Raw genomic sequence first — 461,373 nt, forward strand, 5'->3', positions numbered from 1 at the left:
AGCTGATGCCGTAATTATGGCAACAGGGGGCCCTGGTATCATCTTCGGAAAATCAACAAACTCTATTATTAATACAGGTACAGCAGCATCTGCTGTATATCAACAAGGTGCATATTATGCGAATGGTGAGTTCATTCAAATTCACCCAACAGCAATTCCTGGGGACGATAAGTTACGTCTAATGAGTGAATCTGCACGTGGTGAAGGTGGACGCGTATGGACGTATAAAGACGGTAAGCCATGGTACTTCTTAGAAGAGAAATATCCTGCATATGGAAACCTTGTGCCTCGTGATATCGCAACGCGTGAAATTTTTGACGTGTGTGTCGAGCAAAAACTAGGTATTAACGGTGAAAACATGGTATATCTAGATCTTTCTCATAAAGATCCGAAAGAACTAGATATTAAACTTGGTGGAATTATTGAAATCTATGAAAAGTTCACAGGTGATGATCCTCGTAAACTACCGATGAAAATCTTCCCTGCTGTTCATTATTCAATGGGCGGACTATGGGTTGATTATAAGCAAATGACAAGTATTCCAGGGTTATTTGCAGCAGGTGAGTGTGATTACTCTATGCACGGTGGTAACCGATTAGGTGCTAACTCGTTACTTTCAGCGATTTATGGCGGTATGGTAGCGGGACCAAATGCGATTGAATATATGAAAGGTCTTTCAAAATCATCTGATGCTGTTTCATCTACTTTATACGAGCAAAATGAATTAATCGAAACAGAGAAATTTAACAATATTTTAACGTTAGATGGTAATGAAAATGCATATGTTCTTCATAAAGAGCTTGGAGAATGGATGACGGATAACGTTACAGTAGTTCGTGAAAATAAAAAGTTATTAGAAACAGATGCGAAAATTCAAGAGTTAATGGAACGTTATAAACGCATTAACATTAACGATACAGCAAAATGGAGTAACCAAGGTGCTTCGTTTACACGCCAACTGGCAAATATGTTTGAATTAGCTCGTGTTATTACAATTGGTGCGTATAACCGTAATGAAAGCCGCGGTGCGCATTATAAACCAGAATTCCCAAATCGTGATGATGCGAACTTCTTAAAAACTACAATGGCGAAGTTTGAAGGAGAAGGAAATGCACCGGCATTCCATTACGAAGACGTTGATGTTTCATTAATCAAACCACGTAAACGTGATTATTCTTCAAAACATGATGTAGCTGCTAAGGGTGAAGAGAAGGGGGATAAACAACATGTCTGAGAAAACAATCCGCCTCATCATTACGAGACAAGATGGACCAGATGCACAATCGTTTGATCAGGAATTTGAAATTCCATATCGCCCAAATATGAATATTATTTCGGCTCTTATGGAAATTCGTCGTAATCCTGTTGATGCAAAAGGAAATCATACGACTCCGGTTGCATGGGATATGAACTGTTTAGAAGAAGTATGTGGTGCTTGTTCTATGGTAATTAACGGTAAACCACGTCAATCATGTACAGCTCTTATCGATAAATTAGAACAACCAGTTCGTATAAAACCGATGAAGACATTCCCAGTAGTACGTGATTTACAAGTTGATCGTAGTCGTATGTTTGATGCTTTGAAACGTGTTAAGGCTTGGGTTCCAATCGATGGTACGTATGATTTAGGACCAGGACCAAGAATGCCAGAGAAAAAGCGTCAATGGGCATATGAACTTTCAAAATGTATGACATGTGGTGTTTGCTTAGAATCATGTCCGAACGTAAACAGTAAATCTGACTTTATCGGACCAGCGCCGCTTTCACAAGCACGTTTATTTAACTCACATCCAACTGGTGAAATGCATAAAGCAGAGCGCTTACGTGCAATTATGGGTGATGGTGGCCTTGCGAACTGTGGTAACTCGCAAAACTGCGTACAATCATGTCCAAAAGGTATCCCGTTAACAACTTCAATTGCAGCATTAAACCGTGATACAACAATTCAGTCGTTTAAAGATTTCTTTGGTAGCGACAATAACTATTAATTTATATTGCCTCTTCGAATCGAAGAGGCAATATTTATATAAATACAAATGGAAAAACCGAGATGAAATTCTTCTTTTTGGGAGAGAGGATCCGATCATGCATAGAAACGGTAGCCCTATTCTGAGTGAAAACAAAGGGAGAAAATGAGTGTAGGTCACCTGTTGTTTTCCATAGCCGCGACTGATAGGTTGGAAAATCAAAATGGATATATGGTTTTTTATCGTTTTAATTTTTTGTTTATTCCGAAAGTTGTTGTGTGACTTATGAGAATGAGAGAAAAAGGAGAGAAAAACATGAAGAAGATTTCCTATATTGAAAACCTTGCTAGCTGGGAAAAAGATTTTTCATTTTACATTCCTGTGAAAGTTCGTTTTTGTGAAACAGATATGTTTGGACACATGAATAATGGTGTTGCTTTTACATATTTTGAAGAAGCACGTATTGAATTTTTTAAAGAGCTTGGTTTTATGCAAGAATGGACACATGAAGCGTCAGAAACAATGATTGTTGTTGCTGACTTACAATGTGATTTTTTAAAACAAATTTTCTTCGATGAACATTTAAAGGTATATGTAAAAGCTGAAACAATTGGGAATTCTTCTTTGGATTTACACTATATGGTGAAAAATGAAGCGGGAGAAGTTTGTTTAGTAGGGCGCGGGGCAATGGTGCAAGCCTCAAAGAAAACGGGAAAAGGGGCACCTTGGCCCCAAGAATGGAAGCAAAAGCTACTGCAATAATGAATGCAAAAAAATAAGAGAGCGCTATGCTCTCTTATTTTTTTGCATCCATTGCTTCTTCTAATGTTAAGTGATGTTTATGTAAGTATGTAGCATATGGATTACCAACATAGCGAATATGCCATGGTTCGTATGCGTATTCCGTCGTATCTGTTTTATCCTCTAAATAACGAATAATGAATCCAAATTCATGGGCATGTGCTGCAACCCATTTACCTTCCTCTGTTTCACCGAAAATAGGCTCTAATTGATAATTTGCTGATTTAGAACTAATATCCATTGTAAGGCCTGTTTGATGTTCACTTGTTCCAGGGATTGCGCTTACCGAATCTGCTTCAGCTTGTCCTTGTCGTTTTATGTACATATTATGTAATGATTGTTGTCGTTTATAAGAACGGTATCCTGATACAGCAGTAAGCTCTAGTCCTTGTTCTTTTGCTGCATGGAACATTTTTTCGAGAGCTGCACCAGCATCTTTACGAAGTAATGTTTTCTCTTTATCTTTTGGATATGCAAATGGAACGTCTGGTCTTATAAGATCGTCTGGTGTATAGCCATCTGGTAATTTACGATGTTTATTTACTAATACAAGAGGTGAATCTGGATTTGTAACAAGAGAGAAATTCTCATCTATTTTTTTAGCAGTATGAGTTGCTTTTGGGAATGTTGGAATCTCTTCTTTTGGATGTTCAATATGTTTTTGTGTTTCGACAGCTTTCGCTTCATTTTGTAATGGTGATTTTGAGCTGAAATAAGCGAAGGATGTAATACCGATTACAATCGTAGTGGCAGAAATAACAATTACCTTTTTCATAACGCTGTGTAATCTCAGTCCTTTCTTATAATTTTTCTAGTATGTTAATTATAAGTCTAGTTTCTATAAAAAGAAATATAAGAGTCGTAACGTAATAGAATTGCAAAGAAAATGTCAAAAAATGTTTGATTTTGTTGATTTATATATGTAACATTCAGATATGTGTATGATTAGATTAGGATAAAATAGTAAAAGGATGGCCTATGCCATCCTTTTACTATTTTACTTCGAATGATTTTAAGTTATCACGACGAATTTTATCTTTTTCTGCATCAGATTTTTTGAAATTGTAATCATATAGAGCGCCTTCCCAATCACCATACATTGGGTTAGGGAAAATGATGAATTTCTCGCCAAATTGTGCTTTTGTTTCTTCAACTGTTTGATTGCGATCTTTTACAGATTTCCCATCAAATCCAGTGAAGTCAGATAAGTTATCACCGAAGAATAGGACGATATCGTGTGATTGTGAAACAAGTTCACGACGTTTTTCTTTCCCTTTTTCTTTCGGGTCTTGTAGTAAAATATGTTCTTTCGTTGCTTGTGGAGCGCCAACGCGTTCAAGGTTTTTAATCGTTGCATCTAATTGATTTGTTTTACGGTTTGAAATGTAGTAGATATCGACACCTTTAGATTCAGTATATTTTAAGAAGTCAATTGCACCAGGAAGAGCTGCCGCTTCTGCTTTATTAATCCACTCATCCCATTTATAAGGATAGCCCTTTCCTTCTTTCACAGTCATCGCTTGGTGGGGGCTGTTATCTAAAACGGTTTCATCTAAATCTAGTACAATTGCTGGTTTTTTACTTGTCCCTTTTGCAAGAGCAGCATCGAGTTTTAATTGTCCGATGTTATAGCCTTGATAATACAAAGCTTTTGTTTCACCAGCTGTTTGATACCATAGATCAGCCATTAGCTGTTGATCTGTTAATTTTACTTTTTCTTCTTTTGCTACAGTTTTTTCAGCTGTTCCTGAACATGCTACAAGTGATGTAGAAAGAACTGCTACAGATAATAATGTGGTAATGCCTCTTTTCATTTTCATATGTATCCTCCTTGATGTAACTAAATTCTTTAATATTATATATTAAAATATAATATTTTTTATACCTTTTTTATGAACTTTTGTATATTGTCTTTTGTATATATAGTAGTGTGCCCTATATTAGAAAGATGAACAAAATGATAATGAGTTATTTGACTTACTTTATTGTCAAAATGACAATTATAATTGACAAACTCCGTTCTGTTATTTACAATTTTAACTAAATGAAACAAATGATGGATTAGAGATGATGGTACATATAAGAGAATGAAATATAATACTATATTTTATTTCAAACAATCATAGTCTTTAAGAGAGTACGAATGATATTAAAGGGGAGGCTTTATACTTTGAGTTTACAAATTCAAAACTTAACAAAAACATTTGGAGAATCAAAGGCAGTTAACGGTTTGCAAATCTCGTTACCAAAAGGTGAAGTGTTAGGTTTACTTGGCCGAAATGGTGCAGGGAAAACAACGACAATTAAAATGCTTCTTGGGTTATTAACGCCTAATGAAGGTTCTATTACGTGGGATGGAAAAACATTTGGTAATAGTGGGGTAACAATTGGATATTTGCCAGAGGAAAGAGGATTATATACAAAAAGTAAGGTAATAGATCAACTGCGATATTTTGGTAGATTAGAAGGAATGACGAAGAAAGAAGTCGATCTTGCAATCGATCACTGGTTAGAACGATTAGCAATCCCAGAATATAAATTTAAAACGGCAGGAGAGCTTTCAAAAGGGAATCAACAAAAAATCCAATTAATTGCGGCCCTTCTTCATAATCCAGAACTACTTATTTTAGATGAACCATTTAGCGGACTTGATCCAGTTAATGCTGGAATGCTAGCTAGTATTATTGAAGAACAAGTACAGAGCGGAAAGACGATTATTTTATCAAGTCATCGTATGGAACAAGTAGAGGCTTTTTGCCAACATGTATGTATTTTGAAAAAAGGTGAAGCAGTCGTAGAAGGACAGCTAAGTGATATTAAGAAAGAATACGGTTTTCGTAATTTAACTATTGAAGATACAGCAGAGAATGAAAAGGGATTAGAAGCTATACATGTTCCGTATGAAAAACAACAAGGCCTTCTTTATGTAAAAGTACAAGACGATGCAGAAGCTCTAAAGATTTTGCAACAATTGCAAGAGCAAGGTGTAAGCTTAAGGCAATTTAAAATGCTAGAGCCGACGCTAAACGAAATATTTGTAGAAAGGGCGAAATAACAATGCGTAAATTTTCTCATGTATTTTCATTTTATTTCAGGGAAGCATTTTTTTCTAAAAAATCATTGATTACGAGTGCGATTTTATTTTTAGTTGTGTTTGGAATCTTTGCATTTAACCATTTCACTTCTGATGGAGATAAAAGTAAGGAGAAAGATAAGATTGCAGTTGTAGTAGAAAGTTCTACATATAAAATACAAAAAGAAGAGTTAAATAAGTTATTGCCATCAGCAAAAATAACGGTTGGTTCAAAGGGTGATTTTGATAAATTCCATAAACAAGTAGAAGAAGGAGATTTAGATGGTTTATTCCATGTGAAAGAAAAGAATGGAGTTCCAGAGGTTACGTATATGTTTAATGGGTTCCCTAGTGAAACAACTTCTACAATTATGGCTAGTTATTTAAAGGAGCAATATACGGCAGTAACGGTTGCTAAACATAATGTTTCACCGGAAATTGCACAACAATTGCAAACAGAAATTTCCGTGAAACAAGAAGCGATAAAAGATCGTTCTGCCTCTTTCGGAATTGCATATTTCTTTACATTCGCTTTGTATATGTTCATTGTTGCGTTCGGAAGCACAATTGCGATGAATATTGCTTCTGAAAAAGCTTCTCGCGTTATGGAAGTCATGATTCCGAAAGTAAAACCTCTTACTATGATGTATGCAAAAATTTTGGCAGTTGTTTCAACGGCGTTATTACAACTTGTTATATTGGCATGTGGTTACCTTGTTCCTTGTGTACTAGGCTGGGTAGATTTAGAAAGTGGTTCATTATTTGGATTGCCAATTGATTTTACAAAGCTAGATGCACAAGTTATCAGTATGTTCCTAATTTATTTTGTTACAGGATATTTCCTTTATGCGATGATGTATGCAGCTGCTGGTGCGGTTGTTTCTAAGACTGAGGATTTACAAGGTGTAATGTTCCCGGTGTCGATTTTAATAATGGCAGCATTATTCATTAGTATGAAATCATTAAGTGATCCGAATAGTACTATTGTTGTTGTAAGTTCGTATGTTCCGTTCTTTACACCGATGGTCACATTCTCGCGCATTGTAGCTGGTGAGGCGGGGATGTTAGAAATTACGATAACACTTGCGATTCTTTTGGCGACGATTGGTATATTAAGTGCTGTTACGAGTCGTATTTATGTAAATGGTGTAATGAATTACTCAGACAAAGTGAAATTTAAAGATTTAGCGAAATTTATTAAACGTCAATAATAGGAAAAAGCATGATTTTCTTGTGAAATCATGCTTTTTCTTTATGTATAAATTAAAAATAGTATATAATAATAAGAGTTGTCTTTTAATAGAATGAATAAAAAGGAGGGTGTGCAGATGGGAATTAGTAGCCGTTTTACAGTAGGTGTTCATATGTTAACGTTACTTGCGATAGATCGAAACTCTCGCTGTACCTCTGAATGGATTGCTGGCAGTGTGAATACAAACCCAGTTGTGATTCGCCGCATTACAGGAATGTTAAAAAGAGCAGGTCTAGTGGATGTACAAGCAGGGAAAGGTGGTACATCACTTGCTCGTGATTTAGATGAGATTACATTACTTGATGTATATAAAGCAGTGGAAGTAGTAGAAGAAGGACATCTATTTTCTTTCCATGAGAATCCAAATATTGAATGTCCAGTAGGTGCGAATATTCAATCGGTATTAGAAATTATATTAATGCAAGCGCAAGAAGCGATGGAAAGCGTACTTGCGAATGTAACAGTTCAGCAACTTGTTACAAATTTACAATCAAAAATTAAAAAGTAAAAAAAGCGAGCCTCGTATAAGTGGGCTCGCTTCTTTTACTTTCAGAAAGATCGAAGATTCTATTTTTCAGTATTTAATACAAATTTCCCTACAATGGCAGCAACGATACCACCAAGAATTGGTGCAACAATAAATACCCACAATTGAGATACAGCTTCTCCGCCAGCAAATAAAGCTGGTGCTAGGCTACGTGCAGGGTTAACAGAAGTGCCTGTTAATGGAATACCTAATAAGTGAACTAATACCAGTGTAAAGCCAATTACTAATCCAGCTAATTGTGCGTTTCCCTTTTTACCTGTTACTACAATAATTACTAAAATAAAGACGAATGTTAAAACAAATTCAACTAAGAAAGATCCTGACAAACCAAGATTTCCAAAAGCATTTTGTCCTAAGTTATCTAAAGACATATTAGAAGATTTTAAAATTGTCACTAATGTTGCAGTTCCTAATAAACCACCTAAAACTTGAGCTAATAAATAGTAGCTAAGTTCCATAGCATTCATTCGTTTGTTTACAAACATGGCAATTGATACTGCCGGGTTTACATGACATCCAGAAATTGTTCCAATGCTATATGCCATAGCAACAATTGATAATCCGAAAGCCATTGCAATTCCTAAAGTTCCAATTCCTTCAATTCCGCCGCCTAAAACAGCTGTTCCAGTTCCAAATAATACAAGTACAAAAGTACCAATAAATTCAGCGATTCCTTTTTTTAACATAATTTTCCTCCTCATGTACACATGAATCGTAGTATAGCATAAAATTAGGTGCTTTTAAGTATAAATGGAAAATGAAATATTATTCTGATAAAAAAATAGGGAAGGATTATACAATTTTGATCAAATAAAAAACATGATTCTCAAAGAATAATCATGTTTTTATTTATGCAGTGTTTTCATTTGTTATGCTGTTTTCTTTCGTTTAGTAACTGGAATAGATCGATTCAAAATGCTATTTGTGATCATTCCAGCTATAATGACAATCATCCCAATAAGTGAGAGTCCGATAGGGAATGAACCATTTAAGAAAAGCATTTCACCAAGAACAGTAAATACCATAGTTCCGGCTTGCGTTGCTTCTACAGCACCTAATAAGGAAAGGTTATCTTTCGCTAAATCTGTTGCAAAGAAAAATGTCATTGTGGCGATAACACCAGAACATAATGCTAATAAAAATCCTTGAAGCATTTGACCGGATGTTGGAATACCTGTTGCCCCAAAACCATATATTGCAAGAATAATTGCTATAGGCAGGCTGCCGATTGCCATTCCTAATACACGCTGGAAAGTATCAAGGCGTCCTCCTACAACTTCCATCATTTTTCGATTGCCGAATGGATATAAGAAAGCTGCAAGAACAACAGGAAGAAAACCAGATATAAATTGAGTGGCTGTAATATGCCCAGCTTCTGTTGCTTGCATACAAATGACACCAATTAAAATGAAAAGTGATACGTATAAACTGCGAAGTGGGATTTTTCCGCGTACGCGTTTTGTACCTGTTTTTGTTTCAATCGTAATAAAAAATAATGGCGATAGTAGCAAGCCAGCGAGTATTGTAACTTGCCAAGTTCCTGCAACAAGCCAAGCGGGAGAAAAGACAGCAGCAAAGCTTAATAAAGAATAAAAGCCGATCCCTGCTAAAGATCCCCATCCTAGCCATGCAAAGGGATGTTTTCGCATTTCTGACCATAAGGGCCAAAGGTTTTTGCGAAATAAAACGATAAGGAATAAAATAGGGAGAGCGAATAAAAAGCGAAAAGAAGCAGTCCAAGCCCAGCTTGTTCCAGATACATTCATTGCTCTGTTAATAATGAATGTTGCAGAGAAAAAGGCGGATGATAAAATACCTAATAATATTGCGCGCATGATACGTAAGCACTCCTTTCGAGATTCGAAACATTTATGTATAGTATAATATACTTAAAGTTGATTAAAGTAAACTATTTTATACTTAGAGGTGATTTTGTTACTATGAAAGAAAAAGAGGATATGCAAACAAAAGAAGTCATTCAGCAAGTTGGTCAGTTATTAAGACAAATTCGTAATGAACAAAAACTGAGTTTAGAAGAATTGGCGCAAAAAACAGGGGTTAGTAAATTAACATTAGGAAAAATCGAAAGAGGTGAAACGAATCCAACATTAGCCGTCATTTGGAAAATTACGAAGGGGCTGTCAATTCCATTGTCGAGGTTAATGGTAGTTGGAGAACCAGTAGCGATTGCTCGCTGTGGAGAAGGATTTTCGGTAGACGTAGGACAGGCATGGCGGTTAGAGACAATGTTCCGGTATACGAAAGAAACGGGCATGGAGATGCATCGTGCTTGTTTAAGACCGCAAAGTATGTATGAGCCAGAGTCTCACCATGAAGGGGCGATTGAACTTGTTACAGTTATGAAAGGACAAGTTGCTATTCAAGTTGAAAATGATGTATATGAATTAAATGAATTTGATTCGATTCAGTTTGAAGCGAATAAGAAGCATAGTTATAAAAATGCTGGAGATGAAATAGCTGTTTTGCATTTAACGATGAAGTATTCTTCTTAGCTATAAAAAGGAGCGCTTGCAATAAAGCGCTCTTTTTTTATAGCTTTTAACTGTATTTTTGATAAAATACAGTTAAGTTGGAATATTCTGAAAAATAAACTGAGTAGGATAAGGGATGAGGCGAATGACGAAATTTAGATTATGGAGATTGGTGCAACAAATTCGAACAAGCCTTCGTTTAAAGTTATTAACATGTTTTTTAGTGGTCGCACTTATTCCGCTCATGTTGTTTAGTTGGATGTCATATGAAAAGTCATCCAATCTTGTAAATGAACAGTTTGGGGATTATGGAAAGTTTGCTATATCGCAGCTTCAAACTCAAATTGAATTAACATTAAGCCATATGCATTTAATTGCTAGTGATATTCAAGAATATTTATCAGACCCGACATTAATTGTTTTAAAAAAAGAAGCACCGAAATCGTATTCGGAATTTATTATTGAGAAAAATTTTGAAAGGTTTTTAGAAGCGCATAAAACAGCACAAACGAAGGGGATCTTTTTAATTACACCTAGCGGTTATTATTATGGAGATCGGTATTTAGATGTGCAGAAACTAAAACAAGAAAAATTTTGGGAAGAACAAGGGAATTTATCACAGGGGTATTGGAATGGGATCTATGTTCCGAACCATTACTCTGCACTTGATAAAAGCAAAGTAATTGGATTACTTGTTCCAGTTAAAACATCATTCGGTAGCTTGAAAGATAGCCGAATATTAGTGGAAACAGATGCGACGGATTTATTTAAGTTTATTGATTCATTAGAAACAGATTTGCATGCATTGATTACCATTCGTGATGAAAAAAAACAGGTGATTTATACGACGGATGAAAATTATAAAAAAAACAAGGATGATATCATTTGGGAAAAGCCAATTGCATCAAATAAATGGAATCTAGAAATTATTATTCCAGAAAAAGAATTTTATCAATCTTCTACAATTATTTTGTTTGTTACATTAATTGGAATTGTTGTATCACTGTGCTTAGCTTTTATGCTGGCATTTTTAATCTCGGCTAAGTTAACGGAAAATATCACGAATTTGGATCATGCAATATCTCAAGTAAGTAAAGGAGATTTTTATACAAATATACCAGTAAATTCACAAGATGAAGTAGGGAGTTTAACTGTGAATTTCAATAAAATGGTTGTTAAAATTAAATCATTAGTAGAAGAAATATATCAGAAAGAAAAGTTGAAAAAAGAAGCTGAGCTCAAGGCAATTCATTATCAAATTAATCCGCACTTGCTATTTAATACATTAAATTCTATTCAATGGAAAGCAAAGCTTCAGGGGGCAAGTGATGTAAGTGAAATGATTTATCATCTTGTTGCTGTGTTAGAAGGGAATTTAAATTTTGCGAATGATCTTGTCACACTCCAAAGTGAACTAACCATTATTGAGCACTATTTAAAGGTACAGGAGATTCGATTTGGAAATCATTTTTCTTATACGCAAAATGTCTCGTCTTCTATGAAAGGGGAACATATTCCAAGAATGTCGCTTCAGCCTATATTTGAAAACATATTTTTTCATGCTTTCGACGATGGACATGGAGCTATTACATTATCGGCATTTGAAAAGGATAATGGTGACTTATGTATACATATTACCGATGATGGTCGTGGTATTTCTGATAGGCGGAAACGGGATTTATTACAAGAGCCGTCTGCAGAACAAAGAGGGGGGCTTGGATTATATAATATCGATCAAAAATTCAAATTACACTTTGGGCTAGAGTACGGATTAACGATTCAATCAGAAGAAAAGAAAGGAACTATAGTTCAGATTCTTTGGCCAAAGGGAGGGATACAGAAGTGAAACGTATTAAAGTGCTCATTGCGGATGACGAGACGATTGTTCGAAGGGGATTGAAGATGGCGGTAGATTGGTCGGCATATAATATGGAAGTAGTAGCGGATGTGCCAAATGGTGAGAGAGGATGGGAGGAGTTTGTACAGCATGAGCCAGAAGTGGTTATTACAGATATTGTTATGCCTGTTGTAAATGGAATTGAGTTTGTGAAAAAGATTAAACAACATGCGCCGAAAACAAAGGTATTATTATTAAGTTGTCATCGTGATTTTGAATATGCGCAAGAAGGAATTAAACTGGGGGTTTCAGGTTATTTATTGAAAACATCGTTTCATGATGAGGAGCTGGATCAATATTTACGAGCATTTCAAAAAGAGGTAATGATTCATAGGGAAGCGGAAGGGATTGAACAGCAAAAATTCCTCTTTTACGAAGATTTTTTTCAATGGTTATGTGGTTTTCAAAATCAGTTTCAAGAAGTACTTGTGGATTTATTTCGTAATGAATGGAAATGGATGAACGATGGGTATTATGCTTGTTTTATAAGATCGGAATCGAGATTACATCTCATATTACAAGATATTGATCAAAAGATACCAAATCCACATGTGAAGATCTTATGTGGAAAGGAGCAATGTTTCTTATTTCTTAATGAAAACTATAAGGAAATGATGGAGCAAATGTTTATGGATGTAAAGAGTACATACGAAGAGCTATATTGGATTACATCAGGGGAGCTGTTCAGTATAGAGCAATGGATCGATTCGGTTAAATCGATGAAGCAATTTGCAGAACTTGAGATTAAGTATAAAGTAACGATTAACAATTGGCCAAAAACAATTAAAGAGGCTATTTTGTATACAATGAATCATTTATCAGAGCCAATTGTTGTTTCAGAAGTGGCAGAGATGGTGGGGCTAAGCAGGAGCCATTTTAGTATGCTTTTTAAAAAGATAATAGGTGAAAGTTTTCATTCTTTTACAGAACGAAGAAAACTTGAACTTGCCATGCAAATGCTTCAAACAACCTCACTTACGATTCAAGAGGTAGCGGAACATATTGGTATTTCAAATAGTAAATATTTTAGTAAATGGTTTAAAAAGTGTACAGGAACAACGCCATCCGAATATCGAGAAAAACAATGTGGAACTTTATATAAAACAAATTGACACCCTGATTTCGTCGAACGAACAATTTGATAACAAAAATCGAACAAATCGATGTTTTTAACCGCTTTCATAAAAGGTAAAATGAAAGCGGTTAAATTATTTGTTCTGAAAAATCAGAAATAAAAAGCTTTTTGGAGAAGGGGAGTGTGTGCAGTGAGAAAAATGGTACATGTATGTCTTAGTTTTATGCTCGTACTTATTGTTTTTTTAGCTGGTTGTAGCTCAAATGAGACTACAAGCAAAAAATCATCAAAGGATGATGAAAAGAAACAAACATCAAATGATGGAACAGTTTTGCGATTTGCAACTTGGGATGCTGGAAAGAATTTAAAGATTCAGCAGCAAATTGCAAAGAAATTTGAAGAGAAGAATCCGGGAGTAAAAGTACAGGTGGAGGCTTATGGTGATGGTTTTGATCAAAAGCTCGCAGCATCTTTCGGGGCGAAAAACCCACCGGATGTTATGTATATGTGGAATTTCCCAGCTTACTATAAATCTCTTGAGCCTTTAGATGAACTGGCAAAGAAAGATTCAGATATGAAATTAGATGACTTTTATCAAGGGCTATTTAACTACTCTAGTATTGACGGGAAATTATATGGTATGCCAGCAGGGTTTACAACGCGGGTTATATATTACAATAAAAAGTTATTTGATAAAGCGAATATTCCATACCCGAAAGATGGATGGACCTGGGATGAGTTTGTAGACACTGCGAAAAAGTTAACAGATGCAAGCAATAAACAATATGGCTTTGCTTTACGACCTGAGCCAGATACGTATGATTTACAAGGGTTTATTTGGAGTAACGGTAGTAGTTTTGTAAGTGAAGATGGAAAACAAATAAAAGGACATATGAACAGTCCAGAAACAATTGAAGTTATGAAATCTTTTCAAAGTATGCTAAAGGATAAAACGGCTGTATTAGTAGGGGGAAAAAATCAACAGAGCGGTGATGATATTTTTAAAGCTGGGAAGTTAGCGATGTGGGAGAGTGGAATTTGGCCATTAGAAGGATTTAAAGATGCAAAAATTGATTTTGGTACAGTAGAACCTCCTGCATTTAAAGGGAAACCAGTGAAGGGACTTGTTGGTACATCAGCTGTTTCAATTGCAAAAGATGCAAAGCATAAAGAGTTAGCTTGGGAGTTTGTTAAGTTTTATTCTTCACCAGAAGCAATTAAAATGCGAACTTCTGATTTGCCAGTTCGAATTAGTGTTGTAAAAGAATTGAAGAAAGAGGAAGATGCGAATGTTAAACCGTTCTACACAATGCTAGAACGTTCAACAAATACACCAGCATTTTTACTTAACCCAAAATGGGATGAAGTAAACCGGAATTTATCAGCGGCAATAAATGCAATTATGCTTGGACAAGATCCAGAGCAATTATTAAATAAAGCTGTTCAAGATTCAGAGAAATATATGGATAAATAATTGTAAAAGCAAAGAGGTGTGGATGTTGAAATATGGAGTATCTATAGAAAGTGAAACGAATATAGCCATTAGGAAAAAGAAAATGAAATGGGAGAAGCTCGTTCCTTATGCATTTATATTTCCATGGGTATTTGGCTTTGTAACCTTTACCCTTGGTCCTCTTTTATTTTCATTATTTATTAGTTTTTTTGACTGGCCGCTTATTGGAGAAGTTCAATTTGTTGGACTAAAAAACTATCAAGATATGTTTCTAAATGACCCGATGTTTTGGGACTCGTTATGGGTTACGGTGAAATTTGCAGCATTATTTGTTCCATTTAATTTAATTATTGCTCTATTTTTAGCGGTTTTGCTAAATCAAAAGGTAAAAGGATATGCGTTTTTTCGAACATTTTTCTATTTGCCAAGCGTTATTTCTGGTGTGGCTTTAGCGATGATTTGGGCATGGGTGTATAACGGAGAGTATGGTATTTTGAATTATTTTCTATCGCTTGTTGGTATAAAAGGACCAAATTGGTTAAGTGATCCGAACTGGTCGCTAATTGCGATGGTAATTGCTAGTTTATGGGGACAAGGTACGCTTATGCTCATTTTTTTAGCAGGATTAAAAAATATCCCGCAAAACTTGTATGAGGCTGCTTCCATTGATGGAGCTGGAAAAGTGCAACAATTTTTCAAAATTACATTGCCGATGTTAACGCCGACGATTTTATTTAATTTAATTACAACAATTATCGGTGCGTTTCAACAATTAACATTAGCGCTTGTATTAACCGGCGGAGGTCCATTGAAGTCCACCTATTTTTACGCAATGTATGTATATGAAAATGCATTTAAGTATTTTAAAATGGGCTATTCATCAGCGAATGCTTGGTTTATGTTTTTAATCATTTTAGGGTTAACACTACTTGTTTTTAAATCATCAGCAGCTTGGGTTTATTATGAAAATGAGATGAAGTCAAAGTAGAAGATGAATAAGGAGGATGCAGTGTGAGAACGAAGAAGCGCATACATCGAATTGTAGTGTACGCACTATTAATAGGTTTTTCCATTTTATTTTTATTGCCCTTCTTTTGGATGATTACAACATCTGTGAAATCACCAGAAGAATTATATTTATATCCGCCAAAGTGGATTCCATCTGAGTTTAAATTTAGTAATTTTGCAAAGGCGTGGACGAGTCAACCATTTAATACTTTTTTATGGAATTCAATTGTTGTAACAGTATTTTCAACAATCGGACAGTTAATATCATCTTCTTTAGTAGCATACGGTTTTGCACGTTTTAAATTTAAAGGACGGGATATTTTGTTCATGATTGTGCTAGCGACGATGATGATTCCGTGGGAAGTAACGATGATTCCGCTTTATATGGAATTTAATGCTCTCGGCTGGATTAATACGTTAAAATCTTTAATTATTCCATCTTGGTTTGGCGGTGCGTTTTTTATCTTTTTAATGAGACAATTTATTATGTCTGTTCCAAAGGAGCTAGATGAGGCTGCAAGGATGGATGGTGCGAACGCTTTTCAAGTTTACTACCGTATTTATTTACCGATTATGAAACCGATTTTAATTCTTGTTGCTGTTTTTAATATTTTAGGATGTTGGAACGATTATCTAGGACCGCTTATTTTCTTAAATGACCAAAGCAAATATACATTAACGCTAGGTTTAGCACAGTTTAAAGGTATGTTTGGCGTTGATATGGAAGGGATTATGGCGGTGACATTGTTAATTAGTATTGTACCTCTTGCACTCTTCTTTTTCGCACAACGCTATATTGTGGAAGAGTCGGGGCATACGGGCCTTAAATAATAGAGCGTAGAAATGATGTGGCAAAGTGAATGCAAAAAGGAGGATCGATATGGGACATAACATGTTAGAGGACTTAGAAAATGTTCAAGTAACAGGGCGGAATCGCATGGAGGGAAGAGCACATTTTATTCCATTTCAAACTGAACAAGCGGCTCTATCTTTTACGCGTGAAAGCTCTTCTTATTACAAATTGCTGAATGGAATGTGGAAGTTTTTGTACTTAGAATCCCCAAAGCAACTTCCAAAGAATTTTTTCATAAGTGAATTTGATTGTAGTGAATGGGATACGATTCATGTACCTGGGCATTGGCAATTGCAAGGATACGGAAAGCCGCATTATACCGATTTATATTATCCGTTTCCGGTTCAGCCACCCCATGTTCCATTTGAAAATCAAGTGGGTTGTTATAAAAATGAATTTTATATACCAGAAAGTTGGAACGGAGGATGTATTCGTATTCGATTTGAAGGTGTGGATAGTGCCTTTCGTTTATGGATAAATGGAGAAGAAGTGGGATATAGCCAAGGAAGTCGTTTGACGGCAGAGTTTGATATTACATCGTTTGTTCATACCGGAAAGAATACGATGACAGTATGTGTGTATAGATGGTGTGATGGATCTTATATAGAAGATCAAGATATGTGGTGGTTAAGTGGTATTTTTCGTGATGTGTACATTGTGCATGAACCTGCTGTACATATTTATGATATGACGTTATGTACAACGCTTGATGAAAATTATGAAAATGGTGTATTACAACTAAGTACAAAGATTTGCAACGAACAATTACTGAATAAAAATTATGTACTAGAGTATAAGTTTTGTAATAAGAATGGGGAAGTATTAGATCAACATACATCGTATTTGGACTTACAGGGGAAAAGGGTTATAGATGATACACATTCGTTTTCTGTCAAAAAGCCGCAGAAATGGTCCGCAGAAGACCCGTATTTGTATATTGTATTGTTCACGATTCGAAACGAAAATAGTGAAGTTGTAGAAGTGATTTCACAGAAGATCGGTTTCCGGATGATTGAGATGAAGGATAGAAATCTTCTTGTCAATGGTATTCCCATTATATTTAAAGGGGTGAATCGTCACGATCACGACCCGGATACAGGAAGATATGTCACATATGAAACAATGAAACAAGATGTAATGCTTATGAAACAGCATAATATTAATGCGGTGCGAACGGCACATTATCCGAATGATCCACGTTTTTATGATCTATGCGATGAATATGGTTTATATGTAATTGATGAGGCTGATTTGGAATGCCATGGATTTGAGTTAATTGGTAATGCAAACGTATTAAGTGACGATCCTGAATGGGAAAATGCTTATGTAGATCGTGTGGAACGTATGGTGCGTCGAGATCGCAATCATTCTTCAATTATTATGTGGTCACTCGGAAATGAATCTGGGTTCGGTTGTAATTTTATTGCAATGGCGAATAAGTGTAGGGAATTGGACCAATCAAGAATCATTCATTACGAAGGGGATCGAGAAACGAAAGTCGCTGATATTTTTAGTACAATGTATTCTTCAGTCGAAAAGATTATTGGTTATGCAGAAGAAGAAAAGTGGGAAAAACCTCATATTTTATGTGAGTATGCTCATGCGATGGGAAATGGACCAGGCGGATTAAAAGAATATTGGGAAGCGATTTATAGTTATAAAAGATTACAAGGTGGCTTTGTTTGGGAATGGATTGATCACGGATTACGTCAAGTGAATGAAAATGGAGAAGAGTACTTTGCATATGGAGGTAACTTTGGAGATACTCCTCATAATAGTAATTTCTGCATTGATGGACTACTCTTGCCAGATCGAACGCCATCGCCAGCTTTGTTGCAATATAAGAAAATAATTGAACCTATTAAAGTAGGAGAGATAGACATACGAAGTGGTAGGATTTCGATACAAAATATATATGATTTTCGCTCATTGAAAGGCTATCGTGTGCAGTGGGCTGTCAAAAAAGAAGGAAAAGTAATTGCGAGTGATTCTATAGATGCCCCGCCTTTGTTACCGAAAGAGAGTTGTGAGATTCAGTTGCTCTTTAAAGATGAAATAGCCCTTCATACAGAGGCGGATTGCTATGTAACAGTATCGATTGTATTAGGAGCAGATACAGATTGGGGAGTAGCAGGACATGAAATAGCTTGGGAACAATTTTGTATTCCAGCTCTGAAAAAGATAAGAAGAAAAAGAGATTCGAAGTTATATGAGCCAGTAACTTTACATGAAACAAAGGAGGAAATTCGTGTTGCTGGTGAAAGTTTTGCTATTTCTTTTCACCCTGTAACAGGGCGTATAAAAGACTGGACCTTTAAAGGGCAATCACTTATGGAAGAAGGGCCTGAATTAAATATTTGGCGGGCAACAATTGATAATGATATGTATGTAGTTGAAAAATGGAAAGAACAATATGTACACCTTGTGAAACATGACGTAGCGAGTATAGAAGCTGTACAACTTGAAAATGGAAATGTTGAAGTTGTTGTGAAAGGATGTATTTCCCCGCTTGTCGTGAATTGGAAAATTGCTTTTACTTATACGTATGAAATTGAAAGAAGCGGAGCTATGAAAATAGAGACAAAGTTGAATCCAAGCGGTACTTTACCAGAGATGCTTCCGCGAATTGGGCTCGAAATGCGTCTGCCAAAACAATATCAAAATGTAAGTTGGTTTGGACGTGGACCAGGAGAATCATATGTGGATAGTAAAGAAGCGAACAAAATAGATTTGTATGAAATGACTGTAAAGGATTTATTTTTCCCGTATGTTTTTCCGCAAGAGACGGGGAATCGAACAGATGTAAAGTGGGTTTCGTTATATGATCAATATCATGTTGGATTTGTTGCGCATAGTACGCAAGATTTTAATTTTAGCGCCTTGCCTTACACGACAGAAGATTTAGAGAAAGCAGAGCATTTATATGAATTACAAGAAAGGGAGTTTGTTACGTTCCATCTAGATTATAAGCAAAATGGTTTAGGAAGCGCGAGTTGTGGGCCGGCTCAGCTTCCGGAGTATCAGTTGAAGCCGGAGCCATGCCAGTTTGAAGTGTACATTGTTCCTTTTAATGGGGATCATAAACGAGCTTTTGAAATCGTAAAAGAATCTTAAATTACAAGAGAGCCCTTCTATTGTTAGGGCTCTTTCCTAGGGGGATATAAATGTTTGATTTACAACAAGTTCCATTTAGTCGTTACGGTTCTTTTTTAGTTATTTCTTTAAACTATGATAACGGATTACTGATTCGAAACATTCGCGGTGGTGACGACGATTTTGGTGAAGTGTTTAAAATAGAGGTATTAAATCGGAAAGGAGAGGTTTTACCATGTGAAACAAAGATGTCGCCATCTTTACTAACGCTCCAAACTGTAGAAGGTGATGTGAAGATTTGTTTCTCTCATTCTGATACAATTCGTTTTTATTCGGATCGATTGCAGCTACGTTTTATTGGGATTACAAGTTCGTATGATTACTGTATTCCAAGTGCACAAGGTGGGTGGGAAATTAATAGCTTTTCAAAAGAAATAAGATTTCATTTATCTGCTATAGAAGGGGTTATGCATATGGATGCCCCGTTTGAAGAACTTCGTTGTAAACATATTATTGTTGATATTTATGCACAAGATGAAGGATCAGGGATTGATGTGGAACTAACGGAATACAAAACAGTATTGCAGAAGCCGAAGGAGACGAAGACATTCGCGGAGGCGGTGGATGCTGCTGAAGCGGATTTTGTAAATTGGTTACGTCATACATTGGCTGTCCCGAAAGACTTATTGAAAGGAAGAGAGTTAGCGGCTTATATTACATGGTCTTGTATGGTAGAAGCGGAAGGGTATTTACCGAGAAAAGCGATGTATATGTCAAAAAACTGGATGACAAATATATGGAGTTGGGATCATTGTTTTAATGCGATGGCATTAGCGATACATCAGCCGACAGTGGCGTGGGATCAATTTATGATTTTCTTTGATAAGCAAGATGAGTGCGGTGTATTACCGGATTATATTAACGATAAAAGTGGGCTATGGAATTGCTGTAAACCACCTATTCATGGGTGGACGCTGAAATGGATGATGGAACATACAGATTTTATAACAGAAGGGCATTTACAAGAAGTGTATGAACCGTTATGCAAATGGACGGATTGGTGGTTTACATATCGAGATGATGATGGGGATGGGGTTCCTCAATATAATCATGGGAATGATAGCGGTTGGGATAATAGTACGATTTTTCACCGTGGTGCCCCTATTGAGAGTCCGGACTTAAGCTCATTTCTTATTTTACAAATGGAGGTATTATCGGAGGTCGCAGAGAAGCTTGGATTTGAAGAAGAAGCAAAGCGATGGGAAGCGCGAGCAAATACAACGCTCAATCGTATGATTCAACATTGTTGGAGAGAAAAGCGTTTTATTGCCCCGCAATCTGGGAATCATTCATATGAAGTATCAGATAGTCTTGTGTTATATATTCCTCTCATTTTAGGAAAAAGGTTACCTGAAGAAATCATTGAAAGCTTACTTGTAGAATTGAAAAAAGAAAATCACTTTTTGACAAAGTATGGTTTTGCAACAGAGAGTATAAGGAGTCCATATTATCGTGATGATGGATATTGGCGCGGACCAATTTGGGCACCGACAACATTTATTATGACTGAGGCTTTACAAGCAGTTGGCAAAAATGAATTTGCAAAGGATATTGCTGTTCGTTTTTGTAGGATGGCAAATAAAAGTGGGATGGCTGAAAATTTTCATGCACAAACCGGGCAAGGATTGCGTGATTTAGCGTTTACATGGACTTCTAGTGTGTTTCTTATTTTAGCAAATAAGTATTTGTTAACACAAAAAGAAAGTATGCTCTATCAAAAAGTGACAAGATGAAAGAAAGGCACCGATTGGGCACCGGTGCCTTTTTAGTAAGAACGTGGCATAAGCAACAAACAAACAAGATAGACTAAAAAACCTGTTCCGAAGCATAGAATCGCAATAACCCAAAGTATGCGAATCATACTAACGCTTATATCAAAATATTCTCCTAAACCACCGCATACACCAAATAAAACTTTATCAGTTTCAGATCTACGTAACTTTTTTTCCATTATAAACCCCTCTCTTTTTTAATCACCATTTTGTTTCTTTTATGTATTGGTGATTCTTTATACTTTTATCTTACATGGAAAAGAATATGTAAACTATCGAATTATATTACATTTTTCTGAAAGAAGATTACAGTTTTGTAAGGCAGTTGTACACATAAAAGAAAGGAGAGGATAGCCTCCTTTCTTTTATGTGTATATTGCTTTTATTTTCGGAAACGGTAAGGAACTGTTGTGACTATAACATTTTTCTTATATAGAAGATAGACACGTAGTAATACACTCGATTGGTTGTGTAAAAAGTTATGCCAGTTCTTTTTTGTAATAAATTGCGGAATTAAAACGGTAACGAAACGATTCTTTTCTTGCGCCTTATGCTGAATAATTGTAATTAATTTTGCGATAGGACGCATTAAGCTTCGGTAAGATGAGATAAAGGTAACGAGACGAATATTCGGTTGCCATTCTTTCCATTTTTCCTGCATACGTAGTTCGCTTTCTTTATCAAAAGCTACATACACAGCGATAACTTGATCGCTAATTGTTTCTGCGTAATTGATGGATTGTTCGACTACTTTTGTAATACCAGCGACGGGAACAATTACGACGTTACCAGTTACTTTTTCAGGAATTTCATTAAAATTGATGCGCAACTGTTCTCCTACTGCAACATAGTGATTGTGGATGCGATGAAAGATGAAAACAATGATAGGTAAAAAGATAAGAATGGACCATACTTGCGCAAATTTTGTAATGAAAAAAATGAGAAGCACAGTTAATGAAATAAGAGCGCCTAATAAGTTTGTTAGTAACTTAGGCATCCATCCTTTTGGCTTTTCTCGTAACCATTTTATAATCATACCTGTTTGTGACAATGTAAAAGGAATGAATACCCCGACAGCATACAACGGGATTAATTGTTCGGTTTTACCTTGGAATGCAACGATTAAAAGCATAGAACTAATACCTAACGTAATGATTCCATTTGAATACCCTAAGCGATCTCCACGCATTAAATACATACGCGGCATATATTTATCTGATGCTAAATTAAATGCTAAAAGTGGAAATGCTGAAAAACCTGTGTTTGCAGCTAGTACTAAAATAAGCGCAGTTGTTCCTTGAATAAAGTAGTATACAAAATTCCTTCCAAATATATTTGAAGCAATTTGGGACACGACAGTGTCATTATGTTTCGGAGCAATTCCATACCAATAGGCTAAAAATGTAATACCCGTAAATAAAATAGCAAGAATCGTCCCCATGATAACTAATGTTTTTGCTGCATTTTTTGCAGCCGGTTCTTTAAAATTTGGAATTGCATTGGAAATTGCTTCTACCCCTGTTAAAGCGGAACAACCAGATGAAAAAGCCTTCAACAAGAAGAAGAGTGTAATGCCAGGCACGACTGTTCCAATCGGTGTATGTAAATGAGCGGGAGCTTGCCCAGAAAAAATTTTAAAAACACCAGCAATAATTAAAATAACAAGTGCAAAGGCAAAGAGATAGACAGGATAAGCTAGAATCGATGCTGACTCCGTTACGCCTCTTAGATTCAAAATTGTAATAAATAAAACAAGTATGACCGCGATTGGAACGGTGTATGTGTGCAAAGCCGGAAAAGCAGATGTAATAGCATCGGTTCCAGCTGAAACACTTACAGCTACAGTAAGAATATAATCAACAAGTAATGATCCTCCTGCAATAAGCCCAGCATTTGTGCCTAAGTTTGTTTTGGAAACAACATAAGCACCTCCGCCATGCGGATAAGAAAAAATAATTTGTCGGTATGATAAAATGAGCGCTGTCAATAAGATTAAAACGCCAATTGCGATCGGGATGGAATACCAGAAAGCAATCGCTCCAAATGCAGCTAATACAATTAAAATTTGTTCTGTTCCGTAAGCGACAGAAGAAAGGGCGTCAGAAGAAAGGATCGCGAGTGCCTTTAGTTTATTTAATTTTTGTTCCCCGAGTGCTGTTGACTTAAGTGGTCTACCGATTAAAAATCGTTTGAAGGCCGAAAACATAATGACACCACCAATACATAAAATTTTGCGTGCAAAGCGGATTGGTATGAACACATACATCCCTGTTTGGTAGTATTGGCTGTTTATTGATGAATCTTTCTGAAAAGAAAGAGGTAATAAATGGAGTTTGGGGATTTTCGCGCTTATTATTTGAAAAAGATTTTTTGGAAGTTCTTACATATATATAAATCATAAATAACGTGCCGAAATTAGCCCATTTTCATTCACCACCTGCACATTTTGTTCATACAATATCTTGACTAAATAAACACCCAACTTACACATATACAGCTCTGGCTTAAGCAAGGAGGGTTATACCAGTTGAAGGAAAAAGCATATCAATCTAAACCGTTACTCACAAAGAGAGAGAGAGAAGTCTTTGAATTATTGGTTCAAGATAAAACGACGAAAGAAATTGCAAGTGAACTATTTATTAGTGAAAAAACTGTACGCAACCACATATCAAATGCAATGCAAAAGCTAGGGGTTAAAGGACGTTCGCAAGCGGTTGTTGAGCTTCTTCGTATGGGGGAACTCGAATTATAATAGGTGAAGCCGACTTTTTATAAAAGGTCGGCTATTTTTCTGTCTTGCAAATTGCGAAGAAAAGGAGCAAAATAAAAAAGTCCTGGTCTATACAGGTACATATTTGGAAATCTATTAACAGGTATATTTTGGATCTGTAAAGATCTAAAGTATGTAAGATATAATGATATGCAAAAAAATAAGATGATGAATGAGAAAACGGGTGATTATGTTGAATAGAGCAATTGGTGTCATTGATTCGGGAGTAGGGGGATTAACGGTAGCGAAAGAGTTAATTCGTCAGCTGCCAAAAGAGCGTATTATATATTTAGGAGATACAGCACGTTGTCCTTATGGCCCGCGTTCTCGCGAGGAAGTGCGTCAATTCACATGGGAAATGACAGAGTATTTATTAGCACTTGATATTAAAATGCTAGTTATTGCTTGTAATACTGCAACTGCGGTCGTACTTGAAGAGATGCAAAAACAATTAAAAATTCCAGTAGTGGGTGTGATTCATCCTGGTTCGCGTACAGCTTTAAAAGTGACGAATACGTACCATGTTGGTATTATTGGAACAATTGGAACGGTGAAAAGTGGTGCGTATGAAGATGCGTTAAAGTCCATTAATAACCGCGTTATGGTAGAAAGCTTAGCGTGTCCGCCATTTGTTGAACTTGTTGAAAGTGGAAACTTTGAGAGTGAGATGGCGTATGAGGTTGTTAGAGAAACGTTGCAACCACTGAAAAATACTGAAATTGATACGCTGATTTTAGGATGTACACATTATCCGATTCTAGGCCCAGTTATTAAGCGGGTAATGGGAGATAAGGTGCAGTTAATTAGTTCTGGAGATGAAACAGCTCGTGAAGTAAGTACGATACTATATCATAGTAAAATGTTAAATGAAGGGGAAGAACAAAGCGACCATCTTTTCTTAACCACAGGAAAAATAGATTTATTCAAAGAAATTGCTTCTAAATGGTTTGGACAGCCGATTGAAAATGTAAAACATATTAATTTGTAAACAAGTTAATAATAGATTTGTATAAAAAACTTCTGAGAAATCAGGAGTTTTTTTGTTTAGTAAATTGTAAGATAAGTTGTTATTGCTTGTTCTAAAATGATAAAGAGCTCGTATACATATAGTACAAACTTAGATTTTAGGGGGAAATGGTATGCCTAAATCCACTTTTAAATGGCTTGTTTGTGTTACAGTAAGCGCAGCTTTATTATCAGGATGCGGTTTGTTAAATCAGGAGAAAGAAACAGAACAAATTGATCCACCGAAAAAAGTTGCGTATACAGATGGTGAGAAGAAAGAGACTGCTACAAAAGAAAAACAAGGGCAAACGAAGAAATATGATTTATACCTCGTTGATAAAAATGGTTATGTTGTACCGCAAACATTTGATTTACCTGCGCCCAAAGGGAATGCAGTTGTGAAGCAAACATTGGAATATCTTGTGAAGGATGGTCCTGTAACAAATATGTTGCCAAATGGATTTCAAGCGGTTCTTCCAGCGAATACAACGCTGTCAGTTGATGTGAAAAAAGATGGGACAGCAGTTGTTGATTTCTCAAAGGAAATAAAAAATTATAAAAAAGAAGAAGAGCGTCAAATCGTGGAATCTGTAGCATGGACATTGACGCAATTTAAAGAAATTAAGCAAGTCAAATTTCAGATGAACGGTAAAAATTTAGAAACGATGCCGGTTGCTGGTACACCGATTGGTGAAGGGGTTAGCCGTGCGGATGGAATTAACTTTGATGATGAGCAAGTGGCGGATGTAACGAATACGAAGCCGGTTACACTTTATTTCCTAGCGCGAAATAATAAAAAACAGTACTATGTGCCAGTAACACGCCGCGTGGCAGAAGGAAAGGAACATGAAGTAGCAACGGTTGTGAATGAGCTTGTTAAAGGACCGTCGGGTTCAGCTTTACTTAATGATTTTAATCCAGATGTAAAGCTCGTTAGTGAACCGAAAGTGCAAGATGGAAAGGTTACATTGAATTTCAATGAAAATATATATGTGAACAAAGGAAAAAGTATGATTTCAAATTATGTACTGCAATCACTCGTTCTATCTTTAACGGAAAAACAAGGTGTGAAAAATGTTTCTGTTGAAGTAAATGGAAAAGCAAATCTTGTTAACGAGAAGGGTGAGAAATTAACAAAACCTGTTGATCGTCCGCAAAACGTGAATACAGGTAGTTTTTAATCGTAAATAATTTGATATACTTATGTAGGAAAGGGGAATTTCTTTTTGAGTTCCCCTTCTTCTGTTGATATACATAATCATAAATTTAAAACGGGCTATACTAACAAGTAGCAGTTACTAGGTAGGGGGTTATTTTATGCGAGTAGATGGTAGACAAGCGGCAGAACTGCGCAATATACATCTTCATACAAATTATTTAAAACATCCAGAAGGGTCTGTACTAATTGAAGTTGGAGATACAAAGGTTATTTGTTCGGCAACGATTGAAGAACGTGTGCCACCATTTATGAGAGGCGAAGGAAAAGGGTGGGTAACAGCTGAATACGCCATGATTCCACGCGCAACAGAACAACGTACAATTCGTGAGTCCAGTAAAGGGAAAGTAACTGGTCGCACAATGGAAATTCAACGTTTAATTGGACGAGCATTACGTGCGGTTGTTGATTTGGAAGCACTTGGGGAAAGAACGGTTTGGATTGATTGTGATGTAATCCAGGCAGATGGAGGAACACGAACAGCGTCTATTACGGGTGCTTATGTCGCGATGGTGTTAGCATTTGAAAAGTTATTACAAGCAGAAAAAGTATCTAAAATTCCAGTAAAAGATTATTTAGCTGCAACATCCGTTGGAATTGTTGAAGACCAAGGTGTAGTTTTAGATCTAAACTATGCAGAAGATTCTCAAGCTGATGTTGATATGAACGTTATTATGACGGGGAAAGGCCATTTTGTTGAAGTGCAAGGAACTGGAGAAGAAGCAACATTTAGCCGTGCGGAGTTAAATGAATTACTTGATGCAGCTGAAAATGGGATTTTACAACTCATTGAAAAACAAAAAGAAGCATTAGGTGACATCGTATCTCATATAGAGTAGAGGTGGGAAATATGAAACATGTTGTTGTAGCAACGAAAAATATAGGGAAAGTACGTGAATTTGCCGAGCTATTTGAGAGATTTGACTTAGAAGTAAAATCTCTTCATGACTTCCCTAATATTGAAGAAGTCGAGGAAACTGGTGAAACATTTGAAGAAAATGCACTTTTGAAAGCGGACAGTTTATGTAAACAGTTAAATTCAATTGTTATTGCGGATGATTCAGGGCTAATTGTTGATGCGTTGAATGGAAATCCTGGTGTGCGCTCTGCTCGCTATGCTGGTGAGCAAAAAGATGATCAGGCAAATATCGATAAAGTTTTAACAGGATTAGATGGCGTTTCGATGGAAAAGCGTACAGCGCGTTTTTATTGTGCGTTAGCGGTTGCTTTTCCAGAAGAAAATAAAGAGTCGGTTATTGTAAATGGAACATGCGAAGGGAAAATTCTAGAGCAACGTCGTGGTGAAAATGGTTTCGGATATGATCCAATCTTTTATGTAGAAGAATACAAACGAGCAATGGCAGAGTTAACTTCAGATGAGAAAAATGAAATCAGTCACCGCGGGCGTGCTCTTCGAAAGTTGGAAGAAAAAATTTCAGCGTGGTTTTTAGAAGAAGAATAAGGGAGAGAGACCGATGAGAGCTTTAATTGTAAGCGATAGTCACGGTTCTACGAAAGAATTACAGCAATTAAAAGATACATATGAGGGAAATGTAGATGTTATGATTCATTGCGGTGATTCAGAACTAACGCCAGATCATCCAGATTTACGAGGGTTCCAAGTAGTAAAAGGGAATTGCGATCTATATAATGGTTTTGAAGAAGAAATCATTACTGATGTAGATGAAATGCGCTTTTTTGCTACACACGGTCATCGATACAATATTAAAATGACTTTGCAAACACTTTTATATCGTGCAAAAGAAGTGGGAGCGAATATTGTATGTTTTGGACATTCTCATATGTTGGGAGCGGAATTTATTGATGGTATTTTATTCATCAATCCAGGAAGCATTTTACTGCCACGTTCCCGTAAAGAAAAAACATTTACTTTGTTAGAAGTAAATGAAAAGGACATTGAAATTCGATTTGAAACATTAGCTGGAAAAGTTGTCGCACATAAAACTTTTCAAAGAGGATAAGAAAAATTATCCTCTTTGAAAAAAGGTGTTGACTTTATCTGCGTGTGCAAATATAATAAACCTTGTCGATAAGATATCAGACGGAAATGAAAACAAAATATGCGGGTGTAGTTTAGTGGTAAAACAAGAGCCTTCCAAGCTCTGGTCGAGAGTTCGATTCTCTTCACCCGCTCCATGTCCCAGTAGCTCAGCAGGATAGAGCAACGGCCTTCTAAGCCGTCGGTCGGGAGTTCGAATCTCTCCTGGGACGCTAAAAAAACCTTGTTATCTTTTGATGACAAGGTTTTTTGTTTATTCAAAAATTAATCGTTAATAAATTTTTCAAAAACAAACCCATAATCTTTCACGTTATATTGCTTCTTCGTATCCACAAGCCAATTAAACGCAATTTGATTCATTTCTTTAAATTGCTCTGCTAAATTAACTTGTGCATTCGTAATACGACTAAATGTGTTAGAAGCCATATCTAAACTTTTATGAGCATATTGTAATGTAATATCATTTTCGTATGAAATTTCCTCAATTTTGAGAAGAGCTTTATATAAGTCTTTTAATTCCTCGATATGTTTTTTATGAACGTCAATTGAGTAATATTCATCTCCCATATGGAATTTAATTTCTACATCTAAATCGATTGTACCAGCAGTTTCTAACGCTACATTTTTAATTTGATGTTTGCTGTAGCTGAAGCGGCGTAATGTACGTTTTTTACTTGCTGCACTCGTACCATCTAAGTGAATTAACCCTTTGTTTGTAAAACAATATTCATCTGATTTTGATTTAATTAGAAAATAAATTTTTTCTCCATCTTCATGCATCACATAATCATCAGCATCCACTTTATCATAATCTTTCGGTGTGATTACAGAACCTACATCGCTTAGCCCGAGAACATCAGCAGCTACTTTTTTGAACATATGGATCATCCCCTTTAATTTCTGGATTTTGAATTACATAAAAATATTTTAACATTTTTCAACAAGGGAATTAGGCTGTATTTAAAAATTTATAAGAAGGTGAAGGAGAGAAATATCTCGAATGTGATGTAATAAATAATTACAAAAGTGTTTCGTAAATCAATTAGTTTAAGAATAAATTCACCAAATAAGTACTAAGAAAAGAATGTTAATTTTGCAGACGATTATAGAGAACTCCCGTAAAACCACTTTCAATTATGTTAGGTGGTTTTTTTCTTTTGAAATCTTACAATTCTGTAAGGTAAGTGTAAGAAAGTTCGATGGTAACAAAATGCCAGTTCTTTATAATTAAGGTAACGAAGATGACACGAGGAGGAAGAAAAACATGAAAGGATTAGTCGTAACGGCTTTAACAGTAGCTTTCGGGTTTGTTGCATATGAGAAATTAACAGATGTAATTGAGGTTGTAAAACATTTAGTAGCATAGAGAGAATTGTTATGAGAGGGAAAGGGTAAATGAATGGAATGGTTACTCGGAATTATAGGTGTTTGTAGTGTTATATTATTGTCATTTGTCCCTAGCGGAATACTAAGTCCTACTACAAGTTTATTTTTTATGTGTTTACTTGCCTGCATTATGCTTATTATTATGTTTTTGATGAAACGAAGTAAGCCAATCTTCTTTTTTAGCATGGTTGTTGTTACAATTATTGTTCTCCAAATGATTACTCTTTTCGTATATCCTACAATTATAAAAGCTGCCCATTAATGAGGAAATCCTCTGCGTTATTTGCTGAGGGTTTTTTATATGTATAAAGAGGATTTTCTGATATGATTTTTTCGTTTTAATTATAAAAGTCGAATATTTTCATATTTCAAATAAATGTATTTGGAATGTTGTTTTCTTAACAGCCATTTGTTATATTTACTTTGAAGATATTTAAAATCTAAAAAAAGAGGCGGACGTATGGATAAAAAAGAAAATACGGTCGTATTGTTTCCGCAGTTGTCAGAGCGTTATATTGATCAAGGGTTTATGGCGCTGCGGGAGCGGAAGTTCGAAGATGCATTGCGCTGTTTTGAAATATTACGCCAGTATAATGGAGAAACAGAGCAAACAGAATTAGCTTCAGTTATTTGTTTATTAGAATTAAAGCGAATGGAAGAATCAAAAGACCGATGTGAGAAGTTGCTTGAAACAGGAACAGTCTTGTTTGGGGATATTCTTGAAACATACGTGACTATTTTAGTTCAAACAAATGATTATGTAGGTGTAATTGAGACTGTTGAAGAGGTTTTGCAGAAGAAAGAATTGACTGTAGAGCAAAGAGAAAAGTTAGCGCAGCTTGCCCAATTTGCGGAGAATATGCTAAATGGTGAGGGAACGACGCTAGTAGAATCAGATTTTGATCTGGAAGAATTTTCGAAAAAACTATTTGTAGAAAATTTTGGGCAGCAGCTACAGGTAATTCATGCTCTTTTAATTAAAAACCTCGAAAAAGCTTTGCCAGCTTTACGGAAATTTCTCGTTGATAGCACGCGACATCCATATTTAAAAACTTCTATTATATACAAAATGGTAGAGAAGCGTATGAAAGAAGAAATAGAAGTAGAGAAATTTGGCGAAAGAATAATGATTATTCCAGCTCATTTGGATCATAATGATGAGTACTCGAAGAAAGTTATACATATATTATCTAATCGTTTAGAAAGTGATAATCCAAATATGTTTGAGGCGATTATTACATATTGGAGAGAAATGCAAGCAAGTATTTTCCCGTTCCCATTACTAATAGATAAAGTAGAAGTATGGGCAGCGGTTTTAGAGCGAATCGGGAGAAAGCGTTTCGGATTGATCATCGATGAAGAGGAACTTATGGAGGCGTATAATATTACCGTTGAAGAGTTTCATATTGCCTATCAATGGTTTTTACGCGTGGAGAGAGAAGGGCATTTACCTGTATAATTATGAAAAAGAATCGTTCAGTTATTGAAACGAGAATATTCTATGTTATAATGTAAGGGTTGCAAAAGGCTGAATTATGCCTGCTTGTAAGAGGAGAGAAGTATAATTCTCTTACTTAATATGTTTCATATTATTCTCGAACAAAATATACCGTGTTTGTCTTATAGACAAATAATAGATTGAGAATCGCGTGTCTTAAGGCTTATTGCTAGAAGATTAGAAAGCTTAAATAAATTGGCTTTCATGCTTTTGTTGTTTCTAAAAAAGAAATAATGAAAATCTCAATCTGTAGAGGTATGTGCATACATTATTATAGTTGGAGGGAAAGAATAAATGGCTGCAAAATGGGAAAAATTAGAAGGTAACGTTGGCGTTTTAACAATCGAAGTTGATGCTAAAGAAGTAAACAACTCTATCGACGCTGCGTTCAAAAAAGTAGTAAAAACAATTAACGTACCTGGTTTCCGTAAAGGAAAAATGCCTCGTCCGTTATTCGAACAACGCTTTGGTATTGAATCTTTATACCAAGATGCTTTAGATATTATCTTACCAAAAGCATACGGTGAAGCAATCGATGAAACTGGTATCTTCCCAGTTGCTCATCCTGAAATCGACATCGAGAAGTTCGAGAAAAATGAAAACTTAATCTTCACTGCAAAAGTTACTGTAAAACCTGAAGTTAAATTAGGTGAATACAAAGGACTAGCAGTAGAAAAAGTTGAAACAACTGTAACTGACGAAGATGTAGAGAACGAATTACAATCTTTACAAGAGCGTCAAGCTGAACTAGTTGTTAAAGAAGAAGGTACTGCTGAAAACGGCGATACAGCTGTAATCGACTTTGAAGGTTTCGTTGATGGCGAAGCATTCGAAGGCGGAAAAGGCGAGAACTACTCTCTAGCAATCGGTTCTGGTACATTCATCCCAGGTTTTGAAGAGCAATTAATTGGTCTAAAAGCTGGCGAGTCAAAAGACGTTGAAGTATCATTCCCAGAAGAGTACCATGCAGAAGAACTTGCTGGTAAACCAGCAACATTTAAAGTGACAGTTCATGAAATTAAAGCAAAAGAACTTCCAGCTTTAGATGACGAGTTCGCTAAAGATGCAGACGAAGAAGTTGCAACTCTTGAAGAGTTAAAAGCAAAACTTCGTACAAACTTAGAAGAAGGCAAAAAGCACGAAGCTGAGCACAAAGTTCGTGACGAAGTAGTAGAAAAAGCTGCTGATAACGCTGAAATCGAAATTCCAGAAGCTATGATCGAAACTGAGTTAGATCGTATGATTCGTGAATTCGAACAACGCTTAAGCCAACAAGGTATGAACCTTGAGCTTTACTACCAATTCACAGGTACTGACGCTGACAAGTTAAAAGAACAAATGAAAGAAGATGCACAAAAACGTGTAAGAATCAACCTTGTTCTTGAAGCGATCATTGAAGCTGAAAACATCGAAGTTACTGAAGAAGAAGTAACTGCAGAAGTTGAAAAAATGGCTGCAATGTACAATATGCCAGTTGACGCTATCACACAAGCTCTTGGAAGCTTAGATGCTTTATCTGAAGACATTAAAGTTCGTAAAGCTGTAGACTTCTTAGTAGACAACAGCAAAGCTGCATAATAAAATAACAAGGCGCGATTTTGGATCGTGCCTTGTTTTATAAATATAGATATAAATATATTTATAAAACTTTTCGATGAAGAAGGAAATGATCCTTCTAAAGTCGAATATACATATTTCAAAAGTTTTAAAAATTTTTTATTTGTACATAACTAGTCATATTATTTGTATTTCTCGCCACGTAGTGACATAATATGTATTTACATACGATACATTTATCGTGTACATACGAAGGCAAGATATTAGCACTTTGTAAGGGGTGTGAAAATATGTTTAAATTTAATGATGAAAAAGGGCAATTAAAATGTTCTTTCTGTGGTAAAACACAAACGCAAGTCCGAAAGCTTGTTGCTGGTCCTGGTGTTTACATTTGTGATGAGTGCATTGAGCTTTGTACAGAGATTGTGCAAGAGGAGCTTGCGAAGGACGAAGAAGTAGAATTCAAAGATGTACCGAAACCGGTAGAAATTCGTGAAATCTTAGATGAGTATGTAATCGGACAAGATAATGCGAAGAAAGCATTAGCGGTAGCGGTATATAATCATTACAAACGCATCAATTCTAACAGCAAAATTGATGATGTAGAATTGGCGAAAAGTAATATCGCACTTATCGGGCCAACAGGTAGTGGTAAAACATTATTGGCACAAACATTAGCGCGTATTTTAAATGTTCCATTTGCAATCGCGGACGCAACATCTTTAACAGAAGCTGGATATGTAGGGGAAGATGTAGAAAACATCTTACTAAAACTTATTCAAGCAGCTGATTATGATGTAGAGAAAGCTGAAAAAGGAATCATTTATATTGATGAGATTGATAAAGTGGCGCGTAAGTCAGAAAATCCATCAATTACACGTGATGTATCTGGTGAGGGTGTACAGCAGGCCCTTCTGAAAATTTTAGAGGGTACTGTAGCAAGCGTTCCGCCTCAAGGTGGTCGTAAACATCCGCATCAAGAGTTTATTCAAATTGATACAACGAACATCTTATTCATTTGTGGTGGTGCGTTTGATGGTATTGAGCCAATTATTAAACGTCGCCTTGGTGAAAAAGTAATTGGATTTGGTTCAGAGAAGAAAAATGCTGATGTAAATGAAAAGCATGTTTTATCTCACGTATTACCAGAAGACCTTTTACGATTTGGTTTAATTCCAGAGTTTATTGGTCGTCTTCCGGTTATTGCGAACCTAGAACCACTTGATGAAGGTGCTCTTGTTGATATTTTAACAAAACCGAAAAATGCGCTTGTAAAACAGTTCCAAAAATTATTGGAGCTTGACGATGTTGAGTTGGAATTTGAAGAAGGAGCACTGATTGAAATTGCGAAAAAAGCAATTGAACGTAAAACAGGTGCTCGTGGACTTCGCTCTATTATTGAAGGCTTAATGCTAGATGTAATGTTCGAGCTTCCATCTCGTAAAGATATCGAGAAGTGTATTCTTTCAAAAGAAACAGTAGCAGACAATGCACCGCCAAAATTGGTGTTACAAGACGGTACTGTACTCGATACAAAAACATCTGCATAGTGTAAAAATGAAACAGCAATTTTTATAATTGCTGTTTCTTATTATGTTTAGCACTATTCCTCCCAGGAAATACTAAATGGTAAAACATAGCGGGAGGAAATGAATTATGAGCTGGACAAACATATTCTTACTTGTTCAACTTGTTTTTGGTGTAATTGTCGGATTGTATTTTTGGCATTTGCTCCGAAACCAGCGAACACAAAAAGTTTCAATTGATCGAGAATCGAAAAAAGAATTAGAACAACTTCGCAAAATGCGCGAGATTTCTTTGACAGAACCACTTGCCGAGAAGGTACGTCCTACATCTTTTTTAGATATTGTTGGCCAAGAGGACGGAATTAGATCATTAAAGGCAGCACTGTGTGGACCGAACCCGCAGCATGTCATTATATATGGACCTCCTGGGGTAGGGAAAACAGCGGCAGCACGTCTTGTGTTAGAAGAAGCGAAGAAAAATCAAAAATCACCATTTCGTATGAATGCAACATTTATTGAACTAGATGCAACAACTGCCCGCTTTGATGAGCGTGGCATTGCTGATCCTTTAATTGGCTCGGTACATGATCCGATTTATCAAGGTGCAGGTGCAATGGGGCAAGCAGGAATTCCACAACCGAAAAAAGGTGCCGTAACGGATGCACATGGTGGCATTTTATTTATTGATGAAATTGGTGAATTGCATCCAATCCAGATGAATAAAATGTTAAAAGTATTAGAAGATCGCAAAGTATTTTTGGAAAGTGCATACTACAGTGAAGAAAATTCAATGATTCCAACATACATACATGATATTTTTCAAAAAGGCTTACCAGCAGATTTCCGCTTAGTCGGAGCGACAACTCGTTCTCCAGATGAAATTCCTCCTGCTATTCGTTCTCGTTGTTTAGAAGTTTTCTTCCGTGAACTTGATACAGAAGAAATTCAAAAAGTAGCGAAGAATGCAGCTGAAAAAGTGAAAATGGAAATTGGAAAACAAGGTGTTGAAATGATCGGCATGTATGCAAGAAATGGAAGAGAAGCCATTAATCTTGTGCAAATTTCTGCAGGAATGGCGATTAATGAGGGACGTTCTTTTATTAAAGATGAGGATATTGAATGGGTTGTACATTCTAGTCAGCTTACTCCAAAATATGAAAAGCGTATTTATCCAATTCCGAAGATCGGTCTTGTAAACGGTCTTGCAGTATATGGACCGAATACAGGGGCGCTATTAGAAATTGAAGTAATGGCAATCCCAGCTGCGGAAAAAGGTACGATAAATGTTACAGGAATTGTGGAAGAAGAGAGTATTGGTAGTCAAACAAAATCGATTCGCCGTAAAAGTATGGCAAAAGGATCCGTTGATAATGTATTAACCGTGCTCCGCTCCCTAGACTTGTTACCAGAAGGATATGATATACATATTAATTTCCCAGGTGGTATTCCAATTGATGGTCCTTCAGCAGGCATTGCAATGGCAACAGGTGTATATTCAGCGCTTCACCAAGTGTATGTGAATAACGAAATAGCGATGACCGGAGAAATAAGTATTCATGGAGAAGTAAAACCAGTAGGCGGCGTATATGCAAAAGTAAAAGCAGCAAAAAAGGCAGGAGCGAAAAAGGTTATTATTCCTGCTGAAAACATGCAGCCATTTTTATATACGATAAAGGGTATCGAGATTATTCCCGTTCGAAAATTAAAAGAAGTTTTTGCGTTAACATTCGTCCAGGAAAAATTGCATCGTGAAATTGATGTGCATCGCGAGCTAGATGAAGGCGATGTACAATCGATGTAAATTAAATCGGGTTCTAAGAAGTGATTTCCTTTTAGGTAAATGGGAAATAGAACATGTAATATTTGCCAGACTTCGTTTAAGTTTGTATGCTTAAGCGAGGTCCCTTTTTCTTTTATCCCGCTATTCGTGGGCAATAAGCCCCTACTTCAAAGCCCAGAGAGAAGAGGAGGAAATAGGTAGGGCAACTTACCTGTAAAAGCCCGATTGGTGATGGTTAACTAAGGCCCCTACGGCTGGAAGTTTCACTTTATAGAGAAAGAAAAAGTAGGAGATTTGCAATTGCAAGGAATCTCTGCAATTGCATCCAAGTGTATTGTAATATAAAATAGTTGAACAGGAGTTTAATTTATTATGGAGGTGCTATGTCTAGTATGAATACGAACGAAAGAATTGTGCCCCTCCTACCATTAAGAGGCGTTCTCGTATATCCAACGATGGTTCTGCATCTTGATGTAGGACGTGATAAATCAATACAAGCACTAGAGCAGGCAGCAATGGATGAAAATATCATCTTTTTAGCGATGCAAAAAGAAATGAATATCGATGATCCAAAAGAAGATGACATATATAGTGTGGGTACAGTAGCGAAAGTAAAGCAGATGTTAAAACTGCCGAACGGTACGCTTCGTGTCCTTGTAGAAGGTTTACATAGAGCAGAAATTGTAGAATTTATTGAAGAAGAAAATGTAATACAGGTTTCTATTCAAACAGTAACAGAGGAAGAAGAAGGCGATCTAGAAGAAAAGGCTCTAATGCGCACGTTACTTGAACATTTCGAGCAATATATTAAAGTTTCGAAAAAAATATCGAATGAAACGTTTGCGACAGTAGTAGATGTTGAAGAACCTGGCCGCCTAGCTGATTTAATTTCTTCTCATCTACCAATTAAAACAAAACAAAAGCAAGAAATTTTGGAGATTAGATCAGCGAAAGAAAGATTACATACGCTCATTTCCATTATTCAAGATGAACAGGAACTACTTAGTTTAGAAAAGAAAATTGGACAAAAGGTGAAACGTTCGATGGAACGTACGCAAAAAGAATATTTCTTGCGTGAACAAATGAAGGCGATTCAAACAGAACTTGGTGATAAAGAAGGTAAAGGCGGCGAAGTAGAGGAACTTCGCGAAAAAATCGAAGAGGCTGGAATGCCAGAAGAAACGAAGAAAGCTGCCCTAAAAGAATTAGATCGTTATGAAAAGTTGCCAGTAAGTTCTGCAGAGAGTGGTGTCATTCGCAATTATCTGGATTGGTTATTAGCACTTCCGTGGACAGAAGCGACAGAGGATATGATCGATTTAGCACATTCTGAAACGATTTTAAATAGAGATCATTATGGTCTTGAGAAAGTGAAAGAACGTGTACTGGAATATTTAGCTGTACAAAAGCTAACAAATTCTTTAAAAGGACCAATTCTTTGTCTAGTAGGCCCTCCGGGTGTTGGGAAAACATCTTTAGCTCGTTCGATTGCCACATCGTTAAATCGTAATTTTGTCCGTGTTTCCCTTGGTGGTGTTCGTGATGAATCTGAAATTCGTGGTCACCGTCGTACATATGTGGGAGCAATGCCAGGGCGTATTATTCAAGGGATGAAGAAGGCAAAAACAATCAACCCAGTCTTTTTATTAGATGAGATTGATAAGATGTCCAATGATTTCCGCGGCGATCCGTCTGCTGCATTATTAGAAGTATTAGACCCGGAGCAAAACCATAATTTTAGCGATCATTATATTGAAGAGCCGTACGACCTATCAAAAGTAATGTTTGTTGCAACTGCAAATACGCTTGCGAGCATTCCAGGTCCGCTCCTTGATCGTATGGAAATTATTTCGATTGCTGGTTATACAGAGATTGAAAAGGTACATATTGCTCGTGAACATTTATTGCCGAAGCAATTAAAAGAACATGGCTTGCGAAAAGGGAATTTACAAATTCGTGATGAAGCCCTGCTTGAAATTATTCGCTACTATACGCGCGAGGCTGGTGTTCGAACGTTAGAACGTCAAATTGCAAAGATTTGTCGTAAAGCAGCAAAGATTATTGTAACAGAAGAGCGTAAACGTATTATTGTAACGGAAAAAAATATTACAGACCTACTTGGTAAACATATATTCCGTTATGGGCAAGCTGAAACGAAAGATCAAGTTGGAATGGCAACTGGTTTAGCGTATACAGCTGCTGGCGGTGATACACTCGCAATTGAAGTATCTGTATCACCAGGAAAAGGAAAATTAATTTTAACAGGGAAACTTGGGGATGTTATGAAAGAATCCGCACAAGCTGCATTTAGTTATATTCGCTCTCGTGCAGAAGAACTTCATATCGATTCAAATTTCCATGAAAAGAATGACATCCATATTCATGTTCCAGAAGGAGCAGTGCCAAAGGATGGTCCATCAGCTGGTATTACGATGGCAACGGCGCTTATTTCCGCATTGACAGGTGTACCTGTCAGTAAAGAAGTAGGGATGACAGGTGAAATTACCCTTCGTGGTCGTGTATTACCAATCGGTGGTTTAAAAGAAAAAACATTAAGTGCTCATCGCGCAGGCTTAACAAAAATTATTTTGCCAGCCGAAAATGAAAAGGATTTAGATGATATTCCAGAAAGCGTAAAAGAAAACCTTACGTTTGTGCTTGTGTCTCATTTAGACGAAGTATTGGAGCACGCATTAGTAGGAGTGAAACAATGAAAGTAACAAAAGCAGATATTGTCATTAGTGCTGTTAAACCAGAACAATATCCAGATGGTGACTTACCAGAAATTGCATTAGCAGGTCGTTCTAATGTTGGGAAGTCTTCCTTTATTAATAAAATTTTAAATCGTAAAAAGTTAGTGCGTATTTCTTCTAAACCAGGAAAAACGCAGACACTCAACTTTTTCTTAATTAATGAAATGATGCATTTTGTCGATGTTCCAGGTTATGGATATGCGAAAGTATCGAAAACAGAGCGAGCGGCATGGGGCAGAATGATTGAAACCTATTTTACAACGCGTGAGCAATTAGATGCGGCTGTATTAGTAGTTGATCTACGTCACCCGCCGACAAACGATGATGTTATGATGTATGATTTCTTAAAGCATTATGAAATTCCAACAATCATCATTGCAACAAAAGCCGATAAAATTCCGAAAGGGAAATGGCAAAAGCATTTGAAGGTTGTGAAAGAAACGCTTGATATTGAACAAGGTGATGAAGTTGTTCTATTTTCATCGGAAACAGGGCTTGGAAAAGAAGAAGCGTGGAAAGCCATTCATAAGTTTACAAAAACAAAAAACGTGTGACGATTCGTCGCACGTTTTTTTGTTTACTTATAGTACGTTTAATGTAACTTCAATATTTCCTCTAGTCGCTTTTGAATATGGACATACGCCATGTGCAGCTTCTACAAGCTCTCGTGCTTCAGCATGAGAAACGCCAGCTACACGTACATCAAGTACAGCAGATAATCCAAAACCACCGTCCGTATCTTTCCCAATTGAAATATGAGCTGTCACTTCTGTACTTTCTACTTTTACACGTTTTGTACGAATAACAAGTTGTAATGCACTATCAAAGCATGCTGCATAACCAGCTGCAAATAATTGTTCTGGGTTCGTTGCTTCGCCGCCCATACCGCCTAATGCTTTTGGCATCTTCACATCAAGGTTTAGAATGCCGTCTTCAGAAACAACTTTCCCGTTTCTTCCACCTGTTGCAGTTACAGTTGCTGTGTATAATTTTTCCATCCTTATTCCCCTTTTCTATCATTTATTGGTTTCATGGTTTCAATTAATTTATTTAATTGAACTAATAATGATCGGTATTCTTGCTCTGTAATTCCTAAATTGATAGCAATGGTTTTTGGCAATGAACATGCTTTTTCTTTTAAAGCGTGTCCTTGTTCTGTTAGTTCAATGCACACCTTGCGTTCATCTTCCTTAGAACGAACACGTTTAACTAATCCTAATGTTTCCATGCGTTTTAACATAGGGGTTAAAGTGCCGGAATCTAAAAATAGACGTTCACCAATTTCTTTTACAGTTAATCCATCTTGCTCCCAAAGTACTAATAATGTAATGTACTGTGGATACGTAATACCCATTTCTTCTAAATAAGGTCGATAAAAGCGTGTTACTTCCCTAGAGCAAGCATAAATAGAAAAGCAAAGCTGATTATCGAGATGCAAAGGATTATCTTTCATGAGCATCCCTCCTTTTTAATTGTGCACAATTAAATTTTGTAAAATAAATATAACGAAAAAGAAATGAGATGTCAAATACATTGCAACGAAAAAATTTTGAGTAATGTGTCACATGAAAGAAGTTGTTACATTTTGGAACAATCATACATATTTTTCTGTATGATGAAAGAAGATAGAGAAAGAGAGTATTTCAATTCGTATGGAATAGTTTCCATCACTTGATTCTGATAGATTTTTTTGGTAACGTACAAATAGAGTTATTATTTTATAATGATTATAAAGTAAGGTATATATACATTTTGATTTTCTAACATATAAGTCGCTGTTATGAAGAACAAAAGGTGACATGTACTCGTTTTCTCTCTTTGTTTTAACTTGGCATGGGGCAGGGAGAGGATCTGACCGCTTCTATGCGTGGCTGGATGCTCTCTCCCACCTAAAGATTAGGTTTTATGTCGTTTTTTCAATTTGCATTTATATAGTCAGATGAGTAATGTATTTCCTGCTAGGTGTGAAAAGCAGAAAAAATAATTTGTTGATGTTCACACGATTGTCAGATTCATAACAGGAAAGTTGTATTATGATAGTAGATAAGGTGATAAAACGGTTGAAGGGGGACATGCTGCGTGCATATTCTTGTTGTTGGTGTAAATTATCGAACAGCCCCTGTAGAATTTCGTGAGAAACTAACATTTCAGGCAGCGGAGTTAGAGCAGGCAATGACAACGTTACAAAATCAAAAGAGCGTGTTAGAAAATGTCATTGTATCAACGTGTAACCGCACAGAAATCTATGCTGTCGTCGATCAATTACACACGGGACGATATTACATTAAGAAATTTTTAGCTGATTGGTTTCAGCTTGGTATAGAAGAGGTTTCACCATATTTGTCTATTTTTGAACAAGATGGTGCCGTGGAACATTTATTCCGTGTAACGTGCGGATTAGATTCTATGGTAGTGGGTGAAACACAAATCTTAGGACAAATTCGAAATAGCTTCTTAGAGGCGCAAAAAGTGAAAGCAACAGGGACAATTTTTAATGAATTGTTCAAACAAGTCATTACGTTAGCAAAGCGTGCGCATTCAGAAACAGCAATTGGTGAAAGTGCCATGTCTGTTAGCTATGCTGCTGTTGAACTTGGAAAGAAAATTTTCGGCGATTTAACAGACTGTCATGTTTTGATTCTTGGCGCTGGAAAGATGGGTGAACTTGCCCTGCAAAACTTATATGGAAGCGGAGCTCGTAAAGTGACCGTTATGAACCGTACGTTTACGAAAGCGGAAACAATGGCCGAGAAATATATGGGGCATGCAAAACCGTTAAGTGAATTGCAGTGTGCGCTTTTAGAAGCGGATATTTTAATTAGTTCAACTGGTGCTTCAGATTACGTGATTACGAAAGAAATGATGACAAGAGTGGAGCGTATACGCTGTGGTCGTCCATTATTTATGGTAGATATTGCAGTGCCGCGTGATATTGATCCGACAATCGATGAGCTAGAAGGTTCTTTCTTGTACGATATTGATGATTTACAAGGTGTAGTAGAAGCCAATCGTTCTGAACGTTTGAAAGAGGCGGAAAAAATTCAGCTTATGATCGAAGAGGAAATCGTTATATTTAAAGCTTGGTTAAATACGCTTGGCGTTGTTCCTTTAATATCAGCTTTACGTGATAAAGCATTAGCGATTCAAAGTGATACGATGCAAAGTCTTGAACGAAAAATTCCAACGCTTAGTGATCGTGAAAGAAAAGTGATTAGTAAGCATACGAAAAGTATTATCAATCAACTGCTAAAGGATCCAATTTTAGTAGCGAAAGAGTTAGCGGCCGAAGAGGGAGCTACGGAAAAGCTCGCTTTATTTGCGAAAATTTTTGATTTAGAAGTGCAAGAAGCGGCCATGGAACATATTGAAGAACCAGAGCATAAACGAGTGTGGACAGCATCCGTTCCATCTTTATAACTGGAAGGATGATCGGATGGGTTTTTTAAATAATAGTATTATTTATCATATCGCAATTATTTTATATGCTTGTAGCATTAGTTTATATTTTATAGATTATTTCCAAAGTAACCGAAAGGCGAATCGAATTGCTTTTTGGTTACTTGCGATTGTATGGGTATTACAGTCTATTTTTATGTTACTTCGAGCTATGGAATCAGAGACGAATCCGATTTTGACATTATTGTCAGGGATTTATTTTTATGTGTGGCTATTAATTACAATGTCACTCGTAATCAATCGATTTATGCGCATTGACTTTTTAGTCTTTTTTACAAATGTCATTGCTTTTGGCGTAAGCGCTTTTTCTATTTTCACTCCGCTCGGAAAAATGTCGCCTGTACTCGCACATCAATTAGTTTCAGAGCTTGTATACGTGCATGTAGGAATGGCGATTATTTCCTATGCGGCGTTTACAGTATCGTTTATTTTTTCCATTATGTACTTGTTGCAATATCGATTATTAAAACAAAAAAAATGGAATGCAAGATTAAGAAGGTTAGGAAACTTACCGAAGCTTGAGTCGATGTCATATGGATTAAATTTATTTTCTGTTCCGTTTTTCCTATTAGCTATTTTGCTTGGATGTATATGGGGATATACAAAACTAGATAATTTCCATTGGTATGACACGAAAGTAATCGGGTCTTTTGTTGTTTTGTTTGTCTATTGCATGGGTCTATATTTACGAGGGTCAGATATATTGCAAGGTAAGAAAATTATAAACTGGAACATTGGAGCCTTTCTCGTTATGTTAATCAATATTTTTCTATTAAGCAGTTTATCCAACTTCCACTTTTGGTATTTATAATGAGGAGAGAACATTATGCGCAAAATTATTGTAGGTTCAAGAAAGAGTAAGCTAGCATTAACACAAACAAATTGGTTTATTGATCAATTAAAAGCGCTTGGTTTACCATATGAATTTGAAGTGAAAGAAATTGTTACAAAAGGTGATGTTATTTTAGATGTGACGCTTTCTAAAGTAGGTGGGAAAGGCTTGTTTGTAAAAGAAATTGAACACGCACTACTTATGAAAGAAATCGATATGGCTGTACATAGTATGAAGGATATGCCAGCTGTACTTCCAGATGGATTAACAATTGGGTGTATACCAAAGCGTGTCGATCCGCGTGATGCGTTCATCTCAAAAAACGGGGAATCATTTGAGGACTTAGCAGAAGGTGCAATTCTTGGTACGAGTAGTTTACGACGTAGTGCGCAGTTACTCGCTGCTAGACCAGATTTACAAGTGAAGTGGATTCGTGGAAATATTGATACGAGATTACGTAAATTAAAAGAAGAAGATTATGATGCAATCATTTTAGCAACGGCTGGATTGCAGAGAATGGGCTGGGATGATGATGTAATTACAGAACACTTAGATGAAACATTATGTGTACCAGCTGTAGGACAAGGTGCCTTAGCGATTGAATGTCGTGAGGATGATGCAGATCTATTGCAATTATTATCACATATGAATGATGCTGTAACAGAACGAACAGTAGCGGCTGAACGAGTATTCCTTCATAAACTTGAAGGTGGTTGCCAAGTACCGATCGCTGGTTATGCAACGCTTCAGAAGAATGATGAAATTGAATTAACAGCTCTTGTCGGTTCTATGGATGGTTCAGTCTTGTTAAAAGAAATTGTCACAGGTGTGAATCCAGAGCAAGTTGGCTTAGAGGCAGCGGATCGTTTAATTAAGCAAGGAGCAAAAGAGCTCATTCTTGCTGCGAATAAGGAGCAACATTAATCATGGATGCTCTTGCTGGCAAAACAGTACTGATTACGCGTGCCCAGCATCAAGCAAAACAAATGAGTGTAGCGGTGAAAAAACAGGGCGGAATTCCATTGGAAATTCCGCTTTTGCATATAGAAGGTGTATCTCAGCAGGAATTTCAAGGTATATCTCAGCAGCTTCATACATATGACTGGGTTATTTTTACGAGTAAAAATGGTGTGAGTTTTTTTTTAGATGGTTTGTGTCAGGAAATACCCCCTACTGTTCGCATTGCTGCAGTAGGGGTGAAAACAGGACAAGAATTAGAAAAGCGGGGTTATGAGGTTCATTTTGTCCCAAAGACTTTTGTCGCGGAAGCTTTCGTTTTAGAATTTGTAAGAGAGTTAAACGGGACAGAACGCATTTTATTTCCAAAAGGGAATTTAGCTAGAGATATTATTCCAAATAAACTCCGCGATCTTGATGTGTTTTTAGAAGAATTTGTCGTGTATGAAACGAAAACAAATCATGAGAAGCAGCTAGACCTTATCGCAGCTCTAGAGTTAGGTAAGGTAGATGTTGTTACATTTACGAGTCCCTCTACTGTTACAAGCTTTGTGAAATTACTTGAGGGCACAAACTGGAGAGAATGGACAAAAAAATGTACAATTGCTTGTATAGGACCGATAACAGAGCAAGAGGCAAGGCGTTATTTTGCTGGTGTAATCGTTCCAAAAGAATATACAGTAGAAGCATTAATACAGTGCATTTCAAAATATAATCAAAATGCATAGTCTAAATAAAAAGAATGGGAGATAGAAATCTATGAATTCTTTACAATTTAATCGTCATCGTCGTTTAAGACAAAGCAAAAATATGCGTGCGCTTGTACGTGAAACATTTTTACATACAGAAGATTTTATTTATCCTATTTTTGTATTAGAAGGAGAGAATGTTCGTAACGAAGTTCCTTCTATGCCGGATGTATATCAAATTTCTTTAGATCTTCTGCAAGCTGAAATGCAAGAAGTGGTAGATTTAGGTATTCGTTCTGTTATCGTATTTGGTTTGCCTGCTGAAAAAGATGAAGTTGGATCTTCTGCATTTTGTGAACACGGCATTGTACAACGTGCGATCAAACAAATTAAAGAGCAGTTTCCAGAGTTAGTAGTAGTGGCGGATACATGTTTATGCCAATATACAAGCCATGGGCATTGCGGGGTTATTGAGGATGGAATCATTTTAAATGATGAATCACTTGAAGTTCTTGCAAAAACAGCAGTGAGCCAAGCAAAAGCAGGAGCAGATATTATCGCACCATCTAACATGATGGATGGATTTGTAACGGCGATTCGCCATGCGTTAGATGAGAACGGTTTTGCACACGTACCGGTTATGTCATACGCTGTGAAATACTCGTCTGCATTTTACGGTCCATTCCGCGATGCTGCGCACGGTGCACCGCAATTTGGTGATCGTAAAACGTATCAAATGGATCCAGCAAACCGTATGGAAGCATTCCGTGAGGCTGAATCAGATGTAATGGAAGGAGCGGATTTCTTAATTGTAAAACCGGCCCTTTCTTACTTAGATATCATTCGCGATGTGAAAAACAATTTCAATTTACCAATCGTGGCTTATAATGTGAGCGGAGAATACTCAATGATTAAAGCGGCAGCGCAAAATGGTTGGATTAATGAAAAAGAGATTGTACTTGAGAAACTATTGAGCATGAAACGTGCAGGAGCAGATTTAATTATTACGTATCATGCGAAAGACGCAGCACGATGGTTACAAGAAGGAGGAATACAATAATGAAAAAGTTTGATAAATCGATTGAAGCGTTTGAAACAGCGCAAGATTTAATGCCTGGCGGCGTAAATAGCCCAGTTCGTGCATTTAAGTCCGTTGGTATGAATCCGCTTTTTATGGAGCGCGGAAAAGGCTCTAAAGTGTATGATATTGACGGGAACGAATATATCGACTACGTATTATCATGGGGACCGCTTATTCACGGACATGCAAATGAACGTGTTGTGGAATCATTAAAAGCTGTTGCTGAAAAAGGAACGAGCTTTGGTGCGCCAACAGAGATTGAAAATAAATTAGCGCAGCTTGTAATTGAGCGTGTGCCATCGATTGAAATTGTACGTATGGTAAATTCAGGAACAGAAGCGACGATGAGTGCCCTTCGTCTAGCACGTGGTTATACAGGTCGTAATAAAATTTTGAAATTTATTGGTTGTTACCATGGTCATGGTGATTCGCTATTAATTAAAGCAGGTTCAGGTGTTGCGACGCTTGGTTTACCAGATAGCCCAGGTGTACCTGAAGGTGTAGCGAAAAATACGATTACAGTAGCGTATAACGATTTGGAGAGTGTAAAATATGCGTTCGAGCAATTCGGTGACGATATTGCTTGTGTTATCGTAGAGCCAGTGGCAGGGAATATGGGAGTAGTTCCACCACAACAAGGATTTTTAGAAGGACTTCGTGAAGTGACAAAGCAAAATGGTGCATTGCTTATTTTTGATGAAGTGATGACAGGATTCCGCGTTGCTTACAACTGTGGACAAGGTTATTACGGTGTAACACCTGATTTAACTTGTTTAGGAAAAGTAATCGGTGGCGGCCTACCAGTAGGAGCATACGGTGGTAAAGCGGAAATTATGCGCCAAGTTGCACCGAGCGGACCGATTTACCAAGCAGGTACATTATCTGGTAATCCTTTAGCAATGACTGCAGGTTATGAAACATTAGTACAATTAACGCCAGAGTGTTATCAAGAGTTTGAGCGTAAAGCTGAAATGTTAGAAAATGGCCTGCGTAAAGCGGCTGAAAAACACGGTATTCCGCATCATATAAACCGCGCAGGTTCAATGATAGGTATATTCTTCACGAATGAACCAGTTATTAACTACGATGCAGCAAAAACGTCTAACTTAGAGTTCTTCGCAGCTTACTATCGTGAAATGGTAGAGCAAGGTGTATTCTTACCACCTTCTCAATTTGAAGGATTATTCTTATCAACAGCACATAGTGATGCAGATATTGAAGCGACAATTGCAGCGGCAGAAATTGCGATGTCGAAATTAAAAGCGTAAATAAAAAGGTTGCCGGGATCGTCCTGGCAACCTTTTTATTAATGACTAGAGATCATGTCGCATATTGTCGGAATGCCGATATATTTTAAAAAGCGTCGATATATGAAAAATGAATAGGAAGATCACATGTGCAGTTCGATTTTTTACTCATAAAATGATTCCGAGACACATAAACCTGTAATGACATACAGTTTGGGAGGGGGAAAAGAAGTGGCAACAGATCATTCATTACGTTTTTCATTAAAAGAATCGGTTTGGTTCCAAAAAGGACAGGAAGTCGAAGAACTTTTGTCAATTTCGTTAGATCCAGACGTTGAGATAGAAGAGCTTGAATACGAAGTAATTGTGAGAGGTCAATTGGATTTAACGGGAGAATATGTTGCAAGGCAAGATGATTCTGCGTTTTCATTACGAGATTTATCTCCAGCGAAATCCATTGATTATGTAGAAACGCGAGAAGATGGTGTAAACGAACTTGTGCACTCTTTTCCGTTAGAAATTTCGATTCCACGAAACCGAGTGAAACAAGTTGAAGAATTGTATGTTTCCATTGAGGAATTCGATTATGAATTAAAGGAAAATGGTTGTTTACAGCTATTAGCGGACATATCGATATCTGGATTATGTGAGGATGAGAGAATACAGAATGAAGTGCAAGAGGAAGAGATAGAGAATGTGGAAGTTGATAGAACCGAGGAAATAAAACTGGTGGATGAGGATACATTGCCGGTAGAAGTGGAAGAAGTAACAGTTCATACAGAATCAAACGGATGGGAAGATTATGCATTTGAGCCTTTCCAATTAGAGGAGCGCAAAGAACAAGAATTAGAAGAAGAGGTAGAAGATCTAGAAGAACATGAAGAGGAAGAACGAGAAGAGGAAGCAAAAGAAACTACACCACAGTTTGAATTCTTTGGCCGGAAGGATTTTCAGAAAAAGAAGGAAAAGGAATTACAGGAAGAAGCAGAAACGGCATACTCACAACGGGATGAAAATGCATTATATTTAACAAAATTGTTTACGAAAGAGCCGGAAGAAGAATTTACGAAATTACGTATGTATTTTGTGCAAGAAGGGGATACAATTGAATCGGTTGCGGATCGATATGAAACGTCGGTCCAGCATTTACATCGTGTGAATCAAACAGATGATGTATATTTAACTGCAGGGCAAATTATATATATACCTGTGTCAAAAGCAAAGACAAAGTGAGTGGAGAATTTTCTCCACTCATCTCTTTTCTTTTACCATAGTTCATCTTACGTTTTTGAATGAGAAAGGATCATTCGTATGGATATAGAATTGCGAGATCGTTATGCGCCGATCGTACAGCGGTATCAATTGGATGCCCACCATATGGAAGAGCATGGGAGTGTAATAAAAATTTATACGAATCAAGGTCCATATGCATTGAAAAAATTACCATCTCATCGATTGAAGCGAAATAATTTAATGTATCATGTTCAATTTTTACGTGAAAAGGGATTTACACATTATGTACCGATTTACCATGCGACAGATGGAAATCATATTTTGAGTGACGAAACATATAGTTATTATTTAATGCCTTGGCTTGAGCGAGCAGAAGGGAACGGAGAGGACAATGATCAATATCATAAAATGTTTCAGACGCTAGCGCTGCTTCATCAAAGGACGGTAAAAGAAGAAACGTATACTGAAGAAGCGTTAGAGGAGCATTATACAAATGTCTCTGATCGTTGGGAGAAAGATGGAGAATTCTTAGAGCAATTCCTCGTAGAGTCTGAGGCGAAATGGTATATGTCGCCGTTTGAATTGCAGTATTGTACGTATTTTCATCATGTGATGAGGGCGCGTGAATTTGCAACGAAACAGCTTTCGGAGTGGAATGAAGCGATGAAAGAAAAAGAAAAAACACGAGTTTCTTTTATTCATGGCAATGTATCGATGAATCATTTTTTATTCGATTATGAACGAAATGGTTATTTTATTAGTTTAGAAAGGTCTCAATTTGCAACACCAGTTCAAGATCTTGTTCGCTTTTATTCCCGCTCATTGAACACATATCCAATTACGAGAAGCGATCGCTTTGAATGGTATCAGGTGTATCAAAAGAATTTTCCGTTTACGAAAGAAGAACAACTCCTTATGTTTGCGTATCTAACATATCCGTCCCCATTTATTCGACAAATCCAATCTTATACAAGCAAACAGCAGAGCCGTAGTGAAAAGCAAGAACTTCAAGGTGTGAAAATGTTACAACAAGCGCATTGGCTTGTAAGTAATATAGAGTATTTTATTTCACAATTTCAAGCAGCGCAGCAAGGGAATGAGTAACAGCCGTAGTCTCAAGTGTCCTTGAGGCTACGGCTGAAAATGCAAGCGAATCGTTGCTACAACAAAGATGATAAGGATGATGAAATCTAAGAAAGTTGGAAGTAGTAATGTACGAATCCCTTGGAAAATCGTAAGGGGAATTGCAAAATCAGCAAACATCGTTTGTAAATTTCTAACCCATGAAGGGGCCGAAAAATTGTAGGTGCGTCGGTATCGTCGCATAATCATTCCTCCGTATAGAAAGGCTATTGCTGCACATGAACCTTAAAAGATGAAAGGGTAATATTACAGTATGCGGGGTAAGTACCTAAGGTGCTTGTGCTGCATACCTTCATTTTCCGTGTATATATTACAGGGAATTTAGTTAAGCTGATTGGTAATTGTATGTTGTTTTTATCAAAATAGAATTTATTAATTGTAGAAACTTGCTGAAAAATATTTTTATCTTGACGAATATGGTTTCGTTTTTTACACTATTGTATATAATAAATAACAATTATATAAATGCGTTGAAGGGGAAGAGTATAACATTAAACGTCTGCAGAGAGGAGAATTATTAGCTGTGAGATTCTCTAGATAGTCATGTTAGAAGGTAGCTCTGGAGCATCTTTTCTGAACGGAGTCATTCTCATTAGGAAAAGACGGATCTGTCCGTTATCAAATTAAGAGTATAAGCAAATTTTGAATTTGTTTGTAAATAAAGGTGGTACCACGATGTCCCTCGTCCTTTTTGGATGAGGGGCATTTTTTATTTTAAGGAGGGAAAATAATGTCAAATACGGAAAAGAATTTACCGACTAAATATGATCATATGTCCGTTGAAGAAGGCCTTTATAAATGGTGGCTAGACGGCAAATATTTCGAAGCAAAAGGAGATGCGGAAAAACAGCCGTATACAATTGTAATCCCGCCTCCAAACGTAACAGGTAAACTGCACTTAGGGCACGCTTGGGATACGACGCTTCAAGATATTTTGACGCGTACAAAGCGTATGCAAGGTTACGATGTATTATGGCTTCCAGGAATGGACCATGCTGGTATCGCAACACAGGCAAAAGTAGAAGGAAAACTTCGTGAAGAAGGTATTTCACGTTACGATCTTGGCCGTGAGAAATTCCTTGAGAAAGCATGGGAATGGAAAGAAGAATATGCTTCTCACATTCGTCAGCAATGGGGAAAAGTTGGTTTAGGATTAGATTACTCTCGTGAGCGCTTTACATTAGACGAAGGTTTATCTGATGCGGTTAATAAAGTATTCGTTCAATTATACGAAAAAGGTTTAATTTACCGCGGTGAATATATTATTAACTGGGATCCAGCAACACGCACAGCTCTTTCTGATATTGAAGTAATTCATAAAGAGATTCAAGGTGCATTCTACCATATGAACTACCCATTGACAGATGGATCTGGTCACATTCGACTTGCGACAACTCGTCCAGAAACAATGCTTGGCGATACAGCAGTAGCAGTTCATCCAGAAGATGATCGTTACAAGCATTTAATCGGAAAAACAGTTACACTTCCAATCGTAGGCCGTGAAATTCCGATTATTGCTGATGAGTACGTAGAAAAAGATTTCGGAACAGGCGTTGTGAAAATTACACCAGCTCATGATCCGAATGACTTTGAAGTAGGTAACCGACATGACTTACCTCGTATTTTAGTAATGAACGAAGATGGAACGATGAACGAAAAAGCTGGTAAGTATAACGGTATGGATCGTTTCGAATGCCGTAAAGAGTTAGTAAAAGACTTACAAGATGCTGGCGTATTAGTAGAAATCGAGCCTCATATGCATTCAGTAGGACATAGTGAGCGTAGCGGTGCAGTTGTTGAGCCTTACTTATCAACACAATGGTTCGTAAAAATGGGACCACTTGCAGAAAAGGCAGTAGAACTTCAACAAAAAGAAGAAGAAAAAGTAACGTTCGTACCAGAGCGTTTCGAGAACACATACTTACGCTGGATGGAAAACATTCACGACTGGTGTATTTCTCGTCAATTATGGTGGGGACACCGCATTCCAGCTTGGTATCATAAAGAAACTGGTGAAGTATACGTAGGTACGGAAGCACCAGCAGATATTGAAAACTGGAATCAAGATAACGACGTACTTGATACATGGTTTAGCTCAGCGTTATGGCCATTCTCAACACTTGGTTGGCCGAATGAAGATGCAGAAGACTTCAAACGTTACTATTCAACAGATGCTCTAGTAACTGGTTATGATATCATCTTCTTCTGGGTATCTCGTATGATTTTCCAAGGTTTAGAGTTTACAGGAGAGCGCCCATTTAAAGACGTATTAATTCACGGTTTAGTTCGTGATGAGCAAGGACGTAAAATGAGTAAATCTCTTGGTAACGGTATTGATCCAATGGATGTTATTGATAAGTACGGTGCAGATGCAATGCGCTTCTTCTTATCAACAGGAAGTGCACCAGGACAAGATTTACGCTTCAGCATGGAGAAAGTAGAATCTACTTGGAACTTCATTAATAAAATTTGGAATGCATCCCGTTTCGTATTAATGAACATGGATGACATGAAATATGAAGATATCGATTTAACTGGTGAAAAATCAGTTGCAGATAAGTGGATTTTAACCCGCTTAAATGAAACGATTGAAAGTGTAACACGTAACATGGATAAATATGAGTTCGGTGAAGCTGGCCGTTCATTATACAACTTCATTTGGGATGATTTCTGTGATTGGTATATTGAAATGGCGAAACTTCCATTATATGGTGAAGATGAAGTGGCTAAGAAAACAACTCGTTCAATTCTAGCATACGTACTAGACCAAACGATGCGTCTACTACACCCATTCATGCCATTCGTAACAGAGAAGATTTGGCAACACTTACCGCATGAAGGTGAATCTATTACAGTAGCAGCATGGCCGACAGTTCGCGAAGATTTACAAGATAAAGAAGCGGCAGCAGAAATGCACCTTCTAGTTGATATCATTCGCTCTGTTCGAAACATTCGTGCTGAAGTAAATACGCCAATGAGCAAAAAAGTTCAAATGCAAATTAAAGCAAAAGACGAAGCAGTACTAGCACAGCTTATGAAAAATAGCTCTTACATTGAGCGTTTCTGTAATCCAAGTGAATTAACAATTAAGACTGATTTACAAGCGCCAGAAAAAGCGATGACTGCAATCGTATCAGGTGCAGAGTTATTCTTACCGTTAGCTGATCTTATCAATCTTGATGAAGAGAAAGCGCGTCTTGAAAAAGAACTTGAGAAGTTCGATAAAGAAGTAGAACGTGTACAGAAGAAACTTGCAAACCAAGGTTTCGTAGCAAAAGCACCAGCGGCAGTTATTGAAGGAGAGCGTGCAAAAGAGCAAGATTATCTAGAAAAACGCGAAGCAGTTCGTCAACGTCTAGCTGATCTTCAAAAATAAAGTCATTCGAAAGAGACTCGCCATATTGGTGAGTCTCTTTTATTTGCGTATAATAGAGCTAGAATAATTCTTTGTTTTAGTTCTTTTTTATTGATTTGAAAGGGGAATGGCAAGCGTGGTACATACATACGAAGAAGCGATAGATTGGATTCATAGCCGATTAAAGTTTGGAATTAAACCAGGATTAGAGAGAATGCAGTGGATGCTAGGGGAGCTTGGAAATCCTGAACGTCACATAAAATGCGTTCATCTTGCAGGAACAAATGGAAAAGGTTCAACTTTAACATATATGCGTTATATGCTAGAGGCGGGAAAATATAAAGTTGGTACATTTACGTCTCCATACATTGAAACATTTAATGAGCGAATTAGTGTTAACGGTACACCGATTGCAGATAAAGAAATTACTGAGCTTGTAAATATGGTAAAACCGGTTGTTGAAAAATTAGATGAAACAGATTTAGGAGAAGCAACGGAGTTTGAAATTATTACAGTAATGGCAATCTGCTATTTTGGTAAAATAAACTTCTGTGACATCGTCTTGTTTGAAACAGGGCTTGGTGGTCGTTTTGATTCTACAAATGTAGTTCATCCAGTTCTTACAATGATTACAAATATCGGCCATGATCATATGCATATTTTAGGGAATACATTAGCTGAAATTGCGTACGAAAAAGCAGGAATTATTAAATCAGGAGTTCCCGTTATTACTGGTGTGCAGGATGAAGAAGCACTTGAGGTTATCCAAAAGATTGCTCAGGAAAAGAATGCAAATCTATATGAGTTTGGAAAGCAATTTACAGCTGTTCATCGGCGTTCCGATGAAGATGGAGAGCATTTTGATTTTTCTTGCCCGTTTGCTTCATTTGAGGAAGTTCAGATTTCGATGAAAGGAAGTCATCAAGTCGGAAATGCAGCATTGGCGTTGATGGGGATTATGTATCTTAAAACATACCTATCATTCTTAATGGAGGAAGAGCATATTGGCGTAGGATTAAGTGAAGCATATTGGATTGGCCGATTTGAACGACTGCAAAGCAATCCGGACGTAATTATAGATGGAGCTCATAATCCAGAAGGAATTGCAAGCCTTGTGAAAACAGTAAAGGCTCATTATAACGATAAAAACATCCTTGTTTTATTTACCGCTTTAGGTGATAAACAGCTAGACAATATGGTAGGGCAATTAGAAACAATTGCAGATGAAATGACTTTTACAACATTCACATTTGATCGTGCGATTTCTGCTGAGGAGCTTGCAGCTTACTCACGTAAGGAAACAAAACAAGTTTTTGAGAATTGGAAAGAAGCTATTGATGCGAAAATGAACAACCTCCAAGAAAATGATGTTTTCATCATAACAGGCTCTCTTTACTTTATTTCAGAAGTTAGAAAATACATTCGTGAAAAAAACTAGGACAGCAACTTGCTGCCCTAGTTTTTTGTTCTACAAATGCAGTCAAATACATACATATAAAGTGAAACTTCCATCAGTGGAGGTTTTTTTATTTCCCACTGATGGTTAGCCTTCACCAATCGGGCTTTTAGGGGCAGTTTATCCCCTAGCAACCTTCATAATTTTTATCCGCAATTTTGAGGTGGGGGATATTACTGCCTATTAATGCGGGATAAGATAACTATATGGGAAAATTTGACGAATCCCTCCGACAGATATCTCGTTTTTTTGTGAAGTGAATATGATATGATGCGGACAATGATAAGAGGTGAGGTGTGAGGGTATGGACAAGCAATCACGAACAATCTCGGTTAAAGTAAACGGAACGGAAGCAAAGTATGAAGAAAAGCAGAAAGAAAAGGAAGAATTTGATTGGATGGTAGTTGATAGTGAAACGTCGCAAAATGTAGTGCCCTTTCAAAAAAACAAGTTACCATCTATCCGGCAGCACCGAAAGAAATGGAATAATGTGCTTATTTTTACAGTTGCTACTGCGGTTATCATTGGCACAGTATTAGGGATGGGAATGCTTCACTTGTTAACGGGACAAGGTACAGTTCGGGAAGCTACGATAACAAGTGGAGAAAAGAATAATGGAGCAGAGCAAAAAGAAGTAACAGCTGGGGAGAAAAAAGAAGAAAAACAAAAGGTGGGGAATGCAGCTGCTTTAGAACCAATCACTTTATATTTCGTTCAGGGAGGTCTCTATTCTTCTGAAGAAAAAGGACAGGCAGCTACTCAGGAATGGAAAGACAATGGGGGCATAGCAGCGATTAAACCGACTGATGATAAGTATTCACTTGTAGTTGGAATTGCTAGTGATGAGCAATCGTTAGATAAATTAATCGGACAATATAAGAAAGATGGCGTATCAGTTTTGAAAAAGAAATGGGAAATTACAGATCGGGCATTGCTGAAAAGCGATAAAGAATCTGGTCCATTGTTAAGTAAGTTACAACTCTTATACGTCCATTTTGTAAAATACGCGACTAGTATACAACCTGGAAGTAAAAGTAATTCAAAAGAAATAGAAGCGATTGAAAAGGAATGGAAGGCAATTGAAAAAGAGGGGAAATCAATTAAGCGTGAGGATGTAAAAAAAATATATACGTATGCATCAGTAGCTGTGCAAACAATAAAAGAAGGAAAGACTGATAAAGAAGCAGTAGCTAAATTGAATCAAGTTATCATTGATGGTTTGCTTTCTTATGAAAAAGTGGTTTCGCAAAAAGCCAAAGAGTAGGATAATGGAATAAGAGGAAAGAAGTATGCATACTTCTTTCTTTTCTTTTGAATTATATAGCTATAGAAATGTTTTCACCTTATAGTGATAAAACATCATTTCTTAAAAAGAAAATGATGTTTTTGCAATTTGTAGGAAAGGTATTTGTTTGATACGATCAAGCTATATTTTTCTGCTTTATGTAAGAAAGGAGCATATATGAAAAAACTTATTTTAGCATCTGGGTCACCGCGCCGGAAGGAATTACTTGAACTAGCGGGTGTACCATTTGAAATTGTTGTGAGTGAAATAGAAGAAACAATCGGTGCGTATTCATCGCCCGCTGATATTGTGATGTCACTTGCTTTGCAAAAAGCGTCTGCTGTAGTAGAAAATCAAGAAGATAGTGTGGTATTAGGTGCAGATACAATTGTTACATATGAATCGCGTATTCTTGGAAAGCCTAAAGATGAAGCGGAAGCGAAAGAAATACTGCAACTATTATCAGGAAAAACACATGAAGTATATACAGGCGTTGCGCTCATTTCAAAAGAAAAAACAGTAACTTTCTACGAACGTACAGAAGTTACGTTTTGGGAGTTAACAGAAGAAGAGGTTGATGCGTATATTGCGACGAAAGAACCACTTGATAAGGCTGGAAGTTACGGTATTCAAGGAAAAGGTTCTATCTTTGTTCAACATATTCAGGGAGATTACTACAGTGTAGTGGGATTACCAATTGCACGACTTGTTCGTGAATTAAAACAGTTCGATAATGATGCATCCCATGCGTAAAATTGCATGGGGTTTTCTTTGCGAAAAATTGAAAAAGGAGTGAAAATATGAACGGTATTCGTGATGTTTTGAAAGAAGAACAACCACGGGAGCGTTTATTAGTAGAAGGAGCAAGCAGTTTATCGAATCGGGAACTTCTCGCAGTGCTACTTAGAACTGGTTCTAAAGAAGAATCAGTTCTAACATTAGCGGATCAAATTTTATATCATTTTGACGGATTACGAATGTTAAAAGATGCTACAATAGAAGAGATGACGAGTATTCATGGTGTAGGAATAGCAAAGGCCTCTCAGTTAATCGCTGCTTTTGAACTAGGGAGAAGGATGGTGCGTTTAGAGTACCAAAATCGATATAGTATTCGGAGTCCAGAAGATTGTGCTAGTTATATGATGGAAGAGATGCGTTTTTTACAACAAGAGCACTTTGTCTGTTTATACTTGAATACGAAAAATCAAGTTATGCATCGGCAGACTGTGTTTATTGGGAGTTTAAATGCCTCAATTGTGCATCCTCGCGAGGTTTTCAAAGAAGCTTTTCGTCGCGCAGCAGCCTCTATTATATGTCTGCATAACCACCCTTCAGGAGATCCTACGCCGAGTCGGGAAGATATTGAAGTGACAAAACGATTGGTAGAATGTGGAAGGATCATTGGAATTGAAGTCCTTGATCACATTATTATAGGCGACCATAAATTCGTGAGTTTAAAAGAAAAAGGTCATATTTAAGACTATTCTTTTTACCTATTTTGTTTTATAATGTGATTTATGAGTTTTTTGTAGGCATTCGCTTACAATAAAGGATAGAAAATATAAAAACGTACTGTTTTATTATAAATATAAAGTAAGAAAATGAGTCCGTGAAAATGAGAAAGGAAGATAGATGATATGTTTGGATTTGGTGGTTTTACTCGTGATCTTGGAATTGATTTAGGAACAGCAAACACGCTTGTATACGTGAAAGGAAAAGGTGTAGTTTTACGTGAACCTTCAGTTGTAGCATTGCAAACTGATTCGAAACAAATCGTTGCAGTTGGTAGCGATGCAAAACAAATGATTGGTCGTACACCAGGAAACGTAGTGGCTCTTCGCCCTATGAAAGATGGTGTAATCGCTGATTATGAAACAACAGCGACAATGATGAAATACTATATTCAACAAGCGCAAAAATCAAATGGATTTTTCTCTCGTAAGCCATATGTAATGGTATGTGTGCCATCTGGTATTACTGCTGTAGAAAGACGTGCAGTAATCGATGCAACTCGTCAAGCAGGTGCGCGTGATGCATATCCAATTGAAGAACCGTTTGCAGCAGCAATCGGTGCAAACTTACCTGTTTGGGAACCAACTGGTAGTATGGTTGTTGATATTGGCGGCGGAACAACAGAAGTTGCGATCATTTCTTTAGGCGGGATTGTAACAAGTCAATCTGTTCGTGTTGCTGGTGATGATATGGACGATTCAATCATTCAATACATTAAGAAAAGCTACAACTTAATGATCGGTGAAAGAACAGCAGAAGCATTAAAATTAGAAATCGGTTCTGCAGGCGAGCCAGAAGGTATTGAGCCAATGGAAATTCGTGGCCGTGATTTAGTAAGTGGTTTACCAAAAACAGTATTAATCAAGCCAGAAGAGATTGCAGATGCGTTAAAAGATACAGTAGATGCAATTGTAGAATCAGTGAAAAACACATTAGAAAAAACGCCACCTGAATTAGCAGCGGATATTATGGACCGTGGAATTGTATTAACAGGAGGCGGTGCATTACTTCGCAACTTGGACAAAGTAATTAGTGAAGAAACGAAAATGCCAGTTCTTGTTGCAGAAAATCCACTTGACTGTGTAGCAATTGGAACAGGTAAAGCTTTAGATAATATCGACCTTTTCAAAACTGCTCGATAATATTCCAAAATAAAAATCAATGAAATTAAGAGGGTGTGAACGTGCCACAGTTTTTCTTAAACAAAAGATTAATTGTTTTGCTAGTTAGTATTATTCTTCTCGTGGCATTGATTGGAATCTCACTGAAAGAACGGAAAAATCTAACATGGCCAGAGCAGTTTGTAAAAGATACTGTCGGTGTTGTAGAACGTGTATTCCAAAAGCCAGCGAATTATGTTGCCGGGTTCTTTGAGAACGTAGAAGATGTAAAGCGCACGTATGAAGAAAATAAAACATTAAAAGAAAAATTAGATAAGTATGCGGAATTATCCGTGAAAGTAAAAGATTTGGAAAAAGATAATGCGAAGCTTCGTGAAACGATTGATAAAAAAGATTCTCTTCGTGACTATAAGCCAATCCAAGCTACAGTGATTGCACGCAATCCGGACAAGTGGTATGACTTAATCGGAATTGATAGAGGTGCACAGCAAGGAATCCAGAAGGATATGGCTGTTATGACTTCAAAAGGGTTAGTCGGACGAGTGAAAAGTGTGTCTCAATTTACATCAACTGTAGAATTATTGAGTTCACTGAATCGAACAAATCGTATTTCTGCTGTAGTAGAAGGGCAAGAGCGTATTTTTGGATTGATTGAAGGATACGACAAGGAAAAACAATCTCTTGTTTTCACAAAGATTCCATCTGATGTAAAAGTAGAAAAAGATCAAACGGTTGTAACATCAGGATTAAGTGATATTTTCCCGAAAGGGTTAGTAATTGGGAAAATTGTAGATGTTGCACCAGATGAATATGGATTAACACAAACAGCTTACGTAAAACCTGCTGCGGATTTAAATGATGTAGACCATATTATGGTTACAAAAAGAGTTATGCCCTCAGCAGCGTTAGAACAGTAAGGGGGAGAAGATATGGCTATTTTGAAAAGAGCAATTCTTCCTCTGCTGCTTCTTTTTGTGTTTTTATTCGAAAATATGTTTTCTACTGTAGTTCCAACAGCATTGTTTTGGAAAGACAGTATTGCAGCTCCGCATTTCTTTATGATTGTGCTATGTTTTATTACCGTTTATTTTAGTCCTTTACAAGGTATTTACTATGGGCTATTATTTGGTTTTTTATTTGATACTGTATATACAGAACTTGTTGGTGTATATATATTTGCTTATCCAATTTTGGCGTATCTTGTGTATAGTACGATGAGAGTATTGCAATTGAATTTATTTATTGTTTCTTTTATCGTATTAACGGGAATTGCAGCATTAGAGTATTATGTATATGGATTTTTAACGCTACTAGGACGTATTCATGTACCGGCGCATATCTTTTTCTCAGATCGTCTCCTTGCTACTTTATTGTTAAATGGAATTTTCTTATTACTAGTTTGTTTCCCACTGAGACGATATCTTGTGCGTCTTTCAAAAGCGATGGAAGAAAAAGAAAAAAGGATTTTCTAATTTTATGTCGAATTGAATCGTTGGGGTGAACTTTAGTGGAAGAAAAAAAGCAACAAAATATAACGATAAAAGGGACAAAAGATGGACTGACATTACATTTAGATGATTGCTGTTCATTCTCTGAATTACTGCAAGAACTGGACGAAAAGCTTTCCACTCACTATTACGATGGTGATGGACGTTCATTAATCGAAGTACATGTTAAAGTTGGTAATCGCTATTTGACAGATGTACAGCAAGAAGAAATTCGCACTTTGATTCGTAATAAAAAAAATCTTGTTGTGGATTCCATTGAGAGTGATGTCATAACAAAAGCTGAAGCAATAGCGTGGAAAGAAGAAACAGAAATTGTCCCTGTTTCCAAAATTGTTCGCTCAGGTCAAGTATTGCATGTAAAAGGAAATCTATTGTTAATTGGAGATGTCAATCCAGGCGGAACGGTTATCGCTGGGGGAAATATTTTTGTCGTTGGATCATTACGAGGAATTGCGCATGCTGGATATTATGGGGATACAGATGCTGTCATTGCAGCATCTGTTATGAATCCAATGCAACTTCGAATTAGTGATGTGACAATGCGGGCTCCGGAAGAGAAAGAAGACGGAGCAGAGGCGGCGGAATGTGCGTATATTGATGAGAACAATCACATTGTTGTCGATCGCCTGCAACTTCTCACTCATCTTAGACCTAATTTAACAAAGTTAGAAAGGGGAATTGTATAGCTGTGGGAGAGGCAATAGTAATTACATCTGGAAAAGGCGGGGTAGGAAAGACTACAACGTCTGCAAACATTGGTACAGCCTTAGCATTATCCGGGAAAAAAGTATGTTTAATTGATACGGATATTGGTCTAAGAAACTTAGACGTAGTAATGGGGCTAGAAAATCGTATTGTATTTGATCTTGTTGATGTCGTCGAAGGTCGTTGTCGTTTACCTCAGGCTCTTATAAAAGATAAGCGCTTTGATGAACTTTATTTATTACCTGCAGCACAAACGAGCGATAAGTCAGCGGTAACACCTGAACAAATGGATGAGTTAATACAACTATTACGTCAAGATTATGATTATGATTACATATTAATTGATTGTCCTGCTGGTATTGAGCAGGGATTCAAAAACGCGGTGGCAGGTGCGGACAAAGCGATTGTTGTAACGACGCCTGAAGTATCTTCTATGCGTGATGCAGACCGTATTATTGGGCTTTTAGAAAAAGAAGATATCGAACCACCAAAACTTGTTATTAACCGTGTGCGTAGCCATATGCTACATGAGCAAGATATGCTAGATGTAGATGAAATTGTACGTACACTTTCGATTGAGTTGCTCGGAGTTGTCGAGGATGATGATGAAGTTATTCGTGCTACAAATACAGGTGAACCTGTAGCATTGCAGCCGAATGGAAAAGCATCATTAGCTTATCGGAATATTGCAAGACGTTTGCTAGGTGAATCTGTCCCTTTACAAGCGTTTGGGCAAGAAAAAGTATCTGTTTTTACAAAGATGAAAAATTTCTTTGGAATTCGTTAAAAGCACTTCGCATGTATGCGAGGTGCTTTCTTTTTTATTCTCATGAATATCTTCCTCTTAGGGTTCATACATATGTACAAACTGTATAAAGTTTGGAAAATAGAGAACTTTTATTTTCCCTGCTATTTGCGGGGGAAATAATCAGTAGGGAAGATAGTTTCACTTTACTTGCCTCTTGCAAGAAGAGGTGGCAAAAGGAAGGGGACAGGATGAAGAATAGACGTGTAGAAGAGATTAAAAAACGGATTGCAAAGAGAAAAGAAGAACAAGAGAGACTCGAGGAAGAACAGTATTTTTCTGAAGGAAACTTTGATGGAGAAACGATGTTCATTGAAGAAGGTGAAAAAGAGGTGCATCCTCTTTTTCGAAAGGAAGTATTTTTATTTAAATTTTTATTAGCGGCGATTCTCGTTCTCTCGGTAGCCATTTTATTTAAAAATGCACCAGCTTCTTTTGATGGAGCAAGAACGGTTGTAAAACAAGTTATGCAAGAGGAATTTCAGTTTGCTACTGTATCCAAGTGGTACGAAAATCAATTTGGAAAACCGCTCGCTTTTCTACCTGCAAATGAAAAGAAACAAGGCATACAGCAAAAAGATTATGCAGTTCCGGCTTCAGGGAAAGTTATGCAAAGTTTTCAAAAAGATGGCCAAGGTGTATTTGTACAAACAGCCGCGAATACAACTGTTGAATCGGTAAATGAAGGGGTTGTTATTTTCGCTGGTAAGAAAGAGGGGTTTGGGAATATAGTTGAGATCCAGCATGCAGATGGTACGGAATCATGGTATGGAAATTTAGGTGAGGCATCTGTAAAATTATATGATTATGTTGAAAAGAAACAAAAGGTTGGAACAGTTGGGACCAATGCGGATAACAAGAATGGCAAGTTCTATTTTGCAATTAAAAAGAATGAAAAATTTATCGATCCGATTCAGGTGATTTCATTTGAATAAATATAGTGAAGTATTGTCAAAAATTACAGTGCATCCACTGTTTTGGGGAATTATAGCTATTGGGATTTTTACGGCGCGTTTTAAAGAATTACTACTTTTATTTTGTATCGTTTTGATTCATGAGCTTGGGCACGCCTTCGCAGCTGCTCATTATAAATGGAGAATCAAGCAAATACAACTTTTGCCGTTTGGCGGGGTGGCAGAGCTTGAGGAACATGGGAATAAGCCGTTAAAGGAAGAATTAATCGTTGTAATAGCAGGACCTATTCAACATGTATGGATGATTGGGCTAGCTTATGCTTTGGCTAGGGCAGGATGGTTTAGTGAGGAACTTTATCATTTCTTTGTATGGAACAATTTAATGATTCTAGGGTTTAATTTACTACCAATTTGGCCACTAGATGGTGGAAAAGTATTGTTTAATGTTTTATCACATCAATTTCCTTATTTACAAGCGCATGAGAAAATGATGAAAATATCATGTGTTTTTTTTAGTGTAATATTAGGTTGGCAACTGTTTTGGAATAGTAATAGTATTATGATGTGGGTGCTGCTTCTGTTTTTAGCTATTTCTTTATATCAAGAATGGAAGCAACGGCGCTATGCGTTTATGCGTTTTTTACTAGAACGTTATTATGGAAACAAGCGAGATATTGAAAAGATTGCTCCAATTGAAGTGCGAACTGAGGATCGATTATACACGATTTTCACAAAGTTTCGGAGAGGGTATAAGCACTCGATTATCGTTCATGGTAAATATAAAGAGCATTATACATTAGACGAAAACGAATTGCTTTATGCTTATTTTACCGAAAAACGAACTACTTCATCTGTGGAAGAGTTAATCGGTTAGTGTTGACGAGGACACTAACCTTTTATATTGTAAGAGGAAAAGAAAATGAAAAAGTGAGGAAAGTATTTTGAAGACGTTATACATCAACTATACTGGTTCGGAAAAACGGGTTGCTGTAGAAGAAAAACAAAAGATTGTTGAGCTTTTATGGCAACGAAATCAAGAGCAAGAGATTGTTGGGCATATTTATGTGGGACGTGTCGTACGAACGATTGCTGGGATGAATGCAGCGTTTGTAAATATCGGTTTAGAAAAACATGCCTATCTTTCATATGACGATGTTCCATCATCATATCGAGTGCACGAAGGACAAGCATTGCTCGTGCAAGTGGTAAAAGAAGCGATTGATACAAAAGGGCCAAAATTAACAGCGAATGTAGAATTTACCGGGAAATATGTCGTTTATATGCCTTATGATGAAATGCGCGCTGTTTCCCGGAAAATAAAAAATAATAAAAAACGGCAACAATTGCTTGAAATTCAAGTAGAGGGAACCGGAGGCTATATTTTCCGTTCAGCTTGTGACAAAGGTGCAATTGATGAAGTGCAGATTGAAATGCAACATTTTCAAGATCTGTATAAAGAATTAAAAAGAAAAGAAGAGCATGGAAAGGCACCGTTATTACTCCATCGTCCAGCAACCTTTTTAGATCGTGTATTTAAAGAAAATCCGATTGAAACAATTGAAAAAGTAATTGTAGATACACGCAGTATAGTACCGGAATTGCAAGATAAAGTAGGAAAAGAAAAGGTTTCGTTTTACAATGAAACAACTTCTATGTTCATTCACTATGGTGTGGAGCGTGAGATTGAAAAAGCACTGCAAAAAATAGTGTGGTTATCAAACGGTTCTTATTTAATTATTGAGCAAATGGAGACAATGACGGTAATTGATGTGAACACCGGTAAATTTACTGGAAAGCAGAACTTGCAAGATACGGTATTACGGACGAATGAAATAGCTGCGGAAGAAATTGCTCGTCAATTAAGACTGCGTGATATTGGTGGTATGATTTTAATTGACTTCATTAATATGAAAAAAGAAGAAAATAAAGAAAAAGTAAGAGAGAGGCTCATTTCCTCATTACAAAGGGATCGTACATATACACGTGTTCTTAGATTTACAGAGCTCGGTATTTTAGAAATGACACGTAAGCGAAAAAAACACTCGCTCCGTGATGTATTATTAGACGATTGCTCAGCGTGCCAGGCGACAGGATATGTAATGTCTCATGAATCAATTGCATACGAGCTAGAAAGAGAACTTGTTACATATAGTAGTTCGGAGGACGAGGCGGTATTAATTGCAGCTTCAAAAGAAGTACAAAAAATATTTTTACAAAAAGAATTGCAAAAAAATATACCGTTCCAAGTTTATTTCACAGATGAAGAAGCTGAGAAATATGCAATTATTCGATTTGGAACGAGGCAAGAAATGATGCTGCGTAAAAATAGTTAGCAGAACATTTATTGACAATAGTCAACGTTTCGTGATAACATCTTTATGTTATAGTTTATAGCACCTAAACTGCTATATGCTACAACCGCACAAGACAGGTTCCAAAAAGGCATTTTATGTCTACCTCGTTTTGGCGAGTCTTAGTAATTATGAGGAGGTGCAAGTATGTACGCAATTATCGAAACAGGTGGAAAACAAATTAAAGTTGAAGCTGGTCAAGAAATCTACATTGAAAAATTAGATGCTGAAGCTGGTGAAACTGTTACTTTTGACAAAGTTCTTTTCGTTGGTGGCGAAAACGTGAAAGTTGGTAGCCCAGTTGTAGAAGGTGCAACAGTTACTGCGAAAGTTGAAAAACAAGGTCGCGCTAAGAAAATCATCGTTTTCAAATACAAAGCGAAAAAGAACAATCGTAAGAAACAAGGTCATCGTCAACCTTACACTAAGCTAGTGATTGAAGCAATCAACGCTTAATTCTGGTTAAGATGATTAAAATTACGATAAGTCGCACGAAATTAGGAAGTATCCAATCATTTAAAATGACTGGGCATGCCGATTATGCACCACATGGACAAGACCTTGTCTGTGCTGGAACAACTGCGGTCGTGTTTGGATCTATAAATGCAGTGGAAGTACTTTGTAATGTGCAAGCAACTATTGAGCTCGGAAGTGATGGTGGATTCTTAACGTATGAGTTGCCTAATGATTTAGATGCTCATACAGCAGAGAAAGCTCAAACGCTTTTAGAAGGATTGGTTGTTTCGCTTAAGACGATTGAACTTGATTACGGAAAGTATATCCGTTTAATAGAAAAAATGCAGGAGGTGTAACGTATGTTAAGATTAGATCTTCAGTTTTTCGCATCTAAGAAAGGTGTAGGTAGTACAAAGAACGGTCGTGACTCTCAGTCAAAACGTCTTGGTGCTAAACGCGCAGATGGTCAAACGGTTTCAGGTGGTTCAATTCTTTACCGTCAACGCGGTACAAAAATTTATCCAGGTGTTAACGTTGGTCGTGGTGGCGATGACACTTTATACGCGAAAGTTGACGGCGTAGTACGCTTCGAGCGTCTTGGCCGTGACCGCAAACAAGTGAGCGTATATCCTGTTGCTCAAGAAGCATAAGAAACTCACGGAAAACTCTAACCTGAGTGCAGGTTAGAGTTTTTCTATATTAAGGGGTATCTGGATGAATAAAAAATGGACAATTATAGATGCGTTGAGCCATTCTAGGCATGATTGGCTCAATCGTATGCAGATGATTAAAGGAAACCTCTCCCTTGGAAGAGTGGAAGAGATTCATGGGCTCATCGATCGTTTTGTCCAAGAAGCGAGACAAGAATCCAATCTGATGGGGCTATCGATGCCTTTATTTTCAGAATGGATTTTAACATATAATTGGAAACAGCAGCCGTGCTTATTGGAGTACGAAGTATTAGGGAAATTACATAACTTATCTCATTACGATGAAGAAGTGTGTACGTGGACGAATGAATTTTTCTCAATGCTTCAGCATAGTTTAGACGTTTATGTTGAAAATTATGTTTGTATCACAATTGAATGTGACGCGGAGAATGCTCGTTTCTTTTTTGATTTTCGTGGCAAGCTAACGAATGTAGAAGAACTACAAACGTGGCTTACAAACCAAAACAATGAATCGTATTTCATTTCTTATACAGTGCGAGATGATGAAATCTCGGTTATATTACAACCAATCGAAAAAAGTGTGGTGAAATAATGTTTGTAGATCAGGTCAAGATATATGTAAAAGGCGGCGACGGTGGAAACGGAATGGTTGCGTATCGTCGTGAGAAGTATGTTCCAAAGGGTGGCCCAGCAGGTGGCGATGGCGGTAAAGGTGCAGATGTTGTTTTCGTTGTTGACGAAGGCTTACGTACATTAATGGACTTCCGCTACCAACGTCATTTCAAAGCTGATCGCGGTCAACACGGGATGAGCAAAGGGCAACATGGCCGTAAAGCTGACGATTTAATCGTAAAGGTTCCACCAGGAACAGTTGTAAAAGATGAGGAAACTGGTCAAATTCTTGCGGATTTAGTAACGCATGAGCAATCAGCTGTTATTGCAAGAGGTGGTCGTGGTGGCCGTGGTAACTCACGTTTTGCAACACCGACGAACCCAGCACCAGAAATCGCTGAGAACGGGGAACCAGGTCAAGAACGTGATGTAATCTTAGAATTAAAAGTATTAGCGGATGTTGGACTTGTTGGATTCCCAAGCGTAGGTAAATCAACATTATTATCCGTTGTATCATCAGCACGTCCGAAAATTGCAGAATATCACTTTACAACAATTGTTCCAAACCTTGGTGTTGTTGAAACTGGTGATAACCGCAGCTTCGTTATGGCTGACCTTCCTGGATTAATCGAAGGAGCACATGCGGGCGTTGGACTTGGACACCAATTCTTACGTCATATCGAACGTACACGTGTTATCGTGCATGTTATTGATATGTCTGGTTTAGAAGGCCGTGATCCATATGAGGATTATGTTACAATCAATGCTGAATTAAAAGAGTACAATCTGCGTTTAACAGAGCGTCCACAAGTTGTTGTTGCAAACAAAATGGATATGCCAGATGCAGAGGAAAACTTACAAGCATTTAAAGAGAAAGTAGGAGACGAAGTTCAAATCTTCCCAATCTCTGCCGTAACAAAACAAGGTGTTCGTGATCTATTATTTGAAGTAGCAAACTTAGTGGAAACAACACCAGAATTCCCAGTACATGATGTTGTAGACGAATCTGAAGCAAGTGTAATGTACAAATTTGAATCTGAAGGATCTAAGTTTGAAATTACACGCGAAAGTGACGGTACATTTGTCATTTCTGGTTATGATATTGAGAAAACATTCAAGATGACAGACTTCTCACGTGATGAATCTGTACGTCGTTTCGCTCGTCAAATGCGCGGAATGGGTATTGATGAAGCTCTTCGTGCACGCGGTGCAAAAGATGGTGACATTGTAAAAATTCTTGAATATCAATTCGAATTTATCGATTAAGACTGCCAAAATACGGCAGTCTTTTTTATAATCGAGAAAGGAGTGTAAATAAAGCGATAGAAATACAGATTGGAAAACCGATAGAAAGCTTAATTTTTAGGTGGGAGAGAGGATCTGGTCGAGCGTAGAAGCGGTCAGTGCCTTTTTGAGCCCCATGCCATGTGAGAACAGAGGGAGAAAAAGAGTGGGGATTTCCTCTTGTTTTCAAGGCCGCAATTTGTATGTTAGAAGTCAAAGCGATAGAAATACAGATTGAAAAACCGTTAGAAAGCCTAATCTTTAGGTGGGAGAGAGGATCTGGTCGAGCGTAGAAACGGTCAGATCCTTTTTCTGCCCCATGCCAAGTTAAAACAAAAGGAGAAAGCAAGTAGAGGTCATCTTTTGTTTTTCATAGCCATGACTTATACGTTGGAAAATCAAAATAGATATTCATTTTTAAATTCAGAAGAATGAAAGAAATAGTCACTCCGTAGTAAGAAACAAGGGAGAGGGAGTATATGTATAAAATATTAATTGTAGAAGATGACGAAAAGATTGCTGGGATATTAGAAGAACATTTAGAGAAGTATGGCTATCAATCATTTCGAGTGGCAGATTTACGCCATATAAAAGATGAATTTGTGAAAGTGAATCCACATTTAGTTTTACTCGATATTAATCTCCCGTACTTTGATGGTTTTTACTGGTGTCGTCAAATTCGAACTGTATCTAATGCACCAATCATTTTTGTCTCTGCACGAACCGGAGAAATGGATCAGGTCATGGCAATTGAAAACGGTGGTGACGATTATATTGCAAAGCCATTCCATTTAGATATTGTTATGGCGAAAGTAAAAAGCGCCTTGCGTCGTGGATACGGTGAGTATGCTTCATCGGCAGAAAGCGATTGCTTTGGTGTGAGGGGATTGCTGCTATTTCCATCACAACATACAGTTGAGTGGCAAGGGAAACAAATAGAGCTCACAAAAAATGAATTTTATTTATTAGAGTGTTTAATGAAGCAGGCAAATCAATATGTAACGCGTGAGGAGCTCTTAGAGGCATTATGGGATGAACTAGCATTCGTTGATGATAATACATTAACAGTGAACGTAAAGCGTGTCCGAAAGAAGCTAGAGGAGCTTGGGATTGTAAATGCAATCGTAACAAAGCGGGGATACGGTTACGCACTTCTTACAGAGTGGGGAGATGGGCATGAAGCTTAAGGGTTACCTCATTGATCGTTTTCCTTTAATTGTTTCATATATTGTGAGCCTTTGCTTATTTGGACTTGTATTACAACTACAAGGACTTTTAGAGAAACGATCGATACAGTGGAGTACATGGTTGTATGGCCTTTTACTAGCGACTATCGTATTTATTATATACCTGATTTATGATTATCGAAAACGCAGCGTGTTTTTAAACAGAATCGAACAATACATTGCTGGAGGACATACGTTACATGACTCTTTATTAATTGATGCTTCCTATACGGCTGAACAAGAAATGATTGTAGAAGCATTCATTTTGCTTAGACAGCAATATATGAATGAGGTTCACCAGAAGCATGCGAAAGATCAACAGCAAATGATCTTTATGAACCAATGGATTCACCAAATGAAAACACCAGTTTCAGTGATTGAATTACTGTTGCAGAAATTTGGTAAAGCGCATCGCGAAGCAAGAGAAACGGTTGAAAGTATTCGTGAAGAAAATAATCGTATTTTACATGGTTTAGATTTAGCGTTACATATGGCAAGGTTAGAACAGTTTGCAAAAGATTACAAAGTGGAGGTAGTAAATGTACTAGAGGTTGTTCGAGAGGTTATTAACCAAAATCGAAAATCTTTCATTCAATCTTCTGTATATCCGAAAGTAATGTTTGAAGAAGAAACGTGTACGATCGCTTCCGATCGAAAATGGATTAGTATTGCAATCAATCAAATTGTTATGAATGCAATTAAATACACAAAAATCTCGCAAGTGGATAAGAAAGAAATTCAGTTTCAAATAGAGGAGAAGGAACAGACAGTTTTATTACATATTTGTGATACTGGAATTGGTATTCCAAAGCAAGACATCAAACGAGTTTTTGAACCATTCTTTACAGGAACAAATGGAAGAAAAACAAGAGAAGCAACAGGAATGGGATTATATATTACAAAGGAAATTTGTGATAATCTTCATCACGGAATTTACGTGCAATCAACCGAAGGAGAAAGTACAACATTTACATTCCAATTTGCAAAAGATGAAGAATATCATGCATTGATGAGAAAAATGACAAAATTGTAAGATAACAAACGGTTTTGTAAGGAAAATCACTCGTTTCTTTTTCTTATTTTTCTTATAGTAAATGTAAGAAGAAAGCACATAGGGGGATTTAGAAATGAGTGTTCTTGAAGTAAAAGGTTTAACGAAGGTGTATCAATCAAAAGGATCAGTGGCAACGACTGCTTTACACGATATAAATTTTAAAATTGAAGAAGGCGAATTTGTAGGTATTATGGGTCCTTCAGGAAGTGGGAAAACAACACTTCTAAATTTATTAGCAACAATTGATAAGCAAACTTCAGGCCATGTTTATGTGAATGGTGAAGAGATTAGTCAAATGCGTGCTACAAAACTAGCGGAATTTCGCCGTACACATTTAGGGTTCATCTTCCAAGACTTTAACTTACTTGATACGTTATCGATTAAAGAAAATATTATTTTGCCATTAGTTATGGCGAAGCGCCCTGTAAAAGAAATTGATACGAAAGTACTTGAAATTGCGAAGTTTTTAAATATCGAAGGAATTTTAAATAAAAAAGTATATGAAGTATCGGGTGGACAACAACAACGTGCGGCAGCTGCACGAGCAATTATTCATGAACCGACATTAATTTTAGCAGATGAGCCAACTGGGAATTTAGATTCTAAGTCTGCGAAATCTTTAATGGGCGCACTGCAAGATTTACATGAACAGAAAAAAGTAACAATTGCCATGGTAACACATGATCCAGTAGCAGCTAGTTATTGCGAACGTATTCTCTTTATACGCGATGGAGAAATTTTCTCAGAAATTCATAAAGGAAAAACAAAGCAAGCCTTTTTCCAAGAAATTTTAGATGTACTTGCGATGCTAGGGGGGGAATATCATGAACTTTCGCCAGCTCGCGCTTAATAATGTAAAAGGAAATTGGCGTAATTATAAAGCTTTTCTTATTAGTAGTTGTTTATCAATCTTAGTATTTTTCATGTACGCTTCCTTCATTTATCATCCAGATGTAGTGAGCGGAAACATTAGCATGAAGACGATGGTTACAAAAGGGCTAGAATCAATGAACTATATCATTGTCATCTTTTCAGCACTATTTATTTTATATGCTAACTCAACGTTTTTACGAGCGAGAAAAAAGGAGTTTGGTTTATTAACATTAATAGGTGGAACAAAAGCGCAGCTTGGTCGTATGATTATACTAGAGCAAATGATTTTAGGTGTAATCGCAATTGTAGTAGGGATCGCTCTTGGTATGCTTTGTTCAAAGCTCTTCTTTCAAGCTTTAAGTGTATTACTTGGTGTAGATAAAACACTTCCACTTGTATGGAATGGAAAAGCAGTTCTGATTACAGCTAGTGTATACTTCGTTCTCTTTTTCATCCTATCATTATTCGGTCTTTGGACGGTCGGTCGTTTGCAAATTATTGATTTATTAAGAGAAGCAAGAAAACAAAAAGTAGAGCCTTTCGCATTTACATGGCTATGTGTAGTCGGGATATTATGTATTATTGTCGCGTATGTACTTTGTTTCCAAGTTACGCTTATGAATTTCGTTATGCTATTTTTACCGATTGTAGGACTGACAATTGGAGGAACGTACTTACTATTTACGCAAGGTAGCACTGTTGTATTAAAGGTGTTACAAAAACGAAAAAAATCTTTTTATACATATCCCAATATGTTTGTACTTAGTAATCTTATTTATAAAATGAAAGATAATGCTCGTTTTCTCTTTGTTATATCCATTATTACAGCTGTTGTTTCTTCCGCGGTTGGTACACTGTATGTATTCTTTGAAGATATGAGTTATAAAACAGTAGCTAGTACGCCGCATGCTATTTCATATGAGGAAAAGGGAGTAAATACACATAACATCATTAGTGAAGAGAAAATGCAAGAGTTATTGAAAAATCATGGGTTTGAAGATGCACGAAAAGTAACATATGTAAAACTTCCAGCAACACAGAAAATAGAGGGGTTGAATGGCAATCATGAGATGCCGTTAGGTATTATCTCAGAAAAAGAATATAATGCAGAAGCACGTAAGCAAAAGAAAGAGGAAGTTCATAATGAACCAGGAAGCGCAACGATGGTTTTAATTGATATGATGAATGACTTTGTGAAGTTAGATCGTACAAAACCATTTGAGTTCACGCTGAACGGACAAAAACAGTCTATTAAGCTAAATGATCCAATTGCACAATCTGTTTTTAACGATGAAGGGTACCTTATTGTTAATGATCAAGACTTTGTGAAATATGCAAAGGTTGTATCAGATGAAGAAAAGACAAAATATTACGGATATTATATTGGAGACTGGAAAGGAACAGAGAATCTTGTAGTAGACCTGAAAAAAGAAATTGCACAAGAACAACAACAGAATTTCCATAATTCAGTTCTTACTTATAAAGCAATAAAGGAACAAGGGGCAATTACAATGTTCATCGGTTTCTTTGTAGCAGTACTATTTTTCTTCTTTGCTTGCAGCATGACATACTTTAAATGGTTTAATGATAAAGAACAAGATCGTGTTCAATTTAAGTCATTAAAGAGAATCGGTATGACAGATAAAGAAATTCATAAAATTGCTATTCGCCAAATGGGAGTCATTTTCTTTATTCCAATTCTCATTGGTACATTGCATAGCGGATTTGCTCTTCATACATTAGGGAAAATGCTTTATTTAGATTTATGGAAATCAGGTGCGATTGTTATTGGAGCATATATTGTAGCTTCGGCAATTTACTTTATGATTGCACAAAGAGGATATTTAAAACACGTAAAAAGCTAGGGAAACCTCTAGCTTTTTACGTGTGTAACAGGTTACAGGGGGAATGCAGATGAATGTCAGGCAGCTAGCGATACAAAATATAAGGGGGAATTGGCGGAGTTATAAAGCATTTGTATTAAGTAGCTCTTTTTCTGTAGCAGTTTTTTATATGTATACATCTTTTGTTCATCATCCGGAAGTTGTACACAGTAATGTCCACATTGGAATTCGATCAGGTTTACAAGGGTGTAGTTATCTTATTCTTATGTTCTCGGCACTGTTTATGTTAGGTTCTAATGCTACTTTTCTTGATGCGAGAAAGAAAGAATTAGGATTGCTTAAATTAATGGGATCTACAAATGCTAGAATCTCAATTCTACTATTCTTAGAACAGGCTGTAGTGGGCTTGGTATCAACTTGTATTGGGATTGGGGTTGGGATGTTATTTTCAAATTTATTTTTAATGACATTAAGTGTACTCTTAGATTTAGAGAATAGGATTTATTTCATCTTTCAAATAAAACCATTCTTGATTACCGTTGTTGTATATGCAATTCTGTTTTTTTCTTTAGCACTATTTGGTTTGTGGAATGTGCGGAGGTTAGAAATTGTTGATTTATTATTGGATAAGAGGAAAGGACGTAGAGTTTTTAAAGTAGGGAAATGGCGATTTGGTTTAGGGATTATTTTACTTTTATGTGGATATACCTTTGCGGTAAAAGTAACGCTAGGAGAGTTATTTCTCTACTTTTATCCAATCCTTAGTACTGTAATTATAGGAACTTATTTTTTATTTACTCAAGGCAGTTTATTTGTTTTGAAAGGACTTCAAAAACAGAAGAATATCTATTATACATATCCAAATCTATTTGTGCTTCGCAGCCTTGAGCATAAATTGAAAGATCATGCGAAGTTTTTATTTTCCATTTCTATTTTGACAGCAACAGTTATTACAGCAACAGGAACTGCATATGCATATTTTTCTGACCTTCCCAAAAGCGCTATGTTTTCATTTCCTCATGAAATTTCCTATACAGAAAAAGGAATAGAATCTCATGAAGTGATTTCTCCCGATGAGCTCTTAGTACTATTTGAAAAATATGGTTATGAAAATGTAGAGAAAGTACAGTTTATCGGATTACCAGGAAAGTTTATTACAACACATGACGGACGTCTGTTTCCGATTACAGTTATTTCACAAACGGATTATAACAAAGAAGCAAAGAAGCAAGGAAAAAGCATGGTAAACAATAAAAAAGGTTATGGCACATTTATAAACCCAATGGCTTTTGATGGTCAGGATGTGTATAACAAGGAAATATTCTATTTTCAAATGTTAGGAGTACCATATCAAATTAAATTGCATGAATCTAAATCAGATATGGTTTTTAATGGAGATGGCGCTGGGCACCATAATCAATTATTAGTTGTACGGGATGAACAGTTTAAACAATGGGAAAGTGTCATTCCTAATCATGAAAAATATGTATATTATGGTTATAATATTCCAAATTGGCAGGAGCAAAAAAAATTCGCGTTAGAAGTGAGGGGAAAAGTGTCTCCAGATTATTCTTCTTCGATGAGAAATAAGATCAGTATATATATCCAATTTAAGGAAGGGGGAGCAGTGTTATTATTTATCGGATCATTTATTAGTATTCTCTTTTTCTTAGCAACTTGCAGTATGACATATTTTAAATGGTTTTCAGATATTGAGCAGGATCGTAAAGAGTATCAGTCTTTAATGAAAATAGGGATGGAGAAAGGAGAAATAAAACGGATTGTTAGACGGCAAATGGGGAGTTTATTTTTTATTCCTATTGTGGTCGGTATAGTGCATAGTATATTTGCTTTCTATGCATTGAGTAATTTAATGGAAATGAATGTGTTATTTACAAGTATAAAGATCATCGGTATATATTGTGCAGCAACAGCTATCTATTTCTTCTTCGCTCAAAAAGAATATATGAAACATATAGACTAGCAAACGCTAGTCTTTTTAAAATATTCAAAATTCACATAGAAAAATAAAAATATTCATGGTATAACAGTAAGAAAACGAAAAAGAGGGGAAAAGACGATGATTCGAGTTGGCTATTTAGGACCAGAAGCAACATTTACAAATATGGCGGTGAGTCGTTTTTTTCCGGAGGCAGAGCATGTGCCATATCGCACGATTCCTGATTGTATGGATGCTGCAGCAAATGGAAATGTAGACTTTGCAGTTGTACCGTTAGAGAATGCGATTGAAGGTTCTGTTAATATTACTGTTGATTATCTTGTGCATGAGCAGCCGCTCTTCATTGTAGGAGAAATTACAGTGCCTATTCAGCAACATTTACTTGTGCATCCAGATTATGAAGAGGTGTGGAAAGAAGTATATGCAGTTCATTCTCATCCGCATGCGATTGCGCAATGTCATAGGTTTTTAAATGAAGAATTAAAAGGTGTAACGGTTCGGGATATGACTTCCACAAGTGCAGCGGCGCAATATGTGAAAGAACATCCGGAAGAACGGATCGCTGCAATTGCAAATGAAGCGGCAGCAGAGAAGTATGATTTAGCAATTGTGCAGCGTAATATTCATACGCATAAAAATAACCATACACGTTTCCTCGTGTTACATAAAAAACAGCGGGCACTACTACCGAAAAACGGTGAGAACCGCGGGGAGAAAACGACACTTATGATAACGTTACCTGCTGATTATGCAGGAGCACTTTATCAAGTATTATCAGCTTTCGCATGGAGAAAATTAAATTTATCGAAAATCGAATCTCGTCCAATGAAAACGGGACTTGGTAATTACTTTTTCTTAATTGATGTGGATAAGGCATATGATGATGTGTTGTTGCCAGGAGTAACCATGGAGCTTGAGGCACTTGGTTTTTCTGTGACGGTGCTGGGGAGTTATTCGTCTTATTGGTTGTAAACAAAAATAAACCTCATTGCATATGCAGTGAGGTTTATTTCAATTTTGCTAAGCGATCTACTAATTGCTCGCGCCAAGCTTCTGCTAGTTCTGGAACAGCAATAATTTTCTCCATTGCCTCTGTATCTTTCCGTCTATGAAAATATACTTCGTTAGAAAACAGAATAGAAACTTGATTTGGATGGCGCTCTAGTAGTTTCATTTGTGAGTCTTTGCGAACAACGCCTTCTTGAAGAACACGGCATAAATAGCCGGTATAACCGGTTTCTACAATGCGCGGTAAAATACCGGGGATGCCAACTCTTTTTGAGATGGTACTACACGGTATCCGGCCTTGTGTAATTTGAATGACAGCCTCACCTAATTGATATGTATCGCCGATGAAAATATCATGTTCTAACATATTTGTTACGGTAATATTTTCGCCAAATGCAGAGGGTGGGAGTGTTGTTTGAAATTCTTGTTCCCATAGCGCGTAATGTTCATACGGATAGATACAAACAGCGCGATCAGGTCCGCCGTGAAACCTTAGGTCAGCTACACCATCTCCAAGAAATCCGTCTTTTGATAGAAAGGCTTCTTCTGTAAGCTCTTTACAGATGCCTGTTGTCATTTCTTTATTTTCTCCATATTGCATTTGTTTTGGTTTGCCAATGCTAAAGTGAACGAGTTTGATTCCCATATCATCTCTCCTTTACCAATTGATTTCAATATTATATCATTTCATAAATAAAAGCACAGAGAAGAATGAAACTCTCTGTGCTTTTATTTTAATAAACAAGAAATCCAGCGCGATCTAGCGCATCACAAGCAGCGTTTAATTTTTCTGTGGAATCTGCTTCAATTGTATGTAAGTGGATGCCATCTGTTAATTGAGATAGATAGGAAGCATTTGTATCTTCAATTTTTTGCAAATATTGTTCAACATCAAAACGATTGCTCACCATAATAGAAGCTGTTATGTCGCCGTATACAGGATGTTCTACTTTTACATCTTTAATTGTAACACCGTGGTCGACTAGCAATGTTAATTCTTGGCGTACTTCATCTGGTTTATGCTGGCAGACGATAACACGTTCAAATGTATTTTTCTTTGCTTGTGGTTTTAAATATAAATATCCTTGTGCAGTTGCGATAATTGGTTCGTTTCGCGCTTTTAGTAAGGAAATATCTTGTACGATGACTTGCCTGCTGACATTTGTTTTCTTAGATAATTCACTCCCGGATAACGGTTCGTTAGCAGCAAGGAGCCATTGTAAGATGAACTGTCTTCTTTCTTCTCCTAAAATCTTTTTCTGGTCATTTTGTTTCATTATAATTTAACACCTCTATAAAATTGATTTCCAATTGTGCATAGTGCATGAATGGTTGTATCAATATGTTCTTCCGTTGTATGACGTCCAAATGAAAAGCGGACATACTGTTTTGCCTCTTCATACGTTTTTCCAATTGCAAGCATTGTTTTTGAAGGTTCTTGTTTGCCGACTTGACATGCGCTTCCTGTTGAAATGGCAATGCCATGGCGATTGCATTCTAACATCGTGTACTGACCTTCTATTCCCTTTATTGTAACCCCAATAATATGAGGTAAACAAGAAGTAGAATGTCCTTCTACTTGAATTTCAAGGGGAATTGCTTGTAATTGTTCTGTAAAATAGGATCGTAATTGCTCAAAACGAGCGCGTTCTTCTTCACGATCGTCCAATATATGCTCTGCTGCTGTCAGAAACGAAGCGATACCGGGAGCGTTAACTGTACCAGGGCGAAATCCTTTTTCGTGAGATGTCCCTGGGAAGACTGGTTCCCAGCGAACTTTTGGGTTTATATAGCAAGCTCCGACACCCTTTGGTCCGTAAATTTTATGTGCGGAAACAGAAAGGCTATCAATTTGCATCGTTGTGACATCAATTGGGAGTTTACCAAATGTTTGTACACAATCTGTATGAAATAAAATATGGTGTTTTTTTAGTAGTGCTCCAATTTCTGAGATAGGTTGAACGGTTCCAATTTCAGAATTACCGTGCTGAATACTTGCTAAAACTGTATCGTCTGTAATTGCTGCTTCTAAAGCCTTAAGGTTAATAAGCCCGCATGAATCCACAGGAATTTCCGTGATTGTATATCCTTGCTTTGTTAATGACTGAAAGTAGCTGCGAATCGATGCGTGCTCCATCGGTGTTGTAAGTATGTGCTTGCCGCTTTTTGCATTTAAGAGCGACTGGATTGCAAGATAATTAGATTCAGAACCACCGCTTGTGAAAAATACGCCTTGTTCTTTTCCTCTAATCATTTGTGCAAATGCTCCCCTGCAAACTTGTAGTAAAGAAGAAGCTGTCCCTCCGATATCGTGTAAACTTTGTTCATTACCGAAGTATTGCTGTGCTGCTTTCGTATATGTGTCAATCGCTTCTTTGCTCATTGGTGTTGTAGCTGCATAGTCAAGATATATCATAATGTATAGTCCTCTCTATAGTAGAGTTACATTCGTTTTTTTATTTTAAAGTATATAAATTCAAATTAAAAAACCGACATAAACCCTTTCTTTTTAGGTGGGAGAGAGCATCCGGCCATGCGTAGAAGCGGTCAGATCCTCTTCCTGCCCCAAGTAAAAACAGAGAGAGAAAATGAGTGTAAGTCCCCTTTTCTCCTTCATAGCAGCGATTTATATGTCGAAAAAATAAAATGGATTTATATAGTATGAGAATTTCGTTAAACTCCTTGGTGAAAATATTACTTTCTAAAAAACTCTTGTCATTATTTTAAAACTATGTAAATATAGGTGTCAAGACAGTTGAAAAGTGTAAACTAGGAGGCAATGATCATGCCAAGTGCAGATGTCTTAATTATCGGAAGTGGTGTTGCAGCACTTAGTGTTGCGAAAGAGATTTGTCACGAAAAGAATGTGATGATTATCACAAAGAAAACAGGCCGCAATAACAATACGCATTTAGCGCAGGGCGGAATTGCAGCAGCTGTAGCTACATATGACAATGCGAATGATCATTACGAAGATACAATAGCGGCCGGCTGTGGCTATAACAATGAAGAAGCAGTTCGATATTTAGTGGAAGAAGGGCCGAAAGAGATTCGTAAGCTCATTGCAAATGGGATGGAATTTGATGGAGATGAAAACAGACCCCATCTTGGAAAAGAAGGTGCGCATCGAAAACGACGTATTTTACATGCTGGTGGAGATGCAACAGGACGAATTTTATTAGAGCATTTGGTTCAGGAAGTCGCTCCGTACGTTACAGTAGTGGAGCGAGAAATGGTGCTCGATTTAATTATAGAAAATGATACATGTAAGGGCGTTTTGACCCGTGATAGTGAAGGAAATATACATCGTTACTATGCTGAACATATTGTATTAGCTACAGGCGGTGTTGGAGGGGTGTATGCATTTACGTCTAACGACGAGACGATTACAGGTGACGGACTCGCGATGGTATACAGAGCTGGTGGCGAACTTGTTGATTTAGAATTTGTGCAATTTCATCCAACGATGCTATATGTAGGCGGACGTTGCTGTGGACTTGTTTCAGAAGCGGTACGGGGTGAAGGAGCTGTTCTGTTAAATGAAAAAGGACAGCGTTTTATGCTGGATGTACATCCGCAACATGATCTTGCACCGCGTGACGTAGTGGCACGTGCGATTCATGAACAGCTTCTTGCAGGTGAAAGTGTATACTTGGATATTTCTTCTATTCAAAACTTTGAAGAACGTTTTCCTACTGTATCGGCATTATGCAAAAAGAATGGTATAGATGTAAAAAAAAATAGAATTCCAGTTGTTCCTGGTGCTCATTTTCATATGGGTGGCATTAAAACGAATTGTGATGGAGAAACATCTATTCCGCATTTATATGCTATAGGTGAAGTAGCTTGTAACGGTGTGCATGGTGCAAACCGATTAGCGAGCAACTCATTGTTAGAAGGGCTTGTGTTTGGAAAACGAATGGGAACACATATTTTAGCTCATCCGGTACAAGAAAAGATAAATAATAGCGAAGAAATACATGGAATATCAAAAGTTCCTCAGTTACCTACGAAAAAAGAAATACAAAAACATATGATGACGTACGTAGGAATTGTACGAACAGAAAAGAGTTTATTATATGCGAAGCAATGGTTTGAACATTATCGTATACAAAGTGTTCGAATGCAATATGAAGCTTTTACAAATGAAGATATAACAATTATAAATATGCTAACAGTTTGTCAGCTCATTACAGAAGCGGCACTGCAAAGAAAAGAGAGCATAGGTGGTCATTATCGTGGTGATTATCCAAGACGAAATCAAGTAACGAAAAAAATTATTCTTGCTAATAGAAATTTACAACTTGTGTAATGAGGGGAAGAGGGATTGTATGAACGCGTTAAAGGTAAGAAAAGCATTAGAAAGATTTATTCTGGAAGATATTGGAGAAAAAGATGTAACATCTCAGCTTATTTTTCCTGATAATTTAAGGGCAAAGGGAACGTTCCTTGCGAAAGAAACGGGGGTATTCGTAGGGACAGCAGTAATTGAACAAGGATTTCGATTATTAGATGACGGCATTCAAATTACACTTTATAAAAAAGACGGAGATTTCGTAGAAAAAGGTGAGATTTTAGCAAGTGTCGAAGGACCAATTGCATCTTTATTAACAGCGGAGCGTGTAATTTTAAATATTATTCAACGCATGAGTGGTATAGCAACGATGACGCGCAAAGCTGTTCTGGCGCTAGAAAGTGATCATACACGTATTTGTGATACGAGAAAAACGATGCCAGGGCTTCGCATGTTTGATAAATATGCGGTTGTTTGCGGAGGCGGATATAACCATCGCTTCGGATTATACGATGGTGTCATGATTAAAGATAACCATATTGCTTTTGTAGGGTCTATTACAAAAGCTGTTACATCTGTGAAAGAAAAGCTTGGGCATATGGTGAAAGTTGAAGTGGAAACGGAGACAGAAGAACAAGTGCGCGAAGCGATTGCCGCAGGAGCGGATATTATTATGTTTGATAACCGTACACCAGAAGAAGTTCGTGAGTTTTCTAAAATTGTTCCAAGTACAATTGTGACAGAAGCATCCGGCGGCATTACAATTGAAAATTTATCGAACTATGGTGGAACAGGGGTAGATTACATTTCACTTGGATTATTAACACATTCTGTAAAGGCGTTAGATATTAGCTTTAATATTGAAGTTTAAGGTGAGAGGGTTAGAGGGGGAGATTACAAATGAGTATTTTAGAGAAAGTTCAGCTAATTGAAACGATGTTACCAGAGCGTTATCAAACGATGTCAGTACAAGAAATGGAAGAGCGCGTTCGTGAAATTAAAGAAAAATTAGGGGAAGCATTATTTATTCCAGGGCATCATTATCAAAAGGATGAAGTTGTTCAATTTTCAGATGCTGCGGGAGATTCATTGCAACTTGCGCAAGTAGCGGCTAGCAATAAAGCAGCGAAATATATTGTCTTTTGCGGTGTGCATTTTATGGCTGAAACAGCAGATATGTTAACGGCCGATGAACAGGTCGTTATTTTACCAGATATGCGTGCTGGCTGTTCCATGGCGGATATGGCAGATATCGAACAAACAGAACGAGCTTGGAACGAACTTACGCAGTTATTTGGGGATACGATGATTCCATTAACATATGTCAATTCTACGGCAGCTATTAAGGCATTTTGTGGACGAAATGGCGGGGCGACAGTAACATCTTCAAATGCAAAAAAAATGGTATCTTGGGCATTTACGCAAAAAGAGCGTCTTGTTTTTTTACCAGATCAACATTTAGGAAGAAATACAGCGTATGACCTAGGTATTTCATTAGATAAAATGGCGGTTTGGGATCCGCATACAGATTCATTAGAATATGATGGGAATATAGAAGATGTGAAGGTGATTTTATGGAAAGGTCATTGTTCGGTTCATCAAAATTTTACTGTGAAAAATATTGAAAGCGTACGAAAAAATCATCCTGATATGAATATTATTGTTCATCCAGAATGCTGTTATGAAGTGGTAACAGCTTCTGACTATGCAGGGTCAACAAAGTATATTATTGATATGATCGAACAAGCACCATCTGGAAGCAAATGGGCAATTGGTACAGAGATGAACTTAGTAAACCGGATTATTCATCAACACCCGGATAAAGAAATTATTTCATTAAACCCTTTTATGTGTCCTTGTTTAACGATGAATCGTATTGATTTACCACATTTATTGTGGGTGTTAGAAACGATAGAGCGTGGAGAAGAAGTCAATGTTATTCAAGTAGATAAGCAGGTGACAAAAGAAGCAGTTCTTGCCTTAAATCGTATGTTAGAGCGTGTGTAAAAGCGACGGATTTCCGTCGCTTTTTTATTAAACATAATTAGCTAATTGCAGTCATACATTGTGTTGAGGGAATCATTGTATTTTTTCATATTCGTGCAATATTGTGTATGACTAAATGGTAAGAGCAAGAGTGTTAAATTATAGAGGACAGTTTCACTTTACATTATTTTGGCTTATAGATAAGTAATACAGGAGGGGGAAAATTTGAAAATTCATATCGTGCAAAAAGGGGATACCCTTTGGAAAATTGCGAAAAAGTACGGAGTAGATTTTGAAACGTTAAAAAAGGCGAATACGCAGCTTACTAATCCCGATCTGATTATGCCAGGTATGAAAATAAAAGTGCCATCTAGCAGTGTGCATGTGAAAAAAAATATGGGTGCTGGTTCAGCTCCTCCAAAAGAATATGTAAAAGAGGTACAACAAAAAGAATTTGCAGCGACACCTACGCCGCTTGGAATAGAAGATGAAGAAGAAGCACCATATCAATCTGCGCCGATTACGCAGCAACCGGCTATGCAGCAAACGCAAAAAGAAATGCAAATGAAGCCGCAAAAAGAAATGCCCATTCAAAAAGAAAAGCCGATTCAGAAAGAAGTACCAATCCAAAAAGAAAAACCGATTCAGAAAGAAATACCTATTCAAAAAGAAGTACCTATTCAAAAGCCGCCTGTCGTTGAAAAACCAGCTGTAATTGAAAAGCCACCAGTTGTAGAAAAGGTAGAGAAACCTGTGGGAAAAGAAAGCACAAAGTTTTCAGTGAATATATTACCACAGCCACCACAACCACCGATTAAGCCTGCAAAAGACTATAAAATTTCAGATGTAATAAAAAAAGGAAGCGAGTTAATTGCCCCGCAAATTATTAATAAGATGAAACCGAACAATATAGTGTCACCACAAACGAAAAAAGAAAATGTAAGTAATATAGTTGCGCCGCAAATAAAAAAAGAAAATGTAAGTAATATAGTTGCGCCGCAAACGAAAAAAGAAAACGTCAGTAATGTTGTTTGGCCACAAGTGCAAAAAGAAAATGTGGGCAATATAGTGTCACCACAGACGAAGAAGGAAAATGTGGGTAATATAGTTGCACCGGATGTGACAAAAGAAAGTCTTATTATTCCACAAGTAACACCACCGAATATCATGCCAATGATGGATAATAACCAAATGCCGAATATCATGCCAATGATGGATAGTAACCAAATGCCGAATATCATGCCGATGATGGATAATAATCAAATGCCGAATATCATGCCAATGATGGATAGTAACCAAATGCCGAATATCATGCCGATGATGGATAATAACCAAATGCCGAATATCATGCCAATGATGGATAATAACCAAATGCCGAATATCATGCCGATGATGGATAATAATCAAATGCCGAATATCATGCCGATGATGGATAATAATCAAATGCCGAATATCATGCCAATGATGGATAGTAACCAAATGCCGAATATCATGCCGATGATGGATAATAATCAAATGCCGAATATCATGCCGATGATGGATAATAATCAAATGCCGAATATCATGCCAATGATGGATAGTAACCAAATGCCGAATATCATGCCAATGATGGATAGTAACCAAATGCCGAATATCATGCCAATGATGGATAATAATCAAATGCCGAATATCATGCCAATGATGGATAGTAACCAAATGCCGAATATCATGCCGATGATGGATAGTAACCAAATGCCGAATATCATGCCAATGATGGATAGTAACCAAATGCCGAATATCATGCCAATGATGGATAGTAACCAAATGCCGAATATCATGCCAATGATGGATAATAATCAACCACCGCCAATGATGCCGCAGCAAATACCGATGCCATATCAATCGCAAATGATGCCACAACAGTATCCATATTATCAAATGCCATATCAACAACAGCAAAATCCGTATTATCAAATGCCACATACACAAGGTATGCCAATAATGCCGCACCAAATGCCAGTGCAACATACTTCAATGCCATACCAACCGCAAGCTGGTAATAATGTTCCACAAATGATGCCAGCAGAAGAAGATTGTGGATGTGGTGAGGAAAGAAATTTATATAGTCCACAGCCAGGTGGGCCATATTATCCTAATTCTCCATATTATCCAACAGCTCAAGTCGCATATGCACCGCAGCCAGGTGCGATGAATTATCAGCAAGATCCACCAGAGATTTTTGGAGAACCACTTGCAGAAGATGAGGAGTAGAGAGAGTTGCGTTAACAATAAAGAGGTCGTGTTAGAAAATTCCTAGTGAAATATTAACAAGTGTAAAAATCTCCTTTGTTACTCACTATAAGAAGGAGCTTTTCGAGAGAGAAGTTCAACCTAACAAGGGGGGTTTTTATATTGAGTAAAAAAATTAAAATTATTGCCGCTTCTTTGTTAGTTACCAGTGCATTAGCTGCATGTGGTACACCTAAGAATAAAAGTGCGATGGATGGGCGCAATGCGAACTACAATTATGAACGTACATCTTATTATGATACACAACCATACAGAAATAATGTAGCACGTACAGATCGATATACAGATTATGTAACATATCGAAATGGAAATAGAGTTACAGATAATGTATATGATCGTCGTAATGATGTTGGATATAACTACTACCGTGATGTAAATTACCACGGTCAAATGGCAAATCCATATCCAACTCGTAACGTTACAATGAATAATTCATACATTAATAATGATGGTAAAACTGCAGAAAGAATTACAAATCGTGTTAAGGGTATGAATAATGTGGATCGTGTTTCTACAGTTGTGCGTGGAAATGATGTAGTTATTGCAGTGAAACCACGCAATCCAGTGACAGATGAAAAGGCAATGGCAAATGAAATCCGTCAAGCAGTTGCGAATGAAGTGAAAAACCGAAATGTATATGTAACAGTAAAAAATGATATGTTTGAACGTGTAGATGCGATGAATACGCGTCTGCGCAGCGGAACAGTTACAAACAATTTAAATCGTGACATATCAGATTTATTCCGAGACGTTCGTGCTGGTCTTACTGGTACAGTGCGATAACAAAAAAAGGGAAAGGTTTACGGCCTTTCCCTTTTCACTTTCATAAATATTAAAATAGCGATGCAGAAAGTCATTCATCAATATCCTGCATACGTTTTTTTTTAATAAAGTAACCAACAGAATAAGAAGCTAAAAAGCATAAGAAGAGAATACTTCCCATAAGAATGCCTTCCCATAGCGGTCTTTCAGGGCTGAAAATAACATAAATAATAGCAAAAATGATTCCTACGATAGCAGAGCGTAAAACAAGTTTGTAATAAAGCGTTAGTTTCATTTCTTTTTCATTTTCTTCTGCATCAATAGAGATTCCCATTTGTAAATAGGCTAGAAGTATACTTGTTAGTATGAATAATAACCATAGTGGAGATTTTGTAATTTGATCTATACCTTCATTGAAGCCAATATACCCTAAGATGCCCATTATACCAATTGATTGAAAGAGAAAGGCAATTCGAACGTTCTTTAAATTTTGAAGGATTAAACGTTCATCTTTTATTCTTTTCAATATACTCACTCCTGTTTACCAGATTTTTCATTGTATCTACATTTATTGTAACATATATGTTGCAATAATCAATTTATATTTTACTTTAATGGTTATAGGAATAAATACTGTTATAAAAAGTTAATAAAATTTTTCTATGTTTAGCTTGCGTTCTTTTTACATTAATGTTATATTAGCAAAGCGATGAGCTAATTTACGTAAGACGAGAGATATGCTTAAGTGCTAAACACGCGGATGTGGCCGCCTGGTCTCTCGCCGTAAACGCATCAAGACGCCTGCTATGTGCAGGCGTCTTTCTTATTATATAAAAGTAAATGACTCATGTAGGTAGGGATTACACCTTACCTGCATTTTTTATTTTCATTAAAAATAACCACCGCTGTTACTATGGATAAAACTTCTATTTCCGGAAAAACTACAAACGGAAGTTTTATTTTGCTTAGAAGAGGTGAGCGGAAATGAAATTCATGATGGTTGCAGTTCAAGTTGTAATCGCTATGTTTTGTTTATATCATGAATCAAGTGTGATAGCTGCGGCTTCTGCATTAGAGGTTACGCAAAAAGAACCTCAAGTTACGATTCTATTAGAGCGTATGTATGTAGATGGAGAGGTAAGTGAGGAAATTTTCACTGAAAAAGTAGCAAATTTAGAACATTTTCTTCAGCAGTATAAAGAATGGCAGCTTGTCGATCGTGATGATACGCAAATTGTACTGCAAAAAAAGGTGGATGATATTTCACCACTACTTAAAACGAGTGGGTATTTTGGTGTTTCCAATGAGGGGATACTGCAAATTTTTAACGGTGTACCAAAAAGTGATAATGCGATTCACTCATTCTTCCAAATTGATATGAAAAAGCTAGAAAGTTATGATCGTGCAAAGCTAAAACGTGGTATTCGTATCAAGTCAAAAGAGCGTTTTGTGAAGACGATTGAGAAAATGAAGCAGTATGCAGTGCAAAATAAGAAAACCAGCAGCTGATGTGAGCTGCTGGTTTTCTTATTTGTTTTTATCTAAAATTTGTTTTGCAATTTCATCAATTAGCATATCTTTGCCGATAGGGTTGAATGCTTTTGTGTTAAAGACTTCATTGCTTACTTCGTAAACATGATTATTTTTTACAGCTTTGTTATCTTTCCAAACAGCACTATTTTTGTAGTCATCGAACACTTTATCTGCTTCGCCACCAAAGTTTACGATAAACATTTGATCAGGCTGGAATGCAACAAGGCCTTCTAATGATACTTGTGCCATCGTCTGTTTTAAATCTGTTCCTTTCGTTGCAGGTAGTTTTAAGTCATTAAAGAGAATATCACCATATCCGAAGCTACCATATACACGGAAGTTTTGCGGTGTTACAGCAAGGAACATAAAGTTTTCATCTTTTGTTTTCTCTTTAATTTTTTTAGATAAGGAATCTGCTTTTTTATCGTAGTCTGCAATCCATTTATCTGCTTTTTTCTCTTCGTCAAATAGCTTGCCTACTTCCTTAAATTTGTCGCGCCAGTTTTCTAAGTTTGTTTCTAGAACAACTGTTGGAGCAACTTTTGCTAATTGATCATAAATTTTCAATTGACGGTTGTTTAAAATAATTAAGTCTGGTTTTAAAGCAGTAACCGCTTCTAAATCAACTTTAGGTGCCCAGTACCAACCAACTGCTTTTACATCTTTCAGCTTTTCTTGCAAATGATCTTGGATTTTATCTTTATACGTGTTAGCTGTACCAACAGGTTTATGACCAAGAAGTAATAGTTCTTCAGATGATCCAGATAAGTCGACAATTCTTTTTGGGTTTGTCGGAATTTTAGCTTCACCTTTTGCATGTTTTACAACTTTTGTTTTCGGTTGTTCTTTTGGCTGTGCTTCTTCTTGTTTAGAAGAGCAACCAACAATGGTAAAAATAACAAGAATGAGAGTAAATAGAATAGATAGATTGCGTTTCACCTTTATGTAACCCCTTTAATTAATATTGATAATCATTATCGTCTTTGTAATATTAATTTGCTTTATGTTGTTCTGTCAATATGAAAAAAATGAAAAAGCTAAATAGAGAACATTTGTTGGGGTAGTCTCGCTTTTCTATCATTAAATATGTTAAAATGGAATACATGATTTGAGAGGGAGAGATCGTATTTTGTTTGAATATGTTACAGGCTATGTGGAATATGTAGGGCCAGAATATGTCGTTCTTGATCATAATGGAATCGGCTATCAAATTTTCACGCCAAATCCATATGTATTTCAAAGAAGTAAGCAAGAAATTCGTGTATATACATATCATTATGTGAGAGAAGATATTATGGCGCTCTATGGATTTAAGACACGTGAAGAGCGTTTGTTATTTACAAAACTTTTAGGTGTATCAGGAATCGGACCAAAAGGTGCACTTGCTATTTTAGCTTCTGGTCAAACGGGGCAGGTCGTGCAAGCAATTGAACATGAGGATGAAAAATTCTTAGTGAAATTCCCGGGAGTCGGAAAGAAAACTGCACGTCAAATGATTTTAGACTTAAAAGGAAAATTAGCTGATGTTGTACCAGATGCGTTTGTTGATTTATTCTCAGATGTAGAACGTTTCGACGAGAAGAAGGGTTCATCAGCTGAGCTTGATGAAGCGCTTGAGGCACTTCGTGCACTTGGCTATGCAGAACGAGAAGTTTCTCGTGTTGTACCGGAGTTATTAAAAGAATCACTTACGACGGATCAGTATATTAAAAAGGCACTTAGTCTTTTACTAAATGGTAAGAGGTGAGTAGAATGGACGAACGTCTTCTCTCAGGAGAATCGGCATATGAAGATGCGGACTTAGAATATTCGTTACGGCCACAGACGCTCCGTCAATATATTGGCCAAGATAAGGCGAAACATAATTTAGAAGTGTTTATTGAAGCAGCGAAAATGCGTGAGGAAACATTGGATCACGTACTATTATACGGGCCACCAGGACTTGGGAAAACGACGCTTGCGAATATTATTGCCAATGAAATGGGCGTTAATATTCGAACGACGTCAGGTCCAGCAATTGAACGCCCAGGAGATTTAGCGGCAGTATTAACGGCGCTTCAACCTGGTGATGTATTATTTATTGATGAAATTCATCGTTTGCATAGGTCAATTGAAGAGGTACTATACCCAGCAATGGAGGACTTTTGTCTTGATATTGTGATTGGGAAAGGCCCATCAGCACGTTCAGTAAGGCTTGATTTACCGCCGTTTACGCTGGTTGGCGCAACAACGCGCGCTGGTGCATTATCAGCACCGCTTCGTGACCGCTTTGGTGTGTTATCACGGTTAGAGTATTATACAGTAGATCAACTATCAGCGATTGTAGAGCGTACAGCAGAAGTGTTTGAAGTTGAAATTGACTCATTAGCTGCTTTAGAAATTGCAAGGCGTGCACGAGGTACGCCGCGTATCGCAAACCGATTACTAAGACGTGTTCGTGACTTTGCACAAGTTCGAAGCGATGGAACGATTGCGATGGAAATTACACAAATGGCATTAGAACTATTGCAAGTCGATAAACTAGGGCTTGATCATATCGATCATAAATTATTGCTTGGTATTATTGAAAAGTTCCGTGGTGGTCCAGTGGGATTAGAAACGGTCTCAGCGACAATTGGGGAAGAGTCTACGACGATTGAAGATGTGTATGAACCATATTTACTACAAATTGGGTTTTTACAACGAACGCCAAGAGGACGAATTGTAACGCCACTCGCTTATGAACATTTCGGAATGGATATGCCAGGGGTATGACGGATATGCCAAAGCTGCTTATTACAGCTGGTATTCTTCTCATTGTCGTTGGAGTAGCTTGGAAGTTCATCGGAAGGCTTCCAGGCGATATTTTTGTGAAAAAAGGAAACGTTACCTTTTATTTTCCGATCATTACATGTATTGTGTTAAGTATTGTATTATCTTTTGTTATGTATATCATAAATCGATTTAAATAGAAATAGGTGGATATAGTTATGGATATTAATCTGTTTGATTTTCATTTACCAGAAGAACTCATTGCCCAAACGCCGCTTGAACAGCGCGAAACATCAAGATTAATGGTGTTAGACCGTGAAACAGGTGATATAGAGCATAAGCATTTTACTGACATTCTTTCTTATTTACATGAGGGTGATTGTTTAGTTTTAAATGAAACGAAAGTTATGCCTGCTCGTTTGCATGGTGTGAAAGAAGATACAGGTGCACATATTGAAGTGCTTCTTTTAAAGCAAGAAGATGGAGATAAGTGGGAAACGCTTGTAAAGCCAGCTAAACGTGTAAAAGAAGGAACTATCATTTCTTTTGGTGAAGGAAAGTTAAAAGCAACTTGCATTGGAACAGCTGATCAAGGTGGCCGCCAGCTTGAGTTTTCATATGACGGTATCTTTTATGAAATTTTAGATGAACTTGGAGAAATGCCGCTTCCTCCATACATTAAAGAAACACTGGAAGACCGTGATCGTTATCAAACGGTATATGCGAAGGAAATTGGTTCTGCAGCAGCGCCGACAGCTGGGCTTCATTTTACAGAAGAATTATTAGAGAAATTGAAGAAAAAAGGCGTTCATTTAGCATTCATTACGCTTCATGTTGGCCTTGGTACATTTAGACCAGTGTCTGCGGATACAATTGAAGAACACCATATGCATGCTGAGTATTATCATATGTCAGAAGAAACAGCAGATTTGTTAAATCGTGTGAAAGAGAACGGCGGTCGTATTATTACTGTTGGTACAACGTCAACACGTACACTAGAAACAATTGCTACAGATCACGATGGTAAGCTTTGTGCGACATCGGGATGGACGGATATTTTTATGTATCCAGGATATGAATTTAAAGCAATTGACGGTTTAATTACAAACTTCCATTTGCCAAAATCAACATTAATTATGCTTGTAAGTGCATTTGCAAGTAGAGAAAATGTCCTTCATGCTTATAATGAAGCAGTAAAAGAAAAATACCGTTTCTTTAGCTTCGGTGATGCGATGTTCGTTGCATCTCATGCTAAAGAAAGAAGTAAATAAAAAGGAGTAAATCTATGACAGCAATTCGTTATGAATTTATTAAAACATGTAAACAAACGGGTGCCCGTTTAGGTCGCGTTCATACACCGCACGGCTCATTTGATACACCAACATTTATGCCAGTTGGTACACTTGCGACAGTTAAAACAATGTCACCAGAAGAGTTAAAGGCGATGGATTCTGGCATTATTTTAAGTAATACGTATCATTTATGGCTTCGTCCAGGTCATGAAATTGTACGTGAGGCAGGTGGATTACATAAATTTATGAACTGGGACCGTGCAATCTTAACGGATTCTGGTGGTTTCCAAGTGTTTAGTTTAAGTGATTTCCGTCGTATTGAAGAAGAGGGGGTTCACTTCCGTAATCACTTAAATGGAGACAAGTTATTCTTATCACCAGAAAAAGCGATGGAGATTCAGAATGCATTAGGTTCAGATATTATGATGGCATTTGATGAATGCCCACCGTTTCCTGCTACTTTTGAATATATGAAAAAATCTGTAGAACGTACGAGCCGCTGGGCAGAGCGTTGTTTAAAAGCTCACGAACGTCCACAAGATCAAGGGTTATTTGGGATTGTACAGGGCGGAGAGTTTGAAGAACTTCGTCGCCAAAGTGCGAAAGATCTTGTTTCAATGGACTTCCCTGGTTATGCAGTAGGTGGATTATCAGTTGGGGAACCAAAGGATATTATGAACCGCGTACTGGAATTTACAACACCGCTTCTTCCAGACAATAAACCACGTTATTTAATGGGGGTAGGTTCTCCTGACTCATTAATTGATGGTGCAATTCGTGGTATTGATATGTTTGACTGCGTACTTCCAACTCGTATTGCTCGAAACGGTACATGTATGACAAGTCAAGGACGTCTTGTTGTGAAAAATGCGAAGTTTGCAAGAGACTTTGGCCCACTTGATCCAAATTGTGATTGCTACACATGTAAAAATTATTCTCGTGCGTACATTCGTCACTTAATGAAGTGTGATGAAACATTCGGAATTCGGTTAACGTCTTATCACAACCTTCATTTTCTGTTAAACTTAATGGAGCAGGTGAGACAAGCCATTCGTGAAGACCGTCTTGGCGATTTTCGTGAAGAGTTCTTTGAACAATATGGCTTTAATAAACCGAATGCTAAAAACTTCTAATACATAATTTAAAAGGAGGAACAAAAGATGAATCCAGGTATGATGAATATTGTCATGATTGTTGCGATGTTTGCGATTTTCTATTTCTTATTAATTCGCCCGCAGCAAAAGCGTCAAAAGGCAGTAGCACAAATGCAAAGTGAAATCCAAAAAGGTGATGCTATCGTAACAATCGGTGGCTTACACGGCACAATTGAATCGGTAGATGACACTACGATTGTTATTAAATCTGGTGGTTCACACTTAACATTCGATCGCAATGCGATTCGTGAAGTTGTGAAGAAGTAATAGTAAAAAGCCCTGCGAATGCAGGGCTTTTTCAATCTGTACGCTTTGACATATTAACGCCGAATATGCCTCCGAGTGTACTTACCCCCATTAACCCAAGTTGATAAAGAAGCTGTGAATTAGATAATGCGTGAGAGAAACCTAAGTAATTAACGAGAAAAACAAGAATGGCAAAGATAAGTCCGGTTGTGAATCCGACGAACCATCCTTTTCCTTGCGCTTTTTTGCCAGCGATAAACCCGGATATGAGCATGGAAAGAAGAGCGAGTATAAAAATGGTTATAGCCAATGTTCCTTCACTTATATCTGTAAACTTTAATAAAAGAGCAATCAACATACTTGTAATAGAAGCCAATATTAATAAAGTGATAATCCCAAATCCGATTGCTGTAGATAATTTTTTCGTTCCATCCATTATGATTCCCCCTTTTTAATACAAGCATATTTTCATTTTTGATAAGTTAGACTAGTTTCTTTTTTATAGGGAAACCTATGAGTAGAAAATGTTTAAAAAAGGAGAAAAAAGTAATGGAATGGCTATCGATAATTGGACGGACGATGCTTTTATATGTTGTGATTTTAATTATCTTTCGCCTTATGGGAAAACGCGAAATTGGAGAACTTAGTGTATTAGATTTAGTGGTTTTTATTATGCTTGGTGAGATGGCTGTGGTCGCAATTGAAAATACAGATAAGTCTCTTTGGCATCAACTTGTTCCTATGGTATTGCTCATGGCTGTACAAATAACTTTATCGATGGTTTCTTTAAAAAATCAGCGTATTCGTCATTTAATAGAAGGTGAGCCAGCTATTATTGTGAATGCAGGAAAAATTGATGAGAAACAGATGCGGAAGCAACGCTATAATATAGACGACTTAATGATGCAATTACGTGAGCAGGGAGTTGGAGATATAAGAGATGTAGAGTATGCTATTTTAGAGCCATCTGGAAAATTATCTGTCTTTCAAAAACAAAAAAGTAAGAAGAGTAAAAATGATACACCGCTGTTTTCGCTTCCTTTAATTATTGATGGGGAAATTCAATATAAACATTTACAGATGATTGAGCATTCGGATGGCTGGCTAGTAGAGAAATTAAAAAACTTAGGGCATAACGATGTGAAAAAAATTTTGTATTGTAGTTTTCAAAATGGACAGTTTTTTGTCGATGTGAAAGAGAAGTAAAGGCTTGCCAGACTAGAGGCAAGCCTATTTACCCAGCTATTTGCGGATAGTGGGGATGGAGAATCCTCTACTGAGTAAAGTTTCACTTTATTTTGAAATCAAAAGTTTACGAACAATAGGAATACGTCGTAATTCTTCTTTACGAATCAGTTTAAAAATAAGAAGAAGCAGAATATAAAGGATAGTGGTTAGTGTAATTTCCCATAATGTTTGTATGCCAAGTGAATGTGAAAAAACAATATATTTATGAAGATAGAATCCGAAAGCTCCTGCAATGGCAATCGTAATTCCCCCGAAAATATAATCTCTCATGTAAATTGTAAATGTAATTTTTTTTAAGACGGTAGCGTAGTGAAGGAATGTTACCGTCACAATGTTAGCGGCAATTGCAAGTGCGACCCCCATCATTTGAAATTCTGGACGTGAAGCGAGTAAGAAAATAACGAGCAGTTTTACAATGGCTCCGATAAACGTGTTCATCATCGCGGCGCGTGCTAAGTTTAAAGCTTGCAAAACAGATGTAAGGGGGCTTTGAAAATAGTGAAATAAAAAGCATGGTGCAAGTAATTGAATGAATGCAGTTGCGCTGTCTGAACCGTACATGAGAGTTAAAACAGGTGAAGCAAATACATAAAGAATAACGACTGACCACCCTCCAGTAATTAAAGAAATGCGGAGCGCTTGTTGCAGACGGTGTTCTACTAATCGATGTTGTTTTTTTGCCATTGCTTCACTAATGGATGGTACGAGTGCTGTAGAAAGCGCATATGTAATAAAGGCTGGCAATGATAAGAGAGGAAATGCATAGCCGTTTAATATGCCGTATTGCTGTGTAGCAACTGAAGCCGCAACACCAGCTAGCGCTAAGCTTTGCATAACGATAATTGGTTCGAAAAAATAAGAGACTGATCCAATTAAGCGACTTCCTGTAGTTGGAAGTGCAATTTCCATAAGTGAATGAAAAGTATGTTTACTTTCTTTGACAGTGTTTAGAAAACCAGTTCGTATAGAAAGATGTTTTTCACGCTGAAATAAAGTAAGTAAGAATAATAAAGAAGCAACTTCCCCAAGAACAGCTGATAACATTGCACCTGCAGCGGCGTATTCAACACCGTAAGGTAAAAATAACCGAATACATACGGCAATAATGGTAATACGGACAACTTGTTCTAACACTTGTGCATATGCGCTTGGTTTCATATTTTGTTTTCCTTGGAAATAGCCGCGCAAAACAGAGGAAACCGCAATAACAGGAACGACAGGTAAAATTGCCATTAGTGGATAGTACGTTCTTTTATCCGTTAATAAAGTTTCAGCTAAGATGGGCGTTAGAAGCATGATGCCGATTGTTAAGATAATACTAATAACGGATGTAACAGCTAATGATACTGTTAATATTCTCTTTACTTTTTGTTTGTCATTTACTGCTTCCGCCTCTGCAACGAATTTTGCAATGGCAACAGGAAGTCCGATTTGTGTTAATGTAATTGCTAAAATAAAGGTGGGGACAGCCATCATGTAAAGACCGACGCCTTCTTCTCCTAAAATACGCGCCATTACAATTCGGTTTATGAACCCGAGAATTTTTGTAATAAAACCAGCTAGCATTAAAATAAATGCACCTCGTAAAAAGCTTTGTCTCGTCATGATCTTCTCCTACCTTCTCAAAATCAATGGAATGATTTACAATAATTTATATGCACGTATGAGACAAGAATGACAAGCATTTAAGAGGATGCGCTTATAAAGTAAGACTTTCATGGGAAAGAGCAGAGCGATAAAACCCTTAAAGACAGTTATTGCTGTCCATTAGAGCGGGATGAAAAGCGACTTTTCGTGCTGAAATCAGAAGGAGATGTGATGGAATGATTGAAAAAGAAGATTTGGTAGAAGCTTACCGCGGACAGTTACAAGTCGTTTTAGAGAGCAAATTAGAAGAATTCCAAATGTTTGGCTATGATCGAGTGACTGTTAATGATATTTGGAAATGTTTAAAAAGTAAAAAGTGGAAAAAAGTAAAAAGTGAAGTTAGATTGTATGAGCTTGTGAATGATGTGCTAACATTAACAGCAAATGAGTACATGACATATTTAACAGTAGAAGCGTATCAAGCGCCACTTTGGTCATTTGAAGAATATGAAAATAAATAACCGACTGTAATTGGTTTGTTCTTCCTTTTGCAGTATAATGATAGGTATTGATAAAGAGGAATGTATATGTCAGAGATTTTAAGTAAAGGAGGTAGGAAGCAGAAGTCATAAAAATTTGTAGTAAGATATAGGTTGCAGCCCAGCGTCTAAAATGTAGAACTGAGGTTTTGCCTATATGGCTAGTATGAAAGTTGAAAATTCACAGAAAGGAAGCCTACTAACTAGACAAGTGCAGAAGTGTAAAGGAATGCCTGTGAATAAACAGAAATAGTTGTTACAGGAAATTGTCTAGCGTAAATGAATGATATGATTTGTTTATGGTTTTAGTAGCAGAAAGAAGGTACATATGGCAAAGCGTGGTACTAGAATCGTCGCCTTTTTTCTCATCGTTTTATTAATCGGTGGAATTATTGGCGCGACAGGAAAAAACATAACAAAAGGAATTAGTCTTGGACTAGACCTTCGCGGTGGCTTTGAGATTTTATATGAAGTAAAGCCAGCGAAAAAAGGTGATAAAATTGATCGAGACGTACTTGTAAGTACAGTAGGTGCTCTTGAAAACCGTGTCAATGTTCTCGGTGTTAGTGAGCCGAACATTCAAATTGAAGGGGAAGATCGAATTCGTGTACAGCTTGCTGGCGTACAAGATCAGCAAAAAGCACGTGAAATTTTATCTACGCAAGCGAAATTAACATTTCGTGATGTGAATGATAACCTTCTCATGGATGGAGCAGATTTAAAAGGCGGAGGAGCGAAGCAAACGTTTGATGAACAAGGGCGACCAAGCGTTGGGCTTACACTGAAAAGTGCTGATAAATTCCGCGAAGTAACTGAAAAAATATCTAAAATGCCTCCACCAACAAACTTAATGGTGATTTGGCTTGATTTTGAAGAAGGTAAAGATTCGTATAAAGCAGAAGCTGCAAAACCAAATCCGAAATTCTTATCAGCAGCAACAGTAAACCAAGTGTTTAATCAAGCTGAAGTTTCAATCGTAGGTGGAAACTTTACGGTTGAAAGTGCGAAACAACTTTCATCTTTATTAAATGCAGGTGCACTTCCTGTTGATTTAAAAGAAATGTATTCAACATCTGTTGGAGCGAAATTTGGTGAACAAGCATTGCAGGAAACAATTTTTGCTAGTGCAATCGGGATTGCTCTTATCTTCCTATTTATGCTTGTATTCTACCGCTTACCAGGTTTAGTAGCGGTCATTATGTTAGGTTTATATATTTTCGTAACATTGCTTGTCTTTAATTGGATGCATGCAGTCCTTACACTGCCAGGTATTGCAGCACTGGTGCTCGGGGTTGGTATTGCGGTTGACGCGAATATCATTACGTACGAGCGGCTGAAGGAAGAGTTACGAATTGGTAAATCGATGATGTCTGCATATCGCGCGGGTAACCACCGTTCGTTAGCAACGATTTTAGATGCGAACATTACAACAATTGCAGCAGCTGGGGTGTTATTCGTTTATGGTAATAGCTCTGTAAAAGGGTTCGCAACGAGTTTAATTGTAAGTATTTTAGTTGGTTTCATTACGAACGTATTCGGTACTCGTTTCTTACTTGGATTACTTGTGAAAAGCCGTTACTTCGATAAGAAAATGTCTTATTTCGGTGTGAAACAGAGGGAAATTATTCCATTGTCAAAAGGTGTAGAACATGCGCCAACAAGATTTGACCGTATTAACTTTGTAAATATCGGTCACAAGTTCTTCTTATTCTCAGTTGTAGTTGTTATTGCTGGAGCAATTATACTACCAATTTTCAAAATGAACCTTGGAATTGACTTTGCAAGTGGTACACGTATGGACTTGCAGTCAAAACAAGCGATTAGTGTAGATCAAGTTCAAAAAGATTTACATGAGTTAAAAATTGATGTAAAAAAAGAGGATATTGTACCAACAGGTGATGACAATAAAGGATTTGCGGTTCGTACAATTGGTGTTTTATCGAAAGATGAAATTGCAAAAGCAAAAACATTCTTCCATGATAAATATGGGACAGATCCGAATGTAAGTACAGTTTCGCCGACAATCGGGAAAGAGATTGCACGAAATGCATTTATCGCGGTTCTGATTGCTTCAGCGGTTATCATTTTATATGTGAGTATTCGTTTCCGTTTCACATATGCGTTATCTGCCGTATTAGCATTGTTACATGATGCGTTCGTTATGATTGTTGTGTTTAGCGTATTCCGATTGGAAGTAGATTTAACGTTTATCGCTGCGGTATTAACAATTATTGGTTATTCTATCAATGACTCGATTGTTACCTTTGACCGAAACCGTGAGTTATACAAACAGAAAAAACGAATTCGTGATTTGAAAGATTTAGAAGAAATCGTAAACTCAAGTATTCGTCAAACAATTGGTCGTTCCATTAATACAGTTTTAACTGTATTGTTCCCAGTTATTGCACTGCTGATCTTCGGTAGTGAATCACTGCGAAACTTCTCACTTGCATTAATGGTTGGATTAGTTGTAGGTACGTATTCTTCTGTTTTCGTTGCTTCTCAAATCTGGCTAATGCTTGAAAATCGCCGATTGAAAAAAGGAAAAGGCAAGAAAAAAGTAGAAACTGAAGTATCTGAACCACAAGTATAAAGGTTAGAACAGAACATATAAAAAGATGATGCCTCTTTACATTAGAGGCATCTCTTTTTTCGTTTGTGGATACAATAAAGCGATACTTCCTTTAGCGTTTTTTGCTAAAGGTTAGTGGAACTAATCGGGGTGTTAGGGACAGTGAAACTTCCTTTAGCGGTTTTGTTAAAGGTTAGTAGAGCCAGTTACGGAGACTAGTGGGAAGTGATGCTTCTTTCATTATTTTTTGTAATAATAAAAAAGGTAGTTTGAGAAAAGAAGGGATTTCAGTTATGGAAAAAGATGAACGTTTTAAACAGGCCGAGTTTGGTGCCATTGTTGGAATCGTTGGAAATATTGTCTTAGCGATTGTAAAAGCGGTAATCGGCTATATTGGGAATAGTAAGGCGCTTTTAGCGGACGCAGTTCATTCAGCGTCAGATGTAGTTGGTTCGTTAGCTGTGTTTTTTGGATTGCGTGCAGCGAAGCAACCCCCCGATGAAGATCATCCGTATGGGCACGGAAAAGCGGAATCGATTTCAGCGATTATTGTTGCAGTGTTATTATTTATTGTTGGGATTGAAATTGCGATTTCTTCTATAAAGGCTTTTACGCAGTACCTTGAACCACCGAAGGGAATTACAATTTTTGCGGTTATTCTTTCTATCGTGGTAAAAGAAGGGATGTTTCAGTATAAGTATCGATTAGGGAAACGGATAAATAGTGATGCAATTATTGCAAATGCATATGAGCACCGTTCAGATGTGTTTTCTTCAATTGCAGCTTTAATCGGGATTTGTGCAGCTATTATCGGCAATAAACTAGGTTTAGATTGGCTTGTGTATGCCGATCCTGTTGCGGGATTATTTGTTTCTCTACTTGTTGTAAAGATGGCATGGAGTATTGGAAGAGAAGCGATTCATACAACGCTTGATCATGTACTTCATGAAGAAGATGTTATTCCGCTAAGAGAATCAGTTCTTCAAGTGGAAGGTGTGAAAAAAATTGGTTCTTTGTATGCAAGAGAGCATGGACATTATGTCATTGTTGATATTAAAGTGTCTGTTGATCCATATATCACAGTGGAAGAGGGACATCGCATCGGGAAACATGTAAAAGAGGTATTGATGAAACAAGATAATGTACAAAATGTTTTTGTACATATTAATCCGTATTCTCCTGATTGATACGAAATAAGTAAATATTCATCTGTTTATGGAGATATTCAATCATAACTAATAGAGTTTGTATCATATTGTCACCCCTTAATCTGTCTTGTATAATGGACAGGTTAAGGGGTGATTTCGTGTTACAACCGAAGACGCGTTGGAAAGAAAAGTCATTTAATGAGGAACTGGTGAGTGAATTAGCAAGTAAATTGCAATTATCACCGCTTGTTACTTCGTTATTCCTCAGTAGAGGTTTAGATACAGAAGATAAGATTGTGGATTTTTTAAATACAGGACAGCAAGAATTTCACGATCCATTTTTGCTTGAAGGAATGGACCTTACGGTAGAACGTATAGGGCAAGCCATTCAAAATGGAGAACAAATTTTAATATTCGGAGACTATGATGCGGACGGTGTAAGTAGTACAACCGTTTTATTTCTTGCTCTTCAAGAATTAGGTGCGGATGTTGAGTTCTATATTCCAAACCGATTTACTGAAGGGTATGGACCGAATGAAGAGGCGTTCCGCTGGGCACACCGTGCGGGATTTTCTCTTATCATTACTGTTGATACAGGTATCGCAGCAGTCCATGAGGCGCAAGTAGCAAAAGAGCTTGGTATAGATCTTATTATTACAGATCATCATGAGCCGCCGCCAGAACTGCCAGAAGCACTTGCGATTATTCACCCGAAGCTAAAGGGTGGTGTTTACCCGTTTCATTATTTAGCGGGCGTTGGTGTTGCGTTTAAAGTAGCGCATGCACTACTTGGGCGTGTACCGGAGCATTTATTAGAAATTGCAGTGATTGGTACGGTAGCCGATTTAGTATCACTTCATGGTGAAAATAGATTGCTTGTGCAGCGTGGATTGAAACAAATGCGAATGACAAAAAATATTGGTTTAAAAGCATTATTTAAAGTAGCAAATGTTTCACAAAGTGAGATTACGGAAGAGAGCATTGGTTTCTCAATCGCACCGCGTATTAATGCAATTGGTCGTTTAGAAGATGCGGCTCCGGCAGTTCACCTCCTTTTATCAGAAGATCCAGAAGAAGCGAAAGAGCTTGCTGAAGAAATTGATGAACTGAACAAGCTTCGAAAAGATATTGTAAAGCAAATTACAGAAGAGGCGATTGCAGAGGTAGAAAACAATTATCTGCCAGAGGACAATAAAGTGTTAGTGCTCGCGAAAGAAGGATGGAATCCAGGAGTAATAGGGATTGTTGCTTCTAAATTAGTAGAACGCTTTTATCGTCCAACAATTGTATTGTGTATTGATCCCGAGAAGCAAACAGCAAAAGGGTCTGCTCGTAGTATTGCAGGATTTGACTTATTTGCAAACTTATCAGATTGTAGGGAATTGTTACCGCACTTTGGGGGACATCCGATGGCGGCGGGAATGACGCTTCATATGAATGATGTGGATGAATTGCGCCGCCGCTTAAATGAACAAGCAGATGCGATTTTAACGTCTGAAGATTTTACTCCGATTACAACAGTTGATGCGATTTGCAAAGTGGAGGATGTGACGCTCTCAGCGATTGAGGAAATGCAGAAGCTCGCACCGTTTGGTGTTGGAAATCCGAAGCCGCGAATCGCAATTAGAGATGCGGAGTTAGAAAGTATTCGTGCCATTGGATCTGATGGTTCTCATTTGAAAATGGCACTTCGTGACGGACAGGCGACGTTAGATACGATTGGATTTGGTTTTGGAGCCTATGCGAAAGAAATTTCTCCAGTTGCTCACGTTTCTGTCGTTGGTGAGGCATCAATTAATGAATGGAATAATTTCAAAAAACCGCAACTTATGATTCAAGATATTGCGGTAGATGCATGGCAATTATTTGATTGGCGTAGTATGCGTAATGTGGAATCGAACTTAGCAGAACTTTCACGAGAAAAAATAACAATGGTGTATTTTTCTGAAGAGGTATTAAATAAATTTTCTTTAGAAGAATATAAAGAACAACTTATACATGCTTCAGAAGTGACTGACCTAGATGGTCGTTATATTGTGTTGCTAGATTTACCAAAGTCAACGGATGAATTACGAGGTTTATTTGAGGCAGGATTCCCAGCGCGAATTTATACGCTGTTTTACCAAGAGAATAATCATTTATTTAGTACAGTTCCAACAAGGGAACACTTTAAATGGTACTATTCCTTTTTACACCAAAAAGCACCATTTTCTTTAAGACAACATGGAGAACAGCTATGTCGTCATAAAGGTTGGTCAAAAGATACAGTAAATTTCATGACACAGGTGTTTTTTGAGTTAGAATTTGTTACAATAAAAGACGGTGTCATTTTTATGGCAGAAGAAATGAAAAAGCGTGATTTAATTGAATCGAACACATATCGTGAGAAAATGAACCATTTACAACTAGAAAAAGAGTTGATTTATAGCACATATCAACAATTATATACATGGTTTGAAACGATTCGTAATCATAAAGAAGTAGAACAGTTAGGGTAAAGGCCTTGTATTTACAGACCTTTTATATCTGAGGAGGATTCAGAAATATGGACTTCAAGCAACATATCGCAATTGTACCGGATTATCCGAAAGAAGGTATCGTTTTTAAAGACATCACACCTTTAATGAACGATGGGCAAGCATACAAAGCAGCAACAGATGAAATCGTTGCTTACGCAAAACAAAGAGACATCGACCTTGTAGTAGGACCAGAAGCGCGTGGTTTTATTATCGGTTGCCCAGTTTCTTACGCATTAGAAGTAGGATTTGCACCAGTTCGTAAATTAGGGAAATTACCTCGTGAAGTAATTACAGTTGACTACGGTAAAGAGTATGGAAAAGATGTTTTAACAATCCATAAAGATGCAATTAAACCAGGTCAACGCGTATTAATTACAGATGACCTATTAGCTACAGGTGGAACAATCGAAGCGACAATTAAGCTAGTTGAAGAGCTTGGTGGAATTGTAGCAGGGATTGCATTCTTAGTAGAACTTACTTACTTAGATGGCCGCAAAATGTTAGACGGTTATGATGTATTAGTGTTAGAAAAATACTAATTATTATATAGATAAAACTACGGCGATAGAAAAAAAGTACCCGTGAATCTCTTGGAGAGGAGCGGGTACTTTTGTATAATTGTACAAAAAAGTATGATGAAATATCAGTAAAATCTTTTCCTTTTCACAATTCACAATCATTAGGTTATAATGATAGAATAAAATTTATTCTAATGAGTAAGGGAAAAGTCAATTTTCAATAAAAGGTGATTCGATGGCAAATGAGCAAGTACTAACAGCTGAACAGGTACTCGAGAAGGCAAGTCAATATTTAGCGGACGATGATATTGAGCTGGTGGCACGTGCCTATGAATATGCACGTGACGCACATAGCGAACAGTATAGAAAATCGGGCGAACCATATATTATTCACCCGATTCAAGTAGCAGGTATTTTAGTCGATTTACACATGGATCCATCTACAGTGTCGGCAGGTTTTTTGCATGATGTAGTAGAAGATACCGAGGTTACACTAGAAGATATTGAACGGGAATTTAATAAAGAAATTGCCATGCTTGTTGATGGTGTTACAAAGCTTGGGAAAATTAAATACAAATCTCATGAACAACAGCAAGCAGAGAACCATCGCAAAATGTTTATTGCAATGGCCCAAGATATTCGTGTTATTTTAATCAAATTAGCTGACCGTCTTCATAACATGCGTACACTTAAGCATTTGCCTCAAGAAAAGCAGCGTCGTATCGCAAATGAAACGTTAGAAATTTTTGCACCTTTAGCTCATAGACTCGGAATTAATACTATTAAATGGGAGCTAGAGGATACATCGCTTCGCTATTTGAATCCGCAGCAATACTATCGCATTGTAAACTTAATGAAGCGGAAACGTGCAGAACGTGAAGAATATTTAGATGAAGTCATGACGGGTATTCGTGACAAGCTGAAAGAAGTAGCGATTCAACCTGATATTTCAGGTCGCCCAAAGCATATTTATAGTATTTATCGTAAAATGGCACTTCAAAATAAACAATTTAATGAAATTTATGATTTGCTAGCTGTGCGCGTTGTTGTAAATAGTATTAAAGACTGCTATGCAGTGTTAGGAATTATTCATACGTGCTGGAAACCAATGCCAGGTCGTTTTAAAGATTATATTGCAATGCCGAAAGCGAACCTATATCAATCCCTCCATACAACTGTGATTGGTCCAAAAGGTGACCCGCTTGAAGTGCAAATTCGTACGAAAGAAATGCATGAAATTGCAGAATACGGAATTGCGGCACACTGGGCATATAAAGAAGGAAAAGCGGCAGAAGCAACAGGTACACTTGAGAAAAAATTAACGTGGTTCCGTCAAATATTAGAATGGCAAAATGAAGCTTCTAATGCGGAAGAATTTATGGAGTCATTAAAAATTGATTTATTTTCTGATATGGTATTCGTCTTTACACCAAAAGGAGACGTCATGGAATTACCACTAGGTTCTGTTCCAATTGATTTTGCTTACCGTGTCCATTCAGAAATAGGGAATAAAACAATTGGTGCAAAAGTAAACGGGAAAATGGTAACACTTGATTATAAATTAAAAACAGGTGATATCATTGAAATTTTAACATCTAAACATTCATATGGACCAAGTCAGGACTGGGTAAAACTTGCGCAAACATCTCATGCGAAAAATAAAATCCGCCAATTCTTCAAAAAGCAGCGCCGAGATGAGAATATCGAAAAAGGTCGCGAGCTTGTTGAAAAAGAAGTGCGTAGCTTAGAGTATGAAATGAAAGAAATATTAGCACCTGACAATTTAAAGCGAGTGGCTGAGAAATACAACTTTGCAAATGAAGAGGATATGTTTGCGGCAGTTGGGTATAACGGCATTACGGCTGCACAAATTGCAACGCGTCTAACGGACAAGTTCCGCAAACAACGTGACGAAGAACAAGATATTGTGGAAGTAAAAGAAGTTCGTAAACCGATGAAAATCAGAAAATGGGATTCAGGTGTAAAAGTAAGTGGAGCTGACAATTTATTAATTCGCTTATCGAAATGCTGTAACCCAGTTCCAGGTGACGATATTGTCGGATACATTACGAAAGGACGCGGTGTCTCTATTCACCGTCGTGATTGCGTCAATGTGCATACAGAAGAAGCTAAGGAGCGTTTACTAGAAGTAGAGTGGGAAGGTAGTCCAGAAAAAGAGATTGAGTATAACGTTGATATTGAAATTTCTGGTTATGATCGCCGCGGCTTACTAAATGAAGTTCTGCAAGCTGTAACAGAGACGAAAACATATATTTCAGCTGTTTCAGGTAGAAGCGACCGCAATAAAATGGCAACGATCAATATGTCCATTTCTATTCGTAATTTACATCATTTGAAAAAGGTAGTAGAGCGTATTAAAAGAGTTCCAGAAATTTATGCAGTACGCCGCATGATGCATTAATAGGGAGTGTATAAAATATGAGAGTTGTCTTGCAACGATCAAAAGAAGCGTCTGTTACAGTAGATGGTGAGATTGTAGGGCAAATTCCGTTCGGTTTAACATTGCTAGTTGGCATTACACATGAAGATACAGAAAAAGATGCAACATATATTGCCGAGAAGGTTGCGAATTTACGTATTTTTGAGGATGGGAACGGGAAGATGAACCATTCTGTCCTTGATATGGAGGGACAAGTGCTATCCATTTCACAATTTACATTGTACGGAGATTGCCGTAAAGGAAGACGCCCAAACTTTATGGATGCTGCGAAACCAGACTACGCAGAGAACTTGTATGATTTCTTCAATGAAGAACTGCGCAAACAAGGACTGCGCGTAGAAACGGGCAGGTTCGGAGCAATGATGGATGTTTCTTTAATTAATGATGGTCCGGTGACCTTAATTTTAGAAAGTAAATAATGATGCTGGAAGAGAGGATGCATGTCATCCTCTCTTTTTTTATCCCGCTATTCACGGGCGATAATACCTACACTGTTTAAAGTTTCATCTTATAAGTCTTACGAAAGGAATATTTTGTTAATTTGTAATATGATTATTTGGAAAATAACAAAAATAGTAACAAGGGAAATTACAGGGAGGTACATGTTATGGCAACGTTTGTATTTGTTCATGGAGCATGGGATGGAGGATATGTTTGGAAAGAAGTCGCTACATGTTTAAGAAAAGAGGGGCATGAGGTATATACACCTACATTAACAGGACTTGGGGAGAGAACGCATCTCGCACAACCAAGTGTAGGATTGAAAACATATATTCAAGATATTGCTAATGTTATTCAATATGAACAGTTACACGATGTAATTTTAGTGGGACATAGTTATTCAGGTATGGTGATAACGGGGGTAGCTGAAGTTATTCCTGAATCTATTAAAAACCTTGTGTATATAGATGCTATGCTTCCAAATGATGACGATTCTGTTATGGATATTTCTGGACCTAAAATGGCTACTCATTTTATAGAAGAAGTAAAATTATCTGGGGAGGGATGGCGTATTCTCCCTAGAAATGCATCAGATAAAAGAAAATCGGCTATGCCTTTATTAGCTTTTACACAAGCGATTGAAATGAAAAATCCGAAAGTTGACGAGATACCACATACATATGTAGAAATATTAGATCATCCAGAACATTGGCCAATGACGCCTATTTTCCAAAAATCTGCTGAAATAGCGAGAGAAAGAGATTGGGATGTTTTTTCAGTACAAACAGGTGGGCACTGGGTGATGCAAACAAATCCAGAAGTGTTAGTTCGTATATTAAGTCAATATACGAACTAATTTTGAAACGATGAGATATAAGGTGCTCAACTCACCGCGGAAGAAGGGGAATCTGAAGTGGGGAGCTGGTATACGATGCTTCAAGAAATGAATATAGCTTTACGTTTTGTATTAGAGTTATGTACCCTTGGAGTTATAGGGTATTGGGGGTTTCAGGTGGGGAAAGGACCTGTTATAAAAGGAACATTTGCCGTTGTACTTCCTCTTATCATAGCTGTTATATGGGGATTATTTGGAGCACCAGAAGCAACATGGAAATTACAGGGCGCGTTACATCTGATGTTAGAAATAATAATTTTAGGGTTAGGTATTGTAGCACTCTATCATTTAAGATATGTTGCGTTAGCGACTATATTTATGATTGTCATTTTTACCAATAGCGTCCTTATGTACATATGGAAGCAGTAGTAGATTCCCTTTCTTATTCGTGTATAACTAACTCATTGATATGGAACAATAAAAGTAAAAACATCCATATTGATTGTGAGGGATACGCGTATGCGCATGAATGAAAAAGGACACTCTGTTACAAACGGTGCAAACCAATTATTTAACGTGAATTTTCATGAGTTTATTGCAAGAGAACAAAATAATACCTCTATGGAGCTTGCATCTGAATTTGGTATTTCATTGCAGGATGTAAAACGGTTAAAGAAGCAGATTGAACGCTCCTAGTGCACTTGACAATCGCCCTGAACAAACGTATAGTAATTTTATATTTACATATGAAGAGAACCGATGATAGAGAAGAGTAGATGAGATACACATGAAAAGAGAGGAAATGTCCTAGGCTGAAAACATTTCTACATGATGACTAATCGAATGACACTCTGTAGGTTTCAACTTGAACGGCACAAATGCTTAGTAGGGGTTGAACGCAAGTTTAAGCGTTATTAAAAAAGTGGAAGCATACGTGCTTCAATTAGGGTGGCACCACGGGTAATAATACTCTCGTCCCTACTGGATAATCAGTAGAGGCGGGAGTTTTTTTATTTTTAATAAGATTAAAACAATTTGAGGAGGAACTGAATATGTCTATTCAAATCCCACGCGGAACGCAAGATATTCTTCCAGGAACCGTTGAGTTATGGCAGTATATCGAAGGGCAAGCACGCGAAATTTGCCGTCGTTACAACTATAAAGAGATTCGTACACCAATTTTTGAGCACACAGAATTATTTTTACGCGGTGTTGGTGATACAACAGATATCGTACAAAAAGAAATGTACTCATTCCAAGATCGTGGCGAACGTAGCTTAACATTACGTCCAGAAGGAACTGCACCTGTTGTACGTTCTTATGTTGAAAATAAAATGTATGGTGATGCAACACAGCCAACGAAATTATATTACATCGGTCAAATGTTCCGTTATGAAAGACCACAAGCGGGTCGCTATCGTCAATTCGTACAATTTGGTATCGAGGCAATCGGTAGTAATGATCCAGCAATTGATGCGGAAGTGATTGCACTTGCTGTAGAATTCTACCGCGGCATGGGATTAAAAAACATTAAAGTTGTCCTAAATAGCTTAGGTGATGCAGCGAGCCGTCAAGCGCACCGTGAGGCGTTAATCGCTCACTTTGAGCCTCGCATCGGCGAATTCTGTTCAGATTGCCAATCTCGTTTAGAGAAAAATCCACTTCGTATTTTAGACTGTAAAAAGGACCGTGATCATGAATTAATGAGCACAGCACCGTCTATTACAGAATACTTAAACGAAGAATCAACAACGTACTATGAAAAAGTACAAGAGTTATTAACAATGATGGGTGTCCCATTTGAAAAAGATCCAAACCTAGTGCGCGGTTTAGATTACTATCAGCACACTGTATTTGAGATTATGAGTGAAGCAGACGGTTTCGGTGCAATCACGACATTAAGTGGCGGTGGTCGCTATAACGGTCTTGTACAAGAAATCGGTGGTCCAGAAATGCCTGGTATTGGTTTTGCGATGAGTATTGAACGTTTAATTATGGCGCTGAAAGCTGAAAATATTGAATTACCAATTGAACATAACATTGATTGCTACGTTGTAGCACTTGGAGATAAAGCGAAAGATCACGCAGCAAAAATTGCATTTGATCTTCGTAAAGCTGGATTATCAGTTGAAAAAGATTATTTAGATCGCAAAATGAAAGCACAATTTAAATCAGCAGATCGTCTAAATGCGAAATATGTAGCTGTATTAGGAGAAGATGAGCTAGATAAAGGCATCATCAACTTAAAAGATATGGCAACAGGTGGACAAGAAGAAGTGGCTTTAGATGTATTTGCTTCATATGTAGCAGAGAAATTAATATAGGGGGAACGAACAATGGCTGAAAGAACACATGCATGTGGAAAAGTAACAGTAGAAGCAGTTGGACAAACCGTTCAATTAAAAGGTTGGGTACAAAAACGCCGTGACTTAGGCGGACTCATTTTCATCGACTTACGTGACCGTACAGGTATCGTGCAAGTTGTATTTAACCCAGAAACATCAAAAGAAGCACTAGAAGTAGCAGAAACAATTCGTAGCGAATACGTATTACACGTAGAAGGAACAGTTGTTGAACGTGGTCAAGGTGCAATTAATGAAAATATGGCAACAGGGCGCATTGAAGTACAAGCAACGAAAGTAAATGTATTAAATGCAGCAAAAACAACGCCGATTATTATTGCAGACGATACAGATGCATCAGAAGATGTTCGTTTAAAATATCGTTATTTAGATTTACGTCGCCCTGTTATGTATAACACATTCAAAATGCGTCACGACGTGACAAAAACAATTCGTAACTTCTTAGATTCAGAAGAGTTTTTAGAAGTTGAAACACCAATTTTAACAAAGAGTACACCAGAAGGAGCACGTGACTATTTAGTACCAAGCCGTGTGCATGAAGGTGAATTTTACGCGTTACCTCAATCTCCACAGCTATTTAAACAGCTTCTAATGGTCGGCGGATTTGAGCGTTATTATCAAGTAGCACGTTGTTTCCGCGATGAAGATTTACGTGCCGATCGTCAACCAGAATTCACACAAATTGACATCGAGGCATCATTCTTAACACAAGATGAAATTCTAGAAATGATGGAACGTATGATGACAAAAGTGATGAAAGATGCAAAAGGCGTAGAGGTTCGTGCACCATTCCCTCGTATGAAGTATGCTGATGCAATGGCTCGCTACGGTTCTGATAAACCAGATACACGCTTTGCAATGGAGCTTACTGACTTATCTGAGTTTGCAGCAGATTGCGGCTTCAAAGTGTTCACAAGTGCTGTAGAAAGCGGCGGGCAAGTAAAAGCAATTAATGCAAAAGGTGCAGCAGGTAAATATTCTCGTAAAGACATTGATGCATTAACTGAATTCGTAAAAGTATACGGAGCAAAAGGTTTAGCTTGGTTAAAAGTTGAAGAAGATGGCTTAAAAGGACCAATTGCGAAATTCTTCGGTGAAGAAGATGCAAACGTACTAATGAGCACATTAGATGGGGCTGCGGGTGACTTATTATTATTCGTTGCTGATAAAAAGAGCGTTGTTGCAGATAGCTTAGGTGCACTTCGTTTACGCTTAGGTAAAGAACTTGAGTTAATTGACGAAAGCAAATTTAACTTCCTATGGGTAACAGATTGGCCGCTTCTTGAGTATGATGAAGATGCTGATCGCTACTTCGCAGCGCATCATCCATTCACAATGCCATTCCGTGAAGATGTTGAGTTATTAGAAACAGCACCAGAAAAAGCGCGTGCACAAGCATATGACCTTGTATTAAACGGTTATGAGCTTGGTGGTGGTTCACTTCGTATTTATGAGCGTGATGTACAAGAAAAAATGTTCAAAGCTCTTGGATTCTCTCAAGAAGAAGCACAAGAACAATTCGGATTCTTATTAGAAGCGTTCGAATATGGTACACCACCACATGGCGGAATCGCATTAGGTTTAGACCGTCTCGTAATGTTACTTGCAGGCCGTACAAACCTTCGTGATACAATTGCATTCCCGAAAACAGCAAGCGCAAGCTGCTTATTAACAGATGCTCCAAGTCCTGTTGCAGAAGCGCAGCTTGAAGAGCTATACTTACAATTAAACGTAAAAGAAGAGAAGTAAGAAGGAGTCCTAGATGGTTATACTAAACCCATCTAGGATTTTTTTTAGTGGAAGTTTAAAAAATCTGGTTCAGATAGCAGTCGCATTTCTTCGTTGCTTCGCCAGTCCGGTGCTCGAGTAAGTAATCCTACACTCCGCATCTCCTGGCGTCAGCGCCTCGAACAGCTCGGCTCTCTGAATCCTCCTTTTTAAACGTGGATTGGAAGAGGAAGTTTAAAAAATCTGGTTCAGATAGCAGTCGCATTTCTTCGTTGCTTCGCCAGTCCGGTGCTCGAGTAAGTAATCCTACACTCCGCACCTCCTGGCGTCAGCGCCTCGAACAGCTCGGCTCTCTGGATCCTCCTTTTTAAACGTGGATTGGAAGAGGAAGTTTAAAAAATCTGGTTCAGATAGCAGTCACATTTCTTCGTTGCTTCGCCAGTCCGGTGCTCGAGTAAGTAATCCTACACTCCGCACCTCCTGGCGTCAGCGCCTCGAACAGCTCGGCTCTCTGAATCCTCCTTTTTAAACATAGATTGGAAGGGAAATTTAAAAAGTCCGGTTTAGCTAGTAATCCTTTTTTTGAATATGTATTTTTAGGAATTCTATAACTTTTTCTATACAAATAGTCGGAAAAACGCTAGAATACATGGTAGACCATTTTTGTAATAGGAGTGTAGAGCTGAATGTTACATCAATTTTCACGTAATGAATTAGCCTTCGGAAAAGAAGGTCTTGAAATATTAAAAAATAGTACAGTTGGTATTCTAGGAATTGGCGGTGTAGGTTCATTCGCAGCAGAAGCGTTAGCGCGTTCTGGCGTAGGACGTCTTGTATTAGTTGATAAAGACGTTGTAGATATTACAAATGTAAACCGTCAAATTCATGCTTTAGTATCTACTGTAGGACGTTCAAAAGTAGAATTAATGAAAGAGCGCATTGCAGACATTAATCCGGAATGTGAAGTAATTGGACTAGAAATGTTTTATACAGATGAAACATATGAAGAGTTCTTTAAACACGGCTTAGATTTCGTAGTGGATGCATCTGATACAATTACGTTCAAAATTCATTTAATTAAACAATGTTTACGTCGTAAAATTAAAATTATCTCAAGTATGGGCGCAGCAAATAAAATGGACCCAACTCGTTTCCGTATTGCGGACATTTCTAAAACACATACAGATCCAATTGCGAAAGTAATTCGTACGAAGCTTCGTAAAGAGGGTATTAAAAAAGGTGTAAAAGTTGTCTTCTCTGACGAAAACCCAATCGTAATTCGTGAAGAAGTACGTAAAGAAATCGTACCAGACGAAAATGCGAAAATTCGTAAAGCGAAATTACCACCTTCCTCAAATGCCTTCGTACCATCTGTGGCTGGTTTAATTATGGCGAGTCACGTTGTACGTGAACGTATTAAAAACGTAGAAGTGAAGCGTGTAGGGCAAGAATAAAAAATAAAAAAGCGTATATTCCATGAGGAGTATACGCTTTTTTATTTGTATGAAAAGATGTTAAAGAAATATCCATATCGGTAAAACGATAGATTCAAAAGCGATTAAAAATAATAAATAATTCTCGTATTTGTCCGATTTGTATGCAGAAGTCTTTTTTAAACCTCTAATTGTGAAGAATCCTAAAAGTAACACAAGAATCCCAAGTGTAATTTTGAAAATTGTTAATGAAATAGATAACCTCTCCTTTCAGTAACAAGTCTTGTTATGTTTATAATAGCATAAAAGTAATATATTTCCTGTTGCTTTAGAGTATTTTAATTTTCTGCCGAATATATAATATCTAAATTCCCGTTTTGATCCGTTTTAAAAATAGGTGCAATTTGATCTTGCTGTTCATCTACTAACACAAGCTTCCGGGCACGGTCCATAATTCTAACAAGCATCGCATAATCTTCTTCGATTGCTTGTTGTTTTTTCGTTAAAGATGCTAGTTTGACTTCTAGTTCATCGTTTGTTTTTTGTAAGGAGGCAAGCTTTGTATGCAAGTCTTCATTTTCAATTTGTATCTTTTCTAAGTGAGGATTATTATGCCCTAGGTTTTGCAAGAATGAGATTACATCTTGCATTGTAAGAGAATGTTTATTAGAAACGATTGCTTCGGAAAAATCAGCATCAATTACGACTTTTTGTTTTGGTTTTAGCTTTAATAGTTGCTCTTTTTCTACATTTGCTTCCGAACGCTTTAACTCTTTTCTTTGCTTCTTAGCGAGCTGTGCAGCATCCTCATAATTTTGTCTGACTTCAGCATTCCAGCGAAAACCACAAGCAGCTGAAGTCCGGTTTAATTTGTCTCCAACTTCATCGAACGCTTTCAGCTGAGTACTTCCACTGCGAATATGTCGTAAAACGGTTTCTGCTAAAAGGAGATCGTCTTCTCTTGTCCATGCATCTTGGCGCGTTTTCATAAGCGAAACCTCCATTATCATGTCGTTTTCGCTTAGATTACCCTTTTGGTTTGCTTTTATGCGAACTTTGCAATCTTTCATATACGCCTAAAAGTGCTTGTTCGAATTTCCCCGTTGTTTTCGGCTTATAATATTGCTTGTTTTTTATTTTATCTGGTAAGTATTGCTGCTGTACCCATCCATTTGGATAATCATGTGGATATAAGTATCCAATACCTCTACCTAATGATTCAGCACCTCTATAGTGACTATCTTTTAAATGACTTGGGATATCGCCAGTTTGTCCGTTTCGCAAGTCGTGAAGTGCTGCATCAAGTGCCTTGTATGCTGAATTTGATTTTGGAGAAAGACAAAGTTCGATAACTGCATTGGCAAGCGGAATGCGAGCTTCTGGAAAACCAACACGTTCTGCCGACTCAATCGCAGCAAGTGTACGGGGACCTGCTTGCGGGCTAGCCAGTCCAATGTCTTCATATGCCATAATAAGAAGACGTCTCCCGATACTTTGTAAGTCACCAGCTTCAATAAGGCGCGCTAAATAATGAAGTGCAGCGTTCACATCGCTTCCGCGAACTGATTTTTGAAAGGCAGATAGGACATCATAATGAGCATCTCCGCCTTTGTCGTGAACAAAACTCTTTTTCTGTAAACATTCTTCAGCAATTTCTAATGTGATTTCGGTTGATTGATCGTCTGTTGTAAAGCTAGATAAAACAGCAAGTTCAAGTGCGTTATAAGCCGATCGCATATCTCCGCCAGAGGCATTTGCAAAGTGACACATTGCTTCATCTGTAACTGTTACATGATATTCACCTAAACCTTTTTCTTTATCTTCAAGCGCTCGTTTTAAGCCGATTAAAATATCATTTTCTGTTAGTGCGTGTAGTTCAAAGATTTGACATCGGCTACGAATGGCAGAGTTAATCGCATGGAATGGATTACTTGTTGTTGCGCCAATTAAGGTCAGAAGCCCGCTTTCTAAGTGAGGTAATAAGAAGTCTTGTTTTGCTTTATCTAAGCGGTGAACTTCATCTAAAATTAAAACAAGGTGGCGGTGCATCTTTGCTTCTTGCACGACAACTTCCATGTCTTTTTTATTATGAGTAACAGCATTTAATAGGCGAAAGGGCGTCCCTGTACTGCCGGCAATTGCACTAGCAATCGATGTTTTTCCAGTTCCAGGTGGACCGTATAAAATCATCGATTGGAAATGGTTTGCCTGAACCATTCGCCATAAAATTTTCCCTTCACCAACTAAATGCTCTTGACCAATTATTTCTTTAATATTTGTCGGACGCATTCGGTGTGCGAGTGGTTGTTTCATTATGACCGTCTCCCTTAATATGTAATCATATTCTATGGTATCATCTTTTTTATGGAAAATTGAAATATACTACTGTATTTATAAGTAATTCTGCTTAATTTTTTCATTCTTCTCTTTATTGTAATAATTACCGAGTTTTTCAATGTGATTTTATGTTATCATTTTGATACATAAGTTGAAATTTCTTATAATACTATATTATGCTATAATTTCATAGGATTTTGATTTTAAAATTGTGTTCTTCTTACGAATAAAGATTTAACTAATAGAAGTGAAATTTTGAAAAGAGGTGCGAAATAGATGAAAATTTCAACGAAAGGCCGTTACGGCTTAACAATTATGATTGATCTTGCGAAGAAGTTTGGTGAGGGTCCAATTTCTTTAAAATCAATTGCGCAAGCGCATGACCTATCTGAACATTACTTAGAGCAATTAATCTCTCCACTTCGTAACGCTCGTCTTGTAAAAAGTACGCGTGGTGCATATGGTGGTTATGTATTATCTGACCAACCAGCTAATATTACGGCTGGCGATGTAATTCGTGTTTTAGAAGGCCCAATTAGCGTTGTTGAAATGATAGAAGAGGAAGAACCAGCACAGCGCCAGTTGTGGATGCGTGTTCGTGATGCAGTACAAGAAGTATTAGATAGTACAACTCTAGAAGATTTAGTACGTTATGAGGAAGAGAATCATGGGGGTTATATGTTTTACATTTAATTCCTTGTGAAACGATTTGGAAAGAAGGAGATCTGATGGAACGCATTTACTTAGATCATGCTGCGACATCTCCGGCTCACCCAGAAGTAGTCGAAAAGATGATTCCATATATGACAGAAATATTTGGTAATCCGTCTAGTATTCATTTTTATGGACGCCAAACGCGCCATGCTGTAGATGAAGCAAGACGTGTTTGTGCACGTAGCATTCATGCAAATCCAAATGAAATTATTTTTACAAGCGGTGGTACGGAGGCTGATAATTTAGCACTTTTAGGTGTGGCACGTGCAAACCGCAATAAAGGAAATCATATTATTACGACGCAGATTGAACATCACGCTATTTTGCATACATGTGAAGCATTAGAGCGAGAAGGCTTTGAGGTGACGTATTTACCGGTTGATGAAACGGGTCGTGTTCAAGTTTCTGATGTAAAAGAGGCGTTAACAGATGAAACGATTCTCGTATCTGTTATGTTTGGAAATAATGAAGTTGGAACGGTTCAACCGATTGCAGAAATTGGAGAACTGTTAAAAGAACATCACGCTTATTTTCACACGGATGCTGTACAAGCCTACGGTTTAACAGCAATTGATGTGAAAGAGTTAGGCATTGATTTATTATCAATCTCAGCTCATAAAATTAATGGTCCAAAAGGTGTAGGTTATTTATATGCTAGCGCGCAAGTGAAGTTTGAACCGTTATTAACGGGCGGGGAGCAAGAGCGAAAACGTCGTGCAGGTACTGAGAATGTACCTAGCATCGTTGGGCTAGAGCAAGCTGTTAAGTTGGCAGAATCAACGCGTGAGCAAAAAATTGCCCAATATGAAGGATTTAAAGATATAATGGTATCTGTCTTTCAAAAAGAAGACATTACTTTCGAGGTAAACGGAAACTTAGAATATCGCTTACCACATGTGTTTAATGTAAGTTTCACAGGAATGGATATTGAGCCGTTTCTTGTAAACTTAGACTTAGCAGGTATTGCAGTATCAAGTGGTTCTGCATGTACAGCTGGTTCTATTGACCCATCGCATGTGTTAGTGGCGATGTTTGGAAAAGATTCCGATCAAATACGTTCATCTGTACGTTTTAGCTTTGGTCTTGGTAATACGAAAGAACAAGTGGAAAAAGCAGCGTACGAAACAGTGAAAATCGTGAAGCGATTAACACAAAAATAGCATGGGAGGTGACATGATGAACAAACTACCTCACGAAACGCGCGTTGTCATTGGGATGTCCGGTGGCGTCGATTCATCTGTAGCAGCTCTTTTATTAAAAGAGCAAGGTTATGATGTAATCGGGATTTTTATGAAAAACTGGGATGATACAGACGAGAATGGTTTCTGTACAGCAACGGAAGATTACAATGATGTAATCGAAGTGTGCAATCAAATCGGTATCCCCTATTATGCAGTAAACTTTGAAAAACAATATTGGGATAAAGTATTTACGTACTTTTTAGATGAGTACCGAGCTGGTCGTACGCCAAACCCAGATGTAATGTGTAACAAAGAAATTAAATTTAAAGCCTTTTTAGAACATGCGATTGCGCTTGGTGCCGATTATGTAGCGACAGGTCATTATGCACGTGTTGCTTATATCGATGGCGAATATAAAATGCTACGCGGTGTTGATGATAATAAGGATCAAACATATTTCTTGAATCAATTAAGCCAAGAGCAACTATCAAAAACAATGTTCCCGTTAGGCGAATTAAAGAAACCACAAATTCGTGAAATGGCAAAAGAAGCTGGTTTAGCAACAGCGACGAAAAAAGATAGTACAGGTATCTGCTTTATTGGTGAGCGTAACTTTAAAGATTTCTTAAGTAACTACTTACCAGCTCAGCCAGGTGTGATGCAAACACTATCTGGCGAAGTGAAAGGGAAACATGACGGTTTAATGTACTATACAATTGGACAACGTCATGGTCTTGGTATTGGTGGTAATGGTGATCCTTGGTTCGCTGTTGGGAAAAACTTGAAAGAAAATATTTTATATGTTGATCAAGGATTCCACAATGAGCTTTTATATGGTGATGAAGTCATTGCTACGAATATAGGTTGGGTAAGTAACAGAGCGAAAGAAAAGGAATTTAAGTGCACAGCGAAATTCCGTTATCGTCAAGAGGATAACAAGGTAACGGTTCAAATCGTTGATGATAATACAGTTCGTATTCTTTGCGATGAACCAATTCGTGCGATTACGCCAGGACAAGCAGTTGTTTTCTATGATGGAGATGAATGCTTAGGCGGTGCTACAATTGATGAAGTATACCGTAGTGGTAAGAAACTAGACTATTTAGGATGAAAAACGAGAAGCCTCTGCCGATTAGCGGTTAGAGGTTTCTTTTTCATAACAGCGAATTTTTGTTCGCTTGGAAAATAGATTATTTGTTATAATTTGTTGTAGAGGTGAAGAACATGTCAAATAAGCTTGAAGCAGGCATTCAATATATGCAAGAAGGAAACTGGGAAGAAGCAGCTAAAAATTTTACAGAGGCAATTGAAGAAAATCCGAAAGATGCACTTGGATACATTAACTTTGCGAATTTATTAGATGTGTTAGGAGATAGCGAACGTGCGATTTTATTTTATAAACGCGCATTAGAACTAGATGGGAAATTAGCTACTGCCTATTATGGACTTGGAAGCATATATTATGGACAAGAGCAATTTACAGAAGCAAAAGCTGCATTTGAGCAAGCAATGCAAGCTGGATTACAATCAGCTGATGTGACATTTATGCTAGGGATTACGTATGTACAGCTTGGAAATGATCGTCTTGCACTGCCATTTTTACAAAGAGCAACTGAATTAGATAGGGCAGATGTAGAAGCGGTATTCCAATGCGGATTATGCTTTGCGCGACTAGAACATATTCAGGAAGCGAAACCTTATTTTGAAAAGGTTTTACAAATGGATGAAGAACATGCAGATGCGTACTATAATTTAGGTGTTGCGTACGTGTTTGAGGAAAATAATGAGAAAGCACTTGCTTTATTTAAGAAGGCGACTGAAATTCAACCAGATCACTTTTTAGCAGGGAATGGCATTCGTTTATTAGAGCAAGAAGCCGAATAGAAATCGTACCTTAACGCGCAGTTACCCCTCATCTAATGATAAGTAGAGAGGTGGGGGCTTTACTGCTCGTTAGAGTGAGAGAAATCGGAAAGGAGAGGAAACATGGGAAATCAACATGCAATGGATTTGTTTGAGGAAGAGCAAAAATTTATAAAAGCACAAGTTCTTCATACCATTTTCCACAACGAAGAAAACCTCTATTCCGTTGTCAGTATGAAAATCATTGAAACAAATGAAACATACGACGAAAAAAAAGTGATGATCAACGGTCACTTTCCCCGTATGCATGAAGATGAAGTATTTACATTGACAGGTCACTTTAAAGACCACCCAAAGTACGGAAAGCAATACTTAGTTGAAACATTTAAAAAAGAATTACCTCAAACAAAAACAGGTATGGTGCAATATTTAGCGAGTGATTTATTTAAAGGAATTGGGAAGCGAACAGCAGAAAAGATTGTTGATCATCTCGGAGAACATGCGATTTCTAAAATTATGGACGACCCTGCTGCATTAGAAGGTGTTGTAAACAAGCAGAAAGCGCAAGAAATTTATGACACAATTATTGAACACCAAGGGCTTGAAAAGGTCATGAGCTTTTTAAATGGTTATGGTTTTGGAACGAAGCTCTCGATTAAGATTTATCAGCAGTATAAAGAAATGACGCTTGAAGTGATTCGAAATAATCCATATCAGTTGATTGAAGAAGTCGATGGCATCGGTTTTGGAAGAGCTGACGATATAGGACGAGCGCTAGGGATATCTGGTAACCATAATGATCGTGTGAGAGCAGGATGTTTCTATACGTTAGAAAATGTTTCGCTCCAAGAAGGTCATGTGTTTATGGAAAAGGGTCAACTAGTTCGAGAAACCGTATCGCTTTTAAATAATCAAGAGGGTAATGTGACGGAAGAAGATATTTTGCAATGCGTTGAAATGATGCAAGGTGAAGGGAAAATCATTATAGAAGAAGACCGCATTTATTTAGCTTCGTTATTCTATTCCGAAAAGGGCGTTGTCAAATCAATCCGCCGTCTCATGAACCAAGAAGAGACGCCTTCGTTTCCTGAAGCGGAAGTATTATTAACGTTAGGGAAAATTGAAGAGCAGCTAAAAGTACAGTATGCGCCGCTTCAACAAGAGGCAATTCAAACTGCGCTTCATAAGCCGATGATGTTATTAACCGGCGGACCTGGTACAGGGAAGACGACCGTTATTAAAGGAATTGTCGAAATGTATGCTTCCTTGCATGGTTTATCATTAAGCCCGCAAGATTACAGTGATGATAATCCGTTTCCGATTCTGTTAACAGCTCCGACAGGCCGCGCTGCGAAGCGGATGAGTGAGTCAACAGGGCTTCCTGCTTGTACGATTCACCGCTTACTTGGTTGGACGCCAGAAGGATCTTTCCAGCGTAATGAAACGGACCCTGTACAAGGAAAGTTACTTATCATTGATGAGTTTTCAATGGTTGATATTTGGCTCGCGAATCAATTGTTTAAATCATTACCAACAAACATTCAAGTAATTGTTGTAGGTGATGAAGATCAATTACCTTCTGTAGGGCCTGGACAAGTGTTGAAAGATTTATTAGATGCTGGTGCAATTCCGACAGTGAAGTTAACAGAGATTTACCGTCAAGCAGAAGGGTCATCCGTTATTCAGCTTGCCCATGCGATAAAAAATGGTACGCTGCCACCAGACTTAGCACAAAATAAAAAAGATCGTTCGTTTATTGGTTGCTCAGGTGCTCAAATTGTTGAGGTTGTAAAACAAGTATGTGAAAACGCGAAGACGAAAGGGTTTAATGCAAGAGATGTCCAAGTGTTAGCGCCTATGTATCGCGGTCCGGCAGGTATTAATGTGCTAAATGAGGCACTCCAAGAAGTATTTAATCCGAAGAAAGAAAAGAGTAGAGAAATTGCCTACGGTGATGTTGTGTATCGAACGGGTGATAAAGTATTGCAGCTCGTAAATCAACCAGAAAGCCAAGTGTTTAATGGTGACATTGGAGAAATTGTTTCTGTATTTTATGCAAAGGAAAATGTGGAGAAACAAGATATGGTTGTTGTTTCGTTCGATGGGATTGAAGTAACGTATATAAAGCCAGATTTAAATCAAATTACACATGCGTATTGTTGTTCAATTCATAAGTCACAAGGAAGTGAATTTCCAATTGTAATTATGCCGATTGTAAAGAGTTATTACCGCATGTTACGCCGTAATTTAATTTATACAGGTATTACGAGAAGTAAAAAGTTTCTAATTATTTGCGGAGAAGAATCAGCCTTTCAATCTGGTGTGAATCGTCTTGATGATTCCATGCGGCAAACAACGTTAGCTGGTCGCTTGCAGGAATCAAAAGGGGAAGTGCAAATGGTTACGATTGATGGCCAGGAGATGGATGTGGAAAACATTTCACCGTATGATTTTATGTAGCAAGGTGAAATTATATAGTGAAACTTTCAATATAGAGAGCGTTATTTTGAAAGTGTAAGGCAGTTCTAGTATGTATAAATGAGTGCAGTTTGGACATAATGGCGAATAGAATCTGGGAGACTGTAAGGAGATGAAAGCCATATGTTCAGTTGTCCAAATTGCAAAGGGAAAGACATTGGAAAAATAGGTGTCAACCAATTTTATTGCTGGAATTGTTATATTGAATTATCGGTTTCAAAGGGGAAAATCCATACGCATCAAGTAGAAGAAGATGGATCGCTTAGTTCTCTTGATGATTTATTTGATGAGAATGAACGAACCATCGGATAGTCAAAAAGGGGGATTTACTTTGAACGTACGCAATTCATTAATCGCATTAGGTATTGGAGCTGCGGCATATCAATATGCACGTAAACAAGATGTGTTTTCCAAACGTAATATGAAAAGAGCACGCAAAATGATTAAGTCTTATTTATAATCATTTCTATAAAGTGAAAAACTCCCTTCATTCTCAGGGAGTTTTTTCATGTGCTCGTATATAAATAAAAAAGTCCAATTTTAGAAAAAAGATAAGAAAGTCCGTAACATCCAATACCAAGAACTCCGTAATACCACAGCTGTTTCGCACGTTCTTTTCGTGTTGAACGCGTGAAGAGTCCCTTCCAAATACCAAAGCCAATGCAGATCCATTCTAGTATCATGAAAAGTGTTGAAAGAATTAACATAAGCCAAACCATTTTATTCCTCCTCACATATTTGCGAGCTGACCTAAGTGCTTGTCCGTATGATGTTAAATATATGTAAGTTTTTTTAAAAACAGTATGGTCTGTATGGAAATATTTTAGTCCAGTAATTTTTTAAAAGTTTTACACATAACCTTCTCTATTTCTTTTCAAAATAAGGATGGAGGAGGTTTTTCGCTTGAAGAATCTTAAAATTATTTGGATCTATCGATTAGGGTTATTGTTATTAGTGTTTTTATGTTTGCTCGTCTTTTTAAAAATTAAACCACTATGGGCGCCAATCATATTCGTGTTTAAAGTAGCAATTACACCATTTTTAATTGCTTGTTTCATCGCGTATTTACTGCATCCTTTAATTGAAAAATTATATAAAGAGGGAATGCCACGTACACTTGCGATTTTGCTTATTTATATTCTCTTTTTTGGTGGTCTCGGTTATGGAATTTATAAAGGGACACCGGTTGTGATTGCGCAGCTACAAGAAATCAATAAGCAATTCCCGCAGTTTATGAAAATGTATGATTCTTGGATGGACGGTGTGACAGAACAGACAGACAATTTCCCATCGTTTATTCATGAGAAAGTAAAGCAAATATTTGTCGGCATTGAGATGAAGATACAAGCACTTTTAAATAAGGTGATGAGTACAGCACGTGGTGTACTGGATTCATTACTCATCATTTTCTTGATTCCTTTCATTGTATTTTACATATTAAAAGACTATGGAGAGTTTTATCACGTTTTTTGGAAGCTTGTTCCGAGTAAATGGCGTAGTACAGGACAAGTATTGGCGAAGGAGATCGATAAGTCACTTGGAAGTTATATTCGAGGGCAATTATTTGTTTGTTTAGTTTTAGGAGGAGTGTCCGCTCTTTCATTTTGGTTTATTGCGATGAAGTACCCACTGTTATTAGGCATTATTGTTGGAGTTACCGATATTATTCCTTACTTTGGACCAATTTTAGGAGCGATTCCGACGTTGATGATTGCGGCAACCGTATCCACGAACCTTTTTATTAAAGCGGGCATTGCACTTGCCATTTTACAATTTGTTGAAAGTAACATTCTCTCCCCATATATTGTTGGGAAGTCGTTACGTATGCATCCTGTTATTATTATGCTTGCTCTTCTGATTGGGGGAGAAATAGGTGGAATCGTCGGTCTTTTAATAGCAGTTCCTATTTTGGCGGTGATTCGAACCGTCATTGTTCATATAAAGCCACTCTGGAAACATTGACAAATGGAAACGGATTCGCTACAATTTTGGCATATAGCATATGATTTTAAATTGATGACGGAACGAGTATGTCACAGTCCATTTTTAGAGAGAAACTTCCATCGGCTGAAAGAAGTTTTAAATGAAGGGTGACAGAACGCTAATCCTGAGAGCAGCTAATCCCTGCCGTCTTGCCACGTTACGGCACCATGAGGTGATGAATCGAGAATGTATAAATCGGTTCATAATTAGGGTGGTATCGCGAGTTAACTCTCGTCCCTTTTATAGGGACGGGAGTTTTTTGTTTTTATGAAATTTCTTAAAGGAGGAAATATAGATGAAACAGTTAACAGGAGCACAAATTCGTCAAATGTTTTTAGACTTTTTCGAGGAAAAAGGGCATGCAATTGAACCAAGTGCATCATTAGTTCCGCATGAGGATCCATCTCTTTTATGGATCAACAGTGGTGTAGCGACATTAAAGAAATACTTTGATGGTCGTGTAATCCCGCAAAACCCACGTATTACAAATGCGCAAAAATCAATTCGTACAAACGATATTGAAAACGTTGGGAAAACAGCTCGTCACCATACATTCTTTGAAATGTTAGGAAACTTCTCAATTGGTGACTACTTTAAAGAAGAAGCAATTACATGGGCTTGGGAATTTTTAACGAGCGACAAATGGATTGGATTCGATAAAGAGTTACTATCTGTAACAATCCATCCAGAAGATGAAGAAGCATTTACAATTTGGAATGAGAAAATGGGTGTTCCGAAAGAGCGCATCATTCGTTTAGAAGAAAACTTCTGGGATATTGGTGAAGGACCAAGTGGACCGAACACAGAAATTTTCTATGACCGCGGTGAAGCTTACGGTAACGATTTTAGCGATCCTGAGTTGTATCCGGGTGGAGAAAACGAACGTTACTTAGAAGTATGGAACCTTGTATTCTCTCAATTTAACCATAATCCGGATGGCTCATATACGCCACTTCCAAAGAAAAACATCGATACAGGGATGGGTCTAGAGCGTATGACATCTATCGTTCAAGATGTACCTACAAACTTTGATACAGACCTATTTATGCCAATGATTGGTGCAACAGAATCAATTTCTGGTGAGAAATATCGCGGTGGCGATGTAGAAAAAGATATGGCGTTTAAAGTAATTGCAGACCATATCCGTACAGTAACATTTGCTGTTGGTGATGGAGCTCTTCCTTCTAACGAAGGCCGTGGCTATGTATTACGTCGTTTATTACGCCGTGCTGTACGTTATGCGAAGAAATTAAACATTAACCGTCCATTCATGTTTGAATTAGTACCGGTTGTTGGCGAAGTAATGAAAGACTTCTATCCAGAAGTTCTTGAAAAGAAAGACTTTATTGCAAAAGTTGTGAAAAATGAAGAAGAGCGTTTCCATGAAACACTTCATGATGGAGAAGCAATTTTAGCAGAGGTTATTGCAAAAGCAAAAGAAGAAAAAACGACTGCTATTTCTGGAGTAGATGCGTTCCGTCTATATGACACATATGGTTTCCCAATTGAATTAACAGAAGAATATGCAGAAGAAGCTGGTATGACGGTTGATCATACAGGTTTTGAAGCAGAGATGGAAAAACAACGTGAACGTGCACGTGCAGCTCGTCAAGACGTTGATTCTATGCAAGTTCAAGGCGGCGTACTTGGAGAAATTAAAGTAGCGAGTGAATTCGTTGGTTATGGTACAGTTGCGACAGAAAGTAATGTTGTTGCACTTGTGAAAAATGGCGAGTACACAGATAGCTTACAAGCAGGCGAAGAAGGACAATTAATGCTTGATGTAACACCATTCTATGCTGAGAGTGGCGGACAAATCGCAGACCGCGGTTACCTTCTTGCTGACGGTGTGAAAGTTCTTGTAAAAGACGTACAAAAAGCACCAAATGGTCAAAGCTTACACAAAATAGTTGTGGAAGAAGGAACGTTAACAAAAGAATCAGCTGTAAAAGCTATTATTGATACGAAGAACCGTAGCAGTGTTGTGAAAAACCATACAGCAACGCATATTTTACACCAAGCATTAAAAGATGTACTTGGAACACATGTTAACCAAGCTGGTTCTCTTGTAACATCAGAACGTCTACGCTTTGACTTCTCTCACTTCGGTCAAGTACAAGCTGACGAATTAGAAAAAATTGAGCGTATTGTAAACGAAAAAATTTGGGAAAGTATTGATGTTGAGATTTCTCAAAAAGCAATTGAAGAAGCAAAAGAAATGGGTGCAATGGCATTATTCGGTGAAAAATACGGAGATGTTGTACGCGTTGTCCAAGTAGGCGATTATAGCTTAGAACTTTGCGGTGGTTGTCACGTTGATAACACAGCATCTATCGGTATTTTCAAAATTGTTGCTGAGTCTGGTATCGGTGCTGGAACTCGTCGTATTGAGGCAGTGACTGGTAAATCTGCATACGAATTAATGAACGATCAAGTAAGTTTATTAAAAGAAGCTGCAGGCAAAATGAAAACAAATCCGAAAGATATTTTAACAAGAGTAGACGGTCTATTTACTGAAGTGAAACAACTTCAAAAAGAGAATGAATCTCTTGCTGCAAAATTAAGTAACATTGAAGCTGGAAACTTAACAGATTCAGTTGTTACAGTGGATGGAGTAAATGTATTAGCAACAAAAGTAAATGTTGCAGATATGAATAACTTACGTACAATGATGGATGACCTGAAAAATAAATTAGAGTCTGCAGTCGTTGTATTAGCAGCTGTAAATGAGGATAAAGTAAATATTCTAGCAGGTGTAACGAAAGATTTAATCAATCAAGGTTACCATGCAGGTAAACTTGTGAAAGAAGTTGCTTCTCGCTGCGGCGGTGGCGGTGGCGGCCGTCCTGACATGGCTCAAGCAGGTGGTAAAAACCCAGCGCAAGTGGATGATGCACTTGCATTTGTAGAAGAGTACGTTAAATCTGTTTCAAAATAAAGAGATAGTAGTGTACAATAGTAGGGAGAGGAGAGATTCTTCTCCCTATACTTACTACTTATAAGTGAGGTGCTTAAAATGGACGGTTTTGATAAAACAATGAAGTTTAACTTTCAAGATGAAAAACAGAGTGTCCATGTAAACGATGTACTTTTAACTGTGTATGATGCACTTCAAGAAAAAGGCTATAATCCGATTAACCAAATCGTCGGTTATTTATTAAGTGGAGACCCAGCATACATACCTCGTCATAAAGATGCACGAAGCATTATTCGCAAGTTAGAACGTGATGAATTGATTGAAGAGCTTGTGAAGTCTTATTTGAAACAACATCGTGAGGAGTAGTTTATGCGGATATTAGGTTTAGATGTTGGTACAAAAACAGTCGGCGTTGCGATTAGTGACGAAATGGGCTGGACAGCACAAGGTTTAGAAACGATTAAAATTAACGAAGAACGAGGTCAATTTGGTTTTGATCGTATTTCTGAGTTAGTAAAACAGTACAATGTGGACAAGATAATAGTAGGATTGCCAAAGAACATGAATGGTACAATCGGACCACGTGGTGAGGCTTGCCAGCAATTTGCACAATCCTTACGTGAACTGTTACAATTAGACGTCATGATGTGGGACGAGCGTCTGTCAACGATGGCAGCGGAACGTCTTCTTATTTCGGCTGATGTAAGTCGAAAGAAGCGAAAGCAAGTGATCGATAAGATGGCTGCAGTCGTGATTTTGCAAGGATATTTAGATAGTAAATAAGAGGTGACCAGAATGGAAGAAAATCAAATTACAATTGTAGACGAAAAAGGTAACGAGCATTTATGTGAAATTATTTTCACTTTCGATGCTGAAAAATTTGGGAAAAAATCTTATGTAGTCTTTTCTCCGATTGGTGAAGTTGACGAAGATGGCGAACAAATTTATGATGCAATGGCTTTCGAACAAAACGAAGAAGAGTCAGGTGGAACATTACTTCCAATCGAATCTGAAGAAGAGTGGGAAATGGTACAAGAAATGTTTAACACACTTGCTGAAGAAGAAGAGGGCGAAGCGTAATTCAGGTGAAGAAGATGGGCTGTACATGCAGTCCATCTTTTTTTGTATTCTCGTGCAAAATGACAGATTTTTTGTCGAAACTACATAATTGTTTGTAGTATAATGAGACGGATTGTATAAAATAAAAAACTATCTGCAAATGAATGAGCTTTGCTTTGGGTTTGTAGGGCATTGTATAGAGGATGTACATATGGTCTACAATGGAATAAGGAGGAAGAACTTTGATAGAGAATCAAGTGAAGAAGAAGCGTAGACACACACTTTTAATAGTGGTTATTGCACTACTTGTGGTCTGCGTGTCAGTCTATGCGTATATTTCATCTGCGTTAAAACCAGTTGATAGCGGGAATAAAAAAGAAATTGAAGTAGAGATTCCAAAAGGTTCATCTACAAGTAAAATCGGAGAGATTTTAGAAGAAAAAGGCGCTATTAAAAACGGTACAGTATTTAGCTTCTATGCAAAAGCTAAATCTAAAAATTTGCAGGCAGGTACATATTTGTTAAATTCGTCAATGAATGTAGATGATGTAATGGAACAAATGTCATCGGGTAATGTCCATCGTCCAGTTGCTTATAAATTGACGATTAAAGAAGGTGCACAAGTTGTTGAAATCGCAGATATAATTGCAAAGGAACTGAAATGGAATAAAGATGATGTTGTGCGCCAATTAAACGATAAGGCTTTTATTCAAAAAATGCAGCAAAAATATCCGATATTATTAACAAATAAAATTTTTGATGCCAATATTAAATATCCGTTAGAAGGCTACTTATACCCAGCGACATATTCTTTCTATAAAAAAGATACAACATTGGAAGAAATTGTGACGTCAATGCTTGAAAAAACGAATGCATTAATTGTTCAAAATGAGGCGAAAATGAAAGAAAAGCAGCTGGACGTTCACCAGCTTTTAACATTATCTTCTTTAATTGAGGAAGAGGCGACAGGGTTTACAGATCGTCAAAAGATCTCTAGCGTCTTTTATAATCGTTTAGCAAAAGGGATGCCGTTACAAACAGATCCGACAGTATTATATGCGCTTGGAAAGCATAAAGAACGTGTATTATATGAGGATTTAAAAGTAAATTCACCGTATAATACGTATGTTATAAAAGGATTACCTGTTGGACCAATTGCGAATTCTGGCAAGCATTCAGTACAAGCAGCGTTAGAACCTGCACAAACAGATTATTACTATTTCTTAGCAGCACCAAGTGGTGAAGTGTATTATGCAAAAACGTTAGAAGAACATAATGCATTAAAACAAAAATATATTACACAAAAGAAATGAAAATAGGAGGGAGAGCGAAAAGGGTCGCATATCCCTCTTTTTTATGATAAAATATATCGGGTTAAAAACTGGCAGAAGAATCGTTTTTAATATCAAAACGGGACGTACAAGCTAAGGGTGAAGCTGGCTTGTATTTTTATTGCATTCTATGTGTGAAAAGATAGAAACTGACACGTCATAGAGGCACTTCTCCATGTAAATAAGGAGGACCATTTATGGAGGATGCAGTTAACGAGTACCTATTATCATTTATTGATCCAAAAGATAAACTTATTCTTGAAATGGAACAGTACGCAGGTGAACATCATGTGCCAATTATGGATCGTCTTGGAATGGAGTTTATGTTGCAATTTTTACGTTTAATTGGGCCAAAAAGCATCTTAGAGCTCGGAACAGCAATTGGTTACTCCAGTATTCGTATGATGCAAGCTATCCCTAATTCTCGCATTGTGACAGTAGAACGAAATAGCGATCGATATGAAAAAGCACTTGAATATATAGAGCGTTCTTCTGTAAAAGAGCGTATTTCCGTTATTTATGGTGATGCATTAGAAACAGGTGAACAAGTGAATGAACATGGAACATTTGATGTTATTTTTATTGATGCCGCAAAAGGACAATATCGTCGCTTTTTTGACTTATATGAACCGTTATTAAATCCGGGGGGTGTCATTATTTCAGATAATGTTATGTACCATGGACTTGTAACGACAAAAGAAAAAATTGAAAATAGACGTACGCGTGGTTTGATTCGTCGTATTAAGACGTACAATGAATGGCTAATGAACCATGAAGGATATGATACAACTATTTTTCCGATTGGTGATGGAGTAGCCGTGAGTAAAAAGAGAGGGTGACAACAGTATGAAAAAACCTGAATTGTTAGTAACGCCAAGAGCGGTGGCGGACATTGAACCTCTTGCAAAAGCAGGGGCAAGTGCAGTAATGATCGGTGAGCAAAAGTTTGGCTTACGTTTAGCAGGGGAGTTCGCGCGTGATGATGTGAAACAAGCTGTAAACATTGCACATGAAAATGGTATGAAAGTATACGTAGCGATGAACGCTATGTTCCATAACGACAAAGTAGAAGAATTAAAAGGCTACGTTGCATTCCTGCAAGAAGTACAGGTAGATGCAATCGTCTTTGGAGATCCTGCAGTATTAATGACTGTGCGTGAAGTAGCACCAAACATGCAAATGCATTGGAATACAGAAACGACAGCAACGAACTGGTTCACATGTAACTATTGGGGCCGTAAAGGTGCAAAACGTGCTGTGCTTGCACGTGAATTGAGCTTAGATGAAATTGTTGAATTAAAAGAAAACGCTGAAGTTGAAGTAGAAGTACAAATTCACGGTATGACATGCATGTTCCAATCAAAGCGTTCATTAGTTGGAAACTATTTTGAATATCAAGATCGTAATCTGGAGATTGAAAAGAAAAAGTATGAAGAAAATATGTTTTTACATGATCCAGAGCGTAATAACAAGTATCCGATTTATGAGGACGAAAATGGTACTCATATTATGAGTCCGAATGATATTTGTTTCATTGATGAGTTAGATGAACTTATCGATGCTGAAATCGATAGCTTGAAAATTGATGGTGTGTTAAAAAGCTCTGAATACATTATCCAAGTGACAAAGAAATATCGTAAAGCTATTGATTTATGTGTAGAAGATCGCGATGCGTATTATGACATGAAAGACGATTTATATAAAGAGATAGAAGAAATTCAACCAGTAAATCGTCCGTTAGATACAGGATTCTTCTTTAAAGAAACGGTTTACTAAACGAGGAGGGTGTAGGATATGACTGTACAAGAAATTTCACGAGTAATCGATGGAAAACGCGTTATTGTGAAAAAACCTGAATTGTTAATCCCTGCAGGTAATTTAGAGAAATTAAAAGTAGCTATTCATTACGGTGCAGATGCTGTATATTTAGGTGGACAGGAATTTGGTCTGCGTTCAAATGCAGGGAACTTTACGCTAGAAGAAATGGCAGAAGGCGTAGAATTTGCAAAGAAATATGGCGCAAAAATATATGTAACAACAAATATCTTTGCACATAATGAAAATATGGATGGATTAGAAGATTATTTAAGAGGGATTGAAAAAGCTGGTGTAACAGGTATTATTGTTGCAGACCCGCTTATTATCGAGACGTGTAAACGTGTAGCTCCTTCTGTTGAAGTACATTTAAGTACACAACAGTCTCTATCCAACTGGAAAGCAGCGCAGTATTGGAAAGAAGAAGGCTTGCATCGTCTTGTATTAGCTCGTGAAGTCGGCTATGAAGAAATGAAGGAAATTAAAGAAAACGTTGATATTGAAATTGAAGCGTTCGTCCATGGGGCAATGTGCATTGCATACTCTGGAAGATGTACATTAAGTAACCATATGACAGCACGTGACTCAAACCGTGGCGGTTGTTGTCAATCATGTCGTTGGGATTATGACCTAGTTCAAGCAGTATCACAACATAAAGAAGCAGAAGAGCTTCCTTTATTCCAAGAAGGCGATGCACACTTTGCAATGAGTCCAAAAGACTTAAACTTGATCCTTTCAATTCCGAAAATGATTGAAATTGGAATTGACAGCTTGAAGATTGAAGGACGCATGAAATCTATTCACTACGTAGCAACAGTAGCAACTGTGTATCGCAAAGTAATTGATGCATATTGCGCGGATCCTGATAACTTTGAGTTTAAACAAGAATGGTTAGATGAGCTCGATAAATGTGCAAATCGTGATACAGCGCCTGCATTCTTTGAAGGAGTTCCAGGATACCAAGAACAAATGTATGGAAATCATAGTAAGAAAACAACGTATGATTTTGCTGGTTTAGTGTTAGATTATAATGAAGAAACAGGCATTGTCACAATCGAACAACGTAACTACTTCAAACCAGGGCATGAGGTTGAGTTCTTTGGGCCAGAAATAGAAAACTTTACACAAACGGTGGAGAAAATTTGGGATGAGGATGGAAACGAATTAGATGCAGCGAGACATCCGTTGCAAATCGTGAAATTCAAAGTGGATCAACCAGTGTATGTGAATAATATGATGCGAAAAAGCATACATCAATAAGAAAGAGTGGTAGTTGAATGGGGACGAATAAGCCGGTTGTAATTGGAATCGCTGGTGGTTCAGGATCAGGTAAAACAAGTGTAACAAAAGCAATTTTTGATCAATTTCAAGGTCATTCCATTTTAATTTTGGAGCAAGATTATTATTACAAAGACCAAAGTCATCTGCCAATGGAAGAGCGTTTAAAAACAAATTACGATCATCCATTAGCGTTTGATAATGACTTATTAATTGAGCACTTACATCAGTTGCTTGCATATAAGCCGGTTGAGAAACCCGTATATGATTATACATTGCATACACGCTCAGAAGAAATTATTCCAGTAGAACCGAAAGATGTAATTATTTTAGAAGGGATTCTTATCTTAGAAGACCCGCGTCTTTGTGATTTAATGGATATTAAGGTGTTTGTTGATACGGATGCTGACCTTCGTATTTTACGTCGCATGCAACGTGATATTAAAGAGCGTGGCCGTACAATGGACTCTGTTGTTGAGCAGTATGTAAATGTTGTACGTCCAATGCACAACCAATTTATTGAGCCTTCTAAGAAATTTGCGGATATAATTATTCCAGAAGGTGGACAAAATCATGTTGCAATCGATATTATGGTCACAAAAATTGCAACAATTCTTGAACAAAAAGTGAATTTGTAATAGCATAGTAAAAGATATACGATAGGAAGGGATTTTTTCCCTTCCTATCGAATACAATGAAACATGCCAACCTCATCTATCTATAGGTGAGGGCATATTTATATGAACTTTCCATACATATCTTCTTTATATGAGGAAGAATTGGAAAATACGGGGTTGTATGTGACAACTCCGCTAGTACATGTGTACTAGAAACCTCCGCTATAGGATAAAGCGGAGGAGTTTTCATATTGAACTCCTCTTTTTTTCGGGGGATTGGTATATAAAAGGAGTGGAAAACATGGCAACAGAAAAAACATACCCTATGACGCAAGAGGGTAAACAAAAATTAGAAAACGAAATTGAGCAATTAAAAACAGTAAGACGTAAAGAAGTTGTAGAGCGTATTAAAATCGCACGTAGCTTCGGTGATCTTTCTGAGAACTCGGAGTACGATGCAGCGAAAGATGAGCAAGCATTCGTAGAAGGACGTATTACACAACTAGAAAATATGATTCGTAACGCAGTTATCATTGAAGATAATGGCGAAGAGTCTACAGTTGTAACATTAGGTAAAACTGTAGTATTCAAAGAATTACCAGATGGAGATGAAGAAGCTTACACAATCGTTGGTAGCGCAGAAGCTGATCCATTTGAAGGAAGAATTTCTAACGATTCTCCAATCGCAAAAAGCTTATTAGGTAAGCAAATTGGTGAAAAGGTAGCAATCCAAACGCCAGGCGGAGAAATGCAAGTAGAGATTATCTCTGTAAAATAATAAAAAAGGTTCACTCATATGGGTGAACCTTTTTTATTTTTTCTCTTTTATTATCCCATTGCTCTCAAGATTCTGAGTGAAAAGTGCTATATAATCGTCCATGATAGTTTGGTTTGAGCGATAAAAGAGAAAGGATCCTTAAGGGAGTTTTCACTTTATTCGACATAATATGACGATGTAAGAGCTTTAATTCTGATATTATAAGTGAGGAATTTTATACTTTTATGTTTTGAAGTGTGAAGAGAGTTTAAAAGGGATAAGGAAGAGGGACAGTTCATGAAAAAGAAATTATTTGCAGCACTCACTTGTGGCGTTATGATGACAGGATTAGCGGCATGTGGATCTAGTGAGAAAACAAGTGCATCAAACGAATCGAAACCGAAACAAGAAGAAAAAAAGGATGATGCAGCAACTTCGTCTTCAAACAGCACACCGAATACAAAGGGGAACACGGAATTAGATAAGGATAAAAAGGAACAGAAATTCGAAGACTTTGCTCTAGAGTATCAGTTAGCTATTGTAATGAGAATGTTTCAGGATGTGACGATTAAGTATGATTATGCGATTGGTAATCCAGAATATTTGTTACAGGATACAATGGATCAGAAGACAATAGATGATATGAAGAATATGTTACAAGAACAGGCAAAGAATAATGATAAACTTTTTAAAGATGAAGTGAATCAAGCGTATACTTACTTAAATCAATCTAAAGTAAGTAATAAAGATGAAATTCAAAAGTTAATTAACGCAGAAAATGAATATTTAAAGATCGTAGACAAGATGATCGCATGTATTGATTCTGTAACGGTTGAGAATGCAAAAGAAAAAAGAAGTGAAATGCAAGCTTTACAACCGGATTATTTAAAAGCAGCAGCTCAAGTAACAACTACTACAATTGAGGTTGCAAAAAATTCAGGAATAGATGAAGAGAGTTTTAGGTCAATTCTTATGAAATTTCTAAAGCAGCCAAAAGATTTATAAAAATCATTCAATCATACAAGAAAAATACAAACTCTAATAATATTTCGTTCTGTATAAAAGGAATGACACCTCGTCTAAACTGAAAAGACGAGGTGTTTTTTATGAAAATCAAACGGAGAATTATCATCACCTTATTATGCTTTACATGCATCATGTTGCTATTGCTTGGAAGATTGGTACAAATACAGCTTATATCTACTGAATCATTTACAGATAAACATATAAATTTAATTGAAAAGAGTGTTACCCAGCGTACACAAGCAGTTACAGTGGATGATGGTAGGGGACGTTTTATTGATCGAAATGGAGTAGAACTTGGTGAAGAAAAGTATTCAGTGTTAATTATTTTTCCATTTCTACAAATAAAAAATGACATGTTAGAGAAAATTGCGCATATCATTAGTGTGCCGGGACAAGACATAAATCTGCAAATGAAAGACAAACGAAAACCATTTATATTTCAAAGAGGTGATAAACCGTTTCAATTAACGAAAGAACAGGTGGAAAAGATTAATCGTGCGGATATGTTAGGCATGGTTGCAACTGAAGTAAGGGTGAAACAAATACCAGAAGCAGAACATTTAATTGGTGCAGTAGGAGAAAACGAGAATGAATTTCAAAAGCGATACGGGGAAATGAAGAGGTTCCCTATTCAAACACCGATTGGTATTTCAGGACTTCAACAATCATTTGATGAATTTTTAATGACTGATGGTGAAACGAAAGTGTTGTATCAAGTAGACAGACAGGGCGAACCGATTTTTGGGAAACGTGCAAAATATACATCTCCTGGAAATCCTTTTTATCCAGTTACGATTCAAACAACGATAGAAAAGTCTTTGCAACAAAAAGCAGAAGAGCTTGTGCAAATGCATGGAATAAAAAACGGTGGATTAGTACTACTTGATGTGAAGAAGAGTGAAATTTTAGCAATGGTGAGTAAACTATCTTTACAGACGAATGATAAGCGTACGTATCAAAAAACGATGGAAAACCAAATGCTAACGCCTCATTTTCCTGGTTCTATTTTTAAAACAGTTGTAGCGGCCGCGGCAATTGATAATGATATAATTCAATCTCATCGTATGTTTAACTGTGATACAGATCCGTATGGCGAAAATACTCCGCAGGTTATGATGGGGAAATTAAGCTTCACAGAGAGCTTTGCTAGGAGTTGTAACAGGACATTTGCTGTGCTTGGTGATGAATTGATGCAAAAGGATAAACATGTAATGGAAACGTATTTAGAAGCGCTAGGAGCGAGTGAGAAGGTAGGATGGAAAGGGCAAGTGTTTCATACGTCTGGGTTTAAACAGTTGATAGAAGAGAAAAAAGCAATTGTTTGGAATGAAGAAGAAACTAAGATGAGTCACAAAGCAATCGCCCAAACGGCGATTGGGCAAAAGGATGTAAGAATATCCCCTTTAGCTGTTGCAAATATGATGGCGACGATTGCAAGAAATGGAGAGAAGAAAGAAGTAAAAGCTGTAAAAGAAATACGGTACAAAAATGGCACAAGATTTTTTCATTTTGAAGATCATAAATTGGAGGGGCGACAACTCTCTTATCATACAGTGAAACAAGTGCAATCACTATTAAGAAAAGTAGTAACGATGGAGAAAGGAACAGGTACTACTTTTCAGTCATTACCGCTATCTGTTGCCGGAAAATCTGGGACGGCACAAACAGGAAAAGGAAATAGTGTAAATCGTTGGTTTGCGGGTTACTTCCCGTATGAAAACCCAAGATATGCGTTAGTAGTTGTTGACTTAGAAACGAATAATGAACAAAATACTGTAACACCGATTTTTAAAGAATTTGTAGAAGAGATTGCTCACTTGGAAAGTAGAAGGTAATCTTGCAATTTATTATCAAATGTTTTCATTTCGTGAAAAAATTACTGTAGTTATTCAACCTTTTAAGATTTAGTGTTACAATAGCAAGTAGGAAAAACTGCATGGAGGTTTGAAGAATGGCAGGAGGATCTAGATTCCAACAGAAACAACAAAAACGTCGTCAAAACGGTGTTTTAAATATTGCAATTGCTATTGTGTTATTAGCAGTACTTGTTGTAGCGTATCAAGTATTCTTTACTTCTGATACAACAGAGCAAGCATCTTCTCCAGACAAGAAAGTATCTCAGCAAACAACGAAAGATAATAAAGCTGAGAAAACGAAAGAGAAAGAAGAAGCTAAGAAACAAGAGCAAGCAGCAGCGAAGAAAAAAGAGGACGAAGAGAAACAAAAAGCTGAGGAAGAAGCAAAAGCAAATGAAAAGACCCCAGCTGAAAAAACACAGCCTAAAGCAACAGATGCTTATACGAAACCTTCTTGGAAGCCAGTTGGTACAACGCAAGGTGCAACACCGGCAATGACATTTCAACAAGGATCAGCAGATTGGAATGAGATGAAACAAGCAATTTCCGCTGCAATCGAAGTTCCAGTGGAACAATTGGTTATTCACCGCATTGGGAATAACGGTAAGCAAAAAGCGTACGGTAATGTTCAAGATAAACAAACTGGTAAAAGATATTATGTAAATATTGATTGGGTAGAAAATGAGGGTTGGAAACCAGCACTTGTTCAAACTCTAAACTAAAAAAGAGAGAGGTTCTTAGAACCGCTCTCTTTTTTAGTTAGCGTAATTTTTTTAATTTAAAATGAACAACTGCGCTGTAATAAGGTCTTTTGCTCTCGGGATCCATAACCATTTGATGAGAAATATGATGAACTTCCAGCATAAGTGCTTTGTTATTGTCAATTTGTTCGTTAATTTTCTTTTCTAAGGAAACTAAGTTTGGTGCTTCAAAAAATTCTACTTTATCTTCCAGCATTTCAAACGTAAATGACACAAAAAACGCTCCTCTCCATATAATCAAGTTAAGTGTAACAAAGAAAAGAAGGAAATACCATTTCCGTTTCAATTGACATTTTCGTAAAGAAAGCATATCATACTGATAAAACCGATAAGAAAAAGGGGAATTTTATATGGGTACAGAATTTAACGGTTTATTTGATGAGTGGGCTCATACGTACGATTCATTCGTACAAGGCGAAGATATACAATATAAAGAAGTTTTCGCTCGTTATGAGGAGATTTTAGAGGATGTAGTAAATAAATCATTTGGAAATGTATTAGAATTTGGTGTTGGCACTGGTAATTTAACAAATAAATTATTACTTGTTGGCCATACTGTTTACGGGATAGAGCCGTCACGTGAAATGCGTACAATCGCAAAGAAAAAGCTACCAGAAGGATTTTCAATTACAGAGGGAGATTTTCTTTCTTTTGATGTTCCCGATTCTATTGATACAATTGTAAGCACTTATGCGTTTCATCATCTAACAGATGAAGAAAAAGATGTAGCAATTGCGAAGTATAGTCAATTGCTTCATAAAGGTGGTAAAATAGTGTTTGCTGATACGATATTTGCAGATCAAGAAGCGTATGATAAAACTGTTGAAACTGCAAAACAAAGAGGTTTTCATCAGTTAGCAAACGATTTGCAAACAGAATACTATACACGTATTCCGATCATGCAATCTATTTTTGAAAACAATGGCTTCCATGTAACATTTACGAGATTAAATCATTTCGTTTGGGTAATGGAGGCAACTAAGCAATAGAAAGAGGGATTAGATTGAGAATTGCTGTAATTGGAGCAATGGAAGAAGAAGTACGTATTTTACGTGACAAATTAGAACAAGCAGAAACAGAAACCGTTGCAGGTTGTGAATTTACGAAAGGAACATTAGCAGGACATGAAGTAATCTTGTTAAAGTCTGGTATTGGTAAAGTAAATGCGGCTATGTCGACGACAATTTTATTAGAGAGATACCAACCTGAAAAAGTAATTAATACAGGCTCAGCTGGTGGATTCCATCAATCTTTAAATGTTGGGGATGTTGTCATCTCAACAGAAGTTCGCCATCATGACGTGGATGTAACTGCATTTGATTACGAATATGGTCAAGTGCCAGGGATGCCACCAGGATTTAAAGCGGATGAAGCACTAATAGCATTAGCTGAGAAATGTATGAAATCCGAAGAGAACATTCAAGTTGTGAAAGGAATGATTGCAACAGGGGATTCATTTATGAGTGATCCAAACCGAGTTGCAGCAATCCGTGATAAATTTGAAAATCTTTACGCAGTAGAAATGGAAGCAGCAGCGGTTGCGCAAGTATGTCATCAATACAAAGTACCATTTGTAATTATTCGTGCACTTTCTGATATTGCTGGTAAAGAATCAAACGTTTCATTTGATCAATTTTTAGATCAAGCAGCTCTCCATTCTACAAACTTTATTGTAAAAGTGTTAGAAGAGTTAAAGTAATGTAACAAAAAGGCAACTGTCTCATATAAAGAAGATACATACAGTTGCCTTTTCTTTATTGGCAAATAAGGAGGAGAACACGATGAAGGTGTATCGTGGAGTTCATGAATTAATCGGTCATACACCGATTGTAGAAATTACTCGTTTTTCACTTCCAGAGGGCGTTCGTTTATTTGCAAAGCTTGAATTTTATAATCCAGGTGGAAGCGTGAAAGATCGCTTAGGAAGAGAATTGATTGAAGATGCACTAGCAAAAGGACTTGTAAAGCCAGGGGGAACAATTATTGAACCGACGGCAGGGAATACTGGCATTGGACTGGCACTCGCAGCACTAGAGCATGATTTACATGTAATTGTTTGTGTTCCAGAAAAATTCAGTATTGAAAAGCAAGAGCTGATGAAAGCACTTGGTGCAACAGTTGTGCATACGCCAACTGAACAAGGAATGACAGGCGCAATTGCGAAGGCGAAAGAATTAGTAAAAGAAATTCCAAATTCATACTCTCCAAGTCAATTTGCAAATGATGCAAATCCACGTGCCTATTTCAAAACATTAGGCCCAGAGCTGTGGGAAGCGTTGGATGGAGAGATTAACATATTCGTAGCAGGTGCAGGTACTGGCGGTACATTTATGGGAACTGCCTCCTATTTAAAAGAACAAAATTGTGAAATTAAAACGGTGATTGTAGAACCAGAAGGATCTATTTTAAATGGTGGTGAAGCAGGTTCACATGAAACAGAAGGAATCGGTCTTGAATTTATTCCGCCATTTTTAAAATTATCATATTTCGATAAAATTCATACCATTTCTGATCGAAATGCATTCAGACGTGTGAAAGAATTAGCGCAGAAAGAAGGTCTTCTTGTTGGTAGTTCTTCAGGAGCAGCATTTCATGCGAGCCTATTAGAGGCTGAAAAGGCAAAACCAGGTACAAATATTATAACGATTTTTCCAGATAGCAGTGAGCGTTATTTAAGTAAAGATATATACAAAGGGTGGGAATAAAAAATGAGAGCAAAAACAAAGTTAATTCATGGTATTCGCATAGGAGAACCTTCAACTGGATCTGTAAACGTACCGATTTATCAAACAAGTACGTACAAACAAGAAGCAGTTGGTAAACATCAAGGATACGAATATTCACGTACAGGTAATCCAACGCGTTCAGCATTAGAAGAAATGATTGCCGTATTAGAAAACGGTCATGCAGGATTTGCATTTGGTTCAGGAATGGCTGCTATTACAGCAACTATTATGTTATTCTCAAAAGGAGATCATGTCATTTTAACAGATGACGTATATGGCGGAACATATCGTGTGATTACAAAAGTATTGAATCGTTTCGGTATTGAACATACATTTGTAGATACAACAAATTTAGATGAAGTAGCAGAAGCAGTACGTCCAAATACAAAGGCAATTTATGTAGAAACACCAACAAATCCATTATTAAAAATTACAGATATTAAGCAAATTTCTACATTTGCAAAGGAAAAAGGTCTATTAACAATTATTGATAATACATTCATGACGCCATACTGGCAGTCACCAATTTCTTTAGGAGCAGATATTGTACTTCACAGTGCAACGAAATATTTAGGTGGACATAGCGATGTTGTTGCCGGATTAGTTGTTGTTAATAGCGCGCAATTAGCAGAAGACCTTCATTTCGTTCAAAACTCAACAGGTGGTATTCTTGGACCACAAGATAGCTTCTTGTTACTTCGTGGTTTAAAAACATTAGGAATTCGTATGGAAGAACATGAAATAAATTCACGCGCGATTGCTGAGTTTTTAAATAATCATCCAAAAGTTAATAAAGTATACTATCCAGGCCTTGAATCACATCCGAATCATGCATTAGCAACTGAACAAGCGAATGGATACGGTGCAATTATTTCATTCGATGTAGATAGTGCAAAAACGCTAAATAAAGTACTTGAGAAACTGCAGTATTTTACGCTTGCTGAAAGTTTAGGAGCAGTAGAAAGCTTAATTTCTATTCCAGCTCAAATGACACATGCATCTATTCCAGCAGATCGTCGTAAAGAGCTAGGAATTACAGATACATTAATTCGTATTTCTGTCGGTATTGAAGATGGCGAAGATTTAATTGAAGATTTAGCCCAAGCATTAGCATAATAAAAAAGCACTGCTAAAAAGGCAGTGTTTTTTTTAAATACAATTTGTGAAACTTTTCACAAATTAGACACACACAATTAAAAATATTTCGTGTATAGTAAAATCATGAAATAATACTTCACACATAAATATGTGAAACATTTCACAAATAATAGGATTCATGTAGGAAAAGTAACTCTATTTTTTTACGCTAATAGGGACGCATTAAGACCCTTAGGGTCTATTTAAGTCCATATAGCAGAATAGGAGGAAATTACATGGTAGTCAAAGAGAAAGTTGTAAATGAAACGCAAGAAGTGGTAGAAATGATTGAGGCGTTAGTAAAGAATGGTAAAAAAGCTTTACAAGCATTAGAAGGTTTTACACAGGAACAAATTGATAAAATTGTACATGAAATGGCACTTGCGGGCGTGGATCAACATATGCCGCTTGCAAAAATGGCTGTTGAAGAAACGGGACGCGGTGTGTATGAGGATAAATGCATTAAAAATATTTTTGCAACTGAATATATTTGGAATAGCATAAAAAATGACAAAACAGTGGGGATTATTCGTGAGGATCCACATGAGGAAGTAATAGAAATTGCAGAGCCGGTCGGTGTGGTTGCTGGGGTAACGCCAGTAACAAATCCAACGTCAACAACGATGTTTAAAGCGATCATTGCGATAAAAACGAGAAACCCAATTATTTTTGCATTCCACCCTTCAGCGCAGCAATGTTCTATCGCAGCTGCAAAAACAGTGCGCGATGCTGCAGTGAAAGCTGGTGCACCAGAGAACTGTATTCAATGGATTGAAAAGCCTTCTGTTGAGGCAACAAAACAATTAATGAATCATGAAGGTGTAGCGCTTGTTCTGGCAACAGGAGGAGCAGGAATGGTAAAATCAGCATATTCAACTGGTAAACCAGCTTTAGGAGTAGGACCAGGTAACGTTCCATGTTATATGGAAAAATCAGCGAATGTGAAACGTGCTGTGAATGATGTAATCTTATCAAAAACATTTGATAACGGTATGATTTGTGCTTCTGAACAAGCAATTATTGTAGACAAAGAGATCTATAATGATGTGAAACAAGAAATGATAGCAAACAATTGTTATTTTGTAACAGAAGATGAACGGAAGAAATTAGAGAAACTTGTCATTAATGAAAATACATGTGCAGTAAATAGCGATATTGTTGGGAAATCTGCTCACTACATTGCATCACTAGTAGGAATTGCAGTACCAGAAGATACAAAAATGCTGGTTGCAGAAATTAAAGGAGTCGGCGCAAATTATCCGCTATCCCGCGAAAAATTAAGCCCAGTATTAGCTTGTATAAAAGCAAATTCATTAGAAGAAGGATTGCAGCATTGTGAAAACATGTTAGAGCTTGGCGGTTTAGGACATTCTGCAGTTATTCATTCTACAAATACAGAAGTACAAAAACAGTTTGGTTTACGTATGAAAGCATGTCGTCTTATTGTGAATGCTCCGTCAGCACAAGGCGGAATTGGTGATATATATAATGCTTTCATTCCATCGCTTACACTTGGATGCGGATCATACGGAAAGAACTCTGTATCTCAAAACGTAACGGCAACTCATTTAATGAACGTAAAGAGACTTGCAAATAGAAAAAAGAATATGCAGTGGTTCAAGCTGCCACCAAAAATTTATTTTGAAAAACACGCTACGCAATATTTAGCAAGTATGCCAAACATTTCACGAGCATTCATTGTAACAGATCCTGGAATGGTTCAACATGGATATATTGATGTAGTAACGCATTATTTAGGTCAACATAGAAATGATGTAAAAGTAGAAATATTCTCTGAAGTAGAACCAGATCCATCAGATGAAACTGTATTTAAAGGTGCAGAAATGATGAGAAGCTTCAAGCCAGACGTGATTATTGCTCTTGGCGGCGGATCAGCGATGGATGCAGCAAAAGGAATGTGGCTATTTTATGAGCATCCAGAAACAGAATTCTTTGGTATCAAACAAAAGTTTTTAGATATTAGAAAACGTACATGCAAATATCCAAAACTAGGAACTAAAGCGCAGTTTGTTGCGATTCCTACAACATCTGGAACAGGATCAGAAGTGACACCATTTGCGGTTATTACAGATAAAAAGAATAATATCAAATACCCGCTTGCTGATTATGAATTAACACCAGACGTTGCAATCGTTGACCCGCAGTTCGTTAAGACAGTACCACCACATGTAACTGCTGATACAGGAATGGATGTATTAACACATGCGATTGAAGCGTACGTATCTATTATGGCAAACGATTATACAGATGGATTAGCTTTAAAAGCAATTGATCTTGTCTTTAAATATTTACCACGTGCATATAAAGATGGAAATGACGAAGAAGCTCGTGAAAAAATGCATAATGCTTCAGCAATTGCTGGGATGGCATTTGCCAATGCGTTTCTTGGTATTAACCATAGCTTAGCGCATAAAATTGGACCGGAGTTTCATATTCCGCATGGACGTGCTAATGCAATCTTAATGCCGCATGTTATTCGCTATAATGCAATTAAACCAAGAAAACATGCACTATTCCCTAAATATGAGCACTTTGTTGCGGATGAGCGTTATGCACATATCGCAAGAATGCTTGGTCTTAAAGCACGTACAGTAGAAGAAGGCGTGGAATCATTAGTACAAGCTATTATCGCCCTTGGAAAAGAATTAAATATTAATATGAGTGTTGCTGGCCAAGGTATTGAAAAAGAAGCATTTGAAGCGGTTGTTGATATACTTTCTGAACGAGCATTTGAAGATCAATGTACAACGGCAAATCCGAAATTACCGCTTATTTCAGAGTTGAAAGAAGTGTATATGCAAGCTTATAAAGGTGTATAGAAAATTTGAAAGAGCCGTTTAGCAGCGGCTCTTTTTACTTTGGAAAACATCTCCCTCATTGGCTGTATTTACTTGCCTCAGAAACGATTAGAATATGATAGAGTGAGAGGGAGGAGTGGTAGAAGTATGAAAGAATTACAACAGAAAATAGCAGATTATATTCGCTTCGGTCAAGTTCTTCTTGCGCTAGCCACATTTTTAATGATTGGTTTATTAATCCCAAATGGAGGGAGAGAAACTGTACAATCCTTTGCGATGATGGGTGTTATTGTTTTATTTTTAGGGATGTCATTTTTCTTTTTCAAGCGTGTTAAAGTATTGCGTGACAGGTTAGAGGAGAACGAGTATGAATAAGATTGATAGATGAAACGCTACGAAAAGAGTGTATCTTTTTGTAGCGTTTTTTCGTATAAGTAAAATTTGTAGAAAATGTATGTGTTTTATATTGACAATGATAATCTTTATCAATTAAAATATAATAGAACTAAGTTCTAATTCAAGGTCATTTGTGAACGGAAGTTCTTGTCCGTTGTTAGAACAAGATAAATATCTAGTATATAACTGAAAATCCTACCCCCCCTCAACTGTAGTTTTCTTTATACTAGTTATGATATGGATGCAGTAGACAAGCTTTGTCTACTGTCTTTTTTTTGTTAAAACTTGTATATCATTGTAATCGGTAATAATAAAATCTGCATAAGGTGTTAGTTCTTTTATAGCATGTTCATGATTAGCAATGCCTACAGCAATACTTCCGGCCTCTTTAGCCATTTTTACATCTACAACAGTATCTCCAATCATTACTAGCTCATTTGGTCTAATATCAAGCTGTTCACATGCTTTTGTAATCATTTCTGGATGAGGCTTTCCGTTTTCTACATCTTCTGGCGTAAAGAGAAATTGAAGAGATGGTATGTTAAGTAAATCAATACATTTTTTTGTTCTCACCTTATTGTCCGAGGTAAGAATACCTGTGTATATTTCTTCTTTTTGCAAAGAAATAATGCATTCAGTTATCCCTTGAATAGGATGAAAAGCTTGTTCAATGGATAATTGCTCATTACTTTCTTCAAATATGGTAGTAGCGAGCTCTTTGCAACGGTGCCATGGATATTTTTTGATTTGATATAAAAGGCTGGCGACAACAATAATTTCTTCTTCTTCAGATGCGACCGCTAACAGGCCTTTAAAATCAACTTTGTTTGGAGGTACAAATCCAACTGCTTTTTCCCACAGAGGTTCATACTTTTTACCAACAATTTGTGAAAATTTGTATTTTCGCATTCTATCAATTTCCTGCCAAAATGGAATCGCGTGAAATAATGTACCATCTTTATCAAAGGCAATTGCTTTCGTTTCAATAACCTCTCCAGAAATTTGAATTTTTCCCATATTTCATGTCACCTCGTTTATAATAGTTACCATATACTGTACATTCTGAAATGCATTACAGGTCAAGGGGGGAGTTAAGATTTCTACAATTGAAGATATCGCTAAATTAGCCGGAGTGTCTAAAGCAACCGTTTCCCGTGTGATCAATCATCATCCGTATGTACGTCCAGAATTAAGGGCGAGAGTGCAAGCGATTATTGATGAAAAAAATTATGTACCTGTGGCGACAGCGAAAGATCTACGTCGTCTACAAACAAAATTAATCGGTGTAGTCGTACCAAATTTACATCATCCCTTTTTTAGTCAGTTAATTCAAGAGTTAAGTGGTATTTTAAAAATAGATCGTTATGATGTCGTGATATTACAATCAAATTATGAAATTGAGAGAGAAAGAGAATTTTTACAATATATTAGGACGAAAAAGTTAGATGGGCTTATTTTTACTACACTTTCTTTGCCAATAGAGGAAATAGAGCGTGCGATAACTTCAGGAGCTATTGTTATTTGTAATGAACATGTAGAAACAGAACTCGTATCTACAGTTCAATTTGATGAAGAGCTAGCTGGTTACATTGGAACGAGGCATCTTTTGGAAAATGGATATACACGTATAGGATTTTGTTACGATACATTAAAAAGTAAAGCGCAGAGAAAAAGATATCAAGGGTATAAAAGAGCTTTAAAGGAGTATGGTCTACAGTTACAGCAAGAATGGGTATTTCCAAATTGCTATGGGCTGAAGGATGGGAAGAGGGTAATAGATAGCATTCACTCCATGCAAAATGCCCCAGATTCCATCTTTACAGGCAGTGATGAAATAGCTGCTGGAATTATTATGGAGGCTCAAAAGTTGAAAATTGCGATCCCACAAGATTTTGGTGTTATAGGATTTGATAATCAAGAACTTTCGATGATAATGCATCCTAATATAACAACGATTAATACCTCCATTACAAGTATGGCAAAGAATTCTATCGTATTATTACATAAACAATTGCGAGGAGAGCCTGTACAACGTATACAATTACCTATTTCAATTATAGAAAGAGAATCTACAAGAAGGGAGTAGGATATGTTCCATACAGATCGTTTACAATTTCGAAAATATACAATGGATGACTTAGATTTCTATGCTTCCTTATGGGGAAATGTGAAAGTAATGCGCTACATTGGGAACGGAACGCCAAAAACATATGTGCAGTGTAAGAAAAGTCTGGAAAGCTGGGTTCTTCCTAGTTATAAAAACGGTTTAGGATTATTTCTAATGATTGAAAAGGAAACAGATACTCCAATTGGTCACGCAGGACTCGTTAGGCAACAAGTAGATGGAAGAGAAGAAATTGAAATTGGGTACTGGTTACTTCCAGAGTATTGGGGAAAGGGATATGCAAAGGAAGCAGCAACAGCTTTTCGAGATTATGGTTTTCAAGTGTTAAGTTTGAATAAGCTCATTTCTCTTATTAATCCAGATCATCCTGCTTCTATCTTTGTTGCCCGAAAAACAGGAATGAGTTATGAGAAGACAGCATCATTTCATGGAATAGATGTTCTTGTATATGCAATTAAAAGAACAGGATAAATCCTGCTCTTTTAAAGAATGAGACTACTAAATACCATTAATATGTTTAAAATTACATGCCATATAATAGCTGGAATGATACGATTTGATTTCACAACTATTCCTCCATAAAATATACCAGCTATAATAAAAGCGGTGGAAACACTCCAAGAAAAACCTAAGGAGTAATGCTGTAAACCAAAACCAATGCTTGTAAGCAAAATAGCCTATTTTTCATCAAACTGATTTGTAAACTGATGTAGTAGGATTCCCTGCCAAATACATTCTTCTAATACGCCATTGATAATAGAAAACAATACAGCAAATAGCATGATATGTTGTATATAAGATATTTCTTTTTGTAGTAGAAAAGGTGTAAAGGTGACGATGTTAATAGAAATCGCGATGATAAGAAATATATAAATTTTAACTTGATGAGGACCACTCCAAATAAAAGGCACGTGCAAAGTATTGTTCCATTTTGGTTGATTCTAATTTAGAGATATTCGCTGTTTGCGTATAAGAGCATCTATGAGAAATGGCACAAAAACAAGAAGTAGGCAAAGACGTTTCACAATAATTGTTAGTTCTCTTGAAGAAAAGGAAATTTGATCCATAGTAAATAAATAGAGAAAGAATCCACTCCCAAATAATAGAGTAATCCATATGAAATGATGATAGTTTTTCTTTTTTAGTAGTAGAAGTAGTAATGTAAGGATCCATAAACAAAAGAATGCTATATTAGTAGTTTGTATAGTAATCATAAGAAGTGTAAAAGAATAATAAAAATCCCTTCATCTTTTTCTCCTTTTAAAAAGGTAATATTCAACTTTTAAAGAATAGTATATAACAATAAAAGGGGGAATGGGATTGTATATTTATCATAATGGACTCATTATTCGAGAAGGAACGACAGGTGTGCCAGCTTATGCAATTAAAAGTTTATTTGAAGATGCGGGCTGGAGTAACAATAGCATTCCATCATGGCAAATTGAAAAATTTACGATAGCATTTGAAAATTCTACGTGGGCTTTTACGATTTGGGATGAGGAAGAAATGATTGCGATGGTTCGTGTTATTTCTGATCAGATAATGGCTGCAAATATTATGGATTTAGTTGTGAAGTATGAATATAGAGGAAAAGGATTAGGAAAGAAGCTCGTTTCCCTTTGTATGCAGAAACTCCCTCATGGAGATTGGTTTGCTCATACTTCTGCGAATAATTTTGATTTTTATCGTAGTTGTGGTTTTGAGGTGCGGGATTTATCTCAAAATGGGACGTGTGCTTATTATGGTTATAATGAAGCGAAAAAAGCAGGACATCGATAATCCCATTAGATAATAGAAAGCGTGTAAAAAGGATTGCTAGACGATAGCGATCCTTTTGTATTTACACAGATAAACTATTTTATTGTACAAAAAAGAAGTAGTGAATTGCGAATGAGAGAGTAAACAAGGGGAGTAGGAATATCATTTTCTTTTTGAAACCTTTAAAGAAGGAGTTATTATTGGGAGCAAGCCAAACTTCTAATGTGGAATAGAAGAGTAATGAAACTGCCAATAATATGCCACTAACTAATTCAAATGTCATTGTTAAGACCTCCAATTTCACCAAAGATACTTAAATAATAACATGAAAATGTTAATTATTTACAGTTTGTAACGATACTTTTAGTGATTAAAATGAAGGTCTATTCATTTTGTGGTAAAATAATAAAGAAAATTCAGAAATTTAAAAAGGAGGATAAAATGAATATTAAAGTAGGAGATACGTTTCGGTACGAAAGAACATTTACAGAAGAAGAGGTTTTGGAATTTGCTCATCTTACAGGTGATAAAGGGAGACATCATATGGAACATGATGAGCAGGGACGTTTAATGGTGCATGGGTTATTAACTGCAAGTATTGGAACGAAAATTGGTGGAGAGGTACATTACATAGCACGGGAATTAGTAAGTGAATTCATCAGGCCTGTTTTTACTGGAGATACAATTACTTGTGATGTAACTCTTACAAGTGTGGAACAATTGGAAGGGTACAAAAAGGTATCGATAGAGTCGATTTATCGTAATCAAAAAGGGAAAGAAGTATTAGTAGGATCAAGCTATGGAATTATACGAGAATAATGCAAAAAGCCTGTTTTTCATTTTTGAAAACAGGCTTTTTGCATTGCATTTTAATATACACGTTTTCGATTTTCAGCATGGCTCGAGATGAGTAATAATGCGGAGTCTTCGCCAATATTACGCACAATATGTGGCACACATGCACTCCAGGAGAAAGAATCTCCTTCTTCCACAATCGCGATATCTTCTCCGTGCTGTACTTCTAATTTACCGCGCAAAACAAGATGGCATTCTTCACCTTCATGAGCATTTGGTATATTTTCTTTTGGGAATCCAGCTGGGATTTCTACTAAAGATAAACGAAGGCCTCCTTGCTCAGCGACATGTTCAATCCTTTGTTCATCTTTTCCATACACACTGTATTTTCGTTCTTCCTTTTTTACAATTTTCATGTGATCTTTTTGCTCAAGTAATAAATAAGGGAGAGGAACGTTTAAAAATTTGGAAATTGTTTCTAAAGTTGAGATAGATGGAGAAGTTTTATTATTCTCGACCTGGCTCATAAAACCTTTAGAAAGTCCTGTTCCTTCACAAATTTGGGCGATAGTGACGCCTCTGCGCTGACGAATTTCACGTATTGCAGAACCGATATTCATAATAATCAAGCTCCTTTTTGTAGACAACTATTTGTATCATAGCAAAAAAAAACATTTTTTTCTCAAGAAAAATAAATTGACGGATAAAAAAAATTATTGTATGTTTTGTAATGTGAACAAAAGTTTTATATTATAAAACTCAAAAGGAGAGAACAAAATGAATCAACATATTGGTAATTTAATTATTCGTATCGTATTAGGAGTAACGTTTTTTATGCATGGTTTGGCAAAGTTCCAATCAGGCATTGATAATATTGCAGGATGGTTTACAAGCATTGGTTTACCAGGTGCTCTTGCATACGGCGTAGCGACAGTAGAATTAGTTGGTGGTCTGTTATTGATTATCGGTTTAGGTGTACGGTATATTGGATTATTATTCGCACTTATTTTAGTTGGAGCAATTGTAAAAGTAAAATGGTCTGCTGGTTTATTAGGAGATGGAAAGAATCCAGGATACGAATTAGACCTTGCATTGTTGGCAATGGGTCTTTACTTATTCGTTGTTAAAGCTGAAGGTTTTGTAGATAACTTCTTAAAAGCAACTGTATTCAAAAAACATTAATCGAAATGGGGGCATAACAATATGGACTTTCGACTTCATCCCAGTACAACACTCGGTGCAGTTCATTTATATGTATCGAACTTACAACAGTCTCTAGCATTCTATACAGATGTGTTACGATTGAAAGTGGTAAGAGAAGAGGAGCATATCGCTACACTTGGTAATGAAAGTAATGAACCACTTCTTATAATAGAAGAGAAAGAAAATGCTCTTCCAAAACAAAGAAGTCGCACTGGTTTATATCACTTTGCAATCTTACTACCAAGTAGACAAGATTTAGCAAATATTCTTCTTCATCTTGTGCAGAAAGTGTATCCGTTACATGGCGGGGCAGATCATTACTTTAGCGAAGCAATTTATTTAGCTGACCCAGATGGAAATGGAATCGAAATTTATCATGATCGTCAAAGAGAAGTATGGCGTGATGAAAAGGGAGAGCTTCCGTTTGTTAGCAACCCATTAGATGGAGACGGATTATTACAACAAGGAAATGAGTGGAATGGATTTCCAAGCGGAACTGTAATGGGACATATCCATTTACATGTTGCTGATTTAGAAGAAGCAAAACGTTTTTATGTAGATGGGCTTGGATTTGAAGTGACGATTCCAGTCCGAAATGGTGCATTATTTGTTTCAGCAGGTGGCTATCATCACCATGTTGGTTTAAATACATGGCAAGGTGAAGGTGTGCCGCCGCAAATGCCAAATTCCGTTGGCTTGAAATATTTCACAATTGTACTAGTAGATGAAAAAGAAAAAGAGCAAGTGTGTGAAAGCTTAAAATATATTGGCGCGATTGCTATGTATAAAGATGGAATAATGCAAGTAGAAGATCCGTTTGGTCACTGTATTCAATTGATTGTAAAAGGAGAAGCCTAAATAAAGGCTTCTCCTTTTTTTACTTTCTTATAATTGCTTTTTCATTTTGTAAAAAGAGTTCATTAAACTGTCTTGCTAGCTCGAAATCAAGTTTTGTTAAACCTTTTGCATTCCAGGATGACAAAGTAATAATGACTGCTTTATACTGGATAAGGATAAATGGATGGTGATTGTGTTCTTCTGATAGTTTGGCGGCTTCAGAGACAAATTCGACACCTTTTAAGTAGTCGGAAAACATATATTTTCTTTCAATCCATTTTTCATCTTTCACTGTCCATTTATCTAGCTTTGCTAATTCCTCTTGCACTTCTTCATCTGTTAGTCGTTGCATTATTGTTCACATCCTTTATTGAGAGTAGGGCAAGACCATTGCTAATCAAACGTTTTACAGATTCATTTTCTGTAAAAGTAGAGAGTTGTTGTAATAGAGCAGTAGATGCGTCGTGCCCTTTGTTATGCTCTAAAAGTAATTCTAAAATTTCAAGACGAAGTAACCATTCTTTCGTATAGAACTTATTTAGTACCTCTTGAATTGCTACTAATTGTTCCACATGTGAATCTTGTAACACACCTTCATTTCGAATATCACGAACGGTTTGATACATACGATCAAGCTCAGTTAATGTAAGTGGTTCTGGTGTTTCTTCTACTTCTTCAGTCACTTCGAAGAATGCGGCTGCATCGGCTGCGCCTGGGAATACAGAAGTGATTTTTGAACCAACTGCCATGTCAAAAGCTCCCCATGAAGCATCAAATAATAGACGATCTTTGTAAACCACTGTGCAATCTGTAAATGAAATAAGAGCGATTTTTTCATCGTTTTTCATAATATCGGTTACTGTTCCTTTTACATGAACACCGCTTGCAAAGTATAGTTCCGTACGATTACCAATGATAATGCCTAATGCTTGTAACTCCTCATCTGTGCAATCTTCGAGTGAAACATTGCCTTCTAATAAACCAACTGGTGTACCAAATCCCTCTTGATGTACAGCTGTAGAATGATTCGGTAGTTGTTTATTGTTTAGTGCTAATGCAGTCGGTGTATTTGTTTTCATGTAAATCACTCTACCTGCATCATTTTGAATCTTTTCTGCAAATGTACCTGTAATTTGTAACCCACTACTTAATTGAGCAGTTGCATTGTTTTCAGAACGAATTGCTTTTTCTAATCCTTCTGCGTCACCTGTTTTAAAAGCCATTGTTTCAGAGAAGTTCTCAAGTGCCTCTGTTAATTCTTCAAATGACTTGCATACAAATAGCTGTGGTTGCATTTTTGTAACATCATAGGTCGTTTTTGTACAAGCTTCAATTGAGAATGGGACTTTTTCTACAGCATCTGTTAAACAATGTTTGCTCTCACCGACAGAGGAGAGAAGACCGGCACCGTAAATTTTCGGGTTATTTATATCTCCAATTAAGCCGTACTCGACTGTCCACCAGAAAAGGCGAGAAATTTGTTCCGCTTCTGATAAGCCAGAAACAAGCTTTTGCTTTTCGACAACTTCTTTTTCAGCTGCTGCAACTTCTTCTGGTGTAGAAGTTGGACTTTCTTTCACAATTGTCAAAGTACGCACAGCTTCAAAAGCATCGTGTTCTTCTTTAGTTGAAAATGCTTTTGCTCCAATTTGGCCAAATCGTTTTACATATTTTGCATATGTAGGATCAAGTAAAATCGGTGCATGTCCAGCTGCTTCGTGAACGATATCAGGAGCTGGAGTATATTCAATGTTTTCCACTTTACGAATATCTGTTGCGATTGGTAATAAACCATGTCCTTGGAAATCAAAGAACGCTACACCGGGAATAAGGCCGTCAATCGTTACTGCACCCCAACCACTTGGTGCTAAGCATTCATTCATTTCTTCAACCTTTGGAATTGCATCTATATTAATACCAGATGATTGTAGTCCGTTAACATAGGCTGGATGAGCAACATCTTTTAAAAAGTTATGGTTTTGTCTCATAATGTAACGCCACACAGCGTGATTAACCGGTGTGTACTGATCGTAATGCTGCGTGGATACAAATGGTTTTAAATGTGATGGAATTTCTGTTTTCTTTGTCATTAATACATCCTCCTTTTTTATCTGTAAAAACTGCTGTGATTACTTTTGGGTATATCACCCCCTTTCAATTATTGTAAGCGCTTATAAAATTTTATCATAAGATTCGGAATTATTTAACATTTGTTTTTGTGAGAAATAGAAAAAGCCCCTATCGGAAAATCCGATAGGGGCGAAGAAATCGCGGTACCACCCTATTTGTAAGTGAAAATCCACCTACTTCTCAGTTACTGATAACGGAAAAATCCGTCTTTTCCTTCATGCAAAAATAGCACTACGAAAAAGAAACTCCAGAATTGTAATTCGCACTTGTATATGTACTGATTCGCACCAAACATCAGCTCTCTGAAACAGGGATATAAGTTACTACTGCGATTCTTTCAACGCGTAATATATGAAATTGTTTAAAAGGGGAAGACGCAAAAAAGCCCCTATCGGAAAATCCGATAGGGACGATAGAAATCGCGGTACCACCCTACTTGTAAACAAAAAATTGTTTACCACTTACTTTAAGATAACGGAAAGATCCGTCTTTCTCTTCATGCATAATCGCACTACGGGAAAGAAGCTCCAGAATTGTAATTCACGCTTGTATATGTACTGATTTGCACCAACCATCAGTTCTCTGAGTCAGGGATATAAGTCGCTACTAGGTTTCCTTCAAAGCCGATATATAATTCGTTCAACTAAACTATGTTTTGTATTATAAAACTACATTTGAATAGTTGTCAACAATAATTTTATTTAAATATAGTAGATAAGGGGAACGATAAGTGGGAATTATCTATAGGAGGATAGGAAAAGATGTGGAGAAAAATAATTGTTTTGATTGTCTGTGTTTGCTGCTTATGTGAAGCTGTGCCTACTGTTCAAGCTGAAACAAAAAATATACAAGTAGCTTTTATTCGTAACCATAATCTCTGGATAAAAATCGATGGGAACGAAAAACAAATAACAAAAGGAGAGTACATAACAAAGCCAAAATGGTCACATGATGGAAAATGGATCGCATACGCAAAGGGAGAGGAACAAAATCAGCTTGAATTGTACCGTGTTGCGGATGGGAAAAAAGTTGTTCCGTCTCAGACAGAAGCAACGAATTATCAATGGTCACCGGCAGAGAATATAATTGCATTTGAATTTACAAGCACGTTAAATACATTTGATGCAGAGAAGAAGAATGCAACGTTTGAAAATGTATCATCGGGTGTAGGAGACTATGCATGGTATCCAGACGGAAAGAAATTTCTTGTTTCGTCTGAGGCTCAGTTGCTTCCAACAGGTTGGACAGGAGCGCAGTTATATGAAGTACAAAAGGATGCAGGAATGAATCCGAATAAAATGAAACACCTGTATACATTACCGAGTATGCAGGAAGATTTCTTAGCCTATATTGCAAGTGATTTCAAATGGTCTCCAAATCAAAAGTGGATTGCTTTTTTAGCTGTACCAACTGCTTCGTGGTCAGCTGATAGTAATACACTTTGTCTTTTGAAAGCGGACGGAAGTTATTTTGAAAAAGTAGATCAAATGTTATTAAACAGCCAATGGATACAATGGTCTCCATCGAAAAATATATTAGCTTATATTGAAGGAAGTGGAAGATTTGCGTTAGAGAATAAACATTTAAAAATAAAGGAATTACCCGCTCTCCAGCAAGAAAAATTCACTCCAAAAGGATATGTTGATTGGGATTTTACATGGCAGGATAATGAACTTATTACTCTTTCAAGAGCGAAGGAAATGGAATGGTCGAACGAAGAAGAAAAAAGATCATTGCCTTCTTTATACCAAGTAAATATTCAATCAAATCGACAGCGTCAAATTACAACTCCTTCAAAAAAATATGGAGATTACAATCCACTTTATATAAAAAGTGAAAATCAGCTGACATGGATGCGCTCTGACCGTAAAAAGGCAGATATGTGGTTGGCGAATGGAGAGGGATCGAAAGCGAAGAAATGGATTGAAAATATTGATGTCCCCCAGTGGTATTATGAAAAATGGAATTGGGAGGAAGTTATTTCTGTAAAAGAAGGTTAAAAAAGGCTGCCTAGAATATTTTTTAGGCAGCTTTTTTATAGTTATTTGTGCGTTTTATTCGGCTTCTTTTTCCCAGGATTTCCATTCCCTTGGCGTTTTCTATTTTGCTCGTCTTTCGCTTGTTTTTCGTGTATTGTGTCTAAAAAATCATTTGAGTTACTCATTGATATATCCTCCTCAGAATTTCGTTTTATCTCTGTTACTATAACCATTTGAGAGGAGAATCATGAATTGGTATTCGGATTAAAAAATGTATAACTCTGTATAGATTTTTCAGCTTTCAAACATTTGTGAATTCCTCCCTAAATATATAAGAATTATAAAGTGAAACTTTAATCAGTGGGGGTTTTCTTCATCCCCCACTGATGATTATTAGCCCTCACCAATCGGGCTTTTACGGGCAGTTGATCCCCACCTAACTTATTTGCTTTCACTGAATTTTGAGGTGGAGGTCTTACTGCCCGTTAATGCGGGATAAAAATGGTTTACATATTTTATTGTAATAATTGCTAATATGGGTGTCGGATATTTTTACAGCATCATTTATAATTGTGATTAAAAATAATGCAAAAGGAATATAGAAGAGAAAGGAGAAAAGATAGAAAGATATATTTATTTTCATAGAAAGGACTAAAACTATGAAACTTATTTTCATAAGGCATGGCGAGGGAACACATACAAAAGATTTACCTATGAGCTTGCAATTAGAGAATTCAGCTTTGACAAAAGAAGGCGAAAAACAAGCATTGTTACTTCAAAGTAGTTTACCACTACAAGAAATCGATGTATTAATAGCGAGTCCTACGCTTCGAACATTACAAACTGCTGCGATATGGAGCTCACAAGTAGTTTGCCGCAAAATAACACATCCTTATATTTCTCCACGTATTTTCTCTTATCGTGAAGGAGCGAGAACATTACCGTGTGACAGGTTGTTAGATACAAAGGTAATTCAAGAGTTATTTCCTAGTTTTTCTTTAAGAGAAAATACAAACGATATGTTATGGAATCAGGGGATAAATACGATTTCAGAGAAGGAATTTCAGAATATAGCAGATGAATTCATCGATTGGTGTTATACATTACATACAGAAAGAATTTGTATCGTTTCACACGATGGAACGATTACAGCATATAGGCAGTATTTACAAAATTTAGTTCTAACCAGAGAGGATTTTTTAGAAGAAACAGGTGTGTATGAAATAAACTTATGAATGGAGGTTTTTTATTTGAATATTGCGTTAGTAGTTGGCGATAATTCAGATTTAGAAGCACAATCGCTTCGAGCGACGCTTGAGTATTTTGGAGCAAGAGTTATTACATATTGGATTGGTCGACCGCGGGATTTGATGGATGTTCTTTCAGGGAAAAGTTTGTATGAAGATATAGATTATATTATCTTTTGCTTTCATGGTGAAGAAGGGGAATTTGTAATGGAAGAATTAGGGGAAGATGTGTATGAGAAAGATGAGCTGAGAGGAAACTTTGGTGTAACTGAAATTAAACAATATGCAAAATTGCATAACAAGTATATTATCAATAGCGGGTGTACTTTAGGAGATCCAAAACTTGCGACAGCATTTTTAAATAGTGGTGTAAAAGCTTATATAGGCTCAACAGATTATGTGGATGGAAATGCAGCACTTATGTTTACAATGCGTTTATTTTACGGGCTTATTAATCATCAAAAAACAATAGATGATGCATTTCAGGATGCAAAATCATTAGATAACGGGACTCTTACATTTGAATTATATAGAGAATGAAACGTGCTTATCCGAATATAGGATAAGCACGTTTCACATTTACCGCATAATTTTTTTGCGAAAAATAATGAAAATCATTATCAATTATGGTATGATATTTTCAAGTTTTTTGCAAGGAAATAAAAGCAACTATATAAATGTTAGTTTTTAACATTCTATATAATTGTCACAATTTATTCATAATTAACATTTAAAAAATAAGTAACTAATGTTAAGATATTACCTGCAACTAACTTAATTACATCTTTAGGAGGAAGATATGGTTATTCAATTTTTAAGAGAAAACAAAGCAGTTTCTTTTGTGTTAGCGATTATCCGTGTTTATCTGGGATACACATGGTTGATGGCTGGAATCGGAAAGTTACAAGGAAAGGGATTTGATGCGACAGGTTATTTGCAGGGGGCTATTGAAAAGTCAAAAGGAGCACAACCAGCCGTTCAATCTTGGTGGGCAGCATTCTTACAAGACTTTGCAATTCCGAATGTTGATCTATTTAACACGCTTGTAACATGGGGAGAAATTCTAGTTGGAATAGGTTTAATTGTAGGTTGTTTAACGAAAACAGCTGTCTTTTTTGGTCTTGTAATGAACTTTTCCTATATGTTTAGTGGGTCTCTAGGTGTGAATCCACAAATGGTTATTTTATCTATGTTTGTTTTAGTTGCTGGCATGAATGCTGGAAAACTTGGAATTGATGGTTGGATTGGACCTAAATTACTAGGTTCAAAAACGCAAAAAAGACAGAGGCAAGCTGCTTAATATATGAAACGGGTATCTCAAAGGTGAGATACCCGTTTTTATTACTTTGTCGTTTCGGTTGGATTCTTTTCAAAGAATTCTTTTACATAGCCCATAAATTCTTTCGGTTCTTGGCGGAATGGGGCATGATAACCTTTTTCAATAATATGAAAGGCGCTGTTTTTTAAAAACTGATGATAAGATTCGCCTTCTTTCCATGATACACTACTATCATTTCTGCCCCAAATAATTAAAGTCGGAAGCTTGATTTCACTAGCATTAATCTTAAGGCGTCTAGGCCACATTTTCATTTGGTTATAATGTTCTGTATCATCACGTTTAAATTTCACTTTACTTTCATCATAATTTGTAATTGAAGAAACAGTATTTAAATCAGTTGATAACTGTGGCTTAGGTGAAGCATTTCTGTTCGTTAATGATACAGCTCCTGTAGCGTCCGTTAAAATGAGATGGGTAACTGCATTTGGATATAAGTATGTTAAATTAAGAGAAATTTCTCCACCCATAGAATGACCAAGCACTGCAAATGTATCATATCCTAATTTTTTCATTAACTTATAATAAAGATTGGCATGGTTAGGGAAAGAATATGGAAAATCCATCGGCTTGGAAGAATGGCCAAATCCTAAAACATCAACGGAGATAATCGTATGATCTTTTGCTAAGTCTGCATAAATATCGCTAAATCCGTTGGATGATCCACCAAATCCATGAAGCATAAGTAATGGTGGTTTCTTTTTCCCAATTTGTTTAAAGTAAATAGTTTGTCCATCTATGTCGACCATTTTTTCATCTGTTGTTAACTTTGTTTCAATTGTATTTTTTACCTGTTTTACTGTTTCTACGGGTTTTTCTGCCGCATTACAACCCACTAGCAATGTAAGAGTAAGACAGCTTACTATATAAGATTTCATTCGTTTCAAGCATTTGACCCCTTTCTAACATAACGCTGCATCCATCATAGCAAATAAATGGTCACGATTTCCAGACAGGTGACTTCCATTTTTTATCATAAGGGGTGAAAGCAGTGTTTCTTGAAATCCTTTCGATTCCAAGTGTGCTCGAAATGTACATTGTGAGTGTGGAACATCTATACGTACAGTTCCATTCCAACCTTTGCAAATGGATTGTAATAATTGGATTGCATCTCCCTCATTTTTTGCGATAAGAGGGGTAATGCACAGTACATCCCCTTTTTGGATACATAATGAAAAAGACTCTATCCTGTGGTTTCTTTCAATTTTAAATGTGAGTGCTGCTCTAGCTAGTAATATTGAATAATGGTTTGGACGATGCGTACCTGTTGCGGTTTTATCAAGCTTACTGAGAGAACTAAGATCATCTTGTATAATTTGCTTTAAATGAGAGAGATTCGTAGATGTATTTGTAACAAATTTTTCAAAGCGATGGATTGTTGTAATTGTCGTAAAGCCGTATTTTTGGTACAAGGGCACACCAGCATCTGTTGCGATGAGTATAACTGGGAGAGAAGTAGGCGCTTGTTGCACACAAAAATCGAGTAAAGAATGGCCAAGTCCTTGTTTTTGAAAGTTGGGGTGAACCATTAACATACCGATAGAAGAAAATCCAGATTTGGAAGGGAATACCCCACCAGTAGCAATCAGTTTTTCGTTCTGTGTATAGCCAAATAGACTTCCGATTGACAGGTACATTTCAAATTGATTTCGCATAAATAATTGAGGCTGTAACCATCCAACAGCCTCGCAAAGAGAAATGAGCTGTGAAATACTAGAATTATTTAGTTTTTGTATTTGCATATTGAATCACCACATTTCTAATCTAGTAGAAATATTTTACCATGAAAAAAATGAATACATAGTCATAAACAGAGAGAATGTAAAGCAGTAATTTTTAATTTTGAAAAATCTATACTAGTTTCTTTTCATTTTGTAAAGGTGATAAAGCTTAATGATATAAGACAAAGATATACAAATTATAACTAAAATTTACATTACTTAACAAAATATTTACATATAACTAACTTTTCCTTAATAGTCTTCCTTTAAATTGGGTATAGGGAACTTAATAACGTATTAGGGGGACAAAAAAAGTGAAAAAGTTTATGAAGAAAGCATGGCCATTTGCAGTTGTCACATCGTTAGCACTTACTTCCGTAGTAACGTGGGGCGTAACACGTTCAGATGTAATTAAAGCGGATGGAAAAGCAAGTGATCCAAAAATTAAGAATGTAATTGTTTTAATTGGGGATGGCATGGGACCTTCGTATATGACTGCTCATCGTTATATGAAAGACAATCCAAAGACGTTTGAAATGGAATCGACAGAATTTGATAATCATCTTGTAGGAACACAAAAGACATATCCAGAAGATGAGCATCAAAATATTACAGATTCTGCATCAGCGGCAACAGCGATGTCAGCAGGTGTGAAAACATACAATGCAGCAATCGCGGTTGATAATGATCAAGCAGAAGTGAAAACAGTACTTGAACAAGCAAAAGAGCAAGGGAAATCAACAGGTTTAGTTGCAACTTCTGAAATTACACATGCAACGCCAGCTGCTTTTGGAGCGCATGATATAAGCCGTAAAAATATGGATGCAATTGCAAATGATTACTTTGATGAGAAAATTAATGGGAAACATAAAGTAGATGTTCTTCTTGGTGGTGGCGTGAATAACTTTGTAAGAAAAGATCGGAATCTTACAGAAGAATTTAAGAAGTCTGGTTATAGCTATGTAACAGATCGTGAGCAATTATTAAATGATAAAAGTGATCAAATTCTTGGTTTATTTGCACCAGGTGGCTTAGATAAAATGATCGATCGTAATGAAAAAACACCTTCGTTAGAAGAAATGACAAATGCAGCAATCAATCGTTTAAATAAAAACGATAAAGGTTTCTTCTTAATGGTAGAAGGTAGTCAAATTGACTGGGCTGGCCATGATAATGATGTAGTTGGTGCGATGAGTGAAATGGAAGACTTTGAGAAAGCATTTAAAGCAGCAATTGAATTTGCGAAAAAAGATAAACATACATTAGTGATTGCAACAGCTGACCATTCTACTGGTGGATTCTCTCTTGGTGTAAACGGTGAATATAACTTTAATGCAAATGCAATTAAAGCTGCGAAACGTACACCAGACTTTATGGCAAATGAAATTGCAAAAGGTGCAAATGTAGAAGAAACGTTGAAAAAATACATTGATTTACAATTAACAACAGAAGAAATTAAATCCGTGAATGACATTGCTCCATCAAAAGATGTAACGAAAATTGATAATGCGATTGAAGAAATCTTCAATAAACGTTCATTTACAGGCTGGACAACAGGTGGACATACGGGTGAAGATGTGAACGTATATGCATTTGGACCAGGTAAATATCTATTCTCTGGCGTTCAAGAAAATACAAATTTAGCAAAACGTGTCTTCGATATTGTTGGTGGCGGTGACCCTAATAAAGGCAGACGCTAATTGTGAAGGAAAGCGAGGTATTTCGCCTCGTTTTTTCTTTTTTGGAGGAATAAAGGATGCAAAACTTTGTTAAGAAAATAGGGGCTTCTGCTCTAGCTGGGTTATTATTAATGGGTTGTCAATTTCAGCAAGAAACGAAGCAAAAAGATATAGAAAAAAAAGAGGTAACGGTAAAACAAGAAACGAAGGTACATGTAACACCAGAAGAAGAGAAAGAAATTCGGAATGTAATAGAGACGTTTGTGCAGACGACAAACGAAAAAAATTTCGATCAACATATGGCTTTGTTTTCGGGAAAAATTGTTGGCGCCGAAGACTTACGAACACAAAAAGAAGCGGCGTTTCAACGAGAAAATAAGAGAATTGAGTTGAATCGTGTTCAAGTGAAAAGTTCAAAAGGCAATTTTGTCATTGTTGAAACAGAAGAAAAAGAAATAGATGGTGGAAGCTCTCTTCAGAAAAAGATCCGGTATGCGCTAGGAAAAGAAGATGAGCATTGGAAAATTGAAGAAGTCCGGACGGTAGAAAAGAAATAAAAAGGTTCTCTTATTAGGAGAACCTTTTTATAATGGTAGTAAAATTTGATTTGAACATGCTTCAATCTCATCAATATCTTGGCGGATGGTTGCCATTTTATTATCAAGCTCTTCAGCTTTCATGGCAGCATCGTGGAGTTCATCTTTTAAATAATCGGGGATATTCCCCTCATATTTATAGTAGAGTTTATGCTCTAAACTTGCCCAGAAGTCCATAGCGAGTGTACGTAATTGAATTTCTGCAAAAACTTCTTTTGTACCAGAATTTAGCGCTAGTGGATACTTAATAATCATATGCAAACTTTTATAGCCGTTTTGCTTTGGATTAGCAATGTAATCTTTTACTTCTACAATTTCCATGTCTTCACGATTTTCAATGACTTGTTTTAAGTGATAAATATCTTCCACAAAGCAACATGTAATCCGGATGCCGATAATATCTTGCAAATGTGTTTGCGCATTTGCAATCGTTGGTGCTAAATTTTTGCGTTCGAGTTTTTTTACGATGCTTTCAGGCTGTTTCAATCTTGTTTTTATATGTTCAAACGGGTTGTAGTCCTCTAAGAATTGAGCTTCCCGGTTCATAATTTCGAATTTTGTTTTTAACTCTTCTAAAGCGAATGTATAAGGTAATACAAATGCTTTCCAATAGTTAACAGTTGATTGATTATATTTCATTTATATACACACCTTTTCATATTTGCAAATAAGGTTGCTTATTATACTAAATACCAAATCATATAAGCGCATGCTGCAAATGATGAGATCATAAAACGGTATTTTGCTTTCATTTGTTTTTAACTCCTTTCTAATTAGCTTTCATATATCAATAAATTGGATTGTTAATAAATTGATTATGTACAATTCTAATAGTAATGGATTGATGTGAATTTCGTATGAACTAATTGTTTCAGTTTTTTGTCTTTTTAGAATGATTGTTAAAAGGGTGAATTGACAAAAAGAATAATAGCATTTATTTTATAAATCATAATCATTACGTTTTAGTTGCGATCTTTGGAGAAAAGGAGGTCTACATATGCGTGTAAACATTACATTAGCTTGTACAGAATGCGGTGATCGTAATTATATTACGAAGAAGAATAAGCGAAATAATCCGGAGCGTATTGAACTGAAAAAATATTGTCCACGATTAAAGCGAGTAACATTGCATCGTGAAACGAAGTAAAACAGCTAGAGAAATCTTGCTGTTTTTTTATGCATTTCTATTCTTAAGTAGGTACAGACACAAACAATCCCCCGCCCACATACATATAGTAAAGACCACTATTTTGGCGGAGGTGAAGGGTTTGAGTCTATTCGCCGCAATTGGATACATGATTCGCGAAGTGTTTGTATTTGTTTCTTATGTTAAAAACAATGCGTTCCCACAGCCATTGTCATCAGACGATGAAAAGAAGTACTTAGAGCTGATGGAGCAAGGTGATGCTCATGCGAGAAATCTTTTAATTGAACATAATTTACGGCTTGTGGCTCATATTGTTAAGAAATTTGAAAACACAGGTGAGGATTCGGAAGATTTAATTTCTATCGGAACGATTGGGCTCATTAAGGCAATTGAGAGTTATTCAGCGGGGAAAGGAACGAAGCTGGCGACATATGCAGCTCGTTGTATTGAAAATGAAATTTTAATGCATTTGCGTGTACTGAAGAAAACAAAGAAAGATGTTTCACTTCATGACCCGATTGGACAGGACAAGGAAGGAAATGAAATATCACTTATCGATATTTTAAAATCCGAATCCGAAGATGTAATTGATATGATCCAGCTTAGCATGGAATTAGAAAAAATTAAGGAATATATCGATATTTTAGATGAACGAGAGAAAGAAGTGATTGTAAAAAGGTTTGGACTTGGTCTTGATAAAGAAAAAACGCAGCGGGAAATTGCGAAAGCGCTAGGCATTTCAAGAAGTTACGTGTCCCGGATTGAGAAGCGAGCGCTGATGAAAATGTTTCATGAATTTGTTCGTGCGGAGAAGGAAAAGAAGGGAAAAGCGTAAAGGTGTGTGGTACGGTTGCAGCTCGAGTGCAGCCGTTTTTTCTTTTGATGAAAAGGGAATAAAACAAGAAACTCTAAGAAGAAATATACGTTCACTGTTGAAAATGACGGGTTCTATCTGTAATATTAGAAGGTGCTAACGAATTTAAGAATGAAATAGTATTTGTTTTTTCTTTTTATATGACTGGCTCGATGTATGATAAGTGAATATAAAAACCACTTTCTGATATAGAAAGAAAAGAAGGGAAAGCTAAACTTAATTGTTACATTAAGACTTATTAGGAGGTTTCGCGGTTTGCGACGTACATTATATCGACTCATGATCGAACTTACAAACGGGCGTTTTACTTCTTATATATTACGTAAATTTGCACAGTCTCGCTTAAGTTCCATTATTATTTCATCTTATGCAAAAGCATTTCAATTGAATCAGGATGAGATGGAGAAGGACTTAAAGGAATACCAGACGCTGCATGAATTATTTACACGTAAGTTGAAAGAAGGAAAACGAGAAATAGATGCAGCGGCATCAAGTATTGTTAGTCCTGTTGATGGGGTATCTGCTGATCATGGCCCTATTGAAGAAACGAAAACATTTGATATTAAAGGCAAGCGGTATTCGCTTGTGGATATGCTAGGTAATGAAGAGCGAGCAAGACGCTATGCCGGCGGTACATATATGGTTATTTATTTAAGTCCAAGTCATTATCATCGCATTCATAGCCCGCTCTCAGGTGCTGTGACAGAGAGAGTTGTACTTGGAAGAAAATCATATCCAGTAAACGCAGCAGGAATGAAATATGGAAAAGAACCATTGTCAAAGAACTATCGTTCTGTCACAGAGGTCGATAGTGAAGGACAACATATGGCGCTTGTAAAAGTAGGAGCTATGTTTGTAAATAGTATTGAGCTTCTTCATGAAAGAAATACTGTTCAAAAAGGTGAAGAGATGGCATACTTTACATTTGGTTCAACAGTCGTGTTACTGTTTGAAAAAGGAATGGTTGAAGTTGTTTCAACATTAACGAGTGGCCAAGAACTTCACGTTGGTGAAAAAATCGCAACGCGCTTATCTAATGGTAACGGGCAGTAAAAGTTTTATCACAAACTTGTGAGGACACCAAGAAGTTAGATGGACTTATGTGATGAGTGAAAAGTTCCCACGGATGGAAGTTTCATTTTATAAAAGAGCCATCTTGAGGATGGCTCTTTTTACAGGCGAAGCAGTAATCTATATGTACTCAAGACGATTTGACAAGCTTGTCCTCTAATGATCGCCGGATGATTTCTTGTTTTATAAGTAAAATGAAGTCAGGATTTAATTTTAGTTCTTTTGCTTTATAATAAGACTCAGTGAGTAACTCAGTAGATAACTGTTCCATATGTTTCGTTTTCAAGGTGAGTCACCTCCGATAATAAGGATAGGTTCTTTGTTGCATCTACTGTATCAAAAAAATATGATAGTCACAAACAACTGGTTATCCACATATCACCGTGGATAAGGTGTGTATGAGTTGTTGATAAATTTTGAATTAACTGAAATATCGATGTGGAAAATGTGTACAATGTTATCCACAAGCTCGCTATCGAAAAATGTTGTCGAAAAATTTTAAGAAAACTCCTCAAAGAGGTGAAAGAAATTGAAATTATTTTTACCTAATGAATACGTAAAAAACGTATATCATGTTCAACCGGAAGATTTAAAAAAACGCGGGATCAAAGGTATTATTACTGATTTAGATAATACTTTAATTGAATGGGATCGCCCGAATGCAACGCCTAAGCTTGAGCAATGGTTTTTAAAAATGAAAGAGCAAGGCATTCAAGTAACGGTCGTTTCAAATAATAATGAGCAACGTGTAAAGGATTTTGCAGATCCACTTGGCATTCCTTTTATCCATAGCGCACGTAAACCATTTGTTCGTGCTTTTAAACGTGCGATACAAGAAATGAATTTAAAAGCGGATGAAGTAGTTGTTATTGGGGACCAATTGTTAACGGATGTATTAGGCGGGAATCGCGTTGGTTTATATACAATTTTAGTCGTGCCAGTGGCACAAACAGATGGACTAGTAACGCGCTTTAATCGAAAAATTGAACGAAGAATTATGAGCAATATGAAGAAAAAAGGTTTAATTAACTGGGAGGAATAAAGTTTGACTGAAACAATTAAATGTATTGGTTGCGGTGTAGAAATTCAAACAGAAAATAAAAATGGGGTTGGATATGCACCAACTTCATCTTTAGAAAAAGAACAGGTGATTTGTCAACGTTGTTTCCGTTTAAAGAACTATAATGAAATTCAAGATGTGTCTTTAACAGATGATGATTTCTTGCGCATTTTAAATGGAATTGGACAATCAGACGCGCTTGTTGTCAAAATTGTAGATATTTTTGACTTCAATGGTAGTTGGTTACCAGGCTTACATCGTTTTGTAGGGAACAACAAAGTATTGCTTGTTGGAAACAAATCGGATTTAATTCCAAAGTCAGTAAAGCATGATAAAGTAAAACATTGGATGCGTTATAGTGCAAAGCAACTGGGCTTAAAACCAGAAGATGTCTTTTTAATTAGTGCAGCAAAAGGACAAGGTATTCGCGAGCTTGCTGAGGCGATTGAACAGTACCGCGGTGGTAAGGATGTATACGTTGTAGGGTGTACAAATGTTGGGAAATCTACATTTATTAATCGCATGATTAAAGAATTTAGTGAAGAAACTGAGAATGTGATTACAACGTCTCATTTTCCAGGAACAACACTTGATTTAATTGACATTCCATTAGATGAAACATCTTCTTTATATGATACACCAGGTATTATTAATCACCACCAAATGGCACATTACGTTGGAAAGCAAAGCTTAAAGCTTATTACACCAACGAAGGAAATTAAGCCAATGGTATTCCAATTAAACGAAGAACAAACATTATTCTTCGGGGGATTAGCACGTTTTGATTATATTAGTGGTGGTCGTCGTGCGTTCACTTGTCATTTATCAAATCGTCTACCAATTCATCGTACAAAACTTGAAAAAGCAGATGAATTGTATGAAAAACATGCTGGGGAGTTATTAAATCCACCAACTCCAGAAGAACTAGAAAATATGCCTGGGCTTGTGAAATATGAATTTAATATTCGTGAGCCCAAAACAGATGTTGTATTCTCTGGATTAGGATGGGTGACTGTAAATGAGCCAGGTGCAAAAATCGTTGCTCATGTACCAAAAGGAGTTAGTGTTTCATTACGTAAATCTTTAATTTAATATGGAGAGGGATTTATGAAACAATTATATGGTGTAATCGGGAATCCAATTGGACATTCATTGTCACCGCTCATGCATAACGATGCATTTGAACACTTGAATATAGATGCTCATTATCATGCGTTTCTTGTAGAAGAAGAAACATTAGGGGAAGCAGTGAAAGGGTTAAAGGCGTTAGGAGTTTCAGGATTTAATGTCACGACTCCACATAAAGTTTCAATTATGAAATACTTGGATGAAATTGATCCGTTAGCAAAGCAAATTGGTGCTGTGAATACGGTAGTTCATAGAGATGGAAAACTAATTGGTTATAATACAGATGGAATTGGTTATGTTCGTTCATTACAATCGATTAGTAAAGAGCCGCTTTATCAAAAGCGTATTTTATTACTCGGTGCAGGTGGAGCGTGCCGTGCTATCTATTTTTCGCTTGCAGACGCAGGTGTAAAGGAAATTGATATTGCCAATCGAACAGTGGAAAAGGCAAATCATCTTCTCTCTGGATGCCAAGCAAAGATTACATCGCAAGCTCTTTCATTAGAGCAAGCAACTGAAGAACAAGGGAATTATGATATTATCATTCATACAACAACGATAGGAATGCATCCGCATATCCAAAATACACCGTTGCAAATTCGATCTTTGAAACAAGGGACGATTGTCTCGGATATTATTTATAATCCATTTGAGACAAAGCTTCTGCAAGATGCGAAAGCTAAAGGAGCGATCGTACAGAATGGAATAGATATGTTTGTTTATCAAGGAGCACTTGCATTTGAATTGTGGACAGGACGTATGCCGAATATCGAAAAAATGAAACAATTAGTAATGAGAAAGCTTGGAGGCTAACTATATGTTAACAGGAAAACAAAAAAGATTTTTACGTGCAAAAGCACATCACTTAACACCGATTTTTCAAGTTGGAAAAGGTGGCGTAAATGAAAATATGGTAAAACAAATTGCAGAGGCGTTAGAAGCTCGTGAGTTATTCAAAGTGAGCGTACTACAAAACTGTGAATTTGATCGTCGTGAAGTTGCAGAAGAATTGGCTAAAGGTGCGAGAGCTGAAATTGTCCAAGTAATTGGAAGCACAATTGTTTTATATAAAGAATCAAGAGAAAATAAACAAATCAAACTTCCATAATAGCAAGTTTACTGTGCTCAGGATGTGTATATGTCGTTTCCATAGCATATGCTTGCTATGTTCGGGATAATAGGGTTTAGACCAATTGAGCTTTTACAAGCAGTAATCTCTCCGCATGCTGTTTCGGAAAGATTACTGCTTGTGAATTAAAGGGGGCGTTTCATTTGAAAAAAATCGGAATCATTGGCGGCACGTTTGATCCGCCTCATTATGGACATTTGCTGATTGCAAATGAGGTATATGATGCACTCGCGCTTGATGAAATATGGTTTTTGCCGAATCAAATTCCACCTCATAAACAAGATCGTAGTATTACAAGTGTAGAAAATCGATTGAACATGCTAGAGTTAGCAATTGAGCAAGAGGAGTATTTCTCGGTTTGTTTAGAAGAGTTAAGAAGAGAAGGTCCATCCTATACATATGACACTATGTTACAATTAACTAAGAAGCATCCGGATGCGCAGTTTCATTTTATTATTGGCGGAGATATGGTGGAGTATTTACCAAAATGGTATAACATCGAGAAATTACTTCAACTTGTAACTTTTGTTGGGGTTGCAAGACCGGGGTATACATTAAATACACCTTATGAAATCGTCACAGTAGAAATTCCGGAATTTGCTGTTTCGTCTTCCTTGTTACGTGAGAGATATAAAGAGAAGAAAACGTGCAAATATTTGCTTCCAGAACAAGTACAGGTATATATCGAGAGGAATGGGTTGTATGAATCGTGAGAAAGCACTTGAGATTGTAAAACAACAAATGCATGAAAAACGTTATATACATACAATTGGTGTAATGGAAACGGCAATTGAACTTGCTAAGCTATATGGCGTGGATGAGAAGAAAGCAGAAATGGCTGCTATATTTCATGATTATGCAAAATGTAGACCGATTCAAGAGATGGAAGACATTATTAAGCAGGAAGAGTTGCCAAAAGATTTACTTCACTACAACAAAGAGTTATGGCATGCACCAGTTGGGGCATACTTAGTAGAAAAAGAAGTCGGCATTACGGACTCTGAAATTCTGCAAGCTATTACATATCATACAAGCGGTCATGAAGAGATGACAATGCTTGATAAAGTTATTTATGTGGCAGATTATATTGAACCTGGACGCAAATTTCCAGGTGTGGAAGAAGCACGGAAATTAGCACAGGAAGATATAAATAAAGCTTTATTATTTGCATTAAAACGTACGATTCAATTTTTAATGGAAAAGGATCAAACGATCTATCCGTTAACATTTCAAACATACAATGCGGTACTGAAGGAGGAAATTACTGAATGAAAGATAAAGAGTTATTAGTAATAGCAGCAAAAGCAGCTGATGATAAAAGAGCAGAAGATATGGTTGTACTAAACATGCAAGGAATTTCACCAATTGCAGATTATTTTATTATTTGTCACGGGAATTCTGATAAGCAAGTACAAGCAATTGCACGTGAAATTAAAGCGAAGGCACATGAATTCCAAATCGACGTACAACGTATGGAAGGCTTCGATGAAGCGCGTTGGGTTCTAGTGGACCTTGGTGATGTAGTTGCGCATGTATTCCATAAAGATGAGCGTGATCATTATAATTTAGAGCGTCTATGGGGCGATGTGCCACGTGAAGATATTACAGAAGAGTTAAGCTAATGAGATATGAGCAATTTGCATTGTTGTATGATGAACTCATGAATGATGTCCCATATGATAAATGGGTAGAATTCACAGAGGAAAGCTTACAGCAGGCAGGCATGAAAGAGGCGAAGATTCTTGATGTAGCGTGCGGGACTGGGAATGTAACACTTCCGCTTGTGCGAAAAGGTTATGACATGATTGGTGTCGATCTTTCAGAAGAAATGCTAACAGTTGCCCAGCAAAAGCTAGGGGGAGAAGGGTATTTTATTCCTTTTTATCAACAGGATATGAGAGAACTGGATGTTCCTGGTGAATTTGATTGTGTGACAATCTTTTGTGATTCATTAAATTATGTATTGCAAGAAGAGGGGATACAAGAAACATTCAGACGAGTATTTCACCATTTGTGTCAAGATGGTCTGTTCTTATTTGATGTACACTCTTTATATAAAATTTATCATGTCTTTCAAAATGAAACGTACACAGTCAATGGGGAAGAGATAGCTCTCATTTGGAACTGCTTCCCTGGCGAAGAATCAGATAGTGTAGAACATGACTTGTCATTCTTTGTACAGGATCCAGAGGAAGGTGTATATCATCGCTTTGATGAAAGTCATATGCAACGTGCCTATTCAGTTGAATTGTTAACAAAATGGCTTGAAGAAGCTGGATTTACAGTACTTCGTGTAACGGGTGATTTTGAACGAATGGAAGTAACTGAACAAACGGAACGTATCTTTTTTATGGCGAAAAAGAATGGATAAAAAAAGCAACCGATTAGGTTGCTTTTTTTTGTTTAGAATACAGTATTTTATTTATAGAAAAGTAGAAAAGTAATACCTATAAAATCTAAAAATAAGGGTTTGATAAAAAATAGGATGAGAAAAAGAGAAGGGTTTTTAAGAGGATTCTGTATCATTGTGGCGTATTATTTACGTGTGCTTATTAAATTGTTGTTCAACGCCTTCTAAATCTTCATCGTATTTTTCATGTGTCCGCTCGAATAATTTATGGAACATATCTCCGACGTGATCCTCTAAAATACGAATACCCTCTCCTGTAACACCGCCTTTTACACATACTTTCTCTTGTAGAGTTGGTAATGTGAAAATTTCTTTTTCTAGTAATTTCCCCATCCCAATAATCATTTCACTTGCTAAAGTAGTTGCTTCTTCATGAGTAATATTTGTTTTATCCACAGCAGCATCAATGAAACATTGTAGTAAGTAGCTGAAGAATGCGGGTCCGCAGCTTGCAATGTCAGATGAAACTCGTGTAATATCTTCTCCGATCACAATAGGTGTAGAAATATTTTTAAACAAACGAAGTAACTTTTGTTCCCATTCTTTCGAACAGTTTTTCCCGAATGTGAATAGTGAGGCGCCAGAGAATGCGCGGTTTGTAATGCTCGGAATAATACGTGCGACGTGACAAGATACAACCTGTTCTAATTGAGCTGCTGATATGGGGCTTGTAATAGAAATTAAACATTTTTCATCAGTAAAGTGGGCAGTGTGTTTTTTTAAAATTGGATAGATGTCTAAAGGTTTAACGCAAATAAAAATAAGCTCTGAACGTTCAATTACCTCTTGCACTGTCTTTGCTATATGAACAGAAGGATACTTCTCTTTTATATGATATGCTTTGGCAGGCGTACGATTAATAATAGTAAGGCACGAAGGTTTGACAGCACGGGTTTCTAAAAATGCATCGATTAGTATATTCCCCATGTTTCCTGTCCCTATAATTCCTATGTTCAATGTTTCATCCCTCCTTCGTAACATCTTTCTCCTAAACAATATGAACCATGTTGTGAATTTATGAATTGGAGGTATTAAAATTATGCGGAATTTTCAAAAGAAGTGGCTTGCTTTATTAGGGGCTATTGGCGTCGTATTTATACTGTTTATGTGGCAGACGAAGCAACAAGCTGTGCAACCGACCGTGAAACTTGATACAAATGTGAAGAGCGAAGAGAGAAAAGGTAAATTGAAAGTAGCAGAATCAAATGGACAGAAAAAAACAATTATGATTGATATAAAAGGTGCTGTGTATCGCGAAGGTGTATATGAGGTAGGAGCGGGTGCACGCGTGAAAGACGGGATTGAAAAAGCGGGTGGTTTTTTACCTGAAGCGGATATGGGAAAAGTGAACTTAGCGCAGCTTATGCAAGATCAAATGTTACTCTATGTCCCGAGAAAAGGAGAGCAAGTTCAAGGAGCCAATCTACCTTCAGGGCGGCAGGAGGAGAAAATTCAAATTAATGTTGCTTCAAAAGAGCAGCTCGAAAAAATAACGGGAATTGGGCCTCGGAAAGCAGAAAATATTTTGAAATATCGAGAAGGACATGGGCCGTTTCAAAAAATGGAAGATTTATTGGAGGTAGATGGCATTGGAGAGAAATCGCTTGAAAAAATAAAAGATAAAATAATTATTCCATAAAGGATTGACGAACTTTTTCTTCTTTCGCTACACTACAAGTAGATGAAAAAGTAGGTGAAAAGATATGGAACGAATTTCTTGGGATCAATATTTTATGACGCAAAGTCACTTATTATCGCTACGTAGTACGTGTACAAGGCTTGCAGTAGGAGCGACAATTGTCCGCGATAAGCGAATTATTGCGGGTGGATATAACGGTTCAATCACAGGTGGTGTGCATTGTATAGATGATGGGTGTTATATCATTGATAATCATTGTGTTCGTACAATTCATGCTGAAATGAATGCACTGTTGCAATGTGCAAAATTTGGTGCGAAAACAGAAGGTGCGGAAATTTATGTTACACACTTTCCTTGTTTACAATGTTGTAAAGCCATTATTCAAAGTGGTATTACAGCTGTTTATTACGCACAAGACTATAAAAATCACCCGTATGCTGTGGAACTATTCGAACAAGCAAATGTCACTGTGAAACATGTTCCGTTAGAATATGATATTACAACGTTAGAGCAACAAGAACGTCATTTGCAATTAAAAGAACTGTTTTCATCTTTAGAAAAAGATGAGTTAACAATGAATGAATTACAACAAGTATTCGCTAGAGCAAAAGAGATACTATAAGTGCGTGTTCAAAAGGAGGATAAAGAGAGTCTGGCAGTTCGAGACGCGGAAGTCAGGAGAGTGCGGAGTGTAGATGGAACTACATGAGTGCCGGATTGGCGAAGTAGACGAAGAAATGTGAAAGATATCTTTCCTGGATTTTTTGAACATCCGCTATAAGGGGTGAGTATAAGTTGCGTGGACAATGGGGCTATATTGCAATCTCGTTTGTTATTGGGATTGCGATTGCCTGTTCCTCCTTTAAATTGTTGTATATTGGTTTATTTTGTTGTTATATTCTATTTTGTATATATCGTACTTCACGTCGAATCCTCTTTTTTTGCATACTGGCATGTTCCGGTAGCTTCCTTTATACCTCATATGTTGAATGGAAAAATCAGCATTCAAAAGGGTTAGACTTTGAAATAACAGAAGGTGTGATTCAAACTACACCCCTTATAAATGGTGATCGACTCTCTTTTCAAATGGAGGTCAATGATAGAGATACGTTGCAATTGATGTACAAAATTCAATCAGTTGAACAAAAAGAACAGTTGCAGAAATTACATGCTGGTATGAGTTGTACATTTCAAGGAGAAATGAAAGTGCCGTCAGAAGCACGGAATTTCCACGGGTTCGACTATCGTGACTACTTACATAAGCAAAAGATTCACTTTTTATTCGAAGCAAAAGAGATTTCAAATTGTATCCAAAAATCTTTGACGTTTACACAGTGGGTCTTTTTATTACGCCAAAATGCGATGTCGATAGTCGCAGAAATGTTTCCTGGGCAATCCGGAGCGTTTATGAATGCGTTGTTGTTTGGAGATCGGCAACTGATGACATTTGAAGTAGAAGAACAATACCAACAGTTTGGTCTTATCCACTTATTAGCCATTTCAGGATCACATATTGTATTATTAATGGCGATTGGCTACTTTGTTCTACTACGGATTGGTGTAACGAGGGAAATGGCGACAATCTGCCTCATTATTTGCATTCCGCTGTATATGTTTTTAGCAGGGGCGTCTCCATCTGTCATGAGGGCTTCTGTAACGGGTGTTATGTTGTTGCTAGCACTAATGCATTCTATCCGTGTTTCGAGTTTAGATGCGCTTAGTATGACGGCTGTATTAATGCTTTTATATAACCCTTATATGGCTTTTGATATTGGATTTCAATTTTCGTTTGTTGGTAGTTTTGCGTTATTGCTGTCAGCAAGTAGGCTATTACGGCATGATAATGGTCTGATTCAAAATACAATCTATCTTTCTGTTATTTCACAACTTGCTAGTACTCCTATTTTGTTATATCATTTTGGTTATTTTTCTCCATATAGTATTTTCCTCAACCTTCTATATGTCCCGCTTCTATCTTGTGTTGTGTTACCGTGTAGTATTGTAATTTTTGCGTGTATACTATTTGTACCTTTCGTAGCGAAATGGCTCGCACAAATGTTATCAGTATGTTTAACAATTTCTAATGATATTCTTCAGTACTGTGAAAATCTCCCGTTTCTTCGCTTTACCTTTGGCCAAACGCCTTTATTTCTTATAGTTTTATATTGTTTTAGTATCGTTAGTATATTTATTGTGTGGGAAAGAGTGGTTAGAAAAAAGTTTTTATTCCTGACTGTTGGGTTTTTCCTCTTTATATGTATTTTTCATTATATTTCGCCTTATTTCCGTACTAGCGGAAGTGTGACTTTTATTGATGTTGGACAAGGGGATGCGATCTTGATTCGTCTTCCGTATGAAAAGGGGGTCTATCTCATTGATACAGGAGGAACGATTCCTGTAAAAAAAGAAGCATGGCAGAAGAAAAAACATGAATTTTCTGTTGGACACGATATTCTCCTTCCATTTTTGCAAAAAGAGGGTATTCGGAAAATTGATAAGTTGATTGTAACGCATGGAGATACAGATCATATGGGAGCGGCTAAAGAATTGTTATCCGCTATTACTGTAGGGGAAATCGTATTTGGGAAGAAGCGAGAAGATGCTGTGGTCGAAAAAGAATTGAAAAAAATTGCAAAGGAAAAAAATATAAGGATAAACATTGTAGGAGAAGGGGATGGATGGCAAGTAGACGAAGCGATATTTACTGTACTATCACCAGAGGGAGGAGAGAAAGAGGATAACGATTCGTCTATTGTGTTATGGGTAAAGCTAGGTGGATTTATATGGCTGTTTACTGGAGATCTAGAAGAGAAAGGCGAGCGACGAATTGTAGAGCAGTATCCAGAGTTGCGAGCGGATATTTTAAAGGTTGGGCATCATGGTAGTAAGACGTCGTCCTCATCTTCTTTTTTACACCTGATTCAGCCTAAAAAGGCAATTATTTCAGCTGGAGAGCATAATCGATATGGTCATCCGCATCGGCAAGTGCTAGAGCGTTTGTTAGAACTTGATATTGAAATATGGCGAACAGACAAGCAAGGAGCTATTTCCTATGTTTTTGAAGGCGAAAGAGGAACGTTTCAAAGTAAACTAACATATGATGAAGCACAGAAAAGGTGAAGTGAAAAAAAGAAGGCCGCAAGCAGCAGCCTTTAAGAACCAATAAATTTAATAATTGTTGCAATAATGAAAAGTGTTGCGAAAAAACCAAATGAGACGATAAAACCTACCCCTGAATCAATAGCGTCATTGCGTTTACTTTGAACGTTTTGCTCAAATTCATTCATTTAGAATCCCTCCCCAACATTCCATTTTAGTATAAGATATTGTCAGAAAAAAATCTACAATTTCCATATGAAGATAAAGGGAGACTTTAATCAGTGGGTTTGCTCTTCCGCTGATGATTACCCCCCACCAATCGGGTTTTTACGGGCAATTGATCCCATATCTGACTTTTTTGCTTTCGCTGAATTTTGAGATGAGAGTCTTACTGCACGTGAGTAGCGGGGGAGATAGAGAATATGTGTGTAGAAGTAGGCGGTAAATCTTATGTGAAAAGAAGATGGAAATTTGATTTCCATGCATGTTAACAGTTAACAATTATACTTATCCGGCAGTTGCGAATAATAACAGTAAAGTGGTTACCGCACACCAATAAGAATCCCGGGACTTATTGCGTGGCGTTTTATATAGATAAAGGGACGGGTTAGTTTAAACCTGTTCCTTTGTACTTGTAAAACAAAAGATACCACATTAGTATAGAGATATATTGCCAAATTAGGGAGTAGGAAAAAGCATGAGTGATATACATAAGAAGATTAAAAAGAAACAGTTTGCACCACTTTATTTAATATATGGAACGGAAGTTTATTTTATAAATGAAACAATAAAGCTTATAACAACGGAAGCGCTAGCTGAAGAAGATCGTGAGTTTAATGTTGTAACATATGACTTAGAAGAAGCGTATTTGGAAGATGTAATAGAAGATGCACGGACGCTTCCTTTTTTTGGAGAACGTAAAATACTACTAGTTAAATCCCCATTGTTTTTAACATCACAAAAAGAAAAACTAGAACAAAATCTAAAGATTTTGGAGGAGTATGTTGCAGAACCATCTCCATTTTCGATTGTTGTATTTGTAGCTCCTTATGAAAAATTAGATGAGCGGAAAAAAATCACAAAATTATTAAAGAAAACGGCAGATGTAGTAGAAGCAAGTACGATGCAAGTACAGGACGTTCGTAAATGGATTGTGGCCCGTGTAGATGAAGTGCATGTACATATTGAGGAAGCAGCTGTTAGTTTACTATTGGAGCTTGTAGGAAGCAATGTAACGATGCTAGCAAAGGAAATGGACAAGTTGACCCTTTATGTTGGTATAGGTGGAGAAATTACAACAGGGCTTGTAGCGGAACTGGTACCAAAATCGGTTGAACAAAATGTGTTTGCGTTAACAGAAAAGGTAGTAAAAAAAGATATTGCTGGGGCTATGCTAATTCTAGATGGACTATTTACGCAGCAAGAGGAACCAATTAAATTATTGGCGTTATTAGTGAGTCAATTTCGTTTACTGTACCAAGTGAAGGAATTACAGCAACGTGGATATGGACAAAATCAAATTGCTTCGCATATTGGTGTTCACCCGTACCGAGTAAAGTTGGCGATGAATCAAACGAAATTTTTCTCGTTTGAAGAATTGAAAAAAGTTATTTTAGAGCTAGCTGAAGCTGATTATAGTATGAAAACAGGGAAAATGGATAAAAAGCTTGTCTTGGAGTTTTTCTTAATGCGTTTAAATCATATTGGGTAAAATAAAAGCGGAGGCAGTTCGCTCAGAATCACAGGTCATTGGAGCCCCCCACCGAGAAGTGTTTTTGGCTTCAATCGAGAGGGTGAAATGGCCGGAGATTCTAGTTGCTATAGCTGGATAAAATAAAAAAGTTCATGTCATCTGCTGCATGGACTTTTTTGTATATAAAAAAACGATCCAAATGGATCGTTTTTTAAACGCCTTACGCGTTTACTTGTTTCGCTAAGCGAGATTTTTGACGAGCTGCAGCGTTTTGGTGGATAAGACCTTTACGAGCTGCTTTGTCAAGTTTTTTAGAAGCAGTTTTGAAAGCTTCTTTAGCATTTTCAAGATCGTTATTAGTAACTAAAGCTTCTACAGTTTTAACAGCTGAACGCATGTCAGACTTGATAGAAGCGTTATGTGCACGACGCTCTTCGCTAAGTTTAGCGCGTTTGATAGCAGATTTAATGTTTGCCATACTTTTCACCTCCCTGGTGCGATCGAGTGACTCGATACTTACATAGAACAAGTGATATTCTATCAAACGGAGAAGAGAATTGCAATAGCGAGATCAATGAAATTTCATGTAAGGGAAAGAATGGCCTTATATAATTTTGGGAAATCTAACGATATTTACTATTAAAAGCGGAGGAGATACGATGAAAGAACCATTAGATTTAAGTAAATATAGCGTTAGGACAGACCTTGCAGTAGAAGCGCATCAAATGTTACAAGAACGTCAACAAAAACAAACGGGAATCGAAGGTGTTGTTGTAAAAGAGCGTGAAGAAGAAGGGATTACGATTACGAAAGTGATAATCGATGAAAGTGCTTCTGAATCGATGGGTAAAAAAGCCGGGAATTATTTAACGCTTGAAGTGCAAGGGATCCGCCAGCAAGATACGGAACTTCAGCAAAAAGTGGAACGTATTTTTGCAAAAGAATTCTCTTACTTATTAGGAGAAATTGGAATAACCAAAGAAGCAAGCTGCTTAATTGTAGGGCTAGGGAATTGGAATGTCACACCAGATGCACTTGGTCCGATTGTTGTAGAGAATGTGCTTGTGACACGCCATCTTTTTAAATTACAACCTGAAAGTGTAGAGGAAGGGTATCGCCCAGTTAGTGCAATTCGTCCAGGTGTAATGGGGATTACAGGGATTGAAACAAGTGACGTCATTTACGGTATCATTGAAAAAACAAAGCCGGATTTTGTTATCGCTATCGATGCGCTTGCTGCAAGGTCTATTGAACGAGTAAACAGTACGATACAGATTTCAGATACGGGAATTCATCCTGGATCTGGTGTAGGAAATAAACGAAAAGAACTAAGTAAAGAAACGCTAGGAATTCCTGTGATTGCTATCGGCGTTCCGACGGTTGTAGATGCTGTTTCCATTACGAGCGATACAATTGATTTTATCCTAAAACATTTTGGACGTGAAATGAGAGAAGGAGATAAGCCGTCTCGATCTTTATTGCCAGCAGGTTTTACATTTGGAGAAAAGAAGAAACTAACAGAGGAAGATATGCCGGATGAAAAAAGCCGTAATATGTTTTTAGGGGCAGTGGGCACATTGGAAGATGAAGAAAAACGAAAATTAATTTACGAAGTATTAGCTCCTCTTGGTCATAATTTAATGGTGACGCCGAAAGAAGTAGATGCATTTATTGAAGATATGGCAAATGTAATAGCGAGTGGTTTAAATGCTGCACTTCATCATCAAATTGACCAAGATAATACAGGTGCATATACGCATTGATGAGAAGAGGCGAAAGTAGTTGAGTAGATTTACGCTTCAATGTGTGTGCTGCGTTATTCTGTTTTTGTTTGTGATGCTAATCGGAATTGGAATCGTTAATCATGGCTTAAAAAGCATGAAAGGCTATCGGCAGCCAACATATGAACAAGTTGCACGAATGACGGGAACTGGAAGTGAAAATGTTGATTTAGAAATTTTAGGAGGTACATTTTCAGCAAGTGAAAAACAAAAACAGTTAGAAAGTCTCAGAAGTTTTAATGTTGTAGAAGGACTGGGAATGGGAATCGCAGAATTTGTTCGAAGTATCGCTAAGTTTAGTACAGATATAGTAATTGGGAAAATAAAAGATATTTTTAGCCAATTGGGAGAATAAACAGAGGTTGTCTTATCATTTTGTAAGACAACCATTTTTTTGTTATAAAAAGGTTTGTCTCGTTTGATCTGCTCGCATAAGATAAAGAGAGGAAGATTTGTCTTATAAGCAGCACGAGTTTTCATTGAATCTTTGCTGCTCTATTGATATAATCAGTGCTAGTGTATATTGGCGAGACTATTAGGAGTTGAGAACATAGATGAATAAAGAAGAAAGAGCAAAAAGACAGTCCAACATTCGTAACTTCTCCATCATTGCTCATATTGACCACGGAAAGTCAACGTTGGCAGATCGTATTTTGGAGAAAACAAATGCGTTAACACAGCGCGAAATGAAAGCTCAATTACTTGACTCTATGGATTTAGAGCGTGAGCGTGGTATTACAATTAAATTAAATGCAGTTCAATTAACGTATACGGCAAAAAACGGTGAAGAATATACTCTTCACTTAATCGATACACCAGGGCACGTCGACTTTACGTACGAAGTATCTCGTAGTTTAGCGGCTTGTGAAGGTGCTATCCTTGTTGTCGATGCAGCGCAAGGTATTGAAGCGCAAACGTTAGCGAACGTGTATTTAGCGCTTGATAATAATTTAGAAATTTTACCGGTTATTAATAAAATCGATTTGCCAAGTGCTGACCCAGAGCGTGTTCGTCAAGAAGTAGAAGATGTAATTGGTTTAGATGCATCAGAAGCTGTACTTGCTTCCGCAAAGGCTGGAATTGGGATTGAAGATATTTTAGAACAAATCGTTGAAAAAGTACCAGCTCCAGAAGGTGACCCGGAAGAGCCACTTCAATGTATGATTTTTGACTCTTTATATGACCCATATCGCGGTGTAATTGCGTATATCCGTGTTGTGAACGGTACAGTAAAAGTTGGCGATAAAGTACGTATGATGGCAACTGGTAAAGAATTTGAGGTAACAGAAGTAGGTGTATTTACACCGAAAACAACGCAGCGTGAAGAGTTAACAGTAGGTGATGTAGGATTCCTAGCAGCATCTATTAAAAATGTAGGAGACACACGCGTTGGTGATACAATCACACATGCGAAACGTCCAGCAGCAGAACCATTACCAGGTTATCGTAAATTAAACCCAATGGTATTCTGTGGTTTATATCCAATCGATTCGGCGCGTTATAACGATTTACGTGATGCATTAGAAAAACTTGAATTGAATGATTCTGCTCTTGAATTTGAGCCAGAAACATCTCAAGCATTAGGATTCGGTTTCCGTTGTGGCTTCTTAGGGTTACTTCACATGGAAATCATTCAAGAACGTATTGAACGTGAATTTAAGATTGATTTAATTACAACGGCGCCAAGTGTTATTTATAAAGTATATTTAACGAGCGGTGAAGATCTTATTGTTGATAACCCATCTAACATGCCAGATCCGCAATCTATTGACCGTGTGGAAGAACCGTTTGTAAAAGCGACGATTATGGTTCCAAATGATTACGTTGGTGCTGTAATGGAAATTTGCCAAGGGAAACGTGGTACATTCCTTGATATGCAATATTTAGATGAAACACGTGTTACGTTAACATATGAGATCCCACTTTCTGAAATCGTATACGACTTCTTTGATCAATTGAAGTCTAATACGAAAGGGTATGCATCATTTGATTACGAGTTAATCGGTTACAAACCGTCTAGACTTGTGAAGATGGATATTTTATTAAATAATGAACAAGTCGATGCTTTATCATTCATTGTACATCGCGATTCAGCCTATGATCGTGGTAAAGTAATTGTAGAAAAATTAAAAGAATTAATTCCAAGACAACAGTTTGAAGTACCAATTCAAGCGACAATTGGGAACAAAGTTGTAGCGCGTTCTACAATTAAAGCGATGCGTAAAAACGTACTTGCAAAATGTTATGGTGGTGACATTTCTCGTAAACGTAAACTTCTTGATAAACAAAAAGAAGGTAAAAAACGTATGAAGTCTGTTGGTTCTGTAGAAGTGCCACAAGAAGCATTCATGGCTGTATTAAAAATGGACGATAACTAATAAAAAAGAAGCCGTTTGTGCGGCTTCTTTTTGTACGTAGGATTACTTTTTTAGACATCTTTTCATCTCTCCTTTACAATGGTGAGGATGCTTTTTATTGTAAGAAACAACAGTGATATAGAGTTAGGAGACTATTGATGTCTGAAAATATTCGAAAAGATATTCAAGAAAAAATACAAAACGGTGATTTTAATTGTGAAAAAGAATTGACGCTTTCTATTATTAGCGGAAAGTGGAAAGTTGTAATCTTGTGGCATCTAGGTGTAGAAGGGTCGCATCGCTTTAGTGAGTTACAACGACTATTCCCAAACATTTCTCATAAGGTTTTATCTAATCAATTAAAAGAATTAATGGAAGATGGAATCATTGATCGGACAGTATATCCAGAAGTACCTCCGCGGGTAGAGTACTTTATGACTGATTTAGGTATGACGCTTTTACCAATCGTCGAAATGATGTATGATTGGGGAAAAATGCGAATGGAACAAATTCGTAACACGTTACAGAAGTAAAGGAGCCTCCGAAGTGCGGAGGTTTTCTTTTTAGAAAGGTAGGAGTCTAGTTTAATGCAAGCTGCATATATTCATATTCCGTTTTGTCAGCATATTTGTCACTATTGTGATTTTAATAAAGTATTTATTGAACGTCAGCCTGTTGATCAATATTTAGAGTATTTAGAGAAAGAAATTATAAATACGGTTCAAAAGGTGCCGTTTGAAAATATGAAAACGATTTTTGTTGGGGGCGGGACACCAACGGCATTAAATGTGGAGCAGACAAAAAAGCTGTTAGATATTATTAATCGCCGTTTACGTCCGTTCGCTCCAAACTGTGAATTGACGTTTGAAGCAAATCCTGGAGATTTGCCAAAAGAAAAGTTGAACCTGCTATTAGATGGTGGTGTCAATCGAATTAGCTTTGGTGTGCAAACATTTCGAGATGAATTACTTCAGAAAATTGGACGTAAGCATACGAGGGAAGATGCATTTGTAGCGATTCGTGAAGCGCAGGAAGTAGGCTTTACGAATATTAATGTGGATTTAATTTATGCATTACCAGGGCAAACGATAGAAGATGTGAAAGAAACGTTGGACATTGCTTTTACGTTAGGAGTTCAGCATTTTTCTGCATATTCCTTAATTGTTGAACCGAAAACGATTTTTTATAATTTAATGAACAAAGGAAAATTAAGACTTCCAGGGGAAGAGCATGAAGCAAGAATGTATGAAATAGTAATGGATGAAATGGAAAATCATGGCTATAAACAGTATGAAATCAGTAATTTTTCAAAAGAAGGCTATGAAAGTAGACATAATCTCACATACTGGAATAATGAACAGTATTATGGTTTTGGAGCTGGTGCTCACAGTTATGTAAACGGAGAACGAATTCAAAATGTTGGCCCGTTAAAGCAATATTTCTCTAAAATTGATGAGACAGGCTTCCCTTATTTAGACGTCCACGAAGTAACAAGAAAAGAAAGAATGGAAGAAGAACTATTTTTAGGGCTTCGGAAAACAAAGGGCGTTTCTAAGCTTACATTCCAAAAGAAATTTGGTGTCGAAATGGATGAGATTTTTGCAAAGCAGTTATTATCCAACAAGGAATATGGATTGCTTCAGGATAAAGGTAACCATGTTTGTTTGACGAGACAAGGTAAGTTATTAGGGAATGAAGTATTTCAGTCGTTTTTAATTGATTAATTAAATGTTCAGTAGGTATGAAAAAGTTTCTCTATTTTGTGACGTTTCCGTTGACAATTGAATGTCAATTTTGGTAAGTTATTAATAGATTTAGCACTCGAAGACAAAGAGTGCTAACAGAGGTGATGATGAGATGCTTACGGAACGTCAGCTCTTGATTTTACAAACAATTATTGATGACTTTATTGGATCAGCGCAACCTGTTGGGTCAAGAACGTTGGCTAAAAAAGATGAAATTACATTTAGTTCAGCTACGATTCGAAATGAAATGGCTGATTTAGAGGAACTGGGATTTATCGAAAAGACACACAGTTCTTCTGGACGTGTTCCTTCAGAAAAAGGATATCGATTTTATGTAGACCATCTTTTAGCACCACAACATTTATCGAATGAGGATGTTGTACAGATTAAGGATTTATTTGCTGAAAGAATTTTTGAAGCGGAAAAAATTGCACAGCAATCCGCTCAAATTTTATCAGAGCTCACAAATTATACGGCAATTGTTCTTGGACCGAAAGTGAGTGCAAATAAATTAAAGAATGTACAAATTGTTCCGCTGGATCATCAAACAGCAGTCGCCATTATTGTAACAGATACAGGTCATGTACAAAGCAAAACGATTACCGTTCCGGAATCTGTTGATTTATCAGATTTAGAAAAAATGGTTAATATTTTAAACGAAAAGCTATCTGGTGTGCCGATGGCGGAGTTGCATAATAAAATTTTAAAAGAGATTGTGACGGTTCTACGTGGGTATGTCCACAACTATGATAGTGCAATAAAAATGTTAGATGGTACATTTCAAGTTCCCTTGTCGGAAAAGATATACTTTGGGGGGAAAGCGAATATGCTTTCGCAGCCGGAGTTTCACGACATTCAAAAGGTACGCTCCTTGCTGACTATGATTGATAATGAAGCTGAATTTTACGATATTTTGCGTAATAAACAAGTCGGGATTCAAGTGAAAATCGGTCGAGAAAATTCTTCGACGGCTATGGAAGATTGTAGTTTAATTTCTGCAACCTATTCCATTGGCGAAGAACAGATTGGAACAATCGCGATCCTAGGTCCAACGAGAATGCAGTATTCTCGCGTAATTAGTCTGTTACAATTGTTTTCAAGACAATTTACAGATGGGCTAAATGGATTGTATAAATCAAAATAATAAATTCACTCGAGCGATGAACATTGTCATTGCTGGTGTGTAACATAAAAACTATGCTTGGACGCTCATGTTAAGCATGAGCTCTGGTGCCTTTTAAGGAGGTGAAAGTTGTGGAAGAGCGTAACGAACAAGTAGTTGAAGAAGCGAAAGAAACGCAAACTGAGGAATCTATTACAGCAGAAAACAGTGAAGAAACTGTAGTAGAAGAAAAAAGTGAAGCGGCTCTTTTACAAGAAAAAGTAGATGGATTGCAAGCGAAATTGACGGAAACGGAAGGTCGCACACTACGTCTACAAGCTGATTTTGAAAACTATAAGCGCCGTGTTCAACTGGATAAGCAAGCGGCTGAAAAATATAGATCGCAAAGCCTTGTGTCAGATATTTTGCCAGCTCTTGATAACTTTGAAAGAGCGATGCAAGTGGAAGCGAGCGACGAGCAGATGAAGTCCTTATTACAAGGGATGGAAATGGTATATCGTCAATTGCTAGAAGCGCTGACTAAAGAAGGTGTTGAAGCGATTGAAGCTGTTGGTAAACAGTTTGATCCGCATGAACATCAAGCTGTTATGCAAGTAGAAGACAGCGAGTTTGAATCAAACGCGGTTGTGGAAGAATTCCAAAAAGGTTATAAACTGAAAGACCGTGTGATTCGCCCATCAATGGTAAAAGTAAATCAATAATTTACATAAATGTAGGAGGTTTCGCCATGAGTAAAATTATCGGTATTGACTTAGGTACAACAAACTCTTGTGTAGCTGTTATGGAAGGTGGAGAACCAAAGGTTATTCCAAATCCAGAAGGGAACCGTACAACACCTTCTGTTGTGGCTTTCAAAAATGAAGAGCGTCAAGTTGGGGAAGTAGCGAAGCGTCAAGCGATTACAAACCCAAATACAATCATGTCTGTTAAACGTCATATGGGTACAGACTACAAAGTAGAAGTTGAAGGTAAAAACTACACACCTCAAGAAATTTCTGCAATCATTTTACAAAACTTAAAAGCTTCTGCTGAAGCGTACTTAGGTGAAACAGTAACGAAAGCTGTTATCACAGTGCCAGCATACTTCAACGATGCAGAACGCCAAGCAACAAAAGACGCTGGCCGTATTGCTGGTTTAGAAGTAGAACGTATTATTAATGAACCAACAGCAGCTGCGCTTGCTTACGGTTTAGAAAAACAAGACGAAGAACAAAAAGTTCTAGTATATGACTTAGGTGGCGGTACATTCGACGTATCTATTCTTGAGTTAGCAGATGGAACATTTGAAGTTATTTCAACTGCGGGTGACAACCGTCTTGGTGGTGACGACTTTGACCAAGTTATCATCGATCATTTAGTAGCTGAATTCAAAAAAGAAAATAACATTGATTTAAGTCAAGATAAAATGGCACTTCAACGTTTGAAAGATGCAGCTGAAAAAGCGAAAAAAGATCTTTCAGGTGTAACACAAACACAAATTTCATTACCATTCATTAGTGCTGGGGCTGCTGGTCCATTACACTTAGAATTAAACTTAACAAGAGCGAAATTCGAAGAACTTTCAGCTAACCTTGTTGAAAGAACATTAGAGCCAACTCGTCGTGCATTAAAAGATGCTGGTCTTTCTCCAAGTGAATTAGATAAAGTTATTCTTGTTGGTGGTTCTACTCGTATCCCAGCTGTACAAGAAGCAATTAAACGTGAAACTGGTAAAGAACCATATAAAGGCGTTAACCCTGATGAAGTTGTAGCGTTAGGTGCTGCAGTTCAGGGCGGTGTACTTACTGGTGATGTAAAAGGCGTTCTATTATTAGACGTAACTCCACTTTCTTTAGGTATCGAAACTATGGGTGGCGTATTCACGAAGTTAATCGAGCGTAACACAACAATTCCAACAAGTAAGTCACAAGTGTTCTCAACTGCTGCTGATAACCAGCCTGCAGTAGACATTCACGTATTGCAAGGTGAGCGTCCAATGTCAGCTGACAACAAAACACTAGGTCGCTTCCAATTAACAGATATCCCACCAGCACCACGTGGTATTCCGCAAATCGAAGTAACATTCGATATTGATGCGAACGGTATCGTAAATGTACGTGCAAAAGACTTAGGAACAAGTAAAGAACAAACAATTACAATCCAATCTTCTTCAGGTCTTTCTGATGAAGAAGTAGATCGTATGGTAAAAGAAGCTGAAGCAAATGCTGATGCTGACCAAAAGCGTAAGGAAGAAGTTGAACTTCGTAATGAAGCTGACCAACTTGTATTCCAAACAGATAAAGTTGTAAAAGATTTAGAAGGTAAAGTAGATGCAGCTGAGGTAGCGAAAGCAACAGAAGCAAAAGAAGCATTACAAGCGGCAATCGAGAAAAATGATCTTGATGAAATTCGTGCGAAAAAAGATGCACTTCAAGAAATCGTACAACAACTTACTGTAAAATTATATGAACAAGCTCAAGCAGCTGCTGGTGCTCAGCAAGCAGAAGGTACACAAGGTAACGCTAGTGCAAAAAATGACAACGTAGTTGACGCTGAGTTTGAAGAAGTAAAAGAAGATAAGTAATAAAGTAAAAAAACATAAGTAAGATGACAAAAAGTCAAAGTCAAGCGTGCCTTGGCTTTGGCTTTTTTCATGAATGAAGAAAGTGCTTCGGGCAGGTTAGCTCTTTCATATGAGAGTCTTAAGTTTTTCTTTTTGCATACTGTAAGTGAGGAAACTTTGTTGCAAAGCACTTTCTTTCGGTGTTAAAATTACGTTTATGTGAAAGATTCGGGGGTTACAAATTTATGAATAAAAGAGATTATTATGAGGTGCTCGGCCTTAGCAAGGGCGCTTCAAAAGATGAAATCAAAAAAGCATACCGTCGTTTGGCTAAAAAATACCATCCAGACGTAAGCAAAGAAGAAAATGCAATTGAAAAGTTTAAAGAAGTACAAGAAGCGTATGAAGTTTTAAGTGACGATCAGAAACGTGCGCAGTACGATCAATTTGGTCATGCTGATCCAAATCAGGGCTTCGGCGGTGGAGACTTTGGTGGTGGATTCGGATTTGAAGACATTTTCAGCTCATTCTTTGGCGGAGGTGGCGGCAGACGCCGTGATCCAAATGCACCGCGTCAAGGTGCTGACTTGCAATATCAAGTTACTTTAAACTTTGAAGAAGCGATTTTTGGTAAGGAATTAAATGTTGAAATTCCAGTTGAAGACCCATGTGACACATGTCAAGGCGCTGGGGCGAAACCAGGAACTTCAAAAGAAACATGTAAACATTGTTCAGGAACAGGTCAAGTGAGCGTAGAACAAAATACACCATTTGGTCGTATTGTAAATCGTCAAGCGTGTAAACATTGTTCAGGAACAGGCCAAATGATTAAAGAGAAATGTACAACATGTCATGGCTCTGGAAAAGTACGTAAACGTAAAAAAATTAACGTTAAAATTCCAGCGGGTATTGATAATGGTCAACAAATCCGTGTGTCTGGTAAAGGTGAAGCAGGTGTAAACGGTGGGCCGGCTGGTGATTTATATGTTGTTGTTCATGTAAGAGACCATGAGTTCTTCGAGCGTGATGGCGATCATATTATTTGTGAAATGCCATTAACATTCACGCAAGTAGCGCTTGGTGCTGAAGTGGAAGTTCCAACTGTTCATGGAAAAGTGAAATTGAAAATACCAGCAGGAACGCAAACAGGAACGGAATTCCGCCTAAAAGGAAAAGGCGCTCCAAATGTACGTGGATATGGCCAAGGTGATCAATATGTAGTTGTTCGTGTTGTTGTACCAACGAAATTAACATCACATCAAAAAGAATTATTACGTGAATTTGCAGGACAAGAAGATCAAGATGATAGCCTATTTGGAAAGCTTAAACGAGCTTTTAAAGGGGAATAATGGAAATAAAAAATGGAGTTGGTAAATTGTGAAATGGTCAGAAATTAGTATTCATACAACAGAGGAAGCAGTAGAAGCTGTTTCTCATATTTTACACGAAGCAGGTGCTAGCGGTGTAGCGATTGAAGACCCGGCAGAGTTAACAAAAGAGCGTGAGCAACAGTATGGTGAAATTTATGCGCTCAATCCATCTGAATATCCAGAAGATGGTGTGTTAATAAAAGCATATTTTCCACAAACGGATTCTTTACATGAAACAGTTGCGAGTGTAAAATCATCTATTGATGTACTTCCATCTTTCGACATCGAAATTGGTACAGGAAATATTACGATTAATGAAGTCGATGAGGAAGACTGGGCTACTGCTTGGAAAAAATATTATCATCCAGTTCAAATTTCTGATACATTCACAATTGTGCCAACTTGGGAAGAATATATACCTTCTTCTCCAGATGAAAAAATTATTGAATTAGATCCAGGGATGGCATTTGGTACAGGGACACATCCAACAACAACGATGTGTATTCGTGCGTTAGAGAAAACAGTGCAGCCAGGTAATACCGTAATTGATGTTGGAACAGGTTCTGGTGTATTAAGTATTGCTGCAGCAAAATTAGGTGCAGCATCTGTTCAAGCGTATGATTTAGATCCAGTTGCAGTTGAAAGTGCGGAGATGAATGTTCGTTTAAATAAAACGGACGGTATCGTATCTGTCGGACAAAATAGTTTATTAGAAGGTATTGAAGGACCAGTAGATTTGATTGTAGCAAATTTACTTGCAGAAATTATTCTTCTATTCCCTGAAGACGCAGCGAGAGTTGTAAAACAGGGTGGACTATTTATTACATCTGGTATTATTGGAGCAAAAGAAAAAGTAATCTCTGAGGCGTTAGAAAAAGCTGGATTTACAATTGAAGAAGTGTTAAGAATGGAAGATTGGGTAGCAATCATTGCACGAAATGCGTAATATATAATTTATGTTAATAATGAACGAAAGAGTCTCTCGCTATATGAAGTGAGAGACTTGCCGTTTGTTATATTAAAATGATAACGTTTCGTTCTTTTCGTAAGGGAGGACTTACGAAAGGAACGAAACTTTACTAAGGTGATGAGATGCAACGTTATTTTGTAGAAGAGAAGTATGTAAATGATGCAAGTATTCGTATTGTAGGTGATGATGTACATCATATCGTAAGAGTGATGCGCATGTCAGTTGGTGATCACATTTATTGCTGTGTAAACGGTAAAACAGCAATGTGTACAATTGCTGAAATTACCAGTGAATTTGTGGATAGTGCTATTGTAGAATGGGGAGAGGCGTCAAGTGAACTGCCAGTGTTCGTGACGATTGCAAGTGGACTGCCAAAAGGAGACAAGCTAGAGTTAATTTTTCAAAAAGGAACTGAGCTTGGGGCGGCCGCATTTTTACCATTTCAAGCATCCCGTTCTATTGTAAAATGGGATGCAAAAAAAGCAGATAAAAAAGTTGAGCGCTTGAAAAAAATTGTGAAAGAAGCTGCAGAGCAATCGCATAGAAGTGAAATTCCAGCTGTACATGCTCCGGCATCATTTAAACAATTGCTTGCGATGAGCAGTGATTATGATGTTTGTCTGGTTGCGTATGAAGAGGAAGCAAAGCAAGGCGAAAAAGCTAATTTTGCGAAGGCTTTAACGGCACTTGAACGTGGTCAAAAACTGTTGGTTGTATTTGGCCCAGAAGGTGGTTTATCTGAGGAAGAAATTTCTGCGCTTCGTGAACATAAATTTATACCATGTAGTTTAGGGCCGAGGATTTTACGAACAGAAACGGCGCCGCTTTATGCGTTAAGTGCCGCTTCTTATCATTTTGAATTGATGGGGTGATGATCAATGGCAACTGTTGCGTTTCACACGTTAGGTTGTAAAGTAAACCACTATGAAACAGAAGCAATTTGGCAATTGTTTAAACAAGGTGGTTATGAAAGAACTGAATATGAAAAGAAAGCTGATGTGTATGTAATCAATACATGTACAGTAACAAATACTGGAGACAAAAAAAGCCGTCAAGTTATTCGACGTGCTGTACGTCAAAATCCAGACGCTGTTATTTGTGTAACAGGATGTTACGCACAAACATCTCCAGCGGAAATTATGGCGATTCCAGGCGTAGATATCGTTGTTGGTACGCAAGATCGTGAGAAAATGCTAGGGTATATTGAAGAGTTCCGTAAAGAACGTCAACCAATCAATGCTGTCCGTAACATTATGAAAACACGTGTATATGAAGAGCTTGATGTACCGTATTTCACTGACCGTACACGTGCATCTTTAAAAATACAAGAAGGTTGTAATAATTTCTGTACGTTCTGTATTATTCCTTGGGCACGTGGTTTAATGCGTTCTCGTGATGGAAAAGAAGTTATTCACCAAGCGCAGCAATTAGTGGATGCAGGTTATAAAGAAATCGTCTTAACTGGTATTCACACAGGTGGATATGGGGAAGACATGAAAAACTACAATTTAGCTGGATTGCTTCGCGATATGGAAGCAGAGGTAAATGGCTTGAAACGTCTTCGTATTTCTTCAATTGAAGCGAGTCAAATTTCAGATGAAGTAATTGAAGTATTAGATAAATCTGAAGTAGTTGTCCGTCATTTGCACATTCCACTACAATCAGGTTCTAACACTGTACTAAAACGTATGCGCCGTAAGTATACGATGGAATTTTTCCAAGAGCGTTTAGATCGCTTGAAAGAAGCGTTACCAGGCCTTGCAATTACATCCGATGTAATTGTTGGCTTCCCTGGTGAAACGGAAGAAGAATTTATGGAAACATACAATTTCATTAAAGAAAACCGTTTCTCTGAATTGCACGTGTTCCCTTATTCAAAACGTACAGGAACACCTGCGGCTCGTATGGATGACCAAATTCCTGAAGAAGTAAAAAATGATCGTGTTCATCGTTTAATTGAATTATCGAATCAGTTAGCGAAAGAATACGCATCTCAATTTGAAGGGGAAGTTCTTGAGATTATTCCAGAAGAGCCTTTCAAAGACGGCGATCGTGAAGGATTATATGTAGGTTATACAGATAACTATTTAAAAGTTGTGTTTGAAGGATCTGAAGAATTAATCGGCAAACTAGTAAAAGTGAAAATTACAAAAGCTGGTTACCCATATAACGAAGCGCAATTTGTTCGTGTTCTTGAAGATGATGTAAAAAAAGAATCAGCAAGTGCGTAAGAGAAAAGCATGCAAACGAAAAGGGTTTGCATGCTTTTTTCTTTGCTGGAGAAGTTAAGATATGAAGTTGTAATATTCCATGCTATAATGCTAACCGTTATGGTTGTCAGACAACCGTGTAGTGAAGAAAGGGGCATATGAAAAATGAACTATGCAAAGTTAATTGACCACACATTATTAAAACCGGATACAAAAAAAGAAGCGATTGTTACATTATGTGAGGAAGCAAAAAAACATGACTTCGCGTCTGTATGTGTAAACCCTACTTGGGTTGAAACTGCAGCAGAATTATTAAAAGATACAGATGTAAAAGTTTGTACAGTAATCGGTTTCCCTCTTGGAGTAAATACACCAGAAACAAAAGCGTTTGAAACGCAAGATGCAATTGCAAAAGGTGCAACAGAAGTTGATATGGTAATTAATATTGGTGCATTAAAAGATAAAAATGATGAATTAGTAGAGCGCGACGTTCGTGCGGTTGTAGAAGCTGCAAAAGGAAAAGCGCTTGTAAAAATTATTATTGAAACATGCTTATTAACAGAAGAAGAAAAAGTTCGTGCTTGTGAATTATCTGTAAAAGCAGGTGTAGATTTTGTAAAAACATCGACTGGCTTCTCAACGGGCGGGGCAACAGTAGAAGATGTAGCACTAATGAGAAAAACAGTTGGGCCAGAAATCGGTGTGAAAGCTTCTGGTGGTGTTCGTAACGGAGAAGATATGGACGCGATGGTAGAAGCGGGAGCAACACGTATTGGTACAAGTGCTGGTGTTGCACTAGTAAGTGGGAAAACAGCAACAACGGATTATTAATTTAAAAGCGGAGCCGACTGTTTAGTCCTATCTGATAAGCTTGTTATCTTCTTGTATGGAAGGTAAAAGAAACGAATCCATCTAGCTATTATAGCTAGATGGATTGAATTGTTCAAAAAATAAAATATACATTAGCTGTAATGTATGATTTGAACAAATTTAGATAGAAGAAGGGCATCTACTCTTCTTTTATTCTGTCAAATAGTTGACCTGAAGTAACAAAATGTATTATAATCGTAAAAGACATGCTGAAGAAGTGTTTCTTTTTGCATGCTGAAGTTAGTATGTAAGTGTGATGTTTCGGAGGGAGGGAAAGAGAATGTCAAAAACAGTCGTTCGTAAAAACGAGTCTTTGGAGGATGCACTTCGCCGTTTTAAAAGATCGGTTTCTAAAACTGGTACACTTGCTGAAGCAAGAAAGCGCGAGTTTTATGAAAAACCAAGTGTAAAACGTAAGAAGAAGTCTGAAGCGGCAAGAAAGCGTAAATTCTAAGAGAGGGTGTAAGTTATGAGTCTTCTCGGTCGTTTAAACGATGATATGAAACAAGCGATGAAGAATAAACAAAAAGAAAAATTAACCGTTATTCGTATGGTTAAGGCTGCTTTGCAAAATGAAGGAATTAAACTGCAACATACTCTTACTGAAGAAGAGGAATTAACAGTTTTAACTCGTGAAGTAAAACAGCATAAGGACTCCCTCCTTGAATTTAAAAAAGCGGGTCGTGATGACCTTGTTGATAAACTGCAAAATGAAATTCAGATTTTAAATACGTATTTACCTGAACAACTAACAGAAGAAGAGCTAGTGAATGTAGTTAAGCAAGTTATTTCTGAAGTTGGTGCTGCTTCTAAGGCAGATATGGGTAAAGTGATGAGTGCTGTTATGCCGAAAGTAAAAGGTAAAGCAGACGGATCACAAGTGAATAAGCTGGTTGCACAGCTATTAGCATAAAAAAGCGTCTCATGAGAAATGAGACGTTTTTTTATGCTTTTTTCTTTTTGGACGTGATATTACAAGCTCTTTTTTCATACATATGGGATGAGAGGGGGGTCTTGGAGATGAAGAAATTAGTGCAAATGAAAAATTGGCTAACAAAGCAAATAGACCTACCAGTGGATGTACTAATGGATCTACCTCGTATTACCCTTGTCGGGCAAGTACATATTTATATAGAAAATCATCGAGGGTTATTAGTATTTACAGATAAAGAAGTGCGGTTGTTATTAAAACATGGTCAACTATTAATAAAAGGGCAATCGTTTGTTATTAAAACAATTCTTCCAGAAGAGCTTTTGCTTGAAGGGATTATTGAACAAGTAACGTTTTTAGAAAATGAGAAGAAAGATAAATTATAATGAAACTTCCATTAGTGAAGTTTTTCTTCTTATTTCGTTTCGTACGAGCTATTTGAATGTTAAAAGCTGAAGAAAGCACTACGAAAATAGTGGCGTAACATTTGTGCTTTTGAGAAAGGTAGTGGAACGGACGATGAAAAATCAATGGTTCACACGATGGCTTGGGTATGTGAAGGTTCGAATTGAAGGTAGAGGAGCGGAGCGTTTTATTAATGAATGTGTGCGCAGAAATTTAGTCGTATGGGATGTAAAGAAGATTGCAGAAGATACATTAGTATTTTGTATGTTGCTTCGTGATGTGAAGCGACTGAGACCGATCTATCGAAAAAATGAATGTAAGCTATACTTTATTGGACGTTTCGGTTTTCCGTTTTGGAATAAGCGTTTGCTTAAGAATAGTGGTTTTTTAATCGGTTTTCTTATCTTTTTTTTCGGTATGATTGCTTTATCAAATATGGTCTGGAAAATCGAGATTACAGGGGCAAAACCGGAAACGGAATATATTCTTATAAAAGAATTGGATAAAATGGGCATTAAAAAAGGAAGACTGCAATTTCAAATGCCGAATGTAGAAGATGTTCAGCGTCATTTGACAGATAATATTAATGCGATTACATGGGCTGGCCTAGAGATAAAGGGGACAACATATCATTTTAAAATTGTTGAAAAAAATGAGCCGGAGAAGGAGAAAGAGCAAAAACCACAAAATTTAGTTGCCAAAAAAGAGGCAATCATTACAAAAACATTTGTGGAAACTGGAAAACCAGTTGTAATGAAAAATGATTATGTGCAAAAGGGACAACTTCTTGTGTCAGGGATGTTTGGAAAAGAGGATAATCCAACGATTGTTTCTGCTAAAGGAATTGTATATGGAGAAACGTGGTATGAATCTGAAGTGACAGTTCCTTTAAAAACAACATTTCAAGTGTATACAGGAAATTCATATAATGAGCATTATCTTCGTCTTGGAAGTGTTAAAATAAAAATATGGGGATTTCAGCATGATAAGTATAAGCGGTCTCGTACTGAAAATGTCAAACATGATGTGAAACTGTTTGGTTTTATATTGCCTATTTCCTATGAAAGGGAAATTGTGCGTGAAGAGGAAGAAGCGAATCGTGAATATACAGAAAAACAAGCACTGCGAGTAGCGAAAGAAATGGCTGAAAAAGAACTAAAGAAAAAATTGGATGAACATGCTATGATTGTAAGTGATAAGATTTTGCACAACGAGGTTGAGGCGAATCATCTAAGAGTAACATTACATTATACAGTGATTGAAAATATTGCAGAGCCACAACCGATATCTGAATCCGATATTCAAGGAGACTGAGTAATGGCAGAACAATTAATAGAAATGAATCAACAAGTGGAAAATCCTAATGAAGCAATTGCTCTATTTGGAGTGAATGATGCACATTTAAAAGTAATTGAACGAGAACTTGCCGTATCTATCGTAACGCGAGGTGAATCTGTTCGTGTATCTGGAACAGATGAAACCGTGGCGCTTGTTGAAAAAATTTTACAGCAATTACTTGCTGTTATTCGTAAAGGTGTATCAATCTCGGAACGAGATGTTGCATATGCAATTCAGCTTGGCCGTCAAGGGAAAATAACTCATTTTGAAGAGCTATATGAAGAGGAGATCTTTAAAACAGCAAAAGGTAAATCCATCCGTGTGAAAACAATGGGTCAAAGACAGTACATTCATGCGATGAAGAAGAATGATATTGTATTTGGAATAGGGCCTGCTGGTACAGGGAAGACATATTTAGCTGTGGTAATGGCTGTACGAGCATTAAAGCAAGGGTATGTAAAAAAGATTATTTTAACAAGACCAGCTGTAGAAGCAGGGGAAAGCTTAGGTTTTTTACCAGGTGATTTAAAAGAAAAGGTAGACCCTTATTTACGTCCTTTATACGATGCGCTTCATGATATTCTTGGGCAAGAATATACACAGCGTATGCTAGAGAGAGGAACGATTGAAATTGCACCTCTTGCATATATGAGGGGACGTACGCTGGATGATTCTTTCGTTATTTTAGATGAAGCTCAAAATACAACTGGTGCTCAAATTAAAATGTTTTTAACTCGCCTAGGTTTTAGTTCGAAAATGGTTGTTACTGGCGATCCGTCGCAGGTTGATTTACCGAAGGGGGTAAAGTCGGGGCTTTCAATTGCTGCGAATGTTCTATCAGGTGTATCAGGGATTTCATTTGTTAAATTAGAGCAATCGGACGTTGTAAGACATCCCCTTGTGCAGCGGATTATCGAGGCATATGATAAAATGGAATGATCCTATTTGTAAGGATCATTTCTTTTTGTATGGTAGAGATAGATGAAAGGGTTGGCGAATAGCCTATTTTTTACTATCATTAAAGGGTGGACAAGTAGATTCATTTACTTGTGAATGTGCAGTGCAATGTAGAAGCCTGCTTATAAAAAGCCCGATTGGTGGGGGTTAATCATTGGTGGGGATAAAAAACTCCCGTTGATTAAAGATTCACTTTATGTCTGGAGAGGAGAAGGTATTGAAATCATGTCAAGATCTCAAGAAATTTCTAGGTGGTTTCGTAACATACAACATTCGAAAAAATTAAGTTGGATTTCTTATATTTTATTAGGAGCGGTACTGTTTTTTGCACTCATGAACAATGTGAAACCAGAGCAACTAGATGTTAAAATGCTATCTATTTCGAAACAAACAATCCACTCTCCTATCAAAATCGAAGATAAAGTAACGACGGATAGAAAGAAGAGAGAAGCTGCTCAAAAGGTAGAGGACCAATATACATATCGAAGTGAATACAAGCAAAATAAAGTAGATATTGTAAACTCTGTCTTTTTAGCGATAGAAGAAGTGGAAGCTGACACGAAGGCTGCTGGTCCTGATGAACAGAAAAGGATTTCTGCTGCAGAACGATTGGAGAAATTAAAGAAGAAATTGCCTACAGATTTAACAAAAAGTTTATCTGATTCTGTGTTGTTACAGTTTGTAAATGCTGAACCAGGTCAATTGTCATTAGCAAGAGATGCTATGGTAACAGCGATTAATAATATTATGAGTACTCACATTAAAATGAATGAAGAAAATGATGCGAGAGAACGATTTGTCAATGAAATACGCAATGTTAATGTGAATAGCGATTTAAAAGACGCACTTAACGTACTTGGAAAATATGCAATTGAAGCAAATTATTTCTATGATTCAACTGCTACAAAAGACCGGAAAAAAGTAGCGGAAGATGCAGTTGCGCCAGTTTATATTCTTCAAGGGCAAATTCTTGTGAAGGAAGGCGACACGATTACAAGAGAAGTATATGATCAATTGAAATTAGTTGGGCTTCTTGAACAAGGAAATACATTTCAGCCATTTGTAGGATTAGCAATCATTATTGGTGTACTCCTATTCTTTATGCATAAGCAATTTGAATCGTTTTTAAAATTGAAAAGAGAAGAAAAACCATATATTTTAGCTTATACAACAATTGTAGCGATTACAGTCGTTTTGATGAAAATCATTAGTTTGTTTCAAAAGTTGGAATATGCCGGTATCGCATATGTTGTTCCGGTCGCGATGGGAACAATACTAGTAAAATTAATGATTGGTGATCGTTTTGTTTTTATAACAAGTATGATCTTCTCTGTATGTGGGAGTATTATGTTTAATGAAGGTGTAACGAGTACACTGAATTATAGTGTAGGTATTTATGTTTTATTAAGCTCGTTATCGGTTAGTATCTTTTTGAGAGAGAAAAATCGCCGTTCGATGATCTTACAAGCGGGCATCCTTGTTTCTGTTCTAAATGTAGTTGTATTAGCTGCGCTATTACTTTTGCGTAATGGAAACTTCTCGCCGCTTGAAATTGGTTCACAATTATTAATGGCTGCTGCTTCTGGTATCATCTCATCCATTTTAGCTATGGGGATTTTACCGTATTTAGAAAGTGGTCTTGGAATTGTATCAAGTATGAAGCTTATGGAGCTTTCAAGCCCGAATCATCCGCTCCTTCGTAAAATTTTACTAGAAGCACCGGGAACATATCATCATAGCGTTATGGTTGCTAACCTTTCTGAGGCAGCTTGTGAGGCTGTTGGAGCAAATGGAGTTTTAGCACGTGTTGGTGCGTATTATCACGATATTGGGAAAACAGTGCAGCCTCATTTCTTTATAGAAAACCAAATGGGGATTGAAAACCCGCATGATAAATTAGATCCTGAAATGAGCAGAGATATTATTATTGCTCATGTGACAAATGGAGTAAAAATGTTAGAAGAACACCATATTCCGCAAGAAATTATTGATATTGCAGGACAGCATCATGGAACGACATTACTTAAATATTTTTACTATAAAGCGATTAAAGAAGATAAAGAGAGATATACAGAAAAAATGTTCCGTTATCCAGGATCAAAAGCGACGTCAAAAGAGTCTGCAATTGTTGGGATTGCGGATAGCGTCGAAGCAGCAGTGCGTTCTATGAACCATCCGACACCAGAACAAATTAATAATTTAGTACAAAGTATTATAAAAGATCGTTTGCAGGATGGACAATTTAGTGAATGTAATTTGACATTTAAAGAATTACAAATTGTTGGGAAAACTTTATGTGAAACGTTAAATGGTATTTTTCATTCTCGTATTAAATATCCGGAACCGCCGGAAGAAAAGGGGACAGAATGAGTTTATTAATAGATTTTTTTGATGAAACAGAAGAAGTGAAAGAAGAATATGTGAATATGATTTGCGATTTGCTAGAGCAAGCTGCACGAATGGAGAACGTAGAAGATGGAACAGAGCTTTCTGTTACATTTGTTGATAATGAACGTATTCAAGAAATTAATCGTGATTATCGCGACAAAGATCAACCGACAGACGTTATTTCTTTTGCAATGGAGGATATGGGAGAAGGAGAGATGGAGATCGTTGGCGCGGAAATGCCGCGTATGCTAGGAGATCTTATTATTTCTATTCCAAGAGCGAAAGAACAGGCTGAAGAATATGGGCATTCCTTTGATCGTGAATTAGGATTTTTAGCGTTGCATGGATTCTTGCATTTACTTGGTTATGATCATATGACAGATGAAGACGAACAAGAAATGTTTGGAAAGCAAAAAGAAATTTTAGAGGCGTTCGGATTAGGTAGATGAAAAAGGGAAAACTTATAAATAGTTTTGGATATGCTATAGCTGGTATATACTTTTGTCTTCGTCACGAACGAAATATGAAAATTCATTTTTTGGCCGCAGTTATTGTTATATGCTGCGGCTTTTATTTCCGTGTAACGAGAACGGAATGGCTCATATTACTCATTACAATTGGAATTGTCATGGGTTTGGAAATGGTCAATACGGCAATTGAAAAAACAGTTGATTTAGTCACAGCGGATTTTAAACCATTTGCGAAAATTGCAAAGGATGTTGCTGCTGGTGCAGTGCTATTATTTACTGTTATAGCTGTTATAATTGGTGCTATTATCTTTTTACCTTATATGGTATAGTTGCATTCCAAAGCTTTTGTTATGCTTTGGTAGCGTTAAGAACGCCGTTAATGAAAGTTTCATTTTATCTTTTCACAATTGTGAATGGAAAGGATGCGAGAGCATGAACAGCAAAGAATTAATTCAAGAAGCAATCGAAGCGCGTAAACAAGCGTATGTACCATATTCTAAGTTTCAAGTAGGTGCAGCATTATTAACGGAAGATGGAAAAGTATACCGAGGATGTAATGTTGAAAATGCATCATATGGATTATGTAATTGTGCAGAAAGAACAGCTTTATTCAAAGCAGTTTCTGAAGGAGATAAAGAATTTGTAGCCATTGCGGTAGTAGCGGATACGAAGCGTCCAGTACCTCCTTGTGGAGCGTGCCGTCAAGTTATGATAGAATTATGTAAACAGGATACGAAAGTATACTTATCAAATTTACATGGTGACGTTCAGGAGACAACAGTTGGAGAATTGTTACCAGGAGCATTTTTAGCGGAGGATTTACATGAATAGAAAAGGTTATAAATCAGGTTTTGTCTCTATAATTGGAAGACCGAATGTTGGAAAGTCTACATTTTTAAATCGAATTATCGGTCAAAAAATTGCAATTATGAGCGATAAACCACAAACAACTCGTAATAAAATTCAAGGTGTATACACAGAAAATGACTCACAAGTTATCTTTATTGATACGCCAGGAATACATAAGCCGAAGCATAAATTAGGCGATTTTATGGTGAAGATGGCACAAACGACATTAAAAGAAGTTGACATTGTATTATTTATGGTCAATGCTGCTGAAGGTTTTGGTCGTGGTGAAGAGTTTATTATCGAAAAATTACAAGAAACAAAGCAACCGGTATTTCTAGTAATCAATAAAATTGACCAAGTTCATCCGGAACAATTGCTGGAATTAATTGATCAATATCGTAAGTTACATGAATTTGCAGAAATTGTTCCGATTTCTGCATTGGATGGTAATAATGTTGAGGCGTTAATCGGTGCGATTAAAAAATATTTACCTGAAGGACCACAATACTATCCAGACAACCAAGTAACGGATCATCCAGAGCGATTTATTATTGCTGAGCTTATTCGTGAAAAGGTACTTCATTTAACACGTGAGGAAGTACCACATTCGGTAGCGGTTGTGATTGATGCGATTCAAAAGCGTGAAGGTGGAGCGGTCTATGTGAATGCGACAATTATTGTAGAGCGTCCATCGCAAAAAGGAATTATTATCGGAAAACAAGGGAAGATGCTGAAAGAAGTTGGAAAACGAGCTCGCTTTGATATTGAAGCACTTCTTGGTTCAAAAGTATTCTTAGAAGTGTGGGTAAAAGTACAAAAAGATTGGCGTAATAAAATGTCACAACTTCGCGATCTTGGCTTCCGTGAAGATGAGTATTAATAGAAATTAGGAAAATTTTTCTCACATGAAAATGGACAAAATGGGTCATTTTAATAACAACAAAAGAAATTGGTTTATATGCTACGCTTACTGAGAAAGGTGGATTCTTATGCTAGATTTTACCTGGAAGTTTTTCTCCAAAACAGGAAGCATTGAAACGTATTTGCTTTTGAAGGAAATGGAAAAAGACGTAAACGATGAGATGGATCAACATGAAGAGGAGCTAGCGCATCTAGATTCTCCAATTTCTTGACCCGTTTTGTTCAAACCTTGGATGGTGACAAACATGTTTCAAAAAGTTGAGGGAATTGTCATCCGGACAACAGATTACGGAGAAACGAATAAAATTGTTACGATATTTTCCCGTGAGCTTGGAAAGGTAAGTGCAATGGCAAGAGGGGCGAAAAAACCGAAAAGTAGGTTAGCATCTATTTCGCAACTTATGATGCACGGTCACTTTCTGATTCAAATGGGGTCTGGACTTGGGACTTTGCAGCAAGGTGAAATAATTTCATCTATGAAAGAAATTCGTGAAGATATATTTTTAACTGCTTATGCATCATTTATCGTGGAATTGACCGATAAAGCAACTGAAGATAAGAAACATAATCCGTATTTATTTGAAATGTTACATCAAACGTTGCACTATATGTGTGAGGGTGTTGATGCTGAAGTATTGTCTTTAATTTATCAAACGAAAATGCTCCCAGTACTAGGGATGCATCCATACTTTGATACATGTGCAATTTGTCACCAAGAAGCAGATTTTGTCGCCTTCTCTGTCCGAGAAGGCGGTTTTCTGTGCTCGCGTCATGCGCAGCAAGATCCATACCGTATTCCGGTGGGAGAGGCTGTTCATAAATTGCTACGTCTCTTTTATCATTTTGATTTAGCTCGCCTTGGTAATGTATCTGTTAAGGATGGAACGAAGCGGCAAATACGTACAGTATTAAATACATATTATGATGAATATTGCGGAATCTATTTGAAATCAAGGCGTTTTCTTGAACAACTTGATAAATTTCAAATATAATGAGGACCATATATAGGTCCTTTTTACATACTTTCTTTTTCAAAAAGCATATTTAGTATATAATATTTAAGAGATAGTATAACTTTTTTCGTTTTGCATTGAAGGTGGTGATTATCATAGAACTGAATAAACGGCAAGAACATATCATTCAGATTGTAAAAGATCACGGTCCTATTACAGGGGAATCAATTGCGGCACAATTAAATTTAACACGTGCAACATTAAGACCTGACTTAGCGATTTTAACGATGGCAGGTTATTTAGAAGCACGTCCACGTGTCGGTTATTTTTATACAGGGAAAACTGGGGGACAGTTATTATCAGAAGCTGTTAAGAAAGTTAAGGTACAAGATTATCAATCTAGACCGGTTGTAATTGATAAAAATATTTCCGTATACGATGCGATTTGTACCATGTTTTTAGAAGATGTTGGTACTTTATTTGTTGTAGATCAAGCGACGCTTCTAGTTGGGGTAGTTTCTCGTAAAGATTTATTACGTGCAAGCTTAGGAAAGCAGGATTTAACATCGCTTCCGGTTAATATTATCATGACAAGGATGCCAAACATCGCAATGTGCCGTAGAGAGGATTCTCTATATGATGTTGCGATGGAATTAATAGAAAGACAGATTGATGCTGTACCAGTGGTAAAAGACACGAAACAAGGGTTAGAAGTTGTTGGTCGAATTACAAAAACAAATATTACGCGTGCGTTTGTAAATTTAGTAAACAATGAATAAGTGTAATTTGTTTAAAGTGAGGTAATGTAATGGATAATAAAATCGTATATGTCGTATCTGACTCTGTTGGAGAGACGGCTGATTTAGTTGTTCGAGCTGCAATGGGACAGTTTCCATTTGCTCCTGATATTAGACGTGTACCGTATGTGGAAGATACAGGGACATTAAAAGAGGTAATTTCAATTGCGAAAAGTAATCGAGCGCTTATTTGCTTTACGTTAGTAAAACCAGAAATGCGTCAGTATTTGTTAGCAGAAGCGGCAAAAGAGGGTGTAGAGGCATATGACATTATCGGGCCTCTTATCGATCAAATCGAAGAGATTACAGGACAAGTTCCAAGGTATGAACCTGGTGTTGTTCGTAGATTAGATGAAGAATATTTTAAAAAGATTGAAGCAATTGAGTTTGCTGTTAAATATGATGATGGTAGAGATGCACGTGGGATTTTAAAAGCTGATATCGTTTTAATTGGGATATCACGTACATCAAAGACGCCACTTTCACAATATTTAGCTCATAATAAACGATTGAAGGTTGCGAACGTACCACTTGTACCAGAAGTGGATCCGCCTGAAGAATTATATCAAGTTGCAAAAGAGAAATGTTTCGGTTTGAAAATTACACCGGATAAGTTAAATCACATTCGAAAAGAACGATTAAAATCACTTGGGTTAAGTGATGGAGCAACATATGCGAACATCAATCGTATTAAAGAAGAAATTGATCATTTTGAGAAGGTAGTAAGTAAAATAAACTGTCAAGTTATTGATGTGTCAAATAAGGCAATTGAGGAAACAGCGAATATTATTGTGAATGCAGTGCAAAACCAAAAAATGTTTTAGCACATTTACCAAGGGTGAATGTGCTTTTTTCGCTCAAGATAAAGAAAAACTTTAATCAGTGGAGTTCTTCATCTTTTACTATTTGGGCTTTTACGGGTAGGTTGTCCCCCGCTTAACCTTTTACTTTAATCGGGAGTATTACTGCCCGTGAATAGCCGGATAAAATTTTAAAGGATATGTAGCGAAGTTAGAGAAAATATATTATAATAAAAAATTGTGATAAAAAGGTACATTTTACGTTTAGACTTTAATTTTTCAGAATAAACTAGGGATAGGATTTACGGAAAAGGTATGCATTTACGTAAAATCGACAAAAATCTGGACAAGAAAACGCACATTATGGAAGGATTCACAGAAGGGATGTAGAATACAGAAATATGCAAAACATCAGTAAGATTCTAGTTGATGCAGATGCATGTCCTGTGAAGGATGAAATTGTGCAAGCTGGAACAAAATTCCATGTCGAAATTTTGTTTGTCGCATCCTACGCCCATCGTTCGAAAAAACAGCAAGGGAATTGGATATATGTGGATTCTGAGCAAGATGAGGTGGATTTTTATATCTATAAACACGCCAAAGCTTCAGATCACGTAATCACACAGGATATGGGACTTGCTGGTCTTCTTGTAAAAAAGGGAGTATATGTATTATCTCCACGAGGTACATTTGTGACTGATGAGCAAATGGATACAATTTTATATAGTAGGTATGTATCTGCGAAGTTACGCAGACAAGGGACCTACACAAAAGGTCCAAAAGCATTTTCAACCCATGATCGACAATGCTTTTTAATAAATTTAGAAAAAATATTGTCGAATTATAAAGGAATCCTTTAATTTGTATCGAATACAAAATACGACACGGAGATGGAGTTATGGGGAACAGAATTCCCGAAGAAGTTGTTGAACAGATTCGGACATCATCTGATATTGTAGAAGTGATTGGTGAGTATGTTCAGCTCAGAAAGCAAGGGCGCAATTATTTTGGGCTTTGTCCATTCCACGGTGAGAATTCACCTTCATTTTCTGTTTCATTAGACAAGCAAATTTTTCATTGCTTCGGATGTGGAGAGGGAGGAAATGTTTTTTCATTTCTCATGAAGATGGAAGGGCTCTCTTTCATAGAAGCTGTGCAAAAGCTAGGAGAAAGAAATAATATTTCGGTTGTAGATTATACATCAGGACAAGATCAACAAGAGGACATATCTGATGACAGTGTCATTATGTTACAGGCTCACGAACTTTTGAAAAAATACTATCACCATCTTTTAGTAAATACTGAAGAGGGAAATGTAGCTCTTTCTTATTTACTAAATCGAGGTATTACAAAAGAGATGATTGCAAAGTTTGAAATTGGTTATGCATCTCCAGGTTGGGATGCAGCAGCAAAAATATTACAAAAAAGAGGTTTTTCGTTATCGACCATGGAGCAAGCTGGCTTGCTTGTGCGGAGTGAAAGGGATGGCAGTCACCATGACCGTTTTCGCGGAAGGGTTATGTTTCCCATTCACACACTACAAGGAAAAGTCGCAGCGTTTAGTGGAAGGGCGTTGGGGGATGATACTCCGAAATACTTAAACAGCCCAGAAACACCTATTTTTTACAAAAGCAAATTGCTGTATAACTTCCATCAAGCAAGACCGTTTATCAGAAAACGAGGGCAAGTTGTTCTATTTGAAGGATATGCTGATGTATTAGCTGCTGTAAAAAGCGGGATTGAAGAATCAGTTGCGACGATGGGAACAGCTTTAACAGAAGAACAGGCAAAACTTCTGCGGCGTAATGTTGAAACTGTTGTTCTTTGCTATGATGGTGATAAAGCAGGACGAGAAGCGACGATGAAAGCAGGACAATTGTTATCGCAAGTTGGTTGTCATGTGAAGGTTACTTCATTGCCAGATAAGCTTGATCCTGATGAATATGTGCAACAATATGGAACAGCGGCGTTTGAAAATCTTGTAAAGGCTAGTATAAGTTTTGTTGGATTCAAAATAAATTACTTGCGTTTAGGGAAAAATTTGCAAGATGAGTCTGGTAAAGAAGAATATGTGAAAAGTGTTTTAAAAGAGCTAGCATTATTGCAAGATGCAATGCAAGCGGAGTCGTATTTAAAATCATTATCGCAAGAATTTTCTTACTCAATGGAAACACTTTTAGGTCAATTGCACCAATATCGCAAAGAACAAAAGATACAGCAAAAACAAACGAAACAAATTTCTAAGCCGCCTCAAATTGTTCAGGCAAAACCGAAATTTTCAGGTTTTGAAAGGGCAGAAAGAGAGCTCATTTACCATATGTTACAAAGTGCCGAAGTTGCTTTCCGTATTGAACCTCATATAGAAGATTTTCATACGGAAGAACATAAAGGGATTTTATATGAACTATATGCATATTATGAAAAGGGAAATGAACCTTCAGTCGGGAATTTCTTGAGCTGGCTCTCTGATGAGAAATTGAAAAATATTATCACCAATATTTCAACGGATGAATTCATTAATCCAGAATACAGTGATGAAATATTGCAAGGTCACTTAGAGGCGCTAAGCCGCCACAAGCAAAAGCTTAAAAAGATGGAAACCATTTTTGCATTAAAGCAAATGGAAAAAACAGATCCAGTAGAAGCTGCAAAATTTTATGTAGCATATTTACAAAATCAGAAAGCAAGAAGATAGCTTTTTGTATAAAATTTTATTATAATGAATGTTTGTATCTCGCGTAAGGAGGGGAACAGATGGCTGATAAACCAGCTCGTTCTAAACAAATTGAAACTGATATGACTCTTGAGCAAGTGAAAGAACAACTCACTGAGCTTGGAAAAAAACGTGGCGTTCTTACATATGAAGAGATTGCAGAACGCATGAATGGATTTGAAATTGAATCTGATCAAATGGATGAATATTATGAATATTTAGGTGAACAAGGAATTGATTTAGTTGGCGACAACGATGAAGGTCCGAATAATCACCAAATCACAAAGACAGAAGAAGAATTCGATTTAAATGATTTAAGTGTGCCACCAGGTGTGAAAATCAATGACCCTGTTCGCATGTATTTAAAAGAAATCGGCCGTGTGGATCTACTATCTGCTGAAGAAGAAATTCGACTTGCAACCCGCATTGAAGAAGGTGATGAAGAAGCGAAGCGCCGTCTTGCGGAAGCGAATTTACGTCTTGTTGTAAGTATTGCAAAACGATATGTAGGCCGTGGTATGCTCTTCTTAGACTTAATCCAAGAAGGAAACATGGGTTTAATTAAAGCTGTTGAAAAGTTCGATTATCGTAAAGGTTTTAAATTCAGTACGTATGCAACTTGGTGGATTCGTCAAGCGATTACACGTGCCATTGCAGACCAAGCGAGAACAATTCGTATTCCCGTTCATATGGTTGAAACAATTAATAAATTAATCCGTGTACAGCGTCAATTATTACAAGATTTAGGACGTGAACCATCTCCAGAAGAAATTGGAGAAGAAATGGATCTTGCTCCAGAAAAAGTACGCGAAATCTTAAAGATTGCACAGGAGCCAGTTTCTCTTGAAACACCAATTGGTGAAGAGGATGACTCACATTTAGGCGATTTTATTGAAGACCAAGAAGCAACATCACCTGCGGACCATGCAGCGTATGAATTGCTAAAAGAACAATTAGAAGATGTGTTAGATACACTAACAGATCGTGAAGAAAATGTTCTACGTCTTCGTTTCGGTTTAGATGATGGACGAACTCGTACGCTTGAAGAAGTTGGGAAAGTATTCGGCGTAACGAGAGAGCGTATTCGTCAAATTGAAGCAAAAGCGCTTCGTAAATTAAGACATCCAAGCCGTAGCAAACGTTTAAAAGATTTCTTAGAATAGGGTTCTTTTTAAGTTTACTTCACATTTGTGAAGTAAACTTTTTTATTTTGTTAATTTTTGTTAAAATTTAGCTGCCAGTAACGATTACAATTCTTGTAATTTATTTTACAGAATTGTCTTTTGATTTGCAAATGCTCATTTTTCGATTTTTCGATTAATTTCGTTTATTCTATACAAAAATATATGTAGAAAAACAAAAAATATGATGAGAAGCGTTGATATTTATCAAAATAATATGGGATAAAAGGAAGAGAATCAATAAACTGAATTTATGGAATATTTTTAACAACTGATAGTTTTGTCTTTTCTGATAGAACGTTTTCAAGTACAATAGAAGTGACTGAATCATCTAACTATTCGGGGGTGTAGAGGGGGGAGAAGAGATATGAAACGTAATCCGTTGATTCCATTCGCTCTTATTGCAGCACTGGGCATTATCATTATGTTTGTATTTTCGTTTCAGGGGTTACATAAATCTAAAGAGCTTGCTGATGCAAAAAATGGTGGGAAACCTGCACAAACGGCATCGAAACCAGAAGATATTGTGAAACAAAGTTGTACGAGCTGTCATGGTGATCAGTTGCAAGGTGCAGTAGGTCCTAACTTACAAAAAGTTGGTGGGAAACTTTCCAAAGATGAAATTAAGGAAGTGCTTACAAAAGGGAAAGGAAATATGCCAGCGAATATAATCCCAGCAGATCAGGCTTCTAAAGTAGCTGATTGGTTATCAAAGAAAAAATAAAGTGAACCTTTAATCCGTGAGAATTGTATGATTCGCATGTAGTGGAATACGACCGATAAAACAAGTTCTTTGCTTATAGCAGGGAGCTTGTTTTTTCTTTCAATCTAAAATACGATGAAATAAATGAATTGTTTTGTTTCTTTACTTGCAACAACTACTGTAAATTCATTATCATGGAGACAGACTGACAAGAGAAGGAGTAATGGAAATAAATGAATGAAGTGAAGCTTTCAAAAAGATTAGAAGAAGTAGTGCGGGAGATTCCAGTAGGATCTACAGTTGCAGATATTGGTTCCGACCATGCGTATTTACCGTGCTATACAATCATAAATAATATTGCTACAAAGGCAGTAGCGGGAGAAGTGGTAGATGGGCCATTCCGTTCTGCACAGGCTACAGTAGCTGAGAGTGGCCTACAAGAAAAGGTAGATGTTCGTAAAGGAAATGGCTTAGCTGTTATTACACCAGGAGAAGTCGATGTTATTACAATTGCTGGTATGGGTGGAGCGCTAATTCGTGATATTTTAGAGAATGGAAAAGAAAAGCTAAATGGTGTAATACGTTTAATTTTACAGCCTAATATTGCTGCACATCATATTCGTGAATGGTTTATTGAAAATGGTTGGGAGCTTATTCATGAAAAAATTATAAAAGAAGACGGAAAGATTTATGAGATTTTAGTTGGGGAAAAAGGAGAACCGCTAACTCCTTATCATGAAAACAAACAAGCAGAGTTATTTATTGGACCATTTTTGATGAAGGAAAAAAGTGATGCGTTTGTAGAGAAATGGGAAAATGAACTGAAAAACTTTCAAAATATCCTGAAGCAAATAGAGCGTGCGACAGAATCAGAAGATACAAAGGCAAAACGAATTGAAGTAGTCGAGAAAATGAAAATGATAGAGGAGGTTTTATCATGAGTAAAATTCCAAATGGGCATGAAGTGATTTCTTTATTTGAAAGTATGTATCCGAAGCATTTAGCGATGGAAGGCGATAAAATTGGTTTGCAGATTGGTGCACTCAATAAGCCAGTCCAGCATGTATTGATTGCACTAGATGTTACAGAAGCGGTTGTAGAAGAAGCGATTCAAATAGGTGCGAATGTAATTATTGCCCATCACCCGCTTATTTTTAATCCGCTAAAAGCAATCCATACAGATAAGGCGTATGGTCGAATTATTGAAACGTGTATCAAAAACGATATCGCTGTTTATGCAGCGCATACAAATGTCGATGTAGCAAAAGGCGGAGTGAACGACTTGCTTGCTGAGGCGCTGGGATTACAAAATACAGAAGTGCTTGTTCCGACATACTCGGAAGAAATGAAAAAGATTGTTGTATGTGTGCCTGCAACGCATGCTGAAGAAGTTCGTAAAGCTCTTGGGGATGCTGGCGCTGGTTATATCGGCAACTATAGCCATTGTACGTTTAATAGTGAAGGAATAGGTACATTTATGCCTGGGGAGGGGACAAACCCTTATATAGGCGAAACTGGGCAGTTAGAGCGTGTAGAAGAGGTAAAGATTGAAACGATTATCCCAGCCCCACTAGAGCGAAAAGTAGTAAAAGCAATGTTAACAGCACATCCATATGAAGAAGTTGCCTACGATGTATACCCCCTTGATAATAAGGGAGAAACGTTAGGACTTGGTAAAATTGGATATTTGCAAGAAGAAATGACATTAGGCCAGTTTGCTGAACATGTGAAATCGGCATTAGATGTAAAAGGTGCGCGAGTTGTTGGGAATTTAGACGATAAAGTGCGGAAAGTAGCAGTGCTTGGCGGTGATGGGAATAAATATATTACGCAAGCGAAATTTAAAGGGGCAGATGTGTATGTGACGGGCGATATGTATTATCATGTTGCACATGATGCGATGATGCTCGGATTAAATATTGTGGATCCAGGACATAATGTTGAAAAAGTGATGAAACAAGGTGTGCAAAAGCAATTACAGCAAAAAGTAGATGAGAAAAAATTTGCTGTGCAAATTCATGCTTCTCAGTTACATACAGATCCGTTTACTTTTGTATAAGATCTAAAAAGAAAAATTATAAAATCTTTCTTTTTAGATGGAAGAGAGCATCCGGCTATGCATAGAAGTGGTCAGAGCCTTTTTTTGCCCCATGCCAAGTGAAAACAAAGAGAAAAAAGAATATAGGTAATTTTTTTGTTCTTCGTAGCAGCGACTTATATGTGAAAAAAATCAAAATAGATTTATATTGAATAAAAAAATCCGCTGCTAGTGAGTTAGCAACGGATTTTTTTTATTGTTGTTTTTTTACTTTTACACGTGGCAAGATTTTTTGAAGTGGTACGTTTCGTTTACGTTCCCAAGTTGCTGGGTTCATTGGGTCGTACTGTTCTAAAAAGGCGATTACTTCTTTTGTAATTGGCGTTGGTGTAGAGGCCCCTGCGGTAACAGCGACATTTTCGATCCCTTGCAGCCACTCTAATTGAATTTCGCTTACATCTGCAACGCGGTATGCTTTTGTACCAGCAATCTCTTGTGATACTTGGGCTAAACGGTTTGAGTTATTACTTTTTGGATCACCGACAACAATCGTTAAATCAGCCACATCTGCTTGCTTAGCAACTGCTTCTTGACGTACTTGTGTTGCTAAACAAATTTCTTTGTGAAATTCAGCTGTTGGGAATTTTTTCTGAATGTCTTCCATCAGGTGCTGAACGTCCCATTGACTCATTGTTGTTTGATTTGTTACTAAAATTTTCTCTGTTGGGATTTCTAGTGTCTCCAAATCATTTGCCTTTTCAATAAGATGAACGATGTCAGGTGCAATACCAACGGCACCTTCTGGTTCTGGATGTCCCTTTTTACCAATGTAAATCACATGGTATCCTTCCGATTTTTTTGTTTCGATAAGGTCGTGTGTTTTCGTAACATCTGGACATGTTGCATCGATTGTCGTTAACCCTTTTTCTTTTGCACGTTGTTTAACTTCTGGAGAAACACCGTGTGCTGTGAAAATAACAGTACCAGAATCAATTTTGTCTAAAATCTCTAATCGACTTGGACCATCTAATGTAATAATGCCATCTTCTTCGAAAGCGTCGGTTACATGTTTATTGTGAACAATCATACCTAAAATATAAATCGGTCTCGGTAATGTTTTATCTAGTGCAGCATTGCGTGCAATGACCATTGCATCAACAACACCGTAGCAATAACCACGAGGGGAAATTTTAACAATTTTCATGTGAGTAATCCTCTCCTTCTAAACAAGGAATCCTTTTTGTACATAGTCTTTTCCATTATAAAGGAGGAGCGGACAGAAAACAAAGGATTGTTAGACATATAGTTTCGGTTTTGGTGCCATACGCGGGATATTCTCCTCTTTCGGTAAGGCTCTTTCAATAACTGGTTCTAAAATTATTTTCTTCTTTTTTTTCTTTTTTGAAGGTGGTGGAGGTGTAGTAATTACTTCCACCTCTTCTGCGGATTCTTCAGCAGCACCTTTTCCAGAAGTGAGAATTTTTACGATGCTTGGTATGCTACGCACAATGGGTCCATACTGCTCGACGACAGGTCCAACAGATTGAGCGACTTGAGCAACTTTTTCAATGTTATTTAACATACCTGTTGGATTGGAGATTAAGTTGGAAAAAAAGCTGCCAATGCCACCGCCACCGCTAGCGCTAGGTATAATCGGTGCTGAGCTACGGATTTCATTCGGATTGTTCATTTGAGGTGGCATCATTTGTTGTGACTGCTGCATATAGGGCTGCTGATGTTGATGCATCATCGGTTGCCCCTCCATTTGTCGATAGGGAGGAACCATTTGCATAAAGGGCTGAGTCGGATCGTGTTTTTTGAATAGCTTCGAGAGAAATCCTTTCTTTTTTTGCATCATAGGAGGTAAATTAGGTATAGGATACGGGGTGTACGGTTGCTGTCCTGTATACATTTGTCCCATAGGAGAGTTCGGATACATAAGAGAACTCCTCCTTTCTTCAGTTAGGTATATACACATACAATATGCAATGAAAAGAAAGAAGGTTAGTTTTTGGAGTGAAAACCTAAACTAAAGATGGATTTTACTATTAGAGTTCGATATAATGTAGACTTGACTGATTTGTGCGCGCAGTAGAAATTTTAGAAAGAAGGTGTAACTTATGACACTACAAACATTTACACAATATAATTTTCAACCGTTTTTAATAGATGCAGTTCGTGAACTACGCTTTTCAGAGCCGACAGAAATTCAAAAGAAAATTTTTCCTGTTGTGAAAAAAGGTGTGAGTGTAATTGGACAGTCCCAAACGGGTTCTGGTAAAACACACGCATATTTACTTCCAACATTAAACCGAATTGATGCGAAACGAGAAGAGGTCCAACTTGTCATTACAGCGCCTACTCGTGAGTTAGCACAACAAATTTATCAAGAGATTGTAAAGTTAACAAAGTTTTGTGAAGAAGATCAAATGATTACAGCACGCTGCTTAATCGGAGGAACAGATAAGCAAAGATCCATTGAAAAATTGAAAAAACAACCTCATGTTGTTATTGGGACACCCGGGCGTATTAAAGATCTAGTAGAAGAAAAAGCGCTATTCGTTCATAAAGCTACTACGATTATTGTTGATGAAGCAGACTTGATGCTTGATATGGGATTCATTCAAGATGTAGATAAAATTGCAGCGCGTATGCCTAAAAACTTGCAAATGCTTGTTTTCTCTGCAACGATTCCTCAAAAATTAAAACCGTTTATGAAGAAGTATATGGAGAATCCAGAGCATATTCATATTAATCCAAAACAAGTTGCAGCAGGGAATATTGAGCATTATTTAGTTCCTTCTAGGCATCGTAATAAAATTGAATTAGTGAAAAATATGTTACTTCAATTTAAGCCGTATTTAGCAATCGTTTTTACAAATACAAAGAAAAAAGCGGATGAAGTTGCGGACGGATTAGCAGAGCGTGGATTAAAAGTAGGAAGAATTCATGGTGATTTATCACCACGTGATCGTAAAAAAATGATGAAACAAGTTCGTGACTTAGAGTTTCAATACATTGTCGCTACAGATTTAGCCGCACGTGGTATTGATATTGAAGGGATTAGCCATGTTATTAACTATGAACTTCCATCTGATTTAGATTTTTTTGTTCACCGCGTAGGAAGAACAGCTCGTGCTGGATATTCAGGAATTGCAGTGACGATTTATGATCCAGCAAATGAAGAAGCGTTAGATAGCTTAGAAAAACAACGTAATATCATATTTAACCATGTAGACTTACGTGGAGATGAATGGGCTGATTTAGGTGACCGCCGTCGTCGTAAAAGTCGTAAAAAGCCAAATGATGAACTTGATATTATGGCAACGAAAGTTGTTAAGAAGCCGAAAAAAGTAAAACCTAATTATAAGAGAAAACTGGCAACAGAACGTGCAAAAGTGAAGAATAAATACAGTAATAAAAAAAGATAAGGGGCGATCCCTTATCTTTTTTTATCCTTTTATTTGCGAATGTGAATCTTTCCTGTAGCAAAAATAAAGGCGTTAGGTGAGGACTAATAACCAGCAGGAATTAAGAAAAACGCTACTAATCTTGATATGCTAAGAAGAGTTCCATGTTTTAGAAGCAGGGGGCGTAACTTGTGAATCTGTTTTAGCAGTATGTTTATTGTTTTGTGAACAAACAATTCACTACATATTTCTACAAATTATGCTATCATTATAGCTATTGTATATTGAAGAGGTGATTATATGTTAAAGATTGGATCTCATGTTTCTATGAGTGGTAAGAAAATGTTATTAGCAGCAAGTGAAGAGGCTGCTTCATACGGTGCGACAACCTTTATGATCTATACAGGTGCACCGCAAAATACGAGAAGAAAACCAATTGAAGAGTTAAATATAGAAGCAGGGCGTAAACATATGGAGCTCAATGGTATTGAAGAAATTATTGTCCATGCACCTTATATTATTAATGTTGGTAATACGACAAAACCGGAAACGTTTCAATTAGGTGTTGATTTCCTGCGCATGGAAATTGAAAGAACGTCAGCGTTAGGTGTAGCGAAGCAAATTGTACTTCATCCAGGAGCTCATGTTGGCGCGGGAGCTGAAGCTGGTATTCAGCAAATCATTAAAGGCCTAAATGAGGTATTGACGCCAGAACAGACAGTGAATATTGCACTAGAGACGATGGCTGGAAAAGGAACAGAGTGCGGACGCAGCTTTGACGAAATTGCAAAAATTATTGATGGTGTAAAATATAACGAAAAGTTATTTGTATGTTTCGATACGTGCCACACGCATGATGCAGGTTATGACATTGTGAATGACTTTGACGGTGTATTAAATGAATTTGATAAAATTGTTGGGATTGATCGTTTGCAAGTATTGCATATTAACGATAGTAAAAATATACGCGGAGCTGGAAAAGACCGTCATGAAAATATTGGTTTCGGTCATATTGGTTATAAAGCGTTACACCACATCGTACACCATCCGCAATTACAGCATGTACCAAAAATTCTTGAAACACCGTATGTAGGTGAGGATAAGAAAGATAAAAAACCACCATATAAGTTTGAAATTGAAATGTTGAAGAGTGGCTCATTTGATGAAGGTCTTCTTGAGAAGATTAAAGAACAATAAGGAGGGGGATTTCCACCTCCTTATTTTAATAGTTTCTGAAATAGCGTATTTATTTGTTGAGCGGTAGATGGGGAAGTGACTTTTGCAATCTTTTTTAAAAGTTCTAGTCTTTCTCCTGTATCATAAATGTTGATGTTTTTCCCTTTTATTAAAGGGACAATTTGCTCAGCCTGTTCAGTTGTGATGGGAACTTCATATTCTTTACTATATTTCAATAATTCTTTTGTTGTCATATGATTTAATTTTTTGTTTACAATGTGCTTGATGAGGTTCATGATGTAGTCCTCCTTCAGTTGTTCTTATATCGAAATATATGTGCGGGATGCTTGTATATATTCGCATAGTAGATGCTTTTTTCTATAAGTAAAAGAAGACTATGTTATAATAAAAGAACAAAACTATATAAAAAGTATATAAGGAGGGTTTATGGAAAAAAAGCAACATAGAAAAGAAAGTATTATTCACCTATTGTATCGTTTAGTTATGATTGTCTTTGGTGCAACGTGTGCGGCAGTAGCTATTGAACTGTTTTTAATGCCAAATAAAATTATTGACGGTGGTATTATCGGTATTTCCCTCATACTAGATTATCTTACTCCAAACATTTGGTGGTTAAGTTTCTCTACTTTAGTTGTCATCCTCAATTTACCGTTTATGTATTCTGGGTATAAACAAATCGGGAAAACTTTTATGTTATCTTCTGCTTTTGCAATCGTCGCTTTAGCATTTATTGAGTCAACATTACATTCTTTCAAGCCTTTTACGACGGAACCGATTTTGGCAACCGTTTTTGGTGGTCTTATTTTAGGGATTGGTGTAGGGATTGTTATTAGGCATGGTGGTTCATTAGATGGAACGGAAATTATGGGAATTTTATTAACGAAAAAATTACCGTTTTCTGTTGGTGAATTTGTTATGTTTGTGAACTTATTTGTTTTTGCTTGGGCAGCATTTGTGTTTGGTGTCGAACAGGCGATGTATTCTGTTATGACATACTATATCGCATTTAAAACAATTGATACGGTTATTCAAGGATTGGATGAGACAAAAGCAGTACTGATTGTATCAGATCAGTATGAAGAAGTATCAAATGCCATCTTACACCGCCTTGGTCGTGGAACAACGAAACTCGTTGCTAAAGGTGGTTATACAGATAAAGAGAAAGAAGTAATTTATGCAGTTGTTACACGTCTTGAGGTAACAAAATTAAAATCAATTGTTCATGAAATTGATGAAAATGCCTTTATTACAATTATGAGTACGCAAGAGACAAATGGTGGTAAATTTAAATCCGCTATTCATTAAAAGTACATGTTCAAAAAAAGAAGATAAAGAAGGCCAATCAGTTCCAAAGTATGAGGAAATGTAAAAGCAATCTTTGCCGTAATTTTTGAATATCCTTAAAAAGCAGAGAGATTTTCTCTGCTTTTTTGTTATAATAATAAGGTTGTCCGAAATAAAGAATATATTTTTGGGCAGATTGGTTTACAACTATAATAAGTTATACTATAATTCAAATAGAGGTAAATCGGAATCATTCTGAATTAAAATAGGTGAGATGCTATGAAGAATATGTTGGAAATAGAAGGACTGGCATTTCGGTATGAAGATCGAAATGTGTTAGAAGATATTAATTTGCAAGTTCCTAAGGGAGCTTTTTTAGGTTTGGTTGGACCGAATGGATCTGGTAAATCGACCCTATTAAAGTGTATATTAGGTGTTTTGAAGCCGAAGAAAGGGAGTATTCGGTTATTTGGTATTGATAGCAAGAAGTTTAAAGAGTGGAATAAAATTGGCTATGTTTCACAAAAGGCTAACAGCTTTAACTCTGGTTTTCCAGCAACTGTCTTTGAAGTTGTTTCAATGGGGCTTGTTTCAAAAAAAGGCCTATTTCGTTTCTTGAAGAAAGAAGATAAAGAAAAGGTTACAAAGGCAATCGCAGATGTAGGAATGAGTGAATTTCAAAATCGTAACATCGGAGAGCTTTCCGGTGGACAACAGCAACGTGTGTTTATTGCACGCGCGCTTGTAAGTAATCCAGAATTACTAATTTTGGACGAGCCTACAGTGGGGATTGATGTAAAGAGTGTAGAGAGCTTTTATGAGATACTAGAAGATTTAAATAAAAAACTAGGTATCACATTGATTCTGGTTACACACGATATGGGAGCTGTAACAGAGAAGGTGACACATGTTGCATGTTTAAATCAGCATTTGCATTTCCATGGAAATGTTGAGAAATTCCGAGAGTTAGAAGATGCAGAAATGTCGATTTTATATGGACATCATGTTCATCGTTTAGAACATGATCATGAGCATCACGGGAGGATATAATGATACAGGATTTTTTACAATATGATTTTTTACGCAATTCTTTATACGCTGGTATTTTAATAGGGCTTGTTGCCCCGTTAATCGGTGTATTTGTTGTCATTCGTCGCATGTCACTGATTGCAGATGCTTTAAGTCATGTGACATTATCAGGGATTGCCGCAAGTTTGTTACTAGAAAAAACGATTTTTACAGGTGGTTTTTTAAATCCGTTATATATGGGAATGATTTTTTCGATAGGCGGAGCACTATTAATTGAAAAATTACGTACTGTATATAAACATTACCAAGAATTAGCGATTCCAATTATTCTTTCAGCAGGGATGGGACTCGGAGTTGTTTTTATTTCACTTGCGAATGGATTTAATACGGATTTATTTAGTTACTTATTTGGTAGCGTGAGTGCTGTAACAAGCACGGATTTAATTCTTATTGGTATTGTAGCAATCGTAGTTATTGCAACAATTATTTTATTATATAAAGAGTTATTTTTATTATCATTTGACGAGGAATATGCTGTATCAACAGGTCTTCGTGCTAAATGGATTCATTTTATTTTTATTATTTTAGTTGCGCTTGTCATTGCAGTATCAATGCGTGTTGTTGGGGTTCTTCTCGTATCATCCCTAATGACGTTACCAGTTGCCGCAAGTATCCGCATCGCAAAAGGATTTAAACAAACAATTTTCTTTTCCATTTTATTTGGTGAAATTTCCGTGATAGGTGGGCTGTTTGCTTCTTATCAGCTTGATTTAGCTCCAGGTGGTACAATTGTTATGCTAGCGGTTCTTATTTTAATCGGTGCAATCTTATGGAAGAAGAAAAAAACTGCATAAAGTAGGGATAGTTATGAATCTGACTGAAGCTTTACGTCTTATGAAAGAAAAAGGCTATAAACACACTGGAAAAAGGGAAGAAATGTTACGTTTATTTGCGGTTCATAATCGTTATTTAACCGCAAAAGACGTTTTAGAGCATATGAAGAATGATTACCCAGGACTAAGTTTTGATACAATCTATCGTAATTTAACGGTATTTGCTGAAATTGGTGTTTTAGAGCAAACAGAATTAAATGGAGAAAAGCATTTTCGTTTTACATGTTCAATTATGGAACATCATCATCACTTCATTTGCTTGGATTGTGGTGGTACGAAAGAAATTACTTCCTGTCCAATGGATTTTATGAATAAAGATTTTAAAGGATACGAAGTAACAGGGCATAAGTTTGAAATATACGGGCGTTGCCCGAAGTGTGCAAAGTAAAAGCTTGTCAGCGTAAAGACTGACAAGCTTTTATTTGTAGTTATAAAACGGCTGCTGGTGACATCCAGGCAGCCGTTTTTATTATTGCTCTTGTTTTTCTTTTTCTTGATTTGCAGCCATTTCAGCAGCAATTACATCAATTTCTTTTTTGAGTTCTTCTACCATTGTTTCTTCCGGTACTTTGCGAACGACTTTTCCTTTACGGAATAATAAGCCTTCTCCACGTGCACCGGCAATACCGATATCAGCTTCACGAGCTTCACCAGGTCCGTTTACAGCACATCCAAGTACAGCAACTTTGATTGGTACTTTCAGCGTAGAGATATATTCTTCTACTTCATTTGCAATACTGATAAGGTCAATTTCAATACGACCGCAAGTTGGACAAGAAATAAGTGTTGCAGCATTCGATGCAAGACCGAATGATTTTAAAAGTTCACGAGCAACTTTTACTTCTTCAACAGGATCAGCACTTAATGAAATACGAAGTGTATTTCCGAGACCTTTACTTAAGATTGCTCCAAGACCAGCAGCACTTTTTACCGTTCCAGCAAATAGTGTTCCAGATTCTGTAATGCCTAAATGTAATGGATAATCAAAGGCACGAGCTGCTTTCTCATAAGCTTCGATTGCTAAGTTAACATCAGAGGCTTTCATGGATACGATGATATCGTGGAAATCTAAGTCCTCTAAAATTTTAATATGATGCAGTGCGCTTTCAACCATACCATCTGCAGTAGGATAGCCGTACTTTTCTAAAATATGGCGCTCTAATGAACCAGCATTTACACCAATACGAATTGGAATACCGCGTTCTTTTGCAGCATTTACAACAGCTTCTACTTTATGGCGACGCCCAATGTTTCCTGGATTGATACGTACTTTATCAATGCCGCCTTCAATTGCTTTTAAAGCAAGACGATAATCAAAGTGAATATCAGCAACAAGTGGGATGTTAATTTGTTTTTTAATATCAGCAATAGCATTTGCTGCGCGTTCGTCTGGAACAGCAACGCGGACAATTTGACAACCCGCTTCTTCTAAACGTTTAATTTCAGCAACTGTAGCTTCTACATCATGCGTTTTTGTTGTTGTCATACTTTGTATAATTAATTCATTATTACCGCCAATTGTTAAATTACCGACTTTAACAGGACGTGTTTTTGTACGATGAGTCATTTCATTCACGAATAGATCGCTCTCCTTATAAAAGAAGTTTCTTATTTTGTTGCCTCATATCAAATATAGTATATGTGATATGGAGCGATAGAAACCTATATGCTCGGTTTCACTTTTACTATTGTATCAGCGCCTTTATGTAATTGACAAGGATTAAGTGATGGTTCATTGATATAATGGAAATTTGTAAGATTTTCCAATTTGAATTTTTGTAGAAGATGTATTTTTATTTAATTGTTTAAAATCATCGATTACTTTTTCAATAGAAGGAACTTTTTTCTTGTTAATCGCTTCTGTAATGGATAAAACAGTATCTCCTGTTTTTACTTCAATCGCTTTATATTGTGCATCCGTTTCTTTTTTGGATTTTGTATCAACATTTTCTTTTTTTACAGTTTGGGCAGCTGTTGGTTTTTTGTATGAACTTAACATTGGTAAAGTACCAATTTTTATATCGTAATAAAACACGTAACCGAGAACAAGCACAAGTAAGAGTGTACCAAGTCTTTTCATATTCCTCACTCCTTTGTTAGGAAATATATGCTTGTCCAAAAAAAAAATGCCAAAATGGCATTTTTTATAGTTCGTGTTTTTCTTTAGGTTTTGGTATTTCTTTAATGGTTAAGTACAGAACAATTAAAATGATTGCAGTGTACAGAAGGAATGACCAGGGTACATTTATTTTTAATAAATCCATAATCATAAAGAAAATTGTTGGAATTGTATAGCTGTAGGCCGTTAATGTCCAAACTTGTTTGTAAGATAACTTCCGCTGACCGCCCATTGCAGAACCAATAAAGGCTAAAATTGTTACCCCTAGGAATGAAATGAATAATTGGAACAAATAAATGACTATTCCTACAACAAGCATGAGAATAGGATAAATGCTATCAATGGCTGATATGATATCTTTAATATCTTTTTTCTCAAATGTACCATTCCCAAAATCGCTATAAGACTGACTTTGTGTTTGATTGTTATTAATAGATACAACTTTATCCTTTAAAACGAATACACCTTGTTTATTTGCATATGCAGTCGTATCCGTTGCATTAGGGTCAAATACGAAAACAAAGTTCCCATCTTCTTTTATAATGGGTTCTTTAACGTCGGCATGAAGTTCGCCGTTCTCAATTTTAAAATCTGGGAGATCTTTTTCAATTGATTGATGTACAGTAGAAACGATATCTTGGGTGAAATTCCCAAATGTGAAGGTTTTTGGGATTGTTGCAATTAAACACAATAACATGATATACAGAATCGTTTTCCCGATTTTTTGAAAACGAAAAAGTGCCATGTCTTTTGGCGAATATAAACTTTTTACTAGCTGCGTAAATACGGACATATATTCACTTCCTTTGCTATATGTATGATAGATTGATGCATAAAATCATTGTAACGTACGAATCTAGAGAACTACAAGTTATATCGTGTGAAGTAAGATTGATACCCCAGTAAGTGATAGCTATAAAGGACTTTTTGCTATATCAATATAAATTGAAACCCTGACATAAAACCTTTCTTTTAGGTAGGAGAGGGCAACTGGCTATGCATAGAAGCAGTCAGATCCTTTTTCCTGCCCCGTCCGATGGTAAAACAAAGAGAGAAAACAAGTGCAGGTCACTTTTTGTTTTGCGTAGTGGGGGATTATTATATATCGAAAAAACAAAATGGATTTATATAATTATTCGCTTGCAGTAAGGTGTTTTTTTAAGATTTGAAAATAAAAAAGATAGACTTCAGTAAATGTAAAATAGACGAGAGCTCACCATCATTGAGAAATGAGGAAAGGTTTACTGATGGAAGTTTGACTTTAAGAAAAGTAAAAATACAATTGACACTTTTCTTTTTTATATGGTAAATTTATCTTACATTTCTTAACCGATATATCTCGCAGTGACTCAACCATGCAATCATACAGTTTTTATCTTGTATGAAAGTTCTGTGGAGACTTGGTGGTGTGATTTAAATTTCAGCCACCGATATATACATAATTCTGGACCCTTAGCTCAGCTGGTTAGAGCAGACGGCTCATAACCGTCCGGTCGTAGGTTCGAGTCCTACAGGGTCCATATCCATTTCAAATGTTCATCATGTAGACGAGAAGCTTCCTTGTAGAAGGAAGCTTTTTTTACGAAATATATGAGCATTTTATTTGAAAAGAAATGGGAATTTTGCTACGTTAATGATAGCAAGACAATGTGATTTAATTTGTTTTCACCCTATGGCAATTAGGGTAAAATGAAGTTGTATGCCAAGTCATTTTGGCAATACATAAACTGGGAGGAATGTAACAATGGCAAAACATGAATTACCAAATTTACCTTATGCGTATGATGCTTTAGAACCTCACTTTGATAAAGAAACAATGAACATCCATCATACAAAACACCACAACACTTACGTAACAAATTTAAACGCTGCGCTAGAAGGTCATGCAGAACTAGCTGACAAAAGTGTTGAAGAATTAGTTGCAAACTTAAATGAAGTACCAGAAGCAATTCGTACTGCAGTACGCAATAACGGTGGCGGACATGCGAATCATACTTTCTTCTGGACAATTCTATCTTCAAATGGTGGTGGACAACCAGTAGGTGAACTTGCAGCTGCAATTGAAGCGAAATTCGGTAGCTTTGATGCATTCAAAACAGAATTCGCAAAAGCTGGTGCAACTCGCTTCGGTTCTGGTTGGGCTTGGTTAGTAGTAAACAATGGTGAGCTAGAAGTAACAAGCACTCCAAACCAAGATTCACCTTTAACAGAAGGTAAAACTCCAGTTATCGGTTTAGATGTTTGGGAGCATGCTTACTACTTACATTACCAAAACCGTCGTCCTGACTACATCGGTGCATTCTGGAACGTTGTAGACTGGAACGCAGCTGAAAAACGTTACCAAGAAGCTAAATAATATCGCTTGTTCCGTTTTAGGTAAGGCGATATTGAAGAAGCTAGGGGAATATTCTCCTAGCTTTTTTGTATGCTTTCTTTTACATAATTGTGCTCGTCTTTGGAAGACTAGAACATGAAGTAAAGGAGAGTTATGTATGAAGTGGAAACATGTAATTGGCGATGTCGAGGTGAATCGTGATTTAATATTGTTACTTGTTATGGGGGGATTATACACGCTCGCAATTTCTTTATCCAACACGTTTGTTAACATTTATTTATGGAAACAAACACAAAACTATGTGAACCTTGGTTTGTATAATTTAGCAAGCGTTGTATTGCAGCCACTAACATTTCTTTTTGCAGGAAAATTGGCAAAACGGATAGATCGTGCTATTTTACTGCGAATCGGTGTGGGAACATTAGCTGCTTTTTTTATTGTTGTTTTACTCGCAGGAACGCATGCTTCACATTACATTTTATTACTTGGCGGTCTTCTTGGAATTGGATACGGTTTTTATTGGCTTGCATTTAATCTGTTGACATTTGAGATTACGGAACCGGAAACACGTGATTTTTTTAACGGTTTTCTTGGTCTTTTAACATCCTTTTCTGGAATGATTGGGCCAATAACAGCAGGATATACGATTTCACGTATGGAGAAATGGAGCGGTTATACAGTTATCTTTTTTCTTTCATTAACTTTATTTGCAATTGCTGTTGTCATAAGCTTCTTTTTATCGAAAAGAGAATGTGAGGGGCGCTATGAAATTGTTCAAGTTTTGAAAGAACGTAAGGTTGATAAAAACTGGGGAAGGATTACACGCGCACACTTTTTTCAAGGATTAAGGGAAGGGACGTTTATTTTTGTTATTTCTGTATATGTCTATTTGGCATCAGGGAGCGAATTTGCATTAGGAAAGTATAGTTTAGTCAATTCCGCTGTTTCATTTGTATGCTATTACTTGGTTGCGCGTATGTTAAAAAAGGAGTGGAGAAAAAAGGCGATTTTACTTGGTGGAATTATTTTGTATGTCGTTGTATTTTTAGTTATTTTTCATGTTACATATGTAAAATTACTCATTTATGCAGCATGTATTGCAATAGCTTATCCGATTTTACTTGTTCCGTACGGATCGATGACATACGATGTAATCGGAAGAGCAAAGCAGGCGAAAGAATGGCGGGTCGAGTATATTGTTGTTCGAGAATTATGGTTAAACAGCGGAAGAATCTGTTCGATTTTAAGTTTTTTATGTGCAGTATCATTTTTCCAGCCAGAAAAAAGCTTACCTGTTCTATTATGTATTCTTGGAGCTGGACATTTACTTATTTATTTTGCTGTTAGAAATGTCAAATACGGGGAAGGGAATCCAAATAAACCAAGGATTCCAGCACCTGAAACAACACAAAATCATACTGAACGAGAAGGTTAACTTCTTCTGGATTTTATGCTAGAATAAAAAGACATGTAAAACAGCAGTGAGGACACCTATAATAAGGTGTCCCTTTCCTATTACATAGCTGTTGGTAGAGGGGGTTCGTATGAGTAAAAAGAAGAAAAAAAAGAAAACCCACGTTCCGTTTCGGCTTAACGTGTTGTTTTTTTGTGTGTTTTTAATGTTTTCAGCGATCATTGTAAAGCTTGGAATGGTACAAATTGTACATGGTGAGGACTATAAAAATGAAGTTGAAAAAAAGGAAAACTCAACAGTAAGTAATCCAGTTCCACGCGGAAAGATCTTTGATAGATATGGTCGTGCGGTTGTGGATAATAACCCAGTTCGTACCATTACGTTTACAAGACTGAAGGGTTCAACTTCGGAAGAACGTTTAGAAACAGCGAAAAAACTGGCGAAGCTAATTGAAGTATCACCAGATAAATTAACAGAACGTGATAAAAAAGATTATTGGCTTTCTTTACATGAAAAAGAGGCAAAGGAAAAGATTACAAAGAAAGACCAAGCTGAATTTAAAGCAAAGAAAATTGATGATAAAGAAATGGCAGAGCGTCAGCGTAATCGCGTGACAGAGGCAGAAATAAATCAATTAACACCCGAAGATTTAGAAATACTTGCAATTAAGAGTAAAATGGATGGCGGATATGCAATGACACCGCAAATCATAAAAAAAGATGTAACAACAGAAGAATATGCAATCATTAGTGAAAATTTAGCATTGTTGCCAGGTGTAGATACGACAGTTGATTGGGATCGTAAATACACTTATGATGATATGTTCCGTAGTGTACTTGGTGGTGTAACAAGCTCAGATGAAGGGTTGCCAAGAGAACGACTAGATTATTTTCTTGTTCGAGATTATAACCGTAACGACCGCGTTGGTAAAAGTTATATTGAACAGCAATATGAGGATACGCTTCATGGTACAAAAGCAGAAGTGAGAAATGTTACAGACAAAGACGGAAATATTTTAGAAACAATAAACGTTTCTAAAGGTCAACGAGGCAATGATCTGAATTTAACAATTGATATGGAACTGCAAAAGCGTGTAGAAGAAATCCTTACGAAGTATTTAAAGCAATATGCAGGTGCAGAACCACTTTTAGACCGTGCATTTGTTGTGATGATGAATCCGAAAAATGGTGAAGTTTTATCTATGGCTGGGAAACAAATCGTAGACGAAAATGGAACGAAAGAGATAAAAGATTACGCATTAGGAACAATGACAAGTGCGTATCCGATGGGCTCAACTGTGAAAGGTGCTACGGTGCTAACGGGATATCAAACAGGAGCAATTACGCCTGGAACAGTACTAGTGGATGAACCAATTCAGCTAAAAGGTACACCAGTAAAAGCTTCTTGGAAAACGATGGGCAGCATTAACGACCTTACCGCTTTGAAAATGTCTTCTAACGTATATATGTTTAAAACAGCTATGAATATTGCTGGAGTGCCATATGTTAGAGGTGGTACATTAGATATTAAGAAAAAGGCATTCGATGATATGCGTTATTATTTTGGACAGTTTGGGCTTGGCGTGAAAACAGGAATTGACTTACCAAACGAAATAGCTGGTCAGAGAGGTTCTGGATTCCAACCAGGTTTCTTATTAGACTTAGCAATCGGGCAGTATGATACGTATACACCGCTTCAACTTGTACAATATGTTTCTACAATTGCCAATGGTGGCTATCGTATGCAACCGCAAGTCGTAAAAGAAATTCGTCAACCATCATCTAAACCAGATGAAGTCGGAAAAGTGATTCAATCAATGGAACCAAAAGTATTAAATCGTATTGATATGCCTGAAGATCAAATCCAGCGTGTGCAAGAAGGATTTAGACAAGTATTTAATGATTCAGGTGGTACAGGTGCAAAATACTTTACAGGTGCAAAATATACAGCTGCTGGAAAAACAGGAACAGCACAAACGTTTTATGGTGGTAACAAAGATATCGGAAGAAATGCAAAAGGCGAGCCTGTATCAACTTATAACTTAACATTAGTAGGTTATGCGCCGCTTGATAATCCTGAAGTTGCATTCTCCGTTGTTGTTCCATGGGTACACGATGATAAGTCTGGAATTAACGGAAATATCGGTCGTGAAATTATGGATGCTTACTTTGACTTGAAAAAACAAGAAGTAACAGGTGAAGCACCAAAAGATGAAAAAGGTAAAAAAGAATAAAAATATGTGAATTTGGCACACTATCTTAAAAGATAGTGTGCTTTTTTTTGTATTTTATGCATAGGTTTTAGTAATTGTGGACGAGCATATCCTATACGCGAAATAGGGGGTTGAAAAAAATGAACTCTCTCATAGTATGACCGGTCATATATTTACTTTTGAGAAAAGAAGTGAAAATGAGAAAGAAGTATCGTATTCCTCCACATTATGTTGAACTTTACAAAACTTTTACAAATTATTAAAACCGAATTAATAGTTGGGCATTATTCTTATATCTGTAATCCTGTTACTCCAGGATACTTCTAGGAGGAGCTACACGTGAAATGGACAAAAAAATCTATCAAGATTTTAGCAATATCGACATGTTTCATTTTTTTATATGTGTCTACTCCATCCGCTGCTAATGATGTGAGGGAAGTGAGAGTTGATGGATCCTCAACCGTTTTTCCAATTATGGAAGCTATAGCGGAAGAGTACACAAAAAAAGAACCACGTGTGAAAATTTCTATTAGTATATCTGGGACAGGAGGAGGGTTTCATCGTTTTGGCAAAGGCGAAGTAGATATAAATAATGCATCGCGCCAGGTAAAACAAGTAGAAGAAAATTTTATGAAGGAAAATTCCATCCAGTTTACACCATTTGAAATTGCTTATGATGGCCTCACAATCATTGTGAATCGTCAAAATACATGGGCTGATAATATGACAATAGAAGAATTACGTCTATTATGGAGCGAAGATGGTAGAACGAAACGATGGTCACATATTCATCCGAAATGGCCGCACGAAAAGGTGCAATTTTATGCGCCAGGTGTTGATTCCGGTACGTATGATTATTTTCAAAGTGTTGTCCTGCGAAACAATCGTCTTGCAAAAACAGTTGCTTTATCTGAAGATGATCAAGTCATTATGCAAGGGGTAATGAATGATAAAAATGCAATTGCATTTGTGGGATATGCGTACTATATGGCGAATCGAGATAAGGTAAAAGCCGTAAAAGTAAATGGTGTACCACCAACGAAAGCAAACATTCAATCTGGTGTTTATAAGCCATTGTCTAGGCCGCTATTTGCTTATGTAAACCATGCTTCGATTCGAAATAAAAGCAGTGTGGCAGAGTATGTGGTGTTTATGATGCAACATGCGGGCGGACTTGCTGAAGAAGTCGGATATGTTAAATTACCACAAAAGAAATATAGTGAACAGCTGCGAATGTTAACAGAAATAAAAAGATAATGTCAGGATGGAAAGGGGTTTTCATCTTTGGCTCGAAATGACAAAAGTCAATTTGCATTTTCTGTGCAACATTTGATTGAAAGAAATACAATCAAAAGAAAAAAAACGCAGCGAATCAATCGAATGGTTCCGTTACTATTAAAGGCAATTGCTAGCGTATCTATTATAACAACAATCGGTATTGTTATTACGCTAGCGAATGAAACAATTATGTTTTTTCGTGAAATATCAATGTATTCTTTTTTTACTGAGAAAGAATGGTTACCATTTTTTGAAGAGCCTAAGTTTGGGATACTTCCTCTTATATGTGGGACCTTACTTGTAACAACAATCGCTATGATAGTAGCTATTCCAATTGGACTAGGATGTGCCGTGTTTTTAAATGAATATGCTTCACACTTTGTTAGAAAAGTGTTAAAGCCCATTTTAGAACTACTAGCAGGTATTCCTACAATTGTATATGGATTTTTTGCTTTAACGATTGTCACACCGGCCTTGCAGCGTGTCATTCCGGATTTACAGTTCTTTAATGCAATTAGTCCAGGCATTGTTATAGGAATTATGATGGTTCCAACAATCGCTTCTCTTTCTGAAGATGCAATGGGAGCTGTATCTAAAGGAATAAAAGAGGCTTCACTTGGGCTAGGTGCAACGCGTTTTGAAACTGTACGAAAGGTTGTGTTTCCAGCTGCATTTACCGGTATTATGGCTGCAATCCTATTAGCGGCTTCACGTGCGATTGGTGAAACGATGATTGTTGTCATTGCTGGAGGTTCAACGCCCAATGTATCTATAGATCCGACGCACTCCATTCAAACGTTAACGGCTTATATTGTGCAAGTAAGCTTAGGTGATGCCCCCCATGGAACGATCGCATACTATAGTATGTACGCTGTAGGCGCGACGTTACTTATGTTTACATTCATGATGAATATGATTTCGCAGCAGATTATGCACCGTTTTAGAAAGGCGATATAAGATGCGAATGCTGAACCATAAGAGAATAAAAGAAAATATGGCAACGCGTTTTTGGAAGGATCAAATATATAAGTCAATTTCTTATATGACAATGCTATTTTCTATTTGCATACTAATTTTATTACTTTATCAAATCTTTGAAAAAGGTATAAGTTATCTTTCGATAGATTTTTTTATGAACTTTGCTTCGCGTAATCCAAAGCAAGCTGGTATTGCAGCTGCATTGTCAGGAACAATTGTATTTATGAGTATAGTAGTACCAGTTTCCTTTATATTTGGAGTAGGTACAGCTCTTTATTTAGAGCATTATGCAAGACAATCTGTATTCACAAGAATCGTAGAATTAAATATTCAAACATTAGCGGGGGTGCCATCTGTTGTGTTTGGATTGCTTGGTTTAACAATTTTTGTATATGGTCTTCAGTTAGGTGAGAGTATAGTAACAGCAGCGTTTACGATGAGTCTTCTTGTGTTACCAACTGTTGTTGTGTCGAGTCAAGAAGCAATTCGTATGGTGCCAAGCTCTTTGTTAGAAGCCTCATATGGTGTCGGTGCTACAAAATGGCAAACAATGTATCAAATTGTAGTGCCAACTGCCTTGCCAGGAATTTTAACGGGATGTGTTTTGGCTTTATCGAGGGCAATCGGAGAAGCGGCACCATTATTAGTCATTGGGGCGCTTGCTTTTGCTAATTATATTCCGCTTAACATGTTTGATAGATTTACAGTTTTACCGATTCAAATTTTTAATTGGATGAGTAGACCGCAAGAGGAGTTTCAGCATGTAGCAGCAGCCGGTATGATCGTTTTATTAGGATTGTTGCTCATTATAAATGTGGTTGTCTTATGGTTGAGAAATCGTAAGTAGTGGATGAAAGGGGAATTCAAAATGGTAGCAACAGTAGTAAATGTACAGGTGAAAAATGAAGAGAAAATTGAGTCAGCAACGAAGAAGGTTGTATTCGATACAAAAAATTTAAATTTATGGTATGGAGAAGATCATGCATTAAAAGATGTTAATTTAAGTATTCATGAGAATGAAGTAACAGCAATTATTGGACCGAGTGGTTGCGGAAAATCAACATATTTAAAAACGTTAAACCGTATGGTAGAGCTAGTACCTATCGTTCGCACAACGGGAGTAATTGAATATCGAGATCGAAATATTTTTGATAAGTCATATCCTGTTGAAGAATTACGTACGCATGTTGGAATGGTGTTCCAAAAGCCAAATCCATTTCCGAAATCTATTTATGAGAATGTTGCCTATGGTCCAAAGATTCATGGTATTCGTGATAAGAAGACACTTGATGCAATTGTTGAAAAAAGTTTACGTGGTGCAGCGATTTGGGATGAATTAAAAGATCGATTACACGATAATGCATATGGTTTATCTGGTGGACAACAACAGCGTTTATGTATCGCGCGTTGTTTAGCGATTGAACCGGATGTAATCTTAATGGATGAACCGACATCAGCATTGGATCCGATTTCTACATTGAAAGTTGAAGAATTGATTCAAGAGCTAAAGAAAGATTTTAGTATTGTAATTGTGACGCATAATATGCAACAAGCGGCACGTATCTCTGATAAAACAGCGTTCTTCCTAAGCGGTGAAGTTGTTGAATATACAGATACAAACAAATTATTCACTACTCCTACAGATAAACGAACAGAAGATTATATCACGGGACGATTTGGTTAATGTTTTTGGGAGTAAAAGCCCCTTTATAAGGGGCTTTTATCATTTTATCAAAAATCAAGTAAGAAAACTCCCCGCTCAAGGACTATGCTCAGCACAGTCCTTGAGCGGGGAGCTGAATTGCTAGTAACCGCATTCTTGTACGCTTTGTACAATATATTAAAAAAGTGGTTCCAAAGGCGTTTGCCAATGAAATAGAGGGGTTGTGCTATCAGGTAACTGTGTCAGCTCCACTCGTGTTACGCATCTGTTAGAGGAGACACACGAGAAACTCCCACTTCAAGATCCAAAGGAGCTAAGTGGCGGGAGTTTTCATATATGTAACAGCTAAAGGGGGAAACAACATGGTAAGGGAGCAATTTCATTATGATTTACACACATTGCAGCAAAAGGTAATTGAACTTGGAGAATTGGCAAGAGAAGCCCTTTCTTGTTCTATGGAAGGGCTTCAGAAGAAAGATGTAGAAAAAGCGCTAGAAGTCATTGATGGTGATTACCGTATGGATAATTTAGAAGAAGAAATTAATGACCTTGCACTTATGCTAATTACAAAACAGCAACCTGTTGCAAGCGATCTGCGAAGAATTTTTGTTTCGATTAAGACAGCAACAGATTTAGAACGTATTGCAGATCATGCCGTAAATATTGCTAAATCAACAATTCGGCTCGGAGAAAAAGATGTATCTGTTAGCTTGCATAGTCTAGAACAAATGTTTACGATTGCCATGGATATGTTAAATTTATCGTTAGAAGCATATCAAGAAGAAAATTTAACTTCTGCAAAACAAATTGCGGAAATGGATGATTCTGTTGACGAAATATACGGGAGAGCGATTCGTGAATTTATTTCCTCTATCCCTGAACATCCTGAAGCGATTACGCAAATTACACAATTATCTTTTATTGCACGTTACATTGAGCGTGTAGCAGATCACATTACGAATATTGCCGAGAATGTTTTTTACTTGGTGAAAGGAAAACATTATTTATTAAATGAATAGGAAAAAATGTTAGCAAGTGATGGAATATCACTTGCTTTTTTAGTCAAAACATGACAAAAAAAGCTCGTTGTCTTGTCCTCTCTATGATGATAAGATGTATCATAATATGATATGGAATAATATAGGAAGCGATTGTTTATCCTGTAAAAAACTCGATTGGTGAAGGTAGACACTCAGTGAAAGACAAGGAAAAACGCCACTGATTAAAATTTCACAGTATTAAGCTATAAAGTAAGCGCTTACCAATGTGGTTCAGTGAAGTGAAAAGGTTAATTTCTACATAAGTGACATACATATGATATACAAGGTCGTTCAACATTATAAACGTGGAGGATGAATGTATATGAAGGGGGTTATTTTAGCTGGAGGAAAAGGAAGGCGTCTTAGACCGTTAACATGTAATCTTCCAAAGCCAATGTTACCATTACTTGAAAAACCAGTGATAGAATACAATATTGAGTTACTAAGGCAGCATGGTATTCATGAGATTGCAATTACAGTTCAATATATGAGTACGGCAATTAGGCGGTATTTTGGTGATGGAAGTAAATGGGGAGTGAAGTTGCAATATTTCGAAGATTCGCCGCCGCTTGGTACGGCAGGAAGCATTAAACAAGCAGAAGCGTTTTTAGATGAGCCATTTGTTGTAATTAGTGGAGATGCATTGACGGATTTTAATTTATCGAAAGGAATTGAATTCCATCAATGCAGGAATAGACTGGTCACAATGTTTGTAAAGGAAGTGGAAAACCCACTATCATTTGGTTCAGTCGTTATGAATAGAGAGCATGAAATTATACGTTACATGGAAAAACCGAGTTGGAACGAAGTGATTTCAAATATTGTAAATACAGGCATTTATATTATGGACCCCGAAATTTTTTCTTATATTTCATCAGCGCAGTTTTTTGATTTTAGTCACCATGTCTTTCCTTTGCTGGAAAATAAAAAAGCACTCTTTGGATATGTAGCGCAAGGCTACTGGTTAGATATTGGTACATTAGATCAATATCGGCAGGCTCATTTTGACTTACTTACAAAGAAAGTACAGGTACCCATTTCTTATACGGAAGTACTACCGATGGTTTGGATGGGAGAAGGGGTAACTATTGAAAAGGGAACAAAAATTCACGGTCCATCTTTTATCGGAGAAGGAGTGTCCATCGGAGCGGGGGTAATAATTGAGCCATATTCAATTATCGGTAAGTGCAGCACAATATTAGATCATACGCATGTCCAAAAAAGTATTGTTCTTGCCCATACGTATGTAGGAAAACGCTGTGAGCTATTAGAAGCGACCGTTGGAGAAAATGCGATGATTAAAGATGATGTAACTTTATTTGAGAAAAGTGTGGTAGCAGACCGTTGCCAGATTGGAAAAAATACAGTGATACAACACAATGGGAAAATATGGCCTAATAAAGTTGTTGATAGTCATTCTATTATTGCCTCGTCAGGAATTACTGAAAATGAAAAAAACTCAGGTTGGCTGCAAAAAAGCCGGGTAGTAGGTAGGGGTAATATAGAAATGACACCTCAAGTTGTTGTAAAAATAGCAATGGCATATGGCTCTCTTTTTTCAAAAGGGGAGCGTATATTGATAGGGGGATATGATGATGTAAAAGTTGATATTTTTAAAAAGTTATTTCTACATGCAATTCATAGTGTTGGCTTGTATACGATGGAATGTCAAGAAATGAACGATTCGGCCTTTCGGTATGCGATCAATGAACTCGAATGTGCAGGGGGCATTTTTATTCGCTTTGAACAAGAAGAAGGAATTGTCATTCAACTGTATGGTAAGGAAGGCATAAGGTTATCGTATAAACAGCAAAAAGAAATGGAACACTTGTATATGTCAGAAGCATTTCATTATGTATATGATAAAGACATAGGACGAAATGAAACGGTACATGTTTGTTTAGAGAAATATGTTGAATCTGTATTAGTGTATTTGGATATCGAAACGATACAAAAGCAAACATTTCACCTTCTTATTAATAAAAGAGATGAAATGTTTCAGTCCCTACTCATATCCTTCTTGCGAAAACTAGGTTGCACAATTACATGGGTTTATGCTAGTGAGCAAAAAGAACATGTTAAATTGTTAATGAAATCCAGTAGAGCTCATATGGCTCTTATGTTGTATGAACAAGGAAATAAATTTGAATTATATGATAATCATGGTGGGATTTACCAAAGTGCAAATTGTGAAGAAATCGATGTGCCTGATTTATTACTTGAGACGACAGAAAGTGTTTATCCATTATCGTTAAAATTAGGAGAGTGCTATCTTCTTTTTTATATGTATGGTGAACAAAGTAAGTTTCAGATGAGATGGCAGCAAGATATTTTATATCGGATTGGAAAATTATTCGAACTAATTGCTCGGCAAGGAAATACTTTGTCGACGATGTTAGAGCAATCACCACCCCTTTACTTATTATGTGATGAAGTTGTTTGCTCGTGGAAAGAGAAAGGGAAAGTAATGGGAATGTTATTGCAAGATATGGAAAAAAGAGAAGTCGAAGTATTAGAGGGAATCCAATTTAAATATACAGAAAAAGAGTGGTCATATATTGTTTCTGATGCAAAACATCCTAAATTTCTTGTATATTCACACGCGAGAAACCCAGTAATAGCAAAGGAAAATATGAAAACTCTTATAGAAAAAATTAGACAATATCAAAAGGTGTAGAATTTTTATTTTAAAAGTGGTATTATAGTATAGTCTGATTTAAGTTATTAGTGACTGGAGGGAAATAAGAATGCGTGTGAATATTACTCTAGCATGTACAGAATGCGGAGATCGTAACTATATCTCAAAGAAAAATAAACGTAACAACACGGAGCGCCTTGAGCTTAAAAAGTATTGCAAGCGTGACAAGAAGTCTACGTTACACCGTGAAACAAAGTAAGCAGTAGGAAATTTCCTACTGTTTCTTTTTTTTTTACTATGGTTATAACCCTTATTGAAAAGTGATGATACATGAAAAAAATGATAGACTGTTTACAAGAACATAATTCATTTTTGCGATTAATAATTATAAAGTAAGTAAAGGATCACTTTATAGGGGGAAAAGCGTGTGAAAGAGGAGAAGGTACGTTTACGTAAGAAAATAGTAGAGCAAATGAATTTTTTATCGAAAGAACAGCACAAAACTTTATCAGAACAAATTGTATTTTCTTTATATGAACAAAAAGAGTGGAGAGAAGCGGAAACAATCGGAATTACTCTTTCGATGGAACATGAAGTGAATACATATGTAATTATTGAACAAGCATGGCGAGAAGGAAAAAAAGTTGTTGTACCAAAGTGTAATAGAGAGACAAGAACAATGATCTTTCGTCAAATTACAAATTTTGATCAATTAGAAACAGTATATATGAGCTTGCGTGAACCAATTCCTGCGCTAACAGTAGAAACAGAAGCAAATGAAATTGATCTTCTGTTTGTACCTGGAGTTGCGTATACAAGACGAGGGGAACGTATTGGGTACGGCGGTGGTTATTATGATCGTTATCTGCTGCAGTATGAAGGGAAAACGTTATCATTAGCTTTTGATTTTCAAATTGTAAGTTATATTCCAACAGAGTCGTTTGATCAAAATGTACAAAAAATTATTACAGAAAAAGAAACAATTCTTCAAAATGGACTTGTATAGACAAATAAAAATTGACGAGACTTTTTCTTGTTGATTATAATAAAATATGTGAACGTTTTCTTATTATATTTCCATAATAAGTGGACATAGAGGGTGATGAAATGATATCAATTTATGATATTCAGCAATTGCTAAAAAAATTTGGAACAATCATTTATACAGGTGATCGAATCGCTGATTTACAATTAATGCAAGATGAATTGCGTGAATTAAATCAATCACAGTTGATTGAGCCAAAAGACTATCAAACAGCTTTATTTTTATTGAAACAAGAGATTCAAAAAGAGATGAGCAAGAATTAGATAAAGGTAGGTTAGCAAAAATGGAAGAAAAGTGGTTAGTTGGTGTTGACCTTGGCGGGACAACGATTAAATTAGCATTTATCAATGTTTATGGTGAAATTTTACATAAGTGGGAAATCCCAACGAATACAAGTGAGCAAGGCAAACATATTACATTAGATGTAGCGAAAGCAATTGATAAAAAGTTAGAAGAACTAGGAGAATTAAAGAGCAAGCTAATTGGTATTGGTATGGGCGCTCCTGGACCTGTGCATGTCGCTTCTGGTCTGATTTATGAAGCTGTTAATTTAGGGTGGAAAAACTATCCATTAAAAGATTTATTAGAAGTAGAAACAGGCTTACCTGTTGTGGTTGATAATGATGCAAACTTAGCAGCGCTTGGTGAAATGTGGAAAGGTGCTGGTGAAGGAGCAAAAGATCTAGTTTGTATGACGCTTGGAACTGGTGTTGGCGGCGGTGTAATTGCAAATGGTGAGATCGTGCACGGTGTAAGTGGTGCTGCTGGTGAAATCGGACATATTACAGTCGTAACAAAAAATGGATTTCCTTGTAACTGCGGGAAATCTGGCTGTCTAGAAACAGTAGCTTCAGCAACAGGTATTGTACGTGTTGCTATGCAAAAATTACAAGGTACAGATGAACCAAGCATACTTCACTCTATGTTAGAAGAAGAGGGACGTATTACATCTAAAGATGTATTTGAAGCGCTTGAACAAGGTGACGCTTTAGCGGAACAAGTTGTAGAAAAAGTAGCTTCTTATTTAGGGTTAGCTGTAGCAAATCTTTCTAGTACGTTAAATCCAGAAAAGATTGTAATTGGCGGTGGTGTATCTAAAGCTGGTGATGCATTGTTACAACCAATTCAGCGCTATTTTGCACAATATGCATTTTCTCGTGCTGTTAAGAGCACGAAGTTAGCAATTGCAACGCTTGGGAATGATGCTGGTGTAATTGGTGGAGCTTGGCTTGTGAAGAAGCATAAATATGAAGTTATGAAGTAAAAAGAATAGAATCAGTCAGGGCGAATCGGAATTAAGATGAGACTACTGGTATTTGCAAAATAATGAGAAGAGGAAGGGAGATCCCTTCCTCTTTTTTTATGCAAAATCTTGATGGGAAATAGAACTGTAAGTGAATTAATGAGCTGGTGGGTACCCGCTATAAAGGACAGTCATGACTGTAAACCAACCAAAAACAAGTACAGTTGCAACAGCAAAACCGCCTGCTAGTAAATTTTTTTCACGTAACGTTCTAAGGGTTGCGAATACAGCTAACAGAGTGACTAGCGCAAAAATGATAACAAGACCCATATATGATCCCCCTCTGCTCTCTCATTCTTTCGTTTGAGTTTTTGCAATATTTCTTCTTTTTTATTGTACATGTTTTAGAAATGATTGTCGAGATACCATCGTTTCTTTTCCTAAGGGGAAGAAATGTTGTATCATAAAAGTAAGTTCAATAACTGGAGGAGATTTAAAAATGAAATGGATACAAATGCCATTAGGGCCATTACAAACAAATGCATATATTTTAAGTAATGATCAAAAAGAATGTATTATTTTTGATCCAGGTAGTGAAGGAGAGAAGCTTGTAACGTATTTACAAGAAGAACAATTAAAGCCGCTGGCTGTTTTATTAACACATGCTCATTTCGATCATATTGGTGCAGTTGATGCTGTGAGAGATGCTTTTCATATCCCAGTATATGTACATAAAGAAGAAGTGGATTGGTTAGGAGATGCGACTGTAAATGGTTCGCAAATTTTTATGATGAATCGAAGTATTACAGCGAAACCAGCTGATCAAATTATTGAAGGCGAAGGAATGTTAACGATTGGATCTTTTACATTTGAAATGTTTGAGACGCCAGGGCATTCTCCAGGCAGTATTTCATATTATTGCAAAGAGGCAAATGCTGTATTTTCAGGAGATGTATTATTCCAAATGAGTATTGGTCGAACAGATTTACCGGGTGGAAGTTTTGCAGAATTAATTGGAAGCATTGAAGAAAAATTATTTGTACTGCCAGATGACACAGCAGTATTATGTGGACATGGTCCAGAAACAAATATTGGTTTCGAAAAAGAAAATAATCCGTTTTTACAATAAGGAGCTATATGGGGATGGAGCTCGTTTTAAGAAAATGGATGGAAAAAGAAAAGGATTATTCGATTTCATATAGTACATATATGAACCTTGCACTGTATGATGAGGAGTACGGATATTATATGAAAGAACGTGAGAAAATCGGAAGAAATGGTGACTTTTTTACGAGTAGTAATATTTCTTCGGTATTTGCAAGGACGTTCGCTCGTTTTTTTATTCGACTTGTCCAAAATGGAGAGATCCCCCCGAATGTTTGTGAAATTGGAGGGGGAACAGGGAGATTTGCTTATGATGTTTTACAGGAATGGAAACAGTTATCTCCAGTAACCTATGCAGAGTTACGATATTCTATTATTGAAGTGAGTCCTTTTCATAGAAGGTTGCAAAAACGTCAACTTGGTTCATTTCAAAATATTTCGCAGTACAAGTCCTATAAGGAATTAGGGGAGTCTTTTACAGGAATCGTTTTTTCAAACGAATTGTTTGATGCGTTTCCTGTTGAAGTGATAGAGAAGCGAGCTGGTATTTTGTATGAAGTTCGTATTACGTATACGGAGCAGCGGGAACTTACAGAAGTATTGCGGCCGTTAGAACAAGAAGTAATACGATGCTATTTACGAAGACATAAGATTGAGCTTTATGAAGGACAGCGCTTTGAAGTACCAATAGCAATGGAAACCTATTTACAAGAGATTATAGGATGGCTCAAGGAAGGCTTATTCATCACGGTTGATTATGGATATACAAAGGCGGAGTGGATGCATCCTGCGCATCATGAAGGGAGTCTAAGGGGATATTATGACCATAGACTCATTCAGAACCCTCTGCATTATCCAGGTGAAATGGATATTACAGCGCATATTCATTGGGATGAATTGAAGAAAATAGGAGAAGAAAGCAGTCTTCATACAGTGTGGCATACAAAACAAAGGGGGTTTTTACTTGCGGCAGGTATATTAGAACAACTTGTTAGTCATCAAGATTCCGATCCTTTTTCTGAGAAACAGAAACAAAATCGAGCGGTTCGTTCTATGATTTTACATGGGGGAATAAGCGATGCTTTTGATGTTGTTATGCAAAAAAAAGGAATGCCACATTTTGATTTAAAGCATTATTTACATATATAGAAAAAAACAAGACACAGAATGATTCTGCGTCTTGTTTTTTGATACGACTTTAGGATATGTAGTATTGTATATTTTCTCTCATGATATATATTTATATTAAAGATATGAGATGGAAAATATAGAATACGTCCTTTTTGTTTGGTTACCCCTAACCTAGTAATACACGAACAAGTTGGATAATTGTTTCATTTTCTACTTTGTAGTAAATTTCCAATCCTTTTCTTTCACTAGAAACGATTTTAGCGCTTTTTAATTTCGCTAAATGTTGTGAAATTGTGGATTGTGGCATATTTAATCCTGTGTACATTGTCGAAACATTGCTTGGACCGCGTTCGATCAATCCTTTTACAATACATAAACGAACAGGGTGAGCAAGAACTTTCAGTAATTCTGCATTATTTTCGTATAGTTCTAATTCCTTTTGAAAGGTTTCTAACATGTTTTTTCCACCTCCATGCGAGCTGTTATACCCATACTATACATACCAAAAATCTAAAGAAAAGAAAATAGTTGTTGCAGAAAAAATGTTCTAAAGTAAAGAAATTGTAAGAAAAGAGAACATGATGTAAATAACTTTGCAAAATTTGTACGTTTTGTAACACAGTATTTTTTGTTAAAAATCGTGAATATACAGATACATTTGTAACACAATTTTATCACGATTTTGTTATTCTTTCAATTAATATACAAAATTTTTAAAATAATAAGAAAAAGAGATTTTATATGTTTCTATAGAATATAATTTTGGATGAAAAGAAGGCATATCATAACATACATTTCCTAAAACACTTTCACTTTCCTGAAGGTTTACTGAAAAAAGATAAGTGGTGATGATGTGATACGATTAGCAAAAGAATCTGATGCTGAATCATTTATTGCTATTAGAAAGGAAATCATTTTATCAGCAGCTACGACAAAGTTTTTTATATCTTCTCCAAATAAAATACCTGATAATGTGAATAAAGAAAGAGAAAAAATATTGAAAAGTGTTGAGGATGGAAATCTTTATATAGTAAGTGAGATGGAAGGTGCAGTAGTCGGCTTTTTGATTTTCAATCGTTACAAACAAGAACACTTAAAACATGTAGGAACAATGGGAATGGGTATCAGAGAGGAATGTTGCAATCAAGGTATCGGTACCAAATTAATAAAATTTCTTGTTAATTGGGCTAAAAAGCAGAAAGGTTTAGAAAAAATTTGCTTAGGGATCGTTTCTGTTAATGATAGGGCTATTAAAGTATACAAACGTACTGGTTTTATAGAAGAAGGTAGACAACGGGAGCAAATTAAATATGAAGATGGTTCTTATGGAGAGGATACATTAATGGCTTATTATCTTCAATAGAGGGACTTTACCTAAGTGCATATGATGAGTTTATGGTGGTAAATCCTGAGTACCGTAATAAAAAAGGATAGACCAAGCGAATGTAATTTGCTTGGTCTATCCTTTTTTATAATGTGAAACATTTTATTTCTATATCAGATGGGAATTTTCTCATGCATTCACAGGTTCCTCTACAAAAGAAAGTGCATTTTCAAAATCGGTAATTAAATCATCTACATTTTCAAGGCCAACTGATAAACGGAGCAATGAATTAGAAATACCTCTTTCATCGCGTGCTTTTTGTGATAATGCTGCATGTGACATTTTTGCAGGATAGGAGAGGATGGATTCCACAGCTCCTAAACTTACTGCAAATACAGGAAGCTTGACTTGTGATAAAAATTTTCGCAAAGCATCTTCAGATTGTAACGTGAAAGATAAAACAGCACCGGCAGATTGTGCTTGTGAGTGCTGTATGTCATAGCCAAGGTGTGATTCTAATCCAGGGTAATACACATTCTGAATTTTCGAGTGTTTTTGTAAATAAAGAGCAATTTTATTCGCGTTTGTTGCTGAGTGTTCGAGACGTACGTGTAATGTTTTCAGACCGCGAAGAACGAGAGAGCAATCTTGTGGGCCTAATATAGCGCCAAATGCATTTTGCAGGAAGCCGAGTTTTTTAGCGAGTTCATCATCTTTTACAACTGCTAATCCAGCTGTAACATCACTATGACCGGCAATAAACTTTGTCGCACTATGGAGAACCACATCTGCTCCAAGTTCGAGTGGTTTTTGGAATAGTGGTGTTAAAAATGTGTTATCAACAAAAGTAAGAGCTCCGGTAGATTTCGCTAATTCGCAAACAGTACGAATGTCGGTTACTTTTAATAATGGATTGGATGGTGTTTCAATGTAAAAGACTTTTGTATTTGGTCTAATGTTTTGTTTTACTGCCTCTACATTTGTCATATCAACAAATGTATGTGAAACACCGTAACGAGACAGAACCTCTGTTACAATGCGATATGTTCCCCCGTATACATCTTCTGAAATGAGAACATGATCGCCTTGCGAGAGAAGGAGGAAGGCAGTAGAAATCGCTGCAATTCCAGATGCGAAGGCAAATCCTTTTGTTCCCCCTTCTAATAAAGCGATTATGTCTTCAAGTGCTTCACGTGTTGGATTCCCAGAGCGACTGTAGTCGTATTTTCCAAAGGTATCTACATCAAATTGATGAAATGTCGATGTATTATAAATGGGAACGTTAACAGCTCCTGTTTGTGAATCATGTTTATATTGGTTATGAAGTAAGAGTGTATCTAACGAATAACTCATATTCTTACACCTTCTTTTACATGTTTAATAGCTTGCTTTAAGTCTTGAATTAAATCATCCCCGTTTTCAATGCCAACGGAAAAACGGAGAAGACGATTACATACCCCGCGTGCTATACGCACTGCTTCTGGGATATCTGCATGTGTTTGTGTTGCTGGATATGTCATTAAACTTTCAACCCCGCCAAGACTTTCTGCAAATGTAATTAACGATAAAGATTGTAAGAAAGGATTTATCCATTTTTCATCGCGAAGACGAAATGAAATCATACCGCCCCTTCCTGGATAAAAAACATCGGTTACACCATTCTCCCCATTTAAATAAGAAACGATTTTTTTTGCGTTTTCTTCATGTTGTTTCATACGAAGAGCCAATGTTTTCATACCACGAATTAATAACCACGAATCAAATGGACTTAATACAGCACCAGAAGCGTTATGATAGTGGGCAAGTGCTTCGCAAAGTGTCTGACCTTTTGCAACGACAAGGCCGCTTAGTACATCGTTATGTCCACCTAAATACTTTGTTGCGCTGTGAAGGACAATATCTGCGCCTTCTGTTAATGGTTGTTGTATATAAGGAGTGTAGAAAGTATTATCGACAATTAGAAGTAGGCCGTGCCGTTTTGCGACAGTTGCGACAGCTGCAATATCAGTGACTTGCATTAATGGATTGGTCGGTGTTTCGATAAAAATAGCCTTTGTTTGAGAAGTGACAGCTTGTTCTATTTGTTTAATAGATTGTGTATCTACGTATCTACATCGAATATTCCACTTTTCCTCATGTTCCGAAAATAAGCGGTAGGTCCCTCCGTATAAATCTTCTGATACGATAAGTTCATCTCCAGAACGGAATAAGGAAAGAATAAGAAGAACAGCTGCCATTCCAGAACTACAGGCATAGCCTTGTTCACCTTCTTCTAAATCAGCAATTGCGCGTTCTAAAAGACCACGTGTTGGATTTCCTGTTCGTGAATAATCAAAGCCTGTTGACTTTCCAATTCCTTCATGACGATAAGCTGTTGAAAAGTAAACAGGGGGATTAACTGTTCCTGTTGTAGTTTCGCTTCGATTTCCGATTTGTGCTAGTTTTGTTTCGATTGTTGACATGTGAAATTCCTCCTTTATAAAAATAAAAAAAGCCTTCTAAGAAGAAGGCTTTCATGCGAATATAGTCTTCTTCTTATCTGTCAAATCTTTTCACAATTTGCTGGAATTAGCACCTTATTAACGAACGTGTTAATGGTTGCTGAGGTGTCATAGGGCCAGTCCCTCTACCTCTCTAGATAAGAATATTTTGTATGAAATTTTATTATGGTTTTAACTTTACAACAAAAGATAATTGAATTGCAACTTTATTTTAAACAATTTTCATTTTTCTGCTAATTCAATTGACTTTTAGTCTATCCCATGCTAAATTTATGAGAAAATTAACAAAGATTGTTAAAAGGTACACGTATTTCCTTTTAAAACATAGATGAATAATAAAGACAAACTCTTATTGAGAGCGGTGGAGGGAAAGGCCCTGTGAAACCCGGCAACCTTCAAACGAAATGTTTGAAACGGTGCTAATACCTGCAAAACAATTTGTTTTGCATGATAAGAGGAGGATTGATGATGTCCCCCTCTTCAAGATGAAGAGGGGGTTTTTATATTGATAGAAAAGAGGGAGACAAGTGAAAATTCTAGATTTAGTATCAAAAGGAATTGTTATCGGTGATGGCGCAATTGGTACGTTATTACATTCTCATGGTTTGCAAAGTAGTTTTGAAGAATTAAACTTATCTGATCCAGATCTTATTATATCTATTCATAAACAATATGTAGCTGCTGGGGCAGATATTATTCAAACAAATACATATGGTGCAAATGAAGCAAAATTACGCATGTATGGTTTGGAAAATCAGGTCACCCAAATTAATAAAGCAGCGGTTAAACTTGCAAAAGCAGCCGTAACAGATAAGAACGCCATTTTAGGGACCATCGGTGGGATGAAGCATATCGGGGCCGTTACAACGACTGATATGGAACGAGAGTTTATGCTACTTGAGCAAGCGGGAGCATTATTAGAAGAAAAGGTTGACGGATTATTATTAGAAACATTTTATGATGAGTTCGAATTGTTACATGCAGTGAAAGTATTGCGAAAACAAACAGATATTCCAATTATTGCACAGCTAGCGCTTCATGAAGCGGGCGCAACGCAAAATGGAAATGATGTAAATGGAATATTAACGCAGCTTTTAGATTACGGTGCAAATGTAGTCGGTTTAAACTGTCAGTTAGGACCGCTTCATATGACGGAAGCTTTTAAAATGATATCGATTCCTAAAAATGGTTATTTGTCGGCTTATCCAAATGCAGGCCTTCCAAACTATGTAGAAGGACGTTACGTATATGAAGGAAGCCCTGCTTATTTTGAAGAGATGACACCGAAATTTATTGAACAAGGTATTCGTTTGTTAGGGGGCTGTTGTGGTACAACGCCAGCACATATTGAAGGGATGAAGCGTGTAATTGCGAATGTAACGCCTGTTACAGAAAAACAAATTGTTCAAAGACAACAAGTAGTTCATATCCAAACAAAACGTGCTAGCACTCATGTTACCCTTGCAGAAAAAGCGAAGAAGCAAACAACGGTGGTTGTTGAACTAGATCCCCCAAAAACATTAGATACGCAGCGTTTTTTTGAAGGGGCAAGGGCATTGAAAAGAGCGGGAGCAGATGCCATTACGTTAGCAGATAATTCGTTAGCATCCCCGCGCATTTCAAACATGGCAATGGGGGCATTATTAACGAAGCATGATATTCCAGTACTGACGCATTTAACGTGCCGTGATCATAATGTCATTGGTTTGCAATCTCATTTACTAGGTTTATCGGCTTTAGGAATGGAAGAAGTGTTAGCTTTAACAGGTGATCCAGCGCGAGTGGGGGATTTTCCTGGAGCGACTTCTGTATATGATTTGTCTTCTATTGAATTAATTAAAATGATTAAAGAAATGAATGATGGTCGATCTATTTTAGGAAAATCCATTGGTCCAGCGACAAGGTTTTCTGTTGGAGGAGCTTTTAATCCGCACGTGAGACATTTAAAAGCAGCGGTGAAGCGAATGGAGAGGAAAATTGCAGCTGGTGCAGAGTATTTCTTAACACAGCCAATTTACGATGTAGCCTTAATTGAAGAAATATACGAGGCGACAAAACATTTAGAAAAACCAATTTTTATTGGAATTATGCCTTTAGTAAGTAAACGTAATGCTGATTTTCTTCATTTTGAGGTGCCAGGCATTACATTGCCTGAGGAAGTAAGACAGAGAATGGATGGGCATGAAACGCAGGAGTCTGCAATTGAAGAAGGAATTCGTATTTCTCAGGAATTAATTAATGCCGCAATGAAATACTTTAACGGTATTTATCTCATTACGCCGTTTTTGAAATATGAAATTACAGAAAATCTCGTTAAGTATGTGAAAGAAAAGCAAGACGTGAAAGAGGGAATCAACTGATGAGACCGATAGAAGAGAGATTACAACATGATATTTTAATATTAGATGGCGCGATGGGAACGATGATTCAGCAGGCAGATTTAACTGCAGAAGATTTTGGAGGTGAAGAATACGAAGGTTGTAATGAATACTTAGTAAAAACAAGGCCAGATGTTATTTTAGGTATCCATAAAGCTTACATTGAAGCGGGTGCGGATATTATCGAAACAAATACGTTTGGTGCTACGAATATCGTATTGCATGATTATGAGCTATCTCATTTAGATGAAGAGTTAAATGAAAGAGCGGCGTTTTTAGCAAAGCAAGCGGTAAAGGAGAGTGATAAAGAAGTATATGTAGCAGGTGCGATGGGGCCAACAACAAAAGCAATTAGTGTAACAGGCGGTGTAACGTTTGAAGAACTAATTGAAGCTTATACGAGACAAGCTCGGGGCTTATTACGAGGTGGCGTTGACGTATTGCTTGTAGAGACAAGCCAAGATATGCGTAACGTGAAAGCGGCGTATTTAGGGATTCAGGAAGCGTTTACGGAAGCAAATCATACGGTTCCGCTTATGATTTCAGGAACCATTGAACCGATGGGAACAACGTTAGCGGGGCAAACAATCGAGGCATTTTATTTATCAATTGAGCATATGAAACCATTATCTGTCGGATTAAACTGTGCTACAGGACCAGAATTTATGCGCGAACACATTCGTTCTCTTTCTGACTTATCAGAGTGTTATATTTCTTGTTATCCAAATGCTGGTCTTCCAGACGAGGATGGACATTATCATGAGTCACCGACTTCACTTGCAGAAAAGGTGAAACAATTTGCTAAAGAAGGGTGGATCAATATTATCGGTGGTTGTTGCGGTACAACGCCTGATCATATACGAGCGATAAAAGTTTCGCTTGAGTCCCTTGAACCACGTGAGAATCATGAACGAGAAGGTCACGGTATTAGTGGTTTAGAAGCGTTGCAATATGATGATTCTATGAGGCCATTATTTGTGGGAGAGAGAACAAATGTTATTGGATCAAGAAAATTTAAGCGATTAGTAGCTGAAGGGAATTTTGCAGAAGCTGCTGAAATTGCGAGGGCGCAAGTGAAGGAAAATGCCCATATTATTGATATTTGTATGGCGGATCCAGATCGTGATGAAGTAGAAGATATGGAGAACTTTTTGGCAGAAGTAACGAAAGTATTAAAAGTTCCGATTATGATAGATTCAACGGATGATAATGTTATGGCAAAAGCTCTCACGTATATACAAGGAAAAGGGGTTATTAACTCTATTAATTTAGAAAATGGAGAAGAGCGTTTTGAGAAAGTAACACCTCTTCTTCATAAATATGGTGCGGCAATTGTAGTAGGAACGATTGATGAAGAGGGCATGGCAGTTAGTGCAGAAAGAAAGTTAGAAATTGCAAAGAGAAGTTACGAGTTATTAACGAAGAAATATGGTATACGTCCATCCGATATTATTTTTGATGCACTCGTTTTCCCGGTAGGAACTGGTGATGAAGAATATATTGGTTCGGCAGCAGCGACGATAGAAGGGATTCGTCTTATTAAAGAATCACTGCCAGAATGTTTAACAATTTTAGGAGTAAGTAATATATCGTTTGGTTTACCGCCAGCTGGTCGCGAAGTGCTAAACTCGGTCTTTTTATATCATGCAACAAAGGCTGGGCTTGACTACGCAATTGTGAATACTGAAAAGCTAGAGCGCTATGCATCCATTCCAGAAGAGGAAAAGGAACTCGCAGATGCACTATTATTCGAAACAACGAAAGAAACACTAGAAGAATTTACGAACTTTTACCGGGTTGCTAAGAAAAAAGAAGCGGTCATACAAGAAACATTAACACTTGATGAAAGGTTAGCAAATTATATTGTAGAAGGAACGAAGCAGGGTTTACATGAAGATTTAAGTTTCGCACTAACAGAAGGAAGAAAGCCCCTTGATATTATTAACGGTCCGCTTATGATGGGGATGGACGAAGTAGGTCGTTTGTTTAATAACAATGAGCTTATCGTTGCTGAAGTATTGCAAAGTGCAGAAAGTATGAAAGCTGCTGTTGCGTATTTGGAGCCTTATATGGAATCTAGCGATAGTGCGAAAAAAGGAAAGGTATTATTAGCAACTGTAAAAGGTGATGTACATGATATTGGCAAAAACCTTGTAGAGATTATTTTATCAAATAACGGCTATGATATTCTTAATTTAGGAATTAATGTGCGCTCTGATCGCATTGTGCAAGAGGTAAAAGAAAAGAAACCAGACATTATCGGACTTTCTGGATTATTAGTAAAATCGGCGCAGCAAATGGTAGCAACTGCCGAAGATTTACAAGCGGCAAATATTGATATTCCCATTGTTGTAGGTGGTGCGGCATTGACAAGAAAGTTTACAGATAACCGTATTTCACCTTCCTATAATGGACTCGTATTATATGCAAGTGATGCGATGACAGGACTCGATCTTATCAATCAATTGCAAAAAGAAGAAGAACGAGAAAAAATGAAGCAGGATAAAAAAAATCGCCACATTCATGTCGTGAAACAAGAGGAGAAAAAAGTGGAGAAACCAGCCGTCATTGAACCGTTGCCGAAAGCAAAAGTTATGGTGCCGGACTCAACAAAAAGGGTTGTACTTCGTGATATTCCAGTTTCACATCTTGCACCATTTTTAAACAGGCAAATGCTAATTAGTCATCACCTTGGTTTAAAAGGAAATGTGAAAAAATTATTAAAAGAAGGTGATAAGAGAGCGCATGAGTTAAACAATTTAATTGATGAATTATTACAAGGAGGACAATCTTGGCTATGTCCAAAAGCTGTTTATCAATTTTTCCCTGCCCAAAGTGATGGACAAACTATTATTATTTATGATCCAGAAGATCGTACACGTGTGCTAGAGCGTTTTTCATTCCCAAGACAAGGGAAAGCTCCGTACCGTACATTAGGGGATTACTTACGTCCTGTCGGTGATGAAATGGATTATGTCGCCTTTTTATCTGTTACAGTGGGGCAAGGTGTGCGTGATATTGCGGAAGAATGGAAAGAGAAAGGGGATTATTTACGTAGCCATGCGATTCAATCGTTAGCGCTAGAGCTAGCAGAGGGACTCGCTGAAAAAACACATATGTTGATTCGTGATCGTTTTGGAATTCCGGATTCACCGGAGATGACGATGGAAGAGCGATTCCGTACAAAATATCAGGGAATTCGTGTTTCTTTTGGTTATCCAGCTTGCCCAGAACTTGCTGATCAAGAAAAACTATTTCGCTTAATTCAGCCAGAGGAGATTGGAATCTCACTAACAGAAGGATTTATGATGGAGCCGGAAGCATCTGTAACGGCAATGGTATTTGCTCACCCCGAAGCACGATATTTTAGTGTACTATAGTGTAGAAGGGGGAGAGGTATGAAAAGAATAGTCTTTACAGGCGGTGGTTCGGCTGGACATGTGACACCTAATTTAGCAATTATTCCACATTTGCAAAAAAAGGGCTGGGATATTTCTTATATAGGTTCTCATCAAGGGATTGAAAAAACGATTATAGAGAACGAAGGAATTCCATACTATGGTATAGCGAGCGGAAAGTTACGCCGTTATTTTGATTTGAAAAATATAAAAGATCCTTTTCTCGTTATGAAGGGTGTTATGGATGCTTATGTACGAATAAGAAAATTAAAACCTGATGTTATTTTTTCAAAGGGCGGTTTTGTATCTGTACCAGTAGTAATTGGCGGATGGTTAAATCGTGTTCCAGTCTTGTTACATGAATCGGATATGACACCAGGACTAGCGAATAAAATTGCACTCCGTTTTGCTTCAAAAATATTTGTTACGTTTGAAGAAGCAGCACAACATTTGCCAACAGAAAAGGTGGTTTATACAGGTTCGCCTGTGAGGGAAGAAGTGCTACGTGGAAATCGTGAAAAAGGATTACACTTTCTTCGGTTCCATACTAGAAAACCAGTTATCACGGTTATGGGAGGAAGTCTAGGGGCAAAGAAAATCAATGAAACAGTACGAGAAGCATTGCCACAGCTCCTTAAAAATTATCAAGTTGTTCACCTATGCGGAAAAGGAAATCTAGACGAGACGTTACAAGGTATAGAAGGGTATAGGCAATTTGAATATGTGCACGGAGAATTGCCAGATGTGTTAGGGGCAACTGATTTTGTCATCTCACGAGCTGGATCGAATGCGATTTTTGAATTTTTAACATTGCAAAAACCGATGCTTTTAATTCCATTACCGAAAGCTTCAAGCCGCGGAGATCAAATTTTAAATGCACAATCGTTTGAAAGACAAGGGTATGCAGCGGTTTTATATGAAGAAACTGTAACAGTGACATCCCTTATGAAGCATATAGAAGAGTTAAATCATAATTGTGAGAAGTATAAAAAAGAATTAAAAAAGTATAGTGGAAAAGAAGCAGTACAGACCATTATGAAATATATTACGGAGGCGTGATTTCTAAAAAATCATGTCTTTTTTAGTAGAATGAAAGGTTCGAAGAATTACTTTATTTATGTTACAATAACAGAGATTTAATAGGGGAATTCCAGTTCTTTGAGCGTGAAAATACGAATGGATTAGGAGTGACTGTGTTGGAGCTGAGTCTCTATGAAAATACTGCTCTGATTATATGTTTTGTGCTATACGTTGGTAGTGTTATTATTTACATTTCAAGAAAATTTTCACAAGAACGAAACTTAGAAAAATCGGAAATAACAGCTGAGTTAGAGATGTTAGCCGATGAAAGTGATAAAAAGCAAAAAATAAGAGAAAAGCATGAGGCGCCCCACCATTTAAACGCAAAATAAGTTTTGAAGGTGGGGATTTCTTTTGGCGAAATCCTTCGCTATTATTATCATTAACGCTAAAAAAAGGAGTTTCCCTTTGGTTTTATAAATAAGGAGCTAATTCATATGAATTTCTATATTGCATCAAGTTTTCAAAACAAACATCTTGTTCAATTTGTAGCGAGTCAATTGAAAGAAGCGGGATGGCATCATACATATAATTGGACTCAAAATGAAAGAGCGACAAATAGAGAACAATTACAGAAGATTGGTCAAGCAGAAAAGCAGGCGATACAAAACGCTGATGTTTTTCTACTTTTATTAGATGGCGGAAATGGGAGTCACACGGAGCTTGGTATGGCTATTGCGCTAGAGAAGAAAATCTATATGTATCATAAAAACAATCCGCTTCAAACAACGTTTTACCATTTACCAGAAGTGGATATTTTTCAAGGGGAAGTGGAGGAGTTTGTTTCATACGTCATGAATAAAGGAGACGCATAGATCATGCAGGTTTATGATACGATATACGGTAATTTTGAAATAGACGGTGTATTAGAAGAACTATTACAAACAGAAGCTATGCAAAGGCTGAAGAAAATTCATCAAGTTGGAGCGAGCTTTCTTGTAAAACCAGAGTGGAATATAACTCGTTATGAGCATTCAATTGGAGTTATGCTTCTTGTGAAAATGCTGGGCGGGGGTGAAGCGGAACAAATTGCAGCATTGCTTCACGATGTATCACATACTGCTTTTTCACACGTTGTAGATCGTGTATTACATAAAAAAGATGAAGACTATCATGAACATATTTTTGATACAGTCATTGAAAACTCGGATATCCCGCTCATTTTGAAAAAGTATGGATATGATTCTAAAATGCTTCAAAACTGGGAACAATGGATGCTGTTGGAACAACCACTACCAGCTCTATGCGCAGATCGTATAGATTATACACTTCGCGATTTATATACATATGGAATGATTTCAAAACAAGAAGTTCTTACATTTTTAAATCAATTAATTGTCCATGAAAAACAAATCTGTCTTAGTACGCTAGAGGCGGCAGAGTGGTTTACAACAGTCTATTACAAAGAAACAATTGATTTCTTTCTACATCCATTAGGCTCATATAGTTATCATGTATTAACAAAAGTTTTGCAACTAGCGTTAGAAAAGCATCTGATACATACTGAAGATTTCTTGTGCGATGATGAGGTAGTGCTTCAAAAATTGAAATGTTGTCGTGATGAAGAGATAACGAGTGTATTGGCTACTTTACATCCAAATGTAATAGTAGAAGAGAATAATCAAGAGTATGATATTTGTTACTCGGGTGGGAAGGAACGCTTAATTGATCCACATGTCTATATGAATGGTAAAATATATAAAGCGTCTCGTTTATCTGAACATGTAAGGTTATGCAATCAAAATGCGAAAGAGAACTTCAATCAAAATATATATTTAAAAATAAAGAAAGCATAAAGGAGTTATAAATATGAAATTAGAACAAGGATGGGAAACAAGCTTTTTAGAAGTTATACAAAAAAGTGAATTCAAAAAAGGTGCACTGCGTAGTCAGCTACTTTGTGCAGACGGAGAAGAAGTAGAAGAACTTGCAGACGATTATGGATATGATGAAATTGTAAATCGTGAACATGATGAAGAACTCGCAGAAATTTTAGGTGAAGAACTCTTTAGTGAAATGGAACGTTATGTATTTCTATCTTCACAACCTGAAGAAAAACTTATTTCATTTGTAAATGGGTTAGGATTTCATATTTTAGATTGGATTGTTCTACTTGAAACAGAATTCGGTATAGATAGTGCAGTATTTTCATCGGATGCAGTAAAAATGTTAGAAAAACGTTTTAGACAGTTTCCGTATATAGAAGATAAGACAATTTTTGATATGACAATTGGAGAAGCGATGAATGTATTAGAGTCTGTTACAGGGTTACAATTGAAAGAGAAGATGAGTATATAATAGTGAAAATGAAAAAGAACGTGATAATCTCACGTTCTTTTTTTACATAATAATAATTTTGTCAGTTAATTTTTTTTGTCCTGTAAGAAGTGCATTTAAATACTCGACTTTTCGTATACAAGATTGAATGTGTTTTTCAACTTCTTGTAACTCTGCCTGATGATGGGTTTCAATCGGATGAATTTGCACGTTAAACTTTTCAAATTGGCTGCTGTATGTTATTTCTGCATAGCCACTCATAATATCGGTTTGGTTATGAAATAAGAATTGTTTTGTTTCCTCACAGTATGTTACATCTTGAAATCCATATGATTTTAATGCTTCGATTACTTTTGTAATAATTGTTATATCCATTTTTCTCCCTCTTTACGAAGTTCTGCTTTTCCATTATAACATGAAATAAATTTAAGAAAGCGTTTCCAAGTGCGGTTTTTCCTAATTTTCACGTATAATTTATAAAAATGACACAAAGAAAAAATAATTGTAATAAAGGAAGGACTCTTTTGCTGTTTCATCATATATATACAGAAATAGTGTGATGAAAGGAAACTTTCCGAGGAGAAGGTAGTATGCCAAAGTTGAGCGCAGTAAAAGGGGTGAGAATTTTGAATTTTGATATTACAGGACAAAAAGCGTATGTAAAAGATGGACCGTATCGGAATCGCATTGGAATTGTAAAGCAAAAAGAAAAGCAGGAAGGATCAAGTTTTTTCCTTGTTATTGACGATCAAGTCGTTGATGTGGAACTAAAAGATATCGTTTTAGTAGGGGTAGATGTGCGGCAGTTTCATGAATGGTGCGAACACAATGGCTATTTGTAAAAGGGACGGGCTGTGAAGAGGAACTTTTATTTTTATTATGTGCTTGAAAAGGTTATATCAATAGATAATGATGATGGGGATATTATGCTCAATATAGGAGCATATATCCTTTTTCTGTTTATACACTTGGTAACGAAGAAAATTTTTATATGTAATATTCAGAAATAAAAGAAAATCATTTGATATAGTAATAAATTTCCATTAAGCTATAAATAGAAACAGTGTAATAACGCTGCAATAAAATGTTCAAATGGATAATCAAACATGGGGGAAATCAAATGAACTTAATGCAAAAAGCAATAGATATGGCAAAAATATATAAACAAAACCAAAAAGTAGAAGCGATTCTTTTAGCAGGATCCGTATCAAGAAACTGGCAAGATGAAAATTCAGATATAGAGTTACATATTTTATGGTCAGCACCGCCAGAAGATGAAGATCGTGAAGGGCCTATTAAACGTATTGATGGGACAGTTTTATCGTATCATCCGTATGAAGAGGAAGAGTGGTCTGAATCTTATGTAACGAAAGATGGGATTAAATTAGAAATAAGTAACTTTTTATCCGTAACGGTTGAACGTTTTATTTCTGATGTGGTGGAAAAGTATGAAACTGATTATGAGAAACAATGTATTGTAGCCTCAATTCATGATGGTGTGAGTTTGTATGGTGAAGACAAAATTAGGGGGCTAAAAGATAGAGTCGCAGATTATCCATTGGAACTTTCTAGACAAATGATTGCAGAGAATCTTTTGCTAAGTAATCGCTGGCATAACCGTGAAGCACTTTTAAAACGAAAAGATTGGCTTATGCTATACGATGTAATTTGTGATGTACAGAAGAATGTATTTGGTGTTTTGTTCGGCCTTAATAAAATGTATGTGCATCACCCTGCATTTAAATGGATGCCTTTTAATATCAAACGAATGACAATAAAACCGGAAAACCTTTATGAGCGAATGACGAATATCTTGATGGGAAATCCGGAAAACAGTGTGAAGGATTTGGAATTATTAATCGAAGAAGTATTGATTTCGGCGGAGAAACAAATTCCAGAATTGGATCTTTGGGAGCAAAAGAAACAGATTTGTTATGTGAAGTAATGATGATAGAGTGGTGGTGTTATGGAGTATACCATGGATAGAGCATATGCACGTGAGTTACTTGAACGTGCATATAAACAAAATCCTGGACCTTGGTATAAACATTCGATAAATGTTGCCCAAGCTACTGAAAACATAATCTTGGAATTTATGAAACAAGGATATGATGTGAATGATAATTTGGCTTATAATGCAGGGTTGCTTCATGACATTGGTAGGTATAAAGGTTTTACAAAATCTGTTATACATTCTTATGATGGATACATGTACTTAGAACAATTAGGATTTAGAGGGAATGCGATTAAATGTGTAACACATTCAGTTCCTTGTAGGAATAAAGACATAGAAATCGCGGCTGATTGGAGTCTTGTTCCTCCAGATATGAAAATGAAGCTTGTAGTGATATTAAATGAAAACAGCAACTATGATTTATACGATAAAGTTATTACTCTTTGTGATGCTTTAGCCGATGATAAAGGATTTACTACACTTGAAAAAAGATTGATCTCAGTTGGATTGAGACACGGCACCAATGCTCACACTTCTTCTCATTGGAAAGGATTTTATAAAATAAAAAAAGAAATAGAATCTTTGATTGGAATGAGTGTATACAGACTTCTTCCGGGAGTTGAGGAATCGATTTATACTGATATTCAGTATTAAAAATTGTATTGTATGAAGGGGTGAGTGAAATGAGAAAAAATATGTGCTTGTTTATGATAATTCTAGTGTTTTTGAACTTAATTGGATGTTCCAATATTACAAGTTCTTCAAAAACTTCTTCATCAACTAAACAAAAAGAGGAAAAAGAAACATCAATAGTATTTGAGAAAAAACAAATAAAAGAAATGAATTTAGTGAGGATAGATCAAGATAATATTTCTAAAGCAGGAACGGATAATGAAGATCTAGTAAATCAGATTGTTACAGCAATCAAAGCTGGTACATCTAAAAAAATATCTTTAGATAAAAAAGCAAGGGATGCGGTACATGCTAATATGGAAGTTATTTTTAAGGATGATTCTAAGGAAAGTTTGTTAGTCTGGGTAGATGATAAAAATAACATTATAATCGCAAAAGATGTAGATAAAGGTTCTGTTCAAGGAATTCAAATAAATGAGGATGTTCCTAAAATAGTATTAAATTTTTTAAAACAGGTATAAGGAATAAAAAAAGGAATGCTATATCAATTAGCATTCCTTTTTATGAAAGTTTCTCTTTCTTATGAAGCAACTTCTTCGCTTTTCACATCATCTTGATTATACGTATCGTGATCTAATTCACCAAGCCATTTGCTAGAAATAAGACCTGCTGTCATTGATCCGCTTACGTTAAGAGCTGTACGACCCATATCGATTAATGGCTCAACAGAGATAAGAAGAGCAACAATCCCGATTGGTAAGTTCATTGTTGAAAGGACGATTAATGCTGCGAATGTTGCTCCGCCGCCTACACCAGCAACACCGAATGAGCTAATAGCGACAACTGCGATTAAAGTTAAAATAAATTGTGGTTGTAATGGATCAATTCCTACAGTTGGAGCGACCATCATCGCCAGCATAGCTGGATAAATACCTGCGCAACCATTTTGACCGATAGATACCCCGAAGGAAGCAGCAAAGTTTGCAATTCCTTCTGAAACACCAAGTTTTTCTTTTTGTGCTTCAATATTTAGTGGCATTGTACCTGCACTAGAACGAGAAGTGAAGGCGAATGTTAATACTGGGAATACCTTTTTCAAATATTGAATTGGATTTAAACCAGAAAGAGCAATTAATAATAAGTGAATAACAAACATAACGATAAGTGCTACGTAAGATGCTAAAACAAAGTTACCGAGTTTTAAAATGGCACTTACATCACTACCAGCGACTGTTTTTGTCATAAGAGCTAATACGCCATATGGAGTAAGGCGTAAAATTAATGTTACCATACGCATTACAATTGCATAGACAGCATCAAGCATTTTCTTAAATAACTCTGCTTGTTCTGGATATTTTCTTTTCACACCGATAAAGGCGATTCCAATGAACGCTGCAAAGATTACAACAGAAATTGTCGAAGTTGGACGTGCACCAGTTAAATCAAGAAATGGATTTGTAGGTAATAACTCCAATAATTTTTGTGGAATTGGTGTTTGTTCAATTGAACTGAATTTTTCTTCCACTAATTTTAAGCGAGCCGTTTCTGCATCACCTTGTTGTAAGCCAGTTGCTTGAACGTCAAACCCTGCGCTTGCTGCGATACCAACAGCTGCAGCGATTCCAGTTGTAAGAATTAAAATTCCAATAATAAGTCCGCTAATTTTACCAAGGTTACTTGTTAATTTTAATTTTGTAAATGCCGAGATAATAGAAACTAGAATAAGTGGCATAACGATCATTTGTAGTAATTTCACATACCCACTACCAATTAAGCTAAACCAGTTATTCGAATCCACGATAATTTTAGAAGTAGGTTCATAGATAAATTGTAAGATAAGGCCAAATACAATTCCGACCCCTAAAGCAGTAAATACGCGTTTATTAAATGATACATGCTTGCGCTGCATATAATACAATATGCCAACTAATACGAGCATGACCGCTATGTTAATACCGACTAGCAGTGTATTCATGATGATTCCCCCTAATTCCAATCTGTTATATAGAATATATTTCAATAAAACCTATAAGTCAACTAGGTAATTAGAGAAAATAAAAAAAGATGGCAATTTGCCATCTTTTTAATGCCCAGCGCCAGGGACAAGTAGAAATGTTGTATAGTATGTAAACCCAATGAAGAAAACAGTTAAATATGCCCCGAATACGTATATATACATACGCTCTGTTAATTTTAAATAGCTTAAAAGTACGAAGAATCCTGTTTGTCCTAAAAATAATAGTGCAGTTGCGTGCATATCCCCTAAGTAAAACATAACCGAGAAAATTCCAGTCCAAAAGCCGAGAACGCGAAACATGCGCTCCATGCAATCTCCCTCCTTTTCTAAAAAAGTAAACCTCTCTTCATTATAGTTTATTTTTCTTACTATTGTAAATATTTGCGAAAAAAGAAAAGAAGCCAAATCAAATTGACTTCTTTTTGACACAATTTCATATGAAAACAAGTTATAGCTGAACTTTGTAGTTACAAGATTTACATCCGTCTAATAAATTATCATGTCGTGTTAATTCCATGCCCGGAAATAGGATTTCAAAAATTCCCTTCATCATATCGCTATGCATATGGCAAACTTCTTCAGGATGATGGACAGCAACTTCTTTGAATGGGCAATTGTACACGTCATAGAAAATTTGTGTACCATCTGTGCTTAATTCAAATGAAGGGGATAGGCCAGCAGTTGATAATGCTTCTTTTGCAATTTGAACTTTGTGTTCTAATGTTAATGAATCTTCATTAATGTTTAAATGCTGCATATGTTGTTCCATTAATTCTTTACCAAATTGTTTGCCTGTTTCATATAGTGCTTTTTCACCGGCTGCACCGAGGCTAAGCAATGAATTAAAAGCGATTTTTGCTAATAATTGATAATCGCGAAATGGGAATTGTAGCTGAATTAAGTCTTCAGACAATACATATAATCTGCTTGGTCTGCCGCCTTTTCCCGTTTTCTTTGTTTCAGATCGCAACATATTGACATCTTCTAATTTTGATAAATGTAGACGTGCTACGTTTGGATGGATATTAAATTCATCTGCGATTTCTTGTACAGTTACGTAACTATGTTTTTGAGAAATATATTTATAAATATAATAACGAGTTGGATCAGATAGTACACCTGTAATTTTTAAAGCTTGTTCCATGAGGATCTCCACCTTTATCACTTTATCCAAGATAATAACATTATAATACAGATAAAGTTGCTTATAGGTAATTTTAGTCAATAATTCAGAAATTGTTCATAATTTCACAAACATATTTTCCCTCTTTTCTCTGTTGAAAATACGAAAGTCGCTATTTTTCTTTTATATTTCCGCATGATATATACATAGTGAGGAGGAGATCATTATGAATGGTGTTGAACATTTTGCCAATACAATTATGAAGGAAGCATGTGCATTACAGGCATCCGATTTACATATCGTGCCGCGACAAGCAGATGCAGTCATACAATTGCGCATTGGAAAAGATTTAGTAACGAAGCATTGTATTGGAAAGGAATTTGGAGAAAGACTTGTTTCGCATTTTAAATTTTTAGCATCTATGGATATAGGGGAGAGACGTAAGCCACAAAATGGATCATTGTATTTACAAATTGAGGGGCAAGAAGTGCACTTACGTCTTTCTACACTACCAACTGTGTATTTAGAAAGCCTCGTCATTCGTTTACACTTGCAAGCGTCGGTTCAACCACTTTCCCATCTTTCTTTATTTCCAAGCTCGGCAAAAACACTTCTCTCTTTTGTACATCATTCTCATGGATTACTCGTGTTTACTGGGCCGACAGGATCTGGGAAAACAACGACAATGTATGCTTTGCTAGAGGTAGCCAAAAAGGGACAAACACGTCGTATTGTTACACTTGAGGATCCGATCGAAAAGAGAAAGGATGGCTTGTTACAAATTCAGATTAATGAAAAAGCAGGTATCACGTACACAACTGGTTTAAAAGCGATTTTGCGCCATGATCCTGATATTATTTTAGTTGGTGAAATTCGTGATGAAGAAACAGCAAAAGTAGCTGTGCGTGCGAGTTTAACAGGCCATTTAGTAATGACAACATTGCATACAAACGATGCAAAAGGAGCTGTGCTACGTTTGATGGACTATGGGATTACGCGGCAAGAAATTGAGCAATCATTGCTTGCTGTGGCAGCACAGCGTCTTGTTGAATTGAAGTGTCCATTTTGCAAAGGGAAATGTTCGCCGTTATGTAAAGCAATGAGGCAAGTGCGGCAAGCAAGCGTTTATGAGTTGTTATATGGCCATGAATTGAAAAAAGCTATTTGTGAAGCGAATGGAGAGCGTGTAACCTATCATTATGAAACGTTGCAATCATGTATAAGAAAAGGATATGCCTTAGGCTTTTTAGAAGAGGATGTTTATGTTTGAACGAAAAGGGTGGCGATTACATGAGCAAGTCTTGTTATTAAGAAGACTTGGGGAATTGTTAGAAAAGGGCTATTCACTTTTGCAAGCATTAGAGTTTCTGCAGTTTCAGTTATCTTCTCAAAAACAAATTCAATTGCAACATATTGCAGAAGAATTAAAAAATGGTCGAAGCATTCATGATGCTTTTCACCAACTTATGTTTCATCCAGACATATTAAGTTATTTATTCTATGCACAGCGGCATGGGGATATTTCTTTTGCGTTGCAACAAGGAAGTGTACTACTGCATAGAAAAGATAAACATCAAAAAGATATGATGAAAGTGCTTCGTTACCCGATATTTTTATCTTTTTTTCTATTAGGGATACTTGCTGTATTCAATTTCGTTTTGCTTCCACAATTTGAAACATTATATAGTTCCTTGCGCGCTTCTTCTGTTTCATTTACCGATCATATTATGCTCCTTATTCGAATGCTTCCGTACATGATTGGAGGATTTTTTCTCTGCCTCGTTTTAGGAACATGTATATATGTATTTTATATACAAAAACTTCCCCCAGTTCAAAGAATGAATATTATGATTTGTATTCCTCTTATAAAAACATTTCTTATTTTAACAAATTCTCATTATTTCTCTGTTCAATTAAGCGGCTTATTACAAGGAGGACTATCGGTACTAGAAGCCTTAACGTTAATGGTTGAACAAAAACATCACCCGTTTTTTCAATGTGAAGCCACTCGAATTGAAGAATTATTAATCGCGGGAGAACAGTTGGATTCTATTATTATGAAGAGTGGTTATTACGAGAGGGAACTGTCTTACGTGATTGCGCATGGACAAGCAAACGGAAACTTAGCGACAGAATTAGGAGACTATAGTGAATTAACGATTGAAAAAATGGAAGGAAAGATTCAACGTATTTTAGTCATTATTCAACCACTTTTGTTTACATGTATTGGCATAATTGTTGTTCTTATGTATTTAGCGATGATTATGCCGATGTTTCAAATGATGAATTCTATTTAGGAGGTAGTTTAAATGAAAAATGAAAAAGGATTTACTCTTTTAGAAATGTTATTAGTGATGGTCGTTATTTCAGTATTACTTTTATTAATTATTCCAAATGTAATTAAACAGCGCTCTTCCGTACAAGGAAAAGGTTGCGATGCATACGTGAAGTCTGTCGAAGCGCAAGTGCAAGCTTATCAATTAGAAAAGAATAAGATACCAACAGTAGATGAATTAGTGAAAGAAAAGTATATTACTTCTACAACGTGTCCAAAAGGGGAACCGATTAGTATTTCAAGTGAGGACGGCACAGTATCTGTTGGTAAATCGTGAAACAAAAAGGATTTACATTTTTAGAGATGCTTCTTGTCTTATTCATCATTTCTATATTAAGCGTCGTCACTTACTTTAATGTTGCTCCGTTATATGAAAAGCAAAAGGTAGAGCAGTTTTTGAAGCAATTTTCACAAGATATTTTGTATATGCAGCAGTTAGCTATAAACCGCCGGAATCTTCATATGCTGCGATGGAGTCCTGAGAAACATATGTACAGTATTTGGGAATCTGGGGATGAGCGTTCCCTTTTTATCCGGGAATATGAACGAGATATAAAAATTGATTTGAATACTTTTCCAAATCCAATGACCTATAATGCAAATGGAAATATAAACAAAGCTGGTACAATTCTACTTTCTTATCGCTCACGCACCTATGAAATTGTATTTCAACTTGGGAGAGGAAGATTTACGTATCGTGAAGTGTCAAAAAGGGTCGGTTATGCTGGAAATGCTTGTATCGTTAAGTTTATTAATGATGGCTGTGTCGCTATTACTTCCGCAAACACTCCTCATCATGCAAGAAAGAAAAAATATTCAATTTCGGTATAAAGCACATTCATTGTTGAAGAGGGAAGCAGCACTATATATGTATCAAAATCAGCTAAAGCAGCAAAAAGAGGAGGCGATAGATGGCGTTGTGTACTGGATACATTGGCGGGAAGAAGAAGTTTGTACAATTTGGAAAGATACCAAACAAAGAAGGATGGAACAATGTCGTCATGTCAAAAAGTAAAGAGGTAGAAGCAGGATTTACGTTATTAGAAATGATGTTATGTTTATTGTTTTTATCTATTTTCTTTCTTCTTGTGCCGCGCCTCCATAGTTTATTTATCGAGAAACCATATTCAAAGCAAATAAACAGTTGGGAATGGAATGTGTTCCTGGAACAAGTACAATTAGAGTTTCGAGAGAGTGAAACCGGGAAAGGTGTCGAGTTAGAGAATAAAGAAGCTCTAATACTTTTTCAAATGAGTAACGGTGCGAATGTAACATATGAAATGTTAGGAAATAATATCGTGAGAAAAGTAAATACGTTAGGAATGGAAATTCTATTACAAAAGGTAAATTCGGTTTCTTATGACTTAACACCTTATATGTTAATTATACATGTGCAAGATATAAGCGGCAAAATGTATCACGGTGTAGCAACGCGCTACACACCCATTGAGTTGAAGACATGAGAAAACAAGATGGTTTTGCGATGCCGGGAACGTTAATTCTTCTCTTCTTACTATTTTCATTCTTTATATATGAAATAAATATGTTGAAATCTGATCAAAGATTTTATAAGGAGGCGCAGCAAAAATTTTTGTTAGAAGAGATTGCTGATCAAGCAGTCTCCTCTATAAAGGATGATTTGCAGGAAAAAGAACAAAATGCTGTATTTTCGTTTCGATACGAAAATGGTGAAGCGAGCGGGAATTATGTATTTGAAAATGAAATTATATTTGTCGCATTGCAGTGTATGACGAAACAAAATCGCTCTTATAAAGTGAACTTTCAGTACGATAAAATAAATAAAAGAGTTATGAATTGGGTGGAAGAGAGATGAGGAAGAAGTTACATGACCATTACGTTTTGTTCTTGATAACAAATTAAGGACAAAACATTTTTTATTAATTTGTGCAAGTAGTATATAAAATAAACCACGTTAGCTTATCTTTCGTTATAATACAAATAATTAAACAGACAGAAAAGAGGTAACAAAATGAAATCCATTTACATAACAGGCTTTATGGGAGCCGGAAAAACAACAATTGGGAGGATGCTAAGTGAGCAACTCCATATTCCAGTTGTAGATACAGATCAAAAAATTGAAGAGAAGCAAAGGAAGGAAATTCGTGCTATTTTTGCAGAAGAAGGGGAAAATGCATTTCGTCAATATGAAAGTGAAATGCTGCGTTCGTTATTAACGAGTAATGTAATTATTACAACGGGTGGTGGCATCGTGGAACGCGCAGAGAATCGTCAGTGGATGAAAGAGAATGGAACCGTCGTGTATTTATATTGTGATCCATATGTTATTGCAGAGCGCCTTCGTGAAGATACGACACGTCCATTATTTCAAAAAGAAAATATTGAGGCGTTTGTGGAGAAGTTTGAGAACCGCCGGGCATATTATGAAGAAGCGGATATATATATTGATACGACAAATAAAAGTGTGGAAGAGATTATGGGGGAGCTACTGCGTAAGATTAATGCGTAAAAAAGTGGACATACTAATCAAGTAGAGGTGATGATATGTCTACTAATGATTATGTGCGTTTTATGACGCAACAATTTGTATCGTATATGGATGCTCCAAAAGAGGATCGAAAGCAAAAGAAAGAGCAGCGCCGTGCTGAAAAAGCGCCGTTTTTAAATAGATGGTTCGGTATGATGCCGCTTAGCGCTGCTTTGTTTTATCAAAACGTTAAGAAGAAACGAAAAAAATCAAGTTAATAAAAATTGGAATGATTTACCGCTAGTAATGATGCTGGGCGGTATAGTACAATTTTTGCGATGAGTGTATACTTGTCATCGATTCGACAGATAAACCTATAAAAATCCCCCTGTACATATATTGTACAGGGGGATTTTTATTATGATAGTTTTTAACTTATTGTGTAGATTCTTTCTGTTCAGTTACTGAGTGTATTTTATTATTAACCCATACAAATCCTATCCCAATACATATGGAAATTCCCCAGCCAACAGCGGTCATGATTGCTCTCATTTCACCATATCCTTCTACACCAAAAACAGAAATGAAATAGATTTTTAAAAAGCTTTTTAAAATGAATTGGAGACCAAAAAATAGTGTTAAATATTGCAAGGCTGGATATATGCGTTTGTCACGGTAAAGAGTGCGGCTCTTATCTCGGTCATGTCCTTGCAAGGCTGCGATATCAGCTGCGAAATATAACATGAGTGGTTTTTTAATAAAGATTGTACAGATGACAATGCATCCGAGTACGATATGATAATATGCATCATTCCATAGCATTCTCTCAGCAGAACCAGATAGTAAGTCTACTGTCGTGTTAGCAATAAGGGTAATAAGAATAAAGAACCCTGTAACGTTGAACTGCTTTTCTTTCTTAAAGCAGTACAGTGTATAAAGAATTCCCGGTACTGAGGAAATAAGCATTGCATAATAAGGATCAATATGCGTTTTTGCAAATTTCCAAATGAGAAAAGGGAAGACGAGATAAAATACAATATCGAATATAGCTTTCTTATTTTGATTCATTTTGTGCCTCCTTAGTTATAGATATATTTTACAATACAATTTCTGAATATTGTACAAGATTAATTGATAATTGTAATCAAATTAAAATTATTTTAATTTAGTGTTGACTTTAATTTGATAACTTGTATATAATACAAATTGTAATCATTACAAATTAGAAATTAATCTCAATTAGCTTCAGGAGGATGAATATAGATATGACAAAACGTTTAGTAGGGAAACAAGCACCACGTTTCGAAATGAGTGCAGTAATGCCAAATAAAGAATTTAAAAATGTTAGTTTAGAAGAAAACATGAAAAATGATAAATGGACAGTATTATATTTCTATCCAATGGACTTCACCTTCGTTTGTCCAACAGAAATCATTGCACTATCTGATCGCTACGATGAGTTCGAAGATTTAGATGCGGAAGTAATCGGTGTTTCTACAGATACAGTACACACACATTTAGCATGGATTAACACAGATCGTACAAAGAATGGTTTAGGCGACTTACGTTACCCATTAGCAGCTGATACAAACCATGTTGTATCAAGCGAATACGGCGTGTTATTAGAAGATGAAGGAATCGCACTACGTGGATTATTCATCATTAGTCCAGAAGGCGAATTAATGTACCAAGTTGTACACCATAACAATATTGGACGTGAAGTAGACGAAGTATTACGTGTATTACAAGCATTGCAAACAGGCGGCCTTTGCCCAGCAAATTGGAAACCAGGACAAGAAACTCTATAATTTATAAGTCGTAGGAGGAATAGATAGAATGAAATTACGTGAACAAATGCCATCATTAGAAGGTGCAACAGAAATTTTAAACGACGCAGTAACGCGTGAAGATTTAATTGGAGATAAGCCAACATTAATTCACTTTTGGTCTGTAAGCTGTTACTTATGTAAAGAAGCAATGCCAGAAGTAAATGAATTACGTGATGAGTATGATGATCGCTTAAACGTTGTAGCAGTTCATATGCCTCGCTCAGAAGAAGATTTAGACTTAGCAGTAATTGAAAAAATGGCAGAAAGCCACGATATCATTCAACCAATTTTAGTTGATAGTAAACATGCGATCACAGATACATTTGAAAATAAATATGTTCCTGCTTACTACGTATTTGATAAAGAAGGAAAACTTCGTCATTTCCAAGCAGGCGGCAGCGGTATGCCAATGCTTCGCAAACGTCTTGAGCGTGTACTAAACGAAGCAAACGAAGCGTAAGTTATAGTTTAGTAGAAATAAAAAAGATTGCCCCTAGCGTGGTAATCTTTTTTATTATATAATAATTAAAACGCTTTCATTTTTTAAAAATTTGTTCACAAAATTGACGAAAAAATACATTATTCCTATCGTCATGTTGTTTTATAATGAAACTAATCATCTATACATGCATACAATATTGTGAAATAAATAACATAAATAATCTATATAAATGTAAACGTTATCAAAAAAGAGAGGTGGAGACAATGAGTAAATTTTTCTTCAATCATAATCCAGCAACATTAGAGGACGGAAGGCTTGTAGAATATGCTGAAATTATTTATGGAGCAGGTGGCCGTTCTGTATTAGAAAATTTAATGGTGAAAGCATCTATCAGGTTGCGTGATCGTTATCCACATAAATCTGACGAACAGATCTCTCATCTTGTAAATCAAGGCTTACACGATATGTTTCAGAAATATGTGAAGGAATAAGAGGAGCGAAAAGCTTCTCTTATTTTAATGAATAAGGAATGCTTCTATAGCTGAAAATAAGGAGGAATTTAAAAGAGCAAGGAGTGAAAAAGATGAGTAATGGTGTAGGGCGTTCGAAGAAAAATCTTCCAACAGATGCAAACCATGTGAGTGCAAAAGATAGAGAATATCAAAAGCGAATGACAGAAAAGAAACAACAAGAACATAACGATGGTCGAAAGTATAATGGAAAAATATAAGAAAAGCTCCTTCTCATATGAAGGGGCTTTTCTTATGAAAAAAAATGGTTAGCGGTTACATAAAAGAGCCCACCATTTATAATTTGCATTGTAATACGCGGTTCATATTGCTCTTGTAATGCTTGTTTTTCTATGTCGTAGCTTTCGGGAAGTTCCTCGCTTTCTTCGTAAAATCGATTTAGAAGCGCTAAATCATGATTCCAGCGTACACGTGCTTCTTCAGCCCATGTATGATCATCTGCTGCAATGAGATTTTTTAATGCATCTTCTATCCGCTGTAATCCACTTTGCGGCTTAATAATGGGAGTAAGTGTAAAACTGAAATCTGGTATTTTTGGCGTGAGCCGAATTTTCGCTAGTGTTTCATGAAAATTTGTAATCATTGTTCCAGAAATAAGATGAATCCCGATGGAATGAAGCATATCTTTCTTTCGATCACATTGATAACATACTTTTACATTGACGCCAAGCCATGGATGAAGTGGTATATGAGTTGTACCACTTGAATTTACTTCTTCGAATAAACGTATGTAGGATCCCAGTTCTTTTGTTGTTTGGAAGATTTGATGCAGACGAGGAGAGCCATAGTGAATAAGCTCACCTTCTTCTTCATCATTCTCTGGATCCGTAATGAGAGTAAGTTGCATCGGATTTGGGATGCCACCCGTTTTCTCAAGGTAGTGCCAATAAAAAGGGCGATTCATCAATAGTTTATCCATTTCAATTGTTAATTGTACATCTAGTAGATGCGGGGAACGCCCCAAAATTTCACAGTCATTTGCTTGGAAAAAATTCCATAAGTAATTATGAATTTCATGTTGCTGCATAGCCTTGCACCTCAGCTTCGTTTCTCTTCGCAAAGTCGATGATAGATGTTAAATTTTCCATCTTAATTCGAATCTCTCCTTCGCTCTTTGATCCTGCGAAAATCTCTTGAATATGTGCATCGATATTTTTCATATTAATTCTTGTTAAAATCTCATCAAGTTCACCGATGACTCGCTCAAATAAATTGATTTTTTCATATAGAAGTTTCAAAATATGTTCTTCAACTGTATGTTTCGTTGCTAAGTTATAAATATGAACATCATTTTTTTGGCCAAGCCTATGGATACGTCCAATTCGCTGTTCAAGCCGCATTGGATTCCATGGTAAATCATAGTTAATCATATGGCTACAAAATTGTAAGTTAATCCCTTCACCGCCAGCTTCGGTTGCAATTAACACTTGCGCATGATTTTGGAAGAGCTCTTTCATCCAATCTTTTTTCCCTCGTTTAAACCCACCACGAAAAGGGACTGATGAAATACCGTGCTGTTTTAAAAACCATTGTAAATACATTTGCGTGGCTCTATATTCTGTAAAAATGACGACTTTATCATCAATTTCTTTTATAAGCTCCAGTGCTTGGTTTGCTTTTGTATTAAAAGGAATATGATTGATTTTATCCATTAAAACATCGATATATGGGTCTGGTATATAATTCTCATTTTCTTTTTGTCTTTTTTCTACATGCTTTTTGAGTGAATAATAAACTGCTTCACGGCTGCTACATACTTCTCGTTTCAAAGTTAATGATGAAAAGGCAGAGGTAAAAGCGTCTTGTCCTTTCCAATTTTCAATCGCATTGTATAGAGCCTGCTCTTCCTCATTAAAATCAACAAATATTGTCCGAACGTGCCTTTTCGGCCATTCGATACCTGTACCATTTCGCCGATTTCTTACCATCACTTTATTAATGAGTGCTTTTAAATCTTCATCTGACTCTGCTGAGCGATTTTTCGATGCATAATATTCTTCGAAGTTAGACTGATTGCCTAAATGTCCTGGTTTTAATAAGGAAACGAGATTAAAGATTTCATCAATTTTGTTTTGGACAGGTGTTGCAGTTAGTAATAAACAAAACTTCTTTTTAAGACGTTGTGCAAATTCATAGTTTTTTGTTTTATTATTTTTAAGTTTGTGTGCCTCATCAATAATGATGAGATCGTATTCCAAGTTTAAAACGATGTCACGATGCGGTGAACGCTTCGCTGTATCAATGGATGAAACGATAACGTCAGCTTGTTCCCACGAATAGCTTTTTCTCTGGGCAACAGCAGGAATAAAAAACTTTGTGTTCAGTTCATATGCCCACTGTGAAACGAGGGAGGCTGGAACGAGTATAAGTACTTTTTTTACAAGACCGCGCACCATGTACTCTTTTAAAATAAGACCTGCTTCAATGGTTTTTCCAAGTCCAACTTCATCTGCCAGTATCGCTTTTCCATTCATTTGTTCAATAACAGTTTGTGCTACTTCTAATTGATGAGGAAGCGGTGTGAAATGGGATAAATGTTTAGGGGCTTGCAAACCATCAAATGTAGGGACAAGCAATGATTCTTCTGTTTTATAGGCTAAATCATATAGTTCCCAATTTGTCCAAGGGCCATCTTCATCAATTCGTTTTAAGAAATTATTTTGCCATGTCCGATCTACGGAAATATCGACATTCATTGAAACTCTCCCACCTTCTGTAAACTAAAACGCTTATTGTTACATCCCTCACCAAAAATCCTAATTTCTAACATTTTAAGGTGAAGTTGTTTTTGTAAGTATAAGAATAAAAAATTCTAAATTATTTTTTATGCTAGAATATTGATGAAATAGATCGAAAAATGTTAGGATAATGGTGTGAAATGTGTGGAATCTTTCGTATTTTATCCAAGAAAGTACTTTTTTATTTACGCTTTCATAAAAAAATACATTGAGATTCCGTATATCCCATCTTTTCTGAATGAAAAATGTTTAGATACGGGAAGCCAACTTTTATTGATTTGTCATAGACAGCATAAGGGGGAAAGAACATGATTACATTACAACGTACACCGCTATTTGATGTATACGCGAAGTATGGTGGAAAAACAATCGACTTTGGTGGTTGGGAATTACCAGTTCAATTTTCAAGCATTAAAGAAGAACATGAAGCTGTTCGTACAGCTGCAGGCCTGTTTGATGTGTCTCACATGGGGGAAGTAGAAGTAACAGGTACAGATAGTTTGGCATTTTTACAACGTGTTGTTACAAATGACGTTTCTACCTTAAAGGTAGGAGGCGCACAATATACAGCAATGTGTTACGAAAATGGTGGTACAGTAGATGATTTATTAATCTACAAACGTGGTGAAGAAGACTACTTATTAGTAATCAACGCATCGAATATCGAAAAAGATTACGAGTGGTTAGCAAGTCATGTCATTGGCAATACGAAAGTAGTCAATGTTTCTAGTGAAATTGCACAACTTGCAATTCAAGGTCCAAAAGCAGAAGGCATTTTACAAAAAGTTGTGTCAGAAGATTTAAAAGAAATTAAGTTCTTTAAATTTAAAAATGATGTTCTTGTAGATGGAACTCCTGCACTTGTATCTCGTACAGGTTACACAGGTGAAGACGGATTTGAAATTTACTGCAAGAGTGAAGATGCTCCAAAACTTTGGGAGAAACTTCTTGAAGCTGGAGCAGAAGACGGCTTAAAACCATGTGGTTTGGGAGCACGTGACACACTTCGTTTTGAAGCGACACTTCCACTTTATGGTCAAGAACTATCAAAAGATATTACACCAATTGAAGCTGGAATTGGTTTTGCAGTAAAAACAAATAAAGAGGCAGATTTCTTTGGAAAAGAAACATTAAAAGAATACAAAGAAAACGGTGCACCTCGTAAATTAGTCGGCATCGAAGTAATTGAACGCGGTATTCCTCGTACGCATTATCCTGTATATGTAGGCGAAGAAAAAATCGGGGAAGTTACAAGTGGTACACAATCTCCAACGTTAAAGAAAAGCATTGGTTTAGCATTAGTTGATGTAAAATACGCAGCAGTTGATACAGAAGTAGAAATTGAGATTCGTAATAAACGCGTTAAAGCAGTAGTCGTTCCAACACCATTTTACAAACGTTCAAAGTAACGGGGAGAGGGGTAGATTTCATGTTGCATCGTTATCTTCCAATGACAGAAGAAGACAAAAAAGAAATGTTACAAACGATCGGCGTTCAAACGATCGATGAATTATTTTCTGATATTCCAGAAAGTGTTCGTTTCAAAGGGGATTTAAAGATTAAACAAGCAAAGTCAGAACCAGAGCTTTTAAAAGAACTGTCTGATATGGCTCGTAAAAATGCTAACTTAAAAGAATACGCTTCTTTCTTAGGAGCAGGTGTATACGATCATCACGCTCCAGTAATTGTTGATCATGTTATTTCTCGTTCAGAATTTTATACAGCTTATACGCCATACCAACCAGAAATTTCACAAGGGGAATTACAAGCGATTTTTGAATTCCAAACAATGATTTGTGAATTAACTGGAATGGATGTAGCAAACTCCTCTATGTATGACGGAGGTACAGCGTTAGCAGAAGCGGCAATGTTAGCAGCTGGTCATACGCGCAAAAAGAAAATTCTTGTTTCTAAAGCAGTTCATCCAGAATCAAGAGCAGTACTTGAAACATATGCAAAAGGTCAACATCTTGAAGTTGTTGAAATTGATCATAAAGATGGTGTAACAGATTTAGATGTATTACAAAGTGAAGTAGATGATACAGTCGCTTGCGTAATCGTTCAATATCCAAACTTCTTTGGACAGGTGGAAAGATTAGCTGATATTGAGAAAATTGTTCATCAGCAAAAGTCATTATTTATCGTTTCTTCAAACCCATTATCATTAGGCGCTTTAACACCACCAGGTAAATTTGGTGCTGATATTGTAATTGGTGATGCACAACCATTTGGTATCCCAACACAGTTTGGTGGACCACACTGCGGTTATTTTGCAACAACGAAAGCATTTATGCGTAAAATCCCAGGACGTCTTGTCGGACAAACTGTGGATTCAGACGGCAAACGTGGCTTCGTATTAACATTGCAAGCTCGTGAACAACATATTCGTCGTGACAAAGCGACATCTAACATTTGTTCAAACCAAGCGTTAAATGCATTAGCAGCGTCTGTTGCAATGACAGCACTTGGAAGACAAGGTGTGAAAGAAATGGCACGTCAAAACATTTCTAAAGCGCAATATGCAAAACGCCAATTTGAGGAAAAAGGATTTACAGTAACATTTGCTGGACCATTCTTCAATGAATTTGTTGTAGATTGCAAACGTCCAGTACAAGAAGTAAATGATGCATTAGTACAAAAGAATATTATCGGTGGTTACGACTTAGGCCGTGATTATAAAGAATTAACAAATCATATGCTTCTAGCGGTAACAGAACTTCGTACAAAAGAAGAAATTGACACACTTGTAAAAGAAATGGGGGCTATCCAATGAAGAACCAAGATCAAGCACTTATTTTTGAAATGAGTAGAGAAGGACGCGTAGGATATAGCTTACCCCAATTAGATGTAGAAGAAGTGAAATTAGAAGATGTGTTTGAGAGCGATTATATCCGTACTGAAGATGCAGAGCTTCCAGAAGTATCTGAACTTGATATTATGCGCCATTACACAGCACTTTCAAACCGTAACCACGGCGTTGATTCTGGATTTTATCCATTAGGATCTTGTACGATGAAGTACAATCCAAAAATCAACGAAAACGTGGCTCGTTTCCCAGGCTTTGCACACATTCATCCGCTTCAAGATGAAAAAACAGTGCAAGGTGCAATGGAATTAATGTACGACTTACAAGAACATTTAATCGAAATTACAGGTATGGATACTGTAACACTTCAACCAGCAGCTGGTGCACATGGGGAATGGACAGGATTAATGTTAATCCGTGCATATCATGAAGCAAACGGTGATTATAACCGTACAAAAGTTATCGTTCCTGACTCTGCGCACGGAACAAACCCAGCATCTGCAACAGTAGCAGGTTTTGAAACAATTACAGTAAAATCAAATGAACACGGTCTTGTTGACTTAGAAGATTTAAAACGTGTTGTGAACGAAGAAACAGCAGCACTTATGTTAACAAATCCAAATACACTTGGTTTATTTGAAGAGAATATTTTAGAGATGGCAGAAATCGTTCATAATGCAGGCGGTAAATTGTATTATGATGGTGCAAACTTAAATGCGGTATTAAGTCAAGCACGTCCTGGAGATATGGGATTTGATGTTGTGCATTTAAATCTTCATAAAACATTTACAGGTCCGCATGGCGGCGGTGGCCCAGGTTCTGGTCCAGTAGGTGTAAAAGCTGATTTAATTCCATTTTTACCAAAACCAATTTTAGAGAAAACAGAAAATGGTTATCACTTTAACTACGATCGTCCACAAGCAATTGGACGCGTGAAACCATTCTATGGAAACTTTGGTATCAACGTTCGTGCTTATACGTATATTCGTTCTATGGGGCCAGATGGACTACGTGCAGTAACAGAATATGCTGTATTAAATGCAAACTATATGATGAGAAGATTAGCGCCGTTCTATGATCTTCCATTTGATAGACATTGTAAGCATGAATTTGTATTATCAGGTCGCCGTCAAAAGAAACTTGGTGTACGTACACTAGACATCGCAAAACGTCTGCTTGATTTTGGTTACCATCCACCAACAATTTACTTCCCATTAAATGTGGAAGAATGTATTATGATTGAACCAACAGAAACAGAGTCAAAAGAAACATTAGACGGTTTCATCGATAAGATGATTCAAATCGCAAAAGAAGCAGAAGAAAATCCAGAAGTTGTACAAGAAGCACCACATACGACGGTAATTAAACGTCTAGACGAAACAATGGCTGCACGTAAACCGATTTTACGTTATCAAAAGCCAGCTCCTGTACAAGTTTGAGTAAATGTAAAATGAAAAGAACTCGCTATATGCGGGTTCTTTTTTTGTGGAGAAATTGTGCAGAAATTATGAAAATAATGTAAAGAATTTTTGTATTTTATGTAACAGTGTGGAAGAAAGTTGTTTTTTAAGCTTTTTTGTTGAAAAAGTCGGTTTGATAAAATTGTGTATTTTTGTTAGAATTTTATTGAAATTAAGAAGGTGTAATGAGGAGAATAACTCATTTTTACGTATATGTGAAAAAACGAACAATTTGGGGTGAAGGAATGGGCTATAAGTGTTATAGGATGGTGTATCATTTAGAAAACGGTAAAAAAATTAAAGATATAAAGGAATTTTGTTATCGAGATTATGGAAAAATGTTAGAGCGTGTAGCACATCGTGTAATGGATAACGCAGAAGTGACAGCGATTGATAAACAAGGAACAATTATTTCAATAGCTTGTGATGACATTGTAAAGGTAGAACTTGATTACATAAAAGAAAGTTAGCCTTGAGTCATATCGAATTATTCGATAAAATATACTGTTGAATGGTGAAGTGAGAAGAGAGGAGTTTATCATGGGTAGTACAAGACACTTTTATATGTTTATTTTGGCATTTGTACTTGTTGTAGCATTAACGGTATATTTAATTGTTGATAGCAGCTGGTACAACGCAGTGCATCCAGCATTTCTTATTTTTATGTATGTAGGAATTGCGGTTGTTAGTTTTGGGATGAGAGATGAAATGTTAGATCGCTTTGAGAAGTGATACATATATGGGAGACCAACAGGAAAATGTTGGTCTTTTTTTCTTGCTAAAAATAGGGAACTGTGTATATACACAGTGGAGGAAAACATGAATATTATTATTTCAAATTCTTCCCCAGACCCTATTTATGAGCAGATTAGTAAGAAATTGAGGCAGCTTATTTTAAATGGAGGTCTTAAGGGGGGAGATCAATTGCCGTCTATCCGTAGTTTAGCGAAAGAACTGCAGATTAGTGCGATTACGACGAAACGTGCGTACGAGGAGCTTGAAAAGGAAAGGTACATTGAAACGGTTGCAGGGAAAGTAACATATGTCTCCGTACAAAATAATGAGCTTATAAAGGAACAACGATTGCGTTTACTAGAAAGTAAAGCAGAAGAGATTGTCCAGGAAAGTAAATTTTTGCAGCTTTCACTGGAAGAGTTGCAACAGATGATTACGTTTCTATATAAGGGGGAATAAGTGACATGTTAGAGTTAAAAAACGTTTGTAAAAATTATAAAGATTTTTCAGTGAAAAATATAAGTTTTACATTGCAGCGTGGATATATTATGGGATTTGTTGGGCCAAATGGTGCAGGAAAAAGTACGACCATTAAAATGATTATGAATTTAGTAAAGAAAAATAGTGGGGATATTACGATCTTCAGTAAGGATAATGCAAAAGCAGAAAAAGGCATTAAGCAATATATTGGATTTGTGTATGATGAAAATCATTACTACGAAGAGTTAACATGTGAACAAATGAAGAAGATTATTGCACCTTTATATATAAACTGGGATGAAGCGCAATATCAATCGTATATGGAGAGATTACAAGTTCCGAAAAACAAAAAGATTAAGCAGTTATCAAAAGGGATGAAAATGAAATTTGCGATTGCGATGGCGTTATCGCATCATGCAGAACGCATCATTATGGATGAACCAACATCAGGTTTAGATCCGGTTGTCCGTAGTGAACTACTTGATATATTGCAAGAAATTGTGATGGAAGAAGAAGTATCGGTATTATTCTCGACACATATTACAACAGACTTAGAGCGCATTGCTGATTATTTTAATGACCAGTGTTATCATTGCTTACTTTACAGTAGGTATTCAGTTAAGAAATGAGACAGTGGATTTTGTAGAAACAACGGTTGTAACTAGTATGAGCCTCGGTTTTATTGTTTTTAGTTTAATTTTATCAATTTACTTTCTGCTAGGTTATCAGAAAACGTTTATGATAGCTTGTTTTCTATTAATCGCACCTATATTTATTTTAGAAGTTTTCTTTAAAGTAAATATAGAGCAATTGAATTTACATAGTGGGTTCTTATGCATGGGGGCAACTTGCATGTTGGTTTTCTCAATGTTGGCTTGTGTGAAATTATATGAGCGAATGGACATATAACAGGGAAAAAGGTGCCTCATCACAAGACACCTTTTTCAATAGGGAAAATAACACAGGAGTAACTTATAAACAGAAACGGTGCTCGGCATCTCTTTTGGTGCATGTAATATAAGGCTGAAACATATAACAAAGAAAAGAAATAAGAAAAATAACAATAGGATATGTTTATGTATGGAATTTTGCATATAATCAGCTCCTTGTTGATATTATGTCCGGTTGGATTGGAAATATTATTAGATTTTAAAGAAATTAGGGGGAGATGTAATGATGAGAAAACGGACGCCAATAGGAAGAATATTAATTGGAATTGGATTGATTTTGTTCTCTTTAGGTCTTATGATGCTTAATTTTTACTCGGATATTAACTTATTTAAAAACTCGAATAAGGGTATTGGGACTGGCGTTTTTATTCTTGGAATACTATGTCTTATTGCATCCAATTTCTTTAGGTTGCCAAGCAACGCGAATCATTAAGTATAAAAAAGACAGTTACTTCTTTTCAGAAGAACTGTCTTTTTTGGTTATTTTATTCCAAAGTTTAGCGATACTCCAAATGATAATAATCATGATGGAAGCGATAATTGACCAAACAATGGATACAACTTCAAGTGCCATGTTGGGAAGGAATGTAAGAATAGAAATTCCTTTATGGAATAACCATTCGATAAAATGAAAGCTCATTTGTAGTAGGAGCACAATTCCAATTATAATTCCAGTTACAATTTGTTTCCCTTTTTCTTTCCACATGACATTCACCTCATGTTAACTCATTAATTTTAAGCCAACTGCACCGCATAAAATGCAGCTTAAAAAGGCAAGGCGACGCCAATCAGCTGATTCACGGAAGATAAGAATACCTAGAAGCGCACTTCCAGCAGTTCCAATTCCAGTCCAAATTGCATAAGCTGTTCCCATTGGTAATGAGTTCATTGCAAGTGATAAGAAGAAGAAGCTTACGGCAAAGTTAGCGATTAAAATAAGCTTAGGTGCCCAGCCTTTCTTTTCAGTGGCTACTTTCATAAACAGTACACCAACAATTTCACAAATACCAGCAATAATTAAAAATACCCATGCCATTTTATGCAGCCTCCTTCTCTTCTTGTTTACCTGTTACTCGTTTTAATCCAATAACGCCAAAGAAGATTAAACCAATAAATAAGATTTTTACAATTGAAAATGGTTCTCCGAAAATAAAGATTTCTGTAAGAACGATTCCACCGGCTCCGATTCCTGTAAAGACTGCATATACAGTTCCAACAGGTAGATCCTTATAAGCTTTAAATAATAGGACGAAACTAATTGCGATTATAAGAGCAACACCAACCCATTCAAGTGGAGTAGTTGCGTGCTTTAGTCCAATCACCCAAAAAATTTCAATGATGCCAGCTAAAATTACATAAATCCATGCCATATATTATTTCTCCTTCCTACCAGTCGTTAGGTGAAGGGCTGAAAAACGACGCATTGCTATTTGCAATCCGTCATTGTGAAAGCCCTCGCCAAAACACTTTCCAAGAAGCACTTAAACGGGTCTCAAAGCGATTTAAGCCTGCGTACAATAGTTCAACCATTAGACCGTCAAGTAAGCATAAATAAGCCTCTAAAGCGTCTTGTATTTCAAGGTTATGCAGTTCACCTTGTTCATTTGCTCGTTTGAATACAGGAAATAAAAGTTCTCTGATGTTTTCAATGTGAGCATTTGATTTTTCAATAATTTGTTCGCGAAATGCATCAGGCGGAAAATAGGAAGTGCGTAACCAAAACATCGATTCTTCACTTTCACCAAATCGCTTTGCGTAACCTTTTAACAAGTTTACAAGTAATGCTTCAGTAGATGACTTTGAAAATTTTTTTATATCGTCTGTAAAGCATTGTAAATCTTTTTGAAGTGCAGCTTCTAAGCAGATGAAGTATAATTCTTCTTTTCCCTTAAAGTGTGCGTAAATCGATGGTTTTTTAATCCCGACTTCCTGTGCAATATTTGCTAACGAAGTCCCTTCGTAGCCATAGCGTGCGAAATGAGAAAGTGCTACAGCTTTAATGCGGTTTGCTGTCATTTTCATCCCCTACCTACCGTTCGTTAGGTTCATTATAAAAGAGAATAAACATAAAGTCAATGAGTCAAATGATTTAAAAAGAGTACCTGAATTGGCACTCTTTACACAGTTTTTCGTTCAATTAAATGGAAAGGGAGTTCCTCTGAGCTACCTATAATTTGTTCGGCCTGTATTTGCTTATGAAATAAAGAAAAGGCTCGAGTACCCATTGTTAAACCAGGATGTTCAATTGTTGTAATCTCTAATGCTGTTGAAATTTCATGGTTATCAAAGCCAAGAATGGCGAGATCTTCTGGTACACGTAGGCCGTGTTTTCTTGCTTCAGTTGTTAAACCAGCGGCCACTTGATCATTAGCAGCAAAAATAGCAGTTGGGCGCTCTTTCATGTTTAAAATACTGTGCAGAACTTTTGCACCATCTTGCATATTGTAACATTGGTAAAACATCCAATCTGGTTGTACTCTTTTTTGGGCAGTATGAAGAGCATCGGAAAAGGCTTTTTCACGCTGCTTTGTATTTATGCTATTTTGCCTTGCTAAACAAAAACCAATCTTCTCATGACCTTTACGCAATAAATATTCTGTACCAATGCGAAACCCTTCATAATGATTAACATAAACAGATGAAACGAGGGGATGCTCCATCTTTTCACATGAGATGATAGGAGCGAATTTTGCAAATGGTTCAATTTGTTCCCACGAGCTTGCACGTGAGCAAATAATCATGCCATCAAATTGTTTCATTTTCATCATCTCTAGAACACGAATTTCTTCTTTACTATCATAGTTCGTTTGGCATAGGTTAATCTGATAGCCAGCAGCTAATGCTTCATTTCCAATCCCTTCAATAATTGTACTAAAGTAGGGTAAATTAATAAAAGGAAGCATAACACCGACCGTCAATGTTTTTCCTGTTATTAAATGAATTGCATTTATATTTTTTGCATAATTTAGTTCTTCAACCGCATCTAAAACGCGTTTTCGTTTTTCATCGCTGACGTAGGGATGGTCATTTAGCACGCGTGAAACCGTCGTTATAGATACCCCAGCGGTTTTCGCAATTTGTTTTATATTCGCCATATGTATCACCTCTTCGTTCATTATATAGGCAAATAGATAAGAATGGAAAAAATACTGAAAAATGCTTGACCTGAAAAGCTTTTCACAATCTATGTTATAAAAGGACCTTCTGTTATTCGCGTAACCTTTTTATTTTGGGCGTAAGAGTAGCAGAAAGTCTTTTTTTGTCTAAATAGAAATGCTGTGTCAAAATGTGTGAGATAAACGAGGAAAGTTTCCAAAGGGAGAATGAACAAGCGAAGCGAATATGAACAACATACTAACGCTTTGTTCGTAAAGGGAGCGGTATGAAAGGGCGGAAACAAATTGAAAAAAGGGCTCATTTGTTTCGTGTTTTCTAGTGTGTTACTTAGCTCATGTTCGTTTCAACAAACGATAAATGAAGAGAAAAATTTTGTGGAAAGCACAGGAGGGGCTACAGATCGCGTATCTGGTCCTATCTTATTAAAAGATGTTTCTAATTATTTTCCAAAATCAGTTAAAGTTCCAACGTTTTTACCGTATGACATTACGAATGATATAAAAGGGGAAGTAAGAGCAATTGGGAAGAAGAACGCTGTCTTAACGATTAAATATAAGCAAAAGGAAACAGAAAAAAAAGATTATGTAGAATTAACAGTTGCTAATTTTTCTTACAGTTTTCCTTATATTGTAGAACAAAATCGATTTCATGAAAAAATGAGATTGGATAATGGTTCAGCTGCCTATTTTAAAAATAGGGATGAGGGCGAGCATGGGGAAGAATTTGCAACGCTTATATGGAAAGAGAAAGGGCTGGAATATCAGTTGTTGTATCGAAATACAGAAGTACAAGATGGAGAAGTAGTAAAAAAGAACTTACTATATATTGCGAACAACATGGAAGAAAAGAACTAGCGGATGAATCATGCTAGTTCTTTAAAATATTATTTCTTTTTAATTTTGCCTGTCCAAGATTTAAATCCACCTTGTAGTTGGTAGAAATCTTTGTAACCTTGTTTTTTTAGATATTGAGCTGCACGTCCTGTACGGAATCCGCTTTGGCAGTATAAATAGACAGGTTGGTCTTTACGTAGCTCTTTGTAACGCATACGGATTTGTGATAATGGAATGTTACGAGCACCTAAAATATGCCCCGCGTTAAATTCATCTGCTTCACGAATATCGATAAGCTGTGCCTTACGGTAGCCAGCGCGAAATTCTTCTTCTGAAAGTGTTTTAATTAATTTTTTCTGATAGAAAAACATCCATACAGAGTAGCCGATGATTCCTACGATTACGGCTAGTATAATAATCAAGTTTGTTGACACGATTCTATCGCTCCCTTTTTTCTTATCCTACTTTCAATATTATAATGCCCATATGTATTTATGCAACAGGTTCGTTCGGTGAGGAGGAGAAATTTCGTATTCTTTCACAAATTTTGTCGAATTTGTTAGACTAGAGATTGTGAAAAATAATTGGTTATATGAGGTGCAGGATGGGAAAAGAAAAATGGTGTTATATTAACTCTGGTCAATGTTCACCAGCATTTAATATGGCGTTAGATGAATGTTTATTAAATTGGCAAAGTGAAAAGAAAATGCCGCCGACGATTCGTTTTTATGAATGGGAAGTGCCAACATTAACAGTAGGGTATTTTCAACGTGTAGAAAAAGATATCAATATGGATGTAGTAAATGAAAAGAAATATGGTTTTGTTCGCCGTCAAACAGGTGGTAGGGGTGTATTGCATGATAAGGAATTAACGTACAGTGTTATCGTTTCTGAGGATCATCCGAATATGCCGAAAACAGTTACGGAAGCATACCGAGTAATTTCGCAAGGGTTATTAGACGGGTTTAAGGCGTTAGGATTAGAAGCTTACTATGCGGTTCCAAAAACGGAAGCAGACCGTGAGAATTTAAAAAATCCACGCTCAGGCGTATGTTTCGATGCTCCATCTTGGTATGAAATTGTTGTAGAAGGCCGAAAGATTGCTGGAAGTGCACAGACACGACAAAAAGGTGTTATCCTGCAGCATGGATCTATTCCGCTAGAAATCGATTTAGATGAGCTGTATGATTTATTCTTATTCCCAAATGAGCGAGTGAAAGAGCGTATGAAGAGCATGTTTTCTTCTAAGGCCGTTGCAATCAATGAATTAACAGATCGAACGTTTACAATCGAACAGTTGATTGAAGCCTTCCAAGTTGGATTTGAAAAAGGCTTAGATGTGGAGCTAGTTCCGTATGAACTAACGGAAGAACAGCTTAAGGAAGTGCAAACATTGGCAAAAGAAAAGTACGAAAGTGATGAGTGGAATTATAAAAAATAAGGAGAGGGCATTTGCCCTCTCCTTATTTTTATAGTAAATTCAGTACTTTTTCTACTTTGATTCCTTTGTCTTGTAAAGAACGAAGACGATTTACAACATCCATAATCTCTTTATCAAAAGTAACGCTAATTCCTTGGCTTTGTAATTCTTCTTTTAAGTTTTCAATGGAATCATCTATATCGATGCCAAGCTCATAATCTTGACATACTTCAATTGTTTTCTTCACAAGCTTCACATAATTTTCTTGTAGTTTTGAATTCGCTTCGGCTGGAGCCGCTTGTTTTGGTTTTGTAGGCATAGCCGAAACCGTTTCTTGCTTTGCAACCGGAGTGGGTACTTCTTTCTTTACAGGTGCTGAAGTAGGTGCCGCTACAACTGTCTCTGAACGTATTGGCTTTGGCGCTGGTGCTGGAGTAGGTTTAGGGATTACAACGGGTTCTTCAGCACGTGTAACAGGCTTTGGAGCAGCTGTGACTACTTTAGGTACTTTTTCTACCACTACTTCTTTTTTGGGAGCAGTTTCTACAGGTGCCACTTCCTGTTCAGCTGCTTCTTTATTCTCTTTGCTCCACATAACGCGTTCGATTTCTAGGGAAACATTGTTTTTGTTCATTGCGGTTAATGTAACTTTACCAACTTCAGCGTTTCCAGTGAAATCGACAATTTTATAAATCACACTTTTGTTCCAATCTACGTTCCCGCTCAAAAATAATTCTTCGTTACATTTTGGCGTTAAGCCCTCGATTTTAATTTCTGCATTTACACCGTTTTCACTATATACCATAATTAGCGAAGCATTTACATCTTCGTCTGCTAACATTAGTTCACGTACCATTTTGCCGGTGCGTACTTGCGTTTTTTTCTTAAGTGACATCAAATTTCCCCTCTCAAAAATTCATTAATAATAAAAAAATCGTATAACGAAAAATAATTGCTCACGAAGAAATATGATACCGATAATAAAAGCATCACGTCAACAATTAACTTTAATTATTTTGCATTTTTCTTTTTTTCTTTATGAAATTTTTCAATTTGTAAAATTAGACAGAAGAAAAACAGCCTTTTTGAAGGCTGTTAAAATCTAGAGGTTTTATATAAAATTTTGTATAAAATGTAAAAGGAAATTGTAATAAGAGCACCTTGCCAAACTGTTAAGTTATAGGATAAATAAGGTTTTGTTTTAAAATAAATATCTGAAAACACTGATAATCCAAATGGTATGCAAGCTGATAATATGAGCATAATTTTTTGCTTCCAAGACGCTAACATTGTGAAAGAATATCGTCTTAATACGGAAAAAGTTAAAAAAGTACCAGTGGTTAAAATAATAGCTGACAATATTGTTCCTAGGATACTAAATGGAATCCCTGGTTTATTTGCATGATTAAAAAATACATGCGTAAATGTATCATATCCAAATTGGATAGCTAACAATAAACTAACTGCAAAGCCAATAACTGCACCTTTTTCGAAAGTAGTTTGGTGCTCAGAGGAATTAATTAATTCATCGCAATATGCTTTTAAATCCTCTCCAAAAATATCATAGGCATTTTTACTATTTTTTTGAGCTTCTAAAAGGTGATCTAGTATTTCTAATAATAGCTCCTCCATTTGCTCCTGTGGAATACTAGTAAACCGCAAATATATGAGCATATCTCCATAGATAGCTTCATTTTCGGGGGTTAGAAGTTTGCGTTTTTTATTATTCAGCTCAATTAAATCTTTCGCTTTCATCAATCTCACTCTCCCTGCAATAAATTATTTACCGTTGTCGAAACCATCCCCCAGCTCTTCTTAAACTCTTCTAGCTGTTCGAACCCTTTATCGGTTACATGATAATATTTTCGCTTTGGCCCAAGGCTAGAAGCTTTTAATGTACCAGCAATGAGTTTTTCTTTTTGCATTCGTAGCAAAAGAGGATAGATACTACCTTCACTTACGAATGTAAAGCCATGTTGGTTTAATTTCGTACTCAGTTCATATCCATACACTTCTTCTTGCGAAATGATATATAAAATACATCCTTCGAGCACACCTTTTAACATTTGACTATGCAATTGCGTCACCGCCTTCAAGTAACTTGTTGTGCAAGGTAGTTGTTATCTGAATTATAACATTCGGTAACTTGCAACACAAGTTACTAAAGTGGAAAGTTTTAAACAGCGCTGTCAGCGTGCGTTTGCTCATACTAAAATGAGGGAGGGGATCATATGAAGCCATTTATGCCAAAGCTTGTTTATTTTGAACCGGGTACCACACCATTTGAGGATCGAATTGAAGCAGCCCGTAAAGTAGCGGGAGCAAATTTCCCACTTGGTTTTATTGTTGCTCCAATTTATATGCATGAAGGTTGGGAAGACGGGTATCGTGAATTATTTGGACGACTTTTTGATGCGTTAAAAGATTTAACCCTACTAAATTTATCATTCGAATTGATTCAACATCGCTTTACTAAGCCAGCGAAAAAGGTAATACAACAACGTTATCCCAATACGAAACTCGAAATGGATGAGGAGAAACGAAAATATAAATGGGGACGATATGGCATCGGAAAATATGTATATCAGAAAGATGATGCAGTGAGGTTAGAGGAAACGATAAGAAGATATAGTTACGAATATTTTCCGAATGCTGAAATTCAATATTTCACATAAAAGAATCTGTATATACATGCAGATTCTTTTTATGTTTCATAGCTTTTGGTCTGTTTCCACCCTTGTCATGATAACCTTTCTGGTGTATCATTTTATTGATTGCTTAGTGCGGAAAACACAAAATAAAATTGGATGGAGGAAGCCGATGCCTACCCCTAGTATGGAAGATTATATTGAACAAATTTATTTGTTAATTGATGAAAAGGGATATGCCCGCGTATCTGATATTGCTGAAGCGCTTAGTGTACATCCATCCTCTGTAACGAAAATGGTACAAAAGTTAGATAAAGATGAGTATCTAATTTATGAAAAATATAGAGGGCTTGTATTAACATCAAAAGGGAAAAAAATCGGGGAGCGTCTTGTATATCGTCATGAGTTACTAGAACAATTTATGCGTATCATCGGTGTGGATGAAAGTAAGATTTATAATGATGTAGAAGGAATTGAGCATCATTTAAGTTGGGAAGCTATTGACCGCATTGGTGATTTAGTACAATATTTTGAGCAAGATGAACTTCGAATTGAAACACTTCGCGGTGTTCAAAAAGCAAATGAAGAGCAGGGGAAGTAAAGGGAACGAGAGGCGTTTCCTTTTTTGTTTAGAAGAGGAATTTACTTTATTTAAGTTGAATGTATAGAGATGTGAAAAATTGTTTTGTAAAAGGCGGGATCGGAATGAAAGCAATTATTTTTGACTTTGATGGATTAATTGTAGATACAGAAACAATTTGGTTCCAAGCTTTTCAGGAAGTAATTCGCGAATATGGTGGAGATTTATCTCTAGAAGAGTTTGCAAAATGTATTGGAACAACAGATGAAGTGCTTTATACATATATTGAACAACAATTGAAAGAGCAATTTAATAAGAACTTGCTAAAAGAAAAAGTTTCGGCTTTACATCAAGAGAAAATGAAAATACCAGTAGCTCGTGATGGTGTGAAAGAATACTTAGAAGAAGCAAAAGGTCTTGGAGTAAAAATTGGTTTAGCTTCTAGTTCTTCAAGAGAATGGGTTATTGGGTTTTTAGAAGATTTAGGGATTCGGGAGTATTTTGAAGTAATTAAAACGAAAGAAGATGTGGAGAAAGTAAAACCAGATCCAGCACTGTATAAAGCGGCTATTGAAGAACTGAAAATTGATTCTTCAGAAGCTGTTGTGTTTGAGGATTCAGTAAATGGATTGAAAGCAGCGATTGCGGCAGGATTAAAATGTGTCGTTGTTCCAAATGAAGTTACAAAGGCTTTGCAGTTTGAAAATCACCATCTTCGCTTAGGAAGTATGAAAGAAAAAAGCTTAACAGAAGTACTTCAATATGTGAGGGAGCATAAATAAAAGAAAGACCGCATTTCCTAAAAGGAAGCGCGGTCTTTCTTTTTATTTTTTTTACCTTCAATCACGGTTAAATGAGATTGTTTTCGTTTCCTTTTTAACAATGATGAATTGCCTTTCTTAACTTTGTCATCAGAAGCATTTCGTTTTAATAAAGAATTGCTTAGGGGTGCTACGTTTTGTTTTCCGTATTTTCGGTTCGATTGTTTCGCAGCACGCTTATAAGAGTTTTGCGAATTGGCGGAACCGCTGGAACTTGTAAACATTTTATATAATAAATAAAAGACACCAACAACAAGTAACATGATGACAATGTTTTTAACCATTCCGTATGGATCTGTAATTGCAGATGATACGAGACCGAATATTGCTAACCCAATAATAAGCACGAATAAAGCGAACGTAAACGAACGACCGTTCATAGGGAACACCTCCTAAATAACATATATTAAAATTAGTATATTAGCGACAAGGAAAGGAGTTGAGTACCATTTTTAAAAAATTATTAGTGTTTTTCTTCTAAACGTAATAATTCTTCAAAGGATGCAATTGCAACTTCAACTTGATCATCTTCTGGTTCTTTTGTTGTTAATAGTTGAAGCCATAACCCTGGGTATCCTAATGCGCGCAAGACCGGAATATCTCGTAATCGATTCGTAAATTGCAAGACTTCAAAAGAAATCCCTAGAACAACTGGAATTAATAAAATTCGATTTACCACTCTGACCCAAAGGGGATCAGTTGGAACAAGAAAGTAGACAAACATTCCGATAATGACTGTAAATATAATAAAACTACTACCGCAACGATAATGGAGACGAGTTTGTTTTTGTACATTTGCTACTGTCAGCGGAAGATTGTTTTCGTAAGCATTAATGACCTTATGTTCCGCACCGTGATATTGAAACACACGCTTAATGAGCGGAGTTAGTGACACAATATATATATAGCTCAGTAAAAGGATGAGCTTAATGATGCTTTCGACAATAATTTGCCCAGTGTGAGATGGGAAAATCGGTCGTGTCAATTCCGCTAAAAGTGCGGGGACTGCTGTGAAAATGACTTTGCCGAATATGAACGATAAGACTCCGACTGCGGCTACTCCTAATACCATCGTTAATTTTGACTGCTCTTCTTTCTTGTGTGTAAGTTGTTCATCGTCTTCAGGATGAACGTCAAATCGTTCCGAAGCAAAGTTTAAATGTTTTGCTCCATTGGCACTTGCGTCAACGATAGCGGCGATACCACGTAGAAATGGAACTTTCTTTAGCATAGATAATACTTTATTCCGCACGCGTGGTAATCGATAAAATTCGATTGATTTATCTTTGCGACGAACCGCTGTAACAGTATATTCTCTACCACCAAACATAACTCCTTCTATGACCGCTTGCCCACCGTATATTTGTTTTGTCTCCTCTGCCATGTTAACACCAACCTGTATTTGTTTCTCTCTTATGTAGAAAAGAGGCAATTGTCACACTTGGTTCTGTCATTGTGAGATTTGACAATCACCGAGTTTCCTTTATTTTATCGACAAACACAAGCTGCTGACAAGGAAAATTGTTACGGAAGCCAGACATTTCTTATTCTTTTTATAGACAAATTTCGCATGATTTAAACATGCTTCAAAATAGTTTCGGACATACTAGTAAGCGGAGGTGTCGATGTGAAGCAAGAACAATCAATAACAAAAAACATTGTACAGATTGGTTTATTTGGTGGTGTTTTTTGGGGATGTATATGGTATTTTCTTCATATTTTTTCATTTACAGAAGCCGGACCAAACTATTTGCTTTTACCATTTGCGTTTGGATCGTGGAAAGAAGGAGTTTGGGGAAATGTATTGGGTATTATTTGTATAGGGCTTCTTTCTATTTTAGTGGCATTTCTCTATAGGGCTCTTTTCAAAAGATTTGAAGGGATACTACCGGGAATACTCTATGGACTGTTTTGGTGGGGCATTTTATTTTTCGGACTGGGTTCTATTGCACCTGTTATAAAAAATGCACTTCATTTACCGAAAGAAACAATTGTCACAACAATATGTATTTTTATTTTATACGGTGTGTTTATCACATATTCTGTTTCATTTGAAGCGAACAATGCGAATCAAGGGGAAGGGTTGGAGTAGACAAACTATTCAAATAAGTGGCTCCTGTGTTAGAATGTTGTATAGACATTTTTTATATTAAGGAGTTTAAAGTATATGAAAAAAGTACTCCTCGTTAACGGTCCTAACTTAAATCGTCTCGGTGTTCGAGAAGTGAATGTATACGGGAAAGGAACGTTGGCATCATTAGAAGAAGAGATGAAGCAAGAAGCAGAGAAATTGGGAGTGGAGTTAGAATGTTTTCAATCGAATCATGAAGGTGCTCTTATTGACATCATTCATGAGGCTGATGACATATATGAAGGAATCATTCTAAATCCAGGAGCATTTACGCATTATAGCTATGCGATTCGAGATGCGATAGCGAGCATTTCGATTCCAGTTATTGAGGTACATATTTCTAACATCCACCAGCGGGAATCGTTTCGTCATGAATCTGTGACAGCAACAGTCGCGGCGGGCCAAATTGTTGGGTTTGGTTTTTATGGCTATAAGTTAGCGTTATTTGCATTATTGGAGAAACTTAGGGAGGCATAAATTGATGGAAAAGATCACGAAGTTAAGAAATGCATTTGGTGAAGCTGGTATTGATGGTATTTTATTAACGAATGAATATAGCCGTAGATATATGACGAACTTTACAGGGACAGCTGGTGTTGTACTTATTTCTAATGATCGTGCTCTGTTTATTACAGATTTCCGCTATGTAGAGCAAGCTGGTAAACAAGCTGTTGGTTATGAAATTGTGCAACATACAGGACCAATTCTGGATGAAGTTGCGAAACAAGTGAAAGAATTAGGAATTCAAAAGCTTGGCTTTGAGCAAGATACTCTTACATATAGCTCTTATACAGCACATAAAGAAGCGGTAGAAGCGGAATTTGTTCCAACTTCTGGGCTTGTAGAAAAGTTACGCTTGATTAAGACGGATTCAGAGATTAAGATATTAAAGGAAGCTGCACAGATTGCAGATGCTGCCTTTGAACATATTCTATCATTCATTCGCCCAGGCGTATCTGAAATTGAAGTGTCAAATGAACTTGAATTTTTCATGAGAAAACAAGGAGCAACATCTTCTTCGTTTGATATTATCGTTGCTTCAGGACTTCGTTCAGCATTGCCGCATGGTGTGGCATCTGAAAAAGTGATAGAAAAAGGAGATTTCGTAACATTAGACTTCGGTGCTTATTATAAAGGATATTGCTCTGATATTACGCGTACGATTGCAGTCGGCGAACCATCTGATAAATTAAAAGAAATTTATAATGTCGTTTTAGAAGCACAGCTTCGTGGTGTGAACGGCATTAAAGCTGGTTTAACTGGTCGTGAAGCTGATGCATTAACACGTGACTACATAACGGAAAAAGGATACGGTGAATATTTCGGACATTCTACTGGTCATGGAGTGGGCCTTGAAATCCATGAAGCACCAGGCTTAGCATTCCGTTCTGAAACGGTACTTGAGCCAGGAATGGCTGTGACAGTAGAACCGGGCATTTATATTCCTGGTGTTGGCGGTGTGCGTATCGAGGACGATATTATTGTAACAAGTGAAGGTAATGAAGTAATCACGAAATCTCCAAAAGAACTTATTATTTTGTAATACACAGGAGGATTTTTTGCATGATTTCAGTAAATGATTTTCGTACAGGTTTAACAATTTCAGTGGACAATGCCCTTTGGCAAGTGCTTGATTTCCAACATGTAAAGCCAGGTAAAGGTGCTGCGTTCGTTCGCTCTAAATTACGTAACCTTCGCACAGGTTCTGTTCAAGAAAAAACATTCCGTGCTGGTGAAAAAGTAGAAAAAGCACACATCGAAAACCGTCGTATGCAATACTTATACGCGAGCGGTGAGTCTCACGTATTTATGGATAACGGAACTTATGAGCAAATCGAACTTGGCGAAAACCAAATCGAGCGCGAACTTAAATTCCTAAAAGAAAACATGGAAGTAGCAATTATGACATACCAAGGCGAAGTACTTGGTGTTGAACTTCCAAACACAGTTGAGTTAAAAGTTGTAGAAACAGAGCCTGGTATTAAAGGTGACACAGCTTCTAACGTAACAAAACCAGCTACATTAGAAACTGGCCTTGTTGTACAAGTACCAATCTTCATTAACGAAGACGAAATGCTTATCATCAACACAGGTGAAGGTAAATACGTTTCTCGTGCATAGTTAGAAAAAGCACTCGTGATGATCACGAGTGCTTTTTTTATGTGAAATAAGGTATATAATAAATGATGCTTGTAATAAGACTGATAGCTATAAGACTGATTGTTCCCATTATGTAAGGACTCCAAATGAATTGGAATGGTTTTACTATCCCTGTTTTGTATATAGTGTGATCCATATTGGCATTAAGATTGATATTTAACGCAAGCAACCAAATAACACCGAATATCGCTAAACTCCCTAGAAAGAAGGCCTCCATAAATGACCAACCAACCATTTTTGAAAAAAGGTAGATACCAACAAATTCTAATGTGATTGTGACAAAAAATTTAATTGCTTTCAATTTGATGCCTCCTTGTTTTTTAATTCCATCCAATTTAAAAAATTCTCACGAGATATAACATGTAGCACACAAGGGGATTTTGTCTCTTTTTCTAGTGCTATATGTTCATCTGGAAACTGTTTTTCTACATGTAGAGAAATATAAGGTAATTTCTCCTGCGCTTTTTGCGAACGGATATTAGTTGTTTTTGCGCCCGCGAATACATATGTAAGATCTAATTCTTCAAATGCCATTTTAAAAATTTCCTTTTTAGCAGCTTCATTGTATCCTTGGCCCCAATATGGATAGCCGAGCCAACTACCGATATGAGATTTCTTTTTTTTGTGATCGATATGTTTGAGAGAGGTGATACCAATTATCTCCTTGTTTTCATTTACAATCACTCTTGATAGAGATTGTTTTATTCGTTCTTCTTCCATTGCAAAACGAATAAATGCTTTTGTATCTTCGATAGTTTCTACTTTTAGCCCTAGGGCGTCTTTCACATGTGGATCGCTAGATAATGTGAAAATGATGTCTGCATATTGTAAATCGAGTGGTAATAATGTTACGTGATTCATAGAAAATCCCCTTTCGTACACTAAATATAACATAAACTAATGGGAATATTCAGATTTTTACGGTAATTGATGTGAAAAATTATGTTTTTACTTCTGAAATAGACAACCTCTGCATATGGTTGTACAAATATATTCTTTTTGGAATAAGAGTTTTGTTAGTGAACTGAAAAGTAATTAGTAGGAGAGAAGGTGGGAGAATGAAACAATGGCTGGCGGCAATGGAAACATCCGTGCTTGTCATGGGATTGCTTCGGTTGTTTTCAGGTAGTGCGGAGATATTCGCCGCTTTGCTTATGCTTTATGTGAATGATGCAAAAAAAGCATTGTTTATAAATGGTATGTTGGCATTTGTTGGACCGACTGTATTAATTTTAACGATGTCGATCGGCATTGCGAGCGTTGCAAATGAAATTTCTTTTTTGAAGCTCTTTTTTCTAACTCTCGGAATTGGCTGTATTTTTATTGCAGTGCTGAAATAGTAAGTCAAGTATGGTGGGGAGAAGCAGATGAAAGAAGTATTAGAGGTTTTACCAAAAGCGATGAAACAGTTTATTGAAGGCTGTGAACAATATAGCGCGTTAGAAGAAATTAGGGTTCGGATAGGAAGGCAACTTGAATGTATTGCTCGTGGAGAAGTGTTCTTTTATGACTATGTCGTTACAGCAGAGGATGCAATCTACTTATTAAATAAGCTTAGTCAATATTCTATTTATACGATGGAAGAAGAGTTAAAGCGTGGGTATGTTACTTTGCGCGGTGGTCACAGGATTGGCTTAGCTGGAAAAGTAATTACAGAGAAAAGTGCAGTGAAGATGATTCGAGATGTGTCATCATTTAATATTCGAATTGCCCGTCAAAAAATCGGGATAGCTGAGCCACTCTTATCTTATTTGTATGACTCACGTTGGTTAAACACAATGGTAATTGGCCCTCCGCAAACAGGGAAAACAACACTTCTCAGGGATGTGGCACGTTGTATGAGTCAAGGGGTTCGTTCTCATGAAATTCCTTCTTGTAAAGTGGGGATTGTTGATGAACGTTCAGAAATCGCTGGATGTGTAAAAGGGATTCCGCAATATGAATTTGGCCAGCGTGTTGATGTGTTGGATGCATGTCCAAAAGCAGAAGGAATGATGATGATGATTCGTTCCATGAGTCCGGACGTATTAATTGTTGATGAAATTGGGCGTGTGGAAGATAGTGAAGCGATTATGGAGGCGGTACATGCGGGGGTTCAGCTTTTTATAAGTGCTCACGGATTTTCTTTTGATGATGTAATGAAACGACCATCTTTAAAGGCTGTGATGGAGCTTGGTGTGTTTGATCGCTTTATTGAACTATCAAAAGCAAAGGGACCTGGAACCGTTGTTCAAGTCAAGGATGGAGATGGAAAGCCTGTTCAAAGGCGAGGGAAGGTTCAAAGCGTATGGTGAAAATATTTGGTGCGGTGTTAATTGTAGCGGTGAGCACTCTCTTTGGTTTTTCGTATGCCAAAAGATATAGTGAACGCCCGCGTCAACTTAGGCTTTTAAAAGCAGCGCTGCAATCGTTAGAAGCTGAAATCATGTATGGGCATACGCCTTTATCAGAAGCAGCAGAGCGCTTAGTAAAACAAATGCCAAAGCCTTTAAACTGGATATTTCAAAGTTTTTCAAAGCGACTAGAAAGCGGCGAACAAACAGTTAGAGAGGCTTGGCTTGAAAGTTTACAAGAAAATTGGAAACTCACTGCATTTAAACAAACTGAATATGAGATTTTGCAGCAATTTGGTGAAACGTTAGGGCAGCATGACCGTGAATCGCAGCAAAAGCATATTCGCTTATGTATTACGCACCTAGAAAGAGAAGAGGGTGAAGCGAAAGCACTTCAACTTCAATATGAAAAGATGATAAAGAGTTTGGGTGTACTAGCAGGACTACTTATCGTAATTTTACTGCTATAGGGGGGGAGAAAGGCGATGTCCATCGATGTTGGATTAATATTTCAAATCGCCGGAATCGGCATTGTTTTAGCTTTCATTCATACAGTACTAAAAGAGTTAAAGCGGGAGGATATTGCAAACTGGGTTATTCTTGTCGGTTTTGTTGTTATTTTATTTCATGTTGCATTTTTGATTAATACTTTGTTTGACAAGATTAAAAGTGTCTTTCTCTTCCAGTAAAGGAGGCGGTTCGAATCGAGATTTTACAAATTGTCGGATTGGGCCTCGTCGCGACATTTTTAGCAGCTGTGCTAAATCAACATAAATCTAGTATCACTTCTTTGTTTATTGTGTTCATCGCGAGTGTCATGTTTCTGCTGCTAATCGATCAAATTCATTCTATTTTAAGAATGATTGAGCGAGTTGCCAGTGAGGCGAAAGTAAGCAATGTCTATGTAGAGACACTGCTGAAAATTATTGGAATTGCTTACATTGCTGAGTTTGGGGCACAAATTACAAAAGATGCTGGTCAAGGTGCAATTGCTTCAAAAATTGAATTAGCAGGGAAAATTTTAATTCTTGTTATGGCTATTCCTATTTTAACGGTTGTAATTGAAACAATTCTTGGTTTTTTACCTACGGGATAAGGGGGAGTGAATGTTGCAAAGGTTTGGAGCTAAGCTGCTGTTTGCTTGCTTCCTTTTCTTTTCTTTACCAATTGTCGTACAAGCTTCTCCTGTAGAAAAAAACGTCGTAGATCAACAATTGGATAAACTCGGAATCGAAGATGTGAAGCAGTTTTGGGACGGGCTTGTCACAAAATACGGAGGTTATTTACCAGAGAGTCAAAAGGGAAGTTTTATGGAATTTGTAAAGGGCGAAAAGGAATTTTCTATAAAAGAATGGATGATAGGGCTATTAAAATATTTATTTCATGAGCTTGTTGCAAATGGAAAGCTACTTGGAACGCTCATTATGCTCACAATTTTCAGTGCATTATTACAATCACTACAATCTGCCTTTTCGAAGAGTAGCATAAGTAAAATTGCAGATGCCGTTGTATATATGGTGTTAATTATTTTTGCTTTAAATAGTTTTTATGTGGTCATGACGTATGCACGAGAAACGATTCAAACGATGGTAGATTTTATATTAGCTTTGCTTCCTATTCTCCTAGCACTCATAGCGACCGGAGGCGGGGTTGTATCAGTATCCTTCTTCCATCCGATTATCATTTTTTTAATGAATACAAGTGGGCTGCTTATGAACTATATTGTTCTTCCGCTCTTATTACTTGCGACCATCTTAAGCATTGTAAGTACAATGAGTGATCAATATAAAGTTACGAAATTGTCCAAGCTCCTGCAAAATGTAAGTGTTGGGATTATTGGTATCTTTCTAACAGTTTTTCTAGGCGTATTATCTGTGCAAGGGACAGCAACAGCAGTTGCTGATGGTATAGCTGTTAAAACAGCGAAGTTTGTAACGGGAAATTTTATTCCTGTGGTAGGGCGGATGTTTACAGAAGCGGCGGATACTGTTATTAGCGCCTCTGGGTTATTAAAGAATACGGTCGGGATTATCGGGCTTGTTATCTTATGTTTAATCGTTGCTTTTCCAGCGATTCAAATCTTTTGTATCGCGTTTATTTATAAATTCGCAGCGGCAGTACTACAGCCAGTTGGCGGAGGAGCTATTATTAAATGTTTAGATATTATAGGAAGAAGTATCATTTATGTATTTGCCTGCTTAGCTATCGTATCCTTTATGTTTTTTTTAAGCATTACCATTATTATTGCCGCGGGGAACATTACCCTCATGATGCGATAGGAGGTGACGAGTATGCAATTTGTTACAGAGTGGATTAGAAATATTATCGTCTTTTTGCTCTTAGCGACGATGCTGCATCTTATCCTTCCTAATTCAAATTTACAAAAGTATGTCAAATTTGTTGTGAGCTTATTGTTAGTCGTTTTAATCTTAACGCCGCTATTTAAGTTATTACAAATGGATGTAAATGAAGTGATTGCGAATTTTAATCAAGAAAAATACGTAGCGGACGGATCGATAAAAAATTCAATTGATACAAAGAAAAAAGAAATACAAGCCCTAACACGTGCATATAGTTTAGAAGAGATGGCTGTCAAAATGAAAAAAGAAGTTGGAAAAGAATTTGAGAAAAAGTATGGCGTGACAGTGTCTGAAATAAAAATAATTGCAGCAGAAACTAAGGAAGAAGTAAAAGCGGCAAAAGATATTCAATCTGTTATTGTGACGCTAAAAGAAGCTGAAGTGAAGAAAAACGATGCAATTGAAACAGTAAAGCCAGTTGAAATTAATACGAGAGCGCCTCGGAAAACTTCGGAAGAAACAAATGTAGAAATGAAACAGTTCTTTTCAAGCAGGTGGCAGCTAGAGGATAAACAAATCCAAGTTCAAATGGAAGGGGGGACAGGTAGAGTAAATGGACAATAAAGATAAAAACTCGAAATTCTCATTTTTTCGCAACTTATTGAAAGGGGACGAAAAAGATGATAGGGAGAAAGGAAAAAAAGTAACACCTAAGTTTTTGCTTGTCCTACTCATACTTGGAATGTTGCTTATGTTTTTTAGTAATTTCTTTCAACCGAAAAAAGAAGAAGTGCCTGTGTTTAAAGAAAAGACAAGTCAAGATTCAGAAAAAGATGTGCCGACTTTTGGACAAAAAAAGAGCGAGAACATGTCAGCTATAGAAAAATACGAAAAAGCATATGAACAAGAATTGAAAGCAGCATTAGAAGATATAACAGGGGTTAAAGATGTGTCTATTGAAGTGAATTTGGACTCATCAGAAGAAAAAATACTTGAAAAAAATATTGTGAAACGATCGCAAACAACAGGTGAAACAGATAAAACTGGAGGAAAAAGACAAGTTGAAGATGAATCAACTGATGAAAAAACGGTGATTATACGCGAAGGTGATAAAGAAACTCCGATTGTATTGCGAACAGAGAAACCAAAAGTGAGAGGTGTCCTTGTCGTAGCAAAAGGGGTGGATAATATACAAATAAAAGCAATGGTAAAGGAAGCGGTGACACGTATGCTTGATGTACCATCACACCGCGTAGCAGTACTACCAAAAAAGGGTTAGGGAGGAAATAAAGTGTTGAAAAAACAAACAGTTTGGTTACTAACAATGCTAAGTTTAGTTGTTGTGTTATCTGTCTATTATGTAACAACGCCTGACAAAATGAATACTGCAACACCAACAGCGAGTGAAAAGGTTGGACAAGAAAAGCAAGGTGTTGAAAAAGAAGTGACAAAAGAAACGACAAAAGAAACATCTAATAAAGAAGCTACTCCAAAAGAAACAACGAAAGAAACATCGGGCAAAGAAACAGAGAAAAAAGATGATAGTAAAAAAGAGACAAGCAAAAAAGAAGGCAATGTAACAGTTCAATCAAGTGATGAAAACTTTACAGCACTTCGTTTGAAAATGGAAGATCAACGCAGTGCAGAGAAAGAAAAATTACAAGATGTTATGAAATCAACGAAATCTTCCGCTGAAGAAATAAGTAAAGCGAAAGATGAATTAAATGCAATCGATCAGATGGAAACAAAGGAAGGGTTGCTTGAAACAGTTATTAAATCACAAGGTGGCTATAAAGATGCGCTTGTAAGAGCTGATGGAACTGATATTAAAGTAACAGTAAAAGCTACGAAGCATTCTCAAAAAGAAGCAAATAAAATTATCCAACTTGTTCGTGCTGAGGCAGGATCCAAGGATGTAGGCGTCAAGTTTGATCCAGTAAAATAAATTTTAAATATGTATTACGAGCTATGATAAGCTGGAGGATTACTACTCGCGAACAGCCGGATAGAAAAAAGCTATCGTTTTCGATAGCTTTTTTCTATTTCATCTTTTTGTGCTATTTCAATGTTTTCTCCTCGGAAAGGAGAAATGCGCTGAGAGTAAAAAATTAAAGGTTCGTGGTAATGGTGGTTGCTTTTTCCGTATTTTATATGAGTGAAGACAACGATGAGCCAGATTAATACAGCTGGTAAGAACAAGATGAGCCATATCATGTTTCTGCACCTCACTATTAAGATATTTTACTTTACTTTGAACATACTATTCGTATGTGAAGGAAGGATGAACGGCTTGTAAATAAAAAAATAATATTTTGTAAAATATGTTGTTGTACATAGTTAAAATAAGATGAGAATAATAAATCAAGAGCTCTAAATTTTAAATGAAAAAAGAGAAAAAACATGTTTTTTATGAAGTGGTCTTGCCAATTTTGAGTGAAACTTGGTATTATTACTAGGTAATAAATTATTTAGTGAAATAATATTTTTTACAGGAGTTTCGATTTATCGTAAAGAAATATAAATTGGAATGTTGAAAATATTTATCGTAAGATGAGAGTAGCAAAAGTTTCTATTAGTAAATGTTATAGGAATGATTTCTCTAGGAGAATGAATCGTATCTTTACAGACAACATAGTTTGCTTTTATATGTTCAGTATCTGTAAGAACGGGACAAACAAGTGTATGGGAGTGGATTTTATATGTTTAAAATTCAAGAAGTTCGTGAATTAATTAAGTTAATTGATAGCTCTAACATTGATGAATTTGAATACAAAAAAGATGGCACGACAATTAAAATGAAAAAGCGTGGGAATGAAGTTGTGTCTGTACAGACAACGCCAGTAGTGAAACAAGCATTACAAACGCAAGCGGTAGAAATGGAAACAGCCGTAGCAGCGGCGCAGGTAGAAGTACCGAAGCAGGAAGAGAAGAAAGCTGTTCAAGATGAGAATTTACATACAATCACATCACCGATGGTTGGAACATTCTATGCATCTTCTTCACCAGATACGCCTGCATATGTAAGTGTCGGGGATCGCGTTTCAGAAGGTACAGTCGTTTGCATCGTTGAAGCGATGAAGCTCTTTAATGAAATTGAAGCAGAAGTAAATGGAGAGATTGTTGAAATTCTTGTGAACAACGGACAACTTGTTGAGTATGGACAACCGCTATTTCTTGTAAAAGCGTAATAAGGGAGTCTTTGTGATGATAAAAAAAGTATTGATAGCCAATCGTGGGGAAATTGCTGTGCGAATTATTCGTGCTTGCAAAGAGATGAATATTGAAACAGTAGCTATTTATTCAGAAGCGGATAAAGAATCACTTCATGTGCAAATCGCAGATGAAGCGTATTGCGTTGGGCCAACAATGTCGAAAGAAAGCTATTTAAATTTGACGAATATTATAAGCGTTGCAAAATTAACAGGTTGTGATGCAATTCACCCTGGTTATGGATTTTTAGCCGAAAATGCTGATTTTGCAGAACTATGTCGTGAATGTAACTTGATTTTTATCGGACCTAGCCCAGAAGCAATTTCAAAAATGGGTACAAAAGACGTTGCGCGTGATACAATGAAAGAAGCAGGGGTTCCGATTGTACCAGGTTCACAAGGGATTATAAAAAACACAGAAGAAGCAATGGAACTTGCAAATCAAATTGGATATCCCGTTATTATTAAAGCAACTGCAGGTGGCGGCGGAAAAGGTATTCGTGTTGCACGTCATGAAGAGGAGCTTATAAAGGGAATTCAAATTACACAGCAAGAAGCTAGTACCGCTTTTGGAAACCCTGGTGTATACTTAGAAAAGTACGTTGAAGATTTCCGCCATGTTGAGATTCAGATAATGGCAGATGCACATGGCAATGCGATTCATTTAGGAGAGCGTGATTGTACAATTCAGCGCCGTTTGCAAAAACTATTAGAAGAAAGTCCTTCTCCTGCTCTTGATGCAAATATTCGTGAGAAAATGGGTGAAGCGGCAGTAAAAGCAGCGGTAGCGGTTGATTATACAGGTGCTGGTACGGTTGAGTTTATTTATGAATATAAAACGAAAAGCTTTTACTTTATGGAAATGAACACGCGAATTCAAGTAGAACACCCGGTTACAGAGATGGTAACAGGGATGGACTTAATTAAAGAGCAAATTCGTGTTGCTTCAGGAGAAAAGCTATCGCTACAGCAAGAAGAAGTACAATTTAAAGGTTGGGCAATCGAATGTCGAATTAATGCGGAAAACCCTGCCAAAAACTTTATGCCATCTCCAGGGAAAGTGGAAATGTACTTACCACCAGGAGGATTTGGTATTCGCGTCGATTCAGCTGTTTATCCTGGTTATTCAATTCCACCTTTTTATGATTCGATGATTGCGAAATTAATTGTTCACGGAAAAACACGTGAAGAAGCAATTGCAAAAATGAAGCGAGCACTTAGTGAATTTGTCATTGAAGGCGTACATACGACAATCCCGTTCCATTTACAATTGCTAGATCATCCTGATTTTATAAAAGGGGAATTTAATACTAAATTTTTGGAAGAGCATGAACTTGTGACGCAGTGATACATTTAAAGGAGGTTTTTTTCATGGCTGAACATATGTTAGATATGGGTCAAGATACAACCCTTGGAAAAGTAGAAATTGCACCAGAAGTAATTGAGGTAATTGCAGGTATCGCAACTGCTGAAGTAGATGGCGTAGCGGCAATGCGCGGCAACTTTGCTACAGATGTTGTTGAGAAGTTAGGAAAGAAAAATCACGGTAAAGGCGTGAAGGTTGAATTAGTAAACGACGATATTATCGTTGACGTTTATGTTGTCATGTATTTTGGTGTAGCAATACCAGTTGTTGCACAAAAAATTCAAGATAATATTCGCCAAGCACTCTTTACAATGACGGGTCTTGAGCCGAAAGAAGTAAATATTCACATCGTTGGCGTAACATTCGAAACGCAAAAAACAGAAATCGAGCCAGTATAAGAATGAGAAGGTGCCTTGTCAAATAGGCACCTTTTTTCTCGTTTCATCTCTTCATGCACGAAACCTTTAAATTATTATACTATTTTAAAAAATACAAAATATAAAAAGGGAATGATACGTTTTTTCAAAAAACGTACATTGTGATAAGGTATGGAACTTGAAGTTAATCTTTTTATTATTTTTCAGCCTTGTAACTCGTGTATGAAACGATAAATTGTGTTATTATCATTGTATTATAAGGTTGAAAAATCAATGAAAACTGTAAGAGTAAGTAAATTGACGGCTTATAAATTATAATAATATAACAAAACATAAGGAAAGACTTGAAGTATAAAGGAGAGTTACAATGAAACGTAGGACGGCTAGAGAAAGAGCCATGCAAGCATTATACCAAATGGATATTACTGGAGAATTAGAGCCGAAAGTAGCGGTGGAAAATACGCTAGAAGAAGGCGAAGAAACAAATGAGTTTTTAGAATCACTTGTTGTTGGTTGTGTAGAACATAAAGAAGCAATTGATGAAGCAATTCGTCAAAATTTAAAGAAGTGGAAATTAGAACGTATTAGTATTGTAGATCGCAGTATTTTACGTCTAGCTGTGTATGAAATGAAGTACATGGAAGAAATTCCACACAATGTAACAATTAACGAAGCAATTGAAATTGCAAAAACATTTGGGGATGAGGAATCTCGTCGTTTTATAAACGGCGTTTTATCTAATATAAAAGACACACTGTAATTTCTTTAAGGGGGAATCTTAAATGGTAGCAGTAATCATCAAAGGAAATGAAGTTGCGGAGAAAAAACGAGCACAATTGAAAGAAGAAGTTGTGAAGTTGAAAGAGCAAGGGATTGTACCAGGATTAGCCGTTATTTTAGTTGGAGAAGACCCAGCATCTCGTTCTTATGTAAAAGGAAAAGAAAAGGGCTGTGAACAAGTTGGAATTTATTCAGAGTTAATTGAGTTTCCAGATACAATTACAGAAGAACGTTTGTTAGCTGAAATTGATCGCTTAAATGAAGATGACCGTATTAATGGTATATTAGTACAATTGCCTTTACCGAAACATATTGAAGAGAAAGCTATCATTGAAAGAATTTCACCTGAAAAGGATGTAGATGGGTTCCATCCAATCAGCGTTGGCCGTATGATGACAGGTCAAGATACATTTCTTCCATGTACACCACATGGCATTGTAGAATTAGTAAAAGAAACAAATCTTGATATTTCAGGAAAACACGTTGTTGTAATCGGAAGAAGTAATATCGTTGGAAAACCAGTGGGACAGCTGTTTTTAAATGAAAATGCGACTGTAACATATTGCCATTCCAAAACGAAAAATATAAAAGAATTATCAAAGTTAGCTGATATTTTAATTGTAGCTGTTGGAAGACCAAAAATGGTAACAGCTGACTATATAAAAGAAGGTGCAGTTGTAATTGATGTTGGTGTCAACCGTTTAGAGACAGGTAAGCTGTGCGGTGATGTTGACTTTGAAAATGTACTTGATATTGCGGGTTACATTACACCAGTACCAAAAGGTGTCGGCCCAATGACAATTACAATGCTCCTTCATAATACAGTAGAATCTGCAAAACGCGCAGGAGTTGTTTGTAAATAATTTGAATCGGCTATGAGGAGAGAAAGATGGAAAAGCAATATTTAACCGTTACAGCATTAACACGCTATATAAAAACAAAAATAGAGTATGACCCGCATTTGCAGTCTGTTTGGTTAAAAGGAGAAATTTCAAACTTTAAATGTCATAGCCGTGGCCATATGTATTTTACATTAAAGGATGAAAATGCAAGAATAGCAGCGGTTATGTTTGCGGGTCATAATCGCAATATAAAATTCAGACCAGAAGATGGAATGAAAGTACTTGTAAAAGGAAAAATCTCTGTCTATGAAGCAAGTGGTTCATACCAAATTTATGTTCATGATATGCAGCCTGATGGAATTGGTAATCTTCATTTAGCTTATGAGCAATTAAAGGTTCGATTAGAGGAAGAAGGGCTGTTTTCTCAAGTTTATAAACAGCCAATCCCTGCCTATGCGAAAACAATTGGTGTCATTACATCTCCAACAGGAGCTGCGATTCGGGATATTATAACGACGATTAAACGTCGTTATCCAATTGGGAATGTGATTGTATTTCCGGTACTTGTACAAGGGGAGTCTGCGGCTCCCTCAATTGTACAAGCGATTCAAACAGCGAATGAGATGAAGGATATAGATGCTTTAATTGTCGGTCGTGGGGGCGGTTCCATTGAAGAACTATGGGCCTTTAATGAAGAAATGGTTGCACGTGCGATTTTTGCAAGTGAAATTCCAATCATCTCGGCAGTTGGACATGAAACAGACTTTACAATTGCTGATTTTGTAGCAGATTTACGTGCACCAACTCCAACGGCAGCAGCAGAACTTGCAGCACCAAATATAATTGAATTACAAGAGAAAGTGTTACAACGAACCCTTCGCCTGCAAAGGGCAATGCGAGAGATGTTACATAAAAAGCAAGAACAACTGCAAACACTTCAAAAATCGTATGCGTTTCGTTATCCAAAGCAAGTGTATGAGCAAAAAGAAGAACAGTTAGATCGTACTCTTGAACAGCTTATTTTGGTGAAAGAACGCTATGTAGAGAAAAAGGTAAATCAGTTAAAACAGCTCTCATTTTATTTGGAGAAGCATCATCCCTCTCAAAAGATTGTACAAACAAAAACAAGGGTAGAAACGTTGCAAAAGCAATTGCAACGTGAAATGCAAACATTACTGCAAACGAAAGAGTTTGCGTTTATGAGGGCGGCTCAAAAATTAGAGGCACTAAGTCCACTTAAAGTAATGATGAGAGGATATGGGCTCGTATATAGTGAAAAAAAGCAAGTGTTAAAAAGTGTGAAAGATGTCGGCCTTGGTGATGTTGTTTCAGTACAATTACAAGATGGAGTGTTAGATTGTAGCGTATCGGGCATAGAGGAGCGTGAATTGAACAATGGAAAATAAATTAAGCTTTGAAGAAGCAATTTCTCAGCTTGAACATCTTGTTTCTAAGCTCGAACAAGGCGATGTTCCTTTAGAAGAGGCGATTTCATATTTTAAAGAAGGTATGGAGTTGTCTAAGCTATGTGATGAGAAATTGAAAGATGTACAAGAACAAATGGCAGTTATCCTTGGAGAAGATGGAGAACTTAAACCATTTACTGCTGTAGGAGATGAAGCATAGTGGCATATGTAGCTTTTGATGCTTTTGTGAAAGAGAGTAAAACTTTCGTCGAGGAGCAGCTTGTACGCTATGCAAATCAATTACAATGTCCAAATGTACTTCGCGAAGCGATGACATACTCATTGGAAGCAGGCGGAAAGCGTCTCCGTCCGTTACTTTTATTTGCAACGTTGCAAGCGTTTGAAAAGGAAAGAGAACTGGGTATAGGAGCAGCTTGTGCTCTTGAAATGATTCATACCTATTCGTTAATTCATGATGATTTACCATGTATGGATGACGATGATTTAAGACGGGGAAAACCAACAAACCATAAAGTGTTTGGTGAAGCGATGGCCGTTTTAGCGGGAGATGGCTTGTTAACACATGCTTTCCAAGTAGTGACAGCGTATCATCATCAAGACATTTCTACAGAAACAAAGCTAAGACTTGCGCTTGAACTTGCAAAAGCAGCTGGACCAGAAGGAATGGTTGCTGGACAGGTAGCGGATATGGAAGCGGAAGGAAAGCGGCTTGAGCTTAGTGAATTAGAATATATTCATAAGCATAAAACAGGGCGGTTATTAGAATATGCCGTGCTTGCAGGAGCGGTACTTGCAGGAGCAACACCAGAACAAGAGAAGAAACTACTTGCATTTGCAAAATATATTGGTCTGGCTTTCCAGATTCGAGATGATATTTTAGATGTAGAAGGTACGGAAGAAGAAATTGGAAAACCGATTGGTAGTGATGCTTCCAATGAAAAAAGTACATATACGACGTTATTTACTATAGATGAGGCAAAATGTATCTTAGAAGAAACAATTGTTAAAGCGAAAGATGCGATAGCATCTTTACAATTACAAGATGAGTATTTATTATCTATTTGTGATTTGATCGCAAAGCGTAATAACTAATGTAAGAACGTTTTCATTTGTTGAGTCATTTATTATTTTGTGGTATAAATGTAGAAAAAGGTTTTTCTTTTCTTGTTATTGGCAAAAATATATCTAGATTACGTTGCCGTTATCACTTTGTGTTAGCGGCTCTTTTTTCATCGGATAGAGGAGCTATGATTCATGTAGGCTTCTTACTTGAAAGGGATACTTCGTTTTCTAAGAATGTAGAGAAAGATGACGAATTGTCTGTTCAAGCAGGATAGAAAATAGGAATGATATTGAAGAATTTCTTGTGTTGTGCAAATATTTTTTTGTAATATTTGCCATATTGACAGATTATGAAACGAAAGTGAGTGATCCATGTGGATCTAACGCAAATTCAAAACCCTAGTTTTTTGAAAGATATGTCTATCAGCGAACTAGAGGCATTGAGTGAGGATATTCGGAAGTTTTTAATTGAAGAGCTCTCTCAAACAGGTGGACATATTGCTCCTAACTTAGGTGTAGTAGAACTCACAATTGCTCTGCATAAATTATTTGACAGTCCAAAAGATAAATTTTTATGGGATGTAGGACATCAATCCTATGTGCATAAGATTTTAACAGGGCGTGCAAAAGAGTTTGGCACATTAAGACAATATAAAGGTCTATGTGGTTTCCCAAAACGTTGCGAGAGTGAGCATGATGTATGGGAAACAGGTCATAGTTCGACTTCATTATCTGCTGCAATGGGAATGGCTTTAGCACGTGATTTAAAGAAAACGAAAGAGTGTATTATACCAATTATTGGGGATGGTGCTTTGACTGGTGGAATGGCTTTAGAAGCATTAAACCATATCGGGCATGAAAAAACAGATATGATTGTTATCTTAAATGATAATGAAATGTCAATTGCTCCGAATGTTGGAGCTCTTCATAACGTTCTTGGTCGCCTGCGTACGGCTGGAAAATATCAATGGGTGAAGGATGAACTAGAGTATTTACTCAAGAAAATTCCAGCAGTTGGTGGGAAAGTTGCAGCAACCGCAGAAAAAGTAAAAGATAGTTTAAAATATTTACTTGTATCAGGTGTCTTCTTTGAAGAGTTAGGGTTTACATATTTAGGTCCTGTTGATGGGCATAGTTATGAAAACTTATTTGAAACGCTTCAATATGCAAAGAAAACAAAAGGCCCGGTACTTGTTCATGTGATTACGAAAAAAGGAAAAGGCTATAAACCAGCAGAGAGCGATGTGATTGGAACTTGGCATGGAACAGGACCATATAAAATCGAATCTGGTGATTTTGTAAAGCCAAAAGAAGTTGCACCGGCGTGGAGTGCGGTTGTAAGTGAGACAGTTCGTAAGCTTGCAAGAACTGATGAGCGTATCGTTGCGATTACACCAGCAATGCCAGTTGGTTCTAAGCTTGAAAAGTTTCATCAAGAATTTCCAGATCGTATGATTGATGTGGGAATTGCTGAGCAACATGCCACAACGATGGCAGCTGGGATGGCAACGCAGGGAATGAAGCCGTTCTTAGCGATTTATTCAACATTCTTACAACGTGCATATGACCAAGTTGTTCATGATATATGCCGTCAAAATTTAAATGTCTTCATTGGAATTGACCGTGCTGGATTGGTTGGAGCAGATGGTGAAACGCATCAAGGTGTATTTGATATCGCGTTTTTACGCCACTTGCCAAATATGGTGCTCATGATGCCGAAAGATGAAAATGAAGGGCAGCATTTAGTATATACGGCAATGCAATATGAAGATGGTCCAATTGCTCTGCGTTATGCGCGCGGAAATGGACTTGGAGTTAAAATGGATGAAGAACTCAAAGCTATTCCAATTGGTACATGGGAAACCTTAAAAGAAGGTACGCAAGCAGCAATCTTGACATTTGGTACAACGATTCCGATGGCGCTGGAAGCGGCGGAGCGTCTCGAAAAAGCTGGAGTTTCAGTGAAAGTCGTGAATGCTCGTTTTATTAAGCCGATGGATGAATCATATTTACATGAACTCCTAGGTAAGAATATGCCGATTTTAACAATTGAAGAAGCTTGTTTAATCGGTGGATTTGGTACAGGTGTAGTAGAATTTGCTACTGAGCATGGGTATCATAGTGCTTTAATCGAACGAATGGGAATTCCAGATCATTTCATTGAACACGGTAGTGTTACAAAGTTGTTAGAAGAAATTGGTTTAACGACAGATGCTGTTGTGGACCGCATTCATACAATGATTCCATCAAAACAAAAAAGGGCGTAACAAATGAGTGTAAAAAAAGAAAGAGTAGATGTACTATTAGTAGAACGAGGACTTATAGAAACGCGTGAAAAGGCAAAACGCGCTGTTATGGCGGGTCTTGTATATGCAAATGAAATGAGACTCGATAAACCAGGGGAAAAAATTCCACAAGATACACCGATTACGGTAAAAGGACAAGTTATGCCATATGTGAGCCGTGGCGGTTATAAGTTAGAGAAGGCATTAGAGACTTTTCATCTTGATTTACAAGATAAAATTATGTTAGATATTGGTTCATCAACTGGTGGCTTTACAGATTGTGCGCTGCAAAATGGTGCGAAGTTATCTTACGCTTTAGATGTAGGGTACAATCAACTTGCTTGGAAGCTTCGTCAAGATGAGCGCGTTGTTGTTATGGAACGGACGAATTTTCGTTATGTAACACCGACTGATTTAGAGCGTGGCTTGCCGCAGTTTGCTAGCATTGATGTTTCGTTTATATCGTTAAAATTAATTCTTCCAGTCTTAAAAACGATATTGACTCCAAATGGTGATGTTGCGGCTTTAATTAAACCACAATTTGAAGCTGGAAGAGAGCAGGTCGGGAAGAAGGGCATCGTTCGTGATCGTAAAGTTCATGAAGCTGTCGTAGAAATGATTGTTGATTTCGCAATAAAAGAAGGGTATGATGTTGAAAACTTAACATTTTCTCCAATTACAGGTGGGGACGGAAATATTGAGTTTTTAGTTCATTTAAAGTGGCATGGTGAACGTGAGATTGGCGAAAAGCATTCTCTGGTTTCTGTAGAGCAAGTTGTAACAGAAGCTCATGAGGTCTTAAAACAAAAAGGGAAAGAGGAATAACGGTTGTTGTTCCTCTTTTTGTTGGAATTGTATAATGATTGTAAAAACAATTATGTACAAGTAAACGATTATAAGTTAACATAAATAAGTGAAGTATACCAATGTTTAAACTATGGTAAGAGATAGTGTGAGGTGCAAATGTATGAATAAGGGTCAGCGCCATATTAAAATCAGAGAAATTATCGCGAATAAAGAAATTGAAACGCAAGATGAACTAGTTGATATTTTACGTAATGAAGGCTTTAATGTAACGCAAGCAACTGTATCGCGTGACATTAAAGAGTTGCACTTAGTAAAAGTGCCATTGCATGATGGTCGCTATAAATATAGCTTACCAGCAGATCAACGATTTAACCCGTTGCAAAAATTAAAACGTAATCTAGTCGATTCGTTTGTAAAGTTAGACACAGCAGGACATATGCTTGTGTTAAAAACATTACCTGGTAACGCGCACGCGCTTGGAGCACTTATTGATCATTTAGAATGGGATGAGATTATTGGAACCATTTGTGGTGATGATACTTGCTTAATTATTTGCCGTACGCCTGAGGATACAGGTGTTGTATCAGATCGTTTCTTAAATATGTTGTAACAAAAGAATCTTGTTTACTCTTTTGCTAAAAGCAGAAAGTAAACAAGATATTTTTTATTCTAGGAAAAATAGATGAATGTGAAGTGAAATATGGTGTTTTTCTAGAATGAAGTTAGGAAATCGATGGATTGACCCGTAAAACGAATGTTTGGTACAATGGAGCGGGCTAGAAGAGTAATTTATACATACAATATATATGATAAACGCAGAGTGAAAAGCGCTTAGCGAAAGCCCTTTTTAGGGGATTAGTTTATAACGAGGTGAATGGGGCATTGTTATCGGAATTATCGATTAGAAACTTTGCTATTATTGAGTCATTAAATATTTCTTTTCAAAAAGGTTTAACAGTTTTAAGTGGTGAAACAGGTGCCGGAAAATCAATTATTATTGATGCAATCAGCTTACTTGTTGGTGGCCGCGGTTCAGCAGAATTTGTTAGATATGGAACAGAAAAAGCTGAAATTGAAGGTTTATTTTATATAGAGGATGATAAACATCCATGTATTACGAAAGCTGAAGAGCTGGACATTGAAATTGAAGATGGGATGATCATTTTAAAACGTGACATCGCTGCGAATGGAAAAAGTGTATGTCGTGTAAATGGTAAACTTGTTACATTGAGTATATTAAAAGAAATTGGGAAAACACTTGTTGATATTCATGGACAACATGAAACGCAAGATTTGATGAATGAGGAACGCCATTTGTTTATGCTCGATCATTTTGATGGGGATCGTATCGTGAACCAATTAGAAATATATCAGGGCGTATACGGTGAGTATGAGCAGTTAAAAAAACAACTGAAATCCTTAACAGAGAATGAACAGCAGATGGCACATCGCTTAGATTTAATTCAATTCCAGCACGAAGAAATTCGTAAAGCGGATTTGAAAGTCGATGAAGAAAATGAATTGACGGAAGAGAGATTAAAAATCTCTAATTTCGAAAAGATTTATAAAGCGCTTGGTGATGCATACCGTTCGTTAAGCGAAGATGGTAGTGGACTTGATCATGTGCGAAATGCGATGGGACAAATGGAGAGTATTACACACCTAGATGAGGCGTATCAAGAGAACCATGATTCGATTGCAAATAGCTACTACTTATTAGAAGAGGTTGCCTATCAGCTCCGTGAAAGATTAGATATAATGGAATATGACCCGAATCGTTTAGATGAAATTGAAACGCGTTTAAATGAAATTCGTATGCTAAAGAGAAAGTATGGAAATACTGTAGAAGAGATTTTAGCGTATGCTGATAAAATAGAGCAAGAAATTTTTACAATCGAAAATAAAGATGTACATATTGAAACGACGAAAAAGAAATTAAAAGAATTAGAAAGTGTAATTTTGAAGGAAGCAACAATATTGAGCAATATGCGTCATCAACTTGCAGATCGTCTTACGAACGCAATCCACCAAGAATTAAAAGAATTGTATATGGAAAAAACGAAATTTGAAGTGAGGATTAAGAAAAGAGAAGGAAGCCATGATGATCCATTTCTAGAAGGGACACCAGTGAAACTTACGGCAGATGGATACGATCATGTGGAATTTTATATTTCAACAAATCCAGGTGAACCATTAAAACAACTTTCAAAAGTAGCTTCTGGTGGAGAGTTATCTCGTATTATTTTAGCTCTGAAAAGTATCTTTTCTAAGCATCAAGGTGTTGCATCGGTCATTTTTGATGAAGTAGATACGGGAGTGAGTGGCCGAGTGGCACAAGCGATTGCGGAAAAAATTTATCGTGTATCTGTAAACTCACAAGTACTTTGTATTACGCACTTACCTCAAGTAGCATCAATGGCGGATTCACATTTATTTATCCGTAAACAAGTTGCGAATGATCGGACGATTACATCAGTTACTGTATTAAGTACAGAGGATAAGGTAACGGAGATTGCTCGAATGATTTCTGGCGTGGAAATTACCGATTTAACGACGGAACATGCGAAAGAGTTACTTACGCAAGCACATCGTTTTAAACAGACAGCAGAGGCTATCCAATAATGGATAGCTTTTTTGCTCAAATGACGATTTCTTGATTCTTCCGGTTATAAACAAAGCGTTGCAAGGAGAAATTAAAAGATGAAGTCGTTAGGCTGAATGTGGGGTAGGAGCGAGGAGAGTGAATGAATTGAAATTAGAGCAATTCCGAAAAATAATAGGTCTTTGCCTCCTTGTTTCATTAATTTTTATTGGATGTTTTAAACCGCTTCGTACGTTTATTTCATCCCCGAAGCAACTCGTTATTTTTGAGGGTCAACAATCCGAAATAGCATCATTTCCAGTTTTCCAGGCTTCATCGACAAATCATCATGTTTTTACAGTGAGTTCAAATAAAGAACAGAAATCTGGACTTGTAGTAAATTCGCATCAAAATGGTGAAGCGGATATGGTTTTTCAACTTGCTGGATTTCCAGTAAAAAAGGTAAATGTGAAAGTATTAAAAGATTTTAAAGTGATTCCAGGCGGGCAATCAATTGGAGTGAAATTGAATACAAAAGGTGTACTTGTTGTTGGACATCATTTAATTCAAACAGAGAGAGGGAAAGTATCGCCTGGAGAAGTGGCTGGTGTACAAGTTGGGGATATGATTACCGAAATTAATGGAAAAATAATTGAAAGAATGAGCGATGTGGCACCTTTTATTCATGATAGCGGAAAAACAGGTGAACCGCTTAACCTCGTCTTATTACGAGATGGTAAGTATATTCATACGAAACTAACACCAGAAAAAGATAATGGTGAATCGTCTTATCGGATTGGCTTATATATTCGTGATTCAGCTGCTGGTATTGGAACGATGACTTTTGTTCATCCGGATTCGATGAAATATGGAGCGCTTGGTCATGTTATTTCTGATAATGATACGAAAAAACCAATTCAAGTAGAAGATGGACAGATTGTTCGTTCGACAGTTACTTCTATCGAACGCGGTAGTCATGGAAATCCAGGAGAAAAATTAGCAAGATTTTCACCGGATCGTGAAGTGATTGGTAATATTACAACAAATAGTCCTTTTGGTATTTTTGGTAAATTAAATACAGGTATAAAAAATGGCATAATGGATGAAGCAATGCCGATTGCATTATCTCATCAAGTGAAAGAAGGGCCAGCGAAAATATTAACAGTTATCGATCAAGATAAAGTAGAGGCATTTGATATTGAAATCGTAAGCACGGTACCACAAAAGTTCCCAGCTACAAAAGGAATGGTTGTAAAAGTTACAGACAAACGTTTGTTGGCTAAAACAGGTGGTATTGTTCAGGGGATGAGTGGTAGTCCGATTGTTCAAAATGGAAAAATGATTGGTGCTGTTACACATGTATTTGTGAATGACCCAACTTCAGGGTATGGTGTCCATATTGAATGGATGTTACATGAAGCTGGAATTAATATTTATGAGCAAGAGAAAAAAGCAAGCTGATTAACATCAGCTTGCTTTTTTCTTGAGAAATTCGTTGAAATTTTGTAAAAGTTCCGCAAGAGCTGTTTTTTGTTGTAAAATAAAAGAAAAGAGTGAACGTTTCGTTGTAAACCTATGATGGAATGTGTAAAGAAAGAAAATAAATGAACGATAAACATATTTTTTTGTGATTTTATCGGAAATTAAGAAACTTTAAAAGGGAAATTTCACACAATTGTCGAACAATTCATGTAGCCTAGAAGCTTACACATGTCGGGAGAATCGATTCGGTAAGGGAGGAAAAGCTGTGGAGAAAATTAAAGTGTGTCTTGTGGATGATAATAAGGAACTAGTATCAATGCTAGAAAGTTATGTTGCTGCTCAAGATGATATGGAAGTAATCGGAATTGCTTATAATGGTCAAGAGTGTTTGAATTTACTGAAGGAGAAACAACCTGATGTACTTGTTTTAGATATTATTATGCCACATTTAGATGGTTTAGCGGTGCTGGAAAAAATGCGTCATATTGAACGACTAAGACAGCCGAATGTGATTATGTTAACGGCATTTGGACAAGAAGATGTGACGAAAAAAGCAGTTGATTTAGGTGCTTCTTATTTCATTTTAAAGCCATTTGATATGGAAAATTTAACGGGTCATATTCGTCAAGTAAGCGGTAAAACGAATACTACAATTAAACGTCCACTACCATCTTTCCGATCTGCAACAACAGTAGATGGAAAACCGAAGAATCTAGATGCGAGTATTACAAGCATTATTCACGAAATTGGTGTACCAGCTCATATTAAAGGATATATGTATTTGCGAGAGGCAATTTCTATGGTATATAACGATATCGAGCTTCTTGGTTCTATTACGAAAGTCTTATACCCGGATATTGCGAAAAAATATAATACGACAGCAAGCCGTGTGGAACGCGCAATCCGTCATGCGATTGAAGTAGCGTGGAGTCGTGGGAATATTGATTCAATCTCGTCCTTATTTGGCTATACTGTATCGATGTCAAAAGCAAAACCTACGAATTCCGAATTCATCGCAATGGTTGCAGATAAGTTGAGGCTTGAACATAAGGCTTCGTAAGTGTTGTTGTATCAAGATGTTAAGTGTATTTCATAACAAAATTTAATAGCCGATGAATTACGTATGTAAGCAATAAAGTACGTAGATAATTGGCGGTTAATTTAAAAACCTTCTATTTATTGGATTGAAATTTTTATTCTAATAGCTAGGAGGTTTTTTGTTGTATGAACAACTTTCAGATGAATGTTGAAAACTTTTTACTTCATTGTAATGCAAAGTATCTAAGTAGGAAAATAATTCGGTCATATGACCAAACGTTGAAGTTATTTGCTTCATATTTAGAAAGAGAATTAAAGATTATGGATGTTGATAAGGTAAAACCTCTTCATATTCGGACGTATATTAAATATTTAAAATAATTATTTCTGCAATGGTAGGGATGTGCGAGAGTAGAGGCGTTAATGTTTCCGATATTATGATAGATGTCCAAGAAGTATTTCAAGAAGCCGCGATTTAATTCGTGGTTTTTATTTTTACAATAAAAAAGAACGCCTAGTGTGAGGGTTTTGGCGTTCCTTTTCTTTATTTGATAATTTGATTACAAATCCGCGTGAGTATCTTGTGCTACAATACCACCGTGGTCTCCAATACTTGCACCAGTGTTTCCATCAGCTAAGCCCCAAGGTTGTCCATGGTCATAAGCAGGTGCGGGTGTATCGCCTCCATTATCGGCAGGTGCAGGTGTATCACCTATATTTAATGCTAAATCAGGTCTTTGAGGTGCAGGTGTGTCACCTTTGTTCAATGACGAAAATCCTGGGTTGTTGCTAACACCAAAAGTCATAATTCCAGCTAATGCTAATCCTGTTATTGTTAATCCAATCTTTTTCATTACTTTAACGCCCCTTTAGCTAATAATTTTTTTCTCGCTTCATTACTCATGTAGAAATATTTGCTTGATTTTAAATGGTTTTCCTCAGCATAAAATTTATTTGCTAGTCGTTCGGTGTATTCCTCAATACAATCCCATAGTTCTTCTTTCCTAAAGTATGAAAATCTTGCCAATATAGCAGTTTCTAATTCTAGAGTATCGGATGAATTGTTTGATTTTTCTGAAATCTTAAAGCGATATTGATACTCTTTGTTTTCTAACTCGTTACAGATATTTAAGCCTTTTTCGATTAATTGAGATGCGATTTCCGTTTCACCTAATTTTATATTTTCATCAGCTTGTAAATATAAAGCTTTAAAATGGTTTGGCATATTTTCCGTAACTTCTGATAAGTGACGAATTGCTAAAGATGAAAGATTTTGATTCGCATACATTAATCCGATGTTATTTCTAACACGTAGTAGTAATGTTTTTTCATTTTTCTTGTTTAGGCTATCTATAGCAGTGTTAAATCTTTCTTCGGCTTGTTCAAATTGTCTTAAATCTATACAAGATAGCCCGAAAATGTTATCACATAAAGCTACATTGATTTCGTAGCCCACATGTTTAGAAAATATATCTTTTGCCATTCGTATGTGGTCAATTACTAAAAGTGGTTTGTAAACTTGATAATAGAACGAAGCCAAACGATAATTAAACTCCGCTTCCTCTAATTCGTTGGATACAACATACATTAATAGCTTTTCTGCTTTTTCAAAATGTTCTCTCGCTTCATTGTAGTCTGCAAGAATTGTGCTGTGAACTGCTTTGAAGAAGTGGTAATAATAAGAAAGAAAGCTGTTATTAGGTATTTTGAAGGAATTAATTTTATCGAAGCTATCTTTTGTGATGTTAAGTCCATCTGTTAATACTTTATATCTAAAATCTAGTAACGAATAATATAATGATAAATGTTCATCTTCCTTGATATTGGAAAGTCTATCTTCTATTTCTTGTTTTAACTTTGTTGCCTGTATATTTTGTTGTGACAACATAGATTGATACCAGTCATTTAGCAACTTTGTAACCTGTTCATTCCCCTTCATTTGAACGTTCATGAAATCCCCTCTACTTTTTGAATATTCTTATAAATAATAATAGCAAGAATAAGATGTAAAGAAATTAAGTTTACATATTTCTCGATATTTGTGTAACAATTTTATGTTCAATTAGATAACTGACCATATTCATTCCACCTGTTTAGTAAATTCAAATATTTGGCACAGTAAAATAACTCAACACAGTATAATTTTCTTATAAAATACTGTATAAAGAAGGAAGGTCAATAAATTTTGAGGTGGGGGTCTTACTGCCCGTGAATAGCGGGATAAATATGTTCCTGAAGTTTATGTAAGAATCTGCTTATGATATTATGATATATATGGGTGGAAATATGGTGAATAGAGAAAATAAACAGTCCTGCAAAACAGGACTGGATTATTCTTCATCTTTATTTTGTTTTTCTAGCTCAACTAACTTTTGAACTAAAATGTGCTGCGGCATATGCATAATTTGCTCAAGTGGAACACCTAGAGCTTTTGATAAACGAATTGCAGTATCCGGAGAAATTTGTAATGGTTTCATAGAAGTACCTCCTTTTTCGTATAGTATAGCATAAGATTGGGGGAGTGAGGATGACTCTTATATTCGCGCACCGCGGTGCGGCGGGGGCGTATCCAGAAAATACAATGATTTCATTTAAAGCTGCGGAATCGTTTCAGGCAGACGGGATAGAATTAGATGTTCAATTTACGAAGGATAAAAAAGTTGTTGTGATTCATGATGAAACTGTCAATCGTACAACGAATGGAAAAGGTGCCGTTCGTAATTACTTATATGAAGATTTGCGAAAATTGGATGCGAGTCACCAGTTTTCGGAAAAGGTAGGTTTTTGCAAAATTCCTTTATTAGAAGAAGTGCTAGAATGGCTAAAATCGAATTGTTTGTTGCTCAATATTGAATTTAAAAATAATAAAATTCCATATTGTGGTTTAGAAGAAGAAGTTATAACACTTATACGAAAGTTTGGTCTAGAAGATCGTGTTATTTTTTCTTCTTTTAATCATTACAGTATGAAAAGATGTCATATGATGGCTCCGGATATTCAAACGGCCATTTTGTATCGAGAAGGTTTACATAGCCCGTGGGCGTATGCGCGAAAAATGGGGGCTACTGCGATTCATCCGAACTATCGTTATCTTCAGGATGCAATAGCTGAATTAACAATGGAGAGCGGAGTTGAAGTGCGGCCTTATACAATTAATGATGAAACTGTTATGCGTAAGTATTTTGATATGAACATATCGGCGATTATTACTGATTATCCAGAAGCAGCGAGAGTGTTATTACAAGCGAAAAAATGAGACCTTTCATTAGAAGGGTCTCATTTTTATGTTCTTTTATCTTCTGAAACGAGCTTGTACTTTGTTTCGTTTACGATCACGATGTACAACAAAGCCTCCAAAGATATAAAAACCGATTGCAAAGCAGAATACACCTATTAAAAATTGTAACCATAATACAGGGATTGGAGATAAAAGAATACCAAATACAGTATCTCTCATCAATTTTATACCTAGCACTGCTAATGAGATGGGGATGAGTGCTAATAGAAGAGCAAGGTAACGCTGCATAGATAATGCTCCTTTTCAGATAATTTTGTATATATCAAATGATGTTATATAGAAAGGGGATTTGTCAAGTGATTGCTGAACGAGTAAGATAAAGGTGTGAAAAATCTTGCAGAGATACTTCGAGAGGAAGTGGGATGTGTGAAACAAAAAGTATTAATTATTGGAGCGGGCGAAGGTGGAAGTACGATTCTTGGTTTGCTGCAAAATTCGAATATATTTAAAGTCGTTGGGGTTATCGATATAAATCCGAATGCAAAAGGATTACAGATTGCGCAAGAACAAGGTATTGCGGTTGGAGAAGATTTAGATTCTTTTCTTACAGTGGATGTGGATGTAATTTTTGATATGAGTGGTGATTACCATTTACATAAGGTTTTATTCGCAAAAAAGCAAGAAAATACACTCCTTATACCAGGGGATGTTGCGAAGATTGTTACGAAGTTGGCACATGAGAAAGAGAATTTAATTGAAAAACTGAAAGGCCAAACGCAGCAAGGAAATTTGATTTTAAATTCTACTCATGATGGAATGATTGTCATTGATTCAGAAGGTTATGTGAAATTATTTAACAAAAGTGCAGAACGTATAACGGGTTATAAAGCGAAAGAAGCGACTGGGAAATATATTTTAGAAGTAATTCCGACTAGTAAGTTACTTCGTATTATACGAACGAAACAAATAGAAGTAAATCATGAATTGACGTTAGGAAATGAAAAGAAGATTATTACAACGCGTATTCCTATTTTAAAAGAAGATGGAGAGGTGCAAGGGGCATTTGCAATTTTTAAAGATATTACGGAAGTTGTAGATTTAGCGGAAGAAGTTACAGATTTAAAAGAAATTCAAACCTTATTGGAAGCGATTATTTATTCATCTGAGGAAGCGATTTCTGTTGTAGATGAGAAAGGAAGAGGTCTTGTCATCAACCCTGCTTATACAAAGTTAACAGGCCTTACAGAGGATGACATAATTGGAAAACCTGCAACGACTGATATTGTAGAGGGGGAAAGTATGCATATGAAAGTACTTCGGACGCGTAGGGCGGTACGAGGGATTCATATGAAAATTGGTCAGAAAAAACGAGATGTCATTGTAAATGTCGCACCGGTTATTGTTGATGGTATATTGAAAGGTAGCGTTGGTGTTATTCGTGACGTATCCGAAATTCAAAAATTAACGCATGAATTAAACCGGGCAAGACAAATTATTCGGACGCTAGAAGCGAAATATTCTTTTGAGGATATTGTAGGAACGTCTGATGAAACGATGGCTGCAATAGAGCAAGCAAAGCTGGGAGCAAACACACCAGCAACCGTATTACTTCGCGGGGAGTCAGGGACTGGTAAAGAGTTATTTGCGCACGCTATTCATAACGGGAGTAATCGGAAATACAATAAGTTTGTTCGTGTAAACTGTGCTGCTATCTCGGAAACTTTATTGGAAAGTGAATTGTTTGGTTACGAAGAAGGAGCTTTTTCTGGTGCGAAAAGAGGTGGTAAAAGAGGTTTCTTTGAAGAAGCAAATAATGGGAGTGTTTTTTTAGATGAGATTGGGGAACTGTCTGCGAATACGCAAGCGAAATTATTGCGCGTTTTGCAGGAAAAAGAAATTGTAAAAGTTGGAGGAACAAAACCAATTCCTATTAATGTTCGGGTGATTGCAGCGACGCATGTAAATTTAGAAAAAGCAATTTTGGAAGGTGAATTCAGAGAAGATTTATATTATCGCCTAAATAAAATTCCAATTCAAATTCCGTCTCTTCGTCAGCGAAAGGCAGATATTCCAGCTATATCAGAACGATTGATTCAAAAAATTAATCAAGATTATGGCCGGAATGTAGAAGGGTTAACAGAATCGGCTATTGAATATTTGCGATCGTATGATTGGCCGGGGAATGTCAGGGAGCTTGAGAATATTTTGGGACGGGCGATTATTTTTATGAACTATAATGAGATGTATATTGATGTACATCATTTGCCTTCTTTGCATAAGGAAGACCAAGTGGAATTAAAAGGAAATAATTTATTGCCGGAATTAGAAGAAAAGCCCCTTGAACATTTGGTTACGGAGTTTGAAGGGAACATCATACATGAATATTTAGAGAAGTTTGGTGGGAATAAAACAAAGACAGCGAAAGTGTTAGGAATCTCAGTTCGAAATTTATATTACAAGTTAGAAAAGTATGACCATGCAAAAAATAGCATGCAATAAATTGCGTACCATGCAATTTATTGCATGGTACGCAAAAAACAACGATTTAAGACAGAATATTATGTAATTTTCCAAAGTACTGATTTCACTGTATTTTGTATGCGTTTTCATAATTGGTATGACCAATTTGAAAAGTTGGCACGATATTTGCTTATTAAATAGACGAGGGACGACGGAAAGGGTTGATTACAAGATATGAAGTTAAAACACTTAATTGATCAAGCAGCAGGGCAGCCTAAAAAAACTGTGGCTGTAGCAGTGGCTGAAGATCATGAAGTAATTGAAGCAGTAGCTAAGGCAATTCAATTACAGTTAGCTCAATTTCGTCTATATGGAAATCAAGAAAAAATTATGGGTATGCTACAAGAGCATGACTTACAAGTTTCAGAACACGTTCAAGTGATTGCGACATCATCAAGTGCTGAGGCCTCGGAACTTTCTGTTAAAGCTGTAAGAAATGGTGAAGCAGACGTACTTATGAAGGGGAACATCCCAACAGCAAGTATTTTAAAAGCAGTATTAAATAAAGAGTGGGGACTTCGCAAGGGTAGTGTGTTATCACATGTTGCAGCGTTTGAAGTTCCAAATTACGATCGCTTTATCTTTGTTACAGATGCAGCGATGAACATTGCACCTGATGTAGGGCAAAAAGCTGCTATTATACAAAATACTGTTGAAGTTGCCCGGGCAATAGGAATCGAATTGCCAAAAGTGGCTCCGATTGCAGCGGTGGAAGTTATTAATCCAGCGATGCAGGCGACAATCGATGCAGCGATGTTAACCCAAATGAATCGTCGTGGACAAATTAAAGATTGTATCGTTGATGGACCGCTTGCTTTAGATAATGCTGTATCACAAATTGCAGCAGAGCACAAAGGCATAGTAAGTGATGTAGCAGGTAAGGCAGACATTTTACTCGTCCCAACGATTGAAGCTGGAAACGTGCTATATAAATCGCTTGTCTATTTTGCAAATGCAAATGTAGGAGCGATGATTGCTGGCGCAAAAGCACCGATTGTTTTAACATCTCGTGCAGATTCAGCAGAAACAAAAGTATATTCATTAGCTTTAGCAGTTGCGACTGCTTCTAAATAAACCAAAAGGGTAAAACAATTAGGGGGAAATGACAATGACATTAGAAATCTTCGAATACTTAGAAAAATATGATTATGAGCAAGTAGTATTTTGTCAAGATAAAGAATCTGGATTAAAAGCAATCATTGCAATTCATGATACAACACTTGGACCGGCCCTTGGTGGAACAAGAATGTGGACATATGATTCTGAAGAAGCGGCGATTGAAGATGCATTGCGTCTTGCAAAAGGGATGACATATAAAAACGCAGCAGCTGGTTTAAACCTAGGTGGTGCAAAAACAGTTATCATCGGCGATCCACGTAAAGATAAAAGTGAAGCAATGTTCCGTGCATTAGGACGTTACATCCAAGGTTTAAACGGGCGTTATATTACTGCAGAAGATGTTGGTACAACTGTTGATGATATGGATATTATCCACGAAGAAACTGATTTTGTGACAGGTATTTCACCTTCATTCGGTTCTTCTGGTAACCCATCTCCAGTAACTGCTTATGGTGTTTACCGCGGTATGAAAGCAGCAGCGAAAGAGGCGTTTGGTACAGACAGCCTAGAAGGTAAAGTAATTGCTGTTCAAGGTGTTGGTAACGTAGCATATCACCTATGCAAACATTTACACGCTGAAGGTGCACAACTAATCGTTACAGATATTAATAAAGAAGCGGTACAACGTGCAGTAGAAGAATTTGGTGCAACAGCAGTTGAACCAAATGAAATTTACGGTGTAGAATGTGACATTTATGCACCATGCGCATTAGGTGCAACAGTAAATGACGAAACAATTCCACAACTTAAAGCAAAAGTAATTGCAGGTTCTGCAAATAACCAATTAAAAGAAGATCGTCACGGTGACGCAATCCATGAAATGGGAATTGTATACGCACCAGACTATGTAATTAATGCAGGCGGTGTAATTAACGTAGCAGATGAATTATATGGATACAATAGAGAACGTGCATTAAAACGTGTAGAGTCTATTTATGACACAATTGCAAAAGTAATTGAGATTTCAAAACGTGATGGTGTACCAACTTATGTTGCAGCAGATCGTCTAGCTGAAGAGCGTATTGCAAGCTTGAAAAATACTCGTAGCACGTTCTTACGCAACGGCCATGACATTATTAGCCGTCGCTAATCTATCATATACAACTTCTACAAAAGCTGTGGTTACCTCTTACGAGGTTTCCACTTCCTTTTGAATTTATAGGTGGAGGTAGCAACATTGTCCTTAAATCGAATCCTTGTTATTAATCCGGGTAGTACATCCACAAAAATAGGTGTTTTTGATAATGAAAGACCCGTTTTAGAAGAAACCATTCGTCATGATGTGGATAAAATCGGTAAATATAAACGAATTATTGATCAATATGAATTTCGAAAAGAAACAATTTTAGAGGTTTTACATTCTCACGGTATTAATATTTCGAAATTAAACGCTGTTTGCGGCCGCGGGGGATTACTTCGTCCCATTGAAGGTGGTACGTATACAGTGAACGAAGCAATGTTAGAAGATTTGAAAAATGGATATAGCGGTCATCACGCTTCAAATCTTGGAGGTATTTTGGCGTATGAAATCGCTTCAGGATTAAATATTCCAGCATTTATTGTCGATCCAGTTGTTGTTGATGAAATGGATCCAATTGCTCGTATTAGTGGTATTTCTGGCATGGAGCGAAAAAGTATTTTTCATGCGTTAAACCAAAAAGCTGTGGCGCGTAAAGTTGCAGAGGAACTTGGTCGTAAATATGAAGATTTAAACCTATTAATTGCGCACATGGGTGGCGGGATAACGGTTGGTGCTCATAAGCAAGGAAAAGTTATTGATGTAAATAATGGTTTGAATGGTGAAGGTCCATTTAGTCCAGAACGTGCTGGAACAGTGCCGGTTGGACAGTTAATAGAAATGTGTTTCTCAGGTGAGTATTACCGCGATGAAATGATGAAAAAGATTGTTGGACAAGGCGGATTAGTAAGCCTTATTGGTACAAACGATGCAATTAAAGTTGAGAACATGGTTGAGAAAGGTGATCCTGAGGCAACACTTATTTATAAAGCGATGGCATATCAAGTTGCAAAAGAAATCGGCGGAGCTAGCGCGGTTCTTCATGGGAAAATAGATGCAATCGTTTTAACAGGAGGACTCGCATATAGCAAAATTCTTGTTGATGAGATCAAGGAGCGCGTTCATTGGATTGCTGATGTGATTGTGCATCCAGGTGAAGATGAATTACAAGCATTAGCAGAAGGGGCACTTCGTGTATTACGTGAGGAAGAAGCTTCAAAAGAGTATGTTGTACGAGAAAAAGAAACGGTAGCTAGGGGTTGAGATAATGGCAAAAGAATATGATTTAGTCATCGTTGGCGGCGGTACTGGCGGATATGTTGCTGCTATTCGTGCATCACAATTAGGGCTAAAAACAGCGCTTGTTGAAAAAGATAATCTTGGTGGCACTTGTTTACACAAAGGTTGTATTCCTAGTAAAGCATTGCTGCGCAGTGCTGAAGTATATGCAACGGCGAAAAAGAGTGAAGAGTTTGGCGTTGTAACGAGCAATGTAGAGTTGAACTTTGCTAAAGTGCAAGAGCGTAAAGAAAAGATTGTAACGCAGCTTCATAAAGGCGTTCAGCATTTAATGAAGCAAGGTAAAATTGATGTGTTTGAAGGTATCGGCCGCATTCTTGGACCTTCTATCTTCTCTCCAATGCCGGGAACAATTTCGGTTGAATTTGCAAGTGGAGAAGAGAATGAAATGTTGATTCCTAAAAATGTGCTTATTGCAACAGGTTCTCGTCCAAACTCTTTACCAGGGTTAGAACTAGATGGAGAATACGTAATGTCATCGGATCATGCCCTAAAAATGGAAACGCTTCCGGAATCAATTATCATTGTTGGTGGTGGCGTAATTGGAATTGAGTGGGCATCTATGCTTGCTGATTTCGGTGTTGAAGTTACCGTATTAGAATATGCAAAACATGTCTTACCGCTTGAAGATCAAGATGTTTCGAAAGAAATGCAACGTCTCTTGAAGAAAAAGGGAATTAAAGTGGTAACAGGTGCAAAAGTATTACCAGAAACATTGGTAAAAGATAATGGAGTAGCAATTCAAGCCGAACACAATGGTGAAAATAAAGAATTCAAGGCAGAAAAAATGCTTGTATCTGTAGGAAGACAAGCCAATACGCAAAATATCGGCTTAGAGAATACAGATATCATTGTGGAAAAAGGATACATTCAAACAAATGAGTTTTATCAAACGAAAGAATCACATATTTATGCAATTGGTGATGTAATTGGCGGTTTACAACTTGCACACGTTGCTTCTCATGAAGGTATTGTTGCTGTAGAACATATTGCTGATAAAGAAGTTATGCCAATCGATTACTCTATGGTATCGAAATGTGTATACAGTAGTCCAGAAGTAGCTTCTGTTGGTTTAACAGAACAGGAAGCAAAAGAAAAAGGCTATAAGTTAAAAGTAGGTAAGTTCTCATTCCGTGCAATCGGAAAAGCACTTGTATATGGAGAATCAGATGGTTTTGTGAAACTTGTAGTTGATGAAGAAACAAATGATATTCTCGGTGTTCATATGATTGGCCCACATGTAACGGATATGATTTCTGAAGCGGGTCTTGCAAGAGTACTTGATGCAACACCTTGGGAAGTTGCACATACAATTCATCCGCATCCATCATTATCAGAAGCAATTGGTGAAGCTGCATTAGCAGTAGATGGAAAAGCGTTACACGCATAAAAATGTGGATTTAGGAGGTTATGAAAATGGCAGAAGTAAAAGAAAAGCGCCATGAAGAGCTTGGCTTAAGTGATGAGCAAGTAGTAGAAATGTATCGTACGATGTTGCTTGCACGTAAAATTGACGAACGTATGTGGCTGTTAAACCGTGCAGGGAAAATTCCATTCGTAATTTCTTGTCAAGGACAGGAAGCTGCACAAGTAGGCGCAGCATTTGCACTTGATCGTGAAAAAGATTATGCATTACCATACTACCGTGATATGGGTGTAGTACTAGCGTTTGGTATGACAGCAAAAGAGCTTATGTTGTCTGGCTTTGCAAAAGCAGGAGATCCAAACTCTGGTGGCCGTCAAATGCCTGGTCACTTCGGTCAGAAGAAAAACCGTATTGTGACAGGTTCATCACCAGTTACAACACAAGTGCCTCATGCAGTAGGCATTGCACTAGCAGGGAAGATGGAAAAGAAAGATTTAGTAACGTTTGTTACCTTCGGTGAAGGCTCTTCTAACCAAGGTGACTTCCACGAAGGTGCTAACTTTGCTGGCGTACACAAATTGCCTGTTATTTTCATGTGTGAGAATAACAAATATGCAATTTCTATCCCTGTTGAAAAGCAATTAGCATGTAAAAATGTATCAGATCGTGCAATTGGTTACGGTATGCCAGGATACACAGTGGACGGAAATGACCCACTTGCAGTATATAAAGCTGTAAAAGAAGCAGCGGATTGTGGCCGCCGCGGCGAAGGTCCAACTTTAATTGAAACAGTATCATATCGTTTAACAGCACACTCTAGTGATGACGATGATCGTGTATATCGTGATAAAGAAGAAGTAGAAGAAGCGAAGAAAAAAGATTCCATCTTTACATTTGCTGCTTACTTAAAAGAGGTTGGCGTGTTAACAGAGGAATCTGAAAAACAAATGTTAGATGAAATTATGCATATCGTAAACGAAGCAACAGAATATGCAGAAAATGCTCCGTATGCAGCACCTGAAGATGCATTGAAGCACGTATACGCAGAATAGGGGGGAACGTTTCATGGCTGTAATGTCTTATATTGACGCGATTACATTAGCAATGCGCGAGGAAATGGAACGCGATGAGAAAGTATTTGTATTAGGAGAAGACGTTGGTAAAAAAGGTGGCGTATTTAAAGCGACAAATGGATTATATGATCAATTTGGTGAAGATCGTGCGCTTGATACACCGCTTGCAGAATCTGCAATTGCAGGGGTAGCAATCGGGGCAGCGATGTACGGAATGCGTCCAATTGCTGAAATGCAATTCGCTGATTTTATTATGCCAGCAGTAAACCAAATTGTTTCTGAGGCAGCAAAAATTCGTTACCGTTCTAATAATGACTGGACTTGTCCGATCACTGTGCGTGCACCATTTGGTGGCGGCGTTCACGGTGCATTGTATCACTCGCAGTCTGTAGAAGCAATGTTTGCAAACCAACCAGGTTTAAAAATTGTTATTCCTTCTACACCATATGATGCAAAAGGATTATTAAAAGCGGCAATTCGTGATGAAGATCCAGTACTATTCTTTGAACATAAACGTGCATATCGTTTAATTAAAGGCGAAGTACCAGAAGATGATTATGTATTACCAATCGGAAAAGCAGATGTAAAACGTGAAGGTGATGATATTACTGTCATCACATATGGATTATGTGTTCACTTTGCTCTTCAAGCTGCTGAAAAATTAGCGAAAGATGGCATTTCTGCTCACATTCTTGATTTACGTACTGTATATCCATTAGATAAAGAAGCGATTATTGAAGCAGCTTCTAAAACAGGTAAAGTTCTTCTTGTAACGGAAGATAACAAAGAAGGAAGCATTATAAGTGAAGTAGCAGCAATTATTGCAGAAAATTGCTTATTTGACCTTGATGCACCAATTGCACGTCTTGCAGGTCCAGACGTTCCAGCAATGCCATATGCACCAACAATGGAAAAATTCTTTATGGTAAATCCAGATAAAGTTGAAAAAGCAATGCGTGAACTTGCGGAATTTTAATCGGGGGGACTATACATGGCTGTAGAAAATATCACAATGCCTCAGCTTGGGGAAAGTGTAACGGAAGGTACAATTAGTAAATGGCTCGTAAATGTTGGCGATCACGTAAATAAATATGATCCGCTTGCAGAAGTAATGACAGATAAAGTAAACGCAGAAGTACCATCTTCTTTCACAGGAATTGTGAAGGAGTTAGTCGCTGCTGAAGGTGATACACTTGCTGTAGGTGAAGTCGTTTGTGTGATCCAAGTAGAGGGCGCGGATGAGGTAGCTGCGACAGCTGTAGAAGAGAAAACAAAAGAGGAACCAAAAACAGAAGTGGCTTCAACTGAAAAAGCACCAAAAGTGAAGCAACCAACTGATGGCAAACCTCGTTTCTCACCAGCTGTATTAAAACTTGCAGGTGAGCATAATATTGATTTAGATGCAGTAGAAGGTACGGGTGCAAATGGTCGTATTACACGTAAAGATATTCTGAAGCTTGTGGAATCTGGAAACATTCCGGTAGTTGGTGCGAAGAAAGAAGCAGCACCTGTATCTATGCAGGCATCACAAGAAGCACCAAAAGTGACTGCACCATCAGCTCCAAAAACAGAAGCGGCAAAACCTGTATCTGTACCGACAGTACCTGGCGATATTGAGATTCCGGTAACAGGTGTACGTAAAGCAATTGCTGCGAACATGCTGCGTAGTAAGCACGAAGCACCTCACGCTTGGATGATGATTGAAGTAGATGTAACAAATCTTGTATCATACCGTAATTCAATTAAAGGCGAATTTAAAAAGCGTGAAGGCTTCAACTTAACATTCTTTGCATTTTTCGTTAAAGCAGTTGCACAAGCATTGAAAGAATACCCACAAATTAACTCAATGTGGGCTGGTGACAAGATTGTTCAAAAGAAAGATATTAACCTTTCTATCGCTGTTGCAACAGAAGATGAATTATTTGTACCAGTTATTAAACAAGCAGATGAGAAAACAATTAAAGGTATTGCTCGTGAAATTACTGAACTTGCAGGAAAAGTTCGTACAAAATCATTGAAAGCAGACGAAATGCAAGGCGGTACATTTACAATTAATAACACAGGATCATTTGGTTCTGTTCAATCTATGGGTATTATTAACCATCCACAAGCTGCTATTTTACAAGTAGAATCTATTGTAAAGCGTCCAGTTATTATGGATAATGGTATGTTCGGTGCACGCGACATGGTTAACCTATGTTTATCCCTTGATCATCGTGTACTGGATGGCTTAATTTGTGGTAAATTCTTAGGACGTGTAAAAGAAATTCTTGAAAATGTATCAGAGAATAATACGTCTGTATATTAATAAAAAGCTCGCGTCTGCGAGCTTTTTACTTTAGAAAAAATATATTTCTTCACTTTTTATCCCACAATAAAAAATGCCTTCCATTAATGTGACAATGAATAATAATGTATTATGAATTTACGAAAATACATTGCTGATATCCAGTATATAGATATACAATAAGAAAAGAATATTTTTTTGGAAAATCTTACTGATGAAACTGTAGTATAATGTATTGTATTGTTTAAAAAAGAAAGTTATTCTATATAAGTATTTTATAGATTAATGTGCAATCAGTCGTCAAAATATAAAGAATGTTGACTCCTGGTTTTTTATTTTGCCTTAACAATGTTTCAGGAGGATGTCATGAAGAGAAGTACCGAATTTCTAAAAAGTTTAGATGTAAAATTAATTTTAATTTTGTGTATATTATGCGTCACGAGTATAGCTGCCATATATAGCAGTCAACAAACAGGACAATATGGAAATTCAAATTTTGCAATGAAACAAGGGATTAACTATGTAATCGGTATTGTTTTATTACTACTTGTTGCAAGTATTGATTTAGATCAACTGCAAAAATTAGCGTGGCCATTTTATATTGTTGGGTTTGCTTCGATTATTATACTTAAGATTTCACCATTTAAAGCTTTAACCCCTGAAATATTAGGGGCAAAAAGATGGTTTAAAGTCCCAGTTCTTGGGGCGATCCAGCCATCAGAGTTTTTCAAAATTGCGTTGCTTATTTTAGTTGCTAGTTTAGCAGTCAAGCATAATGAAAAATATATGGTACGGACTTTTCAAACGGACTTAAGATTAATAGGTAAAATTATTTTAGTATCGATTCCACCTGCTCTACTTGTATATAGTCAGCCTGATACAGGGATGGTTTTCCTATATGCTGCAGGGATTGCATGTATTTTGTTTATGTCAGGTATTCAAAAGAAATTAATTGCAATATGTACAGTTATTCCACTGACCATATTGTCCACGTTAGTATTTATATTTTTGAAATACCCAGATATTTTTTTCAACAAATTGGTTACTTTACTAAAGCCGCATCAACAGTCACGAATTTTGGGTTGGTTGGATCCATTTGAGCACGTGGATCAAGGTTATCAAACACAACAATCGATTTTAGCGGTTGGTAGTGGGGGAATGGATGGAAAAGGATTTGGATATGGAAGTGTATATATTCCTGAAAAGCATACCGATTTCATTTTTGCTACAATTGCTGAAGAAGGTGGATTTTTAATTGCAGCTTTTGTTGTATTTATGTTCCTGCTTCTTTTATATCGAACAATTATAATTGGGTATTCAGCAGATAATTTGTTCGGTACATTATTATGTGCTGGAGTAATTGGTGTTTTAACATTACAAATTTTCCAAAACGTTGGTATGATTGTTGGATTAATGCCGGTAAAAGGAATTGCGCTTCCGTTTTTATCATATGGAGGAAGTTCCTTATTCTCGAATATGATGATGATGGGGCTCGTCTTATCGGTACGGAAAACATACAAAAAGTATATGTTTTCAGTTAGTTAATTTTTATGTGAAAAGGCTGATTCGTTTTCATGCGAATCGGTCTTTTTTGTATAGATGATCTTAATCATCACAAACTAAAGGGAGTGTGAAAGTTTGTGATGATTAAGGAGTGCAAATTCATGCATATGCATATTTTTGAGGGAGCACATCATCTTTCTCATATAGAATGGATGATTCGAGCTATAATAGCATATATCTTTCTAATTATTGTTGCCAAAGCAATGGGACAACGCTCCATTGCACAACTCCGCTTCTTAGATGTGGTATTAGTTTTATTGTTAGGTGGAAATATTTCCAATGCACTATCCGATGAAAAAGTGGGTTTAACAGGCTCGATGATTACAACTTTTATGCTCGTTGTTCTTCATATCATAAGTTCGATTTTAATGTTGAAATGGGATCGGTGGAGACGTTTTTTAGAACCAGCTCCGGTTATTCTCATACATAATGGTTCAATCGATTTTAGCAATTTGAAAAAAGCAAGAATTACGGTAGAGTATTTATTTTCTGAACTACGCTTACAAAATATTAGTGATATTAAAACAATAAAATTAGCATTATGGGAAGCAAGTGGTGTTGTTTCGGTATTTCAGTATCCAGAATATGAAACGGTATCTCGGCTGGATATGAAAGTAGCTGGTAAAAAATCACCTATTTCATTTATTCTTGTAAAAGACGGGAAAATTCAAAAGGATGTGCTTACTTTATTGGGGAAAACGGAAACATGGGCAAAGGAGGAATTATCAAAAAAAGTATCAATTGAATTGATTCAATTAGCAACGATAGATGAAATGGAAAAAATAAATATTTTGTTAAAAAAATGAAATGAATACGCATTTTACCATCTTATGCATATGATACAATAGTGTGGACAACGAAATAAAAAAAGAAGGGTTTGTTTCGATGGGATATGTAGAGGAGTTACGAAAAGTAGTTGGTCATCGCCCTTTAATTTTAGTTGGTGCTGTTGTTCTCGTATTAAATGAAGGTGGACATGTTTTATTACAACAACGAACAGAACCGTATGGAAAATGGGGATTGCTTGGTGGTTTAATGGAGCTTGGAGAATCCACAGAAGAGACAGCTTGCCGTGAAGTATATGAAGAAGCAGGAATTTATGTGAAAAATTTAAAACTCATTAATGTGTTCTCTGGAGCTAATTACTTTATAAAATTAGCGAATGGTGATGAATTTCAATCTGTAACGACTGCTTATTATACAAATGAATATGAAGGTTTGCTAGCTGTCAATAAAGAGGAAGCGGTTCAGCTTAAATTCTTTCCCGTTACAGAATTGCCTGAGTATATTGTAGGATCACATAAAAAAATGATTGAAGCATATGAGAAGATAGAAAAAGAAAGTAGAAATAATATATAATAGCTATAGAAATACAAAAACACAGTTCTGGTTGGTAGTCCAGACGCATACTAGTATGTCAGTAACCTTCCCCTCCGGGATGTCCAGTATTTCTAATTTTTTTCTAAGGAGGGGCTGTCGATGAAATTGACAGTATATCATGATGGTCAGTTTTTTGTAGGAATGATTGAGGATACACATAAAGGGATTTTGTATGCAGCGAGGTATATTTTTGGTGCTGAGCCATCAGACGAAGAGATACTTGTATTTGTAAATAATACGTTGCTAACGTATTTTAATCACTTTGCCAAATGCGGTGTTAAAGTGGAAGAGAAAAAGCGTCCGAAAAGTATAAAACGTATCATAAGAGAAGCTGCAAAAGAAATGCATACAAAAAGCTTTACGAAGGCACAAGAGGCAATTAGTTTATCTTATGAATTGCATAAGCAAGAAAAGCGAGTGCAATCTAAGGAACAGCGTGAAGCAGAAAAGCAGAAAAAACGCCTTATCAAAGTGCAAAAAGCAAAACAAAAGCATCGCGGACATTAAGAAAAAACGTCTTAGGACACTTGTTCTAGGACGTTTTTTCTATACGCATAAGAAGAATACAAGTAAGTTTACTTGTATTTCTAAAACGGTAACTGGTAAGATACAGAGAGAGAGATCTAGAGGAGGGAAAACATTGATTAACTTTAACTTTTTTATGAATGATGTTGTCCGTCAAGCGCGTGAAGAAATTGTTTCCGCTGGATATACAGAATTAACAACACCATCCGCAGTTGATGAGGCATTTCAGCAAACAGGTACGACACTTGTAATGGTAAACTCAGTATGCGGTTGTGCAGGTGGTATTGCTCGCCCTGCTGCTGCGCATTCCGTACATTATGATAAACGTCCAGATCACCTTGTAACAGTATTTGCGGGGCAGGACAAAGAGGCAACAGCACGTGCACGTGAATATTTTGAAGGATATCCACCATCTTCTCCGTCTTTCGCATTATTAAAAGATGGAAAGATTGTAACGATGGTTGAACGCCATGAAATCGAAGGCCATGAGCCAATGCAAGTCATTGCAAAATTACAATCGTACTTTGAAGAGAATTGTAAAGAGGTTTAATAGAAAATAAAAAAACGGTACATACACTTATAAGTGTATGTACCGTTTTTTTATTTTGTTCCATTTATTAGGATGTTTGTGAGCAGTAAAATCCTGATTGGTGAGGGCTAATAATCAATAGAAGTTAAAGAAAGTCCCCCTCTGATTAAAGTTGCACTTTATTAGGAGGTGAAGTTAATAACATTTGTTTATAATCATTTGTAATGAGAGGGAATATACATGAAATGTATATTTTATACACTAATCTATACATTAATTAACCTAGAAAAACCGTTTTAATAGAATTTGTATTTTAATTTTATTTTAATTGTTGCATAAAAATAAAATTACTGCTACAATACAAACATCGAATAAAAATTCTATAAAACTTTTAAATATACATTATTAGGGGGAGAAATATGAAGAAGTTATTATCAATTTCATTTGCACTTATTTTAATAATAAGTATGTTTAGTGCTTGTAGTAAGGGAGAAACAAAGGAATCGAATACGAAGAAAGATAAGAAAGTACTCGTTATGGGTACTTCAGCAGACTATAAACCTTATGAATATGTGGAAGCTTCAAAGAGTGATGAAATTATCGGTTTTGATGTTGATATTGCAAAGTATATTGGGAAAGAACTTGGTTATGAAGTGAAAGTGAAAGATATGGATTTTGGAGGATTATTAGCATCGCTTAGCTCGGGGAAAGTTGACTTTGTTATGGCTGGTATGACACCAACTCCAGAACGTAAGGGAAATGCGGATTTTACAGATATTTATTTTGTTGCTAAAAACATGATTGTTTCGAAAAAGGATTCAGGTATTAAGTCATTACAAGATTTGGAAGGTAAAAAAGTAGGGGTACAAACAGGTTCTATTCAAGAAGAAAAAGCGAATGAATTTAACAAGCAAGTGAACTTCCAGGCGGAGGGGCGTGACCGTATACCAGAAATCGTACAAGAAATTCAGGCTGGACGTTTTGATGCTGCTATTTTAGAAGATACAGTTGCTAAAAATTATTTAGAAAAAATCAAAGGTTTACAAGGAATTGAAATTCAGGAAGCTCCAGAAGAAGTAGGAGCAGCAATTGCCCTTCCGAAAAATAGTGACAAAACAGCAGAATTTAATAAAGTGATTAAGAAGATGCAAGAAAATGGTGAAATGGACAAATTAGTGAAGAAATGGTTTGGCAGCAAAAAATAAGCTGCCTTTCTCTTTTCTGTGAGAGGAATGACAAAAGATGAACTTAGATTTTTCGGCAATTACTCCGTCGATACCATATATATTAAAGGGACTAGAAGTTACACTGAAAATTGTAGCAGTATCTGCTTTAGTTGGTTTTATACTTGGAACGTTATTAGCACTTTGTAAAATTGCTAGAGTAAGAGTGTTAAATATCGCTGCTGATTTATATACATCGATATTTCGTGGTACACCACTTGTCTTGCAATTAATGATTATTTATTTCGGTGTTCCGCAAATGATTGGATATGATATACCAGCATTTTTAGCAGCAGTACTTGCATTTAGTTTAAATTCGGGTGCATATATGTCAGAGGTAATTCGTGCAGGAATTCAGGCTGTTGATAAAGGACAGACAGAAGCTGCGATGGCTCTCGGTGTTCCATATAGAAAAATGATGAAAAATATTATTTTACCACAAGCATTAAAAAATATATTACCAGCGCTTGTGAACGAATTTGCAACACTTACGAAAGAGTCGGCAGTAGTGACAGTAATTGGTGCGACTGATTTAATGCGCCGTGCATATATTGTAGGCGGTGAAACGTTTAAATATCTTGAACCGTTACTATTTGTCGGACTTGTTTACTATATTCTAGTAATTATTCTTACATTAGTCGGGAAAGCAATTGAAGGGAGAATGAAGAAAAGTGATTAAAATTGAAAACCTTCATAAATCATTTGGACAAAATGAAGTACTAAAAGGAATTACGACAACAATCGAAAAGGGCGAAATTGTTGCGATTGTTGGACCGTCTGGGTCAGGAAAATCAACATTTTTACGTTGTATGAACGTACTAGAAACACCTACAAATGGTCACATTTGGATTGGGAATAAAGAAGTGACCAATCCAAAAACAAATATTATGAGTGTTCGTGAAAATGTTGGAATGGTGTTTCAACATTTTCACTTATTCCCTCATATGACAGTATTAGAAAATATTATGTACGCACCAGTAAATGTAAAAGGTGTGGCAAAACCAGAAGCAGAGAAAAAGGCGAAGGAACTTCTTGAAAAGGTAGGATTGCTCGATAAAAAGGATGCATATCCAAACCGTCTTTCAGGTGGACAAAAGCAGCGTGTAGCTATTGCTAGAGCATTGGCAATGGAACCGGAAGTTATGCTTTTTGATGAACCAACATCGGCACTAGATCCTGAAATGGTAAAAGAAGTATTAGAAGTAATGAAATCTTTAGTGACTACAGGAATGACAATGGCAATTGTGACACATGAGATGGGATTTGCAAAAGAAGTAGCTGATCGTGTGCTCTTTTTAGATGGTGGAAAGCTTGTTGAAGATACAAGTCCAGAACAGTTTTTTACAGAACCAAAAAGCAAACGCGCACAAGAATTTTTACAAAAAATATTGTAACATGTAAAAGTTACGTGAATAATAAGGAGAAAAGGATGACAGCTTGTCATCCTTTTTTTATACTTACTGTAAATACGTTTATACATATAGGAGCAATGATATGTTTAGAATTGGATATCGTACAGTGAAAACAGCAGTTGGAACAGGTGCGGCAGTTTTTATTGCGCAGCTATTCGGTTTGGAATTTTATAGTTCTGCGGGCATTTTGGTTATTTTGTGTGTGCAAAATACGAAACGAAAATCACTCCAAGCATCTTTGCATCGGTTTTTAGCTTGCTTATTATCGATGGTATTCTCGTTTTGTATTTTTGAAACAATTGGTTATACACCACTTGCTATTAGTTTGTTACTTCTTACTTTTATCCCAACAGCTGTTATGCTTAAAATTCAAGAAGGAATTGTTACAAGTTCAGTTATTGTCATGCATTTGTATTCATTAAAACATATCACATGGTTAGCGATTGGAAATGAAATTGCAATTTTAACAATTGGAATTAGTGTGGCTTTATTGGTAAATATGTATATGCCAAGTGCAGAAAAAAAATTAAAAAGGTATCAGGAAAAAGTAGAATGGAATTTTAAAACGATTTTATTTGAGATGGCTGTATATTTACGAAATCGAGATAGTACATGGGCTGGAAAAGAATTAATTGAAACAGAGGACATTTTAAAGCAAGCAAAAGAGTTATCCTTCAAAAAACTTGAAAATCAATTTATGCGAGAAGATGATTATTATTATCGGTATTTTGATATGCGTATGCAACAATTTGAAATTTTAGAGCGGATTATGCCGCTTGCAGCTTCCTTATCGTGGTCATATGAGCAATCAGATATGATTGCGGAAGTGATTGGAAACGTGGGGAATTCTATTCGTCCTGAAAGCACAGGTCTTATTTCACTTAGACAATTACAAGAAATGCGAGAGATTTTTAGAGAAATGCCACTTCCTAAGACACGTGAAGAATTTGAAATGCGTGCGAAGCTTGTTCAACTTGTTTATGAAATGGAGCAATATTTACTTATTAAAAGTAGGTTTAAAGGGAAGGATAATGTGAAAGAACTTATATAAATCCAAATTAAAAAGCCAACATCAAACCATTCTTTTTAGGTAGGCAAGAGCATCCGGCCATGCATAGAAGCGGTCAGTGCCCTTTTTCGCCCCATGCCGTGTGAAAATAAAAGAGAAAATAAGTGGAGAGTAGTTTTTGTTTTCATAGCCGCAGCTAATATGTCGAAAAATCAAAATGGATTTATATATATAGGGAAGGAATGAATCATGTCGTATTTTCTGTCCTTACTATTATGTTTTTCTCTTTCACCGATATGGCCTCTTGGAGATAATCCGCGTGCTGGAGATCCATTTATTATTGTAAATAAGCAGACGAACAAGCTTGCTTATATTGATGATGGTAAAATACAAAAGGTCTTTCCTGTAGCGACGGGAAAAACAAACGAGTTAACGCCAGAGGGAAGTTTTGATATTGTAATGAAGGCAAAAAATCCTTATTATATTGCGAAGGATATCCCTGGTGGTTCACCAAAAAATCCACTTGGCTCTAGGTGGATGGGGTTTAATGCACGAGATACTGACGGGAGTAAATATGGTATTCACGGTACAAATCAGCCAAGCTCAATTGGAAAATATATTTCACAAGGATGCATTAGAATGAAAAAAAATGATGTGGAATATTTATTTGATCGCATTCCAATTGGAACAAAGGTATGGATTGTAAAATCGAAAAGAACATTTCAGCAGCTTGCAAAAGAAAAAGGAGCTCTGGTTTACGAAAAGGTCAACCGAACAAGTTGGCTTTTTCTTTCCACGAACTTGTCTTGACATGTGTACATATCCATGTATTAATGAGGATATACGAAGATTATTGGAAAAGGAGTTGCTCGTATGTATTTGAATCCAAGGCTTTCTTATATGCAGTTTTTTATTGGCTTTCTATTCATTGTGACTTTCATATTGGCAACTTTTAATGTATGTTCTTTTCTGGTGTCAATTGTGTTCATGGCACTTTTAAATGTAACTTTTGTTATAGGAGCGTTTCAGCAAAAACATTATACCAGCTTTGTTATGGCCCTTGTTATGGCTTTTTCATTTAGTATTGTAGCGCTTGTACTAATAATAAAATAAAATATAAATCATTTATTAAAATGATTGTGATTGAACAGGCTGTTTATTTTCTATCCAGGAGAATAAACAGCCTGTTTGTGCTAAAAAAGGACGACATTATATATCGTCCTCCTTACCAAAACATACTTGCTCCAGTGAGTAATGTTGTTACAAGCATTGAAATTAGCATAACGTATATCATAACTTTTTGTGCTTTCTTATTCATGTTAAACCTCCTTACAATCATTCCAACTCTCCCTCGCTATTTGCGGACAGTAACACTCCCACTTTAAAATTCAGCAAAAGCAAAGAAGTTAGGTGGGAGATGAACTGTCCGTAAAAGCCCAATTGGTGAGGATTAATAATTATTGGGGGAATGGAGACTCCCCAATAATTAAAGTTTCACTTTATTGTATCGAGAAATGGAAATATGGACAAGGGTATAGAGAAGACAAAATTCGAGAAGTGTATCTAAAATATAACAGGAAAATTTGAAATACACAGAGAATATAAACAGCATAGGACACAGTTTTTTCGGTGCCTTTTAAAAAAGTTTTGCAAGCTGAAGAATGGAGATACGATAATGAAAATATATGAAACAGAACGTTTGCAATTAAGAGAAATCGATGAGTCGTATGCAGAGCAAGTTCTTCAATATTACGACAAAAATCGTGAGTTTTTAAAGGCGTGGGAAGAATATCGACCAGATGATTTTTTTACATTGGATTATCAAAGAAAACGGTTGCAAAAAGATGAGAAAGAATTTGTAGAAGGGAAAATTATTCGATTATGGATTTTTAAAAAAGGTGATGATACGAATATTATCGGTTGTATTTCTTTCAATTTAATTGTGCGTGGAATTTATCAGTCCTGTGTTCTTGGTTATAAACTAGATAAAGATGAATTAAACAAAGGTTATACGACAGAAGCGCTTAGAAAAGCAATTGAAGTGGCTTTTCAAGAATTCCAATTACATCGTATAGAAGCCCCGATTATGCCCCGTAACTTAGCATCTATTCAAGTTGTAACGAAGATTGGCTTTCAATATGAAGGGGTGTCCCGGAAGATGTTAATGGTAAATGGGGTTTGGGAAGATCATATGCGGTGGGTCCTTTTAAATGAGTAGAAGAAAGCAGATGGTTATCTAGATGTGTGAACCATCTGTTTTTTTAGCTTGTCTTTCGAAACTTTTGCGAAATTCTGTTATAATTAACGATGTTACATACTTAATGCAATGCAGGAGGCGCATTCTCATGATTAATCAAGAACGTTTAGTAAATGAATTTATGGAACTTGTGCAAGTAGATTCTGAAACAAAATATGAAGCAGAAATTTGCAAAGTGTTAACAGAGAAATTTACTGCTTTAGGTGTTGAAGTATTTGAAGATGACACGATGGGTGTAACTGGACATGGTGCAGGTAACTTAATTTGTACTTTGCCAGCGACGAAAGAAGGAGTAGATACAATTTACTTCACTTCTCATATGGATACAGTAGTTCCTGGTAAAGGAATTAAGCCTTCTATTAAAGATGGTTATATTGTATCAGATGGTACTACAATTTTAGGGTCAGACGATAAAGCTGGATTAGCATCCATGTTTGAAGCAATCCGCGTTTTAAAAGAAGAAAATATTCCTCATGGAAAAATCGAGTTTATTATTACAGTTGGTGAAGAATCAGGTCTTGTTGGGGCGAAAGCATTAGATCGTGAACGTATTACAGCAAAATATGGCTATGCATTAGATAGCAATGGAAAAGTGGGCGAAATCGTAGTTGCAGCGCCAACGCAAGCAAAAGTAAATGCGATTATTCGCGGGAAAACAGCTCACGCCGGTGTAGCACCTGAAAAAGGTGTATCTGCAATTACAATCGCAGCAAAAGCAATTGCAAAAATGCCACTTGGTCGTATTGATTCTGAAACAACTGCAAATATCGGTCGTTTCGAAGGTGGCACACAAACAAACATCGTTTGTGACCATGTGCAAATTTTCGCAGAAGCTCGCTCTTTAGTAGATGAAAAAATGCAAGAGCAAGTTGCAAAAATGAAAGAAGTATTTGAAACAACTGCAAAAGAAATGGGCGGTCAAGCAGATGTTGAAGTAAAAGTTATGTACCCAGGATTTAAATTTGCTGATGGCGATCATGTTGTAGAAGTTGCAAAACGTGCTGCTGAAAAGATTGGTCGTACACCTTCTCTTCACCAAAGTGGTGGCGGAAGTGACGCAAACGTAATTGCAGGGCATGGTATTCCAACAGTAAACTTAGCAGTTGGTTATGAAGAGATTCATACAACAAACGAGAAAATTCCTGTTGAAGAATTAGTAAAAACAGCTGAACTAGTTGTTGCAATTATTGAAGAAATAGCGAAATAATTGTAAGCATACGAAAAAAATGGCGTGTAAACCATCATAGGTTTACACGCCATTTTCATTTGGATTCGATTGCTTTTACAAGGCGAATGAGCCAATATAAAAAAATCCAGGGGAGTATATACGTTGTTGCAACACGTACTAAGTGAGGTAGCAGTGCGAAGGTATTCACATTAATATTAAAAATCGGCAGTAGTAAATAATTAATAGCAATAATTAATATAATAACGAGGAACGTGTAATTGAGTTTACTATGGTTTTTCATACCACCCTCTCCTTTTACATAATTATCCATTTATGATTTCAGTATATCAAAAAATAGTCGGAAAGAACGTGTTTTTGTGATTGAAAAGCTCCACTGTTTTTGAGGAATTTGATATAATAAATTCAGGAACAAACGTTCTTTTTTGGGGGTGAGAAACATGAGAGAAATGTATCCAAAAAACGGTCGTGTCATTCTACATGTTGATATGAATTGTTTTTTCGCGTCAGTTGAAATTGCCCATGATCCATCATTAAAAGGAAAACCATTAGCGGTTGCAGGGAATGAAAAAGAACGAAAAGGGGTTATTGTAACATGTAGTTATGAAGCAAGGGAATACGGAGTACGTACAACAATGCTCCTTTGGGAAGCGAAGCGGTTATGTCCAGAGTTAGTTGTGAAGCACCCGAATTTTAAATTATATCGCGAGGCGTCATTTGAGATGTTTCAAATTCTTTCACGCTTTACTGAAAAGATTCAGCCAGTTTCTATAGATGAAGGTTACTTAGATATAACAGATTGTTATGGATTAGGTTCACCTCTTGAGATTGCTAAGATGATTCAACAAGCATTATTAACAGAATTAGAGTTGCCATGTAGCATTGGAATAGCCCCAAATCTTTTTCTAGCGAAGACTGCGTCAGATATGAAAAAGCCGCTTGGTATTACTGTGTTTCGGAAACGAGATATTCAGGAATTACTTTGGCCACGTCCTGTTGAAGCAATGCATGGAATTGGTGAGAAAACAGCAGAAAAGCTAAAAGAAATCCATATACATACAATTGAACAGTTGGCAAAGGGAGAAGCGCATGTGATTCGTGCAAAAATAGGAAAGCACGGCGTTGATTTACAAAAACGGGCAAAAGGTATGGATGATAGAGAAGTCGATCCAAATCAAATGGGACAACATAAAAGTATCGGAAATTCAACAACATTTTCGAAGGATATGGATGAAGAGAAGGAATTGCTTGATATGTTAGAGCGCTTATCGAAATCAGTTAGCAAAAGGCTACAAAAACGGACTCTTGTCAGCTATAACATTCAAATTATGATGAAATACTATGATCGGCGTACAGTAACGCGGAGTAAACAATTAAAAAATGCAATTTGGGAAGAATGTGATATTTTTCAAGCTGCTTCACGTTTATGGAAGCAACATTGGGATGGCGATCCGATTCGATTGCTTGGTGTCACAGCTACGGAATTAGAATGGAAAACAGAATCAATTAAACAACTGGATTTATTTTCATTTGAAGAAGATGCGAAAGAAGAGCCACTATTAGCTGTAATTGACCAGATTAATGATAAATATGGAACTCCTGTTTTACAAAGAGGGAGTCAGTTATTTCGAAAGCAGGAGAAATCTTTTCGGCAGAAATTGGAAAATAAATTTATGTAAAAAAGTGTCATGGTAATTTAGTACTCATGACACTTTTTATATTTAACTCGCTTCTAAATCTAATGAAGTTTTCCATCCTGTAGTCGTTACTCCAGATTCCAAAAGCATTTGATTTACTACTTTCTCGATTAAGGCTACTTGATTTGTTACCGAGAATTAGGAAATACTCTTCGAACGGTTTCGGTAAATTCTTCAAATAACCCTGTTACTGGTTTGCCTTGGTTAATTTTGTCCGCATAGTCTCTCATTCGATCTACAAAATCAGGATTTGAAGATACAAATACATGACGAATATCTGGGTCGGTAGCTCTAACTTGATCTGCAACTTTCTTTTCTAATTGTTTTGTGATTTGTCCTTTTACATTTTCACGTAAAACAACTGCAACATAGGCATTTCTATTTGTGACGATTACATTTGCCTTGTCTATTTCTTCTAGTTCAACGATTCGATCTGCCGCTTTATTTGCTATATGCAGTCGTGTTTCATTGTTCGTGACACCGTTCGTATTATTTTTTACTCTTTGAAGGTTAGTGTTGTTTCCTTCGTATGTAACATTTCGTACGCCATTGTTTTCGCGATTATCCAATGCTTTCTCCTTTTGCTTTCCTGCACATCCAAGCAATGAAATAATTGCCAAAAAAATGATTGAAAACATCTTTAATTTTTTCAATGATATCTCTCCTTTACAATACTATGTTTTTAAAATGACCAGTTGGCCATTTATTATTCATAGTAAAAAGCGGATGATATTTTGTATATTTTATAAAAACAAAAAAAGCATCGATTTTCGATGCTTTTTTATTTTTATCCCGCTATTTGCGGGCAGTAAGACCCCCATCTCAAATTTCAGTGAAAGCAAAGAAGTTAGATTGGGGATCAACTGTCCGTAAAAGCCCGGTTGGTGAGGGCTAATAATCAGTGGGGGATGAAGCGACACTGATTAAAGTTTCACTTTATAGATTATGAGATGGAAGGATTTTCATAAATCACAATCTCTGAATTGTTTGTTGTTGAAATACGTTGTGCATAATATGTGATAGATGAAGAAATGTATTCAGGTAACGTTCGATTTGTATGCGATGTGGTGTATTCATGAATTAACTCTTTTAAAGTCGTCCATTCTAGTGGTGCTGGGTGATCAGACACGAAAGAACTTACCCAGCGATCAAATGAAGATGAAAAATCAGTTTGTAAACGAAATACTTCTTTCATAGTTAAACGCTCCCTTTATTTGTAATACAATTATTTTACTATAAAACACGAACGATTGCTATTTTTTTATCGTTAACGTTCGTTTAATATAGTTGTCTAGATGAGTAGTTCATAGAAATTCATTTGCCATTTGAAATAACATTCCGTAAGATGAAAGATAGATTCTATAAAGAGCTGGAGGAAAGAAAGTGGAATTTGTATTTTTAGGAACTGGTGCAGGCGTCCCTTCAAAAGGGAGAAATGTTTCGGCAATCGCTTTGCAGTTGTTAGAAGAACGAGGTGAAACGTGGTTATTTGACTGTGGTGAAGCAACACAACATCAAATTTTACATACATCAGTGCGTCCACGTCGCATTGAAAAAATATTTATTACACATTTGCATGGAGATCATATTTTTGGGTTACCTGGTTTATTAGGAAGTCGTTCCTTTCAAGGAGGAACAACTCCATTAACAGTATACGGACCAAAAGGGATTAAGCAATTCATTGAAGTCGCATTATCGGTGAGTACAACACATGTTAAATATCCACTTGAAATTGTAGAAATTACTGAGGAGGGTATTGTTTTTGAAGACAAGCAATTTCATGTAGAAACGAAGAGGTTGTCACATGGAATTGAATGTTTTGGATACCGAATCGTTGAGAAAGACATACAAGGACATCTCCTTGTTGAGAAGCTGCTAGAAGCTGGCGTAAAGCCAGGGCCAATCTTTAAACGTTTAAAAGACGGTGAAGTAGTTGAATTAGAGGATGGAAGGGTTTTACACGGAAAAGACTTTATTGGTCCACCTCAAAAAGGAAGAATCATTACGATTTTAGGGGATACACGTTATTGTGAAGCAAGTAAAATCCTTGCGCAAGATGCAGATATACTTGTACATGAAGCGACATTTGCAGCAGCAGATGAAATCCAGGCACATGATTATTTTCACTCAACAACAGAACAGGCGGCAAGTATTGCATTGCAAGCGAATGTGAAACGGTTAATATTGACTCACATTAGTTCGCGTTATCAAGCGGATACATATAAGGAATTGTTACAAGAAGCTCAGTTGTTGTTTGCAAATACAGAAATAGCTATGGATTTGAAATGTTTTCCAGTAGAACGATAACATTTTACAAACAATGGCAACATAAGTTTGCCATTGTTTTATTTTTTATAAAAAATTTTTTCTCTACAAGATAGTTGAAACTGTTATCATTTGATATCTATATGAACTAATACAGGGATTTTAAGATTTTTAGATGAATATGAGAAAAACACATAACATCGGTCATTTTGAAAAACTGTTATATAGATAGTTTGTCTTATTGTTACTACAAGAGAAGTAAAAAAAAATTAATTCTGAAACTTTGAAATTCAACAAAAGTAAGCGTTTCATAAAAAACAAGCTATAATGAGGGCAAATTACAATTCGTCGGGAGTTACAGCGTGCATTTTAGCCATTTTTCGTAACGAAACGAAATTGACTAAAAGAGAGAGGGCATCATGGAGATTATTAAGGGAACCGTATTATTATTATTTGTACTCAGTCTTTTTTCACTCTTTAGTTTCTTGGAGAATCAGCAGGTAGTCTAGGCGGAGTAGCTGGTGCAACTCTTGTTGCGTTAGCAATGGGGGTATCACCTGTTTATGCTATGCTTGTAGGGGCTTCTGTGTTAAAATTTGGATTGCTACCAGGATTTATTGCTGGTGCGATTGCCGGACTTATGGTTATGTATGGTTTTAATGATCCGATGAAAGTAACGCTATGTTTCTTATGTATTATGGTGTCTGGTATTATTGCAGGATATATTGGCTCACTTCTATTCAAAAACTATCCAATTCGTACAGCGGAGCAAATTCGTGGTACGGGAGGAAAGGCAACAGAATCGGCAGCTTAATAGAATAGTAGTAGCAATTTTTTATAAAAGATTTAGGGGGAATCATGATGAAATATCGCTCAGTATTTGATATTATCGGTCCAGTTATGATTGGGCCGTCCAGTTCACATACAGCAGGTGCAGCAAGAATGGGGCAAGTTGCTCGTCAACTTTTCCGTCATGAACCAAAAAGAGTTACGATTTCGTTATATGGCTCGTTTGCAAAAACATATCGTGGTCATGGAACGGATGTAGCATTGATTGGTGGTATACTAGGATTTGAAACAGATGATACACGTATCCCAAGTGCGCTAGAAATTGCAAAAGAGCGTGGGATTGAAGTGGACTTTATTGAAGAAGAAGCGAATGCACCACATCCGAATACAGCGAGAATTCGTTTGTATAAAGGAGAAGAGGAGATTGAAGTGGTCGCTTGTTCAATTGGTGGTGGAAAGATTGAAGTGGTGGAATTAAATGGGTTTGATTTACAACTATCAGGAACAAGTCCGGCACTTCTTATTGTAAATAATGATCGCTTTGGAGCGATTGCATCTGTAGCTTCTATACTAGCCAAACATGAAATTAATATTAGTACGATGAGTGTCTCACGTAAGGAAAAAGGAAGAAGAGCGCTTATGGTCATTGAAACAGATGAATTGTTGGCAGATGAAGTTATCGAAGAAATTAAAGGACAATCTAATATTTGTCAAGTAACTATTATGGATTAATTGCAGGGGGGACACACCATGTTTCGGAACGCAGCGGAACTAGTGGCGCAAGCTAAAGAACAGAATGTAAAAATTGCAGAAATTATGATTCAATGTGAAATGGAGACAAGAAGTATCTCTCGTGAAGAAGTACTTGCAGGCATGGAGAAAAACTTAGTCGTGATGGAACAAGCGGTAGAGCGTGGTATTAAAGGTGTGAAATCACCGACTGGTTTAACTGGCGGAGATGCGGTGAAAGTACAAGAGTATATGAAGAGCGGAAAAGGTTTATCTGGTCATACGATGTTGGATGCAGTGAGCAAAGCGGTTGCAACAAACGAAGTAAATGCAGCAATGGGAATCATTTGTGCAACACCAACAGCTGGATCAGCTGGGACTGTACCAGGCGTACTATTTGCGCTCAAAGAAAAATTACAGCCAACACGTGAAGAAATGATTGAATTTCTATTTACAGCAGGAGCATTTGGGATGGTTGTTGCCAATAATGCTTGCATTTCAGGTGCAGCTGGAGGTTGTCAAGCTGAGGTTGGTTCAGCAAGTGGAATGGCAGCAGCGGCAGCTGTTGAAATGGCTGGAGGAACACAAGAGCAAGCAGCTACAGCGATGGCGATTGCTTTAAAAAATATGCTAGGGTTAGTATGTGATCCAGTTGCTGGACTTGTAGAAGTACCTTGTGTAAAACGTAATGCAGCAGGTGCATCAAATGCTATGATTGCAGCGGATTTATCACTAGCTGGTGTAACAAGTACAATTCCATGCGATGAAGTTATTGAAGCGATGTTTAGAATTGGGCAAACAATGCCAGTTGCACTTCGTGAGACAGCTGAAGGTGGACTAGCAGCAACACCAACAGGGCGTCGCCTTCAAGAAGAGATTTTTGGAAAGAGTAGCAAATAAGAGAATACAATCGTGATAAAAGAACGGAGCTCAGATCTATTTTCTGAGCTCCGTTTATTATTTTTCGTTTGTTAATTGTTCTAATGTTTTTCCAAGTTCATGTGATCGTTTTGTAGCTTGTGTAATACATGCGACGAGTGCTTGTTGAAAATTAAAACTTTGAAGAACCTCGATCCCAGCTTCTGTCGTTCCACCAGGAGAGGTGATTTCTTTTCGTAAGATAGAAGGGTGCTTAGTATTAGCTTTAAGCATTTCAGCGGCACCGATCATTGTTTGTAAAATAAGTGATTTAGCCACAGACTCTTCTAAGCCGATCTGTTTTGCGGCTTCTTCCATTGCTTCAACTACGTAATACACGTACGCAGGGCCACTCCCAGATAGTGCAGTAACAGCATGCATATGTTCTTCTTCCACCACTGAAACAAGGCCAATTGTTTCAAATAAAGATTTAGCAATGTAAATGTGCTGCTCTGTTGTATGCAAGGATGGAGAAATAGCTGTGGCTGATTTTAAAATAGCGGCTGATGTATTTGGCATTGCTCGGATAATCGGAACATTTTTTTGAAGCAGGCTTGTAATAGAACTTGTAGAAACACCTGCTAATAATGAAATAACGAGTTGATTATTCGTTATATATTTTTTTATAGGTTGAAGTGCTTCTGCGACGTCTTTTGGCTTCATTGCAAGGAAAATAATATCCGCATGAGCAAGTAGTTCTTCTTTGTTATGTGTTCCTTTGACACCGTATTTTGTATGTAATTCCTGTAATCTTGTTTCATTTGAGCGGTTACTTACTGTAATTTGTTCACCCGTTACAACCTTCGCATCTAATAAACCGGCGATGATTGCTTCAGCTATAGATCCGGCACCTAGAAAGGAAATATTTTGAATAGACATGATGAAGCCTCCTTAATTTTTGTAAGAAAAACTTATAAATTTACATACATTCGTTTTATTATAGAAAACACCTTCTTTTTATCTGAAAATAATGACAAATTTTTAAAGAAGTTGTAAACTGAAGAGGGATTCATTTTTGAACCGGAGAGAGACGGGGGGCATAAACATGGTAGCAATTCATCGAATGGAGATTCCTGTTCCATTTGCAGTTGAGACAGTTAATGTGTTTTTAGTAAAGGGAGAATCATTAACATTAATTGATACAGGGACAAATACAAAAGAGGCCAGGGCAGCATTAGAAAAACAATTAAGGACTTTAGGATATAGGATAGAAGACATTGAAACAGTAGTGATTACACACCATCATGCTGATCATTGTGGACTTTTAAATACATTTTCTGAGAAGACAAATATTGTGGGCCATCCTTGGAATGAGCCGTGGATTACGCAGGATTCTCAATTTTTGAAACATTATCAACAATTTTTTAAAGAAGCCGCATTACAGTTCGGAGTTCCAGAAGCATTTTTGAAGAATGAAGCATTACTTACGACGAAAACACTTAAATATTCTTGTAATAGATCGTTAACACATACTGTACGAGAGGGAGACAGTATTGAATCGTTACCGGAGTTTACAGTTATTGAAACACCTGGGCATGCTTCGACTCATATTTCGTTATACAGGGAGCGTGATGGACTATTAATTGGTGGGGATGCTTTAATCAGTCATATTTCCTCCAATCCGATACTAGAACCGCCATATGAAGGACAGACAGAGCGAGCGCAACCTTTACTACAATATAATCAAACATTAAAACGTTTAAGTAACATGAAGATTTCACGCATTTTATCAGGTCATGGAGAAGACATTGTGAATGTGAAAGAGCTGATAGAGGGAAGATTGCAAAAACAAGAAACACGTGCTTTCAAAGTGTTAGAATTATTAAAAGAAAAACCGATGACAGCCTTCGAAGTATGTGTGAAATTATTTCCTGTATTATATAAAGAACAATTGCCACTTACGATTTCGGAAACAGTTGGACAATTGGACTTTTTAGCATATAATCAACAAGTGATGATTGATGAATCGTCGCCACAATTGATTTATTATGCAAAGTAGGTGACAGCGATGACGGGACGTTTACAAGAAAAAGTAATCGTCATTACAGGAGCTTCTAGTGGAATTGGAGAACAAGTTGCGATGCAAGTTGCAGCGCAAGGCGCGATTCCTGTATTAATAGCGCGGACAGAAGAAAAACTACGAGTATTAGCTGGAAAGATTAAAGCGACTTACAATACGCCTTGCTATTATTACGTATTAGATGTAAGTGAAGAAGCAGAGATCGATACTGTTTTTGCAAGAATATTAAAGGATGCAGGGCAGATTGATATATTGGTAAACAATGCTGGTTTTGGTATTTTCAAAACGTTTGAAGAAGCGTCCATGACTGAAGTGAAAGATATGTTTCAGGTCAATGTATTTGGATTAGTAGCTTGTACGAAAGCAGTATTACCTCATATGTTAGAGAGAAATAGTGGACAAATCATTAATATTGCTTCGTTAGCAGGGAAAATTGCAACGCCAAAATCTAGTGCGTATGCAGCAAGCAAACATGCGGTATTAGGATTTACGAATAGCTTACGCATGGAGCTCTCAAATACAAATATTCATGTAACAGCGATTAATCCAGGGCCAATTGACACAAACTTTTTTGATATTGCTGATCAATCAGGTACATATGTAAAAAATATGGGACGTTACATGTTAAAGCCAACATACGTAGCAGAGCAAATTGTAAAAGTGATGCAAACGAAAAAGCGTGAAGTGAATTTGCCAAAATGGATGAGTGTTGGGCCAAAACTTTTTGCGTTATTTCCAGGTTTTTTTGAACGTATAGCAGGTAAATCATTAAGTAAAAAATAGGAGATTTCCATTTGGAAATCTCCTATTTTTTATTTTCCCGTAATATATTCATAAACAATATCCTCAATTGCTTCATATACATCGATATTAGGTTCCGAACCAATGGTTGTTTGGACACTTTGAATTAAAGTTTCCCGATCCTCTTTTGAAATAGGTTTACATTGATATTGCCGAAAACTTTTTATCAACATCTTTTCAATTAATTTTTCATTCATGTTTTTCCCCGCTTGCATGTATAAATGTATTGTTTTTATTGTACTTGAAGTATAGAAAAAATACTAGCGTACATCAAAGGTGTATAAAAATTCATGTATAATTATTGTTTTTCTAGAAAAATTACGTTTTTAAAACTTTTAAAATTAATAAATATTTAATTGACTCTATAAATATACAATATTATAATCATATTTAATTTAAAGAATCGATATAAGGAGGAGCATATGAAAGTCGCGATTATTGGAGCAACTGGATATGGAGGAATTGAGTTAATAAGGTTGTTACATCATCATCCATATTTTTCGATTACATCTGTCCATTCTTTTTCACAAGTAGGGGAACGAATAACAAATGTATATCCGCACTTACAAAATTTTATTGTCCATACGTTACAAGAAATCGACGTGGATGTAATAGCGAAGGAGGCTAGTATTGTATTTTTAGCGACACCAGCAGGGGTTTCGGCGGAGCTGACGCCACGCTTGCTAGCGTCTGGTTTAAAAGTTATTGATTTATCAGGTGATTTCCGTATGTTGAATCCTTGTACATATGAAACATGGTATAAAAGGCCTGCTGCAAAGGAAGAAATTCTTCAAAAGGCAGTGTATGGATTAAGTGAATGGAAAAAGTTAGCTATTAAAGAAACGGAATTGGTTGCAAATCCAGGATGTTTTGCAACAGCGGCACTGCTAGCAGCTGCGCCATTAATGCGGGGCGGGATGATAGAGGAAGACTCACTTATTATCGATGCGAAATCAGGGGTGTCAGGAGCGGGAAAAACACCGGCAACAATGACCCATTTTCCAGAGCTGTATGATAATTTCCATATTTATAAAGTGAATGAGCACCAGCATGTTCCAGAGATTGAACAAATGCTTGGTGAGTGGAATAAACAGGCGAAACCAATTACATTTAGTACACATTTAATTCCGATATCGAGAGGGATTATGGTTACTCTCTATGCAAAAGCAAAACGAGATATCCATGCACAGATATTAGAGAAGCTATATGAAGAAACGTATTGTCATGCTCCTTTTGTTCGTATCCGTTCTAAAGGAGAGTTTCCAAGTCCAAAAGAAGTAAGGGGTTCAAATTATTGTGACATTGGAGCGGCTTATGATGAACGAACAGGACGTATTACAGTAGTTTCCGTTATCGACAATATGATGAAAGGAGCGGCTGGGCAAGCAATTCAAAATGCAAACTTATTAGTAGGTCTGGAGGAAACGGCGGGATTACAATATATGCCGCTCTATCCATAAGGGGGAAGAATGATGATTGGAACAGATTCTATTATAAAAGTTGCAAGTGGATCAATTGTAACGCCAAAAGGTTTTGCAGCGATTGGTACCCAGGTTGGGTTGAAAAAAGGGAAAAAAGATATGGGAGCAATTGTTTGTGATGTTCCTGCTAATTGCGGAGCTGTTTATACAACAAATCAATTTCAAGCTGCGCCAGTACAAGTTACAAAAGAAAGTATAGCTGTGGAAGGAAAGCTACAAGCAATTGTTGTAAATAGCGGAAATGCAAATGCATGTACAGGTGTACAGGGGTTACAAGATGCGTATGAAATGAAAACGTTGGCTGCGAAACAATTCCAGCTAAAAGAAAATCATGTAGCAGTTGCTTCAACAGGTGTCATTGGAGTTTCTTTACCAATGGAAGCAATTCGTACTGGTATTTCCTATCTCGTACCATCGAAAGAAAAAGAGAAGGCAGCTTCCTTTTATGAAGCGATATTAACAACGGATCTTGTTATAAAGCAATCATGTTATCAGTTTATGATTGAAGGAAAAGAAGTGACGATTGCAGGGGCAGCAAAAGGTTCTGGTATGATTCATCCGAATATGGCAACGATGCTTAGCTTTATTACAACAGATGTAAATATAGAACAAGAAGCACTCCAGCTAGCATTATCACAAGTTACGAATCATACATTTAATCAAATTACTGTGGACGGTGATACATCTACAAATGATATGGTCGTTGTAATGGCAAGTGGGTTATCAGGAACAACTGCTATTTATACGAATCATACGGAGTGGGAGAAGTTTATGTTTGCTTTGCAAAAGGTATGTGAGGACTTAGCGAAGCAAATTGCTAAAGATGGTGAAGGTGCTACTAAGTTAGTTGAAGTAAATGTATACGGAGCACGAACAGTAGAAGAAGGGAATAAGATTGCGAAACAAATTGTTGGCTCAAGTCTTGTGAAAACTGCAATGTATGGTGAAGATGCAAATTGGGGCCGCATTATTAGTGCGATTGGTCAAAGTGGAGTTGTTATTGATCCTATCGCTGTTGATATTGCTGTTCAGTCTATTCCTGTTTTACAAAGCAGCGAGCCACAAGCGTTTTCTCAAGAGGAAATGAAACAAAAATTAAAGGAATCTGAAATTGTTATTGATGCTCATTTGCACCTTGGAGGAGAGAAAGGAAGAGCTTGGGGCTGCGACTTAAGCTATGACTATGTGAAAATAAATGCTTGTTATCGTACGTAAGGAGAGAGAAGATGAGCGAGTATATCGTAGTAAAATGCGGTGGTAGTATGCTAGAACGTTTAGAACATGTGTTTTTTGAATGTATAGAGCAGCTGAAGAAAAAATATCAAGTTATTGTTGTTCATGGCGGTGGAGCAGAAATTGATGCAAAGCTAAAGCGATTTAATATTCCAATTGAAAAGAAGAATGGATTACGTGTGACGACAAAAGAAGTGATGAATGTTGTTCAAATGGTTTTATGCGGAAGCACGAATAAAAAAATGGTGATGAATTTTCAAAAGCATGGCTTGCATGCAATCGGAATCTCTGGTTGTGATGGGAAATTACTTCAAGTTCAGCCTTTTGATGAGGATATTGGATATGTTGGTGAAGTTAGCGGTGTAGAGACTTCACTATTAAAAGGGTTACTAGATTTGAATTATATTCCGGTTATTGCTCCAATTGGGGTAAGAGGAAACCAGGTTTATAACATAAATGCAGATACAGCCGCAGCCGGAATTGCAGCTGCGCTGGGGGCGAAAGAACTTATTTTTATTACGGATGTAGATGGGATATTGTTCGAAGGGAAGTTGTTAACGAAAGCGGATGAAGCTGAGATCCTACGTCTGATAGAAAAAGAAATTATTACAGGGGGGATGATTCCGAAAGTGCAGGCTGCTCTCACCTCAATACAGATGGGAGTCGAGCATGTCAGCATTGTAAATGGTACAAAACATTTTGTAGGAACATCAGGGGAGTGGGTTGGAACGACGGTAACAAAAGGGGTGAATATCGTATGAGTAGTCATATATTTCCGACATATGGGAGACGCAGTGTTGAAATTGTTCAAGGAACCGGAACAAAAGTGATAGATGAAAGTGGGGAAAAGTATTTAGATTTTACTTCTGGAATTGCTGTATGTAATTTAGGACATTGTCATCCTGTACTTGTAGAAGCAGTAAAAAAGCAATTACAGGAAATTTGGCATATATCAAATCTTTTTCCGCACAAGGCACAAGAAAAGGTAGCTGAATTGCTAACAGAGGGGCGTGAGTTAGATTACGTGTTTTTTTGTAATAGCGGGGCAGAAGCCAATGAAGCAGCGCTTAAACTAGCGCGGAAGCATACGGGGAAATCTCTTGTTTTAACATTTCAGCAATCTTTCCATGGAAGAACATTTGGAACGATGAGCGCAACGGGGCAAGAGAAAGTAAAAAAGGGATTTGGTCCACTTCTTCCATCTTTTTCACATATTCTCTTTAATGATATAGCCGCGCTCAGGGAGACAATGAATGAAGAAGTAGCTGCAGTTATGGTGGAAGTTGTTCAAGGTGAGGGTGGCGTCTTACCTGCTGATATTTCCTTTTTGCAAGAGATTGAGAAGTTATGTAGACAATATGGTGCTCTTTATATAATCGACGAGGTGCAAACGGGTATGGGAAGAACGGGAACGTTGTTTGCTTATGAACAGACCGGAACATCCCCAGATATCGTTACAGCGGCAAAGGCGCTTGGAAATGGGATCCCGGTTGGGGCAATGCTTGGAAAGAAAGAGCTTATGACTGCTTTTTCAGCGGGGACTCATGGTTCAACATTTGGCGGAAATTACATTGCAATGACAGCAGCAAAAGAAGTACTACAAATTATAAAACAACCTTCATTTTTACAAGAAGTAAAAGAAAAGGGAGAATACTTCCTGCAAAAATTAAAGAAAGAATTACTTGATGTTGAATGGATTACTAATATTCGAGGGAGAGGACTTATGATTGGAGTCGTTTGTAAGTGTGACGTCACATTCATTATAGAACAGTTAGAAAAAGAGGGGCTTCTTGTATTGCAAGCTGGAACAAATGTTTTGCGACTTTTACCACCACTCATTGTAACGAATGAAGAAATAGACGAAGCAGTAAATATGATAAAAAGAGTGATTTGTACACAAAAATCACCAATATTATAAGGGGGGAATTCTATGTCAACTATACAAGTACCGAAATTACAAACGAAAGATCTTTTAACATTAGAAGAACTGACGCAAGAGGAGATAATTGCGCTAATTGAATTTGCAATGTATTTAAAAAAAGAGAAGCATGAACCTTTATTAGAAGGGAAAATATTAGGGTTAATTTTTGATAAACATTCAACTCGTACGCGTGTTTCTTTCGAAGCAGGAATGGTACAACTCGGTGGACATGGAATGTTTCTAAGTGGAAAAGAAATGCAACTTGGCAGAGGAGAAAGTGTTTCAGACACAGCAAAAGTATTATCTCATTATATTGATGGAATTATGATTCGTACATTCTCGCACGCAGATGTAGAGGAGCTTGCGAAAGAAGCAAGTATTCCTGTTATTAATGGATTGACAGATGATCATCATCCGTGTCAGGCATTAGCTGATTTGATGACAATTTATGAAGAAGTTCATACATTTAAAGGGATTAAACTTGCTTACCTAGGGGATGGAAATAATGTATGTCACTCTTTACTGCTAGCAAGTGCAAAAGTCGGTATGCATATGACAGTGGCGACTCCCCCGGGGTATGAACCGAATGAACAAATTGTAAAGCGTGCACTAGAAATTGCAAATGAGACGGGAGCAAATATTGAAGTTTTGAATGATCCGGAGTTGGCAGTGAAAGGTGCTGACTTTATCTATACCGATGTTTGGATGAGCATGGGGCAAGAAGATACGGAAGGGAAATACCAATTATTTCAACCGTTTCAAGTGAACGAAAAACTTGTTCAGCATGCGAAAGCAACGTATCGCTTCTTACATTGTTTACCCGCTCATCGTGAAGAGGAAGTAACAGGAGAAATTATAGATGGATCGCATTCTGTTGTCTTTGCGCAAGCAGGGAATCGATTGCACGCTCAAAAAGCATTATTGGTAAGTCTACTTCAAAACATCAAAAAACCTTCCTAATCGGGGAGGTTTTTTTGTTACGAAATGTCTGATGTATATTTGGTGAATGTTCTTTGTATCATTTATAATAAGATGAAGTTAGTATAAGTGAAGTTAAATAGGGTTGTTTGTGTCGTAGTATTAAGTTCATACTACGAAGAGAAAAAACTATTAAAGAGATGATAATTGTGCAAATAGGTAAAAAAACATATTCATTTTTTCAACGTATTTGGAGAGTGCTTAAATTTCATTATTATAAGTTGCTCCGGTCGCCAGAAGGAGCGAAGAAAGTGTCACGTGGATTTGCGATTGGATTTGCTTTGGAAATGTTGGTGATTTATACAGCGTCACTTGTTTATCTTATTTTTTATCCAATTGTACGCTTAGCAAAGGGATCTTTTCCAGCAGCGGTTATTGGTAATATTATCGGAAAAATATCATTTCTTCCGGTAATTTTGTTTCCGTTTGCGTATGCATTAGGGAAAACTTTATATCCATTTGAAATAAAGGTAATTCAGCATAAACCATATACAATATCTGATCTTTTCTCGAGTAATATTTTTATTATGTTAAAGAGCTTATTACAGAGTGAAGTATATGTATTAATTGGGATGACAATTTTCGGGGGTGTATTTGGAGTAATATCTTATTTTGTTGTGCATTATTTATATGAAAAGAACCGTAAGTTACGTTTGAAAAAAAGAAAAAAACGCGCGAGAGAACCACTTGTACAAATATAAAGAATGTCACATTCATTTTCCGCCTTGAATATGCTTAAAAAAGGAGGGTGAATGAATGTATTATTACTATGTACCTCAAGCATACTCATATGTGCATTATTATCCTGTTCCTTATACAAGGCAACAGTTTGAAACATATCAGCAAGCGCAGCCTTCTCCGGAGCAAAAACCATACTTAACAACATGGCCGTATTCAAATGTATATTATGGAAACTATTATGAATCATAAAGCTGCTTCCTTTGGAAGCAGCTTTATACGTTTGTTTTCAAAATTAAATTTTGAATTGTTTGAAGCGAGTGAATGAGTTGTTCACGATCGCTTTCCGATAATGTTTGAAAGTTTTCTTTTAGTTTGTCTAAAATGAATTGTTGATATTGACTTACTGACGATTTCCCTTCTAGTGTTAGAGAAATTAAAATGACTCGTCGATCTTTTTCGCTGTAATGACGCTCTATAAGTTCTTCTTGAATCAATTTATTTAATAGAGGTGTCATGTTGGGCCTTGAAATCGCTAATCGCCTTCCGATTTCTGACACTGCTAATGTGCCACGTTCATGCAATAGCAGTAACACCTGTGTATGTGACGGTGGCATGTGCCTTTGTGAAGAAAACTCTCCAGGAAGCATAAATTTGCGATAAAAAAGAGGCACTAACGAAAGAAGATGATCAACAATACGTTCCCATTCGCGTGATTCCATATAAAGGCCCCCTTCCATTATCATTGTAACAAAAAAAGGTACCGTATAAAAATAGAATTGTTCGTTTTTGTTTTAATATTTGTAGGATAGAACTTGTTTAGTAAACGCGTTGGCAATAATTTCATAACCTTTATCATTTGGATGTACTTGATCGTACAGTAATTCTTTTTTATCATTTGGTATTAATTTTCGAATTGGTAAAACAATGGACGGTTGATTCGCTTTTGAAATTGAGTAAACCGCATCATTCCAGCCATCTAAAAACATATCTGCATAAGAAGCAATTGAATCATCGAGTTGTAGAGGGTTATAGAGCTCAGATAGAATGAGTAAAGCATTTGGGTTGAGAGTTCGAACTGTCTTTACAATGTTTTTTACGTCTTCTTCAAAATGAGTTTTTTCTTTATTTAACATTTTAATACCATCTATAACACCTACATCACGATTTAAACGGAATAAATTATTTCCTCCAATATTAATGGTAATTATATTTGCTTCTTTAATTTTTTGCTGCACTTCTTCTGCCTGAATTTTTTGAACGAGACGATCTGTTGTAAGTCCGTTCACTCCAAGGTTTTCTACTCTAATCGGTTTGTGAATTTGTTCCTCTATTTGCTTGGAAGCTAATTCGGAAAACCCTCCTTGTGTCGAGCCATATCCCTTTGCAAGCGAATCTCCTAACACAAGATGATAAAAAGAGTCATTTGTTTGTTTATCAATCCAATGAGGAGTAGATGATGCTGATTTTTCTTTTTGTTTTGTTGTCTCATCGTTCTTTTCAAAATGCGAATAAGAAATGATTAGAAGGAGGAGACAAACAATAATTAAGATGACTTTTTTCATAAAATTATCCTCCTTGTAATTGGTTATTGTATCATATTTAGCTGTATAAGTAATGGAAGGTTATATTATATCTTTATGTAAAGTTTACAATAAATTTACATAAAATTTGTAGAAGTATGTCAAAAATTATTGACGATATGAAAGTATGTTCGATATGATAATGTCAGATAAGGTGAAACTTCCATCAGTGGGGGATTTTCTTCATCCCTTCACCTGATGGTTAGTTGAACCAATCGGGCTTTTACGGGCAGTTGATCCCCCATCTAACTTTTTTGCTTCTGCTAAATTTTGAGGTGAGGATCTTACTGTCCGCAAATAGCGGGATAAGTGAATAGGCGTCACTCTAATATTCTAATATGAGGAAATAAGAGAATGAAGGTAGAGAATACTTTATTAGAGTTTGATGAAAAGTTCATTTTATTTGTTTTTAAAGGGACAATTTAATAAGGGGGATTTTTTGTGAAGAAATCAAAGAAAGCGCTAGCAGGAGCGACGCTTGCATTAGGTGTTATCGCACCTCAAGTAATGCCAACTATTGCTCATGCAGAGGAACAAGCAGGAGAAAGTACAGTTAATTTACGAATATTGGAAACTTCGGATATTCATGTTAACTTAATGAACTACGACTATTATCAAACGAAAACAGATAATAAAGTTGGTTTAGTTCAGACAGCAACTCTTGTAAATGAGGAACGTGCAAAAGCGAAAAACTCTGTACTATTTGATGATGGGGATGCTCTACAAGGGACGCCGCTTGGGGATTATGTGGCGCAAAAAGGTTTGGATGGAAACTATGTTCACCCTTTATATCGTGTAATGAATTTAATGAAGTATGACGTCATTTCTCTTGGAAACCATGAATTTAACTACGGTTTGGACTATTTAAAGAAGGCGATTAGTAAAACACAGTTCCCAGTAATTAATTCAAATGTATACAAAGACGATGGCGATAATAATGAAGAGAATGATGAAAACTACTTTAAACCGTATCATGTTTTTGAAAAAGAAGTAACAGATGAAAACGGTAAAATACAAACAGTAAAAATAGGTGTAATGGGCTTTGTACCCCCGCAAGTTATGGGATGGGATAAAGCGAATTTAGAAGGAAAAGTAAAAGCAAAAGACATTGTAGAAACTGCAAAGAAAATGGTTAAAAAAATGCAAGCAGAAGGTGCAGATATCATTGTTGCATTAGCTCACTCTGGTGTCGATAAAAGTGATTATAAACCTGGTATGAAGAATGAGAATGCATCCTATTATTTAGCAACAGAAGTTCCTGGTGTTGATGCAGTGTTAATGGGACATTCTCATACGGTAATAACGGACAAGTTTAACGGTGTTCCAGTTGTGATGCCAGGTGTTTTTGGAAGTAATTTAGGTATCATTGATATGGAGCTGAAAAAGGTAAACGGCAAGTGGGAAGTACAAAAAGATAAATCAGTTCCAAGTGTTCGTCCGATTTCTGATAGTAAAGGAAATGCATTAGTAGAATCTGATAAGAAATTAGTTGATGAAATTAAAGATGATCATGAAGCGACAATTAAATATGTAAATACACCTGTCGGTAAAACAACAGCACCAATTAATAGTTATTTTTCACTTGTACAAGATGATCCATCTGTACAGCTTGTTACGAATGCCCAAAAATGGTATGTAGAAAAGCTATTTGCAGAAAATGGACAATACAGTCAATATAAAGGAATCCCAGTTTTATCAGCAGGTGCACCTTTTAAAGCAGGCGGCCGAAATGGTGCAACTTATTATACTGATATTCCAGCAGGAACTTTAGCGATTAAAAACGTTGCTGATTTATATGTATATCCAAATACACTGTATGCTGTAAAAGTAAATGGTGCGCAAGTAAAAGAATGGCTTGAAATGTCTGCAGGTCAGTTCAATCAAATTGATCCAAATAAAGCGGAGGAACAGTCATTAGTAAATGTAAACTATCCTACATATAACTTTGATATTTTAGATGGCGTAAAATACGAAATTGATGTGACACAACCAGCAAAGTATGATAAAGATGGAAAAGTAGTAAACCAAAATGCAAATCGTATTGTGAATATAACATATGCTGGAAAACCAATCGCTGATGATCAAGAATTTATTGTTGCTACAAATAACTATCGTGGCAGCAGTCAAACATTCCCTGGTGTAAGTAAAGGTGAAGTTGTATATCAATCTCAAGATGAAACGCGTCAAATCATTACGAAATATATGAAAGAAACACCTGTTATTAATCCAGCAGCAGATCAAAACTGGGCGTTTAAACCAATTGCTGCTGAAAAATTAAATACTACATTTGACTCTTCACCAAATGCGCAGAAGTACATTACAAAGGATGGGAAAATCTCTTATGTTGGTCCATCTGAAAATGAGTTTGCGAAATATGCAATTGATTTAACGAAAAAGAACGATGGAGATAAGCCGACACCGCCAACACCGCCAACACCAGGTGAAGGAAATGATGGAGATAAGCCAACAACACCGCCAACACCAGGTGAGGAGAACAACGGTGGTAATCCAACAACACCAGGCGGGGAAAACAACGGTGGTAACCCAACAACACCAGGCGGAGAAAACAATGGAGATCCCCAAACAAATCCTGACAATGGAAATAAAGATACGAAAGAACATACAAATGTAAGTGAAGATAAAGAAACAAACGAAGTAGAGCGTGATTTACCAAAAACGGGAGCGAGTGTCTTCTCTACAATTGGAGCGGGACTTGCGTTTGTTGGAGCAGGCGTGTTTATGTTATTTAGACGAAAAAAAGCAAATAGATAATAACGTTCGCAAATAGAGGAATAAAGAAAAAAGGGATTACCACTGTCGGTAATCCCTTTTTCTTTATATTTCATTTAAGAAACTGAAACAGTTTTTTCTTTTTTCCATGAAAGCCCGAATCCTGTGAATCCAACGATAATTGTAACGATTGGGCAAGCTAAGCAGAAGATTGAGTATGGAACATAATCAATTGTTGGAACGCTTAGTACGTTTGCTAAGAAGACGCCGCTTACGCCCCATGGTACAAGAGGATTAACAACTGTGCCTGCATCTTCTAGTACGCGTGATAAATTACGGCGTTCTAAACCGACTTCATCGTATTTGTTAGCAAATGCTTGTCCTGTTAAAACGATAGATAAGTATTGCTCACCAAGCAAGAAGTTAACTCCAATTGCTGTTGAAGCGGTAGAAATAATTAAACGAGTGCTTGTCTTAACGAAATTAGAAATAATGTTCATAAGCTGAGTAATAATGCCAATTCCTTGTAGTAACCCACCCATAGAAAGAGCAAGGAAAATAAGTGCAATTGACATAAGCATACTTTGTAATCCACCGCGTGATAATAAACTATCAATATCTTTTATGCCTGTCTTAGCAACATAGCCATCTTGCATAATTTTCATCAAATCAGCAAGTGATGTACCCGGCTTGAAAATAAAGAGAATGATAATACCAGCTACAATGCCAGCAAGTAAAGTTGGAACAGCCGGTACTTTTTTAAATGCGCATACGAATAGTAATAGAATCGGAATAAGTGTGACAATTGAAATGATTGTATTCTTTTCTAACGCATTTGTAAAAGTAGAGAAATCAACATTTCCTGAAGAACCACTTCCTAAAATGAAGAAAGCGATAAAGGCAATAATGAAAGCAGGAATTGTTGTCCAAAGCATGTTACGAATATGTTCAAATAGATCCACTCCTGTTACAGCAGGAGCTAAGTTTGTTGTATCCGATAAAGGAGACATCTTATCCCCGAAGAAAGCTCCAGAAACAATTGCACCAGCAATAAGTGCTGGATCGTATCCAAGAGCAGTACCCATTCCCATAAAAGCAAGTCCTACTGTCGCTGCTGTTGTAAAGGCGCTGCCGATACTTGTTCCGACAATTGCACAAACAACAAAGACTGTCGGGATGAAAATCTTTGGTGCTACAAGCCCGAATCCGTATACCATTAATGTTGGAATTGTCCCAGCAGCGATCCAAACGCTAATTAATACACCGACAAGTAAGAAGATGAAAATGGATGGAATACCAGCTGAAATACTACTTATCATTCCTTTTTCCATAGTAGACCAAGGGATTTTTTTAATAAATCCAAATGCTAATAATACAATAATGCCAAATAAAATTGGGATGTGTGGTGATGTTCCTAATTGAATAACGCTAAAGCCAATACAGAAAAAGATGAAAAATGTTAAAAGAATAGATTCAATTTTTGAAACCATTGTTTGCCCCTCCTAATAATCTAAAATAGTTCTTTTTTATATAAAATTCGCCAATATTGTATATTTCCTTCTAAAATTTAGAATTTTGCGACAAATTACCGGTAATTGTTTAGCATCATAAAAAAACGTCCCTGCATATAAATATGCAGGGACGAAAAGAATCGCGGTACCACCCTAGCTTGTGAAATGAACGTAGCACAAAATAAAGGGTCGTATAATATGCACCAACAGAAAATAAAAAACGCCCCTGCAGTATATGCAGGGACGAAAAAAATCGCGGTACCACCCTAAATTGTGAAACAGTTTCATTTCACCACTCTGTAGAAATAACGGTCCATAACCGTCTTTCACTACTCCAAACGTTTCGTAAAAGAAGCTCCAGGGGGTAATTCATAATTCGCTCTGTACTGGTTCGCACCGACCACCAGCTCTCTGAAATCAGAAAACGAAATACTACTAAATCCTATCATCGCCGATTCATATGATGTTAGTTAAATTTTTATCACATATCTATCACATATGTCAACATATATACTTATTATTTTTTTTAAGAAAATAACGAGAGAATGTTTTTTTTAGTTCTTATTTGTGCGTTATAATGAAAATAGAAAGGAGGGGAGTGAATGAAGAAAAAATTATTTCTTTTGACAACCTTACTTGTTCTTGGTGGAGGTGCTGGAATTTATACAGTATTTGCGGCATCACCAGATCAACCGAAATTAAAGGTTGAGCAAAAAGTAGAAACAAAGGAATTAGAGAAAGTCAAAGAAGAAAAGAATAGAGAGAAAACAGCTGCTAAATTAGGTGTTCCTCTTGAAGGAAAAACAGAAAAAGAAATTCAAAAAGAGTTAAATACAGCAAGGTTTGAAAAGCGTCATGAGCTGCTTATAGAACATGCAAAACAACTTGGAATTGATACTGAAGGGAAAAAAGACGAAGAGATTATTTTGGAAATCGGAAAGATTCAGCATGGAAAATAAAACGACTTATCTTATGATAAGTCGTTCTTTTTTAAGAACATTTACCTTTTAAAATAATTGACAGTATTTTAATTTTAATGTTAACTATATTTATATAAAAGTTAACATTAGGGGTGACAATTGTGACTGTTAGTAGCAATACAAGTAAAAGAACAACCTATACATATGAAGAGTTGGCTGAGAAAAATAAAGCATACGTATGGCATCCATTTACGCAAATGAAGGACTATTTAGCGGAAGATCCAGTTATTATTGAGCGAGGAGAAGGCCGTAAATTATATGACGTAAATGGAAATGGTTATTGGGATGGCGTTTCATCCATTTGGCTTAATGTTCATGGACATCATGTTCCTGAATTAGATAATGCAATTCGTGAACAATTAAATAAAGTCGCGCATTCGACTATGCTAGGACTTGCAAATGTGCCATCGATTTTACTTGCAGAAAAGATCATTGAAGTTGTTCCGGAAGGTTTGAAAAAAGTATTCTATTCAGATTCTGGTTCTACAGCTGTTGAAATTGCAATTAAGATGGCTTTTCAATATTGGCAGCATAAAGGAAAACCTAAAAAACAAAAGTTTATTACATTAAAAGAAGCATATCATGGAGATACAATTGGAGCTGTTTCAGTAGGAGCGATTGACTTGTTTCACCAAGTGTACAGTTCGCTCTTATTTGAAGCAATAAAAATGCCATATCCATATACATATCGTTCTCCTTATGGGGATGACAAAGAACAAATTGTTCAAAAACATTTGGAAGAAATGGAAAAGTTATTAAAAGAAAAACATGATGAGATTGCAGCTATTATTGTAGAGCCGTTAATGCAAGGTGCAGGCGGTATGATTACAATGCCGAAAGGATATTTAAAAGGTCTTCGAGATCTTTGTACAACATATAATGTTTTATTTATTACAGATGAGGTGGCAACGGGATTTGGTCGTACTGGAAAAATGTTTGCTTGTGAACATGAAAATGTTACACCGGATATTTTAACAGCTGGAAAAGGCTTAACCGGTGGGTATTTACCGGTAGCTATTACTGTGACAACAGATGAAATTTATGATGCTTTTTTAGGTAGCTATGAAGAGCAGAAAACATTTTTCCATGGTCATAGTTATACCGGCAATCCATTAGGTTGCGCAGTTGCAATTGCTAATTTAGAACTTTATGAAAAAACAAATCTAGTAAAAGATGTTGCATACAAAGCAGAATATGTAGGGAAACAATTGGAAGCACTTTATGAATACAAACATGTTGGAGATATTCGTCAGTGTGGATTGATGGTAGGAATTGAACTTGTGAAAAATAAAGAAACGAAAGAGCCGTTTGAATGGACGGAGCGAGTAGGCGTGGAAGTGTGTAAGCGATCAAGAGAACTAGGAATGATTTTACGTCCGCTTGGTAATACCATTGTATTTATGCCACCGTTAGCATCTCAAGTAGATGAGATTGATGAAATGCTGCACATTTTATATCAAGCAATTGCAGATGTTACGGAGGGAGAATAATGGGTGGCTTTTTTATAACGGCAACGGATACGGAAGTGGGAAAAACAGTTGTTACAGGTGCATTAGCAGGAGTATTTAGAAATCGCGGGTATAACGTAGGGATATATAAACCATTGCAAAGCGGGCACATCGCTTCGAATCCAGAAGGGGATGCAGTTAGATTGAAAATGGCATCAGGAGTAATGACAGAGGCTGATCGCATTAGTCCTTATTCTATTGAAGAACCTCTCGCGCCAAGATTGGCAATGCGGCGAGCAGGAAGAACTGTGACACTAGCACAAATTACGGCTCATTATAATGAGTTAATGACAGAATTTGATAGTTTGCTTGTAGAAGGTGCAGGTGGTCTTGCAGTCCCATATACAGAAGATGCTTTAGTGGTTGATTTTGCAAAGGAATTGAAATTACCACTTATTATTGTCGCACGTCCGGCGTTAGGTACTGTGAATCATACCGTTTTAACGATTTCGTATGCGAAAGCCCATGGTTTAACAGTTGCGGGTGTTATTTTATCCGGCTGTAAGGAATGTGAGAAGGAACGTGTGCAAGAGAATAAAGAAATGATTGAGGAGTTAAGTGGTATTCCGGTTTTGGGTTTACTACCAGAGCTTCAAGAAGGGTTTACGCGTGAAGAACTATTGAAAGCAGCAGAAGAGAATATTACGATTTCAAATTTAGAGGAGTTCGTCAAACATGGATCAAACGTGGAATTTACACTTTCACTCTAGTTTAAATCGTTTGAAAGAGAAATCACAATATCGACATGTAGTTATGACTGAGCAAGCTGAAGAACCATGGCTTATTAGGAATGGAAAACGTATGTTAAATTTAGCTTCGAATAACTATCTAGGCTTGGCGGGAGATAGACGATTAAAAGAAGCGTCTATTGTAGCGACAAAGGAATATGGAGTAGGAGCGACAGCATCACGACTTGTTGTAGGAAATTATGCACTATATGAAGAGGTCGAACAGAGTGTTTGTGATTGGAAAGAAACTGAAAAAGCAATCATTGTGAACAGTGGATATTCAGCAAATGTCGGGGCAATCTCTTCTTTAGTTGGGCGTCACGACATTGTTTTTAGCGATAAGTTAAATCATGCCAGCATTGTTGATGGGATTATGCTTAGCGGTGCAGAACATAAAAGATATCGACATAATGATTTAGAATATTTGGAAAGATTGTTGCGGATGGCACCTGTCGCAAAGCGAAAGTTAATCGTAACAGACACGGTTTTCAGCATGGATGGAGATGTTGCGCATCTAAAAGAGTTGATTATGCTGAAAGAAAAATATGGAGCATTATTGATGGTTGATGAGGCGCATGCAGGTGGAATATATGGAAAGCATGGTGCTGGTTTAGCGCATGTAGAGCAGGGACTTTCTGAAGGAATCGACATTCATATGGGAACGTTTAGTAAAGCGCTAGGGTGTTATGGAGCTTATTTAGCAGGTGATGCAATTTGTATCGATTATATGAAAAACACGATGAGAAGCTTCATTTTCACAACAGCATTACCGCCAGGGACACTTGGCGCAATGAAACGTGCAATTGAAATTGTGAAGGAAGATGAGGGAAGACGGCAGCGGCTCTTAGAAAATGGAGCTTATTTCCGCAATGCTTTAGAAGAAGTTGGTTTCAATATTGGTGATAGTTCAACACATATAGTACCAATTATTGTGGCGTCGAATGAAGCTACGCTACATTTTAGTGAAAAACTGCAGGAGGCAGGAATTGCTGCAATTGCTATCAGGCCACCAACTGTTCCATATAATAGTTCGCGAATCCGATTCGCAGTTACATCTGAACATACAAAAGCTGACTTGCAATGGGCTATTGAGCAAATCATTCGAATTGGTAAAGAAGAGGGGGAATGAGATGAAACAGCCCGAGCTTATTTTCATTCCTGGATGGGGGATGGAAAAACAAGTATGGGATCCATTACTTCCATATTTTCAGGAATATTCTGTCTGGCATGTTGAATGGCGTGGTGTAAAAGAACTTAGTGAGTTTGCAGAACGAGTAGCAGAAGCTGCAAGAGGGCAGGATGTGATTTTGATTGGATGGTCACTTGGTGCATTAGCTGCCCTTCAAGCATGTGATAGAGTGCGGGTAAAAGGGATGATTTTAATAGGTGGTACAGCAAAGTTTACAGTGGATGAAAATTACGAGAGTGGATGGAAACTTCCTTTTGTAGAGCGGATTAAAAGAAGTTTAGTGAAGGGAAAGGACCACACATTGGAGCGTTTCTATAAAAGTATGTTTACAAAACAAGAGATAAAAGATAGTGAACAATTTGAAGACATTGCAGAACGTTTTCAAGGTGATTCCATTGAATCTTTACAGCTGGGACTTGATTATTTAATAGAGATGGATATGAGAAGTCAGTTAAAGCATGTAAAGATGCCGGTATTACTTCTTCATGGAGAACAGGATGCGATATGTCCACTATCTGCTGCTCGCTATATACAAGAAAATACGAATGGGGCGCTTAAAGTAATAAATGGAGCTGGGCATGCACTTTGTGTAACTGATTCCGAATATTGCGCAAATGAAATCATCCAGTTTGTAGAGGGGATACAAAATGATCAACAAAACGTTATTACAAAAACGATTTAATGGGGCAGCTGTATCCTATGATCAATATGCAAGTGTACAAAAAAAGATGGCGCAACAATTAATTTCTATAATGAAAAAACACTATCACAAGATGTCGTCCATCCGTATTTTAGAACTCGGATGTGGCACAGGCTATTTGACTGAGCAATTAGCTGTTTCCTTTCCAAATGCAGCAATTACTGCAATTGATTTTGCTGAAAGTATGATTGCTGTTGCGAAAACGAGAAATCACGTGGAATCTGTGACATTTCGGTGTGAAGATATTGAACATCTTACATTAAGTGAGTCATTTGATGTCATTATTTCAAGTGCAACATTTCAATGGCTAAACGATTTGCAAACAACGGTGAAACGTTTATATCATCATCATTTATTTGAGGATGGCTTGTTGTTATTTTCAACATTTGGAGAGCAAACATTTCAAGAACTTCATACGGCATTTCAAAGTGCTAAAGAAGAAAGAAATATGCAAAATGATGCATCTGTTGGACAACATTTTTTAACGAGAGAACAGCTGCAAGATGTATGTGAAAGTGTAACAGGGGATGTTCATGTTTCTGAAACATGTTACATAGAGAAGTTTGCTACAGTTCGTGAGTTTCTGCAATCGATTCGGAAAGTAGGCGCGACGAATAGCAATGCAGAATCTTACTGTCAAAGCCCATCTATCTTTCGAACTATGCTCCGCATATACGAAAAAGATTTCACGGAAGAAGGGGAAATTGTAGCAACGTACCATGCTTTATTTGCGTATATTGAAAAAGAGGGGAAGAGAAGAAATGAAACAAGTACAAACAAAAGTAGATTGGAAGCAAATTGCATCTGAAGTAGTAGAGGGCAGAAGTATAACGAAAGAAGAAGCGATAGCTATTTTAGAAGCAGATGATACAGAAGTATTAGAGATTATGAATGCAGCTTATATCATACGTCATCATCATTTTGGTAAAAAAGTAAAATTAAATATGATTATTAATACGAAATCTGGATTATGCCCAGAAGATTGTGGGTATTGCTCACAGTCTATCGTTTCAGAGGCACCAATCGATAAGTATGCATGGTTAACACAGGAAAAAATTATTGAAGGTGCACACGAAGCAATTCGCCGTAAAGCGGGTACATACTGTATTGTTGCATCTGGTCGTCGTCCAACTGATAAAGAAGTAAATCATGTTATCGGTGCAGTGAAAGAAATCCGTGAAACAACGGATTTGAAAATTTGCTGCTGCTTAGGTTTTTTAAATGAGGATCAAGCAGGACGCTTAGCAGAAGCAGGTGTTCACCGTTATAACCATAACTTAAATACACATGCAAACAATTATGATAGCATTTGCTCAACACATACGTATGATGATCGTGTAGATACAGTAGAAAAAGCAAAGCAAGCGGGTATTTCCCCATGTTCTGGTGCGATTTTTGGAATGGGGGAAACGAAAGAGCAGCGCGTTGAAATTGCGCTTGAATTACAACGTATAGATGCGGATTCTATTCCATGTAACTTCCTTGTTGCTGTAAAAGGAACACCGCTTGAAGGACAGAAAGAATTAACACCAGTAGAATGTTTAAAAGTACTAGCGATGATGCGATTTGTCAATCCATCAAAAGAAATTCGAATTTCCGGTGGCCGCGAAATTAATTTGCGCTCTGTGCAGCCGCTTGGCTTATTCGCAGCAAATTCAATCTTTGTTGGTGATTATTTAACAACAGAGGGGCAAGAGCCAACAGCAGATTGGAATATGATTGAAGATTTAGGGTTTGAGATTGAGGAATGTGCGCTGTAAAAATGAGGGGGAAAGCCCCTTTGTAGATTAGAATAATCGAATAAAGTTTATACAAAACAGCCATTTTTTCATGGAATATTTATGAAAGGATGGCTGTTTTATGGTTTCCATTACAAAGGAAAATATTTTCTTTTGTGTACAAACACCTTTTTCCACTAACAAATAACACATATGGAAAATAAAGGAGGGGTGATTGAAATAAAAAGGTAAATAAAAAAATATTTCGATTATATTGTGATTGGTGCTGGAACTACCGGAGGGGTAATCGCTAAAGAATTGACAGATGATAAATGTACTTCCGTGCTAGTTCTTGAAGCAGGGACAAATATGACGAATCAATTAAGTAATCCTTCTGTGGTGAATGCACTTACCTTAGCTACTGATAATAAGTTTTTATTTAATATTTTGTCTAAAATAGAGCAAGTAATTGGGCGGCAACTTAGATTGCCAGATGGTAATCCTTCTATGCCTGCACAGATAATCGCTTTAAATGCAGTGCGATTTATTCAAGAAGATTTTTGCCCATATAGTATGGATGACAGTGATCTTGAATGTTAGGAAGATTAATAATTAAATGTTAAAAAAGTCGTTTTTTCTTGTGAACGTTTTCTATTACTTCGTCTTAATTAAGCAATAATTGTGAAATATTAACATTAGCTTTCTTAGAAATTTAGCTTATTTCAACACCGTTCAAGTTTTGAACGATGTTACTTAATTAAGAGATGAATAAAAATTGATTGTAGCTTTATGAATGTAGTCTTTCGTGAAATTTTATTGTAAATAAAATGTAATAAAGTACCTCTAGTCCTTCAGATAAGTAGCTTTTTAGTAAAAAATTTAATTGTGTGGGCGAATTTTCCACCCTGTAATTGTACATAGTAAAGGTGTAATTTATTTCGGGTTGGAGGATTTCAAATGCACAAATATATACTAGCTATTATGACCTTTCTTATTTTATTAAAGGCAATAAGCACCGATCCTGTTAAGGCAGCTGAAAATCCGGAACAGAAAGAAATGCAGCAAAGAATCGAACAGCATTTTCGAACAAAAGCTGAGCATTTTGGTATTGAAACTGAAGGGAAGGATCTAAAAGAAGTAAGAAAAGAGCTACATATTGTAGAGGAAGAAAAGAAGCGAGAAAATGTCTGGAAAACAGCTCAAAATCTTCGTATTAAGACAGAAGGAAAAACGATGGCTGAATTGATAAAAGATGTGCGGAAAAAAGTGGGAAAATAAATAGAAGAAAAAAGAGGCGAAAGCCTCTTTTTTTATGCCCATTGTTTTGATAAATGAGCCATTTCAATCGCAGCAACTGCAGATTCATATCCTTTGTTGCCAGCTTTTGTACCAGCACGTTCAATTGCTTGTTCAATTGTTTCAGTCGTTAATACGCCGAAAATAACTGGGATGTCTGCTTGTAATGATAAAGAGGCAACACCTTTTGCAACTTCATTACAAACATAATCATAATGAGTTGTAGCACCGCGAATGACTGTACCTAGTGTAATGACAGCATCGTATTTGCCGCTGTTTGCCATTTTCTTTGCGATTAATGGGATTTCAAATGCGCCTGGAACCCATGCAACATCAATATCATTTTCTTCTACACCATGTCGTTTTAAACCGTCTAGTGCACCGCCTAGTAGTTTGCTCGTAATAAATTCATTGAAACGTCCAACAACAATCCCTACTTTTAATCCTGTACCAACTAAATGACCTTCGAATACCATAATATATCTCTCCTTTAATTATAATTAATAGATTATAAGTTTAATAGGTGACCTAATTTTTCTACCTTTGTTTGTAAATATGTTTTGTTTTCTTCTTTTGTTGGCATTTGCAATGGTACGCGTTCGACAACTTCTAAATCATAACCTTGCAAACCTGCGATTTTTCTTGGATTATTCGTTAATAAACGCAATTGCTGTAACCCTAGATCTTTTAAGATTTGGGCACCAATACCGTAATCGCGAAGATCGGCAGGAAATCCTAGTTTTTCATTTGCCTCAACAGTATCTAATCCTTCTTCTTGTAATTTGTATGCACGGAGCTTATTCAGCAAGCCAATCCCGCGGCCTTCTTGGCGCATATAAAGAAGAATACCTTTTCCTTCGCGTTCAATTTGAGAAAGAGCAGCATGAAGCTGTGGACCACAGTCACAGCGGCATGAACCGAAAACATCGCCAGTTAAACATTCAGAATGCAAACGAACGAGAACAGGTTCACCAGTAGAAATGTCTCCTTTTACGAGAGCGATATGTTCTTTCTGATCCAATGAGTTGGAATAACCGATTGCATGAAATGTACCGAAATCTGTCGGTAATGTAATTTCAATCTCCCTTGTCACGAGCGTTTCATGATGGCGGCGATAGGCGATTAAATCTTCAATCGTAATCATTTTTATATTAAATTGTTTTGCAACTTGTACTAAATCAGGAACACGTGCCATCGTGCCGTCTTCATTTATAATTTCACAAATAACTCCGGCTGGTTCTGCGCCACATAATTTTGCTAAATCAACAGCTGCCTCTGTATGCCCAGCGCGGCGCAGGACTCCACCTTCTTTGGCGATTAAAGGAAAGATATGACCCGGACGATTAAAATCTGTTCCTTTTGAATCCGGATTTAATAATTCGCGCACAGTCGTTGCACGTTCGTAAGCACTAATACCTGTTGTTGTAGAAATATGGTCAACGCTTACTGTAAACGCAGTATGATGAGAATCTGTATTATGAGAAACCATAGGCTCTAACTGTAAGCGTTCCGCATATTGTTCTGTAATCGGTACACAGACAAGGCCACGGCCATGTGTAATCATAAAATTAATTGTTTCTGGTGTAATGTTCTCTGCTAAAGCGATGAAATCTCCTTCGTTTTCACGGCTTTCATCATCACATACGATGACGACTTTTCCTTGTTTTAAATCTTCTAGTGCTTCTTCAATACGATGAAACATTGTGCTTCCTCCTTATAGAAATCCGTTTTCTTGTAAAAAGCTTTCTGTAACTGAAGTGCTTCGCTTTGTTGGCTTTGAAATAAAACGTTCGATATATTTTCCAATCATGTCACATTCAATATTCACAATATCTCCCGCCGCTTTTTTACCAATGATAGATTCGCTTACGGTATGTGGAATGAGCGAGATTGTAATGGAAGATTCATCTATATCAAATATTGTTAAACTTGTGCCATCAACAGCAATGGACCCTTTTTGTAAACAATAACGGAGTAAATCATCTGGAATTCCAATTTTGTAATATATAGCATTGTAGTGCTGTTTTTTATTTAAAATGGTTCCAATTCCATCGATATGCCCTGTGACGAAATGTCCACCAAAGCGTCCGTTTGCAGCCATTGCTCGTTCTAAATTTACTTTAGAACTGGTGCCGAGCATACGTAATGATGTCGCTCGCACCGTTTCAGGCATCGCATCAACAGTAAAAGAAGACGCTGTAAAAGAAGTGACGGTTAAACAGATCCCATTTACAGCAATACTGTCTCCTAGTTTTACGTCTGACAAGATTGTGTTTGCTGTAATTGTTAGCTTCATCGCTTCTCCGCTTTGCCTGATATTCGAAACAGTTCCAAGTTCTTCTACAATTCCTGTAAACATGCAGGCACCTCATTTCGCACACTAGCAACGATTTTTATATCATCACCAATTTGTTTCATCTCTTGAATTTGCAAGGAAATTGCATCTTGCAGTTTTATAAAGCCGGTGCCACCAAACATAGTTGGAGCATCTTTTCCGCCGATTAATTTTGGACTTATATAGGTCACAATTTCATTGAAACACTTTGTTTCTAAAAAGCTCGCGTGTACCGATTGTCCACCTTCAACAAAGAGTGAAAGGATTTGTTTCTCACCGAGAAGGAGGAGAAGGTCGCGTATTTCAATTTGGCTCGTCTTCATTTGAAGTACAGATACCGCCTGAGATTCGTAGCCCGCTATTTTTTCTTTATTTACATCTTTTCCAACAATAATCCATGTTGGTGCCATCTCGTCTGTAATGACATGAGAGGATAGCGGAGTTCGTAAATGTGTATCTAAAATAATACGAATCGGATGCTTGCCGCCGTTTGGAAGGCGTGTTGTTAAAGATGGATTATCAGCTATGACAGTATTCACTCCGATAAGGATGGCATCGTGCGTATGACGATATTGATGGACATCTGTACGAGCAACTTCACCTGTAATCCATTTGCTTTCCCCGGTAGTAGTTGCTATTTTTCCATCTAAACTCATCGCTGTTTTTATTGTTACAAACGGCAGTTTCGTTTTCATATAGTGGAAAAAGTACCGGTTTAATGCGGTGGCCTCTTCTTCGAGAACACCAGTAGTTACGCTAATACCAGCTTTTTGCAAACGTTTTGCACCGCTACCTGAAACGAGCGGATTGCAATCAAGTGTGGCAATTACAACACGTTTCACCTTTTTTTCAATAAGTAGATCGCAGCACGGTGGAGTTTTTCCAAAGTGACTACACGGCTCTAACGTTACATATACAGTGGAGCCGTTTGCTTTATCACCGGCCATGCGAAGAGCGTGAACTTCAGCGTGTTCTTCGCCTGCAAGCAGATGCGCTCCCATTCCAACGATGTTTCCATCTTTTACAACAACAGCACCGACCATTGGATTTGGACTTGTTTGACCTGCAGTACTTTGTGCTAATTGCAAGGCAATCCTCATATATTCTTGGTCTGTCATTCTTTTCACCTCTCCTAAGAAAAATCAAAAAACCCCAAGGATAATAGTATCCTTGGGGTTTGGGAGACGTGATTTCTAGTAATATAGTTCGAATACGAGAGTATAGGAAAGAAGCCTAACGATAATTGATATTTTTGCACGAGAAAAAAGCCTAGCAAACTATCAATTTTTTATACGCTAGTCGTATCTTTTTATTTCAGCATAGAAAAATAGGTATATGAAATAAAACATATACAGTGATTCAAAACGAATCAGTAAAAATGTGTACGCCAAAATAAAAGTGTATTCGCTATATAAGCACTAGAAAACATATCCTTCTCCCATCCAGACTATACTGTCGGCCCTAGAATTTCACTAGATCCACCGTTTCCGAGTTGGAAACGGGTCACGGACTTAGAAGTGTGCACTTCATCACCGCCGGTTGGGAATTTCACCCGACCCCGAAGGATGCTGTTTGCTCACATTATAGCACAAAAAAGAAAAAGGGATAGTAAAAAATATTCGAATGTGAAGAATTGTATGAAAATGAAGGGGGAAATTAATTTTGTTATACTATATAAATACAAATTGAAAACTTGATAGAAAACCTTTTCTTTTTAGGGGAGGAGAGAGAGTCCGAGGCGGTTCACCCCATGCCATGTTAAACAAAAGGAGAAAATAAATGGAGGTCTGCTTTTGTTTTCATAGCCGCGACTTAAATGTTGGAGAATCAAAATGTATATATAGTATGGGAAAGATTTCAGTATATGTAAACGAGGTGGAAATATGAAATATATTGCAGTAGGAATCGGTGGTATTGTTGGAGCTTTAGCACGATACGAATTAGGACAATGGGCTGGTATTCATTCAGTCGATTCTTTTCCGCTGGCAACATGGTCAGCGAATATGATTGGTAGTTTTTTATTGGCATTTTTAACGATGTATTTGTTTCGTATGAAACATGTTTCACAAGTGATAATGAGTAGCATTGGAACAGGAATGATTGGTTCTTTTACCACTTTTTCAACATTTAACGTAGAGACGTTGAAATTCATGCAGCATGAAGCGTTTCTTATGGCATTTTATTATGTAAGTACAAGTGTAGTTGGAGGATTGCTCTTTTCTTTATTTGGATTTTATCTTGGAAATGCATTATATGAAAAAAGCATGAAGAAAGAAGGAGCACTATGAATATATTGCTTGTAGGAATCGGTGGTTTTTTTGGAGCAATTGCTAGATTTTCTATTAGTAATGCAATGAAAGAAAAGTACGGAAGCTTGTTTCCATATGGAACACTATTTGTAAATATATTAGGCTCATTTTTACTAGGTCTATTGTATGGAGCTGAGGTGAGTAGTACATGGCTATTATTATGCGGAACAGGATTTATGGGAGCATTTACTACTTTTTCAACATTTAAACTTGAAATTGTTCAATTGATACATAAGCGAGAAGGACAAAAGGCTGTATTGTATTTAATAATGAGTTATATGCTAGGCATTTTTTCAGCATTTTTAGGTTTTTATATAGGGCATATATAAGAAGCGCGCGCAAGTCATTGCGCGTGCTTCTTATATCATTATTCTCCCTTTGGTGCTCGAACAACAGATTCAAATATGCCTTTATGCGAAGCGTCGCAATAAGGCATATTTTTTGATAAGCCGCAGCGACATAAAGAAAATGCAGGTTTTGCCGGGAAAGCATTCCCTTGTGAGTCGATTAATTCCACATCCCCTGTAATGCGAAATGAACCATTATCATTTACTTTAATTTGAACTTTTGCCAACGTTATTCCCCTCCTCTCAAACGCTTATGTTCATCATATAATTGTAGGAAGCACTTGACAATAAGAAAACAGTTCTTTGTGTGTAGGGGCAGAGAATGTTATAATAACGTTTATAACTGAAATACAGTAAGGTGACGAAACATGAATAAACAATTACGTACATTACAAAATATTGCAAATGAGCGCACTTGGGCATCGTTTTTAAATGATAATCATCCATATAGCTTACTTCATTGGTCGATTGCAGGTGTGGGACAAGAAGCAAAAGATGTGTGGCTTTTGCAAGATGAGGTAACATTTCAAACGACAGAATTTCAAACGCTTGATGAAGCGGTAAAATGGATTTCTGAAAATATGGAACAAGTTACAGATGTTTTAGCGCAGTAATATGAAAAAACAGGCTTATGCAAGCCTGTTTTTTGTTTCTTTTACATATGTTTCTAAGAATTGATCAACGGCATCCTCATACTCTTGTCTATTTTCGTTATAAGAGCAAGCGTGTGCACCGTGTTCTGCAATAAAGAGCTGTTTATTATTTTCTTTTGCTTCATAAAGGGCTTTTGTCATATCACATAAAATATAGTCATCGTCTTTACTATGAATAAAAAGGACTGGATTATTTATGTTTTTTACACAATCGATAGGAGAAACTTCACGTATTGTATAACCGTCTCGTACTTTTAAAACGGCATTTGCCAATGGTAGTAGTGGCCATTTTGGTAAATGAAACTCGACTTTTAAGCGATGGTGTAATTGTTCGTAGAAGTCAGAAAATGGACAATCTGCAATGTAAAAATCAGCACCGTCTTCCACCATACCTGCGTATTGTAGCAATGTCGCTGCTCCCATTGATTCTCCATGAACACCAAGTATAATATTTGTACCAAAACGGTCTTTGAGCCAGTCAACTACCGTCTTTAAATCATATTTTTCGTAATAGCCATAACTTGTCGTTTTACCACCTGTTTTACCATGGCGACGATGATCATAAATAAATACATTGTAGCCTCTGTTTAAAAATAAATTTGCATATTTGACAGAGTTTATTTTATTTACGGTTACACCGTGGCAAAAAATCATAAATTTATTAGAATTGCCTGCAGAAATGTAGTAGCCGTGAAGGTCGTATTTAAATTGAGACGGGATACGAACCTCTTCTTTTGGAATGGCGTTAAAATCCTCTAAGCGAAAGTGTTTTTTTGTTTCACGTTCTAAAATTTCTTCCTCTGTTTTTTTCTTTAAATACATTACTTTATTGGTAAAGAAAATACCGATACCAATTAATGCTCCTATTATGGTTAGCAATGCTGTAAAAAAACGTTTCATATCTTCCCTCATCCTCCAAATATCTCTGCATATGATACACTTATATTGTATCATAATGATGTAAAAGGGGGAGAGAGTGGGACATGATTCGAATACAAAAAATCACAGTGGAAATGAGAAAAACAATTGAACTTTTTATGCATGAAAATTGGGGAAGCACGTTGATGGTTTCACGTGAAAGAGCACATCAGTTAGATCAATTGCCTGGTTTTATTGCAACTGAAGATAACAGAATAATAGGAATTATTACATATGAAATAAAAGAAAATGATTGTGAGATTGTTTCTTTAGATAGCTTTAAGGAGAACAAGGGAATTGGAACTAAGCTTGTAGAGTACGTAATTGATATTGCAAAAAAACAATGTTGTAAAAAGGTGTGGCTTATTACAACAAATGATAATACAAACGCACTTCGTTTTTATCAGAAACGTGGTTTTATGATGACGAATTTATATATTGATGCGGTCAAGGAAGCAAGGAAGATAAAGCGAGAAATTCCGCTTATTGGCTATGATAACATCGCGATTTTACATGAAATTCAACTAGAAAAAATGAATTTATAAAATCCATCTTTATATATGTTGAAGATGGAAAATGTAAGAAGTATTTTATGTAACAATTTTCAGAAATATAAAATAATAACCTTGACGAATAGCCTACTTTGTTTTAGGTTTAAATTGTAAGCTATTACCATATTAAGGGGTGACGATGTGGCAACCATACGTGATGTTGCAAAATTGGCCGGTGTTTCAGTCGCAACCGTTTCACGAGTCATTAATGAAAAAGGGTATGTTCATGAGGATACAGTAAAACAAGTAAAACAAGCAATTGAAGAACTACAGTATAAACCAAATGCTGTAGCGAAGGCGTTATTTAAAAAATCTTCGACAATGATTGCTATATTAGTATCAAATTTAGAAGATCCATCCTATATAACATTACTTCGTTCAGTAGAAGAGGCTGCATATAAAGAAGGATATCAAATTGTTATTTGTAATACAGAAAATAAAACAGGATATATAGATATATTAATGCAAAATAATATTGCTGGCGTTATTATGACGAAAGATGTATTTGAGCATGTGAAGCAACTTTCCCTTCCATTTGTTGTACTTGAGGGCGGAACAGAGGCAGCATCTATTTCTACATATTATGAAAGTGGTAGAAAGGCCGTTACTGTATTGAAAGAAAAAGGTTGTCATTTTCTTGCTTATATTGGGGATAAGATAGAAGACGAAGCAATGGAAGAGCACACTGCTGGTTTTTTAGATGCTGTTTGGGATGAAGGAATTGCTTATCGAGAAGAAAAAATAAAGGGACAAGATGAGGAAAGTCAAATTGCTGAATTATTACGGAAGCATCCTTATATAGATGGTATAGTAGCTGCTAGCGATGCGATTGCAATTGCTACAATTCGCGCGGCGAATGCTCTTGATCTCCATATACCGAATCATTTGCAAGTCATTGGTTTTAAGGGAAGTTTACAAGGTGAATGGGTTACGCCGTCTTTGACAACAATTGGAAGTTGTTTTGAAAGGCAAGGAGTATTAGCTGTACAAAGATTGGTAGGGAAAATGAAAAAGGAACAAGTAAAACTTGAGGAAGTGAAGCAAGAGTTTATATTAATCGAACGAGAATCTACAAAGTAAAAGGTGCGTCTAGTAAACGCACCTTTTTTATAATGTTATAGCAGCAATAAAGCCGAATATAAGTAACGGAATATTGTAGTGAAGAAAAGTTGGGACACACGTATCCCATATATGATGATGCCTGCCATCAGCATTTAAACCTGAGGTAGGTCCTAGTGTACTATCAGATGCTGGAGAACCAGCATCACCTAATGCACCAGCTGTACCGATAATCGCGATGGTTGCCATCGGGCTAAACCCAAGTTGGATACATAGCGGGACGAAGATGGTTGTTAAAATCGGAATGGTAGAAAAGGAAGAACCGATTCCCATCGTAACGAGCAGACCGATAACAAGCATAAGAAAGGCAGCGAGCGGTTTGCTGTTTCCAATTAAATTGACGCTTGTCTGAACAAGTGATTCAACATGCCCTGTTTTCCGAAGAACTGCTCCGAATCCAGCGGCAGAAATCATGACGAAACCGATAAATGACATCATTCGCATACCACTTGTTAAAATAGCGTCAGCTTCTTTTAAAGGAAGGCTACCACTAACGGATAATACAATGATTCCAGCTAGTGCGCCAAAAATCATGGATTCTGTTGCTAGCTGCACACTTAGTGTTGCGATAATAGACAATAACCCAAAGGAAATGCTTCTTTTTGTATAAGGAGCGGCTTCATCAGATGCGGCATGAATAGGTTCGGTGTGATAAGTACGTGGTTTACGATATGTAATGAAAACAGCGATACATAGACCGATAATCATTCCTATTGCTGGAATTGTCATTGCTTTTGGGATAAGCGCTACATCAAATGTAAGTCCGCTTTGCTGTGCATTTGTTTGTAGTACATCGTGATAAATTTTTCCAAATCCAGCTGGAACCCACATGTAAGGAGTGATTAATCCGAATGTAATAATACATGTAACAAGCCGGCGGTCCACTTTCAGTTCATTTAGTACTTTTAAAAGCGCTGGAATTAGAATAGGGATAAAAGCAATATGAACCGGAATAACATTTTGTGAAAAACAAGCCATTGCCAAAATAATAAATAAAATGAGTATTTTTGAATATGTTTGCTTTTGTGTGTCTTTTTCATTACCAACTAAGTTCAGTGCAGTATGAATCATAGCGTCGGGCAGACCTGTTTTGGAAAGAGAAATAGCAAATCCTCCGAGCATGGCGTAACTTAAAGCGATTGGAGCACTGTTTCCAAGACCCGTAGTAAAAGTATTGATTGTTTCTGAAATTCCAAGTCCACCAATTAGTCCACCTGTTAAGGCACCGACGATAATAGCGACAATGACTTGGACACGTAATAAACTAAGCAGTAGCATCACTGCTACTGCGATGAGTACAGCGTTCATAATAAATGTAATCTCCCTGATCTTTTTCTGTTTGTGCAGCTTATTCTGGATAGAAATGCTTACTAACTTGAGTAAAGTTGCAACATGTAATTATAAAATGTTTTCTGTGAAATGTAAAAGGTATAACGATTACTAGTGTAGAAAAGATAGCTCTTGTTTAATAGAGCATAAAGACTTTGCAAACAGTTTAGGTTCTTCTAAATTTGGTGAATGAGCAGAGTTTGGGAACCAAATCATTTTTTTGATGGGTGCTTGAATTGTATCGCAATATTGTTGAACGAGTGCATAAGGTGTTTGATAGTCGAAACGACCAGAACAAAAATAAACAGGTACGGAAAGTTTTGAGATTGAAGAAAAGAAATCTACTGTCAGCATTTCTTCCCATAATGCCCCAGATTTCATATTTCCTGCGAGAAATCTCACCCAATCTAGCAATGTATATTCTGAAGAAAATAGCCCTTTACGAATGAAAGAAAACGAAGTCCCGTTTTGAACTGCTCCTCCAAATGTACCGAGCCACTTCCTTTGAATGATAAGACGCCGCATATCTAGAAAAGGAGGTTTTCCTAGTTTTGTTAGAGAGGTCAATGCCCGCTCGTGTCCATGTTTTTTTGCAGAATGAATTAAATGCTGATAGAGCAATTCTTCGTTTTGCTTCATATGTACAATCTGACCGATGCCAATGTAGGCTTCGATGTATTCTGGATATTGATTTGCAATTTGTAGACCGATAATACTTCCCCAAGAATGTCCAGCGAGAAATAGTTTTTGTTTTTTGAAGCGAGAAAGAAGGTATTTTATTACTTCAAGTGCATCTAAAACAAATTGTTCAATTGTGAAAGGTGCTTTTATATCCCGCCAAGAAAAAGATTTTCCTGCTCCACGTTGATCCCAATTGACAACAATAAAGTGCTTTTCTAAATCTTTTTGAAAATGGCGAATGAATCCAATTTGTGCCGTGCCAGGACCGCCATGACAGCATAATAAAATAGGTTGATTTACGTCTTGACCACGAATGAGTAGAGATTGCTGATGCTTGTTAATCGTCACGCTTTCTATCGTAGCGACGCTATTTGAAGTTGGATTCTTAAATTCGTTGTAAAACTGTGGAGTGTGGCTACGAAACAGCATATAAAAAACCTCCTTTTCTCTAATGGTATGTATCGCAAGGGTGTACGATTTTGCATATACTATTAAGAAATTATTGTATCATAACATGCCGACTGTATTTCAACTATGAGAGCTCAGGGAGAGGGGGAAGAAAGTGACGGTTGGAGAAATTATAGATTGCTTAAACAAACGTGAACCACTTGCTATTATTGCGAAACGCCTCGACATGAGCCCATATGCATTGTCGAAAAAGTTAAGAGTGCTTGGATATGAATATGATGGTGAACAGAAGAAACGAATATTCATTGGAGAGGGAGAAGAGCCCCGCCATTTATATCTTCAAGAAGCTACTGCGCTTCAATATGTCAAAACAGATTATCAGGTTTTGATTTATGAACAATTGCAAAAAATTTATGAATTACTGCGAAAACGAGAGGAACTTATTATCCCCAAAATAGTCAAAAGTAATGAGAAGAAAAAACGTACTTTTTCTATATATACGGAAATTTTAGAGAAACTAGACGTTGTATCGGATGCAACAGGTATTCATAAATCTAGAATTGTAGAAGAAGCGTTGATAGAATTTTTGCGGAAATATGAAGAAGCTGATGAAATGTATCAGGATAAATGAAAGAAAGGATACTATGTTCAATGTAAGAGCATGTATCCTCTGTGTTTTTATCTAGCTATTTGTAGATAGTTAGAGTTTTTAGTGAAAGTAAAGGAGTTGGGTGGGGATGAGAAAATCTTCATGGATCAGGCATTTGCTTTGTATAAAACAATTATTATTTTTTAGCTTTTAAAAAATAATATAGGAACCAAACGGCGTGATTTTGTTCATCTGCTGCTGTTCTACGAAATGTCTCTTTAATATATTGATCTGTAGTATCATCTGCAATTTTCAAGTAAAAATCGACTGTTCGTTGCTCATCTTGTAGCGCGTATTCTAATCCATTCACATAAGAATCTGGACATTGTTCAATAATTTTTGGCTGAGGTTGTTTACCGGTTAAATGAATATAAATTTGTACAAATTGCTGGAAATGTTTTATTTCGTCTTGTCGGATTTCGAGTATTTGATTGCGTTCATTATCTTGTGGAGCTAAATTAGCTAATTTAGCATAGCAATTTATTGCACTATACTCTCCGTTAATTGCATTTTCAATGTCATGAATTAGCTTGTCGTTTTGTCTGTATATCAAATTGCAATCATTTGAATAAGAATACATATGTTCACCTCCCAGTGTCTGCTCATATATCCTACGAGAAATCAATATACTGAGTGCATATCCTTTAAAAGGTTATTTAGGGGAAAGTGAATTTTTATTGCATGTCCTTTCTCCATAGAGATCAATAAAAAGCCCTGTATTCTAATGGAATACAGGGTTCTTATCATAAAGATTAATTTTTGAAAAATCATAATTTAATAATATAGTTTCTCTCTTTTTTATAAATTTATCTAAAAGAAAAGTTAATTAACTTTTTGAATTCTCCCATCAATAATAGGTTGAATCGGTTCTTTTACTTGTTTTACATAATCCACTAACGCTTCGAAATCAGTTGGTCCTGTTTCGGCATCTTTTCCATTTTTAAAGGATACAAATCCATCACCGCCTGAAGCTAGAAAAGCATTTGCAACAACGCTGTAAGTTTTAGAGGCAACTAGCTCTTCTCCATTTGTTAAATGGATATTGGTAACTTTTTCACCGTCTGGTTTATTCGCATCCCAAGTGTACTGAATACCTGAAATTTGAAGCATTCTTGTTACACTTTTTTGCCACTGTTGATTCAAAATATCTCGAATGTCTTGACCAGTTAAATTAACTTTTATCAATTGATTCCCAAATGGTTGAATGCCATATAATTCTCCCCATGTAATATCGCCAGCATCTAGATCATTGCGAATACCACCAGGATTCATGAGGGCAATTTGAGTATTCATGGTCGAGCGCTGAACATCAGCAATTAAATTTCCAAGAGTGGATTCACCCGCGGCATTTTGTTTACGATCCATTGGAGCGGTAGATTTTCCAACAACCTGATTTACAAGAGGAGCAATTTTTTCTTGATACTGATCCATTTTCTTTTTCACTTGTTGGTCAGGTTTTATTCCTTCATGGTAGGTTGTAACAACTTCTGCTTTTTTCTCAATAATATCTTTTGTTTTACGATCAATTTTTACATCGACATCAGCGAAAGCCATTCCATAAGAATTTGCTTGTACGACAAGTTTGTTATTAACGGTTCCATTTACATAAGTGTGACTATGACCGCCGAAAATGACATCGACTTCTGGATCAGTCTCATTTGCTAAGCGAACGATATCGCCATTTGTTACGCCGTTATCATCCGTTGTACCTCCATTATGTGCAAGAACAACGATCGATTTAACACCTAGTTTTTTCAGTTGTTTTACGGATGTGTTAATTGCTTCAACTTCATCTGTAATTTGTACATTTTTTAGCATAGTAGGCATAACAACGTTAGGAACATCCGTTGTTACAACCCCGATAAAGCCGACAGGAACTCCTTGTACCATTTTTACAGTAAATGGTGGTAGAAATAAGCGTCCAGTTGATTTATTGTAGAAATTTGCAGCAACATAAGGGAAGTTTGCTCCTTTAAAATTCCCTGTTTTTTCGTGATACCCACCGTAAATAAGGCGATTCATTTCGTTAATACCTTCGTCAAATTCATGATTTCCAATAGTTCCAACATCAAAACCTAAATCATTTAAAAATTCGATTGTAGGTTCATCTTGCAATAATGCAGAAACTGGAGGACTTGCTCCGACAATATCGCCAGCATGAACCATAAGTGTATTTGGGTTTTGTTTTTCACGATCACGTAAATAAGCAGCTAAGTATTCAGCTCCCCCGGCTTCTTTGTTGTTAATTTTCTTTACAGTGTCTAGTTGACCGTGAAGGTCGTTAATACCAAGCATTTGTACGTCTATGTAGCGATTTTGTTCTGCTGGTACTTGAGATGGAGGTGCAGCAAATACACTTGAAAAAGTAATTGTACTTAATACTAAAGCTGCAGGAATGACTTTTTTCCACATGAGTTTTCTCTCCCTTTTTTATAATCTGACATCATACGACATAATTTTAATAGATTAAGAGAGTTATTGCTATAAAAATTCTTTTTATTATAAAAATTAATGAAATTTTATTTTTCTCTTTACATCTTTACAAAATAAAAATAATAGGGAAATCGAAAGTGAATGGTCTTTTTTATTGTCGAGAGTAAGGTATTTCCCCTATAATGGAGAAAAAAGTAAAAGGTGAGCAGTATGAAGAAAAAGAAACAGAGACAAATGCAAAGACAAACGCAAATGAATCAGCCAGAGAAAGATTCCATTACAATTGGTGATCAATTGAATAAATCGTTAATGAATCAATTGAAAAGTAAGAAGAAAGAATTACAAGTAAGAGCGGAGCAAAAAGAAATAGAAGAACAAGAAAGAAAGCGTAAAGAGCAAAAGGAACGTGAAAAGAATAAATCGTTTGAAGAATTATTAAGTGAAAGTAATCTCACTTGGAAAGACTTTAAATAATGTAAAAAATCATTAGTACAATTGTCCTGATGATTTTTTAGCGATTTGATAAGAAAAGGGGAATTGGGATGAGAAAGATTGTAGTCGTTCCTTATGAAAACCATTGGGGTGAGAAATTTCAAATAGAATCACAGAGGTTAAAAGCAGCGATGCCAGAACATGTGAAAGTACATCACATTGGTAGCACATCAGTACCGGGACTCGCAGCAAAGCCAATTGTTGATATGATTATGGAAGTAGAGAACATTGAGAGCGTAGATCATTGGAATGAATGTTTTCAACAACTTGGTTACATTGTAAAAGGTGAGAATGGTATCCCGGGTCGCCGCTTTTTTATTCATGGAACAGAAGAAAAACGATCGTATCATTTACATGTTTTCGGAACAGGAAATCCGGAAATTACACGTCATTTAGCATTTCGCGATTATATGATGGCACACTGTGAAGAGGCAGAGGTATATGCGGCATTGAAAAAAGATTTAGCAGAAAAATTCACATATGATGGAGATCAATATACAGAAGGAAAGAATGACTTCGTGCGTAACATTGATGAGAAAGCACTTGAGTGGAGAAAAAATAACGGAAGCGAGTAAGCTTGCGTTATTTTTTGCAAGGGGAGAGAAGAGATGAGAAAGATTATGATTATTGGTTCTGGGGGAGCTGGAAAATCAACTTTTTCACGGCGATTAGGGGAGATACTACAACTTCCAGTATTTCATCTTGATGCACTCTATTGGAAAAAAGATTGGGTGCTAGCAAGTCGCGAAGAACAAATACAGGTACAAAAAGAATTAGTAACGCAGGAAGCTTGGATTATCGATGGAAACTATGGATTTACAATGGATATACGATTAGAGGCAGCTGATACCATTATCTTTATTGATTTGCCAAGAATACAATGTTTATATCGCGTAATAAAAAGAAGGATACAATATCATAATAAAACGCGCCCTGATATGGGAGAAGGGTGTGAAGAACAATTAGATTTTGAGTTCTTGAAGTGGGTATGGACGTATCCAAAAGTGAAACGACCTGCTATTTTTGGGAAAATACAAGCTGTATCTGCTGAGAAAAATATTGTTATTTTCAAATCTTCAGCTGAAATAGAGGAGTTTTTACAAAAGCTATAAGATGAAACAGTCTTATTTAATAAAATTATTATGTTAACTGTATATATTTTTTGACTTTTTTCAAGAATCTTGTTCAAATAAAGTGACGGTTATAAAATTTAGCGGTATCCTGTCTATAGAATTCGCAGGAGAGAAGAAGGAGGAACGGCCCATGTATATTCCAACAACTACACTTCATAATGGCGTGAAAATGCCGATGCTTGGTTTAGGTGTATATAAAGCAAAAGAGGGAGAAGAAGTAAAGCAAGCGGTAAAAACAGCTTTAGAAGTTGGATATCGCTCTATTGATACAGCGACTGTATATGAAAATGAAAGCGGTGTCGGAGAAGCGATTCGTGAATCAGGAATCGCACGTGAAGAATTGTTTATTACGACAAAAGTATGGAATGACGATCAAGGCTATGAAGCAACACTTCAAGCATTTGACAAAAGTTTGAAGGAATTACAAATGGATTATGTGGATTTATATTTGATTCACTGGCCAATAAGAGGGAAATACATAGATACATATCGTGCCCTTGAGAAATTATATGAAGAAGGAAAAGTACGTGCAATTGGTGTTTCAAATTTTCATCAGCACCATTTAGAACAGTTGTTGCCAAATTGTAATGTGAAGCCGATGGTGAACCAAGTAGAGCTTCATCCGATGCTTGCACAGTTTGAATTACGTGATTTTTGTCAAAATGAACAAATTCAAATGGAAGCATGGAGCCCGTTAATGAGAGGCGGCGAAGTATTTCAACATCCGATTATTCAAGAAATTGCTAAAAAGTATGAAAAAACGCCTGCTCAAATTATTTTACGCTGGGATATTCAAAGTGGCATTGTAACAATCCCTAAATCTGTTACACCATCGCGTATTCAAGAGAACTTTACTATTTTTGATTTTTCATTAACAGAAGAAGAAATCAAACAAATTGATACGCTTGATCGCAATTTACATGTTGGAACAAATCCTGATAAATACGATACGATGTAAAAAAAACGCTACCGATTACGGTAGCATTTTTTATCGGTGTAATGTGTATGTATCGCATTTAACAGCTGCTTGAATTTGTTTATATTCTTCAGTTGTTAATGGAGATTGATTGTTAGCTTGTACATTTTCTTGTAGTTGCTGGATGGAGCTAGCGCCAGGAATAACAGCTGCCACAATCGGGTCATGTAAACAATATTGAAGAGCTGTTTCAGTTAACGAACGTTCCTTTGTAATTTCTTTTACAGTAGTTAATGTTTTTATTAACTCATCATAAGAATAAGAAAGATAATCTTTTTCTTTCACTTTTTCTATCTTTCTTTCATTGTTATCAGTTAACAATCCTTTCGCAAGTGGTCCTCGTGCAATGATGCTAATTTGATGCTCCTGAAGTAGTGGAAACCATTCTTCAGGCTGGCGATTTAAAAGACTATATTCCATCAATACACTAACGATATTAGAACGTTTTGCATATTCACGAATGACGTTTGGACGGATAGAAGAAATTCCGTAATGACGAATCACACCTTCTTGTTTTAATTCTTCAAATGCTTCTATTGTTTCATCGATAGGATCTTCGATTGTACCGCCGTGAAGTTGATATAAATCAATATAATCCGTTTGCAGGCGGCGTAAACTTTCTTTTACCTCTGCTTTTATATAAGCTTTAGAAGGGTCCCAAGACCAGCCGTTTTTCTCCTCAATCCAGCGGTTTCCTACTTTCGTTGTAAGAACAATTTGATCGCGTTTTCCCTTAAGAGCTTTTCCAACAAATTCTTCATTTAATCCATAATTGTATAAGTCTGCTGTATCAAAAAAATTAATTCCTAAATCCATTGCTTCATGGATGATGCGGATCGCTTCATGTTCATTGGTGCCAAGGGACATACAACCGAGTCCCATTTCAGTAACATATAAATCTGAGTTTCCTAATTGACGTTTTTTCATAGGCCAACCTCCTTACTTGTATTGTACGAAAGCAGAAGAAGGTTGACAAATGTTTACTTTTCGTTTGCTGTAATCCATTCTTTTACAGTTTCATACTCTTTTCCGTATTGCTTTAGCTGATGCCGAATTTGCCAAGCCTTTCCGACCAACGTGATACGATTTGGTAAAATATATACTTTCATTTTTATCACGCTCCTTTCAGTGTGGTAAAATGTATGAAGAACAAGTAGGAAATAGAATAGGGAGATGAAATATTGTGAGTAATCTTGCAGAGAGAACGATTGCAACCGAACCAATTTTTGATGGGAAAGTTATTAAAGTTCGTGTTGATGATGTAGTATTGCCAAATGGAGAAGTGAGTAAACGTGAGATTGTCAATCATCCTGGTGCGGTTGCTATAATTGCTGTGACAGATGAAAAGAAAATCGTGCTTGTTGAGCAGTACCGTAAAGCATTAGAAAAAGAGATTGTAGAAATTCCTGCTGGAAAATTAGAGCCTGGAGAAAAGCCAGAGGTAACAGCGGCTCGTGAATTAGAAGAAGAGACAGGGTATGTATGTGACAAAATGGAATTTGTTACATCTTTCTATACATCACCTGGTTTTGCGGATGAAATTCTATATGTATACAAAGCAACTGGATTGAAGAAAAAGGAAAATAAAGCAGCTTTAGATGAAGATGAGTTTGTGGAATTAATGGAAGTTTCATTAGAAGAAGCAGTTGAACTTATGAAAAATCAACGTATCCATGATGCAAAGACTATGTTCGCTGTGCAATACTTGCAATTACAAAAATAAACACTCGCCCAAGGCGAGTGTTTTAATTAATTTTGGCGTATACGCGTGTGTCACGTAAGCTACCGTCTGGAGCAAGAAAGTCGTTTTCTAGTGTACCTTCTAAAATAAATTCAAGACGTTCTGCTAAGGCACATGCATTTACATTTGTAGCATCACAGCGAATTTCAAGTCGTCTCGCACCAAGTTTATCAAAAGCAAACTGGACAGCGCCTTTTACTGCTTCTGTCATATAACCTTGTTTTGTATAAGTGCTATGTAACCAGAAACGAAGTGAAAATTTTGGAATATCCCAGTTTTCTGGATGAAGGGTAAGAGCTCCAATAAACGTACCAGATACTTTATCATATAAGTGAAAAGCTAATGTTTCACGAAGTAAAAATTGTCCATGAGCTTCCCGAACTATTTCCTCAGCACTTTCTTCTGTTTCAGATGTAATGGACATCCAAGGTTGTAAGTCTTCTACAGAAGCTTGAATTGCTTCATACACCTCTGTTCCATCACCTGGGAATGGTTTGCGTACTTGTAGGCGCTCAGTTTGAAATAATGTTGGAAAATCTAATAATAATGGTTTCAAGCAAAATCCCTCCTATTCTCTACTTTTAAGTTTAGCAAAGTAGAGCGGAATTTCAATGTTAATTCGTCATACTTTTTTCTTTCTTTCATACATTTTAGTAAGAGTGTGAACGGAGGGAAGAAAAATGTTACGAAAAACTTGGCAAAATCGTGTAATTTCTCATATCCAAGAGAATTCTTCGCTTTACATATTTGTTTCCGTTTTATTATTGATGGGAGTAGTATTTGGGGCAATTCTTGTAAATAGTTTGCAGGTGAATCAAAAGCAAGATTTATCTTTTTATTTGAACCGATTTTTTGGACAAGTTTCCAAAGGTGAATTTGCAATTGCGAGTGAAATGTTTCGAGAAAGTTACTTTTCACAATTAAAATATATTGGATTTATTTGGCTGTTAGGTATTTCAATTATTGGATTACCACTGATCTTTATTTTATTATTTTTAAAAGGGGTAGTTGTTGGGTTTACAGTAGGTTTTTTAGTGAGTCAGCACGGTTGGAATGGATTGTTATTAGCATTTGTATCCGTGTTGCCACAAAATTTAATTATCATTCCAGCGTTTCTTGTAATGACGACAGTTGCTGCAAGTTTTTCTTTACGTATGATTAGGCATCAATTTATTCGAAAAATCAACGAGCCGCTATTGCCGATGTTAATACGTTACACTTGCTTTTTTCTAATCATTGGAGTGATATTAGCAATTGCCTCTAGTATTGAAGCGTATGCTTCACCAGTTTTAATGAAAGAAGTCGTGGAGTCTATTAATAAAAAATAAATACTACTTGAGAATAATTATCAAGTTATTTTGATTGTTTTTTCTTTTGACAGAAGCCCTTCTTCTGATATAATGGTGTAAGAGTGGCGAGGAGGGAGTAGTACCGAATGGAAGAGAGAATTGAACGAATTAAGAAGCAATTGCATGCAGCGAGCTATAAGTTAACACCACAACGTGAAGCAACGGTTCGTGTGCTGCTAGAAAATGAAGAAGATCATTTAAGCGCAGAAGATGTTTACCTCCTTGTAAAAGAAAAGTCGCCAGAGATCGGACTAGCAACCGTCTATCGAACTTTAGAGTTATTATCTGAGTTAAAAGTTGTTGATAAAATTAACTTCGGAGACGGTGTTTCACGCTATGACTTACGTCAAGAAGGTGCACAGCGTTTCCATCATCATTTAATTTGTACACAATGCGGTGCTGTACAAGAAATTCAAGAGGATTTACTTGGTGAAGTGGAGAAAAAAGTAGAACGAGACTGGAGCTTTAAGGTAAAAGACCATCGTTTAACTTTCCATGGGATTTGTAAAAATTGTCAAGAAAATGAAACGGATGAAAAATAACCTTTTCCTATTTAGCTAGGAAGAGGTTTTTTTATTTGAATTTAGGTATAAATCGCAGAAAGCTTGGCATATGTTGTAATAACATATATTTTGGAGGAGTTTACAATGCGCCGAGCTTTAAAATTAACTTTTGATGGGATGAAAGTATTTTTATTATTTACAGGTTGTACGATTTTGTTTTATTTCGCTATACTATGGATAAATGAAGAATATGAAAGTTATCATCGTTATGAAAAACCAAAAGAAGAGACAGTAGAAAAAGTATCAGGGAATGAGGAACCAGCAAAAGATGCTTTCGTAAATAGAATGATTTTTTTCTATGAAAATGGGGAGTAGTGCAGATTGGAAGATCAATTAAAAGATTTTATTCATTATATGATTGTTGAAAAAGGGTTAGCTAAAAATACAGTTGTATCCTATGAGCGTGATTTGAAAAGTTATGTGAAGTATTTACAACATGTCGAGCAAATCAAAACATTTCACGAAGTGACAAGGATACACATTGTGAATTTTTTGCAGTATTTAAAAGAGAACGGAAAATCATCAAAAACGTTGGCACGCCACATTGCCTCTATTCGTTCGTTTCATCAGTTTTTACTTCGTGAACGAGTGGTAGAACATGATCCATCTGTACATATTGAAACACCTCAAGGTGAGCGGAAATTACCGAAAGTATTGTCAGTGAGTGAGGTAGAGGCATTGCTTCAAACGCCAAAAGAGACAAGTGCATTCGGTATTCGCGATAAGGCTATGCTAGAGTTATTGTATGCAACAGGACTACGTGTTTCCGAATTAATTGCACTAAATTTAGAGGATGTTCATTTGACAATGGGATTTGTTCGCTGCGTCGGAAAAGGGAATAAAGAAAGAATCATTCCGCTTGGAAGCTTAGCAACGGAAGCAATTCAGCGCTATATTGAAAAGGGAAGAAAAGAATTGATGGGCAAAAAAACAGTAGATGCACTTTTTTTGAACCATCATGGCAACCGCTTATCACGCCAAGGTTTTTGGAAAATTTTAAAACGACTAGCAAAAGAGGCGAATATAGAAAAAGAGCTTACGCCGCATACTTTGCGTCATTCGTTTGCGACACACTTATTGGAAAATGGAGCGGATTTGCGTGCTGTACAAGAAATGCTGGGACATGCAGATATTTCAACAACACAAATTTATACGCATGTTTCAAAAGCTAGATTAAAAGATGTATATAAACAGTTTCACCCGAGAGCATAATGATTATGCTCTTTTTTTATTGTAATGTAAGGCGGGAGTGTAAGAGTTAGGTAGTTTTGACGATTCGCATTCTAGTAATTATAGAATGCATTTTGAAAATGGAAAATAAGTAGAAAAAAGCACTTCACAAAAACTTCACAAACATTTCTTATATTGTTTTCAGCAGGAGGCTAGAATACGACTAGTCTTTTCCTCTATACTAAGTAGAGTATGAAGGAGGAAATGATAATGAAAAAACTGATAATTACGTTATTTATTGCGATGCTAGCATTAGCTGGTTGTAATACAAAGAAAGAAGAAGCGCCGAAAAAAGAGAAACTTGAAGAAGTTAAAGTAGCAGTTCAAACAAACCCGAAAGAAATTAAGCCAAATGAAAAAACAGAAGTACAGGCACTTGTTACGCAAGGGAAAGAAAAAGTAACGGATGCTGACGATGTGAAGTTTGAAATTTGGAAAGATGGCGAAGAAAAACATGAAATGTTAAACGGTAAGCATAAAGGGAAAGGTGTTTATGCGGTAGAGAAGACATTCCCATCTGACGGCGTGTATCATGTTATTGCACATACAAATGCACGTGAAATGCATGTTATGCCAGAAGAAAAAATTGCTGTAGGAAATGCAAAAGTTGAGGATACGAAGAAAGAAAATGGTGGTCATGAGGCAGGACATGGCAATCATAAGAGTGATACGATGATTCACCTTATGGCTGGCGATGTAAAAGCAAATGCTGAATCAACAATGAAAGTTCATTTGAAACAAAAGGAAGAAGCATTAACTGGAGCTGAAGTACAACTTGAAATTTGGAAAGACGGCGTGGAAAAACATGAGTTTATTCCAGCAAAAGAAGGTAATAAAGGCGAGTATGAAAGCAAACATACGTTTAAAGACGCAGGTGCTTATAAAGTGAAGGTTCATGTGAGAAAAGGTGAACTTCACGAACATAAGGAAGAAACAGTAGAGGTAAAATAAGGAGCGGCTCTTTAGAGCTGCTTTTTTCTTTAGGTTAATGAAATATATCATAATTTCATTAGCACTTCTGTGCAGAATGGATTACAATAGAAAGTGTGACAAAAATAAGAATTTCTACGAAAATGTATTAAAAAGAAAGCGTAAACATGTTATGATATCAGTATGAGATGTCTGACATCTGACTTAGAAAAAACAGGAAAGTTTTTTGCTTCGTTTGAAAATAGAGCGAAGCGGGTTGGAGAATGGCTTGAACAAGTGTTTTAGTTAGTGGGGAAACGAGAGAATTCTTACTGATAACAGTTTCACTTTACAACGTTTTGAACATACTACAAGAAGTAGAACTGAACATATAGGAGGTTGCAGTTATGAATAAATATAAACGTATTTTCCTAGTCGTAATGGACTCTGTAGGAATCGGAGAAGCTCCAGATGCTGAAAAGTTTGGTGATGTAGGTTCTGATACAATCGGTCATATTGCTGAACATATGAATGGATTACAAATGCCAAACATGGTGAAATTAGGCCTTGGTAATATTCGTGAAATGAAAGGGATTTCTAAAGTAGAGAAGCCACTTGGTTACTATACAAAAATGCAAGAAAAATCTACTGGTAAAGATACAATGACAGGCCACTGGGAAATCATGGGTCTTTACATCGATAAACCATTCCAAGTGTTCCCGGAAGGATTCCCAAAAGAGTTACTTGATGAGTTAGAAGCAAAAACAGGGCGCAAAATCATCGGTAATAAACCTGCTTCTGGAACAGAGATTCTTGATGAACTTGGTCAAGAGCAAATGGAGACAGGTTCTTTGATCGTGTATACTTCTGCTGATAGCGTATTACAAATCGCAGCTCATGAAGAAGTAGTACCACTTGAAGAGCTATATAACATTTGTAAAATTGCACGTGAGTTAACACTGGACGAAAAATATATGGTGGGCCGCGTTATTGCTCGTCCATTCGTTGGAGAACCAGGAAACTTCACACGTACACCAAACCGTCATGACTATGCATTAAAACCATTTGGTCGTACAGTAATGAACGAACTAAAAGATAGCAATTATGACGTAATTGCAATTGGTAAAATTTCTGATATTTACGATGGGGAAGGCGTAACTGAATCTCTTCGTACAAAATCTAATATGGATGGAATGGATAAGCTTGTAGATACATTGAATATGGACTTTACAGGTCTTAGCTTCTTGAATTTAGTTGATTTTGATGCGATGTTCGGTCATCGTCGTGATCCTCAAGGATACGGAGAAGCATTGCAAGAATATGATGCACGTCTTCCAGAAGTATTTGAAAAACTAAAAGAAGATGATTTATTAATCATTACAGCAGATCATGGTAATGATCCAATTCATCATGGTACTGACCATACACGTGAATACGTACCATTACTAGCATATAGCCCAAGCATGAAAGACGGCGGACAAGAATTAACACTTCGCCAAACATTTGCTGATATTGGTGCGACTGTAGCAGAAAACTTCGGTGTGAAAATGCCAGAATACGGAACAAGTTTCTTAAACAACTTAAAGAAATAAGGGGGACAACATAATGAATCGTGAACTTATTACAAAATCAGCTTCATACTTAAAAGAGAAATTCCAAGAAACACCACAAGTAGGACTTATCCTTGGATCTGGACTAGGTGTCTTAGCAGATGAAATCGAAAATGCTGTAACAGTACCATACAGCGAAATTCCTGAATTTCCAGTATCAACTGTAGAAGGTCATGCAGGGCAGCTTGTATTTGGTACACTTCAAGGTGTTACTGTAGTTGCGATGCAAGGACGTTTCCATTTCTACGAAGGATATGACATGCAAAAAGTAACATTCCCAGTTCGTGTTATGAAGGAACTAGGTGTAGAAACAGTTGTTGTAACAAACGCAGCTGGTGGTGTAAATACATCATTTGAACCAGGCGATCTTATGTTAATTTCAGACCATATTAACTTCATGGGTACGAATCCATTAATCGGACCAAATGATGCTGAAATGGGCGTACGTTTCCCTGATATGTCTACATCGTATACGGAAGAGCTTCGCGAAATGGCAAAACAAGTTGCGGAAGACTTAAATATTAAAGTGCAAGAAGGTGTATACGTTGGAATGACAGGTCCTGTATACGAAACACCTGCTGAAATTCGTATGCTTCGTACACTTGGCGGAGATGCAGTTGGTATGTCTACTGTACCGGAAGTTATTGTAGCGCGCCATGCTGGTATGAAAGTACTTGGAATTTCTTGTATTTCAAACATGGCAGCTGGTATTTTAGATCAGCCACTTCATCATGATGAAGTAATTGAAACGACAGAACGTGTGAAATCTAATTTCTTAGCATTAGTAAAAGCAATTGTAAAACAAATGAAGGGGTGAGTTTACAATGAGAATGGTGGACCTAATTGCCAAAAAACGTGATGGACATGCATTAACAACAGAAGAAGTGAAATTTATTGTAGAAGGCTATACAAATGGTGACATTCCAGATTATCAAATGAGCTCATTCGCAATGGTAATTTTCTTCCAAGATATGGATGATCAAGAGCGTGCCGATTTAACGATGGCAATGGTGAATAGCGGCGATACAATTGACTTATCAGCGATTGAAGGAGTAAAAGTAGATAAGCATTCAACGGGCGGTGTTGGTGATACAACTACGCTTGTATTAGGTCCATTAGTGGCTGCTTTAGATGTACCAGTTGCTAAAATGTCTGGTCGAGGATTAGGGCATACAGGTGGTACAATCGATAAATTAGAAGCAGTACCAGGATTCCATGTGGAAATTGAAAATGATGAATTTATTCGTCTTGTAAATGAAAATAAAATTGCAGTTATCGGACAAAGTGGAAACTTAACACCTGCTGATAAAAAGTTATATGCACTTCGTGATGTAACAGCGACAGTAAACTCGATCCCTCTTATTGCGAGCTCTATTATGAGTAAAAAAATTGCTGCTGGTGCAGATGCAATTGTACTTGATGTAAAAACAGGTGCAGGTGCATTTATGAAAACGGATGAAGATGCAAAACGTTTAGCAGAAGCAATGGTACGTATTGGTAATAATGTTGGTCGTAAAACGATGGCAGTTATTTCTGATATGAGCCAACCGCTTGGCGAGGCAATTGGTAATGCATTAGAAGTACAAGAGGCAATTGATACATTACAAGGTAAAGGACCAAAAGACTTAGAAGAGTTATGTTTAACACTTGGAAGTCAAATGGTATACCTTGCTGGAAAAGCTTCTTCTTTAGAAGATGCGCGTGAAAAACTAATCGAAGTAATGAACAATGGAAAAGCGTTAGAAGCGTTTAAAACGTTCCTGGCAGCGCAAGGCGGGGATGCTTCTGTTGTTGATGATCCTTCTAAACTGCCACAAGCACAATTTAAAATTGAAGTAGAGGCAAAAGAAGATGGATACGTATCTGAAATTGTTGCAGATGAAATTGGAACAGCAGCAATGCTTTTAGGGGCAGGCCGTGCAACGAAAGAATCTGAGATTGATTTAGCTGTTGGACTTATGCTTCGCAAAAAAGTGGGCGATAGCGTGAAAAAAGGTGACTCACTTGTTACGATTTACGCGAATCGCGAAAATGTAGAAGATGTAAAAGCGAAAATTTATGAGAACATGAAAATTGCGAAAGACCATGTTGATGCACCGAAACTCGTGCATGGCATTGTAACGAAATAAGCTAAAAAGCTAAGGAGCCTTCTCCTTGGCTTTTTTTACTGTTTTTTGTTTATAATAATAATGGGTGAAATTATGATTAAAATTTGTGCAGTAACGAAAGAAGATGAAGTATTATACGATGTTTCGTTAGAAGAAACAGGACGAGAAGATATCGCATGGTATTGGCTTGATTTATATAAGCCAACAAAAGAAGAGTATACATACATTTTACAAAAACATTTTAAGTTCCATCCCCTTGCGATTGAAGATTGTGTAGAATATGTACAGAGACCAAAAGTGGATTTCTATGATGGATATAACTTTTTAGTTCTCCATGCATTTGGAGAAGATGGATTAGAGCCACATGAGATCGATCTATTTGTTAGTGATCGTTATATTGTCTCTTTCCATTTTTCACATAATAATGCGATTGAAAGAGTGTGGACAACACTTGGCGAGAGGAAACGTATCAAGAAGAGTCCCCTCCATGTAGCACATACAATCATTGACCAAATTGTGGATGACTACTTTGCACCTGTTTATTATATTGAAGATCATTTAAATGCGATTGATGATAATTTAACAGGGGATACAGCAGGGCGTGTACTAGAAGAAGTATTCGATATTCGTACGGACTTATCTAAGCTTAGACGTACAATTATACCGATGCGTGACCTCTTGTATCGTATTTTAAATTCAACTCGGTTTTACGGTGTAAGTGATCATGAAATTTACTTTAAGGATATACATGATCATTTACTAAAGCTTTCTGAAATGATTGAAGCAAGCCGAGAATTAACAGCTGATATTAGAGATAGCTATTTTTCATTGAATTCGCATCATATGAACAATATTATGAAAACATTAACGGTTTTCTCGACCATCTTCATGCCATTAACATTTATTGCAGGGGTGTATGGGATGAACTTCGCGCATATGCCAGAGTTAGCAGGGAAATATAGCTATTTTATTTGTTTAGTTATTATGGCGTTAATTGGTGGAGGAATGATGGCCTGGTTCTATAAAAAAGGATGGTTTAAGTGAAAAAACGCCGAGGGGATTCCCCGGCGTTTTTTCTAGCCAATAGCATGTAACACAAACATGGCTAAGAATAGGCATGTAATGATATACATAGACGGTGCGACTTCTTTATGCTTTCCAAGAGCAATCTTCAAAATAGGATAAGCAATAAATCCGAACGCAATGCCATCAGCGATACTATATGTGAGCGGAATCATAACGATAATTAAGAACGCTGGAAATCCTTCTGAAAAGTCGTTTAGAGGGATTGCCTGAATGTTTGTAATCATTAGACCGCCAATAATAATTAAGATTGGTGCAATGGCACTATCAGGAATTAATTTTACAAACGGAAGAGCAAACAGTGATGCAAAGAATAACATCCCTGTAACGATAGACGTCAGACCTGTTTTACCGCCTGCTGTAATACCTGCGGCACTTTCTACTGTTGAAACGGTAGGACTTGTGCCAAATAGACCACATGTCATTGCTGAAATTGCATTTGCTTGATAAGCACGTGGAAATTTACGGTCATCTTCTAATAATCCGTGTAAAAGTCCCATGTTCTCAAAAATAAGCACCATGCTTAAGGAAAATGTTGCAATCCAAAACGGTAAGGAAGAAAGTTTCCCAAATGACATAGCACCAAACACATCCCCGTAGTTAGCGAATGAAAATGAGCTATTTCCTACTTGGCTTGTATCAACAAGACCAAATAGCCATGCAATACCGGTTCCAATTGCAATCGTCCATAAAAAGTTCCCACGTACGTTACGAATAAATAACACAAGTGCCACAATAAGAGTAAGCAGTGTTGCCAAAACAACAGGACTACTTAATTTTCCTAATGCAACAGCAGTGTTCGGATGCGAAACGACAAGACCGCCTTTTTGCAAACCAATGAAAGCTAAGAATAAACCGATGCCGACAGTAATCGCTTCTTTTAATGACTTTGGAATTGATAATGAAAGCGTACGAGCAATCGGTGTAAACGCGGCGATTGCAAAAATAATACCGGCGATAAAGACAGCTGCTAATGCTTCTTGCCAACTTAATCCAAGCGTATGCACAGCTGTGTACGTGAAGAATGCATTTACACCCATACCTGGTACAAGAATAGCAGGTGCATTTGCCCAAAATGCCATCATTAGACATCCGACAAATGAACTAAAAACAGTTGCCAAAATTCCTGCTTCAAGTGGAATGCCGGCATCTGATAAAATGGAAGCATTGACAATCATAATATAAACAATTGTGAAAAATGATGTTGCTCCAGCTAATATTTCTTGCTTTGGTGATGTATGGTGTAGGTCTAATTTAAATGTTCTTTCAAGTATTCCTTTCATGTTAAACCTTCTTTTTCATATCCCTCTCCCACCCGTGATATCTCTTTTGTAAAGAGCTCACCGTCCTTTATTATATCAGAACATAATCTTTTTACAATAAATAAAATGAGAACGTTTACTTAAAAGGTAACTGGTGCTATAAATATGTGAAAATGGCACGGACATTAGAGATGATTTCTAGTTCTCCAGATTGAATTGGAGGAGCAGCTTGTGCGTGTAAAGTAGCTTGAGACATAAATTCACGCGGTGTTTGTGCTGATTCTTCAACGAGTGAAAGTGGGACGGGATTAATATTTAAATTATACGAACTCGCAATTGTACGAGCTTTTTCTTGAGCGTGCTGGACTGCTTGTAATAGTGCTTGTTGATAGTAAGCGTTTGGATGGGAAATGCGGAAGCGTAATCCTCTTGCTACATTTGCTCCATTTGTAACGGCTATATCATATACTTCCCCAGCTTTTTGTACATTTAAAACGGTAATTTCATACAAATGCTCTACTCGGTACCCTTGTAACAATGCTTTTTCGTTTACGTATTCATATTGAGGAGTAATTGTATAGGAAATGGTTTCTATATCCTTATCAGCGATACCGATTTGTTTAAGTGCAGCAAGTAATTGTTTAGATTGGATTGCATTTTCCTCCTGTGCTTGTTTCACATCTTTATTATCTGTTCTAATACCAATTGTTAATACAACGACATTTGGTTTCGCTTTTATAACTCCTTCTCCTTGTACAGTAATAGTTGCTTGTTTTCCATTGCGGATATCGGGTGAATAGGGATTCATGCCAACTTGCATTTTTGCTCACCATCCTTTCTATATGTATATGAACAAAAGAGAGAGAAAATTGTATGTAAAAAGTTACATAATTGAGAATCAAAAGGAAAGAAAGCATATACAATGTAGGTATTTATAGATTATAATATGTGTAAATATGATAAAAAAGGGTCGAGGCTAGTGAGCGAAAAAAGAGAAGCACTGATTTTAGATTTATCTACATCATTTCGAAAGATGATACGTTTATTACAAAATGATATTAATACACGTTTTTCAGAGCATATGCCATATAATGAATTTTCTGTATTGCGTGCATTATTTTTGAAAAGCCCACAAATGGCTTCGCAAATAGCTAGTGAAGTGAACGTAACATCCAGTCATATTACAGCAGTAACAGATCGTTTAGTTAGAAAAGGTTTTGTAACAAGAAAACGTTCTGATTCAGACCGTCGTATTGTGTATTTGGAGATTACAGAACATGGAAAAGAAGTTACACAAGAACTTGAAGCTGTACGTAAAGAATACTATAAAGAAAAATTTAAAGGGTGGAGCGATCAAGAGATTGAGATGGTATTAGAACTATTTGGTCGCGTACTATAATTACAATAAATGAGGGTAGGGGGGCAAAGTGCTTTCCTATCCTTTTTCTTTTGAATAAAAATATTTTGAAACTCCAATACTTTAAGTAAAAAGTATCGGAGGGAAAATAATGAAATACATCGTTTCATTCGTAATTATTATTGGAAGTTTTATATGCTCTAGCACATTAATTTATGCAAAAACACCAATCCAAGTTGTTCAAAAAGAACTGCACTATATTGCGAGTGATCAGCCCGTTTTATATTCGAAATTATGGGTTCGTTCTATGCAGAATACTATTCTTTTTCACCATAGTAATAATATTCGTGAGCAAGATACACTGCGCAATGTCACAAATTCTTCTCTCGTAAAAGTAAAACAACTTTCACTTGAAAAGGCTTCGCATTACATCCCGAGGTTATCTCAATACGTCTCTAAATTTGAAAATAAAAATGTTCAAGTGTATTACGTTGCTGTTCGTTATGAAGTGAAAAAAGAAAATCCATATCAATTAAATGGAATGAATTATTTTCTTCAAGTGTTTGTGCAGGAACAAGGAGATTGGAAAGTTGCTGAAAGTATTATAGCACCGACAGATCAAATGATAGAGAATGGCGATGGATTTGGAATGAAAGAAGAGAAGGGATATGGGAAAAGAAGAGAGAGTGTGAAATAACCTCCTCGGGTGAGGAGGTTATTTTGCATATAAAGAGAGCTTCTGTTTTAACAGTCGGTACAAGGTAACATATGTTAGTAGGCCAGAGCCTATAAAGTAGATATAGTAAAGAGGCAAAGAATTACTGCCATCAGTAAAAACAACGCCGCCAAGAAGTGCGAAGCAAATAGAAGTACAGATTAAGAAATACTTATGAAGTTTTGGGTATAACAATATTTTTCCGTTATGCTCATTAGGCGCACGCGTATATAAATAAGATCCTAACGGAAGACAAATTAGTATATAGATAGCGGGACTTAACAATGTCCAAACAGATGGGATGTGATGATAAGTTGGTCCCGTCTGTAGGTCTCCAAATTCATCTTTAAAAGGTCCATTTTGTGGGTCATAGTTATAATGAATATGAAAATAATTAAGAGGAGCTACAACACTTACATTTTCTGTATAATGGGCATATTTATTGTAATTATAATTGTACTCTTCTTGTGATAAATCTACATGTAATGCGAAAAAAGGGAACGTAAGCCTAAAGATGTATAAAGGTAAAATGATCATAATATAACTTAAAGCGCCTTGTGAGATTACGTTCCCTGTAATTGTTCCAATAAAGAGTGTGAACGTATAGACTGCAATAAGCGTAATGATTGTATATACAAAGTACAAATGAAAAGGTGAAAAGGATTGATACTGAGCATGTATCGTATTCCTATAGATGATATACATAAAAAGCCAACTGAGGCTCAGTGCGCCCACAATATGAACGATACCTAGTAACCATTTCGACAAAAATAGATGTGAACGTTTAAATGGCATAGACCATAAGAAGTCAATGCTTTGATTATTGCGTTCCCGTCCTATTAATAGAATAGCTAATCCCATTAATAGAAGAGCTGGGAATAGTATGCCAGCTCCTTGTAAAAAATACCCGTAATAAGTATCTGTTGTTTTGCGTAAATATTCAGCCATATGCTGAGCGTCCGTGTAATATTTATATGGTAAGACGTATAAAGTGCTTAGCCAAAAGAGCCAAATTACATATTTTCCTTGTTTATAATTCTGTATCCATAAAGCTTTATGAAACATATATTTACCTCAATTCATACTTATTTTCCTCCAAAAGAAAACTTCAATTTTAATAGACGTGTAAACACAAAGTAACTAATGATAGCAGCTAGGAAAAATCCAATATAATAAGAAAGGAGTGCATCTCGTCCTCCTAATATTCTACCGCCAAGCAGTCCGAAGCATAGAACAGTGCAAAGCATGAACCACTTTTGTAACTTAGGGAACAATAGTATTTTTCCGTTTTGTTCGTTAGGTGTACGTGTGTACAGAAAAGTTGCGATCGGTAACAAGGTAATAATGTAAGTAAATGGCGTTAATAGTGTCCAAGGAGAAGGGATAGAAGTATGTTCCATTGGATCGTCCTGTGGGACACTAGAAAGTTTATTTCCTTGGTCATCAAATGTTTCTATCGGGTGGTAATCAAAAGTAATTGAAAAAGATTCTAATGGTGAAATGATGCCTACATGTTGTAAGTACTCATGAGTATGTCGCTCTATTTCTCCCATTGCCTCTAAAGACCATTGTGTATGGGTATAAATGAATCCAGAAATTAATAATACGGAACCGTATGGTAAAAATAATAAAATTGCTGTTAAGCTACTTTGCGAGAAAATATGTCCAGTAATGGTTCCGATAAATAAGGTGAATGTATAAATAGCAATGAGTACAACCGTAGCATATAAAAAGTAACTATGGAACGGAGTAAAGATTTGATACTCATTGTGAAACGACATGTTTTTTATTCCGTACATGCTAATCCAGCAAACAATTTGCACTGTAATAATATTCAAAACGCCAAGCAACCATTTTGTTAAAAAAATATCTTTTCGTTTAAAAGGCATCGAGAATAGAAAATCGGTTGATTGATTGTTACGTTCCCACCCAATTAAAAGACAAGCAAGTGCAATAAGAGCAGCTCCTTGAAAGAGGACGGCACCATCAGATGTCTGAAAATAGTAGGAGTAGTAATACGTATAGTCATCAAGCTTCATTTTTGATTGGTTTATCTCCATTTGTGCTGCTTGATAATATTTATAAGGTAGCTGATACAAACTAATTAACCAAAACAATAAAACAATATATTTCCCCTGTTTCCATTGTCGTATCCATAAAGCTTTATGAAACATGCGAATCCTCCTCAAATGTTGTGACAAATATATCTTCGAGTGACATTTGTAATTCTTCTAGTAACAGAGGTTGCTCTTTATGGAATTTTTCTAACGTAATTGCTACATTGCTTTCAATTAAAATGGTATATACTTTTCCTGTTTGATTTAATATTTTTATATTATTTAAATTTTCTAGTTTTTGCGGCAATGAACGTTCGTAGGCAACTTGTATTTTTGCGTAGCGAGATTTTGTATCTTCTAACGCTGTAATCGAAGCAATCGTATGATTTTTTAAAATAATAACCGTGTCTGCAATTTTTTCCACTTCATCTAAATGATGAGTAGAAATGAGAATGGTAATCTCCCGTTCTGCCACTTCTTCAATTAAAAATTGCAAAAATTGTCTTTTTACAATTGGATCAAGTCCATTGGTTGGTTCATCTAAAATAATGTATTCTACACCTGTACAAAAAGCTAAAATAATAGCAAGAAGTGCTTTCATACCGCGTGAGTAGCTACGAATGCGTTTTTCAGGTAGATTGAAGCGCCCTAGCAGCTGATAAAAATATTCTTCATTAAAGTTTGTATAAACAGTCTTATAAAACTTCGCAATTTCTTTTACTGTATATCCACTTAATATATTAGTAGAATCCGGTACATAAGCTACCTTCTGCTTAATTTCTGGATGTTTATGAACATCCATATCATCATATGTAACAGTTCCGTCATCCGGATCTAAAATCCCAACAAGCGTCCGAAGTAAAGTGGTTTTCCCCGCACCGTTCCTTCCGAGTAATCCAACAATACTTCCTTTTTGTAATGTGAAAGAAATATTGTCTAAAATGACTTGGTTATCAATTGTTTTTTTGATGTTCGTCACTTTTAGCATCTGTATTCCCTCCCAGTTCTTTATAGTATGAGTCTATCCAGTCGTGAATTTTTTCTTTCGTAATTCCAAGATAAGAAGCTTCTAGTAATAGTTGGTGAAATTGTTTTTGGACCATAGCAATTTTCCTTTCATCCCATGTCGGTGTAATCGATTGAGAGACAAATGTACCTTTTCCTCGCAGTGTTTCAATAATTCCTTGTCGTTCTAATTCTTGGTACGCTTTGCTTACTGTATTCGGATTAATGACAAGAAGTGAAGCAAGTTCACGTACAGATGGTAGTTTATCGTTTGGTGCTAACATGCTTTTTAGTACGAGTTCTTTTATACTTTGAACAATTTGTTCCCATATCGGAGTGCTGCTTCTTGGATCAAGTTGAATGTGCAAGAGCAATGTCTCCTTCCTGATGAAATTTAAGTGTACTACTAGATGTAATACACTTAATACAATATATATGATAGATTTGTTTGTCAACACAAATTTATAGAAAAATATGGTATAAAAACATATTGTTTGGAAAAAATAGGTTTGATATAGAATGGAGGGTTAGTCATGAAGCGAGTTTTTGGAATACTTGTTTGTTTCATGTTGCTATTTTCTAGTGTTTCAGTTGGCTTTGCACAATCTGAGAAAGCGCAGTCTGAGAAAACAGAAGTAGAAAAGACACCGAAGTTAGCGGAGGAAGCATCGTCAGCAATTGTTATTGAGCAAGATACAGGTAAAGTCTTATTTGAGAAAAGTCCAAATGAAAAACTGCCGCCTGCTAGTATGACAAAGATTATGACAATGTTGCTTATCATGGAACAAGTTGAAAAGGGAAAACTAAAACTAGAGGATAAAGTCAGAGCAAGTGAACATGCAGCTTCAATGGGTGGTTCACAAATCTTTCTTGAGCCGGGTGAAGAGATGACAGTGAATGAAATGCTAAAAGGGATTGCAATTGCATCGGGAAATGATGCATCTGTTGCGGTTGCTGAGCATATCGCTGGTTCAGAAGAAGGCTTTGTAAACATGATGAATAAAAAAGCAAAGGATTTAGGATTGAAAAATACACATTTTCAAAATCCAACGGGTCTTCCAGCGAAAGACCATTATTCAACAGCATATGATATGTCAATTATGGCGAAAGAGTTGATGAAATATCCACTCATTCGAAAATATACAGGAAAGTATGAAGATTACTTACGTGAAAATACAGAGAAAAAGTTTTGGCTTGTGAATACGAATAAATTAGTTCGTTTTTATCCTGGGGTGGATGGGGTGAAAACAGGTTTTACAACAGAAGCAAAATATTGTTTAACAGCATCAGCTGAAAAAAATGGCATGCGTGTCATTTCTGTTGTCATGGGAGCGCCAACATCAAAAGAACGTAACAACCAGGTAACAAAGCTCCTTGATTATGCATTTGGACAATATACAACGAAAAAATTGTATAAACGTGGTGAAAAAATTCAAACAGTAAAAGTAGGAAAAGGGAAGAAAGAAAAGGTAGATTTAGTTTCATCGGATAACGTATCTCTTCTGATGAAAAAAGGCGAGAATATGGACAAGGTAAAACAGGAAGTTATCGCTGAAAAGAAAGTAAAAGCACCAATTAAAAAAGGTGATGCACTCGGTACACTTGTTATAAAAAAAGATAAAAATGTTTTATTAAAGCAAACGATTGTAGCGAAAGAAGATGTTGCTGCAGCGAGCTGGTGGGAACTATTTAAAAGAAGTTTAGGGATGTTTTCAACATCGAAATAGAAGCAAAGGTATTACTACTTTCTTACCCTCATGCATGAAAAAGGTAGAATAATTGCTGAAAGATTCACATTATGACGAAATAGTACTTCTTTTGTCAGTAGGAAGGATTCTTATTTTATGTTCACGAAAACCTTATGTAAATGAGTCAAGTTTAAGCATAAGGAGGAAATCGTGTGAGTCTTTCCATGCATTTAGAAGTAAAGCGTGATGTCTTATGTGTTCGGCTAGCGGGTGAATTAGATCATCATACTGCTGAAGAGTTGCGAGCAAAAGTAACGGATATGATTGAGACGCATCGCGTTCATCATATTGTACTAAGTTTAGAAAAACTAACATTTATGGACAGTTCTGGTCTTGGTGTTATATTAGGCAGATATAAGCATGTTAAAGGTTTAGGAGGGGAGATGGTCGTTTGTGCAATCTCACCTCCTGTAAAGCGTTTATTTGAAATGTCAGGTCTGTTTAAAATCATTCGCTTAGAAGAAAGTGAAGCGCATGCGCTCGCGACATTGGGGGTGGCATAAATGAGAAATAAAATGAACCTTCAATTTTCAGCATTAAGTCAAAATGAATCGTTCGCTCGCGTCACAGTTGCTGCTTTTATTGCACAATTGGATCCAACGATGGAGGAATTGACAGAGATAAAAACAGTTGTGTCTGAAGCAGTCACAAATGCAATTATTCATGGGTATGAAGGGAATGCAGAAGGTGTTGTTTACATTTCAGTGATTTTGGAAGAAGCAATGGTGAAACTCACGATTCGAGATGAAGGGGTTGGCATTTTTAATTTAGATGAGGCAAGGCAACCTCTTTTTACAACTAAACCTGAATTAGAGCGTTCCGGAATGGGATTTACTATCATGGAAAATTTTATGGATGAAGTAGAAGTTATTTCAAATGAATCTTTCGGGACAACAATCCATTTGACAAAATACTTATCAAATAGTAACGCTCTATGCAATTAAGGAGAATTGCCTATGGACATTGAGGTCAGAAATGAGAAGAAGAAACCTCAGTTAAAGGACCACGAGTTAAAAGCGTTAATTCAAAAAAGTCAAGATGGAGACCAACAAGCAAGAGATACAATAGTCCAAAGTAATATGCGTCTTGTATGGTCAGTTGTGCAACGTTTCCTCAATCGAGGATATGAACCAGATGATTTATTTCAAATTGGCTGTATTGGACTCTTGAAATCGGTAGACAAATTTGATTTGTCATTCGACGTGAAATTCTCAACCTATGCAGTTCCAATGATTATTGGAGAAATACAGCGATTTTTGCGTGATGATGGATCCGTGAAAGTAAGTCGTTCTTTAAAGGAGACTGGAAATAAGATTCGAAAGATGAAAGATGAGCTTTCTAAAGAATATGGAAGAGCTCCAACGATTAATGAGGTAGCAGAAGCGCTTGAGTTGACACCAGAAGAAGTTGTTCTTGCGCAAGAAGCGAGTCGCACACCATCATCCATACATGAAACAGTTTATGAAAATGATGGAGATCCTATTACGATACTAGATCAAATCGCGGATCAAACAGAAACGAAATGGTTTGATAAAATCGCTTTAAAAGAGGCAATTAGAGAACTGGATGAGCGTGAACGCTTAATTGTATATTTGCGCTATTATAAAGATCAAACTCAATCAGAAGTAGCAGAGCGAATTGGAATTTCACAAGTCCAAGTATCAAGGCTTGAAAAGAAAATATTAAAACAGATGAAAGATCGAATAGATGAATAGCCATCTATTCGATTTTTTTGCTTTGAACTAGAAACCAGTGATAGTTCAAATAAGATTGAGAAGAAGAAAAAATCGCATCTTATGTTACTGTTGTTATCCTTTCCAAAATCAAGAAATTTCATTCACCCAGAAGTATTTATGTAATTTATTGATAATTATGTAAATTAGGAATGTAATTCAAGTATAAACTTGTCATAGAGGGGAAAGGAAACCTTAATAAACCTCACTTGAAAGTTCAAAATATGAAAATAACGCTTCTAAAAAAATACAGTTACTTTATTCACCGAGTGATTATTCATTAAAAATCCAACGTGCAAAGTTCCATTTTATAAAAAAAGTTGTATTAGAAAATTTTCCAGAAACCATACTACAACTACGAGGAATAGTAAAGAGGTGAATGGAGTGGAGCGAACAATCTATCTCAAAATGCGAAATCGTCTGCAAGTATCCCCTTCATATGAGGTGAAGATTGAAGATATTGCACAAGTAATTGGGGATTCTGGCTTAGTAGAAAAAATAAAAAAGCAACTTGTCTATAAAATCACAAAACGTGATAAAACACATGTTGTAATTGATGCGATGAAAATCATTCAAGTGATTCAACAAACTACGCAGCATATACAAATTAATTTATTTGGTCCTGGGCAAACACTTGTAGAAATCGTCTATGAAAAAAAGAAAGTACACCCCATTTTCTTTGGATTGGTTTGGATGTTACTTTTTGTCGGTGCGGCTCTTGCGATTATTTATTTTCATGAAGATGTAAGTATGCAGCAAGTACACTGGCGCTTATATTACATGATTACGGGAGAAATCAACTATAAACCGCTCCTGTTTCAAATTCCGTATTCTTTAGGACTGGGATTAGGGATGGTCTTATTTTTTAATCATGTGTTTCAAAAACGAATTAATGAAGAGCCAAGTCCGTTAGAAGTGGAAATGTTCCAGTATCAACAGTCACTCGATCAATATGTCATGATCAATGAAAATAAAGAGAGTGCAAAACAAATCGCAGATGATTGAGTATGGAGTAGTCATAGTAATTGGGCTTGCTGGTGGGATCGCAGTTGGAGGGGGATATGTGGCATTTTTAGCTGTGCTTGGTGTAATCCCACGTTTAGCCCAGTTAACAAGGAGTGGCCATCGGGTTCAATTTTTTGAGTGGGCCGTAATTGGTGGTTCTTTGGCCGGAGCATGGTGCAGTTTAAGAGATATAACCTTTCAAACATCTCAGTATTGGCTCGTTTTACTTGGCTTATTTTGTGGAACATTTATTGGTATGCTTGCTGCGGCTTTGACAGAGGTATTGAATGTTTTACCTATATTAGCAAAACGAGTAGGCGTAGATGGGAAAATTGTCATTCTACTCGTTGCACTTGTACTTGGAAAGGTAATGGGCTCTTTATTTCATTGGATTTATTTTGCAAGATAGGAGGTATCAAGATGGCCCAAAATAAATTAAAAGATGATTACATAAATAAAGTAAAAAATTATCATCCAAAGCCAAATTATGTGATGAATTGTGTAAAAGCTTTTGTTGTAGGTGGACTGATTTGTACAGTAGGTGAATGCTTGATGAAATTTTATATGTATTATTTTCACTTTAATGAGCAAAATGCGGGAAATCCTACGATAGCAACACTTGTATTATTATCAGTCATATTAACTGGATTTGGTGTATATGATAAAATCGGTCAATTCGGAGGGGCTGGTTCAGCAGTTCCTGTTACTGGATTTGCAAATTCAATGGCAAGTGCGGCAATGGAGCACCGTAGTGAGGGAATTGTACTCGGAGTTGCTACAAATATGTTTAAGCTTGCTGGAAGTGTAATTGTATTTGGAGTTGTTGGAGCATACATTGTTGGTCTAATTCGATATACGTTTAAACTTTGGTTGTCTTAAAGGAGATTAGATATGAGATTGACAGGGAAGCAAACATGGGTATTTCAAAATAATATATTTGTGAATGCAACAGGTACTGCTGTCGGTCCAAAAGAAGCGGAAGGTCCTCTTGGAAAGTGTTTTGATATTTCATATGATGATTTGCATTGTGAGGAAGAAAATTGGGAGCTTGCTGAAAGAAGATTGATGAATGATTCAATTCAGCAGGTCATACAAAAGGGGGATATAAAGCCTTCGCAAATTGATTTTTTTTTAGCGGGAGATTTATTAAACCAAACCGTTACAGCAAATTATGTGGCGAGGGAGCTTGGGATTCCTTTTTTAGGAATGTTCAGCGCTTGTGCAACATCAATGGAGACACTAGCGATTGGATCGGCCTTTATTGATGGAGGTTTTGCTAATCGTGTGATAGCTACGGTTAGTAGTCATAATGCAACTGCAGAACGGCAGTTTCGTTATCCGACAGAATACGGGGGGCAAAGACCTGGTTCAGCAACTTCAACTGTTACAGGGGCAGGGACGGCTTTAATTAGTAAAGAACAGAGCAATATTAAAATAACGGCTGCAACCATTGGAAAAGTGCAAGATTTAGGAATTACAGATCCTTTTGATATGGGATCAGCAATGGCACCTGCTGCTGCCCATACGATTCAACAGCACTTTGAAGATTTAGGGAGAAGTGCAGCTGATTATGATCTTATCGTTACAGGGGATTTATCAGGTGTTGGGGCACCAATTACGAAGCAACTTTTACTTGAGGAAGGGTATGACTTAGGAAATGTATATAATGACTGCGGATTAATGATTTATAACAAGGATCAAGAAGAGGTTTTTGCAGGTGGAAGCGGTTGTGCCTGTTCGGCAGTTGTAACATACGGTCATTTACTACAAGAAATGAAAAAAGGAAACTTACAGCGTATTTTTGTAGTTGCAACAGGAGCGTTGTTAAGCCCGATTATGATACAACAAAAAGAAACGATTCCGACAATTGCACACGGCGTTGTATTTGAAAGGATAAAAGGGGTGTGAATTGTGGATTTTGTATACGCGTTCATCGTTGGGGGAGCTATCTGTGTAGTAGGACAGCTTTTATTGGATTTTGCTAAATTAACTCCTGCACATTTGATGGCAACTTTTGTAGTAATTGGAGCGGTTTTAGATAGCTTTGGACTATATGATAAGCTCATAAAATTTGCAGGTGCTGGAGCAACTGTTCCGATAACGAGCTTTGGACATTCCCTTTTGCATGGAGCACTAGAGGCGGCTGAAAAACATGGTTACTTAGGAATTGGAATTGGTATGTTTAGTTTGACTTCTTCAGGTATTTCAGCATCGATATTATTTGCATTTTTTGTAGCACTTATATGTAAACCGAAAGGATAAATCAAATGAGACGAAGGGTTATTTTGGTGACAGATGGAGATGAATATGCAAAGCGAGCAATTGAGCTGTTAACAAAGGAGTTTGGCGGAAGGTGTATTTCAGCATCGCAAAGTAATCCGACGAAATTGACAGGGAAAAAGATTGTGGAGCTAATTATGCAAACGCCATATGACCCTGTATTTGTCATGTTTGATGATAGTGGATTTATAGGAGAAGGTTCAGGTGAAAAAGCGTTAAAATATGTGGCAATGCATAAACAAATTGATGTTCTTGGCATTTTAGCTGTTGCATCTAATACACATCATTGGGAGTGGGCGCGTGTAGATGTCAGCGTAGATCGAGAAGGCAGATTAACAGAATACGGTGTTGATAAATTTGGACTTCCTGATGGTGAAATTGGGAGAATTAATGGGGATACGATTTATTGTTTAGATGCATTAAATGTGCCTGTAATTGTTGGAATTGGTGATATAGGGAAAATGTGTGGAAATGATGAGTGGGAGCGAGGATCACCAATTACCAAAAAAGCAATTCAATTAATTTTAGAAAGAAGTGGGTTTTATGACGAAACAGAAGAAAGTTAATATTCCGATTTCTTCCTTCTTGAGTGATAATGAAAATTATTTAAAACAAACAGTTGGGCTTGGCGTCACATTTGATGTCGGGATTCGTAAGTTTCAAATTCTTGATAAAGAAATCGGTGTATTATTTGTAAATGGATTGTGTGATACAAATTACCTCATTCACATTTTGGAAGAAGCAGTAGATACAAATGAAATAAGAGATGTTGAAGAAGATACAGTTAAGCTTTTAGAAAATCGCCTTATCCATCAACAAGTAAGTAAAGTAAAAACGATGGATGAGGTAATGCTACAAGTATTATCGGGACTTGTTATTATCTTTGTGGAAGGTGAAACAGAGGCCTTTGCAATCGATGTTCGTAGTTATCCAGGACGAACACCAACAGAACCAGATACAGAAAAAGTAGTGCGCGGGGCAAGAGATGGTTTTGTAGAAAATATCATTGTAAATACAGGACTAATAAGAAGGCGTATTCGCGATCCGCGCCTTCGAAACGAAATTATCCGGGTTGGGGATCGGTCACAAACGGATATTTGTATTACCTATGTTCAGGACGTTGCGAATCCAGATTTGGTAAAAATCATTAAGCAAGAACTAGAAAGTATTGAAGTAGATGGAATTACAATGGCTGACAAAACGATTGAAGAATTTTTAGTGAAGCAGGGTTATAACCCTTTCCCTCTTATTCGTTATACAGAAAGACCAGATGTAGCGGCAAATCATTTATTAGAAGGGCATGTATTAATTATTGTTGATACATCTCCAAGTGTAATGATTACACCAACAACTTATTTTCATCATGTGCAGCACGCAGAAGAGTTTAGACAAAACCCGGCAGTGGGTACATTTTTACGATGGGTTCGTTTTGTAGGTATTATATTTTCTGTGTTTTTATTGCCGTTTTGGCTCGTTTTTGTGTTCGATCCAACGTTGTTACCAGAGAAACTTGCTTTCATTGGACCAAATAAAATGACCCATCTCCCTATTATATTACAAATAATTATGGCCGATATTGGACTTGAGTTTTTGCGAATGGCATCGATTCATACACCAACTCCCTTATCATCAGCTACCGGATTAATTTCAGCGATTTTAATTGGGCAAATTGCAATTGACGTTGGGTTATTTGTTCCAGAAGTTATTTTATATACAGCGGTTTCAATGATTGGAATATATGCAACACCAAGTTATGAATTAGGACTTGGAAACAAACTTGGAAAATTATTTGTCATTATTTTAACTGGTTTGTTCCATGAGATAGGATTTATAATTGGCATGACGATGTTAATTTTATTTTTAACGTCTATCAAAAGTTTACAAACACCATATTTATGGCCGTTTTTGCCATTTGACTGGGGGGCATTAAAAACAATATTATTACGCCCGGCCATGTCTAGTTTAAAAGTACGCCCAAGCATTGTACATCCACAAAATATACGTAGACAAAAATAAGCAGGAATCAATCTTCCTGCTTATTTTTTATTAGAAATTTAACGTATTTTAACAAAATCACAACATTTTTTTCGTACACTTAGAGTAGACATTGTGTATGAAAGGGGAAGAGGGCATGATTAAATTATTTGTAAGTGATTTAGATGATACACTTTTTTATAATGTAAGCAATATTCATAAGGAAGATGAAAAAGCACTTTGTTGGTTAGCGGAAAAAGGGACAAATATTTGCTTTGCTTCTGGTCGTTTTACGCATCGAATTCATGATGCAGTTAGGCAATTCTCATTTCCATATTACACGACAGGATTAAATGGTGCTACGATGCTATTACCAAACGGACAAATATTCCATGAATCGAAATTCAATGATGGAGTTGCCCAGGAAATATATCAATATATACATGAAAAAAGGCTAGCTGATATTGTGTGTGCAAAAGAGCAGAGATATACGAAAAAGAAAAATGAACATCATTATGTTTTTGAAGAATATATGGGTGTGCATATTGCTGAAATAGAAACATTAGAGGAGGAATTTGGTAAAACAATCCATCCTGCAAAGTTGTTTGTGTATGGAGAAGCAGAAAAGATTGTGACATTGGATCAAGAGCTAAGAGACACTTTTCATGAGCACGCTGAAATTTTTATTTCTGGAAAAGGATATGTAGATATTATGCCAATGGGGGTTAGTAAAGGAAGTGCTTTAAAACGTTTGATGGAGCATTTGAAAATTGAAGCGCATGAAGTAGCATGTATTGGTGATTCTTTTAATGACATTTCTATGTTTGAAGTAACACCGCATTCTTTTACTCTTCATCATGCACATCCATATGTGAAGGAAAAGGCATGTCATGTTGTTCGTTCTGTAGAGGAAGCGATTATGAAATTACCGTTGCTTATATAATAGATAAATTCATTTTGATTTTTCACATATAAGCTGCTATGAAAAACAAAAGGTGACATGCACTCGTTTTCTCTCTTTGTTTTCACTTGGTATGGGGCAGGAAGAGGATCTGACCGCTTCTATGCACGGCCAGATGCTCTCTTCCACCTAAAAAGAAAGATTTTATGTCGGTTTTTTAATTTGGATTTATATAATAAAAAGCTCGTCAATGACGAGCTTTTTATTACTTAAATAATGATTTAATAAAATCAATGATACTAGAGAAGAAATCTTTTACTTTATCTAGGAAGCCTTGTCCTTCTTCAGATCCTAAAAATGCTGAAACATGTTCTTTCGCTTTATTTAATTGGCTACCAACTTGGTTCCAGTCAATATTTAAATTTTTCATTTTATCAAATAATGAAACTAAGCTATCTAATTGCTCATCTGTTAGTGTAATACCAAGTTGATCAGCAATTTTTTTAATTAGCGCACGTAAATCTTCTGTTGTTTTTGGCTGTTCTTTAGCAATTTCTTCTTTTACTTTCGCAACAAGTTGAACAGCTTTTTCGTCACCAATTTTGTCACCAAGTTTCGCTGTTTGTACCATTTCTTCGTTGGCTACTTTTTTTACTTCTTCAGGAATTTCTTTTTTCGATGTTGTTTCGTAAGCCTTCATTAATCCTGTTAAAGCAGCTGTTCCTGATACTTTAAATGGTGCCGTGATTTGGATCTCTGCATCTTTAACACCTGCTGTGATGAGTGCGTTTGTATACATTGCATCTGTTACCCAATTAATGTTTTTCGCTCGCACAATAAGACCTGATCCTGGTTTTGTATACGTAATTATAGAAGAGGAAATAGCTCTCGTACCAATTTGTGCTTTTGGAACAATACCCTCTAAAAATTTATGTTCTTCCGCATTAGATACAGTAATAATTTGCGCATCTTTTGGCGCTTTCATTTCTTTTAAAAGATCTTGTTTTTGTTGTTCAGATAAATTTTCTCCTAATGTAACGATTGATTCTCCCTCAATCACGTCTGCAAATGAAGCTGTTGGGATCATAAACACCGTAACAGCTAGTAGCAAAGCTAATAGTTTCGTTTTCACGAAAAATCGCTCCCTTTCTCTTTCTGAAATTTGCGGGCAACACAGTAATTATAGTATATTTTTAAAATTTGTCATCCGTCTTCTTGCTGATTTTAAAAAAGAAGTATACAGATTGTCGGATTCTTTTTGTTTCTGAGCACGAATATGGTAATATAGTGCTGAGATAGTTGAAAGGAGACATATACGTATGAAAACTTTAGGATACATATTAATGGAGAATGGTGAAAAAATTGAATTAGAATTTTTCTCAGAAGAAGCACCGAAAACAGTTGAAAATTTCAAAAAATTAGCAGATCAAGGGTTCTATAATGGTGTTACATTCCACCGCGTTATTCCTGGTTTCGTAAGCCAAGGTGGAGACCCAACAGGAACAGGTGCAGGCGGTCCTGGTTACTCTATTCCATGTGAAACTGAAGGGAATCCGCATAGACATGTAGTTGGATCACTTTCTATGGCACATGCTGGCCGTAATACAGGTGGTAGCCAATTCTTCATCGTTCATGAGCCACAACCACATTTAGATGGTGTACATACTGTATTTGGTAAAGCGACAAGCGGTATTGAAACAGTATTAAACATGCGTCAAGGCGATGTAATGAAAGAAGTTAAAGTTTGGGAAGAATAAATTGAAGAGAGCAAAGTGCTCTCTTTTTATTTTTTTACTGTTAAATAATCATCATTCAAAAGCTTTATATGATATTAAGAGAAGATTGAAAACATGTAAGTATAAAATTTTGCTTTGTTCCATATTTGTAGTGGCAATCGGAGAAAAAATTTAAATTAAGAAAAGTTGTAATCTATAAACAGGAATTTGTGGGCAATATGCAGTAAATGATAAGAGAGAGTAAATGATAAAGTTATTATAGCTAACTAAATTGTTAGCGATAGAACTATTTTTGTAAAAATACATAGGATACAGTAAAGTTTTATTTCGTTATTCGTGGTTTATAAGTTTTGTAGTTCAATGCGTTATGCGAGAAGCTAAAAAGTTAGATGGAGTTTATTCATTAGCTTGAGAAAAGTAAATTCTCAATGAGAGAATTTCTTTTATTACTATACATTTGACTTTCCTACATTCTCTTTGTATGATTATCAAGTTGTTTTGGCAGCCCTTCTCACTATAGTGAAAATATTGTAAAATGGAGATGATATAGCAATAGTGGTAGAGGGGATACATGGTTTGTAACTTTTGTAAGAAGGGATAAGGTTTATGTTAATTCGTTTTAAAAAAAGTTATGAAAAGATTGCAATGGGGCTTCTTTCGTTTATGCCGACTGAAAAAGATGTTAAAATTTTACAATTGACAATGAAAGAATATGATAAAAATGATAGTTGGCAACTATATTTGTGGAAACAAAATGATGATTTTGTTGGGATAGTTGGAGTTATCAACGAAGAAAATGTATTACAGATTCAACATCTTAGTGTGAATCCATCTCATCGTCACATGGGGATTGGTACAAAGATGGTACAAGAATTAAAAAATAAGTTTCAAGGTATTACAATTTGTGGAAACGAACAAACAGCTAGTTTTTTTGAAAAGTGTAAGGGAATTGAACAAAATATACATTCATAAAAGCAGAGATGGAATTTGTGTCATCTCTGCTTTCTTTTTTTTAGTTGCTCGTTTCGTTCGGCAATTACATCATTTCTGTCACGCAATTTGTGTTTATGGATAATGTATTCAGTAGGTAGTGAATGAGCATCTTTCCAAGGAATCATTTTTTCTGTACATAATTGTAAGCATGTGTTTTCTAAAGAGGAATCTGAAAAAGGAAAAAATATAGGTGCAAAAGGTTCTTTTGATTGAATGGACTGTAATTGTTTTTGTAATATAGTTAAAAGTTTTGGGTAATCAAGACCTAATCTGTGTACTTGTATACTTTCTTTTTTTAAAATAGCAATGGCGCTTTTCATCATTCGCATTGAACCATTCCAATTTGAGCGTCTGTGATGGTATAAAGCAACTGCTATTTGAATAAAACCAACCCAGTAGTTTTCTCGCTCTCCTCGTGGTTTCAATTTCCAATATTCTTCTAGTACTTCGTGACATTCAAAGTAATCATAATCTCCATGAAAATGAATTAAAAATTGTATGTATGCTGTAGGATACATCCTTTTCGCTCCTGTCTAAACGGTCTTACGTACAGTTTATCATAAAGTGAAACTATGATGTGATCAATGGAGTTTTCTTTATCTACACTGATTATCAGCCCTCACCAATCGGGCTTTTACGGGCAACCCGCCCCATACCTCACTTCTTTACTTTTGCTGAATTTTAAGGTGAGATCTTACTGCACGCGAATAACGGGATAAATAATAAACGACTAGAGAATCTCTAGCCGTTTATTATATTCTGCATTAGCAGAAGCAAGCCGCGCCTACAATGATTAATAAGATAAAGAGCACAACAAGTAAAGCGAAACCGCCGTTAAAACCACAATCAATATGGCCCATAGTTTTTTTACCTCCTACATTGAACTTACTACACTTTTATCATATGAAGAGGTGGGCATTGTTGCATGGGCAGGTGTCTATTTTCAACTAAATTTCTGAAAAAGGTTGGATAGAACATAAGTATGCTCTATACTTATGTTGTTATAGAAAAAATGTGGTGGGATGCTTTGTGCAATATAATTTTAAAGTAGAGGCTTTTGAAGGGCCTTTAGATCTATTGTTACATTTAATTCATCGCTATGAAATTGATATATATAATATTCCTGTAGCGGAAATTACAGAGCAGTATTTATCTTATATTCATACGATGAAAGACTTGCAACTGGATGTTGCAAGTGAGTATTTGGTGATGGCTGCAACGCTATTGCAAATTAAAAGTAAAATGCTGTTACCGAAACAAGAGGAAGATGTACCTGATAATGGTGAAGACTTTATAGATGATCCCCGTCAAGAGTTGATGGAGCGGTTAATTGAATATAAAAAATATAAGCAAGTTGCTGCTGAATTAAAAGAGAGAGAACAAGAAAGAGCACAACTTTATACACGTTCACCAATCGATTTTACATCATTTCAGCAAGAAGAGGAGACAAGTTTACCTCTCGATATAACACTGTATGATATGTTAGCAGCATTTCAAAAACTTATGCGTCGTAAAAAATCAAAACGTCCAGTAACAACGCGAATTGCTCGTCAAGAAATACCGATTGAACAACGTATGAGTGATATTTTACAGCAATTAGAAACAGCGGAAGGACGCCAAAGTTTTTATGATTTATTCGTTGATGAAGAGCGCGAAGTAATGGTTGTAACGTTTTTAGCCATACTCGAACTTATGAAAAACCAACAAATTATTATTGAGCAAGAACACAATTTTGATGAAATCTTTTTGACTCGCTCTAAAGTTTAGTAAAACTCCCATTTCAAAATTGTGAGGAAAACTAGCAGTAAGTATTTGATTAGTCAAAACGAATGATCAGTGGAAATAATCCCCGCTGATCATGGTTTCGCATAAATTTGTTTGGAACGATAAAAGGAATGTTGGACCGGTCGCAATATACTGTGATTCGGTTTTTATTGTGGATATTTTTGTATGGAAAGATATGAGAAAGGAGATTGTATGTTGGATAGAAAAGAACAGATGGCAATTGTTGAGGGGCTTTTATTTGTTGCGGGTGATGAAGGAGTTTATCCGGAACAAATTGCAAAAGTACTTGAAATTGAAGTGAAAGATGTAATTCAGATTATCGAGGAAATGCAAAGGGAATGTGAAGGTGTACAGCGAGGGTTGCAAATTGTACAATTTGCAAAAGTGTATCGCTTTGCCACAAAAAAAGAACATGCGCCTTATTATCAAAAATTAATGGATACACCAACAGCAGCGTCTCTTTCCCAGGCTGCTCTTGAAACATTGGCGATTGTTGCTTATCGCCAGCCAATTACAAGAACGGAAATGGAAGAAATTCGTGGTGTGAAAACAGATCGAGCACTGCAAACATTGGTATCGCACTTACTTATAAAAGAAACGGGCCGGGCAGAAGGACCAGGGCGCCCTATTTTATATGGTACTACGAAAGAGTTCTTAGATACGTTTGGACTGCAAACATTAGATGATTTACCAACCCTTTCTGAAGAAAATGAACAAATGAATGAAGCTGACTTATTCTTTGGATCCTTGCAGGAATTGTCAAAATCGTAGCTTAGCGCATTGCTAAGCTTTTTTGTATATGAAATACGACTCGTGCCATACTAAATGAAAAAAGGAGACGAATTATGAAAGTTGTACGGATTATTCTATTGCTAGTTTCTGTTTTAATATGTTTTTCATTAAACAGCACATCTGTCAAAAGATATATGACGTCTGTTCATACTGTGTCCTCTTTTTCCAAGCAACGTCCACATTTAGGAAGAATGAAAGTGAGTTTTTTTAAGGTAGGACAAGGTGATGCCACACTTATTATTTTACCTAATGGTCAAACAATGTTAATCGATGGAGGACCTTATGAGGCTGGAGAGGTAATTATTCAGAAATTAATTGAAAAAGGAATTAACCATTTAGATGTTGTGGTAGGGACGCATCCAGATATGGATCATATAGGAGGGCTTATACCGATTATAGAACAAATGCCAGTTTCACTTGTATTAGATAGCGGCAAAACCTATAGTTCTTTTACATATCATACGTATAGGAACGATATTAAAAAGAGGGGAATTCCATTTGTTCGTGTAAAACAAGGACAGCATATACCGTTAGATCCCCAAGTTTCAATTCAAGTATTAAATAATGGGAAGTCAAAGGATGAAAATAATGAATCATCAATTGTTTTAAAAGTTCGATATGGTAAAGCTGATTTTTTGCTAATGGGAGATGCGGATATACAAACTGAAAAGAAAATAATAAAGCAATATGATGTACATGCTGATGTTTTAAAGGTAGGTCACCACGGTTCATATACGTCAACTAGTGAACAATTTTTAGAGGAGGCAAACCCTCAATTTGCTATTCTTTCTTATGATAAAAAAAATCCATATGGGCATCCACATCAAAGTGTAGTAAACAGGTTAAAGAGATATGGTGTCATGACATATACAACGGATAAACGAACGGTAGAAATTGAAACGGATGGAGACCATATTGCAATATGGTCAAATACGCCGCTTCCATTGTTAAAGTAAAGAAGTAGTTAAAACTGTATAATAGAATGCTAAGTAGGAAAATGGAAACAAGGAATTGGTATTCGTTTTCATAAAAGATGCATTGTCTCCTTTTGGAAAAAAAGAATAATATATATTATAATTAAAGAAGATAAATTTCCTTTTTTACTAAGAGAAAAGGAAATTTCATTTGAATGTATAGACAACTACTCGTGTATATATTAAGATGGGGTTAGGCAAATAGGTAATAATAACAAGTAGGTATTCCATGGGAAAGGATCGATGAAAATGAAAACGCAAGTTGTCATCAATGCCAAAATTTATACAGGTCACGAAGTAATGGGAAGTGGATTTATTCGTTACGCAGAAAAAATTGAAGAAATTGGTTTGATGGCTCAATATGTATCACAAGAAAATGAAACGGTTTTTGACGCAGAAGGAAAAATTGTGATTCCAGGTATGATCGATGTTCATATTCATGGTGGATACGATATTGATGCGATGGATGCGAATAGCGATGGGTTAGTAACTCTTGGTAAAGAAATGTTAAAAGAAGGGGTTACAACTTATTTCCCAACAACAATGACGCAAGCTCCAGAAGCAATTGAAGCGGCTTTAAGTGCTGCAAAAGAAGCGAAAGAAAAAGGAGCGCATTTTGAATATATTCATTTAGAAGGACCATATGTTTCAAAAAAACGTGCAGGGGCGCAACCTCTTGAACATATCGTTCCGGCGAATATTGAACAATTTAAACAATGGCAAGAAGCAAGTGGCAATCTAATTAAATTAGTAACGTATGCACCAGAAGAAGAAGGCGCAGTAGAATTTGAAAAGTATCTTGCTGAAACGAGTGTTGTTGGTACAATGGGCCATACAGATGCAGTTGATGCACAATTGAAAAGTAGAAACATTACACATGCTACACACTTATACAATCAAATGCGCGGTTTACATCACCGTGAACCAGGTGTTGTCGGTCACGTGTTATTGAACCCAAATGTAATGGTTGAAGTGATTACAGATGGTATTCACATTCACCCAGATATGGTGAAATTAGCATATAAATTAAAAGGTCCTAAAAAAGTAAGTGTCATTACTGATGCGATGCGTGCAAAAGGTTTAGAAGATGGATTGTATGAGCTTGGTGGACAGCCTGTACATGTGAAAGACGGCAGCGCTCGTTTAGAAGACGGAACGTTAGCGGGTAGTATCTTGAAAATGGACCAAGCATTCCGAAATGTAATTGAATTTACAGGATGCTCGATTGAGGACGCTGTACTTATGACATCAGTTAACCAAGCAGAAGAGTTTGGATTAACGAATAAAGGGGCATTAACAGTAGGAAAAGATGCGGACTTTGTTGTCATGACGGAAGATCTACATGTATATGATACGGTTCGATTAGGAATTCATATGAAGGAAGGGAAGTAAATAGATGAATATTCTTGTTGTAAAAACGCCAGAAGAATTAGCAGAAGCAGGTTGTAAATTAATTGAAGAAGTTGTAAAATCAAAGGAAAATCCAACGTTAGGAATGGCTACAGGAAGCTCTCCACTTGGTATTTATGCAGAAATGCGAAAAAATAAACTTGATACAAGCCGTGTAACCACTGTAAACTTAGATGAGTACGTAAATTTACCACACGAAGATAAAAACAGCTATCATTATTTTATGCAAGAACAGTTGTTTAATCATCTTCCCTTTAAAGAAACTTATGTACCAAACGGGATGGCAAGTGATTTAGAAGAAGAGTGCAAGCGTTATGAAGGCATTCTAGCAGCTAACCCAGTTGATCTACAGATTCTTGGAATCGGTGAAAACGGTCACATCGGATTTAACGAACCAGGAACATCTTTTGATTCTCCAACTAACATTGTTGAATTAACAGAGTCTACACGCCAAGCAAACCTTCGTTTCTTTGAAAAAGAAGAAGATGTACCAACTCATGCAATTACAATGGGGATTGGAAGCATCATGAAAGCGAAACAAATTCTACTTGTTGCTATGGGACCGAAAAAAGCAGAAGCAATCAGAGAATTATTGCAAGGTGAGTATAGCGAAGCGTGTCCTGCTACAGTGCTGCAACGTCATCCGAATGTAACCGTAATCGCAGATCCAGAAGCTCTATCTTTATGCAGTGAGGCGATTGCTGATGAACATCGACAAGTATTCACCATTTCCGATCTATTATCAGATTCAAGAGTGGGTGAAACAGCTAATTGAGGACGGTGAATGGACGCCGGGAGATAAAATTCCATCTGAGAATGAACTTTGTGATAAGTTCGAAGTAAGTCGCATGACGATCAGACAGGCAATTAATAATTTAGTGGAACAAGGGTATTTATATCGAAAGCGTGGAATTGGAACGTTTGTTCAGCTTCCAAAAGTGGAGCAAAAACTGCAAGGGATGACGGGATTTACAGAGGATATGCTTTCCCGTGGTATGAAACCGAGCAGTCAGTTATTAAGCTTCCGCCTAGTTTCAGCTACTGCTAAAATAGCAGACCGGCTTAGAATTCAAGAGGGGGAATCGGTGTATGAAGTGAGGCGTATCCGCTTAGCCGATGACGAACCGATTGCTTTTGAGACGACATATTTGTCGCCAACTCTTGTAAAAGATATTAACGAAGAAATTTTGCAACAATCTTTATACGAACATTTAGAGAAAAAGTTAGGCTTTAAACTTGTTCGTGCTACCCAAGCAATTGAAGCTTCAATTGCAACGGATGATGAAGCGGAACATCTGCATATACCTAAAAAAGCACCTGTGCTTGTAATGAGACAATGGTCATATGCAGAAGGTGAATTACCGTTAGAATATGTGAAATGTATTTATCGTGGTGATCGTTATAAGTTCATTACGAGTATTTCACGAAACAAGTAGTGTATTTTATTTTGTGAAATACATTAAACTTTCAATTCATTGGGTATGTAGAGAAACAAAAATACGACTCATCCTTACAGGGAATGAGTCGTATTTTTGTTTTGTTTTGAGTTGTAAGTTACCACGTGTTCTACAGCGTCTTTTACAGAGTCTACGACATAATGTGCATGTTCTTTCACTGCATCGTCAGCTTGTGACATGGCAAAGCTATGAGATGTTAAATTGAACATAGGAATATCATTGTAAGAATCACCGATACAAGCAATTTCTTCAGGTTCTATTTGGAACTCTTGTAATAAAATAGAGATTGCTGATCCTTTGCTAATATTTGGTGGCATGACATCTAAGCATTGTTCAGCGGAGATAAAGGTACTGACTTTGCCGCTAAATTTCTCATTGATTTTTTTCTGAAGTACTTGTAAGTCTTCTTTTGTGCCTCCAACAGAAATTTTATTAGGAAAAATTGTATCATCAATTTTTTGTAATAAGTTTGGTTCTTCAACAGAAGTCATTGTAACTTGTTTCTCAAGTTCATGAATAAATGGTGTTTTTTCCTCAATGTAATAATTATATTCATCACTTACATAACGAAAATACGGTTCTTCTTTCGTCATCGCTAACAAATCTGGCAAAATGCTCGAATCAAATGTTGCAGACAATAATTGTTTATTCTCATGGGTATATACGAATACACCATTTACGCTAATGCGATGGAAGGTGGTACCAACCTCTTTCATTAAACCAGCGATTTCATTATCAAGCCTACCGGAGGCGAAACAAAGAATCACATTTTGTTCTGCAAGATTGCGAAGAGCTGTAACATCTTGCTCATCAATCATGCCGCCATGTTGCATCATTGTGCCGTCAATATCGCTTACAAACATTTTAATCATGTTGCATTCTCCTTTCTATGTACATTTGCTCTTACATTATACGCATCTCGTGCAATCATGTCTAAAAAATGAATTTTTCTAAAATGGTAGATGTTTTGCATTGACGAAAAAGAAGGATGTTCTGTAACATAAAAGTAGGCTATTTAAGTACGAGGGTGGTGTTATATGAATAGTTATCTAGAAATTAAAAAAGTTTTAAATAATAATGTAATCATTGCGAGTCATCAGGAACACGAGGAAGTAGTAGTGATTGGCAAGGGAATTGGATTTGGAAAGAAAACGAAAGATGTATTAAAGGCGGAGCAAATTGAAAAAATGTTTGTTTTAAAAAATGAACGTGACCGTGAACAATATAAGCTTTTAGTGCCACATGTGAGCGAAAAGTTAATTGAACTGATGAACGATATTATGATGTATATTCAAGAAAAGGCGCAGTCACCATTAAACGAGCATATTCATATTGCCTTAACCGATCATATTTCTTTTGCAATTAAAAGACTGAAACAGGGCTTTACAATAGATAATCCTTTTTTAGTTGAAACAAAAATGCTGTATCCAGAAGAGTACAAAATTGCTGAAGGAGTTGTACAACTTTTAAATTCCCGTTTGCAAATTACATTGCCAGAAGGGGAAATTGGCTTTATTGCACTTCATATTTATAGTTCACTCACAAATTCTGATGTATCTGCTGTTAATCAAAACTCCCGTCTTATTGCAAAGCTTGTTTCATTAATTGAAACAAATCTACACCTTACATTAGATCCAGAAAGTATTCATTATTTACGCCTTATTCGTCATTTACAATATGCAATTGAACGAGTGAAAAAGGGAGAGAAGGTAGAAGAAGCACAAGGGTTTGCTGAGTTATTAAAAGCAGAGTATCCAGTTTGTTATAATCTAGCTTGGAAGCTTGTGAAGGTGATGCAGAAAGAATTACAGCTCCCTGTATATGAAGCGGAGAGTATTTATTTAACGATGCATTTGCAAAGATTAGTAAAAGCAGAACATGTGTAAAAGACATATATTTTTGTCTAAAATGAAAACGTTAAAAAAAATGATTGAATCGCTTACAATTGTTTTGTATAATAAGTCATGCAAAGTTATACAAAATTCGACAAACAAGTTAAGGCAAACAACGAAAACGTTTGCTCTAAAGTAGTGAACTTATACGTAAACCTATTTTTGACACGTGTTACTGATTCGATCAGGCATGAGTGGAGAAAAGTCAGGAATGTAAGCTAGAGAAAGGGACATACTACCCTTTGTATAGCTATCGTTCTATCTTTTTTTCCTCATGCCTTTTTGGCGTTTGTCGAAAAGCACAATATAGATAAGAGAGGAAGGGTTTTCATGTTTAAGAATATCTTTGGTGTTCTTCAAAAAGTCGGAAAAGCGCTTATGCTTCCAGTAGCAATTTTACCGGCTGCAGGTATTTTACTTGGATTTGGTAATGCATTTCAAAATCCACAGTTAACAAATCTAGTTCCTGCTTTAAAGGCAGATTGGTTTGTTCTAGTTGCAAAAATTATGGAACAATCTGGTGATATTATTTTCGCAAACCTTGCATTATTATTCGCAGTAGGGGTTGCCATCGGATTAGCAGGTGGAGACGGAGTAGCTGGGTTAGCAGCCTTCGTTGGATACTTAATTATGAACAAAACGATGAGCGTATTCTTAGGAGTAGAAAAATTTGTTACAATTGTAAGTGACAAAGTTCCAGTTAAAACTGGTTTTACAGATCAAGCGTATGCAAATGTATTAGGTATTCCGACACTTCAAACGGGAGTGTTTGGGGGTATTCTTGTCGGGATATTAGCAGCATATTGCTATAATAAATACTTCAATATTGAATTACCATCATACTTAGGATTCTTTGCAGGTAAGCGTTTCGTACCGATCGCAACAGCAACATTCTCTTTACTTTTAGGGATTGTAATGTGCTTTATTTGGCCGACAATTCAAGGCGGTTTGAATGCATTCTCACATCAAATGATCGATGCGAATAAAACGTTAGCGGCATTTGTGTTTGGTTTAATTGAGCGTTCTTTAATTCCATTTGGATTACATCATATTTTCTATGCACCATTCTGGTTTGAGTTTGGTCAATATACAAGTGCGGCGGGTGACATTATACACGGTGACCAAAAGATCTTTATGGCACAATTAAAAGATGGTGTTGAGTTAACAGCTGGTACATTTACAACAGGTAAATATCCGTTCATGATGTTCGGTCTTCCAGCAGCAGCTTTAGCAATGTATCATGAAGCACGTCCAGAAAATAAAAAATTAGCAGCTGGTATTTTAGGATCTGCTGCGTTAACATCTTTCCTAACAGGTATTACAGAACCACTTGAATTTTCATTCTTATTCGTAGCACCAGTATTGTTCGGAATACATGCTATATTTGCTGGTTTATCGTTTATGACAATGCACATTTTAGGTGTTAAAATTGGGATGACATTCTCTGGTGGTTTAATTGACTTTATGCTATTTGGTGTCTTACCAGGCCGTACAGCATGGTGGTGGGTAATTGTTGTTGGTCTTGCACTTGCAGTAATTTACTACTTCGGATTCCGCTTTGCAATCCGCAAATGGGATCTAAAAACACCTGGTCGTGAAGTAACAACAGATACTGATGGCGCAGGGAAAACAGAAGCAGGTGAACTTCCACGTGAAGTATTAGTAGCGCTTGGTGGTAAAGAGAATATTGCTTCTTTAGATGCTTGTATTACACGTTTACGTGTTCAAGTTAACGAACAAAAAAATGTAAACAAAGATCGTTTGAAAGAACTTGGGGCAGCGGGAGTGCTTGAAGTAGGAAATAACATTCAAGCTATTTTTGGACCAAAATCTGACACATTAAAATCACAAATTCATGATATTATGTCGGGTCGTACACCTCATGTTGAAAAAGAAAAACCTGTAAAAGTAGAAGAAACTGTACAAAAAGCGGATACAAATGAAACAATTGTATCTCCGATTGAAGGTAAAATTCTACCGATTACAGAAGTTCCTGATCAAGTATTTTCAGGGAAAATGATGGGGGATGGATTCGCAATTGAGCCAGCAGAAGGAACAGTCGTTTCTCCAGTTGACGGTGAGATTGTCAATGTCTTCCCAACAAAACATGCAATTGGTATTCAATCTGAAGGTGGAAAAGAAATTTTAATTCACTTCGGTATTGATACTGTAAAATTAAATGGTGAAGGTTTTGAAGCACTTGTCACGCAAGGTGATAAAGTGAAACAAGGACAACCATTATTGAAAGTAGATATCGCATTTGTAAAAGAAAATGCACCATCTATTATTACACCAATTATTTTTACGAATTTAGGGCAAGGACAACAAGTTGAATTGAAAAAAGAAGGCAATGTCAAGAAAGGCGAAGCCGATATTATTGACATTCAGTAAGAAATTGACGCAAAATGTCTATAATTATAATGGGCGATGTGGTTGACCGAACATCGCCTATTATATACAATAGATGATGTAGTACTCACGTCTATACAACCGAAAAAATACTGTATTTAAAGGAGATAGATTATTATGGAAAAAATCTTTAAAGTAACTAGCGACTCAGGGATTCATGCTCGTCCAGCAACTCTACTTGTAAACACTGCAAGCAAATTCGGTGCTGATATTAACTTAGAGTATAACGGTAAAAACGTTAACTTAAAATCAATCATGGGTGTTATGTCTTTAGGTATTCAACAAGGCGCAGAAATTAAAATCACTGCAAATGGTGATGATGCAGCTCAAGCACTAGCAGCTATCGAAGAAACTATGAAAAACGAAGGATTAGGAGAATAATGACTCTTAACATTCAAGGGATCGCTGCATCAAGTGGGATTGCTATTGCGAAGGCTTTCAGACTTGAGAATCCTGAATTTAACATTGAAAAGAAAACGATTACGAACGAAGCTGCAGAAATTGTACGCTTAGACGCTGCGCTTGAGAAAGCAAAATCTGAACTAGAAGCAATTAAAGACCATGCTTTTGCTGAGCTTGGTGCTGATAAAGCTGCTATCTTTGAAGCACATTTACTAGTATTGAATGATCCAGAACTAGTAAATCCAGTAAAAGATAAAGTAAATAATGAAAAAGTAAATGCTGAATTTGCAATGGACGAAGTTGCAACAATGTTCATTACTATGTTTGAAAACATGGATAATGAATATATGAAAGAGCGTGCAGCGGATATTCGCGACGTAACAAAACGCGTTCTTGCACATTTACTAGGAATTAACTTCTCAAATCCAAGTACGATTTCTGAAGAAGTAATTATTATTGCTGAAGATTTAACACCATCTGATACAGCACAATTAAACCGTAACTATGCAAAAGGTTTCACGACTGATATTGGTGGACGTACATCTCACTCTGCAATTATGGCTCGTTCTATGGAAATTCCAGCTGTTGTTGGTACGAAAGTTGTTATGGAGAAAATCCAAAACGGCGATATCGTAATTATCGACGGTCTAGATGGAGAAGTAATTGTAAACCCATCTGAAGAAACGCTTCGTACTTTCGAAGAAAAGAAAGCAAAATTCGAAGAACAAAAAGTTGAATGGGCGAAATTAAAAGATCAAGCAACTGTAACAAGTGATGGGCATCATGTTGAGCTTGTTGCAAACATCGGAACACCAAATGATGTACAAGGTATCATCGACAATGGTGGAGAAGGCGTTGGTTTATACCGTACAGAATTCTTATATATGGGTCGTGACAATCTTCCAACAGAAGAAGAGCAGTTCGAAGCATATAAAGCAGTTCTTGAAGGTGTAAAAGCAGATCAACCAGTTGTTGTTCGTACACTTGACATCGGTGGAGATAAAGAGCTTCCATACTTACATTTACCAAAAGAAATGAACCCATTCTTAGGTTACCGTGCGATTCGCTTATGCCTTGAAGAACAAGATGTGTTCCGTACACAACTTCGTGCATTGCTTCGTGCAAGCGTATATGGTAATTTAAAAATTATGTTCCCAATGATTGCAACTCTTGATGAATTCCGTCAAGCAAAAGCAATTTTATTAGAAGAGAAAGAAAGACTTGTTCAAGCTGGTACAACTGTTTCTGATGCTATTGAGGTAGGTATGATGGTAGAAATTCCCGCTTCTGCAGTATTAGCAGATCAGTTTGCAAAAGAAGTTGATTTCTTCTCTATCGGAACAAACGACCTAATCCAATACACAATGGCTGCAGACCGTATGAATGAACGTGTATCTTACTTATACCAACCGTATAATCCATCTATTTTACGCCTTGTAAAAATGGTTATCGATGCTGCTCATAAAGAAGGAAAATGGGCTGGTATGTGTGGTGAGATGGCAGGAGATTCACTTGCAATCCCGTTACTACTTGGATTAGGATTAGATGAATTCAGTATGAGTGCAACATCTATCCTTCCTGCAAGAACACAACTAAGCAAGTTGTCAAAAGCACAAATGGAAGAGTTAGCACAAAAAGCATTAACAATGTCAACTGCTGAAGAAGTTGTTGAATTAGTTAAAAGCATCTAATAATAAAAGAAAACCTGAGCCGATTGAAATCGGTCTCAGGTTTTTTATATACTAAATTTAGATTTGATTTTTATGATTTTGAGGATACGAAGCAGAATTAGATAGCGATTGCTATGATATCCTCTGGGCAAACACGTAAAATACCTGTGAATTTACTTGTGTTCATGTTATTTTTATCATCTTTATTATCTTTGTCATCTCCCGTATTTAAAGCGGAGAAAAGAGCAACGCCGTTAGAAAACCCTTCAAAAATAACATTTCTGAAAGTAACGTTACCTTTAATAGTTAAAAGAGAAATTTCTGTTCCGATTGCAATGTGTCTAAGGACATTACATACATGGTGTCTTTCTTTTTCTTTTTCTTTTTCTCTTTCTCTTTCTCTTTCTCTTTCTCTTTCACGATCACGATCACGATCACGATCACGATCACAGCAATGACCACGATGACATTCTCTAAAATCTTCACGACATCCAAAAGATCCAAACATAATTCTCATCACCCCCTTCACACTTATAATGTATGTAAGTTGTATATGTGGTGATTGGACCGAACGTGGAATTTTTACTGGGATATTTTCTTATTTTAAATAACTAGAGGGGTATTTGTTACTTAATGGTATTTGGATAAGGATAAATGACAGGGGGAGGGAGGTCGAAACTTTTATTATTGTTTTTTTTTCTTTATTCAAGGATCTGAAATTCACGGGTAGTTTTTCCTTATTTATCCCGCTATTTGAGGGCAGTAAGACCCCCACTGGTTATGATCATCTTTGAATCAATAAAAATCTTTAGGTGAGTCTTACTATCCACGCATAACTGGATACATAGAAAAGGATACCTTTATTTATAACGAGGTATCCTTTACACTTTTTTACTTTTATATAAAACGATTGCATATACGGGAAGAGCCAACAGTAATGGTACGATAGACTGTGAGATATGTAATCCTTCTTCTAGCTGGAGTGCTTTTTCTTTTGGGAATTGTAGCATTGTAATATTTGTGGCATCTCCAATAAAGTATAGAAGCAGTACAGTTACGGCATAGCTTAAAAATGCAATAAAGCTTCCATATGAATTCAATGAAAATCCCTCTCTTGTTATCTATTTGTTACTATTGTATCATAATTGTAACAAAAATACATCCTTTATATTTCATTGTATAACAAAATTCGACAAAATACTGTGATTTTAAAGGGGATAGAGAAATAAACTACTGTTTATATATGTTGGAATATTACAAAGAAATAACATAAAAAAACGAAGGGAGATACCCTTCGTTTTTTTATGTTATTGTGGGGCTGTTTACTTTGCCCATTCCGTTACTTGTTCGACATTCATACGTGGTGCTGGATGTCCTTTTAATGTAGATTCACCAATTGTAATTAGCATGATAGGTACATAACGAGAAGAAACATTAAATTCTTCCATTAGTGCTTGTGGGTTAAATCCACCGATTGCACAAGTGTCCCAGCCAGTTGCCTTAGCTGCAAGCATAAGTTGCATTGCGGCTAAGGATGCATTAGAGAAGGCTGCATCTCGTGGATATTGTTCACGCTTATATGCAGATTCAATATTTTGTGCCAAACGTTCTTTAGCTTCTGCTTTCATAAATCCTTGCTCTACGATAGGTCCATATACAGAATCGATGTTTTTATTTGCTTCTAGATCACCTAAAATAGCGACTACTGCAGAAGCATCAAGAATTTGTTGTTGATTATAAGCGATTGGATGTAAACGGCTTTGTACGTCTTTACCTTGGAAAACAAGAAACTTCCAATGTTGTAAGTTCCAAGCTGATGGTGCTTGACCAGCTGCTTTCAAAATTTCTTGTAATTCCTCTTTTGAAATTTCTTTTTCAGAATTGAATGCACGATTAGATGTTCGTTCATATAGAACAGTAAAGAAATCTTGCTGTGTCATAATATGCCTCCTAAGTTTTATGTGGATTTATAAAAAAATACCATATGTAACAATTTTGTACTTACATTTTGTAAGTTATCACTGTAAAAGAATATAATATCTTTATTTTAATTGTCAAGTTGTTGAGAATAGAAGAAAAAGGGGACATTCGTACAATCGCTGTCATTCATGTAGTCATACAATAAAAAGATGATTCGCAGATCAAGAAGAAATATGTAAAGTGAAGCTCCTGTCAGTGGGAGAGTTCTTTGTTCCTGCTGATGCTCAGCCCTCACCAATCGAGTTCTTTTGATAACGGCCCCTTATAGAAAAGGAAAGTGAAGAATTCAGTAGAACAGGATATATGAAGTGAGTGAAGACCAGTGGTGAACATACTACATTTTTTATTAGAGAATACGGTTTTTCAAAATGTATTACAGGATCTCCATGTAAATGTACTTTATATAGAAGAAGGATGTAATCACCAGTATACGATTGATGATATACATCCAAAATGTATGTTTATAGCAAATAGTTTTGAAGAAGGGGAAATGTTATTTGAAAAAGTGCGACCACAAATTGTGATCATTTATGTGTCGAATGGTGCACAAGTAGAGTGTATAAAACACATATATAATTCGAGGAGTTCTTTTATTGTTATCTGGGATCAGCCGGTGACTTCAAAATTTGTAGAGTTGCTTACAATAGGAGTACGAAATATTGTTATAGCTCCTGTTACACCACAGGTTGTGCTGGAAGAGGTAAACAAAAGTCTCTATCAATTATCACTATTGCAACAAGTGACTATTCAACAAGAGCTTCTTCAAATGATGTTTGATTTTCAAAATGATTTATTATTCATTGTAGAAGATGATGAGATCGTCGACTGTAATACGAACTTTTTGAGTTTTTTTGGATATGAAAATTTATTTTCATATCATGAGAATCATATGGTATTTGCGGAACATTTTATTCAAGAACATGGATATTACGCAACAAATCACGATATAACTTGGCTTGATGATTCTTTAGCGCAAGCGAGAAAAATAAAAATGTATAGTCATGAAGGCGAAGCGTTTGTTTTTTTATTACGTGCTACACCTGTACCGGAAGATTTGTCTAGGTTTATTGTTAAGTGTACAGATATTACGGAATTAGATGAATTATATCAAGAGCAAGAACAGCTTGCTGCAATTGATTCTTTAACAGAAATATACAACCGTTTGAAGTTTCAACAATTATTAGAAGAAAAATGGAAAAGTGAGAAACGAGTAAATCAAATGATGGCGCTTATTCTTTTTGATATAGACGATTTTAAAAAAGTGAACGACACATATGGACATGATTTTGGTGATTTAGCATTAATTCAGTTAGCCGAACTGATGAAATCTAAAATAGCATCCCAACATATTTTCGCGCGGTGGGGTGGAGAGAAATTTATTATATTAGTAATAAATACAACGGAAAAAGAGGCTTTCCAAGTTGCTGAATCGCTACGTTTTTTTATTGAAACGAAACAATTCTCTAGCATTTCAAAATTAACCGCAAGTTTTGGAGTTGCTTTATATGAGCAAGGAATGACAAAAGAAGAATTGATACAGCGAGCAGATATTGCTTTATATGAAGCGAAAAAAAATGGCAAAAACCAAGTACGTTTATATAGAAAAGAAAAAATGTGATTTTTTCGCAACAAAGTGTTGCGATTTTTTTCTGTTACCCGATAATAGAAAGAGGGGCCATTTATAAGAAAGTAACTGCGGAGGTTTTTGAATGATAAAAAAATTGATTATTATGGTCTTGATTTGCTTTATAGTATGTGGAAGTGTATATTACTTTTTTTATATACCCAAGAAGCAAGAAGCATTAACTTGGAAGGCAACTCCTTCTGTCGAGTCTGAGTTACAGGATAATTTAGAAGAAAAAAAGGAACCGCCAATTGATTATGCTAGTGTGGCACAAAAGTTAGATCAATATTTAAAAGATAAAGATTTTAATGGAACGGTTCTTGTCACAGATAAAGATCGTGTTGTGCTGAATAAAGGGTATGGATATGCAGATGTTCAAAGTGAAATTGAAAATACACCACAAACAAAATATCGCATTGGTTCCATTACTAAGACAGTTGTGGCAACATCGATTTTACAGTTGCAAGAGCAGGGAAAGTTAAATATTCAGGACAATGTAAATAAATATATACCTTTATTTCCAGCAGATAAAAATATCACATTATACCATCTTCTAACACATACTTCTGGTTTACCAGAGAAGGGAAAGGGAAAAGTGAATGCTGCATCACGTTTGAATTTGGTTACTTGGATTGGAATGCAGCAAGTAGCTTTTCCGCCAGGAACTGGTTGGAAATACAGTGACTATAATTATATGGTGCTTGCTTATATTATAGAAAATATATCTAAAAAGCCTTTAGGAGAATATGTAAAGGAAAATATATTTGCACGAGCGGACATGCATGAATCAGGTATGGGAAATATGGTGCCAGGAGAGCAACATTTCACGCAAGGGTACAAAAAGAAAGACAATGTACTTGTACCAGCACCAAAATTAGCAATGAACTGGCTATATGGCTGTGGTGAGATGTATACTACAGTTGGGGATATGAAGAAGTTAGATGAAGCAATTATAAATGGAAAACTTCTTTCAGAGAAAAGTATACAAGTGATGTTTACACCATCATCCGAAAAGAAATATGCATTTAGTTTCTATATATATCCCGATTATTTTCATAACCATGGTGTAGTTGCTGGGTGGAATACATTTAATAACTTTAATAAAGATAAGGGAACGTTTGTTGTTTTATTTTCAAATGTGCAAAATGGCATAAATGATGATTTTAATAAGGAATTTCGGAAGATGGTCAGCGACTTATTAGAACAAAGGGGATGAGTAGATGAAACAAGTAATTTCATCAATTGGTTTTATCGGTACAGGTGTTATGGGGAAAAGTATGGTACATCATTTATTACAAGGTGGTTATACAGTATATGTGTATAACCGTACGAAAGAAAAAGCAACTTCCTTATTAAAAGAAGGGGCACATTGGTGTGATTCACCAAAAGAATTGGTGGAGAATGTAGATGTTGTTATGACGATGGTAGGATATCCGCATGATGTAGAAGAAATCTATTTTGGAACAGAGGGAATTCTGGAACATGCAAATGAAGGGACAATTGCAATTGATTTTACAACCTCTACACCGACGTTAGCAAAACGTATATATGAAGCTGGAAAGAAAAAGAGTGTACATACGCTAGATGCTCCGGTATCAGGAGGGGATATTGGAGCAAAAGAAGGCAGACTTGCTATTATGATTGGTGGAGAGCAAGAAGTATATGAAGTATGTCTCCCTTTGTTTGAAAAACTAGGAGAGAACGTTCAGTTACAAGGGCCAGCGGGAAGTGGACAGCATACAAAGATGTGTAATCAAATTGCAATTGCATCGAATATGATAGGTGTTTGTGAAGCGGTATCGTATGCAAAGAAAGCAGGTTTAGATCCAGAGAAAGTACTACAAAGTATTTCAACTGGAGCAGCTGGTAGTTGGTCATTAAGTAATTTAGCTCCACGTATGTTAAAAGAGGACTTTGCACCAGGATTTTATGTGAAACATTTTATGAAGGATATAAAAATTGCGTTAGATGAAGCTGAAAAGTTAAAGTTACCTGTACCTGGATTAGCTCTAGCAAAAGAGCTATATGATGAATTAATAGAAGAGGGAGAAGAGGATAGTGGCACACAGGTGTTGTATAAGAAATATATAAGGGGGTAATGTGATGAATTTAGAAAAGTTTGACGGGATGATTGATGCTGTACAGCGTGCGACTTGTATGTCAATCAATGATAAGCAACAAGCAGCATTTAAACAAAAGTATGATTTTGAGCCAACATTTGAATATGGACGTGATGAAAGCGGCCATTACGTGATTCGAACATCAAAGAAGATGTTAGAAGAAATGGAATTTTATTTAGCTTTAAAGTATGATCGGGAAGGTATTGACCTTTATATGCATGCTGAAATTGATGGAGTATGTTATGTATCTGTTAGCTACGGAGAAGATGCTCTTCACTTACAAGAACTATTTCAGTTTTTGGAAGATAATAAATAAAAAGTCCTCGTTTGAGGACTTTTTATTTTGTTTAATATATTTTTTAGGAAAATTGGAAGCTAATTTTGATAAAGGCAGGTTGTATTAAGGTAGATGTATTGTGAGGATATAAAAATGTGAGATACAATGTAATGGGATTATAAGCTAGAAGCACGACGAGAGCGTTCGATTGGAAATGGAATGATTTTGGCCATATGATTGCGACTAAATTGCTTTGTACGAGCGTGACGTAATATATATAATGCAAAGAGAATAGCGATAGGTATAGCACCGTACAAACCAAAAAGTAAAGCGCTTACAGAGGATGCGACAAAACCTAACATACCGATTTCTAATTCCTCCATAATTGCCCCGAGAATAGCAGGAATAGCTCCACAAGTAACCCCAAGTATAAGTGCTATAATTAAATTCATGTTCTTCCTCCTCTTTTTGCGGTTTTCTGTTCAATTCATTTTCTATTATTTGTATTATATCATAATTTAAACAGAATTTTCAGAAAAAGTTCGAAAAATGTTCAAAATTTATTGAGAAACATACTTGATAAAATGAAAAATATCATGAGGAACCATTCCCCCTTGATGATGAATCCTCATCCATCAGGAGATATTGCAAGGCGAGAGAAAATAAAAAAGCAGGCTTATTTCATATTCGTGAAATAAGCCTGTTCCATAGGAGGATGTATATATGTAGAGTAAATAAAAGGAAGGAAAAGGGGATCCAATCCCTTTTATTCAACTAACTACCTTAATAAATAGGAACCCAGCCTTCTGTTGTAACGAAAATACGAATAGCTACAACTTGGCGATCATCTTGTAATGTGAAATAATGTCTTGCATTTTCAGGTACAGAAATTAGATCACCAGGCTCAAGTTCAACATCGAAGAAGCGACCATCCTTGCCTTGGATAGCAAAGATACCATGCCCACTGACGATAAAGCGAACTTCATCATCAGTATGATGATGCTCTTGTTTAAAGTTAATTAATAACTCATCGAGGTTAGGTATTGCATTTGAAAGGGAAATAACATCATGTGCTTTATAACCTCGACGTTCTGAAACATCGGTGATTTCGTTAGAAAATACTGTTAAAATTTCTTTTTTGTTTTCATCAGTTAAGGAGTAGTTTTCTTTTAAATGAGTAGGAAGTTTTGAAATATCCCATTTTTCATATAAAACGCCTTCTCCATGTAAAAATTGCTTTACTTCCTGTTCATTTTCAATATGGGTTTTTATTTCATGAATACGAATTTGCGCCATATGAAACGCCTCCTTGAATTGATAATAGTTTTATATGAAATTGGAATAAAAACTCATATGCTTCTAATCTTTTCTTTGCATCAAAGCTGTCTTTTCCCCAAACGGTAATGCCATGGTTGCGAATCAATATAGCTCCAGCATCATCATGAATATGTTTTCGGAAATCTTCTCCTAACGTTGGAATATGAGCGTGATTTTCAATAATTGGAATTTTGATAGTGGCTCCTTCTTCCCATATATTAAGAGCTTTAATGATTTCTTGATTAGAAAATGAGATTTCTTTGTCGTATACGTTTGTAATTACATTGTTATCAATTGTATGGACATGTAAGACACATTCAGCTTCTGTATGATTATAAATATGAGTGTGTAGCAATGTTTCTGCTGAAGGGCGTAAATCGGTTTCTAAAACAGCCTTTCCAGTTTGATCAACTAATAGAAAATCATCAGGTGTTGTTTTCGTTTTATCTCTTCCGCTTGCTGTAATAAGAAAGGTCATTGGAGTGTTACTCACTTTTATTGAAATGTTTCCACTTGTAGCAGGAAACCAGTTGCGATCCGTTAATTCTTTCTTTAATTTACTCAATTCTTCCCATTGACGAAAAAGTTGTCTCATTTTATCACCTCCAACAATTGCTGAACTTCTGTCTGTATGTCATAAAACGTTTCAAATGCTGTATAGGAAATTTGATGTTCTTGGCATTTTGTAATGAGAAAATCACGAGCGAATACTTTATCAGCCAGTTTTGCTGCTTGTAAATCTGTAATCGAATCTCCAATTACAATGTTAAAATCACTGTTTGAACTTAATTGCTGAATTAGCGTTGATTTGCAAAGACCGCAGTTGTTTTTACAATGTTCATCGCAAGGGTGAGGCCAGTTTACTTTAATTGTTTCCCCTGAAAAATCAGTCGTATTGCAATAAATATGGTCTGGGCTGATTAGTCCTTTGAGAAGAGGATAGACGAAAAAATCCATTCCTCCTGATATAATATGAAGTGAAATCTGATTTGTTTGGACAAACTGTGCAAACTCTTGGAATCCAGCCCGAATCACCGCTGTTTCTTTTATAAAAGTAGTGATGTCATCTTGTAAACTTGTAGGTAAAAGAGAAAACAATTCCCCTACACCTTCTTGAATAGAAAGTTCTTGTGATAGAATTTTTTGTTTAATCGTTTTGGCTTCTGGTGGAGCGAATTTTTCCATAATCGCAACGATATTATCATTGTTCGTAATCGTACCATCGAAGTCACAAAAAATTTGAAGACTCATAGTTTCACCCCACGTGATGGATTCCCCCATAATTGCAGTGCAGCATGTAAATCAGTGTTATCTACTTCATGCAATGGTGTTCTTTGCAAAGTGGCATCAATTGCTGCTCGAAATGCTTTTCCACCGCCTTGCGCTCCAGCTGGGTGACCATGAATACCACCACCTGCGTTAATGACAACATCCTTGCCAAAATTACGAAGGATAAACGGAACAAAACCAGGGTGAATACCAGCTGATGGAACAGGAAAGCTTCGTTTTAAAGATTGATCTTTTTTAGTTAGTTTACTTGTAATAAGAAGAGCTTCTTTTTTTTCTAATGCAACACTGCCGTATGGTGATGGAAATAAAGAGAAATCTGCACCAGCATAACGAAGTAGCTTTCCAAGTAGCAATGGATAAGAAAGTCCATATAATTCCGATGAAGCGTATGCGCCGCTTACAGCAGGATGTGCCATAATTGGAATCGATATATCATCATCTTCCGCAAGTGATTGCAATACATCTAATCCATACGAGAATACATTGAACAGAAGAATATCTGCACCAGCTGTGGCGGCACGTTTTGCATTTTCTTTAAGATCATATGTACGTCCTGTTAAATTCACTGCATATAAAGTCTTATGACCATATGTTTCGTATACAGACAGTAACACTTCTTTTCCAGAATGAATTCGTTTTGTGAGCGGTGTTAATGGATTTTCAAACAAAATTTCATCATCTTTTACAATATCTACACCACCAATTGCTTGATCACGGAGCTGTGTTTTTAAATATCCTATATTGCGTCCAAGCATTCCTTTGAAGATGCTCATCAGAAGTGGACGGTCGTGAATTTGTAAGAGATTTCGAATGCCCTCAATGCCAAATTTAGGGCCAGGGAAAAGTTCTTTTAAGTCATCTGAAAATGTTAAATCAATCAGTTTAACTTCGCCATCTAGTGATAATTTTCCAAATGTTGTTGTCAAAATAGCTGGTAAATCAGGGCTGAAATTTAGTGATGGATAATGAATTTTAATGAGTCCACGTGTCGCTTTTTTTCCGAGATACGTATTTACATGCTCTTGTTCTTCTAATTGTTCTACATGAATGACATTGCCTTTATGTTGTTTTAATTGTTCTTGTAATAAGTGTGGTAAATGAGTCCATGAACCAATTGTTAAACCGAGAGCAATTTGTTCTGCTTTTTGGTTTAAATTATGAGAATCATCATGGATTAAATAGGTTGCTGTTATTCCACTCATTTTTATAACCTCCTAGTTAAATAAAAAAACCTCTCAGCTAAGGAGAGGTTTTTTTACAACCAGCTCCTTATCTGTCAGCGTAATGCTGCGAGAATTAGCACCGTGCCTACAATTGTAGATCGGTTGCCGGGTTTCGTCGGGCTCGTCCCTCCACCTGCTCTTGATAAGAAGTATTTAGAAATGTTTGAATTTTTACGATATCTGAATTTTGACAGAGTTTTTTTAGAATGTCAATGGTTTTTTGAAAATTTTTAATTTCTGGATTCTTTGAACAGCTTCTTGTAGTCGCTCTTCTGTATGTAGTAATCCAATACGAACGTAGCCTTCGCCATGTTTGCCGAATCCAACTCCAGGTGCAACTGCTACATGTGCTTGTTCTAGTAATACATCGGCAAACTGTTCAGATGAAAAACCATGGGGAACGGGAAGCCAAGCGAAAAAAGAGCCTTTTGGTGCGACTACATTCCAGCCGATTGATTGACAAGCTGAAATAAGGGCATTTCTTCTAGATTCATAGCGATCAACTAGTTCAGTTACACAAGATTGTGAACTTAATAGTGCCTCACGAGCAGCCTCTTGTACAGCGCCAAAAATGCTGACATACATATGATCTTGCAATAAATTGATTGTTTCAATTACACTTTGGTTACCGATAGCAAAGGCGATGCGCCAACCAGCCATATTAAATGTTTTTGATAATGTATAAACTTCAATGCCAACATCTTTCGCGCCATTTGCTTGTAAGAAGCTAGTTGGCTTGTTACCATCAAAACCAATTGCTCCATAAGCAAAGTCATGAACCACTAAAATATCATTTTCATTTGCAAATGTAATTGTTTCCTCAAAGAACTCTTTTGATGCGACAGCACCAGTTGGATTGTTAGGATAATTTAAAAACATCAATTTCGCTTGTTTGGCAATAGTATCATCGATTTTAGTGTAATCTGGTAAGAAATCATTTTCTGCTAATAACGGCATCGTTTCAAATTTTGCTTTTGCTAAAGCGACACCTGATAAATAGTCAGGATATCCTGGATCGGGTACAAGAATTGGATCGCCAGGATTTGTAAAACAAATCGGTAATTCAACCAGCCCTACTTTTCCGCCAAATAAAACAGCAACTTCTGTTTTAGGGTTTACTTTGACTCCATATTCACGTTCATAGAACGTTGCAACGGCTGTTTTTAAGCTTTCATGTCCGCGAAATGGCGGATATTTATGATGAATTGCTTTTTCTGCTGCACGTTGTAAAGCTGTTACGATATGCGGCGGTGTTGGTTGATCTGGATTGCCTTGCCCTAGATTGATAACATCGTGACCTGCTTCAACTACTTTGTTAACTTTTGCAACAAGTGAAGCGAAAAACTGTGTTGGTAAGGATGTTACAATCTCGGAAGGTTGAAAATGTTTCATACTTTCCACCTCTTTTGAAAGTTGTTACAATTCTAGTGACAAATGATATAACCTTTCCAAGTTTTTGTAAAGAAAAAATAATTGAAAATGGGGCGGATAAAATGAAAGTCGCATGTATTCAAATGGATATTGCTTTTGGTGATGTGAACACAAATATTGAAAATGCAAAGAAAAAAATAGGAGAAGCGATGCAAAGAAAACCAGACGTTATTGTATTACCAGAACTTTGGACGACTGGTTATGATTTAAAACGACTTCCTGAAATTGCAGATGAAGGAGGAATACAAACGAAAGAACTTCTATCAGAATGGGCGAAGCAATTTGCGGTGAATATTGTTGGGGGTTCTGTTGCAAAGCAAACAAAACAAGGTGTTACGAATACGATGTATGTTGTGAATCGCGAAGGTGAAGTGCAAAATGAATATAGTAAAGTACATTTGTTCCAGTTAATGGACGAACATAAGTATTTAATAGCTGGTGATGGAACCGGTGAGTTCACGTTAGATGATGTGCAGTGCGGGGGGACAATTTGTTACGATATTCGTTTTCCAGAATGGATGCGTGTTCATACTGTAAGAGGGGCAAATGTATTATTCGTTGTAGCAGAATGGCCGCTTGTTCGCTTAGCACATTGGCGTTTACTTCTTCAAGCGAGAGCGGTAGAAAATCAATGTTATGTGGTTGCATGTAATAGAGCAGGAGAGGATCCGGATAATATGTTTGCTGGACATTCTCTTATTGTTGATCCATGGGGAGAAATTGTAGTAGAAGCAGGAGAAGAAGAATCTATTTTACATGGGAAGCTAAATTTAGAAAAAGTTAAGGAAGTACGTAAGGGAATTCCTGTCTTTACTGATCGACGTCCAGAATTATATAAATAAAAAATATTGACAAATGATTTTTATTCTTGTTATAGTCTGTAGCAGAAAGTTAAAAATTCAAATAAATTATGCAACTCTTATCAAGAGCAGGTGGAGGGATTTGGCCCGATGAAACCCAGCAACCGACCGTAATACCATTGTGAGATGGGGCGTTTATGCGCCAAAAAGGCACGGTGCTAATTCCAGCAGAAAGGATAGCTTTCTGACAGATAAGAGGGGAGAAGCTGAACTTCAAACCTCTTTCTTCATGGAAAGAGGTTTTTCTTATGATGAAAAACCTCTGAATTAAAAAAGGGGGATAAGAAAATGGGATATCGTTCATTAACAGAAGAAACAGCAGTTCAATATGTAAAAGAGCATGGATACTTTGAGAAAAAGGCAAAGGTAACTTGTCATGAAATAGGAGATGGAAATTTAAATTATGTATTTAGGCTCCATGATGGAGAACGCGGTATTATCGTAAAACAGGCTCTTCCATATGCAAAAGTCGTTGGAGAAAGCTGGCCACTTTCGTTAAGTAGAGCCACAATTGAAAGTCAAGCATTACAAGTTTTTGCAAAATATGTACCAGAATACGTTCCGAAAGTATATGGTCATGATGAAGAGTTAGCTGTGACAGTAATGGAAGATTTGTCAACTCTTACAATTACTCGTAAAGGATTGAGTGAAGGGGAAGACTATCCGCTTTTATCTCAGCATATTGGACGTTTTTTAGCACATGTTTTGTTCTATACGTCAGATTTTGGCCTACCAGCAGAAGAGAAAAGGGTGTTAGACGGAAAGTTTGTAAATCCTGATCTTTGTAAAATTACAGAAGATCTTGTGTTTACAGATCCGTTTGGAAACTATGAAACAAACGATTATGAGAAAGAATTGCAACCTGTCTTAGATGAACTTTGGTGTGATAAGAAATTAAAATTACAGGTAGCGCAGTATAAATATAAATTTTTAACTAGAAAAGAAGCGTTAATTCATGGTGATTTACATACAGGTAGTATTTTTTCATCACCTTCTGAAACGAAGGTGATTGATCCGGAGTTTGCAACATTTGGACCGCTTGGATTTGACCTTGGTCAATTTATTGCAAATTTATTGTTGAATGCACTATCAAGAGAAGAAGAGAAACGAAATATTTTATTCTATCATATTGAAAAAACATGGAGTAATTTTGTAGAAGTATTTACAAAGCTATGGGTACTAGAAGGGGTAGAACCATATACAAAGGAGAAACGATGGCTTGCGATTGTACTACAAAATATTTTTGCTGATGCAGTTGGATTTGCTGGTTGTGAAATCATTCGTCGAACAATTGGATTAGCGCATGTAGTAGATTTAGATGGAATTAAGGATAAGAATAGAAGAATTCAAGCTAAAAAGCATGCATTATATTTAGGTCGAGAGTTATTATTACATGAAACGACAGGTGCGAATGCTAGATTGTTCCAAACGTTATTTCAAGATAGTGTTTTGGGAGGGGTAAAAGCATGAACACAACAGTTGCCGTTCCGCGTTCTATAAGTTGGAAAGGAGATTCTATTGCATTATTAAATCAAACGCGGTTACCGCATGTTGTAGAATATAAAACGTTGAACACTATTGAAGATGTGTGGAAAAGTATTGTTATGTTAGAAGTGCGCGGGGCACCTGCAATTGGTATTACAGTTGCTTTTGGATTAGCACTTGCAGTAAAAAAATATAATGTTACGAATATCACTGAATTTGAAAAAAAGTTTAAAAGTGATTGTAATTATTTAGCAACTTCACGTCCGACAGCTGTTAATTTATTTTGGGCAATTGATCGCATGTCAGCTTCTATTAAGCAAGCAACAACAATAAAAGAAGCAAGAAAAATATTAGAAGAGGAAGCACTTAAAATTCAGCAAGAAGATGAAAATATATGTCGTAGTATTGGAGAGCATGCTTTAACTAGGTTTAAAGATGGTGACCATATTTTAACGATTTGTAACGCCGGAAGTATTGCTACTGCTCGTTATGGAACAGCGTTAGCTCCATTTTATATTGGAAAAGAGCGTGGGGTGAATTTACGAGCTTATGCATGTGAAACAAGACCTGTTTTGCAAGGAGCACGTCTTACTACATGGGAATTGCAACAAGCTGGTGTTGATGTAACGCTCATTACGGACAATATGGCGGCACATGCTATTCGAACAAAAAATATTTCTGTTATTATTGTAGGAGCAGATCGAATTGTCGCAAATGGTGATACAGCAAATAAAATAGGAACCTTGAATTTAGCTATACTAGCAAAATATTTTCATATTCCTTTCTACGTTGCTGCTCCACTTTCTACATTTGATATTACGAAAAAAACTGGTGCTGAAATTGTAATTGAAGAACGAGATGAGACTGAAGTTACAAAGATTTTTGGAAAACAAATTTCTCCCGAGGGAGTCGGTGTTTATAATCCTGCATTTGATGTAACTCCTCATGATCTAATTACTGGAATTATTACTGAAAAAGGAATTCTACAAGGAGATTATGCCGTAGAGATTGCTTCATTATTTGAGAAAACAAGCTATATAAATACGCATTGAAAGACCGACATAAAGCCATTCCTTTAAGGTGGAAGAGAGCATCCGCCTATGGGTAGGGCGGTCAATGCCTTTTTTAGCCCCATGCCATATGAAAATAGAAGGAGAAAATGAGTGGAGAACTTCTTTTGTTTTCATAACTGCGACTTATATGTCGGAAAATTAAAAGGGATATATATAATATACAGTAGCTTGTTTTTTTATTGCCCAATTTCCTTTCTTTTGCTTATTTATTTAAAAGAAAGGAGGGGAAATAGATGGGGGAATGGATATCTATGATCGGTAATGTTGGATTTCCAATTGTTGTGACATTATATTTACTGCATCGTATTGAAAGTAAATTAGATGGTGTAATTGTTGCAATTGAGAAATTACCACAACAGATGACAAGGTATGAAGCTCCGCACGAAACAAAATGACAAAAGGCTTTGCTCTCAATGAGCAAAGCCTTTTGTAACAAAGATTATTGCGTCGTATAACCCCCATCAATAACAACTGCTTGGCCGGTTATTCCTTTTGCTTTTTTACTTGCTAAAAATAAAGCATAATCGGCAATTTCCTGAACAGCTAGCAATCGTTTTTGAGGTACGAGGGGATAGATGACATCCTCTAATACTCTTTCTAGTGGAACGTTTCGTGTTGTCGCTAAATCTTGGAGTTGATTCCTGACAAGAGGCGTATCAACATAGCCTGGGCAAAGAGCATTTACAGTAATGCCGTGTACAGCTCCTTCTAAGGCAGCAACTTTTGTTAAACCAATCACACCGTGTTTGGCACTATTATAGGCAGCCTTTCCAGCAAATCCGACAAGACCGTTAATAGATGCAATATTAATAATTCGTCCATACTTTTGTTTTTTCATAATTGGAAACGCATGTTTTATTGCAATGAACGGCGCAATTTGCATGATTTGAATAAGAAGTTCAAACTTATCGGTTGGAAATTCTTCAATTGGTGAGACGTGTTGCATACCAGCATTATTTATTAACACATCAAGTGAGCCGAAATTAGTAATAGTTTCAGAAATAGCTTCTGATATTTCTTGCTCAGATGTAACATCACATCTTAGACCGATTGCCTCATATCCTTCCTTGCGCAACTGTTCGGCAGCTTCCTTTGCACGATCTTCAAGGCGATCACTAATGACCACTTGTGCTCCTTCTTTTGCAAATGCATTTCCCATTTCATAACCAATACCACTTGCAGCACCTGTTAAAAAGACAACACGATTTGTAACCACAATGAAAAACACCCCTTTATATAGAATTTATCTTATTGCTCTATTTAGAGGAGGTGTAACGAAAATCCTGCAAAGATTTTGGGAAAAATGTGGTTATCTATCTTGCATAACAAGATAGAGGGAGGATTTGGATCATGTCGACAAGTCAAATGCTGAAAGGGATTTTAGAAGGAGGTCTTCTTGCCATTATTTCTGAAGGCGAAATATATGGCTATGAAATGAGTGAAAAGCTAGCCAAGTATGGTTTCACAATGACAAGTGAAGGAAGTATTTATCCGTTATTAATATGGATGCAAAAGGCAGGGCTAATAACAAGTACAATGAAGGAATCTCCATCTGGTCCAAAGCGAAAATATTATATATTAACATAAAAAGGTGAAGATACACTGGATGAATTTATGGATCGCTGGGAAGCGATGCAAAGTAGTGTAGGGCGTTTGCTGAAAGGAAAGGGGAGGCGCGGCGGCAAAGGTTATCAAAGAAAGTGATATTGAGAGTTTTTTAGAAGATGCAGAACTACACTTAATTGAAGGTGAGAATGATGGGAAAAGTATAGAGGATATTTTTGGAAGCTCACCGAAAGTATATGTAAATGAGCTTGTTCGGGTAATGGAAAAAGATCGAAGAGAGAGCTGGAAACAAATCGGATATACAGTGATGAATATTGTTGTATTTTGGGTTATTGCTTCCATTTTAATTGTAAATGATAACGGGCCATTACAGATTTCATTCGTTCAATGTATTGGGTATGGCATGAATGATCGCACTTGTAGCACCTAATATAGCTTCCCGTAAAATGGCTTTTCGGATAGGGTTTATAAAATTAGCTATTTTATTTGTTCTTGTAATGATTCATACAAAATTAGAGACAAGAAAAGTGAATATATAGGATCGCCTTTTCTTTGTGGCCGGTATTGGGCATATAGACTGGAATATTTTATTTTAAACAGTAACGAATGGGTTACTGTTTTTCTTTGTGTAATAAAGAACTTTGTAAAGATAATGCTCGCTGTTCTTTTGTTAATAAAGAATCAATGTGTACTTGATCAGGACGAGGTACAATTGGATACATGAGGTTTGTGGAAGAAGGGTGATGTTCAGAGCCGGTTTGCGAGTGAGGGTCAGCATGTGTAAGTTTCCCTTCTATACGTCGTGTGAATAAAATATGACCAATTTCATGAGCAAGCGTATATATATTTTTCATAGGAGAAGCGGCGTTAGTAAGGATGATATAACCTGTGAGGATTTGGTTTATAACGAATGAATAGGCACATGCAATTACGGATTGCTCTTTAAAATAATTGCTTCCAATATAACAAATATAAATGTCACAATTTGGAATTTGTGATGAGCAAGTGTTAAAAAAAGAAGAAACTTTTGGTTGGATTTGGATAGAATCAATATAACTAATTTCACCATCGTGAAATCTAAATGATTCATTTAGTATAATAACGTCTTTAATTTGAAATGAAATTGGCTGCCATATTGATTCGGCGACTGCTAAGTCTTTTGCAATACGGTCGTCTGTAATATCGGAGCCTGGAGTAATGCAAATACATATATTTACGTATGGATCCATTAGAAACACCTCAAATGGAAAACAGTCTATTGCTATACTGTATGTGACGGGAAAGTACTATGTATGGATATAAACCCTATAAAGGGATGTATTTTAATAAATTGAAAAAATCCAATATTTATATAAATTGAGAGAAGGTACATTGGTGTAATTTGTTTATTGATAGCTGTTTTTTTGACTGACAAGCAAAATATAGATTAATGCAGAACGGAATATAAGAATGAGTAAAAGAAGTCGAAAAATATTCATAGTTTAATTACATTATATGTTATTTATTCTGCTATAGTAAAAGAAAAGGGGGAGAATGTATGTATACATTAAAAATTGTATCAGACCGAGAAGCTGTTTACCAGTTTGCAAGTTATGTAAAGGTGGTTCAAGGGGTGAAGGGTGTATATGTGGAAGTTGGAGAGTCTTTATATGAACATCCACTTATGAAATTTTATGTACAGGTAACGATTGAAGAGACATATGAGCAGCAAAAAACATTACAAGAAATCGCTCGGTTAGTAGAATTAGGGCGCTTTACATACGTTCATTATCGAAATGAAGAGATTGAAAAAGCATTTGAAGCAGTTAAATATGAAAGTTTTCGAAAATAAATGTAATGAAAAGGGAGCGAATGCTTCCTTTTTTTGTTAGTAGGAATATTTTTTCACATCACACAAAAAAATAAGGAATTTTGCTATGATAAGGAAGGAGAGGAAAGGAGAGTTTATATAATGGGGTATATTGAAGAATTACGAAAATCAGTCGGTACAAGGCCGCTCATTCTTGTAGGAGCAGCTGTGATTATTTTAAACGAAAAACAAGAGGTATTGCTTCAATATCGTTCGGATACATATGATTGGGGTGTACCAGGTGGCGCGATGGAACTAGGAGAAACGACGGAAGAAACGGCTCGACGAGAGCTATTTGAAGAAACTGGGTTAGAAGCGAAGATGTTGCAGTTTCTTGGTGTTCTTTCTGGGAAAGATGTATATTATCGTTATCCAAATGGGGATGAAATTTATAATGTGATTCATCTATATCAAGCACATTATGTGAGCGGAGAAATAAAGCTTGATGAAGAAGGGTTGGACCTTCGATATTTTCCTGCTGAAAAGTTGCCAAATTTAAATAAAACAACAGAGAAAATTTTACAAAAATTTTTATATGCACTAACAGAATAGGAGGGAATATTCCTCCTATTTTTATTATATTAAATATTTTGATTTTTTCGGTATATTTGTAGTATGATAAATGCAGATATACATCTTATGTTATACCATCCAAAAACTTACTAGGGTACATAAGAGAGGGGCAAGTGCAAGATGCATAATGTTGTCATTACAGCTGCAGTTCGTTCACCAATTGGAACTTTTGGAGGAGCATTAAAAAATGTAACACCAGTGGAATTAGCTGTTCCTGTACTTCAGGAAGCTGTAAAAAGAGGCGGAGTGGAACCACATGAAGTTGATGAAGTGATTTTAGGTCATTGTATTCAAAGAACAGATGAGGCGAATACAGCCCGAACAGCTGCATTAGCAGCAGGATTTCCAGATACAGTTACAGGTTATACGATCCAGCGCCAATGTTCTTCAGGTATGCAAGCGATTATGTCAGCGGCAATGCAAATACAATTAGGCGTAAGTGAAGTTGTTGTTGCAGGTGGAGTAGAAGCGATGAGCTCAAGCCCTTATGCATTGAAACAGCACCGCTGGGGACAACGTCTTCAGCACGGAGAAATTCGTGATACGGTGTGGGAAGTTTTAGAAGATCCGTTGCATCATATTATGATGGGCGAAACAGCGGAAAATTTAGTTGAACAATATGAGATTACAAGGGAGGAACAAGATGAAGTTGCGCTGCGTAGCCATCAATTAGCGCTTCAGGCAATTGAATCAGGCTATTTTGATGAGCAAATTGTTCCTATTACAATAAAAGAGCGTAGAAAAGAAGTAGTATTTTTAAAAGATGAACATCCACGTGCAGATATTACAGCAGAAAAATTGGCGGGGCTAAAGCCAGCATTTCGTAAAGGTGGATCAGTAACTGCAGGGAATTCCTCGGGTATTAATGATGGAAGTGCAGTTTTAGTATTAATGAGTGAAGAAAAGGCTAAGGAGAAAGGCTTACAACCATTAGCTAGAATTGTTGGTTATTCTGTAGCTGGGGTAGATCCGAAGATTATGGGGATTGGTCCAGCACCAGCAATTCGTAAAGGTTTAGAGAAAGTAAATTGGTCATTAGAAGATGCTGATTTATTGGAAATCAATGAAGCCTTTGCTGCACAATACTTAGCGGTTGAGAAGGAACTTGGCTTAAATCGTGAGAAAGTAAATGTCAACGGAAGTGGTGTTGGACTTGGACATCCAATTGGTTGCACAGGTGCACGTATTACGGTAAGTTTAATTCACGAATTAAAAAGACGAGGTTTAGAAAAAGGAATTGCATCTCTTTGTGTCGGTGGTGGCATTGGAGTAGCGTTATTTATAGAAGCACTATAAAAAAGAAGGAGCAGCGAGCTGCTCCTTCTTTTTTTGGGTATCAACGAGTAATATTACCTTTTTCTTTATGATTGGAACAAATGATGAAACAAGCGATCCCGATTCTCGAAAAAGAGTTTCATCGTTTGATAATGCTCAGTTTCCTCTAGGATTGCTTCTGTGATTCCTTCTTGTGAGAAAGAATATATATTGGACTCTGGATAAGCCATCAAAATAGGAGAGTGAGTTGCGATAATGAATTGTGATCCTTGCTCTGCTAATTCACGCATACGAATGAGCATAGAAAGCTGCCTCATTGGAGATAAAGCTGCTTCAGGCTCGTCTAAAATATATAAGCTTTGTCCTGTAAAACGGTTCATAAATAAAGAAAAAAATGATTCACCATGTGATTGATTGTGTAAGGAAATACCACCATATGAATCAATAACCTTACCTCCCAAAAATTGTTCAGAATCAATTTCATCGATATAAGAAGCAACATTATAAAATGATTCTGCTCGCAGAAAGAATCCGTCTTTTGGTGTCGCGACGCTTTTTGCTACGCGAATATATTTGTGTAAAGATGAATGCGAATCATGTGTAGCAAAACGGAAATTTTTTGTTCCACCTTCCGCATTAAATCCTAAAGCGATGGCGAGGGCTTCTAACAATGTAGACTTCCCAGTTCCATTTTCTCCAATTATAAATGTTACATTTGGATGGAAGTCTAGTGATTGTAATGTTCGGATAGCGGGTAAGCAATATGGATACACGGAAAAATTAGGGATATGTTCTTTTTGTAAGGAGACGTTCTTTAGAAAGGCTGTACGCTCATTCAAAATATATACCTCAATTCGTTGAAGATTTTGTTTCTAATATAGCAGCAAGTACAAGGATCAGGCAACTTGCAAAGCCGAGAAACCTAGTCCTTCCCAGCCATAGGTGTGTCTCTTTATAATAAAAATCAGTATAGTAGCTATAAAAACTAGTAGATTTGGAATATACTTTACTATTTTTATATATTTCCATAGAAAAAAGCCTATATACGTGGTTATAAAAAGTTCTAATAGAATAAGGAGAAAGACAAACATTAGGGACAAAATGATATCACTTCCATTTCCTAAATATTACATTTGGATTGTATCATGTAAGTTGTGGATATTCCAATGTCAAAATAAGTGTTGCATATCAAGAATCGATATCGTTATGATAGAGGGTGTCTTACATAGAAATATTTTTTTGGTTTCAGAAGGGAGTAACATATGCCGTTTACATTTGCGCATCCTGCTGCTGTCATTCCTTTTTGCAAGAAACAACGATATGTTTCAGTAACAGCGCTAGTATTAGGAAGTATGGTACCCGATTTTGAATATTTTTTGCATTTTCGACCATATGGTGTCATTGGACATACATTTAGGGTTCTTTTATTTGAACTTACCGCTCGTTTTCAGTCTACTATCGTTATGTAGCATCTATTCCATGGAGGCTTACTTCAGGGAAAGAAATTTTTGTTTTTCTCTATTCTGCATTATTCGGTATGCTTACACATTTCGTTTGGGATGCTTTTACCCATAAGATGGGTTATTTTGTTATGAATTTACCATCTCTACAACAACATATATATTCCATGCCGATATATAAATTCATGCAGCACGGGAGTACATGTCTTGTTTTTTTGCTGCTTATATATGTTCTATAGAAACATCGAGATTTTCAAATAAAAGTAGATATAGTTTCAGCAAGAGAGAAAAGGAAATATTGGGGATGGACGATGATTACGGCGTTAGTAGTGTTTACTATGCACGCGTTGCTAGACCCCTATTTTCAAATTTTACAAATAGGGAGTATAATAGTTTCTGGATTTACAAGTGTTTTTTGTGGTCTATTCATTGTTTCCGCAATATACGAAACAAGAGAAGAATCGAGTTAGTATGAATGAGAGTGTTAGGAGTAAGATGATGAAAGTATGGAAAAGTATTTGTATTTTATGTAGTTCTATCGTTTTGTTTAGCGGTTGTTTTCAAAAGGAAGAAAAAAAAGAAGTAAAGAAAGAATCTATTCCAGAAACAACTGAATACGGTGGCAAGGAATTAAAGAAAGTTGGACAGGTTGTAAAAGAAAAAGGATGGGGAACATTTAAATTAGAGAGGTTAAAACATGTTAATCAAACGTTTGAAGTAGCTCCAATGAAAATTCATGTACAAGATGTAAAGGTTATTGCATTATCACAAATGAGTCAAGATGCAAAAGATACATTGAAAGTATATACAGCATTAAGTCCAGAAGAAGTGCAGCGTAGACTTGGAGACAAAGTCAATCGAGAAGATGCTGAGTTGTACGCTTCGTTAAGTGGAAAAGACATTGGAGATAAAGTGCGTTATGTTGAAATTACATATAAGGTAGAAAATAGTGGAGATAAAGACATGCAGTTTTTCTCTATGAATGATATTACTATTAATGAAACGCAGCACTTTAATGTCCCAAAACAAAACTTTTTATATGAAGAGGATACGCTTGTAGGTACAAAAAGTGTTACAAGAGAAGAGTATAAACCAGGTGAGACGAGGGAAGGGATAATTGGATTAATACTCGAGGATGAGAAAAAAGAGATTACTCAAATCTCATTTACAACAGATGTTCTTGCAACGGGTGATACACATGAAACGGTTACAGAACCGCAAACATTTAACATCTCACTGTCTAAGTGAGATGTTTTTTGTATAGAAAAAGAACAGGAAATTTGTCAAATCAAAGCGAATGTATTATAAAGTGCAAAGGGGGAAGAAAAATGGAAAAAAGATGTTACGAATGCGGTAGTAAGGAGATAGAAAAAGCAACGATAGCACCAGACCAAAAAGGTTATCTTACTTTATTTGCACAAGCAGTCGCAGTGGTAGAAAGTTGTAAAAAATGCGGTACTGTTATCGCGATAACAGGGGAACATCCAAGCTATAAAAATCAGCAAATGGACTGAAAAAAATATACTATTTTTGGTTCTTGAAATAAACAGCCGTTATTAGGCGTTTACTGACCGTTTGTTTTGCTCATTTAAATAGGTTTCTACGGTTTGTAATTGTTCAGAAATTCGAAATGCTTCTTTTTGTTCCTGAAATTGTTTTTCATTATAAGGACCAAAACGACGATTGTTGTTCATATCAATAATCCAGTAATGTTCGCTTCGTTTATTTGTAATACTAGATTCTGGGTTATTGGGATCGGATTTTTCTTCAATTTGTTTTGCAATAATATATATATCGTCCCATGCAATTTCTACAATTTTAGCTGGGACATATTGTGTAGCATATACAGCGTCTGGTTTTGGAAAAAGTTCAAATGCATTTCCGGAAGTATTTATTAGTTCATATTCTTCATTGATGGTGTAAGCTGAATGGCTAGAGTTTGCTGTGCAACCAGTCAAAAGTATAATGGCAATTACGGTCATCAATCGCTTCAATATGAGACCCTCCTTATAAAATGCTTGTGGTAAACATATTGTACAAGAAAAGGAAAAGAAACGCCAATATATGAGTTGTTTACAATGGTTTTTAGAAATGGTACGATGAGACAGGTAAAGAAGGATACAAAGGAGTCGACATAAAATGAAGTTAAAGATGCATCGTCCAGCGGTAGTAATGAATCGCATAGGTGCTTCCATTATCGATATGTTTTTAATCTCGGTTATGTACGGTGCTGTTGTGGCAGTTGTAACGAGGAATTATGGGGCCATTTTCAATCGTTTTAATATAAGCTTAGGTGATTATCGATATGATCTTGCGCTTGTTTTTATATTAATGGCTATCTATTTTATTTTTGTTCCATTTATATGGAATGGCTGTACAATTGGTAAAAAAATAACCCGAACAAGACTTGTATCATTAACAAGTGAAAAGTTAACAATTCAAACGCTAACAGTACGGTTCTTTGTATTGTTATTACCAAACATATTGTTGCTTGGAATTCCATCTATCTGTAACGTATATATGATGTTGTTCCGTCACGATAATTGTGGGTTCCATGACTTAATTATGAAAACGAAAGTGATGAGTCTCGTTTAAAGAATACTAGGATAGAATGATAAAGAGTTATATTTAGGACGTATTAAAAAATATATGTACCCTTAAATTTTTACGAAATTCGATAAATTTAATTCGTATAATGGAGTTCATATAGGGCGGACATCTCCTATAGAGTACCCTTCATATTGATGCAGGATGTGTTAAAAAGCAAGCAATAGTAAACTTTTTAACACATCCTATTTTTTTGTTGTATTAGACTGAAAATTAGGAAAATGATATGATAAATGAAACAGATGTGTTGTATAACAAGGGGGAGATCGAAATGATAGAAAGTAACTTAATTTTTTGGGGTACTTATTTTTATCGGTCTAGCTTTTGATAAATACAATAGTAAGAAAAAAGAGAAAACAGATAAGTGAGCGATTACAAAAAAAGGAATATGGGCTTTTTCTGCTTGTAGAGCTACGGGCGAAAGGGGTATACTGAGTGACGGTAAGACTTACAGAAGGGGTAATGACGATGAAGCTTGCAGGAAAAGTTGCCGTTGTAACTGGCGGTGGCATCGGTATTGGACGTAGTACGGCTCTTTTGTTGGCAGAACAAGGTGCAAAAGTAATTGTGACGGATATTGATCAGGAAAATGGACAAGCAACAGCGGAGGAAATCGTAGATTTAGGTGGTGAAGCCCTTTTTGTTACTCATGATATGGCGAAACAAGGAGATTGGAAACGTGTCATTGGAGTTGCTATTGACGCTTATAATCGTATTGATATGCTCTTTAATAATGCGGGTTTATATAAAATAGATTCTATTTTTTTACGTCAACAAGAGAACGATTCCAATGTACTTTGTATTAATGACGTTTGGATAGAACTAAAACAATTGACGGCATCTTTTATGAAACATCAAGAAGAAGTAATGCTAACTGATTTACCTATTTTCGGTATTATTAGTACAAAAGAACAGTCATTTCATACAGTAGGAACCCTAGTATAATAGTAGAAAACCGCCCGAAATACATATGTGGACGGTTTTTTTGTATCTGTATGACGTAAAGAAAAGTGGTGCTTTATCGAATACGTTTTTCTGTTGTACTATCAAAGAAATGTGCCTTATTCATATCGAATGCAAGTTTGATTTGATCACCATGTGTAAAGGTATGTCTTGCATCCAGACGGGCTGCAAAATCTTGATTTCCAAGTTTCATATATAAAATAGATTCTGCACCTAATAGTTCAGCAACTTCAATTTGAGTTGTAAATGTTGTACCTTGTGAAGCCTCTAAAAATAAAAGTTCGTCATGGATATCTTCTGGACGTATCCCCAATACAATTTCTTGATTCACATAACCTTGTTCGCGTAATAATTTCATTTTGCCTTCAGATACTTTGATTTTTACCTTATCATCTATAACAAAGTATTGTTCTGTTAATTTACCATGGAAGAAATTCATTGCAGGTGAGCCAATAAATCCACCAACAAAAATATTTTCCGGTGTTTCATATACTTCTTTTGGTGAACCGATTTGTTGAATCTTTCCATCTTTCATAACGACAAGGCGTGAAGCCATTGTCATCGCTTCTGTTTGATCATGTGTTACATAAATTGTTGTTGTCCCAAGTCTTTGATGCAGTTTAGAAATTTCTGAGCGCATCGCTACACGTAATTTTGCATCTAAATTTGATAATGGCTCGTCCATTAAGAAAATTTTTGCGTCACGAACGATAGCACGACCTAACGCAACACGTTGGCGTTGTCCACCAGATAATGCTTTTGGTTTTCGATTTAAATATTCCGAAAGTCCTAGAATTTGTGCCGCATCCTGTACGCGGCGGTCAATTTCGTCTTTTGGGATTTTACGAAGTTTTAATCCAAATGCCATGTTGTCATAAACGCTCATATGTGGATAGAGTGCATAGTTTTGAAAAACCATTGCAATATCGCGATCTTTTGGAGGAACATCATTCATTACCTTACCATCAATAGAAAATTCCCCTTTTGAAATGTCTTCAAGTCCAGCTACCATTCGTAATGTTGTCGATTTTCCACAGCCAGATGGACCAACGAAAACGATAAACTCTTTATCTTGAATATGTAAATTGAAGTCTGTTACTGCTGTTACGTTATTATCATAAATTTTATAAATATTTTCTAACTTTAGTTCTGCCATGACTTTTCCTCCTAGAAAAATTATGCAAACGTTTTCTTTGAGTTCATTATAAACGAATGTATTTAAAAAATAAATAAAAATGATACAAAAAAATAAAACGTTTTCATAAAAGGGGGGGATATTTAATAAATAAAGCCTCTTCTCTGTGAAAATTGGTTAAATTAAAATAGAAAAATGTAAGCGCTATTTTCATTTGTTTTAAAATCTGTTATCATTCATTAATGAAAACGTTTGCGCCTGGATTTTTCGATTTAAAAATGAAATGAGGTAGCATGATGGAAAAACAATGGTGGAAAGAAAGTGTTGTATATCAAATTTATCCACGTAGCTTTATGGATAGTAATGGTGATGGAATTGGTGACCTTCGCGGAATCATTTCAAAGCTTGATTATTTACAAAACTTAGGTATAGATGTAATTTGGTTATCACCAGTCTATGAATCTCCCAATGATGATAATGGCTATGATATTAGTGATTATCGTAATATTATGGATGAGTTTGGAACAATGAACGATTGGGACGAATTATTAAGTGAAATGCATCAACGTGATATGAAATTAATGATGGATTTAGTTGTTAACCATACTTCTGATGAACATAATTGGTTCATCGAATCTCGTAAGTCAAAAGATAACCCGTATCGAGATTACTATATTTGGCGTCCTGGGAAAGATGGAAAAGAGCCAAATAACTGGGAAGCGGCTTTTAGTGGACCTGCTTGGCAGTATGATGAAGCGACAGATGAATATTATTTACATTTATTCTCTAAAAAGCAACCAGATTTAAACTGGGATAATGAAATAGTGCGAAAAGATGTTTATGAGATGATGGAGTTTTGGCTTGAAAAAGGAATCGATGGTTTTCGTATGGATGTGATTAATTTTATTTCTAAAACAGAGGGATTACCAACTGTGAAAACGGAGAAAGAAGGTTATGTATCAGGCCATCAATACTTTATGAATGGACCAAATATTCATGCATACTTACATGAAATGAATCAGAAAGTATTGTCGAAATACGATATTATGACTGTTGGTGAAATGCCGGGTGTAACAACAGAGGAGGCTAAACTGTATACAGCTGAAGAACGTCAAGAATTACAAATGGTATTTCAGTTTGAACATATGGATTTAGATTCTGGAAAAGGGGGAAAATGGGACGTAAAGCCATGCTCACTCTTAACGTTAAAGCGTAATTTAACAAAATGGCAGAAAGCGTTGGAACAAACAGGATGGAATAGTTTGTATTGGAACAATCATGACCAGCCCCGTGTTGTCTCACGCTTTGGTAACGATAAAACATACCGCATAGAATCAGCGAAAATGTTAGCGACGGTACTTCATATGATGAAAGGTACTCCTTATATTTACCAAGGAGAAGAAATTGGGATGACAAATGTTCACTTTGATTCGATTGATGAGTACCGAGATATTGAAACGCTGAATATGTACCGTGAAAAAGTAATAGAGCGTGGTGAAGATGAAGAAAAAGTAATGCAATCGATTTATATAAAAGGGCGAGATAATGCTAGAACACCAATGCAATGGGATGATGGAAAGCACGCGGGATTTACAGCTGGAGAACCATGGATTGCATTAAATTCTAATTATAAAGAAATTAATGTGACACAAGCGTTGCAGGATAAAAATTCTATTTTTTATTACTATAAAAAATTAATTGAACTTCGTAAAAAACATGAAATCATTGTGTATGGAACATATGATTTAATTTTTGAAGAACATCCATCTGTTTTTGCCTATATGCGGACATGGAAAGATGAGAAAGTACTTGTCATTGCGAACTTTACTGAGAATGAGTGTGTATTTGAAATACCAGAAGAGGTAAATTATAATAGTTCAGAATTATTGATACACAATTATGATGTGCAAAATGAAACAATTAAGAGTATCGATTTACAGCCATATGAAGCGAGGGTATACAAGTTAAAATAATGAAAAGCCTTGGGTCAGAAATGACACAAGGCTTTTATATTTTACCACTTCAAAATTGAAAATCCATATGGTGGAAGTGTAACCTGTAATGAGTCTGTTTCTGCTGAAAATTCTTCGTTTGTATATAAATTTACAATTTTTTTACCGGCGATATCAAAAGGTATAGGAGCTGAAATTTCTTGGTTTGTTGGATTTAAAACAAAAAATATCGTTTCTTCTCCGTATGTTTTCGTATAAGAAATGTAACCTTGTTCATCGTTTGCTTCAATACATTGGAATAATCCATGTCCACCAAATGCTTTATATTGTCTTCGTAATGAAATTAATCTTTGTATATGCTTAAATAATACTGTATCTTGCTTATCTTCATCCCAGACCATACATTTCCGGCACCCAGGATCCATTCCGCCATCCATACCGATTTCATCACCGTAATAAACGCATGGTGAACCGATGAAAGAAAGGTGGAATACATAAAGTAGTTTTACTTTATTTTTATTTCCTTTACAGGTTGTTAAAATTCTCGGTGTATCATGACTGTCTAATAGATGAAAAGCAGCTTCGTTTACATTCATGGAATAGGAGTGAAGAGAAGCTGTAATTTGTTCCATAAATTCACTTGCCCCAATTGTTTCGTTTGCAAAGTAAGAATGCAGAGCATTTGTAACAGGATAGCTCATGACGGCATCGAATTGATCACCTTGTAACCATGGCTGAGCATCATGCCAAATCTCTCCTAAAATATAGACTTCAGGGTTAATTGCTTTTATTTCACTACGGAATTCTCTCCAAAAGCTATGATCAACTTCGTTTGCTACATCGAGGCGCCAGCCATCAATGTGAAACTCTCGTACCCAATAACGCCCTACTTTGAGTAAGTATTCTTTTACATCTGGATGGGCTGTATTTAATTTAGGCATATATGGTGTAAAGGCGAAGGTATCGTAGTTCGGAAGTGGCTCTGTTACAATTGGAAATTCGTGAATATGAAACCAGTTGGTATAGCGAGATTGCTTTCCTTTTTTGAGAACATCTTGAAATTTATCAAAGAAATATCCGCTATGATTAAAAACGGCATCTAGCATTACTTTTATACCTCGCTTGTGGCAGGCGTTAACAAGTTTTTTAAAAGTTTCCTTCGTCCCAAATTGCGGATCGATTTCCATGTAATCAATTGTGTCATATTTGTGATTAGAGTGTGCTGTAAAGATTGGAGTGAAGTAAATTCCGGAAATACCAAGTTTTACAAGGTAATCAAGGTGCTGGATAACTCCAGCGAAATTTCCGCCAAAAAAGTTAGTAGTTGTTGGATCAGTGCTCCCCCAAGAAAGAGTATCAGCTGGATTACATGAAGGATCTCCATTAGCAAAACGTTCTGGGAAAATTTGATACCACACTGTATCTTTTATCCATGAAGGAGTTCTAAAAACATCCTGTTCATGAATAAATGGAAAGCAAAAAAAGTTGCCAACATCATCATTAGGTGTTTTAGGGAAAAAGCCGCGTTCTGTATAGACGATCGTTTCTGTATTATTTTTTAGTTCAAATCCATATCGTAAGCGCTTAAAGTTCGGTTCGATTGAAATGAACCAATAATCAAATAAATCTGTTGAGCCGCTCTTTTTCATCGGTATGTTTGCTGTGATCCACTTCCCATCTTGCCATTCATAAGGATCGCCATGAATGAGTGAGGCGATATCTACATCATTTTTTTTTGTGCGCAATCGAATATGGAGCGTTTTTTCATCGTAAGCGTATGCGTAATTATCTTTCGGTCTATGGTATATTGCTTCTTTAAACATATAGAAAATCCCCCTTTGATATCTCAATAAATAATAATATATTGCAAACGATTGCTTTTTAATATAACTTCAATATTGCTTATAAGAGTAGTATTCATTTTATATAAAGTCAATGGATATAAAGAAAGACTTCATGAATTTTTTGAAAAATACATAAAGAAAATATTTGCAAAATATATAAAAGAATGTATAATGATAGACAAATAGCGCAAACGTTTTCGTAGATTAGAAGATTGTTTGCGCTTCTATAAAACTTGTAAGTGCAAACGTTTTCATTTTAGTCGATTATTACATATAACTTAGGGAGGTTTTGAGGGTGAAGAAAGCATTATCATTATTAACAGTTTCAGCTTTGACAATTGGTATGTTATCGGCATGTGGTCCGAAAGATTCAGGAAAAAAGGAAGCGAGTAAAGAGAAGAAAGATTATGACCTTCTTGTTTGGGAAGATCTTAAAAAAGGTCCTGCATTAGAACCAGCAGTAAAAAGCTTTGAAAAAAAATATAATGTAAAAGTAAAAGTGGCCGAAATTCAAATGACAGATCAAACAAAAAAACTACGTTTGGATGGTCCAGCAGGTACCGGACCTGATGTTGTAACATTACCGCATGATCATATTGGAAATGTTGTTACTGAAGGGTTAATTGATGAAGTAAAGGTTGATGATGCTGTAAAGAGCAAATTTACCGATTTATCTATAGAAGCTCAAACATATAAAGGGAAATTATATGGTTTGCCAAAGGCGATCGAAACACCTGTATTTATTTATAATAAAAAGCTTATGCCAAAGGCACCAGAAACAATGGATGAATTATATAATTTCTCGAAAGATTTCACAAAAGATGGTAAGTACGGATTTTTAGCACTAGGAGATAATTTATATTTTGCAAATGCATTTATGGCTGGTATGGGAGGGTATGTATTTGGTGAGAAAGATGGAAAACCGAATACAGCCGATATCGGATTAAATAGTAGTGGCGCGGTACAAGGGATGGAATATATTCAAAAATGGTACAAGGAGAACTTGTTCCCAAAAGGTATAATTGGTGAGTCTGGTGGGGCAGCTGCAGATGGATTGTTTAATGAAGGGAAAGCTGCATCCATTATGAATGGTCCATGGGCATTTCAAGCTATGGAGAAAAACGGAATTGATTATGGTGTAGCACCGATGCCAAAATTACCAAATGGTCAACCGATGAAAACTTTTGTTGGTGTAAAAGGATGGCATGTAACAAGCTTTTCAAAAAATAAAGATTTAGCAACGAAATTTGTTGATTGGGTAACAAATGAAGAAAATGCAAAAATTCGTTATGAAAAATCAAAAGAAATTCCGCCTGTAAAATCATTAATGGAAGATCCAATGATTAAAGACAGTGAAGCTGCAAAAGCAATAACGAAACAGGCTGAGACAGGTATTCCAATGCCGAATATTCCAGAAATGCAAGAAGTATGGGAGCCTGCAAGATTTGCATTAGAGTTACTTGCAGCTGGAAAACAAGAACCAAAACCAGCACTTGATGAAGCTGTGAAACAAATTAAAGGAAACATTGAAGCAAACCATAGTAAGCAAAAATAAGACGGAATTCGTATCTCTTATAAAGAAGGGATACGAATTCTCCTCCTTCCAAGGGGAAGAAAAAAGGGGGAAGAAATATGCAAGCATCCATTGAACCAATGCAAGAGGTAAATGGTTCAAAATACCGCAAAACAGCCGCGATGTTGTCAATCATTCCAGGTGTTGGTCAAATATACAATAAACAATATGTAAAAGCTCTTATCTTTCTTGTATTAACAGGTTCATTTATCGTAGCATTTGCGGATTTGTTAAATATGGGATTGTGGGGAATTGTTACACTTGGTACAGAGGTTCCTCGGGATCATTCTATCTTTCTATTAGTAGAAGGGATTTTAGCACTAATTGTTATTGCGTTTGGACTAGGAATATATGCTTTTAATTTATATGATGCCTATCAAAATGGGAAAAAACGTGATATAGGAATACCGTTAAATTCTGTGAAAGAACAATACCGTAATTTATTAGATCAAGGTTTTCCATATTTGATGGTTTCTCCGGGATTTCTGTTATTGATTTTTGTAGTTGTGTTTCCAATTATTTTCGTATTCTTAATTGGATTTACAAACTATGATTTATATCATTCTCCACCAGCGAAATTAGTCGAGTGGGTTAGTTTTAAAAACTTTACTGATATTTTCACATTACCAATGTGGAGGGATACATTCTTAAGTGTATTCTCTTGGACTGTGATTTGGACATTTGTCGCGACTACTTTACAAGTAGCACTTGGAATTTTCTTAGCAATATTAGTGAATCAGCCTGGTATTAAAGGGAAAGCAGTGATTCGTACAATCTTTATTTTACCGTGGGCAGTTCCAGCATTCGTATCCATCCTTGTCTTTGCTGGTATGTTCAATGAATCATTTGGAGCAATTAATAATCAAGTGTTAGCGCTATTTGGAATTGAAAAAATTGCTTGGATGACAGATCCATTTTGGGCAAAAATTGCTTTGATTTTTATTCAAACATGGCTTGGTTTCCCATTTATTTTTGCAATGACAACAGGTATACTGCAATCGATTCCAGGGGAATTGTATGAAGCTGCTACAGTAGATGGAGCAACGGCATGGCAACAATTTCGTAAAATTACATTGCCGCTTGTTCTATATGCAACAGCACCAATCTTAATTACACAATATACATTTAACTTTAATAATTTCAGTATTATTTACCTATTTAATGGCGGGGGGCCTGCTGTTTCGGGACAAAATGCAGGTGGAACAGATATTTTAATTTCCTGGATCTATAAATTAACAATGACATCAGCGCAATACGGAAAAGCAGCGGCACTTACGATGATTTTATCGTTAATTGTTATTTCTGTGGCGTTATGGCAATTTAAAAGAACAAAATCATTCCAAGAAGAGGATATGATGTAAATGAATATAAAACGACAGAAGATGTTACGTCTTTCATTAAGTTATTTCGTCATTTTCATAATGTGTGTCATTATTTTCTATCCATTACTATGGATTGTTGGTTCATCGTTTAATCCAGGAGATAGTTTATCAGGATCAAGTATTATTCCGAAAAATGCAACGCTAGATCATTATCGAGACCTACTTAATCTTGATAAGAGTAATTATTTACTTTGGTACAAAAATACACTGAAAGTTAGTGTATTGACGATGATCTTCTCAGTACTATCCATTAGTTTCACCGCTTATGCTTTTTCAAGATATCGTTTTGTCGGAAGAAAGAATGGATTATTAACGTTTTTAATTCTACAAATGATACCGAATTTTTCAGCGTTAATCGCACTCTATGTATTAGCGCAGTTGACAGGATTAATTGATACGCATCTAGCGTTAATCTTAATTTATGTGGGCGGAGCAATTCCAATGAATACGTGGCTTATGAAGGGTTACTTTGATACGATTCCAAAAGAATTAGATGAGTCGGCTCGTATGGACGGGGCAGGGCACTTCCGGATTTTTTGGCAAATTATTATGCCGCTCGCAAAACCAATTGTGGCAGTTGTAGCTTTATTTACCTTTATTGGTCCGTTTACAGATTTTATTTTAGCAAGTATCATTTTACGGACACCAGAAAACTATACATTAGCTGTTGGATTATATGAAATGGTAGCGAAGAAATTTGGTAATGAATTTACAACATTTGCAGCGGGTTCCGTATTAATTGCTATACCGATTTCAATTTTGTTCTTATCATTGCAAAAATATTTTATTTCTGGTTTAACAGCTGGAGGTACGAAAGGATGAAAATGGGACATTATGTCCCATTTCTCTTTTTTAGGGAGAAGTTCGATTCATATGACATTGTAAGGGGAAAGATGTGAAAAAAATAGTATATTATAGTATAGGAAAATAAGCTTGTATCCCTTACAATACATGAAGAGGGAGAATATTAGTTTACATTAATATAATTTTTTGAGGAATGAAATAAAGTAATGGCGGCTTTCGTTTTCTCCTACTACCTGTAGAACTGCAGGATAAAAATAGATATGAATGAAGAATTAGAAGAGAGGAGGAGATTTTATGACAGTTACAATTAAAGATGTAGCGAAAAAGGCAAATGTTGCGCCTTCCACTGTGTCTCGTGTAATTGCTGATAATCCAAGTATAAGTGAAAAAACAAAGCGCCGTGTCCGTAAAGTAATGAGTGAACTAGGGTATCATCCAAATTTAAATGCGAGAAGCCTTGCGAATCAAACAACAAAAACAATCGGTCTTGTTATGCCGAGTTCTGCAAGTAAAGCATTTCAAAATCCATTTTTCCCAGAAGTAATTCGAGGGATTAGCTCGTTTGCACATGTCGAAGGTTATGCGTTGTATATGTCAACTGGTGAAACAGAAGAGGAGATTTTTAATGGCGTTGTGAAGATGGTACAGGGTCGTCAAATCGGCGGAATTATTCTTCTTTATTCACGTGAGAACGATCGTATTATTCAATATTTACATGAACAAAATTTCCCATTTGTTTTAATTGGAAAACCATACGAAAGAAAAGATGAAATTACATATGTAGATAATGATAACTATACAGCTGCAAGAGAAGTAGCGGAATACTTAATTTCACTTGGACATAAACAGATAGCGTTTATTGGCGGTGGTTCTGATTTACTTGTTACGAAAGATCGTTTAGCTGGAATGAGCGATGCTTTAAAACTAGCTGACATTATGTTGCCAGATGAATATATTTTACATTTTGATTTTTCAAGAGAGGGTGGCCAGCAGGCTGTAGAAGAGTTAATGGGACTTGAAAAGCCGCCGACGGCAATTATGGCAACAGATGATTTAATCGGTCTTGGGGTGTTAAGTGCGCTTGCCAAAAAAGGGCTTGCTGTACCAAAAAATGTTTCAATCGTGAGCTTTAATAATGCTTTATTATCTGAAATTGCGAGCCCGCCGCTTACAACTGTTGATGTGAATATTTATCAATTAGGGTATGAGGCTGCAAAAGCGTTAGTTGATAAGGTGGAGCATTCCGAGTCCACTTCAAAATGCATTATTATTCCGCATAAATTACTGAAGCGCCAAACTTGTGATCATTATGCGTAAAAAGCTAAGAGTGTTATCTCTTAGCTTTTTGTTTTAAAAATTCTTCTAAACGATCGCAGCCTTCTTTTAGTGTTTCCATACTATAAGCGTATGAAAGACGAATATACCCTTCACCATACTCTGAAAATGCTGTTCCTGGAACAACAGCGAGTCTAGCTTCTTTAACAAGATCAATGGCAAAATCAAATGATGAGGATGTAAGATTTCCAACGTATGGGAATAAATAAAAGGCACCAGTTGGTTTCTCAACAGTTAAGCCCATTTGAATCAGTCTGTTGTATACGTAATCACGGCGTTTTTTATATTGATGACGCATCATTCGCGGTGCATCTTTTGCTGCTGTTAACGCTTCGATTGCAGCGTATTGTGCGATTGAAGTTGCACATGTAACGTTGTATTGATGAACTTTCAAAATATGCCCTGCTAAATAGCTTGGAGCAAATAAAAGACCGATGCGCCAGCCTGTCATTGAATGTGATTTTGATAGTCCATTAATGACGATTGTTTTATCACGCATTTCTGGAAAATGAGCGATGGATGTATGACTATCTTCATATACAAGCTCACTATAAATTTCATCAGAAAGAACGAAAATGTTTTTATCTTTTAAAACAGATACAATATCTGTTAGTTCTTCTTTTGACAGTGTAACACCAGTCGGATTAGAAGGATAAGGTAAAACGATGCATCTTGTTTGATCTGTAATTGCATTTTGAATCGCTTCTGCTGTTAATCGAAATCCAGTTTCACGAACATCTACAAACACAGGGATTGCCCCGCACAGTCTAATAATGGGTTCATAGCCTGGATAAATAGGAGCTGGTAAAATAACTTCTGTTCCAGGTTCTAAAATAGTACGAAATGTAACATCGATTGCTTCACTAGCACCGATTGTAACGATGGTTTCGTTTTCAGGTGAATAGTGTAAATCGTAATTTTCCTTTAGAAAATGACAAGCTGCATTGCGTAATTCTAATAGGCCGGCGTTGTGTGTATAGCTCGTATAGTTTTCTGTAATCGCTCGTTTAGCAGCTTCTTTGACTAAAGAAGGAGTTGGAAAATCAGGTTGTCCAATTGTTAAAGAAATGAGATTATCATAGTTTTGAATCATATTAGAGAATTGACGAATACCGGAAATTTGGATATCCTTCACTCTAGGATTAATGAATTGTTCCATTTTGTCTCCCTTTCTTCCGTTTACAAAATTTCTTTTATTTTATCATAAATTTTATATTTTCGCTTTGGAGCGCAAAAAAAAAGCCGCTTAAAGCGACTTTTTAATACCCATATTCCCAATCTATTTCATCTTCATTCCAAAGAACTGAAGAAACTTTTCCAAGGTGTACCACAGATTCATTCACAGCGCATGTGCAATTTTCTTCCCCAGCTTTGTCTTGCAATTCTTCGTATACTGATTTATCCACATTTTCGAGAACGACCAAATTCTCCTCTTTTAAAACAAGCGTAGTTCCTGTCATAGTTATCATCCTCCTACTAAAATAATAATTACTTCTTTGTACACGTAGATAGTATGGATTATATGCTGTATGTTATTATGGTTGTCTGTTTATTGGACTATGTTTTATTTTATTTGTTAACCCGTATTCATTGTATACTGCATCATGGTAGTTTGGTACAGGGTTTACAATCATTTCGGAAAGTTGTAACATTTCTTAACGTTTATTCACAAATAATTTACAAATATGTTAAGAAAAATCTAAATTTTAAAACAAAAGCAACTGTAAAATGATATAATCATATCAAAATACATATAGGGGATGAGAGGCTATGGAGCTAATTCGTGACTTAATGATCCAAGTCGCGATCATTATTTTGCCACTGTTTTTATATGAAGCGATTCGTCTAAACCGTTATCAAGATATGCTTCCAAAGCCCAATCGCTATTTTATTATGTTCTTATCTAGTATTACGCTTGTTCTCTCTATGACGTATCCGATTTATTTTGTCGATGCTTGTAGTTACAATTTCCATGCAATTCCGATTATGAGTGCTTTTTTGTATGGTGGGATTGTAGGGATTATCCCAGCTTGTATTTTTATTGTATACGAATGGTTTTTGAATGGTTTACAGTGGTTTCGGATAATAGAAGTTTTATGTCTTGCAATCATTCCTTTCCTGCTATCAAAAAAGTGGTCTGTTTTTCCGAGAGAAAAAAAACTTATTGTGGCCTTTATTATTTCATCTTTGTATGTTCTTGTCGGTTTAGTGTGTAGTATGTTTGGGATTTTACTGAGAGTAGGCTTTACGCCACCTATGTCGCATTTGTATAGTGGATACATATTTGCTTCCTTTATTATGGTTATGACAATGGTATTTCAAGTGTATTTAACAGAGTATTTAAATGAAAATGCATTGTTACGTACAGAAATGCAAAAATCTGAAAAGTTAAACATTATAAGCGAGCTAGCGGCAAGTGTAGCACATGAGGTGCGAAATCCCCTCACAGTTGTTCGAGGGTTTATTCAGCTATTAGAGAGTACAGAAGATATGAAGAATAAGGACTATATGCGTCTTGTACTAGCTGAGCTTGATCGGGCCGAACAAATTATTTCGGATTACTTAAATTTAGCTAGACCGCAAATTGAAAAAAAGGAACATATATGTTTATCAGCGCAGCTTATAGAAATGACTACTTTAATGTCTTCATTTGCGGCTATGCAAGGCGTTTATTTACAAGTTGAAATTTCTGAGAGCCTTTATACGATTGGTGATAAGACAAAGTTAAAGCAAGCGATTATGAATATCGTTAAAAATGGAATTGAAGCGATTCAAGAAAACAAAGGGTATTTAAAAGTAACCGCCATTCAAAAAGATGATGTGATTATAGTGCGAGTAAAAGATAGTGGCGTTGGAATGACGAAAGAACAGCTAGCAAGGCTTGGACAACCGTATTATTCATTAAAAGAAAAAGGAACGGGTCTAGGGCTTATGGTTACCTTTAGTATTTTACAAGCACATAATGGTACGCTGGAATATAAAAGCGAGAGTGGAAAAGGAACGGAAGCAATTATTACATTACCAGCAGTTAGAAATAAGGAATAAAAGTTACCGATATAAGGTAACTTTTTTATTTATCTATATAAATTCAAGTTGAAAAAACGACATAAACTCCTTCGTTTTAGTTGGGAGAGAGGATCCAGCCATGCATAGAAGCGGTCAGAGCCTTTTCCTGCCCCATGCCAAGTAAAAATAGAAAGAGAAAACAACTAACGGTTACTTTTTCTGCTTCGCGTGAGCGACTAATATGTCGAAAAACTAAAATAGATTTATATACGTGAAAATGAAAGGCTTGTAAAGCTTCTACCTTGGATGATGAAAAGCTAACGATGAAGGTTTTATTCATTTGTTTTTTCTGGTTTGACTCGAATAAATAAATTTTTAAATGATTGAAATAAGCTTTGCTCCTTTGAGGCGGCGATTAGTCGTTTTGTTTCTTGAATTTCACGAATGACTTGCATAAGCTGTGCATCTCGATTGTTGTCTTTATTGTAAACGTGATTGACAAGCTTGTTCATTTTTTCTTCTTGCTTTGATTCACGCTTATACATATGATTCATCAATAAGTCCATTTTTTCTTTTTGTAGGGCATCTGTTTGAGCTGCGTGATCAATAAGCTCTTGCAGCATTTCTTCTTGTGTACCTTCTTTTACATAAACTTGTTGCATTAATTCATCTAGTTTTTCATCTTTTAAGCGGTTTTGTGTAATTAAGGTAGAGTTTTGATGAATAATTGCTTCGTTTAATTGGGCGAGCATCTCAAGTTTTAACATGAATTCTTCAAAGTTTCGGTCTTCTTCTTTCGCATGTACTTCTTGATTTTGTTTTAACATCGGTACAGGTGGACTGTCTTTTTCTTTTAAAATGATAGGAATTGTTTCTGTAATATCTTCTTGCAAAGTGGCTGCTCGTTCGTGAATTGATTTTAAAAGCTTCATATCATCCATTTTATATATACGAGCATCAGCAGTTTTTGCAATCATATAACCATGTTGTTCTAAAAGTTGACTATATTTTCGAACTATATGTTTCGGGATTCCTGTTTTATTTGTAACATCCTTCGTTTTATATGTCGCCTCCATAACATTTCCTCCCCAAAAAGTATCGTATATACAAATTCCATCTTTTATTTAGACTTCCTTTGAAAAAGAATGTCGGAAGTCTAGAAGTTTTCTACATGATTAGCGAAAAGTTGCATAAAAATGAATGTTTTTGGCGTAAAGGGGAGGAAGGGATAAAATAATGTCTGAAAACATATATGGAGGAAGTTTGTTATAATAGCCTAGGAAAAGAAATTGGGTCGAAAAACGGAGGTACATATATGAAACAATTAAAAGGCATTATCATTTCGATTATTGCTATTCTTTCTATTTTAGTTGCTGTCTATGAAGCGTTTATACCAACAGAACCAAAGAGTAAGAAAGAAGTTACATATGATCAAGTTCTAGAATTTCCAAAAGAACGTTATCCAGAGACGGGGAAACATATAGCAGATGCGATTAAAGAAGGGCATTCTAAAGTATGTACGATTGATCGAAGTGGTGCAGCTGATAGAAGAAAGTTGTCTCTAGCTCCATATCCAGCAAAAAAAGGGTACGATCGTGATGAATGGCCAATGGCAATGTGCAAAGAAGGTGGAAAAGATGCGCATATTGAATATATTAACCCTGCTGATAATAGAGGCGCAGGTTCATGGGTGGGAAATAAGCTAGATAAGTACCCAGATGGGACACGTGTGAAGTTTGAGGTTAAGTAGTAGAAGGGAATGGTGCTTGTGGAATTAACAATTTCCTACTCACAATTAATCGTGATGAATTATGAGGGGGAACAGCCTTATGTAGACTGGACGAATGAAGATTTTGAGAGGGGATACGCTGAAGCAGAAGGAGTAATTGTTTTTGAGGCACTTTCTGATTATACGTGTGAAATCAAAGCAACAGTTGGGAAGCGTATTGAGAAAGAAGAGACAATGAGAACGATATCAGTCCCTTTTAGGGTGGGGGACGAAGGAGTTTTTGTAAGGAGTATTCTTTCTGACAAATTTCCCATTTCAATTCCAAAAGGTGATTATCTGTTGGTACTACAAGCAATACCGCTTGAGGAACCAACAGATGATGAATTGTACAAGATACAATATGAATTGTTTTTTGAAAAGAAAGAGTAAAAAAAGGCCACGGTATCGTGGCTTTTTCTTTTAAACTTCGTTACAATGAAGAACGGAAGAAGGTGTAAATATACGCCAAGTTTGCGGCGTAATCTTATCATTTATTGGATCGGCTGCTTTTCAACATCGTGCGGATTAAGTTTGGTTATTCTATTTGTGTTTCTTTATATAGAAGAACTAGGAATTGATGATGTGAATAAATTAGCGTAATTGTCAGGAAGTTCATTTTATTTTTATTTGTACCACCTTGTTATTGGCGATGAACGCTAGTTGAAATATAGAATAAGGGTATCCTTTTAAAGGACACTCTTATTTTCTTATGCGTTTGTTTTTAGAAGAGAGCGGGCCTCTTTAGCAGCTTGAACCATATGCTCTAAAGCAGGTATAACTTCTTCTGTTCTTCTTGTTTTTAAACCACAGTCTGGGTTAATCCAGAAGTATTTTGGATCACATACTTTTAAGGATTGTTCTACAATTGTATACATTTCATTTTTACTTGGAACACGAGGGCTATGAATATCATAAACTCCTAAACCGATCCCTTTTTCATATGTTGTATGTTCTAATGTATGAATGAATTCACCATGACTTCTTGATGTTTCGATAGAAATAACATCGGCATCTAATGCACGAATTGCATCTACGATATCTTCGAAGTTACTGTAACACATATGTGTGTGAATTTGTGTTTCATTCGCTACAGAAGAAGTTGCTAGAAGGAATGATTGAACAGCCCATGTAATATATGTGTTCCAATCTTTTTCTTTTAGCGGCATTCCTTCGCGAAGTGCTGGTTCATCGACTTGAATAACACGGATACCGGAAGATTCAAGCAATTTAATTTCATGACGAAGTGCTAATGCGATTTGGTAAGAAACTTCTTTTCGTGAAATATCATTCCGAACGAATGACCAGTTTAGAATGGTCACAGGACCTGTTAACATGCCTTTTACAACTTTATTTGTAAGGCCCTGGGCATATGCGGTTTCTTTAATTGTCATCCCATTAATAAAGGCAACATCACCATAGATTACAGGTGGTTTTACACAGCGGGAACCGTATGATTGAACCCAACCATTCTTAGTGAAAGAGAAACCAGCAAGTCTTTCGCCAAAGTATTCTACCATATCAGTTCGCTCAAATTCACCATGAACGAGCACATCAAGGCCGATTTCTTCTTGATATCGAATCCATTTTTCAGTTTCTTTTTCAATAAATTGTTCATATTGTTCATTTGTAATGTCACCGCTTCGCCATTGTTTACGCGTTTGACGAACTTCAGTAGTTTGCGGGAAGCTACCGATTGTTGTTGTTGGAAGTAGCGGTAACTGTAATGCTTCTTGTTGCAAAGCATAACGTTGTTCAAATGGAAGAGGACGAGAGAAATCTTCTTCTTTAAGAGTTGCTCTTGCTGTTTGTACATCTTCACGATTACGTGCAGCTGAAGATCGAATTGCTTCATGAGCGCTACGGTAAGTAGCTAATTCCGTACTAACACTTTCTGCACCCTCAGAAAGCGCGCGTTTAATAAGTGTAAGTTCTTCTAATTTTTGATTTGCAAATGCAAGGGCATCAAATAGTTCTGTTGATAAGTGTGTTTCTTCCGTTTTATCAATTGGAGTATGTAATAAGCTACATGAAGGCTGAACGATCCACTCTTTCGGTGTAATGTGATCTTGTAATGTTTTAAATAAAGAAAGGACTTCGTCAAGATCAGCTCTCCAAATGTTACGGCCATCTATACAACCGACTGCTAAAATTTTATCGGATGGGAATCCATACTCTAAAACTGTGTTTACATTACCTTCTTTACCGTGAACAAAGTCCAATCCAATGCCGGATACAGGGAATGTAATAATTTCTTCATAGTTCTCTTCTACACTATCAAAATAAGTTTGTAAGATAAGAATTGC

General features: G+C 36.5%; 490 protein-coding genes, 3 tRNA genes, 8 pseudogenes, 5 riboswitches and 7 other annotated features (2 of these 513 only partly in view). Of the genes and pseudogenes, 380 read left to right on the forward strand and 121 right to left on the reverse strand.

The annotated features are described in order from the left end of the window. The 3 genes from sdhA to MHH71_RS21040 all read left to right on the forward strand — a co-directional run. Positions 1-1,234, forward strand: the 3' portion of a protein-coding gene (gene sdhA, locus MHH71_RS21030; RefSeq protein ID WP_003200712.1) for a succinate dehydrogenase flavoprotein subunit. It extends 560 nt beyond the left edge of the window; the window shows 1,234 of its 1,794 coding nt (coding positions 561-1,794); its start codon lies beyond the left edge, outside the window; its stop codon occupies positions 1,232-1,234. Then, positions 1,227-1,988 (forward strand): succinate dehydrogenase iron-sulfur subunit, encoded by a 762-nt coding sequence (gene sdhB / locus MHH71_RS21035; protein ID WP_016116528.1) that lies wholly within the window; start codon positions 1,227-1,229, stop codon positions 1,986-1,988. Before sdhA ends, sdhB begins: the two co-directional genes overlap by 8 nt. Positions 1,989-2,282: 294 nt before the next feature. Further along, entirely contained in the window at positions 2,283-2,729 is a 447-nt protein-coding gene (locus MHH71_RS21040) for an acyl-CoA thioesterase (RefSeq protein WP_018781661.1), read from the forward strand. Positions 2,730-2,763: 34 nt separating this feature from the next. Here the strand turns inward: MHH71_RS21040 and MHH71_RS21045 are convergent, their stop codons facing one another. Then, positions 2,764-3,543: a M15 family metallopeptidase gene (locus MHH71_RS21045; protein WP_018781662.1), complete on the reverse strand. Its 780-nt coding sequence runs from the start codon at positions 3,541-3,543 to the stop codon at positions 2,764-2,766. A gap of 217 nt (positions 3,544-3,760) precedes the next feature. Further along, positions 3,761-4,588 carry a 5'-nucleotidase, lipoprotein e(P4) family gene (locus tag MHH71_RS21050; RefSeq protein ID WP_006096094.1) on the reverse strand — a complete coding sequence of 276 codons (828 nt, stop codon included), beginning with the start codon at positions 4,586-4,588 and terminating at the stop codon, positions 3,761-3,763. 350 nt (positions 4,589-4,938) lie between these two features. Between MHH71_RS21050 and MHH71_RS21055 the strand changes: the two genes are divergently transcribed. From MHH71_RS21055 to MHH71_RS21065, 3 genes are all read left to right on the forward strand, one after another. Then, positions 4,939-5,823 carry an ABC transporter ATP-binding protein gene (locus tag MHH71_RS21055; protein WP_006096093.1) on the forward strand — a complete coding sequence of 295 codons (885 nt, stop codon included), beginning with the start codon at positions 4,939-4,941 and terminating at the stop codon, positions 5,821-5,823. A gap of 2 nt (positions 5,824-5,825) precedes the next feature. Next, entirely contained in the window at positions 5,826-7,052 is a 1,227-nt protein-coding gene (locus MHH71_RS21060) for an ABC transporter permease (RefSeq protein WP_003200723.1), read from the forward strand. A 117-nt stretch (positions 7,053-7,169) separates the two neighbouring features. Continuing rightward, a complete protein-coding gene (locus MHH71_RS21065; protein WP_016116523.1) occupies positions 7,170-7,601 on the forward strand; it encodes an Rrf2 family transcriptional regulator in 432 nt (143 codons plus the stop codon). A 59-nt stretch (positions 7,602-7,660) separates the two neighbouring features. Here MHH71_RS21065 and MHH71_RS21070 read toward each other — a convergent pair whose 3' ends face one another. Together MHH71_RS21070 and MHH71_RS21075 are read right to left on the reverse strand one after the other, a co-directional pair. Next, the gene (locus MHH71_RS21070) at positions 7,661-8,326 is read right to left on the reverse strand and encodes an aquaporin (RefSeq protein ID WP_006096092.1); all 666 of its coding nucleotides are present in this window, start codon (positions 8,324-8,326) and stop codon (positions 7,661-7,663) included. 183 nt (positions 8,327-8,509) lie between these two features. Continuing rightward, positions 8,510-9,475, reverse strand: a complete 966-nt coding sequence (locus MHH71_RS21075) for a DMT family transporter (RefSeq protein ID WP_006096091.1) — start codon at positions 9,473-9,475, stop codon at positions 8,510-8,512. Between the two features lie 105 nt (positions 9,476-9,580). On the opposite strand from MHH71_RS21075, the gene MHH71_RS21080 reads away from it, so the two are divergent. The 8 genes from MHH71_RS21080 to MHH71_RS21115 all read left to right on the forward strand — a co-directional run bounded on the left by MHH71_RS21080 (position 9,581) and on the right by MHH71_RS21115 (position 21,304). Beyond that, positions 9,581-10,153 carry a helix-turn-helix domain-containing protein gene (locus MHH71_RS21080; RefSeq protein ID WP_006096090.1) on the forward strand — a complete coding sequence of 191 codons (573 nt, stop codon included), beginning with the start codon at positions 9,581-9,583 and terminating at the stop codon, positions 10,151-10,153. A 115-nt stretch (positions 10,154-10,268) separates the two neighbouring features. Further along, the gene (locus tag MHH71_RS21085) at positions 10,269-11,978 is read left to right on the forward strand and encodes a sensor histidine kinase (RefSeq protein ID WP_050774415.1); all 1,710 of its coding nucleotides are present in this window, start codon (positions 10,269-10,271) and stop codon (positions 11,976-11,978) included. Continuing rightward, complete coding sequence (locus MHH71_RS21090) at positions 11,975-13,141, forward strand: response regulator transcription factor (protein ID WP_033799126.1); 1,167 nt, start codon at positions 11,975-11,977, stop codon at positions 13,139-13,141. The genes MHH71_RS21085 and MHH71_RS21090 overlap by 4 nt, the downstream gene beginning before the upstream one ends. 186 nt (positions 13,142-13,327) lie before the next feature. Then, positions 13,328-14,578, forward strand: a complete 1,251-nt coding sequence (locus MHH71_RS21095; protein ID WP_078211659.1) for an ABC transporter substrate-binding protein — start codon at positions 13,328-13,330, stop codon at positions 14,576-14,578. Positions 14,579-14,600: 22 nt separating this feature from the next. Continuing rightward, complete coding sequence (locus tag MHH71_RS21100) at positions 14,601-15,545, forward strand: carbohydrate ABC transporter permease (protein ID WP_006096086.1); 945 nt, start codon at positions 14,601-14,603, stop codon at positions 15,543-15,545. A 23-nt stretch (positions 15,546-15,568) separates the two neighbouring features. Next, positions 15,569-16,396, forward strand: coding sequence for a carbohydrate ABC transporter permease (locus tag MHH71_RS21105; RefSeq protein WP_018764405.1), 828 nt, complete (start codon positions 15,569-15,571; stop codon positions 16,394-16,396). Positions 16,397-16,445: 49 nt separating this feature from the next. Continuing rightward, positions 16,446-19,532, forward strand: coding sequence for a glycoside hydrolase family 2 TIM barrel-domain containing protein (locus MHH71_RS21110; RefSeq protein ID WP_033799124.1), 3,087 nt, complete (start codon positions 16,446-16,448; stop codon positions 19,530-19,532). A 50-nt stretch (positions 19,533-19,582) separates the two neighbouring features. Then, complete coding sequence (locus tag MHH71_RS21115) at positions 19,583-21,304, forward strand: amylo-alpha-1,6-glucosidase (RefSeq protein ID WP_006096084.1); 1,722 nt, start codon at positions 19,583-19,585, stop codon at positions 21,302-21,304. A gap of 32 nt (positions 21,305-21,336) precedes the next feature. Here the strand turns inward: MHH71_RS21115 and MHH71_RS21120 are convergent, their stop codons facing one another. Both MHH71_RS21120 and MHH71_RS21125 read right to left on the reverse strand, forming a co-directional pair. Next, complete coding sequence (locus MHH71_RS21120; RefSeq protein WP_003200751.1) at positions 21,337-21,522, reverse strand: PspC domain-containing protein; 186 nt, start codon at positions 21,520-21,522, stop codon at positions 21,337-21,339. 203 nt (positions 21,523-21,725) lie between these two features. Further along, positions 21,726-23,549 carry an APC family permease gene (locus MHH71_RS21125; protein WP_018764402.1) on the reverse strand — a complete coding sequence of 608 codons (1,824 nt, stop codon included), beginning with the start codon at positions 23,547-23,549 and terminating at the stop codon, positions 21,726-21,728. A gap of 321 nt (positions 23,550-23,870) precedes the next feature. Between MHH71_RS21125 and gerE the strand changes: the two genes are divergently transcribed. From gerE to MHH71_RS21165, 8 genes are all read left to right on the forward strand, one after another. Further along, complete coding sequence (gene gerE, locus MHH71_RS21130; RefSeq protein WP_000659494.1) at positions 23,871-24,095, forward strand: spore germination transcription factor GerE; 225 nt, start codon at positions 23,871-23,873, stop codon at positions 24,093-24,095. Between the two features lie 190 nt (positions 24,096-24,285). Next, positions 24,286-25,101, forward strand: coding sequence for a glutamate racemase (gene racE, locus MHH71_RS21135; protein WP_003208646.1), 816 nt, complete (start codon positions 24,286-24,288; stop codon positions 25,099-25,101). A gap of 151 nt (positions 25,102-25,252) precedes the next feature. Then, positions 25,253-26,299 carry a GerMN domain-containing protein gene (locus MHH71_RS21140; RefSeq protein WP_006096082.1) on the forward strand — a complete coding sequence of 349 codons (1,047 nt, stop codon included), beginning with the start codon at positions 25,253-25,255 and terminating at the stop codon, positions 26,297-26,299. A 136-nt stretch (positions 26,300-26,435) separates the two neighbouring features. Continuing rightward, positions 26,436-27,173, forward strand: coding sequence for a ribonuclease PH (rph, locus tag MHH71_RS21145; protein ID WP_003200759.1), 738 nt, complete (start codon positions 26,436-26,438; stop codon positions 27,171-27,173). An 11-nt stretch (positions 27,174-27,184) separates the two neighbouring features. Beyond that, positions 27,185-27,796: an XTP/dITP diphosphatase gene (locus MHH71_RS21150; protein WP_033799123.1), complete on the forward strand. Its 612-nt coding sequence runs from the start codon at positions 27,185-27,187 to the stop codon at positions 27,794-27,796. A 13-nt stretch (positions 27,797-27,809) separates the two neighbouring features. Further along, positions 27,810-28,316 (forward strand): metallophosphoesterase, encoded by a 507-nt coding sequence (locus tag MHH71_RS21155; RefSeq protein ID WP_003200763.1) that lies wholly within the window; start codon positions 27,810-27,812, stop codon positions 28,314-28,316. A gap of 101 nt (positions 28,317-28,417) precedes the next feature. Then, a tRNA-Gly gene (locus MHH71_RS21160) sits at positions 28,418-28,491 on the forward strand. Position 28,492: 1 nt separating this feature from the next. After that, positions 28,493-28,566 (forward strand) — tRNA-Arg (locus MHH71_RS21165). A 52-nt stretch (positions 28,567-28,618) separates the two neighbouring features. Here MHH71_RS21165 and MHH71_RS21170 read toward each other — a convergent pair. After that, positions 28,619-29,233: a PH domain-containing protein gene (locus MHH71_RS21170; protein ID WP_003200781.1), complete on the reverse strand. Its 615-nt coding sequence runs from the start codon at positions 29,231-29,233 to the stop codon at positions 28,619-28,621. 520 nt (positions 29,234-29,753) lie between these two features. Here MHH71_RS21170 and MHH71_RS21175 point away from each other — a divergent pair. The 7 genes from MHH71_RS21175 (at position 29,754) to ysxC (ending at position 39,408) form a co-directional block, all read left to right on the forward strand. Next, positions 29,754-30,002, forward strand: a complete 249-nt coding sequence (locus MHH71_RS21175; RefSeq protein WP_018764400.1) for a hypothetical protein — start codon at positions 29,754-29,756, stop codon at positions 30,000-30,002. Positions 30,003-30,200: 198 nt separating this feature from the next. Further along, on the forward strand, positions 30,201-31,199 hold the full coding sequence (locus MHH71_RS21180) for a hypothetical protein (RefSeq protein WP_006096080.1): 999 nt from the start codon (positions 30,201-30,203) through the stop codon (positions 31,197-31,199). Positions 31,200-31,532: 333 nt separating this feature from the next. Then, on the forward strand, positions 31,533-32,816 hold the full coding sequence (tig, locus tag MHH71_RS21185; RefSeq protein WP_003200787.1) for a trigger factor: 1,284 nt from the start codon (positions 31,533-31,535) through the stop codon (positions 32,814-32,816). A gap of 269 nt (positions 32,817-33,085) precedes the next feature. After that, entirely contained in the window at positions 33,086-34,345 is a 1,260-nt protein-coding gene (gene clpX, locus MHH71_RS21190; protein WP_018764399.1) for an ATP-dependent protease ATP-binding subunit ClpX, read from the forward strand. Between the two features lie 106 nt (positions 34,346-34,451). After that, positions 34,452-36,122 (forward strand): ATP-dependent protease LonB, encoded by a 1,671-nt coding sequence (lonB, locus tag MHH71_RS21195; protein ID WP_003200791.1) that lies wholly within the window; start codon positions 34,452-34,454, stop codon positions 36,120-36,122. 362 nt (positions 36,123-36,484) lie between these two features. Next, on the forward strand, positions 36,485-38,815 hold the full coding sequence (lon, locus tag MHH71_RS21200; RefSeq protein ID WP_006096079.1) for an endopeptidase La: 2,331 nt from the start codon (positions 36,485-36,487) through the stop codon (positions 38,813-38,815). Next, complete coding sequence (gene ysxC, locus MHH71_RS21205) at positions 38,812-39,408, forward strand: ribosome biogenesis GTP-binding protein YsxC (RefSeq protein ID WP_018764396.1); 597 nt, start codon at positions 38,812-38,814, stop codon at positions 39,406-39,408. Before lon ends, ysxC begins: the two co-directional genes overlap by 4 nt. A 27-nt stretch (positions 39,409-39,435) precedes the next feature. Here the strand turns inward: ysxC and MHH71_RS21210 are convergent, their stop codons facing one another. Together MHH71_RS21210 and MHH71_RS21215 are read right to left on the reverse strand one after the other, a co-directional pair. After that, positions 39,436-39,852, reverse strand: coding sequence for an organic hydroperoxide resistance protein (locus tag MHH71_RS21210; protein WP_003200800.1), 417 nt, complete (start codon positions 39,850-39,852; stop codon positions 39,436-39,438). Between the two features lie 2 nt (positions 39,853-39,854). Then, positions 39,855-40,307 carry a MarR family winged helix-turn-helix transcriptional regulator gene (locus MHH71_RS21215; RefSeq protein WP_006096077.1) on the reverse strand — a complete coding sequence of 151 codons (453 nt, stop codon included), beginning with the start codon at positions 40,305-40,307 and terminating at the stop codon, positions 39,855-39,857. Between the two features lie 626 nt (positions 40,308-40,933). On the opposite strand from MHH71_RS21215, the gene hemA reads away from it, so the two are divergent. From hemA to ysxE, 8 genes are all read left to right on the forward strand, one after another. Continuing rightward, a complete protein-coding gene (gene hemA / locus MHH71_RS21220; protein ID WP_006096076.1) occupies positions 40,934-42,271 on the forward strand; it encodes a glutamyl-tRNA reductase in 1,338 nt (445 codons plus the stop codon). A gap of 16 nt (positions 42,272-42,287) precedes the next feature. Then, positions 42,288-43,121: a cytochrome c biogenesis protein gene (locus tag MHH71_RS21225; protein WP_006096075.1), complete on the forward strand. Its 834-nt coding sequence runs from the start codon at positions 42,288-42,290 to the stop codon at positions 43,119-43,121. 15 nt (positions 43,122-43,136) lie between these two features. Beyond that, positions 43,137-44,066 carry a hydroxymethylbilane synthase gene (gene hemC / locus MHH71_RS21230; RefSeq protein WP_003200809.1) on the forward strand — a complete coding sequence of 310 codons (930 nt, stop codon included), beginning with the start codon at positions 43,137-43,139 and terminating at the stop codon, positions 44,064-44,066. A 2-nt stretch (positions 44,067-44,068) separates the two neighbouring features. Further along, positions 44,069-44,827, forward strand: coding sequence for a uroporphyrinogen-III synthase (gene hemD / locus MHH71_RS21235; RefSeq protein ID WP_018764394.1), 759 nt, complete (start codon positions 44,069-44,071; stop codon positions 44,825-44,827). A gap of 31 nt (positions 44,828-44,858) precedes the next feature. After that, complete coding sequence (hemB, locus tag MHH71_RS21240) at positions 44,859-45,848, forward strand: porphobilinogen synthase (protein WP_006096072.1); 990 nt, start codon at positions 44,859-44,861, stop codon at positions 45,846-45,848. Next, positions 45,848-47,137, forward strand: coding sequence for a glutamate-1-semialdehyde 2,1-aminomutase (gene hemL, locus MHH71_RS21245; RefSeq protein WP_006096071.1), 1,290 nt, complete (start codon positions 45,848-45,850; stop codon positions 47,135-47,137). Before hemB ends, hemL begins: the two co-directional genes overlap by 1 nt. A 180-nt stretch (positions 47,138-47,317) precedes the next feature. After that, positions 47,318-48,349, forward strand: coding sequence for a stage VI sporulation protein D (gene spoVID / locus MHH71_RS21250; protein ID WP_080740069.1), 1,032 nt, complete (start codon positions 47,318-47,320; stop codon positions 48,347-48,349). A gap of 78 nt (positions 48,350-48,427) precedes the next feature. After that, positions 48,428-49,453: a spore coat protein YsxE gene (gene ysxE, locus MHH71_RS21255; protein ID WP_026008448.1), complete on the forward strand. Its 1,026-nt coding sequence runs from the start codon at positions 48,428-48,430 to the stop codon at positions 49,451-49,453. Between the two features lie 27 nt (positions 49,454-49,480). Here the strand turns inward: ysxE and MHH71_RS21260 are convergent, their stop codons facing one another. Beyond that, on the reverse strand, positions 49,481-49,675 hold the full coding sequence (locus tag MHH71_RS21260) for a hypothetical protein (RefSeq protein WP_018764391.1): 195 nt from the start codon (positions 49,673-49,675) through the stop codon (positions 49,481-49,483). 278 nt (positions 49,676-49,953) lie between these two features. Next, positions 49,954-50,185 (forward strand) — a binding site (T-box leader). Positions 50,186-50,222: 37 nt separating this feature from the next. On the opposite strand from MHH71_RS21260, the gene MHH71_RS21265 reads away from it, so the two are divergent. The 24 genes from MHH71_RS21265 to pheA all read left to right on the forward strand — a co-directional run bounded on the left by MHH71_RS21265 (position 50,223) and on the right by pheA (position 75,456). Then, the gene (locus MHH71_RS21265) at positions 50,223-52,868 is read left to right on the forward strand and encodes a valine--tRNA ligase (protein WP_003208630.1); all 2,646 of its coding nucleotides are present in this window, start codon (positions 50,223-50,225) and stop codon (positions 52,866-52,868) included. A 115-nt stretch (positions 52,869-52,983) separates the two neighbouring features. Next, complete coding sequence (locus MHH71_RS21270; protein WP_033799122.1) at positions 52,984-54,285, forward strand: bifunctional folylpolyglutamate synthase/dihydrofolate synthase; 1,302 nt, start codon at positions 52,984-52,986, stop codon at positions 54,283-54,285. Positions 54,286-54,607: 322 nt separating this feature from the next. Further along, positions 54,608-55,567, forward strand: a complete 960-nt coding sequence (locus tag MHH71_RS21275; protein WP_006096067.1) for a hypothetical protein — start codon at positions 54,608-54,610, stop codon at positions 55,565-55,567. 198 nt (positions 55,568-55,765) lie between these two features. Further along, the gene (locus MHH71_RS21280) at positions 55,766-56,341 is read left to right on the forward strand and encodes a Maf family protein (protein ID WP_006096066.1); all 576 of its coding nucleotides are present in this window, start codon (positions 55,766-55,768) and stop codon (positions 56,339-56,341) included. A 47-nt stretch (positions 56,342-56,388) separates the two neighbouring features. Beyond that, positions 56,389-57,066 (forward strand): RadC family protein, encoded by a 678-nt coding sequence (gene radC / locus MHH71_RS21285; protein WP_003200830.1) that lies wholly within the window; start codon positions 56,389-56,391, stop codon positions 57,064-57,066. A gap of 159 nt (positions 57,067-57,225) precedes the next feature. Next, positions 57,226-58,242: a cell shape-determining protein MreB gene (gene mreB / locus MHH71_RS21290; protein WP_003200832.1), complete on the forward strand. Its 1,017-nt coding sequence runs from the start codon at positions 57,226-57,228 to the stop codon at positions 58,240-58,242. 41 nt (positions 58,243-58,283) lie between these two features. Next, entirely contained in the window at positions 58,284-59,138 is an 855-nt protein-coding gene (gene mreC / locus MHH71_RS21295) for a rod shape-determining protein MreC (RefSeq protein ID WP_018764385.1), read from the forward strand. A 12-nt stretch (positions 59,139-59,150) separates the two neighbouring features. Then, positions 59,151-59,693, forward strand: a complete 543-nt coding sequence (gene mreD / locus MHH71_RS21300) for a rod shape-determining protein MreD (RefSeq protein WP_003200835.1) — start codon at positions 59,151-59,153, stop codon at positions 59,691-59,693. Positions 59,694-59,728: 35 nt separating this feature from the next. Continuing rightward, positions 59,729-60,415 (forward strand): septum site-determining protein MinC, encoded by a 687-nt coding sequence (gene minC, locus MHH71_RS21305; protein ID WP_003200837.1) that lies wholly within the window; start codon positions 59,729-59,731, stop codon positions 60,413-60,415. A gap of 2 nt (positions 60,416-60,417) precedes the next feature. Continuing rightward, positions 60,418-61,221 carry a septum site-determining protein MinD gene (gene minD / locus MHH71_RS21310; RefSeq protein ID WP_003200838.1) on the forward strand — a complete coding sequence of 268 codons (804 nt, stop codon included), beginning with the start codon at positions 60,418-60,420 and terminating at the stop codon, positions 61,219-61,221. A 209-nt stretch (positions 61,222-61,430) separates the two neighbouring features. Beyond that, on the forward strand, positions 61,431-62,174 hold the full coding sequence (locus tag MHH71_RS21315; RefSeq protein WP_006096065.1) for a M23 family metallopeptidase: 744 nt from the start codon (positions 61,431-61,433) through the stop codon (positions 62,172-62,174). After that, complete coding sequence (locus tag MHH71_RS21320; RefSeq protein ID WP_018781684.1) at positions 62,167-63,027, forward strand: M50 family metallopeptidase; 861 nt, start codon at positions 62,167-62,169, stop codon at positions 63,025-63,027. The genes MHH71_RS21315 and MHH71_RS21320 overlap by 8 nt, the downstream gene beginning before the upstream one ends. Before the next feature lie 67 nt (positions 63,028-63,094). Then, complete coding sequence (locus tag MHH71_RS21325) at positions 63,095-64,486, forward strand: Rne/Rng family ribonuclease (RefSeq protein ID WP_003208621.1); 1,392 nt, start codon at positions 63,095-63,097, stop codon at positions 64,484-64,486. A 73-nt stretch (positions 64,487-64,559) separates the two neighbouring features. Continuing rightward, positions 64,560-64,637: a sequence feature (ribosomal protein L21 leader region), on the forward strand. Positions 64,638-64,651: 14 nt separating this feature from the next. Then, a complete protein-coding gene (gene rplU, locus MHH71_RS21330) occupies positions 64,652-64,960 on the forward strand; it encodes a 50S ribosomal protein L21 (RefSeq protein WP_003200848.1) in 309 nt (102 codons plus the stop codon). A gap of 11 nt (positions 64,961-64,971) precedes the next feature. Continuing rightward, positions 64,972-65,316, forward strand: coding sequence for a ribosomal-processing cysteine protease Prp (locus MHH71_RS21335; protein ID WP_006096063.1), 345 nt, complete (start codon positions 64,972-64,974; stop codon positions 65,314-65,316). A gap of 3 nt (positions 65,317-65,319) precedes the next feature. Next, positions 65,320-65,610 carry a 50S ribosomal protein L27 gene (rpmA, locus tag MHH71_RS21340; protein WP_000944957.1) on the forward strand — a complete coding sequence of 97 codons (291 nt, stop codon included), beginning with the start codon at positions 65,320-65,322 and terminating at the stop codon, positions 65,608-65,610. 64 nt (positions 65,611-65,674) lie between these two features. Beyond that, positions 65,675-66,223, forward strand: coding sequence for a sporulation initiation phosphotransferase B (locus tag MHH71_RS21345; protein ID WP_003208615.1), 549 nt, complete (start codon positions 65,675-65,677; stop codon positions 66,221-66,223). After that, a complete protein-coding gene (obgE, locus tag MHH71_RS21350) occupies positions 66,223-67,509 on the forward strand; it encodes a GTPase ObgE (protein WP_003200852.1) in 1,287 nt (428 codons plus the stop codon). Before MHH71_RS21345 ends, obgE begins: the two co-directional genes overlap by 1 nt. A gap of 497 nt (positions 67,510-68,006) precedes the next feature. Next, the gene (locus MHH71_RS21355) at positions 68,007-68,714 is read left to right on the forward strand and encodes a response regulator transcription factor (protein ID WP_003200854.1); all 708 of its coding nucleotides are present in this window, start codon (positions 68,007-68,009) and stop codon (positions 68,712-68,714) included. Beyond that, positions 68,704-69,786: a HAMP domain-containing histidine kinase gene (locus MHH71_RS21360; protein ID WP_033799121.1), complete on the forward strand. Its 1,083-nt coding sequence runs from the start codon at positions 68,704-68,706 to the stop codon at positions 69,784-69,786. The genes MHH71_RS21355 and MHH71_RS21360 overlap by 11 nt, the downstream gene beginning before the upstream one ends. A gap of 94 nt (positions 69,787-69,880) precedes the next feature. Beyond that, positions 69,881-70,657: an ABC transporter ATP-binding protein gene (locus MHH71_RS21365; RefSeq protein ID WP_006096061.1), complete on the forward strand. Its 777-nt coding sequence runs from the start codon at positions 69,881-69,883 to the stop codon at positions 70,655-70,657. Continuing rightward, positions 70,632-72,545, forward strand: a complete 1,914-nt coding sequence (locus MHH71_RS21370; protein WP_033799120.1) for an ABC transporter permease — start codon at positions 70,632-70,634, stop codon at positions 72,543-72,545. The genes MHH71_RS21365 and MHH71_RS21370 overlap by 26 nt, the downstream gene beginning before the upstream one ends. Positions 72,546-72,594: 49 nt before the next feature. Further along, on the forward strand, positions 72,595-74,508 hold the full coding sequence (locus MHH71_RS21375; protein ID WP_033799119.1) for an ABC transporter permease: 1,914 nt from the start codon (positions 72,595-72,597) through the stop codon (positions 74,506-74,508). A gap of 96 nt (positions 74,509-74,604) precedes the next feature. Continuing rightward, the gene (gene pheA / locus MHH71_RS21380) at positions 74,605-75,456 is read left to right on the forward strand and encodes a prephenate dehydratase (RefSeq protein ID WP_003200865.1); all 852 of its coding nucleotides are present in this window, start codon (positions 74,605-74,607) and stop codon (positions 75,454-75,456) included. Positions 75,457-75,490: 34 nt separating this feature from the next. Here pheA and MHH71_RS21385 read toward each other — a convergent pair whose 3' ends face one another. The 3 genes from MHH71_RS21385 to MHH71_RS21395 all read right to left on the reverse strand — a co-directional run bounded on the left by MHH71_RS21385 (position 75,491) and on the right by MHH71_RS21395 (position 77,911). Beyond that, positions 75,491-76,138: an MOSC domain-containing protein gene (locus tag MHH71_RS21385; protein ID WP_006096058.1), complete on the reverse strand. Its 648-nt coding sequence runs from the start codon at positions 76,136-76,138 to the stop codon at positions 75,491-75,493. 88 nt (positions 76,139-76,226) lie between these two features. Continuing rightward, on the reverse strand, positions 76,227-76,769 hold the full coding sequence (locus tag MHH71_RS21390; protein WP_003208602.1) for a transcription repressor NadR: 543 nt from the start codon (positions 76,767-76,769) through the stop codon (positions 76,227-76,229). Next, positions 76,769-77,911 carry an IscS subfamily cysteine desulfurase gene (locus tag MHH71_RS21395; RefSeq protein WP_029427232.1) on the reverse strand — a complete coding sequence of 381 codons (1,143 nt, stop codon included), beginning with the start codon at positions 77,909-77,911 and terminating at the stop codon, positions 76,769-76,771. Before MHH71_RS21395 ends, MHH71_RS21390 begins: the two co-directional genes overlap by 1 nt. 366 nt (positions 77,912-78,277) lie before the next feature. Here MHH71_RS21395 and nadB point away from each other — a divergent pair, with 366 nt between their 5' ends. From nadB to MHH71_RS21420, 5 genes and pseudogenes are all read left to right on the forward strand, one after another. After that, positions 78,278-79,804: an L-aspartate oxidase gene (gene nadB / locus MHH71_RS21400; RefSeq protein ID WP_018781690.1), complete on the forward strand. Its 1,527-nt coding sequence runs from the start codon at positions 78,278-78,280 to the stop codon at positions 79,802-79,804. Between the two features lie 19 nt (positions 79,805-79,823). Beyond that, positions 79,824-80,657 carry a carboxylating nicotinate-nucleotide diphosphorylase gene (gene nadC, locus MHH71_RS21405; protein ID WP_006096055.1) on the forward strand — a complete coding sequence of 278 codons (834 nt, stop codon included), beginning with the start codon at positions 79,824-79,826 and terminating at the stop codon, positions 80,655-80,657. A 29-nt stretch (positions 80,658-80,686) separates the two neighbouring features. Beyond that, positions 80,687-81,793 (forward strand): quinolinate synthase NadA, encoded by a 1,107-nt coding sequence (gene nadA / locus MHH71_RS21410; RefSeq protein WP_006096054.1) that lies wholly within the window; start codon positions 80,687-80,689, stop codon positions 81,791-81,793. A 204-nt stretch (positions 81,794-81,997) separates the two neighbouring features. Next, positions 81,998-82,166, forward strand: a pseudogene (gene safA / locus MHH71_RS30665) (SafA/ExsA family spore coat assembly protein); the annotation flags it as partial. Between the two features lie 1,997 nt (positions 82,167-84,163). After that, positions 84,164-84,844 (forward strand): YhcN/YlaJ family sporulation lipoprotein, encoded by a 681-nt coding sequence (locus MHH71_RS21420; RefSeq protein ID WP_006096026.1) that lies wholly within the window; start codon positions 84,164-84,166, stop codon positions 84,842-84,844. A gap of 70 nt (positions 84,845-84,914) precedes the next feature. On the opposite strand, the gene MHH71_RS21425 is transcribed toward MHH71_RS21420, so the two are convergent. After that, on the reverse strand, positions 84,915-85,349 hold the full coding sequence (locus MHH71_RS21425; protein WP_033799112.1) for a branched-chain amino acid ABC transporter substrate-binding protein: 435 nt from the start codon (positions 85,347-85,349) through the stop codon (positions 84,915-84,917). A 458-nt stretch (positions 85,350-85,807) separates the two neighbouring features. On the opposite strand from MHH71_RS21425, the gene MHH71_RS21430 reads away from it, so the two are divergent. Next, on the forward strand, positions 85,808-86,332 hold the full coding sequence (locus MHH71_RS21430) for a BofC C-terminal domain-containing protein (protein ID WP_018782982.1): 525 nt from the start codon (positions 85,808-85,810) through the stop codon (positions 86,330-86,332). An 18-nt stretch (positions 86,333-86,350) separates the two neighbouring features. On the opposite strand, the gene MHH71_RS21435 is transcribed toward MHH71_RS21430, so the two are convergent. Further along, on the reverse strand, positions 86,351-87,295 hold the full coding sequence (locus MHH71_RS21435; RefSeq protein ID WP_006096028.1) for an iron-hydroxamate ABC transporter substrate-binding protein: 945 nt from the start codon (positions 87,293-87,295) through the stop codon (positions 86,351-86,353). Positions 87,296-87,485: 190 nt separating this feature from the next. Between MHH71_RS21435 and ruvA the strand changes: the two genes are divergently transcribed. Genes ruvA through yajC form a run of 6 tightly spaced genes read left to right on the forward strand, consistent with a single transcriptional unit; the run spans position 87,486 to position 91,820 of the window. After that, a complete protein-coding gene (ruvA, locus tag MHH71_RS21440) occupies positions 87,486-88,103 on the forward strand; it encodes a Holliday junction DNA helicase RuvA (RefSeq protein WP_016116459.1) in 618 nt (205 codons plus the stop codon). A 5-nt stretch (positions 88,104-88,108) separates the two neighbouring features. Beyond that, entirely contained in the window at positions 88,109-89,110 is a 1,002-nt protein-coding gene (gene ruvB / locus MHH71_RS21445) for a Holliday junction branch migration DNA helicase RuvB (protein ID WP_003200439.1), read from the forward strand. Beyond that, entirely contained in the window at positions 89,107-89,307 is a 201-nt protein-coding gene (locus MHH71_RS21450) for a DUF2905 domain-containing protein (protein ID WP_026008581.1), read from the forward strand. Before ruvB ends, MHH71_RS21450 begins: the two co-directional genes overlap by 4 nt. A gap of 18 nt (positions 89,308-89,325) precedes the next feature. Beyond that, positions 89,326-90,378, forward strand: a complete 1,053-nt coding sequence (gene queA / locus MHH71_RS21455) for a tRNA preQ1(34) S-adenosylmethionine ribosyltransferase-isomerase QueA (protein ID WP_003208591.1) — start codon at positions 89,326-89,328, stop codon at positions 90,376-90,378. A gap of 14 nt (positions 90,379-90,392) precedes the next feature. Then, positions 90,393-91,532 carry a tRNA guanosine(34) transglycosylase Tgt gene (gene tgt, locus MHH71_RS21460; protein WP_000125373.1) on the forward strand — a complete coding sequence of 380 codons (1,140 nt, stop codon included), beginning with the start codon at positions 90,393-90,395 and terminating at the stop codon, positions 91,530-91,532. A 27-nt stretch (positions 91,533-91,559) separates the two neighbouring features. After that, the gene (gene yajC, locus MHH71_RS21465; RefSeq protein ID WP_006096029.1) at positions 91,560-91,820 is read left to right on the forward strand and encodes a preprotein translocase subunit YajC; all 261 of its coding nucleotides are present in this window, start codon (positions 91,560-91,562) and stop codon (positions 91,818-91,820) included. 31 nt (positions 91,821-91,851) lie between these two features. On the opposite strand, the gene MHH71_RS21470 is transcribed toward yajC, so the two are convergent. Continuing rightward, positions 91,852-92,235 carry a TIGR04086 family membrane protein gene (locus MHH71_RS21470; protein ID WP_006096030.1) on the reverse strand — a complete coding sequence of 128 codons (384 nt, stop codon included), beginning with the start codon at positions 92,233-92,235 and terminating at the stop codon, positions 91,852-91,854. A gap of 113 nt (positions 92,236-92,348) precedes the next feature. Here MHH71_RS21470 and MHH71_RS21475 point away from each other — a divergent pair, with 113 nt between their 5' ends. Continuing rightward, positions 92,349-93,005 carry a DUF421 domain-containing protein gene (locus MHH71_RS21475; protein ID WP_033799113.1) on the forward strand — a complete coding sequence of 219 codons (657 nt, stop codon included), beginning with the start codon at positions 92,349-92,351 and terminating at the stop codon, positions 93,003-93,005. Positions 93,006-93,092: 87 nt separating this feature from the next. On the opposite strand, the gene spoVB is transcribed toward MHH71_RS21475, so the two are convergent. Beyond that, positions 93,093-94,652 carry a stage V sporulation protein B gene (spoVB, locus tag MHH71_RS21480; RefSeq protein WP_003200453.1) on the reverse strand — a complete coding sequence of 520 codons (1,560 nt, stop codon included), beginning with the start codon at positions 94,650-94,652 and terminating at the stop codon, positions 93,093-93,095. Positions 94,653-94,870: 218 nt separating this feature from the next. Between spoVB and MHH71_RS21485 the strand changes: the two genes are divergently transcribed. The 13 genes from MHH71_RS21485 (at position 94,871) to MHH71_RS21545 (ending at position 111,212) form a co-directional block, all read left to right on the forward strand. Next, the gene (locus MHH71_RS21485) at positions 94,871-95,155 is read left to right on the forward strand and encodes a post-transcriptional regulator (RefSeq protein ID WP_006096032.1); all 285 of its coding nucleotides are present in this window, start codon (positions 94,871-94,873) and stop codon (positions 95,153-95,155) included. A 346-nt stretch (positions 95,156-95,501) separates the two neighbouring features. Further along, positions 95,502-97,766, forward strand: coding sequence for a protein translocase subunit SecDF (gene secDF, locus MHH71_RS21490; protein ID WP_006096033.1), 2,265 nt, complete (start codon positions 95,502-95,504; stop codon positions 97,764-97,766). A 272-nt stretch (positions 97,767-98,038) separates the two neighbouring features. Then, on the forward strand, positions 98,039-98,932 hold the full coding sequence (locus tag MHH71_RS21495) for a cation diffusion facilitator family transporter (RefSeq protein WP_018765899.1): 894 nt from the start codon (positions 98,039-98,041) through the stop codon (positions 98,930-98,932). A gap of 119 nt (positions 98,933-99,051) precedes the next feature. Beyond that, entirely contained in the window at positions 99,052-101,391 is a 2,340-nt protein-coding gene (gene recJ, locus MHH71_RS21500) for a single-stranded-DNA-specific exonuclease RecJ (RefSeq protein ID WP_006096035.1), read from the forward strand. 47 nt (positions 101,392-101,438) lie between these two features. Next, positions 101,439-101,951, forward strand: coding sequence for an adenine phosphoribosyltransferase (locus MHH71_RS21505; RefSeq protein ID WP_003200465.1), 513 nt, complete (start codon positions 101,439-101,441; stop codon positions 101,949-101,951). 214 nt (positions 101,952-102,165) lie between these two features. After that, complete coding sequence (relA, locus tag MHH71_RS21510; RefSeq protein ID WP_003200467.1) at positions 102,166-104,352, forward strand: GTP diphosphokinase; 2,187 nt, start codon at positions 102,166-102,168, stop codon at positions 104,350-104,352. A gap of 17 nt (positions 104,353-104,369) precedes the next feature. Next, on the forward strand, positions 104,370-104,810 hold the full coding sequence (gene dtd / locus MHH71_RS21515) for a D-aminoacyl-tRNA deacylase (protein WP_003200469.1): 441 nt from the start codon (positions 104,370-104,372) through the stop codon (positions 104,808-104,810). 188 nt (positions 104,811-104,998) lie between these two features. Next, positions 104,999-105,688: an alpha/beta fold hydrolase gene (locus tag MHH71_RS21520; protein ID WP_006096036.1), complete on the forward strand. Its 690-nt coding sequence runs from the start codon at positions 104,999-105,001 to the stop codon at positions 105,686-105,688. A gap of 75 nt (positions 105,689-105,763) precedes the next feature. Continuing rightward, positions 105,764-106,096, forward strand: a complete 333-nt coding sequence (locus MHH71_RS21525; RefSeq protein ID WP_033799709.1) for a YrdB family protein — start codon at positions 105,764-105,766, stop codon at positions 106,094-106,096. Between the two features lie 90 nt (positions 106,097-106,186). After that, positions 106,187-106,363, forward strand: a complete 177-nt coding sequence (locus MHH71_RS21530) for a hypothetical protein (RefSeq protein ID WP_003200475.1) — start codon at positions 106,187-106,189, stop codon at positions 106,361-106,363. A 54-nt stretch (positions 106,364-106,417) separates the two neighbouring features. Then, positions 106,418-106,650, forward strand: a binding site (T-box leader). A 69-nt stretch (positions 106,651-106,719) separates the two neighbouring features. Beyond that, positions 106,720-107,991, forward strand: coding sequence for a histidine--tRNA ligase (gene hisS / locus MHH71_RS21535; RefSeq protein WP_006096038.1), 1,272 nt, complete (start codon positions 106,720-106,722; stop codon positions 107,989-107,991). A gap of 12 nt (positions 107,992-108,003) precedes the next feature. Then, positions 108,004-109,779 carry an aspartate--tRNA ligase gene (gene aspS, locus MHH71_RS21540; RefSeq protein ID WP_003208580.1) on the forward strand — a complete coding sequence of 592 codons (1,776 nt, stop codon included), beginning with the start codon at positions 108,004-108,006 and terminating at the stop codon, positions 109,777-109,779. A 665-nt stretch (positions 109,780-110,444) separates the two neighbouring features. Continuing rightward, the gene (locus tag MHH71_RS21545) at positions 110,445-111,212 is read left to right on the forward strand and encodes a tRNA threonylcarbamoyladenosine dehydratase (protein ID WP_000903177.1); all 768 of its coding nucleotides are present in this window, start codon (positions 110,445-110,447) and stop codon (positions 111,210-111,212) included. Between the two features lie 317 nt (positions 111,213-111,529). Here the strand turns inward: MHH71_RS21545 and MHH71_RS21550 are convergent, their stop codons facing one another. Next, positions 111,530-112,180: an RsfA family transcriptional regulator gene (locus tag MHH71_RS21550; RefSeq protein ID WP_033799114.1), complete on the reverse strand. Its 651-nt coding sequence runs from the start codon at positions 112,178-112,180 to the stop codon at positions 111,530-111,532. Between the two features lie 37 nt (positions 112,181-112,217). After that, positions 112,218-113,504 (reverse strand): replication-associated recombination protein A, encoded by a 1,287-nt coding sequence (locus tag MHH71_RS21555; RefSeq protein WP_033799115.1) that lies wholly within the window; start codon positions 113,502-113,504, stop codon positions 112,218-112,220. Positions 113,505-113,804: 300 nt separating this feature from the next. Between MHH71_RS21555 and cymR the strand changes: the two genes are divergently transcribed. The 7 genes from cymR to MHH71_RS21590 all read left to right on the forward strand — a co-directional run bounded on the left by cymR (position 113,805) and on the right by MHH71_RS21590 (position 120,224). Continuing rightward, a complete protein-coding gene (cymR, locus tag MHH71_RS21560; RefSeq protein ID WP_000704116.1) occupies positions 113,805-114,221 on the forward strand; it encodes a cysteine metabolism transcriptional regulator CymR in 417 nt (138 codons plus the stop codon). A gap of 35 nt (positions 114,222-114,256) precedes the next feature. Then, positions 114,257-115,402 carry a cysteine desulfurase family protein gene (locus tag MHH71_RS21565; protein ID WP_006096041.1) on the forward strand — a complete coding sequence of 382 codons (1,146 nt, stop codon included), beginning with the start codon at positions 114,257-114,259 and terminating at the stop codon, positions 115,400-115,402. A 16-nt stretch (positions 115,403-115,418) separates the two neighbouring features. Next, positions 115,419-116,534 (forward strand): tRNA 2-thiouridine(34) synthase MnmA, encoded by a 1,116-nt coding sequence (mnmA, locus tag MHH71_RS21570; protein ID WP_018782988.1) that lies wholly within the window; start codon positions 115,419-115,421, stop codon positions 116,532-116,534. A 113-nt stretch (positions 116,535-116,647) separates the two neighbouring features. After that, entirely contained in the window at positions 116,648-117,307 is a 660-nt protein-coding gene (locus tag MHH71_RS21575; RefSeq protein WP_006096042.1) for a tetratricopeptide repeat protein, read from the forward strand. 102 nt (positions 117,308-117,409) lie between these two features. Next, positions 117,410-119,746: an SF1B family DNA helicase RecD2 gene (recD2, locus tag MHH71_RS21580; RefSeq protein WP_006096043.1), complete on the forward strand. Its 2,337-nt coding sequence runs from the start codon at positions 117,410-117,412 to the stop codon at positions 119,744-119,746. Positions 119,747-119,887: 141 nt separating this feature from the next. Continuing rightward, positions 119,888-120,076 (forward strand): hypothetical protein, encoded by a 189-nt coding sequence (locus MHH71_RS21585; RefSeq protein WP_000490499.1) that lies wholly within the window; start codon positions 119,888-119,890, stop codon positions 120,074-120,076. Between the two features lie 19 nt (positions 120,077-120,095). Further along, positions 120,096-120,224 carry a YrzQ family protein gene (locus MHH71_RS21590; protein ID WP_001102898.1) on the forward strand — a complete coding sequence of 43 codons (129 nt, stop codon included), beginning with the start codon at positions 120,096-120,098 and terminating at the stop codon, positions 120,222-120,224. 46 nt (positions 120,225-120,270) lie between these two features. Here the strand turns inward: MHH71_RS21590 and MHH71_RS21595 are convergent, their stop codons facing one another. Continuing rightward, a complete protein-coding gene (locus MHH71_RS21595) occupies positions 120,271-120,483 on the reverse strand; it encodes a hypothetical protein (protein WP_018782989.1) in 213 nt (70 codons plus the stop codon). Between the two features lie 166 nt (positions 120,484-120,649). On the opposite strand from MHH71_RS21595, the gene MHH71_RS21600 reads away from it, so the two are divergent. The 14 genes from MHH71_RS21600 to MHH71_RS21665 all read left to right on the forward strand — a co-directional run bounded on the left by MHH71_RS21600 (position 120,650) and on the right by MHH71_RS21665 (position 135,125). Then, positions 120,650-121,726 (forward strand): AI-2E family transporter, encoded by a 1,077-nt coding sequence (locus MHH71_RS21600; RefSeq protein ID WP_170959234.1) that lies wholly within the window; start codon positions 120,650-120,652, stop codon positions 121,724-121,726. A gap of 45 nt (positions 121,727-121,771) precedes the next feature. After that, positions 121,772-121,989: a binding site (T-box leader), on the forward strand. Positions 121,990-122,042: 53 nt separating this feature from the next. Continuing rightward, the gene (alaS, locus tag MHH71_RS21605) at positions 122,043-124,685 is read left to right on the forward strand and encodes an alanine--tRNA ligase (RefSeq protein ID WP_003200499.1); all 2,643 of its coding nucleotides are present in this window, start codon (positions 122,043-122,045) and stop codon (positions 124,683-124,685) included. Between the two features lie 78 nt (positions 124,686-124,763). After that, positions 124,764-125,030, forward strand: coding sequence for an IreB family regulatory phosphoprotein (locus tag MHH71_RS21610; RefSeq protein ID WP_000348589.1), 267 nt, complete (start codon positions 124,764-124,766; stop codon positions 125,028-125,030). Between the two features lie 3 nt (positions 125,031-125,033). Then, positions 125,034-125,447, forward strand: a complete 414-nt coding sequence (gene ruvX / locus MHH71_RS21615) for a Holliday junction resolvase RuvX (RefSeq protein WP_003200502.1) — start codon at positions 125,034-125,036, stop codon at positions 125,445-125,447. Positions 125,448-125,459: 12 nt separating this feature from the next. Beyond that, positions 125,460-125,744 carry a DUF1292 domain-containing protein gene (locus MHH71_RS21620; RefSeq protein WP_003200504.1) on the forward strand — a complete coding sequence of 95 codons (285 nt, stop codon included), beginning with the start codon at positions 125,460-125,462 and terminating at the stop codon, positions 125,742-125,744. A 221-nt stretch (positions 125,745-125,965) separates the two neighbouring features. Continuing rightward, entirely contained in the window at positions 125,966-127,036 is a 1,071-nt protein-coding gene (mltG, locus tag MHH71_RS21625) for an endolytic transglycosylase MltG (RefSeq protein ID WP_018765887.1), read from the forward strand. A 215-nt stretch (positions 127,037-127,251) separates the two neighbouring features. Continuing rightward, the gene (locus MHH71_RS21630; protein ID WP_003200510.1) at positions 127,252-127,893 is read left to right on the forward strand and encodes an O-methyltransferase; all 642 of its coding nucleotides are present in this window, start codon (positions 127,252-127,254) and stop codon (positions 127,891-127,893) included. A 7-nt stretch (positions 127,894-127,900) separates the two neighbouring features. Next, positions 127,901-128,830, forward strand: coding sequence for a peptidase U32 family protein (locus MHH71_RS21635; protein ID WP_006096046.1), 930 nt, complete (start codon positions 127,901-127,903; stop codon positions 128,828-128,830). Positions 128,831-128,848: 18 nt separating this feature from the next. Continuing rightward, positions 128,849-130,129: a peptidase U32 family protein gene (locus MHH71_RS21640; protein ID WP_003200513.1), complete on the forward strand. Its 1,281-nt coding sequence runs from the start codon at positions 128,849-128,851 to the stop codon at positions 130,127-130,129. 17 nt (positions 130,130-130,146) lie between these two features. Further along, a complete protein-coding gene (udk, locus tag MHH71_RS21645) occupies positions 130,147-130,785 on the forward strand; it encodes a uridine kinase (protein ID WP_003200515.1) in 639 nt (212 codons plus the stop codon). A 280-nt stretch (positions 130,786-131,065) separates the two neighbouring features. Next, positions 131,066-131,542, forward strand: coding sequence for a transcription elongation factor GreA (gene greA, locus MHH71_RS21650; protein WP_003208577.1), 477 nt, complete (start codon positions 131,066-131,068; stop codon positions 131,540-131,542). Positions 131,543-131,818: 276 nt separating this feature from the next. Then, on the forward strand, positions 131,819-132,526 hold the full coding sequence (locus MHH71_RS21655; RefSeq protein WP_006096047.1) for a hypothetical protein: 708 nt from the start codon (positions 131,819-131,821) through the stop codon (positions 132,524-132,526). A gap of 101 nt (positions 132,527-132,627) precedes the next feature. Then, positions 132,628-134,382, forward strand: coding sequence for a peptidoglycan D,D-transpeptidase FtsI family protein (locus MHH71_RS21660; RefSeq protein ID WP_033799117.1), 1,755 nt, complete (start codon positions 132,628-132,630; stop codon positions 134,380-134,382). A gap of 116 nt (positions 134,383-134,498) precedes the next feature. Next, entirely contained in the window at positions 134,499-135,125 is a 627-nt protein-coding gene (locus MHH71_RS21665; protein WP_006096049.1) for a YrrS family protein, read from the forward strand. Between the two features lie 37 nt (positions 135,126-135,162). On the opposite strand, the gene MHH71_RS21670 is transcribed toward MHH71_RS21665, so the two are convergent. Then, complete coding sequence (locus MHH71_RS21670) at positions 135,163-135,378, reverse strand: YrzA family protein (protein ID WP_000010988.1); 216 nt, start codon at positions 135,376-135,378, stop codon at positions 135,163-135,165. A gap of 136 nt (positions 135,379-135,514) precedes the next feature. Here MHH71_RS21670 and MHH71_RS21675 point away from each other — a divergent pair, with 136 nt between their 5' ends. From MHH71_RS21675 to MHH71_RS21700, 6 genes are all read left to right on the forward strand, one after another. Continuing rightward, entirely contained in the window at positions 135,515-136,153 is a 639-nt protein-coding gene (locus MHH71_RS21675) for a class I SAM-dependent methyltransferase (RefSeq protein WP_006096051.1), read from the forward strand. A 14-nt stretch (positions 136,154-136,167) separates the two neighbouring features. Further along, entirely contained in the window at positions 136,168-136,863 is a 696-nt protein-coding gene (gene mtnN / locus MHH71_RS21680; RefSeq protein ID WP_003200530.1) for a 5'-methylthioadenosine/S-adenosylhomocysteine nucleosidase, read from the forward strand. An 82-nt stretch (positions 136,864-136,945) separates the two neighbouring features. After that, positions 136,946-137,869 carry an O-acetylserine dependent cystathionine beta-synthase gene (locus MHH71_RS21685; RefSeq protein ID WP_006096052.1) on the forward strand — a complete coding sequence of 308 codons (924 nt, stop codon included), beginning with the start codon at positions 136,946-136,948 and terminating at the stop codon, positions 137,867-137,869. 3 nt (positions 137,870-137,872) lie between these two features. Then, positions 137,873-139,006 (forward strand): bifunctional cystathionine gamma-lyase/homocysteine desulfhydrase, encoded by a 1,134-nt coding sequence (locus tag MHH71_RS21690; protein ID WP_006096053.1) that lies wholly within the window; start codon positions 137,873-137,875, stop codon positions 139,004-139,006. A 257-nt stretch (positions 139,007-139,263) separates the two neighbouring features. Next, a complete protein-coding gene (gene adhE / locus MHH71_RS21695) occupies positions 139,264-141,867 on the forward strand; it encodes a bifunctional acetaldehyde-CoA/alcohol dehydrogenase (protein WP_006095960.1) in 2,604 nt (867 codons plus the stop codon). A 126-nt stretch (positions 141,868-141,993) separates the two neighbouring features. Beyond that, positions 141,994-142,221 carry a YrhC family protein gene (locus tag MHH71_RS21700; protein WP_003200539.1) on the forward strand — a complete coding sequence of 76 codons (228 nt, stop codon included), beginning with the start codon at positions 141,994-141,996 and terminating at the stop codon, positions 142,219-142,221. Between the two features lie 282 nt (positions 142,222-142,503). On the opposite strand, the gene MHH71_RS21705 is transcribed toward MHH71_RS21700, so the two are convergent. Beyond that, a complete protein-coding gene (locus tag MHH71_RS21705; protein WP_006095961.1) occupies positions 142,504-143,259 on the reverse strand; it encodes an HAD family hydrolase in 756 nt (251 codons plus the stop codon). A 115-nt stretch (positions 143,260-143,374) separates the two neighbouring features. Between MHH71_RS21705 and MHH71_RS21710 the strand changes: the two genes are divergently transcribed. After that, on the forward strand, positions 143,375-144,328 hold the full coding sequence (locus MHH71_RS21710) for a LacI family DNA-binding transcriptional regulator (RefSeq protein ID WP_029427555.1): 954 nt from the start codon (positions 143,375-143,377) through the stop codon (positions 144,326-144,328). 3 nt (positions 144,329-144,331) lie between these two features. Beyond that, positions 144,332-144,838: a GNAT family N-acetyltransferase gene (locus MHH71_RS21715; RefSeq protein WP_006095963.1), complete on the forward strand. Its 507-nt coding sequence runs from the start codon at positions 144,332-144,334 to the stop codon at positions 144,836-144,838. An 11-nt stretch (positions 144,839-144,849) separates the two neighbouring features. On the opposite strand, the gene MHH71_RS30670 is transcribed toward MHH71_RS21715, so the two are convergent. Further along, on the reverse strand, positions 144,850-145,038 hold the full coding sequence (locus MHH71_RS30670) for a CPBP family glutamic-type intramembrane protease (protein ID WP_157753627.1): 189 nt from the start codon (positions 145,036-145,038) through the stop codon (positions 144,850-144,852). Between the two features lie 649 nt (positions 145,039-145,687). Between MHH71_RS30670 and MHH71_RS21720 the strand changes: the two genes are divergently transcribed. Then, a complete protein-coding gene (locus tag MHH71_RS21720) occupies positions 145,688-146,146 on the forward strand; it encodes a GNAT family N-acetyltransferase (RefSeq protein ID WP_018765876.1) in 459 nt (152 codons plus the stop codon). Positions 146,147-146,566: 420 nt separating this feature from the next. After that, positions 146,567-146,944, forward strand: a complete 378-nt coding sequence (locus MHH71_RS21725; protein WP_018782532.1) for a MaoC family dehydratase — start codon at positions 146,567-146,569, stop codon at positions 146,942-146,944. 50 nt (positions 146,945-146,994) lie between these two features. Here MHH71_RS21725 and MHH71_RS21730 read toward each other — a convergent pair whose 3' ends face one another. Further along, entirely contained in the window at positions 146,995-147,540 is a 546-nt protein-coding gene (locus tag MHH71_RS21730; RefSeq protein ID WP_003200551.1) for a helix-turn-helix domain-containing protein, read from the reverse strand. 157 nt (positions 147,541-147,697) lie between these two features. On the opposite strand from MHH71_RS21730, the gene MHH71_RS21735 reads away from it, so the two are divergent. Together MHH71_RS21735 and MHH71_RS21740 are read left to right on the forward strand one after the other, a co-directional pair. Further along, the gene (locus MHH71_RS21735) at positions 147,698-148,102 is read left to right on the forward strand and encodes a DoxX family protein (RefSeq protein ID WP_006095966.1); all 405 of its coding nucleotides are present in this window, start codon (positions 147,698-147,700) and stop codon (positions 148,100-148,102) included. Positions 148,103-148,123: 21 nt separating this feature from the next. After that, a complete protein-coding gene (locus MHH71_RS21740; protein WP_006095967.1) occupies positions 148,124-148,981 on the forward strand; it encodes a VOC family protein in 858 nt (285 codons plus the stop codon). Between the two features lie 19 nt (positions 148,982-149,000). Here MHH71_RS21740 and MHH71_RS21745 read toward each other — a convergent pair whose 3' ends face one another. Next, the gene (locus MHH71_RS21745; RefSeq protein WP_029427556.1) at positions 149,001-149,315 is read right to left on the reverse strand and encodes a 4a-hydroxytetrahydrobiopterin dehydratase; all 315 of its coding nucleotides are present in this window, start codon (positions 149,313-149,315) and stop codon (positions 149,001-149,003) included. After that, on the reverse strand, positions 149,293-151,050 hold the full coding sequence (locus tag MHH71_RS21750) for an aromatic amino acid hydroxylase (protein ID WP_006095968.1): 1,758 nt from the start codon (positions 151,048-151,050) through the stop codon (positions 149,293-149,295). The genes MHH71_RS21745 and MHH71_RS21750 overlap by 23 nt, the downstream gene beginning before the upstream one ends. Positions 151,051-151,212: 162 nt before the next feature. Next, positions 151,213-151,440 (reverse strand) — a binding site (T-box leader). Between the two features lie 52 nt (positions 151,441-151,492). Continuing rightward, positions 151,493-151,720: a binding site (T-box leader), on the reverse strand. 131 nt (positions 151,721-151,851) lie between these two features. Here MHH71_RS21750 and MHH71_RS21755 point away from each other — a divergent pair. Continuing rightward, positions 151,852-153,090: a TolB family protein gene (locus MHH71_RS21755; protein WP_018782534.1), complete on the forward strand. Its 1,239-nt coding sequence runs from the start codon at positions 151,852-151,854 to the stop codon at positions 153,088-153,090. Positions 153,091-153,131: 41 nt separating this feature from the next. Here MHH71_RS21755 and MHH71_RS21760 read toward each other — a convergent pair whose 3' ends face one another. Beyond that, on the reverse strand, positions 153,132-153,254 hold the full coding sequence (locus MHH71_RS21760; RefSeq protein ID WP_003200562.1) for a DUF4023 domain-containing protein: 123 nt from the start codon (positions 153,252-153,254) through the stop codon (positions 153,132-153,134). A gap of 474 nt (positions 153,255-153,728) precedes the next feature. On the opposite strand from MHH71_RS21760, the gene MHH71_RS21765 reads away from it, so the two are divergent. From MHH71_RS21765 to MHH71_RS21775, 3 genes are all read left to right on the forward strand, one after another. Beyond that, positions 153,729-154,304, forward strand: coding sequence for a histidine phosphatase family protein (locus tag MHH71_RS21765; RefSeq protein WP_006095971.1), 576 nt, complete (start codon positions 153,729-153,731; stop codon positions 154,302-154,304). After that, complete coding sequence (locus MHH71_RS21770; protein WP_006095972.1) at positions 154,305-154,856, forward strand: hypothetical protein; 552 nt, start codon at positions 154,305-154,307, stop codon at positions 154,854-154,856. Between the two features lie 259 nt (positions 154,857-155,115). Further along, positions 155,116-155,616 carry a DoxX family protein gene (locus MHH71_RS21775; protein ID WP_003208549.1) on the forward strand — a complete coding sequence of 167 codons (501 nt, stop codon included), beginning with the start codon at positions 155,116-155,118 and terminating at the stop codon, positions 155,614-155,616. A 41-nt stretch (positions 155,617-155,657) separates the two neighbouring features. On the opposite strand, the gene MHH71_RS21780 is transcribed toward MHH71_RS21775, so the two are convergent. Both MHH71_RS21780 and MHH71_RS21785 read right to left on the reverse strand, forming a co-directional pair. After that, a complete protein-coding gene (locus MHH71_RS21780; RefSeq protein WP_371400307.1) occupies positions 155,658-156,530 on the reverse strand; it encodes an alpha/beta fold hydrolase in 873 nt (290 codons plus the stop codon). Positions 156,531-156,554: 24 nt separating this feature from the next. Beyond that, on the reverse strand, positions 156,555-157,394 hold the full coding sequence (locus MHH71_RS21785; RefSeq protein WP_006095974.1) for a GNAT family N-acetyltransferase: 840 nt from the start codon (positions 157,392-157,394) through the stop codon (positions 156,555-156,557). 293 nt (positions 157,395-157,687) lie between these two features. On the opposite strand from MHH71_RS21785, the gene MHH71_RS21790 reads away from it, so the two are divergent. Both MHH71_RS21790 and MHH71_RS21795 read left to right on the forward strand, forming a co-directional pair. Further along, positions 157,688-159,073 (forward strand): alkaline phosphatase, encoded by a 1,386-nt coding sequence (locus tag MHH71_RS21790; protein ID WP_003200574.1) that lies wholly within the window; start codon positions 157,688-157,690, stop codon positions 159,071-159,073. A gap of 56 nt (positions 159,074-159,129) precedes the next feature. Further along, positions 159,130-159,609 carry a hypothetical protein gene (locus MHH71_RS21795; protein WP_006095975.1) on the forward strand — a complete coding sequence of 160 codons (480 nt, stop codon included), beginning with the start codon at positions 159,130-159,132 and terminating at the stop codon, positions 159,607-159,609. A gap of 27 nt (positions 159,610-159,636) precedes the next feature. Here the strand turns inward: MHH71_RS21795 and MHH71_RS21800 are convergent, their stop codons facing one another. Continuing rightward, entirely contained in the window at positions 159,637-160,287 is a 651-nt protein-coding gene (locus tag MHH71_RS21800) for a GTP pyrophosphokinase (RefSeq protein ID WP_003200578.1), read from the reverse strand. Between the two features lie 358 nt (positions 160,288-160,645). Between MHH71_RS21800 and rpmG (MHH71_RS21805) the strand changes: the two genes are divergently transcribed. The 3 genes from rpmG (MHH71_RS21805) to MHH71_RS21815 all read left to right on the forward strand — a co-directional run bounded on the left by rpmG (MHH71_RS21805) (position 160,646) and on the right by MHH71_RS21815 (position 162,722). Next, complete coding sequence (gene rpmG, locus MHH71_RS21805) at positions 160,646-160,795, forward strand: 50S ribosomal protein L33 (RefSeq protein ID WP_001265619.1); 150 nt, start codon at positions 160,646-160,648, stop codon at positions 160,793-160,795. A gap of 121 nt (positions 160,796-160,916) precedes the next feature. Beyond that, complete coding sequence (gene sigK, locus MHH71_RS21810; RefSeq protein WP_018765865.1) at positions 160,917-161,630, forward strand: RNA polymerase sporulation sigma factor SigK; 714 nt, start codon at positions 160,917-160,919, stop codon at positions 161,628-161,630. Between the two features lie 294 nt (positions 161,631-161,924). Further along, positions 161,925-162,722, forward strand: a complete 798-nt coding sequence (locus MHH71_RS21815) for a phosphatidylserine decarboxylase (RefSeq protein WP_018782540.1) — start codon at positions 161,925-161,927, stop codon at positions 162,720-162,722. A gap of 148 nt (positions 162,723-162,870) precedes the next feature. Here MHH71_RS21815 and MHH71_RS21820 read toward each other — a convergent pair whose 3' ends face one another. Then, positions 162,871-163,026, reverse strand: coding sequence for a sporulation histidine kinase inhibitor Sda (locus MHH71_RS21820; protein ID WP_000850094.1), 156 nt, complete (start codon positions 163,024-163,026; stop codon positions 162,871-162,873). 243 nt (positions 163,027-163,269) lie between these two features. Between MHH71_RS21820 and MHH71_RS21825 the strand changes: the two genes are divergently transcribed. From MHH71_RS21825 to MHH71_RS21860, 8 genes are all read left to right on the forward strand, one after another. Continuing rightward, positions 163,270-163,782 carry a YqeG family HAD IIIA-type phosphatase gene (locus tag MHH71_RS21825; RefSeq protein WP_003200585.1) on the forward strand — a complete coding sequence of 171 codons (513 nt, stop codon included), beginning with the start codon at positions 163,270-163,272 and terminating at the stop codon, positions 163,780-163,782. A gap of 3 nt (positions 163,783-163,785) precedes the next feature. Then, positions 163,786-164,892 carry a ribosome biogenesis GTPase YqeH gene (gene yqeH / locus MHH71_RS21830; RefSeq protein WP_003200588.1) on the forward strand — a complete coding sequence of 369 codons (1,107 nt, stop codon included), beginning with the start codon at positions 163,786-163,788 and terminating at the stop codon, positions 164,890-164,892. Between the two features lie 15 nt (positions 164,893-164,907). Further along, the gene (aroE, locus tag MHH71_RS21835) at positions 164,908-165,741 is read left to right on the forward strand and encodes a shikimate dehydrogenase (RefSeq protein ID WP_003208540.1); all 834 of its coding nucleotides are present in this window, start codon (positions 164,908-164,910) and stop codon (positions 165,739-165,741) included. Positions 165,742-165,745: 4 nt separating this feature from the next. Continuing rightward, a complete protein-coding gene (yhbY, locus tag MHH71_RS21840) occupies positions 165,746-166,036 on the forward strand; it encodes a ribosome assembly RNA-binding protein YhbY (RefSeq protein WP_003200592.1) in 291 nt (96 codons plus the stop codon). A gap of 164 nt (positions 166,037-166,200) precedes the next feature. Further along, on the forward strand, positions 166,201-166,770 hold the full coding sequence (locus MHH71_RS21845) for a nicotinate-nucleotide adenylyltransferase (protein ID WP_003200594.1): 570 nt from the start codon (positions 166,201-166,203) through the stop codon (positions 166,768-166,770). Continuing rightward, the gene (gene yqeK, locus MHH71_RS21850; protein ID WP_018782542.1) at positions 166,760-167,329 is read left to right on the forward strand and encodes a bis(5'-nucleosyl)-tetraphosphatase (symmetrical) YqeK; all 570 of its coding nucleotides are present in this window, start codon (positions 166,760-166,762) and stop codon (positions 167,327-167,329) included. Before MHH71_RS21845 ends, yqeK begins: the two co-directional genes overlap by 11 nt. After that, positions 167,326-167,679 (forward strand): ribosome silencing factor, encoded by a 354-nt coding sequence (gene rsfS, locus MHH71_RS21855; RefSeq protein ID WP_033799100.1) that lies wholly within the window; start codon positions 167,326-167,328, stop codon positions 167,677-167,679. Before yqeK ends, rsfS begins: the two co-directional genes overlap by 4 nt. Then, positions 167,679-168,428 carry a class I SAM-dependent DNA methyltransferase gene (locus tag MHH71_RS21860; protein WP_006095978.1) on the forward strand — a complete coding sequence of 250 codons (750 nt, stop codon included), beginning with the start codon at positions 167,679-167,681 and terminating at the stop codon, positions 168,426-168,428. The genes rsfS and MHH71_RS21860 overlap by 1 nt, the downstream gene beginning before the upstream one ends. 168 nt (positions 168,429-168,596) lie before the next feature. Here the strand turns inward: MHH71_RS21860 and comER are convergent, their stop codons facing one another. Beyond that, positions 168,597-169,424, reverse strand: coding sequence for a late competence protein ComER (gene comER / locus MHH71_RS21865; protein ID WP_018782543.1), 828 nt, complete (start codon positions 169,422-169,424; stop codon positions 168,597-168,599). Between the two features lie 79 nt (positions 169,425-169,503). Between comER and MHH71_RS21870 the strand changes: the two genes are divergently transcribed. From MHH71_RS21870 to MHH71_RS21880, 3 genes are all read left to right on the forward strand, one after another. After that, a complete protein-coding gene (locus tag MHH71_RS21870) occupies positions 169,504-170,106 on the forward strand; it encodes a helix-hairpin-helix domain-containing protein (protein ID WP_033799101.1) in 603 nt (200 codons plus the stop codon). Between the two features lie 64 nt (positions 170,107-170,170). After that, positions 170,171-170,728 carry a ComE operon protein 2 gene (locus MHH71_RS21875; protein ID WP_003200607.1) on the forward strand — a complete coding sequence of 186 codons (558 nt, stop codon included), beginning with the start codon at positions 170,171-170,173 and terminating at the stop codon, positions 170,726-170,728. A gap of 173 nt (positions 170,729-170,901) precedes the next feature. Further along, positions 170,902-173,226, forward strand: a complete 2,325-nt coding sequence (locus tag MHH71_RS21880; protein WP_006095980.1) for a DNA internalization-related competence protein ComEC/Rec2 — start codon at positions 170,902-170,904, stop codon at positions 173,224-173,226. Between the two features lie 32 nt (positions 173,227-173,258). Here the strand turns inward: MHH71_RS21880 and MHH71_RS21885 are convergent, their stop codons facing one another. Beyond that, complete coding sequence (locus MHH71_RS21885) at positions 173,259-173,393, reverse strand: YqzM family protein (protein WP_001001652.1); 135 nt, start codon at positions 173,391-173,393, stop codon at positions 173,259-173,261. A gap of 509 nt (positions 173,394-173,902) precedes the next feature. Here MHH71_RS21885 and holA point away from each other — a divergent pair. After that, positions 173,903-174,916 carry a DNA polymerase III subunit delta gene (holA, locus tag MHH71_RS21890; RefSeq protein WP_006095981.1) on the forward strand — a complete coding sequence of 338 codons (1,014 nt, stop codon included), beginning with the start codon at positions 173,903-173,905 and terminating at the stop codon, positions 174,914-174,916. Positions 174,917-175,118: 202 nt separating this feature from the next. On the opposite strand, the gene rpsT is transcribed toward holA, so the two are convergent. Next, entirely contained in the window at positions 175,119-175,376 is a 258-nt protein-coding gene (gene rpsT, locus MHH71_RS21895; protein ID WP_001274011.1) for a 30S ribosomal protein S20, read from the reverse strand. A 181-nt stretch (positions 175,377-175,557) separates the two neighbouring features. On the opposite strand from rpsT, the gene gpr reads away from it, so the two are divergent. From gpr to MHH71_RS22060, 33 genes are all read left to right on the forward strand, one after another. After that, positions 175,558-176,661, forward strand: a complete 1,104-nt coding sequence (gene gpr, locus MHH71_RS21900; protein WP_006095982.1) for a GPR endopeptidase — start codon at positions 175,558-175,560, stop codon at positions 176,659-176,661. A gap of 19 nt (positions 176,662-176,680) precedes the next feature. Next, positions 176,681-177,034, forward strand: a complete 354-nt coding sequence (locus MHH71_RS21905; protein WP_018782546.1) for a DUF3679 domain-containing protein — start codon at positions 176,681-176,683, stop codon at positions 177,032-177,034. 199 nt (positions 177,035-177,233) lie between these two features. Next, entirely contained in the window at positions 177,234-179,057 is a 1,824-nt protein-coding gene (lepA, locus tag MHH71_RS21910; RefSeq protein ID WP_003200617.1) for an elongation factor 4, read from the forward strand. Positions 179,058-179,194: 137 nt separating this feature from the next. Beyond that, positions 179,195-179,569, forward strand: coding sequence for a winged helix-turn-helix transcriptional regulator (locus MHH71_RS21915; RefSeq protein ID WP_003200619.1), 375 nt, complete (start codon positions 179,195-179,197; stop codon positions 179,567-179,569). A gap of 54 nt (positions 179,570-179,623) precedes the next feature. Continuing rightward, a complete protein-coding gene (gene hemW, locus MHH71_RS21920) occupies positions 179,624-180,760 on the forward strand; it encodes a radical SAM family heme chaperone HemW (RefSeq protein WP_006095983.1) in 1,137 nt (378 codons plus the stop codon). 133 nt (positions 180,761-180,893) lie between these two features. Next, on the forward strand, positions 180,894-181,925 hold the full coding sequence (hrcA, locus tag MHH71_RS21925; protein ID WP_003200623.1) for a heat-inducible transcriptional repressor HrcA: 1,032 nt from the start codon (positions 180,894-180,896) through the stop codon (positions 181,923-181,925). 110 nt (positions 181,926-182,035) lie between these two features. After that, a complete protein-coding gene (grpE, locus tag MHH71_RS21930) occupies positions 182,036-182,605 on the forward strand; it encodes a nucleotide exchange factor GrpE (RefSeq protein ID WP_018765852.1) in 570 nt (189 codons plus the stop codon). A 26-nt stretch (positions 182,606-182,631) separates the two neighbouring features. Next, positions 182,632-184,467 (forward strand): chaperone protein DnaK, encoded by a 1,836-nt coding sequence (gene dnaK, locus MHH71_RS21935; RefSeq protein ID WP_003200627.1) that lies wholly within the window; start codon positions 182,632-182,634, stop codon positions 184,465-184,467. Positions 184,468-184,691: 224 nt separating this feature from the next. After that, positions 184,692-185,795: a chaperone protein DnaJ gene (dnaJ, locus tag MHH71_RS21940; RefSeq protein WP_006095984.1), complete on the forward strand. Its 1,104-nt coding sequence runs from the start codon at positions 184,692-184,694 to the stop codon at positions 185,793-185,795. Between the two features lie 28 nt (positions 185,796-185,823). Beyond that, entirely contained in the window at positions 185,824-186,762 is a 939-nt protein-coding gene (prmA, locus tag MHH71_RS21945) for a 50S ribosomal protein L11 methyltransferase (protein ID WP_006095985.1), read from the forward strand. 146 nt (positions 186,763-186,908) lie between these two features. Continuing rightward, positions 186,909-187,658 carry a 16S rRNA (uracil(1498)-N(3))-methyltransferase gene (locus tag MHH71_RS21950; protein WP_006095986.1) on the forward strand — a complete coding sequence of 250 codons (750 nt, stop codon included), beginning with the start codon at positions 186,909-186,911 and terminating at the stop codon, positions 187,656-187,658. Positions 187,659-187,664: 6 nt separating this feature from the next. After that, positions 187,665-189,017, forward strand: a complete 1,353-nt coding sequence (gene mtaB, locus MHH71_RS21955) for a tRNA (N(6)-L-threonylcarbamoyladenosine(37)-C(2))-methylthiotransferase MtaB (protein WP_003200635.1) — start codon at positions 187,665-187,667, stop codon at positions 189,015-189,017. A gap of 144 nt (positions 189,018-189,161) precedes the next feature. Further along, positions 189,162-189,827: a deoxyribose-phosphate aldolase gene (gene deoC / locus MHH71_RS21960; RefSeq protein WP_006095987.1), complete on the forward strand. Its 666-nt coding sequence runs from the start codon at positions 189,162-189,164 to the stop codon at positions 189,825-189,827. A gap of 319 nt (positions 189,828-190,146) precedes the next feature. Next, a complete protein-coding gene (gene rpsU / locus MHH71_RS21965; RefSeq protein WP_000048061.1) occupies positions 190,147-190,320 on the forward strand; it encodes a 30S ribosomal protein S21 in 174 nt (57 codons plus the stop codon). A 15-nt stretch (positions 190,321-190,335) separates the two neighbouring features. After that, positions 190,336-190,779: a GatB/YqeY domain-containing protein gene (locus MHH71_RS21970; protein WP_003200639.1), complete on the forward strand. Its 444-nt coding sequence runs from the start codon at positions 190,336-190,338 to the stop codon at positions 190,777-190,779. Between the two features lie 107 nt (positions 190,780-190,886). Next, a complete protein-coding gene (yqfC, locus tag MHH71_RS21975; protein ID WP_003200641.1) occupies positions 190,887-191,183 on the forward strand; it encodes a sporulation protein YqfC in 297 nt (98 codons plus the stop codon). Between the two features lie 133 nt (positions 191,184-191,316). Beyond that, positions 191,317-192,516, forward strand: a complete 1,200-nt coding sequence (gene yqfD, locus MHH71_RS21980) for a sporulation protein YqfD (RefSeq protein ID WP_033799102.1) — start codon at positions 191,317-191,319, stop codon at positions 192,514-192,516. A 3-nt stretch (positions 192,517-192,519) separates the two neighbouring features. After that, on the forward strand, positions 192,520-193,479 hold the full coding sequence (locus MHH71_RS21985; RefSeq protein WP_003208528.1) for a PhoH family protein: 960 nt from the start codon (positions 192,520-192,522) through the stop codon (positions 193,477-193,479). Between the two features lie 243 nt (positions 193,480-193,722). Next, a complete protein-coding gene (locus tag MHH71_RS21990) occupies positions 193,723-195,867 on the forward strand; it encodes an HD family phosphohydrolase (RefSeq protein WP_033799707.1) in 2,145 nt (714 codons plus the stop codon). Further along, entirely contained in the window at positions 195,864-196,334 is a 471-nt protein-coding gene (ybeY, locus tag MHH71_RS21995) for an rRNA maturation RNase YbeY (protein WP_018782551.1), read from the forward strand. The genes MHH71_RS21990 and ybeY overlap by 4 nt, the downstream gene beginning before the upstream one ends. Then, a complete protein-coding gene (locus MHH71_RS22000) occupies positions 196,331-196,684 on the forward strand; it encodes a diacylglycerol kinase family protein (RefSeq protein WP_033799103.1) in 354 nt (117 codons plus the stop codon). The genes ybeY and MHH71_RS22000 overlap by 4 nt, the downstream gene beginning before the upstream one ends. A gap of 103 nt (positions 196,685-196,787) precedes the next feature. After that, positions 196,788-197,186 (forward strand): cytidine deaminase, encoded by a 399-nt coding sequence (locus MHH71_RS22005; protein WP_006095994.1) that lies wholly within the window; start codon positions 196,788-196,790, stop codon positions 197,184-197,186. Beyond that, positions 197,179-198,084 (forward strand): GTPase Era, encoded by a 906-nt coding sequence (gene era, locus MHH71_RS22010; RefSeq protein WP_018765845.1) that lies wholly within the window; start codon positions 197,179-197,181, stop codon positions 198,082-198,084. The genes MHH71_RS22005 and era overlap by 8 nt, the downstream gene beginning before the upstream one ends. A gap of 109 nt (positions 198,085-198,193) precedes the next feature. Then, positions 198,194-198,337, forward strand: coding sequence for a YqzL family protein (locus tag MHH71_RS22015; protein WP_000883924.1), 144 nt, complete (start codon positions 198,194-198,196; stop codon positions 198,335-198,337). A gap of 33 nt (positions 198,338-198,370) precedes the next feature. Next, positions 198,371-199,117, forward strand: coding sequence for a DNA repair protein RecO (gene recO / locus MHH71_RS22020; protein ID WP_016116361.1), 747 nt, complete (start codon positions 198,371-198,373; stop codon positions 199,115-199,117). A 107-nt stretch (positions 199,118-199,224) separates the two neighbouring features. After that, positions 199,225-199,857: a helix-turn-helix transcriptional regulator gene (locus tag MHH71_RS22025; protein ID WP_026008574.1), complete on the forward strand. Its 633-nt coding sequence runs from the start codon at positions 199,225-199,227 to the stop codon at positions 199,855-199,857. Positions 199,858-199,886: 29 nt separating this feature from the next. After that, the gene (locus MHH71_RS22030; RefSeq protein WP_003200663.1) at positions 199,887-200,699 is read left to right on the forward strand and encodes a pyruvate, water dikinase regulatory protein; all 813 of its coding nucleotides are present in this window, start codon (positions 199,887-199,889) and stop codon (positions 200,697-200,699) included. A gap of 377 nt (positions 200,700-201,076) precedes the next feature. Further along, positions 201,077-201,535 carry a YaiI/YqxD family protein gene (locus MHH71_RS22035; RefSeq protein ID WP_006095996.1) on the forward strand — a complete coding sequence of 153 codons (459 nt, stop codon included), beginning with the start codon at positions 201,077-201,079 and terminating at the stop codon, positions 201,533-201,535. A 38-nt stretch (positions 201,536-201,573) separates the two neighbouring features. Then, positions 201,574-203,370: a DNA primase gene (gene dnaG / locus MHH71_RS22040; RefSeq protein WP_006095997.1), complete on the forward strand. Its 1,797-nt coding sequence runs from the start codon at positions 201,574-201,576 to the stop codon at positions 203,368-203,370. A 59-nt stretch (positions 203,371-203,429) separates the two neighbouring features. Next, on the forward strand, positions 203,430-204,551 hold the full coding sequence (gene rpoD, locus MHH71_RS22045; RefSeq protein ID WP_003200669.1) for an RNA polymerase sigma factor RpoD: 1,122 nt from the start codon (positions 203,430-203,432) through the stop codon (positions 204,549-204,551). A gap of 385 nt (positions 204,552-204,936) precedes the next feature. After that, positions 204,937-205,293 (forward strand): cytochrome c550, encoded by a 357-nt coding sequence (cccA, locus tag MHH71_RS22050; RefSeq protein ID WP_003200671.1) that lies wholly within the window; start codon positions 204,937-204,939, stop codon positions 205,291-205,293. Positions 205,294-205,505: 212 nt separating this feature from the next. Beyond that, positions 205,506-206,213: a tRNA (adenine(22)-N(1))-methyltransferase gene (locus tag MHH71_RS22055; protein ID WP_006095998.1), complete on the forward strand. Its 708-nt coding sequence runs from the start codon at positions 205,506-205,508 to the stop codon at positions 206,211-206,213. Further along, the gene (locus tag MHH71_RS22060) at positions 206,210-207,331 is read left to right on the forward strand and encodes a Nif3-like dinuclear metal center hexameric protein (protein ID WP_033796422.1); all 1,122 of its coding nucleotides are present in this window, start codon (positions 206,210-206,212) and stop codon (positions 207,329-207,331) included. Before MHH71_RS22055 ends, MHH71_RS22060 begins: the two co-directional genes overlap by 4 nt. Positions 207,332-207,563: 232 nt before the next feature. Here MHH71_RS22060 and MHH71_RS22065 read toward each other — a convergent pair whose 3' ends face one another. Together MHH71_RS22065 and vrrA are read right to left on the reverse strand one after the other, a co-directional pair. Further along, a complete protein-coding gene (locus MHH71_RS22065) occupies positions 207,564-208,514 on the reverse strand; it encodes a 4-hydroxy-3-methylbut-2-enyl diphosphate reductase (protein WP_003200678.1) in 951 nt (316 codons plus the stop codon). Positions 208,515-208,604: 90 nt separating this feature from the next. Then, complete coding sequence (vrrA, locus tag MHH71_RS22070; RefSeq protein WP_006095999.1) at positions 208,605-209,249, reverse strand: VrrA/YqfQ family protein; 645 nt, start codon at positions 209,247-209,249, stop codon at positions 208,605-208,607. Between the two features lie 181 nt (positions 209,250-209,430). On the opposite strand from vrrA, the gene MHH71_RS22075 reads away from it, so the two are divergent. Both MHH71_RS22075 and MHH71_RS22080 read left to right on the forward strand, forming a co-directional pair. Next, entirely contained in the window at positions 209,431-210,741 is a 1,311-nt protein-coding gene (locus MHH71_RS22075) for a DEAD/DEAH box helicase (protein WP_003208521.1), read from the forward strand. Positions 210,742-211,020: 279 nt separating this feature from the next. Next, positions 211,021-211,917, forward strand: a complete 897-nt coding sequence (locus MHH71_RS22080) for a deoxyribonuclease IV (RefSeq protein WP_006096000.1) — start codon at positions 211,021-211,023, stop codon at positions 211,915-211,917. 20 nt (positions 211,918-211,937) lie between these two features. Here MHH71_RS22080 and MHH71_RS22085 read toward each other — a convergent pair whose 3' ends face one another. Beyond that, complete coding sequence (locus MHH71_RS22085) at positions 211,938-212,192, reverse strand: DUF2624 domain-containing protein (protein WP_003200331.1); 255 nt, start codon at positions 212,190-212,192, stop codon at positions 211,938-211,940. A gap of 151 nt (positions 212,193-212,343) precedes the next feature. Between MHH71_RS22085 and MHH71_RS22090 the strand changes: the two genes are divergently transcribed. From MHH71_RS22090 to MHH71_RS22105, 4 genes are all read left to right on the forward strand, one after another. Further along, positions 212,344-213,222 carry a YitT family protein gene (locus MHH71_RS22090; RefSeq protein ID WP_003200334.1) on the forward strand — a complete coding sequence of 293 codons (879 nt, stop codon included), beginning with the start codon at positions 212,344-212,346 and terminating at the stop codon, positions 213,220-213,222. A 258-nt stretch (positions 213,223-213,480) separates the two neighbouring features. Further along, positions 213,481-214,251, forward strand: a complete 771-nt coding sequence (locus MHH71_RS22095) for a metal ABC transporter ATP-binding protein (protein ID WP_033799104.1) — start codon at positions 213,481-213,483, stop codon at positions 214,249-214,251. Continuing rightward, positions 214,251-215,084, forward strand: coding sequence for a metal ABC transporter permease (locus MHH71_RS22100; protein ID WP_003200340.1), 834 nt, complete (start codon positions 214,251-214,253; stop codon positions 215,082-215,084). Before MHH71_RS22095 ends, MHH71_RS22100 begins: the two co-directional genes overlap by 1 nt. A 13-nt stretch (positions 215,085-215,097) precedes the next feature. Then, entirely contained in the window at positions 215,098-215,511 is a 414-nt protein-coding gene (locus MHH71_RS22105) for a Fur family transcriptional regulator (RefSeq protein ID WP_003200343.1), read from the forward strand. A gap of 81 nt (positions 215,512-215,592) precedes the next feature. Here MHH71_RS22105 and ispG read toward each other — a convergent pair whose 3' ends face one another. The 3 genes from ispG to MHH71_RS22120 all read right to left on the reverse strand — a co-directional run bounded on the left by ispG (position 215,593) and on the right by MHH71_RS22120 (position 218,035). After that, complete coding sequence (gene ispG, locus MHH71_RS22110; protein ID WP_162617293.1) at positions 215,593-216,690, reverse strand: flavodoxin-dependent (E)-4-hydroxy-3-methylbut-2-enyl-diphosphate synthase; 1,098 nt, start codon at positions 216,688-216,690, stop codon at positions 215,593-215,595. A gap of 165 nt (positions 216,691-216,855) precedes the next feature. Continuing rightward, entirely contained in the window at positions 216,856-217,203 is a 348-nt protein-coding gene (locus tag MHH71_RS22115; protein WP_003200346.1) for a hypothetical protein, read from the reverse strand. A 64-nt stretch (positions 217,204-217,267) separates the two neighbouring features. After that, positions 217,268-218,035: a DUF1189 domain-containing protein gene (locus MHH71_RS22120; RefSeq protein ID WP_006096002.1), complete on the reverse strand. Its 768-nt coding sequence runs from the start codon at positions 218,033-218,035 to the stop codon at positions 217,268-217,270. A 653-nt stretch (positions 218,036-218,688) separates the two neighbouring features. Between MHH71_RS22120 and MHH71_RS22125 the strand changes: the two genes are divergently transcribed. The 14 genes from MHH71_RS22125 to glcK all read left to right on the forward strand — a co-directional run bounded on the left by MHH71_RS22125 (position 218,689) and on the right by glcK (position 233,109). Next, positions 218,689-218,762, forward strand: a tRNA-Ile gene (locus MHH71_RS22125). Positions 218,763-218,986: 224 nt separating this feature from the next. Next, positions 218,987-219,598, forward strand: coding sequence for a superoxide dismutase [Mn] (gene sodA / locus MHH71_RS22130; protein ID WP_003200350.1), 612 nt, complete (start codon positions 218,987-218,989; stop codon positions 219,596-219,598). A 136-nt stretch (positions 219,599-219,734) separates the two neighbouring features. Beyond that, positions 219,735-221,012 (forward strand): MFS transporter, encoded by a 1,278-nt coding sequence (locus MHH71_RS22135; protein ID WP_003200351.1) that lies wholly within the window; start codon positions 219,735-219,737, stop codon positions 221,010-221,012. Between the two features lie 109 nt (positions 221,013-221,121). Continuing rightward, on the forward strand, positions 221,122-223,224 hold the full coding sequence (locus tag MHH71_RS22140) for a peptidoglycan D,D-transpeptidase FtsI family protein (RefSeq protein WP_033799105.1): 2,103 nt from the start codon (positions 221,122-221,124) through the stop codon (positions 223,222-223,224). A 318-nt stretch (positions 223,225-223,542) separates the two neighbouring features. Next, positions 223,543-224,460, forward strand: coding sequence for a PstS family phosphate ABC transporter substrate-binding protein (locus MHH71_RS22145; protein WP_033799106.1), 918 nt, complete (start codon positions 223,543-223,545; stop codon positions 224,458-224,460). 27 nt (positions 224,461-224,487) lie between these two features. Continuing rightward, the gene (gene pstC, locus MHH71_RS22150; protein WP_003200358.1) at positions 224,488-225,438 is read left to right on the forward strand and encodes a phosphate ABC transporter permease subunit PstC; all 951 of its coding nucleotides are present in this window, start codon (positions 224,488-224,490) and stop codon (positions 225,436-225,438) included. Position 225,439: 1 nt separating this feature from the next. Further along, entirely contained in the window at positions 225,440-226,306 is an 867-nt protein-coding gene (pstA, locus tag MHH71_RS22155) for a phosphate ABC transporter permease PstA (protein WP_006096005.1), read from the forward strand. Positions 226,307-226,327: 21 nt separating this feature from the next. Further along, entirely contained in the window at positions 226,328-227,143 is an 816-nt protein-coding gene (gene pstB, locus MHH71_RS22160; RefSeq protein WP_016116339.1) for a phosphate ABC transporter ATP-binding protein, read from the forward strand. Positions 227,144-227,484: 341 nt separating this feature from the next. Further along, a complete protein-coding gene (gene phoU / locus MHH71_RS22165) occupies positions 227,485-228,141 on the forward strand; it encodes a phosphate signaling complex protein PhoU (protein ID WP_016116338.1) in 657 nt (218 codons plus the stop codon). A 343-nt stretch (positions 228,142-228,484) separates the two neighbouring features. Then, complete coding sequence (locus MHH71_RS22170) at positions 228,485-230,839, forward strand: sugar phosphate nucleotidyltransferase (protein ID WP_033799107.1); 2,355 nt, start codon at positions 228,485-228,487, stop codon at positions 230,837-230,839. Between the two features lie 70 nt (positions 230,840-230,909). Then, positions 230,910-231,059: a 50S ribosomal protein L33 gene (gene rpmG / locus MHH71_RS22175; protein WP_001265618.1), complete on the forward strand. Its 150-nt coding sequence runs from the start codon at positions 230,910-230,912 to the stop codon at positions 231,057-231,059. A 168-nt stretch (positions 231,060-231,227) separates the two neighbouring features. Next, entirely contained in the window at positions 231,228-231,806 is a 579-nt protein-coding gene (locus tag MHH71_RS22180; RefSeq protein WP_003200367.1) for a 5-formyltetrahydrofolate cyclo-ligase, read from the forward strand. 101 nt (positions 231,807-231,907) lie between these two features. Next, positions 231,908-232,108, forward strand: coding sequence for a YqgQ family protein (locus tag MHH71_RS22185; protein WP_016116335.1), 201 nt, complete (start codon positions 231,908-231,910; stop codon positions 232,106-232,108). A gap of 20 nt (positions 232,109-232,128) precedes the next feature. Continuing rightward, entirely contained in the window at positions 232,129-233,109 is a 981-nt protein-coding gene (glcK, locus tag MHH71_RS22190; RefSeq protein ID WP_006096007.1) for a glucokinase, read from the forward strand. A 135-nt stretch (positions 233,110-233,244) separates the two neighbouring features. Here the strand turns inward: glcK and MHH71_RS22195 are convergent, their stop codons facing one another. Further along, a complete protein-coding gene (locus tag MHH71_RS22195; protein ID WP_003200373.1) occupies positions 233,245-233,418 on the reverse strand; it encodes a DUF2759 domain-containing protein in 174 nt (57 codons plus the stop codon). A gap of 169 nt (positions 233,419-233,587) precedes the next feature. On the opposite strand from MHH71_RS22195, the gene MHH71_RS22200 reads away from it, so the two are divergent. Together MHH71_RS22200 and MHH71_RS22205 are read left to right on the forward strand one after the other, a co-directional pair. Beyond that, positions 233,588-234,217, forward strand: a complete 630-nt coding sequence (locus MHH71_RS22200) for an MBL fold metallo-hydrolase (protein ID WP_003200375.1) — start codon at positions 233,588-233,590, stop codon at positions 234,215-234,217. Between the two features lie 8 nt (positions 234,218-234,225). Continuing rightward, on the forward strand, positions 234,226-235,341 hold the full coding sequence (locus MHH71_RS22205; RefSeq protein ID WP_006096008.1) for a class I SAM-dependent methyltransferase: 1,116 nt from the start codon (positions 234,226-234,228) through the stop codon (positions 235,339-235,341). A gap of 148 nt (positions 235,342-235,489) precedes the next feature. Here the strand turns inward: MHH71_RS22205 and MHH71_RS22210 are convergent, their stop codons facing one another. Next, positions 235,490-235,780, reverse strand: coding sequence for an ArsR/SmtB family transcription factor (locus tag MHH71_RS22210; RefSeq protein WP_000894376.1), 291 nt, complete (start codon positions 235,778-235,780; stop codon positions 235,490-235,492). Between the two features lie 396 nt (positions 235,781-236,176). Between MHH71_RS22210 and MHH71_RS22215 the strand changes: the two genes are divergently transcribed. Next, entirely contained in the window at positions 236,177-236,686 is a 510-nt protein-coding gene (locus tag MHH71_RS22215) for a GNAT family N-acetyltransferase (RefSeq protein ID WP_006096009.1), read from the forward strand. 150 nt (positions 236,687-236,836) lie between these two features. On the opposite strand, the gene metC is transcribed toward MHH71_RS22215, so the two are convergent. Together metC and MHH71_RS22225 are read right to left on the reverse strand one after the other, a co-directional pair. Then, positions 236,837-238,000 (reverse strand): cystathionine beta-lyase, encoded by a 1,164-nt coding sequence (gene metC / locus MHH71_RS22220; protein WP_018765828.1) that lies wholly within the window; start codon positions 237,998-238,000, stop codon positions 236,837-236,839. Further along, positions 237,997-239,109, reverse strand: coding sequence for a methionine biosynthesis PLP-dependent protein (locus MHH71_RS22225; protein ID WP_006096010.1), 1,113 nt, complete (start codon positions 239,107-239,109; stop codon positions 237,997-237,999). Before MHH71_RS22225 ends, metC begins: the two co-directional genes overlap by 4 nt. Before the next feature lie 70 nt (positions 239,110-239,179). Then, a riboswitch (SAM riboswitch) is annotated at positions 239,180-239,292 on the reverse strand. A 202-nt stretch (positions 239,293-239,494) separates the two neighbouring features. Then, positions 239,495-239,605: riboswitch (SAM riboswitch) on the forward strand. A 70-nt stretch (positions 239,606-239,675) separates the two neighbouring features. Between MHH71_RS22225 and MHH71_RS22230 the strand changes: the two genes are divergently transcribed. From MHH71_RS22230 to MHH71_RS22260, 7 genes are all read left to right on the forward strand, one after another. After that, entirely contained in the window at positions 239,676-241,508 is a 1,833-nt protein-coding gene (locus tag MHH71_RS22230) for a bifunctional homocysteine S-methyltransferase/methylenetetrahydrofolate reductase (protein ID WP_006096011.1), read from the forward strand. Next, positions 241,508-244,906: a methionine synthase gene (metH, locus tag MHH71_RS22235; protein WP_006096012.1), complete on the forward strand. Its 3,399-nt coding sequence runs from the start codon at positions 241,508-241,510 to the stop codon at positions 244,904-244,906. The genes MHH71_RS22230 and metH overlap by 1 nt, the downstream gene beginning before the upstream one ends. Before the next feature lie 18 nt (positions 244,907-244,924). Beyond that, positions 244,925-245,983 (forward strand): undecaprenyldiphospho-muramoylpentapeptide beta-N-acetylglucosaminyltransferase, encoded by a 1,059-nt coding sequence (locus MHH71_RS22240; protein WP_006096013.1) that lies wholly within the window; start codon positions 244,925-244,927, stop codon positions 245,981-245,983. An 80-nt stretch (positions 245,984-246,063) separates the two neighbouring features. Beyond that, positions 246,064-246,336, forward strand: coding sequence for a DUF3966 domain-containing protein (locus MHH71_RS22245; RefSeq protein WP_026008572.1), 273 nt, complete (start codon positions 246,064-246,066; stop codon positions 246,334-246,336). 105 nt (positions 246,337-246,441) lie between these two features. Next, positions 246,442-246,819 (forward strand): nucleoside 2-deoxyribosyltransferase, encoded by a 378-nt coding sequence (locus MHH71_RS22250; RefSeq protein ID WP_003200399.1) that lies wholly within the window; start codon positions 246,442-246,444, stop codon positions 246,817-246,819. A 3-nt stretch (positions 246,820-246,822) separates the two neighbouring features. Beyond that, entirely contained in the window at positions 246,823-247,800 is a 978-nt protein-coding gene (locus tag MHH71_RS22255; RefSeq protein WP_006096014.1) for an HD domain-containing protein, read from the forward strand. Positions 247,801-247,813: 13 nt separating this feature from the next. Continuing rightward, positions 247,814-248,302, forward strand: a complete 489-nt coding sequence (locus tag MHH71_RS22260; protein WP_003200401.1) for a hypothetical protein — start codon at positions 247,814-247,816, stop codon at positions 248,300-248,302. Positions 248,303-248,344: 42 nt separating this feature from the next. On the opposite strand, the gene MHH71_RS22265 is transcribed toward MHH71_RS22260, so the two are convergent. Beyond that, complete coding sequence (locus MHH71_RS22265; protein ID WP_003200402.1) at positions 248,345-248,656, reverse strand: hypothetical protein; 312 nt, start codon at positions 248,654-248,656, stop codon at positions 248,345-248,347. A gap of 251 nt (positions 248,657-248,907) precedes the next feature. Here MHH71_RS22265 and MHH71_RS22270 point away from each other — a divergent pair, with 251 nt between their 5' ends. The 4 genes from MHH71_RS22270 (at position 248,908) to MHH71_RS22285 (ending at position 251,389) form a co-directional block, all read left to right on the forward strand. Further along, positions 248,908-249,123 carry a DUF3912 family protein gene (locus MHH71_RS22270; RefSeq protein ID WP_026008571.1) on the forward strand — a complete coding sequence of 72 codons (216 nt, stop codon included), beginning with the start codon at positions 248,908-248,910 and terminating at the stop codon, positions 249,121-249,123. 278 nt (positions 249,124-249,401) lie between these two features. Beyond that, positions 249,402-250,226, forward strand: coding sequence for a DUF4037 domain-containing protein (locus MHH71_RS22275; protein ID WP_033799108.1), 825 nt, complete (start codon positions 249,402-249,404; stop codon positions 250,224-250,226). Between the two features lie 21 nt (positions 250,227-250,247). Continuing rightward, entirely contained in the window at positions 250,248-250,889 is a 642-nt protein-coding gene (locus tag MHH71_RS22280) for an HD domain-containing protein (protein WP_033799109.1), read from the forward strand. A gap of 29 nt (positions 250,890-250,918) precedes the next feature. Beyond that, positions 250,919-251,389 (forward strand): hypothetical protein, encoded by a 471-nt coding sequence (locus MHH71_RS22285; protein ID WP_033799110.1) that lies wholly within the window; start codon positions 250,919-250,921, stop codon positions 251,387-251,389. Positions 251,390-251,448: 59 nt separating this feature from the next. Here MHH71_RS22285 and MHH71_RS22290 read toward each other — a convergent pair whose 3' ends face one another. The 3 genes from MHH71_RS22290 to MHH71_RS22300 all read right to left on the reverse strand — a co-directional run bounded on the left by MHH71_RS22290 (position 251,449) and on the right by MHH71_RS22300 (position 254,029). After that, the gene (locus tag MHH71_RS22290; protein ID WP_003200409.1) at positions 251,449-252,864 is read right to left on the reverse strand and encodes an L-cystine transporter; all 1,416 of its coding nucleotides are present in this window, start codon (positions 252,862-252,864) and stop codon (positions 251,449-251,451) included. A gap of 87 nt (positions 252,865-252,951) precedes the next feature. Next, on the reverse strand, positions 252,952-253,194 hold the full coding sequence (locus MHH71_RS22295; RefSeq protein ID WP_006096019.1) for a DUF2626 domain-containing protein: 243 nt from the start codon (positions 253,192-253,194) through the stop codon (positions 252,952-252,954). 139 nt (positions 253,195-253,333) lie between these two features. Further along, positions 253,334-254,029, reverse strand: a complete 696-nt coding sequence (locus tag MHH71_RS22300) for a helix-turn-helix transcriptional regulator (protein WP_003200412.1) — start codon at positions 254,027-254,029, stop codon at positions 253,334-253,336. 205 nt (positions 254,030-254,234) lie between these two features. Here MHH71_RS22300 and comGA point away from each other — a divergent pair, with 205 nt between their 5' ends. The 9 genes and pseudogenes from comGA (at position 254,235) to MHH71_RS22345 (ending at position 259,067) form a co-directional block, all read left to right on the forward strand. After that, the gene (gene comGA, locus MHH71_RS22305; protein WP_006096020.1) at positions 254,235-255,278 is read left to right on the forward strand and encodes a competence type IV pilus ATPase ComGA; all 1,044 of its coding nucleotides are present in this window, start codon (positions 254,235-254,237) and stop codon (positions 255,276-255,278) included. Further along, positions 255,265-256,305: a competence type IV pilus assembly protein ComGB gene (gene comGB, locus MHH71_RS22310; protein WP_033799111.1), complete on the forward strand. Its 1,041-nt coding sequence runs from the start codon at positions 255,265-255,267 to the stop codon at positions 256,303-256,305. Before comGA ends, comGB begins: the two co-directional genes overlap by 14 nt. Before the next feature lie 12 nt (positions 256,306-256,317). Next, positions 256,318-256,620 carry a competence type IV pilus major pilin ComGC gene (gene comGC / locus MHH71_RS22315; RefSeq protein ID WP_003200417.1) on the forward strand — a complete coding sequence of 101 codons (303 nt, stop codon included), beginning with the start codon at positions 256,318-256,320 and terminating at the stop codon, positions 256,618-256,620. Further along, positions 256,617-257,060: pseudogene (comGD, locus tag MHH71_RS22320) on the forward strand (competence type IV pilus minor pilin ComGD); the annotation flags it as partial. The gene comGC and the pseudogene comGD, both read left to right, overlap by 4 nt. Then, entirely contained in the window at positions 257,041-257,358 is a 318-nt protein-coding gene (comGE, locus tag MHH71_RS22325) for a competence type IV pilus minor pilin ComGE (protein WP_231398946.1), read from the forward strand. The pseudogene comGD and the gene comGE, both read left to right, overlap by 20 nt. Next, positions 257,255-257,806, forward strand: coding sequence for a competence type IV pilus minor pilin ComGF (gene comGF / locus MHH71_RS22330; protein WP_006096022.1), 552 nt, complete (start codon positions 257,255-257,257; stop codon positions 257,804-257,806). The genes comGE and comGF overlap by 104 nt, the downstream gene beginning before the upstream one ends. Beyond that, positions 257,803-258,177 carry a competence type IV pilus minor pilin ComGG gene (comGG, locus tag MHH71_RS22335; RefSeq protein ID WP_018765812.1) on the forward strand — a complete coding sequence of 125 codons (375 nt, stop codon included), beginning with the start codon at positions 257,803-257,805 and terminating at the stop codon, positions 258,175-258,177. The genes comGF and comGG overlap by 4 nt, the downstream gene beginning before the upstream one ends. 156 nt (positions 258,178-258,333) lie before the next feature. After that, the gene (locus MHH71_RS22340; RefSeq protein WP_006096023.1) at positions 258,334-258,831 is read left to right on the forward strand and encodes a shikimate kinase; all 498 of its coding nucleotides are present in this window, start codon (positions 258,334-258,336) and stop codon (positions 258,829-258,831) included. Positions 258,832-258,866: 35 nt separating this feature from the next. Then, positions 258,867-259,067, forward strand: coding sequence for a YqzE family protein (locus tag MHH71_RS22345; RefSeq protein WP_016116311.1), 201 nt, complete (start codon positions 258,867-258,869; stop codon positions 259,065-259,067). A gap of 157 nt (positions 259,068-259,224) precedes the next feature. Here the strand turns inward: MHH71_RS22345 and MHH71_RS22350 are convergent, their stop codons facing one another. After that, a complete protein-coding gene (locus MHH71_RS22350) occupies positions 259,225-259,857 on the reverse strand; it encodes a VC0807 family protein (RefSeq protein ID WP_003200259.1) in 633 nt (210 codons plus the stop codon). A gap of 197 nt (positions 259,858-260,054) precedes the next feature. Between MHH71_RS22350 and MHH71_RS22355 the strand changes: the two genes are divergently transcribed. From MHH71_RS22355 to MHH71_RS22370, 4 genes are all read left to right on the forward strand, one after another. Continuing rightward, positions 260,055-260,597, forward strand: coding sequence for a peroxiredoxin (locus MHH71_RS22355; protein ID WP_016116309.1), 543 nt, complete (start codon positions 260,055-260,057; stop codon positions 260,595-260,597). Between the two features lie 28 nt (positions 260,598-260,625). Further along, complete coding sequence (locus tag MHH71_RS22360) at positions 260,626-261,078, forward strand: TlpA disulfide reductase family protein (RefSeq protein ID WP_006095924.1); 453 nt, start codon at positions 260,626-260,628, stop codon at positions 261,076-261,078. A gap of 245 nt (positions 261,079-261,323) precedes the next feature. Continuing rightward, the gene (locus MHH71_RS22365) at positions 261,324-261,551 is read left to right on the forward strand and encodes a hypothetical protein (RefSeq protein ID WP_003200265.1); all 228 of its coding nucleotides are present in this window, start codon (positions 261,324-261,326) and stop codon (positions 261,549-261,551) included. Between the two features lie 92 nt (positions 261,552-261,643). Beyond that, a complete protein-coding gene (locus tag MHH71_RS22370) occupies positions 261,644-261,790 on the forward strand; it encodes a hypothetical protein (protein WP_016116306.1) in 147 nt (48 codons plus the stop codon). Between the two features lie 32 nt (positions 261,791-261,822). On the opposite strand, the gene MHH71_RS22375 is transcribed toward MHH71_RS22370, so the two are convergent. Then, on the reverse strand, positions 261,823-262,617 hold the full coding sequence (locus MHH71_RS22375) for a YqhG family protein (RefSeq protein WP_018765810.1): 795 nt from the start codon (positions 262,615-262,617) through the stop codon (positions 261,823-261,825). Further along, entirely contained in the window at positions 262,604-264,286 is a 1,683-nt protein-coding gene (locus MHH71_RS22380) for a DEAD/DEAH box helicase (protein ID WP_003200271.1), read from the reverse strand. Before MHH71_RS22380 ends, MHH71_RS22375 begins: the two co-directional genes overlap by 14 nt. Positions 264,287-264,636: 350 nt before the next feature. Here MHH71_RS22380 and gcvT point away from each other — a divergent pair, with 350 nt between their 5' ends. The 8 genes and pseudogenes from gcvT (at position 264,637) to MHH71_RS22420 (ending at position 271,192) form a co-directional block, all read left to right on the forward strand. Continuing rightward, a complete protein-coding gene (gcvT, locus tag MHH71_RS22385; RefSeq protein ID WP_003200273.1) occupies positions 264,637-265,737 on the forward strand; it encodes a glycine cleavage system aminomethyltransferase GcvT in 1,101 nt (366 codons plus the stop codon). Between the two features lie 20 nt (positions 265,738-265,757). Continuing rightward, positions 265,758-267,101: an aminomethyl-transferring glycine dehydrogenase subunit 1 gene (gene gcvPA, locus MHH71_RS22390; protein WP_006095925.1), complete on the forward strand. Its 1,344-nt coding sequence runs from the start codon at positions 265,758-265,760 to the stop codon at positions 267,099-267,101. Beyond that, on the forward strand, positions 267,098-268,573 hold the full coding sequence (gene gcvPB / locus MHH71_RS22395) for an aminomethyl-transferring glycine dehydrogenase subunit 2 (protein ID WP_018765808.1): 1,476 nt from the start codon (positions 267,098-267,100) through the stop codon (positions 268,571-268,573). Before gcvPA ends, gcvPB begins: the two co-directional genes overlap by 4 nt. A 266-nt stretch (positions 268,574-268,839) precedes the next feature. After that, positions 268,840-269,064, forward strand: coding sequence for a DUF3929 family protein (locus MHH71_RS22400; protein WP_026008568.1), 225 nt, complete (start codon positions 268,840-268,842; stop codon positions 269,062-269,064). Positions 269,065-269,134: 70 nt separating this feature from the next. Next, on the forward strand, positions 269,135-269,326 hold the full coding sequence (locus MHH71_RS22405; protein ID WP_016116299.1) for a hypothetical protein: 192 nt from the start codon (positions 269,135-269,137) through the stop codon (positions 269,324-269,326). Positions 269,327-269,413: 87 nt separating this feature from the next. Then, on the forward strand, positions 269,414-269,788 hold the full coding sequence (locus MHH71_RS22410; RefSeq protein ID WP_033799094.1) for a GntR family transcriptional regulator: 375 nt from the start codon (positions 269,414-269,416) through the stop codon (positions 269,786-269,788). 5 nt (positions 269,789-269,793) lie between these two features. Continuing rightward, positions 269,794-270,381: pseudogene (locus MHH71_RS22415) on the forward strand (ABC transporter ATP-binding protein); the annotation flags it as partial. 601 nt (positions 270,382-270,982) lie between these two features. Next, a complete protein-coding gene (locus MHH71_RS22420) occupies positions 270,983-271,192 on the forward strand; it encodes a hypothetical protein (RefSeq protein WP_016132008.1) in 210 nt (69 codons plus the stop codon). A 15-nt stretch (positions 271,193-271,207) separates the two neighbouring features. Here MHH71_RS22420 and MHH71_RS22425 read toward each other — a convergent pair whose 3' ends face one another. From MHH71_RS22425 to MHH71_RS22445, 5 genes are all read right to left on the reverse strand, one after another. Beyond that, positions 271,208-271,465, reverse strand: a complete 258-nt coding sequence (locus tag MHH71_RS22425; RefSeq protein WP_003200291.1) for a DUF3975 family protein — start codon at positions 271,463-271,465, stop codon at positions 271,208-271,210. A 15-nt stretch (positions 271,466-271,480) separates the two neighbouring features. Further along, positions 271,481-271,795, reverse strand: a complete 315-nt coding sequence (locus MHH71_RS22430) for a DMT family transporter (protein WP_003200292.1) — start codon at positions 271,793-271,795, stop codon at positions 271,481-271,483. A 1-nt stretch (position 271,796) separates the two neighbouring features. Further along, positions 271,797-272,129, reverse strand: a complete 333-nt coding sequence (locus tag MHH71_RS22435) for a DMT family transporter (protein WP_003200294.1) — start codon at positions 272,127-272,129, stop codon at positions 271,797-271,799. 70 nt (positions 272,130-272,199) lie between these two features. Beyond that, on the reverse strand, positions 272,200-272,781 hold the full coding sequence (locus MHH71_RS22440; RefSeq protein WP_006095929.1) for a TetR/AcrR family transcriptional regulator: 582 nt from the start codon (positions 272,779-272,781) through the stop codon (positions 272,200-272,202). Between the two features lie 95 nt (positions 272,782-272,876). After that, complete coding sequence (locus tag MHH71_RS22445; RefSeq protein ID WP_033799095.1) at positions 272,877-273,854, reverse strand: LacI family DNA-binding transcriptional regulator; 978 nt, start codon at positions 273,852-273,854, stop codon at positions 272,877-272,879. A 330-nt stretch (positions 273,855-274,184) separates the two neighbouring features. Between MHH71_RS22445 and MHH71_RS22450 the strand changes: the two genes are divergently transcribed. Continuing rightward, entirely contained in the window at positions 274,185-274,730 is a 546-nt protein-coding gene (locus MHH71_RS22450; RefSeq protein WP_050774441.1) for a hypothetical protein, read from the forward strand. A gap of 29 nt (positions 274,731-274,759) precedes the next feature. On the opposite strand, the gene MHH71_RS22455 is transcribed toward MHH71_RS22450, so the two are convergent. Continuing rightward, entirely contained in the window at positions 274,760-275,143 is a 384-nt protein-coding gene (locus MHH71_RS22455) for a rhodanese-like domain-containing protein (protein ID WP_003200301.1), read from the reverse strand. Positions 275,144-275,313: 170 nt separating this feature from the next. On the opposite strand from MHH71_RS22455, the gene MHH71_RS22460 reads away from it, so the two are divergent. Then, entirely contained in the window at positions 275,314-276,150 is an 837-nt protein-coding gene (locus MHH71_RS22460; RefSeq protein ID WP_003200303.1) for a lipoate--protein ligase family protein, read from the forward strand. A 28-nt stretch (positions 276,151-276,178) separates the two neighbouring features. Here the strand turns inward: MHH71_RS22460 and MHH71_RS22465 are convergent, their stop codons facing one another. The 3 genes from MHH71_RS22465 to MHH71_RS22475 all read right to left on the reverse strand — a co-directional run bounded on the left by MHH71_RS22465 (position 276,179) and on the right by MHH71_RS22475 (position 278,207). After that, positions 276,179-277,024 carry a hypothetical protein gene (locus MHH71_RS22465; protein ID WP_006095932.1) on the reverse strand — a complete coding sequence of 282 codons (846 nt, stop codon included), beginning with the start codon at positions 277,022-277,024 and terminating at the stop codon, positions 276,179-276,181. Positions 277,025-277,224: 200 nt separating this feature from the next. After that, positions 277,225-277,884, reverse strand: a complete 660-nt coding sequence (locus tag MHH71_RS22470) for a hypothetical protein (RefSeq protein WP_006095933.1) — start codon at positions 277,882-277,884, stop codon at positions 277,225-277,227. A 5-nt stretch (positions 277,885-277,889) separates the two neighbouring features. Continuing rightward, positions 277,890-278,207, reverse strand: coding sequence for a PadR family transcriptional regulator (locus MHH71_RS22475; RefSeq protein WP_016132003.1), 318 nt, complete (start codon positions 278,205-278,207; stop codon positions 277,890-277,892). A gap of 183 nt (positions 278,208-278,390) precedes the next feature. Between MHH71_RS22475 and MHH71_RS22480 the strand changes: the two are divergent. The 3 genes and pseudogenes from MHH71_RS22480 to MHH71_RS22490 form a co-directional block, all read left to right on the forward strand. Continuing rightward, positions 278,391-278,804, forward strand: a pseudogene (locus tag MHH71_RS22480) (spore photoproduct lyase family protein); the annotation flags it as partial. Positions 278,805-278,949: 145 nt separating this feature from the next. Further along, positions 278,950-279,378, forward strand: a complete 429-nt coding sequence (gene mntR / locus MHH71_RS22485) for a transcriptional regulator MntR (RefSeq protein ID WP_016116280.1) — start codon at positions 278,950-278,952, stop codon at positions 279,376-279,378. 104 nt (positions 279,379-279,482) lie between these two features. Then, positions 279,483-280,139 carry an HAD family hydrolase gene (locus MHH71_RS22490; protein ID WP_033797069.1) on the forward strand — a complete coding sequence of 219 codons (657 nt, stop codon included), beginning with the start codon at positions 279,483-279,485 and terminating at the stop codon, positions 280,137-280,139. 17 nt (positions 280,140-280,156) lie between these two features. Here MHH71_RS22490 and MHH71_RS22495 read toward each other — a convergent pair whose 3' ends face one another. Next, complete coding sequence (locus tag MHH71_RS22495) at positions 280,157-280,558, reverse strand: SA1362 family protein (RefSeq protein ID WP_006095934.1); 402 nt, start codon at positions 280,556-280,558, stop codon at positions 280,157-280,159. Between the two features lie 83 nt (positions 280,559-280,641). Further along, positions 280,642-281,562 (reverse strand): DUF1385 domain-containing protein, encoded by a 921-nt coding sequence (locus MHH71_RS22500; RefSeq protein ID WP_003200320.1) that lies wholly within the window; start codon positions 281,560-281,562, stop codon positions 280,642-280,644. A 243-nt stretch (positions 281,563-281,805) separates the two neighbouring features. On the opposite strand from MHH71_RS22500, the gene MHH71_RS22505 reads away from it, so the two are divergent. From MHH71_RS22505 to efp, 4 genes are all read left to right on the forward strand, one after another. Beyond that, complete coding sequence (locus tag MHH71_RS22505; RefSeq protein WP_006095935.1) at positions 281,806-282,270, forward strand: YqhR family membrane protein; 465 nt, start codon at positions 281,806-281,808, stop codon at positions 282,268-282,270. Between the two features lie 75 nt (positions 282,271-282,345). After that, positions 282,346-282,786 carry a type II 3-dehydroquinate dehydratase gene (gene aroQ, locus MHH71_RS22510; RefSeq protein ID WP_006095936.1) on the forward strand — a complete coding sequence of 147 codons (441 nt, stop codon included), beginning with the start codon at positions 282,346-282,348 and terminating at the stop codon, positions 282,784-282,786. A 4-nt stretch (positions 282,787-282,790) separates the two neighbouring features. After that, positions 282,791-283,852, forward strand: a complete 1,062-nt coding sequence (gene pepQ / locus MHH71_RS22515; protein WP_003200325.1) for a Xaa-Pro dipeptidase — start codon at positions 282,791-282,793, stop codon at positions 283,850-283,852. Positions 283,853-283,872: 20 nt separating this feature from the next. After that, entirely contained in the window at positions 283,873-284,430 is a 558-nt protein-coding gene (gene efp, locus MHH71_RS22520) for an elongation factor P (protein WP_006095937.1), read from the forward strand. Between the two features lie 37 nt (positions 284,431-284,467). On the opposite strand, the gene MHH71_RS22525 is transcribed toward efp, so the two are convergent. Continuing rightward, positions 284,468-284,770, reverse strand: coding sequence for a hypothetical protein (locus MHH71_RS22525; RefSeq protein WP_018780777.1), 303 nt, complete (start codon positions 284,768-284,770; stop codon positions 284,468-284,470). Then, complete coding sequence (locus MHH71_RS22530; RefSeq protein ID WP_033799096.1) at positions 284,767-285,330, reverse strand: GNAT family N-acetyltransferase; 564 nt, start codon at positions 285,328-285,330, stop codon at positions 284,767-284,769. The genes MHH71_RS22525 and MHH71_RS22530 overlap by 4 nt, the downstream gene beginning before the upstream one ends. A 197-nt stretch (positions 285,331-285,527) precedes the next feature. On the opposite strand from MHH71_RS22530, the gene MHH71_RS22535 reads away from it, so the two are divergent. From MHH71_RS22535 to MHH71_RS22575, 9 genes are read left to right on the forward strand one after another with little or no spacing between them, the layout of a single operon-like run. After that, a complete protein-coding gene (locus tag MHH71_RS22535) occupies positions 285,528-285,809 on the forward strand; it encodes a YqhV family protein (protein WP_003200251.1) in 282 nt (93 codons plus the stop codon). 27 nt (positions 285,810-285,836) lie between these two features. Further along, the gene (gene spoIIIAA, locus MHH71_RS22540; protein WP_006095939.1) at positions 285,837-286,763 is read left to right on the forward strand and encodes a stage III sporulation protein AA; all 927 of its coding nucleotides are present in this window, start codon (positions 285,837-285,839) and stop codon (positions 286,761-286,763) included. Next, positions 286,757-287,272 (forward strand): stage III sporulation protein SpoIIIAB, encoded by a 516-nt coding sequence (gene spoIIIAB, locus MHH71_RS22545; protein ID WP_033799097.1) that lies wholly within the window; start codon positions 286,757-286,759, stop codon positions 287,270-287,272. The genes spoIIIAA and spoIIIAB overlap by 7 nt, the downstream gene beginning before the upstream one ends. 15 nt (positions 287,273-287,287) lie before the next feature. Beyond that, complete coding sequence (spoIIIAC, locus tag MHH71_RS22550; protein WP_000020914.1) at positions 287,288-287,491, forward strand: stage III sporulation protein AC; 204 nt, start codon at positions 287,288-287,290, stop codon at positions 287,489-287,491. 20 nt (positions 287,492-287,511) lie between these two features. Further along, the gene (gene spoIIIAD, locus MHH71_RS22555; protein ID WP_077293892.1) at positions 287,512-287,898 is read left to right on the forward strand and encodes a stage III sporulation protein AD; all 387 of its coding nucleotides are present in this window, start codon (positions 287,512-287,514) and stop codon (positions 287,896-287,898) included. 10 nt (positions 287,899-287,908) lie between these two features. Next, positions 287,909-289,081: a stage III sporulation protein AE gene (gene spoIIIAE / locus MHH71_RS22560; RefSeq protein ID WP_003208467.1), complete on the forward strand. Its 1,173-nt coding sequence runs from the start codon at positions 287,909-287,911 to the stop codon at positions 289,079-289,081. A gap of 12 nt (positions 289,082-289,093) precedes the next feature. Beyond that, positions 289,094-289,726, forward strand: coding sequence for a stage III sporulation protein AF (gene spoIIIAF, locus MHH71_RS22565; protein ID WP_006095941.1), 633 nt, complete (start codon positions 289,094-289,096; stop codon positions 289,724-289,726). Then, positions 289,716-290,381 carry a stage III sporulation protein AG gene (gene spoIIIAG / locus MHH71_RS22570; protein ID WP_018780781.1) on the forward strand — a complete coding sequence of 222 codons (666 nt, stop codon included), beginning with the start codon at positions 289,716-289,718 and terminating at the stop codon, positions 290,379-290,381. Before spoIIIAF ends, spoIIIAG begins: the two co-directional genes overlap by 11 nt. 12 nt (positions 290,382-290,393) lie before the next feature. Then, complete coding sequence (locus MHH71_RS22575) at positions 290,394-291,047, forward strand: SpoIIIAH-like family protein (RefSeq protein WP_006095943.1); 654 nt, start codon at positions 290,394-290,396, stop codon at positions 291,045-291,047. A gap of 71 nt (positions 291,048-291,118) precedes the next feature. Here the strand turns inward: MHH71_RS22575 and MHH71_RS22580 are convergent, their stop codons facing one another. Continuing rightward, positions 291,119-291,316 carry a hypothetical protein gene (locus MHH71_RS22580; protein ID WP_016116263.1) on the reverse strand — a complete coding sequence of 66 codons (198 nt, stop codon included), beginning with the start codon at positions 291,314-291,316 and terminating at the stop codon, positions 291,119-291,121. Positions 291,317-291,801: 485 nt separating this feature from the next. Between MHH71_RS22580 and accB the strand changes: the two genes are divergently transcribed. The 15 genes from accB to MHH71_RS22655 all read left to right on the forward strand — a co-directional run bounded on the left by accB (position 291,802) and on the right by MHH71_RS22655 (position 306,739). After that, the gene (accB, locus tag MHH71_RS22585) at positions 291,802-292,290 is read left to right on the forward strand and encodes an acetyl-CoA carboxylase biotin carboxyl carrier protein (protein ID WP_018766177.1); all 489 of its coding nucleotides are present in this window, start codon (positions 291,802-291,804) and stop codon (positions 292,288-292,290) included. Between the two features lie 16 nt (positions 292,291-292,306). Beyond that, the gene (gene accC, locus MHH71_RS22590) at positions 292,307-293,659 is read left to right on the forward strand and encodes an acetyl-CoA carboxylase biotin carboxylase subunit (protein ID WP_006095944.1); all 1,353 of its coding nucleotides are present in this window, start codon (positions 292,307-292,309) and stop codon (positions 293,657-293,659) included. A 23-nt stretch (positions 293,660-293,682) separates the two neighbouring features. Then, positions 293,683-294,075 (forward strand): Asp23/Gls24 family envelope stress response protein, encoded by a 393-nt coding sequence (locus MHH71_RS22595; protein ID WP_003208459.1) that lies wholly within the window; start codon positions 293,683-293,685, stop codon positions 294,073-294,075. Positions 294,076-294,421: 346 nt separating this feature from the next. Further along, positions 294,422-294,814, forward strand: coding sequence for a N utilization substance protein NusB (nusB, locus tag MHH71_RS22600; RefSeq protein ID WP_018780784.1), 393 nt, complete (start codon positions 294,422-294,424; stop codon positions 294,812-294,814). 22 nt (positions 294,815-294,836) lie between these two features. Further along, entirely contained in the window at positions 294,837-295,697 is an 861-nt protein-coding gene (gene folD, locus MHH71_RS22605; RefSeq protein WP_003200229.1) for a bifunctional methylenetetrahydrofolate dehydrogenase/methenyltetrahydrofolate cyclohydrolase FolD, read from the forward strand. 26 nt (positions 295,698-295,723) lie between these two features. Further along, positions 295,724-297,082, forward strand: coding sequence for an exodeoxyribonuclease VII large subunit (gene xseA, locus MHH71_RS22610; RefSeq protein WP_006095945.1), 1,359 nt, complete (start codon positions 295,724-295,726; stop codon positions 297,080-297,082). Then, positions 297,072-297,302: an exodeoxyribonuclease VII small subunit gene (gene xseB / locus MHH71_RS22615; protein WP_016116257.1), complete on the forward strand. Its 231-nt coding sequence runs from the start codon at positions 297,072-297,074 to the stop codon at positions 297,300-297,302. Before xseA ends, xseB begins: the two co-directional genes overlap by 11 nt. Continuing rightward, complete coding sequence (locus MHH71_RS22620; protein ID WP_006095946.1) at positions 297,302-298,195, forward strand: polyprenyl synthetase family protein; 894 nt, start codon at positions 297,302-297,304, stop codon at positions 298,193-298,195. The genes xseB and MHH71_RS22620 overlap by 1 nt, the downstream gene beginning before the upstream one ends. A 344-nt stretch (positions 298,196-298,539) precedes the next feature. Beyond that, positions 298,540-300,432 carry a 1-deoxy-D-xylulose-5-phosphate synthase gene (dxs, locus tag MHH71_RS22625; protein WP_006095948.1) on the forward strand — a complete coding sequence of 631 codons (1,893 nt, stop codon included), beginning with the start codon at positions 298,540-298,542 and terminating at the stop codon, positions 300,430-300,432. A 3-nt stretch (positions 300,433-300,435) separates the two neighbouring features. Beyond that, positions 300,436-301,275, forward strand: a complete 840-nt coding sequence (locus tag MHH71_RS22630) for a TlyA family RNA methyltransferase (RefSeq protein WP_006095949.1) — start codon at positions 300,436-300,438, stop codon at positions 301,273-301,275. Positions 301,276-301,417: 142 nt separating this feature from the next. Further along, positions 301,418-301,867 (forward strand): arginine repressor ArgR, encoded by a 450-nt coding sequence (argR, locus tag MHH71_RS22635; RefSeq protein WP_001032579.1) that lies wholly within the window; start codon positions 301,418-301,420, stop codon positions 301,865-301,867. Between the two features lie 272 nt (positions 301,868-302,139). Further along, the gene (gene recN / locus MHH71_RS22640; RefSeq protein WP_018766169.1) at positions 302,140-303,879 is read left to right on the forward strand and encodes a DNA repair protein RecN; all 1,740 of its coding nucleotides are present in this window, start codon (positions 302,140-302,142) and stop codon (positions 303,877-303,879) included. Positions 303,880-303,997: 118 nt separating this feature from the next. After that, complete coding sequence (spoIVB, locus tag MHH71_RS22645) at positions 303,998-305,299, forward strand: SpoIVB peptidase (RefSeq protein WP_006095950.1); 1,302 nt, start codon at positions 303,998-304,000, stop codon at positions 305,297-305,299. 286 nt (positions 305,300-305,585) lie between these two features. Continuing rightward, the gene (spo0A, locus tag MHH71_RS22650; RefSeq protein WP_003208448.1) at positions 305,586-306,380 is read left to right on the forward strand and encodes a sporulation transcription factor Spo0A; all 795 of its coding nucleotides are present in this window, start codon (positions 305,586-305,588) and stop codon (positions 306,378-306,380) included. A 164-nt stretch (positions 306,381-306,544) separates the two neighbouring features. Beyond that, the gene (locus MHH71_RS22655) at positions 306,545-306,739 is read left to right on the forward strand and encodes a hypothetical protein (protein WP_018780786.1); all 195 of its coding nucleotides are present in this window, start codon (positions 306,545-306,547) and stop codon (positions 306,737-306,739) included. A gap of 179 nt (positions 306,740-306,918) precedes the next feature. Here the strand turns inward: MHH71_RS22655 and MHH71_RS22660 are convergent, their stop codons facing one another. From MHH71_RS22660 to MHH71_RS22670, 3 genes are all read right to left on the reverse strand, one after another. Further along, on the reverse strand, positions 306,919-307,212 hold the full coding sequence (locus tag MHH71_RS22660; protein WP_003208446.1) for a hypothetical protein: 294 nt from the start codon (positions 307,210-307,212) through the stop codon (positions 306,919-306,921). After that, on the reverse strand, positions 307,212-308,309 hold the full coding sequence (locus MHH71_RS22665; RefSeq protein ID WP_006095951.1) for a response regulator aspartate phosphatase: 1,098 nt from the start codon (positions 308,307-308,309) through the stop codon (positions 307,212-307,214). Before MHH71_RS22665 ends, MHH71_RS22660 begins: the two co-directional genes overlap by 1 nt. Positions 308,310-308,688: 379 nt before the next feature. Continuing rightward, on the reverse strand, positions 308,689-308,835 hold the full coding sequence (locus tag MHH71_RS22670) for a YycC family protein (RefSeq protein WP_003200201.1): 147 nt from the start codon (positions 308,833-308,835) through the stop codon (positions 308,689-308,691). A gap of 50 nt (positions 308,836-308,885) precedes the next feature. Between MHH71_RS22670 and MHH71_RS22675 the strand changes: the two genes are divergently transcribed. Beyond that, positions 308,886-309,614 (forward strand): glycerophosphodiester phosphodiesterase, encoded by a 729-nt coding sequence (locus MHH71_RS22675; protein WP_006095952.1) that lies wholly within the window; start codon positions 308,886-308,888, stop codon positions 309,612-309,614. 36 nt (positions 309,615-309,650) lie between these two features. Here MHH71_RS22675 and MHH71_RS22680 read toward each other — a convergent pair whose 3' ends face one another. Next, on the reverse strand, positions 309,651-309,884 hold the full coding sequence (locus MHH71_RS22680; protein ID WP_003200204.1) for a DUF2627 domain-containing protein: 234 nt from the start codon (positions 309,882-309,884) through the stop codon (positions 309,651-309,653). 138 nt (positions 309,885-310,022) lie between these two features. Here MHH71_RS22680 and MHH71_RS22685 point away from each other — a divergent pair, with 138 nt between their 5' ends. The 19 genes from MHH71_RS22685 (at position 310,023) to MHH71_RS22775 (ending at position 329,032) form a co-directional block, all read left to right on the forward strand. Continuing rightward, positions 310,023-312,095, forward strand: coding sequence for a sigma-54 interaction domain-containing protein (locus MHH71_RS22685; protein WP_033796409.1), 2,073 nt, complete (start codon positions 310,023-310,025; stop codon positions 312,093-312,095). A 195-nt stretch (positions 312,096-312,290) separates the two neighbouring features. Next, positions 312,291-313,190, forward strand: a complete 900-nt coding sequence (yqiS, locus tag MHH71_RS22690) for a phosphate butyryltransferase (protein WP_006095954.1) — start codon at positions 312,291-312,293, stop codon at positions 313,188-313,190. 34 nt (positions 313,191-313,224) lie between these two features. Next, positions 313,225-314,325: a leucine dehydrogenase gene (locus MHH71_RS22695; RefSeq protein ID WP_018766146.1), complete on the forward strand. Its 1,101-nt coding sequence runs from the start codon at positions 313,225-313,227 to the stop codon at positions 314,323-314,325. Positions 314,326-314,412: 87 nt separating this feature from the next. After that, positions 314,413-315,516 carry a butyrate kinase gene (gene buk / locus MHH71_RS22700; RefSeq protein ID WP_018780791.1) on the forward strand — a complete coding sequence of 368 codons (1,104 nt, stop codon included), beginning with the start codon at positions 314,413-314,415 and terminating at the stop codon, positions 315,514-315,516. Positions 315,517-315,520: 4 nt separating this feature from the next. Next, a complete protein-coding gene (gene lpdA, locus MHH71_RS22705; protein WP_003200196.1) occupies positions 315,521-316,942 on the forward strand; it encodes a dihydrolipoyl dehydrogenase in 1,422 nt (473 codons plus the stop codon). Between the two features lie 26 nt (positions 316,943-316,968). Further along, positions 316,969-317,970: a 3-methyl-2-oxobutanoate dehydrogenase subunit alpha gene (bfmBAA, locus tag MHH71_RS22710; RefSeq protein ID WP_033799098.1), complete on the forward strand. Its 1,002-nt coding sequence runs from the start codon at positions 316,969-316,971 to the stop codon at positions 317,968-317,970. A gap of 13 nt (positions 317,971-317,983) precedes the next feature. After that, entirely contained in the window at positions 317,984-318,967 is a 984-nt protein-coding gene (bfmBAB, locus tag MHH71_RS22715; RefSeq protein WP_003200187.1) for a 3-methyl-2-oxobutanoate dehydrogenase subunit beta, read from the forward strand. Between the two features lie 15 nt (positions 318,968-318,982). Next, complete coding sequence (locus MHH71_RS22720; protein WP_006095956.1) at positions 318,983-320,299, forward strand: dihydrolipoamide acetyltransferase family protein; 1,317 nt, start codon at positions 318,983-318,985, stop codon at positions 320,297-320,299. Positions 320,300-320,644: 345 nt separating this feature from the next. Continuing rightward, positions 320,645-321,823: an FtsW/RodA/SpoVE family cell cycle protein gene (locus MHH71_RS22725; protein ID WP_018780792.1), complete on the forward strand. Its 1,179-nt coding sequence runs from the start codon at positions 320,645-320,647 to the stop codon at positions 321,821-321,823. A gap of 119 nt (positions 321,824-321,942) precedes the next feature. Beyond that, complete coding sequence (locus MHH71_RS22730; protein WP_018766141.1) at positions 321,943-322,647, forward strand: DUF421 domain-containing protein; 705 nt, start codon at positions 321,943-321,945, stop codon at positions 322,645-322,647. 79 nt (positions 322,648-322,726) lie between these two features. Next, on the forward strand, positions 322,727-323,200 hold the full coding sequence (locus MHH71_RS22735) for an NUDIX hydrolase (RefSeq protein WP_018766140.1): 474 nt from the start codon (positions 322,727-322,729) through the stop codon (positions 323,198-323,200). Positions 323,201-323,320: 120 nt separating this feature from the next. Continuing rightward, on the forward strand, positions 323,321-323,728 hold the full coding sequence (locus MHH71_RS22740; RefSeq protein WP_006095958.1) for a YjdF family protein: 408 nt from the start codon (positions 323,321-323,323) through the stop codon (positions 323,726-323,728). Positions 323,729-323,882: 154 nt separating this feature from the next. Continuing rightward, positions 323,883-324,296 carry a BrxA/BrxB family bacilliredoxin gene (locus MHH71_RS22745; protein ID WP_006095959.1) on the forward strand — a complete coding sequence of 138 codons (414 nt, stop codon included), beginning with the start codon at positions 323,883-323,885 and terminating at the stop codon, positions 324,294-324,296. A 398-nt stretch (positions 324,297-324,694) separates the two neighbouring features. Beyond that, a complete protein-coding gene (locus MHH71_RS22750) occupies positions 324,695-325,480 on the forward strand; it encodes a transporter substrate-binding domain-containing protein (RefSeq protein ID WP_003200151.1) in 786 nt (261 codons plus the stop codon). Between the two features lie 37 nt (positions 325,481-325,517). Continuing rightward, entirely contained in the window at positions 325,518-326,177 is a 660-nt protein-coding gene (locus tag MHH71_RS22755) for an amino acid ABC transporter permease (protein ID WP_003200153.1), read from the forward strand. Next, positions 326,170-326,892 (forward strand): amino acid ABC transporter ATP-binding protein, encoded by a 723-nt coding sequence (locus tag MHH71_RS22760; RefSeq protein ID WP_033799093.1) that lies wholly within the window; start codon positions 326,170-326,172, stop codon positions 326,890-326,892. The genes MHH71_RS22755 and MHH71_RS22760 overlap by 8 nt, the downstream gene beginning before the upstream one ends. 100 nt (positions 326,893-326,992) lie before the next feature. Beyond that, positions 326,993-327,961 carry an aromatic acid exporter family protein gene (locus MHH71_RS22765; protein WP_018780795.1) on the forward strand — a complete coding sequence of 323 codons (969 nt, stop codon included), beginning with the start codon at positions 326,993-326,995 and terminating at the stop codon, positions 327,959-327,961. A 207-nt stretch (positions 327,962-328,168) separates the two neighbouring features. After that, positions 328,169-328,729, forward strand: a complete 561-nt coding sequence (locus MHH71_RS22770) for a L,D-transpeptidase (protein ID WP_006095921.1) — start codon at positions 328,169-328,171, stop codon at positions 328,727-328,729. 63 nt (positions 328,730-328,792) lie between these two features. Then, complete coding sequence (locus MHH71_RS22775; RefSeq protein WP_016116232.1) at positions 328,793-329,032, forward strand: DUF3894 domain-containing protein; 240 nt, start codon at positions 328,793-328,795, stop codon at positions 329,030-329,032. Positions 329,033-329,144: 112 nt separating this feature from the next. Here the strand turns inward: MHH71_RS22775 and prli42 are convergent, their stop codons facing one another. Continuing rightward, complete coding sequence (prli42, locus tag MHH71_RS22780; RefSeq protein WP_018780796.1) at positions 329,145-329,237, reverse strand: stressosome-associated protein Prli42; 93 nt, start codon at positions 329,235-329,237, stop codon at positions 329,145-329,147. A gap of 357 nt (positions 329,238-329,594) precedes the next feature. Here prli42 and MHH71_RS22785 point away from each other — a divergent pair, with 357 nt between their 5' ends. Together MHH71_RS22785 and MHH71_RS22790 are read left to right on the forward strand one after the other, a co-directional pair. Next, a complete protein-coding gene (locus tag MHH71_RS22785; protein ID WP_003200165.1) occupies positions 329,595-330,137 on the forward strand; it encodes a GNAT family N-acetyltransferase in 543 nt (180 codons plus the stop codon). A gap of 127 nt (positions 330,138-330,264) precedes the next feature. Beyond that, positions 330,265-331,383, forward strand: coding sequence for a tripeptidase T (locus tag MHH71_RS22790; RefSeq protein ID WP_003200167.1), 1,119 nt, complete (start codon positions 330,265-330,267; stop codon positions 331,381-331,383). A 55-nt stretch (positions 331,384-331,438) separates the two neighbouring features. On the opposite strand, the gene MHH71_RS22795 is transcribed toward MHH71_RS22790, so the two are convergent. After that, on the reverse strand, positions 331,439-331,645 hold the full coding sequence (locus MHH71_RS22795) for a hypothetical protein (protein WP_029426860.1): 207 nt from the start codon (positions 331,643-331,645) through the stop codon (positions 331,439-331,441). 157 nt (positions 331,646-331,802) lie between these two features. Here MHH71_RS22795 and MHH71_RS22800 point away from each other — a divergent pair, with 157 nt between their 5' ends. Further along, on the forward strand, positions 331,803-333,041 hold the full coding sequence (locus MHH71_RS22800; RefSeq protein ID WP_018780800.1) for a DNA polymerase IV: 1,239 nt from the start codon (positions 331,803-331,805) through the stop codon (positions 333,039-333,041). 42 nt (positions 333,042-333,083) lie between these two features. Here MHH71_RS22800 and MHH71_RS22805 read toward each other — a convergent pair. From MHH71_RS22805 to MHH71_RS22815, 3 genes and pseudogenes are all read right to left on the reverse strand, one after another. Beyond that, positions 333,084-333,188, reverse strand: a pseudogene (locus MHH71_RS22805) (MgtC/SapB family protein); the annotation flags it as partial. Then, a complete protein-coding gene (locus tag MHH71_RS22810) occupies positions 333,188-333,712 on the reverse strand; it encodes a YhcN/YlaJ family sporulation lipoprotein (RefSeq protein ID WP_018766132.1) in 525 nt (174 codons plus the stop codon). The pseudogene MHH71_RS22805 and the gene MHH71_RS22810, both read right to left, overlap by 1 nt. Positions 333,713-334,002: 290 nt before the next feature. Next, a complete protein-coding gene (locus MHH71_RS22815) occupies positions 334,003-334,254 on the reverse strand; it encodes a DUF3932 family protein (protein WP_003200148.1) in 252 nt (83 codons plus the stop codon). 188 nt (positions 334,255-334,442) lie between these two features. Between MHH71_RS22815 and rnz the strand changes: the two genes are divergently transcribed. The 4 genes from rnz (at position 334,443) to sdaAA (ending at position 337,742) form a co-directional block, all read left to right on the forward strand. Beyond that, positions 334,443-335,366, forward strand: a complete 924-nt coding sequence (gene rnz / locus MHH71_RS22820) for a ribonuclease Z (protein WP_006095918.1) — start codon at positions 334,443-334,445, stop codon at positions 335,364-335,366. 544 nt (positions 335,367-335,910) lie between these two features. Then, positions 335,911-336,138 carry a hypothetical protein gene (locus MHH71_RS22825; RefSeq protein WP_240522731.1) on the forward strand — a complete coding sequence of 76 codons (228 nt, stop codon included), beginning with the start codon at positions 335,911-335,913 and terminating at the stop codon, positions 336,136-336,138. 47 nt (positions 336,139-336,185) lie between these two features. After that, positions 336,186-336,845: an L-serine ammonia-lyase, iron-sulfur-dependent subunit beta gene (gene sdaAB / locus MHH71_RS22830; protein ID WP_016116224.1), complete on the forward strand. Its 660-nt coding sequence runs from the start codon at positions 336,186-336,188 to the stop codon at positions 336,843-336,845. Positions 336,846-336,863: 18 nt separating this feature from the next. Beyond that, positions 336,864-337,742 carry an L-serine ammonia-lyase, iron-sulfur-dependent, subunit alpha gene (sdaAA, locus tag MHH71_RS22835; RefSeq protein WP_003208393.1) on the forward strand — a complete coding sequence of 293 codons (879 nt, stop codon included), beginning with the start codon at positions 336,864-336,866 and terminating at the stop codon, positions 337,740-337,742. Positions 337,743-337,799: 57 nt separating this feature from the next. Here the strand turns inward: sdaAA and proI are convergent, their stop codons facing one another. After that, entirely contained in the window at positions 337,800-338,639 is an 840-nt protein-coding gene (gene proI, locus MHH71_RS22840; protein ID WP_006095917.1) for a pyrroline-5-carboxylate reductase ProI, read from the reverse strand. Positions 338,640-338,805: 166 nt separating this feature from the next. Here proI and MHH71_RS22845 point away from each other — a divergent pair, with 166 nt between their 5' ends. Beyond that, the gene (locus MHH71_RS22845) at positions 338,806-339,759 is read left to right on the forward strand and encodes an MBL fold metallo-hydrolase (protein WP_006095916.1); all 954 of its coding nucleotides are present in this window, start codon (positions 338,806-338,808) and stop codon (positions 339,757-339,759) included. A 9-nt stretch (positions 339,760-339,768) separates the two neighbouring features. Then, on the forward strand, positions 339,769-340,563 hold the full coding sequence (locus MHH71_RS22850) for an SDR family NAD(P)-dependent oxidoreductase (protein WP_018780804.1): 795 nt from the start codon (positions 339,769-339,771) through the stop codon (positions 340,561-340,563). Positions 340,564-340,592: 29 nt separating this feature from the next. On the opposite strand, the gene MHH71_RS22855 is transcribed toward MHH71_RS22850, so the two are convergent. Next, positions 340,593-340,778, reverse strand: coding sequence for a YqzH family protein (locus MHH71_RS22855; protein WP_018766126.1), 186 nt, complete (start codon positions 340,776-340,778; stop codon positions 340,593-340,595). Between the two features lie 225 nt (positions 340,779-341,003). Between MHH71_RS22855 and argC the strand changes: the two genes are divergently transcribed. The 7 genes from argC (at position 341,004) to MHH71_RS22890 (ending at position 347,124) form a co-directional block, all read left to right on the forward strand. After that, complete coding sequence (gene argC, locus MHH71_RS22860) at positions 341,004-342,041, forward strand: N-acetyl-gamma-glutamyl-phosphate reductase (RefSeq protein ID WP_006095914.1); 1,038 nt, start codon at positions 341,004-341,006, stop codon at positions 342,039-342,041. A gap of 12 nt (positions 342,042-342,053) precedes the next feature. Next, positions 342,054-343,277 (forward strand): bifunctional glutamate N-acetyltransferase/amino-acid acetyltransferase ArgJ, encoded by a 1,224-nt coding sequence (gene argJ, locus MHH71_RS22865; RefSeq protein WP_018780806.1) that lies wholly within the window; start codon positions 342,054-342,056, stop codon positions 343,275-343,277. 11 nt (positions 343,278-343,288) lie between these two features. Further along, positions 343,289-344,056 carry an acetylglutamate kinase gene (gene argB / locus MHH71_RS22870; protein WP_006095913.1) on the forward strand — a complete coding sequence of 256 codons (768 nt, stop codon included), beginning with the start codon at positions 343,289-343,291 and terminating at the stop codon, positions 344,054-344,056. After that, positions 344,053-345,213: an acetylornithine transaminase gene (locus MHH71_RS22875; RefSeq protein WP_033799092.1), complete on the forward strand. Its 1,161-nt coding sequence runs from the start codon at positions 344,053-344,055 to the stop codon at positions 345,211-345,213. Before argB ends, MHH71_RS22875 begins: the two co-directional genes overlap by 4 nt. A gap of 12 nt (positions 345,214-345,225) precedes the next feature. Further along, the gene (argF, locus tag MHH71_RS22880; RefSeq protein WP_006095911.1) at positions 345,226-346,176 is read left to right on the forward strand and encodes an ornithine carbamoyltransferase; all 951 of its coding nucleotides are present in this window, start codon (positions 345,226-345,228) and stop codon (positions 346,174-346,176) included. A gap of 167 nt (positions 346,177-346,343) precedes the next feature. Next, the gene (locus MHH71_RS22885; protein ID WP_033799091.1) at positions 346,344-346,895 is read left to right on the forward strand and encodes a DUF2062 domain-containing protein; all 552 of its coding nucleotides are present in this window, start codon (positions 346,344-346,346) and stop codon (positions 346,893-346,895) included. A 55-nt stretch (positions 346,896-346,950) separates the two neighbouring features. Further along, the gene (locus tag MHH71_RS22890) at positions 346,951-347,124 is read left to right on the forward strand and encodes a hypothetical protein (protein ID WP_003200119.1); all 174 of its coding nucleotides are present in this window, start codon (positions 346,951-346,953) and stop codon (positions 347,122-347,124) included. Between the two features lie 23 nt (positions 347,125-347,147). Here the strand turns inward: MHH71_RS22890 and MHH71_RS22895 are convergent, their stop codons facing one another. Beyond that, positions 347,148-347,594, reverse strand: coding sequence for a MarR family winged helix-turn-helix transcriptional regulator (locus MHH71_RS22895; RefSeq protein WP_018766123.1), 447 nt, complete (start codon positions 347,592-347,594; stop codon positions 347,148-347,150). A 72-nt stretch (positions 347,595-347,666) separates the two neighbouring features. Further along, positions 347,667-348,437, reverse strand: coding sequence for a GDSL-type esterase/lipase family protein (locus MHH71_RS22900; protein ID WP_006095908.1), 771 nt, complete (start codon positions 348,435-348,437; stop codon positions 347,667-347,669). 459 nt (positions 348,438-348,896) lie between these two features. Here MHH71_RS22900 and cpdB point away from each other — a divergent pair, with 459 nt between their 5' ends. Beyond that, a complete protein-coding gene (gene cpdB / locus MHH71_RS22905; protein WP_006095906.1) occupies positions 348,897-351,227 on the forward strand; it encodes a bifunctional 2',3'-cyclic-nucleotide 2'-phosphodiesterase/3'-nucleotidase in 2,331 nt (776 codons plus the stop codon). A 74-nt stretch (positions 351,228-351,301) separates the two neighbouring features. Here the strand turns inward: cpdB and nhaC are convergent, their stop codons facing one another. Further along, positions 351,302-352,675 carry a Na+/H+ antiporter NhaC gene (nhaC, locus tag MHH71_RS22910; RefSeq protein WP_003208412.1) on the reverse strand — a complete coding sequence of 458 codons (1,374 nt, stop codon included), beginning with the start codon at positions 352,673-352,675 and terminating at the stop codon, positions 351,302-351,304. A 257-nt stretch (positions 352,676-352,932) separates the two neighbouring features. Next, positions 352,933-353,154 (reverse strand) — a binding site (T-box leader). Positions 353,155-353,298: 144 nt separating this feature from the next. On the opposite strand from nhaC, the gene MHH71_RS22915 reads away from it, so the two are divergent. The 9 genes from MHH71_RS22915 (at position 353,299) to MHH71_RS22955 (ending at position 360,797) form a co-directional block, all read left to right on the forward strand. Continuing rightward, positions 353,299-353,655: a hypothetical protein gene (locus MHH71_RS22915; protein ID WP_003200096.1), complete on the forward strand. Its 357-nt coding sequence runs from the start codon at positions 353,299-353,301 to the stop codon at positions 353,653-353,655. Positions 353,656-353,777: 122 nt separating this feature from the next. Next, a complete protein-coding gene (gene bioA, locus MHH71_RS22920) occupies positions 353,778-355,166 on the forward strand; it encodes an adenosylmethionine--8-amino-7-oxononanoate transaminase (RefSeq protein ID WP_033799090.1) in 1,389 nt (462 codons plus the stop codon). Continuing rightward, a complete protein-coding gene (gene bioD, locus MHH71_RS22925; protein ID WP_006095904.1) occupies positions 355,166-355,894 on the forward strand; it encodes a dethiobiotin synthase in 729 nt (242 codons plus the stop codon). Before bioA ends, bioD begins: the two co-directional genes overlap by 1 nt. Next, positions 355,860-357,041, forward strand: coding sequence for an 8-amino-7-oxononanoate synthase (gene bioF, locus MHH71_RS22930; protein ID WP_033799089.1), 1,182 nt, complete (start codon positions 355,860-355,862; stop codon positions 357,039-357,041). The genes bioD and bioF overlap by 35 nt, the downstream gene beginning before the upstream one ends. A 1-nt stretch (position 357,042) precedes the next feature. After that, a complete protein-coding gene (locus MHH71_RS22935) occupies positions 357,043-357,783 on the forward strand; it encodes an alpha/beta fold hydrolase (protein ID WP_006095902.1) in 741 nt (246 codons plus the stop codon). Further along, positions 357,749-358,609: a malonyl-ACP O-methyltransferase BioC gene (bioC, locus tag MHH71_RS22940; protein ID WP_033799088.1), complete on the forward strand. Its 861-nt coding sequence runs from the start codon at positions 357,749-357,751 to the stop codon at positions 358,607-358,609. Before MHH71_RS22935 ends, bioC begins: the two co-directional genes overlap by 35 nt. Beyond that, positions 358,563-359,561 carry a biotin synthase BioB gene (gene bioB, locus MHH71_RS22945; RefSeq protein WP_018766115.1) on the forward strand — a complete coding sequence of 333 codons (999 nt, stop codon included), beginning with the start codon at positions 358,563-358,565 and terminating at the stop codon, positions 359,559-359,561. Before bioC ends, bioB begins: the two co-directional genes overlap by 47 nt. Before the next feature lie 327 nt (positions 359,562-359,888). Continuing rightward, the gene (locus tag MHH71_RS22950; protein WP_327843999.1) at positions 359,889-360,119 is read left to right on the forward strand and encodes a hypothetical protein; all 231 of its coding nucleotides are present in this window, start codon (positions 359,889-359,891) and stop codon (positions 360,117-360,119) included. Positions 360,120-360,476: 357 nt separating this feature from the next. Continuing rightward, positions 360,477-360,797, forward strand: a complete 321-nt coding sequence (locus MHH71_RS22955) for a hypothetical protein (RefSeq protein WP_018766113.1) — start codon at positions 360,477-360,479, stop codon at positions 360,795-360,797. Between the two features lie 32 nt (positions 360,798-360,829). Here the strand turns inward: MHH71_RS22955 and ribH are convergent, their stop codons facing one another. Genes ribH through ribD form a run of 4 tightly spaced genes read right to left on the reverse strand, consistent with a single transcriptional unit; the run spans position 360,830 to position 364,268 of the window. Next, positions 360,830-361,291, reverse strand: a complete 462-nt coding sequence (gene ribH, locus MHH71_RS22960) for a 6,7-dimethyl-8-ribityllumazine synthase (protein ID WP_006095899.1) — start codon at positions 361,289-361,291, stop codon at positions 360,830-360,832. Positions 361,292-361,323: 32 nt separating this feature from the next. After that, positions 361,324-362,517, reverse strand: a complete 1,194-nt coding sequence (locus MHH71_RS22965) for a bifunctional 3,4-dihydroxy-2-butanone-4-phosphate synthase/GTP cyclohydrolase II (protein WP_006095898.1) — start codon at positions 362,515-362,517, stop codon at positions 361,324-361,326. 12 nt (positions 362,518-362,529) lie between these two features. Continuing rightward, positions 362,530-363,174: a riboflavin synthase gene (ribE, locus tag MHH71_RS22970; RefSeq protein WP_018766111.1), complete on the reverse strand. Its 645-nt coding sequence runs from the start codon at positions 363,172-363,174 to the stop codon at positions 362,530-362,532. Then, positions 363,156-364,268, reverse strand: a complete 1,113-nt coding sequence (gene ribD, locus MHH71_RS22975; protein ID WP_033799087.1) for a bifunctional diaminohydroxyphosphoribosylaminopyrimidine deaminase/5-amino-6-(5-phosphoribosylamino)uracil reductase RibD — start codon at positions 364,266-364,268, stop codon at positions 363,156-363,158. The genes ribE and ribD overlap by 19 nt, the downstream gene beginning before the upstream one ends. A gap of 308 nt (positions 364,269-364,576) precedes the next feature. Continuing rightward, positions 364,577-364,720: riboswitch (FMN riboswitch) on the reverse strand. A gap of 313 nt (positions 364,721-365,033) precedes the next feature. Between ribD and crcB (MHH71_RS22980) the strand changes: the two genes are divergently transcribed. Continuing rightward, the gene (crcB, locus tag MHH71_RS22980) at positions 365,034-365,438 is read left to right on the forward strand and encodes a fluoride efflux transporter CrcB (RefSeq protein ID WP_003208320.1); all 405 of its coding nucleotides are present in this window, start codon (positions 365,034-365,036) and stop codon (positions 365,436-365,438) included. Beyond that, on the forward strand, positions 365,435-365,788 hold the full coding sequence (gene crcB, locus MHH71_RS22985; protein WP_016116195.1) for a fluoride efflux transporter CrcB: 354 nt from the start codon (positions 365,435-365,437) through the stop codon (positions 365,786-365,788). Before crcB (MHH71_RS22980) ends, crcB (MHH71_RS22985) begins: the two co-directional genes overlap by 4 nt. 38 nt (positions 365,789-365,826) lie before the next feature. Here the strand turns inward: crcB (MHH71_RS22985) and MHH71_RS22990 are convergent, their stop codons facing one another. Then, positions 365,827-366,033: a CDGSH iron-sulfur domain-containing protein gene (locus MHH71_RS22990; protein ID WP_003200081.1), complete on the reverse strand. Its 207-nt coding sequence runs from the start codon at positions 366,031-366,033 to the stop codon at positions 365,827-365,829. A gap of 141 nt (positions 366,034-366,174) precedes the next feature. On the opposite strand from MHH71_RS22990, the gene MHH71_RS22995 reads away from it, so the two are divergent. After that, complete coding sequence (locus MHH71_RS22995; RefSeq protein WP_003200083.1) at positions 366,175-366,420, forward strand: DUF2552 family protein; 246 nt, start codon at positions 366,175-366,177, stop codon at positions 366,418-366,420. Between the two features lie 15 nt (positions 366,421-366,435). On the opposite strand, the gene MHH71_RS23000 is transcribed toward MHH71_RS22995, so the two are convergent. Continuing rightward, on the reverse strand, positions 366,436-367,359 hold the full coding sequence (locus MHH71_RS23000; RefSeq protein WP_033799704.1) for an alpha/beta hydrolase: 924 nt from the start codon (positions 367,357-367,359) through the stop codon (positions 366,436-366,438). 83 nt (positions 367,360-367,442) lie between these two features. Between MHH71_RS23000 and MHH71_RS23005 the strand changes: the two genes are divergently transcribed. Next, positions 367,443-367,922, forward strand: a complete 480-nt coding sequence (locus MHH71_RS23005) for a GNAT family N-acetyltransferase (RefSeq protein ID WP_018766107.1) — start codon at positions 367,443-367,445, stop codon at positions 367,920-367,922. A gap of 147 nt (positions 367,923-368,069) precedes the next feature. After that, entirely contained in the window at positions 368,070-369,008 is a 939-nt protein-coding gene (locus tag MHH71_RS23010) for a LacI family DNA-binding transcriptional regulator (protein WP_006095893.1), read from the forward strand. A 27-nt stretch (positions 369,009-369,035) separates the two neighbouring features. Here MHH71_RS23010 and MHH71_RS23015 read toward each other — a convergent pair whose 3' ends face one another. Both MHH71_RS23015 and MHH71_RS23020 read right to left on the reverse strand, forming a co-directional pair. After that, positions 369,036-370,355 (reverse strand): Na+/H+ antiporter family protein, encoded by a 1,320-nt coding sequence (locus MHH71_RS23015; protein ID WP_006095892.1) that lies wholly within the window; start codon positions 370,353-370,355, stop codon positions 369,036-369,038. 132 nt (positions 370,356-370,487) lie between these two features. Continuing rightward, positions 370,488-371,486 (reverse strand): alpha/beta fold hydrolase, encoded by a 999-nt coding sequence (locus tag MHH71_RS23020; RefSeq protein ID WP_033799086.1) that lies wholly within the window; start codon positions 371,484-371,486, stop codon positions 370,488-370,490. 133 nt (positions 371,487-371,619) lie between these two features. Between MHH71_RS23020 and MHH71_RS23025 the strand changes: the two genes are divergently transcribed. Next, positions 371,620-372,096 (forward strand): ribbon-helix-helix domain-containing protein, encoded by a 477-nt coding sequence (locus tag MHH71_RS23025; RefSeq protein ID WP_006095890.1) that lies wholly within the window; start codon positions 371,620-371,622, stop codon positions 372,094-372,096. Between the two features lie 154 nt (positions 372,097-372,250). Here MHH71_RS23025 and MHH71_RS23030 read toward each other — a convergent pair whose 3' ends face one another. Continuing rightward, positions 372,251-372,694, reverse strand: a complete 444-nt coding sequence (locus MHH71_RS23030) for a ferritin-like domain-containing protein (RefSeq protein WP_006095889.1) — start codon at positions 372,692-372,694, stop codon at positions 372,251-372,253. A gap of 242 nt (positions 372,695-372,936) precedes the next feature. After that, positions 372,937-374,526, reverse strand: a complete 1,590-nt coding sequence (locus tag MHH71_RS23035; protein WP_006095888.1) for a bifunctional metallophosphatase/5'-nucleotidase — start codon at positions 374,524-374,526, stop codon at positions 372,937-372,939. Between the two features lie 231 nt (positions 374,527-374,757). Here MHH71_RS23035 and MHH71_RS23040 point away from each other — a divergent pair, with 231 nt between their 5' ends. The 4 genes from MHH71_RS23040 (at position 374,758) to MHH71_RS23055 (ending at position 377,130) form a co-directional block, all read left to right on the forward strand. Further along, positions 374,758-375,021: a YqkE family protein gene (locus MHH71_RS23040; RefSeq protein WP_003208337.1), complete on the forward strand. Its 264-nt coding sequence runs from the start codon at positions 374,758-374,760 to the stop codon at positions 375,019-375,021. A gap of 68 nt (positions 375,022-375,089) precedes the next feature. Next, the gene (locus tag MHH71_RS23045; RefSeq protein ID WP_006095887.1) at positions 375,090-375,614 is read left to right on the forward strand and encodes a GrpB family protein; all 525 of its coding nucleotides are present in this window, start codon (positions 375,090-375,092) and stop codon (positions 375,612-375,614) included. A 33-nt stretch (positions 375,615-375,647) separates the two neighbouring features. Next, a complete protein-coding gene (locus MHH71_RS23050) occupies positions 375,648-376,151 on the forward strand; it encodes a DNA topology modulation protein (protein WP_006095886.1) in 504 nt (167 codons plus the stop codon). A 151-nt stretch (positions 376,152-376,302) separates the two neighbouring features. Further along, a complete protein-coding gene (locus MHH71_RS23055) occupies positions 376,303-377,130 on the forward strand; it encodes an aldo/keto reductase (protein WP_003208340.1) in 828 nt (275 codons plus the stop codon). A 30-nt stretch (positions 377,131-377,160) separates the two neighbouring features. On the opposite strand, the gene MHH71_RS23060 is transcribed toward MHH71_RS23055, so the two are convergent. Together MHH71_RS23060 and mciZ are read right to left on the reverse strand one after the other, a co-directional pair. Further along, on the reverse strand, positions 377,161-378,075 hold the full coding sequence (locus MHH71_RS23060) for an aldo/keto reductase (protein ID WP_006095885.1): 915 nt from the start codon (positions 378,073-378,075) through the stop codon (positions 377,161-377,163). Between the two features lie 53 nt (positions 378,076-378,128). Further along, positions 378,129-378,257, reverse strand: coding sequence for a Z-ring formation inhibitor MciZ (gene mciZ / locus MHH71_RS23065; RefSeq protein WP_006095884.1), 129 nt, complete (start codon positions 378,255-378,257; stop codon positions 378,129-378,131). Between the two features lie 74 nt (positions 378,258-378,331). Here mciZ and MHH71_RS23070 point away from each other — a divergent pair, with 74 nt between their 5' ends. Continuing rightward, positions 378,332-378,871, forward strand: a complete 540-nt coding sequence (locus MHH71_RS23070) for an NUDIX hydrolase (protein WP_003208342.1) — start codon at positions 378,332-378,334, stop codon at positions 378,869-378,871. Positions 378,872-378,893: 22 nt separating this feature from the next. On the opposite strand, the gene MHH71_RS23075 is transcribed toward MHH71_RS23070, so the two are convergent. Beyond that, the gene (locus tag MHH71_RS23075; RefSeq protein ID WP_006095883.1) at positions 378,894-379,445 is read right to left on the reverse strand and encodes a GNAT family N-acetyltransferase; all 552 of its coding nucleotides are present in this window, start codon (positions 379,443-379,445) and stop codon (positions 378,894-378,896) included. A gap of 124 nt (positions 379,446-379,569) precedes the next feature. On the opposite strand from MHH71_RS23075, the gene spoIIM reads away from it, so the two are divergent. The 9 genes from spoIIM to corA all read left to right on the forward strand — a co-directional run bounded on the left by spoIIM (position 379,570) and on the right by corA (position 387,702). Then, complete coding sequence (spoIIM, locus tag MHH71_RS23080) at positions 379,570-380,217, forward strand: stage II sporulation protein M (RefSeq protein ID WP_003208343.1); 648 nt, start codon at positions 379,570-379,572, stop codon at positions 380,215-380,217. 107 nt (positions 380,218-380,324) lie between these two features. Further along, positions 380,325-380,780, forward strand: coding sequence for a ferric iron uptake transcriptional regulator (gene fur, locus MHH71_RS23085; RefSeq protein WP_000392653.1), 456 nt, complete (start codon positions 380,325-380,327; stop codon positions 380,778-380,780). Between the two features lie 105 nt (positions 380,781-380,885). Beyond that, the gene (locus MHH71_RS23090) at positions 380,886-381,116 is read left to right on the forward strand and encodes a YqzK family protein (RefSeq protein ID WP_016116176.1); all 231 of its coding nucleotides are present in this window, start codon (positions 380,886-380,888) and stop codon (positions 381,114-381,116) included. A 6-nt stretch (positions 381,117-381,122) separates the two neighbouring features. Further along, the gene (gene xerD / locus MHH71_RS23095; RefSeq protein WP_003208345.1) at positions 381,123-382,013 is read left to right on the forward strand and encodes a site-specific tyrosine recombinase XerD; all 891 of its coding nucleotides are present in this window, start codon (positions 381,123-381,125) and stop codon (positions 382,011-382,013) included. Positions 382,014-382,241: 228 nt separating this feature from the next. After that, positions 382,242-382,982 (forward strand): FixH family protein, encoded by a 741-nt coding sequence (locus MHH71_RS23100; RefSeq protein WP_018780831.1) that lies wholly within the window; start codon positions 382,242-382,244, stop codon positions 382,980-382,982. A 365-nt stretch (positions 382,983-383,347) separates the two neighbouring features. Beyond that, positions 383,348-384,532: a phosphopentomutase gene (gene deoB, locus MHH71_RS23105; RefSeq protein ID WP_018766097.1), complete on the forward strand. Its 1,185-nt coding sequence runs from the start codon at positions 383,348-383,350 to the stop codon at positions 384,530-384,532. Between the two features lie 13 nt (positions 384,533-384,545). After that, entirely contained in the window at positions 384,546-385,367 is an 822-nt protein-coding gene (locus tag MHH71_RS23110) for a purine-nucleoside phosphorylase (RefSeq protein WP_006095881.1), read from the forward strand. 7 nt (positions 385,368-385,374) lie between these two features. After that, positions 385,375-386,679 carry a pyrimidine-nucleoside phosphorylase gene (locus MHH71_RS23115; protein WP_006095880.1) on the forward strand — a complete coding sequence of 435 codons (1,305 nt, stop codon included), beginning with the start codon at positions 385,375-385,377 and terminating at the stop codon, positions 386,677-386,679. Positions 386,680-386,739: 60 nt separating this feature from the next. Then, complete coding sequence (gene corA, locus MHH71_RS23120; protein ID WP_003208351.1) at positions 386,740-387,702, forward strand: magnesium/cobalt transporter CorA; 963 nt, start codon at positions 386,740-386,742, stop codon at positions 387,700-387,702. A gap of 32 nt (positions 387,703-387,734) precedes the next feature. On the opposite strand, the gene MHH71_RS23125 is transcribed toward corA, so the two are convergent. Then, complete coding sequence (locus MHH71_RS23125; RefSeq protein ID WP_003200043.1) at positions 387,735-389,024, reverse strand: NCS2 family permease; 1,290 nt, start codon at positions 389,022-389,024, stop codon at positions 387,735-387,737. Between the two features lie 136 nt (positions 389,025-389,160). Next, complete coding sequence (locus tag MHH71_RS23130; RefSeq protein WP_003200046.1) at positions 389,161-389,823, reverse strand: SIMPL domain-containing protein; 663 nt, start codon at positions 389,821-389,823, stop codon at positions 389,161-389,163. 159 nt (positions 389,824-389,982) lie between these two features. Between MHH71_RS23130 and MHH71_RS23135 the strand changes: the two genes are divergently transcribed. Then, positions 389,983-390,402, forward strand: coding sequence for a MarR family winged helix-turn-helix transcriptional regulator (locus tag MHH71_RS23135; RefSeq protein WP_006095879.1), 420 nt, complete (start codon positions 389,983-389,985; stop codon positions 390,400-390,402). A gap of 109 nt (positions 390,403-390,511) precedes the next feature. Continuing rightward, on the forward strand, positions 390,512-391,057 hold the full coding sequence (locus MHH71_RS23140) for a hypothetical protein (protein ID WP_006095878.1): 546 nt from the start codon (positions 390,512-390,514) through the stop codon (positions 391,055-391,057). Positions 391,058-391,075: 18 nt separating this feature from the next. Here the strand turns inward: MHH71_RS23140 and MHH71_RS23145 are convergent, their stop codons facing one another. The 4 genes from MHH71_RS23145 to MHH71_RS23160 are packed head-to-tail and all read right to left on the reverse strand — an operon-like array spanning position 391,076 to position 394,505. Continuing rightward, entirely contained in the window at positions 391,076-392,140 is a 1,065-nt protein-coding gene (locus MHH71_RS23145) for an ABC transporter permease subunit (protein ID WP_006095877.1), read from the reverse strand. Positions 392,141-392,160: 20 nt separating this feature from the next. Further along, positions 392,161-393,249, reverse strand: a complete 1,089-nt coding sequence (locus MHH71_RS23150; RefSeq protein WP_033799085.1) for an ABC transporter permease subunit — start codon at positions 393,247-393,249, stop codon at positions 392,161-392,163. Further along, positions 393,239-394,120 (reverse strand): ABC transporter ATP-binding protein, encoded by an 882-nt coding sequence (locus tag MHH71_RS23155; protein ID WP_018766092.1) that lies wholly within the window; start codon positions 394,118-394,120, stop codon positions 393,239-393,241. The genes MHH71_RS23150 and MHH71_RS23155 overlap by 11 nt, the downstream gene beginning before the upstream one ends. After that, positions 394,086-394,505 carry a GntR family transcriptional regulator gene (locus tag MHH71_RS23160; protein ID WP_018766091.1) on the reverse strand — a complete coding sequence of 140 codons (420 nt, stop codon included), beginning with the start codon at positions 394,503-394,505 and terminating at the stop codon, positions 394,086-394,088. The genes MHH71_RS23155 and MHH71_RS23160 overlap by 35 nt, the downstream gene beginning before the upstream one ends. 165 nt (positions 394,506-394,670) lie before the next feature. Between MHH71_RS23160 and MHH71_RS23165 the strand changes: the two genes are divergently transcribed. From MHH71_RS23165 to MHH71_RS23220, 12 genes are all read left to right on the forward strand, one after another. Next, a complete protein-coding gene (locus tag MHH71_RS23165; RefSeq protein ID WP_033799084.1) occupies positions 394,671-395,864 on the forward strand; it encodes a D-alanyl-D-alanine carboxypeptidase family protein in 1,194 nt (397 codons plus the stop codon). 173 nt (positions 395,865-396,037) lie between these two features. After that, entirely contained in the window at positions 396,038-396,388 is a 351-nt protein-coding gene (spoIIAA, locus tag MHH71_RS23170) for an anti-sigma F factor antagonist (protein WP_016116162.1), read from the forward strand. Beyond that, positions 396,389-396,829: an anti-sigma F factor gene (gene spoIIAB / locus MHH71_RS23175; protein WP_006095871.1), complete on the forward strand. Its 441-nt coding sequence runs from the start codon at positions 396,389-396,391 to the stop codon at positions 396,827-396,829. Positions 396,830-396,841: 12 nt separating this feature from the next. Beyond that, positions 396,842-397,600 (forward strand): RNA polymerase sporulation sigma factor SigF, encoded by a 759-nt coding sequence (gene sigF / locus MHH71_RS23180; protein WP_003200028.1) that lies wholly within the window; start codon positions 396,842-396,844, stop codon positions 397,598-397,600. A 402-nt stretch (positions 397,601-398,002) separates the two neighbouring features. After that, positions 398,003-398,623 (forward strand): stage V sporulation protein AA, encoded by a 621-nt coding sequence (locus MHH71_RS23185; protein ID WP_018766089.1) that lies wholly within the window; start codon positions 398,003-398,005, stop codon positions 398,621-398,623. Then, complete coding sequence (locus tag MHH71_RS23190) at positions 398,616-399,032, forward strand: stage V sporulation protein AB (protein WP_003200010.1); 417 nt, start codon at positions 398,616-398,618, stop codon at positions 399,030-399,032. The genes MHH71_RS23185 and MHH71_RS23190 overlap by 8 nt, the downstream gene beginning before the upstream one ends. An 11-nt stretch (positions 399,033-399,043) precedes the next feature. After that, the gene (spoVAC, locus tag MHH71_RS23195; protein ID WP_006095868.1) at positions 399,044-399,502 is read left to right on the forward strand and encodes a stage V sporulation protein AC; all 459 of its coding nucleotides are present in this window, start codon (positions 399,044-399,046) and stop codon (positions 399,500-399,502) included. Positions 399,503-399,514: 12 nt separating this feature from the next. After that, complete coding sequence (gene spoVAD / locus MHH71_RS23200) at positions 399,515-400,531, forward strand: stage V sporulation protein AD (protein WP_006095867.1); 1,017 nt, start codon at positions 399,515-399,517, stop codon at positions 400,529-400,531. Between the two features lie 3 nt (positions 400,532-400,534). Further along, positions 400,535-400,885 (forward strand): stage V sporulation protein AE, encoded by a 351-nt coding sequence (spoVAE, locus tag MHH71_RS23205; RefSeq protein WP_006095866.1) that lies wholly within the window; start codon positions 400,535-400,537, stop codon positions 400,883-400,885. Between the two features lie 5 nt (positions 400,886-400,890). After that, on the forward strand, positions 400,891-401,469 hold the full coding sequence (locus MHH71_RS23210) for a stage V sporulation protein AE (protein WP_026008598.1): 579 nt from the start codon (positions 400,891-400,893) through the stop codon (positions 401,467-401,469). Next, a complete protein-coding gene (locus MHH71_RS23215) occupies positions 401,447-402,919 on the forward strand; it encodes a spore germination protein (RefSeq protein ID WP_018766088.1) in 1,473 nt (490 codons plus the stop codon). Before MHH71_RS23210 ends, MHH71_RS23215 begins: the two co-directional genes overlap by 23 nt. 97 nt (positions 402,920-403,016) lie before the next feature. Continuing rightward, positions 403,017-403,820: a Cof-type HAD-IIB family hydrolase gene (locus MHH71_RS23220; RefSeq protein ID WP_006095864.1), complete on the forward strand. Its 804-nt coding sequence runs from the start codon at positions 403,017-403,019 to the stop codon at positions 403,818-403,820. Between the two features lie 223 nt (positions 403,821-404,043). Here MHH71_RS23220 and MHH71_RS23225 read toward each other — a convergent pair whose 3' ends face one another. Then, entirely contained in the window at positions 404,044-404,910 is an 867-nt protein-coding gene (locus MHH71_RS23225) for a DUF1002 domain-containing protein (RefSeq protein WP_006095863.1), read from the reverse strand. Between the two features lie 187 nt (positions 404,911-405,097). Here MHH71_RS23225 and MHH71_RS23230 point away from each other — a divergent pair, with 187 nt between their 5' ends. Both MHH71_RS23230 and MHH71_RS23235 read left to right on the forward strand, forming a co-directional pair. Continuing rightward, positions 405,098-405,535, forward strand: coding sequence for a peptidylprolyl isomerase (locus MHH71_RS23230; protein WP_033799083.1), 438 nt, complete (start codon positions 405,098-405,100; stop codon positions 405,533-405,535). Between the two features lie 585 nt (positions 405,536-406,120). Continuing rightward, positions 406,121-406,486 carry a GNAT family N-acetyltransferase gene (locus MHH71_RS23235; protein WP_006095861.1) on the forward strand — a complete coding sequence of 122 codons (366 nt, stop codon included), beginning with the start codon at positions 406,121-406,123 and terminating at the stop codon, positions 406,484-406,486. A 20-nt stretch (positions 406,487-406,506) separates the two neighbouring features. Here the strand turns inward: MHH71_RS23235 and MHH71_RS23240 are convergent, their stop codons facing one another. Continuing rightward, on the reverse strand, positions 406,507-407,025 hold the full coding sequence (locus MHH71_RS23240) for a DUF309 domain-containing protein (RefSeq protein ID WP_003199975.1): 519 nt from the start codon (positions 407,023-407,025) through the stop codon (positions 406,507-406,509). A 246-nt stretch (positions 407,026-407,271) separates the two neighbouring features. Further along, complete coding sequence (locus tag MHH71_RS23245) at positions 407,272-407,367, reverse strand: YjcZ family sporulation protein (RefSeq protein WP_018766085.1); 96 nt, start codon at positions 407,365-407,367, stop codon at positions 407,272-407,274. Between the two features lie 169 nt (positions 407,368-407,536). Here MHH71_RS23245 and MHH71_RS23250 point away from each other — a divergent pair, with 169 nt between their 5' ends. The 6 genes from MHH71_RS23250 to phnF all read left to right on the forward strand — a co-directional run bounded on the left by MHH71_RS23250 (position 407,537) and on the right by phnF (position 412,904). Beyond that, entirely contained in the window at positions 407,537-408,274 is a 738-nt protein-coding gene (locus tag MHH71_RS23250) for a segregation/condensation protein A (RefSeq protein ID WP_003199977.1), read from the forward strand. Between the two features lie 213 nt (positions 408,275-408,487). Then, entirely contained in the window at positions 408,488-409,063 is a 576-nt protein-coding gene (scpB, locus tag MHH71_RS23255) for an SMC-Scp complex subunit ScpB (protein ID WP_018766084.1), read from the forward strand. A 74-nt stretch (positions 409,064-409,137) separates the two neighbouring features. Continuing rightward, positions 409,138-410,040 carry a ComEC/Rec2 family competence protein gene (locus tag MHH71_RS23260; protein WP_018766083.1) on the forward strand — a complete coding sequence of 301 codons (903 nt, stop codon included), beginning with the start codon at positions 409,138-409,140 and terminating at the stop codon, positions 410,038-410,040. A gap of 267 nt (positions 410,041-410,307) precedes the next feature. After that, positions 410,308-411,450 (forward strand): N-acetylglucosamine-6-phosphate deacetylase, encoded by a 1,143-nt coding sequence (gene nagA, locus MHH71_RS23265; RefSeq protein WP_033797066.1) that lies wholly within the window; start codon positions 410,308-410,310, stop codon positions 411,448-411,450. A 4-nt stretch (positions 411,451-411,454) separates the two neighbouring features. Then, a complete protein-coding gene (nagB, locus tag MHH71_RS23270) occupies positions 411,455-412,243 on the forward strand; it encodes a glucosamine-6-phosphate deaminase (RefSeq protein ID WP_006095860.1) in 789 nt (262 codons plus the stop codon). After that, the gene (gene phnF, locus MHH71_RS23275) at positions 412,173-412,904 is read left to right on the forward strand and encodes a phosphonate metabolism transcriptional regulator PhnF (protein ID WP_077293862.1); all 732 of its coding nucleotides are present in this window, start codon (positions 412,173-412,175) and stop codon (positions 412,902-412,904) included. Before nagB ends, phnF begins: the two co-directional genes overlap by 71 nt. Before the next feature lie 74 nt (positions 412,905-412,978). Here the strand turns inward: phnF and MHH71_RS23280 are convergent, their stop codons facing one another. Further along, positions 412,979-413,797 (reverse strand): Cof-type HAD-IIB family hydrolase, encoded by an 819-nt coding sequence (locus MHH71_RS23280; protein ID WP_006095859.1) that lies wholly within the window; start codon positions 413,795-413,797, stop codon positions 412,979-412,981. A gap of 165 nt (positions 413,798-413,962) precedes the next feature. Between MHH71_RS23280 and glcT the strand changes: the two genes are divergently transcribed. The 4 genes from glcT to ptsP all read left to right on the forward strand — a co-directional run bounded on the left by glcT (position 413,963) and on the right by ptsP (position 419,319). After that, on the forward strand, positions 413,963-414,811 hold the full coding sequence (gene glcT / locus MHH71_RS23285; protein WP_003199990.1) for a glucose PTS transporter transcription antiterminator GlcT: 849 nt from the start codon (positions 413,963-413,965) through the stop codon (positions 414,809-414,811). 336 nt (positions 414,812-415,147) lie between these two features. Then, positions 415,148-417,208, forward strand: coding sequence for a glucose-specific PTS transporter subunit IIBC (gene ptsG / locus MHH71_RS23290; protein ID WP_006095858.1), 2,061 nt, complete (start codon positions 415,148-415,150; stop codon positions 417,206-417,208). 135 nt (positions 417,209-417,343) lie between these two features. Further along, positions 417,344-417,607 carry a phosphocarrier protein HPr gene (gene ptsH, locus MHH71_RS23295; RefSeq protein ID WP_000411078.1) on the forward strand — a complete coding sequence of 88 codons (264 nt, stop codon included), beginning with the start codon at positions 417,344-417,346 and terminating at the stop codon, positions 417,605-417,607. Further along, positions 417,607-419,319: a phosphoenolpyruvate--protein phosphotransferase gene (gene ptsP / locus MHH71_RS23300; protein ID WP_003199999.1), complete on the forward strand. Its 1,713-nt coding sequence runs from the start codon at positions 417,607-417,609 to the stop codon at positions 419,317-419,319. The genes ptsH and ptsP overlap by 1 nt, the downstream gene beginning before the upstream one ends. 97 nt (positions 419,320-419,416) lie before the next feature. Here ptsP and MHH71_RS23305 read toward each other — a convergent pair whose 3' ends face one another. From MHH71_RS23305 to MHH71_RS23315, 3 genes are all read right to left on the reverse strand, one after another. Then, a complete protein-coding gene (locus MHH71_RS23305) occupies positions 419,417-419,806 on the reverse strand; it encodes a DUF3915 family protein (protein WP_006095857.1) in 390 nt (129 codons plus the stop codon). 373 nt (positions 419,807-420,179) lie between these two features. Continuing rightward, positions 420,180-420,398, reverse strand: a complete 219-nt coding sequence (locus MHH71_RS23310) for a hypothetical protein (protein WP_003200003.1) — start codon at positions 420,396-420,398, stop codon at positions 420,180-420,182. Between the two features lie 222 nt (positions 420,399-420,620). Then, complete coding sequence (locus MHH71_RS23315) at positions 420,621-421,238, reverse strand: nitroreductase family protein (protein WP_006095856.1); 618 nt, start codon at positions 421,236-421,238, stop codon at positions 420,621-420,623. Positions 421,239-421,603: 365 nt separating this feature from the next. Here MHH71_RS23315 and MHH71_RS23320 point away from each other — a divergent pair, with 365 nt between their 5' ends. From MHH71_RS23320 to MHH71_RS23335, 4 genes are all read left to right on the forward strand, one after another. Then, on the forward strand, positions 421,604-422,896 hold the full coding sequence (locus MHH71_RS23320) for a GGDEF domain-containing protein (protein ID WP_033799703.1): 1,293 nt from the start codon (positions 421,604-421,606) through the stop codon (positions 422,894-422,896). Between the two features lie 91 nt (positions 422,897-422,987). Further along, on the forward strand, positions 422,988-424,118 hold the full coding sequence (locus MHH71_RS23325) for a serine hydrolase domain-containing protein (protein WP_006095854.1): 1,131 nt from the start codon (positions 422,988-422,990) through the stop codon (positions 424,116-424,118). 4 nt (positions 424,119-424,122) lie between these two features. After that, a complete protein-coding gene (locus tag MHH71_RS23330) occupies positions 424,123-425,001 on the forward strand; it encodes an NAD(P)-dependent oxidoreductase (protein ID WP_006095853.1) in 879 nt (292 codons plus the stop codon). 4 nt (positions 425,002-425,005) lie between these two features. Further along, the gene (locus MHH71_RS23335) at positions 425,006-425,338 is read left to right on the forward strand and encodes a DUF3909 family protein (RefSeq protein WP_006095852.1); all 333 of its coding nucleotides are present in this window, start codon (positions 425,006-425,008) and stop codon (positions 425,336-425,338) included. Between the two features lie 137 nt (positions 425,339-425,475). Here the strand turns inward: MHH71_RS23335 and MHH71_RS23340 are convergent, their stop codons facing one another. The 6 genes from MHH71_RS23340 to MHH71_RS23365 form a co-directional block, all read right to left on the reverse strand. Continuing rightward, the gene (locus MHH71_RS23340) at positions 425,476-425,751 is read right to left on the reverse strand and encodes a hypothetical protein (protein WP_003199868.1); all 276 of its coding nucleotides are present in this window, start codon (positions 425,749-425,751) and stop codon (positions 425,476-425,478) included. A 331-nt stretch (positions 425,752-426,082) separates the two neighbouring features. Beyond that, a complete protein-coding gene (locus MHH71_RS23345; protein WP_006095851.1) occupies positions 426,083-426,595 on the reverse strand; it encodes a cupin domain-containing protein in 513 nt (170 codons plus the stop codon). Beyond that, positions 426,573-427,211 (reverse strand): methylthioribulose 1-phosphate dehydratase, encoded by a 639-nt coding sequence (locus MHH71_RS23350; RefSeq protein WP_033799082.1) that lies wholly within the window; start codon positions 427,209-427,211, stop codon positions 426,573-426,575. The genes MHH71_RS23345 and MHH71_RS23350 overlap by 23 nt, the downstream gene beginning before the upstream one ends. Continuing rightward, positions 427,208-427,867: a 2-hydroxy-3-keto-5-methylthiopentenyl-1-phosphate phosphatase gene (locus MHH71_RS23355; protein WP_033799081.1), complete on the reverse strand. Its 660-nt coding sequence runs from the start codon at positions 427,865-427,867 to the stop codon at positions 427,208-427,210. The genes MHH71_RS23350 and MHH71_RS23355 overlap by 4 nt, the downstream gene beginning before the upstream one ends. After that, complete coding sequence (gene mtnW / locus MHH71_RS23360) at positions 427,864-429,108, reverse strand: 2,3-diketo-5-methylthiopentyl-1-phosphate enolase (RefSeq protein ID WP_006095849.1); 1,245 nt, start codon at positions 429,106-429,108, stop codon at positions 427,864-427,866. Before mtnW ends, MHH71_RS23355 begins: the two co-directional genes overlap by 4 nt. 64 nt (positions 429,109-429,172) lie before the next feature. Beyond that, positions 429,173-429,278, reverse strand: a riboswitch (SAM riboswitch). Between the two features lie 52 nt (positions 429,279-429,330). After that, positions 429,331-430,521 (reverse strand): pyridoxal phosphate-dependent aminotransferase, encoded by a 1,191-nt coding sequence (locus MHH71_RS23365; protein WP_033799080.1) that lies wholly within the window; start codon positions 430,519-430,521, stop codon positions 429,331-429,333. Positions 430,522-430,535: 14 nt separating this feature from the next. Here MHH71_RS23365 and MHH71_RS23370 point away from each other — a divergent pair, with 14 nt between their 5' ends. The 4 genes from MHH71_RS23370 to MHH71_RS23385 all read left to right on the forward strand — a co-directional run bounded on the left by MHH71_RS23370 (position 430,536) and on the right by MHH71_RS23385 (position 434,373). Next, positions 430,536-431,402, forward strand: coding sequence for a carbon-nitrogen family hydrolase (locus MHH71_RS23370; protein ID WP_029426881.1), 867 nt, complete (start codon positions 430,536-430,538; stop codon positions 431,400-431,402). A 74-nt stretch (positions 431,403-431,476) separates the two neighbouring features. Next, positions 431,477-431,618: riboswitch (SAM riboswitch) on the forward strand. A 90-nt stretch (positions 431,619-431,708) separates the two neighbouring features. Next, positions 431,709-432,890 carry an S-methyl-5-thioribose kinase gene (gene mtnK / locus MHH71_RS23375; protein WP_006095846.1) on the forward strand — a complete coding sequence of 394 codons (1,182 nt, stop codon included), beginning with the start codon at positions 431,709-431,711 and terminating at the stop codon, positions 432,888-432,890. Continuing rightward, positions 432,887-433,957: an S-methyl-5-thioribose-1-phosphate isomerase gene (gene mtnA / locus MHH71_RS23380; RefSeq protein WP_033799079.1), complete on the forward strand. Its 1,071-nt coding sequence runs from the start codon at positions 432,887-432,889 to the stop codon at positions 433,955-433,957. Before mtnK ends, mtnA begins: the two co-directional genes overlap by 4 nt. Before the next feature lie 254 nt (positions 433,958-434,211). Continuing rightward, complete coding sequence (locus MHH71_RS23385; protein ID WP_016116126.1) at positions 434,212-434,373, forward strand: YvrJ family protein; 162 nt, start codon at positions 434,212-434,214, stop codon at positions 434,371-434,373. A gap of 44 nt (positions 434,374-434,417) precedes the next feature. On the opposite strand, the gene MHH71_RS23390 is transcribed toward MHH71_RS23385, so the two are convergent. After that, entirely contained in the window at positions 434,418-435,194 is a 777-nt protein-coding gene (locus tag MHH71_RS23390; protein ID WP_006095844.1) for a 3-hydroxybutyrate dehydrogenase, read from the reverse strand. 134 nt (positions 435,195-435,328) lie between these two features. Between MHH71_RS23390 and MHH71_RS23395 the strand changes: the two are divergent. Together MHH71_RS23395 and MHH71_RS23400 are read left to right on the forward strand one after the other, a co-directional pair. Beyond that, positions 435,329-435,682 (forward strand): annotated as a pseudogene (locus MHH71_RS23395) (PadR family transcriptional regulator). After that, positions 435,657-436,017, forward strand: a pseudogene (locus MHH71_RS23400) (HAAS domain-containing protein); the annotation flags it as partial. The pseudogenes MHH71_RS23395 and MHH71_RS23400, both read left to right, overlap by 26 nt. Positions 436,018-436,155: 138 nt before the next feature. Here the strand turns inward: MHH71_RS23400 and MHH71_RS23405 are convergent. Beyond that, positions 436,156-436,773, reverse strand: coding sequence for an ImmA/IrrE family metallo-endopeptidase (locus MHH71_RS23405; RefSeq protein ID WP_003199880.1), 618 nt, complete (start codon positions 436,771-436,773; stop codon positions 436,156-436,158). Positions 436,774-437,081: 308 nt separating this feature from the next. Here MHH71_RS23405 and MHH71_RS23410 point away from each other — a divergent pair, with 308 nt between their 5' ends. The 3 genes from MHH71_RS23410 to MHH71_RS23420 all read left to right on the forward strand — a co-directional run bounded on the left by MHH71_RS23410 (position 437,082) and on the right by MHH71_RS23420 (position 439,262). Next, complete coding sequence (locus tag MHH71_RS23410) at positions 437,082-437,375, forward strand: DUF3928 family protein (RefSeq protein ID WP_006095842.1); 294 nt, start codon at positions 437,082-437,084, stop codon at positions 437,373-437,375. A gap of 120 nt (positions 437,376-437,495) precedes the next feature. After that, positions 437,496-437,945 (forward strand): NUDIX hydrolase, encoded by a 450-nt coding sequence (locus MHH71_RS23415; RefSeq protein ID WP_003208272.1) that lies wholly within the window; start codon positions 437,496-437,498, stop codon positions 437,943-437,945. A gap of 141 nt (positions 437,946-438,086) precedes the next feature. Beyond that, a complete protein-coding gene (locus tag MHH71_RS23420) occupies positions 438,087-439,262 on the forward strand; it encodes an acetyl-CoA C-acetyltransferase (protein ID WP_006095841.1) in 1,176 nt (391 codons plus the stop codon). A gap of 65 nt (positions 439,263-439,327) precedes the next feature. Here the strand turns inward: MHH71_RS23420 and MHH71_RS23425 are convergent, their stop codons facing one another. Further along, positions 439,328-440,080, reverse strand: coding sequence for an AAA family ATPase (locus MHH71_RS23425; RefSeq protein WP_006095840.1), 753 nt, complete (start codon positions 440,078-440,080; stop codon positions 439,328-439,330). 423 nt (positions 440,081-440,503) lie between these two features. On the opposite strand from MHH71_RS23425, the pseudogene MHH71_RS23430 reads away from it, so the two are divergent. The 3 genes and pseudogenes from MHH71_RS23430 (at position 440,504) to MHH71_RS23440 (ending at position 442,215) form a co-directional block, all read left to right on the forward strand. Continuing rightward, a pseudogene (locus MHH71_RS23430) lies at positions 440,504-441,171 on the forward strand (DUF4184 family protein). A gap of 25 nt (positions 441,172-441,196) precedes the next feature. Further along, positions 441,197-441,949, forward strand: a complete 753-nt coding sequence (locus MHH71_RS23435) for a hypothetical protein (RefSeq protein WP_033799077.1) — start codon at positions 441,197-441,199, stop codon at positions 441,947-441,949. Positions 441,950-442,029: 80 nt separating this feature from the next. After that, the gene (locus MHH71_RS23440; protein WP_006095838.1) at positions 442,030-442,215 is read left to right on the forward strand and encodes a hypothetical protein; all 186 of its coding nucleotides are present in this window, start codon (positions 442,030-442,032) and stop codon (positions 442,213-442,215) included. A gap of 42 nt (positions 442,216-442,257) precedes the next feature. Here the strand turns inward: MHH71_RS23440 and MHH71_RS23445 are convergent, their stop codons facing one another. Further along, positions 442,258-442,695, reverse strand: a complete 438-nt coding sequence (locus MHH71_RS23445) for a DUF3997 domain-containing protein (RefSeq protein WP_018764811.1) — start codon at positions 442,693-442,695, stop codon at positions 442,258-442,260. A gap of 145 nt (positions 442,696-442,840) precedes the next feature. Between MHH71_RS23445 and MHH71_RS23450 the strand changes: the two genes are divergently transcribed. Both MHH71_RS23450 and MHH71_RS23460 read left to right on the forward strand, forming a co-directional pair. Then, on the forward strand, positions 442,841-443,296 hold the full coding sequence (locus MHH71_RS23450; protein ID WP_018780861.1) for an RDD family protein: 456 nt from the start codon (positions 442,841-442,843) through the stop codon (positions 443,294-443,296). A 447-nt stretch (positions 443,297-443,743) separates the two neighbouring features. Continuing rightward, positions 443,744-444,253, forward strand: coding sequence for an SDR family NAD(P)-dependent oxidoreductase (locus MHH71_RS23460; protein WP_006095835.1), 510 nt, complete (start codon positions 443,744-443,746; stop codon positions 444,251-444,253). A gap of 73 nt (positions 444,254-444,326) precedes the next feature. Here the strand turns inward: MHH71_RS23460 and MHH71_RS23465 are convergent, their stop codons facing one another. Then, positions 444,327-445,427, reverse strand: a complete 1,101-nt coding sequence (locus MHH71_RS23465; protein WP_006095834.1) for an ABC transporter ATP-binding protein — start codon at positions 445,425-445,427, stop codon at positions 444,327-444,329. A 275-nt stretch (positions 445,428-445,702) separates the two neighbouring features. On the opposite strand from MHH71_RS23465, the gene MHH71_RS23470 reads away from it, so the two are divergent. After that, positions 445,703-447,379: a glycoside hydrolase family 13 protein gene (locus tag MHH71_RS23470; RefSeq protein WP_006095833.1), complete on the forward strand. Its 1,677-nt coding sequence runs from the start codon at positions 445,703-445,705 to the stop codon at positions 447,377-447,379. Between the two features lie 41 nt (positions 447,380-447,420). On the opposite strand, the gene MHH71_RS23475 is transcribed toward MHH71_RS23470, so the two are convergent. Continuing rightward, the gene (locus tag MHH71_RS23475) at positions 447,421-449,181 is read right to left on the reverse strand and encodes an alpha-glycosidase (protein WP_006095832.1); all 1,761 of its coding nucleotides are present in this window, start codon (positions 449,179-449,181) and stop codon (positions 447,421-447,423) included. Positions 449,182-449,497: 316 nt separating this feature from the next. On the opposite strand from MHH71_RS23475, the gene MHH71_RS23480 reads away from it, so the two are divergent. The 4 genes from MHH71_RS23480 (at position 449,498) to malR (ending at position 454,278) form a co-directional block, all read left to right on the forward strand. Further along, entirely contained in the window at positions 449,498-450,757 is a 1,260-nt protein-coding gene (locus MHH71_RS23480; RefSeq protein WP_006095831.1) for a sugar ABC transporter substrate-binding protein, read from the forward strand. A 77-nt stretch (positions 450,758-450,834) separates the two neighbouring features. Beyond that, positions 450,835-452,136, forward strand: coding sequence for a sugar ABC transporter permease (locus tag MHH71_RS23485; RefSeq protein ID WP_006095830.1), 1,302 nt, complete (start codon positions 450,835-450,837; stop codon positions 452,134-452,136). Next, a complete protein-coding gene (gene malD / locus MHH71_RS23490) occupies positions 452,137-452,979 on the forward strand; it encodes a maltosaccharide ABC transporter permease MalD (RefSeq protein ID WP_016116108.1) in 843 nt (280 codons plus the stop codon). Between the two features lie 276 nt (positions 452,980-453,255). After that, positions 453,256-454,278: a maltose operon transcriptional repressor MalR gene (gene malR / locus MHH71_RS23495; RefSeq protein WP_003199897.1), complete on the forward strand. Its 1,023-nt coding sequence runs from the start codon at positions 453,256-453,258 to the stop codon at positions 454,276-454,278. A gap of 13 nt (positions 454,279-454,291) precedes the next feature. Here malR and MHH71_RS23500 read toward each other — a convergent pair whose 3' ends face one another. Together MHH71_RS23500 and MHH71_RS23505 are read right to left on the reverse strand one after the other, a co-directional pair. Beyond that, positions 454,292-455,455: an aminotransferase A gene (locus MHH71_RS23500; RefSeq protein WP_003199898.1), complete on the reverse strand. Its 1,164-nt coding sequence runs from the start codon at positions 455,453-455,455 to the stop codon at positions 454,292-454,294. A gap of 100 nt (positions 455,456-455,555) precedes the next feature. Beyond that, entirely contained in the window at positions 455,556-455,756 is a 201-nt protein-coding gene (locus MHH71_RS23505; RefSeq protein ID WP_003199899.1) for a hypothetical protein, read from the reverse strand. Between the two features lie 310 nt (positions 455,757-456,066). Between MHH71_RS23505 and MHH71_RS23510 the strand changes: the two genes are divergently transcribed. Further along, on the forward strand, positions 456,067-457,341 hold the full coding sequence (locus MHH71_RS23510; protein ID WP_006095828.1) for a sensor histidine kinase: 1,275 nt from the start codon (positions 456,067-456,069) through the stop codon (positions 457,339-457,341). A 293-nt stretch (positions 457,342-457,634) separates the two neighbouring features. Here MHH71_RS23510 and MHH71_RS23515 read toward each other — a convergent pair whose 3' ends face one another. Beyond that, positions 457,635-458,378 carry a DUF3967 domain-containing protein gene (locus MHH71_RS23515; RefSeq protein WP_003199901.1) on the reverse strand — a complete coding sequence of 248 codons (744 nt, stop codon included), beginning with the start codon at positions 458,376-458,378 and terminating at the stop codon, positions 457,635-457,637. 239 nt (positions 458,379-458,617) lie between these two features. Between MHH71_RS23515 and nucA the strand changes: the two genes are divergently transcribed. Then, positions 458,618-459,052, forward strand: a complete 435-nt coding sequence (gene nucA, locus MHH71_RS23520; protein WP_029426887.1) for a DNA-entry nuclease — start codon at positions 458,618-458,620, stop codon at positions 459,050-459,052. Between the two features lie 18 nt (positions 459,053-459,070). Next, entirely contained in the window at positions 459,071-459,460 is a 390-nt protein-coding gene (gene comJ, locus MHH71_RS23525; protein ID WP_029426889.1) for a competence protein ComJ, read from the forward strand. Between the two features lie 317 nt (positions 459,461-459,777). Here comJ and metE read toward each other — a convergent pair whose 3' ends face one another. Beyond that, positions 459,778-461,373: the 3' portion of a 5-methyltetrahydropteroyltriglutamate--homocysteine S-methyltransferase gene (metE, locus tag MHH71_RS23530; protein WP_006095826.1), read on the reverse strand. The gene runs 693 nt beyond the window's last position; only the last 1,596 of its 2,289 coding nucleotides appear in the window; its start codon lies off the right edge, out of view — the gene reads right to left on this strand; the stop codon is at positions 459,778-459,780.

It is taken from the genome of Bacillus sp. FSL H8-0534, assembly GCF_038005885.1.
Taxonomy (GTDB): Bacteria; Bacillota; Bacilli; order Bacillales; family Bacillaceae_G; genus Bacillus_A; species Bacillus_A pseudomycoides.

Excerpts from the sequence above, each read along its gene's own strand:
- MHH71_RS22665 (WP_006095951.1), bottom strand. The coding sequence starts at position 308,309 with ATGAACGTTCAAATGAAGGGGAATGAACAGGTTACAAAGTTGCTAAAT.
- MHH71_RS22695 (WP_018766146.1), top strand. The coding sequence starts at position 313,225 with ATGACATTAGAAATCTTCGAATACTTAGAAAAATATGATTATGAGCAA.
- MHH71_RS21860 (WP_006095978.1), top strand. The coding sequence starts at position 167,679 with ATGAGATATGAGCAATTTGCATTGTTGTATGATGAACTCATGAATGAT.
- MHH71_RS22240 (WP_006096013.1), top strand. The coding sequence starts at position 244,925 with ATGAAAAGAATAGTCTTTACAGGCGGTGGTTCGGCTGGACATGTGACA.
- MHH71_RS23280 (WP_006095859.1), bottom strand. The coding sequence starts at position 413,797 with ATGATTAAAATGTTTGTAAGCGATATTGACGGCACAATGATGCAACAT.
- vrrA (WP_006095999.1), bottom strand. The coding sequence starts at position 209,249 with ATGTATCCGAACTCTCCTATGGGACAAATGTATACAGGACAGCAACCG.
- MHH71_RS23165 (WP_033799084.1), top strand. The coding sequence starts at position 394,671 with ATGAAGCGAGTTTTTGGAATACTTGTTTGTTTCATGTTGCTATTTTCT.
- spoIIIAB (WP_033799097.1), top strand. The coding sequence starts at position 286,757 with ATGGTGAAAATATTTGGTGCGGTGTTAATTGTAGCGGTGAGCACTCTC.
- prli42 (WP_018780796.1), bottom strand. The coding sequence starts at position 329,237 with ATGAATAAGAAAGCACAAAAAGTTATGATATACGTTATGCTAATTTCA.
- spoIIIAG (WP_018780781.1), top strand. The coding sequence starts at position 289,716 with ATGGACAATAAAGATAAAAACTCGAAATTCTCATTTTTTCGCAACTTA.
- gcvPA (WP_006095925.1), top strand. The coding sequence starts at position 265,758 with ATGTTGCATCGTTATCTTCCAATGACAGAAGAAGACAAAAAAGAAATG.
- MHH71_RS23035 (WP_006095888.1), bottom strand. The coding sequence starts at position 374,526 with ATGTGGAAAAAAGTCATTCCTGCAGCTTTAGTATTAAGTACAATTACT.
- lpdA (WP_003200196.1), top strand. The coding sequence starts at position 315,521 with ATGGCAAAAGAATATGATTTAGTCATCGTTGGCGGCGGTACTGGCGGA.
- MHH71_RS21665 (WP_006096049.1), top strand. The coding sequence starts at position 134,499 with ATGGCAGGAGGATCTAGATTCCAACAGAAACAACAAAAACGTCGTCAA.
- MHH71_RS22950 (WP_327843999.1), top strand. The coding sequence starts at position 359,889 with ATGACGAATCAATTAAGTAATCCTTCTGTGGTGAATGCACTTACCTTA.
- MHH71_RS21370 (WP_033799120.1), top strand. The coding sequence starts at position 70,632 with ATGAACTTTCGCCAGCTCGCGCTTAATAATGTAAAAGGAAATTGGCGT.
- MHH71_RS22445 (WP_033799095.1), bottom strand. The coding sequence starts at position 273,854 with ATGGCGAATATAAAACAAATTGCGAAAACCGCTGGGGTATCTATAACG.
- yqfC (WP_003200641.1), top strand. The coding sequence starts at position 190,887 with ATGAAGAAATTAGTGCAAATGAAAAATTGGCTAACAAAGCAAATAGAC.
- MHH71_RS21450 (WP_026008581.1), top strand. The coding sequence starts at position 89,107 with ATGACGGATATGCCAAAGCTGCTTATTACAGCTGGTATTCTTCTCATT.
- crcB (WP_016116195.1), top strand. The coding sequence starts at position 365,435 with ATGAATATATTGCTTGTAGGAATCGGTGGTTTTTTTGGAGCAATTGCT.
- MHH71_RS22470 (WP_006095933.1), bottom strand. The coding sequence starts at position 277,884 with ATGAAAGCGAAAGATTTAATTGAGCTGAATAATAAAAAACGCAAACTT.
- tig (WP_003200787.1), top strand. The coding sequence starts at position 31,533 with ATGGCTGCAAAATGGGAAAAATTAGAAGGTAACGTTGGCGTTTTAACA.
- MHH71_RS21760 (WP_003200562.1), bottom strand. The coding sequence starts at position 153,254 with ATGAGTAACTCAAATGATTTTTTAGACACAATACACGAAAAACAAGCG.
- MHH71_RS21800 (WP_003200578.1), bottom strand. The coding sequence starts at position 160,287 with ATGAAATATAATCAATCAACTGTTAACTATTGGAAAGCATTTGTATTA.
- MHH71_RS21715 (WP_006095963.1), top strand. The coding sequence starts at position 144,332 with ATGTTCCATACAGATCGTTTACAATTTCGAAAATATACAATGGATGAC.
- mntR (WP_016116280.1), top strand. The coding sequence starts at position 278,950 with ATGCCTACCCCTAGTATGGAAGATTATATTGAACAAATTTATTTGTTA.
- dnaK (WP_003200627.1), top strand. The coding sequence starts at position 182,632 with ATGAGTAAAATTATCGGTATTGACTTAGGTACAACAAACTCTTGTGTA.
- dnaJ (WP_006095984.1), top strand. The coding sequence starts at position 184,692 with ATGAATAAAAGAGATTATTATGAGGTGCTCGGCCTTAGCAAGGGCGCT.
- MHH71_RS22400 (WP_026008568.1), top strand. The coding sequence starts at position 268,840 with ATGGGCTATAAGTGTTATAGGATGGTGTATCATTTAGAAAACGGTAAA.
- MHH71_RS23055 (WP_003208340.1), top strand. The coding sequence starts at position 376,303 with ATGTATATTCCAACAACTACACTTCATAATGGCGTGAAAATGCCGATG.
- MHH71_RS23190 (WP_003200010.1), top strand. The coding sequence starts at position 398,616 with ATGATTGAGTATGGAGTAGTCATAGTAATTGGGCTTGCTGGTGGGATC.
- MHH71_RS22105 (WP_003200343.1), top strand. The coding sequence starts at position 215,098 with ATGAATCTGACTGAAGCTTTACGTCTTATGAAAGAAAAAGGCTATAAA.
- MHH71_RS22055 (WP_006095998.1), top strand. The coding sequence starts at position 205,506 with ATGAATGAAGTGAAGCTTTCAAAAAGATTAGAAGAAGTAGTGCGGGAG.
- MHH71_RS21915 (WP_003200619.1), top strand. The coding sequence starts at position 179,195 with ATGTCTGAAAATATTCGAAAAGATATTCAAGAAAAAATACAAAACGGT.
- ribE (WP_018766111.1), bottom strand. The coding sequence starts at position 363,174 with ATGTTTACAGGAATTGTAGAAGAACTTGGAACTGTTTCGAATATCAGG.
- mtnW (WP_006095849.1), bottom strand. The coding sequence starts at position 429,108 with ATGAGTGGAATAACAGCAACCTATTTAATCCATGATGATTCTCATAAT.
- MHH71_RS22300 (WP_003200412.1), bottom strand. The coding sequence starts at position 254,029 with ATGGAACAAGCTTTAAAAATTACAGGTGTACTATCTGATCCAACTCGT.
- aspS (WP_003208580.1), top strand. The coding sequence starts at position 108,004 with ATGGCTGAAAGAACACATGCATGTGGAAAAGTAACAGTAGAAGCAGTT.
- MHH71_RS23215 (WP_018766088.1), top strand. The coding sequence starts at position 401,447 with ATGACGAAACAGAAGAAAGTTAATATTCCGATTTCTTCCTTCTTGAGT.
- cccA (WP_003200671.1), top strand. The coding sequence starts at position 204,937 with ATGAAACGTAATCCGTTGATTCCATTCGCTCTTATTGCAGCACTGGGC.
- MHH71_RS22100 (WP_003200340.1), top strand. The coding sequence starts at position 214,251 with ATGATACAGGATTTTTTACAATATGATTTTTTACGCAATTCTTTATAC.
- MHH71_RS23020 (WP_033799086.1), bottom strand. The coding sequence starts at position 371,486 with ATGCTGTTTCGTAGCCACACTCCACAGTTTTACAACGAATTTAAGAAT.
- secDF (WP_006096033.1), top strand. The coding sequence starts at position 95,502 with ATGGCAAAGCGTGGTACTAGAATCGTCGCCTTTTTTCTCATCGTTTTA.
- MHH71_RS22535 (WP_003200251.1), top strand. The coding sequence starts at position 285,528 with ATGAAACAATGGCTGGCGGCAATGGAAACATCCGTGCTTGTCATGGGA.
- MHH71_RS22915 (WP_003200096.1), top strand. The coding sequence starts at position 353,299 with ATGAAGAAAAAATTATTTCTTTTGACAACCTTACTTGTTCTTGGTGGA.
- MHH71_RS22435 (WP_003200294.1), bottom strand. The coding sequence starts at position 272,129 with ATGGCATGGATTTATGTAATTTTAGCTGGCATCATTGAAATTTTTTGG.
- pstA (WP_006096005.1), top strand. The coding sequence starts at position 225,440 with ATGCGAATGCTGAACCATAAGAGAATAAAAGAAAATATGGCAACGCGT.
- nucA (WP_029426887.1), top strand. The coding sequence starts at position 458,618 with ATGAAACAATTAAAAGGCATTATCATTTCGATTATTGCTATTCTTTCT.
- MHH71_RS22075 (WP_003208521.1), top strand. The coding sequence starts at position 209,431 with ATGACACTACAAACATTTACACAATATAATTTTCAACCGTTTTTAATA.
- MHH71_RS21060 (WP_003200723.1), top strand. The coding sequence starts at position 5,826 with ATGCGTAAATTTTCTCATGTATTTTCATTTTATTTCAGGGAAGCATTT.
- spoIIIAF (WP_006095941.1), top strand. The coding sequence starts at position 289,094 with ATGCAATTTGTTACAGAGTGGATTAGAAATATTATCGTCTTTTTGCTC.
- MHH71_RS21140 (WP_006096082.1), top strand. The coding sequence starts at position 25,253 with ATGCCTAAATCCACTTTTAAATGGCTTGTTTGTGTTACAGTAAGCGCA.
- MHH71_RS23510 (WP_006095828.1), top strand. The coding sequence starts at position 456,067 with ATGGAGCTAATTCGTGACTTAATGATCCAAGTCGCGATCATTATTTTG.
- MHH71_RS21125 (WP_018764402.1), bottom strand. The coding sequence starts at position 23,549 with ATGTTTTCGGCCTTCAAACGATTTTTAATCGGTAGACCACTTAAGTCA.
- MHH71_RS21265 (WP_003208630.1), top strand. The coding sequence starts at position 50,223 with ATGTCAAATACGGAAAAGAATTTACCGACTAAATATGATCATATGTCC.
- MHH71_RS22000 (WP_033799103.1), top strand. The coding sequence starts at position 196,331 with ATGAAAAAGGGAAAACTTATAAATAGTTTTGGATATGCTATAGCTGGT.
- MHH71_RS21690 (WP_006096053.1), top strand. The coding sequence starts at position 137,873 with ATGAGAGCAAAAACAAAGTTAATTCATGGTATTCGCATAGGAGAACCT.
- MHH71_RS21550 (WP_033799114.1), bottom strand. The coding sequence starts at position 112,180 with ATGAAAACGCGCCAAGATGCATGGACAAGAGAAGACGATCTCCTTTTA.
- MHH71_RS21780 (WP_371400307.1), bottom strand. The coding sequence starts at position 156,530 with ATGAAATCTTATATAGTAAGCTGTCTTACTCTTACATTGCTAGTGGGT.
- spoIIIAC (WP_000020914.1), top strand. The coding sequence starts at position 287,288 with ATGTCCATCGATGTTGGATTAATATTTCAAATCGCCGGAATCGGCATT.
- hemC (WP_003200809.1), top strand. The coding sequence starts at position 43,137 with ATGCGCAAAATTATTGTAGGTTCAAGAAAGAGTAAGCTAGCATTAACA.
- nusB (WP_018780784.1), top strand. The coding sequence starts at position 294,422 with ATGAAACGTAGGACGGCTAGAGAAAGAGCCATGCAAGCATTATACCAA.
- tgt (WP_000125373.1), top strand. The coding sequence starts at position 90,393 with ATGACAGCAATTCGTTATGAATTTATTAAAACATGTAAACAAACGGGT.
- gpr (WP_006095982.1), top strand. The coding sequence starts at position 175,558 with ATGAAAGAACCATTAGATTTAAGTAAATATAGCGTTAGGACAGACCTT.
- MHH71_RS23475 (WP_006095832.1), bottom strand. The coding sequence starts at position 449,181 with ATGTTTAAAGAAGCAATATACCATAGACCGAAAGATAATTACGCATAC.
- MHH71_RS23515 (WP_003199901.1), bottom strand. The coding sequence starts at position 458,378 with ATGGAGGCGACATATAAAACGAAGGATGTTACAAATAAAACAGGAATC.
- yajC (WP_006096029.1), top strand. The coding sequence starts at position 91,560 with ATGAATCCAGGTATGATGAATATTGTCATGATTGTTGCGATGTTTGCG.
- MHH71_RS23150 (WP_033799085.1), bottom strand. The coding sequence starts at position 393,249 with ATGTTTCATAAAGCTTTATGGATACGACAATGGAAACAGGGGAAATAT.
- MHH71_RS22135 (WP_003200351.1), top strand. The coding sequence starts at position 219,735 with ATGAAGTGGAAACATGTAATTGGCGATGTCGAGGTGAATCGTGATTTA.
- MHH71_RS21530 (WP_003200475.1), top strand. The coding sequence starts at position 106,187 with ATGCGCATGAATGAAAAAGGACACTCTGTTACAAACGGTGCAAACCAA.
- MHH71_RS23435 (WP_033799077.1), top strand. The coding sequence starts at position 441,197 with ATGATGAAAGTATGGAAAAGTATTTGTATTTTATGTAGTTCTATCGTT.
- MHH71_RS21985 (WP_003208528.1), top strand. The coding sequence starts at position 192,520 with ATGGCAGAACAATTAATAGAAATGAATCAACAAGTGGAAAATCCTAAT.
- MHH71_RS22170 (WP_033799107.1), top strand. The coding sequence starts at position 228,485 with ATGAAGGGGGTTATTTTAGCTGGAGGAAAAGGAAGGCGTCTTAGACCG.
- MHH71_RS22250 (WP_003200399.1), top strand. The coding sequence starts at position 246,442 with ATGAATTTCTATATTGCATCAAGTTTTCAAAACAAACATCTTGTTCAA.
- MHH71_RS23115 (WP_006095880.1), top strand. The coding sequence starts at position 385,375 with ATGAGAATGGTGGACCTAATTGCCAAAAAACGTGATGGACATGCATTA.
- MHH71_RS23015 (WP_006095892.1), bottom strand. The coding sequence starts at position 370,355 with ATGAACGCTGTACTCATCGCAGTAGCAGTGATGCTACTGCTTAGTTTA.
- MHH71_RS22200 (WP_003200375.1), top strand. The coding sequence starts at position 233,588 with ATGAAATGGATACAAATGCCATTAGGGCCATTACAAACAAATGCATAT.
- MHH71_RS23130 (WP_003200046.1), bottom strand. The coding sequence starts at position 389,823 with ATGCAAGTTGGCATGAATCCCTATTCACCCGATATCCGCAATGGAAAA.
- MHH71_RS21390 (WP_003208602.1), bottom strand. The coding sequence starts at position 76,769 with ATGAAACAAAATGACCAGAAAAAGATTTTAGGAGAAGAAAGAAGACAG.
- MHH71_RS21175 (WP_018764400.1), top strand. The coding sequence starts at position 29,754 with ATGGAATGGTTACTCGGAATTATAGGTGTTTGTAGTGTTATATTATTG.
- MHH71_RS22425 (WP_003200291.1), bottom strand. The coding sequence starts at position 271,465 with ATGTGGAAAGAAAAAGGGAAACAAATTGTAACTGGAATTATAATTGGA.
- corA (WP_003208351.1), top strand. The coding sequence starts at position 386,740 with ATGGGTGAAATTATGATTAAAATTTGTGCAGTAACGAAAGAAGATGAA.
- pheA (WP_003200865.1), top strand. The coding sequence starts at position 74,605 with ATGATTCGAGTTGGCTATTTAGGACCAGAAGCAACATTTACAAATATG.
- spoIIM (WP_003208343.1), top strand. The coding sequence starts at position 379,570 with ATGTTACGAAAAACTTGGCAAAATCGTGTAATTTCTCATATCCAAGAG.
- MHH71_RS22095 (WP_033799104.1), top strand. The coding sequence starts at position 213,481 with ATGAAGAATATGTTGGAAATAGAAGGACTGGCATTTCGGTATGAAGAT.
- xseB (WP_016116257.1), top strand. The coding sequence starts at position 297,072 with ATGGAAAATAAATTAAGCTTTGAAGAAGCAATTTCTCAGCTTGAACAT.
- MHH71_RS22260 (WP_003200401.1), top strand. The coding sequence starts at position 247,814 with ATGAAATTAGAACAAGGATGGGAAACAAGCTTTTTAGAAGTTATACAA.
- MHH71_RS21770 (WP_006095972.1), top strand. The coding sequence starts at position 154,305 with ATGGAGGTTTTTTATTTGAATATTGCGTTAGTAGTTGGCGATAATTCA.
- MHH71_RS22530 (WP_033799096.1), bottom strand. The coding sequence starts at position 285,330 with ATGAATCACGTAACATTATTACCACTCGATTTACAATATGCAGACATC.
- MHH71_RS22490 (WP_033797069.1), top strand. The coding sequence starts at position 279,483 with ATGAAAGCAATTATTTTTGACTTTGATGGATTAATTGTAGATACAGAA.
- MHH71_RS22495 (WP_006095934.1), bottom strand. The coding sequence starts at position 280,558 with ATGAACGGTCGTTCGTTTACGTTCGCTTTATTCGTGCTTATTATTGGG.
- MHH71_RS21085 (WP_050774415.1), top strand. The coding sequence starts at position 10,269 with ATGAGGCGAATGACGAAATTTAGATTATGGAGATTGGTGCAACAAATT.
- MHH71_RS22855 (WP_018766126.1), bottom strand. The coding sequence starts at position 340,778 with ATGAATGAAAAATTAATTGAAAAGATGTTGATAAAAAGTTTTCGGCAA.
- ptsP (WP_003199999.1), top strand. The coding sequence starts at position 417,607 with ATGACTCTTAACATTCAAGGGATCGCTGCATCAAGTGGGATTGCTATT.
- nagA (WP_033797066.1), top strand. The coding sequence starts at position 410,308 with ATGAAAACGCAAGTTGTCATCAATGCCAAAATTTATACAGGTCACGAA.
- argF (WP_006095911.1), top strand. The coding sequence starts at position 345,226 with ATGTCAACTATACAAGTACCGAAATTACAAACGAAAGATCTTTTAACA.
- MHH71_RS22965 (WP_006095898.1), bottom strand. The coding sequence starts at position 362,517 with ATGTTTCATCGTATTGAAGAAGCACTAGAAGATTTAAAACAAGGAAAA.
- MHH71_RS22460 (WP_003200303.1), top strand. The coding sequence starts at position 275,314 with ATGGGAAAAGAAAAATGGTGTTATATTAACTCTGGTCAATGTTCACCA.
- MHH71_RS22405 (WP_016116299.1), top strand. The coding sequence starts at position 269,135 with ATGGGTAGTACAAGACACTTTTATATGTTTATTTTGGCATTTGTACTT.
- MHH71_RS23405 (WP_003199880.1), bottom strand. The coding sequence starts at position 436,773 with ATGGATCCATACGTAAATATATGTATTTGCATTACTCCAGGCTCCGAT.
- MHH71_RS21360 (WP_033799121.1), top strand. The coding sequence starts at position 68,704 with ATGAAGCTTAAGGGTTACCTCATTGATCGTTTTCCTTTAATTGTTTCA.
- MHH71_RS21120 (WP_003200751.1), bottom strand. The coding sequence starts at position 21,522 with ATGGAAAAAAAGTTACGTAGATCTGAAACTGATAAAGTTTTATTTGGT.
- MHH71_RS23260 (WP_018766083.1), top strand. The coding sequence starts at position 409,138 with ATGAAAGTTGTACGGATTATTCTATTGCTAGTTTCTGTTTTAATATGT.
- rpsU (WP_000048061.1), top strand. The coding sequence starts at position 190,147 with ATGTCAAAAACAGTCGTTCGTAAAAACGAGTCTTTGGAGGATGCACTT.
- MHH71_RS21045 (WP_018781662.1), bottom strand. The coding sequence starts at position 3,543 with ATGAAAAAGGTAATTGTTATTTCTGCCACTACGATTGTAATCGGTATT.
- MHH71_RS21485 (WP_006096032.1), top strand. The coding sequence starts at position 94,871 with ATGATTGAAAAAGAAGATTTGGTAGAAGCTTACCGCGGACAGTTACAA.
- udk (WP_003200515.1), top strand. The coding sequence starts at position 130,147 with ATGGGGACGAATAAGCCGGTTGTAATTGGAATCGCTGGTGGTTCAGGA.
- radC (WP_003200830.1), top strand. The coding sequence starts at position 56,389 with ATGAACGGTATTCGTGATGTTTTGAAAGAAGAACAACCACGGGAGCGT.
- mreB (WP_003200832.1), top strand. The coding sequence starts at position 57,226 with ATGTTTGGATTTGGTGGTTTTACTCGTGATCTTGGAATTGATTTAGGA.
- MHH71_RS22340 (WP_006096023.1), top strand. The coding sequence starts at position 258,334 with ATGAAATCCATTTACATAACAGGCTTTATGGGAGCCGGAAAAACAACA.
- MHH71_RS23220 (WP_006095864.1), top strand. The coding sequence starts at position 403,017 with ATGAAAGGGGAAGAGGGCATGATTAAATTATTTGTAAGTGATTTAGAT.
- MHH71_RS21100 (WP_006096086.1), top strand. The coding sequence starts at position 14,601 with ATGTTGAAATATGGAGTATCTATAGAAAGTGAAACGAATATAGCCATT.
- lonB (WP_003200791.1), top strand. The coding sequence starts at position 34,452 with ATGAGCTGGACAAACATATTCTTACTTGTTCAACTTGTTTTTGGTGTA.
- phnF (WP_077293862.1), top strand. The coding sequence starts at position 412,173 with ATGAACATCGACAAGTATTCACCATTTCCGATCTATTATCAGATTCAA.
- MHH71_RS23125 (WP_003200043.1), bottom strand. The coding sequence starts at position 389,024 with ATGAAAGGAATACTTGAAAGAACATTTAAATTAGACCTACACCATACA.
- relA (WP_003200467.1), top strand. The coding sequence starts at position 102,166 with ATGGCAAATGAGCAAGTACTAACAGCTGAACAGGTACTCGAGAAGGCA.
- comGA (WP_006096020.1), top strand. The coding sequence starts at position 254,235 with ATGAATGGTGTTGAACATTTTGCCAATACAATTATGAAGGAAGCATGT.
- MHH71_RS22955 (WP_018766113.1), top strand. The coding sequence starts at position 360,477 with ATGCACAAATATATACTAGCTATTATGACCTTTCTTATTTTATTAAAG.
- MHH71_RS22065 (WP_003200678.1), bottom strand. The coding sequence starts at position 208,514 with ATGAAAATTGTTAAAATTTCCCCTCGTGGTTATTGCTACGGTGTTGTT.
- MHH71_RS22015 (WP_000883924.1), top strand. The coding sequence starts at position 198,194 with ATGCTAGATTTTACCTGGAAGTTTTTCTCCAAAACAGGAAGCATTGAA.
- pepQ (WP_003200325.1), top strand. The coding sequence starts at position 282,791 with ATGGAAAAGATCACGAAGTTAAGAAATGCATTTGGTGAAGCTGGTATT.
- holA (WP_006095981.1), top strand. The coding sequence starts at position 173,903 with ATGAGTGATATACATAAGAAGATTAAAAAGAAACAGTTTGCACCACTT.
- MHH71_RS21050 (WP_006096094.1), bottom strand. The coding sequence starts at position 4,588 with ATGAAAATGAAAAGAGGCATTACCACATTATTATCTGTAGCAGTTCTT.
- MHH71_RS21215 (WP_006096077.1), bottom strand. The coding sequence starts at position 40,307 with ATGAAAGATAATCCTTTGCATCTCGATAATCAGCTTTGCTTTTCTATT.
- gcvT (WP_003200273.1), top strand. The coding sequence starts at position 264,637 with ATGATTACATTACAACGTACACCGCTATTTGATGTATACGCGAAGTAT.
- crcB (WP_003208320.1), top strand. The coding sequence starts at position 365,034 with ATGAAATATATTGCAGTAGGAATCGGTGGTATTGTTGGAGCTTTAGCA.
- MHH71_RS23345 (WP_006095851.1), bottom strand. The coding sequence starts at position 426,595 with ATGGCGCAAATTCGTATTCATGAAATAAAAACCCATATTGAAAATGAA.
- recO (WP_016116361.1), top strand. The coding sequence starts at position 198,371 with ATGTTTCAAAAAGTTGAGGGAATTGTCATCCGGACAACAGATTACGGA.
- MHH71_RS21170 (WP_003200781.1), bottom strand. The coding sequence starts at position 29,233 with ATGTTCAAAAAAGTAGCTGCTGATGTTCTCGGGCTAAGCGATGTAGGT.
- deoB (WP_018766097.1), top strand. The coding sequence starts at position 383,348 with ATGAATAAATATAAACGTATTTTCCTAGTCGTAATGGACTCTGTAGGA.
- mtnA (WP_033799079.1), top strand. The coding sequence starts at position 432,887 with ATGAACACAACAGTTGCCGTTCCGCGTTCTATAAGTTGGAAAGGAGAT.
- yqfD (WP_033799102.1), top strand. The coding sequence starts at position 191,317 with ATGAAAAATCAATGGTTCACACGATGGCTTGGGTATGTGAAGGTTCGA.
- MHH71_RS21970 (WP_003200639.1), top strand. The coding sequence starts at position 190,336 with ATGAGTCTTCTCGGTCGTTTAAACGATGATATGAAACAAGCGATGAAG.
- MHH71_RS22765 (WP_018780795.1), top strand. The coding sequence starts at position 326,993 with ATGTTTAGAATTGGATATCGTACAGTGAAAACAGCAGTTGGAACAGGT.
- MHH71_RS21585 (WP_000490499.1), top strand. The coding sequence starts at position 119,888 with ATGTTCAGTTGTCCAAATTGCAAAGGGAAAGACATTGGAAAAATAGGT.
- MHH71_RS21565 (WP_006096041.1), top strand. The coding sequence starts at position 114,257 with ATGGAACGCATTTACTTAGATCATGCTGCGACATCTCCGGCTCACCCA.
- ribD (WP_033799087.1), bottom strand. The coding sequence starts at position 364,268 with ATGACAGACCAAGAATATATGAGGATTGCCTTGCAATTAGCACAAAGT.
- dtd (WP_003200469.1), top strand. The coding sequence starts at position 104,370 with ATGAGAGTTGTCTTGCAACGATCAAAAGAAGCGTCTGTTACAGTAGAT.
- MHH71_RS21365 (WP_006096061.1), top strand. The coding sequence starts at position 69,881 with ATGAGTGTTCTTGAAGTAAAAGGTTTAACGAAGGTGTATCAATCAAAA.
- MHH71_RS21630 (WP_003200510.1), top strand. The coding sequence starts at position 127,252 with ATGGAGGATGCAGTTAACGAGTACCTATTATCATTTATTGATCCAAAA.
- MHH71_RS21280 (WP_006096066.1), top strand. The coding sequence starts at position 55,766 with ATGAAAAAACTTATTTTAGCATCTGGGTCACCGCGCCGGAAGGAATTA.
- mtaB (WP_003200635.1), top strand. The coding sequence starts at position 187,665 with ATGGCAACTGTTGCGTTTCACACGTTAGGTTGTAAAGTAAACCACTAT.
- metH (WP_006096012.1), top strand. The coding sequence starts at position 241,508 with ATGAGACCGATAGAAGAGAGATTACAACATGATATTTTAATATTAGAT.
- ysxE (WP_026008448.1), top strand. The coding sequence starts at position 48,428 with ATGGATATAGAATTGCGAGATCGTTATGCGCCGATCGTACAGCGGTAT.
- MHH71_RS21095 (WP_078211659.1), top strand. The coding sequence starts at position 13,328 with ATGCTCGTACTTATTGTTTTTTTAGCTGGTTGTAGCTCAAATGAGACT.
- MHH71_RS21635 (WP_006096046.1), top strand. The coding sequence starts at position 127,901 with ATGAAAAAACCTGAATTGTTAGTAACGCCAAGAGCGGTGGCGGACATT.
- spoIIIAE (WP_003208467.1), top strand. The coding sequence starts at position 287,909 with ATGTTGCAAAGGTTTGGAGCTAAGCTGCTGTTTGCTTGCTTCCTTTTC.
- MHH71_RS21315 (WP_006096065.1), top strand. The coding sequence starts at position 61,431 with ATGAAGAATAGACGTGTAGAAGAGATTAAAAAACGGATTGCAAAGAGA.
- MHH71_RS21385 (WP_006096058.1), bottom strand. The coding sequence starts at position 76,138 with ATGGGAATCAAACTCGTTCACTTTAGCATTGGCAAACCAAAACAAATG.
- MHH71_RS22005 (WP_006095994.1), top strand. The coding sequence starts at position 196,788 with ATGAACAGCAAAGAATTAATTCAAGAAGCAATCGAAGCGCGTAAACAA.
- MHH71_RS23325 (WP_006095854.1), top strand. The coding sequence starts at position 422,988 with ATGATAAAAAAATTGATTATTATGGTCTTGATTTGCTTTATAGTATGT.
- MHH71_RS22225 (WP_006096010.1), bottom strand. The coding sequence starts at position 239,109 with ATGTCAACAATCGAAACAAAACTAGCACAAATCGGAAATCGAAGCGAA.
- MHH71_RS21610 (WP_000348589.1), top strand. The coding sequence starts at position 124,764 with ATGGACGGTTTTGATAAAACAATGAAGTTTAACTTTCAAGATGAAAAA.
- MHH71_RS21655 (WP_006096047.1), top strand. The coding sequence starts at position 131,819 with ATGAAAAAGAAATTATTTGCAGCACTCACTTGTGGCGTTATGATGACA.
- sdaAA (WP_003208393.1), top strand. The coding sequence starts at position 336,864 with ATGTTTCGGAACGCAGCGGAACTAGTGGCGCAAGCTAAAGAACAGAAT.
- mnmA (WP_018782988.1), top strand. The coding sequence starts at position 115,419 with ATGAACAAACTACCTCACGAAACGCGCGTTGTCATTGGGATGTCCGGT.
- MHH71_RS21990 (WP_033799707.1), top strand. The coding sequence starts at position 193,723 with ATGTCAAGATCTCAAGAAATTTCTAGGTGGTTTCGTAACATACAACAT.
- MHH71_RS23155 (WP_018766092.1), bottom strand. The coding sequence starts at position 394,120 with ATGCTAAAAGTGACGAACATCAAAAAAACAATTGATAACCAAGTCATT.
- gcvPB (WP_018765808.1), top strand. The coding sequence starts at position 267,098 with ATGAAGAACCAAGATCAAGCACTTATTTTTGAAATGAGTAGAGAAGGA.
- MHH71_RS22935 (WP_006095902.1), top strand. The coding sequence starts at position 357,043 with ATGAAACAGCCCGAGCTTATTTTCATTCCTGGATGGGGGATGGAAAAA.
- MHH71_RS22365 (WP_003200265.1), top strand. The coding sequence starts at position 261,324 with ATGAGTAAATTTTTCTTCAATCATAATCCAGCAACATTAGAGGACGGA.
- MHH71_RS22420 (WP_016132008.1), top strand. The coding sequence starts at position 270,983 with ATGATGAGAAAACGGACGCCAATAGGAAGAATATTAATTGGAATTGGA.
- sigF (WP_003200028.1), top strand. The coding sequence starts at position 396,842 with ATGGACATTGAGGTCAGAAATGAGAAGAAGAAACCTCAGTTAAAGGAC.
- MHH71_RS23420 (WP_006095841.1), top strand. The coding sequence starts at position 438,087 with ATGCATAATGTTGTCATTACAGCTGCAGTTCGTTCACCAATTGGAACT.
- argR (WP_001032579.1), top strand. The coding sequence starts at position 301,418 with ATGAATAAGGGTCAGCGCCATATTAAAATCAGAGAAATTATCGCGAAT.
- malR (WP_003199897.1), top strand. The coding sequence starts at position 453,256 with ATGACAGTTACAATTAAAGATGTAGCGAAAAAGGCAAATGTTGCGCCT.
- MHH71_RS22115 (WP_003200346.1), bottom strand. The coding sequence starts at position 217,203 with ATGAAAAGACTTGGTACACTCTTACTTGTGCTTGTTCTCGGTTACGTG.
- argC (WP_006095914.1), top strand. The coding sequence starts at position 341,004 with ATGAAAGTCGCGATTATTGGAGCAACTGGATATGGAGGAATTGAGTTA.
- MHH71_RS23210 (WP_026008598.1), top strand. The coding sequence starts at position 400,891 with ATGAGACGAAGGGTTATTTTGGTGACAGATGGAGATGAATATGCAAAG.
- MHH71_RS23040 (WP_003208337.1), top strand. The coding sequence starts at position 374,758 with ATGAAGAAAAAGAAACAGAGACAAATGCAAAGACAAACGCAAATGAAT.
- cymR (WP_000704116.1), top strand. The coding sequence starts at position 113,805 with ATGAAAATTTCAACGAAAGGCCGTTACGGCTTAACAATTATGATTGAT.
- MHH71_RS22745 (WP_006095959.1), top strand. The coding sequence starts at position 323,883 with ATGAATGATGTTGTCCGTCAAGCGCGTGAAGAAATTGTTTCCGCTGGA.
- MHH71_RS22355 (WP_016116309.1), top strand. The coding sequence starts at position 260,055 with ATGACAAAACGTTTAGTAGGGAAACAAGCACCACGTTTCGAAATGAGT.
- MHH71_RS21115 (WP_006096084.1), top strand. The coding sequence starts at position 19,583 with ATGTTTGATTTACAACAAGTTCCATTTAGTCGTTACGGTTCTTTTTTA.
- MHH71_RS22370 (WP_016116306.1), top strand. The coding sequence starts at position 261,644 with ATGAGTAATGGTGTAGGGCGTTCGAAGAAAAATCTTCCAACAGATGCA.
- MHH71_RS22085 (WP_003200331.1), bottom strand. The coding sequence starts at position 212,192 with ATGAACCTCATCAAGCACATTGTAAACAAAAAATTAAATCATATGACA.
- rpmA (WP_000944957.1), top strand. The coding sequence starts at position 65,320 with ATGTTAAGATTAGATCTTCAGTTTTTCGCATCTAAGAAAGGTGTAGGT.
- MHH71_RS21180 (WP_006096080.1), top strand. The coding sequence starts at position 30,201 with ATGGATAAAAAAGAAAATACGGTCGTATTGTTTCCGCAGTTGTCAGAG.
- MHH71_RS22845 (WP_006095916.1), top strand. The coding sequence starts at position 338,806 with ATGGTAGCAATTCATCGAATGGAGATTCCTGTTCCATTTGCAGTTGAG.
- MHH71_RS22900 (WP_006095908.1), bottom strand. The coding sequence starts at position 348,437 with ATGAAAAAAGTCATCTTAATTATTGTTTGTCTCCTCCTTCTAATCATT.
- fur (WP_000392653.1), top strand. The coding sequence starts at position 380,325 with ATGGAAGAGAGAATTGAACGAATTAAGAAGCAATTGCATGCAGCGAGC.
- deoC (WP_006095987.1), top strand. The coding sequence starts at position 189,162 with ATGAACTATGCAAAGTTAATTGACCACACATTATTAAAACCGGATACA.
- MHH71_RS22815 (WP_003200148.1), bottom strand. The coding sequence starts at position 334,254 with ATGAAAGAAGTATTTCGTTTACAAACTGATTTTTCATCTTCATTTGAT.
- MHH71_RS23100 (WP_018780831.1), top strand. The coding sequence starts at position 382,242 with ATGAAAAAACTGATAATTACGTTATTTATTGCGATGCTAGCATTAGCT.
- nadB (WP_018781690.1), top strand. The coding sequence starts at position 78,278 with ATGCCAAGTGCAGATGTCTTAATTATCGGAAGTGGTGTTGCAGCACTT.
- MHH71_RS21730 (WP_003200551.1), bottom strand. The coding sequence starts at position 147,540 with ATGAATATCGGTTCTGCAATACGTGAAATTCGTCAGCGCAGAGGCGTC.
- MHH71_RS21275 (WP_006096067.1), top strand. The coding sequence starts at position 54,608 with ATGGACAAGCAATCACGAACAATCTCGGTTAAAGTAAACGGAACGGAA.
- obgE (WP_003200852.1), top strand. The coding sequence starts at position 66,223 with ATGTTTGTAGATCAGGTCAAGATATATGTAAAAGGCGGCGACGGTGGA.
- MHH71_RS22375 (WP_018765810.1), bottom strand. The coding sequence starts at position 262,617 with ATGCAGCAACATGAAATTCATAATTACTTATGGAATTTTTTCCAAGCA.
- nadA (WP_006096054.1), top strand. The coding sequence starts at position 80,687 with ATGAGTATTTTAGAGAAAGTTCAGCTAATTGAAACGATGTTACCAGAG.
- mtnK (WP_006095846.1), top strand. The coding sequence starts at position 431,709 with ATGGGATATCGTTCATTAACAGAAGAAACAGCAGTTCAATATGTAAAA.
- MHH71_RS21725 (WP_018782532.1), top strand. The coding sequence starts at position 146,567 with ATGAATATTAAAGTAGGAGATACGTTTCGGTACGAAAGAACATTTACA.
- MHH71_RS22790 (WP_003200167.1), top strand. The coding sequence starts at position 330,265 with ATGATTAATCAAGAACGTTTAGTAAATGAATTTATGGAACTTGTGCAA.
- MHH71_RS23090 (WP_016116176.1), top strand. The coding sequence starts at position 380,886 with ATGCGCCGAGCTTTAAAATTAACTTTTGATGGGATGAAAGTATTTTTA.
- ptsG (WP_006095858.1), top strand. The coding sequence starts at position 415,148 with ATGTTTAAGAATATCTTTGGTGTTCTTCAAAAAGTCGGAAAAGCGCTT.
- MHH71_RS21475 (WP_033799113.1), top strand. The coding sequence starts at position 92,349 with ATGGAATGGCTATCGATAATTGGACGGACGATGCTTTTATATGTTGTG.
- MHH71_RS23450 (WP_018780861.1), top strand. The coding sequence starts at position 442,841 with ATGAAGTTAAAGATGCATCGTCCAGCGGTAGTAATGAATCGCATAGGT.
- MHH71_RS21750 (WP_006095968.1), bottom strand. The coding sequence starts at position 151,050 with ATGACAAAGAAAACAGAAATTCCATCACATTTAAAACCATTTGTATCC.
- MHH71_RS22185 (WP_016116335.1), top strand. The coding sequence starts at position 231,908 with ATGATATCAATTTATGATATTCAGCAATTGCTAAAAAAATTTGGAACA.
- MHH71_RS22890 (WP_003200119.1), top strand. The coding sequence starts at position 346,951 with ATGTATTATTACTATGTACCTCAAGCATACTCATATGTGCATTATTAT.
- queA (WP_003208591.1), top strand. The coding sequence starts at position 89,326 with ATGGATATTAATCTGTTTGATTTTCATTTACCAGAAGAACTCATTGCC.
- comGF (WP_006096022.1), top strand. The coding sequence starts at position 257,255 with ATGGCGTTGTGTACTGGATACATTGGCGGGAAGAAGAAGTTTGTACAA.
- MHH71_RS22595 (WP_003208459.1), top strand. The coding sequence starts at position 293,683 with ATGGCTGAACATATGTTAGATATGGGTCAAGATACAACCCTTGGAAAA.
- yqeK (WP_018782542.1), top strand. The coding sequence starts at position 166,760 with ATGAATCGTGAGAAAGCACTTGAGATTGTAAAACAACAAATGCATGAA.
- hemB (WP_006096072.1), top strand. The coding sequence starts at position 44,859 with ATGAATTCTTTACAATTTAATCGTCATCGTCGTTTAAGACAAAGCAAA.
- MHH71_RS23045 (WP_006095887.1), top strand. The coding sequence starts at position 375,090 with ATGAGAAAGATTGTAGTCGTTCCTTATGAAAACCATTGGGGTGAGAAA.
- MHH71_RS22720 (WP_006095956.1), top strand. The coding sequence starts at position 318,983 with ATGGCTGTAGAAAATATCACAATGCCTCAGCTTGGGGAAAGTGTAACG.
- MHH71_RS22660 (WP_003208446.1), bottom strand. The coding sequence starts at position 307,212 with ATGAAAAAGATTGGATTAACAATAACAGGATTAGCATTAGCTGGAATT.
- rpoD (WP_003200669.1), top strand. The coding sequence starts at position 203,430 with ATGGCTGATAAACCAGCTCGTTCTAAACAAATTGAAACTGATATGACT.
- sodA (WP_003200350.1), top strand. The coding sequence starts at position 218,987 with ATGGCAAAACATGAATTACCAAATTTACCTTATGCGTATGATGCTTTA.
- MHH71_RS22895 (WP_018766123.1), bottom strand. The coding sequence starts at position 347,594 with ATGGAATCACGCGAATGGGAACGTATTGTTGATCATCTTCTTTCGTTA.
- MHH71_RS21210 (WP_003200800.1), bottom strand. The coding sequence starts at position 39,852 with ATGGAAAAATTATACACAGCAACTGTAACTGCAACAGGTGGAAGAAAC.
- recD2 (WP_006096043.1), top strand. The coding sequence starts at position 117,410 with ATGGGAAATCAACATGCAATGGATTTGTTTGAGGAAGAGCAAAAATTT.
- MHH71_RS21075 (WP_006096091.1), bottom strand. The coding sequence starts at position 9,475 with ATGCGCGCAATATTATTAGGTATTTTATCATCCGCCTTTTTCTCTGCA.
- proI (WP_006095917.1), bottom strand. The coding sequence starts at position 338,639 with ATGTCTATTCAAAATATTTCCTTTCTAGGTGCCGGATCTATAGCTGAA.
- MHH71_RS22675 (WP_006095952.1), top strand. The coding sequence starts at position 308,886 with ATGACTCTTATATTCGCGCACCGCGGTGCGGCGGGGGCGTATCCAGAA.
- MHH71_RS22795 (WP_029426860.1), bottom strand. The coding sequence starts at position 331,645 with ATGAAAAACCATAGTAAACTCAATTACACGTTCCTCGTTATTATATTA.
- MHH71_RS22440 (WP_006095929.1), bottom strand. The coding sequence starts at position 272,781 with ATGAAAATGACAGCAAACCGCATTAAAGCTGTAGCACTTTCTCATTTC.
- MHH71_RS22280 (WP_033799109.1), top strand. The coding sequence starts at position 250,248 with ATGGAGTATACCATGGATAGAGCATATGCACGTGAGTTACTTGAACGT.
- MHH71_RS23500 (WP_003199898.1), bottom strand. The coding sequence starts at position 455,455 with ATGGAACAATTCATTAATCCTAGAGTGAAGGATATCCAAATTTCCGGT.
- MHH71_RS23030 (WP_006095889.1), bottom strand. The coding sequence starts at position 372,694 with ATGTATTCTTATTCAAATGATTGCAATTTGATATACAGACAAAACGAC.
- ysxC (WP_018764396.1), top strand. The coding sequence starts at position 38,812 with ATGAAAGTAACAAAAGCAGATATTGTCATTAGTGCTGTTAAACCAGAA.
- MHH71_RS23350 (WP_033799082.1), bottom strand. The coding sequence starts at position 427,211 with ATGAGACAACTTTTTCGTCAATGGGAAGAATTGAGTAAATTAAAGAAA.
- MHH71_RS23000 (WP_033799704.1), bottom strand. The coding sequence starts at position 367,359 with ATGAAACGTTTTTTTACAGCATTGCTAACCATAATAGGAGCATTAATT.
- folD (WP_003200229.1), top strand. The coding sequence starts at position 294,837 with ATGGTAGCAGTAATCATCAAAGGAAATGAAGTTGCGGAGAAAAAACGA.
- MHH71_RS23330 (WP_006095853.1), top strand. The coding sequence starts at position 424,123 with ATGAAACAAGTAATTTCATCAATTGGTTTTATCGGTACAGGTGTTATG.
- MHH71_RS22655 (WP_018780786.1), top strand. The coding sequence starts at position 306,545 with ATGAACAACTTTCAGATGAATGTTGAAAACTTTTTACTTCATTGTAAT.
- argJ (WP_018780806.1), top strand. The coding sequence starts at position 342,054 with ATGATTGGAACAGATTCTATTATAAAAGTTGCAAGTGGATCAATTGTA.
- bioF (WP_033799089.1), top strand. The coding sequence starts at position 355,860 with ATGGATCAAACGTGGAATTTACACTTTCACTCTAGTTTAAATCGTTTG.
- mreD (WP_003200835.1), top strand. The coding sequence starts at position 59,151 with ATGGCTATTTTGAAAAGAGCAATTCTTCCTCTGCTGCTTCTTTTTGTG.
- bfmBAA (WP_033799098.1), top strand. The coding sequence starts at position 316,969 with ATGGCAGAAGTAAAAGAAAAGCGCCATGAAGAGCTTGGCTTAAGTGAT.
- MHH71_RS23365 (WP_033799080.1), bottom strand. The coding sequence starts at position 430,521 with ATGAAACATTTTCAACCTTCCGAGATTGTAACATCCTTACCAACACAG.
- MHH71_RS22275 (WP_033799108.1), top strand. The coding sequence starts at position 249,402 with ATGAACTTAATGCAAAAAGCAATAGATATGGCAAAAATATATAAACAA.
- MHH71_RS23385 (WP_016116126.1), top strand. The coding sequence starts at position 434,212 with ATGGGGGAATGGATATCTATGATCGGTAATGTTGGATTTCCAATTGTT.
- rph (WP_003200759.1), top strand. The coding sequence starts at position 26,436 with ATGCGAGTAGATGGTAGACAAGCGGCAGAACTGCGCAATATACATCTT.
- rpmG (WP_001265619.1), top strand. The coding sequence starts at position 160,646 with ATGCGTGTAAACATTACATTAGCTTGTACAGAATGCGGTGATCGTAAT.
- MHH71_RS21765 (WP_006095971.1), top strand. The coding sequence starts at position 153,729 with ATGAAACTTATTTTCATAAGGCATGGCGAGGGAACACATACAAAAGAT.
- MHH71_RS21495 (WP_018765899.1), top strand. The coding sequence starts at position 98,039 with ATGGAAAAAGATGAACGTTTTAAACAGGCCGAGTTTGGTGCCATTGTT.
- argB (WP_006095913.1), top strand. The coding sequence starts at position 343,289 with ATGAGCGAGTATATCGTAGTAAAATGCGGTGGTAGTATGCTAGAACGT.
- MHH71_RS21740 (WP_006095967.1), top strand. The coding sequence starts at position 148,124 with ATGGACTTTCGACTTCATCCCAGTACAACACTCGGTGCAGTTCATTTA.
- MHH71_RS22210 (WP_000894376.1), bottom strand. The coding sequence starts at position 235,780 with ATGTTAGAAACCTTTCAAAAGGAATTAGAACTATACGAAAATAATGCA.
- rpmG (WP_001265618.1), top strand. The coding sequence starts at position 230,910 with ATGCGTGTGAATATTACTCTAGCATGTACAGAATGCGGAGATCGTAAC.
- MHH71_RS23415 (WP_003208272.1), top strand. The coding sequence starts at position 437,496 with ATGGGGTATATTGAAGAATTACGAAAATCAGTCGGTACAAGGCCGCTC.
- MHH71_RS23050 (WP_006095886.1), top strand. The coding sequence starts at position 375,648 with ATGAGAAAGATTATGATTATTGGTTCTGGGGGAGCTGGAAAATCAACT.
- hrcA (WP_003200623.1), top strand. The coding sequence starts at position 180,894 with ATGCTTACGGAACGTCAGCTCTTGATTTTACAAACAATTATTGATGAC.
- MHH71_RS21700 (WP_003200539.1), top strand. The coding sequence starts at position 141,994 with ATGAAAGAATTACAACAGAAAATAGCAGATTATATTCGCTTCGGTCAA.
- MHH71_RS21785 (WP_006095974.1), bottom strand. The coding sequence starts at position 157,394 with ATGCAAATACAAAAACTAAATAATTCTAGTATTTCACAGCTCATTTCT.
- MHH71_RS22775 (WP_016116232.1), top strand. The coding sequence starts at position 328,793 with ATGTATTTGAATCCAAGGCTTTCTTATATGCAGTTTTTTATTGGCTTT.
- comGG (WP_018765812.1), top strand. The coding sequence starts at position 257,803 with ATGAGAAAACAAGATGGTTTTGCGATGCCGGGAACGTTAATTCTTCTC.
- rpsT (WP_001274011.1), bottom strand. The coding sequence starts at position 175,376 with ATGGCAAACATTAAATCTGCTATCAAACGCGCTAAACTTAGCGAAGAG.
- phoU (WP_016116338.1), top strand. The coding sequence starts at position 227,485 with ATGGTAAGGGAGCAATTTCATTATGATTTACACACATTGCAGCAAAAG.
- MHH71_RS22740 (WP_006095958.1), top strand. The coding sequence starts at position 323,321 with ATGAAATTGACAGTATATCATGATGGTCAGTTTTTTGTAGGAATGATT.
- MHH71_RS23305 (WP_006095857.1), bottom strand. The coding sequence starts at position 419,806 with ATGTTTGGATCTTTTGGATGTCGTGAAGATTTTAGAGAATGTCATCGT.
- spoVAC (WP_006095868.1), top strand. The coding sequence starts at position 399,044 with ATGGCCCAAAATAAATTAAAAGATGATTACATAAATAAAGTAAAAAAT.
- hemL (WP_006096071.1), top strand. The coding sequence starts at position 45,848 with ATGAAAAAGTTTGATAAATCGATTGAAGCGTTTGAAACAGCGCAAGAT.
- nhaC (WP_003208412.1), bottom strand. The coding sequence starts at position 352,675 with ATGGTTTCAAAAATTGAATCTATTCTTTTAACATTTTTCATCTTTTTC.
- MHH71_RS21685 (WP_006096052.1), top strand. The coding sequence starts at position 136,946 with ATGAAGGTGTATCGTGGAGTTCATGAATTAATCGGTCATACACCGATT.
- MHH71_RS23245 (WP_018766085.1), bottom strand. The coding sequence starts at position 407,367 with ATGGGCCATATTGATTGTGGTTTTAACGGCGGTTTCGCTTTACTTGTT.
- MHH71_RS22360 (WP_006095924.1), top strand. The coding sequence starts at position 260,626 with ATGAAATTACGTGAACAAATGCCATCATTAGAAGGTGCAACAGAAATT.
- MHH71_RS21065 (WP_016116523.1), top strand. The coding sequence starts at position 7,170 with ATGGGAATTAGTAGCCGTTTTACAGTAGGTGTTCATATGTTAACGTTA.
- MHH71_RS22265 (WP_003200402.1), bottom strand. The coding sequence starts at position 248,656 with ATGGATATAACAATTATTACAAAAGTAATCGAAGCATTAAAATCATAT.
- MHH71_RS22255 (WP_006096014.1), top strand. The coding sequence starts at position 246,823 with ATGCAGGTTTATGATACGATATACGGTAATTTTGAAATAGACGGTGTA.
- rplU (WP_003200848.1), top strand. The coding sequence starts at position 64,652 with ATGTACGCAATTATCGAAACAGGTGGAAAACAAATTAAAGTTGAAGCT.
- spoIIAB (WP_006095871.1), top strand. The coding sequence starts at position 396,389 with ATGAGAAATAAAATGAACCTTCAATTTTCAGCATTAAGTCAAAATGAA.
- MHH71_RS22725 (WP_018780792.1), top strand. The coding sequence starts at position 320,645 with ATGAAGAGAAGTACCGAATTTCTAAAAAGTTTAGATGTAAAATTAATT.
- MHH71_RS23505 (WP_003199899.1), bottom strand. The coding sequence starts at position 455,756 with ATGACAGGAACTACGCTTGTTTTAAAAGAGGAGAATTTGGTCGTTCTC.
- MHH71_RS23355 (WP_033799081.1), bottom strand. The coding sequence starts at position 427,867 with ATGAGTCTTCAAATTTTTTGTGACTTCGATGGTACGATTACGAACAAT.
- aroQ (WP_006095936.1), top strand. The coding sequence starts at position 282,346 with ATGAAAAAAGTACTCCTCGTTAACGGTCCTAACTTAAATCGTCTCGGT.
- MHH71_RS22295 (WP_006096019.1), bottom strand. The coding sequence starts at position 253,194 with ATGGAGCGCATGTTTCGCGTTCTCGGCTTTTGGACTGGAATTTTCTCG.
- xseA (WP_006095945.1), top strand. The coding sequence starts at position 295,724 with ATGGAAAAGCAATATTTAACCGTTACAGCATTAACACGCTATATAAAA.
- bioB (WP_018766115.1), top strand. The coding sequence starts at position 358,563 with ATGAAACAAGTACAAACAAAAGTAGATTGGAAGCAAATTGCATCTGAA.
- MHH71_RS23340 (WP_003199868.1), bottom strand. The coding sequence starts at position 425,751 with ATGAATTTAATTATAGCACTTATACTTGGGGTTACTTGTGGAGCTATT.
- MHH71_RS22750 (WP_003200151.1), top strand. The coding sequence starts at position 324,695 with ATGAAGAAGTTATTATCAATTTCATTTGCACTTATTTTAATAATAAGT.
- MHH71_RS23240 (WP_003199975.1), bottom strand. The coding sequence starts at position 407,025 with ATGTATCCTACAGCATACATACAATTTTTAATTCATTTTCATGGAGAT.
- glcT (WP_003199990.1), top strand. The coding sequence starts at position 413,963 with ATGAATAGTTATCTAGAAATTAAAAAAGTTTTAAATAATAATGTAATC.
- MHH71_RS23110 (WP_006095881.1), top strand. The coding sequence starts at position 384,546 with ATGAATCGTGAACTTATTACAAAATCAGCTTCATACTTAAAAGAGAAA.
- clpX (WP_018764399.1), top strand. The coding sequence starts at position 33,086 with ATGTTTAAATTTAATGATGAAAAAGGGCAATTAAAATGTTCTTTCTGT.
- MHH71_RS21335 (WP_006096063.1), top strand. The coding sequence starts at position 64,972 with ATGATTAAAATTACGATAAGTCGCACGAAATTAGGAAGTATCCAATCA.
- MHH71_RS22875 (WP_033799092.1), top strand. The coding sequence starts at position 344,053 with ATGAGTAGTCATATATTTCCGACATATGGGAGACGCAGTGTTGAAATT.
- alaS (WP_003200499.1), top strand. The coding sequence starts at position 122,043 with ATGAAACAGTTAACAGGAGCACAAATTCGTCAAATGTTTTTAGACTTT.
- MHH71_RS22090 (WP_003200334.1), top strand. The coding sequence starts at position 212,344 with ATGGAAAAAAAGCAACATAGAAAAGAAAGTATTATTCACCTATTGTAT.
- MHH71_RS21525 (WP_033799709.1), top strand. The coding sequence starts at position 105,764 with ATGCTTCAAGAAATGAATATAGCTTTACGTTTTGTATTAGAGTTATGT.
- MHH71_RS22755 (WP_003200153.1), top strand. The coding sequence starts at position 325,518 with ATGAACTTAGATTTTTCGGCAATTACTCCGTCGATACCATATATATTA.
- MHH71_RS21775 (WP_003208549.1), top strand. The coding sequence starts at position 155,116 with ATGGTTATTCAATTTTTAAGAGAAAACAAAGCAGTTTCTTTTGTGTTA.
- MHH71_RS21875 (WP_003200607.1), top strand. The coding sequence starts at position 170,171 with ATGGAACGAATTTCTTGGGATCAATATTTTATGACGCAAAGTCACTTA.
- era (WP_018765845.1), top strand. The coding sequence starts at position 197,179 with ATGAATAGAAAAGGTTATAAATCAGGTTTTGTCTCTATAATTGGAAGA.
- MHH71_RS22350 (WP_003200259.1), bottom strand. The coding sequence starts at position 259,857 with ATGAATCAAAATAAGAAAGCTATATTCGATATTGTATTTTATCTCGTC.
- MHH71_RS21885 (WP_001001652.1), bottom strand. The coding sequence starts at position 173,393 with ATGAATGAATTTGAGCAAAACGTTCAAAGTAAACGCAATGACGCTATT.
- sdhB (WP_016116528.1), top strand. The coding sequence starts at position 1,227 with ATGTCTGAGAAAACAATCCGCCTCATCATTACGAGACAAGATGGACCA.
- rsfS (WP_033799100.1), top strand. The coding sequence starts at position 167,326 with ATGAAAGATAAAGAGTTATTAGTAATAGCAGCAAAAGCAGCTGATGAT.
- aroE (WP_003208540.1), top strand. The coding sequence starts at position 164,908 with ATGAAACAATTATATGGTGTAATCGGGAATCCAATTGGACATTCATTG.
- MHH71_RS22140 (WP_033799105.1), top strand. The coding sequence starts at position 221,122 with ATGAGTAAAAAGAAGAAAAAAAAGAAAACCCACGTTCCGTTTCGGCTT.
- mciZ (WP_006095884.1), bottom strand. The coding sequence starts at position 378,257 with ATGAAAGTATATATTTTACCAAATCGTATCACGTTGGTCGGAAAGGCT.
- MHH71_RS21755 (WP_018782534.1), top strand. The coding sequence starts at position 151,852 with ATGTGGAGAAAAATAATTGTTTTGATTGTCTGTGTTTGCTGCTTATGT.
- MHH71_RS22345 (WP_016116311.1), top strand. The coding sequence starts at position 258,867 with ATGTCTACTAATGATTATGTGCGTTTTATGACGCAACAATTTGTATCG.
- MHH71_RS22120 (WP_006096002.1), bottom strand. The coding sequence starts at position 218,035 with ATGTCCGTATTTACGCAGCTAGTAAAAAGTTTATATTCGCCAAAAGAC.
- MHH71_RS22850 (WP_018780804.1), top strand. The coding sequence starts at position 339,769 with ATGACGGGACGTTTACAAGAAAAAGTAATCGTCATTACAGGAGCTTCT.
- MHH71_RS22995 (WP_003200083.1), top strand. The coding sequence starts at position 366,175 with ATGAATAAACAATTACGTACATTACAAAATATTGCAAATGAGCGCACT.
- MHH71_RS21660 (WP_033799117.1), top strand. The coding sequence starts at position 132,628 with ATGAAAATCAAACGGAGAATTATCATCACCTTATTATGCTTTACATGC.
- yhbY (WP_003200592.1), top strand. The coding sequence starts at position 165,746 with ATGTTAACAGGAAAACAAAAAAGATTTTTACGTGCAAAAGCACATCAC.
- accB (WP_018766177.1), top strand. The coding sequence starts at position 291,802 with ATGTTTAAAATTCAAGAAGTTCGTGAATTAATTAAGTTAATTGATAGC.
- MHH71_RS21110 (WP_033799124.1), top strand. The coding sequence starts at position 16,446 with ATGGGACATAACATGTTAGAGGACTTAGAAAATGTTCAAGTAACAGGG.
- MHH71_RS22465 (WP_006095932.1), bottom strand. The coding sequence starts at position 277,024 with ATGTCACTTAAGAAAAAAACGCAAGTACGCACCGGCAAAATGGTACGT.
- ruvX (WP_003200502.1), top strand. The coding sequence starts at position 125,034 with ATGCGGATATTAGGTTTAGATGTTGGTACAAAAACAGTCGGCGTTGCG.
- MHH71_RS21520 (WP_006096036.1), top strand. The coding sequence starts at position 104,999 with ATGGCAACGTTTGTATTTGTTCATGGAGCATGGGATGGAGGATATGTT.
- MHH71_RS21600 (WP_170959234.1), top strand. The coding sequence starts at position 120,650 with ATGGAGGAGGTTTTTCGCTTGAAGAATCTTAAAATTATTTGGATCTAT.
- bioC (WP_033799088.1), top strand. The coding sequence starts at position 357,749 with ATGATCAACAAAACGTTATTACAAAAACGATTTAATGGGGCAGCTGTA.
- accC (WP_006095944.1), top strand. The coding sequence starts at position 292,307 with ATGATAAAAAAAGTATTGATAGCCAATCGTGGGGAAATTGCTGTGCGA.
- MHH71_RS23145 (WP_006095877.1), bottom strand. The coding sequence starts at position 392,140 with ATGTTTCATAAAGCTTTATGGATACAGAATTATAAACAAGGAAAATAT.
- MHH71_RS22285 (WP_033799110.1), top strand. The coding sequence starts at position 250,919 with ATGAGAAAAAATATGTGCTTGTTTATGATAATTCTAGTGTTTTTGAAC.
- MHH71_RS21795 (WP_006095975.1), top strand. The coding sequence starts at position 159,130 with ATGCAAAACTTTGTTAAGAAAATAGGGGCTTCTGCTCTAGCTGGGTTA.
- ispG (WP_162617293.1), bottom strand. The coding sequence starts at position 216,690 with ATGACTCATCGTACAAAAACACGTCCTGTTAAAGTCGGTAATTTAACA.
- spoVAD (WP_006095867.1), top strand. The coding sequence starts at position 399,515 with ATGAGATTGACAGGGAAGCAAACATGGGTATTTCAAAATAATATATTT.
- ybeY (WP_018782551.1), top strand. The coding sequence starts at position 195,864 with ATGAGTTTATTAATAGATTTTTTTGATGAAACAGAAGAAGTGAAAGAA.
- MHH71_RS22205 (WP_006096008.1), top strand. The coding sequence starts at position 234,226 with ATGGGGATGGAGCTCGTTTTAAGAAAATGGATGGAAAAAGAAAAGGAT.
- MHH71_RS21950 (WP_006095986.1), top strand. The coding sequence starts at position 186,909 with ATGCAACGTTATTTTGTAGAAGAGAAGTATGTAAATGATGCAAGTATT.
- MHH71_RS22670 (WP_003200201.1), bottom strand. The coding sequence starts at position 308,835 with ATGAAACCATTACAAATTTCTCCGGATACTGCAATTCGTTTATCAAAA.
- MHH71_RS21595 (WP_018782989.1), bottom strand. The coding sequence starts at position 120,483 with ATGGTTTGGCTTATGTTAATTCTTTCAACACTTTTCATGATACTAGAA.
- MHH71_RS23335 (WP_006095852.1), top strand. The coding sequence starts at position 425,006 with ATGAATTTAGAAAAGTTTGACGGGATGATTGATGCTGTACAGCGTGCG.
- MHH71_RS23230 (WP_033799083.1), top strand. The coding sequence starts at position 405,098 with ATGAAAACTTTAGGATACATATTAATGGAGAATGGTGAAAAAATTGAA.
- spoVB (WP_003200453.1), bottom strand. The coding sequence starts at position 94,652 with ATGACGAGACAAAGCTTTTTACGAGGTGCATTTATTTTAATGCTAGCT.
- lepA (WP_003200617.1), top strand. The coding sequence starts at position 177,234 with ATGAATAAAGAAGAAAGAGCAAAAAGACAGTCCAACATTCGTAACTTC.
- bfmBAB (WP_003200187.1), top strand. The coding sequence starts at position 317,984 with ATGGCTGTAATGTCTTATATTGACGCGATTACATTAGCAATGCGCGAG.
- dnaG (WP_006095997.1), top strand. The coding sequence starts at position 201,574 with ATGGGGAACAGAATTCCCGAAGAAGTTGTTGAACAGATTCGGACATCA.
- MHH71_RS21705 (WP_006095961.1), bottom strand. The coding sequence starts at position 143,259 with ATGGGAAAAATTCAAATTTCTGGAGAGGTTATTGAAACGAAAGCAATT.
- MHH71_RS21545 (WP_000903177.1), top strand. The coding sequence starts at position 110,445 with ATGTTACATCAATTTTCACGTAATGAATTAGCCTTCGGAAAAGAAGGT.
- ribH (WP_006095899.1), bottom strand. The coding sequence starts at position 361,291 with ATGGTATTCGAAGGTCATTTAGTTGGTACAGGATTAAAAGTAGGGATT.
- MHH71_RS21735 (WP_006095966.1), top strand. The coding sequence starts at position 147,698 with ATGAATCAACATATTGGTAATTTAATTATTCGTATCGTATTAGGAGTA.
- MHH71_RS21355 (WP_003200854.1), top strand. The coding sequence starts at position 68,007 with ATGTATAAAATATTAATTGTAGAAGATGACGAAAAGATTGCTGGGATA.
- lon (WP_006096079.1), top strand. The coding sequence starts at position 36,485 with ATGTCTAGTATGAATACGAACGAAAGAATTGTGCCCCTCCTACCATTA.
- MHH71_RS21505 (WP_003200465.1), top strand. The coding sequence starts at position 101,439 with ATGGACTTCAAGCAACATATCGCAATTGTACCGGATTATCCGAAAGAA.
- MHH71_RS23005 (WP_018766107.1), top strand. The coding sequence starts at position 367,443 with ATGATTCGAATACAAAAAATCACAGTGGAAATGAGAAAAACAATTGAA.
- glcK (WP_006096007.1), top strand. The coding sequence starts at position 232,129 with ATGGAAGAAAAGTGGTTAGTTGGTGTTGACCTTGGCGGGACAACGATT.
- MHH71_RS22730 (WP_018766141.1), top strand. The coding sequence starts at position 321,943 with ATGCATATGCATATTTTTGAGGGAGCACATCATCTTTCTCATATAGAA.
- MHH71_RS21555 (WP_033799115.1), bottom strand. The coding sequence starts at position 113,504 with ATGAAACAACCACTCGCACACCGAATGCGTCCGACAAATATTAAAGAA.
- MHH71_RS21375 (WP_033799119.1), top strand. The coding sequence starts at position 72,595 with ATGAATGTCAGGCAGCTAGCGATACAAAATATAAGGGGGAATTGGCGG.
- ptsH (WP_000411078.1), top strand. The coding sequence starts at position 417,344 with ATGGAAAAAATCTTTAAAGTAACTAGCGACTCAGGGATTCATGCTCGT.
- spoVID (WP_080740069.1), top strand. The coding sequence starts at position 47,318 with ATGACATACAGTTTGGGAGGGGGAAAAGAAGTGGCAACAGATCATTCA.
- MHH71_RS22580 (WP_016116263.1), bottom strand. The coding sequence starts at position 291,316 with ATGATATGGCTCATCTTGTTCTTACCAGCTGTATTAATCTGGCTCATC.
- spoIIIAA (WP_006095939.1), top strand. The coding sequence starts at position 285,837 with ATGAAAGAAGTATTAGAGGTTTTACCAAAAGCGATGAAACAGTTTATT.
- MHH71_RS21150 (WP_033799123.1), top strand. The coding sequence starts at position 27,185 with ATGAAACATGTTGTTGTAGCAACGAAAAATATAGGGAAAGTACGTGAA.
- MHH71_RS23315 (WP_006095856.1), bottom strand. The coding sequence starts at position 421,238 with ATGACACAGCAAGATTTCTTTACTGTTCTATATGAACGAACATCTAAT.
- MHH71_RS23060 (WP_006095885.1), bottom strand. The coding sequence starts at position 378,075 with ATGAAAAAACGTCAATTAGGAAACTCAGATTTATATGTTACTGAAATG.
- MHH71_RS21040 (WP_018781661.1), top strand. The coding sequence starts at position 2,283 with ATGAAGAAGATTTCCTATATTGAAAACCTTGCTAGCTGGGAAAAAGAT.
- MHH71_RS21155 (WP_003200763.1), top strand. The coding sequence starts at position 27,810 with ATGAGAGCTTTAATTGTAAGCGATAGTCACGGTTCTACGAAAGAATTA.
- MHH71_RS21575 (WP_006096042.1), top strand. The coding sequence starts at position 116,648 with ATGTCAAATAAGCTTGAAGCAGGCATTCAATATATGCAAGAAGGAAAC.
- nadC (WP_006096055.1), top strand. The coding sequence starts at position 79,824 with ATGAACGCGTTAAAGGTAAGAAAAGCATTAGAAAGATTTATTCTGGAA.
- MHH71_RS21225 (WP_006096075.1), top strand. The coding sequence starts at position 42,288 with ATGGGTTTTTTAAATAATAGTATTATTTATCATATCGCAATTATTTTA.
- MHH71_RS22630 (WP_006095949.1), top strand. The coding sequence starts at position 300,436 with ATGAGTGTAAAAAAAGAAAGAGTAGATGTACTATTAGTAGAACGAGGA.
- hemD (WP_018764394.1), top strand. The coding sequence starts at position 44,069 with ATGGATGCTCTTGCTGGCAAAACAGTACTGATTACGCGTGCCCAGCAT.
- MHH71_RS21430 (WP_018782982.1), top strand. The coding sequence starts at position 85,808 with ATGAAATTCATGATGGTTGCAGTTCAAGTTGTAATCGCTATGTTTTGT.
- MHH71_RS21675 (WP_006096051.1), top strand. The coding sequence starts at position 135,515 with ATGGGTACAGAATTTAACGGTTTATTTGATGAGTGGGCTCATACGTAC.
- MHH71_RS22800 (WP_018780800.1), top strand. The coding sequence starts at position 331,803 with ATGAGAGAAATGTATCCAAAAAACGGTCGTGTCATTCTACATGTTGAT.
- hemW (WP_006095983.1), top strand. The coding sequence starts at position 179,624 with ATGCAAGCTGCATATATTCATATTCCGTTTTGTCAGCATATTTGTCAC.
- metC (WP_018765828.1), bottom strand. The coding sequence starts at position 238,000 with ATGAGTTATTCGTTAGATACACTCTTACTTCATAACCAATATAAACAT.
- hisS (WP_006096038.1), top strand. The coding sequence starts at position 106,720 with ATGTCTATTCAAATCCCACGCGGAACGCAAGATATTCTTCCAGGAACC.
- MHH71_RS21345 (WP_003208615.1), top strand. The coding sequence starts at position 65,675 with ATGAATAAAAAATGGACAATTATAGATGCGTTGAGCCATTCTAGGCAT.
- adhE (WP_006095960.1), top strand. The coding sequence starts at position 139,264 with ATGGTAGTCAAAGAGAAAGTTGTAAATGAAACGCAAGAAGTGGTAGAA.
- malD (WP_016116108.1), top strand. The coding sequence starts at position 452,137 with ATGAATATAAAACGACAGAAGATGTTACGTCTTTCATTAAGTTATTTC.
- racE (WP_003208646.1), top strand. The coding sequence starts at position 24,286 with ATGAGAAAACGGGTGATTATGTTGAATAGAGCAATTGGTGTCATTGAT.
- MHH71_RS22035 (WP_006095996.1), top strand. The coding sequence starts at position 201,077 with ATGCAAAACATCAGTAAGATTCTAGTTGATGCAGATGCATGTCCTGTG.
- MHH71_RS23465 (WP_006095834.1), bottom strand. The coding sequence starts at position 445,427 with ATGGCAGAACTAAAGTTAGAAAATATTTATAAAATTTATGATAATAAC.
- MHH71_RS23470 (WP_006095833.1), top strand. The coding sequence starts at position 445,703 with ATGGAAAAACAATGGTGGAAAGAAAGTGTTGTATATCAAATTTATCCA.
- MHH71_RS23410 (WP_006095842.1), top strand. The coding sequence starts at position 437,082 with ATGTATACATTAAAAATTGTATCAGACCGAGAAGCTGTTTACCAGTTT.
- MHH71_RS22410 (WP_033799094.1), top strand. The coding sequence starts at position 269,414 with ATGAATATTATTATTTCAAATTCTTCCCCAGACCCTATTTATGAGCAG.
- MHH71_RS22680 (WP_003200204.1), bottom strand. The coding sequence starts at position 309,884 with ATGCAGCGTTACCTTGCTCTTCTATTAGCACTCATCCCCATCTCATTA.
- sdaAB (WP_016116224.1), top strand. The coding sequence starts at position 336,186 with ATGAAATATCGCTCAGTATTTGATATTATCGGTCCAGTTATGATTGGG.
- ruvB (WP_003200439.1), top strand. The coding sequence starts at position 88,109 with ATGGACGAACGTCTTCTCTCAGGAGAATCGGCATATGAAGATGCGGAC.
- efp (WP_006095937.1), top strand. The coding sequence starts at position 283,873 with ATGATTTCAGTAAATGATTTTCGTACAGGTTTAACAATTTCAGTGGAC.
- MHH71_RS21640 (WP_003200513.1), top strand. The coding sequence starts at position 128,849 with ATGACTGTACAAGAAATTTCACGAGTAATCGATGGAAAACGCGTTATT.
- comGB (WP_033799111.1), top strand. The coding sequence starts at position 255,265 with ATGTTTATGTTTGAACGAAAAGGGTGGCGATTACATGAGCAAGTCTTG.
- MHH71_RS21080 (WP_006096090.1), top strand. The coding sequence starts at position 9,581 with ATGAAAGAAAAAGAGGATATGCAAACAAAAGAAGTCATTCAGCAAGTT.
- MHH71_RS22060 (WP_033796422.1), top strand. The coding sequence starts at position 206,210 with ATGAGTAAAATTCCAAATGGGCATGAAGTGATTTCTTTATTTGAAAGT.
- MHH71_RS21620 (WP_003200504.1), top strand. The coding sequence starts at position 125,460 with ATGGAAGAAAATCAAATTACAATTGTAGACGAAAAAGGTAACGAGCAT.
- MHH71_RS21260 (WP_018764391.1), bottom strand. The coding sequence starts at position 49,675 with ATGCGACGATACCGACGCACCTACAATTTTTCGGCCCCTTCATGGGTT.
- MHH71_RS23140 (WP_006095878.1), top strand. The coding sequence starts at position 390,512 with ATGAAATACATCGTTTCATTCGTAATTATTATTGGAAGTTTTATATGC.
- MHH71_RS22030 (WP_003200663.1), top strand. The coding sequence starts at position 199,887 with ATGGATAATAAAATCGTATATGTCGTATCTGACTCTGTTGGAGAGACG.
- yqiS (WP_006095954.1), top strand. The coding sequence starts at position 312,291 with ATGAAGTTAAAACACTTAATTGATCAAGCAGCAGGGCAGCCTAAAAAA.
- MHH71_RS23440 (WP_006095838.1), top strand. The coding sequence starts at position 442,030 with ATGGAAAAAAGATGTTACGAATGCGGTAGTAAGGAGATAGAAAAAGCA.
- pstB (WP_016116339.1), top strand. The coding sequence starts at position 226,328 with ATGGTAGCAACAGTAGTAAATGTACAGGTGAAAAATGAAGAGAAAATT.
- nagB (WP_006095860.1), top strand. The coding sequence starts at position 411,455 with ATGAATATTCTTGTTGTAAAAACGCCAGAAGAATTAGCAGAAGCAGGT.
- MHH71_RS21070 (WP_006096092.1), bottom strand. The coding sequence starts at position 8,326 with ATGTTAAAAAAAGGAATCGCTGAATTTATTGGTACTTTTGTACTTGTA.
- comGC (WP_003200417.1), top strand. The coding sequence starts at position 256,318 with ATGAAAAATGAAAAAGGATTTACTCTTTTAGAAATGTTATTAGTGATG.
- MHH71_RS21470 (WP_006096030.1), bottom strand. The coding sequence starts at position 92,235 with ATGGATGGAACGAAAAAATTATCTACAGCAATCGGATTTGGGATTATC.
- MHH71_RS22770 (WP_006095921.1), top strand. The coding sequence starts at position 328,169 with ATGTCGTATTTTCTGTCCTTACTATTATGTTTTTCTCTTTCACCGATA.
- bioD (WP_006095904.1), top strand. The coding sequence starts at position 355,166 with ATGGGTGGCTTTTTTATAACGGCAACGGATACGGAAGTGGGAAAAACA.
- MHH71_RS22380 (WP_003200271.1), bottom strand. The coding sequence starts at position 264,286 with ATGAATGTCGATATTTCCGTAGATCGGACATGGCAAAATAATTTCTTA.
- MHH71_RS22500 (WP_003200320.1), bottom strand. The coding sequence starts at position 281,562 with ATGGCAGAGGAGACAAAACAAATATACGGTGGGCAAGCGGTCATAGAA.
- MHH71_RS22430 (WP_003200292.1), bottom strand. The coding sequence starts at position 271,795 with ATGGCATGGGTATTTTTAATTATTGCTGGTATTTGTGAAATTGTTGGT.
- MHH71_RS22080 (WP_006096000.1), top strand. The coding sequence starts at position 211,021 with ATGTTAAAGATTGGATCTCATGTTTCTATGAGTGGTAAGAAAATGTTA.
- MHH71_RS22735 (WP_018766140.1), top strand. The coding sequence starts at position 322,727 with ATGGGATATGTAGAGGAGTTACGAAAAGTAGTTGGTCATCGCCCTTTA.
- MHH71_RS23235 (WP_006095861.1), top strand. The coding sequence starts at position 406,121 with ATGTTAATTCGTTTTAAAAAAAGTTATGAAAAGATTGCAATGGGGCTT.
- MHH71_RS22785 (WP_003200165.1), top strand. The coding sequence starts at position 329,595 with ATGAAAATATATGAAACAGAACGTTTGCAATTAAGAGAAATCGATGAG.
- MHH71_RS22195 (WP_003200373.1), bottom strand. The coding sequence starts at position 233,418 with ATGGGTCTTGTTATCATTTTTGCGCTAGTCACTCTGTTAGCTGTATTC.
- MHH71_RS23485 (WP_006095830.1), top strand. The coding sequence starts at position 450,835 with ATGCAAGCATCCATTGAACCAATGCAAGAGGTAAATGGTTCAAAATAC.
- greA (WP_003208577.1), top strand. The coding sequence starts at position 131,066 with ATGGCAACAGAAAAAACATACCCTATGACGCAAGAGGGTAAACAAAAA.